The organism is Pseudomonas sp. F3-2 (assembly GCF_038804275.1).
In the GTDB taxonomy this organism is placed as follows: Bacteria; Pseudomonadota; Gammaproteobacteria; order Pseudomonadales; family Pseudomonadaceae; genus Aquipseudomonas.
In genome coordinates, this window is sequence record NZ_CP152388.1 from 2909983 (window position 1) to 3367837 (window position 457855).

At 61.9% G+C, this 457855-nt stretch carries 414 protein-coding genes, 5 tRNA genes, 5 pseudogenes and 1 riboswitch (1 of these 425 cut by a window edge); of the genes and pseudogenes, 191 read left to right on the top strand and 233 right to left on the bottom strand.

Annotated features, from left to right (window positions below; genetic code table 11):
- Nucleotides 1-42 precede the first annotated feature (42 nt).
- Nucleotides 43-711 (top strand): hypothetical protein, encoded by a 669-nt coding sequence (locus AAGQ88_RS13285; RefSeq protein WP_342655651.1) that lies wholly within the window; start codon nt 43-45, stop codon nt 709-711.
- A gap of 51 nt (nt 712-762) precedes the next feature.
- Here the strand turns inward: AAGQ88_RS13285 and AAGQ88_RS13290 are convergent, their stop codons facing one another.
- The 4 genes from AAGQ88_RS13290 to galE all read right to left on the bottom strand — a co-directional run bounded on the left by AAGQ88_RS13290 (nt 763) and on the right by galE (nt 5547).
- The gene (locus AAGQ88_RS13290) at nt 763-3237 is read right to left on the bottom strand and encodes a PAS domain-containing protein (RefSeq protein ID WP_342655652.1); all 2475 of its coding nucleotides are present in this window, start codon (nt 3235-3237) and stop codon (nt 763-765) included.
- Nucleotides 3238-3398: 161 nt separating this feature from the next.
- A complete protein-coding gene (locus AAGQ88_RS13295) occupies nt 3399-4001 on the bottom strand; it encodes a Yip1 family protein (RefSeq protein ID WP_342655653.1) in 603 nt (200 codons plus the stop codon).
- 74 nt (nt 4002-4075) lie between these two features.
- Entirely contained in the window at nt 4076-4321 is a 246-nt protein-coding gene (locus AAGQ88_RS13300) for a hypothetical protein (protein ID WP_342655654.1), read from the bottom strand.
- A gap of 110 nt (nt 4322-4431) precedes the next feature.
- The gene (gene galE / locus AAGQ88_RS13305) at nt 4432-5547 is read right to left on the bottom strand and encodes a UDP-glucose 4-epimerase GalE (protein WP_342655803.1); all 1116 of its coding nucleotides are present in this window, start codon (nt 5545-5547) and stop codon (nt 4432-4434) included.
- 318 nt (nt 5548-5865) lie between these two features.
- Between galE and AAGQ88_RS13310 the strand changes: the two genes are divergently transcribed.
- From AAGQ88_RS13310 to AAGQ88_RS13340, 7 genes are all read left to right on the top strand, one after another.
- Nucleotides 5866-7035: a glycosyltransferase family 1 protein gene (locus AAGQ88_RS13310; protein ID WP_342655655.1), complete on the top strand. Its 1170-nt coding sequence runs from the start codon at nt 5866-5868 to the stop codon at nt 7033-7035.
- Entirely contained in the window at nt 7023-8216 is a 1194-nt protein-coding gene (glf, locus tag AAGQ88_RS13315; RefSeq protein ID WP_342655656.1) for a UDP-galactopyranose mutase, read from the top strand. The genes AAGQ88_RS13310 and glf overlap by 13 nt, the downstream gene beginning before the upstream one ends.
- A 33-nt stretch (nt 8217-8249) precedes the next feature.
- The gene (locus AAGQ88_RS13320; RefSeq protein ID WP_342655657.1) at nt 8250-9371 is read left to right on the top strand and encodes a beta-glucosidase; all 1122 of its coding nucleotides are present in this window, start codon (nt 8250-8252) and stop codon (nt 9369-9371) included.
- Between the two features lie 39 nt (nt 9372-9410).
- On the top strand, nt 9411-9572 hold the full coding sequence (locus tag AAGQ88_RS13325) for a hypothetical protein (protein WP_342655903.1): 162 nt from the start codon (nt 9411-9413) through the stop codon (nt 9570-9572).
- A 100-nt stretch (nt 9573-9672) separates the two neighbouring features.
- The gene (locus AAGQ88_RS13330) at nt 9673-10161 is read left to right on the top strand and encodes a GNAT family N-acetyltransferase (protein WP_342655658.1); all 489 of its coding nucleotides are present in this window, start codon (nt 9673-9675) and stop codon (nt 10159-10161) included.
- 24 nt (nt 10162-10185) lie between these two features.
- On the top strand, nt 10186-10323 hold the full coding sequence (locus tag AAGQ88_RS13335) for a hypothetical protein (protein WP_342655659.1): 138 nt from the start codon (nt 10186-10188) through the stop codon (nt 10321-10323).
- Between the two features lie 35 nt (nt 10324-10358).
- Nucleotides 10359-11411: a diguanylate cyclase gene (locus tag AAGQ88_RS13340; RefSeq protein ID WP_342655660.1), complete on the top strand. Its 1053-nt coding sequence runs from the start codon at nt 10359-10361 to the stop codon at nt 11409-11411.
- 9 nt (nt 11412-11420) lie between these two features.
- Here AAGQ88_RS13340 and AAGQ88_RS13345 read toward each other — a convergent pair whose 3' ends face one another.
- A complete protein-coding gene (locus AAGQ88_RS13345) occupies nt 11421-11711 on the bottom strand; it encodes a hypothetical protein (RefSeq protein ID WP_342655661.1) in 291 nt (96 codons plus the stop codon).
- A gap of 214 nt (nt 11712-11925) precedes the next feature.
- Here AAGQ88_RS13345 and AAGQ88_RS13350 point away from each other — a divergent pair, with 214 nt between their 5' ends.
- Complete coding sequence (locus AAGQ88_RS13350) at nt 11926-12153, top strand: hypothetical protein (RefSeq protein ID WP_342655662.1); 228 nt, start codon at nt 11926-11928, stop codon at nt 12151-12153.
- Nucleotides 12154-12194: 41 nt separating this feature from the next.
- Here the strand turns inward: AAGQ88_RS13350 and AAGQ88_RS13355 are convergent, their stop codons facing one another.
- A complete protein-coding gene (locus tag AAGQ88_RS13355) occupies nt 12195-12437 on the bottom strand; it encodes a hypothetical protein (RefSeq protein WP_342655663.1) in 243 nt (80 codons plus the stop codon).
- 101 nt (nt 12438-12538) lie between these two features.
- Nucleotides 12539-14641 (bottom strand): EAL domain-containing protein, encoded by a 2103-nt coding sequence (locus AAGQ88_RS13360; RefSeq protein WP_342655664.1) that lies wholly within the window; start codon nt 14639-14641, stop codon nt 12539-12541.
- Between the two features lie 202 nt (nt 14642-14843).
- Between AAGQ88_RS13360 and AAGQ88_RS13365 the strand changes: the two are divergent.
- Nucleotides 14844-15210: pseudogene (locus AAGQ88_RS13365) on the top strand (helix-turn-helix domain-containing protein); the annotation flags it as partial.
- Nucleotides 15211-15263: 53 nt separating this feature from the next.
- On the opposite strand, the gene AAGQ88_RS13370 reads toward AAGQ88_RS13365, so the two are convergent.
- Nucleotides 15264-15920: a glutathione S-transferase gene (locus AAGQ88_RS13370; protein WP_342655804.1), complete on the bottom strand. Its 657-nt coding sequence runs from the start codon at nt 15918-15920 to the stop codon at nt 15264-15266.
- Nucleotides 15921-16107: 187 nt separating this feature from the next.
- Between AAGQ88_RS13370 and AAGQ88_RS13375 the strand changes: the two genes are divergently transcribed.
- Complete coding sequence (locus AAGQ88_RS13375; RefSeq protein WP_342655665.1) at nt 16108-16677, top strand: TetR/AcrR family transcriptional regulator; 570 nt, start codon at nt 16108-16110, stop codon at nt 16675-16677.
- A gap of 31 nt (nt 16678-16708) precedes the next feature.
- On the opposite strand, the gene AAGQ88_RS13380 is transcribed toward AAGQ88_RS13375, so the two are convergent.
- The gene (locus tag AAGQ88_RS13380) at nt 16709-17464 is read right to left on the bottom strand and encodes an SDR family oxidoreductase (protein WP_342655666.1); all 756 of its coding nucleotides are present in this window, start codon (nt 17462-17464) and stop codon (nt 16709-16711) included.
- 180 nt (nt 17465-17644) lie between these two features.
- Between AAGQ88_RS13380 and AAGQ88_RS13385 the strand changes: the two genes are divergently transcribed.
- Complete coding sequence (locus tag AAGQ88_RS13385) at nt 17645-18577, top strand: helix-turn-helix transcriptional regulator (protein ID WP_342655667.1); 933 nt, start codon at nt 17645-17647, stop codon at nt 18575-18577.
- Between the two features lie 27 nt (nt 18578-18604).
- Here the strand turns inward: AAGQ88_RS13385 and AAGQ88_RS13390 are convergent, their stop codons facing one another.
- Nucleotides 18605-19252, bottom strand: coding sequence for an XRE family transcriptional regulator (locus AAGQ88_RS13390; RefSeq protein WP_342655668.1), 648 nt, complete (start codon nt 19250-19252; stop codon nt 18605-18607).
- Nucleotides 19253-19502: 250 nt separating this feature from the next.
- Between AAGQ88_RS13390 and AAGQ88_RS13395 the strand changes: the two genes are divergently transcribed.
- From AAGQ88_RS13395 to AAGQ88_RS13425, 7 genes are all read left to right on the top strand, one after another.
- Complete coding sequence (locus AAGQ88_RS13395) at nt 19503-20471, top strand: transporter substrate-binding domain-containing protein (protein ID WP_342655669.1); 969 nt, start codon at nt 19503-19505, stop codon at nt 20469-20471.
- 49 nt (nt 20472-20520) lie between these two features.
- Nucleotides 20521-21318, top strand: coding sequence for an amino acid ABC transporter ATP-binding protein (locus AAGQ88_RS13400; protein ID WP_342655670.1), 798 nt, complete (start codon nt 20521-20523; stop codon nt 21316-21318).
- 3 nt (nt 21319-21321) lie between these two features.
- Nucleotides 21322-21996, top strand: a complete 675-nt coding sequence (locus AAGQ88_RS13405) for an amino acid ABC transporter permease (RefSeq protein WP_342655671.1) — start codon at nt 21322-21324, stop codon at nt 21994-21996.
- A 1-nt stretch (nt 21997) separates the two neighbouring features.
- Complete coding sequence (locus tag AAGQ88_RS13410; protein WP_342655672.1) at nt 21998-22645, top strand: amino acid ABC transporter permease; 648 nt, start codon at nt 21998-22000, stop codon at nt 22643-22645.
- Between the two features lie 38 nt (nt 22646-22683).
- A complete protein-coding gene (locus AAGQ88_RS13415) occupies nt 22684-23058 on the top strand; it encodes a RidA family protein (RefSeq protein WP_342655673.1) in 375 nt (124 codons plus the stop codon).
- A 4-nt stretch (nt 23059-23062) separates the two neighbouring features.
- A complete protein-coding gene (locus AAGQ88_RS13420; RefSeq protein ID WP_342655674.1) occupies nt 23063-24319 on the top strand; it encodes a D-amino acid dehydrogenase in 1257 nt (418 codons plus the stop codon).
- Between the two features lie 192 nt (nt 24320-24511).
- Nucleotides 24512-25186: a DUF3313 domain-containing protein gene (locus AAGQ88_RS13425; RefSeq protein WP_342655675.1), complete on the top strand. Its 675-nt coding sequence runs from the start codon at nt 24512-24514 to the stop codon at nt 25184-25186.
- Nucleotides 25187-25216: 30 nt separating this feature from the next.
- On the opposite strand, the gene AAGQ88_RS13430 is transcribed toward AAGQ88_RS13425, so the two are convergent.
- Nucleotides 25217-25993 carry a carboxymuconolactone decarboxylase family protein gene (locus AAGQ88_RS13430; RefSeq protein WP_342655676.1) on the bottom strand — a complete coding sequence of 259 codons (777 nt, stop codon included), beginning with the start codon at nt 25991-25993 and terminating at the stop codon, nt 25217-25219.
- A 105-nt stretch (nt 25994-26098) separates the two neighbouring features.
- Complete coding sequence (locus AAGQ88_RS13435) at nt 26099-27082, bottom strand: aldo/keto reductase (protein ID WP_342655677.1); 984 nt, start codon at nt 27080-27082, stop codon at nt 26099-26101.
- 98 nt (nt 27083-27180) lie between these two features.
- Between AAGQ88_RS13435 and AAGQ88_RS13440 the strand changes: the two genes are divergently transcribed.
- Complete coding sequence (locus AAGQ88_RS13440) at nt 27181-28092, top strand: LysR family transcriptional regulator (RefSeq protein WP_342655678.1); 912 nt, start codon at nt 27181-27183, stop codon at nt 28090-28092.
- A gap of 5 nt (nt 28093-28097) precedes the next feature.
- Here the strand turns inward: AAGQ88_RS13440 and AAGQ88_RS13445 are convergent, their stop codons facing one another.
- The gene (locus tag AAGQ88_RS13445) at nt 28098-28526 is read right to left on the bottom strand and encodes a cupin domain-containing protein (RefSeq protein WP_342655679.1); all 429 of its coding nucleotides are present in this window, start codon (nt 28524-28526) and stop codon (nt 28098-28100) included.
- Nucleotides 28527-28665: 139 nt separating this feature from the next.
- Here AAGQ88_RS13445 and AAGQ88_RS13450 point away from each other — a divergent pair, with 139 nt between their 5' ends.
- Nucleotides 28666-29559 carry a LysR substrate-binding domain-containing protein gene (locus tag AAGQ88_RS13450; RefSeq protein ID WP_342655680.1) on the top strand — a complete coding sequence of 298 codons (894 nt, stop codon included), beginning with the start codon at nt 28666-28668 and terminating at the stop codon, nt 29557-29559.
- Between the two features lie 11 nt (nt 29560-29570).
- Here AAGQ88_RS13450 and AAGQ88_RS13455 read toward each other — a convergent pair whose 3' ends face one another.
- The 3 genes from AAGQ88_RS13455 to galB are packed head-to-tail and all read right to left on the bottom strand — an operon-like array spanning nt 29571 to nt 32113.
- Nucleotides 29571-30656 (bottom strand): 4-oxalomesaconate tautomerase, encoded by a 1086-nt coding sequence (locus AAGQ88_RS13455; RefSeq protein WP_342655681.1) that lies wholly within the window; start codon nt 30654-30656, stop codon nt 29571-29573.
- A 3-nt stretch (nt 30657-30659) separates the two neighbouring features.
- On the bottom strand, nt 30660-31376 hold the full coding sequence (locus AAGQ88_RS13460; protein ID WP_342655682.1) for a 4-carboxy-4-hydroxy-2-oxoadipate aldolase/oxaloacetate decarboxylase: 717 nt from the start codon (nt 31374-31376) through the stop codon (nt 30660-30662).
- Entirely contained in the window at nt 31373-32113 is a 741-nt protein-coding gene (gene galB / locus AAGQ88_RS13465) for a 4-oxalmesaconate hydratase (RefSeq protein WP_285423761.1), read from the bottom strand. The genes AAGQ88_RS13460 and galB overlap by 4 nt, the downstream gene beginning before the upstream one ends.
- Nucleotides 32114-32236: 123 nt before the next feature.
- Between galB and AAGQ88_RS13470 the strand changes: the two genes are divergently transcribed.
- Nucleotides 32237-33439 (top strand): LysR family transcriptional regulator, encoded by a 1203-nt coding sequence (locus AAGQ88_RS13470; RefSeq protein ID WP_342655683.1) that lies wholly within the window; start codon nt 32237-32239, stop codon nt 33437-33439.
- Here the strand turns inward: AAGQ88_RS13470 and AAGQ88_RS13475 are convergent.
- The 4 genes and pseudogenes from AAGQ88_RS13475 to AAGQ88_RS13490 all read right to left on the bottom strand — a co-directional run.
- Nucleotides 33436-34707 carry a gallate dioxygenase gene (locus AAGQ88_RS13475; RefSeq protein ID WP_342655684.1) on the bottom strand — a complete coding sequence of 424 codons (1272 nt, stop codon included), beginning with the start codon at nt 34705-34707 and terminating at the stop codon, nt 33436-33438. The two genes, AAGQ88_RS13470 and AAGQ88_RS13475, sit on opposite strands and share 4 nt — an antisense overlap.
- A gap of 36 nt (nt 34708-34743) precedes the next feature.
- Nucleotides 34744-36039 carry an MFS transporter gene (locus AAGQ88_RS13480; protein WP_342655685.1) on the bottom strand — a complete coding sequence of 432 codons (1296 nt, stop codon included), beginning with the start codon at nt 36037-36039 and terminating at the stop codon, nt 34744-34746.
- A gap of 206 nt (nt 36040-36245) precedes the next feature.
- Entirely contained in the window at nt 36246-37550 is a 1305-nt protein-coding gene (locus tag AAGQ88_RS13485; RefSeq protein ID WP_342655686.1) for a site-specific integrase, read from the bottom strand.
- 1308 nt (nt 37551-38858) lie between these two features.
- Nucleotides 38859-39289, bottom strand: a pseudogene (locus tag AAGQ88_RS13490) (DUF4113 domain-containing protein); the annotation flags it as partial.
- Between AAGQ88_RS13490 and AAGQ88_RS13495 the strand changes: the two are divergent.
- A pseudogene (locus AAGQ88_RS13495) lies at nt 39290-39786 on the top strand (SOS response-associated peptidase family protein); the annotation flags it as partial.
- Nucleotides 39787-39875: 89 nt separating this feature from the next.
- Here AAGQ88_RS13495 and AAGQ88_RS13500 read toward each other — a convergent pair.
- Nucleotides 39876-41504: a DUF262 domain-containing HNH endonuclease family protein gene (locus tag AAGQ88_RS13500; RefSeq protein ID WP_342655687.1), complete on the bottom strand. Its 1629-nt coding sequence runs from the start codon at nt 41502-41504 to the stop codon at nt 39876-39878.
- A 591-nt stretch (nt 41505-42095) separates the two neighbouring features.
- The gene (locus tag AAGQ88_RS13505; RefSeq protein WP_342655688.1) at nt 42096-48725 is read right to left on the bottom strand and encodes a DUF3320 domain-containing protein; all 6630 of its coding nucleotides are present in this window, start codon (nt 48723-48725) and stop codon (nt 42096-42098) included.
- 776 nt (nt 48726-49501) lie between these two features.
- Between AAGQ88_RS13505 and AAGQ88_RS13510 the strand changes: the two genes are divergently transcribed.
- The 3 genes from AAGQ88_RS13510 (at nt 49502) to AAGQ88_RS13520 (ending at nt 51832) form a co-directional block, all read left to right on the top strand.
- A complete protein-coding gene (locus AAGQ88_RS13510) occupies nt 49502-49726 on the top strand; it encodes a hypothetical protein (RefSeq protein WP_342655689.1) in 225 nt (74 codons plus the stop codon).
- Between the two features lie 193 nt (nt 49727-49919).
- Nucleotides 49920-50060, top strand: coding sequence for a hypothetical protein (locus AAGQ88_RS13515; protein ID WP_342655690.1), 141 nt, complete (start codon nt 49920-49922; stop codon nt 50058-50060).
- Between the two features lie 782 nt (nt 50061-50842).
- Entirely contained in the window at nt 50843-51832 is a 990-nt protein-coding gene (locus AAGQ88_RS13520) for a hypothetical protein (RefSeq protein WP_342655691.1), read from the top strand.
- Between the two features lie 626 nt (nt 51833-52458).
- On the opposite strand, the gene ggt (AAGQ88_RS13525) is transcribed toward AAGQ88_RS13520, so the two are convergent.
- The 15 genes from ggt (AAGQ88_RS13525) to AAGQ88_RS13595 form a co-directional block, all read right to left on the bottom strand.
- Nucleotides 52459-54081, bottom strand: coding sequence for a gamma-glutamyltransferase (gene ggt / locus AAGQ88_RS13525; RefSeq protein ID WP_342655692.1), 1623 nt, complete (start codon nt 54079-54081; stop codon nt 52459-52461).
- 11 nt (nt 54082-54092) lie between these two features.
- Nucleotides 54093-54869, bottom strand: coding sequence for an ABC transporter permease (locus AAGQ88_RS13530; RefSeq protein ID WP_285423751.1), 777 nt, complete (start codon nt 54867-54869; stop codon nt 54093-54095).
- Nucleotides 54862-55620 carry an ABC transporter ATP-binding protein gene (locus AAGQ88_RS13535; protein ID WP_342655693.1) on the bottom strand — a complete coding sequence of 253 codons (759 nt, stop codon included), beginning with the start codon at nt 55618-55620 and terminating at the stop codon, nt 54862-54864. The genes AAGQ88_RS13530 and AAGQ88_RS13535 overlap by 8 nt, the downstream gene beginning before the upstream one ends.
- On the bottom strand, nt 55617-56924 hold the full coding sequence (locus AAGQ88_RS13540) for an acyl-CoA thioesterase/bile acid-CoA:amino acid N-acyltransferase family protein (protein ID WP_342655694.1): 1308 nt from the start codon (nt 56922-56924) through the stop codon (nt 55617-55619). Before AAGQ88_RS13540 ends, AAGQ88_RS13535 begins: the two co-directional genes overlap by 4 nt.
- On the bottom strand, nt 56921-57982 hold the full coding sequence (locus AAGQ88_RS13545) for an ABC transporter substrate-binding protein (RefSeq protein WP_342655695.1): 1062 nt from the start codon (nt 57980-57982) through the stop codon (nt 56921-56923). Before AAGQ88_RS13545 ends, AAGQ88_RS13540 begins: the two co-directional genes overlap by 4 nt.
- A 25-nt stretch (nt 57983-58007) precedes the next feature.
- Nucleotides 58008-59549, bottom strand: coding sequence for a class I adenylate-forming enzyme family protein (locus AAGQ88_RS13550; RefSeq protein WP_342655696.1), 1542 nt, complete (start codon nt 59547-59549; stop codon nt 58008-58010).
- Nucleotides 59546-60334 (bottom strand): VOC family protein, encoded by a 789-nt coding sequence (locus tag AAGQ88_RS13555; RefSeq protein WP_342655697.1) that lies wholly within the window; start codon nt 60332-60334, stop codon nt 59546-59548. Before AAGQ88_RS13555 ends, AAGQ88_RS13550 begins: the two co-directional genes overlap by 4 nt.
- A 3-nt stretch (nt 60335-60337) precedes the next feature.
- On the bottom strand, nt 60338-60760 hold the full coding sequence (locus AAGQ88_RS13560; protein WP_285423745.1) for a PaaI family thioesterase: 423 nt from the start codon (nt 60758-60760) through the stop codon (nt 60338-60340).
- A gap of 87 nt (nt 60761-60847) precedes the next feature.
- Complete coding sequence (locus tag AAGQ88_RS13565; RefSeq protein ID WP_342655698.1) at nt 60848-61852, bottom strand: zinc-binding dehydrogenase; 1005 nt, start codon at nt 61850-61852, stop codon at nt 60848-60850.
- 29 nt (nt 61853-61881) lie between these two features.
- The gene (locus tag AAGQ88_RS13570; protein ID WP_342655699.1) at nt 61882-62865 is read right to left on the bottom strand and encodes an ABC transporter substrate-binding protein; all 984 of its coding nucleotides are present in this window, start codon (nt 62863-62865) and stop codon (nt 61882-61884) included.
- Between the two features lie 18 nt (nt 62866-62883).
- A complete protein-coding gene (locus AAGQ88_RS13575) occupies nt 62884-63654 on the bottom strand; it encodes an ABC transporter permease (protein WP_285423742.1) in 771 nt (256 codons plus the stop codon).
- 1 nt (nt 63655) lies between these two features.
- The gene (locus tag AAGQ88_RS13580; protein WP_342655700.1) at nt 63656-64417 is read right to left on the bottom strand and encodes an ABC transporter ATP-binding protein; all 762 of its coding nucleotides are present in this window, start codon (nt 64415-64417) and stop codon (nt 63656-63658) included.
- Complete coding sequence (locus tag AAGQ88_RS13585) at nt 64414-65142, bottom strand: GntR family transcriptional regulator (protein ID WP_285423740.1); 729 nt, start codon at nt 65140-65142, stop codon at nt 64414-64416. Before AAGQ88_RS13585 ends, AAGQ88_RS13580 begins: the two co-directional genes overlap by 4 nt.
- A 575-nt stretch (nt 65143-65717) precedes the next feature.
- The gene (locus AAGQ88_RS13590; RefSeq protein ID WP_285424067.1) at nt 65718-66239 is read right to left on the bottom strand and encodes a cupin; all 522 of its coding nucleotides are present in this window, start codon (nt 66237-66239) and stop codon (nt 65718-65720) included.
- 108 nt (nt 66240-66347) lie between these two features.
- Complete coding sequence (locus AAGQ88_RS13595) at nt 66348-66695, bottom strand: hypothetical protein (protein ID WP_342655701.1); 348 nt, start codon at nt 66693-66695, stop codon at nt 66348-66350.
- A 176-nt stretch (nt 66696-66871) separates the two neighbouring features.
- Here AAGQ88_RS13595 and AAGQ88_RS13600 point away from each other — a divergent pair, with 176 nt between their 5' ends.
- The gene (locus tag AAGQ88_RS13600; RefSeq protein WP_342655702.1) at nt 66872-68602 is read left to right on the top strand and encodes an ATP-binding protein; all 1731 of its coding nucleotides are present in this window, start codon (nt 66872-66874) and stop codon (nt 68600-68602) included.
- Nucleotides 68603-68606: 4 nt separating this feature from the next.
- Here AAGQ88_RS13600 and AAGQ88_RS13605 read toward each other — a convergent pair whose 3' ends face one another.
- Complete coding sequence (locus AAGQ88_RS13605; RefSeq protein WP_342655703.1) at nt 68607-69611, bottom strand: DNA-binding protein; 1005 nt, start codon at nt 69609-69611, stop codon at nt 68607-68609.
- A 216-nt stretch (nt 69612-69827) separates the two neighbouring features.
- Here AAGQ88_RS13605 and AAGQ88_RS13610 point away from each other — a divergent pair, with 216 nt between their 5' ends.
- Nucleotides 69828-71690: an alpha/beta fold hydrolase gene (locus AAGQ88_RS13610; RefSeq protein WP_342655704.1), complete on the top strand. Its 1863-nt coding sequence runs from the start codon at nt 69828-69830 to the stop codon at nt 71688-71690.
- Between the two features lie 150 nt (nt 71691-71840).
- On the opposite strand, the gene AAGQ88_RS13615 is transcribed toward AAGQ88_RS13610, so the two are convergent.
- Nucleotides 71841-72320 (bottom strand): nuclear transport factor 2 family protein, encoded by a 480-nt coding sequence (locus AAGQ88_RS13615; RefSeq protein WP_342655705.1) that lies wholly within the window; start codon nt 72318-72320, stop codon nt 71841-71843.
- A gap of 58 nt (nt 72321-72378) precedes the next feature.
- Nucleotides 72379-73137 (bottom strand): SDR family oxidoreductase, encoded by a 759-nt coding sequence (locus tag AAGQ88_RS13620; RefSeq protein WP_342655706.1) that lies wholly within the window; start codon nt 73135-73137, stop codon nt 72379-72381.
- A 195-nt stretch (nt 73138-73332) separates the two neighbouring features.
- Here AAGQ88_RS13620 and AAGQ88_RS13625 point away from each other — a divergent pair, with 195 nt between their 5' ends.
- Together AAGQ88_RS13625 and AAGQ88_RS13630 are read left to right on the top strand one after the other, a co-directional pair.
- On the top strand, nt 73333-73932 hold the full coding sequence (locus tag AAGQ88_RS13625; RefSeq protein WP_342655707.1) for a TetR/AcrR family transcriptional regulator: 600 nt from the start codon (nt 73333-73335) through the stop codon (nt 73930-73932).
- Between the two features lie 48 nt (nt 73933-73980).
- The gene (locus tag AAGQ88_RS13630) at nt 73981-75420 is read left to right on the top strand and encodes an MFS transporter (RefSeq protein WP_342655708.1); all 1440 of its coding nucleotides are present in this window, start codon (nt 73981-73983) and stop codon (nt 75418-75420) included.
- Nucleotides 75421-75465: 45 nt separating this feature from the next.
- Here AAGQ88_RS13630 and AAGQ88_RS13635 read toward each other — a convergent pair whose 3' ends face one another.
- Nucleotides 75466-76317: a LysR family transcriptional regulator gene (locus tag AAGQ88_RS13635; RefSeq protein WP_342655709.1), complete on the bottom strand. Its 852-nt coding sequence runs from the start codon at nt 76315-76317 to the stop codon at nt 75466-75468.
- A gap of 437 nt (nt 76318-76754) precedes the next feature.
- Between AAGQ88_RS13635 and AAGQ88_RS13640 the strand changes: the two genes are divergently transcribed.
- Nucleotides 76755-77135, top strand: a complete 381-nt coding sequence (locus AAGQ88_RS13640) for a RidA family protein (protein WP_342655710.1) — start codon at nt 76755-76757, stop codon at nt 77133-77135.
- Nucleotides 77136-77257: 122 nt separating this feature from the next.
- The gene (locus tag AAGQ88_RS13645; RefSeq protein WP_342655711.1) at nt 77258-79252 is read left to right on the top strand and encodes a U32 family peptidase; all 1995 of its coding nucleotides are present in this window, start codon (nt 77258-77260) and stop codon (nt 79250-79252) included.
- Between the two features lie 94 nt (nt 79253-79346).
- Here the strand turns inward: AAGQ88_RS13645 and AAGQ88_RS13650 are convergent, their stop codons facing one another.
- Nucleotides 79347-79676, bottom strand: a complete 330-nt coding sequence (locus tag AAGQ88_RS13650; protein ID WP_285423729.1) for a hypothetical protein — start codon at nt 79674-79676, stop codon at nt 79347-79349.
- 295 nt (nt 79677-79971) lie between these two features.
- Here AAGQ88_RS13650 and pcsA point away from each other — a divergent pair, with 295 nt between their 5' ends.
- Nucleotides 79972-80691 (top strand): phosphatidylcholine synthase, encoded by a 720-nt coding sequence (gene pcsA / locus AAGQ88_RS13655; protein WP_342655712.1) that lies wholly within the window; start codon nt 79972-79974, stop codon nt 80689-80691.
- A gap of 75 nt (nt 80692-80766) precedes the next feature.
- On the opposite strand, the gene AAGQ88_RS13660 is transcribed toward pcsA, so the two are convergent.
- Nucleotides 80767-81228 (bottom strand): Lrp/AsnC family transcriptional regulator, encoded by a 462-nt coding sequence (locus tag AAGQ88_RS13660; protein ID WP_285423727.1) that lies wholly within the window; start codon nt 81226-81228, stop codon nt 80767-80769.
- Nucleotides 81229-81437: 209 nt separating this feature from the next.
- Between AAGQ88_RS13660 and AAGQ88_RS13665 the strand changes: the two genes are divergently transcribed.
- Nucleotides 81438-82598: an aminotransferase class V-fold PLP-dependent enzyme gene (locus AAGQ88_RS13665; protein ID WP_342655713.1), complete on the top strand. Its 1161-nt coding sequence runs from the start codon at nt 81438-81440 to the stop codon at nt 82596-82598.
- 81 nt (nt 82599-82679) lie between these two features.
- Here AAGQ88_RS13665 and AAGQ88_RS13670 read toward each other — a convergent pair whose 3' ends face one another.
- Both AAGQ88_RS13670 and AAGQ88_RS13675 read right to left on the bottom strand, forming a co-directional pair.
- Nucleotides 82680-83402, bottom strand: a complete 723-nt coding sequence (locus tag AAGQ88_RS13670; protein ID WP_342655714.1) for a hypothetical protein — start codon at nt 83400-83402, stop codon at nt 82680-82682.
- Entirely contained in the window at nt 83395-84012 is a 618-nt protein-coding gene (locus tag AAGQ88_RS13675; protein ID WP_342655715.1) for a hypothetical protein, read from the bottom strand. Before AAGQ88_RS13675 ends, AAGQ88_RS13670 begins: the two co-directional genes overlap by 8 nt.
- Before the next feature lie 183 nt (nt 84013-84195).
- Between AAGQ88_RS13675 and AAGQ88_RS13680 the strand changes: the two genes are divergently transcribed.
- Nucleotides 84196-85341 carry a MalY/PatB family protein gene (locus tag AAGQ88_RS13680; protein ID WP_342655716.1) on the top strand — a complete coding sequence of 382 codons (1146 nt, stop codon included), beginning with the start codon at nt 84196-84198 and terminating at the stop codon, nt 85339-85341.
- 36 nt (nt 85342-85377) lie between these two features.
- Here AAGQ88_RS13680 and ggt (AAGQ88_RS13685) read toward each other — a convergent pair whose 3' ends face one another.
- The 10 genes from ggt (AAGQ88_RS13685) to AAGQ88_RS13730 all read right to left on the bottom strand — a co-directional run bounded on the left by ggt (AAGQ88_RS13685) (nt 85378) and on the right by AAGQ88_RS13730 (nt 98823).
- Nucleotides 85378-87102, bottom strand: coding sequence for a gamma-glutamyltransferase (gene ggt, locus AAGQ88_RS13685; protein ID WP_342655717.1), 1725 nt, complete (start codon nt 87100-87102; stop codon nt 85378-85380).
- A 321-nt stretch (nt 87103-87423) separates the two neighbouring features.
- On the bottom strand, nt 87424-88110 hold the full coding sequence (locus tag AAGQ88_RS13690; protein WP_093458623.1) for a TIGR04211 family SH3 domain-containing protein: 687 nt from the start codon (nt 88108-88110) through the stop codon (nt 87424-87426).
- A 335-nt stretch (nt 88111-88445) separates the two neighbouring features.
- Nucleotides 88446-88541 (bottom strand) — tRNA-Sec (locus tag AAGQ88_RS13695).
- Between the two features lie 8 nt (nt 88542-88549).
- Nucleotides 88550-90484, bottom strand: coding sequence for a selenocysteine-specific translation elongation factor (selB, locus tag AAGQ88_RS13700; protein WP_342655718.1), 1935 nt, complete (start codon nt 90482-90484; stop codon nt 88550-88552).
- Nucleotides 90481-91911: an L-seryl-tRNA(Sec) selenium transferase gene (selA, locus tag AAGQ88_RS13705; protein ID WP_342655719.1), complete on the bottom strand. Its 1431-nt coding sequence runs from the start codon at nt 91909-91911 to the stop codon at nt 90481-90483. Before selA ends, selB begins: the two co-directional genes overlap by 4 nt.
- A gap of 81 nt (nt 91912-91992) precedes the next feature.
- Nucleotides 91993-92922, bottom strand: a complete 930-nt coding sequence (gene fdhE, locus AAGQ88_RS13710; RefSeq protein ID WP_342655720.1) for a formate dehydrogenase accessory protein FdhE — start codon at nt 92920-92922, stop codon at nt 91993-91995.
- A gap of 4 nt (nt 92923-92926) precedes the next feature.
- On the bottom strand, nt 92927-93607 hold the full coding sequence (locus tag AAGQ88_RS13715; RefSeq protein ID WP_342652615.1) for a formate dehydrogenase subunit gamma: 681 nt from the start codon (nt 93605-93607) through the stop codon (nt 92927-92929).
- The gene (fdxH, locus tag AAGQ88_RS13720) at nt 93604-94566 is read right to left on the bottom strand and encodes a formate dehydrogenase subunit beta (RefSeq protein ID WP_342652616.1); all 963 of its coding nucleotides are present in this window, start codon (nt 94564-94566) and stop codon (nt 93604-93606) included. The genes AAGQ88_RS13715 and fdxH overlap by 4 nt, the downstream gene beginning before the upstream one ends.
- A complete protein-coding gene (gene fdnG, locus AAGQ88_RS13725; protein WP_342652617.1) occupies nt 94567-97632 on the bottom strand; it encodes a formate dehydrogenase-N subunit alpha in 3066 nt (1021 codons plus the stop codon).
- Between the two features lie 156 nt (nt 97633-97788).
- A complete protein-coding gene (locus AAGQ88_RS13730; protein WP_342652618.1) occupies nt 97789-98823 on the bottom strand; it encodes a UV damage endonuclease UvsE in 1035 nt (344 codons plus the stop codon).
- A gap of 203 nt (nt 98824-99026) precedes the next feature.
- Between AAGQ88_RS13730 and AAGQ88_RS13735 the strand changes: the two genes are divergently transcribed.
- From AAGQ88_RS13735 to AAGQ88_RS13760, 6 genes are all read left to right on the top strand, one after another.
- A complete protein-coding gene (locus tag AAGQ88_RS13735; protein ID WP_342652619.1) occupies nt 99027-100091 on the top strand; it encodes a HAMP domain-containing sensor histidine kinase in 1065 nt (354 codons plus the stop codon).
- Nucleotides 100092-100253: 162 nt separating this feature from the next.
- Entirely contained in the window at nt 100254-101225 is a 972-nt protein-coding gene (locus tag AAGQ88_RS13740; protein ID WP_342652620.1) for a GlxA family transcriptional regulator, read from the top strand.
- Between the two features lie 103 nt (nt 101226-101328).
- Nucleotides 101329-101835, top strand: coding sequence for a peptide-methionine (S)-S-oxide reductase MsrA (msrA, locus tag AAGQ88_RS13745; protein ID WP_285423711.1), 507 nt, complete (start codon nt 101329-101331; stop codon nt 101833-101835).
- Nucleotides 101836-101971: 136 nt separating this feature from the next.
- Complete coding sequence (locus AAGQ88_RS13750) at nt 101972-102211, top strand: hypothetical protein (RefSeq protein WP_285423710.1); 240 nt, start codon at nt 101972-101974, stop codon at nt 102209-102211.
- Nucleotides 102212-102672: 461 nt separating this feature from the next.
- Nucleotides 102673-104205 carry a catalase gene (locus tag AAGQ88_RS13755; protein WP_342652621.1) on the top strand — a complete coding sequence of 511 codons (1533 nt, stop codon included), beginning with the start codon at nt 102673-102675 and terminating at the stop codon, nt 104203-104205.
- 61 nt (nt 104206-104266) lie between these two features.
- Nucleotides 104267-104926, top strand: coding sequence for an ankyrin repeat domain-containing protein (locus AAGQ88_RS13760; RefSeq protein ID WP_342652622.1), 660 nt, complete (start codon nt 104267-104269; stop codon nt 104924-104926).
- A 113-nt stretch (nt 104927-105039) separates the two neighbouring features.
- Here AAGQ88_RS13760 and AAGQ88_RS13765 read toward each other — a convergent pair whose 3' ends face one another.
- Genes AAGQ88_RS13765 through AAGQ88_RS13775 form a run of 3 tightly spaced genes read right to left on the bottom strand, consistent with a single transcriptional unit; the run spans nt 105040 to nt 110974 of the window.
- On the bottom strand, nt 105040-106599 hold the full coding sequence (locus tag AAGQ88_RS13765; RefSeq protein ID WP_342652623.1) for an efflux transporter outer membrane subunit: 1560 nt from the start codon (nt 106597-106599) through the stop codon (nt 105040-105042).
- On the bottom strand, nt 106599-109730 hold the full coding sequence (locus AAGQ88_RS13770) for a multidrug efflux RND transporter permease subunit (RefSeq protein WP_285423708.1): 3132 nt from the start codon (nt 109728-109730) through the stop codon (nt 106599-106601). The genes AAGQ88_RS13765 and AAGQ88_RS13770 overlap by 1 nt, the downstream gene beginning before the upstream one ends.
- 5 nt (nt 109731-109735) lie before the next feature.
- On the bottom strand, nt 109736-110974 hold the full coding sequence (locus AAGQ88_RS13775) for an efflux RND transporter periplasmic adaptor subunit (RefSeq protein ID WP_342652624.1): 1239 nt from the start codon (nt 110972-110974) through the stop codon (nt 109736-109738).
- A gap of 367 nt (nt 110975-111341) precedes the next feature.
- Here AAGQ88_RS13775 and AAGQ88_RS13780 point away from each other — a divergent pair, with 367 nt between their 5' ends.
- Nucleotides 111342-111920: a TetR/AcrR family transcriptional regulator gene (locus tag AAGQ88_RS13780; RefSeq protein ID WP_342652625.1), complete on the top strand. Its 579-nt coding sequence runs from the start codon at nt 111342-111344 to the stop codon at nt 111918-111920.
- A gap of 405 nt (nt 111921-112325) precedes the next feature.
- On the opposite strand, the gene AAGQ88_RS13785 is transcribed toward AAGQ88_RS13780, so the two are convergent.
- The 19 genes from AAGQ88_RS13785 to AAGQ88_RS13875 form a co-directional block, all read right to left on the bottom strand.
- Complete coding sequence (locus AAGQ88_RS13785; protein ID WP_285423705.1) at nt 112326-114260, bottom strand: PAS domain-containing sensor histidine kinase; 1935 nt, start codon at nt 114258-114260, stop codon at nt 112326-112328.
- A 128-nt stretch (nt 114261-114388) separates the two neighbouring features.
- Complete coding sequence (locus AAGQ88_RS13790) at nt 114389-114751, bottom strand: response regulator (RefSeq protein ID WP_285423704.1); 363 nt, start codon at nt 114749-114751, stop codon at nt 114389-114391.
- Nucleotides 114752-114778: 27 nt separating this feature from the next.
- Complete coding sequence (locus tag AAGQ88_RS13795) at nt 114779-116227, bottom strand: ATPase domain-containing protein (protein ID WP_342655805.1); 1449 nt, start codon at nt 116225-116227, stop codon at nt 114779-114781.
- A gap of 173 nt (nt 116228-116400) precedes the next feature.
- On the bottom strand, nt 116401-116598 hold the full coding sequence (locus AAGQ88_RS13800; RefSeq protein ID WP_342652626.1) for a hypothetical protein: 198 nt from the start codon (nt 116596-116598) through the stop codon (nt 116401-116403).
- A 95-nt stretch (nt 116599-116693) separates the two neighbouring features.
- The gene (locus tag AAGQ88_RS13805; RefSeq protein WP_342652627.1) at nt 116694-117941 is read right to left on the bottom strand and encodes an aspartate aminotransferase family protein; all 1248 of its coding nucleotides are present in this window, start codon (nt 117939-117941) and stop codon (nt 116694-116696) included.
- A 115-nt stretch (nt 117942-118056) separates the two neighbouring features.
- Nucleotides 118057-119604 (bottom strand): phospholipid carrier-dependent glycosyltransferase, encoded by a 1548-nt coding sequence (locus AAGQ88_RS13810; protein ID WP_342655806.1) that lies wholly within the window; start codon nt 119602-119604, stop codon nt 118057-118059.
- Nucleotides 119605-120014: 410 nt separating this feature from the next.
- Nucleotides 120015-121325 carry a HAMP domain-containing sensor histidine kinase gene (locus tag AAGQ88_RS13815; RefSeq protein ID WP_342652628.1) on the bottom strand — a complete coding sequence of 437 codons (1311 nt, stop codon included), beginning with the start codon at nt 121323-121325 and terminating at the stop codon, nt 120015-120017.
- A gap of 125 nt (nt 121326-121450) precedes the next feature.
- Nucleotides 121451-122671, bottom strand: a complete 1221-nt coding sequence (locus tag AAGQ88_RS13820) for an MFS transporter (RefSeq protein ID WP_342652629.1) — start codon at nt 122669-122671, stop codon at nt 121451-121453.
- A 186-nt stretch (nt 122672-122857) separates the two neighbouring features.
- Nucleotides 122858-123247, bottom strand: a complete 390-nt coding sequence (gene pcaC, locus AAGQ88_RS13825) for a 4-carboxymuconolactone decarboxylase (protein WP_285423699.1) — start codon at nt 123245-123247, stop codon at nt 122858-122860.
- Nucleotides 123248-123266: 19 nt separating this feature from the next.
- On the bottom strand, nt 123267-124631 hold the full coding sequence (locus AAGQ88_RS13830; protein ID WP_342652630.1) for a 3-carboxy-cis,cis-muconate cycloisomerase: 1365 nt from the start codon (nt 124629-124631) through the stop codon (nt 123267-123269).
- 105 nt (nt 124632-124736) lie between these two features.
- Nucleotides 124737-125339: a protocatechuate 3,4-dioxygenase subunit alpha gene (gene pcaG / locus AAGQ88_RS13835; RefSeq protein ID WP_342652631.1), complete on the bottom strand. Its 603-nt coding sequence runs from the start codon at nt 125337-125339 to the stop codon at nt 124737-124739.
- A 13-nt stretch (nt 125340-125352) separates the two neighbouring features.
- A complete protein-coding gene (gene pcaH / locus AAGQ88_RS13840) occupies nt 125353-126072 on the bottom strand; it encodes a protocatechuate 3,4-dioxygenase subunit beta (protein ID WP_342652632.1) in 720 nt (239 codons plus the stop codon).
- Nucleotides 126073-126206: 134 nt separating this feature from the next.
- On the bottom strand, nt 126207-127130 hold the full coding sequence (gene pcaQ / locus AAGQ88_RS13845; protein WP_342652633.1) for a pca operon transcription factor PcaQ: 924 nt from the start codon (nt 127128-127130) through the stop codon (nt 126207-126209).
- Between the two features lie 91 nt (nt 127131-127221).
- Nucleotides 127222-129438 carry an ATP-binding protein gene (locus AAGQ88_RS13850; protein ID WP_342652634.1) on the bottom strand — a complete coding sequence of 739 codons (2217 nt, stop codon included), beginning with the start codon at nt 129436-129438 and terminating at the stop codon, nt 127222-127224.
- Nucleotides 129425-129994, bottom strand: coding sequence for a biliverdin-producing heme oxygenase (locus tag AAGQ88_RS13855; protein WP_342655807.1), 570 nt, complete (start codon nt 129992-129994; stop codon nt 129425-129427). Before AAGQ88_RS13855 ends, AAGQ88_RS13850 begins: the two co-directional genes overlap by 14 nt.
- 206 nt (nt 129995-130200) lie before the next feature.
- On the bottom strand, nt 130201-131826 hold the full coding sequence (locus tag AAGQ88_RS13860; RefSeq protein ID WP_285423693.1) for an NADP-dependent glyceraldehyde-3-phosphate dehydrogenase: 1626 nt from the start codon (nt 131824-131826) through the stop codon (nt 130201-130203).
- A 157-nt stretch (nt 131827-131983) separates the two neighbouring features.
- Nucleotides 131984-133147: a diguanylate cyclase gene (locus AAGQ88_RS13865; RefSeq protein WP_342655808.1), complete on the bottom strand. Its 1164-nt coding sequence runs from the start codon at nt 133145-133147 to the stop codon at nt 131984-131986.
- Nucleotides 133148-133312: 165 nt separating this feature from the next.
- The gene (locus AAGQ88_RS13870) at nt 133313-134068 is read right to left on the bottom strand and encodes a DUF72 domain-containing protein (RefSeq protein WP_342652635.1); all 756 of its coding nucleotides are present in this window, start codon (nt 134066-134068) and stop codon (nt 133313-133315) included.
- On the bottom strand, nt 134065-134496 hold the full coding sequence (locus AAGQ88_RS13875) for a DNA methylase (protein ID WP_342652636.1): 432 nt from the start codon (nt 134494-134496) through the stop codon (nt 134065-134067). The genes AAGQ88_RS13870 and AAGQ88_RS13875 overlap by 4 nt, the downstream gene beginning before the upstream one ends.
- Before the next feature lie 202 nt (nt 134497-134698).
- Between AAGQ88_RS13875 and AAGQ88_RS13880 the strand changes: the two genes are divergently transcribed.
- The gene (locus AAGQ88_RS13880) at nt 134699-136438 is read left to right on the top strand and encodes a dipeptidase (RefSeq protein ID WP_342652637.1); all 1740 of its coding nucleotides are present in this window, start codon (nt 134699-134701) and stop codon (nt 136436-136438) included.
- Nucleotides 136439-136518: 80 nt separating this feature from the next.
- Here the strand turns inward: AAGQ88_RS13880 and AAGQ88_RS13885 are convergent, their stop codons facing one another.
- The 3 genes from AAGQ88_RS13885 to gcvA form a co-directional block, all read right to left on the bottom strand.
- Nucleotides 136519-137058: a thioredoxin gene (locus tag AAGQ88_RS13885; protein ID WP_342652638.1), complete on the bottom strand. Its 540-nt coding sequence runs from the start codon at nt 137056-137058 to the stop codon at nt 136519-136521.
- A 258-nt stretch (nt 137059-137316) separates the two neighbouring features.
- Nucleotides 137317-138144, bottom strand: coding sequence for a DMT family transporter (locus AAGQ88_RS13890; RefSeq protein WP_342652639.1), 828 nt, complete (start codon nt 138142-138144; stop codon nt 137317-137319).
- Nucleotides 138145-138211: 67 nt separating this feature from the next.
- Nucleotides 138212-139126 carry a transcriptional regulator GcvA gene (gene gcvA, locus AAGQ88_RS13895; protein ID WP_342652640.1) on the bottom strand — a complete coding sequence of 305 codons (915 nt, stop codon included), beginning with the start codon at nt 139124-139126 and terminating at the stop codon, nt 138212-138214.
- 249 nt (nt 139127-139375) lie between these two features.
- On the opposite strand from gcvA, the gene AAGQ88_RS13900 reads away from it, so the two are divergent.
- Both AAGQ88_RS13900 and AAGQ88_RS13905 read left to right on the top strand, forming a co-directional pair.
- Nucleotides 139376-140263, top strand: a complete 888-nt coding sequence (locus tag AAGQ88_RS13900) for an alpha/beta hydrolase (protein ID WP_342652641.1) — start codon at nt 139376-139378, stop codon at nt 140261-140263.
- Nucleotides 140264-140588: 325 nt separating this feature from the next.
- Nucleotides 140589-141458, top strand: a complete 870-nt coding sequence (locus AAGQ88_RS13905) for an oxaloacetate decarboxylase (protein ID WP_285423684.1) — start codon at nt 140589-140591, stop codon at nt 141456-141458.
- A gap of 39 nt (nt 141459-141497) precedes the next feature.
- Here AAGQ88_RS13905 and AAGQ88_RS13910 read toward each other — a convergent pair whose 3' ends face one another.
- Nucleotides 141498-141749: a hypothetical protein gene (locus AAGQ88_RS13910; protein ID WP_342652642.1), complete on the bottom strand. Its 252-nt coding sequence runs from the start codon at nt 141747-141749 to the stop codon at nt 141498-141500.
- 305 nt (nt 141750-142054) lie between these two features.
- Between AAGQ88_RS13910 and AAGQ88_RS13915 the strand changes: the two genes are divergently transcribed.
- A complete protein-coding gene (locus tag AAGQ88_RS13915) occupies nt 142055-144526 on the top strand; it encodes a PAS domain-containing protein (protein WP_342655809.1) in 2472 nt (823 codons plus the stop codon).
- 39 nt (nt 144527-144565) lie between these two features.
- On the opposite strand, the gene AAGQ88_RS13920 is transcribed toward AAGQ88_RS13915, so the two are convergent.
- Nucleotides 144566-145015, bottom strand: coding sequence for a hypothetical protein (locus AAGQ88_RS13920; RefSeq protein ID WP_342652643.1), 450 nt, complete (start codon nt 145013-145015; stop codon nt 144566-144568).
- Nucleotides 145016-145112: 97 nt separating this feature from the next.
- On the opposite strand from AAGQ88_RS13920, the gene AAGQ88_RS13925 reads away from it, so the two are divergent.
- The 4 genes from AAGQ88_RS13925 (at nt 145113) to AAGQ88_RS13940 (ending at nt 147548) form a co-directional block, all read left to right on the top strand.
- The gene (locus AAGQ88_RS13925; RefSeq protein WP_285423681.1) at nt 145113-145412 is read left to right on the top strand and encodes a hypothetical protein; all 300 of its coding nucleotides are present in this window, start codon (nt 145113-145115) and stop codon (nt 145410-145412) included.
- 16 nt (nt 145413-145428) lie between these two features.
- Entirely contained in the window at nt 145429-145677 is a 249-nt protein-coding gene (locus tag AAGQ88_RS13930) for a hypothetical protein (protein ID WP_093458664.1), read from the top strand.
- A 153-nt stretch (nt 145678-145830) separates the two neighbouring features.
- Nucleotides 145831-146259, top strand: coding sequence for a DUF2231 domain-containing protein (locus tag AAGQ88_RS13935; protein ID WP_342652644.1), 429 nt, complete (start codon nt 145831-145833; stop codon nt 146257-146259).
- On the top strand, nt 146256-147548 hold the full coding sequence (locus tag AAGQ88_RS13940) for a sorbosone dehydrogenase family protein (RefSeq protein ID WP_342652645.1): 1293 nt from the start codon (nt 146256-146258) through the stop codon (nt 147546-147548). The genes AAGQ88_RS13935 and AAGQ88_RS13940 overlap by 4 nt, the downstream gene beginning before the upstream one ends.
- Nucleotides 147549-148104: 556 nt before the next feature.
- Here the strand turns inward: AAGQ88_RS13940 and AAGQ88_RS13945 are convergent.
- The 3 genes from AAGQ88_RS13945 to AAGQ88_RS13955 all read right to left on the bottom strand — a co-directional run bounded on the left by AAGQ88_RS13945 (nt 148105) and on the right by AAGQ88_RS13955 (nt 150357).
- Nucleotides 148105-148398 (bottom strand): hypothetical protein, encoded by a 294-nt coding sequence (locus tag AAGQ88_RS13945; protein WP_342652646.1) that lies wholly within the window; start codon nt 148396-148398, stop codon nt 148105-148107.
- Nucleotides 148399-148745: 347 nt separating this feature from the next.
- Nucleotides 148746-148821, bottom strand: a tRNA-Asn gene (locus AAGQ88_RS13950).
- Between the two features lie 144 nt (nt 148822-148965).
- Nucleotides 148966-150357 carry an aldehyde dehydrogenase family protein gene (locus tag AAGQ88_RS13955; RefSeq protein WP_342652647.1) on the bottom strand — a complete coding sequence of 464 codons (1392 nt, stop codon included), beginning with the start codon at nt 150355-150357 and terminating at the stop codon, nt 148966-148968.
- Between the two features lie 153 nt (nt 150358-150510).
- Here AAGQ88_RS13955 and AAGQ88_RS13960 point away from each other — a divergent pair, with 153 nt between their 5' ends.
- Nucleotides 150511-151398, top strand: a complete 888-nt coding sequence (locus AAGQ88_RS13960) for a LysR substrate-binding domain-containing protein (protein ID WP_342652648.1) — start codon at nt 150511-150513, stop codon at nt 151396-151398.
- Nucleotides 151399-151408: 10 nt separating this feature from the next.
- Here AAGQ88_RS13960 and AAGQ88_RS13965 read toward each other — a convergent pair whose 3' ends face one another.
- From AAGQ88_RS13965 to AAGQ88_RS14005, 9 genes and pseudogenes are all read right to left on the bottom strand, one after another.
- The gene (locus tag AAGQ88_RS13965) at nt 151409-152095 is read right to left on the bottom strand and encodes a dihydrofolate reductase family protein (protein WP_342652649.1); all 687 of its coding nucleotides are present in this window, start codon (nt 152093-152095) and stop codon (nt 151409-151411) included.
- A 99-nt stretch (nt 152096-152194) separates the two neighbouring features.
- Nucleotides 152195-152593: a RidA family protein gene (locus AAGQ88_RS13970; RefSeq protein ID WP_285424416.1), complete on the bottom strand. Its 399-nt coding sequence runs from the start codon at nt 152591-152593 to the stop codon at nt 152195-152197.
- Nucleotides 152594-152671: 78 nt separating this feature from the next.
- Nucleotides 152672-153154, bottom strand: coding sequence for a CesT family type III secretion system chaperone (locus AAGQ88_RS13975; protein WP_342652650.1), 483 nt, complete (start codon nt 153152-153154; stop codon nt 152672-152674).
- 15 nt (nt 153155-153169) lie between these two features.
- Complete coding sequence (locus tag AAGQ88_RS13980) at nt 153170-154204, bottom strand: Hrp-dependent type III effector protein (protein WP_342652651.1); 1035 nt, start codon at nt 154202-154204, stop codon at nt 153170-153172.
- A gap of 153 nt (nt 154205-154357) precedes the next feature.
- Entirely contained in the window at nt 154358-154777 is a 420-nt protein-coding gene (locus tag AAGQ88_RS13985) for a phage infection protein (protein WP_342655810.1), read from the bottom strand.
- 231 nt (nt 154778-155008) lie between these two features.
- Nucleotides 155009-155221, bottom strand: a pseudogene (locus AAGQ88_RS13990) (hypothetical protein); the annotation flags it as partial.
- A 1249-nt stretch (nt 155222-156470) separates the two neighbouring features.
- Nucleotides 156471-157445, bottom strand: coding sequence for a transglycosylase SLT domain-containing protein (locus tag AAGQ88_RS13995; RefSeq protein ID WP_342652652.1), 975 nt, complete (start codon nt 157443-157445; stop codon nt 156471-156473).
- A gap of 29 nt (nt 157446-157474) precedes the next feature.
- Complete coding sequence (locus tag AAGQ88_RS14000; protein ID WP_342652653.1) at nt 157475-159847, bottom strand: type III effector HrpK domain-containing protein; 2373 nt, start codon at nt 159845-159847, stop codon at nt 157475-157477.
- A 501-nt stretch (nt 159848-160348) separates the two neighbouring features.
- Entirely contained in the window at nt 160349-160900 is a 552-nt protein-coding gene (locus tag AAGQ88_RS14005) for an RNA polymerase sigma factor (protein ID WP_342652654.1), read from the bottom strand.
- A 244-nt stretch (nt 160901-161144) separates the two neighbouring features.
- Between AAGQ88_RS14005 and sctW the strand changes: the two genes are divergently transcribed.
- Genes sctW through sctU form a run of 12 tightly spaced genes read left to right on the top strand, consistent with a single transcriptional unit; the run spans nt 161145 to nt 171666 of the window.
- The gene (gene sctW, locus AAGQ88_RS14010; RefSeq protein ID WP_342652655.1) at nt 161145-162257 is read left to right on the top strand and encodes a type III secretion system gatekeeper subunit SctW; all 1113 of its coding nucleotides are present in this window, start codon (nt 161145-161147) and stop codon (nt 162255-162257) included.
- A complete protein-coding gene (gene sctV, locus AAGQ88_RS14015) occupies nt 162257-164350 on the top strand; it encodes a type III secretion system export apparatus subunit SctV (protein WP_285424408.1) in 2094 nt (697 codons plus the stop codon). Before sctW ends, sctV begins: the two co-directional genes overlap by 1 nt.
- A gap of 18 nt (nt 164351-164368) precedes the next feature.
- Entirely contained in the window at nt 164369-165340 is a 972-nt protein-coding gene (sctD, locus tag AAGQ88_RS14020; RefSeq protein ID WP_342652656.1) for a type III secretion system inner membrane ring subunit SctD, read from the top strand.
- Entirely contained in the window at nt 165337-166686 is a 1350-nt protein-coding gene (locus AAGQ88_RS14025) for a FliI/YscN family ATPase (RefSeq protein ID WP_342652657.1), read from the top strand. The genes sctD and AAGQ88_RS14025 overlap by 4 nt, the downstream gene beginning before the upstream one ends.
- Before the next feature lie 4 nt (nt 166687-166690).
- A complete protein-coding gene (locus AAGQ88_RS14030; RefSeq protein WP_342652658.1) occupies nt 166691-167137 on the top strand; it encodes a YscO family type III secretion system apparatus protein in 447 nt (148 codons plus the stop codon).
- A 6-nt stretch (nt 167138-167143) separates the two neighbouring features.
- The gene (locus AAGQ88_RS14035) at nt 167144-167710 is read left to right on the top strand and encodes a type III secretion system HrpP C-terminal domain-containing protein (RefSeq protein ID WP_342652659.1); all 567 of its coding nucleotides are present in this window, start codon (nt 167144-167146) and stop codon (nt 167708-167710) included.
- Entirely contained in the window at nt 167707-168444 is a 738-nt protein-coding gene (locus AAGQ88_RS14040) for a type III secretion system protein (RefSeq protein WP_342652660.1), read from the top strand. The genes AAGQ88_RS14035 and AAGQ88_RS14040 overlap by 4 nt, the downstream gene beginning before the upstream one ends.
- A complete protein-coding gene (locus tag AAGQ88_RS14045) occupies nt 168434-168874 on the top strand; it encodes a FliM/FliN family flagellar motor switch protein (protein WP_342652661.1) in 441 nt (146 codons plus the stop codon). Before AAGQ88_RS14040 ends, AAGQ88_RS14045 begins: the two co-directional genes overlap by 11 nt.
- Nucleotides 168871-169524, top strand: a complete 654-nt coding sequence (sctR, locus tag AAGQ88_RS14050; protein WP_285424402.1) for a type III secretion system export apparatus subunit SctR — start codon at nt 168871-168873, stop codon at nt 169522-169524. Before AAGQ88_RS14045 ends, sctR begins: the two co-directional genes overlap by 4 nt.
- Before the next feature lie 7 nt (nt 169525-169531).
- Nucleotides 169532-169798 carry a type III secretion system export apparatus subunit SctS gene (gene sctS / locus AAGQ88_RS14055; RefSeq protein ID WP_093458684.1) on the top strand — a complete coding sequence of 89 codons (267 nt, stop codon included), beginning with the start codon at nt 169532-169534 and terminating at the stop codon, nt 169796-169798.
- Nucleotides 169799-170593: a type III secretion system export apparatus subunit SctT gene (gene sctT / locus AAGQ88_RS14060; protein WP_285424401.1), complete on the top strand. Its 795-nt coding sequence runs from the start codon at nt 169799-169801 to the stop codon at nt 170591-170593.
- Nucleotides 170590-171666 carry a type III secretion system export apparatus subunit SctU gene (gene sctU / locus AAGQ88_RS14065; protein ID WP_342652662.1) on the top strand — a complete coding sequence of 359 codons (1077 nt, stop codon included), beginning with the start codon at nt 170590-170592 and terminating at the stop codon, nt 171664-171666. The genes sctT and sctU overlap by 4 nt, the downstream gene beginning before the upstream one ends.
- A 400-nt stretch (nt 171667-172066) precedes the next feature.
- Here sctU and AAGQ88_RS14070 read toward each other — a convergent pair whose 3' ends face one another.
- From AAGQ88_RS14070 to AAGQ88_RS14135, 14 genes and pseudogenes are all read right to left on the bottom strand, one after another.
- The gene (locus AAGQ88_RS14070; protein ID WP_285424399.1) at nt 172067-172426 is read right to left on the bottom strand and encodes a type III secretion protein HrpV; all 360 of its coding nucleotides are present in this window, start codon (nt 172424-172426) and stop codon (nt 172067-172069) included.
- 2 nt (nt 172427-172428) lie between these two features.
- The gene (gene hrpT, locus AAGQ88_RS14075) at nt 172429-172632 is read right to left on the bottom strand and encodes an HrpT family type III secretion system protein (RefSeq protein ID WP_093458688.1); all 204 of its coding nucleotides are present in this window, start codon (nt 172630-172632) and stop codon (nt 172429-172431) included.
- The gene (gene sctC / locus AAGQ88_RS14080; RefSeq protein WP_285424398.1) at nt 172629-174749 is read right to left on the bottom strand and encodes a type III secretion system outer membrane ring subunit SctC; all 2121 of its coding nucleotides are present in this window, start codon (nt 174747-174749) and stop codon (nt 172629-172631) included. The genes hrpT and sctC overlap by 4 nt, the downstream gene beginning before the upstream one ends.
- Nucleotide 174750: 1 nt before the next feature.
- On the bottom strand, nt 174751-175179 hold the full coding sequence (locus AAGQ88_RS14085; RefSeq protein WP_342652663.1) for a type III secretion protein: 429 nt from the start codon (nt 175177-175179) through the stop codon (nt 174751-174753).
- Nucleotides 175166-175390 carry a type III secretion protein gene (locus AAGQ88_RS14090; protein ID WP_342652664.1) on the bottom strand — a complete coding sequence of 75 codons (225 nt, stop codon included), beginning with the start codon at nt 175388-175390 and terminating at the stop codon, nt 175166-175168. Before AAGQ88_RS14090 ends, AAGQ88_RS14085 begins: the two co-directional genes overlap by 14 nt.
- 90 nt (nt 175391-175480) lie before the next feature.
- Nucleotides 175481-176062: a type III secretion system stator protein SctL gene (gene sctL, locus AAGQ88_RS14095; protein ID WP_342652665.1), complete on the bottom strand. Its 582-nt coding sequence runs from the start codon at nt 176060-176062 to the stop codon at nt 175481-175483.
- Between the two features lie 37 nt (nt 176063-176099).
- A complete protein-coding gene (locus AAGQ88_RS14100; protein ID WP_342652666.1) occupies nt 176100-176642 on the bottom strand; it encodes a type III secretion protein in 543 nt (180 codons plus the stop codon).
- Nucleotides 176642-177445 (bottom strand): type III secretion inner membrane ring lipoprotein SctJ, encoded by an 804-nt coding sequence (gene sctJ, locus AAGQ88_RS14105; RefSeq protein ID WP_285424393.1) that lies wholly within the window; start codon nt 177443-177445, stop codon nt 176642-176644. The genes AAGQ88_RS14100 and sctJ overlap by 1 nt, the downstream gene beginning before the upstream one ends.
- Before the next feature lie 9 nt (nt 177446-177454).
- Nucleotides 177455-177829, bottom strand: coding sequence for a type III secretion system inner rod subunit SctI (gene sctI, locus AAGQ88_RS14110; RefSeq protein ID WP_093458695.1), 375 nt, complete (start codon nt 177827-177829; stop codon nt 177455-177457).
- A gap of 41 nt (nt 177830-177870) precedes the next feature.
- A complete protein-coding gene (locus tag AAGQ88_RS14115; RefSeq protein ID WP_342652667.1) occupies nt 177871-178950 on the bottom strand; it encodes a type III secretion protein HrpZ in 1080 nt (359 codons plus the stop codon).
- Nucleotides 178951-179005: 55 nt separating this feature from the next.
- Nucleotides 179006-179344 carry a hypothetical protein gene (locus tag AAGQ88_RS14120; protein ID WP_177182037.1) on the bottom strand — a complete coding sequence of 113 codons (339 nt, stop codon included), beginning with the start codon at nt 179342-179344 and terminating at the stop codon, nt 179006-179008.
- Nucleotides 179345-179482: 138 nt separating this feature from the next.
- Entirely contained in the window at nt 179483-180394 is a 912-nt protein-coding gene (locus AAGQ88_RS14125) for a sigma-54 dependent transcriptional regulator (protein ID WP_342652668.1), read from the bottom strand.
- 48 nt (nt 180395-180442) lie between these two features.
- Nucleotides 180443-181354 (bottom strand): sigma 54-interacting transcriptional regulator, encoded by a 912-nt coding sequence (locus AAGQ88_RS14130; protein WP_285424421.1) that lies wholly within the window; start codon nt 181352-181354, stop codon nt 180443-180445.
- Between the two features lie 1200 nt (nt 181355-182554).
- Nucleotides 182555-183583: pseudogene (locus AAGQ88_RS14135) on the bottom strand (transglycosylase SLT domain-containing protein); the annotation flags it as partial.
- Nucleotides 183584-183861: 278 nt separating this feature from the next.
- Here AAGQ88_RS14135 and AAGQ88_RS14140 point away from each other — a divergent pair.
- Nucleotides 183862-184188, top strand: coding sequence for an NIPSNAP family protein (locus tag AAGQ88_RS14140; protein WP_342652669.1), 327 nt, complete (start codon nt 183862-183864; stop codon nt 184186-184188).
- 40 nt (nt 184189-184228) lie between these two features.
- Here AAGQ88_RS14140 and AAGQ88_RS14145 read toward each other — a convergent pair whose 3' ends face one another.
- The 5 genes from AAGQ88_RS14145 to AAGQ88_RS14165 all read right to left on the bottom strand — a co-directional run bounded on the left by AAGQ88_RS14145 (nt 184229) and on the right by AAGQ88_RS14165 (nt 187287).
- A complete protein-coding gene (locus AAGQ88_RS14145; protein ID WP_285424389.1) occupies nt 184229-184507 on the bottom strand; it encodes a LysR family transcriptional regulator in 279 nt (92 codons plus the stop codon).
- Nucleotides 184497-184823 carry an antibiotic biosynthesis monooxygenase gene (locus AAGQ88_RS14150; protein WP_342652670.1) on the bottom strand — a complete coding sequence of 109 codons (327 nt, stop codon included), beginning with the start codon at nt 184821-184823 and terminating at the stop codon, nt 184497-184499. The genes AAGQ88_RS14145 and AAGQ88_RS14150 overlap by 11 nt, the downstream gene beginning before the upstream one ends.
- Nucleotides 184824-184978: 155 nt before the next feature.
- Nucleotides 184979-185386: an SRPBCC family protein gene (locus tag AAGQ88_RS14155; RefSeq protein WP_342652671.1), complete on the bottom strand. Its 408-nt coding sequence runs from the start codon at nt 185384-185386 to the stop codon at nt 184979-184981.
- Nucleotides 185387-185406: 20 nt separating this feature from the next.
- Nucleotides 185407-186204, bottom strand: a complete 798-nt coding sequence (locus tag AAGQ88_RS14160) for an SDR family oxidoreductase (protein ID WP_342652672.1) — start codon at nt 186202-186204, stop codon at nt 185407-185409.
- Between the two features lie 72 nt (nt 186205-186276).
- Entirely contained in the window at nt 186277-187287 is a 1011-nt protein-coding gene (locus AAGQ88_RS14165; RefSeq protein ID WP_342652673.1) for an aldo/keto reductase, read from the bottom strand.
- Nucleotides 187288-187433: 146 nt separating this feature from the next.
- Here AAGQ88_RS14165 and AAGQ88_RS14170 point away from each other — a divergent pair, with 146 nt between their 5' ends.
- Nucleotides 187434-188393 (top strand): LysR substrate-binding domain-containing protein, encoded by a 960-nt coding sequence (locus AAGQ88_RS14170; RefSeq protein ID WP_342652674.1) that lies wholly within the window; start codon nt 187434-187436, stop codon nt 188391-188393.
- A 152-nt stretch (nt 188394-188545) separates the two neighbouring features.
- Here the strand turns inward: AAGQ88_RS14170 and ycaC are convergent, their stop codons facing one another.
- The 6 genes from ycaC to AAGQ88_RS14200 all read right to left on the bottom strand — a co-directional run bounded on the left by ycaC (nt 188546) and on the right by AAGQ88_RS14200 (nt 194222).
- A complete protein-coding gene (gene ycaC, locus AAGQ88_RS14175; RefSeq protein WP_093458708.1) occupies nt 188546-189169 on the bottom strand; it encodes an isochorismate family cysteine hydrolase YcaC in 624 nt (207 codons plus the stop codon).
- 111 nt (nt 189170-189280) lie between these two features.
- Nucleotides 189281-191119, bottom strand: coding sequence for an amidohydrolase (locus AAGQ88_RS14180; protein WP_093459976.1), 1839 nt, complete (start codon nt 191117-191119; stop codon nt 189281-189283).
- A 142-nt stretch (nt 191120-191261) separates the two neighbouring features.
- A complete protein-coding gene (locus AAGQ88_RS14185) occupies nt 191262-191894 on the bottom strand; it encodes an antibiotic biosynthesis monooxygenase (RefSeq protein ID WP_342652675.1) in 633 nt (210 codons plus the stop codon).
- Entirely contained in the window at nt 191887-192303 is a 417-nt protein-coding gene (locus tag AAGQ88_RS14190; RefSeq protein WP_285424381.1) for a DoxX family protein, read from the bottom strand. Before AAGQ88_RS14190 ends, AAGQ88_RS14185 begins: the two co-directional genes overlap by 8 nt.
- Nucleotides 192304-192469: 166 nt before the next feature.
- Nucleotides 192470-193390: a LysR family transcriptional regulator gene (locus AAGQ88_RS14195; protein ID WP_093458711.1), complete on the bottom strand. Its 921-nt coding sequence runs from the start codon at nt 193388-193390 to the stop codon at nt 192470-192472.
- Between the two features lie 118 nt (nt 193391-193508).
- A complete protein-coding gene (locus AAGQ88_RS14200) occupies nt 193509-194222 on the bottom strand; it encodes an AraC family transcriptional regulator (RefSeq protein ID WP_342652676.1) in 714 nt (237 codons plus the stop codon).
- Nucleotides 194223-194494: 272 nt separating this feature from the next.
- Between AAGQ88_RS14200 and AAGQ88_RS14205 the strand changes: the two genes are divergently transcribed.
- Nucleotides 194495-195094 (top strand): phosphohydrolase, encoded by a 600-nt coding sequence (locus tag AAGQ88_RS14205; protein WP_285424379.1) that lies wholly within the window; start codon nt 194495-194497, stop codon nt 195092-195094.
- Between the two features lie 34 nt (nt 195095-195128).
- On the opposite strand, the gene AAGQ88_RS14210 is transcribed toward AAGQ88_RS14205, so the two are convergent.
- The 3 genes from AAGQ88_RS14210 to AAGQ88_RS14220 all read right to left on the bottom strand — a co-directional run bounded on the left by AAGQ88_RS14210 (nt 195129) and on the right by AAGQ88_RS14220 (nt 199801).
- On the bottom strand, nt 195129-197408 hold the full coding sequence (locus tag AAGQ88_RS14210; RefSeq protein WP_342652677.1) for an ATP-binding protein: 2280 nt from the start codon (nt 197406-197408) through the stop codon (nt 195129-195131).
- Nucleotides 197409-197640: 232 nt separating this feature from the next.
- The gene (locus AAGQ88_RS14215) at nt 197641-198258 is read right to left on the bottom strand and encodes a response regulator (protein WP_285424377.1); all 618 of its coding nucleotides are present in this window, start codon (nt 198256-198258) and stop codon (nt 197641-197643) included.
- A 16-nt stretch (nt 198259-198274) separates the two neighbouring features.
- A complete protein-coding gene (locus AAGQ88_RS14220; protein WP_342652678.1) occupies nt 198275-199801 on the bottom strand; it encodes a winged helix-turn-helix domain-containing protein in 1527 nt (508 codons plus the stop codon).
- 393 nt (nt 199802-200194) lie between these two features.
- Here AAGQ88_RS14220 and AAGQ88_RS14225 point away from each other — a divergent pair, with 393 nt between their 5' ends.
- Nucleotides 200195-201391 carry an MFS transporter gene (locus tag AAGQ88_RS14225; protein ID WP_342652679.1) on the top strand — a complete coding sequence of 399 codons (1197 nt, stop codon included), beginning with the start codon at nt 200195-200197 and terminating at the stop codon, nt 201389-201391.
- Between the two features lie 33 nt (nt 201392-201424).
- On the opposite strand, the gene AAGQ88_RS14230 is transcribed toward AAGQ88_RS14225, so the two are convergent.
- A complete protein-coding gene (locus AAGQ88_RS14230; RefSeq protein WP_342652680.1) occupies nt 201425-202297 on the bottom strand; it encodes an AraC family transcriptional regulator in 873 nt (290 codons plus the stop codon).
- A 75-nt stretch (nt 202298-202372) separates the two neighbouring features.
- Entirely contained in the window at nt 202373-203365 is a 993-nt protein-coding gene (locus AAGQ88_RS14235) for an MBL fold metallo-hydrolase (protein WP_342652681.1), read from the bottom strand.
- Nucleotides 203366-203592: 227 nt separating this feature from the next.
- Here AAGQ88_RS14235 and AAGQ88_RS14240 point away from each other — a divergent pair, with 227 nt between their 5' ends.
- Entirely contained in the window at nt 203593-205023 is a 1431-nt protein-coding gene (locus tag AAGQ88_RS14240; protein ID WP_342652682.1) for a mechanosensitive ion channel family protein, read from the top strand.
- 98 nt (nt 205024-205121) lie between these two features.
- Here the strand turns inward: AAGQ88_RS14240 and AAGQ88_RS14245 are convergent, their stop codons facing one another.
- The 4 genes from AAGQ88_RS14245 to AAGQ88_RS14260 form a co-directional block, all read right to left on the bottom strand.
- Nucleotides 205122-205595 (bottom strand): Dps family protein, encoded by a 474-nt coding sequence (locus tag AAGQ88_RS14245; protein WP_342652683.1) that lies wholly within the window; start codon nt 205593-205595, stop codon nt 205122-205124.
- Between the two features lie 119 nt (nt 205596-205714).
- Entirely contained in the window at nt 205715-206650 is a 936-nt protein-coding gene (locus AAGQ88_RS14250; protein WP_342652684.1) for a LysR family transcriptional regulator, read from the bottom strand.
- A 179-nt stretch (nt 206651-206829) separates the two neighbouring features.
- On the bottom strand, nt 206830-207027 hold the full coding sequence (locus AAGQ88_RS14255) for a YbdD/YjiX family protein (protein WP_093458720.1): 198 nt from the start codon (nt 207025-207027) through the stop codon (nt 206830-206832).
- Nucleotides 207027-209087: a carbon starvation CstA family protein gene (locus AAGQ88_RS14260; RefSeq protein WP_342652685.1), complete on the bottom strand. Its 2061-nt coding sequence runs from the start codon at nt 209085-209087 to the stop codon at nt 207027-207029. Before AAGQ88_RS14260 ends, AAGQ88_RS14255 begins: the two co-directional genes overlap by 1 nt.
- A 281-nt stretch (nt 209088-209368) precedes the next feature.
- Here AAGQ88_RS14260 and AAGQ88_RS14265 point away from each other — a divergent pair, with 281 nt between their 5' ends.
- Together AAGQ88_RS14265 and AAGQ88_RS14270 are read left to right on the top strand one after the other, a co-directional pair.
- Complete coding sequence (locus tag AAGQ88_RS14265; protein WP_342652686.1) at nt 209369-210727, top strand: cache domain-containing protein; 1359 nt, start codon at nt 209369-209371, stop codon at nt 210725-210727.
- Between the two features lie 34 nt (nt 210728-210761).
- A complete protein-coding gene (locus AAGQ88_RS14270) occupies nt 210762-211394 on the top strand; it encodes a response regulator transcription factor (protein WP_285424366.1) in 633 nt (210 codons plus the stop codon).
- Between the two features lie 20 nt (nt 211395-211414).
- Here AAGQ88_RS14270 and AAGQ88_RS14275 read toward each other — a convergent pair whose 3' ends face one another.
- Nucleotides 211415-212920: a HAMP domain-containing sensor histidine kinase gene (locus AAGQ88_RS14275; RefSeq protein ID WP_342652687.1), complete on the bottom strand. Its 1506-nt coding sequence runs from the start codon at nt 212918-212920 to the stop codon at nt 211415-211417.
- Nucleotides 212917-213645: a response regulator transcription factor gene (locus AAGQ88_RS14280; protein ID WP_093458725.1), complete on the bottom strand. Its 729-nt coding sequence runs from the start codon at nt 213643-213645 to the stop codon at nt 212917-212919. The genes AAGQ88_RS14275 and AAGQ88_RS14280 overlap by 4 nt, the downstream gene beginning before the upstream one ends.
- Nucleotides 213646-213821: 176 nt before the next feature.
- Here AAGQ88_RS14280 and msrB point away from each other — a divergent pair, with 176 nt between their 5' ends.
- The 6 genes from msrB (at nt 213822) to AAGQ88_RS14310 (ending at nt 220887) form a co-directional block, all read left to right on the top strand.
- Nucleotides 213822-214340, top strand: coding sequence for a peptide-methionine (R)-S-oxide reductase MsrB (gene msrB / locus AAGQ88_RS14285; protein ID WP_342652688.1), 519 nt, complete (start codon nt 213822-213824; stop codon nt 214338-214340).
- 192 nt (nt 214341-214532) lie between these two features.
- Nucleotides 214533-216371 carry a cytochrome c biogenesis protein DipZ gene (locus AAGQ88_RS14290; RefSeq protein WP_342652689.1) on the top strand — a complete coding sequence of 613 codons (1839 nt, stop codon included), beginning with the start codon at nt 214533-214535 and terminating at the stop codon, nt 216369-216371.
- Nucleotides 216372-216399: 28 nt separating this feature from the next.
- Nucleotides 216400-217137 (top strand): peptide-methionine (S)-S-oxide reductase MsrA, encoded by a 738-nt coding sequence (msrA, locus tag AAGQ88_RS14295; protein WP_342652690.1) that lies wholly within the window; start codon nt 216400-216402, stop codon nt 217135-217137.
- A 286-nt stretch (nt 217138-217423) separates the two neighbouring features.
- On the top strand, nt 217424-218074 hold the full coding sequence (locus tag AAGQ88_RS14300; RefSeq protein WP_342652691.1) for a hypothetical protein: 651 nt from the start codon (nt 217424-217426) through the stop codon (nt 218072-218074).
- 345 nt (nt 218075-218419) lie between these two features.
- Nucleotides 218420-219856 (top strand): catalase, encoded by a 1437-nt coding sequence (locus AAGQ88_RS14305; RefSeq protein ID WP_342652692.1) that lies wholly within the window; start codon nt 218420-218422, stop codon nt 219854-219856.
- A 77-nt stretch (nt 219857-219933) separates the two neighbouring features.
- Entirely contained in the window at nt 219934-220887 is a 954-nt protein-coding gene (locus AAGQ88_RS14310; protein WP_342652693.1) for a VTT domain-containing protein, read from the top strand.
- A gap of 972 nt (nt 220888-221859) precedes the next feature.
- Here the strand turns inward: AAGQ88_RS14310 and hemB are convergent.
- Nucleotides 221860-222834, bottom strand: a complete 975-nt coding sequence (hemB, locus tag AAGQ88_RS14315) for a porphobilinogen synthase (RefSeq protein WP_093458738.1) — start codon at nt 222832-222834, stop codon at nt 221860-221862.
- Between the two features lie 235 nt (nt 222835-223069).
- Between hemB and AAGQ88_RS14320 the strand changes: the two genes are divergently transcribed.
- On the top strand, nt 223070-224323 hold the full coding sequence (locus tag AAGQ88_RS14320; protein ID WP_342652694.1) for an MFS transporter: 1254 nt from the start codon (nt 223070-223072) through the stop codon (nt 224321-224323).
- Nucleotides 224324-224335: 12 nt separating this feature from the next.
- Here the strand turns inward: AAGQ88_RS14320 and AAGQ88_RS14325 are convergent, their stop codons facing one another.
- On the bottom strand, nt 224336-224869 hold the full coding sequence (locus AAGQ88_RS14325) for an N-acetyltransferase family protein (protein WP_342652695.1): 534 nt from the start codon (nt 224867-224869) through the stop codon (nt 224336-224338).
- A gap of 198 nt (nt 224870-225067) precedes the next feature.
- On the opposite strand from AAGQ88_RS14325, the gene AAGQ88_RS14330 reads away from it, so the two are divergent.
- A complete protein-coding gene (locus tag AAGQ88_RS14330; protein ID WP_342652696.1) occupies nt 225068-226006 on the top strand; it encodes a class I SAM-dependent methyltransferase in 939 nt (312 codons plus the stop codon).
- A gap of 12 nt (nt 226007-226018) precedes the next feature.
- On the opposite strand, the gene AAGQ88_RS14335 is transcribed toward AAGQ88_RS14330, so the two are convergent.
- The gene (locus AAGQ88_RS14335) at nt 226019-227638 is read right to left on the bottom strand and encodes a methyl-accepting chemotaxis protein (protein WP_342652697.1); all 1620 of its coding nucleotides are present in this window, start codon (nt 227636-227638) and stop codon (nt 226019-226021) included.
- A 265-nt stretch (nt 227639-227903) separates the two neighbouring features.
- Nucleotides 227904-228740, bottom strand: coding sequence for an IclR family transcriptional regulator (locus tag AAGQ88_RS14340; RefSeq protein WP_285423522.1), 837 nt, complete (start codon nt 228738-228740; stop codon nt 227904-227906).
- 245 nt (nt 228741-228985) lie between these two features.
- On the opposite strand from AAGQ88_RS14340, the gene AAGQ88_RS14345 reads away from it, so the two are divergent.
- The 10 genes from AAGQ88_RS14345 to moaA all read left to right on the top strand — a co-directional run bounded on the left by AAGQ88_RS14345 (nt 228986) and on the right by moaA (nt 239355).
- Nucleotides 228986-230014 carry an ABC transporter ATP-binding protein gene (locus AAGQ88_RS14345; protein WP_342652698.1) on the top strand — a complete coding sequence of 343 codons (1029 nt, stop codon included), beginning with the start codon at nt 228986-228988 and terminating at the stop codon, nt 230012-230014.
- A complete protein-coding gene (locus AAGQ88_RS14350; RefSeq protein ID WP_285423520.1) occupies nt 230011-230883 on the top strand; it encodes an ABC transporter permease in 873 nt (290 codons plus the stop codon). Before AAGQ88_RS14345 ends, AAGQ88_RS14350 begins: the two co-directional genes overlap by 4 nt.
- A gap of 3 nt (nt 230884-230886) precedes the next feature.
- Nucleotides 230887-231681, top strand: coding sequence for an ABC transporter permease (locus AAGQ88_RS14355; protein WP_093458746.1), 795 nt, complete (start codon nt 230887-230889; stop codon nt 231679-231681).
- A 43-nt stretch (nt 231682-231724) separates the two neighbouring features.
- Nucleotides 231725-232015 carry a (2Fe-2S)-binding protein gene (locus tag AAGQ88_RS14360; RefSeq protein ID WP_093458747.1) on the top strand — a complete coding sequence of 97 codons (291 nt, stop codon included), beginning with the start codon at nt 231725-231727 and terminating at the stop codon, nt 232013-232015.
- On the top strand, nt 232012-233373 hold the full coding sequence (locus AAGQ88_RS14365) for an FAD/NAD(P)-binding oxidoreductase (RefSeq protein WP_342652699.1): 1362 nt from the start codon (nt 232012-232014) through the stop codon (nt 233371-233373). Before AAGQ88_RS14360 ends, AAGQ88_RS14365 begins: the two co-directional genes overlap by 4 nt.
- Nucleotides 233370-234554 carry an FAD-dependent oxidoreductase gene (locus tag AAGQ88_RS14370; RefSeq protein WP_342652700.1) on the top strand — a complete coding sequence of 395 codons (1185 nt, stop codon included), beginning with the start codon at nt 233370-233372 and terminating at the stop codon, nt 234552-234554. The genes AAGQ88_RS14365 and AAGQ88_RS14370 overlap by 4 nt, the downstream gene beginning before the upstream one ends.
- A gap of 5 nt (nt 234555-234559) precedes the next feature.
- Nucleotides 234560-235612, top strand: a complete 1053-nt coding sequence (locus AAGQ88_RS14375; RefSeq protein ID WP_342655811.1) for an ABC transporter substrate-binding protein — start codon at nt 234560-234562, stop codon at nt 235610-235612.
- A 104-nt stretch (nt 235613-235716) separates the two neighbouring features.
- Nucleotides 235717-237081: a sodium:proton antiporter gene (locus AAGQ88_RS14380; RefSeq protein ID WP_285423516.1), complete on the top strand. Its 1365-nt coding sequence runs from the start codon at nt 235717-235719 to the stop codon at nt 237079-237081.
- A gap of 372 nt (nt 237082-237453) precedes the next feature.
- Nucleotides 237454-238281 (top strand): formate/nitrite transporter family protein, encoded by an 828-nt coding sequence (locus AAGQ88_RS14385; protein ID WP_342652701.1) that lies wholly within the window; start codon nt 237454-237456, stop codon nt 238279-238281.
- A gap of 75 nt (nt 238282-238356) precedes the next feature.
- Nucleotides 238357-239355 (top strand): GTP 3',8-cyclase MoaA, encoded by a 999-nt coding sequence (moaA, locus tag AAGQ88_RS14390; RefSeq protein ID WP_093458752.1) that lies wholly within the window; start codon nt 238357-238359, stop codon nt 239353-239355.
- 61 nt (nt 239356-239416) lie between these two features.
- Here moaA and AAGQ88_RS14395 read toward each other — a convergent pair whose 3' ends face one another.
- Together AAGQ88_RS14395 and AAGQ88_RS14400 are read right to left on the bottom strand one after the other, a co-directional pair.
- Nucleotides 239417-240706, bottom strand: coding sequence for a nitrate- and nitrite sensing domain-containing protein (locus tag AAGQ88_RS14395; RefSeq protein ID WP_342652702.1), 1290 nt, complete (start codon nt 240704-240706; stop codon nt 239417-239419).
- Nucleotides 240707-240784: 78 nt separating this feature from the next.
- Nucleotides 240785-241114, bottom strand: a complete 330-nt coding sequence (locus tag AAGQ88_RS14400) for a thioredoxin family protein (RefSeq protein ID WP_342652703.1) — start codon at nt 241112-241114, stop codon at nt 240785-240787.
- A 257-nt stretch (nt 241115-241371) separates the two neighbouring features.
- Between AAGQ88_RS14400 and AAGQ88_RS14405 the strand changes: the two genes are divergently transcribed.
- From AAGQ88_RS14405 to AAGQ88_RS14420, 4 genes are all read left to right on the top strand, one after another.
- Nucleotides 241372-241911, top strand: a complete 540-nt coding sequence (locus tag AAGQ88_RS14405) for a helix-turn-helix domain-containing protein (protein ID WP_342652704.1) — start codon at nt 241372-241374, stop codon at nt 241909-241911.
- Between the two features lie 6 nt (nt 241912-241917).
- Nucleotides 241918-243066, top strand: coding sequence for an HlyD family secretion protein (locus AAGQ88_RS14410; protein ID WP_342652705.1), 1149 nt, complete (start codon nt 241918-241920; stop codon nt 243064-243066).
- 65 nt (nt 243067-243131) lie between these two features.
- Complete coding sequence (locus AAGQ88_RS14415; RefSeq protein WP_342655812.1) at nt 243132-244676, top strand: DHA2 family efflux MFS transporter permease subunit; 1545 nt, start codon at nt 243132-243134, stop codon at nt 244674-244676.
- Nucleotides 244677-244740: 64 nt separating this feature from the next.
- A complete protein-coding gene (locus tag AAGQ88_RS14420; RefSeq protein WP_342652706.1) occupies nt 244741-246219 on the top strand; it encodes an efflux transporter outer membrane subunit in 1479 nt (492 codons plus the stop codon).
- Nucleotides 246220-246871: 652 nt separating this feature from the next.
- Here the strand turns inward: AAGQ88_RS14420 and AAGQ88_RS14425 are convergent.
- The 14 genes from AAGQ88_RS14425 to phnC all read right to left on the bottom strand — a co-directional run bounded on the left by AAGQ88_RS14425 (nt 246872) and on the right by phnC (nt 258652).
- Nucleotides 246872-247693, bottom strand: coding sequence for an alpha/beta hydrolase (locus AAGQ88_RS14425; protein ID WP_342652707.1), 822 nt, complete (start codon nt 247691-247693; stop codon nt 246872-246874).
- Between the two features lie 281 nt (nt 247694-247974).
- Nucleotides 247975-248724: a phosphonate metabolism protein PhnP gene (gene phnP / locus AAGQ88_RS14430; protein ID WP_342652708.1), complete on the bottom strand. Its 750-nt coding sequence runs from the start codon at nt 248722-248724 to the stop codon at nt 247975-247977.
- Entirely contained in the window at nt 248715-249281 is a 567-nt protein-coding gene (phnN, locus tag AAGQ88_RS14435; protein ID WP_342652709.1) for a phosphonate metabolism protein/1,5-bisphosphokinase (PRPP-forming) PhnN, read from the bottom strand. Before phnN ends, phnP begins: the two co-directional genes overlap by 10 nt.
- A complete protein-coding gene (locus AAGQ88_RS14440; RefSeq protein WP_342652710.1) occupies nt 249281-250462 on the bottom strand; it encodes an alpha-D-ribose 1-methylphosphonate 5-triphosphate diphosphatase in 1182 nt (393 codons plus the stop codon). Before AAGQ88_RS14440 ends, phnN begins: the two co-directional genes overlap by 1 nt.
- Complete coding sequence (gene phnL / locus AAGQ88_RS14445) at nt 250456-251187, bottom strand: phosphonate C-P lyase system protein PhnL (RefSeq protein ID WP_342652711.1); 732 nt, start codon at nt 251185-251187, stop codon at nt 250456-250458. Before phnL ends, AAGQ88_RS14440 begins: the two co-directional genes overlap by 7 nt.
- 34 nt (nt 251188-251221) lie before the next feature.
- A complete protein-coding gene (gene phnK / locus AAGQ88_RS14450) occupies nt 251222-252037 on the bottom strand; it encodes a phosphonate C-P lyase system protein PhnK (RefSeq protein ID WP_285423503.1) in 816 nt (271 codons plus the stop codon).
- Nucleotides 252034-252921 (bottom strand): alpha-D-ribose 1-methylphosphonate 5-phosphate C-P-lyase PhnJ, encoded by an 888-nt coding sequence (locus tag AAGQ88_RS14455; RefSeq protein ID WP_342652712.1) that lies wholly within the window; start codon nt 252919-252921, stop codon nt 252034-252036. The genes phnK and AAGQ88_RS14455 overlap by 4 nt, the downstream gene beginning before the upstream one ends.
- Nucleotides 252918-253991, bottom strand: coding sequence for a carbon-phosphorus lyase complex subunit PhnI (locus tag AAGQ88_RS14460; RefSeq protein WP_342652713.1), 1074 nt, complete (start codon nt 253989-253991; stop codon nt 252918-252920). The genes AAGQ88_RS14455 and AAGQ88_RS14460 overlap by 4 nt, the downstream gene beginning before the upstream one ends.
- A complete protein-coding gene (phnH, locus tag AAGQ88_RS14465; RefSeq protein WP_342652714.1) occupies nt 253991-254623 on the bottom strand; it encodes a phosphonate C-P lyase system protein PhnH in 633 nt (210 codons plus the stop codon). Before phnH ends, AAGQ88_RS14460 begins: the two co-directional genes overlap by 1 nt.
- Entirely contained in the window at nt 254623-255090 is a 468-nt protein-coding gene (gene phnG / locus AAGQ88_RS14470; protein WP_285423499.1) for a phosphonate C-P lyase system protein PhnG, read from the bottom strand. The genes phnH and phnG overlap by 1 nt, the downstream gene beginning before the upstream one ends.
- Nucleotides 255091-255104: 14 nt before the next feature.
- The gene (phnF, locus tag AAGQ88_RS14475; RefSeq protein WP_285423498.1) at nt 255105-255824 is read right to left on the bottom strand and encodes a phosphonate metabolism transcriptional regulator PhnF; all 720 of its coding nucleotides are present in this window, start codon (nt 255822-255824) and stop codon (nt 255105-255107) included.
- Nucleotides 255825-255864: 40 nt separating this feature from the next.
- Complete coding sequence (phnE, locus tag AAGQ88_RS14480) at nt 255865-256656, bottom strand: phosphonate ABC transporter, permease protein PhnE (RefSeq protein ID WP_342652715.1); 792 nt, start codon at nt 256654-256656, stop codon at nt 255865-255867.
- Nucleotides 256657-256733: 77 nt separating this feature from the next.
- A complete protein-coding gene (phnD, locus tag AAGQ88_RS14485) occupies nt 256734-257738 on the bottom strand; it encodes a phosphonate ABC transporter substrate-binding protein (protein WP_342652716.1) in 1005 nt (334 codons plus the stop codon).
- A gap of 80 nt (nt 257739-257818) precedes the next feature.
- Nucleotides 257819-258652 carry a phosphonate ABC transporter ATP-binding protein gene (gene phnC / locus AAGQ88_RS14490; RefSeq protein ID WP_342652717.1) on the bottom strand — a complete coding sequence of 278 codons (834 nt, stop codon included), beginning with the start codon at nt 258650-258652 and terminating at the stop codon, nt 257819-257821.
- Nucleotides 258653-259027: 375 nt separating this feature from the next.
- On the opposite strand from phnC, the gene AAGQ88_RS14495 reads away from it, so the two are divergent.
- Nucleotides 259028-259900 (top strand): alpha/beta hydrolase-fold protein, encoded by an 873-nt coding sequence (locus tag AAGQ88_RS14495; RefSeq protein ID WP_342652718.1) that lies wholly within the window; start codon nt 259028-259030, stop codon nt 259898-259900.
- Nucleotides 259901-259931: 31 nt separating this feature from the next.
- On the opposite strand, the gene AAGQ88_RS14500 is transcribed toward AAGQ88_RS14495, so the two are convergent.
- Nucleotides 259932-261824: a methyl-accepting chemotaxis protein gene (locus AAGQ88_RS14500; RefSeq protein WP_342652719.1), complete on the bottom strand. Its 1893-nt coding sequence runs from the start codon at nt 261822-261824 to the stop codon at nt 259932-259934.
- A gap of 289 nt (nt 261825-262113) precedes the next feature.
- Complete coding sequence (locus tag AAGQ88_RS14505; protein WP_285423492.1) at nt 262114-262554, bottom strand: VOC family protein; 441 nt, start codon at nt 262552-262554, stop codon at nt 262114-262116.
- 108 nt (nt 262555-262662) lie between these two features.
- Here AAGQ88_RS14505 and AAGQ88_RS14510 point away from each other — a divergent pair, with 108 nt between their 5' ends.
- On the top strand, nt 262663-263541 hold the full coding sequence (locus AAGQ88_RS14510; RefSeq protein ID WP_342652720.1) for a LysR family transcriptional regulator: 879 nt from the start codon (nt 262663-262665) through the stop codon (nt 263539-263541).
- Between the two features lie 223 nt (nt 263542-263764).
- Here the strand turns inward: AAGQ88_RS14510 and AAGQ88_RS14515 are convergent, their stop codons facing one another.
- The 9 genes from AAGQ88_RS14515 to mrdA all read right to left on the bottom strand — a co-directional run bounded on the left by AAGQ88_RS14515 (nt 263765) and on the right by mrdA (nt 275371).
- Nucleotides 263765-264751: an oligopeptide/dipeptide ABC transporter ATP-binding protein gene (locus tag AAGQ88_RS14515; protein ID WP_342652721.1), complete on the bottom strand. Its 987-nt coding sequence runs from the start codon at nt 264749-264751 to the stop codon at nt 263765-263767.
- Nucleotides 264748-265782 (bottom strand): ABC transporter ATP-binding protein, encoded by a 1035-nt coding sequence (locus AAGQ88_RS14520; protein WP_342652722.1) that lies wholly within the window; start codon nt 265780-265782, stop codon nt 264748-264750. The genes AAGQ88_RS14515 and AAGQ88_RS14520 overlap by 4 nt, the downstream gene beginning before the upstream one ends.
- A 2-nt stretch (nt 265783-265784) precedes the next feature.
- Nucleotides 265785-266684: a D,D-dipeptide ABC transporter permease gene (gene ddpC, locus AAGQ88_RS14525; RefSeq protein WP_342652723.1), complete on the bottom strand. Its 900-nt coding sequence runs from the start codon at nt 266682-266684 to the stop codon at nt 265785-265787.
- A 1-nt stretch (nt 266685) separates the two neighbouring features.
- Nucleotides 266686-267702: an ABC transporter permease gene (locus AAGQ88_RS14530; protein ID WP_342652724.1), complete on the bottom strand. Its 1017-nt coding sequence runs from the start codon at nt 267700-267702 to the stop codon at nt 266686-266688.
- A 234-nt stretch (nt 267703-267936) separates the two neighbouring features.
- Nucleotides 267937-269493, bottom strand: a complete 1557-nt coding sequence (locus AAGQ88_RS14535) for an ABC transporter substrate-binding protein (protein ID WP_342652725.1) — start codon at nt 269491-269493, stop codon at nt 267937-267939.
- A gap of 198 nt (nt 269494-269691) precedes the next feature.
- On the bottom strand, nt 269692-270246 hold the full coding sequence (gene ddpX, locus AAGQ88_RS14540; RefSeq protein ID WP_285423485.1) for a D-alanyl-D-alanine dipeptidase: 555 nt from the start codon (nt 270244-270246) through the stop codon (nt 269692-269694).
- Nucleotides 270247-270309: 63 nt separating this feature from the next.
- Nucleotides 270310-271161: a MurR/RpiR family transcriptional regulator gene (locus AAGQ88_RS14545; protein ID WP_342652726.1), complete on the bottom strand. Its 852-nt coding sequence runs from the start codon at nt 271159-271161 to the stop codon at nt 270310-270312.
- 361 nt (nt 271162-271522) lie between these two features.
- Nucleotides 271523-273244: a ubiquinone-dependent pyruvate dehydrogenase gene (poxB, locus tag AAGQ88_RS14550; RefSeq protein WP_342652727.1), complete on the bottom strand. Its 1722-nt coding sequence runs from the start codon at nt 273242-273244 to the stop codon at nt 271523-271525.
- A gap of 192 nt (nt 273245-273436) precedes the next feature.
- Nucleotides 273437-275371, bottom strand: a complete 1935-nt coding sequence (mrdA, locus tag AAGQ88_RS14555) for a penicillin-binding protein 2 (protein WP_285423481.1) — start codon at nt 275369-275371, stop codon at nt 273437-273439.
- 674 nt (nt 275372-276045) lie between these two features.
- Here mrdA and AAGQ88_RS14560 point away from each other — a divergent pair.
- The 5 genes from AAGQ88_RS14560 (at nt 276046) to AAGQ88_RS14580 (ending at nt 281935) form a co-directional block, all read left to right on the top strand.
- Nucleotides 276046-276792: a gluconate 2-dehydrogenase subunit 3 family protein gene (locus AAGQ88_RS14560; protein WP_342652728.1), complete on the top strand. Its 747-nt coding sequence runs from the start codon at nt 276046-276048 to the stop codon at nt 276790-276792.
- A 6-nt stretch (nt 276793-276798) separates the two neighbouring features.
- Nucleotides 276799-278562 (top strand): GMC family oxidoreductase, encoded by a 1764-nt coding sequence (locus AAGQ88_RS14565; protein WP_342652729.1) that lies wholly within the window; start codon nt 276799-276801, stop codon nt 278560-278562.
- Nucleotides 278559-279785, top strand: a complete 1227-nt coding sequence (locus AAGQ88_RS14570; protein WP_342652730.1) for a cytochrome c — start codon at nt 278559-278561, stop codon at nt 279783-279785. Before AAGQ88_RS14565 ends, AAGQ88_RS14570 begins: the two co-directional genes overlap by 4 nt.
- Nucleotides 279786-280067: 282 nt before the next feature.
- The gene (locus AAGQ88_RS14575) at nt 280068-281168 is read left to right on the top strand and encodes an SMP-30/gluconolactonase/LRE family protein (protein WP_342652731.1); all 1101 of its coding nucleotides are present in this window, start codon (nt 280068-280070) and stop codon (nt 281166-281168) included.
- Between the two features lie 158 nt (nt 281169-281326).
- On the top strand, nt 281327-281935 hold the full coding sequence (locus AAGQ88_RS14580) for an NAD(P)H-dependent oxidoreductase (RefSeq protein ID WP_342652732.1): 609 nt from the start codon (nt 281327-281329) through the stop codon (nt 281933-281935).
- On the opposite strand, the gene AAGQ88_RS14585 is transcribed toward AAGQ88_RS14580, so the two are convergent.
- Entirely contained in the window at nt 281930-282352 is a 423-nt protein-coding gene (locus AAGQ88_RS14585; RefSeq protein WP_342652733.1) for a helix-turn-helix domain-containing protein, read from the bottom strand. The genes AAGQ88_RS14580 and AAGQ88_RS14585 overlap by 6 nt on opposite strands.
- Before the next feature lie 86 nt (nt 282353-282438).
- Between AAGQ88_RS14585 and AAGQ88_RS14590 the strand changes: the two genes are divergently transcribed.
- The 4 genes from AAGQ88_RS14590 to AAGQ88_RS14605 all read left to right on the top strand — a co-directional run bounded on the left by AAGQ88_RS14590 (nt 282439) and on the right by AAGQ88_RS14605 (nt 285276).
- On the top strand, nt 282439-283296 hold the full coding sequence (locus AAGQ88_RS14590; protein WP_342652734.1) for an SDR family oxidoreductase: 858 nt from the start codon (nt 282439-282441) through the stop codon (nt 283294-283296).
- 163 nt (nt 283297-283459) lie between these two features.
- The gene (locus AAGQ88_RS14595) at nt 283460-283768 is read left to right on the top strand and encodes an RcnB family protein (RefSeq protein ID WP_285423474.1); all 309 of its coding nucleotides are present in this window, start codon (nt 283460-283462) and stop codon (nt 283766-283768) included.
- A 72-nt stretch (nt 283769-283840) separates the two neighbouring features.
- Complete coding sequence (locus AAGQ88_RS14600) at nt 283841-284161, top strand: RcnB family protein (RefSeq protein ID WP_342652735.1); 321 nt, start codon at nt 283841-283843, stop codon at nt 284159-284161.
- A 185-nt stretch (nt 284162-284346) separates the two neighbouring features.
- The gene (locus AAGQ88_RS14605; RefSeq protein ID WP_342652736.1) at nt 284347-285276 is read left to right on the top strand and encodes an AEC family transporter; all 930 of its coding nucleotides are present in this window, start codon (nt 284347-284349) and stop codon (nt 285274-285276) included.
- 36 nt (nt 285277-285312) lie between these two features.
- On the opposite strand, the gene AAGQ88_RS14610 is transcribed toward AAGQ88_RS14605, so the two are convergent.
- Entirely contained in the window at nt 285313-286071 is a 759-nt protein-coding gene (locus AAGQ88_RS14610) for an SDR family oxidoreductase (protein ID WP_342652737.1), read from the bottom strand.
- Between the two features lie 122 nt (nt 286072-286193).
- On the opposite strand from AAGQ88_RS14610, the gene AAGQ88_RS14615 reads away from it, so the two are divergent.
- Entirely contained in the window at nt 286194-287099 is a 906-nt protein-coding gene (locus tag AAGQ88_RS14615; RefSeq protein WP_342652738.1) for a LysR substrate-binding domain-containing protein, read from the top strand.
- Nucleotides 287100-287136: 37 nt separating this feature from the next.
- On the opposite strand, the gene AAGQ88_RS14620 is transcribed toward AAGQ88_RS14615, so the two are convergent.
- Nucleotides 287137-288381, bottom strand: a complete 1245-nt coding sequence (locus AAGQ88_RS14620; protein ID WP_342652739.1) for a serine hydrolase — start codon at nt 288379-288381, stop codon at nt 287137-287139.
- Nucleotides 288382-288577: 196 nt separating this feature from the next.
- Complete coding sequence (locus AAGQ88_RS14625; protein ID WP_285423468.1) at nt 288578-289597, bottom strand: branched-chain amino acid aminotransferase; 1020 nt, start codon at nt 289595-289597, stop codon at nt 288578-288580.
- Between the two features lie 370 nt (nt 289598-289967).
- Between AAGQ88_RS14625 and AAGQ88_RS14630 the strand changes: the two genes are divergently transcribed.
- Entirely contained in the window at nt 289968-290792 is an 825-nt protein-coding gene (locus AAGQ88_RS14630) for an HDOD domain-containing protein (RefSeq protein ID WP_285423467.1), read from the top strand.
- A 255-nt stretch (nt 290793-291047) separates the two neighbouring features.
- Entirely contained in the window at nt 291048-291845 is a 798-nt protein-coding gene (locus tag AAGQ88_RS14635; protein ID WP_342655813.1) for an NAD-dependent protein deacetylase, read from the top strand.
- A 42-nt stretch (nt 291846-291887) separates the two neighbouring features.
- Here AAGQ88_RS14635 and AAGQ88_RS14640 read toward each other — a convergent pair whose 3' ends face one another.
- A complete protein-coding gene (locus tag AAGQ88_RS14640; RefSeq protein WP_342652740.1) occupies nt 291888-292997 on the bottom strand; it encodes a DUF2817 domain-containing protein in 1110 nt (369 codons plus the stop codon).
- A 1223-nt stretch (nt 292998-294220) separates the two neighbouring features.
- Here AAGQ88_RS14640 and AAGQ88_RS14645 point away from each other — a divergent pair.
- The 11 genes from AAGQ88_RS14645 to AAGQ88_RS14695 all read left to right on the top strand — a co-directional run bounded on the left by AAGQ88_RS14645 (nt 294221) and on the right by AAGQ88_RS14695 (nt 307641).
- A complete protein-coding gene (locus tag AAGQ88_RS14645; protein ID WP_342652741.1) occupies nt 294221-295066 on the top strand; it encodes an energy transducer TonB in 846 nt (281 codons plus the stop codon).
- A 50-nt stretch (nt 295067-295116) separates the two neighbouring features.
- On the top strand, nt 295117-295824 hold the full coding sequence (locus tag AAGQ88_RS14650) for a MotA/TolQ/ExbB proton channel family protein (protein WP_093458802.1): 708 nt from the start codon (nt 295117-295119) through the stop codon (nt 295822-295824).
- On the top strand, nt 295824-296225 hold the full coding sequence (locus AAGQ88_RS14655; RefSeq protein WP_093458803.1) for a biopolymer transporter ExbD: 402 nt from the start codon (nt 295824-295826) through the stop codon (nt 296223-296225). Before AAGQ88_RS14650 ends, AAGQ88_RS14655 begins: the two co-directional genes overlap by 1 nt.
- Before the next feature lie 198 nt (nt 296226-296423).
- The gene (locus tag AAGQ88_RS14660) at nt 296424-299159 is read left to right on the top strand and encodes a TonB-dependent receptor (protein WP_285423463.1); all 2736 of its coding nucleotides are present in this window, start codon (nt 296424-296426) and stop codon (nt 299157-299159) included.
- 152 nt (nt 299160-299311) lie between these two features.
- The gene (locus tag AAGQ88_RS14665) at nt 299312-301240 is read left to right on the top strand and encodes an extracellular solute-binding protein (protein ID WP_342652742.1); all 1929 of its coding nucleotides are present in this window, start codon (nt 299312-299314) and stop codon (nt 301238-301240) included.
- Between the two features lies 1 nt (nt 301241).
- Nucleotides 301242-302312 carry a microcin C ABC transporter permease YejB gene (gene yejB / locus AAGQ88_RS14670; protein ID WP_342652743.1) on the top strand — a complete coding sequence of 357 codons (1071 nt, stop codon included), beginning with the start codon at nt 301242-301244 and terminating at the stop codon, nt 302310-302312.
- Nucleotides 302312-303334: an ABC transporter permease gene (locus AAGQ88_RS14675; RefSeq protein ID WP_342652744.1), complete on the top strand. Its 1023-nt coding sequence runs from the start codon at nt 302312-302314 to the stop codon at nt 303332-303334. Before yejB ends, AAGQ88_RS14675 begins: the two co-directional genes overlap by 1 nt.
- 21 nt (nt 303335-303355) lie before the next feature.
- Nucleotides 303356-304942 (top strand): ABC transporter ATP-binding protein, encoded by a 1587-nt coding sequence (locus tag AAGQ88_RS14680; RefSeq protein WP_342655814.1) that lies wholly within the window; start codon nt 303356-303358, stop codon nt 304940-304942.
- 183 nt (nt 304943-305125) lie between these two features.
- A complete protein-coding gene (locus tag AAGQ88_RS14685; RefSeq protein ID WP_342652745.1) occupies nt 305126-306184 on the top strand; it encodes a permease in 1059 nt (352 codons plus the stop codon).
- Nucleotides 306185-306514: 330 nt separating this feature from the next.
- Nucleotides 306515-306811, top strand: coding sequence for a transposase (locus tag AAGQ88_RS14690; protein ID WP_342652746.1), 297 nt, complete (start codon nt 306515-306517; stop codon nt 306809-306811).
- Nucleotides 306808-307641 carry an IS3 family transposase gene (locus AAGQ88_RS14695; RefSeq protein WP_342652747.1) on the top strand — a complete coding sequence of 278 codons (834 nt, stop codon included), beginning with the start codon at nt 306808-306810 and terminating at the stop codon, nt 307639-307641. The genes AAGQ88_RS14690 and AAGQ88_RS14695 overlap by 4 nt, the downstream gene beginning before the upstream one ends.
- 373 nt (nt 307642-308014) lie before the next feature.
- Here AAGQ88_RS14695 and mnmH read toward each other — a convergent pair whose 3' ends face one another.
- From mnmH to AAGQ88_RS14730, 7 genes are all read right to left on the bottom strand, one after another.
- Nucleotides 308015-309115 (bottom strand): tRNA 2-selenouridine(34) synthase MnmH, encoded by a 1101-nt coding sequence (gene mnmH / locus AAGQ88_RS14700; RefSeq protein ID WP_342652748.1) that lies wholly within the window; start codon nt 309113-309115, stop codon nt 308015-308017.
- Complete coding sequence (gene selD, locus AAGQ88_RS14705; RefSeq protein ID WP_342652749.1) at nt 309115-310149, bottom strand: selenide, water dikinase SelD; 1035 nt, start codon at nt 310147-310149, stop codon at nt 309115-309117. The genes mnmH and selD overlap by 1 nt, the downstream gene beginning before the upstream one ends.
- Nucleotides 310150-310595: 446 nt before the next feature.
- Nucleotides 310596-311252, bottom strand: coding sequence for an ATPase (locus AAGQ88_RS14710; protein WP_342652750.1), 657 nt, complete (start codon nt 311250-311252; stop codon nt 310596-310598).
- A gap of 111 nt (nt 311253-311363) precedes the next feature.
- Nucleotides 311364-312512, bottom strand: coding sequence for an MFS transporter (locus AAGQ88_RS14715; protein WP_342652751.1), 1149 nt, complete (start codon nt 312510-312512; stop codon nt 311364-311366).
- 161 nt (nt 312513-312673) lie between these two features.
- Nucleotides 312674-314743, bottom strand: coding sequence for a maltose alpha-D-glucosyltransferase (gene treS, locus AAGQ88_RS14720; RefSeq protein WP_342652752.1), 2070 nt, complete (start codon nt 314741-314743; stop codon nt 312674-312676).
- Nucleotides 314744-314928: 185 nt separating this feature from the next.
- Nucleotides 314929-315576 (bottom strand): LysE family transporter, encoded by a 648-nt coding sequence (locus AAGQ88_RS14725; RefSeq protein WP_093458814.1) that lies wholly within the window; start codon nt 315574-315576, stop codon nt 314929-314931.
- A gap of 126 nt (nt 315577-315702) precedes the next feature.
- Complete coding sequence (locus AAGQ88_RS14730; protein ID WP_342652753.1) at nt 315703-316143, bottom strand: carboxymuconolactone decarboxylase family protein; 441 nt, start codon at nt 316141-316143, stop codon at nt 315703-315705.
- Between the two features lie 204 nt (nt 316144-316347).
- Here AAGQ88_RS14730 and AAGQ88_RS14735 point away from each other — a divergent pair, with 204 nt between their 5' ends.
- Nucleotides 316348-317829, top strand: a complete 1482-nt coding sequence (locus AAGQ88_RS14735; protein WP_342652754.1) for a PLP-dependent aminotransferase family protein — start codon at nt 316348-316350, stop codon at nt 317827-317829.
- On the opposite strand, the gene AAGQ88_RS14740 is transcribed toward AAGQ88_RS14735, so the two are convergent.
- A complete protein-coding gene (locus tag AAGQ88_RS14740; RefSeq protein WP_342652755.1) occupies nt 317813-318241 on the bottom strand; it encodes a carboxymuconolactone decarboxylase family protein in 429 nt (142 codons plus the stop codon). The two genes, AAGQ88_RS14735 and AAGQ88_RS14740, sit on opposite strands and share 17 nt — an antisense overlap.
- 190 nt (nt 318242-318431) lie before the next feature.
- Here AAGQ88_RS14740 and AAGQ88_RS14745 point away from each other — a divergent pair, with 190 nt between their 5' ends.
- The 3 genes from AAGQ88_RS14745 to AAGQ88_RS14755 all read left to right on the top strand — a co-directional run bounded on the left by AAGQ88_RS14745 (nt 318432) and on the right by AAGQ88_RS14755 (nt 321882).
- Nucleotides 318432-319538 carry a Gfo/Idh/MocA family oxidoreductase gene (locus tag AAGQ88_RS14745; RefSeq protein WP_342652756.1) on the top strand — a complete coding sequence of 369 codons (1107 nt, stop codon included), beginning with the start codon at nt 318432-318434 and terminating at the stop codon, nt 319536-319538.
- Between the two features lie 258 nt (nt 319539-319796).
- A complete protein-coding gene (locus tag AAGQ88_RS14750; RefSeq protein ID WP_093458817.1) occupies nt 319797-321380 on the top strand; it encodes an aldehyde dehydrogenase (NADP(+)) in 1584 nt (527 codons plus the stop codon).
- A gap of 160 nt (nt 321381-321540) precedes the next feature.
- Entirely contained in the window at nt 321541-321882 is a 342-nt protein-coding gene (locus tag AAGQ88_RS14755) for an FKBP-type peptidyl-prolyl cis-trans isomerase (protein WP_093458818.1), read from the top strand.
- A gap of 527 nt (nt 321883-322409) precedes the next feature.
- Here AAGQ88_RS14755 and AAGQ88_RS14760 read toward each other — a convergent pair.
- A complete protein-coding gene (locus AAGQ88_RS14760) occupies nt 322410-325895 on the bottom strand; it encodes an indolepyruvate ferredoxin oxidoreductase family protein (protein WP_342652757.1) in 3486 nt (1161 codons plus the stop codon).
- A gap of 211 nt (nt 325896-326106) precedes the next feature.
- Here AAGQ88_RS14760 and AAGQ88_RS14765 point away from each other — a divergent pair, with 211 nt between their 5' ends.
- The 3 genes from AAGQ88_RS14765 (at nt 326107) to AAGQ88_RS14775 (ending at nt 328956) form a co-directional block, all read left to right on the top strand.
- Nucleotides 326107-326574, top strand: a complete 468-nt coding sequence (locus AAGQ88_RS14765) for an Lrp/AsnC family transcriptional regulator (RefSeq protein WP_342652758.1) — start codon at nt 326107-326109, stop codon at nt 326572-326574.
- 546 nt (nt 326575-327120) lie between these two features.
- Nucleotides 327121-327672: a DUF4880 domain-containing protein gene (locus AAGQ88_RS14770; protein WP_342652759.1), complete on the top strand. Its 552-nt coding sequence runs from the start codon at nt 327121-327123 to the stop codon at nt 327670-327672.
- A gap of 141 nt (nt 327673-327813) precedes the next feature.
- Nucleotides 327814-328956, top strand: a complete 1143-nt coding sequence (locus AAGQ88_RS14775) for a M14-type cytosolic carboxypeptidase (protein ID WP_342652760.1) — start codon at nt 327814-327816, stop codon at nt 328954-328956.
- Between the two features lie 105 nt (nt 328957-329061).
- On the opposite strand, the gene AAGQ88_RS14780 is transcribed toward AAGQ88_RS14775, so the two are convergent.
- The gene (locus tag AAGQ88_RS14780) at nt 329062-329607 is read right to left on the bottom strand and encodes a cytochrome b (protein ID WP_093458823.1); all 546 of its coding nucleotides are present in this window, start codon (nt 329605-329607) and stop codon (nt 329062-329064) included.
- Nucleotides 329604-330689, bottom strand: coding sequence for a catalase family peroxidase (locus AAGQ88_RS14785; protein ID WP_342652761.1), 1086 nt, complete (start codon nt 330687-330689; stop codon nt 329604-329606). The genes AAGQ88_RS14780 and AAGQ88_RS14785 overlap by 4 nt, the downstream gene beginning before the upstream one ends.
- 178 nt (nt 330690-330867) lie before the next feature.
- Between AAGQ88_RS14785 and AAGQ88_RS14790 the strand changes: the two genes are divergently transcribed.
- Complete coding sequence (locus AAGQ88_RS14790; protein WP_342652762.1) at nt 330868-331380, top strand: sigma-70 family RNA polymerase sigma factor; 513 nt, start codon at nt 330868-330870, stop codon at nt 331378-331380.
- Nucleotides 331377-332135 carry an anti-sigma factor gene (locus AAGQ88_RS14795; RefSeq protein WP_342652763.1) on the top strand — a complete coding sequence of 253 codons (759 nt, stop codon included), beginning with the start codon at nt 331377-331379 and terminating at the stop codon, nt 332133-332135. Before AAGQ88_RS14790 ends, AAGQ88_RS14795 begins: the two co-directional genes overlap by 4 nt.
- 85 nt (nt 332136-332220) lie before the next feature.
- On the opposite strand, the gene AAGQ88_RS14800 is transcribed toward AAGQ88_RS14795, so the two are convergent.
- The 3 genes from AAGQ88_RS14800 to AAGQ88_RS14810 all read right to left on the bottom strand — a co-directional run bounded on the left by AAGQ88_RS14800 (nt 332221) and on the right by AAGQ88_RS14810 (nt 337559).
- Nucleotides 332221-333813: a lactate dehydrogenase gene (locus AAGQ88_RS14800; RefSeq protein WP_342652764.1), complete on the bottom strand. Its 1593-nt coding sequence runs from the start codon at nt 333811-333813 to the stop codon at nt 332221-332223.
- A 597-nt stretch (nt 333814-334410) separates the two neighbouring features.
- Nucleotides 334411-336324, bottom strand: a complete 1914-nt coding sequence (locus AAGQ88_RS14805; protein WP_342652765.1) for a propionyl-CoA synthetase — start codon at nt 336322-336324, stop codon at nt 334411-334413.
- A 101-nt stretch (nt 336325-336425) separates the two neighbouring features.
- Nucleotides 336426-337559 carry an MFS transporter gene (locus tag AAGQ88_RS14810; RefSeq protein WP_342655815.1) on the bottom strand — a complete coding sequence of 378 codons (1134 nt, stop codon included), beginning with the start codon at nt 337557-337559 and terminating at the stop codon, nt 336426-336428.
- Nucleotides 337560-337737: 178 nt separating this feature from the next.
- On the opposite strand from AAGQ88_RS14810, the gene AAGQ88_RS14815 reads away from it, so the two are divergent.
- Entirely contained in the window at nt 337738-338286 is a 549-nt protein-coding gene (locus AAGQ88_RS14815; RefSeq protein WP_342652766.1) for a TetR/AcrR family transcriptional regulator, read from the top strand.
- Nucleotides 338287-338379: 93 nt separating this feature from the next.
- A complete protein-coding gene (locus AAGQ88_RS14820) occupies nt 338380-339663 on the top strand; it encodes a leucine-rich repeat-containing protein kinase family protein (protein WP_342652767.1) in 1284 nt (427 codons plus the stop codon).
- A gap of 55 nt (nt 339664-339718) precedes the next feature.
- Here AAGQ88_RS14820 and AAGQ88_RS14825 read toward each other — a convergent pair whose 3' ends face one another.
- Entirely contained in the window at nt 339719-340420 is a 702-nt protein-coding gene (locus tag AAGQ88_RS14825; protein WP_093458831.1) for a YebC/PmpR family DNA-binding transcriptional regulator, read from the bottom strand.
- Nucleotides 340421-340758: 338 nt separating this feature from the next.
- Between AAGQ88_RS14825 and AAGQ88_RS14830 the strand changes: the two genes are divergently transcribed.
- Nucleotides 340759-342303, top strand: a complete 1545-nt coding sequence (locus AAGQ88_RS14830; protein WP_342652768.1) for a contractile injection system protein, VgrG/Pvc8 family — start codon at nt 340759-340761, stop codon at nt 342301-342303.
- Nucleotides 342304-342309: 6 nt separating this feature from the next.
- Here the strand turns inward: AAGQ88_RS14830 and AAGQ88_RS14835 are convergent, their stop codons facing one another.
- The 4 genes from AAGQ88_RS14835 to AAGQ88_RS14850 form a co-directional block, all read right to left on the bottom strand.
- The gene (locus tag AAGQ88_RS14835) at nt 342310-343083 is read right to left on the bottom strand and encodes an enoyl-CoA hydratase (RefSeq protein ID WP_285426190.1); all 774 of its coding nucleotides are present in this window, start codon (nt 343081-343083) and stop codon (nt 342310-342312) included.
- A 90-nt stretch (nt 343084-343173) separates the two neighbouring features.
- Entirely contained in the window at nt 343174-344382 is a 1209-nt protein-coding gene (locus AAGQ88_RS14840; RefSeq protein WP_342652769.1) for an acetyl-CoA C-acyltransferase, read from the bottom strand.
- A 19-nt stretch (nt 344383-344401) separates the two neighbouring features.
- Nucleotides 344402-345169: a 3-hydroxyacyl-CoA dehydrogenase gene (locus AAGQ88_RS14845; RefSeq protein WP_285426189.1), complete on the bottom strand. Its 768-nt coding sequence runs from the start codon at nt 345167-345169 to the stop codon at nt 344402-344404.
- 146 nt (nt 345170-345315) lie between these two features.
- Entirely contained in the window at nt 345316-346710 is a 1395-nt protein-coding gene (locus AAGQ88_RS14850) for an MFS transporter (protein ID WP_342652770.1), read from the bottom strand.
- Between the two features lie 228 nt (nt 346711-346938).
- Here AAGQ88_RS14850 and AAGQ88_RS14855 point away from each other — a divergent pair, with 228 nt between their 5' ends.
- Nucleotides 346939-347802 carry a shikimate dehydrogenase gene (locus AAGQ88_RS14855; RefSeq protein WP_342652771.1) on the top strand — a complete coding sequence of 288 codons (864 nt, stop codon included), beginning with the start codon at nt 346939-346941 and terminating at the stop codon, nt 347800-347802.
- Nucleotides 347803-347906: 104 nt separating this feature from the next.
- Here AAGQ88_RS14855 and AAGQ88_RS14860 read toward each other — a convergent pair whose 3' ends face one another.
- Both AAGQ88_RS14860 and quiC read right to left on the bottom strand, forming a co-directional pair.
- On the bottom strand, nt 347907-348578 hold the full coding sequence (locus tag AAGQ88_RS14860; RefSeq protein WP_285426186.1) for a TetR/AcrR family transcriptional regulator: 672 nt from the start codon (nt 348576-348578) through the stop codon (nt 347907-347909).
- Nucleotides 348579-348668: 90 nt separating this feature from the next.
- Complete coding sequence (gene quiC, locus AAGQ88_RS14865) at nt 348669-350576, bottom strand: 3-dehydroshikimate dehydratase QuiC (RefSeq protein ID WP_342652772.1); 1908 nt, start codon at nt 350574-350576, stop codon at nt 348669-348671.
- A gap of 310 nt (nt 350577-350886) precedes the next feature.
- Here quiC and AAGQ88_RS14870 point away from each other — a divergent pair, with 310 nt between their 5' ends.
- Nucleotides 350887-352236, top strand: a complete 1350-nt coding sequence (locus AAGQ88_RS14870) for an MFS transporter (RefSeq protein WP_342652773.1) — start codon at nt 350887-350889, stop codon at nt 352234-352236.
- Between the two features lie 84 nt (nt 352237-352320).
- On the opposite strand, the gene AAGQ88_RS14875 is transcribed toward AAGQ88_RS14870, so the two are convergent.
- On the bottom strand, nt 352321-353208 hold the full coding sequence (locus AAGQ88_RS14875) for a DMT family transporter (protein ID WP_285426183.1): 888 nt from the start codon (nt 353206-353208) through the stop codon (nt 352321-352323).
- Between the two features lie 258 nt (nt 353209-353466).
- On the opposite strand from AAGQ88_RS14875, the gene AAGQ88_RS14880 reads away from it, so the two are divergent.
- The 4 genes from AAGQ88_RS14880 to AAGQ88_RS14895 all read left to right on the top strand — a co-directional run bounded on the left by AAGQ88_RS14880 (nt 353467) and on the right by AAGQ88_RS14895 (nt 357072).
- Nucleotides 353467-354378 carry a LysR family transcriptional regulator gene (locus tag AAGQ88_RS14880; protein WP_285426182.1) on the top strand — a complete coding sequence of 304 codons (912 nt, stop codon included), beginning with the start codon at nt 353467-353469 and terminating at the stop codon, nt 354376-354378.
- 80 nt (nt 354379-354458) lie between these two features.
- Nucleotides 354459-355358, top strand: a complete 900-nt coding sequence (locus tag AAGQ88_RS14885) for a LysR family transcriptional regulator (RefSeq protein ID WP_342652774.1) — start codon at nt 354459-354461, stop codon at nt 355356-355358.
- A 119-nt stretch (nt 355359-355477) separates the two neighbouring features.
- Nucleotides 355478-356584 (top strand): alkene reductase, encoded by a 1107-nt coding sequence (locus AAGQ88_RS14890; RefSeq protein WP_342652775.1) that lies wholly within the window; start codon nt 355478-355480, stop codon nt 356582-356584.
- Between the two features lie 209 nt (nt 356585-356793).
- On the top strand, nt 356794-357072 hold the full coding sequence (locus AAGQ88_RS14895; protein WP_093458843.1) for a DUF2790 domain-containing protein: 279 nt from the start codon (nt 356794-356796) through the stop codon (nt 357070-357072).
- A 44-nt stretch (nt 357073-357116) separates the two neighbouring features.
- Here AAGQ88_RS14895 and AAGQ88_RS14900 read toward each other — a convergent pair whose 3' ends face one another.
- Complete coding sequence (locus AAGQ88_RS14900) at nt 357117-357842, bottom strand: GntR family transcriptional regulator (RefSeq protein ID WP_342652776.1); 726 nt, start codon at nt 357840-357842, stop codon at nt 357117-357119.
- 156 nt (nt 357843-357998) lie between these two features.
- Between AAGQ88_RS14900 and AAGQ88_RS14905 the strand changes: the two genes are divergently transcribed.
- The 3 genes from AAGQ88_RS14905 to AAGQ88_RS14915 all read left to right on the top strand — a co-directional run bounded on the left by AAGQ88_RS14905 (nt 357999) and on the right by AAGQ88_RS14915 (nt 361494).
- A complete protein-coding gene (locus AAGQ88_RS14905) occupies nt 357999-359204 on the top strand; it encodes an aminotransferase class V-fold PLP-dependent enzyme (protein WP_342652777.1) in 1206 nt (401 codons plus the stop codon).
- 118 nt (nt 359205-359322) lie between these two features.
- Nucleotides 359323-360633 (top strand): MFS transporter, encoded by a 1311-nt coding sequence (locus AAGQ88_RS14910; protein ID WP_342652778.1) that lies wholly within the window; start codon nt 359323-359325, stop codon nt 360631-360633.
- Between the two features lie 93 nt (nt 360634-360726).
- A complete protein-coding gene (locus AAGQ88_RS14915; RefSeq protein ID WP_342652779.1) occupies nt 360727-361494 on the top strand; it encodes a 2-keto-4-pentenoate hydratase in 768 nt (255 codons plus the stop codon).
- A 492-nt stretch (nt 361495-361986) separates the two neighbouring features.
- Here the strand turns inward: AAGQ88_RS14915 and AAGQ88_RS14920 are convergent, their stop codons facing one another.
- Nucleotides 361987-362895: a LysR family transcriptional regulator gene (locus AAGQ88_RS14920; RefSeq protein ID WP_342652780.1), complete on the bottom strand. Its 909-nt coding sequence runs from the start codon at nt 362893-362895 to the stop codon at nt 361987-361989.
- A 108-nt stretch (nt 362896-363003) separates the two neighbouring features.
- Here AAGQ88_RS14920 and gcl point away from each other — a divergent pair, with 108 nt between their 5' ends.
- From gcl to AAGQ88_RS14935, 3 genes are all read left to right on the top strand, one after another.
- Nucleotides 363004-364779: a glyoxylate carboligase gene (gcl, locus tag AAGQ88_RS14925; protein ID WP_342652781.1), complete on the top strand. Its 1776-nt coding sequence runs from the start codon at nt 363004-363006 to the stop codon at nt 364777-364779.
- Nucleotides 364780-364811: 32 nt separating this feature from the next.
- A complete protein-coding gene (hyi, locus tag AAGQ88_RS14930; RefSeq protein ID WP_342652782.1) occupies nt 364812-365594 on the top strand; it encodes a hydroxypyruvate isomerase in 783 nt (260 codons plus the stop codon).
- 72 nt (nt 365595-365666) lie between these two features.
- A complete protein-coding gene (locus AAGQ88_RS14935) occupies nt 365667-366569 on the top strand; it encodes a 2-hydroxy-3-oxopropionate reductase (RefSeq protein WP_342652783.1) in 903 nt (300 codons plus the stop codon).
- A gap of 99 nt (nt 366570-366668) precedes the next feature.
- Here the strand turns inward: AAGQ88_RS14935 and AAGQ88_RS14940 are convergent, their stop codons facing one another.
- The gene (locus AAGQ88_RS14940; RefSeq protein ID WP_342652784.1) at nt 366669-367991 is read right to left on the bottom strand and encodes an OprD family porin; all 1323 of its coding nucleotides are present in this window, start codon (nt 367989-367991) and stop codon (nt 366669-366671) included.
- 772 nt (nt 367992-368763) lie between these two features.
- Here AAGQ88_RS14940 and AAGQ88_RS14945 point away from each other — a divergent pair.
- The 7 genes from AAGQ88_RS14945 (at nt 368764) to AAGQ88_RS14975 (ending at nt 374854) form a co-directional block, all read left to right on the top strand.
- A complete protein-coding gene (locus tag AAGQ88_RS14945) occupies nt 368764-370401 on the top strand; it encodes a methyl-accepting chemotaxis protein (protein WP_342652785.1) in 1638 nt (545 codons plus the stop codon).
- Nucleotides 370402-370722: 321 nt separating this feature from the next.
- A complete protein-coding gene (locus AAGQ88_RS14950; RefSeq protein ID WP_342652786.1) occupies nt 370723-371286 on the top strand; it encodes a tetratricopeptide repeat protein in 564 nt (187 codons plus the stop codon).
- A 173-nt stretch (nt 371287-371459) separates the two neighbouring features.
- A complete protein-coding gene (copC, locus tag AAGQ88_RS14955) occupies nt 371460-371846 on the top strand; it encodes a copper homeostasis periplasmic binding protein CopC (protein ID WP_285426167.1) in 387 nt (128 codons plus the stop codon).
- 4 nt (nt 371847-371850) lie between these two features.
- Entirely contained in the window at nt 371851-372723 is an 873-nt protein-coding gene (gene copD / locus AAGQ88_RS14960; RefSeq protein WP_342652787.1) for a copper homeostasis membrane protein CopD, read from the top strand.
- An 85-nt stretch (nt 372724-372808) separates the two neighbouring features.
- Entirely contained in the window at nt 372809-373915 is a 1107-nt protein-coding gene (ada, locus tag AAGQ88_RS14965) for a bifunctional DNA-binding transcriptional regulator/O6-methylguanine-DNA methyltransferase Ada (RefSeq protein ID WP_342652788.1), read from the top strand.
- A 46-nt stretch (nt 373916-373961) separates the two neighbouring features.
- Nucleotides 373962-374411 (top strand): antitoxin Xre/MbcA/ParS toxin-binding domain-containing protein, encoded by a 450-nt coding sequence (locus AAGQ88_RS14970; protein ID WP_285426164.1) that lies wholly within the window; start codon nt 373962-373964, stop codon nt 374409-374411.
- Nucleotides 374411-374854, top strand: a complete 444-nt coding sequence (locus tag AAGQ88_RS14975; protein ID WP_342652789.1) for an RES family NAD+ phosphorylase — start codon at nt 374411-374413, stop codon at nt 374852-374854. Before AAGQ88_RS14970 ends, AAGQ88_RS14975 begins: the two co-directional genes overlap by 1 nt.
- Here AAGQ88_RS14975 and AAGQ88_RS14980 read toward each other — a convergent pair whose 3' ends face one another.
- Nucleotides 374855-375838: an MDR family oxidoreductase gene (locus tag AAGQ88_RS14980; protein WP_342652790.1), complete on the bottom strand. Its 984-nt coding sequence runs from the start codon at nt 375836-375838 to the stop codon at nt 374855-374857.
- A gap of 48 nt (nt 375839-375886) precedes the next feature.
- Nucleotides 375887-376525, bottom strand: a complete 639-nt coding sequence (locus AAGQ88_RS14985) for a TetR/AcrR family transcriptional regulator (protein ID WP_342652791.1) — start codon at nt 376523-376525, stop codon at nt 375887-375889.
- Between the two features lie 78 nt (nt 376526-376603).
- Here AAGQ88_RS14985 and AAGQ88_RS14990 point away from each other — a divergent pair, with 78 nt between their 5' ends.
- The 8 genes from AAGQ88_RS14990 to AAGQ88_RS15025 all read left to right on the top strand — a co-directional run bounded on the left by AAGQ88_RS14990 (nt 376604) and on the right by AAGQ88_RS15025 (nt 385001).
- Nucleotides 376604-377686 (top strand): nitronate monooxygenase family protein, encoded by a 1083-nt coding sequence (locus tag AAGQ88_RS14990; RefSeq protein WP_342652792.1) that lies wholly within the window; start codon nt 376604-376606, stop codon nt 377684-377686.
- A 120-nt stretch (nt 377687-377806) separates the two neighbouring features.
- Nucleotides 377807-378574 carry a molybdate ABC transporter substrate-binding protein gene (modA, locus tag AAGQ88_RS14995; RefSeq protein ID WP_342652793.1) on the top strand — a complete coding sequence of 256 codons (768 nt, stop codon included), beginning with the start codon at nt 377807-377809 and terminating at the stop codon, nt 378572-378574.
- Nucleotides 378575-379255: a molybdate ABC transporter permease subunit gene (gene modB / locus AAGQ88_RS15000; RefSeq protein ID WP_342652794.1), complete on the top strand. Its 681-nt coding sequence runs from the start codon at nt 378575-378577 to the stop codon at nt 379253-379255.
- A gap of 3 nt (nt 379256-379258) precedes the next feature.
- Complete coding sequence (modC, locus tag AAGQ88_RS15005) at nt 379259-380347, top strand: molybdenum ABC transporter ATP-binding protein (RefSeq protein ID WP_342652795.1); 1089 nt, start codon at nt 379259-379261, stop codon at nt 380345-380347.
- A gap of 119 nt (nt 380348-380466) precedes the next feature.
- Entirely contained in the window at nt 380467-381525 is a 1059-nt protein-coding gene (locus AAGQ88_RS15010) for a DNA topoisomerase IB (protein ID WP_342652796.1), read from the top strand.
- On the top strand, nt 381522-381695 hold the full coding sequence (locus AAGQ88_RS15015; RefSeq protein ID WP_285426155.1) for a hypothetical protein: 174 nt from the start codon (nt 381522-381524) through the stop codon (nt 381693-381695). Before AAGQ88_RS15010 ends, AAGQ88_RS15015 begins: the two co-directional genes overlap by 4 nt.
- 38 nt (nt 381696-381733) lie before the next feature.
- Nucleotides 381734-384430 (top strand): excinuclease ABC subunit UvrA, encoded by a 2697-nt coding sequence (locus tag AAGQ88_RS15020; RefSeq protein WP_342652797.1) that lies wholly within the window; start codon nt 381734-381736, stop codon nt 384428-384430.
- A gap of 232 nt (nt 384431-384662) precedes the next feature.
- The gene (locus tag AAGQ88_RS15025; RefSeq protein ID WP_342652798.1) at nt 384663-385001 is read left to right on the top strand and encodes a hypothetical protein; all 339 of its coding nucleotides are present in this window, start codon (nt 384663-384665) and stop codon (nt 384999-385001) included.
- Nucleotides 385002-385068: 67 nt separating this feature from the next.
- On the opposite strand, the gene AAGQ88_RS15030 is transcribed toward AAGQ88_RS15025, so the two are convergent.
- A complete protein-coding gene (locus AAGQ88_RS15030) occupies nt 385069-385779 on the bottom strand; it encodes an SDR family oxidoreductase (protein ID WP_342652799.1) in 711 nt (236 codons plus the stop codon).
- Nucleotides 385780-385857: 78 nt separating this feature from the next.
- On the opposite strand from AAGQ88_RS15030, the gene AAGQ88_RS15035 reads away from it, so the two are divergent.
- Complete coding sequence (locus AAGQ88_RS15035) at nt 385858-386742, top strand: LysR family transcriptional regulator (protein ID WP_342652800.1); 885 nt, start codon at nt 385858-385860, stop codon at nt 386740-386742.
- A gap of 145 nt (nt 386743-386887) precedes the next feature.
- Here the strand turns inward: AAGQ88_RS15035 and AAGQ88_RS15040 are convergent.
- The 7 genes from AAGQ88_RS15040 to AAGQ88_RS15070 form a co-directional block, all read right to left on the bottom strand.
- Nucleotides 386888-386974 (bottom strand) — tRNA-Leu (locus AAGQ88_RS15040).
- Between the two features lie 172 nt (nt 386975-387146).
- Nucleotides 387147-387220 (bottom strand) — tRNA-Cys (locus tag AAGQ88_RS15045).
- 45 nt (nt 387221-387265) lie between these two features.
- Nucleotides 387266-387341, bottom strand: a tRNA-Gly gene (locus AAGQ88_RS15050).
- 127 nt (nt 387342-387468) lie between these two features.
- Nucleotides 387469-388026 carry a CDP-diacylglycerol--glycerol-3-phosphate 3-phosphatidyltransferase gene (gene pgsA, locus AAGQ88_RS15055; RefSeq protein WP_285426150.1) on the bottom strand — a complete coding sequence of 186 codons (558 nt, stop codon included), beginning with the start codon at nt 388024-388026 and terminating at the stop codon, nt 387469-387471.
- A 32-nt stretch (nt 388027-388058) separates the two neighbouring features.
- Nucleotides 388059-389882, bottom strand: a complete 1824-nt coding sequence (uvrC, locus tag AAGQ88_RS15060) for an excinuclease ABC subunit UvrC (RefSeq protein WP_342655816.1) — start codon at nt 389880-389882, stop codon at nt 388059-388061.
- Nucleotide 389883: 1 nt separating this feature from the next.
- Nucleotides 389884-390528 carry a UvrY/SirA/GacA family response regulator transcription factor gene (gene uvrY / locus AAGQ88_RS15065; protein WP_093458872.1) on the bottom strand — a complete coding sequence of 215 codons (645 nt, stop codon included), beginning with the start codon at nt 390526-390528 and terminating at the stop codon, nt 389884-389886.
- Nucleotides 390529-390718: 190 nt separating this feature from the next.
- Nucleotides 390719-391078 (bottom strand): helix-turn-helix transcriptional regulator, encoded by a 360-nt coding sequence (locus AAGQ88_RS15070; RefSeq protein ID WP_285426149.1) that lies wholly within the window; start codon nt 391076-391078, stop codon nt 390719-390721.
- 81 nt (nt 391079-391159) lie between these two features.
- Between AAGQ88_RS15070 and AAGQ88_RS15075 the strand changes: the two genes are divergently transcribed.
- Nucleotides 391160-391402: a DNA-binding protein gene (locus AAGQ88_RS15075; RefSeq protein WP_342652801.1), complete on the top strand. Its 243-nt coding sequence runs from the start codon at nt 391160-391162 to the stop codon at nt 391400-391402.
- A gap of 110 nt (nt 391403-391512) precedes the next feature.
- On the opposite strand, the gene AAGQ88_RS15080 is transcribed toward AAGQ88_RS15075, so the two are convergent.
- The gene (locus AAGQ88_RS15080) at nt 391513-391965 is read right to left on the bottom strand and encodes a GNAT family N-acetyltransferase (RefSeq protein WP_285426147.1); all 453 of its coding nucleotides are present in this window, start codon (nt 391963-391965) and stop codon (nt 391513-391515) included.
- A 675-nt stretch (nt 391966-392640) separates the two neighbouring features.
- Here AAGQ88_RS15080 and AAGQ88_RS15085 point away from each other — a divergent pair.
- The 10 genes from AAGQ88_RS15085 (at nt 392641) to AAGQ88_RS15130 (ending at nt 405095) form a co-directional block, all read left to right on the top strand.
- On the top strand, nt 392641-393726 hold the full coding sequence (locus tag AAGQ88_RS15085; RefSeq protein ID WP_342652802.1) for a 3-deoxy-7-phosphoheptulonate synthase: 1086 nt from the start codon (nt 392641-392643) through the stop codon (nt 393724-393726).
- Between the two features lie 302 nt (nt 393727-394028).
- The gene (locus AAGQ88_RS15090) at nt 394029-394910 is read left to right on the top strand and encodes a triacylglycerol lipase (RefSeq protein ID WP_342652803.1); all 882 of its coding nucleotides are present in this window, start codon (nt 394029-394031) and stop codon (nt 394908-394910) included.
- A 106-nt stretch (nt 394911-395016) separates the two neighbouring features.
- Nucleotides 395017-395298 (top strand): peptidylprolyl isomerase, encoded by a 282-nt coding sequence (locus AAGQ88_RS15095; RefSeq protein WP_285426144.1) that lies wholly within the window; start codon nt 395017-395019, stop codon nt 395296-395298.
- A gap of 336 nt (nt 395299-395634) precedes the next feature.
- A complete protein-coding gene (locus tag AAGQ88_RS15100) occupies nt 395635-397503 on the top strand; it encodes an extracellular solute-binding protein (RefSeq protein ID WP_342652804.1) in 1869 nt (622 codons plus the stop codon).
- On the top strand, nt 397503-398567 hold the full coding sequence (locus AAGQ88_RS15105) for a microcin C ABC transporter permease YejB (RefSeq protein WP_342652805.1): 1065 nt from the start codon (nt 397503-397505) through the stop codon (nt 398565-398567). The genes AAGQ88_RS15100 and AAGQ88_RS15105 overlap by 1 nt, the downstream gene beginning before the upstream one ends.
- A complete protein-coding gene (locus AAGQ88_RS15110; protein ID WP_285426141.1) occupies nt 398567-399589 on the top strand; it encodes an ABC transporter permease in 1023 nt (340 codons plus the stop codon). Before AAGQ88_RS15105 ends, AAGQ88_RS15110 begins: the two co-directional genes overlap by 1 nt.
- Nucleotide 399590: 1 nt before the next feature.
- Nucleotides 399591-401174: an ABC transporter ATP-binding protein gene (locus tag AAGQ88_RS15115; protein WP_285426140.1), complete on the top strand. Its 1584-nt coding sequence runs from the start codon at nt 399591-399593 to the stop codon at nt 401172-401174.
- A gap of 62 nt (nt 401175-401236) precedes the next feature.
- Nucleotides 401237-402646 (top strand): sigma 54-interacting transcriptional regulator, encoded by a 1410-nt coding sequence (locus AAGQ88_RS15120; RefSeq protein ID WP_342652806.1) that lies wholly within the window; start codon nt 401237-401239, stop codon nt 402644-402646.
- Between the two features lie 276 nt (nt 402647-402922).
- Nucleotides 402923-404314, top strand: a complete 1392-nt coding sequence (locus tag AAGQ88_RS15125) for a GntP family permease (protein ID WP_342652807.1) — start codon at nt 402923-402925, stop codon at nt 404312-404314.
- A gap of 10 nt (nt 404315-404324) precedes the next feature.
- Nucleotides 404325-405095, top strand: a complete 771-nt coding sequence (locus tag AAGQ88_RS15130; RefSeq protein WP_342652808.1) for a 3-hydroxybutyrate dehydrogenase — start codon at nt 404325-404327, stop codon at nt 405093-405095.
- Between the two features lie 109 nt (nt 405096-405204).
- Here AAGQ88_RS15130 and AAGQ88_RS15135 read toward each other — a convergent pair whose 3' ends face one another.
- Nucleotides 405205-406371: a PilT/PilU family type 4a pilus ATPase gene (locus AAGQ88_RS15135; RefSeq protein WP_342652809.1), complete on the bottom strand. Its 1167-nt coding sequence runs from the start codon at nt 406369-406371 to the stop codon at nt 405205-405207.
- 186 nt (nt 406372-406557) lie between these two features.
- Here AAGQ88_RS15135 and AAGQ88_RS15140 point away from each other — a divergent pair, with 186 nt between their 5' ends.
- The gene (locus AAGQ88_RS15140; RefSeq protein WP_342652810.1) at nt 406558-406833 is read left to right on the top strand and encodes a peptidylprolyl isomerase; all 276 of its coding nucleotides are present in this window, start codon (nt 406558-406560) and stop codon (nt 406831-406833) included.
- Nucleotides 406834-406851: 18 nt separating this feature from the next.
- Here the strand turns inward: AAGQ88_RS15140 and AAGQ88_RS15145 are convergent, their stop codons facing one another.
- The 8 genes from AAGQ88_RS15145 to AAGQ88_RS15180 form a co-directional block, all read right to left on the bottom strand.
- Nucleotides 406852-407793, bottom strand: coding sequence for a sugar kinase (locus tag AAGQ88_RS15145; RefSeq protein WP_285426135.1), 942 nt, complete (start codon nt 407791-407793; stop codon nt 406852-406854).
- Between the two features lie 12 nt (nt 407794-407805).
- Nucleotides 407806-409011: an amino acid deaminase gene (locus tag AAGQ88_RS15150; protein WP_342652811.1), complete on the bottom strand. Its 1206-nt coding sequence runs from the start codon at nt 409009-409011 to the stop codon at nt 407806-407808.
- A 57-nt stretch (nt 409012-409068) separates the two neighbouring features.
- Complete coding sequence (locus tag AAGQ88_RS15155; RefSeq protein ID WP_285426133.1) at nt 409069-409833, bottom strand: IclR family transcriptional regulator; 765 nt, start codon at nt 409831-409833, stop codon at nt 409069-409071.
- Between the two features lie 140 nt (nt 409834-409973).
- Nucleotides 409974-410363 (bottom strand): RidA family protein, encoded by a 390-nt coding sequence (locus AAGQ88_RS15160; RefSeq protein WP_062381403.1) that lies wholly within the window; start codon nt 410361-410363, stop codon nt 409974-409976.
- A gap of 22 nt (nt 410364-410385) precedes the next feature.
- Entirely contained in the window at nt 410386-411177 is a 792-nt protein-coding gene (locus tag AAGQ88_RS15165) for an amino acid ABC transporter ATP-binding protein (protein WP_285426132.1), read from the bottom strand.
- Nucleotides 411174-411836 (bottom strand): amino acid ABC transporter permease, encoded by a 663-nt coding sequence (locus AAGQ88_RS15170; RefSeq protein WP_342652812.1) that lies wholly within the window; start codon nt 411834-411836, stop codon nt 411174-411176. The genes AAGQ88_RS15165 and AAGQ88_RS15170 overlap by 4 nt, the downstream gene beginning before the upstream one ends.
- A gap of 9 nt (nt 411837-411845) precedes the next feature.
- Nucleotides 411846-412508: an amino acid ABC transporter permease gene (locus tag AAGQ88_RS15175; RefSeq protein WP_093460024.1), complete on the bottom strand. Its 663-nt coding sequence runs from the start codon at nt 412506-412508 to the stop codon at nt 411846-411848.
- 64 nt (nt 412509-412572) lie between these two features.
- Nucleotides 412573-413421 (bottom strand): transporter substrate-binding domain-containing protein, encoded by an 849-nt coding sequence (locus tag AAGQ88_RS15180; protein WP_285426130.1) that lies wholly within the window; start codon nt 413419-413421, stop codon nt 412573-412575.
- Between the two features lie 884 nt (nt 413422-414305).
- On the opposite strand from AAGQ88_RS15180, the gene AAGQ88_RS15185 reads away from it, so the two are divergent.
- Nucleotides 414306-414674: an NUDIX hydrolase gene (locus AAGQ88_RS15185; RefSeq protein WP_285426128.1), complete on the top strand. Its 369-nt coding sequence runs from the start codon at nt 414306-414308 to the stop codon at nt 414672-414674.
- A gap of 147 nt (nt 414675-414821) precedes the next feature.
- Here the strand turns inward: AAGQ88_RS15185 and AAGQ88_RS15190 are convergent, their stop codons facing one another.
- Together AAGQ88_RS15190 and AAGQ88_RS15195 are read right to left on the bottom strand one after the other, a co-directional pair.
- A complete protein-coding gene (locus AAGQ88_RS15190; protein ID WP_342652813.1) occupies nt 414822-415121 on the bottom strand; it encodes a hypothetical protein in 300 nt (99 codons plus the stop codon).
- 18 nt (nt 415122-415139) lie between these two features.
- Nucleotides 415140-415334 (bottom strand): hypothetical protein, encoded by a 195-nt coding sequence (locus AAGQ88_RS15195; protein WP_285426126.1) that lies wholly within the window; start codon nt 415332-415334, stop codon nt 415140-415142.
- A 363-nt stretch (nt 415335-415697) separates the two neighbouring features.
- On the opposite strand from AAGQ88_RS15195, the gene AAGQ88_RS15200 reads away from it, so the two are divergent.
- The 4 genes from AAGQ88_RS15200 (at nt 415698) to AAGQ88_RS15215 (ending at nt 419874) form a co-directional block, all read left to right on the top strand.
- A complete protein-coding gene (locus AAGQ88_RS15200) occupies nt 415698-417284 on the top strand; it encodes an ABC-F family ATPase (protein WP_093458896.1) in 1587 nt (528 codons plus the stop codon).
- A 149-nt stretch (nt 417285-417433) separates the two neighbouring features.
- Nucleotides 417434-418648, top strand: a complete 1215-nt coding sequence (locus AAGQ88_RS15205; RefSeq protein WP_342652814.1) for an MFS transporter — start codon at nt 417434-417436, stop codon at nt 418646-418648.
- 109 nt (nt 418649-418757) lie between these two features.
- Nucleotides 418758-419537 (top strand): endonuclease/exonuclease/phosphatase family protein, encoded by a 780-nt coding sequence (locus AAGQ88_RS15210; protein WP_285426196.1) that lies wholly within the window; start codon nt 418758-418760, stop codon nt 419535-419537.
- Nucleotides 419538-419673: 136 nt separating this feature from the next.
- The gene (locus AAGQ88_RS15215; protein WP_093458899.1) at nt 419674-419874 is read left to right on the top strand and encodes a KGG domain-containing protein; all 201 of its coding nucleotides are present in this window, start codon (nt 419674-419676) and stop codon (nt 419872-419874) included.
- A gap of 128 nt (nt 419875-420002) precedes the next feature.
- Here the strand turns inward: AAGQ88_RS15215 and AAGQ88_RS15220 are convergent, their stop codons facing one another.
- Both AAGQ88_RS15220 and AAGQ88_RS15225 read right to left on the bottom strand, forming a co-directional pair.
- Nucleotides 420003-420173, bottom strand: coding sequence for a hypothetical protein (locus AAGQ88_RS15220; RefSeq protein WP_342655901.1), 171 nt, complete (start codon nt 420171-420173; stop codon nt 420003-420005).
- Between the two features lie 65 nt (nt 420174-420238).
- Complete coding sequence (locus AAGQ88_RS15225) at nt 420239-420796, bottom strand: ATP-dependent Clp protease proteolytic subunit (RefSeq protein WP_285426122.1); 558 nt, start codon at nt 420794-420796, stop codon at nt 420239-420241.
- 227 nt (nt 420797-421023) lie between these two features.
- Here AAGQ88_RS15225 and AAGQ88_RS15230 point away from each other — a divergent pair, with 227 nt between their 5' ends.
- From AAGQ88_RS15230 to AAGQ88_RS15250, 5 genes are all read left to right on the top strand, one after another.
- The gene (locus AAGQ88_RS15230) at nt 421024-422019 is read left to right on the top strand and encodes an aldo/keto reductase (protein WP_342652815.1); all 996 of its coding nucleotides are present in this window, start codon (nt 421024-421026) and stop codon (nt 422017-422019) included.
- Nucleotides 422020-422109: 90 nt separating this feature from the next.
- On the top strand, nt 422110-422832 hold the full coding sequence (locus tag AAGQ88_RS15235) for an aspartate/glutamate racemase family protein (RefSeq protein ID WP_342652816.1): 723 nt from the start codon (nt 422110-422112) through the stop codon (nt 422830-422832).
- Nucleotides 422833-422865: 33 nt separating this feature from the next.
- A riboswitch (cobalamin riboswitch) is annotated at nt 422866-423061 on the top strand.
- Nucleotides 423062-423194: 133 nt separating this feature from the next.
- The gene (locus AAGQ88_RS15240) at nt 423195-424223 is read left to right on the top strand and encodes an ABC transporter substrate-binding protein (protein ID WP_342652817.1); all 1029 of its coding nucleotides are present in this window, start codon (nt 423195-423197) and stop codon (nt 424221-424223) included.
- Nucleotides 424220-425251, top strand: a complete 1032-nt coding sequence (locus tag AAGQ88_RS15245) for an iron chelate uptake ABC transporter family permease subunit (RefSeq protein ID WP_342652818.1) — start codon at nt 424220-424222, stop codon at nt 425249-425251. Before AAGQ88_RS15240 ends, AAGQ88_RS15245 begins: the two co-directional genes overlap by 4 nt.
- Nucleotides 425248-426036, top strand: coding sequence for an ABC transporter ATP-binding protein (locus AAGQ88_RS15250; protein WP_342652819.1), 789 nt, complete (start codon nt 425248-425250; stop codon nt 426034-426036). The genes AAGQ88_RS15245 and AAGQ88_RS15250 overlap by 4 nt, the downstream gene beginning before the upstream one ends.
- Before the next feature lie 15 nt (nt 426037-426051).
- On the opposite strand, the gene AAGQ88_RS15255 is transcribed toward AAGQ88_RS15250, so the two are convergent.
- Nucleotides 426052-426804 (bottom strand): hypothetical protein, encoded by a 753-nt coding sequence (locus tag AAGQ88_RS15255; RefSeq protein WP_342652820.1) that lies wholly within the window; start codon nt 426802-426804, stop codon nt 426052-426054.
- A 185-nt stretch (nt 426805-426989) separates the two neighbouring features.
- Between AAGQ88_RS15255 and AAGQ88_RS15260 the strand changes: the two genes are divergently transcribed.
- Both AAGQ88_RS15260 and AAGQ88_RS15265 read left to right on the top strand, forming a co-directional pair.
- Nucleotides 426990-427685, top strand: a complete 696-nt coding sequence (locus tag AAGQ88_RS15260; RefSeq protein WP_285426195.1) for an AzlC family ABC transporter permease — start codon at nt 426990-426992, stop codon at nt 427683-427685.
- Nucleotides 427682-427996 (top strand): AzlD domain-containing protein, encoded by a 315-nt coding sequence (locus AAGQ88_RS15265; protein WP_285426116.1) that lies wholly within the window; start codon nt 427682-427684, stop codon nt 427994-427996. The genes AAGQ88_RS15260 and AAGQ88_RS15265 overlap by 4 nt, the downstream gene beginning before the upstream one ends.
- A 43-nt stretch (nt 427997-428039) precedes the next feature.
- On the opposite strand, the gene AAGQ88_RS15270 is transcribed toward AAGQ88_RS15265, so the two are convergent.
- The gene (locus AAGQ88_RS15270) at nt 428040-429329 is read right to left on the bottom strand and encodes an MFS transporter (RefSeq protein WP_342652821.1); all 1290 of its coding nucleotides are present in this window, start codon (nt 429327-429329) and stop codon (nt 428040-428042) included.
- Nucleotides 429330-429668: 339 nt separating this feature from the next.
- Here AAGQ88_RS15270 and AAGQ88_RS15275 point away from each other — a divergent pair, with 339 nt between their 5' ends.
- Nucleotides 429669-430718, top strand: coding sequence for a mannonate dehydratase (locus AAGQ88_RS15275; protein WP_342652822.1), 1050 nt, complete (start codon nt 429669-429671; stop codon nt 430716-430718).
- A gap of 68 nt (nt 430719-430786) precedes the next feature.
- On the opposite strand, the gene AAGQ88_RS15280 is transcribed toward AAGQ88_RS15275, so the two are convergent.
- The 3 genes from AAGQ88_RS15280 to AAGQ88_RS15290 all read right to left on the bottom strand — a co-directional run bounded on the left by AAGQ88_RS15280 (nt 430787) and on the right by AAGQ88_RS15290 (nt 434687).
- The gene (locus tag AAGQ88_RS15280) at nt 430787-431494 is read right to left on the bottom strand and encodes a FadR/GntR family transcriptional regulator (RefSeq protein ID WP_342652823.1); all 708 of its coding nucleotides are present in this window, start codon (nt 431492-431494) and stop codon (nt 430787-430789) included.
- 1048 nt (nt 431495-432542) lie between these two features.
- Nucleotides 432543-433667 carry a mannitol dehydrogenase family protein gene (locus tag AAGQ88_RS15285; RefSeq protein ID WP_342652824.1) on the bottom strand — a complete coding sequence of 375 codons (1125 nt, stop codon included), beginning with the start codon at nt 433665-433667 and terminating at the stop codon, nt 432543-432545.
- Between the two features lie 9 nt (nt 433668-433676).
- On the bottom strand, nt 433677-434687 hold the full coding sequence (locus tag AAGQ88_RS15290) for a zinc-binding alcohol dehydrogenase family protein (RefSeq protein WP_342652825.1): 1011 nt from the start codon (nt 434685-434687) through the stop codon (nt 433677-433679).
- Nucleotides 434688-434958: 271 nt separating this feature from the next.
- Between AAGQ88_RS15290 and AAGQ88_RS15295 the strand changes: the two genes are divergently transcribed.
- The gene (locus AAGQ88_RS15295) at nt 434959-435360 is read left to right on the top strand and encodes a hypothetical protein (RefSeq protein ID WP_177182041.1); all 402 of its coding nucleotides are present in this window, start codon (nt 434959-434961) and stop codon (nt 435358-435360) included.
- 57 nt (nt 435361-435417) lie between these two features.
- Here the strand turns inward: AAGQ88_RS15295 and AAGQ88_RS15300 are convergent, their stop codons facing one another.
- The 4 genes from AAGQ88_RS15300 to AAGQ88_RS15315 form a co-directional block, all read right to left on the bottom strand.
- Nucleotides 435418-436269, bottom strand: a complete 852-nt coding sequence (locus AAGQ88_RS15300; RefSeq protein ID WP_342652826.1) for a DUF1989 domain-containing protein — start codon at nt 436267-436269, stop codon at nt 435418-435420.
- Nucleotides 436270-436282: 13 nt separating this feature from the next.
- Nucleotides 436283-436948: a GntR family transcriptional regulator gene (locus AAGQ88_RS15305; RefSeq protein WP_342652827.1), complete on the bottom strand. Its 666-nt coding sequence runs from the start codon at nt 436946-436948 to the stop codon at nt 436283-436285.
- Nucleotides 436949-437063: 115 nt separating this feature from the next.
- The gene (locus AAGQ88_RS15310; protein ID WP_342652828.1) at nt 437064-438227 is read right to left on the bottom strand and encodes a phytanoyl-CoA dioxygenase family protein; all 1164 of its coding nucleotides are present in this window, start codon (nt 438225-438227) and stop codon (nt 437064-437066) included.
- Nucleotides 438224-439096, bottom strand: coding sequence for an SDR family oxidoreductase (locus AAGQ88_RS15315; protein WP_342652829.1), 873 nt, complete (start codon nt 439094-439096; stop codon nt 438224-438226). Before AAGQ88_RS15315 ends, AAGQ88_RS15310 begins: the two co-directional genes overlap by 4 nt.
- A gap of 175 nt (nt 439097-439271) precedes the next feature.
- Between AAGQ88_RS15315 and AAGQ88_RS15320 the strand changes: the two genes are divergently transcribed.
- Both AAGQ88_RS15320 and iolG read left to right on the top strand, forming a co-directional pair.
- A complete protein-coding gene (locus AAGQ88_RS15320; RefSeq protein ID WP_285425326.1) occupies nt 439272-440297 on the top strand; it encodes a LacI family DNA-binding transcriptional regulator in 1026 nt (341 codons plus the stop codon).
- 58 nt (nt 440298-440355) lie between these two features.
- Nucleotides 440356-441354, top strand: coding sequence for an inositol 2-dehydrogenase (gene iolG, locus AAGQ88_RS15325; protein ID WP_342652830.1), 999 nt, complete (start codon nt 440356-440358; stop codon nt 441352-441354).
- Nucleotides 441355-441408: 54 nt separating this feature from the next.
- On the opposite strand, the gene AAGQ88_RS15330 is transcribed toward iolG, so the two are convergent.
- The 9 genes from AAGQ88_RS15330 to AAGQ88_RS15370 form a co-directional block, all read right to left on the bottom strand.
- Nucleotides 441409-444510, bottom strand: a complete 3102-nt coding sequence (locus AAGQ88_RS15330; protein WP_342652831.1) for an error-prone DNA polymerase — start codon at nt 444508-444510, stop codon at nt 441409-441411.
- Nucleotides 444507-445937 (bottom strand): DNA polymerase Y family protein, encoded by a 1431-nt coding sequence (locus tag AAGQ88_RS15335; protein WP_342652832.1) that lies wholly within the window; start codon nt 445935-445937, stop codon nt 444507-444509. The genes AAGQ88_RS15330 and AAGQ88_RS15335 overlap by 4 nt, the downstream gene beginning before the upstream one ends.
- A 7-nt stretch (nt 445938-445944) precedes the next feature.
- Complete coding sequence (gene imuA / locus AAGQ88_RS15340; protein WP_342655817.1) at nt 445945-446562, bottom strand: translesion DNA synthesis-associated protein ImuA; 618 nt, start codon at nt 446560-446562, stop codon at nt 445945-445947.
- Entirely contained in the window at nt 446562-447179 is a 618-nt protein-coding gene (lexA, locus tag AAGQ88_RS15345) for a transcriptional repressor LexA (protein ID WP_342652833.1), read from the bottom strand. The genes imuA and lexA overlap by 1 nt, the downstream gene beginning before the upstream one ends.
- Nucleotides 447180-447308: 129 nt before the next feature.
- Nucleotides 447309-448112, bottom strand: coding sequence for an isocitrate lyase/phosphoenolpyruvate mutase family protein (locus AAGQ88_RS15350; RefSeq protein ID WP_342652834.1), 804 nt, complete (start codon nt 448110-448112; stop codon nt 447309-447311).
- A gap of 78 nt (nt 448113-448190) precedes the next feature.
- Nucleotides 448191-448730: a methylated-DNA--[protein]-cysteine S-methyltransferase gene (locus AAGQ88_RS15355; RefSeq protein ID WP_342652835.1), complete on the bottom strand. Its 540-nt coding sequence runs from the start codon at nt 448728-448730 to the stop codon at nt 448191-448193.
- A gap of 117 nt (nt 448731-448847) precedes the next feature.
- Nucleotides 448848-449768 carry a DNA-3-methyladenine glycosylase gene (locus AAGQ88_RS15360; RefSeq protein ID WP_342652836.1) on the bottom strand — a complete coding sequence of 307 codons (921 nt, stop codon included), beginning with the start codon at nt 449766-449768 and terminating at the stop codon, nt 448848-448850.
- Nucleotides 449769-449848: 80 nt separating this feature from the next.
- Nucleotides 449849-450529, bottom strand: coding sequence for a hypothetical protein (locus AAGQ88_RS15365; protein ID WP_285425335.1), 681 nt, complete (start codon nt 450527-450529; stop codon nt 449849-449851).
- A gap of 192 nt (nt 450530-450721) precedes the next feature.
- Nucleotides 450722-451861, bottom strand: a complete 1140-nt coding sequence (locus AAGQ88_RS15370) for an MFS transporter (RefSeq protein WP_285425336.1) — start codon at nt 451859-451861, stop codon at nt 450722-450724.
- A gap of 338 nt (nt 451862-452199) precedes the next feature.
- On the opposite strand from AAGQ88_RS15370, the gene AAGQ88_RS15375 reads away from it, so the two are divergent.
- The 6 genes from AAGQ88_RS15375 to AAGQ88_RS15400 form a co-directional block, all read left to right on the top strand.
- The gene (locus AAGQ88_RS15375; RefSeq protein WP_342652837.1) at nt 452200-453186 is read left to right on the top strand and encodes an aliphatic sulfonate ABC transporter substrate-binding protein; all 987 of its coding nucleotides are present in this window, start codon (nt 452200-452202) and stop codon (nt 453184-453186) included.
- Nucleotides 453183-454022 carry an ABC transporter permease gene (locus tag AAGQ88_RS15380; RefSeq protein ID WP_342652838.1) on the top strand — a complete coding sequence of 280 codons (840 nt, stop codon included), beginning with the start codon at nt 453183-453185 and terminating at the stop codon, nt 454020-454022. The genes AAGQ88_RS15375 and AAGQ88_RS15380 overlap by 4 nt, the downstream gene beginning before the upstream one ends.
- 205 nt (nt 454023-454227) lie before the next feature.
- Complete coding sequence (locus AAGQ88_RS15385; protein WP_285425340.1) at nt 454228-455250, top strand: LacI family DNA-binding transcriptional regulator; 1023 nt, start codon at nt 454228-454230, stop codon at nt 455248-455250.
- 110 nt (nt 455251-455360) lie between these two features.
- Nucleotides 455361-456200 carry an AP endonuclease gene (locus AAGQ88_RS15390; protein ID WP_342652839.1) on the top strand — a complete coding sequence of 280 codons (840 nt, stop codon included), beginning with the start codon at nt 455361-455363 and terminating at the stop codon, nt 456198-456200.
- Nucleotides 456193-457158 (top strand): sugar kinase, encoded by a 966-nt coding sequence (locus AAGQ88_RS15395; protein ID WP_342652840.1) that lies wholly within the window; start codon nt 456193-456195, stop codon nt 457156-457158. The genes AAGQ88_RS15390 and AAGQ88_RS15395 overlap by 8 nt, the downstream gene beginning before the upstream one ends.
- A gap of 79 nt (nt 457159-457237) precedes the next feature.
- Nucleotides 457238-457855, top strand: the 5' end (the start) of a protein-coding gene (locus AAGQ88_RS15400; RefSeq protein WP_342652841.1) for an MFS transporter. 699 nt of this gene lie beyond the right edge of the window; only the first 618 of its 1317 coding nucleotides appear in the window; its start codon is at nt 457238-457240; its stop codon lies beyond the right edge, outside the window.

A 457855-nucleotide genomic window follows, 5' to 3' on the forward strand; every position in this document is an offset into this window, starting at 1 on the left:
CGACCATTTACCCTCATTTGAGGGAAGGACAGGGGAAACACATTGCAAAGCACACAAGACGACCTGAAAAACGCCTCGATCACAGTACTGCTCAAGCTGGCGCTGACCGGGATCGCATTTGCCATGATCTGGCTCGACATCGCCGTATTCCATACCGACATTCTGGAAATTTCGTTTACTGAGGTCACTCAGGAAATCATGCTGTTCGCCAGCGCCTTGTTGTTCTGGTTTGCGCCGGGCGCGCCACAGCAACGCGGTTTTCGAGTGCTGGCCGGGGGCTTTTTCGCGTGTCTGCTGATGCGTGAACTCGATGGCCTGTTTGACCCCATCAGCCACAGTGCATGGTGCTGGCCCTTCAGCGTGATTGCGCTTGCCTGTATCGTCACCGCTTTCAAGTCGGCCAATCGCAGCGATACGTTCGATGCCCTCGCGGCGTTCGCCCGCACGCCAACCTTCGGCACGATCTCGACAGGTCTGGGCGTGCTGGTGTTTTCGCGCCTGTTCGGCATGGGCGCGTTGTGGCATCTGATTCTGAGCGACGGCTATGCGCGACTGGCCAAGACGGCAGTCGAGGAGGGCGTTGAGCTGGTGACTTACTCGATGTGGCTGGCGGCTGCCGTCGAATATTTCGTGCGCCAGCGTGCGTCCGTCGCTCAGGCGTCGTCGGTGGAGCACGTTGCTCTGGAAAGCGCCGCGCTGGCCCGCCGCTGATTCGGCTGGCCACAGCACGCAAGCCGCTGCCTCGTTGAAGAGGCCGCGGCTTTACTGATTACGCGCCGACACCTTGAGCAACATGCGCGACAGCTGATCGATGGAATACGGCTTGTGCAACAGCTCGAAGCCATCGGTGCCGGTCTGGGCGAGGACGTGACTGAATCCCGATGTGAGCACCACCGGCAGCGCGGGAAACATCGCGCGGATCGCGTGGCCGAGTTCGATACCGCTCATGCCGGGCATGACCACGTCAGAGAACACCACATCGAACCGGCTGGCATCCTTGCCCAGTTCGCTCAACGCCTCCTGAGCATTCGCCGCCAGCACCGTCGTGTAACCCAGTTCGGCCAATGCCTGCACGGCGAAGGTGCCGACATCGCCATTGTCCTCCACCACCAGCACGCACGTGCCGTGCCCATCTTCAAGGGGCAGCGGCGGCGCATCGGTCTCCAGCTTTTCTACGCTGCCCGTTACCCGCGGAAGATACAGCGTGAACGTCGTGCCTCTGCCGAGCTCACTGGCCACTGAAATCTCGCCGCCGGACTGTTTGGCAAAACCGAACACCTGGCTCAACCCCAGCCCCGTGCCTTCACCCACATTTTTGGTGGTGTAGAACGGCTCGAAGATTTTCTCCAGTTGAGTGGCCGGAATACCGGTGCCCGTGTCGGTGATGGAAATGGCAACGAAAGGGCCGTCCAGCGCGGGATGCAGGCGCACCGAGGGCATCGATTCAACCGGACGCACCGCCAGGGTGAGCCTGCCTTCGCCTCGCATCGCGTCCCGGGCGTTGGCGACCATGTTGACCAACGCCGTGTCGAACTGGCTCGGGTCGGCGTTGACCAGGCAGGGCGCGTCTGCCAGCTCGCTGATCAACTCGATCCGCGAACCGGTCAACGTGCCCATCATCCCGCTGATGGCCCTGACGTTGTTGCAGACGCTGAACACTTCAGGCTTGAGCGTCTGCCTGCGGGCGAATGCGAGCAATTGCCCGGTCAGTTTGGCGGCACGGTCGACGGTCTCGGAAATCGCCGTCACATAGCGAACCCTGCGCGCTTCATCAAGGCCAGGGCGCAGCAACAGGTCGGTGGAGGAGCGGATCACCGTCATCAGATTATTGAAGTCGTGCGCCACGCCGCCGGTCAACTGACCCACGGCTTCCATTTTCTGCGACTGGCGTAACGCCTCGGCTTGCTCGCGCTCGATGGTGACGTGCCGCCCTGCTGCGTACACGCGGCCATCTTCGAAGGTGCCGGTCCAGCTGAACCACTTGTAGGAGCCGTCCTTGTGCCGCAGACGGTACTCGTACGGCACGATCAATGGCGCCTCGAAAATGCCGGAAAACGCGGCCAGTGCCGGCATCAGATCGTCGGGATGGGTGTAGTCGCTGAACGTTGTGCCGACCAGTTCGCGCTCGGTCCAGCCCAATTGTTCGGTCCAACGTGCGTTGACTTCATCCAGCGTGCCGTTAGGCGAAGCGATCACCAGCAGCTCCTGGGAAAGGCCCCACGCACGGTCGCGCTCGCGGGTGCGGATCGCCAGGCTGTTGGCCTGTTCCTTTTCCAGGGTGATGTCGCGGCCGCTGCAGTAAACCTTGCCGTCCTCCAGCACGGCCACCCAGGCCAGCCAGCGATACTGACCGTTGCGATGGCGGAAGCGATTCTGAAAGCGGGAAACCGGCCGACCGTTGGCCGCCTGTGTGAATACCGCCTCGCTGGCGCGCACATCGTCTGGGTGGACGAAGGACATGAAGGGGGTCAGCAGTTCTTCTGGCGACCAGCCCAGGGTGATGGTCCAGGCTGGATTGGACGCCTCGATGACGCCCTGATCATTGATCACCGAGAGCAAGTCATTGCTCAACAGCCAGGTGCGGCTGCGTTCAGTGGCACGCTCGTTGACCTTGCGCTCAAGCTCCGAATTGAGGTCGCGCAGGGCGTCCTGACTGCGGCGCAGGCGTTGATCGGACCGGTGCCGTTCGATGGCCAGCGCGGCCGTCTGGGCAATCAGCGCGATGGCTTCGATGTCACTGGGCATCGGCGTGCGAGGCTCGCCGTAATACACCGCGAAGGTGCCGAGAATCTTTCCGTCTGCGGCCTTGATCGGCATCGACCAGCACGCACGCAACCCGTGGGACACCGCCAGATCGGCGAAGCCATCCCACAACGGGCTGGCGGCAATGTCCTGCACGTACACCGGCGTTCCACGCGCCGCCGCCGTACCGCACGAGCCAATGCCTTCGCCGATGGCAATGCCATGGATGGCTTCGTTATACGCCGCCGGCAGGCTGGGCGCGGCGCCGTGCAACATGTACTGGCCGTCCTCGCTGAGGAACAGCACCGACGCCATCATGTCCTGGCTTTGCGCTTCGACGGCCAGCAGCAGGTCGTTGAGCACCTCCGCCAGCGGCATGCCCGCGGCGATCTGGCCCAGCACGCGCCGTTCGCGCTCGATCAGCGCAACAGGCGAATAACTGCCGCCCAGCAAGCTGAGGTCGATGGAGGGCTTTGCGCCAAATTCGTCAAACACGGGGAATCAAGTCCTGCATGAAGAGTGTCTCAGGGCATTTGATGAGCAGGCAGGCTAAAGGCCTGAACCACGGGTGTCGAGTGCCTGACGGTCGCTCAGGCGAAAAATCGGCGTATTGCTCAATCTGCGCCGCTAAGCCCGCGCATCACTGGGCAACGCCTTCAGCGCACATACCCCGGCATCAAATCGTTGAACCAGAACAGGATCATGCTCACCAGGGTGGTGACCAGCAGCAACAAGCCCACACCCCACACGCAGGCGGCATACAGATAGCCTTGCTGCTCGTCTTTGAGACGCATGAAGGTCGGAATGCCGATGAACAACAGGAAGGTCGAATAGGCCGCCGCCAGCAACAGGACCGCCAGTGCCAGCCATCTGCTGGGGTAAAGCGCACCAAGCCCGGCAATGAAGAACGGCGTGGCGGTATACCCCGCAAAACCGATGCACTGATGCAGGCTCGGACGCGCATCGAACGAGCGGGACATCCAGCGGATGAACCCGCCCATTATCACGGCGCCGATGAGAATGCTGCAGTAAAACAAGATGCACAGCTGCAATGCGCTTGAGGGCGCCAGTTTGACAATCTCGTCGCCCACCAGGCTCCAACCCACTTGAGTGGTGCCCACAAACAGCGCAATCACGGGAATCAGGGCGAGCAGCACCAGATGCGCCATGTAATGCCGCGGGTGCCGGGCCTCTTCGTCGCGAATGTCCCGCCAGGCGTGGCCGGGGTGAGTGAACAGGTCAATGAAATGCGCAGACATTGAAATATCCTCCGCAAAATGTGTTGCCGCTGCGTTCTTACCGGTGGCGCAACGCAGCGGCGCACCCGGCACTGCTAACGCGGGTTGGGCTGGTCGTCCATCTCGGCGCTGTCCACATCGACATCCGGCATCTCTTGTTGGCGTTGCGCTTGCTCGTCGGTGTCGGCCGGCGTCTCGCCGTCGTTATCAGGCAACTGGTCGGCATCAGGCCGGTCGCTGGGATTCAGATCGGTGCGACGGGGTGACAGCGGATCAGGCGACACGGGAAGCGGATCGTCACCGCCCATGCCGCCCTGAAGCGTGGTTTCTACGTTGTTCATCACAACCTCCTGGCGCAGCATTTTGCTGTGCATACGCGTTGGAATGAGCGGCTGCAAGGTGGTTCGACTCAGCTGACTGGCGGTACTGCGGCAAACCTGCGCGGGTCGAATCAGGCCAGCGGCGCGCCGCTCGGATGTGTGCTGAGTGGTTGCGCGCTGCGGGGTTGCGCCGCGACGAGGCCGATGCCAGGCAGGGCGACCGCGCCGATCAACCGTGCGCCGTCAGCGCTCTGGCTGCTGAGTTGCCAGCGCCACGCATCGGCAAGCATGCAGTCGAGCGAGCGATGGGCCGACCAGCCCAGTTCACGCAAGGCCTTGGCCGGGTCCGCCCAGCATTGCGCGATGTCGCCGGCGCGGCGTGGCTCGTAGGTCAGCGGTACGGCAACGCCACTGACTCGCTCGAAGGCCTTGACCACCTCAAGCACCGAATGCCCAAGGCCGGTACCCAGGTTCCAGACATGAACACCGTGGGTCAGGCGCAGCGCATGCAACGCTTTCAGATGCCCTTCCGCGAGATCCATCACATGCACGTAATCGCGAATGCCGGTGCCGTCGGGCGTCAAGTAATCGGTGCCGAAAACCGACAGCGCCGGGCGCTGCCCGCTTGCCACCTGGAGCAAGTAGGGCAGCAGATTGTTCGGCGTCAGCGAGCAGGTTTCTCCGACATTGCCTGACTCGTGGGCGCCAATCGGGTTGAAGTAGCGCAGCAAGCCGACCGACCAGCGCGGCTCGGCATCGACCATGCTTTTCATGACGTTTTCCGCCATGAGTTTCGATTGCCCGTAGGGGTTGGAGGGGTGGCCAGTCGCGCAACGTTCGTTGATCGGCATCACCGCGCAGTCGTCGTAGACCGTGGCTGAGGAGCTGAACACCAGGGTGAAGATCATTGCATCGGCCATCGCCTGGCAGAGGATCACGCTGCCGCCGACATTGTTGTCGTAATACCGCAGCGGCTCGCGCACGCTCTCGCCAACGGCCTTCAATCCCGCGCAGTGAATCACGGCATCGACGGGGTAGCGTTCGAACAGTTCATCGAGGGTTTGCCGGTCCCTGACATCGCCCTCGATGAACGCGGGACGTCGGCCGGTGATCCGGGTGATGTTGTCCAGCGTCGTTCGGGAGCTGTTGCAGAGGTTGTCGAGAATGATGACGTCTTCGCCGTCCTCCATCAGTTCCAGCACCAGATGCGTACCGATGTAACCCATGCCGCCGGTTATCAAGATCATCATGCGTCTCCGTTTACCTGTTGGCTCGGCGACTGCGGGCTGCCGGACTGCTTGATCGTCTGACACCCTGCGGCGACATTGACGCGTAACAGTTAGGGAGACAGGGCTGCCCAGTAGTTCAAGCGAGATGCTCGCCGGTGTGCGGTTCATCGGGTTTATCGCCAGAGAGACTGAACGGCGGGGATCGCTTGGGCATCACATGCAGTGAAGTGGCACCCTGTGATGCAAGATCACGCGACGGCACTGTCAGTACACGAGTGCCGTCGAAGCCGGACACAGGGCTTCAGACTCGATTCCGCTCCCAAAAAGGAATTCGATATGAATCTTGAAGCCCGGCCGTTCCATCTTTCTCCCGTTCACGTCGACTCCGAACCGGCGATCGCTGCCTGCGCAAAACCGACCCTGTTGTGCCTGTCGCACTTGCGCTGGGGCTTTGTCTATCAGCGCCCGCAGCATGTCATGACGCATCTGGCGAAAGACTACGACGTGCTGTTTTTCGAGGAGCCGCTGTTCGCCGAGGGCAGTGCATACACACTTGAAGTGGCGCAACCCGTCGCCGGCATTACGCTGCTGGTGCCGCACCTGCCGTGGGGTTTGAGTCAGTCGCAGGTCTACGCCGCGCAGCGTCAACTGCTCGATGATTATCTGGCCGGGCACGCGGCAGCCGAGTTGCTGCTCTGGTACCTGACGCCGATGAGCCTGACGTTCACCGACCACCTGCACGCCAAGGTCACGATCTTCGACTGCATGGACGAACTGTCTGCCTTCAAGGGCGCGCCACCGGACCTGCTGGAAAAAGAGCAAAGGCTCATGTCCCGCGCCAATGTGGTGTTTACCGGCGGGTACAGCCTGTGGGAAGCCAAATCCAGACAACACCGCAACGCCCATTCATTGCCCAGCAGCGTGGATATCGCGCACTTCGCGGCGGCGCGGCAGACGTTGCCCGAGCCCGCCGACCAATCCGGCATCGCACACCCCAGGCTGGGTTTTTTCGGGGTCATCGACGAGCGTTTCGACATTGCACTGGTGGATGAGTTGGCGGCCAGGCGGCCTGACTGGCAGCTGATTCTGATCGGCCCGGTGGTGAAGATCGACCCCGCGTCGCTGCCACGCCGACCGAACATTTATTACCTGGGCCCCAAAGGCTACCCACAATTGCCGAACTACCTGGCGGGCTGGGACGTTGCCCTGATGCCCTTTGCGATCAACGAGTCGACCCGCTTCATCAGCCCCACCAAAACGCCTGAATACCTGGCCGGTGGATGCCCTGTGGTGTCTACACCGGTACGTGACGTGATCCGCGGTTACGGCGATTCGGGCGTCGTCACCATCGCCGCGTCGGCCGAGGCCTTCATCGCAGCGGTCGAGGCCGCGCTTGAGGCAAAAACCGAAGACGGCTTCCTGCAACGCATCGATCAGGTGCTCGAAGGCATGTCGTGGGAAACCACCTGTGCCGCCATGAAGGAGCAGATCGAATGCCTCAGGTAACCGTGGAACACGCCATTCATGGCCCGTCGCATCTGAACAACGGGCAGCCCTACGACTATCTGATCGTCGGGGCGGGCTTTGCCGGCAGCGTGATTGCCGAACGACTGGCCGCGGGGCTGGGGCAGAACGTTCTGGTGGTCGACCGTCGTCCGCACATCGCAGGCAACGCCTACGACTGTGTCGATGAAGCCGGGGTGATGATCCATCGCTACGGCCCGCACATCTTCCATACCAACGCTCAACGCATCGTCGATTACCTGTCACGCTTCACCCTGTGGCGGGACTATTCGCACCGCGTGCTGGCCCGTGTGGACGAGCATCTGGTGCCGATCCCGATCAACCTGACCACGCTCAACACGCTGTTCGGACTGGACATGGATGAGGACCAGGCGCAGGCGTTTCTCGCCGCACGGGCCGAGCCGGTCGCCGATATCCGCACGTCCGAAGACGTCGTGATCAACCAGATCGGGCGCGAGTTGTACGAGAAGTTCTTTCGCGGTTACACCCGCAAGCAGTGGGGGCTGGACCCCTCCGAGCTGGACAAGTCGGTCACTTCGCGCATTCCCACCCGCACCAATGAGGACGATCGCTACTTCACCGACACCTTTCAGATGATGCCGCTGCATGGCTACACGCGCATGTTCGAACGGATTCTCGATCATCCGCGGATCGATCTGCTGCTGGGCACCGACTTCAGGGCAGTCCGTGACCGCGTGCAGTTCAAGCAGTTGATTTACTGCGGTCCGATCGATGAGTTTTTCGATTTCTGCTTTGGCAAATTGCCCTATCGCTCGCTGCGTTTTCAGCACGAGACACTGGCGCAAGATCGCTTGCAGGCCGTGGCAGTGGTCAATTTCCCCGATCCGGCGGTGCCGTACACGCGGATTACCGAATACAAACACCTCACCGGGCAGGTGCATGCGCGCACCAGCATCAGCTATGAGTTTCCCTGCGCCGAGGGCGAGCCGTATTACCCGATCCCGCGCCTGGAAAACGCCGAACTGTACAAGCGCTACAGCACACTGGCTGACAATACGCCGGGCGTGACGTTTCTTGGCCGGTTGGGCACTTACAAGTACTACAACATGGATCAGGTGGTAGGGCAGGCGCTCGCGCTTTATCAGCGGATCGAACGAGAACATTCCAGCAGTGCGCCCACGGGCGAGCTGGAAATCCAATGATCGCTGCAGGTGCCCGGCCAGCGGGTGGCCGGGATGAGTGATTCGCGCCTGTTCAGTTCATTCGTGATGGCCGGCTATGAGTGTTCGAGCCAGCGTCGCGGCGATGGTCGACGGCTGGATCTTCAAGCTTCCAGCGGCCACGCGAAATGGGCCAGCCAGGACTACGCCAGGCTGGCAGAGCTGGGTATCAGGTGTGCCCGTGACGGCCTGCGCTGGCACTTGATCGAAACGCGTCCGGACCACTACGACTGGCGCAGTTTCCTGCCGCTCTTACAGGCCGCGCGCGACCAGGGGATTCAGGTGGTGTGGGACCTGTGTCATTACGGCTACCCGGACGACCTCGATATCTGGCGTCCGGCGTTTGTCGAGCGTTTCGCCCGGTTCGCCGGCGCGGCTGCAAGGTTGATGGTCGAGGAGGGTATCACCGCGGCGACCTACTCACCGGTCAACGAGATTTCGTTCTGGAGCTGGGCCGGCGGGGAGGTCGGCTACTTCAATCCGGGGGCGCGAGGACGAGGGCAGGAGCTCAAGCATCAACTGGTGCGCGCCAGCATCGCTGCCATCGACGCTATCAGGGCGCACATGCCCGACGCACGCTTCGTTCAGTGTGAACCGTTGATCCACGTGATCGCCGGTACCCAGCGCGCTGGCGACATTTCCCGGGCTGAAGGCTATCGACTGGCGCAGTTCGAAGCCTGGGATCTGCTCGCGGGGCGCCAATGGCCGGGGCTGGGTGGCCGCGAAGCGTATCTGGACGTCATCGGGGCCAATTTCTATCCGCAGAACCAATGGACGCTCAGCGCGGGGAAGATTCTGCGCGGCGACGCCAATTTTCGACCCTTGGCCGGCATGCTGGCGGAGGTCCACCACCGCTACCGTCGGCCGGTGTTGCTTTCTGAAACTGGCGCCGAAGGCGACGAGCGCGTCCCCTGGCTCGACTACGTGGCAACGCAGTTAGCCGCGGCGCGAGCGCGGGGTGTCTGCATCGAGGGGCTGTGCTGGTACCCGTTTCTGGATTACCCCGGCTGGGACGATGACCGCTATTGCCCGGCCGGGGTTTTCGGCTACGCAGACGGCGAAGGCAGTCGCGCGTCTTTTCACCCCTTGCATCAAGCGTTGCAGGCCCTGGGTCGAAACCCTGAACTGCGCCGCTAGCCTGCTGCCCAAGCAGTAAGCTAATGGAGGACACCGACCATGACCGATGCAAAAAGACACGCGCCCGACAAACCTTCTGCGCCACAGCAGCCGGCGGAAAAACGGCCCACGGAAAACGATGTGCCGGCCCATGCCACCGAGGCTGAAAAACAGCGACTGAAGGACTTCAACAAGGACGGCATCCCACCGGGCTCCTGCTGAGCTTTCCAGTTCGCCGACAAACGCCACGCCGGCGGTTTACCTGTTCGCAAGGTCCGGGCAGTATGACGCGCTTTGATCGGCCGCAGGGGAGCCAGAGGACATGCACAGCATCACCATTGATCGATATGTGCCGGGTGACGAACAGGGCATCGTCGCGTTGATCGTGCCGATTCAGCGAGACGAATTCGGCATCGAGATCACCGCCGAGGATCAGCCGGACCTGATGCAGATCGAGTCGTTCTATCAGACCGGCAACGGCGATTTCTGGGTGGCACGCAAGGACGGTCAGATCATCGGCACCATTGGTCTGAAGGACATCGGCGAGGGTGACGTGGCACTGCGCAAAATGTTCGTGGGCGCAGCGTGGCGAGGCCGGGAATTCGGCGTGGCCAGGCAGCTGCTGGATCATTTGATCGAGTCGGCGAGGGCGCGTGGCGTGCGCAAGATCTACTTGGGCACGACGGCGAAATTTCTGGCGGCGCACCGGTTCTATGAGAAGCATGGCTTCGAGCTGATCGACCCGCAGCAGCTTCCCGCCAGTTTTCCGCTGATGGTGGTGGACACGCGTTTCTACGCGCTGACGCTCTAAGCCGCGCAGTGTCCTGAGCCCGTCATGAACGTGCGCGCAATCAGCGCGCACGGTTGTGGCATCGCCCGTTTCGAGCGTTCGTTCATTCACACCCACACTCCCGACAAACTGCTTCAAGGCGCCGTGGTCCAAGCCGACATCTCTTACAGATCCCTGACCTGACCGAGCCTCATCCTCCCTTTACTTGAGTAGTCTTGATGACCCGCCTTTCCGCCGATGACCGTATCCAGGTGACTCGGGACGCGACGGTTGAATACTGGAAGCACCTGCTGCCGATCGTGCAGATCGCGTTCGCCATCCATATTCTGCTGTTCGGCCTGTTCGTGATCGTCGACATCCCCATTCTCTGGGTCACCAACGCAGCGAGCATGGCCGCGTACGTCGCCTGCCTGCTGGCGATCCGCCGACGTGCCTATCGCTGCGCGGGCATGCTGATCTGCACTGAAATCGTTGCCCACGCAGCCATCGCCACCTGGGTGCTGGGCTGGGACAGCAATTTTCATTTTTACGTGTTCTGCACCATCCCGATCATCACCTTCAGTTTCCAGGCAGCGCCGATCCGTCGGGGCTGCCTGAGCGCTGCCATTCTGGGAGTCGCCGTGCTGGGTTTTTACTTCCGCCATCGCGTGGCGGTCACCAGCATCAGTGCCGACGCCCAAGACCTGTTCGGGCTGTTCAATGCCTTCACCGCCACCGCCTTGTTGCTGCATGCCACCGGGCTTTCTGTGCGATTCAACTTCTCCATGCACATGAACCTGTTTCACTCGGCCCACCGCGACAGCCTCACCAATCTGTACACGCGACGGCGCGTCATGCAGCGCCTGCGTCAAGGTGCCGGCACCGCCAGGGCAACCCCCACGGCCATCGTCCTGATCGACATCGATCATTTCAAACAGATCAACGACCGCCACGGTCACGACGTCGGCGACACGGTGCTGCAGCGCATCGCCACGGTCATTTCAGGCTGCGTACGCGCCACGGACATCGCGGCACGTTGGGGTGGTGAGGAGTTTCTGGTGCTCATGCCGGACACGACCCTTGAGGATGCGCGTCACATCGCCGAACGCGTGATGCTTGAAATCCGTCAGCAGTCGGGGCTTGCCGACGGCACGGCGCTGAGCCTGACGGCGACGCTGTCGGTGGTGACGCTGCAAGCCGATGAGACGTTCCGGGACGCGCTCAACCGTGCCGATCAGTTGCTGTATCAGGGCAAGCAGGAAGGCCGGGACCGGCTGATGCTCGCACGCTGAAGGAGTGCGTCACTTGCGCGGGGTGTTTTTGACCCGCTTCAAGCGTGCGATGGCGATATTGTGAAGATATTGGCGCACCGCATCGTGGTGCGGCTGACTGACGTGGTTGCAATCGAGCAAGCCCAGCAGGTAGCCCTCGGCCATGGCGTGATAGCGCGAAACGCCTTCCCGGGTTTCGCTGGTCAGAAGTTTCGCCATCAGCTCATCGATGCGCGCCCGATCCTCGCGGGAAAACCAGCCTTCCTGCGGCGCCATGCCCGCTTCCGGATCCGGCACGGCCTCGCTCGAAATGTCTCTCACACAACCTCCCGACCGGACATCATTCAGACGAAGTACCTCTTCGGTGCCCATGCACCGGTTCCAGCGGCAATTCATAGCATGGAATCAACGCGAAGTGGTCGAGGATCGAACCTTGTGGGGGGCGTGTCGACCGTCCAGCCAATTCCCAGAACCCTGTGCAACCGACGTCCTCGAATGCGTGTGGCCCGACCGTTACGGGCCGATGGAGGTGCTTGTGAACAATGAAATGCGCATGCAAGGCGGATCGGGTGCGGATGCGCCCATCGAACCACTGGAACAGGGCAGACCGGACATCATGCCCAATCCGCCGGTTGATGTACCTGACGGTGCGTCGACGGAAGGAGAACGCCCGCTCGATCCCGATGGCGGGATGCTTGAAGAAGACATGGATGACGTCGGCGTGAACAACTCGGTGTCCGAAGAAAACCCACCGAGCAGATGATTCATGTTGATCGGCCTGCACCGGGCGGCGCGATTGCGGTTTCACGGTTTGCCGCTGTCACCCGTCGCCTCGGCCACCGTCGCCAACAGGTCCTCGATCTCCTCGATGGAGGCCTGCAGGCTGCTGAAACATTGCGCCAGCGACTGTTTCGAGTCGACGGTCTGATTACCCCGCAGTGGCTCGACCTGATGCAGCTCGAGCTGTTCAAGCTCCTCCACGGCCTTGCGCAACGTGCGCAACATGCTGGCAATGGCGATGATGTGTCGCTCGCTGGCATTGGTCATGTTCAATCCCCTAGGTAGACGCGTTCGCCTGGACTGCACTTGAGCGTAGCGGAGCGCAGGCTCGAAACACAACGTCGCTCGCTCGCGATCGTATCGCAGCGTCAGAGCGGTTGAGCAATCTCCACCGCGCGTTGACCCGCCGGCACCGGCCGGCCGAAGAAATACCCCTGAAAATGCGTGCAGCCCTCGGCGAGCAACTGTTGCAGCTGCTCTTGGTTTTCGACGCCTTCGGCGGTGGTTTTCATCATCAGGCTGGTGCTCATGCCCATGATCGCCCGAATGATCGCCAACGCTTCTTTGCTCTCGTTCATCTCGCGCACGAACGACATGTCGATCTTGATCCGGTCGAACGGAAACGAGCGCAAATAGCCCAGCGAGGAGTAACCCGTGCCGAAATCGTCCAGCGAGATGGTCACGCCCAGCGCTTTCAGCGCACGCAGCGTATTGACGTTGTCTTCGCTGTTTTCCAGCAGCACCGATTCGGTGATTTCCAGCTCCAGCCGACCGGCAGGCAAGCCGGAATCGGCCAGGGCCAGTTGGACCATGTCGACCAGATCGCTGTTGCGAAACTGCACCGGCGACAGATTGACCGCCACGGTATGGCTTTGCTCCCAACTGGCCGCTTCCTGACACGCCAGGTTCAGCGCCCGCTTGCCGATCTCATGAATCAGCCCGGATTCTTCGGCGACGGTAATGAAATCATTGGGCATGATCGTGCCCTTGGTGGGATGCGCCCAGCGCATCAGCGCCTCGTACCCCGAGATTTCGCTGCCGCGCTGGCCGACGATCGGTTGGTAATGCATCTGCAACTGCCCCAGATGCAGGGCGGTGCGCAGCTCGGTTTCGACCGCCCGGCGATTGCGCGCCGATTCGTCGAGCTCGTGGCGGAAGCACTCGAAGCGGTTGCGCCCGTTGCGCTTGGCCTCATACAGCGCCATGTCCGCATAACCCAGCAGTTGCTCGGGCTGGTCATGGTCAGTGGGCGCAATGGCCACACCGATACTGACGCCGACCAGGCAGCTGTGGCCCTCGATCATGAACGGCGTGGCGACGGCGTTGATCAACCGCTGGGCGGCGAGCTGTGCAGCGCCGTCGGAATCCAGATTCGGCAGGACGACCGCGAATTCGTCGCCGCCGAGGCGGGCGAGGGTGTCGTCGTCGCGCAGTTCGCGGCGCAGACGCTGGCCGAGCGCCCGCAGCAGCTTGTCGCCAAACGCATGGCCCAGGGCGTCATTGATGTTCTTGAAGTTATCCAGATCGAGGCACAACACCGCCGTCAGCTTCTGCGCCTGGCCTGAACGGGTCAGCGCGTCGTCGAGCTGCTCGCGCAGCCGCGTCCGGTTCGGCAGCCCGGTCAGTGCGTCATGGTGGGCCATGTGATGGATCTGCGCCTGCGCGGCAATTTCTTCGGTGACGTCCTCGGCGACGAACAGCAGATAGTCGGATTCACCGCCCGTGTGCTGGCCGCGCAGCACGCGACTGCGCAAAGTGCGCGGACCGATGGCGGTTTCGACCAGGGTTTCAGCCTCATGAATGCGGTTGTCATGCAACCCCCTGGCCATCTGCTGATCCAGAAAGGCCGCCGCTGCAGGGGAGACCACGTCTCTGGCGTAACCGCCGGCCATTTCAGAGTGATGCGAGGCGAACAGATAAGCCGCCTGATGATTGGCCAGCAGAATCTTGCCGGTCTGCGCGTCCTGAGCGATCACTGCGGCAGGGATGTTGCTGATCACCGAGTCGAGAAAACGCGAGAGGGACGCCAGTTCCTTGCTCTGTTGCTCGGCCTTTTCCTTGCTTTTGAGGAGCTGCAGTTCGTGCTGGCGCTTTTCGCTGATGTCTTTGGTCACCTTGGCGAAGCCAATTAGCCGGCTGCGGTCGTTTTCGTCGTAGATGGCATCGATGACCACGCTCGTCCAGAAATACGAGCCGTCTTTACGCTGACGCAGGCCCTCGGCCTGGAAGCGTCCTTCACGCCGCGCGATCTCCAGGTTCAGCAGAGGAATACCCGAGGCGCGATCTGCCGGGGTGTAGAACACCGAGAAGTGCTGGCCGACGATTTCCTCGGCCGTGTAACCCTTGGCCCGCTGCGCGCCCGCGTTCCAGTTGGCGACAACGCCGTCCGGGGTCAGCATGTAGATCGCATAATCCACCACACTCTGAATGAGCAGGCGGTACATGACGTCGGAATTTTCAAGCTGCGGCATAGGAGTCACACCTCTTGATGGAGCAAAGCTCTCAAGCACGTTTGCATCCAGGCAGGCTCGAAGCGGGGTCGCGTAGTGGCATTATGCCTATATTTGGACGAAATGTTGTACCGCATATCAAATTTGTACAAGAAATGTTCGGGGGCGTGTGAATGCGAGGTTGATTCAGGGACACAGAGGAGAGGGGAAAAGGGGGAACGGCGCGTTGCTCAGCCTGCGCTCGCTGATGCCCGATTTGCAGCCACTGTTTGAAAAGGCCCGGCGCGGACTGGAGTTTTTCGGTGCCTCGGCCACCGAAGCCGCGCGGTTACTTGAAGCCATTGGCCCGGCATCGGGTTTACAGCACCCGAGCATGAGGCAACGTGCCTGGCCTGCGGATCCAGAAATCGTGCCGACTTTTGCTGCAGACTCGCATGTCGGTGGCGGACATCTGCTTTGAGGTGGGGTATTGCAATCTGTCCAATTTCAATCGGCACTTTCTCAGCGAAATGCAGGTGACGCCGACCCAGTATCGTCGCGGCTCAGGTGTCACGCTGTTCAACCTGAACCGCGACCGCGCCACGGCCTGATGTCGGTCAGGCCACAGCCTTGATGCGTTTTTGGATGGACACGTGACCTGTCATCAGTTCTGTGGGGCGCCGCGTTCGACCATCCGTTGCCATTGCTGCACGCTGGGGCGAGCTTGCACCCTGGCGTGCCATGCCCGCAGTGCCTCACATTCCTCGGGCACGGCCAGCTTCACCAAAGACGCGAAGATCATCCCGCCAAGAACGGCAATATCGGCCATCGAAAAATGATCGCCCGCGACGTAGGGCTGTTGCTGCAGCACACGGTCGAAGTACTGCATGCCCCTTAGCGCCTTGTCGCGCATGCGCAGGCCCCATTCCTGGTTCTGATACAGCTCGACCTGCGGGCCGAGACCAGGCGTGGCGTGGTGGAAATAGACGCTGACGGCGTCGAGAAACTCGATCTCGGCACGTTTGGTCATCATGTGAATCACACCCTTTTCCAGCGCCGTGCGGCCAGTGAGCACCGGATTGTCATCCAGGGCGTCGAGGTATTGAGTAATGGCCGTGCATTCCGCGATCAGCGTGCCGTCGTCCAGTTCCAGCACAGGCAGCGTGCCGGAGTAATTGATCGCCAGAAATTCCGGCTGCTTGTGCTCGCCGGTCCACAAGTTGACCGACACGAAATCAATGCGCGAAAGCATGTCTTTTTCTGCCAGTGCGATGCGCACTCGGGCAGGGTACGGACCGTTGAACCAGTCATGGATTTTCATACGGGCACTGGAGTTGGAAGAAGCATCGGAGGAGCGGTTAGAAGGTTGCATGGTTTCACCTGTCTGTCAGTTGGTAGGTAAAACTCTGGGCGCAAAGCAATGCGCTGTCAAGCCCCTGCCTGTCAGTTGGCAGGTAGATTGTTTCCCGCGTAGAATCGGGCTTTGGCTGGCAAATGAGGACAGAAACGTGAGCAAGAACGCCCGTGAAGCGATTCTCGACGCCGCGAAAACCGCTGCGCAGTTGCATGGTTATGCAGGTATAAATTTTCGCAGCATCGGCGAAGCGGTTGGCGTGAAGAACGCGAGCATCTACTACCACTTCGCGAGCAAGGCCGAGCTTGGCGCAGCCGTCGCGGCGCGCTATTGGCAGGACACAGCGCAAGTGCTGCAAGGCATTCGCGCGTCCACCGAAGATCCGTTTGAATGCCTGGCGCGCTACCCCTCGATCTTCCGCACGTCGCTGGAGGACGGCAACCGCCTGTGTCTGTCCAGTTTCATGGCGGCCGAGCAAGAGGATTTGCCCGACGAGGTCAAGGAACAGGTGCTGGCATTCGCCGACACCAATGTGGACTGGCTGGCGCAGGTGCTGGCCACGGCCGGGTTCGACCAGCCCGGCAGTGAACGTCGCGCCCGCGCCATCTACAGCGCGGTCGCCGGGGCGCAGTTGATTGCTCGGGCGCGTCTGGACATTGCCGTGTTCGACGAACTGATCGACAGTTATCGCGAATCGGGGCTGATTCCGACGACCGCCGCTTGAAGCTTGCGAAACGTCGCGTGCCCCGGTCCGCTCAGGCCCCAGCCGGCACGCTCATGCCGCCGTCTGCCATGACCACCGCACCGACGATGTAGGACGCTCGCGGGGAGGCCAGGAAGGCAACGACTTCGGCAATTTCCTCCGGTTGAGCGGCGCGCTTGATCGGCGTGTTCGCCCCGTGTTGCGCCAGAAACTCAGGGCCGTCATCGACCACCTCGTTGAGGATGTTGGTGATCACGTCGCCGGAACCGACGGCATTGACACGAATGCCGTGATCAATGACCTCCAGCGCCAACGCCCGCGTCAACTGGGCAAGCGCTCCCTTGGAGGCGGCGTAGGCGGCAATTGTCGGAAAGGCCTGATACGCCGCATAGGATGCGATGTTGACGATGGCCCCGCGCCGATTCGGCGTCATCACCTTCACCGCTTCCCGGGCGTGCAGAAATGCGGCGGTGGTGTTCACTGCCTGAATCCGCTCCCAGTCGTCGCGGGTCATGTCCACCACGCATTTGTTGATGATGATGCCGGCGTTGTTGACCAGGATATCCAGCCGGCCGAAATGCGTAATGGCCGCTGCGACCGCGGCCTCGGCCGCGCCATCCCGGGCGATGTCGGCCACCAGCGGAACCAGCCCCGGTCGTGCCAGTTGCTCGACCGTCGGGCTGATGTCTTCAGCGATCACCTGGGCCCCGCGTGCGTGCAGCATCAGGGCGACGGCGCGGCCGATACCACTGGCGGCGCCCGTGATCAGTGCCACTTGACCTTCGAATTCACGTGTATCTGCAGTCATCTCTTTCTCCCGTGTGAATGCGCGGCAGCAGGCTGGCTGCCGTCGACACGTCCACCTTGCGCCGTTCGGCTACCGGCGTCTGACGGGTTGGCGCCAGACTGTCGGGGTTTTGCTTTTCTTTGCCGACACTGGCTACGCTGTGCGGATCGTTCTCCAGCGCCCGACCACAGACCCGACGTCATGGAAAAACCCGATTCGGCCCCCGATGCCTATCAACCCGCGCGCATCTCTGCGCGGAACATGCCTGCTTACATGCCTACCGGTGCGCATCATCCTGTCGGCGAACAGCTGGAATCGCAGGTCCAGGTTCAGCTGTTCAGGCATCGCAGCGTCGGCCAGACACTGACCGTTCCGGCGGTCGCGGAACCGCTGCTGGTGCTGGTCCTGTCGGGCGCTGCGCAGGTGCAGGAACGTGCGATCGACGAGGCGTGGACGGCCACGGCGGTTGCCGCCGATGACTTCTTTCTGACGATGTCGCCGGAGCCTTACGAGATGCGCTGGCAGACCGAGCATGAGGCAGGTTTTGAGGTGGTGCATGTCTACCTCAGCCAGCGGCTGCTGGACCTTGCTGCACGCGACGTGTTTTCCATCGGACATGGCACCGTGCGCCTGCGGGAGGTGTCGGGTGGGCGCGATGAGCTATTGGCCCGCCTGGTGAGATCCCTGTTTCAGGAAATAACCTCGAAGCCCAGAGCCAGCGTGTTGTATCTGGAGAGCATCGGCCAGGCGCTGGCCGTGCATCTGGTGCGATGCTACAGCGATGATGGTGAGCCGTTCAGCCGAGCCAATGCGTTACCCGCGTACAAGCTGCACCGGGCGATCGAAACGATGCGTGATGGGCTGGACAAGGCCTTCGACCTGGGCCGGCTGGCATCGCAGGCGAGCATGAGCGTTTCACACTTCAGTCGCCTCTTCAGCAAGGCGACCGGGCGGAGTCCGTCCCGGTACTTCATCCACCTGCGCATGGAGACCGCCCGGCAACTGCTGCTGGAATCGGACCTGAGCATTCTGCAGGTCGCGCTGGAAGTCGGCTATGCCAGCCCGAGCCATTTTGCCCAGGTGTTCAAGCGCCACTCGGGCGTCACCCCGCGTGAATACCGGCATCCGCGATAAGCGACTGACCGCCGCAGCGTTCGTGCGTCAACTGCGGTTGCGCGACACGATGCTCAGGAAACGGGCGGGCTGAGTGGCGGCGTAGTAGGCGTGCGGAATGGACCCGTCGAAGTACACGCTGTCGCCCTGGCTCATGTGCAGCGGCGAATAATCCTGCATGAAAAACACGATGCTGCCCTCGAGCACCAGCAGAAATTCTTCTCCTTCGTGCCCCTCCAGCGTGCGCAGACCGGTGTCCGGAATGGCGTCGACGATGGTGGGCTCCATGCTCTTGGTTGCCAGGTCCGCGCCCAGCCACTCGTAGACGCCACGTGCGGTGTTGTGCATGACGCCGCTGCCCGCGCGATTGACCACCCGGCAGCCTTTGGCGAACCGCTGTTCTTCGTTACCGAGCATGTCGGCCCAGCGTATGTCCAGCGCTTCGCACAGACGCGCAAGGACCGCATACGTAGGTGAAATCAGGCCGTTCTCGATCCGCGAGATGGTGGAAATCGACACGTTGGACTTTTCCGCCAGCTTGGTCAGCGACCATTTCAGGCGTTTGCGCTGCATGGCAATCATTGGCCCGGGCTCATGCATAGGCTCGGCCAGCGCCTTCGTGCTCTCAAGCGGTGCTATTGCCGGGGCCACGACCCGTATCGGGGACAAGGCATCAGCGCGGGATTTGTCGGTCATGGAAATGCGTCCGGATTCACGGGATGGCAGGGCGCCAGCGGGTCAGGCAGGGATTTTGCATTTTTCAGCAAAACTTCTCAACAGAGAAAAATATTTGCATTTATGCAAAATCGCTTATAGATTCGATCTCGCCAACACAAAAACAGATCAGCCCCGGCGTCACCTTTCACTCTGCCCAACCGTTGTTCGAAGTTTGCGGCCGTCATCGACGGTACAAGCCAGTCCATCAATTTTTCGCGGTAGGTGACTCATGACTACAGATTCGAAATTCCTCCAGCGTGGCCTTTCCCGTCGTGCCTTGCTCAAGGCTTCCGGCTACGGTGCGCTGGCCTGCATGGCGGGCGGGATGCTGGGGCAGATGCCGATGGCATTCGCAGCGGGTGCGCCGATCAAAACCATACGTCCCGGTTACCTGACCGCCGCGTGCATGGGCGACATGCCGCTGGGTGCCGTGCGCGACGGGCAGCCGGTGGGCACCGACCTTGAGATGTTGAAGCTGATCGCCGACCGCCTGGAGCTGAAACTGGACATCCTTCCGATGGGCTTCCCGGCGGTGATCGAGGCCGTGCGCTCCGGGCGCGCTGACTGGTTCGGCGGCAATTTCGCCTGGAACCCGATGCGCTCGAAAATCCTCCTGTTGACCGATCCCGTTTTCTACACCGGGGCGTACATCATCATGCGTGACAGCGAGCCTTTCACCGGCAGCATCAGCGCCGACGATCTGAAGGGCCGCACGCTGGGCAGCAACACCGGCTATTCGGTGGTGCCGGACATGAAGAAGATTCCGGGGGTGAAAGAGGTCAAGCTCTACGACAACTCGGATGCATGCATTCGCGACGTCGTGGCCGGGCGTCTGGATTTCGCGGTACTCGATGCGCCGACGATCGACTACATGATCCTGCAGAACCCGGACATGAAGCTCAAACAGATTCCCATCGGCTTCGATGAGCGTTATCCGAACCTGACGGGCAAGTTTCAGGCGATCTGGGGCGTCTACCCGCAGAATCAGGATTTGTTCGACGCAATCAACCAGGGCGTTCGCTGGCTCAAGTCCACCGGACAGATCGCCCCGATCCTGGCCCGCTACGGCATCAAGAACCCTGACTATCTGGTGCCGACGGCTATGGATCCGCGCCTGGGCGTCGACCGCGACGAGCAGGGCAACGTCCTTGGCCCGTTCAAGCATCAGCCGCGGGATTTCAGCCAGTCATTCGCCTGATTACTCAGGCCTGGTTGTCGCTTTCCGGTTCTCGCCAAAGGGTTTTCCTATGTCGTACACACCACCTGCCACGCCGGCGGAGCAGCCGCTCGTGCGTATTCAGGCGCTGCACAAGTCTTTCGGCCGCATCGAAGTGCTCAAGGGCATCGATTTGAACGTCATGCCGGGGCAAAAGGTTTCGCTGATCGGGCCCAGTGGCTCGGGCAAGACCACGTTACTGCGCTGCATCAACTACCTGGAGGAACCCACTGCGGGCGACATCTACGTCGATAACCAGCTCATGGGCCAGCGCCAGATGGGCGCGCGCAGGGTGCCGTTGCGCGATGCCGAGCTGGCGCGTATGCGCGGCAGCATCGGCATGGTGTTCCAGCGTTTCAACCTGTTCGCTCACTTGACGGTTCTGCAGAACATCATGCTTGGCCCGCTCAAGGTGCAGGGGCGCCAGGCCGCCGAAGTGGCCGAGCAGGCGAGGGCGCTGTTGGCCAAAGTGGGCTTGCACGGCAAAGAGCAGGCGTTTCCGGATCAGTTGTCCGGCGGCCAGCAGCAACGCGTGGCCATCGCCCGGGCACTGGCGATGAAACCCAAGCTGATGCTGTTCGATGAGGCCACCTCGGCGCTGGATCCGGAACTGGTCGGCGAAGTGCTTGGGGTGATGCATCAACTGGCCGAGGAGGGCATGACGATGATCATCGTCACCCACGAGATGCGCTTTGCCGAGCAGGTCTCCGATCAGGTGGTGTTCATGGCCGACGGCCGGATCGTCGAGCAAGGCTCGCCGCAGCAGGTCTTCCGTGACAGCCAGGTGGAGCGCACGCGCGCGTTCCTGCGCGCTGTTCAGGAGCGCTGATCGATGGTGGTCATCAGTGAGCTGGAACACGCCGCGCAGTTGTTTCCCTATTTTCTCAAAGTCCTGGGACTGGGCGCGCTCAGCACCGTGGGGCTGACCGTCGCATCGTTTGCCGTGGCGCTGCTGCTGGGCTTCGTCCTCGCCCTGATGCGTTTGTCTCGGCGCGTGTGGCTGCGATCGCTGGCCAGCCTTTATCTGGAGCTGTTTCGCAATGTGCCGATTCTGACGCAGTTATTCATTTTGTATTTCGGACTCACGCACCTGGGGCTGACACTCCCGGCGACGGTGGCGGCGATCATCGGTTTCGGCCTCAACGGCGCCGCGATCCTCTGCGAAGTGTTTCGCTCGGCCATCAACAATGTGGACAGGGAACAGGCAGAGGCGGCATCGGCCATCGGCATGACCCGGCGCATGGCGCTGCGCATCATCGTCTTGCCTCAGGCCATCAAAGTGGCGCTGCCTGGCATGGCCAACTTCGCCATCAGCCTGCTCAAGGACACCTCCCTCGCGTCGGCCGCCGCCGTGCCGGAGCTGGCGTTCAAAGCGCGCATGCTGGTCAGCGAGACCTACCAGACCAACCTGATTTACCTGATGGTCGCTGTCATCTATCTGGTATTGAGCCTGGTGCTGGCGCGCATGGGCCATCGCGCTGAATCCCGACTGCGCGGAGGTCATTGACATGACGTATTACGAACTCTGGCAAGCCTGTCGCGAAGAACTGCTGGCCGCGGCCTGGTCGACCCTGCAACTGGCACTCGGTGCCCTGGCGATCGGGCTTGCAGTCGGCCTGCTTGTGGCGTTGCTGCGCATGAGCCGGGCGCGCCACGTGCGGCGCCTGGCCACCGCGTATGTCGAGCTGTTTCGCGGCACTCCGGCGCTGGTGCAGCTGTTCATTCTGTATTTCGGCCTGACGGCAGTCGGCATCGAATTCAGCTCGTTCCAGGCGGCAATGATCGGCCTCGGCCTCAATGCATCGGCCTACCTGAGCGAAGTCTATCGCGCCGGCATCGAGGCGGTGCCGAAGGGGCAATACGAAGCCGCGCAGACCATCGGCATGACGCGCTTCAAAACCATGCGCTGGGTGGTGCTGCCGCAGGCCATCCGCGTGGTGCTGGCGCCGATCGGCAACGTGGCGATTTCGCTGCTCAAGGACACCTCGGTTGCGTCATTGATCGCCACGCCGGACCTGATGCTGCGCGCGCAGGACCTCAGCTCCGTCTACTTCATGCCGCTGGAAACCTATCTGATCGTGGGCGCCATGTACTTCGTGCTGTGCTTCCCGCTGTCGCTCGCTGTACGAATGCTGGAGCGCAAGACCTCCAGATGATCAACCCAAGCAAGTCCTCAACCTCAACAGGAGTCATCATGCGTAAAGTGATCAAAACCGGACTGCCAGACGGATCCGCACCCGTGGAATGGGCGACCGTGGGCGGCAAGACCCTCTACACCGCCAGCATCCCGATCTACGCCGACGGCAGCATCGAAACCGGCGAGATCGCCACCCAGACCGAGTTGACCCTGCGCAACCTCAGGCAGACCATCGAGGCCGCTGGCGGCACCATGGACGATTACACCCAGCTGCAGGTCATCCTCACCGACAAGGCGTATTTCGAAGGCATGAACGAGGTGTATCGCACCTTCTTCAGCACGCCTTTTCCTAACCGGGCGACGATCATCGCCGACCTGATGGTGCCGGGCGCAAAAATCGAAATCATCGCCAACGCCTACCTGGAACAGTAAAACCATGCCCGCCACGATCATCATCGGTGCTGGCGTCATCGGCGCCACGACTGCGTATTTCCTCGCTCGCGAAGGTTTGTCGGTCACTGTGTTGGACAGCCAGCCCGAGCCCGGTATGCAGACCAGTTTTGCCAATGGTGGTCTGTTGGCGGCCAACAGCGCGCTGCCCTGGTCATCCCCGGGCACGCCGCTGCAAATGCTCAAGTGGCTGGGGCGTGAAGATGCGCCGCTGCTGCTGCGTCCCTCGGCGATCCCTTCGCTGGGAAGCTGGGGGCTCAGATTTCTGGCCAACTGTCGCGACAGCAAATACCGTGACACGGCCAACACGCTGACCCGTTTCGGGCAACACAGCCTGGGTCTGATGAACACGTTGCTGACTCGCGACTCACTGAATTTCGACCTGGGCCGAGGCGGGTTTCTGGAGATTTTCAAAGGACCCGGCGCACGGGCCAGCGCCGAGTCGTTCGCCGCGCTGCTCGAGCGCATGGGCGCTCGCGTCAGACGGCTCGACCGCCTGGCGTGCGTCACGCTTGAACCCTCGCTGCTACCGATCGAGTCGAGCATCGAAGTGGGACTCTGGCTGGAAAACGACTGCTGGGGCGATGCGCACCTGTTCACCCGCGAAATCGCCAGAGTCGCGGCGGATCAGGGCGTGCGCTTCGAATACGGCAGCGAGGTCACCGGCCTGGAGGTCAGGAACGGTAAAATCACCGGGGTGAAGCTTGCTCACGGGCGTATCGAGGCCGAGCGGGTCATCGTGTGTGGCGGGGCGGCGTCGCCGGCGCTGCTTGCACCGTGCGGCGTGAAGATCTCGGTGGCACCGGTCAAGGGTTACTCGCTCACGCTCAATCGCGATGAAGTGGGTGTCGCGCCGACGCGGCCTATCGTCGATGACCACGAGCACATTTGCGTCACGCCGCTGGGCGACCGGCTGCGAGTGGCCGGCACGGTGGAGTTCGCAGGCAATGACCGCACGCTTCGGGCGTCGCGGGTGGCCAATCTGAAACAGGCATTGCGCAACCTGTACCCGCAGATCAGTCTGCCGGCCGAGGTCAATGCCTGGTGCGGCATGCGCCCGATGACGGTGGATGGCCTGCCGTATATCGACGCGACGCCGATCGAAAACCTGTTCGTCAATACCGGCCATGGCGCATTGGGATGGACGCTGGCCTGCGCCAGTGCCGAACGGGTAACGCAACTGGTGACAGGCACCTACGCCCCGCATGTCGGCGCTTTCAAATTGAATCGACGGCTTATCTGACTCGCCAGACCTGATCGGGGTGCTACGGTCTGCTCAACTCGATCAGTCACGCAGAGGTGAGTCGAACACTGGCGATGCGCATTCTGCGTCTATGCTTGAGCGGCACCCCAATGGTCGCGCCGCCTGACTCGACATCACGCGCCCCGCAGGCCACAGCAGCCTCATAACAACACCCGAACAGGGAGTCACGCGATGAAAACGCCGTTGCTCGTCACGCTGTTTTGCTGTGCCACTTTCGCGTTGAACGGGTGCTCCAGCGCCCGCGTCGATCCCAGTCAGTATTCCGGATTCCTCAAGGATTACAGCCGTCTCAAGCCCACCGAAAGTGCCAGCGGTGCACCTGTCATGCGCTGGATCGATCCGGACGTGAAACTTGAGAAATACACCCGCGTATACATCGAGCCGAGCCAGTTTTACCCCAAACCACAGCCCACGGCGGTGATCTCGGCGCAGACGCTGCAGTCGATCACCGGCTACTTCGACACCGCTCTGCGCCGCGAGCTGGGGCAGAACATGACCCTGGCGCAAGGCCCCGGTCCCGAGACGCTCATCGTTCGGCCGGCCATCACTGCGGTCTCCACCCATAGCGAGGGGCTGAAACCTTATGAGGTCGTGCCGATCGCGCTGGTGGCGGCGGCTGTCAACACCGCCGCGGGTGGGCGCGACCAGAGCGTGGAAATTGCCACGGAAGCGGCTTTCCTGGATTCGGACACCAACAGTGTGCTGGCGCAGGTGGTGCGCAAGGGCAGTGGCAAATCGCTGGAAAACGACAAGGCACAACTGACGCTGGACGACGTCAAGCCGGTGCTCGACGGCTGGGCGAGAGACATGCGACTGGCTTACGAGAAGTTGAAGAGCAAGCAATAGCGACCGGGTCAGCGGCCGCCGCGTGCCCGATCAGGTCGCGCCGCGCGAGGCGAACACCTCTTTGAGCACGGGCACCGCTGACATCGCTTTCGGCCAGCCCACATAAAACGCCAGGTGGGTGACCACTTCACCGGCCTGTTCGCGGGTCAGGCCGTTGTCCATCGCACGGTTGAGGTGAAAGGTCAGCTGCGCGGACTGATTCTGACTGATCAACGCCGCGACGGTGATCAGGCTTCGGTCTCGCGGCGCGAGGTCCGTCCGGCGCCACAGATCGCCGAACAGCACGTCATTGGTGTATCGGGCCAGTTCAGGCGCGGTGCTGCCTGTTGCCTCGTCAACCGCAGCCCGGCGTCTGGTTTCGCTCTGTGCGTCCAATTGCAGCGGTTCGCTGGGGGGAGGGGTGATCTGCGCAGGATCCAGGCCGCGTTCGGCAAACACCTGCCGGGCAACGCCGACGGCCGACATCGCGTTCGGCCATCCGCTGTAGAACGCCAGGTGGGTGATCAGCGCGCCGATTTCACTGGGCTTTACGCCGTTGTCCAGCGCCAGTCTGATGTGCCCGGTCATTTGCGCAGTCTGGCCACTGGCGACCAGCGCGGCCATGGTGATCAGACTGCGATCACGCGGCACCAGCGCCGGACGCTTCCACACTTCGCCGAACAGCAGCTCAGTGGTGTAAGCGTACAGCTGCGGCGTGACCTCGAGGACGTCCGGAGAGGGCTTGGGATCAGGGCGCGGCTTGCCTTCTTCGGCGCCGACCAGCGCGGAAAAGAACACAGTCGCCAGGGCAGTGGTCATTCGTTTCATGAGCGTCGTTCCTTTATGGCGCGCAGCACGCGCCGATAGCGCGTGAATGAGAGATGGATCGGCGGGCGCCCTTCGCGTGGAAGAGGGCGGCGCCCGCCACAGGTGTCAGCGGTTCACGTTTTGCTGAAGATGCGCCGGATAACGGTCGCCGACGACATCGATGGCCTTGAGCGCAGATTCAATGGCATGCAGATCCGTCGCCGTCAGATCGATGGCCGCCGCGCCGTTGTTTTCCTCCAGACGGTGCAACTTGGTCGTGCCGGGGATCGGGACAATCCAGGGTTTTTGCGCCAACAGCCAGGCGATGGCGATCTGAGCGCGTGTCGCCCCCTTGCCGTCTGCCAGCGTGCCCAGCACCTCGACCAGCCCGGCGTTGGCCTTGCGATTCTCTTCGCTGAAACGCGGCACGACATGACGGAAGTCGTCTTGAGCAAAAGTGGTGCTGGCATCGATGGCGCCAGTGAGAAAGCCCTTGCCGAGCGGACTGAAGGGCACGAAGCCGATGCCCAGTTCATCCAGCAGCGGCAGGATTTGCTTTTCCGGTTCACGCCACCACAACGAGTATTCGCTCTGCAGCGCCGCCACCGGTTGCACGGCGTGGGCGCGGCGGATCGAGTCGACACCGGCCTCGGAAAGCCCGAAGTGCTTGACCTTGCCCTCGGCGATCAGGTCTTTGACGGTACCGGCAACGTCTTCCATTGGCACGCCAGGGTCGACCCGGTGCTGATAAAACAGGTCGATGCGGTCCGTCTTCAGGCGTTTCAGCGAGGCCTCGGCGACTGCGCGAATGTTCTCCGGACGGCTGTCGAGGCCTTGTGGCACCTCGCCGTTCTTGAAGCCGAATTTGGTGGCGATCACAACCTGATCGCGAAACGGCGCCAGTGCTTCACCGAGCAAGGCTTCGTTGGTGAAAGGCCCATAGGCTTCAGCGCTGTCGAAAAATGTCACGCCTTGTTCAAACGCGGCGCGGATCAGGCGGATAGCCGCCGATCGTTCCATGGCGGGGCCGTACGCGAAGCTCATGCCCATACAGCCAAGGCCGATGGCCGATACGTCGAGTCCCGTGTTGCCGAGTGCGCGATGTTGCATGTGTGGTCTCCTGTTTCGGGGTTATATGCACCTTAAGTTGATGTACGATGCTCAACAATCCAGCGAGCGCTGCATGACCCGATGAGGAATATTCACCAATGATTCGTGCTGATCTGCCCGAACTGACCGCCTTCATCGCTATCGCGGAAAACCACAGTTTTACCGGCGCCGCTCGCCTGCTGGGTGTATCGCCCTCAGCGCTCAGTCATGCCATGCGCAATCTCGAAGCGCGGCTGGAAATGCGCCTGTTCAATCGCACCACGCGCTCGGTGGCGCTGACCGAGGCTGGCGAGCAATTGCTCAAAGGCGTGCGACCGCTGCTCCACGAGTTGGCCGAGGTGGTCAATGAAGTCACCTCAACGCGCAACATGCCGTCAGGCTCGATCAAGATCAGCGCGTCCGAGTCCTCGATCAAATTGCTGGTGCGTCACGTCGTGCCGGGCTTCCTCAAGCAGTACCCGCAGATTCACATTGAGTTCGTCGCCGACAGCCGGCTGGTGGACATCGTGGGCGATGGCTTCGATGCCGGCGTGCGGGTGTTCGATGACGTGCCCAAAGACATGATTGCGATCCGCTTCGGTCAGGACATCCGCTTTGCTGCGGTCGCCTCACCGGAGTACCTGCGCGACCATCCGCCGCCGCAGGTGCCCCACGACCTCAAGGCACACCGTTGCATCCGCTTTCGCTTCGCCAGCGGCGCAGTGTTCCGCTGGGACTTCGAGTACCTGGGGCAGACCACCAGTTTCGACGCCGACGGGCCGCTGACTCTGGACAACATCAACGTGATGGTCGAGGCCGCGCTGGGCGGTATCGGCATCGCCTGGGTGCCGCTGGCGCAGGTCGCTGACCTGCTCGAGCAAGGACGCCTTGTGCATCTGCTCCCCGAGTGGGGCCCGGTCTATCCGGGTGTCTGCCTGTACTATCCCGCCAATCGCCATCCACCGCTGGCCTTGCGCCTGTTCGCCGACGCGGTGCGCGCGTGGGCCAGTCAGCCGCCGCCGGCGCCTTGAGCTTTTCAGTCGGTGACGAGCTCACCGGCCAGGTACTGTTCATCCGTCACCGCTTCCATCCAGTCGGTGTTTTTGCCGTCGATGGTCTCCGTCACCGCGAAGTGCGACATCGCGGTGGTGGCCGCCGCGCCGTGCCAGTGACGCTTGTCGCACGCGCAGGTGATGACGTCGCCGGCACGGATTTCGGTCCGCGGCCCGCCTTCGCATTGAGTCCAGCCTACGCCTGTCAGCACCACCAGCACTTGTCCGGCAGGGTGGGCATGCCAGTGCGAGCGTGCCGAGGGTTCGAAAGTGACGACAGCGCCTGTCGCCCGGCCCGGCGCTTCGAGCTGAAAGGCGTTGTCGATCCGGACGTTGCCGGTGAACCACGCCTCGGGTCCTTTCACGGACGCTTTGGTTCCACTGCGAACGATGGTCTGGGCTGTGGCTGTCATGAGTGCTCCTTTTTAAATGAAGACGGTACGGTCCGATCGCCGGACCTGTATGAGGTGAAACCGATAGAGCCACAGTACGGCGTGGGCAACTCGAGCACTAGATGGCAAAATGTGCATACACTTATGCATGGGTGGATAAATGAACATCCCCGATCTGAATAATCTGGTCGCACTGCTGACCGTTGCACGCGAGCAGAGCTTCACCCGGGCAGCCGCCCGACTGGGCGTTTCGCAATCCTCGCTGAGCCGCACGGTCACGGCGCTGGAGCAGGAATTGGGCCTGCTGTTGCTCACCCGGACCACGCGCAGCGTCTCGGCGACCGAAGCGGGCCAGCGTCTTCTGGATTCGATCGGCCCCAGGCTTGATGAAATTGCCGCAGAACTGCAGGCCGTCGCCGAGCTGCGCGAACGGCCTGTCGGCACGGTGAGAATTTCGGCCACCGACTACGCCGCCAATCAGTACGTCTGGCCCAGGCTTCAATCGTTGCTAAATGAGTACCCTGAGTTACGTGTCGAGCTGATCAATGATTACAGCCTGACCAACATCGTCGCCGAGCGTTACGACGTCGGTGTGCGACTGGGTGATCAGGTGGAAAAGGACATGATTGCAGTGCGTATCGCGCCTGACGAAACCATGTCCGTGGTGGGCGCGCCTTCCTACCTGCGCGACAGGCCGGCGCCGCAAACGCCACACGACCTGACCGCGCACAACTGCATCAACCTTCGACTGCTCACTCGCGACACGCTGATGGCCTGGGAACTGCACAAGGGGCGCAAGCAAATCGAGGTGAAGGTGAGCGGGCAACTGGTGTTCAACAATGCGTATCAGATGCTCGACGCGGCGAAAAAAGGCTTCGGCCTGGCGTATCTGCCCAAGGCGCTGGTCGAGCCTGACGTGCAGGCCGGCCACCTGCGCCGGGTCCTTGAAGACTGGTCGCCGACTTTCACCGGCCACCATGCCTATTACGCGAGCCGACGCCAGTCGTCACTGGCGGTGCGTCTGGTGATCGCGGCATTGCGTGGCGAAGGGTGATCCTGGCTGGATCACTGCTGCGGCAGGTCGAACGCCGACCGGCGAACAAACACGTGGCCATCGAACAATAAGCGGGCCGTTCGCACCAGACCGCAGCTTGCGAGCCGGCCGTTATCCAGGCGCAGACGCACGCTGAATTCGCCCGTTGGGTGCTCGACCGACAGGTGCTGTTCATCCTGACCGGTGGCGTGGGCGATTCCGGCAGCGACAGTGCCCTGGATGAGGCAGGCGGACGCGACGCTGACGGCGGCGAAAACGCCGATAGACACATGGCATTTATGAGGGATGAAACTGCGACTGCTGATCGATCCGCCAGCGACAGGAGGCGATATCAGCACCATTTTCGGCACTGTGCGGTCAGTGACATCACCCAGATTCATCCGCGCACCCGCCTCGAGCCGAATGGCCTCGATGCGACCTTTCAGTTCAGCGTCAGCATCCAGAGATGCAACGCTTTCGTACCCGCTACAGCCCAGATCGGTCGCACGGATCAGCACCACCGGCATGCCGTTATCGATGCAGGTGACGTCCACGCCATCCAGTCGATCGACGACGTTGCCGGTGGGGAGCAGGGCGCCGCAACTGGAGCCGGCAATGTCATCGAATTCAATAATGACCGGGGCTGCAGTCCCCGGAACGCCGTCGATCCTGGTGTCGCCGTCGTAGTTCACCGCGTTGTCCGGCGTCTGGATGATCGCGGTTGCGGTCTGGCGAGTGTTCTCCATGAAAATCCGCACCGAGGTGTGCGCCCCCTGGATGGCGACCAGCCCACGCTCAATGACGAACGGGCCGACGCCAGCCAGAATGTTGCCGCAGTTCTGCCCGTAATCGACCCGTGCTTCAGCGACCGCCACCTGGGCGAACAGATAATCGACATCCACGCCCGGTCGACTGGAGCGCCGGATGATCGCCACTTTGCTGGTCAGTGAGTCCGCGCCGCCGATTCCATCGATCTGACGCACGTCGGGAGATCCCATGGCAGCCAGCAGCACACGGTCGCGCGACGAAGCGTCACTAGGCAAGTCTTCGGCCAGGAAATAAGCGCCTTTGGACGTGCCACCGCGGATGAGCAGGCAGGGAATACGGGCGTGCACCATCCATCAGTCCTCCAGTTGCTCGACACGGTCGACATAGCGCAGGCCTTTCTCGGCAAGCCTCCCGCGCATGTTGTAGATATCCAGACCGAGTTCACCCGCGGCCAGACGCAGGCGTTTTTGCTCTTCGAGATCGGCCCGTTTGCGGCTGCTGTCGATGACGTGCGGCAGCTCTTCGCGGCGTACGACCACCACTCCGTCGTCGTCGGCGAGGACCACGTCGCCCGGATTGACCAGTTGCCCGGCGCAGATCACCGGGATGTTTACCGATCCCAACGTCTCCTTGATCGTGCCCTGAGCGTGAATGGCGCGGGACCAGACGTGAAAGCCCATTTCACGCAATGTCCGGGTGTCGCGAACGCCTGCGTCGATGATCAGACCGCGGACGCCGCGCGCCTGGAGCGAGGTCGCAAGCAGGTCTCCGAAGAAACCGTCAGTGCAAGGGGAGCTCGGCGCCACCACCAGAACATCGCCCGGTTGGCACAGCTCGACGGCGACATGGAACATCCAGTTATCGCCGGGAGCGACCAGCACCGTCACGGCCGATCCACTCATGGCGATATCCCGCTGAACCGGCCGGATATCGCACGCGAGCAGGCCCTTGCGTCCCTGCGCTTCATGCACCGTGGCCACGCCATAGCGGGTCAGTTCATCGATAAGGGCGGGATCGGCGCGCTCGATGTTCCGCACAGCGATGCCGGTCTTGCCTGTCAGGTTGCTCATCCCAGATTCTCCGTTACGCGTGGGAAGATACTTTGATAGCCCTCGCCGTAAATGATGTCCTTGCTGGCGGTGATGCCGATGTTGCGCTTGGCCTGAACGCCGCGCTGCAAAGCCACCCGGGTGTAGTACTCCCACAGGTGCTCCTGGCCGGCCATGCACTGGATCGCTGCGTATTTTTTGTCCCACACCGACGTGATGTCCAGCAACACGTCGGGTTTCCACTCGCATTGCTCCGGCTGGTGCGGCTCGAAGCTGTAGACCGGAGGCGCGCCGACGATTTTCTCGCCGGGCCTGTACCCCTCGGCCTGGGCAATGATCCGCGCTTCCTGGGTCAGATGGATCGCCAGTGGATGGTCGTAGTTGTATGGGTCTTTGAGCGAGTGGCTCAGGACGAACTCGGGCTGGACCTTGCGAAATACATCGGCCAGACGGAAGAGGGTGTCTGTGTCGGCTCGCATCGGATAGTCGCCGATGTCGAAGAACTCGACGGTCGCGCCAAGGATGTCGGCTGCCGCTTGCGCTTCATCCCGCCGGGCGGCTTTGACCTTGTTTTCTGTCATCTCGGCGCCTTTGCGCCAGAGCTTGGCTGACTCCCCGCGTTCGCCGAACGACAAGCACACGATGTGCACCGCATAACCTTGTGAGGCGTGCAGCGCGATGGCGCCCCCGGCGCGCCAGACGAAGTCGGCGGAGTGGGCGCTGACAACCAGCGCGGATTTTTGCAGTGGATGACTCATGACGGGCAGGCTCCCTTATTGACGTCACTCGATGCTGACAGGCTTGCCAAGAGCGGACTAATGCGTAAGGCTGGCATGCCCATACGTTTTGTTTATGGGGTCCTGTCCAGACGCGAGGCGGCGATGCCGGAAACAGCTCTTCCACACCTGATGCAGATTCGCGCTTTTATCCGCATCGCCGACGAGGGCAGCGTGTCACGGGCTTGCGACGGGCTGCTGCGTGCCCAGTCGGTCGTCACCCGCGCGATTCGCGACCTGGAGCAGAGCCTCACGGTGCCGCTTTTTGAACGGCACGCCAGCGGCATGCTGCTCACGCCCTACGGCAAAGCCATCTTGCCGCGTGCGCGAAGGGTCATGGCGGAGCTGGAGTCGATCCCGACGTTGATCGGCCACGCGCCTCATGAGCCGCTTTACCTTCTCAATACCCGCCGTTTGCAGATATTCGTGAAGCTGTGCGAAACGCAGCACATGCAGACGGTAGCGCGCTCATTCAATCTCACGCAGCCGGCCATCAGCGCTGCACTGAAGATGCTCGAAAACGGCGCCGGTAAATCGTTGTTCGAAAGAACCGCCCGAGGCCTGCGGCCGACACGGGCCAGCACTGAAATCCTCTATCCGATACGCCGCGCCTTGAACGATCTGCGCCACATCCGGGCTGATGTGGCCAGCATCAAGGGCTCGCTGCAAGGCCTGGTCACAGTGGGCGCGCTGCCTTTGGGACGCACGCGCATTCTGCCGCAGGCTTTCGTTCGGCTGCTGGCCGACCATCCTGGTGTGCGGATCGCCACCAACGAAAGCCCGTTCAATTTGCTGGCACTGGAGTTACGCGCCGGCGATGTGGATTTCGTGTTCGGCGCGCTGCGAGGGCAGGATTACGCCAGCGACCTGCATGGAGAAAAGCTGGTGACCGAGGAAATGGTGATCCTCGCCGGCCGTGGGCACCCCTGGCTGGACCGGCCGGTCAGCCTGGATGATCTGGCCGGCGCAAGATGGGTATTGCCGCGTGCTGACACGCCGGCCAGGCTGTTGCTGGACAGCCATTTCGCAGCGTTGGGCCGAAAAGCGCCAGAGCCTGTCGTCGAGACAGGTGATATGGCGATTATCAGAGGGCTGCTCATGCGTTCGGACATGCTGGCGATCGTTTCCGAACACCAGCTGGAGTACGAGATCGCTTCTGGTGAACTGCAACGGCTGGATCTGCCGTTGCAGGACACTCACCGCGCGATCGGCCTCATATACCGAACCAACGGTCTGCATTCCCCGGCCGCAGAAGCGCTGATCAAGAAAATCCGCGAAGTGACGCAAGAAGTTCTGGACGGCGATTAAGCGGTTGTGTCGGCCTGCTTTCCTGCCACCGAGTACGTGACCTGCTGGTTGCGGGTTTCCTGGAACTCTTCCAGTGTCATTCCTTTCATCGCCGAATAGATATGCAGATTGGAAACGCCGACGACAGCCCCGAGTTTTTCCAGCAGAAAGAAAATGACGCCGTACTGGATCAAACCCCGCCAGTCACGCGTTTGCAGCAAGTGCTGTTCTTCCTCCGTTAATTGATGCGCATCATAAAGTGGCTGAGGCGCCTGCAGGAATCGGGCGCGCCAGGCTGGATCGATCAGGTTGTGCAGGAACCGGTTCAGCCGATAGCCCTTGTGACTTCTCTCCAGCGTGAACGGGTAGGTGCCCGCCAGTTTTTCCACACCTGCCAGTTGATGATTGACGTGATCGCGGTGACGTTGCAGGACATCCACGGGCACTTCGCGAGACTGATTTTCCAGAAGCAGCGTCGCGATCCCGGTCATGGAGGGCAAGTAGTAATCCTGATGCAGGACGCTGACGTTGGCGGACAACGCTCCACGCATGATGAGCCAAGTGATGACCTCCGAGCCTTCCATGCCGCCCAGCGTGGCGTATTCGGCCAGGGTGATCTCGGTCAGGCGCTCGGGATCGTTCACGAGCAGATCGACGAATTGCGCGTCCCATTCAGGGTTATTGAAACCGCAGCGTTCGCCGTGAACCTGATGCGATGCGCCGCCGGTTGCGACGATCGCGACATTCAGGTCCTCCGGATAGCTCTCGATGGCTCGGCGCAATGCTTTACCCAGGTTGTAGCATCGCTTCGCCGAGGGTATCGGGAACTGCAGCACGCCCACTTGCAGCGGGACGACGTCGACCGGCCAGCCTTCTTTGAACGGCATGAGCGCGGACATGGGCGAAAACAGGCCATGGTCCACCGGTTTGTCGCGAAAGAATGACATGTCGAATTCGTCAGCCATCAGACTGTTGCCAATGTGCCGCGACAGAGCGGCGTGACCGCCAATGGCCGGAAGGTCACGCTTGCCACCGCCTTCATCGGCCACGTCATAGTGATCATCTACTCCCAGGGCAAAAGCGGAATAGTGGTCGAAAAAAAACGAGGTGACGTGGTCATTGAAAATGTAGAAAAGCACGTCCGGCTTGCGCTCGATCAACCAGTTTCTGATGGGCTTGAAACTCTCGAATATCGGCGCCCATGCCGCTTCTTCCTGTTTGTCATGATCGACGGCAAAGCCGATGGTCGGCGTATGTGAGACGGCCAGACCGCCGATGATTCGAGCCATTTCAGGCCTCCATGAGTGAATGTCGATGAAATGCGTTCAACTGGTACGGCCATACGTTTCATTTATGCCATCGCCAGCGTGCGGAGTTTCTGCCAAGACAGCATCCACCGCCGTCAGGTCCGCACCGGTCGCATTCGGCAGACACAGCGCCGCCAGAAAACCGATCAGGTACGAGCCTATTGCGAATGAGCCCATCGCCACTGGCAAGCTCATATGAACCGAAGCAAAACCCACTGCGGCCGGCATGATCGAGCCGAAACCACGGCCAAAGCTCGTGCAGAATCCGGCGCCGTTGGCACGCATGCGGGTGGGATAAAGCTCAGAGAACGCCAATGGCAGGCCCGAGGCCAGGCCTCCCTGGAACGCGCCGAGCAGTAATCCCAATGCCAGGATGATGTTCAGATGAACGTCGGCGAACATGTAGACCGATACCACAACGGCCTGGCAGACCAGAAACAGCATGAAGGCGCGCCCCCGACCGATCCGGTCGCTGAGCAAACCATAAACGAAGGGCCCTATCAGCGAGCCGATGATGTTCACCGCCAGATAGCCTGACGTGGACGCGATGGGCAGGTTCAGCACCGTACGCATGTAGGTCGGCAACCAGGTGATCATGATGTATGCACCGCCGAAAATGCCGCTGGCGAGCACAGTGCTGATGAGGGTGACTCGACGGTGCTCCGCAGCAAAGATGGCTTTAAGGTCGATGCCTTTGCTGCTTTTTCGGCTTTGATTGAATGCGGCCGACTCAGGCACCAGGCGGCGGATAAACCATATCAGCAGGGCGGGAAGCAGGCCGATGGCGAAGAAGGCACGCCAGGCGACGTCATCCGGCAGGAAGTTGAACAATACCGGCATGGTCGCCAGCGAAATCGCATAGCCCACGGCATACCCGCTCTGCACAGAAGCAGCAACGCGGCCGCGCAGCGCTGGCTTGATCGCCTCACTGATCAGCACCGCACCGACGACTGCTTCACCGCCGTACCCGATGCCTTGCAGAAAACGCACCGGCAAGAAGCTCCAGAATCCGGTGCAGAACGCGCCCATGCAGGTGAAGACCGCCACCCAGAGCACCGTGCCCTGCATCACCTTGATCCGGCCGTAACGGTCGGCCAGCATACCGGCACCCCATCCGCCCAAGGCGCTGCCGATAAGTGAAACGGAGCCCAGAAGACCAGCGTCCGACTTGCTCAGACTGAGCACCGTCATCAACACCGGCATCATCAGCGCGAAGATGGTCGCGTCCATCGAGTCGAGAGTGAATCCGCCGAAACATGCCCAATAGGTACGTTTCTCGGTGGACGTCAGATTGGAATACCAACCCAGTCGCATGTGTCGATCCTTATTTTTATGGCAATAAGGAGGAGGGTAAACGGTCGCAGCCGCAGACTCGGCTTGAATGTTTTATCGAGCGAGCCGTTCTATTTATAGGCGGCCGCGAAAGGCTATGCTCGCCGACTCATCCAGACCTGGCGGGAACCGCTCTGATGAGCGTTACCCAGGACCAGGCCAGTTCGCGCGAACGTGTGATCCGCTGATCAGATGCGTTCTTTCATCGGCAATCGTTTTATTGAATAGGCGCGCTTCTCGTCTTCGGAGTTGTAATAGACGTTCTGTGTCGTGCTGAGACTGTTATGGCGCAGGTCGACCTGCAAGTCCTTCATGTCCCGATGAGGCGCGTCAAACGTTGCGGACGTGTGCCTCAGCCAGTGCAGCGATGCTGCGCGCAAGCGTGCGACGTCTTCGTCCGACCAGCCTTCGGCCTGCATTCGCTGCAGAGCGCGGTCGAAAACCTCTTGGAGCAGCAGCCTGACATGTCGGTCGGACAGCCCGGCGCGGCCTTGCCGGGTCGTGATCAGAGGCGTGGATTCCCCGAAGCCGGGCAGGGGAGACAGCCCCAGGTGCGTGCGCCAGCGCTTGAGGTAGTGTTCGACATAGTCGTCCCGCACGCTGATTTTCCCGGCTTTGTTGCCTTTACCGACCACGTGGTACCACCAGTTTCCGGCGCCATCCTGACGAATATCGCCCATGCTCGGCGTCCAGTTGTCCCGTCCGACCAGGTCTGAAACCCGCAGATACATGGCGAAAATCGTCGCGACGATGAACAGCGTTCGTTCATACCTGGCATCCTGCCCGGCCAGTTGTTCAGCGGTCTCCAGCACAAAATCCCATTGCAGCGAGGTCAGAATGCGGGTGTCCTGATCACCCGTTGTGCGCTGCTTGTACTTGCTCTTCTGCTTGACCGCCCTGAATGGATTGTGCTCACAGAACCCTTCATCGATGGCGTGCTGAAAGAAGCTGCCGCAGACGGCAAAGACCTGCGCGATCGAGCCTTGTGCGGGTTTGTACAGTTCCTGCAGGAGAGGGCGGTTCTCCTCTGCGGCGCGCTTGCGTTCTTCCTTCGACGCCGACTGATTGAATGGCCGCCAGTCGGTGTTGAGCGTGTAAGTGTCCGTGGCCATCTTTTTACGCGCACCCACTCGGATAAAGCGGGATTTGACGACAGGCCCGATCCAGGCAGGATCCGGAGCGAGGCAGAACTCCAGAAAACTCTCGGCATGCGTACGGCGCATCTCAAGCAGGGGAGTCCTGGCTTTGATCAACGTCCACAACAGAAGCCGCTCGACGTGAGTGCGATAGGAATTGAAGGTTGACTCATTGCCGGCGTAGGATTTCAGGAAACTTCTGACGGCTCGATAACTTTCAACGGCCTGAATCTCGGTAGGAAAGGCTGCCAGATAGTCAGTGATGGAAGGCAGCTCCTGTTTCAATGAACTGAAGTTGAGTTCACTGAATCGGGAATAGGTTTCAAATAACGGGTGCGGAAAAGTTGGCGCAGGCATGGGAGTCGTTTGAATGAACAGTGAAGATGATTGATATGATCCGCTGTAAAAGACCCAAATGCAATATCCGGGTCTGATGATTATCGGATATTACACTGATGGACAGTGGCATACTTTTCAGGAACATCGTCATACGCCGAATCAAATATTCAAACGGCAATAATCGATATGGTCGCGCGGCAGGTGGATTGCCGGATGTCTGCGTCTATTGCAGTGTAGCGCTGATTCTCTAGAGGGCTCAACCCCTTTGTTTATGGAGGTTTCGGGCGGTTTGGCGGGAGGTGTTGAGGTGTAATCCTGCGGATTCCAGTCATTATTGCTGGCAAATACGCTGAACGCTTTTTCTAGCGTTGGAGTTTTTGACTCGGCTTTTGCGGCTCGTGATGCATTGGCGGTCGTTTGAACAGTGTGTTGGTTTTGTATTGAAACTGAGGCAACGGATCTGAGATGTGCACAGATATCACTTGGTTGCTTATGCAGAGTTAATGGGTCATGCAGCGATTGCGGATTGAATGAACAGTCTGATTACTTTGAGGTTCGTAACGCGAAGTGTGGGAATGTGGCTGGTGAAGATTGTGTTTATGCAGCGGCCAGTTCGGTTAAGGATCGCTCGCAGTTACAGAGAGCAGCAGGAGAAAGTTGTGATAATCGTGACAGGGTCAAAGGAGTCAGCAGTCGAGGGCCGAGGGTTTGTAGAGACTGGTCATGGTGACAGCCTGGAAGCGACTCGGGACGATGCCAGCTTTTGAAAAGCGCTGCCCGTGTGTCCAGCGCTGTTATGTGCTGTTACGCATAATGTATATTATGTTAAATTGTGTGTCTGGATGGCTGCCGCTCTGGCTGTTACTTGCCCGATCAAGCGGAATTCGATTCGTTAATCGAAGAGCTACAAATCGCATCACCTTCCTTCGTGACCTGGTGGCTCCGGCACAACATCGTCAGTCAAGGCACTGGGCGAAATCTTTTGCTTGACCGGTTCGGTAACCTTCACCCGTTCGAATACTTAATCATGAATGATACAGATGAGCCGGATTTACGCCTTCAGGATCAGCCTGACACTGCTTCCACGTGAACGATCCGCCCTTAGCAACATCGTTCACCATACCTTACAGGCGAATTTCCTCCCTCTGAAACATCGCGATCAATACGGTGCAATGCCTGGGCATCTGAGTCATTCCCAGTCTGGCTCAATCTCTCAGCAATCCGCACGAGCTCCACAGCTGACCACTTCAGTTCAGCCGCAATCCCCTGCAAATCTCTACACAACTTTTGGTTTGTATCACTCAACTTGACTCCCATTTTTCGTCCCTAGATGGCTTTGACAGTCCACAAATGAACTAGCCGCGTCGTGTAGCTCTGGCTCATCAAATCGCGGCGCATCGCCCAACCCGAATCATTGGGAACACTGGCCACCCCAAGCGTCCCACTGCCCCACCTACCGTTAATGTCGTCCACCACACTCATCAATTTATCGAGCATAACCGCTGCGAATGAGCGAAGAGATCATCGGTAAACTCGCCTGGCTGACGCAGATCCATCAGCAGCACTTCAGCTTTGCTGTATTTGAACCCATGTCGAAAGAGACGATTGACCGCTTCGGTAGCAGCCTTCGTCATGAGCCGCACCTCATTGGCGGGATACGGAAGCTCGACCAACGCGCCATTCGCATATTTCGCTTCCTCGGGATTGAACATCCCGGTGCGGATGCTCACGCGGATCTTCTTGCAGAGTGAGTTCTGAAAGGCAAGCGGCCCAATCCCATCAACGCCATGTCGAGACCGTAATGAGCGGGAAGTTTTTCAAACAACTTTGGCCCAATGGCCGAGTCTTGGCCTCCGCCAACGGGTGGTATGAATGGGTCAAGGATCCAGTTGATCCCGAAAAGAAACAGCCCTATTTCATCACCTTGAAGGAACAGATACCCATTTTCTTCGCTGGCTTGGCTAAGGTGCACCAAGCAATTGAGCCGAACGAGCAAGATGGACTTGTGCTCATCGCGGCAGCAAGCGACCAAGGAGTGGTCGATATCCATGATCCCTAACCACTGGTACTGAGTCCTGAGCTGGCCAGAGAGTGGGTTGACAGTGAAACATCACCCGAGCGCGCAAAGGAAATCGCAGTGGAAGGCTGCCGGCCAAGGAGCGATTTTCACTGGTACAAGGTGTGCAAGGACGTGAGGAATGTTCGCAATCAAGGGGCATCACTGATTCTACCACTGCCCTTGATCAAGGATTAAAACTAGGCCGTTTGAACGAGCAGCAAAAAGTCTCCACTCGTCCAGTGATAACAACTCACACGAAGTGCTTAGGCATCTCGACCTTCCCGTCAGGCAATTGACCATGTCGCCTTAGCCAACGTGATGAGCCGGTCCTGCCGTGCTTTCAAGGCTTCTCCAGTCCACTCAGCCAAGCTACAAATTTCTTTAGTCAGGTCGAAAGAGACCTTTTTATCTCTGTCTAGGTAGATCTTCTTTTTTCGATCAAAATCGAAGTACTGAGCTTTGTAGTTTTTGCTACCACTGAGCATGGCTAAGTTGCCTAGGCGATGCAGCCAGATGCCATGATTCTCAGCATTAAATCGTTCCTTCCAGTAAGCGTCTCTCAACGCCTGCGGCATGACATGCTCGATGGTCAGCCGTCCGCTGTATGTCTTAGTGACTGAGTCGTCCTGCGACGCTTCTTCGAGGCGCAATAACACGGCTGAGTCAAACGGTTTACCGTACACCTCACCACCCAAAAGTTCGATGAACTCATCGTTGTTGGCATGTGAGATGAAAACCCCGTTCACCGCATCAGCAGCTTTCCCAGCGCGGATAGCGCTAATCAGCTGGAAGTAAACAGTAAGCCGCGCTGTACGCCCGAGACGACGTACCCAGTTCTGCATCGTAATCCGTTCCAGCAGACTGAGGTACTGCGCCTCAGTCTGCCCCTGCACAGGCTGGTTCAGATAGCTAAGCAGAGGTGGTATCCATTCGTCATAGCTCACACGCCAGAGAGCGTTAAGGGCTCTCACAGACGCAGCATCTTGGAAGTCACATTCCCAGATACGCATAAAATTTTTGGCAGAACGAATGACTTGATCTAGAAATGGGAACGGGCCGTCAGTCAGCTCATCGATTACCGAGCGATATTCCTCATGAAGGGAGCCCCTCGCTTTTGCCGCCATCAACGACGTTCTATGATGGCTGAGGAAACTGTCGAGCAGCTCGATACCCACAATGTCTTCCAGCTCCAGCCACCGATCCTCAAGCTCGTCACTTTGACTCTGCGCAGTACCTAACTTGCTGAAAAGCATGTTCTTGATCAGATCTGCGTTCGACAGCGACATGCCGCGGGCATTGAGCACGTTAAACAAGCGGTAGGCGGACTTAAGAGATTCGGTTTTTACGAAAACTACGTACACCTTCATCAGTAGGAAATTGGCGAAGAGTTTCAGCGTTTGCTGATCTTTATGCCCCAAAAACGAGTCGATGGCCTCAAGGTTTTCTACAATCCGTTTCTGTGGAGCATCAAGCTTGCTGCGCTCCGAGCGCGGCGGAAGAGGTTGAGAGTCGAGAACATGATTACGAAAAAAAGCCCGATCTTTTCGCCGCAGTAGAAGGCGAGGTGTTTCCGTCTCACCGGTCAGCTCGTTGCGAGGCAGCACCCGTTTACCTAACACCGCCTTAGCCCCAGCATCTTCAACATGATCACGCAGTCGAGCCAGGATGAGATTGAGAGTAGTCAGCCGCTGCTGTCCATCGACTACATCAAAGCGTGTGCCTCTCTCAGTTTCGATTGTAATGAGAGAACCAATGAAGTACTCCTCATCAGTATTATCGTAAGCTTCCCAAATATCCTCAAGTAGCTGCTGGACGTTCTCAGCCTTCCATGAGTAGGGCCGCTGGTACGGAGGGATCTCGTAGCAGATTTGATCGGTGAGAATATGCCCAACGGTGCTTTCTTCAGCTTTCATCTGGTTCCATCCAAAAAATTACAATCGGCTCTGCTTTGCATTGGTTTAAGGCACTGGGTCAGCGAATTGGGGTGCCTTATCATTTTAGAGTACACGCGCTTAGGTAGCACATGGACACCACTATAATCCGGAATCGAGTAGAAATGACAGAAGACACGGGATTCCTGATGACAGAAAACCTCCGCGCTCGAATCTCACGCTCGGCGAAGATGAGCGGCAGCGGCTGTTGGATCACCTGATGAATGGCCGGCGGGCTGTGAACGCCGCGAAGGCTTCAGGTGATCCGGCTCAGATGAAGGCTGCCCGCGCGAGTGTCTAGGCTGCGAAGGTGGCGCTCGGGGAGCGTGGGCCGGTGTGATGGACTGATGGAGCGTCAGATCTGAACCAGCACGTGGGTCAGAAATACCATTTATGCAGAGTGGTTCAAACTGATCGACGCTGCCAGCGATCGCCGAAGGAGAAAGGTATTGGTGATGTGCGAGCGACCCATCCCAGCGCACCCAAGTGCGTTTTCCTTGAATGAACCTTAAAGCTTGAATACCCCGCAATCAATGCGTTCACACTGATCACAGGGCGTCGAGGAATTTGCTATCAGTTGGTCATCTGGATCGCTTTGACGATACGAGCCCTAACAGACGCCGTGAGCTTCTGCACTCCAGCCTCCTTCGCAATGCTGTAAATCATTGATTCGTCATCCAATGGCCGTCCAGAAAACTTAGCGGCGATACTGGCAATCTCAGCTAGGCAGATCTCCATCAGACTTCGCAAAGAGTCTTCATCCACAGATCGACGGAACACAACCTCATGATCCTCTTTGAGGCTGGATGGCCAGTAAAAGACGCCTACCTGGCTTTCATCGTGAAAACGAAAACGTTGCTTGGCCAACTGATCCACACGATCTCGAATTTTCGCGCCAGTACGCACCCATCCATGCGCGCGTGCAATACGACGAGCAAGAATTACATCGAGGATTGGGCCCTCAGTTTCAACCACATGGGCAATCATCTTTTCCAGGTTTTCGGTGTAATTAGGTTCAAAGAATCGATCAGGATCGACGGCGTCAACAACACTGCTAGGATCAGCTTCGACATAGATCAATTGCTGAGACGGAGCAACAAAAATCGTGTCGTCCTGGATTGAAACGACCGATGCTGATCTGGCGTACTTAAGCTCTGGCAAGGCCCCTGATGGATCATTTGCTTCGTCGATATCAGCCACAGCGGCAACCACGGCGACTTGCTCCACGACCTCGATAACCTCTGCCATGGCGGCATCGACTTTTAGGCGTTCTGCCTCCTGCGCTGCATCGATAATCGCCTGCTTTGCGCGTGACTCTGCCAAGAGGTCGTTCAGGCGCTGGTGTACCTTCTCTGCCGTACCAAGCGCGTCCACCCACCAATCTGTCGACCAGATCCTTACGATTTCCCAACCCAGACCTCGTAGAACAAATTCACGAAGTTTGTCGCGATCTCGTGCGGTGGCACTGCGATGGTAAGTAGCACCATCACACTCGATGCCAGCAAGGAATCGCCCAGGTGCGTCAGGATGGACGACCCCGAGATCGATCCGGAATGAGGAAACACCTATCTGTGTCTGGATGTGCCAACCCTTCTTGGCTAAGGCCGCGGCAACCGCTTCCTCAAATGGACTGTCGAACCCGCCTACGCTGCCCAAATTAGCCTCAGCCAAAGCTCGTGGCCCGCGCTCTGCAAATTCCAGGAAATGCTTGAGGTCTCGAACACCGACAGCTTGCGTCCGAGCCAGGTCGATCTGCTCCGGTCGCAGCGTGGAGAACAGAACAAGCTCCTGGCGAGCGCGGGTAATTGCGACGTTGAGGCGACGCTCGCCTCCGGGGCGGTTCATCGGCCCAAAATTCATCGACAGTACGCCGGCGGCGTCCTTACCGTAGGTCGTGGAGAAGTAGATGATGTCGCGTTCATCACCCTGAACGCTCTCCAGGTTCTTCACGAACACCGGCTCCAGTTCGGACTCTGCGAAGTACGGTTCCAACGACGGATCTTTCCTGCATGCTTCATCGAGCATGTCCATGATGAGTTTCTGCTGCTCACCATTGAACGTTACAACCCCGACTGTTCTTCTGCTTTCCCGGAATGCTGGAGACTGAAGACGGGTAACGAGATCTGCCACCAAGGCCCTCGCTTCAATCAGGTTCGTGCGTGAGCCACCCTTGTCGTAGATACCTGCGACAGGGCACAACCTTACGGCCTTGTCTGCGGTGAATGGCGATGGGAAAGTCACCAGCTTCGACTGGTAGTAGCGCTGGTTCGAGAACGCGATCAAGCTTTCATGACGGCTGCGGTAGTGCCAGTTGAGGTTACGCATCGGCAGGTTGGCGCTGATGCACTCGTCCAGGATGCTTTCAAGATCGGCTTCGACATCCTCATCGTCAGCAGTCGACTCGGCTCGATCAAAAAAGGACGTGGGCGGGAGCTGTTTAGGGTCACCTACCATCACGACTTGTTTGCCTCGAGCCATGGCACCGATGGCATCCCAGACAGGTATCTGAGACGCTTCGTCGAAGATGACCAGGTCGAATGGCGTCGATGCCGGCGGCAGATATTGCGCGATGGAAAGCGGGCTCATCAGCAAGCAAGGAGTCAACTTGGTCAACGCATCAGGTGCACGAGTCATTAGCTCACGCAACGGAATGTGTTTGGTCTTCTTGCCCATCTCATGGCGCAGCAAGCCCCAATCCGAGGAACGACTGACACTGTCCTGACTCGGCAGATCTGCACACAGCCTCGCACGAAGCCAGTCCTTGGTCAGCGCCGTAAACTTGTCGTCGAGCGCACGGAAATCCCGAATACGCTGTTCGTGCTCGACGCTAACGAACGTCCGAATAACCTCTTCGTTGTCCACCGTAGTGTTCAGCCACCAGCGAGCATAGTTCACTTCCAGCACTCGACGGACTTTTCCGGACGTGATCGCGCCTATCTCCATCGCGTTGACTATAGGGGCCAGTCCCACCGCAAAGGCTTCATCCCGCACCTTGCGCCATGAGCACCATGCCTTCAAACGCGGTTCAGAGGAGACAACCGTTTCACAGTTTTTCTTGAGATCGCTTAATGCCAAGTGAGCAGTTTCATCGATACCCGAATCGGTGAAGTGACCAACCGCTGTCAGATGCGAAGTACGCTCTTGGAGCAGGCCAAGCTTCTCGCGCAAAGCGACGCCTGCCAGAGGGATTGCACCCTCTGGCTCCAACAATGCGTTGCCATCGCCAAGCAACATCTGGAGCGGTGCCTTGTAAGCACCAATCTGCTCTGGGTTACGTGCCAGCTTGGCAATCGCGGTCGTTAGCTCCCCTTGGAACACCACTGCATTGCGAACCACATCAAGCTTTGTCTTCAGGTCATTCCAGGCAGGCACCGTTTCGCGCAGATCGGATAGATCAGCCAGTTCTCGCTCAACAGCGGCCCTGCGCTTGAGCAACTCAAGATCATCTTTCAGTGGATCGCCACAACGCCCCTCTTCTACAAGCGGATGATCGTCGACAAGCCGTCCCCGCTCCTCGATATCACGCCGCTCAACCTGAAACCGAATCGCAGCAGTGAGCCCATCAACGTCTGTAGCCAGCCCTTCCCACAAGGAATGGGTTCCTGCGCCGAGATCGGCCAGTTGATCCATCTCGGCATCAAGGCGAACCACAGTGCGCAGTCGATGAAGTTCGTCTTTTAGCTCATCACCCAAATGGCCTTGTTCTACCAACAACAGCCCATCGTCATCCCAGGACGAATTCTCCTTCTGGAGTCGCAGTGCCGCCTGAAGCTTGATGGCTGCAACGATCCAAGTGGCATCGGACATGGCTCCCTGCCACACGGCGCCACATTCTTGCCCAGGTGAGAGGTCATCAATGGCACGACGCACAGTTCGAATCTCGACCCAAGTTGCCAGCTCTTTTGCGTTGTCGATCTCGCCTTCGAACGTCTGCACTGGAGCCAATAGCCCTGTAATTCGACGCTTGCCGAACCAGGATTTAGGCCAGAAAGCTTCCTCGGCTTCAGTCCACTCACGATGCAGGAGTTCGACATCAATCGTCTCGATCGCATCACTGTAAGTCGCTTGCAGTTGTGCTTGGAGGTCTTCCACTTGGCCAAACAACACGACCGCTTGCTCCAGTACATCAGTGACGCTTGGTGGCCAGGCAGGGCCGAGACCGGTAAAAGTCGCGCGGCGTTGCTGCAACAGATCGATGCCTTGTTTAGCATCTGCAATGACACGAGGCGACCATGGCGTCGAAAGCTTCGAATTGATTTCGCGGTGCTTTTCAACCCAGCTGCAGCCATCGCTCAGACGTTGAGAGATGGTGCGGGCATCTGGCTTCAGAGCAAAGCGCCAATCGTGCCCCGCGGCCTGCGGTAGTACTCGTGAAAGAATCGATAGACCGTCCAGCGTTGTGGGTGTGTACTGAGTGGCAGGAAGCCCCGTCAACTCAATGAAGCGATCTGCAGCCCTTTGCACCTCTAGTACAGAAGGCAAAACATCCCTCGCCGCCTGCACAAATTGCTGCTGCCAGCGAGGCGACCACTCGGCTTGGCCAACTGGAGACAGAGCGTTGCTAGCGAGCTGATCAAAACCTACAGCCTGTGCGTTAACTTCAAGCCGGTCGCCCAGCTCACGCAGCTCAAGCATCGCCTTCTGATCATGAACATCAGGGGACGCCCAACAAATCGATGCTACGGCCTCATCGGCGCCAGACGTGACCGTACCAATGGCGTCATAGATCGAATAGCCATTGCGATGACGGCGATGAAGTCGCTCAACGTAAATGTTAAGGCTGTCCCGCAACGTTGCCAGTCGCTGTGCCTCAACTTCCCACGCCGCTGAGTCAACCTGTCCTTTCGCCTCCCAAGCAGATTGCAGTTGCGCGAGCACGTCCGTTTTTCGAGCTTTGCTTGAGTGAAGCTCAAGGCAAAACTCACCTAGACCGATTTCACGAAGACGTCGATATACGACATCCAACGCAGCGATCTTCTCAGAGACAAACAGCACTCGACGACCCTGGGCGATCGACTGCGCAATCATGTTGGAGATAGTCTGGCTCTTGCCCGTACCAGGCGGGCCAATCAGAACGAAGTCCTTACCTTTCGCAGCAGCCATGACCGCAGCGAGCTGAGATGAGTCGGATGGCAGCGGGCAGAAGACATCCGTCGGGCCATAGTCACGATCCAGCGACTCCGCTTCGGGGAATGGCGTATTTGAGACAAACGAGTCCCTAGGCGTGTCGAGCAGGTGCTGGACTACAGGGCTCTGCCGCAAGTGCTCGGCGTTTTCAACCAAATCCTTCCACATGAGGTATTTGGCGAATGAGAACATGGAGAGCACTACGTCTTCGTTGAGCTCCCAGCCAGGAATGTCCTTGATGGCATGACCGACTTTCTTCCATATGCCTGCGATATCGAGACCCGAGTCATCACGAGGCAGCTCATTTTCCAGTGAACCTAATCCCAGCTCAAAATCCTGGCGGAGCATCTCGATCAGCGTGGGGTTGAAGCGCGGTTCATCATCATGCAGCACCATGGTAAACCCTGAGCGTGCACTCTTACGCTCCAGCGTCACCGGGATCAATACAAGCGGTGCTTTGTACTTCTGCCCTGCCCTGTCTTCACGCGTCCAACTCAGAAAGCCAATCGCCAGAAACAATGTGTTGGAACCGCCTTCTTGCAGCGCAGTACGTGCACCTCGATACAGCTCGGTGAGTCGGACATCCATCTCATTAGAGGTCAGTGCAACAAACACCTCTCTGCGCTTCAGCGCATCCTCGGCATGTCGACGACGCACGTCCTCACGTTCACGTTGTTCATAAAGCGCTCGTTCCCGCGGATCAGCGCCATCCATCAGATCTGGCCGAGTGAGCAACTTAAGCGACTGACCACTCGCCAAGATATCCTCAAGCGCCCCCGGGTCTGGAGACTCAAGCTTCAGCGACCGCTTGCCCGTCTTGAAATTGAGCAAGTTGTTTCGAAGAGACAAGTCCAGCAGCTTGCGCTGCCAACGACCTAAACGGTCAGAAGGATTTAATTTGGACAGATCCTCGACCTGAACCTCAACAACATCCTCCGCGAGACCAAGCCCATCCTCCACCAGCAACGGAGGTGGAGCGTCTGACGATTCTTCAGTGGCTACGCGCGCGATTTGGGACTCGGCGCTCGCAAGCGGCTTGATTCGCTGCAGGCGCGCCCGGCGGATGTCCAGAAGCATTTCAAAACAGCTTTCTGCATCCTCCTCAACCTGCTTGGCTCCTCGTTCAACTGCATAGGAAAAAGCCGGAACTGGGTTCTGAGTGACGAGCGTCGTTTCAAAGAGCACAAGCTCCTGAAGCTTGACTCGCTTACGCACCGCAGTGACATCGTCGACCAGCGCAGTGGTGAACTCTTCCGGCTTTAGCCACAGCCCAGCGAATGCATGCCCATGGGTAAACACGATCACGGGATTGAGCCCCGCTTGCTCAAGCGCAGCACAGAAAAGCAGCGTCAGATCGAAACAAGTTGCCAGACCGGTATCAGTGATCTGACTTGGGCTGCGCACCTTCTGGCCCGACTGTTCAAAACTCGCCGGAGGCAATGCGTAGTCGAGCTTCATCCGGGCGACAGCGCTCCATATGGCAGAGGCCAACTGCCAGGCTCGCTTGGAGCCACCCTCATACCCATCAAGCGCTGACGAAAGCTCGCTGAGACGAAGAAGCTCAGCGGCCTGCTTGAGCAACCGCTCAACCGCAGGATCATTGGGTTGGACGAATGCTGCTGTCATATCAGGGATATGTCGCAGTCCGCCCCATTGGTTGCGTGGGAGAAGGTCTACGACCTGCTCCAGCCGAGCTATCTTTTTTCGACCGCCCTCCTCTGCCTTGTCATCAGCCTCAAGGACAAAGGTAAAGGTTGACATTTCTGACTCTGTCAGTCGGCTCAGCAACGGCCCATCTAGTACGAGATCCAGGCCCGGGATGATACGAAAACTGTCCGCAGCGATTTCGTCGATTCGCCAGGTCTTGGCCCTAAGCACCTCGGGAGCAGACGTGAGGGTCAAAGTCGCGTTGACGAACCTGTCAGTGGTCTCGTTAGAAATTCGAAGTTCCCGGATAACGGGAATGGCGTTTTGGAAGTCAGCCAAATTAAGCTTCGCTACCAGGGTCGCGAGGATTTTAACTTCTTTCGGAGGGACTATTTCTTCGGGCTTGAGGGGCTGAACTACGTCGTCCATGCGCAAACATCCTTGTCGAGGTACCCAAGGGAGTGCCGGAGTTGACCGGCCAAAAGGCCCCGCTTGAGCTAATGGCGCGATGATAGCGTTTCTTGGAGCAGCCGTGATGCGCCATTAGTCGTCAGGTGATCACTTTTCTCATGCCTCATCCGAGCGGCCCCTCAGCCTTTGAAACTCTGGCTCTGAATGCGCACAGAAGGCGCCGGGCGAAATAGTAGAATCACAAGATATTGCGGCGCGGCTAAAAAATCATTATGTTGTGCCAAATCGCCACAGGAAACACTACATAATGTGTTTCCGTTGCGGTTATCGTTTGCGATTATCTTATTACCCTTTGTATGCACTATGGGGGATTTCGTATGACAGACCGCCGTCCGATCAACAAAGATGTGAACGTTCCTAAACCAGAAGGTGGCGAACAGCCTCGCTCCCGGAATAAAGATGGCCAGATTCGGGACAAACGAAGCGACGCTGGCAAAACTCGTAAGTAACACCGAGTAGGTCAGCGGGATCCACGCAATATCGCCCACTGACCTACTCTCATGTCTCCCGAGCAAGCGGAGCACCCAAGCCCGCAGGGCTGGAGGCGTGAGGATGGTACTCGCCACAGGGCCGAGATCCTCGGGCTCGGTTCACCACAGCTGTCGGCCTCGGCACGCTATAACGGGCCTTAACCCCGTTCTCGATCCGCCTGTCTTTGGAAAGAAAGCACTGTTGATTCATCCAGTGCAGGGAGTTACCCTTAGGAGAACATTTGTACTCCAGGCGACACCCCCATGTCTAACCTCCTTTCCCCAACAGAAGACGCACCCTTTGACCTTGGCATCCCCACCGAGCTGGAGAGCTATCAGCACCAATGCCTGGTGCTCTTGGATGAATTGCATGAAGCGTGGGCCGACATCAGAAGGCTGAAAGGTGACACGCGCACGCTAGTGGCGATGAACGATGCGCTTATGGCTGAGGTGAAAGCACTAAAAGCGAGCAGTCATTTAGCTGGTTGAATATGGGCTGAGCATGCCGTGAGGCGGATGGTCTGAACCTATACCAGACCAAAAGCAGTCAGGAATTCAGCTATCCAGCCATTGCTGAGGCTCGCCATGTATAGCTACACCATCGAATACCGATTCAAAGACACCCCCGCGTCAGCATCAGCTCGAAATCGAGAAGCAAACACTCGAGGCTCATGAAGCTGCAATGCACCTGCTGGAGCTTCACTTTGGGGATGGGAAAAACAGCCTGATGATGCCGAACGCGGACGCGACACCCGAAGAAATACTTGCTCAAGCCGCGGTTGTGGGATTGATCGATATCCGTATTCATCCTGGAAAAAGCTGATCCCGACCGCCGCCAGATGCTGATACCGAAAAACTAAAAAACCCGCCGAAGCGGGTTCTTTTCTATCAGCACCATTCCAATGTCCTTGCCGGCAGCATTCCAGGCAATGGCTGATCATCCATGACCTCTGGAGGGCTTCCTGCTCTCCAGCTGATGGATCCAATTTATGCCCTCGTCGCGAGACTGTAAACGGTCGTTTTGCTGAAGCGCTTGTAAGCCTTTCGCCATTACCTGAGAGCACCTTGAGGTGCTTGGGTAGTTGCCCCGAACCTTCAACTCTGTTCTCGCCGATCACCAAATGAGCAAAGTCCACGAGATTGTTGATCCGGCCATGCTTCGACCGTTGGAGATGAATGCCCGTCATTCCCACGCTCCGCGGGCCGTGATAATCACAGGTTAAAGAATCGCCAATCATCACGACACGTTGTGTATCAGCCTCGTGAGCGAGGTCAACCCGAGAGAGCTACAAGCGGTACGGTAGATTTGCGGATCCACTCTAATGACTAACAACCCTTAAGGTTTAGCAGCATTTAAGGTGGTCGACACTGGAAATTTCGTAGGTTTATAGGCTATTGTTTTTATTACGATTCTTAGTCTTGATATTTCACAAATCTGCGAAATTTTGGTTTTGAAATATCGGTTGTTTGTGAAATTTGTAGTAGGGGTGATGGGAAATGACAAGGGATTTAAGCGGTCTGACTCATGTTTGAAACAGTGGGTGAACGGTGCGCAAATCAAGTGGCATCGTGAGCGTCCCTCGAATCTCAACCATTGGAGTCACCATGAGCCTAGCTAAACCTGCAGCGACTGATACCAATACGCTTTCTGTAGTCGGGACTGACGGTCCAGATGTACTCGATGGCACTGCCATTGGCGAGACCATTCATGGCGCAGGCGGCGGCGATCGCCTCAACGGCGGCGGCGGCAGTGACCACCTGTACGGTGACGATGGCGATGATGTCATCTCAGGTGGCCTGGGCCGCGACACGCTTTCTGGAGGGGCTGGAGCCGACACCTTCGTTTTTTCCAATATCAGCGAGAGTCATGAAGGCGGCGGTACGAGCTTTTCCGACCTGATCCTGGACTTCTCAAGCGATGACCGCATCGATGTGTCCGCGTTGGGATTCACCGGATTAGGCAATGGCCATGATCATACGCTGAGAGTTGAAGTCAACGACGCCGGCACCCGCACCTACCTCAAGTCCTACGCATACGACGAAGGCGGTGACCGCTTTCAGCTGGCTTTTGAAGGGGATGTCAGCCAGTACCTCACTCAAGATCACATCATCGGTAACGGCACGGACGACGTGATCAGCAGCGGCCCAGGCGCCAATACCCTCACGGGTGGCGCGGGTGCTGACACTTTTGTTTACGACCACCTTAATGACAGCTATCAACGGGACGGCCTTAGCCAGTCCGACTTGATCCTTGATTTTACAGCCGAGGACCGCATCGATTTGTCTGCCTTGGAATTTACGGGGTTAGGCAACGGCCATGACCATACGCTGAGGGTCGAGGTTGATGCTGCCGGCGCCCGTACCTACCTGAAGTCTTATGACGCTGACGAAAGCGGCAGCCGCTTTCAAGTGTCATTCGAGGGCGATGTCAGCCAATACCTTAAGAGCGACGGCATCGTTTTTGCCCCCAATGCATCCACTGCCGCGACAGCGCCAAGCGACCAGACAACACTGCCAGCCCCTGACCTGGCGAACGATGCGGCAACCTTCCAGTTACTTGGCATGGCAGAGCAAACTCATTCCGGCATAGGCTGATCTGCGCGCGTCTTGTCACGCGGCGTAGTCAAGCGAGGGCTGCCCTGATAGCGCGGTGGCCTTCTGCTGACAGCACTTGCATCCATGGGCCACGCGACTTGAGTAGCAGGTACCGGCCGACTTTATGGCAAGTCGCCGCAAATTCTGGACCGCTGCCGCAAGGGCAAATTTACAGTTGCCCCATTCAGGCCACAGAGTACTCAGCCATCCAGTGTCAGCATGCTCTCGAATTAGGCAAACCTGTTTCGCGGCGAATCGAGGTGCTGCATGAGAAGCGGCTGCTGACTGCAGCAGTGATCCGGCTTTCGGCTCCCAAACGCACAAGCGTTCAACTCTGACTTTCCAAAGAGCAAGCTGGCTCAGCGAATGGGCGTAGCGGCTGACGTACAGGCGTTCGGGCTTGAGGGTGTCCTCTACCAGGCGCTGGGCCCGGGCCAGCAGCTCGGCGAATTCGCGCAGGGCCTTAGGCCACAAGTCGGCCAACGACTCGCCGCGCAAAGCTAAACGGGGCTAAAGGCTCAATCATTGACGCATGGAGCCTTTGAACTCTCGGCTATAAGCCAGAAGCGGAACACTCCCAAGATCACCGGCATGTTTTCCCGGAGATCTGGGAATTTCTCCAGACGCTAGAAGCCTGCCGCATGGCCATCTCGGCGACTATCACTGGCAGCGACGTAACCGTGGTCGGCATCCTCTGACAAACGCCAGATGAACTGCCCCGAGCCAAAGTCCATGTAGGGGTCTTCGACGGATTTGAGTCGATGTCCCCGGCTCGCCAACCCTTCGACGGCCTGAACGTTCATGGTCGCTTCCAGGTCCACGGAGTAGTCCTGGTTTACCTTCCAGCGTGGCGCATCGCAGGCGGCCTGAGGCTGCTGCTGGTAGTCGAGCATGCGCACCAGCGTCTGCACGTGGCCCTGAGGCTGCATGTCGCCGCCCATCACCCCGAAACTCATCTGCGGCACGCCGTTTTTGGTCAGAAACGCGGGGATAATCGTGTGGAACGGTTTTTTGCCGGGGGCCACGACGTTGGCCGATGCCGGATCGCTGGAGAAACCTGCCCCGCGATTCTGCAGGCTGATGCCGTAGCCGGGTACCACGATGCCGGAGCCGAAGCCCATGTAGTTGGACTGGATGAACGACACCATCATGCCGTTTTCATCGGCGGCCGACAGGTAAACCGTCCCCCCGGACCTGGGCATCCCGTGTTCTGGGTGCGTGGATTTTGCCCGGTCGATCAGACGCGCCCTGCTCGCCAGATACGCAGGGTCGAGCATCTGCTCAGGCGTGACCTCCATGCTGCTCGGGTCCGCGACATAGCGATAGACATCGGCGAACGCCAGCTTCATGGCCTCGATCTGCAGATGCTGGGACTGAGCCGAATCCACTGGCAGCGACGCCAGGTCGAAATGCTCCAGAATACCGAGCGCGATCAAGGCAGCGATGCCCTGGCCGTTCGGTGGAATCTCATGCACCTCATGGCCACGGTAGCGTTGTGAGATCGGCTTGACCCACTCAGGCTGATAGCCGCGCAAATCCTCCAGCGTCAACGACCCGCCGGTTTGTCTTGCGTAGTCCACGATCGCTTCGGCGATCTCGCCCTCGTAAAAGGCACGGCCGCCTTGGCGACCCAGAATGCGCAACGTCCGTGCGGCATCCTTGAAGACGAATTTCTCACCGGTTTTCGGCGCGCGTCCACCAGGCATGAAGGTGTCGGCAAAGCCAGGTTGGTCGTGCAGCGCCGGGATGGCGGCGGCCCATTTGTGCGCCACGATGGGCGCCAGGGTGATGCCACGCTCGGCGATCTCGGCGGCAGGCTCAAGCACGTCGGCAAATGGCAGCTTGCCAAAGCGCTCGTGCAGCGCGGCCCAGCCGGCCACTGCACCGGGAATGGTCACCGCATCCCAGCCCCGCACCGGGCGCTTGGCGTGGCCCTGCCCGTCTTCACCGTAGCGTTTGCGAAAGTGATTCAGGTCCCACGCCGTGGGCGCATGACCCGAAGCATTGAGGCCATGCAGTTGCTGGCCGTCCCAGACCAGGGCGAAGGCGTCGCTGCCCAACCCGCATGAAACCGGTTCGACCACCGTCAGCGCCGCAGCGGCGGCAATCGCGGCATCCACAGCGTTGCCCCCGGCCAACAGAATGCGCACGCCCGCCTGGGCGGCAATGGGATGAGATGTGGATACCACGTTGCGTGCGAACAACGGAATGCGGGTAGTGGGATACGGATTCTGCCAATTGAAAGTCATGAAGTTCTCCATTAACGCTTGGTGTGTCGAGCCGCACCGGGCTCCCAGAAAATGACTCGCCGTTGCAGCCAGCGCATCGTTTGCGCCCCACACAGCCCGATCAACGCCAGCAGCACCACGCCGGCAAACATGGTTGACAGGCTCATGCTGACTGAGCTTGAGGCGATCATGTAACCGAGCCCCCGCTGGGCTGAAAGGAACTCGCCCACCACCGCGCCGATGAGCGCCAGCGAGACGCCAATCTGCAAACCGGCAAAGATTTCACCCGCCGCCGAGGGCAGTTTCACGTGGATCAGCAGGTACAGGCGTGAGGCCGAAAACGAGCGGCAAGCGTCCAGCAGTTCGGCATCGGTACGGCGAATGCCGTTGACCGTATTGACAAACAAAGGAAAGAAGCAGACCAACGCCACCAGCACGATTTTCGAGGCCATGCCAAAGCCGAACCACACCAGGATGATGGGCCCCAGGGCGACCTTGGGTGTGGCCTGCAAGCCGATGAGCAGCGGATAAACGAAGCGCTCGAAGGTTTGCGACTCGGCCAGCAGCGCACCCAGTGCCACAGCCAGCAGGCAGCCGATCAGGTAACCGCTGAGCATTTCGCCCAAGGTGGCGCCGATGTGGGGCCACAGACTGCCGCTGGCAAAACCGCTGGCCAGCGCATCGAATACGGCCGAGGGCGGAGGCAGCACGTAATCGGGGATGGCGAGCACGCTGACCGCCACGCCCCAGACCAGAACCAGCAGCGTCAGGCTGATGAGTGGGTACAGCACCGAAAGCACTTTATTCATGGCTGAAATGCCTGCGCAGGTGTTGGCACAGCGCCGTGAAGTCGGGTTGCGCCAGGGTGTCCAGGGTCCGCGGACGGGCCAGGGGGATGAGCAGTTCGTCGATGATTCGCCCAGGACGTGCCGACATCACCAGCACCCGATCGGCGAGGAACACAGCCTCCTGAATGCTGTGGGTGATGAACAGCACCGACTTGCGCTGTTGGCTCCAGATACGTTGCAACTCCAGCGTCAGCGACTCCCGGGACAACGCATCCAGCGCGGCAAAAGGCTCATCCATCAGCAGCAGATCAGGATCGTGCAGGAGCATTCGGGCGATGCCGACGCGCTGCTGCATGCCGCCGGACAATTCGAAGGGGTAGTCATCGGCGAACGCGGCAAGGCCCACCAGTTCGAGCAACTGCCTGGCGCGCTCGACACTGGGCTGGCTTGGCAGACCCAATGTGCGCGCTGGCAGCAGTACGTTGTCCAGCACGGTTTTCCACGGCAGCAGATTGGGTTTCTGAAACACCACGCCGGTGTGCTGACTTGGCCCATTGACGGCGCCGCCCGCCAACTCGATGTGACCGCTGGACACAGCCAGGAGCCCTGCCGCCAGCTTGAGAACCGTCGACTTGCCGCATCCGGATGGCCCCAGCAAGGCCACGAATTCGCCGGGCCGGATGGTCAGTTCCACGGCTGCCAGTGCCTGGATTTCGCCCCGGCGCGTGGCATAGGTCAGGCCGACATCATGTAACGCCAAGGCAGCACTCATGACTCACGTCCTTTGGCGGCGACCGCAGCCTCAAGAAACCCCAACACCCTGCTCCAGCTCAGTCGATTGGCGCGGGCGTTGTCCTGCGCGCTCCCCCCGCCGCTGATGATCACGCCCGCCACCGGATGCAGCCGGGCGATGACCGTGGTCGGGACACAGGGGAAACCGATCGCGTGCCCCGCGCCTGCGTTGCGCACATGCTCCACCGGCCATGGATGGTTGGCCGCCTTCAGGTCAGCGACGATGCGTGCGCTGTACGCAGTCGACGGCCAGAACCCGTCATCGGTGCCGGAAATCAGCAGAACGGGACCGGCGATGTGCTCCACCGCAATCCTGGCCGCCACGACGAACTCGGCACTGCGCTCCACGGCACTGAACGCCGGTGCCTGACGAATCGCCGCGCCTGGCGCAGGCGGGGTGTCGAATGCGGTCCAGTCCGCGCTCGGGTTGTCGCGCCAGACATTGCGAAGGGGTTTGCCCTGCCACGTCCAGGCATCGGCATCACGAGGCTGATCAGGCCGCCCGGCACGCAGAGTGCCGTGGACCACCGCGCTGGGCACATAGCCGATGACCGCCGACACCCGCTTGGGAAAATAGGCGCCCAGCAGCAATGCCAGCTCGCCTCCGCGCGACAAGCCTGCCACGGCGATAAAGCCATGTTTGGGGTTAAGCGTCTGCGCCACCCACTCAAGGGCCGTCTGGAAATACTCAAGTGGTGTATCGGAAATATGCTCAGGCCGCCCCGGGGCCTTGAAATACCCCAGCGCCAGCCCCTGATAACCGTGAGCGGCGTACAGTGCGGCGCGCTGCTCCGGGGTGCCGCCGCCTGAGCCATTGAGCACAATCACCACCGGATGCGGGCCGTCTGCGACAGGGGTGAACAGCGTGCCCGAAAGGTTCTGCTCACGGATTTCCCGACGCCTCACGCCTTCTGCCATAAAACGCTGCACGAAAACTGTCGATGCCTGGCTGCCGGACGCGTCCTCCAGTTCCAAAGTGATCGGCAATGGCACGACGCCGTCGGTGTGTGACGCAATGACGGGCTCGCTCAGCGGCCTGAGCGCCCACACGCAGCCCATGCCGTCGGCGATGCTCCAGTCCCCTGCTACTGGCGCCTGCTGCTCAAGATCGAGCAAGCCGTCGCCCGCTATCCGAAACTCGGCGCGACTGCGCCAGACACTGCCGTCCGGATGCGCCAGCGTCGTGGTCAGCGTCGCAATGCCCGGCGTCAGGCCTGATGCGCGGATGCGCCTTGGCTGGTCGATCAGGCCGTCGACGATATCGATGTCCAGACGCAGGCTCATTGGGCGGCCTCCGCCTTCTGACGCAGGGCTGCCTTGTCAAAATCATTGAACGCGGCGACGAATTCATTCGAGAAAATCCGCTCCACCGGCACGTCCGCAGTGGGGAACTCACCGGTCCTGGCCATGGCCGCGATGGCCTGGCGAATCACCTGCAGATCATATTGGCCAGGCGTGCGCGGGCTACCATCGGCGTGGTACAAGGTGCGTTGCAGGCGACGACTCAGCAGGGTCTTGGCATCTTCCAGGCCCTTGCCCTGCGCGTCGGCAGGCTTGCTCTCGGGGTGCTGCCGCCAGAACGCCTGAACGCAGAAACCCGGATTGACCTCGCAGACGAATTGCGCCTCGGTGTACGCACGACCAAAGCGGCGGATCAGGTCGGGGTCGTCCTTGAACGTGTCTTCATGGGCAATGAACCCGTTGCCTGGGTTTTCCTGAAACACGGAGGGGTAAGGGATGCGCCGAATCGCCGTGCCTGACAGCTCAAGCATGTCGTCCCAGCTGTTGTTGAAATTCAGCGCGTCGACCTGCTTGCTGCGCAGCGCCTGAAACCCTGCACCCAACGCACCCACCGCAACGAACTCGACGTTCTGACCCGGCGAGAGCCCAGCGACTTTCAGCGCAGCGCGACTGTTGGGCAAGGTGCCCCAGGTGAGCGCACCGACGCCGATCTTCTTGTCTTTCAAATCGGCCAGGGTCTTGATCGGCGAGTCGGCCAGCACGGCGTATTCCAGGGTCTGGCTGGGCACACCATTGTAGAAATAGCGCACCGGCAGCGGGTTCTTGCCGTTGAAATAGCTGGAGATCACCGGCTCCGCCACGGGGAAACCAAAGGTCACGCGCTTGCTGGCCACCTGGGGCAACAAAGCACCAGCCCCTTGAAAGACCACGACGTTGACCGCCAGGCCTTGCGCCTTGAACAGCCCCAGTTCCTCGGCCGCCGCAAAGGGCGCGCCATCATGAACGGCGGGCGGAATGGCCAACGCGACGGTCACGTCGTCGAGTGCGTGGGCCGAGGTGGCGCACGCCAGTGCAAGTGGCAGCAGATATAAATGACGCATGGTGGGTTCCTGACCTGGACGATTATTAAAGGTTTTCCGGGTGGCTGTTTTCCGGGGTGCGCTCTCGCAGGCGCCGGTTGGCGTCCAGCAGCAAGGCCGGTCGATCGATCTTGTTGGTGGTGGCCAGCGGCAGTGCATCGACGAACCAGATGCGCCGTGGATGCTGATATGCCGGGGCGTGTTCGAGGGTGAAGTCTTTGAGCTGTTGTTCGCAGGCTTGAGCAGCGCGTCTGAGGACCACGAAGGCCATGGGTTTGAAGCCCTTGATTGCATCCTCCACAGGCACCACGCAGGCCTGCTGGACGGCGGGATGACGTTCGAGCAGCTTCTCGATTTCGCCGGGGTAGATGTTCTCGCCACCACTGACGAACATGTCATCGCGACGGCCGACAAAGGTGTAGAACCCCTCGGCATCACGGCGCAGCACATCGCCGGTGATGTAAAAGCCGTCGTCCGTGAACGGATCGCGCAGGTCAGGGCGATTGTGGTAACCAGACATCAAGCCGGGGCTTTTCAGCTCCAGCACACCTTCATCGGCCACAGTGCCCGAGTTGTCGCGCAACCGCAGTTGCACCTGGGGATGGGCATGCCCGACAGACAGCGCAGGGCTCGGCAGCCCCGCAGGATGAGGCCCGAACACCACCGGACCGCCTTCAGTGGTGCCGTAGGCGTTGATCACTCGGGCATTGGGCAGCAGCTGAGTGATCTGTTCCAGCAGGCTCGCGCTCACCGGCGCCGAACCCATTCTGACCACCCGCACCGAACTCAGATCGGCACGCGCCAGACGCGCCTGCTCACGGAGCATCATGGCGATCATCGGCGGTACCGCCGTCAGCCAGGTGCAGCGATAGCGCTCGATGGCCTCGATGTAATCCTGCGCGATGAACTGCGGCAACAACACAGCCGTCGCGCCACTGGCCAGGGTCAACAGCGCCAGGGCCAGGGCATTCATGTGGTACAGCGGCGCGGCGATCAACGCGCGCTCATTGGCCAGTGGCGTTGCTTGAAGACGGGTGCGCACCACCCAGAGGTGCGCGGCATGGCTCAACACGACACCCTTGGGTTTGCCAGTGGAACCGGAGGTGTAGAGGATCATCGCCGGCTCATCGGCGGTCGGCGCGAACGACACGAACGCCCCCGGGTCGACGAACTGGTTCAGACCGGCTTGCACGCCGCCGTCCAGCAGCACCCGCTCAACGTCTGTCGGGGCCTGCTCAGCGCGAGCCGAATCGCAAAAAAGCAGCCGTGCGCCACTGTCGGCGACCACATATTCGATTAACGCCTTGGGAAAACGGTAGTTGACCGGCACCGCCACCAGGCCAGCGCGCATAATGCCCAACACCACCGCGATGAACTCGACGGAGTTCGCGGCCAGAATGGCGATGCGCTCGCCCTGTTCATAACCTCGCGCACTCAAGCCTCGGGCAGTCGCATTGGCCAGGTCATTGAGCTGATCGAAGCGATATGGGGATTCGTTCAGCCCGCCATCCAGGCCGATGAACGCCAGGCGATCGCTTGGGCTATGTGGCCCGACCACATCCCCCAGGTTGCAAATAGCGTCATTCATGGGACGAACTCAAGCAAGGTGTCAAACGCCGCAATGGCAATCACCACCCGGGCGTTTTCATGCGCATGTTGCAGACCCAGATCCGCTGCGCGCCGGGCCATGCCTGGCAGATCGGCGCCGCGCAGGGTGATGGCTGCGAATCGCTCCTCCCGTGCACTGAGCGATTGCGCGAGCTCGCCAAAACGCGCCCGCAGCGCCGTGGCATCGACGAACTCCAAGGTAAAGCGCTCGTCAAAACGGCCCAGCCTTGCGTATTGCTCACGCGCCTTTTGCGGTGTGGCACTGACGATGGTCATCCCTGCCACTGCCGTGCTGCCATTGGCGTGGCCCAGCCATTGCGGGCGCCAGACCAGTTCTGGGGTTTCGTGATGACAAAAGTACACGCGCCCGGCGGCGAACTGCCCAGGCACCAGGCGCACCGTGCCGAAACGCGCATCGCGCACCGCACCGTCGAGCTCCACCGGCCGGGAAAAATGCTGCACCGGCTGCACCAGAAAACCCTGGCCTACCAGTTCAGCGTGGGTCGCCTTGGGATCGGCACTGCTGATCACCAGACCGTCGATGCCCCGTGGGCTGTCGAGCACTTCCTGGCGTAACGTGTCGGTGCCCGAAGGCAAGCCGATCAGCTCCAGATAACCTTCGGCAAACATCATCAGATGATTGATCGAGCCCAACGAATGATGCCCGCGCGGGGTCAAGGTGAAGCCCAACTGCGTGAAAAGCGTCGCAGCGGCATCCATGTCGAAACGGGTGTTGATGACCAGATGGTCCAGTGCGGCGCTCATCGCTCAGGCCTTCGGCGCAGGCGTGGAGTAGACACCACGGCCACTGGCGACCAGATGGCCGTCAATGTCGAACACCTGCGCTTCAGCAACAGAAAACTGCTTGCCGAACTTGATCACCTTACCGCTGGCGCGAAGGTCGCCTTTGGCGGGGCGGTGATAATCGACGCGCAGGTCGATGGTTGGCACACCCTTGCCGGTTTTCGACACCAGCGCCCAGTCAGCGGTGAGATCGACCAGCGCTGCGAGAATACCGCCGTGGGTGTAGCCACCTTCGACGTTGACCACCCACTCTTCACGCCAGGTGGCGCTGAGCTCGATGCTGCCCTCGCCCACTTCCAGCACTTGCAGGCCGAGCCATTGGTGGTAAGGACCCTTGAGCAAACGGGCTTGAATGTCTGCAGCGGTAGGCAGCGTAGTGTCGGTCATGAAATGTTCCATGGATAACGGCAAAAAGGTAAACCGGGCCGCTCGGCGCAAAACGCGTACGACCCGGTCGCAGAGAGGATCAGCAGATCAAGGCGTGACGACGACCTTGCCCAGCACTTCACGATCGCGGATCAAGGCCAGGCCTTCGGCGGCCTGTTCCAGCGGCAGGACGCGGTCGATGATCGGATTGATCTTGCCTTCGGCAATCAGGTCGAGCAGGCCCAACAGATTGTCTTCGTAGAAACTGTTGGAGCCTTTGATGTTCAGCTCGAAGCTCCACACGTAGCGCAGGTCTTCCTTCGGGTCGTGGCCCGCTGTCGCGCCACATACCAGCAAGGTGCCGCCGCGTTTGATGCACTTGAGTGACGGCAGCCAGGTGTCGCCGCCGGTAAAGTTGATCACCACATCGACGCCACCTTCGTGAGTGCGGCGCTGCGGTTTGCCGTATTTGCCGATCGCCCATTTGGAGAAGTCGGTGTCGCGGTAATTGATCACGTGATCCGCGCCAAGGGCCTTGAGCCGTTCGCCCTTCTCGTCGCTGCCCGCGCAGGCGATGACTTCAGCGCCCAACAGCTTGGCGAGAATCACGCAGGCGGTACCCACCCCGCCGCTGGCACCGAGAATCAAAACGCGATCCCCCGCTTTCACGGTTTTATGAGTGATCAGCATGCGGTGGGCGGTGCCATAGGCAACGGGCAGCGCTGCGGCCTGTTCGAAGCTCACGGCTGCGGGCAGGCGGATCAGCTGGCGAGCATCGACCAGCGCGTATTCGGCCATGCCACCGTCGACCATTTCACCCATCAGCCCGACATCAGGCTTGAGCGGGTTGATCAGTACGCGATCGCCGACCTCCCAGCCCTCGACGCCTTCGCCGATTTCACGAATGGTGCCTGCCAGATCCAGTCCGATCACCACCGGCAGCGGCACCTTGATGCCCGGCATGCCGTTGACGGTAAACACGTCGTGGTAATTGAACGAGGATGCCCCCACGCGGATCAGCACATGCCCTGCACTGACTGCCGGGACCGGCTTGTCAGCGACCACGTGCAACCGGTCAAGGCCGCCGTGTTCATCGAGTACCAGGGCTTTCATTGTTTTGCTCACAGTCGTTGTCTCCGTGATTACTTGAGGTTCTTGGATTGGGCGTAGGGATCGGTGGTAAACAGGTCAGGCTTGAGTTCGCCCTTGATCAGGCCGGCATCGGTAAACACCTGATGCTCGCGGCGCAGGGTCTCCAGGTCTTGCGGCTCGAAAGACAGCCGGTTCATGGCGCTCCATTGGCCGACGTAGACCCGTGCGTCGTTCTCCGGCAGGTTGGCGCTTTTCTTCAGGATCGCGACCACTTCATCAGGGTGGGCGTCACCCCAGGCCAGGGTGTCGCGCAGTGCAGCGATAACCCGCGCAACGGTCTGCGGCTGGCTGTCGGCGAGCTTGGCGCTGACGGTGCCAACGCCGATGTAGGGCAGCGCATCAGACTGGGTCAGGGTTTTCCACTCCTCGGCAAAACTGCCCAGGCGGCGCAGCTTCAGTTCATCCCCCAACTGCGCGACCGTCACCGAGCGCAACGCGGCGGCATCGACCTGTTTCTGCGCGAGGAACTGCGCCAGGCGCGCCTCATTGCCTCCCACCAGCGAGAAGTCATTGGCCTTGATCCGGTGATTGCCTTCCAGCACCGCGCTGGCGATCACAGCCACTGACGAGCCCGCCGGGGACATGCCAACCTTTTTGCCTTTGAGTTCGTCGATCGACTGGATGGGCGAGTCTGCTGGGACAACGAATTGCACATCCGCAGGCTGGGTGGCCGCGAAGATCTTGATCGGCACCCCTTCTGCCGCCGAGCTGAACACCCCGGCCAGAGGCGCCCCGAACGCCAGGTCGATGGAACCTGCGGCCAATGCGCGGATGGGGGCGTTGACATCAGGGAAGTGCACGAACTCCGCTTCCACCCCTCGTTCGGCGAGGAAATCCTTGGCTTCCAGCACGGAGCCGTAGCCCAGGCTGACGCCGCTGGTCCAGTAACCGATTCGCACTTTGTCCGCCGAATGGGCAGCGACGGGCAGCACAGCACTCGCAGCCAGGGCCGCGGCAATGATCAATTTACGCATGGGGTGAAACCTTATGGGTTAGAGACTGTGGGTTTTCCAGCGAAACAGCCGACGCTCGAGGGGTTTGAGCACTCCGGCTTCAAGCAGCAACATCAACGCGACCAGCAACACCGTCCAGGCAAAGACTTGATCGCTCTGCACCAGATCTGCGGCTTGGCGCAGGCGATAACCGATGCCGTCCGAGGCACCCAGGGTCTCGGCCACCAGCGACACCCGCCAGCCAAAACCGAACGCCAGACGCGCCCCGGAAAAAAAGTACGGCAGGATGCTGGGCAAAGAAATCTTCAGCAGGATCTGCAGCCGCGACATCCGAAATGAACGGGCCAGTTCGACGTACTGTCGCTCCACGGTCTGCGCGCCCTGCCAGACATTGGTGAGGATCAGCGGCATGGCCGTCATGAACACCACGAACACCGTGGTCGCGTCGGAAATACCGAACCAGATGATCGCGAAAATCGCCCAGATCGCTGACGACACCGTGTTGAAAACGGCCAGCAGTGGCTCGAAGAATCGGGCCAGTACCCGGCTCGTGCCCAGCGCCAGGCCCAGCGGTGTGCCCACGGCCACGGCCAGCAGGAACCCGCTGAACACCCGGCCCATGGTCGCGCCAACGTCGTGCAAAAAAGTGTCGCTGTGTAATAGCGCGCCAAGGGCGGTGAACACCTTCTGCGGCCCTGGCAGTACGAACGACGGCACCTTGCCCGCCGCGTACCACCAGAGCACCGCGAAGATGGCGACGAGGACGAGGCGTTGCAGGAGCAGACCGGAGTAGCGTTTTGCGTGATCCATGTCACAGCTCCAGACGCAGTTGGCGAACGCGTTCGGTGACCGCGGCATCGGTGGGAATGCGCGGTCGCGGCAATGACAGTGACTTGACCGCTCGGATGCGACCGGGGCGCGGCTCCAGCACGATGATCCGGTCGGCCAGTACCACTGCTTCTTCCACGTCATGGGTGACAAAAATGACGGTCATGCCGCTAAGTGCGTGCAGGCGCAGCAGTTCGTCATGCATCTGACTGCGGGTGTGTGGGTCGAGCTTGGAGAAAGGCTCATCCATCAACAGAATTCGCGGCTGCACCACCAGACTGCGAGCCAGGGCCACGCGGCTGCGCATGCCGCCTGAAAGTTGGTGCGGCCAGGCGTTGGCGAACGCCTCTAGACCGACCAGTCGCAGCACTTGCTCGACACGCTGGTGGCGTTGCTGGCCACTCAATGAAGTGGCTTCCAGACCGAACGCGACGTTAGCCTGAACGCTGCGCCAAGGCAGCAAGCGGTCCTCCTGGAACATATAGGCAATGCGTTGCCAATCGCTGAACCGCTCTGCCGCGATGCCATCGATGGTCAGGCTGCCATGATCCGGTTTGAGCAGGCCCGAGGCGACGTTGAGCAACGTGCTTTTGCCGCAGCCAGAGGTGCCCAGCAGCGCGACAATTTCCCCAGGCGCAACCTCGAACGAAATGTCACGCAGCACTTCCAGAGCACCGAACTGCTGGCGGATGCCGCTCAGGCTGATCGCTGCGACCTTGTGTTGCACTTTGGCGGCGGCATTCATCGGGCGAACCTCGCGGCAAGCATTGGTAACGAGGCACCGGTTTCGCTCAGGCTGGCGTAGACCTTTTCCAGGGTCATGGCCTGAAAGGTTTCAATGTGACGGCGGGCGATCAGCTCGACCTTCCTGGCATCGCCCTCTTCGAACGCGGCGATCATCGCGTTATGGTCATGCTTGATCTCGGGCTTGGTGCCTTGCACGTTGAAACCCAATGCTACGAGCCGACTCATCTCGTCCATCAGGCTGGACAGGGTGCGCAACAGCCGGTCGTTGCCGGTCGCCTGGGCGATCTCCAGATGGAACGCTTTGTTGGCGTCCATGAACACGTCGATCTGATCGGGCAACGGCACCAGATGCTTGACCCGGCAGGCGGCCTCCAACACTTTCAAGCGCTCGATGTCGATTCGACCGACCGCGAGCCTGGCCGCCAGCGGTTCGAGCTGGACGCGCAGGGTGAATACCTCTTCGACGTCTTTGACGGTGATCGGCGCGACCTGATAGCCCTTGCGCGGGCGTGAGGTCACCAGGTTTTCGTGGGACAGTCGGGTCAAGGCTATGCGGCAGCTGCTCTTGCCGATGTCATAGGTTTCCATCAAGCCGGGTTCGGTGAAGGTGACGCCTGGCATCAAGCGGCAGGAAAGAATATCTCGCCGAATACGCGCATAAGCGGAGTCGCCCTGACTGGCGGAGTCAAAAACGGCAGCCGGGGCGGCGCAGGACAACGACATTGCGAACCTCACTGAATGCGTGTGGGCAGCTCACAGAGTCTGTCTGTGCGGCTTACCGAAGGCCGCTAAAGTAGAGCAAATGAAGTGAATTCCGAACGAATTGTTTCCGCTATACATATGTCGCGAATGCATAATGTAGGCATCCTACGGTTATGATTTTTCATATAGCGTCATATCGACAGCCTCCTGTGTTGGTGGCCTTGTTCGATAACAATGGCGCTGATCAGACCGTGGCGCACGCGGGCTCTGGAAAAGAGCCGCACGATGCCCATCCAGCAGCTATGGCTCTATGCCTGACAGCAACCTCAAAGCGACGTTCGGCTATATGGCCCAGCAACTTGAAGCCTTGAGGATCACATGTTGACCAGGCGTCCATTGTTGAACTGATGGTCGCTCAGGATGGCCGATACCTGCCCGCAGACAGCCCTCACCTTGATATCAGCACGGTGATTGCCACTGCGCCCGCCAACCATTTGAAATGGGACGTTTCGGTGACCCTACCGGAACTGGCGGTGCAAAATTGAATACTTGCAGCCCCGACTGTCGAGCTCATTACACTCGCCTGGAGACGGCGGTCACCTCCGCCAGTACTTGCTTACACCGCCTTTGTCACCCAGCACTGGATCGGACTGCGGAAACGGCAAGCGCGCGATCTGTTCGATCTGTGCAGGCGTGGCCGGCTCACGGTTGATGTCGCCCTCTTGCCCGGGCGGATACGCGCCGACCACCATGAAGTCATCACTGGACCCAAGGTTGCGGTGCCCCGTCCCTGCGGGCAGCAACAGCACATCCCCGGCTTTGACATCGATCACGTGACCCTCCGGCCCGCCCAACATCAAGCGCGCATGACCGGCATAGACACCCAGCACTTCGTGACCATGAGTATGATAATGGTGGTAAGTAAACACCCCATAACGCCATTGCGGCGGCCAATCGTTGGCCGCAAAGGTGCGCTCGAACAACGACGCAGGATCGCTACCAGTCACTTGCAGTGCGCCCGGATAAATCAGCACAGGCAACGTCGGATTGTTGGGAATGCCGCCATTGGGCTTCAGCATCAGCGTCTGTAAGGGAGACGCAGCGAAAACAGGCTTCATCATCAAGGCTCCAATACCAAGCAGAGTCATTAAAGTCAGTCTATTGAACTGACGTCGGGCCAGCGTCATGGTTCGAACTCCTGTCGGTTGGAAGACGTGCTCAACGTCTCAGGCTGGATATGGATGGGCTGCAAACGCCTTGCGCAATAGACTGACCACCTGGGCAATGGTCCGGCCAGGGATCGTCGGTGGATGCGTCCGTTCGCCGAACTCACGCCAGATGAACAACGTCAGTTCCGCGCCATCCGTGCAAGTTTCAGATTTTGCCGGGTTGGCGAACATCTCCAGCGATCGGTAGCGGGAGTCCGCCCAAAACTGCTGCTCCAACCAGTCGTAGACTGGAATCAAGTGGAAGTGGATGGGATAACCCGCCGAGTGCCCGTAGCGGCTGATGTAGAGCCGTTCGGGCGCAAGCGTCTGTACCATCAGCGACTGAGCGCGCGCCAATAGCTCCACGCTTGGTTATCGACCTCGCCGTCGTTGTGATAGCCATTGCTGACGTACCCCTCAGACCTGCCGCCCATGCCATCAACAGCACCCCCCTCTACCCAGCTCACAGCGACTACAGACCAACCAAGTGGATATGAGATACTCCGCAGCCCGACCACAACCCCGCACGCTAAGGTCTGCGCATGTCCTACGGCACTCCCCAAGACCTGGTTCTTGATCTCGCGCTGGCCTCACTGCTTGACGATCAAGTCCGTGATGGGCATTACGCTACCGTCGCGGATGCTCGGCGTGCCGTTTCGCGGATTATGCAGGCGTCCAACTCCACCGATCGTGACGTGCTGGCTGAAGCCGTGGCTGAGTCGGCGCTTCACGATTCCATGGATTTCGCGCGCCTGGCCCTGTCCGCTGTGAGCGGCGTCGGGGTCTGGACCTACGAAATATCCACTGACTGCTTCTACTGCGATGCTGGAATCAGCGAGCTGTACGGAATAGATCCGCTGCAGGCGGCAACGGGAATCAAGCGTCAGGACTTCCTTGCGAACGTGCATCCGGACGACCTTGTCGCCCTGCGCAAGACCATGGCTGGCGGTCTGGTCGACAGCGGTGACCTTGAGCTGGAATACCGCATCGTGCATCCCGCCGGCGGCGTGCGATGGGTCCTGTCCCGTGGCCACACGTATTTCAGCACCGCCGGCGAGCCGATTCGTCGTACGGGTGTCGGTATTGAAATGACGGCCCAGCGATTGCTGGAGCAACAACTCAGGCAAAGTCAGAAAATGGAAGCGGTCGGCCAACTCACAGGCGGACTCGCTCACGACTTCAACAACATGCTCGCCGGCGTGATGGGCAGTCTGGACATGCTCAGGGCGCGGATCGAGCAGGGTCGGATAGATGAAACGGCACGCTACCTTGATGCCGCGCAAGGCGCTTCTCGTCGGGCCGCCGCGCTGACTCACCGTCTGCTGGCATTTTCACGCCGGCAGACGCTGGCGCCCACGTTCACGAATCTAAGTGTTCTTGCCAACGGCATGCTCGATCTCATTCGAAGCACCGTGGGCCCCTCGGTTGACGTCGAGATTCACAGCGAGCCAACGCAATGGCTGAGCCTGGTGGACCCCAATCAGCTGGAAAACGCCCTGCTCAATCTGTGTATCAATGCGCGGGATGCGATGGCGTCAGTGGGTACGCTGACCATCCGCACGGGCACCTGTGTTTTGAACATGGCGGCTGCCGCTGACCGTGACCTGCCCGCCGGCGACTACAACGTCCTGAGTGTCAGCGACAACGGCAGCGGCATGAGCGACGAGGTCATCGCCCACGCTTTCGAGCCTTTCTTCACCACCAAGCCAATGGGCGAAGGGACTGGACTCGGGCTTTCCATGATTCATGGATTCGTGCGCCAGTCAGGTGGCAACATCCACATCGAGTCGACTCTGGGGCTGGGCACCACGATGACCCTTTTGCTGCCTCGTTCACTGGCGGACAGCGTCGCGCAGGACGTGCCCCACGCCCCGTTGCGTCAGACACCGAACGACCGCAAAGCGACCGTGCTGGTGATTGAAGATGACACCATCATCCGAATGCTGATTACCGACGCGCTTAAAGACCTGAAATACGACGTCTATGACGCCGATGACGGCCCAAAAGGCTTGCAGTGGGTTCAGTCCGGGCAGCACTTCGACCTGCTGATCACCGACGTCGGACTGCGAGGCGGTATCAATGGCCGTCAGGTCGCCGACGCTGCGAGATCGCTGCGTCCAGATCTCACGGTTCTTTTTATCACCGGCTACGTTCAAGACGCGCTCAGCTGGGAGAGCATGCTCGAACCGGGCATGCACTTGATGACCAAACCCTTTCAGATCGACGAGTTGACGCGCCGGGTCGCCCGCTTCGTGGCTGACATCGCCGGGTGATCATTCAAGCCGCGGGTTCATCTCCGGCCGCGCCTTCGCCCGTCTCATCCAGCGTTCTTGCAAGCTGGCTCTGTACCTCATCGAGTCGCCTGGCCAGATCGGCTTCCCGATGAGTTGCCAGCGCGGCGGCGAGGGTGAGCGCCTTGATCTCTTCCCGGAGCTGCACGGCCTGGTCTTGGTGATGCTCAATGATCGCTGACGCCTTCGCCTCGCTGAGCGTGAGCTTTTGAACCTGCGTGCTCAGTGAGTCAACGTGTTTGCCCTGCGCGCGCGATGCTTCGGCTTGCTGGCGAGCTTCACTCAGCAGACGCTCGTTGTCGCGGTTCAGGCGGGTCAGCTCGTCTTGCTTGATTGTCTGCGCCTGTTGCAACTCACGGAGTTCAAGCTGTAATTGCTGCAACTGCCCTTCATGCCGATGCGCTTCCTGATCGCGCTGCTCTTGGACGGCATCGCGATAATGCTGCAGCGCATCCCGCGCATGCACATGCTTCTCTTCCAGCGAACGAATCTGTTCGTCCTTGTCCAGCACGCGCACTTCAAGGTCAGCGCAGTGTTGGCTCAGCCTCGCATTTCGGGTGATCTCGGTCTGCAAACTGGAATGACACGTGTGCAGCTCGGAGGTCTGCGCCTGCAGCGCCACGTGCTGACTGTCGTACTGACGTTGCAGCGTGGCCAGTTCACGCTGGGTCGCGGCAAGCCTGGCTTCCAGCGCCTGACGCTGCGCATCGAATTCCGCCTGAGCCAGAACGACCGCCTGCCCACCCTCTTCCACCAGCCGCGCCAGCAAGCGGCTGACAAGTGTTGAAAGCTCCTCGCTCAACCGCTCCGTCGACCCTTGTGGTCGCGGATCGGCACTGTCGATTTCGCGCAGATAGCGATGAATCGTGGTTTTTGAGCCGGTATTGCCCAGCTCAACCCGTACCGCATCGATACTCGGATGTTCCCCCCGCGCGAGGATCGATTGCCGCGCCTTGTGCACGATTGTCTTGTCGATTCCGCCACGTGCCATGTTCATTATCTCGATTACGTACTGTGGTACGTATCATAGTGGTACGTAATGGCGGTGTCGAATTCTATAACTCTACAGCAACGGTCGTTTCAGCCCCTTCGCTGCCCCCCGTACAAAAGTGAACGGCCGGGGTGCAGCAATGGCAGTCCCGCCGCAGTTCCCCGCCTCGCATACTGAATTCCACATGCGACTTCAACTCACAGCGAGGGACTCAACATGCATATTGGCTTCATCGGGACAGGCAGCATGGGCCGAGCAATCATTCCACTGCTGATCAAGGCGGGCTACCGCGTCAGCGCCTGGAATCGCAGCCGTGACGCCTTGGCGAATCTGCAGGGCGTGAACGCGCTGGACTCACCGTCCGAGGCGTTCCAGGGCGATGTGGCGATCAGCATGCTGGCCGATGATCGCGCCGTTAACGAGGTGCTGCTTGCTTCAGGGGCGCTGCAGCGCGCGGATCAGCGATGCATCCACATCGTCATGTCCACCCTCTCGCCGCAGCTCATGGAAACGTTGCAAGCACGCCATGATGAATTGGGCATCCCGTTCATCGCTGCGCCGGTGTTCGGCGTACCCGCGGTGGCCGCCCGTGGAGAGATGAACATCATGGTCGCGGGGCCACAGTCCGCTATCACGAAGGTCCAGCCGATCCTTGACGTATTGGGTAAGAAAACCTGGCCTCTGGGCACGCAGCCCGTTCAGGCATGCATCGCGAAAATCGCGGGCAACATGATGATCACGCAAGCCATCCAGTCCCTCGGCGAAGCCAGCTCGCTCGCCGAGCGTCACGGGCTGCCCAAGGCTACGTTCATTGAGCTGATGACGCAGACCCTGTTCGCCAGCCCCAGTTATCAGCGCTATGGGCAGAACATCGTCAACGGCACGTTCGAACCGGGCTTCAAGATGTCTCTGGGTCTCAAGGACATCAACCTGGCCGTCGATGCTGCTCATTGCAAAAATCTGGAACTCCCGGCTGCCGACGCGGTGCGCTCAAAGATGACGGCGGCCGTGGCGCGCGGCTTCGGGGACAAGGATTGGTCCATGTTCGCACTGGAATCCGTCACTCGCTCAGCGCAGGCATCTGATCAGCCGTGGCTGACAGCCCCTGTGACACGCTCCCGCCGGGGCCACTTCTGGGTCACCGGGGCTCGCGTCACTCAGAACGGCAGGCAATACCAGAAAGGCCCCATGTATGTCGCTTGGCAAGCGCCGGAATTCGTCACTCAGCCCTACCCCGTCGTCCTCGTCCACGGCGGCACCCTGCAAGGCACCGAATGGCTGGATACGCCCGATGGTCGACCTGGCTGGGCCCAGCGATTTGTAGAAGCGGGCTTCGTGGTGTTCTGCGTGGACAGGCCTGGCCATGGCCGCTCGCCGTATCATCCGGACATACTGGGGCCGATGGGCCCTGCCTTCTCTTATGAACGTGCCCGCGAAGTCTATTTCCCGGAAGGCGGCGCTGAGAGCCAATGGCCATTCGCGCCGGACGACGATGAAGCTTTCGACGGGTTCATGGCCGGTTACGGCCCGATGCCGGCCGACCTGGCCGCTTCGCAGACTCTGGACGCGGATCGCTTGTCCCAGCTGCTGGACAGGATCGGCAAAGCCATCATCGTGACCCATTCCGCTACCGGACCCAGTGGCTGGTTGATCGCCGATCGCCGACCGGATTCAGTGGCGGCCATCGTGGCGGTAGAGCCCATGGGCCCGGTATTTGGCCACACGCCTGGAATCGGAACCCTGGAATGGGGCCTGACGGCGGCGCCGATCGCGTTCGACCCACCGCGAGAAACGCCCGATCAGGTGCAAACTGCCGACCCTGCCACCCTGAAAGTGCCCGCATTGACGGGCATGCCGGTGGCCCTGGTGACGGGCGAAACGTCAATGTTCGCCTCGTTCGCCGCCAGCATCGTTCCCTTTCTACAAACAGCAGGTGCACAGGTGGACCACCTGGACCTGCCAGCCCTGGGCATTCATGGAAACGGGCACGGGTTGTTGTATGAGCGCAACAGCGACGAGTCATTCGAGGTTGTCGCGCAATGGCTGGCCAGGACAGTGAGCGCGCCTGGCCCGGCGTGAGCATCTGAGGTCTGCTGGTCCCGAGAATGTTCAGCTCATTCATCAAGGAACTGAAAGCGGTGATCAACCTGTGCTTGATCACCGCTTGTTCGAATGGCTTGGGCCGATGCGCTTGCCGAAGCGATTCTGACCCCAGGAACTGCTTCTGGCTTACGCGGGCTGCGATGCGAAAGGTTCGCTGCCCGCAACGGGCGTCCAGTCTTTCAGGGGGGTCAGGTAGTGGAGCTCGAAGTGCCTCGACGCGAATGCCCACTTCCCTGCCCGGCGTTCGAACGTGTCGTGATACAGCCCGCTGACTTGTACGGGGCCTTTCTCGACGTCGTAAAACACGCAGTCCGCCGCGACTGTCCCTGTCGCGTCGTCGCCGTCGATCTGGATCAGAGGGTTGGCCATCCAGTGGTGCATGTGGGGCATTTGCCGCCAGCTGTTTTCTGCGATCAGCAAAATGTCGTCGCGGCTTGAGGCGCTGCCGAAACCTGGCAAATCAAGGGTGGAATCGGCGTGCCAGATGCTCTGCAGAAGCGCCCTGTCCAGGCGATCGAATGCGTTTGCGTAGGCAGAAATCAGGGTTTCGATAGCCGCGCGACTTTCCAGCGCCTCCAGTCGAGCGAGCAGCTGTTCGGTGTTCATGACGTTATCCTCCTGGGAATCATCCTGTCTCTGAGGGCTGCGGACAGCACGGTGGATTTCAGATTTGCGACAGACCACCGTCGACCATCAACTCGACGCCGTTCACGTAGCGCGCGTCATCGGACGCCAGGAACAGCGCGCAAGAAGCGATTTCTTCCGGTTGAGCCATGTAGCCCAAGGGCGTGATTTGCTCCACGTGCTTGCGCAGCTCTGCGATGTCGCTTTCGCTCATCCCCAGGCCGTTGTCCATCAGCGGCGTGCGCGTGAACCCAGGGCTGAGCACATTCGCGCGGATTTTGCGGCCTTTGAGTTCATTGGCCCACGTGCGCGCGAAAGAGCGCACGGCGGCCTTCGAGGCGTTGTAGAGGCTCAGCCCTTCCATGCCGTTGCTGGAGCAGATCGAGGCGGTCAGGACAATGGACGATCCGTCCTTCATCAATGGCAGCAGGGTCTGAACGGTGAAGAAGACGCCTTTCACGTTGATGTCGAACATCGTGTAGTAAGCGGCCTCGCTGGTTTCGCCCAGCGGATTTTTTTCGCAGATGCCTGCGTTGGCAAACACCGCGTCCACCCGATCGCCTTGCTCCTCGATGACCGCCCGGAGCGCATCGAGATCAGCTTGACGGGACACGTCGGAAATCACCGCCACGGCTTTGTCGCCCAGCTTCTCGACCGCAGCGTTCAGGGTGCCTGCAGAGCGGCCTGTGATGTAAACGCGTTTGGCACCCTCGGCAATCAGCCCCTGAGCAATGGCCAATCCAATGCCGGTGGATGCGCCTGTCACGACGGCGACCTGATTCGAAAATTTTCCTGACATCTCTGACTCCTCACGTGTTGTCTGCGTGGATCGATTGAAACCACGGTGACCCATTCTGGAAGTCGAGCAACGCCGACGGTACTGCCAGAAATGCACACGGGTCGTTCATTTTTGTGCGGCCTGAAGGCGCAAAAAATCCTTTAGATTGGAACTGACCGGTTCTTGACCTGAGCCGGTATTCAGGAGCGCTGATCAATGACTCATGCATCCGGACCCGGGCGTCCACGGCAGTTTTCACTGGACGATGCTGCCCGCAGCGCGATGAACGTATTTTGGGATCGTGGGTATGAAGGTGCATCGCTGCCGGACCTGATCGAAGGCACCGGGTTATCGCGGGGAAGCTTGTACAAAGCCTTTGGCGACAAGAAAGGCCTGCTCCTGGCGGCCCTCGATATCTACACCTCGCAAGCCTTGAAAGTGACGGCAGAGATGCTGTCCCGGCCCGGCACCGCCAGGCAGGCGATCCACGACTCCATGCTGCGCCACGCCCGCGCCTCTTCAGGCCAGGAAGGGCGACGAGGCTGCATGCTGGTTGCAGTAGCGAACGAACTGGTTGCGCAAGAGCCCGAGGTCGCGCAGCGAATTGCCCGCATGCTCCACCGCACTCAACAGCTGTACGCCAGCGCGATCATCCGTGGGCAAGCGGCCGGGGAGTTGGAAGAAGGCGACGAACAGGCGATGGCACATTTCCTGGTCTGTCAGATCGAGGGCATGCGGGTGCTCGGCAAGACCGGTGCAACTGAGGCAGACATGATCGCGCTGGTCGAGCGCTCCATGCGTCTACTCAACAGCTGATCAACCGTTAATCCATCTGGAACCGAACGGTTTCTTCAAGGACTTCTTATGTCTCTTACCATGACTCATAACGCTGATATCACACACGATCCAAAACGCTGGTTCATGTTCGTCATCCTGCTGGTCGGCGCGTTCCTGCCGCCACTGGACTTCTTCATCGTCAACGTCGCCCTGCCGTCGATTCAGGGTGATCTGGGGACCGGCTCTTCCGCGCAACAGTTGGTGATCTCTTCGTATGCGACGCTGTATGCCGTCACACTGATCACTGGCGGGCGGTTGGGTGATCTTTACGGCCGCGGGCGCATGTTCTTTCTGGGGCTGGTCGGCTTCGCGGCGGCATCACTGCTCTGCGGGCTGGCGACGTCGCCGTGGATGTTGATCGCCGGGCGGGCTCTGCAAGGCATAACCGCGGCGGTGATGGCGCCTCAGGCGCTCGCGTCGGTGCAGGCGATTTTTCCTGAATCCGAAAAGCCGCTGGCGTTGAGCATCTACGGCGCCGTGTTCGGCCTGGCCTCGGTGATTGGTCAGGCACTGGGCGGCATTCTTATTTCCCTCAACGTGATGGGGATGGGATGGCGAGCGATCTTTCTGGTCAACCTGCCCATTGCATTGCTGGTCGTGGTGTTCGGGATCCCGGTGTTCAAGGAAACCCGCGCGGCGCACGCCAGCAAGCTGGACCTCTGCGGCACGGCCCTGTCGATGCTCACGCTTGGCGCACTGATCGTGCCCCTGATCGAAGGGCGCGAAGCCGGCTGGCCGCTGTGGGCCTGGCTGTCCCTTGCTGCAGCCCCCGTGCTGGCCTGGGTGTTCTGGCAGTACGAACGCCGTTTGCATCGCGCCGGCGGGACACCTCTGCTCAATCCTGCCGCGCTGAAGGCGCCAGGCCTGGGCCGAGCCCTGATGGTCGCCCTGTGCTTTTACGCGATCGGCGTGTTCTTCCTGTTGTTTTCGATTTATCTGCAGGGCGCCCTGCACGCAACCGCGCTGCACGCGGGCCTGGTTTTCCTGCCTTTTGGCGCGGGCTTTCTGTTGGGGCCATTGTCGACCGGGCAGTTCAAACGGCTCTTTGGCGTTTACGTCAATCCAGTGGGCATGGCGTTGGAGGTCATCGGATTCCTGGCGCTGGCGTGGCTTGTGACGGCGACGCCTACTGACGCTGCGCCGTCCGCCTCGCTGTTGGCTGTCATTCTGTTTGTGATCGGATTCGGCCAGGGTCTGGCGCTGCCAACGCTGATGCGCATGGTCACGGGAAGAGTAGCGCCCGCCTACTCCGGGATGATTGCAGGAATCACCAGCGCCTCATTGCAGATCAGCACTTCGCTGAGCGTCGCGGTGATCGGCGGAGTGTTCTACAGCGTGTTGGGAACACACTCGGACGCGCCAGCGATCACCCACGCCTTCAGCGTTTCCATTCTCTGTATCGCGGCCTTTCTGGCGCTGGGGGCGGGGTTGAGTTTCACCCTCCTGCGACAGCCTGCCGCCGCGTAAAAGACTGCAGCGGCGCGCCGTTGTCCCGCAAGGGTCAGCACTCGGTCATTCGGAACCGATCATGTTCGACGCCAGGTCGGCCAGCGCGCGGAGCCTGTCCATGTTGCGCATGTCCTGGTGATAGCCCATCCAGATATCGCGACCGGGTGGCGGCTCGTCCGGGTCAAGCAACCGAATGCCCGGGATTCGATCGCCGAGCGGCCGCGGCAGCACCGCCACGCCCAGGCCACTTGCACACATCTGGGCCTGCACCGTGCGGCTGCTGCTGGTGAACACGGTGCGGGCCAGCGGATAGCGCTGTTGCAACCAATGCACGTCAGGATAGTGGGACTGGGCGACGTTCATGGCAATCAGGCCCAGGCCTTCACCGTCGGGCTGTGGCGCAGGCCCCTCCTCACTCGTGTACAAGCCGTAGTGCATGGTGGTCAGCTTGCGATGAACGATGTCAGGTTCGGTGAAAGGCACGATGCGAAAGGCGATGTCCGCATCACGGCGGGCCAGATCGAACAACCGATGCCCCGGAATGACCTCGGGCATGATCAACGGGTAGCGTCGCGTCAACTCACACAGCACCGGCGCCAGGACGTATCCGGCGAACCATTCTGCGGACGAGATGCGCAAAAGCCCCTCAGGCTGGTCCCTGTCACCCGCCAGGCGGCGCTCGATCGACAGCGCGCTCTGCTCCATCTCCTCTGCCAGACCGAGAATCCGTTCCCCGGTGTCAGTCAGCACCAGCCCTTGCGCCGTGCGTAAAAACAGGGGTTGCCCGCTTGTCTGTTCCAGCACCTGCAAGCGACGGCCGACGGTGGGATGACTCACACCCAACTGCCTCGCCGCCTCGCCCAATGATTTACTGCGGGCCACCGCCAGAAAGACCCGCATATCACTCCAGTCCATTGACCCGCCCTTTATAAAGAAGAGCGACGAGGTTGCAGCATCGGCACGCACGTAGCAATACCTCTTCCGGCGTTCGGGATCGTGCGAAGCTTCGGTCAGCGGCCGGGATGAATAACGATCCACTGTCTCGCGTCAGCGGTTTGCGAGGGATTGTTTCCGGATCGGGAAGAGTGAATTGCAGAATGTTAGCTGGCTAACGTTCTGAACGCCTGCTACTTTTTCAAACGTTAAATCCGCCGATTTAACGCCCCCCCTGAGCCGTCTTTGCGTCCGAGATAACGCGAAGGCGGCTTTTTTTTGCCCGGTGCCGTTCACGCCGTGCCACCTTCCCTCCCTTTTCACGGCCGAGTGCGACATCATGTCGGACGGGCCCACACGCTTGATCGCGTCATTCATCGCCCTTTATCGCCCTTCATTACTACGAGCTGGATATCTACATGGCAAACCAAGACCTCACTTTCCTGCCCGATCCCGATGCGGATTCGATTTCCTCGGACGTCGCCGGTTTTGGCGGCCTGCTGGTTTCGACCCAGGTTCCAACCCGCGCTGACGGCAGTCTGGAGCTGGGCGGTATTACCGAACAGAGCGAATGCACGCTGCAGGCGCTGAAGGTTGCGCTCGAGCGCGCCGGCAGCTCGATGGACCGCGTCATGCACCTGACGATTTACCTTACCGACATGGCGGACCGTGCCGCTTTCAACGCGGTGTATCAGCGTTTCTTCGCCAAACCCTGGCCCGTTCGCGCAGCGGTCGGCGTCGCCGCGCTGGCGGTTGAAGGCATGCGTGTGGAAGTGACGGCGATGGCCGCCAAGGCCTGACAAGCCGGTCGCCTGGTGGCCCGACGGCCTTTCGGGCCGCCATCGGGCAGTCGACGGGTGCCGGTCGGGCGTTTCGCCGCTACAATGCGCGCCTTGACCGTGACCATGTCGACTAAAAAAATATGTCCTTGCCCAAACATCACCTGGAATTGCTCAGTCCCGCCCGCGACGTCGCCATCGCCCGCGAGGCCATCCTGCATGGCGCCGATGCCATTTACATCGGCGGCCCGAGCTTCGGCGCTCGTCATAACGCCTGCAACGAAGTCGGTGAAATCGCTGATCTGGTGGAATTCGCCCGCCGTTACCACGCCCGGGTTTTCACCACCCTCAACACCATCCTGCACGACAACGAACTCGAACCTGCGCGCAAGCTGATTCACCAGCTCTACGACGCCGGGGTCGACGCGCTGATCGTTCAGGACCTGGGCGTCATGGAGTTGGACATCCCGCCGATCGAGCTGCATGCCAGTACCCAGACCGACATCCGCACCCTGGAGCGCGCCCGTTTTCTGGATCAGGCCGGGTTTTCCCAGCTGGTCCTGGCCCGCGAGCTGAACCTGAAAGAGATTCGCGCCATCGCCGATGAAACCGACGCGGCCATCGAATTCTTCATTCATGGCGCGCTGTGTGTCGCGTTTTCCGGGCAATGCAACATCTCTCACGCGCAGACCGGCCGCAGTGCCAACCGTGGAGATTGCTCTCAGGCCTGCCGCTTGCCTTACACGCTCAAAGACGATCAGGGCCGTGTGGTGGCGTATGAAAAGCACCTGTTGTCGATGAAGGACAATAACCAGAGCGCCAACCTCAGCGCACTGGTCGATGCAGGCGTGCGTTCGTTCAAGATCGAAGGCCGCTACAAAGACATGGGCTATGTGAAAAACATCACGGCCTATTATCGTCAGCGTCTGGACGACATCCTCGAAGACCGCCCGGAGATGGCCAGAGCGTCCAGCGGTCGCACGGCGCACTTTTTCGTGCCGGACCCGGACAAGACATTCCATCGCGGCAGCACCGATTACTTCGTCAGCGACCGCAAGATCGACATCGGCGCTTTCGATTCACCGACGTTCACCGGGCTTGAAGTCGGCATCGTTGAAAAGGTCGGCAAGCGCGATCTGCAAGTCGTCACCCATGAGCCGCTGTCCAACGGCGACGGCCTGAACGTGCTGGTCAAGCGCGAAGTGGTGGGTTTCCGCGCTAACATCGCCGAGCTCAAGGGTGAGTTCGAAGAAGACGGTGCGAAGCGTTATCGGTATCGCGTCGAACCCAACGAAATGCCCAAAGGCCTGCAGCTGCGCCCCAACCATCCGCTCAGCCGTAACCTGGATCACAACTGGCAGCAGGCATTGCAGAAGACCTCGGCCGAGCGCCGCATTGGCGTGGCCTGGGTGGCCCGGCTGCGCGAAGAGCGCCTGCAGTTGACCGCCACCAGCGAGGAAGGCGTCAGCGCGTCGGTCGAGCTCAACGGCCCGTTCGGCCTTGCGAACAAGCCGGAACAGGCGCTCGAACAATTGCACGATCTGCTGGGCCAGCTCGGCACCACCGAGTATCACGCCACAGCGATCGCGCTGGACGCACCGCAGGCGTGGTTCATTCCCAATTCACAGCTCAAGGCGCTGCGTCGGGAGGTCATCGAAGCATTGACCGCTGCGCGCATCAAGGCGCACCCGCGCGGTGCCCGCAAGGCCGAAACCACGCCACCGCCGGTATACCCGGAGGCGCATCTGTCGTTTCTGGCCAACGTGTACAACCAGAAAGCCCGGGATTTCTACCACCGTCACGGCGTCAAGCTGATCGATGCGGCGTATGAGGCCCATGAGGAAACAGGCGAAGTGCCGGTGATGATCACCAAACACTGCCTGCGCTTCTCGTTCAACCTGTGCCCCAAGCAGGCCAAAGGGGTGACGGGCGTGCGAACCAAAGTGGCACCGATGCAGCTGGTTCATGGCGACGAAGTGCTGACCTTGAAGTTCGACTGCAAACCCTGCGAGATGCACGTCATCGGCAAGATGAAAGGGCACATCCTCGACCTGCCTCAGCCTGGCAGCGTGGTTCAGGTGGTCGGGCACATCAGCCCGGAAGACCTGATGAAAACCATCCCTCGCGCGCCTCATTGAGGCGCCGCCGGACGAGAGGCGGATGCGTCCGCCCTCGCCCGTCTGATTTCCCGCAATCGCAACATCCTGGGAGCACAGTGCCTCCGGGATGTTTTCAACGACGCGCCAGTTCGTGTTTGATGCAGCCCTCGTAATAGACCTGTCTGACGCTCTCGGGACGCAGTCGCGAGGCGCTGTCGTAGGTTTGCTCGGCAATACCCAACGCACTCATGCGCATCCACTGCTGGGAAAAATGCTGCGCCTGAATCTTTTTGCGCGCGCCGTACAGGGTCAGGCCTGACAGTTTGTACTGTTGCGCGGTACCCGCCATGCCGGCTCCCCAGGTGCAAATATCACGCTCGTTCTTGCTCAGATCCCGTGCCGATGCCACGCCGGAGATGGCCGCGAGGGCCCATAACGTCAGAACAAACCTGATACTCTGCATGCGAATCCTTTCCTAAGCGACTGAAAACAGGAGGATTCTGCCGGGACATTTATCTGCCGGGGGCCAGCATAGTGCCTTCTTTACCGCGCAGCCGACCAATGACACTCGCGCTTCCCCAAATGCGTGGCGAAGCTTCACAATGGAGTCACGAATGCCCGCGCGCCCTGCTACCTTGTAGGGGATGGGGCTGAACCTTATTGGCCGATGTCCGGTCGATAGTTGCACCTCTGGCCAGGGTCGCCCGGTGACTGCGCCGATGACCGCCCCGGCCAGCTTATTTCCAGAAGGACCGTCCATGATTCCAATTCAACGTATCGCCTGGCTCAAAGCATGGGGCGCCCATGGTTTTACGGCCACTGGTGTGGTGCTCGCTTTCCTGGCGACGATCGCCCTTTTCGACAATCAGCCCAAGGCTTGCCTGCTGTGGCTGGGCATCGCGTTGATCGTCGACGGCGTTGACGGCTCCATCGCGCGAAAGCTCAACGTGCAGTCGGTGCTGCCGCATTTCGACGGCTCGGTGCTGGATCTGGTCATCGATTACCTGACCTACGTGTTCATCCCCGCCCTGTTCATCTACCGCTACATTCCGCTGCCCGAATACACGCTGCTGCTGACGACCTCGATCATTCTGGTGTCGTCGCTGTTCTGCTTCTGCAACGTGGAAATGAAGAGCAAGGATAATTACTTCCAGGGCTTTCCCGCCGCCTGGAACGTCGTTGCGCTGTGTGTCTACATCCTTTCGCCGGCGCCATGGCTGACCTTCATCACCGTGATCTGCCTGGCGTTGCTGACGGTCACGCGCATGAAGTTCCTGCACCCGTTTCGCGTGCGCCGCTTCATGCCGATCAACATTGCCGTGACCAGCGTGTGGTTCCTGTGCAGCTTTCTGCTGGTCATCAACCATCCCTACAACGGCTCATTCACTCTGACGGTCTGGCTGATGATGTCGGCGTATTTCCTGGGTATCTGCATCTGGCGCACGTCGATGGAGTGGATCGATAAATCCCGCGTCTGAACGCCCTGCGCGCTACGCCCGGCCAAAAAAAACAGCGATCCCCGGATCGCTGTTTTTTTTGCCCGGACGACGCCCTCAACCGGCGTAGGTCAGCGGCAACCGGGTGGTGGATTTGATTTGTTCCATGGCGAAACTGGAGCTGATGTCGGTGATGCCCGAGAGCTGGATCAGCCGTTTGTACACGGCATCGTAGCCGGCGATATCGGGTACCACGATGCGCAACATGTAGTCGGTGTCGCCCGCCATTCGGTAGCACTCGACGACTTCGGGCAATGTCGCGATCAGGTCATGAAACTGCTCCAGCCATAGAGCATTGTGCTGATTGGTGCGAATCGCGGCGAACACCGTGACGGCGACGTTCAATTGACCGGCGTCGAGCAACGCCACCCGGCCGCGAATCATGCCCTGCTCTTCCAGCTTCTGCACCCGGCGCCAGCACGCGGTGCTGCCCAGCCCGATGTTGTCGGCGATCTCGGCAATGGGCCGCGTGCAGTCGCTCTGCAAGATACTCAGAATCGCTTGGTCGAATTTATCCATTGGGCGTGGGCACGGGTCGTCAGTGGTGAGGATGGCTGATCGCTCATGATAGTACGTCAAGGCCGCCCACTGAAATGATATTCCCAGACAACCTTCACAGAGAGAAAAATATTCTAAATAAAGGCCAAATCTCGGGGCAGTAATCAATTTTTTTTCGCCTGCTCGCCAGTACCATTTTCTGCATTACGGACAGCGCGGATTCCAGCCCTATGACGACCTTACCTTGTTACTTCGATTACGCAGCCACCACTCCCGTCGACGATCGGGTCATCCAGGCGATGGTTGCCTGCCTCGGCCGCGAGGGCACCTTCGGCAATCCGGCCTCCAGCTCCCACGCTTACGGCAATCAGGCACGTCAGGCGGTTGAACTGGCGCGCCGTCAGGTGGCTGAACTGGTCGGCTGCACGGCGGACTCGGTGATCTGGACCTCGGGCGCCACCGAATCCAACAACCTGGCGATCAAGGGCATCGCCTCGAACGCATCCAATGGCCATCGCCGCCACCTGATCACCAGCCGCATCGAACACAAGGCCGTCATCGACACAGTGCGTCAGCTCGAACTCGCCGGTTATCCGGTGACCTGGCTGGAGACGGACAGCCAGGGCCTGATCAGCCCGGACGCGGTGCGGCAGGCGCTGCGCGAAGACACCCTGCTGGTTTCGCTCATGCTGGTGAACAACGAACTCGGCACTGTCACCGACATCGACAGTATCGGCCAGATCGTTCGCCAGCACGGCGCGCTCTTTCACGTCGACGCTGCGCAAGGTGCGGGCAAATTGAGCATAGATCTGAATGCGCTGCCGGTGGACCTGATGTCCTTTTCCGCGCACAAGATCTATGGCCCCAAAGGCATCGGCGCGCTTTACATCGGCGCTCGCGCGCAGCCGCTGCTCGAAGCGCAGATCCATGGCGGCGGCCACGAGCAGGGTTATCGCTCGGGCACGCTGGCGACTCATCAGATCGTCGGCATGGGTGCCGCTTACGCCCTGGCCAGCGCTGAAATGAACGAAGAAGTCGAACGCATCAGCTCGCTGTCTGCGCAATTGCTGGACGGCCTGCTAGGGCTGCCGGGCGTGAGCCTCAATGGCGACGCACTTGCGCGCATTCCCCACACGATGAACATTTGCGTCGACAGCCCAGGCTTCAACGCCGCGAGTCTGGCCACTGATCTGGCCGTTTCATCGACCTCGGCCTGCAACTCGGCCAGCAGCGCCGTTTCCCACGTGCTGCTGGCCCTCGGCCTGACAGCCGCTCAAGCAGGCAGCAGCCTGCGTCTGAGCCTGGGCCGCTACACCCAGGCCAGTGACGTAGAAAAAGCCATCGCAGTGATTGCCACGCGCCTGAGCGCACCCGCAACCACCTTTTGGTGATCGATGTAACCTCTGAGCGTTACTTTTGGTGATGTAACGTTCAGAGGTTACTTAACGTCCATCCCAGTTCCAATGCTCCAGTCAGCCGCTGGAAAGTCGCAGCACGGCAAGCCCAATGGCGATGCTGGAGGTGAAGCTGACAAGCGTTCCCAGCAGCACATACTCGCTGAGCGAGCGCTGGCGGGCGTCCTTGATGTCGTTGAAGCGCAAGATGCTTTTTGCAGTGAGCAGAAACCCTATCGCTTCCCACTGCTCCAGCAGCACGAACGTCAGGATCAGTGTGCGTTCCAGATAACCGATCCACGTACCGGCCTGCTTGAGCGAGTCTTCGTCCTTGCCCTTCACGAGGAACGGCGTCAGCACCGCACCGATCAGAATCGACGACGGGCGCCACACCAGAATGTAAGCCAGCAGCACCAAGAGGTTATGCGACGTGATCAGCGTTCTGGCGCCCTGCAGCGCCCAATGCCAATAGCCTTCAGCACTCAGCCAGATCAGCGTCAACGCTAGCCATTGCAGGACGAACTGCAGGGCCACGGCGAAACCGGACGCCAACCTGCCGGTCACTTCGCGGCTGACGCCCCAGATCAGCGCAAAGGCAGCACCGGCACCCACTGCAGGCAACGGCAAACGATCGAAGGCATAGAAAACCGCAGCAACCAGTACGCCCTGACACATGGCCAGGGCCAGCTTGGACACTGGCGTGAAAGGCGCGGCTCTGTGACCACGCCAGGTTGAAATCCCGTAGTCCACCAACAGAGTGCTCAGTATCAGCACAAGCAATACGATGGCCGGATCACGCATCTGCAACCTCCGACACCCATTGCCTGGCGCAACTCAAGTACCGGTCCAGCAGCCGTGCCTGACCTCGTTGTAGGGCCTTGGTGACGGCGACCCGCGACTTGCCGAGCGCGTCTGCGATGCTCTGCTGGTCGCCAACGCCCAGCAGGTGCGCCTGGTAGGCCTGAGATTCGACGACGGTCCACTTGTCGAGAATGGCGGCCACGAATTCCGTCACCAGCCCCGTGCAGCGCAGCAAGGTCGGGTCGTCGCTGAACACGCCTAACGTCAGTTTTTTCATGCCGTCCAGGCCCTGGCCAGACAGCACGAACGCCTCGCCGTACTGCTTGCCCTCACCCGAAGCGCCGATACCCACGGCGATCCGCGCGTCCCAGCGTTCACCCGCAGGGCTCAGTGCGATAAGCCCGGCACGGATGGCCAGTGCGCAGTCGAAGGCTTGAGACGGCTGATCGAGCACCACCTGAAACCCGTCGCCACGATAGGTCTCGGTGCTCGAAGCGTAACGTTGGGTGACGGCGTCGAGCACCTGTTTCAGCGCATCCAGATAAGCCTGGGTGTCGGCCACGTCCTGGGAGTGCATGAGATCGCCCGTCAAAACCGCTTTGATGGTCATCAATCATTCCGTTGCAAAGTGTCTGCCCCCACTATAGGCCAAATCGAGCCATGTAACCTTAAAAGGTTACTAAACGGTATGTAACCATTAAAGGTTACATTGCAAGATGCGTGGCGCAACGCTTAAGTCGTCTGCCGTTGTCTGGCACAATCGCCGATTATTTCCGGCAAGACAGGCAAGACCATGGATCTGAACAGCGTGTTCCAGCGCTTGAACACCGGCAGCAAAAAATGGAGTCAGTACCCCGAGGACGTGCTGCCCATGTGGGTGGCCGACATGGATTTCCCTGTCGCCGAGCCGATCGTACAGGCGCTGAAAAACCGCCTCGAGCACCCGCTGCTGGGTTACTCCGTGGCACAAGACAGCCTGCGCCAGACGCTGGTCGACCATCTGGCCCGGCGTTACCACTGGCAGATCCAGCCTGAGGATCTGGTCTTTCTTCCTGGCGTCGAACCGGGCGTGAACATGGCCCTCAACGCCCTGGTGCCGGCAGGCAGCGGCGTGCTGGTGCAGACGCCCAACTATTCGCCGCTGCTGCACGCACCCGCGCACTGGAAACTGCCCCGTGTCGACTTGCCGTTCCATGCCGACGCCCATGGCGAATACCACACCGACCTCGACGCTCTGGAACAGGCGCTGCCCAAAACTCGCGCGCTGCTGTTGAGCAATCCGCACAATCCGCTGGGCAAGGTGTTCGACCGCGACGAGTTACAGGCCATCGGCCAGGCCTGCGTGCGCCACGACGTGCTGATCATCTCTGACGAAATTCACGCCGACATTCTGTTCGACGGTCGCCAGCACACGCCGATAGCGGCGCTCAGCGAAGACATCGCGGCGCGCAGCGTGACGTTGATGTCGGCGAGCAAGGCCTGGAACATCGCCGGCCTGAAAACCGCCTTCGCCGTCATCCAGAACGCCGGGTTGCGCCAGCGGTTCAATGCGGGCCGCCTGGGTCTGGTGGACAGCGTCAACGCGCTGGGCCTGGAGGCAACGGAAGTGGCCTACCGCGACGGCGCGCCGTGGCTGGCGGAGGTCATGGCGTACCTGCAGGGCAATCGGGATTACCTGGCCGAGGCCATCAACACCCGCTTCCCGGGCATCCGCATGCACTTGCCGCAAAGCACGTACCTGGCCTGGCTGGATTGTTCGGACCTGGGGCTCGAACACCCGCAACGGTTCTTCCTCGAACATGCCAGAGTCGCGCTCAGTGACGGCCTGGAGTTTGGCGACGAGTGCGGACAGTTCGTGCGGCTGAATTTCGGCTGCCCGCGGCCGATGCTCGAAGAAGGTCTGGCGAGAATGGAACGCAGCCTGCGTGAGCGCCGCTGAACGAAGCCGCGGCCTCGTTCAGCAGCGTCATTGCCCTCAATAACCCAGGGACAGACCGGTATTGCGGCGTGGATCGTTGGCGCCGTAGAACCGGTTGTTGCCGACCGGCTGGCCGCCCAGCGAAGGCGCGCCGACCAGAATTGCCGCCAGATGGTTGGCGTCCTGAGGGCCTGCAAACGTGTGACCCCAGCTTTCGAGAATCTTGCGGGTATCGGGGCTCACGGCGAAGTTTTCCAGGTTGGTGGTCTCCGGCATCCACTGCTGGTGGAAACGCGGCGCGTCCACCGCCTCCTGAATGTTCATGCCGTAATCGATGACGTTGAGCATGGTCAGCAAGGTGGCCGTGATGATCCGACTGCCCCCCGGCGTGCCGACGACCATCACCGCCTTGCCGTCTTTGGTGACGATGGTCGGACTCATCGATGACAGCGGCGTCTTGCCCGGCGCAATGGCGTTCGCTTCCCCCTGAATCAAACCGTACATGTTCGGCACGCCGACCTTGGAAGTGAAGTCGTCCATTTCATCGTTGAGGATGACCCCGGTCTTGCTCGCCATCACGCCAGCGCCAAACCAGTCGTTGAGCGTGTAGGTGACCGAGACCGCGTTGCCCCACTTGTCGACGATGGAATAGTGCGTCGTGTTATTGCCTTCATGGGGCGCGACGCCCGGTTTGATCGCCTGCGAAACGCCGGCCTTCTGTGGCTCGATGGCGGCGCGCAGCTTGGCCGCATAATCGCGATCGAGCAGATGACTGATCGGGTTCTTCACGAAGTCTGGGTCACCCAGATAGCTGTTGCGGTCCACGTAGGCATGCCGCATCGCTTCGATCTGATAATGCAGGCCCTGGGCCGAGTGATAGCCCAGCTCCTGCATCGGATAGCCTTCGAGGATGTTCATGATCTCGCAGATCACCACGCCACCTGAACTGGGTGGCGGCGCCGAGACAACGTGGTAGCCACGGTAATCGCACTCGATGGGCGCCAGCTCTCGGGTTTTATATGTGTCCAAGTCGGCCTGAGTGATGATGCCCTTGCCCGCCTGGCTGGAGTCGACGATGGCTTTCGCAACCCAGCCCTTGTAGAAACCGTCGGTGCCCTTGAGGGAAATTTCCTTGAGGGTTTTCGCCAGGTCTTTCTGCACCAGCCTGGCGCCGACCTGCAGCGGTTGGCCCTTGCTCAGAAAGATCGGGCTCAGGTCTTTGTCGGCCTTGAACTGGTCGGTGGCCGTGTTCAGCAGATCGACGTCGCCCTGCTCCAGCGCAAAGCCGTTTTCCGCCAGCTTGATGGCCGGTGCGATGATCTCGGCGCGCTTTTTCGTGCCGTATTTGTTCAGCGCCATCTCCATGCCGGAGACCGTACCCGGTACGCCCACCGCCAGATGGCCCTTGGCGCTGAGGTCGGGAACGACATTGCCGTCCTTGTCCAGATACATGTTGGCGGTGGCGGCCAGCGGCGCCTTTTCGCGGAAGTCGAGGAACGTCTTGCGCCCGTCCGCCAGCTGAATGGTCATGAAACCACCGCCGCCCAGGTTGCCGGCTGCGGGGTAGACCACAGCCAGGGCATAGCCGACGGCGACGGCTGCGTCCACCGCGTTGCCCCCGGATTTGAGGACGTCGACGCCGACGTGGCTGGCCAGGTGTTGCGCCGTCACGACCATGCCGTTTTCGGCAGCGGCAGGCGCAACGGAGGCCGCGTAGGAACAGGAAAGGCCAAAGGTAAAGGCCGTCGCAATCAGCGATCGGGCGAAGGGTTCGAACTTCATGAACAGACTCTCTTGTTGTTGTGATAAAGCCGTGTGAAACGGATGTCACGGCCGCGTCAGTGGCGGCTTGCCACGGCGTTGCCCGGCATCTCTGCGTGCATGGAAGCGCTTAGAACACGGCTGCGTATTTTGATTGCCACTGCATCAAAGTAGCGCCTGTCGCAGAACTTACTAGTCACAACCTGGAGAATTTCACGAAAGCAGCCACGACACGCTGCGGCTCGCGGCCTCGAACGCGTGCAGGCAGGATCGCCGCCAGGGAGGCCGACGCACAAAGCGTCGCCCTCCTCATTCAGCGGCGTGGCTGCGTCAAACGTTGCTTCAGAACCAGCGATCGTTGCGCTTACGACCCCGGGTCAGCGCCGGAAGGATCAGGCCCAGCAAGAGACCGGCCCCGGCAATGCTGCCGCCGTAGACCATGTAACGCATCAGGACCTGATTGTTCTCATCGCCGAGCTTGGCCTGGGTCGAGCGCAGTTCGGATTGCGCATCGGTGAGCTGCGCATTGAGGTCCTTGCTGCGGGCCTCCAGCTCATCGACCAGTTTTTTCCGCGAATCGAGGGTTTCCTGCATGCCCTGGACCTTGGTTTTCCAGTCGTCATCAATGGTTTTCAGCTGCGCACTCAGGTCAGCGACCTGTTGGGTCAGCTGCGGCAGACGTTCGGCCTGGCCGGGGACTTCCTGCAGGTCCGCCGACGGAATCCATACGCTGTCGCCTGAGCCACCGCGCACCTGGCTGTAATCGCCCTGGGTATTGAGCAGCTCGACTTTCTGTCCGGACTTCAGCGTACCGACGATGCGATAGCCGTCGGTGGGACCGCTGCGTACGTAGGTGCTCAGGGTGTCGCTGACCCAGCGATCCTTGCTGGCGGTTTCGGCGTGCGCCTGGGAGGCGAGCGTCAGGGCGAACAGAGTTCCCGTCAGGCCGGCGCTGAGCAAACGGCGTCGAGCGCCCGGCAAGGAAGATGGCGACGGGAAAGTAGCGGAATCTGGACGAAATAGAGACATGGGAGATCTTCGACAAATAAAAAAGAACGGCCGGATGGTCGGGCCGCGTGCAATGGACAAACGCCTGGCGTGCAGCGAAGGCAATGCGCTGCAACAGCGAAAGAAGGCAACCGGGCGTGCACGCACCTGCAGAACCGTCGGCGTCTCAAGACCCGACGAGCAGCGCGCGCAGTGGTCAACAGACCGTACAAATGGTTTCAGGTTCACTGCAGCGGGGTGACGTTCGTCCGGAGAACGGTCGCAAAGCGAGGGGATCGCCTGGGTCACCTGCACCCTGGCGGCGCATCAGCGCCCGGAATGTCCCGCAGCAGCGGCGGTGTCATGGGGCGCATGAATGGCGGAAGGCAGCGGGAGTCGAACCTGCCCGGGAACGGCTGCCGTCCCCAACCGGGTTTGAAGCCCGGCCGCGCCACCGGGCGCGATTGCCTTCCATGATCGATCAGAACGCATCGTCCTGCGCAGCACTGGACTGCGCCAGCGCGTTGTCCGGCCGAATCCGGCGCTGGTCGCCGATTCGCCGGGTGAAGCCGATGCGATCGAAAAACTCGAGAATCTGGATACTGCGCTTGCGGCCAATGCCCAGGCTGTCCCTGAACGCTGCGGCCTGAATCACCGGTTCACGCTCCGACTGCCGCAACAGCATAGCGGCCATTGTTTCAATTGTGGACTGGCAATAGAAAAGATCGCGCACCACCTGATGCGCCTGACCGATCCGCCCTAGTTTGCGCAGCAACAGGCGCACCTGCGCCTCGCCCTGCCCGGTCGCCTGCGCCAGATCGCGCACCCACGGCGGGTCGAAACCGCCCTGCTCCATCATCGGCAGGATCTGCTGCCAGAGCGCGGCGTCCTCGTCGTTGAGCTGCACGCGGTGATCCGGCAAATGCAGCAATGGCCCGCTGCTGGCGACGCTGCCGCTGGCGAGCGCCTCGTCCAGCAGTGCGATGAAAGCGGGCCGCTCCAGCGGCAGCGCACTGAAACGTCGAAGGCGGTCGCGGTCCGGGCCCAACTGGTCGGGCTCGGCCTGGTGAAACTTGCCCAGATGCTCCAGCAGCAGGCCGTGCAACGCCTGCCAGCGCATGTCGCTGAACAGCAACTGACCCTGCCGGGTGGTGATCACACGAATACCGGCCGGCAATTGCCAGGTCGATCGCAGTCGGTTGAACTGGCGCTCGAGCTGCTGCGGATCAAGGCCGGTCTGGCTGCTGGCCATCCATTCGGTCAGCGCCTGCTCCAGGCCGTCGGCGCGGGCAAGGATTTGCAGCTGGCCCAGCCGTTCTGCGCTGCGCCGCTGACGGGATGGCGCAAACGGATCAAGAACCCGGCCGCCGCCCAGCGTGCGCTGCGCGCTCTGGTCGCGCAGCACTAGTCGATCGCCGTGCACCGCATGAACAGGCGCATTGAGCAGCAATTGCGCGAGCATCCGCTGTCCCGGCGCCACGCTGCTGCCTTCGAGCAGCGCCACGCGTGCGGTGACATCCTGTGTGCCGAGGTGCACGTGCACCGGGCTGAAATGCTCGAAGGCGCGGGTCTCGCTGCTCAGCAGGTGCAACGTGATGTCGATGCGTTGCGTCGGTGCGAACAGCCATTCGGGCAACAGCCAGTCGCCTCGGTGGATCTGCTCCAGCGATAACTTTTCGGCGCTCAGATTGAGCGCCACACGTTGACCGGCGCGGGCGTGGGCGGCGGCCTGATTCTGCGCATGCAGGCCGCGCACGCGGACGCTCTTGCCTTGCTGGCCGAGCAGCAAGGTGTCGCCCACTGCCACGTGCCCGGCAAGCGCAGTGCCGGTGACGACAATGCCCGCGCCGGCAACGCTGAACGCCCGGTCGACATCGAGACGAAAGCCGCCACGGTCGCTGCGTTCAAGTACCTTGTCGGCCGCGTCGAGCAGGGTTGCGCGCAACGCATCGACACCCTCGCCGCTGAGACTCGACACCCGATACTGCGCAGCCTGCGCGTACGGGCCGGAGGCGAGCAACTCATCGATCTGCACGCTCACTTGCTCGATGCGGGAGGCGTCGACCCTGTCACATTTACTGATGACCACAAGCAAACCAGGGATGCCGAGCAGTTCGACGATCGCCAGATGCTCGCGGGTTTGCGGCATGACGCCGTCGTCAGCGGCCACCACCAGCAGCACAAGGTCGATGCCCTGCGCCCCGGCCAGCATGTTGTGGATGAAACGTTCGTGCCCGGGAACATCGATGAATCCGGTCAGGCCGGCTCCCGGCGCAAGCTCGGCGTACAGATAGCCCAGATCGATGGTGATGCCACGCTCGCGTTCCTCGCGCCGTCGATCACCCGCCTGACCGGTGAGCGCTTCGAGCAACGCGGTTTTGCCGTGATCGATATGCCCGGCGGTGCCGACAATCATGTTGCCGGTTCCTCCCAGCGCAGCTGCGGCAACTGGGCGATCCAGGCGGCTTCATCATCCAGCTGGCGCAGGTCGAGCCACAGCGCATCGTCATCGATGCGACCCAGCACCGGAATCGGCAGACCGCGCAGCGCCGCCTCGAGTGCATGCAGGCGACGGCCTCGTTGCTTTTTCGAGACGATCGGTCGTAAACACAACGATGCGCTCGGCAGGCGCGCCACCGGCTGGCTGCCGCTGCCGATCATCCCCAGGCTAGGCTGCACCAGCACGCCCCAGCTCTCGCCCAGCACCCGCGCAAGCAATGGCCGCAGGCGCTCGGCCTGCGCGAGGATTTCGCTCTGTGGCCGGGTCAGCAGCCGTAGGCTCGGAAGGCGCGCCGCCAGGCGATCCGGATCGCGGTACAGACTGAGCACAGCTTCCAGCGCGGCAAGGGTGAGTTTGTCGACGCGCAGCGCACGTTTGAGCGGGTTCTTCTTGATTCGGGCGATCAGCGCCTTGTCTCCGACAATCAGACCGGCTTGCGGGCCGCCAAGCAATTTGTCGCCGCTGAAGGTGACGATGTCCGCGCCTTCGGCCAGCGTCTGCCGGACCGTGGGCTCGGGTGGAAGGCCCCAGCGCGTCAGGTCGAGCAGACTGCCGCTGCCCAGGTCCTCGAGCAGCGGCAAGGCGTGGCGATGGGCGATTTGCGCCAGCTCGCCGGTCGGCACGCTGGCGGTGAAGCCCTGAATGCTGTAATTGCTGGTGTGTACGCGCATCAGCAGCCCGGTGCGCGGGTTGATCGCCGCTTCGTAGTCTTTGGCGTGAGTGCGGTTGGTGGTGCCGATCTCGTGCAGTCTGACGCCAGCCCGCGCCATGATGTCGGGAATGCGGAACGCTCCGCCGATCTCGATCAGTTCGCCCCGGGAAATGATGCCTTCTTTACGCGCGCCCAGACTGTTCAGCGCCAGCAGCACCGCCGCGGCATTGTTGTTGACCACCGTGACGGCCTCGGCACCGGTGAGTTCGCGGATCAGGCCTTCGATGAGGTCGTCCCGATCGCCGCGCTTGCCGGTGTCCAGGTCGAATTCGAGGTTGAGCGGATAACGCGCAGCGGTCTGCATGGCCTCGATGGCTTCCTCCGGCAGCAGCGCACGCCCCAGATTGGTGTGCAGCACGGTGCCGGTGAGGTTGAAGACGCGACGCACGTTGCTGCGGTGCTGCATCACCAGCCGTTCCGACGCCCGGCCTATCAGCACGTCGGCGCTGGCTTCCACCGCGTCGACCTGACCCAGACGTGCAGATTCACGCACGTCGTCGAGTAACTGGCGCAGCGTCGCCAGCACCGCATCGCGGCCGTAGCGGTCGATCAGAGGGTGGCACGCGGGATGACGCAAAAGGCTGTCGACGGAAGGAAGACGCGGCGGGAGCGAAGCGAGGTGTTCAGCCATTCAGTGACTCCGTAACAGGCCGTTGCTGCCGATGCCAGGCCAGAAGCCTTGAGCGCGAACGATGGAGTGTAGACGCGGTTTTCACGCTGCCCCAGGCGCCAGCATCAAGTTGGGCGCGATACGCTGGACGCCGTCCAGGTCCAGGCGCATGTCCAGCATCAGACTCGACAAGTCTGCCGACAGCGCCTCGGCCTGCGCATCGTTCTCCAGATAAATATGCTTGAGGTAGCTGTTGCAGCCAGGGCACACCTCGGCGCGCAACGGGGCTTTGTCGGCGGCCACGCGATCATCGTCCAGGCTCACGTATTTCAGGCCCTTGCTCTGTTCGCAGTACACGCATTTGACCCGCACGACATGCCATTCGCAGGCGCACAGCGAGCACACCAGATAGCGCAGCCCGGTGTACTTGCCGCGATGGCGAATGACACCGGCCATGGCGGGCGAACCACATGCCGGGCATTGGTTCAGGCTGTCGCAGGGCTTCAGGTTGTCGGTGGGCAGCGTCAGCAGCCATTGGCTCCAGGCCGCCTGCAGGGCTGCGCCGAGGAACGGCACCAGCGCTGCGGGAAGTCCTGCGTACTGGCCGCCGAGCAGCGAAATTGCCCAGACCTTGAGCTGGCCTTCATCGGCATCGCGCAACCGGTCCAGCGCCTGGCCGACCTTGTCATTCGCAGGCTGGCAGCGCTGCAGCAGCGCCTGCAGATACACCTGCCAATGCACCTCGCGCACCAGACTGTCGGCGGCCAGCGGCGGCAGGCCGTGCTGTCGGCACAAGTCAAGGCGCTGGTTGTCGGGAGTCCAGTCTTGCGGGGGCTGATCCAGCAGGCTCTGCTGCACTCGACACAGACTGGCGATCAGGCGCAGGTAATCGGCCATCGGGTTGCCGGCCGCAAGCGACTCCAGGCGCTCGGCACGCAAGGCGAACAGGTTGTCAGGCGGCACGTGCAGGAACGGCAGGACGAAGCTGCCGCCCTGCGCCTGGATTTCCTCGGGATCGAGAATCTGACTCAAGACTTCATCCTTTTCGGCGGGTAGGTGGAGCGGCCTGCGTCGGTGGCGATTGCTTGTCGACGACCTGGCGATACCACAACTCGTGGTGCTTCCTGGCCCATCGGCGACTGACCCAGCCATGCAACATCGCGCCGACCGAGCCCTTGATCCAGATACCCGCGTAAATATGCACGATGATGCTGACGATCAGTATGAAACCGGCCAAGGCGTGGATCAGCGCACCCAGGCGAATCAGGGTGATGTCGAAATACTCGCTGAACCAGGCGCGCCAGATGACGATGCCACTGAGCAACAGCGCCAGCATGCACAGCAACAACGTCCAGAACAACAGCTTCTGTCCGGGGTTGTACTTGCCGACCGGCGGCACGCCCTCCTCCTCGTTCTGCATCACCCGACCGATGCGCTTGAGCCACAGACGATCATTGGCGATGAACAGGTTGGCACGCCAGAAGCGAATCACCAGGCCGAAGAAAAACACGAACATCGCCACACCCATGAACGGGTGCAGGATGCGCGTCCACGGGCCGCCGCCGAACAGATGGGTGAGCCAGAACATCGCCGGATGAAACAGCGCAAGGCCGGACAGCCCGGCCATGAAGAACAGAATCGCCACCAGCCAGTGGTTGGTCCGCTCGTTAGCGTTGTACCGCAAAAGGGTCTTTCCGGGTTCACGGTTGTCGCTCATGGCCGTTGCTCCCCTTCGAGTCCCGGGCGTTTCGGATCGTAGACGTGCACCGCCGGATCGACTTCATGCACGCTGGCGTCACCTGTGGGGTCGGCAGGATGGACGTCCTCCTCGTGCTCTTCGCGTTGCGGCCCGATCCGCACGTAGTGGAAGAACCCGGCCAGCACGGCCAGCCCCATCGCCAGCAAACCCAGGGGTTTGGTCACGCCTTTCCAGAGCCCGACCAATGGACTGATCTCCGGGTTCTGCGGCAGTCCCGCGTACAGCTTGGGGTTGTCTGCGTGGTGCAGCACGTACATCACATGGGTGCCGCCCACGCCCGCCGGATCGTACAGGCCGGCGTTCTCGAAGCCGCGGGATTTCAGGTCGACCACGCGTTCGGCGGCGTGCACTTTCATGTCCTCCTTGGTGCCGAAGACGATTGCGCCGGTCGGGCAGGTCTTCACGCACGCAGGCTCCAGCCCGACTGACACCCGGTCCGAACACAGCGTGCATTTGTACGCTTTGTGGTCTTTCTGGGAGATGCGCGGGATGTCGAACGGGCAACCGGTGATGCAATAGCCGCAGCCGATGCAGTGGTCCTGGTTGAAATCGACGATGCCGTTGGCGTGCTTGATGATGGCGCCGGGGCTCGGGCACGCCTTGAGGCAGCCGGGATCGGCGCAGTGCATGCAGCCGTCCTTGCGGATCAGCCACTCCAGGTCGTTGTCGGCGGTCTCATGCTCGGTGAAGCGCATCAGGGTCCAGGTCTGCGCGCTCAGGTCCTGCGGGTTGTCGTACGTGCCGTGGTTGTGACCGACCTCGTCGCGCAGCTCGTTCCACTCCGAACACGCGACCTGGCAGGCCTTGCAGCCAATGCATTTGGTGGTGTCGATCAGCTTGGCGACTTCGTCCAGCTGGCGGATCGAAGACGGCACCGTGGTGGTGGCTGAACGGGCAATGATGTCTTGAATGGCCATTCAGATTTTCTCCACGTTGACCAGGAACGACTTGGATTCCGGGGTCTGCGAATTGCCGTCACCCAGGAACGGCACCAGCGTGTTGGCCAGATAGCCATTGCGCGTCGTACCGGTGAAGCCCCAGTGAATCGGAATGCCGACCTGATGCACCACCTGGTTGTTGACCTGCAGCGGACGAATCCGCTTGGTCACCACCGCCACCGCCTCGATGAATCCGCGCTTGCAGCTGACCCGGACCCGATCACCCGCGGCAATGCCTTTTTCTTTGGCCAACGCCTCACCGATCTCGACGAACTGCTCCGGTTGGGCAATCGCGTTGAGCCGGCAATGTTTACTCCAATAATGGAAGTGCTCGGTGAGCCGGTAGCTGGTGCCTGCGTACGGGAAGTCCTTGGCGACGCCCAGCGAATCCCACACCGAATCGAAGATGCGCCCGGCCGGATTGCTGGTCGCCTTCTTGTTGTTCGGGTGCAGCGGGTTGATTCCGATGGGGGTCTCGAACGGCTCGTAGTGTTCAGGGAATGGCCCTTCGTTCATCTTGTCGACGGCGAAGAACCGCGCCACGCCTTCGGGGTTCATGATGAACGGGTTCATCCCCGCTTCCGGCGCCGAGGTCACGGCGAAGTCCGGCACGTCGGTACCGGTCCAGACCTTGCCATTCCACCAGATGACGCGTTTCTTCGGATCCCACGGCTTGCCCTGCGGGTCGGCTGAGGCGCGGTTGTAGAGAATGCGCCGATTGCTCGGCCACGCCCATGCCCAGCCTTGATGCTGATGCATGGCATACGGATCGCTGTTGTCGCGGCGGGCCATCTGATTGCCAGCCTCGGTCCAGCTGCCGCAGAAAATCCAGCATCCGGACGCCGTGCTGCCGTCGTCCTTGAGTTGCGCGAAGCCGGCCAGCTGCGTGCCGCCCTTGACCGCAGCCCCCAATGGATCGGTGTAATCCGTGGTGGCGGCGCCGTTGATCTCCTTGGCGATTTCCTCCGGCGACGGCTCTTCGGCGACTTTGTAAGGCCAACTGAGTTTGAGCAACGGCTCGGCGTAGGCGCCGCCCTCTTGCTCGTAGCGCTTGCGCAGGCGAATGAACAGCTCGCTCATGATGCGGATGTCGGTGATCGCCTCGCCAGGTCCTTCGGCCCCTTTGAAGTGCCATTGCAACCAGCGACTGCTGTTGACCAGCGAGCCGTCCTCTTCGGCGAAGCAGGTCGTGGGCAGGCGAATGACTTCGGTCTGGATGTCTTCGGTCACCACGTCGTTATACGGGCCTACCTTCTGCCAGAACTCGGATGTTTCGGTGGCGAGCGGGTCCATGATCACCAGCCACTTCAACCGCGCCAGCGCTTTCATCACCCGGTTTTTGTCCGGCAGCGCCGCAATCGGGTTGAAGCCCTGACATATGTAACCGTTGACATGGCCGTGGCCCATCATGTCGAACATCTTGAGGATGTCGTAGCTGGCAGCATCCAGCTTGGGCAGGTAGTCGTAGCACCATTTGTTCTCGGCGGTGGCGTTGGCGCCGTACCAGGACTTCATCAGGCTGACGTGAAACTTGCTGTAGTTCTGCCAGTAGGACAACTGCCCCGGCCGCAGCGGTTTCTGCGTGCGTTTGGCGATGAACGCGTCGTAGTCCTGCTCGCCATCCTGAGCCAGGGTCAGATAGCCCGGTAGCGAGTTGGACAACAGGCCCAGGTCGGTCAGCCCCTGAATGTTGGAGTGACCGCGCAACGCATTGACGCCGCCACCGGCCATGCCGACGTTACCCAGCAGCAATTGCACCATCGCCGCGCTGCGGATGATCTGCGCGCCGATGGAGTGCTGGGTCCAGCCCAGTGCGTAGAGGATCGTCATGGTCTTGCCCGGCACCGAGCACGTGGCGATCTCTTCCCAGATCTTCATCATCCTGTCCTGCGGCATACCGCAGGTGAGGCTGGCGATTTCCGGGGTGTAACGGCTGTAATGCTGTTTCATCAACTGGTAGACGCAGCGCGGATCCTGCAGCGTCGGATCGACCTTGGCGAAACCGTCCTCGCCCAGCTCGTAGCCCCAGCCGGATTTATCGCTGTACACCCGTTTTTCGGCGTCATAGCCGCTGAAAATTCCGTCTTCGAAGCCATAGCCAGCTTTGACGATGAACGACACGTCAGTGTAATTGCGCACGTATTCGTGCTGGATCTTGTCCTGCGTCAGCAAGTAGTTGATCAGCCCGCCCATGAAGGCGATGTCGCTGCCGGTGCGGATCGGTGCGTAATAGTCGGCCACGGACGCGGTTCGCGTGAAGCGTGGATCGACCACGATCAGTCGCGCCTGGTTGTGCGCCTTGGCTTCGGTCACCCATTTGAAACCGCAAGGGTGCGCTTCTGCTGCGTTGCCACCCATCACCAGGATCAGATTCGCGTTGGCGATATCGGTCCAGGTATTGGTCATGGCACCACGGCCGTACGTCGGGGCAAGACTTGCCACCGTCGGGCCGTGTCAGACACGCGCCTGGTTATCGAACCCCAGCATGCCGGTTGCACGAACGACCTTGTGGGTCAGATAACCCGCCTCATTGGACGCCGCCGAGGCCGCAAGAAACCCGGTGGTGAGCCAGCGGTTGACGGTTTCGCCCTTGGCGTTCTTCTCGATGAAGTTGGCATCGCGGTCAGCCTTCATCAGGTCAGCGACACGATCGAGCGCCTCGTCCCAGGAAATCCGGGTCCACTCGTTGCTGCCCGGTTTGCGGATCTGCGGGTACTTGAGGCGGCCGGGACTGTGAATGAAGTCCAGCAGGCCGGCGCCTTTGGGGCACAAGGTGCCGCGATTGACCGGATGGTCGGCGTCACCTTCGATATGAATGATGTTCTGCGCGACGTTTTTTGCCGCGTCCCCCTGGCTGTACATGATCAAGCCACAACCCACCGAGCAATACGGGCAGGTGTTGCGGGTTTCATGGGTGTGAGCGAGTTTGAAATGGCGTATCTGCTCGGCGAAAGCAGGCGTCGGGGCCATGCCCAACGCTGCCAGGCTCGAGCCTCCAAGACCGACAGCGGCGACCTTGAAAAACTGCCGACGGTTGAGATCCATCGTGCACTCCTGATCAGGTAATTCCCGGTACGTTGCCGGAAGTCGATTCATCACGGCGTCAGCGGTTTCCCGTCGACTCCAGAAACTCTAGACCAGATTGCCAGTGCCGCCATGAAATCGTGCGGCAGTGCTCGGAGTAAGGCATTGGATGACCCGTCAGGCCAGATAACGGCGGTAGAAGTCCTCCGCGGCAAGGTTTTTGTCCTTGGCCTCGAACATGATGTCAAAGCGGTCGAGAAAACTCAGGGCGTAGGTGTTGGTCCACGCGTTCCACATCCGCGCGCTGTGTCCGTAAAGATCGCGCTTGCCGACCTTTTCGAGCAACGCATCCATTTCAAGCTTCTGGTCGGCGCTGAACCCGGCCTGTTGCAGGGATTCCGGCGGCTGGGAGTAATGCATGACCGGCCGCACGCCGCGCCAGCTGTCGATGATCCGCTGAACCCGTGGATCGTCGGTGGCGATGTAGCGGTTTTCATTGATCCAGCAGTGATGAATATCGAGCACCACGGGCGCCAGGTCGGCCAGTTCCAGGCAAGCGTCGACGCCATAGACCTTTTCCTCGTTCTCGAAGGTGATGCAGTTGCGCGCCACCTCGGAGAGACGTGGCCAGACGGCGCGAACGCCCTCGCTGCCCAGTCGCCCGGCGATGTGCACATTGCATTTGAAGTCCTGAAACCGTAAGCCGTAGCCCATCATGCGGATCATGTCGGCGTGGTACTCGAACTCGGCGATGCTGTTTTCCACGACATCCGGGCGGTCCGAGCCCAGCACGCAAAACTGTCCGGGATGAAACGACAGCCGGATGTCCGATTCCCGCGCCAGCGCACCGATGGCAGCGAAGCGTGTGCGCAGGTTGTCCATGACCGCTGGCTGACGGTAGAACTCGACCACGCGAGGATGACTGTAGAACGGCAACAGATCGCTGCTCAGCCTCAACATTCGCAGCGTCGCTGGCAGTTGGGCCACATGCGCCAGCAGACGCAGTTGCGCGTCCAGATTGTGCTCGACGATTTCATGCAGCTTCTCCCAGGCAATCTCGCGGGTCACGCTGTCCATCCAGCGCAGTGTGGTGGTGCGAGGATTCAGCCCGCCTTCCAGCGCCTTGAGTTCTTTGGCCGACAGTGCCTGCCCCGGCACGTCGCGCCCGGCGTGACGAAACTGGCAGGCAAAACCGATTCGGGGCCCCGACATGAACGCTTCCCTTTTTCTGACCGTCATCACAGGCAGACCCTCGCCACGCGTGCTTAGTTGCGGCTTTTTTCGGCCAGGTGGGGACCATGACGGACATCGGGGTGTTCATTTCTGCCAAACCGCCCCCGGTCGCGTTGTGCTTGAAAACTGCTGCGTATACTGCGGTTGCAATGATGAAAAGGCTGCAAACCGCAGGGGGCACGATGCTGGAAGAACGACACGCTCAGATCCACACCGACACGCCGTCCGCCAGCGATTCGACCCTCAAACGCCTGCTTGAGCGGGCATGGCCCGCTGATGTGGCGGCGCCAGAGCGCAATGATCGGGTGTACCGACTCGGGATCGATCCGCACACCGGCCAGCAGGCTGTAATCACCAGCGTCCCGACGATGCCTCCGGTCCCCTGCCAGCGGCTGGCGATGCTGGAGTTGTCGACGCCGAAGATGGAGGTCGGCGATTCCCTCATCGACACCTATTCGCGCGCCGTCGAAAAGATTCGCCTCGAGCCCGCTGGTGCCGCGACGGTCGCCAGCGCGACCGCCCAGGCGGACCTCGCCCGCTCGCTGCACGACAAGATGATGGCCGAGCTGAGCGCCTCGATTGCCCACGAAATCTGTCAGCCGCTGATGGGCATTGTGGCCAACGCCGCCGCAAGTCTGCGCTGGTTGCAGCGTGACACGCCCAATGTCGAGGAAGCGGTCGCCGGCCTCAAGGACATCCGCGCCGGCTGTGAGCGCGTGGCCAACATCGTCAAATCCCTGGGCGCGCTGGCCCGCCAGGCGCCTTTGCACCAGCAACTGTTCAAGGTCGATGACGCCATCGGTGAGGCGACCGCCATCGCGACGCCAGCCCTGGCCAGGCATCAGGTCCGGCTGGAGCTGTCACTGGCGGCGACGCGCTTTGTCTTCGCCGACCCGGTGCAGCTTCAGCAGCTGTTGCTCAATCTGATCACCAACGCGCTGGAGGCCATGGCCGAATCCCGTGTCGACGGCCGACTGCTGCGGATTTCATCCTGTGACGTGGCAGACGGCATCGAGGTTTGTGTCGATGACAACGGCCCCGGCATCCCTGGCGATCAGCACGAACAGATTTTCACAGCGTTTCACACGACCAAGCCGGGCGGTCTGGGGATCGGTCTGGCAGTCTGCCGGTCAGTGATTGATGCCCACAAAGGCAGCCTGTTCGTGGAGACGTCGGAAATGGCCGGCGCTCGGCTGCGTTTTCGTCTGCCTGCATGCTGTGATGGCCGCCCGCAACCGGCGCTGTAGCGGCCGCCGACCCGGAACCTGCATCCGTCGCGCCCTTCATGGCTCAGCCCTTTCACAAACATTCACACGATCATGCGTGCAATCCCCTAGAATGCCGTCTGTATTCAGGCAATGGCCCGACGCTGCGCTGGCAGCTCCGGGTGAAGGAAAGGCGATTGACGCATGCGGGAATCTGCGCACAAAACCGTGGTAATGGTCCTGTTCAATGACATGTTGATGCTCGATGTCACAGGGCCGATGGATGTTTTCTCGATTTCCAATCGCTTGCTCCCTGAGGACCAACACTACCGGTTGCTGACCGTGGCCGAGCATCAGACCCTTGTGCGCAGCTCGTGCGGGCTGAAAGTCCAGGCCGACATGACGCTCAAGGATCTGCCTGCGGGCACTGACCTGCTGCTGGTGCCCGGCGGACCTGGCGCGTACGGCGTTGGCCATCCGGGCCTGACGGCGTGGTTGCCGACGGCGGTCAAGGGCGCGCGGCGTTTCGGCGCGATCTGTACCGGCGCATTTCTGCTGGGCGATGCCGGGTTGCTGGACGGCTACCGCTGCACCACGCACTGGAACTATGTCGAGCGCCTGGCGCAGCGCAATCCCGGTTCGCGGGTCGAGACCGAGCAGATTTATGTCATTGATCGCAACCTGATCACCTCAGGCGGCATCACTGCCGGCATCGACATGGCGCTGGCGGTGGTCGCGGAAGATCACGGCAAGGACATCGCGCTGGAAGTGGCCAAGGTCTTGCTGGTGGTGATGAAGCGTCAGGGCGGGCAGACGCCTTACGGGCCGTTGCTGGCCGCCGTGCCTCGCGATGACACCGCCATCGCCAGAGTGCAGGCCTACGTCGTCGACCACATCGAGGAGCCGTTCACGGTCCAGCGCATGGCGGAACTGGCGGCGATGAGCGCGCGCAACTTCGCCAGGGCGTTTCAGCGCGAAGTCAGCCTGACGCCGATGCAATACGTGCTCAACGCGCGCATCGATCATTCGCGAAAACTGCTGGAAGGCAGCGATCTGCCGCTCAAGGTCGTGGCCTGTCGGTGCGGGTTCGGCAGTGCCAGGCACATGCGCAAGGCGTTCAGCGAACGCATTGGCCTGACACCCAATCAGTACCGGCAACAGTTCGGCGGCGATTGATCCGGCGGCGCGAGGTCTGCGCGGGTGCACTTGCACCCGTCGCCGGGGCGCGAGCACACTGATCGGCATTCACCGTAAAGATCATCGATGAGAAGGATTGAACATGACCACGCACACTGAAACCGCCCTGCTCGCCGGCGGCTGCTTCTGGGGCATGCAGGATTTGCTGCGCCGCTACCCGGGCGTCCTCTCCACCCGCGTCGGCTACTCCGGCGGCGACGTCCCCAACGCTACCTACCGAAATCACGGCACCCACGCCGAAGCCATCGAAATCGTCTTCGACCCGGCCCTCATCAGCTATCGGAAAATTCTGGAGTTCTTCTTCCAGATCCACGACCCGTCGACCGCCAACCGTCAGGGCAACGACATCGGCCTGAGCTATCGCTCGGCCATTTTCTACCTCAACGACGAGCAGAAAGCCGTCGCCGAAGACACCGTGGCCGATGTTGACGCCTCGGGGCTGTGGCCGGGCAAAGTGGTCACGGAAATCGCCCCCGCCGGGCCGTTCTGGGAGGCAGAGCCCGAACACCAGGACTACCTGGAGCGCATCCCCAACGGCTACACCTGTCACTTCGTTCGCCGCGACTGGGTGCTACCGTCCCGGAAGTGATTTCAACGTCTGGCGTTGAGGGCTGACTCCTGAGTCGGTCTTCAAACCCGATTGAACCAGCGCCTGTCACTGAAAAAAAGCCGAACTCCCGCCGGGCACTCACCTCCAACGTGAGTAGCCCAACGAGGACAAGGCAATGAGCAACGATCGAACCATCAGCCCCGACACCCGCAGACCGCAGCCCGATGCCCCGCCCGTCGACAGTTCCGGCAAGCCGGTGAATGTCGTCGAGCGGGACCTCGCCGACCGCGACGATGACACCCGCGCCGTCGATGAAGTCATCACGCCCAGCTCCACCCGCACCAAGGAGCAGGACGTCGAAGAACTCAACAAGAAAACCGCGGAGATCGAGCGTAAAGTCGCGGACGGCAACTGATCTGGCGCCGACACAGCAAGCCGGTTGCAGAACCACCGACAAGGCGACTTCTGCCGTTTTGTCGGTTGCCCTGCAACCGACACTTGGCTTACCGGCGAATGGACTGCGCCTATATCCCTGCACAGACCCAATGCATATCCGGAAATACTAAATATTCACCGCTCGCCTGTTGCGCAATTAATTAACGTGCAAACTATGTGTTGAAGTTTCAACGGCGAGGCATTCCTGGCAACGGTCCACGCATAATGAAATTATCAACTTCAATAATTCCAATGTGCCACCCTTTACAATAAGGCCGTGTTATTTTATTCGCGCCCGAATAAATGCCCGCGTCTGCCAAAGTTTCAGAAAGTCGTCGATCAGTATTTTCAATCGGCGTCATTGGCAAAACAAAATAGCTGGCTAATATCGCGCCACTCATTATCCCCCGGCTATTAAAAAATAATCCGGAGATAATACCAATGACTGTTAAGTATTCCCCTTGGCGCCTCTCTTTGGCTGCCGTTCTGGTAGCCGCCAGTATGTCGTCCGTACAAGCAGAGCAATTGACCCGTGACAGCGGTGCCCCGGTGGGCGATAACCAGAATTCGCAAACCGCCGGTGAAGCCGGCCCGGTCCTTCTGCAAGATGCACATCTGATCGAAAAGCTGCAGCGCTTCGACCGTGAGCGAATCCCGGAACGCGTCGTGCATGCCCGCGGTACGGGGGCGTTCGGCGTATTCGAACCGGATGCCGACCTGCATGATCTGACCGTTGCGCAGGTGTTCAAGCCCGGCACTCAGACGCCGGTCTTCGTGCGATTTTCCACCGTCATGGGTTACCGGGGTTCACCCGAGCAAGCCCGCGATCCGCGCGGTTTTGCCGTGAAGTTTTATACTGCGCAAGGCAACTGGGACATGGTCGGCATCAACTGGCCAATATTCTTTATTCGCGACGCCATCAAGTTCCCCGACTTTGTGCATGCGAATAAACCGAGTGCCGTCACCGGGGTTCAGGATCAGGACCTGGCGTTTGATTTTTTCGCCCACACACCTGAAGCCACCAACATGCTGACCCATCTCTATACGGTTGAAGGCATGCCTGACTCCTACCGACATATGGACGGCTCCGCGGTGCACGCATTCAAGTTCATCAATGCTGATGGCGTGACGCATTACGTGAAGTTCACCTGGAAAAGTCGTCAGGGAGTCCACGGGTTGCAACCCAAGCAGATTGCCGGTTCCGTCGGCGAAGACTGGAACTTGATGACCAACGATTTGTACGGCGCCATCAAGAAGGGCGACTTCCCGAAGTGGGATTTGTACGTGCAAGTGTTGACGCCGGGTGAACTGGGCAAGTTCGACTTCGATGCGCTGGACGACACCAAAGTCTGGACCGGCGTGGCGCAGCGCAAGGTCGGCACGATGACCCTCAACCGCGTGCCGGACAATTATTTCGAGTCCACCGAGGAGTCCGCGTTCGCCCCGTCCCGTCTGGTGCCGGGCATCGAAGCGTCGGAAGATCGCATGCTGCAGGGCCGCCTGTTCGCCTACGCCGACACGCAGATGTATCGCTTGGGCGCCAATTACCAGCAACTGCCGATCAACGCCCCGAAGACCATCGTCAGCAATAACAGCCAGGACGGCGCGATGAACGCCAGCGGGCGCAAGGGTGAGGTCAATTACGAGCCGTCCGGTGTCCATGAGCTGAGCCAGGACCCGGCCTTTAAATATGCCCAGACGCCTGTCAGCGGCACCACCCAGCAACGCATGACTTCCAAGCCGCGCAACTTCTTCCAGGCGGGCGAGTACTACCGTGGCCTTTCCGAAGCCGACAAAGGCTATCTGATCGAGGCGCTCAGCGGTGATCTCAATCACGTGCGTAACGAGGCGAACAGGTACGCGATGCTTTCGTACTTCTACAAGGCCGATGCCGATTACGGTACCCGTCTGGTGACCGCCACTCACGCGGACGCAGGGCGCGTCAAGGCGCTCGCGGAGAAACTCCAGGACTGATTCCGGCGCAACCCTGCCGCCACGCTGGCCAACAGCGTGGCGGTCTCGAGAAGGACGCAACATGCTGACGCTTACACGTCGCTGGCGCTGGACAGGCGCTGGCGCAGTTATTATCGGCCTGGGCTGGGCGACACTGCGGGCCAGTCACCTGCTGTTTCCCAACCTGTGGTTGCCTGCAACCGCAAGCCATATTCAGTCACAGGCAGCGGTGCAACGGGTCGATCCTCATGTGTATGACACGCAATGGTTCGACGCCGCCAGAGCCGGCCGTCAGGACATCAGCCAGGCGTTGATCGACGCCGGGTTTCCGGTCGACAGCCGGACCGGGTCGGGCTACACCGCGCTGGTTCTGGCGACGTATCACGGCCATCTGGACGAAGTCGGGACGCTGCTTGCGGCCCACGCGGATCCCTGTATCGCCGATAACAACGGCAACAGCGCGCTGATGGGTGCACTGTTCAAAGGGGAAACGGCGGTTGCCCACGCGCTGCTCGGCCGCTGCCCGGTGGATCAGACCAATAACAGCGGCCAGACCGCCCTCGCCTTTGCAGCTCTGTTCGGCCGCCTCGACATGATCCCCGAACTGGTGAAGCTGGGCGCCGACCCCGACCATGTCGACGCCCGCGGCAAGACTGCCCTGGGCATCGTTCTGGAGCAAGGCAACGAGCAGGCCGCTGCGGCATTGCGCAGCGCGGGTGCCAGTGTCGGCAGCAGTTTTTGATGCAGGGCCAAGATCAGGGGGCTGATCGCCCCCCGTCCCGACCGGACTGCCTGTCGCCGAACGTTGCGATGGCGCCTGGCAGGCTTGCCCTGGTTACCCCTGCGCCGTCATGCTCAGCGTTGGCTGGTGATGACGCCCGGGCCCTGCCAGCCGCCGCCCATTGCCCGGTACAGCGTCACGGCAGCACGCGAGGAGTCCGCTTCTGTGCTGTTCAGGCTGTCACGGGCCGTGAGCAATTCCCGGTTGGCATCGAGCACGTCGGTCAGGGGGATCGCCCCCGACTTGTAGGCGGTCTCGGACAGGTCCCTGGCCCGCGTCAGCGCGCTGACCTCACCGGCCAGTTCCTCTCGGCGCTGTTCGGTCTGGGACAACGACACCAAAGCGTTCTCGACATCCTCGCAGGCCCTCAACACTGACTGGCGATACTGCGCAAGCGCCTCGGCGTTGGCACCCTTGGCCTGGGCAACCTCGGCGTCGATCTTGCCGAAGTCGAACAACCGCCAACGCACCAGCCCACCGATCGAGGGCTGAAATGCACGCTCGGTGAACATGTGCTGACCAGTGATGCTTTCGTAGCCCAGGGCGCCTGACAGCGACACTTTCGGGTAGTAGTCGGCAATGGCTTCGCCGATTCGCTCATTGGACGCCGCCAGTCGGCGCTCGGCGGCGATGATGTCCGGACGTCGGCGCAACACATCAGCCGGTGCGATGCTGTCCTTGATCGCTGGCAGCGACGGGATCTGCGAGGCCGTGGCCAGTTCCGTCGCCGAACGGCCCGGCTGTTTGCCCATCAGCACGTCGAGGCGATTGAACTGCGCCTCCAGCGCGATGCGCAGCAACGGCACGGTGGCCCGCGCCTGCTTGAGCAGCGCCTGGGCCTGAGCCACTTCGCGCTCATCGACATCGCCCAGGCGCCGCCGCACCTGCACCAGATCGAGCAAATGCTCATCGGTGCTGATCTGGTCGGCGGCCACCGCCAGCCGCGCCTGGTAACCGCGGATCTGCACATAGGCGTCCGCGGCTTCGGCGACCACCGAGATCCGCGTGCCCAGATGAGCCGCCTCTGCGGCCTGTGTCTCGGCTTCGGCGGCAGACGCACCGCGCCGAAGACCACCCGCCAGGTCGATCTCCCAGCTGGCAGAGGCGCCTGCGGTGAGGTCTTTCTGATTGCGTTCGTAGCCCGGCAAGTTGCGGCTCAGCGACCCCAGCGGACTTTGCAGGCTCTGCCGCTGCTTGGTAGCCGAGCCGACGAAATCCACCGTCGGATACAACTCGGCGCCCGCCGCGCTCGCCACGGCACGGGCCTGTTCGACCCGCGCCAGCGAAGCCACCAGATCCAGGTTTTGCGCCAGCACCTGATCGACGATGCTCACCAGTTGCGGATCGTCGAAGCCGTACCACCAGGTGGCGAGGTTCTGCACAGCGGCGGGATCGGCGGCGCCGTCGGTGCCCTGATTGTGGAATGGCACCAGCGCGGTGTCCGGCGCCTGATAATCAGGGCCCACCATGCAGCCCGACAACGCGGCGCTCATCAACACCAGACCGATGACGGCAGGCAGGACCGCCCGTCGCGGCCCGAATTCTTGCGCGCCGCGACCGGCTGCGGTCATGGCCGGGTGTTTATTCAGCGTCTCGCCCACAAGGCGCGCGCTGAAAGAAAGCTTGCTGGACATCAACGCCTCCCGTGGAAGTATTTGCGGATGAAAATGTAGAACGCCGGGGTGAACAACAGACCGAAACAGGTCACGCCAAGCATCCCGAAGAACACCGTGGTGCCCAGCGACTGACGCATTTCCGCGCCCGCGCCGGTGGCGACGGTCAGCGGCGCCACGCCGAGAATGAACGCCAGCGAAGTCATCAGAATCGGTCGCAGTCGCGTGCGGGCGGCATGCACCGCCGCGTCCACCGCTGTCGAACCGTCGTCCTGTTTCTGCTTGGCGAACTCGACGATGAGAATTGCGTTCTTCGCCGCCAGACCGATCAACACGATGAAGCCGATCTGCGCCAGGATATCGATGGGCATGCCCCGGAAGATCAGCCCGCTGATCGCCGCCAGAATGCACATCGGCACGATCAGCACGATGGCCACCGGCAAGCGCCAGCTTTCGTACTGCGCCACCAGAACCAGGAACACGAACAGCGCCGCCGCGGCGAACACCAACAGCGTCGGCGTGCCCTTTTGTTGCTGCTGGTAGGCAAGCTCGGTCCATTCGAAGCCGATGCCTTTGGGCAGGACTTTCTCGGCCAGCTGCTCCATTTTGAGCAGTGCCGTGCCCGTCGCGACCCCGGGTGCTGCCGCGCCCTGGACCTCTGCAGCCGGGTACAGGTTGTAACGCGGCACTCGGTACGGAATGGTGTTGTGTTCGATGTCGGCCACCGTACCCACCGGCACCATCTGGCCGCTGTCGTTGCGCACCTTCAAACGGGTGATGTCTTCCGGCGTGCCGCGAAACCGGGCATCGGCCTGGGCGACCACTTGATAAGTGCGGCCCAGATAGTTGAAGTCGTTGACGTACTGCGAGCCCAGATACACCTGCAGCGTCGAGAACACGTCAGTCGGCTTGAGCCCGACTTTTTCCGCCTTGACCCTGTCGATGTTGGCGAAGATCGACGGCGAACCGGCATTGAACAGCGTGAACATACCGACGAAGTCAGGGTCTTTGCGCGCTTCGGCCACCAGCTTGTTGGCCGCCTCGGCAAGTGCCTTGGAGCCCAGTCCGGCGCGGTCCTCGAGCATCAGCTTGAACCCGCCGGAACTGCCCAGGCCCTGCACCGGTGGCGGCGGAATGGTCAACACGTAGGCGTCCTTGATCACCGACAGGCGCTTGCGCAGATCCGCCAGCACGGATTGCGCGGTGAGTCCGGGCATGTCGTGGTTGTACAACGACGGCAGACCGGTGAACACCGTTCCCGCATTGGAGGCGACGGTCGAGGTGGTGGCATCCAGCCCTACGAACGGCGCGATGTGCTCGATCCCTGGCGTCTGCAGCGCGATGTCCATGACCTGGCGCACGACTTTCTCCGTGCGATCCAGCGACGCACCCGGCGGCAACTGCACGATGGTGATCAGATAGCCCTGGTCCTGCTCCGGAATGAAGCCGGTCGGCGTGCTGTGAAACTCGACGCCGGTCAGGGCGATCAGGCCGACGTAGACCAGCATGACCAGTCCGAGCACTCGGGCCAGACGCCGGGTGACGTTGCCGTAACCGTGGGAGAGCCTGTCGAAACCGCGGTTGAAACGGCCGAACGAGGCGTCCATGAAGCGCTTGACGCCTTTGAACCGACCGTTGTCATGCCCCTTGTGCTTGAACAGCACCGCACACAGCGCCGGGCTCAAGGTCAGCGACACCACGCAGGAAATGATCGTCGACGCCGCGATGGTCACCGCAAACTGCCTGAAGAACAGTCCGGAAATACCACTCAGAAAAGCCGCAGGCACGAACACCGCACACAGCGTCAATGCGATCGACAGCAGCGCACCGCCGACTTCGTCCATCGTGTGGTGCGCCGCCGCCACCGGGGTCATGCCTTCGTGAATGTTGCGCTCGATGTTCTCTACCACGACGATCGCGTCATCGACCACGATCCCCACCGCCAGCACCAGGCCGAACAGCGACAGGTTGTTGAGGGAGATCCCGCACAGGTACAGCACGGTGAATGCGCCCAGCAACGAAATCGGGATGGCCACCACCGGTATGATCGTGGCCCGCCAGTTCTGCAGGAACAGGAACACCACCAGCACCACCAGCAGGATGGCCTCGAAGATGGTGGTGATGACTTCATCCACAGACTTGCCGATGAAGATCGTCGGGTCATAGATGATCGAGTACGCCACTCCGGACGGGAACTCCTTCTTCAGGTTTTCCATGGCGCCGAGCACGGCATGGTCGACGTCCAGCGAGTTGGCGCCCGGCTGCGCGTAAATCAGCAGTGTCGCGGCGTCCTTCTTGTCCATGAACGCCGTGGAGCCATAGTCCACCGCGCCGACCTCGACCCGGCCGATGTCGCCGATCCGGGTGACGCGGCCCGATGGATCGGTCTTGACCACGATGCGCTCGAACTCTTCGGGGCTGGACAGCCGCCCCAAGGCTTCGATATTCAATTGATACGCTTCGGCGGTGCGGGTTGGCGGCTGGTTCAGCACACCGGCCGAGACCTGCAGGTTCTGTTGGCGCAGAACGGCCAGCACTTCACTGGCGCTCAAGTCATAGGCAGCGACCTTGTCCGGGTCGAGCCAGATGCGCATGGCGTACTCGCGTCCGCCCTGGAACTGCACGTCGCCAACGCCGGGAATCCGCGCCAGCACATCCTTGATGTGCAGCGTGGCGTAGTTGGACAGGTAGAGCGTGTCCTTGGTGCTGTCGTCCGAGAACAGGTGCACCGCCAGCAGAATGCTCGGCGTCGCTTTGCGCACCTGAACGCCAAGCCGCTGCACGTCTTCGGGCAGACGCGAAATGGTGTTCTGCACCCGGTTCTGCGTCAGGTTCTGCGCGACGTTGAGGTCGGTGCCGATGCGAAACGTCACAGTGATCGTCAGCTTGCCGTCGCCGGTGGACTGACTGCTCATGTAAATCATGTTCTCGACACCGTTGATCTGCTGCTCAAGCGGTGTCGCCACGGTCTTGGAAATGGTTTCCGCCGACGCGCCGGGGTACGAAGTCGTGACCTGCACCGTTGGCGGGACGATCTCCGGGTATTGCGCGACGGGAAGGACGAACAGCGCGCCCAGACCGATCAGCGTGATGAAACAACTGACGACCACGGCGAAGCGCGGGCGATCGATGAAAAAGTGGGCTATCCGCATGTCGTCTAGTCCTTGGCCTGATCGTTGTCGGGGGTGATTTCCCCGTCTCGGGCGTTGACCTTCGCCCCCGGCGCGGCGAACGGCAGACCGCCGATCATCACCCGGTCGGTGGCCGTCAGGCCCGACTTGACCACCCGAAGCCCTGCGCGCATGTCGCCGACTTCCACCTGCTTGGGCACGACCGCGCCGTCATCGGCCACGGTCATCACGATGAAGTGCGACTGATCGGGCAGCACGGCGGCATCCGGCACCAGCAAGGTCGGGCCTGGGGCTGCGGCGACCACGCGCAGCCTGGCGAACTCGCCCGGTGTCAGGACGCCGTCCGGATTGTTCACCGTCGCCCGGGCGTGAATCGTGCCGCTGGCGCGGTTGAGCGCGTTATCGATGAAGTCCAGATTGCCGGAGGTCGAGTAGTGTTGACCGCCGCTGGCCGCGATCTGCACCTGCTCCGGCGCATCGCCCGAACGACGTGCCTTGTATTGCTTGTACTGCTGGTAATCGGACTCGCTCATGTCGAAGTCCAGGTAGACCGGATCCTGGGAAACGATGGTCGCCAGCAGTGTGGTCGGGCTGATCGCTGCGCGGCTGCCGGCGATGAGGTTGCCGACGGACACCTGATGATTGCCGATGCGCCCGGTGAACGGCGCGAGGATCTGGCAGTGATCGAGGTCGAACTGGGCGTCGCGGATCTGCGCGTTGGCATCGGCCACCGCCGCTTGCGCTTCTTGCCAGTCGGACTTGCGCAGTTCCATGTTCTGCACGGAGCCCGCCTGATTACGCGCCAGCTCATCAGCCCGGTTGAATTCACTCTTGGCGTAGGCCAGTCGTGCGCTTGCCCGTTGCAACTGCGCGTTGGCCTGGGCCAGGCGGATCTCGTAAGGCACGCGATCGATGCTGAACAGCAGCGCGCCTTTCTTGACCAGTTGTCCGTCTTTGAAGTGAATCCCGATCAGCGTGCCGCCAACCTGGGCGCGCAGCTCGACGCGGTCGACCGCCGAAAACTGGCCGAGAAACGACAGCCTGCTGTCGAGGTCCTTCACCAGTGGCCGGCTGACCACCACTTCGGCCAGCGGCGGTGCATCGGCCGCAACCGCGCGCTCGCGCTCGCCGTCAACCAGAAACACACCCGCGCCGACGGCAGCCGCCAGCAACCCGGCCCCTACCACCGCTCTTGTCATGCTGCGTTTAGCCGTGGGCGTAGCATCGTCCGCCGACGATCCGCCATTGCTCTGTACCGAATTCACCCTCACCCCCTGGCTTGAACTTGAACAACATGAAGGCCCTCATACAAGAGCGCCCCGCTTGCCCGACCTGTGCCGTCGGCCGTCGTCCGCAGAATGACCCGCAGGCTCAGCCCGGACAGATGGATTTCGTCCTGATAACGTTTTGATGCTACGTATCATCAATATCGATGTAAACATGATGACTGTAATCATTACTATCATTCGTTTTGATTCAGGAAGGGTCAGTCACTGTGTTAAACCGGCGCACACCGCGCTTCGTGGGCTGTAAATTCGGGTGCAGCGAGAGAGGCAGCGCCGGGATGTCTCGTTTCGGCGCAGGACAGCCAACCGCGCGTATACTCACGCCGCCACGCATCAAGAGGTCGTTATGAAAGTCACCAAGGAACAACGCTTACTGAACAAGGAGAAGATTCTCACCGCCGCATCCCGCCTCTACCGCGAGCACGGCATTGACGGAATCGGCATCGGCGAGCTTTCCAAATCGGTGGGCCTGACCCACGGCGGTTTCTACCGGCAGTTCCCCGACGGCAAGGAGCAACTGGTGGCCGAAGCGATCCGCCGCACGTTCGATGAATACTTCGTGCAGTGGGAAGCGAGCACCCGCGTTTTCGAAATCGTGCAGAGCTACGTGACGGCCGAACATCGCGACAGCAAACTCGACTGCTGCCCGATTCCGACGCTGGCGGCCGATGTGTCACGCATGGGCGGCGTGGTCAGCCAGACCTACACCCAGGGCATCGAGCGCTTGCTGCACATGCTGATGGAGAAAAAAGGCGACCTGCCGGACGGGACGTCTCGTGAGCGCGCCATGCAGATCCTCGCCTCCATTTCCGGCGCGATGATGCTCGCCAGGGCATGCAATGACACCACACTGACCGATGAGATCATGGCGGCGGTGATCAGCCAGTGGCGCGGTCTCGAAGATCCGGCCGGGCAATCCGCCTGACTTGGGCTTCAGTGCATCCTGCGTTATCAGGCAGCGCATCGGTGGATGCAGTTCGTCAGCCACAGCGCATGCACCGGTTTTACTGCTGCTGCGCAGCAGATTGCGGGCAAGCGCGCTCCTACAGGCCTGTATGTCCATAAAGCTCAGCATGCACTCTCGGCGGATAACGGTGGGAGCGTGGCTTGTCCCGCGATCTGCCGCGCAGCGGCAGCAAAACCGGGCACCTTGATTGACTCAGATATATATCATTCTCAGGATTGGCTGCCGGTCCCCGGCAGTTCGCGGGACAAGCCACGCTCCTACGGCCTATGGCCAGAATCAGCAACAGAACGCTCCCCTCAGATCGCGCGCTCCTACGGCCTATGGCCAGAATCAGAACGCGCAACAAGGCAGCGGTTCGTCCGTTCAGGGCCGGCTGATGGAGGCGATCGCCCGGGCCAGTTCCAGCTGATTGAAGGGCTTGGGCAGTCGTTGCGTGGTGACGGTGGTCAGCGTCGGGTTATCGGTGAAACCCGACGCGATGATGACCGGAAGCGCGGGATCGAGGCGGGCAATGTGCTGGGCAAGTTCGGTGCCGGTCATGTTCGGCATGATGTGGTCGGTGATCACCAGGTCCAGGTCGACATGGTCGCTGATGGCCGTCAGTGCCTCGTCGCCGCTGTTGGCCGTGACCACCTGATGACCGAGGTCTTCGATCATCGCCTTGGTGCTCATCAGCACCAGCGGATCGTCATCCACGAACAGCACTTTGAGCGGCATTGCGCGTGCCTCGTCGGCGGACGCCCCTTCATTCCAAGGCACCGACTGCTCGGGCGCGGCCACCGAGACGGGCAGCCACAGTTCAGCTGTCGTTCCGCTGCCGGCGGTGCTGCTCAGCACCAGTTTGCCGCCGGACTGCGCGGCCAGCCCGTGCACCATCGACAGCCCTAGGCCCGTGCCCTTGCCCAGCCCCTTGGTGGTGAAAAACGGCTCCATGGCGCGCTGCAGCGTGGCTTCATCCATGCCGCTGCCGGTGTCGGACACCGATATGCAGACGAACTCCTCTAGCCGCATTGCGCCGGCCAGACGGGGCAACGACGTTTCCCGGGCCGACACCACCACGCTGCCGCCGTCGGGCATGGCGTCCCGCGCGTTGATCATCAGATTCATGATCGCCATTTCCAGCTGCCCGGCGTCGACGAAGACCGGCTTCAGGCGCAGCGGGAAACGGGTTTCCACGGCGATATTGGCGCCCAGTGATGTACCCAGCAGCTCCGACATGCCACGGATCAGGTTGCCGACGTCGACAGCCCTCGGGGTGAGTTCCTGTCTGCGCGCGAAGGCCAGCATTCGTTGCGTCAACGACGAGCCGCGCTGTGCTGCAGCCATGGCATTGTCCAGCAGCGAGACCGATTTCGGATCGTCCACCAGGCGTTTCTTGACGATGCCCAGACTGCCGAGGATCACCGTGAGCAGGTTATTGAAGTCATGGGCGATACCGCCGGTGAGCTGGCCGATGGATTCCATCTTCTGGGATTGATACAGCGCTTCGCGGGTTTCCTTCAGCGTGGTCTGAGCCTGGACCGCCTCGGTGATGTCGCGGGTGATCTTGGCAAAACCGATGAATTGCCCGTCGTCGTCGCGGATCGGGTCGATGACTACGTGCGCCAGGAAACGCGTGCCGTCCTTGCGCACTCGCCAGCCCTGCCCCTCGAACCGCCCTTCGCTGCGCGCGGTCTGCAACGCGTGTTGGGGCCTTCCGGCGTCGGCATCGACCGGCTCGAAGAACAGCGAGAAATGCTGGCCGATCGCTTCGGCGGGACTGTAACCCTTGATCCGCTCGGCGCCGGCGTTCCAGGTGGTGATGATGCCCGTCGGATCGAGCATGTACAACGCGTAATCGGTGACGCCCTGAACCAGCAGGCTGAACTGCCGTTCACTGTTGCGCAATGCCTCTTGCGCCAGCCTGCGCTCGGTCAGGTCGCGGGTGACCTTGGCGTAGCCGATCAGCGAGCCATCGGGGGCATGAATCGGGTCGATCACCACCAGCGCCCACAGCCGCGTGCCGTCTTTTCTGACACGCCAACCCTCACCCTCAAAGCGTCCGGACGTGGCGGCGATCTGCAGCGCTCTGCCGGGCAAGCCCGCCAGACGATCTTCTTCGGTGTAGAACAACGAGAACGAACGACCGACGATCTCAGCCTCTTCGTACTGCTTGATCCGCCGTGCGCCGGAGTTCCAGCTGCGTACGATCCCGTCCGTGTCGATCATGTAGATGGCATAGTCGATGACGGCATCGACCAGCAAACGGTAGCGATTATCTTGTGTGAGCAATCCTTGGGAGGATTCGGCTGGTTGCATGGTCGCCTCGGGCGCGGAGTTTCGGGCTGCGCAATATGGATAAATCCGCCGGTAGATCATCGCCCATGTGCAACAAGGGCACGGCTCAGCGCCCGGCGGTGGCTTGATGCAGAGACGCCTCGCAGCGCTCAGTCCGGTCTGAGGACGGACTTCACGGCGGCGATGACCGACTGGATGTCGAACGGCTTGTCGAAAACCCTCACGAACAGGTCCGGGCGCTCCATCCCCAAATGCGCCTGAGCGCCACTCATCAGCATGACCGGCACATTGCCCAGCGTCTTGTGCGCACGAATCGCCTCCACCAGCTCGATGCCATTCATGCCCGGCATCATGTAGTCGGTGATGACCAACTGCGGTTTCTCCCGGTCCAGAATGCTCAGCGCCTTCTGGCCGCTGCCCGCCGTGACAGTCAGATACCCCTCGTCTTCCAGCGCGTAACTCAGTATGTCGGCGATCAGGTATTCATCGTCGACAATCAGTATCGTGGTCATAAGGTCCCCCGCCCGCTCAAGCGATCATCAGCTTGAGGACGACCGAGAGGTGGACGCACTGTCTCTACCGTCAGGGCCATGCAAACCAACCTTGTTAACGTTCATTCCCTGGGCACCGAGGGCAAGTTCGAGTATCGACGGGTCATAGGCGTTGTCGCGGATCTTCAGAATCGACAGCTGACGGGTGATCTGCATCGGCTCCTGCGCGAAGCGAATCAACAGCAGGTTGTCGACAATGCCCGACAAGTCCGGCGCCGGCGCGTCGATTTCGTTGCCCAGCAGGCTGCGCACTTCCCAAGACGCCAGCACGGTGACGCCTCTGGCACGCAGCTCACCCATCAACGCGGTGAACAGGTCCAGAATGCGCGACTTGTCGGCGGCCGCGCGGGCCATGCCGCCCAGGCTGTCGATGAACAGGCGCTTGATCGACTTCTGCTCGACGAGTCGCAGCAGATCGATCGCCAGTTTGTCGACCATCTCGGTAGTGACCGACCGCCAGACAACGTGCAACGCACCGGACTGTTCCATCGTTTCGAGATTCAGCCCGAATGCGGCAGCCTTGAGCCGAAGCCGTTGGGGCGATTCATAGAAGCCGAACAGCATGCCGGGCGCTTCCGGGGTCGACTGGCCGAGGAAGTTCAGACCGAATGAAGTCTTGCCGGCGCCCGACGGGCCGAGTAGCAAGGTCACGGACGAGCCGACCAGACCGCCGCCGATCATCGGATCGAGGGTCGGCAGGCCGCTGGGGACGATCGAGAGGTGATCGCTGTCACGCAGGGCCGAGCAGGTGACCGTACTTTCGAGGCGCGGATACACCACCAGACCGTCCTCGGTGATTTCGCACTCGTGAGACCCGGAAATCGCCCCGCTGCCGCGGGTCTTGCGCAACTTGATACGGCGCACGGAGCGGTTGCCGACCAACTCCTCGCCCAACTCCACAACGCCGTCCACCATGGTGTGCTCAGGGCTGCCGTCGTCCAGTTGTGAGCTGGTCAGGAAGAACACCGTGCAACCGGCAAACGCAGCGTGGCCTTGCAGTTCGGAGATGAAGCGCTTGGTGTTAAGCGCCGACTCGGCTTTGGAGCGCGCATTGAGCAGGCCGTCGAGGATCATCACCGTGGACTTCTGGCGAACGATCTCCCGGCGCAGCAGCTTGACCACCTCTTCCAGGCCATCGTTTTCCATGGTGTCGAAGGCGCTGACGAACTGAATCTGATCGCCGATCTTGTCCTTGTCGAAAAAGCTCAGTGTCGAGAGAAACTGGAACAGCCGCTCATGAGGCTCGGCAAGCAGCGTAGCGAACAGGACGCGACCGCCATTGTTGGCGTGGTGGAAACCGATCTGGTTGGCCAGAATGGTTTTGCCGGAACCCGGGCGTCCCTGGATGATGTAAGAGGATCCCGAAACGAATCCGCCTTTTAGCAGCTCATCCAGTCCTTCAATTCCGCTATGAAGGCGTTTTAGCTGGTTCAAAATGTGCTTCCTCCGCTGAAGGGTCAGCGTAGTGAATGGTGCGGCTGGAACGCGCGTTTAAAGTGCGCATTCTTCCGTGTTTGAGGAAGCTTTCCAAGCTCAATCATCAACGCGGCGGCAACTGGCGGGAATAAACGCCTGCAAGGCGAGCGATGCGCGACGTGTTCAGGGCGTCTTCAGGGCGTTTGAGGCTTGTTTGGCGTGACAGCCGCTTCTTCGACACAGCCGGCCGTTTCCGCCCGGGACTGCTCGCTGCGGCGCTCCGGGTCGTCCGGCTTGATCGGTGCGGACAGCGGATATTCGGGCGTGTCATCGACGCCCTGGACCGGGTCGTTGCTGGCGTCGTTGGCGGGTAGCGGTCGTTTGCTGGTCATCGCGATGGGGTCCGTGGAGTGGATGCAGTCGTTTGAGGGCGACTGCACAGACACGTGCTGTTTATCGGACCAGTGGGCGCAGCCGACGCGTTGCGTCATTCGAGTTCAGCCAGACACTGCTCCAGAATGTCCAGCCCTTCGTTAAGCACGTCCAGTTCGATGGTCAACGGCGCGAGCAGGCGAACGATGTGCCGGGATTTGCCGCTGGGCATGAGCAACAACCCGCGACGTCTCGCGGATTCCAACAATTGCGCCATCTGCGCGGTCCCAGGCTTGCCATCGGCTGACAATTCGATGCCGCGCATGGCGCCCACGCCGGTCAAACGCCCCAGAAACGCAGACACACCCTGTGCTTTCCATCGGTCATAACGCGCCTGTACCACCGTGGCCTGCTGCTCGCCCCACTGCGCCAGGTTGGCGTCACTCATCTCATCCAGCGTCGCAAGGCCTGCGGCGCAGGCGATCGGGTTGCCGGAATAAGTCCCGCCCAGTCCGCCCTTGGGCAGCGTGTCCATCAGCGCCTTGCGACCCACCACGGCGCCCAGCGGTACGCCGCCGGCGATGCTCTTGCCGAGCAACAGCAGATCCGGTTCGATCCCCAGTCGACTGAACGCAAAGCGCTGACCGGTGCGGCCGAAACCGGACTGGATTTCATCGACGATCAGGACGATGCCTTTTTCGTCGCACAGCCTGCGCAGCGCCTGAGCGAATTCGACGTCCAGCGCCAGGAAGCCGCCCTCGCCCTGCACGGGTTCGATGATGAAACAAGCGACCTCGTCGACGTCAATTTCGACGCTGAACAGCCGCTCCATGGCCTTCAGCGCATCGGCCGTGGACACGCCGTTGTCCACGCTCGGATACGGCAAGTGATAAACAGCGCCGGGCAGCACGCCGACTTTCTGTTTATAGGGCGCCACTTTGCCGTTGAGGTTGAGCGTCGCCAGGGTTCGACCGTGAAACGCACCGTCGAACGCGATCACTGCCGATTTGCCGGTGTAACCACGGACGATCTTCAGCGCATTTTCAGCCGCCTCCGCGCCGCTGTTGGTGAGCATGCCGCTGACCGGATAACTCACCGGGACGAACGCGGCGAGGCGCTCGATGAACTGCTGGTAAGGCAGGTGGGGTGCGGCATTGAACGCGTAATGGGTCATGCGTTGCGCCTGTTCGCAGATGGCGCTGACGATGCGCGGGTTGCAATGGCCCAGATTCAGCACGCCGATGCCCCCCACGAAGTCAATGTAGCGCTTGCCGTCGACGTCCCAGACTTCGGCATTCTTGCCATGGGTCAGACTGACGGGATGAACCACGGAAATGGAATTGCTGACAGCGGGAAAAGCCATGTTCGATCGTCCTGGGAACGGTGGAAATGCCGCTATCTAAGCGATCTGCGGCCGTCCTCGACAAGCGAAATAAAGGCAACGGGTCATTCCGCAAATTCCTGATGTCCGCCGTGCTTCATCGGGCCGGCAGGCGCAGCAGAACGTAGTCTTCCTTGTCGAAGCGGCCGCTGAGCACCACCGGCAACCTTCCCAGACGCGTGCCCTGCAGTTGCTGGAAGTCGGCATTGCTCATCACCACATCGGCCGCGCCGGGCAAGGCTTCCAGCTCCGCCGGGGTCAAGGTGAACAGCGGTTGCAGGTCTTCATCGACGTTGACCATGAACTTGATGCCTTTGCCATCCTTGCCCATGCCGTGCAGGACAAGCGGGGCGCTGTCCGAGCGCGTGGCCTGGCGCACCGCCGCGGTGAACTGGCGCGTGTCGTAGAGGTTACGCTCAGCCTTCTCGAACGCACCGATGTAGCTCAGCCAGACCGCCAGCACCGCGCAGGCCGGTAACCCATAGAGTCGCAGGCGCGGGCGCATCAGCAGCGGCAGCGCCACCAACTGCAGCAGGCCCAGCGCGATCAGCAGCGGTCCGGTGTCACCCAGCGCTTCGGGAAAACGCGGTCGAATCAGCAGCAGGCCGACCATCAGCGCGCCGGGAATGAAGCAGCAGAGCGTCAGAATCAGCCCGCGCAGCCACCAGAAACAGCGTCCGCTGCGGGCGTGAAACGGATACGCGGCAATGATTGCCGCCGGGGGCAGCATCGGCAGCAGGAACCGGGCTTTTTTTGCGGACGGAATCGACAGACCGATCATCACCGTCAAGCCGGCAATGGCGCACAGGTACAGCAAGTGCAGCGCCGCGTTTTTCTGTCCACGCGCGGTGAAACCCACTGCCAGCAAGACCACGATCGCCAGCGGATAGGCCAGCGCGTAGTTACCCAGTGAGCGGCTGAAATACCAGAAGGCCGGACCGCTGCCGTCGCCGGCGTCCAGGCGGGCGGTGATCTGCGTGCGAACCACTTCGGCCAGCAATACTTCACCGCCAGCGAGTCGGGCTAGCAGCAGCAAGGTCATGGTGCACAGCGCCAGCAACGCCACTGCCACCAACGCCGACACCCACGCCTGGCGCCCATTGCGGTTGAACAGGTGATAACTGCACAGCACCGCAGCGGGGACAATTAGACCGATCGGTCCACGAATGAGAAATCCCAGCACCAACAGCGCGTAAATCAGCCAGAGTCGACGCGCAGAGGAAAAATGGTCTGCAGCGTAGGCCAGATAGAACACGGCGAAGGTGATGCTGGCCAGCATCTGCTCCAGCGACACGGCGCGGGTTTCGGTGATGAAGGTGTTGGTCAGCAAAAGCAGCGCGATGCTCAGCCACGCCCAGCGCCGGGAGTACGGCGCGAGCAGCCGGTACATTAGGCCCACCATGATGGCCGATGCCACGCAGGTGGGCAGCCACGCGCTGAAGCTGGTCACCTCCCCCAGCGGCAGCGAGCAGAGGTAAATAAGCCAGGTGGAAAAACCGGTGTAATCGGGATACGGCACGCCGTAGGTGGTCGGGAAGACGCTGGGGCCATGACGCAGCATTTCCTGAGCGAACAGTACGAATCGCGAATCGAAGCCGACGATTGCCAGGTGTCCGCTGGCCACGACGAACAGCACCAGGGCCAGACCGCCGGCGCTCCAGGCCTGGCGTCTGGCGCGGGCCGGGGTAACGCCGGAAAGGAACTCGGACGCTAGGGATGTCAACGGTGTCTCCTCTCGTCAGCACGAAGCGCGCTCTGCAACGACAGACAGAAGCGTAGCTGCGTTCCAGAGCCACACATCGCCAGCCGCATGAACGGACCGTCTGAAGGCCCAGTTGCCGCGACATGACGGGGCGCCCATGCCGGCCTCTTCCCGGCTGAAGCCGGTCCTACACCGCATTCTTCGGGTACATCGCAGTCCTACAACGCTTTTTCCAGGTGCGCCGCGCAACCGTAGGACCGGCTTTAGCCGGGAAGGCGTCAGGTGTTGCGCCGCGAAATGGTGTATTGCCCCGACCAGCTCACTCGGCGATCCAATCAGTCTTGCAGCGCGGATCATGCCGCACCGACCGCCAATCCTGCCTCTTGCAGCGTGACGGTAAAGCAGCAGCCCCCCGATGGCCGACTCGCCAGCGACACCTGCCAGTGCTGGTTGGCGCAGATCCGCTGCACCAGCGAAAGCCCCAGGCCCAGGCCCTCCCCGCGCTGTTCGTCGCCGCGCACGAACGGCTGGAACATCGCTTGCTGTTTTTCCAGCGGGATGCCGATGCCGCTGTCTTCCACACTGAAACCGTCGTCCCGCAAGGTCAGGCGGATGAACCCTTGATCGGTGTAGTGCCAGGCATTACGCAGCAGATTGCCCATGACCGAGCGCAGCAGCGGCGCGTTGTAGGTCTCCTGGCTGTGGGCCTCGTGAGTGCGACCTTTGGCCTGGACAATGAACGTCAGGCCTTTTTCTTCGATCGGCCGCCGCCAGGTTTCCGCCAGTTCGTCGGCGATCTGCTCAAGGCCGGCCTTCTGCCCCTGAGGCGCATTCTTGCCCTCGGTGCGAGCAAGCAGCAGGAAGGTTTCGACCAGTTGGTTCATGCCCGCCGTGGCTTTGCTGATGCGCTGCACCTGAGCGCGTGAGCGTTCGTCCAGTTGCGGATAATCCATTAACAGCTCGCACGACGTCGCCAGCACCATCAAGGGCGTGCGCAACTCGTGGCTGACGTCGCTGGTGAAGAGCTTCTCCCGGCCAAGGGCCTCGCGCAGTCGCCCAAGGGTTTCGTCGAAGGATTTGGCCAGCGCGCCAACCTCGTCGTTGGCATAGTCCCCCGCCAGCACCGGGGCGAGTTCGAGGAGCTGATCGCGATGGCGAACCTGGCCGGCCAGACGCGACACCGGCGCCATCACTCGGGAGGCCAGCAGGCGTCCCAGCAGAATGGCCAGCAGCACGCTGAGCACGAAGCCGATCAGCACGACACCGAAAAGAATCCGCTCGCGTTTTTCGAACTTGCGTTGATCGCGCAGCAGCACGTAGCGGCGTTCGCCCACGGTCGTGACCATGGCGTAATACGCCCGCTTGCCGCGATAGAACTCCTGAAAACCAGGCTGCAGGCCTTTCAGGTCGTCACTCATGGCAACGTCGCCGATGCCATCGTCGGCGTAGAACAGCTCGCCCTTCTCAGGCCGGTGCCGCCAGTCGTCGATGCTGTCCTGAGCCAGGATCCGGTGCAGGTTGCCGCCCAGACTGATGATCGTCAGGCGTTTCTCGACCACGTGAACGGTGGCAATGATGCCGACGGCGAAAACACCGGCGACCAGGGTGCTCATCAGCGCGAATACGATGACGATCCGCTGTTTGAGGCTGTGTTTGATGTCCATGAGGGTCCGTGCATGGCGGTACTCGTATCTTGGGGCAGCGCCCCGCCACCACCGATTATCCGCCAGGCCATGTCATGGTTTTGTCAACGAACGGTGCTGTCCCACCGCAGCTCGACGATTTCCGGTCAGTCGGCAACCGCCGCCGGCGGCATCAGCCACATTGCCATTGCGCACCCGGCCATCAGCAGCGACGTCACCACGAAGACCACGGGCATGCCGAAATGCCCGCCCAGATAGCCGCCGGTGAGCGGTCCGAGGACTTGGCCGACGTACTGGCTGGACGTCGAGTAACCGAGCATGCGCCCCGCCACCGCGTCAGGTACCGAATGGCGGATGATCGCGGCAATGCAGGGCAACAGCCCGCCCAGCGCGATGCCCATGAGAAAGCGCAGCACCACCAGTTGCCACTCGTTGCTGACCAATGCCTGTGGAATCAGCAGGATCGCTGCGGCGCTGAGACAACCGATCACCACTTTCCAGTGCCCCACCCGGTCGGCCAGCTTGCCGATCCGCGAAGCCGACAGAATGCTGGCCAACGCCGTCGCCGACATCACCACGCCTGCCATCAGCGTGACGTTTGCCGTGTGCAGTTGAGTCAGGTACACCGTGATGATCGGCTCGATGGACATGATTGAAAACATCACCAGACTTGCCACCACGTACATGATGATCACTGGCTTCTTGTCCGGGATCAGCTCCCAGGCGCGGATCGTCGCAGGCTTCGCTGAATCGGCAGCGCGCTTGGGACGCGGCGCTTCCTTCATGAGGAACGCAGTGGCGAGAAAGGCCAGAAATATCACGCCGCCTGCCAGGAAGAAGGTATTACGAATGCCGATCAACGGCGGCAACAGCCCGCCGATCAGAGGCCCGGTCAGGTTGCCCGCCATGATCCCGGAAGCCAGCATGCCCAGCGCCCAGCCGGAGCGCTCTTTCGGCGTCTGCGTGGCGACCAGAATCGTTGCTCCGGAGGCATACCCGCCGAGCAGCCCCGCAAGCAGGCGCAAGCCCACCAGTTGATAGATGTTTTCCGCCAGACCGATCAGCGACATGGCAACCGCCATGCCCAGGCTGGCGCGAATCAGCATCAGTTTGCGACCGTAGCGGTCGCCCAGTCTGCCCCACAACGGCGCGGTACAGGCGGCGCTGAGGAACGTTGCCCCAAACGCCACGCCCGACCACTGCACAATGGCCGCAGGGTCATTGACACCCAGGTGCTCGACGTACAAAGGCAGAAACGGCAGCAACAGCGTCATCGCGACGATGGTGGTAAAAGCCCCCAGCACGCAGACGGCCAGATTTCGTTTCCAGTGCTGCTCGACGATGGACGTTGGCGGCTGGGCTGTCATGACGACTCCACGGTAGACGGAATCCACCTACGGTAGAGCCCTGCAAGCCATAAATAAAATTCATGTTTTTTATACGCTGGATTCCAGCGAGGAATGACGCAGCCTGTCACCCATCGGACTGCCTAATGCTCCGTCGTGGAAGCGCAACGCCGTGTCGGCGTGCGCCTCGCTTGGGAGGTCGACGCATTAAAGCGATTCGACGCCCAGTTCATCCCAGACCGCTTCGGCCAGGTGGAACGAAGCGTTGGCAGCTGGAATCCCGCAGTAAATCGCGCTTTGCATCAATACCTCTTTGATTTCGTCGCGGCTGACCCCGTTGTTTTTCGCGGCGCGCAGGTGCAGGCGCAGTTCACCCTCGCGATTCATGCCGATCAGCATCGCGATGGTGATCAGGCTGCGGGTGTGACGCGACAAGCCCGGCCGGGTCCAGATATCGCCCCAGGCGTGACGCGTGATCATTTCCTGAAACTCGCCATTGAAGGGCGTGATGTTTTCCAGGCTGCCTTGCACATGGGCTTCACCCAATACCGCCCGGCGCACGCTCAGGCCTTCTTGGTAACGTTGATTTTCGTCCATTTGGGTTCCAGTCATCTGTTTAACGGAGATTGAACGCCTGATGATCAGCCACCGCGCGCTTGACCCAGCGCCTGGATTGACCCAGGTACTGCGCAGGGTTGAGCAGGTTGTCCAGCGCCTGTGACGAAAGCTGCGCGGTGACCTGTGGCTCGGCGCCCAGCACGTCACGCAGGTGCACGTTCTGGTCCACTGCCCGGCGACAGCACTGTTCGATCAGGTGATGAGCGGCATCACGGCCGATGCGTTGCGCGAGGGCGATGCTGACCGCTTCTGCCAGCACCAGCCCTTTGCTCAGGTCAAGGTTGTGCAGCATGCGGACGGCGTCGACCTCCAGGTCAGGAATCACCGCGAGCGCCTGCTGCAGCGCACCGGACACCAGGCAGCAGAGCTGCGGCAACGTTTCCCACTCAGCGTGCCACAGGCCCAGACTTCGTTCATGCTCCTGCGGCATGGCACTGAACATGGTCGCGATCAGCCCCGGCGCGCGGGTCGCCGCTGCGATCATCACCGCGGCACCAACGGGGTTACGCTTGTGCGGCATGGTCGATGAGCCACCCTTGCCCGCTGCCGCAGGCTCGAACACCTCACCGGCTTCGGTCTGCATCAGCAGGCTGATGTCGCGACCCAATTTACCGAGGCTCCCGGCGATCAGCCCCAACACGCTGGCGAATTCCACCAGGCGATCGCGCTGGGTGTGCCAGGGCTGATCCGGCAGGCCGAGCTTCAACTCACGGGCCAGCGCCTCGGCCACTGGAAAGGCCATTTCACCCAGTGCCGCCAGACTGCCCGAGGCACCGCCGAACTGCACGCACAGCAGGCGCGGTTTGATCTCGTTCAAGCGTTGCCGATGCCGGGTGATCGCCCCCAGCCAGCCGGCGACCTTCGCCCCCAGCGTCACTGGCGTCGCCTGTTGCAGCCAGGTCCGTCCGGACATCGGCACAGCCGCATGACGCTGCGCCTGCTGCGCCAGAGCGTCGGCCAACAGGCTCAGATCTTTTTCCAGCAGCGCCACCGCCGCTCGCAGTTGCAGGACCAGGCCGCTGTCCATCACGTCCTGGCTGGTGGCGCCCAGATGAACGTAGCGCTCGGCGCTGGGGTTGCGGCCGGCGATCTGTTGTCCCAGCGCTTTTACCAGCGGGATGGCCGAATTGCCGGCGTTGCCGATCGCCTCGGCGAGTGCATCGAAGTCATACAGGCGCGCGTCGCAGGCCGCAACGATGTCCGCCACCGCATCGCTGGGAATGACGCCGAGCCCGGCCTGAGCGCGGGCCAGCGCGGCTTCGAAATCCAGCATGCCCTGCACGCGGCCCTGATCGGAAAAAATGTCGCGCATGCGCGCCTGAGTGAAGTAACGGTCAAAAAGCTGGTTGCCCGGTCTGTTCAAAGTACTGCTCCTGGCTGGTCGTCCCAACGGAAATCCTCGTCAAACCGGCCCCGTGGTCATCGGTGCAATCACTGTGATTGCGCCTGGGTTCACCGGGGCCCCGCGTCAGAAATCGAAGAACACCGTTTCGTCTTCGCCCTGAACGCGGATGTCGAAACGATAGGCCAGTTTTCCTTCTACGGCGCAGCGTCTGGCGATCAGGGTCTGGCGTCGCTGAGGCTGCTCGATCAGATTGAGCACCGGATCCAGCGCGTTGCCTTGGGCCTCATCATCGAAATAAAGACGCGTCTGCAGCTGGATATTGATGCCACGGGCGAACAGCGACACGTTGATGTGCGGCGCCATCGGCACACCCGCCGCGTTGAGCACGACACCCGGCTTGACGGTCTTGACCAGCCATTCGCCATTGTCAGTGGTGGCGGTCCGGCCGAAACAGTTGAAGTCTTTACTCAAGTCATAGGCGGTGTCGTAGACCCCGTCGGCGTTGGCTTGCCAGAACTCCAGAAACGAATCGCGAATCAGGTGGCCGTTACCGTCGTAGACATGGCCCAGCAGGATGATGTGCTCGCCGGGCGCACCGGGCCTGGCCATCTCGTTCCAGATTTCCTGTTCACGCGGTGGATTGCCGGCCGCTTCGAGGGCCAGGCCGATGTGCACGTAGGGTCCGGCGGTCTGAGACGGGGTTTCAGGCAGGATTTCAACAGGCATGACTGGCCTCCTCTCAGGCGTTTTCAAAGTGTGTTTTGCGCTGACCGCGCAGGACGATGTCAAACCGATATGCCAGGCAATCCATCGGATTGGCCATGCTCATGTCCAGTCTGGCAATCAGGCTCTGCACCGCTTCGGCACTGGCAATCGACTTGACGATGGGGCACATCGCAATGAGCGGATCGCCCTCGAAATACAGTTGCGTGATCAGCCGCGTGGCGATGGACGGGCCGCTGATGGAGAAATGAATGTGCGCCGGACGCCAGTCGTTAGGGCCGTTGCGCCACGGGTAAGGGCCTGGCTTGACGGTGCGAAAGCGGTAATGACCGTCGCGGTCAGTCAGGCAGCGACCTACGCCGCCGAAATTGGGGTCGAGCGGCGCAAGGTAAGCGTCCTTCTTGTGGCGGTAGCGCCCCCCGGCGTTGGCCTGCCACATTTCAACTAACGTGTGCGGCACCGGCTTGCCGTATTGGTCGATCACACGCCCTGCGACAATGATCCGCTCGCCGATGGGCAGGCCGCCATGGTTGAAATTCAGCAGCAAGTCATCGTCGTGACGACCGAGTTGCACGTGAGAGAAGTCGGGACCGCTGGTCTCCGATATCGACTGGCCGATGCTGACCAGTGCCTGGCGAGGGGAACGCAGAATCGAGGTCTTGTAATCCGGAGTGAGGGCTTTGGGGTGCCAGTTGCGATCGCGTATGGCAAAGCGGCTGTCGTGGGCATCGGACATGCCGGTCTCCTTTTTGTCGTTTTTAGAAGGCTGCGCTTGTGGCCACGGCGACCTGAAGCAAGCGATGGGCGCAGTCTGGCGCGCCGGGAGCCTTGGCAAAACTGAAAAAAAAGACCGCATCCATAACCAAATGGTTATGGATGTTCGCCCTCACGATAGGCCGCACCCACTTCGCGCAGCGTCTCTACGCACCACTGCGCAGCGATGGACAGGGGCAATGCCGGATTGCTGCACAGTCCGACCGAGCCGCCGGGTTCACGGATGCCCAGCTCGAGCTCGGCCAGTTGCCCATCAGCCAGGTCCTGACGAACCGCGTCCAGCGGCGCGATCCACACCGCGTCGCTGCACTGCACGTAGCGACGGCTCAACGTCAATGACAAGGTTTCCAGACGCTGGCGCGGCGGCGTGATGCCGTGCTGTACGAACAGGCTGTCGGCGAATTTGCGGATGGTCGTGCCGGCCAGCGGCAGGACCAGCGGAAAATCTTCGAGCCTGGCGCCCTCGCCCTTGAGCAGCGGATGGTCGGCGCGCACCACCAGGGTCATCGACTCGCTGTACAGGTGCTCGAAGCTCAGACCGAGTATCTGCGGGCTGTCGGTCATGCGCCCGACCACAAGGTCCAGCTCGGCGAGACGCAGTTGCGACAGCAGGTAGGCGCTTGGCCCGGTGACGACGCTGATCACCAGCGCCGGATGACGGGCGTGCAGGCGACGGATCACCTCCGGCACCAGCACGCTTTCAACCGTCGACAGCACCCCCAGGCGCACCGCCACCGGCTCATGCTCGCCGGCGCGCAGGCTGTTCACCCCTTCGCGCAGCGCCTGCACGCTGGGGCCCGCGTAGCGCATGAACGCAACGCCCGCCTCGGTCAGCGCGGCACCGCTTTTACTGCGCACGAACAGGCTGGCGGACAGCAGCGTTTCCAGCTCCTTGAGGGTTTTCGACAGCGCCGGCTGACTGATCGCAAGCTTGCCCGAGGCCTTGGCCAGACTGCCCTGACGGGCGACCTCGAGAAAACACAGCAGATGTCGGAATTTGATGCGGGTGTCGATGTTCACGGCAGGGTCGGCCTGGAGTGGCAATGGGCAAAGAACTCGCGACTTTCCCGCACCCGGCGCGCCGACGCAACCGCAGGACGCTGTAAGCGGCTCATGGCGCCAGCGGCACGGTAAAGCGGAATTCGCTGCCCACGCCAGGCTCGCTGCTGGCGGTCAACTCACCACCATGGGCCTTCACGATCCCCTTGGAGATATACAGCCCAAGCCCCGTGCCGCTTGGATTGCCTTCGCGAATACGCCAGTAGCGCTCGAAGACGTGGGGCAACTGATCGGCAGCGATGCCGTCTCCGGAATCGACCACGCTGATGACGACCAGGTCGCCTTCGACGCTGGCCGTCACGCTGATCGTGCCCTCCTTTGGCGTGAATTTGATGGCATTGCCCACCAGATTCGACAGCACCTGAAATATCCGCTCTGGGTCGGCGAACATCTTCAGGTGAGGTTCGCCGGTGAAGCTCAGGTCGATGAACTTGTTCAGCGCCAACGGCGTCAGCAACGTCCAGGCGTCCTCGAAAAACTGACTGACTTCCAGCGCCTGCGGCTCGATCGAGTAGCGTCCGGCTTCGATCTTCGAGGTGTCGAGGAGGTCTTCGAGCAGATTGGTCATGCGCGCCGTGGCCCGCTGCAAGGTGTCGACGGCGGAAATGAGCCGCTTCGACGACGGGCTGACGTCGGCCGCCACCACGCGCTGCATCATGCCGCATTGCATGACGATCACCGTCAGCGGGCTGCGCAGGTCATGGGACACCACCGCAACCAGCTCATCGCGAGCGCGCACCGCATCCTTTTCTCGCAGCACCTGACGGGACAGATCCGCTTCCAGCGCCGAGCGGCGCAGATCTGAAACGGCGTACAGGTCGCCGACGCTCCATGCCTGCGCTGTGCCCTCGACCTGCTGTTTCCAGACGTTGAAGGATTCTCTTGGTTGCAAACGGTCGCCGACCAGGTGTTTGGCAGTCTCCGGGTTGCCGCTCCAGCTCACGCTGTCGATGACTTCCGGGCGAAACCACAGCACGCCGTTGTCGACCGGCTTGGGCAGGCTGATCGCGAGCAGGCCGCTGGCAATGCGCTGGTAGGCACCGGCTTCTGGCAGCAAGGCGCTCAGGCTCGAGGTTTCGACCACTGAGGACGCCTGCAACTGGACCCACTTGAGCAGTGCGTCGACCTGCTCGACCGATGGGCAGCGGCCGAACAGGTGCGCTTCGCCCTCGATGATCACGGCGACGCCCGAGGCTTCGGCCAGCGCCATGAGGGCCTCGGGATGCGCGATCAAGCCGTTGTAGACATCGCCGTCGGCCTCACGCATGGCCGCGGCGAGGGATTGCAACAGGTTTTCCTTGGCCTGACGCTGCAACTGCGCCTGGCGTTCTTCGAGCATGCTGATCTGCATCGACAGCACCTGGCCGATGGTCTGACAGGCGGCGCGCAGCGCATGCGGGACTTGCAGCGGCTGGCGGTTGCCACAGCTGATCAGTCCCCAGAGCTTATGGTCCTTGAGCAGCGAGATGCTCATGGAAGAACGCACGCCCATGTTGCGCATGTAGTGGCAGTGGATCGGCGACACGCTGCGCAGCACCGCGTAGCTCATGTCCAGTGGCTGCAGGGTGTCCGGACGCAGTGCCGGGACCATCGGCGCCGGGACATAGCTGGCGTCAGGAATGATGCGCAGCCAGTTGAGCCGGTACAGGTCGCGGGCTTGTTCGGGGATATCGCTGGCCGGGAAGAACAGCCCTTCGTAGGCGTCCAGCTCGGGGGTGGCCGACTCGGCGATGACCTGGCCGTGGCCCTGTTCCTGAAAACGGTAGATCAGCACGCGGTCGTAACCGGTCAGCGCACGGATTTCGTTGACGCTGATCTCGTACAGCGCCTCCAGCGTGCTGGCGGTCTGCAGCCGGCGCAGAGTGCGGGTCAGGTGCAAGTCCAGCGATGGCCTGTGCGCCTGGCCGGGCACGGGCTCAAGTTCAATGAACACGACGCCGTCGTGGCGATGCAGCAGGCCATCCAGTTGCAGGGCACCGCACACCAGCGCGAGCGGATTGACGTCCTCGAGGTGCCCGTTCGACAGCGCCTCGCGTATCAACCCGGCCTGATCGTCACCCAACCATCGCGACAATGGCTGGCCCGCCACCACATCCGCCGCAAGCCCCAGCACCTGCTGGGCATTGGCGCTGGCCTGCTGGACGGTCCAGTGTTGCTCCTCGACGGTCAACAGCACGCCGTGGGGCTGGATCGCACCGGGAATACGAATCGGCTCGTCGGCGCAGGTGTTCAGCAGCGCGCGGACATCTTGCGGATTATCGGGCGTCATGCAGTACTCCTGCGCGTTCGAGCCAGCGTTCGAAACAGCTGAATGTGGTGCATGCCGCGTCCACGACCTGCAGGTTGTGCGCCGGGTGATCGAACTCCGCCAGACGCTTGAGAAAGGCTTTCCACAGCCGGCCGGTGTCCCGGCCATAGACATCGAGAAATTCGCCGCCGGTGTCGGCGTCGATCGCCAGCTTGTCGGCGACGATGCGACGCAGCACTTGACCACCAAGGGTAGCGCCTTCCATCACGTACATCGTGCCGAGCAAATGAGCGGTGCTGTCGATGAGTGGGAGATCAGCGCAGACAGGCAGCGCTTCAATCGCGTCAGCGCTGAGGCCCAAGGCGCGAAGGTCCTTCGTCAGTGCGGGCGTCTTTTGTCGCTCAGTCAGCTTGAACAAGCCGCTGTCGAACGCCTCGACGCGTTGCTCCAGTGTGAGATGAAAACCGTAATACGCCTGCATCAGCCGGCGGTAGGTGACAAGGTCGAAGTCGGCGCGCAGAAAAGGAAGCCTGGCTTCCAGTGCGCGGTGTTGAGCCCCGGTTGCACTGCGCAACATCGTCAGGACTTCAGGGACGCTCGCGGCGCGAACGGGTTGCAGCTCGGGGGTGACATCAACCAAGGCCGGTGTTGTCCTTCAGGATCCGGGGAACAGGCTTGGAGTATCAGCCTTCGTGCACCCGCCGACAAGTTGATATCGGTGACAAGCGCGACCCCGCCGCCGAAAAGCCGACGGGGCGTGCCGAGAGGCGAAACGACTGCAGGTCAGAAAATGTAGTCGGTGGTCAGGAAGCTCGATTCCCGGTTATGGATGATGTCGCTGATCAAGGCCTTGTTGCTCTCCTGGAACTTGGTCGCGACCAATGTGCGGATGGAGAAGACCCGCAGGGCGTCATGAACCGACAAGGTGCCTTCGGCGGAGTTTTTACGGCCGTTGAACGGGAAACTGTCCGGGCCGCGCTGGCACTGGGCGTTGATGTTGATGCGGCCGACCTGATTGGCGAACGCGTCGACCAGACGACCGACCTGCTTGGGATCGTTGCCGAAGATACTCAACTGCTGGCCGAAGTCCGAATCCAGCACGTATTCGATCACGCTGTCCAGGTCGCTGTAGGCAACCACGGGCACCACCGGACCGAACTGCTCTTCGTGATAAACCCGCATCTGCGGGGTGACCGGGTACAGCACCGCCGGATAGAAGAACTGCTCGTGGGTCGTGCCGCCGCCTTCGTTGACCACTTTAGCGCCTTTGCTGACGGCGTCATCGACCAGCCCTTGCAGGTAATCGGTCTTGCCCGGCTCCGGCAGCGGGGTTAACGACACGCCCGCTTCCCACGGCATGCCAGGCTTGAGCTGGGCCAGTTTTTCTTCGAACTTTTCGAGAAAGCTGCCGACGACGTTCTCATGCACGAAGAGAATTTTCAGCGCGGTGCAACGCTGCCCGTTGAACGACAGGGAACCGGTGATCGCTTCGGCAACCGCGTTGTCCAGATTGACGTCCGGCAGCACGATGCCCGGGTTCTTGGCATCCAGACCCAGCGCCGCGCGCAGGCGGTGCGGCTTGGGGTGCAGTTTTTTCAGGGCGCTGGCGGCCTTGTTGGTGCCGATGAACGCGAACACGTCGATCTTGCCGCTGGCCATCAGGGCGCTGACGGTTTCGCGACCACTGCCGTAGATCACGTTGATCACGCCGGCCGGGAAGCTGTCGCGGAAGGCTTCCAGCAGAGGACGAATCAGCAGCACGCCGAACTTGGCTGGCTTGAAGACCACGGTGTTACCCATGATCAACGCCGGAATCAGCGTGGTGAACGTCTCGTTCAATGGATAGTTGTAAGGACCCATGCACAGGGTAACGCCCAGCGGCACGCGGCGGATCTGCCCGAGGGTGTCCTGCTCCAGCTCGAAGCGGCTCGAGCGGCGGTCCAGTTCTTTCAAGGCGTTGATGGTGTCGACGATGTAGTCGCAGGTGCGGTCGAACTCTTTCTGCGAGTCCTTGAGGTTCTTGCCGATTTCCCACATCAGCAGCGTGACCACGGCATCGCGCTGTTCGCGCATCAGCTTGAGGAAAGTTTCGACGTGATGAATACGGTCAGCCACGCGCATCGTCGGCCACGCGCCCTGCCCCCGGTCGTAGGCTTTGACGGCAGCGTCCAGCGCGGTCATCGCGGTGTCGGCGTCCATCAACGGCGTGCTGCCCAGCACCACCGACTCAAGGCCTGCGTCCGTCTTCAACGACACCGGACTGAGCACCGGCGCCAATGGCCCTTGCCACTGACGCAGTTCGCCGTTGACCAGATAATCGCGCTGCTCGATGGCAGGACCGGCACGAAACTGTTCGGGGATGTCTTCGGCGCGCGGGTACAGGTTGTCCAGGCGGTTTTGCAGGGTCATCTCTCTTTACCTCTTCCAGTCGGTCATCGTGCAAACAGACCGACACTACGCCACAGCCGCACGGGAATGAAAAGAGTTGCAAGAAATGTCACGCGCGAGTGACACGAAGCGCCGGGCTGAAACGATTAGGCCGCCCGCCCGGCTGACCGGTGCGGCACTAGGCCACCGCCGTCTGGTTGCGGCCTTGTGCCTTGGCCTGAAACAACGCCCGGTCAGCGTGGCCAAGCAGTGCGTGAACGTCCCGCTCGGCATCGCTCAACGACGCGACGCCGAGGCTGGCGGTGATGCCGCCGTGATGGTCGCACGCAATCGCGGCGATATCCCGGCGCAGTTTTTCGGCGATGGCGTGGGCGACGTCCGGCGACGTGTCCGTCAGCAGCAACGCAAACTCCTCGCCGCCCAGCCGGCCGCAGACATCGGCCTCGCGCACCGAATCGCAGATGACCGCGCCGATCTGGCGCAACACTTGATCACCGGCCTGATGGCCGTAGCGGTCGTTGATCTGTTTGAAATGGTCGATGTCCAGCATCAGCGCGCACAACGGCAGGCGGTTGCGCCAGCAGTGGTCGTAGGCGCGTTCAGCGTGATGAAAGAACGCACGACGGTTTTTCAGCCCGGTCAGCTCGTCAGTCTGCGCGGCATGGGTGGCAATGCGGTGGGCGTGTTCCATTTCGCGGGTCAGGCGAAAGGCCTTCTCCATTGCAAACGACAGCTTGCGCGTCGCGCTGGCGACGAACGATGCGAACACCAGCGAAGCGAACGCCATCCCGACCTGAGTAGCCTCAGGCTGGAACAGCAACCACGCCGAGCATGGCAGCAACACCAGCGCGATCGCCACCAGGGTCATCGAGCGATAAGCCGAGTAACAGGCCACCGCACTGACCGACATTCCGACCGTGAACAGCAACACCAGCGTCTGCGTGAGCAGATCACCCGGCTGCATCAATGCCAGTGCCCCGCCGCCCCAGATGCCGGCTGACAGCACCAGCGTGACCCAGTACGTGGTTTCCCAGCGCTGCGGCGTGCGCCCGGCTTCGGCGCAGCGAAAATAGGTGATCAGCATGATCAGGCGTAAGGAGGTCGAGCCACCGAGCAGCGCCAGCCAGCCGATGATCAGGCCGTGGGCGGCACGGTCCCAGCACAGCCAGGACAACATCAGCGCCGCGAGCAGACTGCCGAAAACCGAGAAAAAACTCTGACGAAACAACAGCTGCAAACGATCGGTTCGCACCTGGGCCCGTATCTGGACGTCGCGCTCATGTTGAAACTCGAGGAGGTACATCTGCTCCGCCCGGCCCTGCCAAGATGACATGGGGCTGATTGTGGCACCGTGCTACTGCGACGCACAACTCGCTTGCCTGGGATTTGCAAGAAATCGGATCCGCATCGGCTTTTTTACGACGAAAGGGTCGTCGGCATCTCGCCAGAGGCTCTAGTTCGGGCAATGCAGCGCGATGGACGATTGCATTCGGCGCGTTCTGACCCGTCAAGACGTACCGATGCGACGGTCCAGAATCGCTCTGAGCCTCAGCGCGTTCGCAGTGGCGGCTCCGCTGGCGGTGTTGTCGAAAATGCACCATGGCTGCCTACCCGCCAGGGCGCTGGACAGCAAATCGTCAGCCAGGCGTTGCAGATAGGCCTCGTCGTAACGGCTGTGATAAATGCGCGGCGCGCCGTGCAAGCGCCAGTAGTCCAGGCCGATATTCAGCCCCGCCTGACCCAACGGGGCGGCGTCATTGCTGATGCGCGACGGGTCGACTGCCGCTTGGGCAATGCCATGGGCCGCGAGCATCGGCGCGGCCTGAACCCAGGACTCGTGCCGGGGTTCGAGCACCAGCGGACCGCGATAGCGCTCACGCAGCTGTGTGAAAAATGCCTCGGCCACCGATGCATCGCACGAAAGCTTCGGCGGCAGTTGCAGCAGCAGACACCCCAACCGTTCACCCAGCGCCATGCACTGACCCAGAAACTCATCCAGCGGCTGTTCGCATTGCTGCAGGCGTCGCTCATGGGAAATCAGCTTCGGGATTTTCACCGAAAACCGAAACGCCGGCGGGACCGACTCAGCCCAGCGCCGGTAAGTCTGCGGCCGATGAGGCCGATAGAACGAGCTGTTGATTTCCACCGCGTTCAGCCGCAACGCGTAGCGCTGCAGGTGCGTGCCGTCACCGGGGAACGCCGGCGCGTGCTCGCGGCCGATGCTCCAGCCCGCGCAGCCGACGAATACCGTGGCGATGCTCAATACAGCACCTTCGCCGCTTCACGCATGAATATCTCCACGGTCTTGGGGCCGATGCCCTCGAACGCCTGCAAGCGTTTTTCGAAGTCCTCGCGGCTGTCACTGACCTCCCGGATGCGCCCGACCTTGCCGCCGTACTCGTCATTGAGCCGGGCGGCCAGCGCCAGCAGGCGCTCGGCGGTGGTTTCGTCGTATCGCACGTAATTGGCCTCGCCCAGCATTTTCACCAGCTCGCGATGGCTGCAATGGGCGAGCTTGCGCGGCGTGTCACGCTGGTGTTTGTCGACGATGACGCGGTAGGCCTGCTCTGCAATCTGCGCCTGAATCCGCTTGCCCATCAGAAAGCTTGCCAGCAGCCATTTGAACAGCGCGTCTTCATGGGCGCCGGCCAGGTCGATGTTCAAGTCATGTGCGGTAATGGTTTTGTTCATGTCGTCCTCCCGGTCTTCGCTAGACCCTGGGCCTGCCGACGGAATTCAACGGCTTTTTCATATCTGCGTCGCTTTTGCCGCTGGGTGCGACACATCCTGCATCAGGTATTTCAACGACGTCGTTCGAAATGTTAGGTTGCGAACGATTCTGATCGAGCGATCAGCTATTTCAATCGACTGCAGCAAAGGAATGCCCCACGCAATGAACGTTCAATTCAAGCGCCTGGCTTCGGCCGCTCTGGTGCTCGCCAGCCTGTCCTGCTTCGCCACCACGGCGTCCGCCACCCTCAGCGCACAACAGAGCGCAGACATCCTGACTCGCTTCAACGACACGTCGGTCAAGGATTTCCGACACTTTCTCGATCGTCTGGGCAAGAGTGATCTTGCAAAAGCCGACGGCCTGACCCCGACCATCAGCGCTTATCTCGCCAACAAGCCGCTTTCCGCGCAGCAGCAGAATGATGTTTATCGCCTGCTGGGGCTCTACACGCGGGTCAAATACGGCAGCGCTGCGACGCAGACCCTGCGCGAGCTGGTGGAAATCCCGACCTTCCAGACGCAAGGCCTCGCCCAGCACGACAATCCGGCGTTCATCAAGATCGCCGCAAAAATCGAGAGCCTGGCCAAGGCGTTCGATTTGAAGTTTCGCAACGTCGACAATCGCGTCTATGAAATCTCCCTCGACGGCAGTGGCAAGGAACTGGTCGGCATTCATGCCCATGCCGACGTGGTGCCCGTGACGCCGGAGAACTGGGTGCTGCAGGACGGCACCCGACTGGACCCGTTCAAGGTCACGCAGATCGGCGATCGCATGTACGGCCGAGGCACCGAAGACGACAAGAACGGCATCGTCGTCGCGCTCTACGCGATGAAGACCATCAAGGAGGAACACCTGCCGCTGGCGCGCAATTTCAAACTGCTGATCGACACCACCGAAGAAACCTCCGGGGATGCCATTCCGTATTATTTCGAGCGCAACCCGACGCCTGAATACAACCTGGCGCTGGATGGCAGTTACCCGGTGGTGATTGCGGAAAAAGGCTACGGCACGGTGATGGCGAGCTTCCCGCGCAAACCGGCGACGGGCAGCGGCGCAGAAATCACGACGATGACCGGCGGCATGGCCACCAACCAGATCCCGTCCCGCTCGGTCGCCACGTTCGTGACCGACACGCCCGCCGAGCTTGCAGCCAGCCTGCAAAAGGCAGGCGTCGAATACGTGGCGCAGAACGGCGGTAACTTCCAGGTGGACGCCAAGGTGGCTGGCAAAGACGTCAGCCTGACGGTGACGGGCGTGTCGGCGCACTCCTCGGAGCCTCAGTCGGGCGTCAACCCGGTCGCGCGGATGCTCGGCTTCATCAACAGTCTGAACGGCAAGGTCGCGCTCAAGCACAACTACGTCACCGACGCCGCGCAGTATGCCGCCGACAACTGGGGCCTGGACTATCTCGGCAACACACTGGGCGTCGCGTTTTCCGATGATTTCATGGGGCCGCTGACGGCCTCGCTGACCTATGTCGCCCTGGATGACCAGGCCTTCAAGCTCGCAGTCAACCTGCGCGTACCCAAGGGCAAGTCGCCTGAGACGCTCAAGCAGGAAATCGCCGGAAAAATCGACGCCTGGAGCGCCAGAACCCACATCGCGGCGACCTTCGATTACAAGATCGCCGAGCCGATGTATCGCAATCCAGAGGGAGAATGGGTCAAGGCGTTGCTCGCTGTCGCCAGCGAAAACCTGGGCATGGCGCACACGTTCGGGACCTCGGCGGGCGCAACGTCGGTGCATGAATTGCCCAACGGAGTGCAGTTCGGTCTGGCTCGTCCGGATGTCAAATACACCGGGCACACCGACGCCGAATTCAAGACCACCGAGCAGTTCCTGCTGGATCTGCAGATCGTGACCGAGATGCTCGGTCGCGTGGGCCAACTGCCGAAACTCTGACCGCTGACTGCGAACCCGCTGTGCGGCGGGTTCGCAGCCTTCATCGGGCAGCTACCGCGTTATTCAACATCCCTTTCGGGTCAAGCCAGTCGCGCTACCCAGTCTGCCACCGGATCGCCGCTGGACAAGTCGGCTTGCACCAACCCGTCGATCATGAACGTCGGCGACACGTGAATGCCGTTCTGCCGCGCGTATTTGCAGTGCCACTTGATCGGCCCCTGTAACTGAGGGTCGGCGAATGCCTCGGCAAGTTTCACACCGCTGTACTGCTCGATACGGTCGATGATCTGGTTCGGTGTCGCGTCCATGTTCGGCCCCACTGCGTGGTGCTCGAACTCGAACTCCTCACGATGCGCCGCCACGGCGGCCATGACCGCCTTGGCGTCTGCCTTACCGCCCGGCAGCGTCGACGCCGCCAGAATGCAGCGCACGATAACGCCGGAAAACATGTGCCAGGGCTGAGACTGCAGGCGGATCTTCACCGTGATGTTGTCTTCGCCCGCCTGAGCGAGCAGATCATCGAGCTTGTTGAACGCCTTGACCGAGAACGGACAGGTCGGCTCCAGGAACACTTCAAAGATACGAGGCCCGTGGCCCCAGGAAAGGTCGTCTGCTTGCATGGTTCATCCTGTTCGATGGGTGTTGCGCGAAGGCGGTCTGAGCATTGAACGCCGCGAGTCAGACTGCCTTCGACGAGCGGGTCATGAAACCGCCGGCCGGGCTCGCCAGACAGACCGTGGTGGCGGCCACATCAGCATGTCCGGCTGCCGAAACTGCGCAGCTTCGCGCTCGATAGTGCCCCATACGCGCCGGCATGGCGAATCCCTTGCGTTGCTAAACGGCCTCTGTCGCAGGAGCGAACCCGCGCAGTGCACCCATCAACCGATGATGATCGTGCCGGTGGCGATGACCACGCACGCCAGCAGTTTGCGCAGGTTCAGCGACTCGCCCAGAAAGAAGTATCCGATCAAGGCGGCGAACAGCACGCTGGTTTCGCGCAGCGCCGACACGGCGCCCATCGGCGCGCCGGACATGGCATAGATGACGATGCCGTAGGCCAGCAGCGAAACCAGTCCACCGACCGCTGCCGAGATCAGGCCGGGCCGCCAGGTGAACAGGCTGCGGGTGTCTCGCAAGGCGATATACACCACCGGCATCAGCACGCCCCACATCGCGCACATCCACACGGTATACGCCATGGGTGCACCGGACAGGCGTGCGCCTATGCCGTCGGTCACGCTGTACGCGGCGATGAAACAGCCCGTGCCCAAGGCGTACGGCAGGCCGGGCACGGCCAGTCGGCGACGCTTGAATGCCAGCGAGATGATGCCGGCGGACACCAGCCCGATGCCCGCCAGCGTGCTCGCGCTCACCGCCTCCCCGGCAAACGCCGCGGCACACAAGGTGATGAGAATGGGTGACGAACCGCGGGACACCGGGTAAGTCTGGCCCAGCTCTCCGACTTGATAGCTGCGCACCAGAAACAGGTTGTAGCCCACATGCAAGACTGCCGAGAGCCCGGCGTAGAACCAACTCGCCGAGGCTGGAGGCGGCAGCACCCACGCTGCGGCCGTGCTGGCGATCGCCACGGCGATGCACATGATCGTCATTGACCAGAGTCGGTCGGCACCGCCGCGCAGAAGCGCGTTCCAGCTGGCGTGCAGCAGCGCGGCGAAGAGAACCAGCAGGATGATGTGAATAGGCATGCCCCATCCTAGGCAAACCCGCCTGGCAACTGAAGCGAAGTCTCCTCATCGCCTCATGAGCAAACCCTCATGCATCTCTGCCGTAGCTCAGACCGGCCTTGGTCGATTCCTCCAGCAGCCAGTCGTGAAACCGGACGATGTGGGGCTGCGATTCGATGCCTTTGGGGCAGACGAAGTAATAACCGACCGGCGACGCGAACGGCACGTCGAACAGCCGGACCAGACGCCCATCGGCCAACTCTGCTTCCACGTGACCGCTGCGCGCCAGGGCAATGCCCTGACCGAGCAACGCCGCTTCGACGGTCATGTTGGTGTCGGCGAACCTGACGCATTCGTTCAGCGGCGAAATGCCCAGCCCGACCTGCTGAAACCAGACCTCCCACTTCGGCACCAGGTCGACTCCGTCGCGGGTCAGCAAGGGATAGCGCAACAGCTCGGCGGGTGTCTGCGGTACGCCGAAGCGGTGCAACAGATCGGGGCTGGCCACCGGGAAAATCTGTTCCCGGAACATGAAGTCCGAATACAGCGCGGGGTAGTTGCCGTTGCCCAGGCGGATGGCGACATCGGCCTCGCCGGCAGAAAAGCGGATGGCCGTATCGGTGGTTTCCAGCGTTACCAGGATGTCCGGATGTTGCTGGGACAGGCCTGGCAACCGGGGCAGCAGCCATTTCAGCGCGAAGGAATACGTGGTGCTGACCTTCAACCTGACCCGGCCCTTCTCTTCCCTCAATTCCGAGAGCGTGGCCTCAAGGTTCATGAAAAACTCACGCACGATGGGCGCCAGCGCCGCACCTGCGGGCGTGAGACTCAATGACTTGCCCCGCTCGAAGAGTTGCAGCCCCCAGAGGTCTTCGAGGTGACGGAGTTGATGGCTGACAGCGCTCTGCGTGACGTGCAGTTCCTGTGACGCGGAGGTAAAGGTGGCGTGCCGCGTGGCGACCTCGAAGGCGCGCAAGGTGGACGTGGGTGGCAGGTCTCTCATATCGGGTTCTCGGCAGCGACCGCGAAGGCGTGATGCATGAAGGGTTACTCATGATAAGGCAGCCGTCACGTTCATTCACAGCGACCTCGTCCGAGGGCTTCATCCGTCAGCGCGTGCGCATTCTTTCGCCAGACGGCGGTCACAGCGTTGTAGCGTTGGCCGGGCATTCTCTCGGCCGATACTGATGCCTGAGCCGCACATGAATCGGTTAGCGCATCGCCTGCCCTGCATGAATGGAAAGGAGCAACCGTGAAAGAGATCCACGCTGGTGTGTTGAAAACGGCTTATCGGGACATCGGCCCCGCAGACGGGCCGGTTGTCGTGCTGCTGCACGGGTTTCCCTACGACATTCATGCTTACGACGACGTGGCCAAATCCTTGGCGCAAGCAGGCTGCCGCTGCATCGTGCCGTACCTGCGCGGCTACGGGCCTACGCAATTCATCGACGCTCAAACCCTGCGCTCCGGCGAGCAAGCTGCGCTGGGCGCTGACCTGCTGGCGTTGCTCGATGCGCTGCAGATTCAGCGCGCTGTACTGGCCGGATACGACTGGGGCGGCCGCGCAGCCTGCGTCGTTGCTGCCCTGTGGCCGGAGCGCGTGATCGGTCTGGTGAGCGGTGACCCGGGTTACAACATTCAGGACATCTCGGCCGCCGACGCGCCGGCCTCGCCCGAGGCGGAGCGGCGTTTGTGGTATCAGTATTACCTTCACGGCGCGCGAGGCTACGCAGGACTTGCCGCCCATCGCGAGGCGTTCTGCCGTTTACTGTGGGCCTCCTGGTCACCGGACTGGTTGTTCAGCGATGCAACCTTTCAGGCGTCGGCCCAGTCATTTGCCAACCCCGATTTCGTTGACGTGGTCACTCATTCCTACCGTCATCGCTTCGGCCTGGTGGAAGGCGATCCGCGCTACGCCGAGATCGAGCGCGCCCTGGCGCAGCGCCCGCCTATTACGGTTCCGACCGTCATTCTGAGTGGTGGCAGCGATGGCGTGTCCTCCCGGCGCGATGATGCGGCGGCCAAGCGCGGCTTCAACGGCTCGGTCAGCCGACACGTATTGCCGGGGATTGGTCATAACGTGCCACAGGAAGCGCCGGCCGAATTCGCGCAGGCGGTCATGAGTCTGCTCGAGCGGTGAGCCGCTGCCGCGCGTGACCATTGATGCCGCGCCGTCAGCCGCGCGCAGCAACAATCCCGGCAGGCACTTCACCTTGGGCAAGCACCATTATATAAAGTGGGTCGGGGCTGACACCTTCATGCAATGGCCGCTGCCGACCTGCACTGGCGTCAAGCGTCACGGCCCTCGGAGACGCTGCCTCTGCACCGCTTTGGAGCGCTATCTGTTTAGTGCATGGGCCATACCGAACCGTCATAATGTTTCATCTTTTTGCATGGTAGTCTCGCCGCACTTTTAGCTTGGCGTAGATCGTTATCTTCGATGATGGCCAGAAACAGGAAGCCTCATGTCCAGAATTTCCCACTCAGCTCTGCGCCGTAATTTCCGAGAACTCCTGGCCTCGAAGGCTTGTTTTGAAACGGCATCGGTATTTGATCCGATGTCTGCGCGAATCGCCGCCGACCTGGGCTTCGAAGTCGGCATTCTGGGCGGCTCGGTCGCCTCGCTGCAGGTTCTTGCGGCACCGGATTTCGCCCTGATCACCCTGAGCGAATTCGTCGAACAGGCAACCCGCATCGGTCGCGTCGCACAGCTGCCTTTCATTGCCGACGCCGACCATGGCTACGGCAATGCCCTGAACGTCATGCGCACGGTGGAAGAGCTGGAGCGTGCAGGCGTTGCCGCGCTGACCATCGAAGACACCCTGTTGCCGGCGCAATACGGCCGCAAGTCGACCGACCTCATCACCATCGGCGAAGGCATCGGCAAGGTTCGCGCTGCGCTGGAGGCCCGCGTGGACCCTGAGCTGTCGATCATCGCCCGTACCAACGCAGGGGTACTGCCAGTCGAAGACATCATCGCGCGCACCAAGGCGTACGAAGACGCCGGCGCCGACGGCATCTGCATCGTCGGCATCAAGGACTTCACGCACCTGGAACAGATTTCGGAAAACCTGAGCGTCCCGCTGATGCTGGTGACCTATGGCAATCCGGAGCTCAACGACGCACAGCGTCTGGCCGATGCCGGCGTGCGCATCGTGGTCGCAGGCCACGCCGCCTACTTCGCGGCGATCAAAGCCACCTACGACAGCCTGCGCGCCCAGCGCCAGATCACCCGCAGCACCTCAAACCTGAGCGCGACGGAGCTGACCCATACCTACACGCTGCCGGAAAGCTACGTGGCATGGGCCAAAGAGTTCATGAACGTCAAGGAATGAACCAGCGTCACCGCCCGTCTTGTCGGCGAGCGGTGAACGTCATCGGTCGACAGCTGGCGTCGCGCCTTCCATCACCCTGATCTGCGTCAACCCTACCCGTTCGGCCTGCTGCAGGATTTCTTCGTGAGTCGCATCTGCGGCAGGCATCATCAGGCTGTTTTCTCCATCGCCGAAGTGCAACTCGAGCAAGTGCATCGCCGCCTCGTGCACAGGCAAGTGCGCCTGTTTGAGGTCGATGGCCAAGGTTCTCGGTTCGTCGTTGAACTGATATTCAAGGGTATAAACAGGCATGGCTCGTCCTCGGGGAATGGTGGGCGCAGTCATTATCCTGACTTACCAGTCAATTTTTAGTTCAGCTGCTTTTACCGCACAGCTTGTGCTTCTACGTCGACTGCCGGTGAAAGCAGGACGCTAGTGCAAGTTTCAGCGCTTTCTGCTCTGATTGCGCCTGTGCGCTAACGACCGCAATCGGCAGCGAAATCATTTACGAGGCATGATCGGGGGCTGGTCTGAAACATCTGAGTCGAGAGCAACTGGAAGCTGAGGTCATGCGCTTGCGTGGCGCCCTGGAGCATGCGCAGGCTGGCAGTCCTTCGATGGTCAAGGCGTCGACCACTGACGATGCCGGCGTCGAAAGCGATACTGACATCGAAGATTCGCTGGTGCGCTACCGACTGGCGGCCAGAGCCACCAACGACGCCATCTGGGATTGGGACCTGGTCGGCGATCATGTGCTGTGGAATGAAGCGCTCGAACGCGCGTACGGCCACAGCCTGGCCTGCGTTGAGACCACTGGCCTTTGGTGGATCAGTCAGATCCACCCCCAGGACCGCGCTCGCATTCATGCCTCGATTCATGCCGTCATCGACGGCAGCGACACCGCCTGGACCGATGAATACCGCTTCCAGCGGGCGGACGGCTCCTACGCCGAGGTGCTGGATCGGGGGCATGTGATCCGCAACGCCGACGGCAAGGCCGTGCGCATGATCGGCGCGATGCTCGACCTCAGCCAGCGACGCAGGGCCGAAATTGCGCTGCGCCAGAGCGAGGAGCGTTTTCGCACGATCCTTGAAACCATCGAGGCAGCGTTCGCCATCGTCCAGGTCAAGTACGACGCGGAGGATCGGCCGATCGATTACCGCTTCGTCGAGGCCAACCCGGCCTTCGAACGTCAGGCCGGCGTCAACCTGCGCGGCAAGTGGGTCACAGAGTTTGCGCCGGACCTGGAAAGCTTCTGGTTTGAAACCTACGGCCACGTCGCCAAGACGGGCGAGCCTGCGAATTTCGAAAACTACGCGAGAAACTTCGAACGCTGGTTCGACGTGCGCGCCGTTCGGGTCGGCAACCCTGCCGATCGGCAGATCGCGATCTTCTTCAGCGATGTCACCGAAAGGCGCCGCGCCCAGGAGCGCTTGCTGGAAAGCGAGGCGGTTGCCCGGGAAAACGTCGAACGGGTGCAGCTGGCACTCGCCGCCGGCGCGATCATCGGCACCTGGCATTGGCATCTGCCCACCGACCGTTTCACCGTCGACGAAGCGTTCGCCCGTGCGTTCGGACTGGATCCTGCGCTCGGCCGTGACGGCCTGAGTCTGGAACAGGTGATTGCCACCGTGCACGGCGAAGACCGCGACGGCCTGAAAGCCGCCATCGCCGAGGCGATCAGTCGGGGTGGCGCGTACGCGCATCAGTATCGGGTACGCCGTGCCGACGGTATCTATTACTGGATCGAGGCCAATGGTAGGGTCGAATGGGCGGAAGACGGCACGCCCTTGCGCTTTCCCGGTGTGCTCATCGACGTCGAGGAGCGGCGCTCGGTCGAAGGCGAACGCGATCGTGCCACCGCCGCCTTGCGGGCGCTCAACGAAACCCTCGAGCAGCGCGTGATCGAGCGCTCCGCAGAGCTCATGCAGGCAGAGGAGAAACTGCGCCAGTCGCAGAAAATGGAAGCGGTGGGCCAGTTGACCGGCGGAATCGCCCACGACTTCAACAACCTGCTGGCGGGTATTTCCGGCTCGCTGGAACTGACCAGCAATCGCATTCTTCAGGGCCGGCTCAACGACGTCGAGAAATACATTCTGGCCGCACAGGCCGCCACCCGGCGCGCTGCCGCCCTCACTCACCGCCTTCTTGCGTTCTCCCGTCGGCAGACCCTCGACCCGCGTCCCACCGATGTGAATACGCTGATGTTCGGCATCACCGAAATGGTTCAGCGCACCGTAGGGCCCGGCATTCAGGTTCAGACCATCGGTGCGCCGTCTCTGTGGCCGACGCTGGTCGATGCCGGGCAATTGGAAAACGCCCTGTTGAATCTGTGCATCAATGCCCGCGATGCCATGCCGGACGGTGGCACTATCACCATCGAGACGTCGAATCAGTGGATGGACGATGACGCCGCCCGCGCCCATGACATCCCTCAGGGCGAGTACATCTCGCTGTCAGTCAGGGACACCGGCATCGGTATGACCCCGGAGATCATGTCGAAAGCCTTCGATCCGTTTTTCACCACCAAGCCCATCGGTCAGGGCACCGGCCTGGGCCTGTCGATGATTTACGGCTTCGCCAAACAGTCCGGCGGGCAGGTGCGCGCGTATTCGCAAGTGGGCCACGGCACCACGATGTGTATTTATCTGCCGCGTTTCGACGGCAACGCCGTGAGCGACGAAACCGACGCCGGCAATCCGCAGGCGCCGATGTGCAGCGCCAGCGAAACGATCCTGGTGGTCGATGACGAGCCCACCGTGCGCATGTTGTTGATGGACGTTCTGCGTGATCTCGGCTACACGGTGCTGGAAGCCGCCGACAGCGTGGCCGGACTGGCGGCCCTGCGCTCCGACGTGCACATCGACCTGCTGATCACCGATGTCGGTTTGCCGGGCGGCATGAACGGACGGCAAATGGCAGACGCCGGACGCGAGGTGCGGCCTGAGCTCAAGACGCTGTTCATCACCGGTTACGCCGAAAATGCAGTCATCGGCAACGGCCATCTCGGGCCTGGCATGTGGGTGCTGACCAAACCCTTTGCGGTAGACGCATTGACGTCTCGCGTTAGGGAATTGATGAACGCCTGACGGCCACGCCGCCGGTCGCTGCCCCGGCGATCATCGCCGTTAATGGCCTTCTTCGGGCTCGGCAGGCAATTCGGCGATCATTGGCCAGCGGTCATGCACCCATTCGTACGCTGGTGGCGGCGTTGTGGTGACAACGTAAACGCGGCGCTCTTCGGCTTCGCCGATCACCAGGCATTCCAGGCCGTACCCTTGGGTCATCTCGAACCAGTGGGAGACGCGCTCGGCGTCTTTTTCCATGTAACCGCTGACCAGCCCCAGCGCGCGTTGGGGGTGATACTTGTCCCACCCGCCTCGCTCGATGGTTTCGCGCTTGGCCCAGCCCCCCTGCGGCCCGTTGCCGGGCTGTTCCTTGCGCCGCCCCCACGCCACCCAGCCCAGTTCCGTGCCGTCTTCGAGCATCACCGGAAACGCTGCTTTCGGGTTGGGGAAGTACACCCTGACCGGCACGTACGCCCTGTTCTTGTCTTTCGCTTCGACTCCGCCGCACATAGCAATCACCCCGTCGGATTTGGTTCATACAGCGTTGACCCGGAGAACGCCGTTTAGTTAACTGTATATAAATACAGTTATTCAGCAAAGGCCGGTCATGCAATTCGTCATCACACCCAGGCGCCGACAAGGCGTCGCGCTGCAGATGGTTCCTCCCAAGCGCACGACCGCGATTCAGGGGGAGCTGGTCATCATGAATCGCATCTGCGAGCAACTGAACCGGCATTCGAACGTCGCAAGCCTGCGGCCCATCTACGGGACGGGCCGCCTGCTGTTACCCGAGCTGTTCGACGCGACCTTGTCGGCGATGGCCCGTGAGGGATTCACCCTCAGCGGCATCGAGTTCGACGGTGAGCGGTGGTACGCGCAATCCTGGTGGTGTCGGCCGATTGATTAAGGGAGAGCAAGGTGAAATGGGCAACGAGGACATCAGAAATCGCGAGCTGGAGCTCTGGAACATCCTGCTCAACCACGAGGGTCGCCGGGAGCTGGCGATTGATCACTGGAGCGGAGAACTCACCGGCCACGCCATGACCCTGGCCCGGCTTGAGGTCATCAGCGCAGAAGAACTGCAAGAGATGCTCGAATACGCCGACGCTGCTTACAGCCATGCCATCGAGCAAAGCCACACCCGCGAATGGGAACGCGGTAACAAGCGGTAAACGCAAGCGGGTACATGCCCGCTGCCGTCGTCGCCCTGGCATGGACGCAGGAAATTGCGTTGAACTTACGTGGCGCCGGCAAGATCCTTTTTATCGCGCTCGATGCATTCACGCTGAGGAACAGCGTTGAGCCGCCAACGAAAAGGAGCCGACATGACTGACACGACCTATCCGCCCTACCCGACCAGGCCTTCGCCGCTTCACGCCCTGCTGCTGGCCGGCGCTGTGCCGCTGTTTCTCGGCGGGCTGCTGAGTGACATCAGCTACTACGCGACCTATCAGATCCAGTGGAGCAACTTCGCCGCGTGGCTGATTGCCGGCGCGCTGGTGTTCTGCGGGTTTGCCCTGCTGTTCGCGCTGATCAACCTCATTCGCGCCGCCCACAAGGGCGGAAGGCCCACGGTGTATTTTCTGCTCTTGCTGGTCACCTTTGCATTGGGACTGGTCAATGCGTTCGAGCATGCCAAAGACGCCTGGGCCGTCATGCCGTCGGGCCTGGTGCTGTCGGTCATCGTCACTGTGCTCAGCGTGATTGCAGCATTCACCGGGCTTGGCGGCCTGCGCGCGGGAGGTGCACGATGAAACGTCTGTATCCATTGACTGCCCTGACCATGGCGCTGCTGCTCAGTGCATGCGGCAGCGAGAGCGACAGCACCCAGGCCCGCGGACCGGATCCGAAGATGCCGGATCCTCAGCGCGGGCTGCTGCCCAGCATGAAGATTGCCGAACCGGTGGCCTGGGGCGATCAGAAGCCGACCGTCCCGGACGGCTACAGCGTGACGGCCATCGCGACCGACCTGAAGATTCCCCGGCAGACCCTCGTACTGCCCAACGGCGACATTCTGGTGGCCGAGGGTCGCGGCGGCAGTGCCGCGAAACTCAAGCCCAAGGATGTCATCGCCAGTTACATCAAGGCCGAAGGCAACACCAAGGTCAAAGGTGGCAATCGCCTGACCCTGCTGCGCGATGCGGACGGCGACGGCGTGTATGAACTGAACACAGTGTTCGCCGAGAACCTCAACGCGCCCTATGGCCTGGCGTACGCGAACGGCAAAATTTACGTGGCCAATCAGGACGCACTGGTGCGCTTCGATTACGCAGACGGCCAGACCAAGGCCACCGCCGCCCCGACGACCATTACCGAGCTGCCCTCGCAGATCAACCATCACTGGACCAAATCCCTGGCGATCAGTGAGGACGCACGCTTCCTGTATGTGGGGATCGGCTCGAACAGCAACGTCACTGAGCGCGGCATGGAAGTCGAACTCGACCGCGCCCGGGTGTGGCAGATCGATGCGCAGACCGGCGCGCACAAACCATACGCGACAGGCCTGCGCAACCCGACCGCCATGAAGGTGCAACCGGGGACCGGTCAGTTGTGGACCGTGGTCAACGAGCGTGATGAGCTGGGCCCGGACCTGGTTCCGGATTACCTGACCTCGGTGCGTGAAGGCGCCTTCTACGGCTGGCCTTACAGCTATTGGGGCCAGAACGTCGACACCCGCGCCCAGCCACAAAACCCGGACAAGGTCGCGTCCGCGATCAAACCCGACTACAGCCTGGGTTCGCACGTCGCAGCGCTGGGCGTCGACTTTTCCATCCCGGCAATGGGCGACAAGTTTGCCAACGGCGTGTTCATCGGCCAGCACGGCAGCTGGAACCGCGACAACCCGGTCGGCTACAAAGTGGTCTTCGTGCCGTTCAACAACGGCCGTCCGGCGGGTGATCCCGTGGACTTCGCGACGGGCTTCCGGGGTAATGACGGCAAGACCCGCGGCCGCCCCGTGGGTGTCACGGTCGACCCGCGCGGTGCGCTGATCATCGCCGACGACCTGTCCAACACCGTATGGCGCGTGACCCGCAACAAATAACCCGCTGGCTGACCGACCGCGTCAGGCGTGGATGACTCGCAGGACCGGCTTCAGCCGGGAAGGCGTCGAGTGGCACATCGCTGAATCGATGGTGTGCACAACGACCTCTTCCCGGCTAAAGCCGGTCCTATTGTTGGCTGCGTCATGCCGGGATATCGCGGCTGAAGCCGGGACAGCCGATTAGCCACGTCGCGCCGCAATATTGCGGGTGAATACCTGGTAGGACCGGCTTTAGCCGGGAAGGCGTCGAGTGGCACACCGCTGAATCGATGGCGGCCACACCGGCCTCTTCCCGGCTGAAGCCGGTCCTACTTCGGCTGCGTCATGCCGGGATATCGCGGCTGAAGCCGGCACAGCCGATTAGCCACGTCGCGCCGCAATATTGCGGGTGAATACCTGGTAGGACCGGCTTTAGCCGGGAAGGCGTCGAGTGGCACACCGCTGAATCGATGGTGTGCACAACGGCCTCTTCCCGGCTAAAGCCGGTCCTACTGTTGGCTACGTCATGCCGGGATATCGCGGCTGAAGCCGGTCGCGCTGACTGACCGCGTTGCCGTCAGGCGCCGGTGTCGGCGTCGCTGCCTTTGGCGGGCGGGGACGGCGGTATCCGGTCTGTCGCCCGGCGTCCCAGATTTCCGGTGTTCACCATACGATCAGCGTGACTTCGCAACGAGATTTCCCGGTCTTGCAGCGTCAACACCATTCGGGTCGTCAACAATGCCCCACTCGAGTCGCCTGCTTCTTTCAGCGTGACCGACACTTCCATCAGCTGCCGCGCCAGCAATAACAGATCGTCTGCAGTATCGTAGAGATCCTGAGCAAGCGACTCGCGCCGCTTTCGCTTCCACATACTATCCCCCTTCGCACAACCAAACGCCTCGCCGCCCCGCAAGACGCTTTCGACATCCCGGAATTTCCGGCCTCCTTTAGATACGAGGCTGGGGCGTCACTGGATGCAGCTTACGTTGAGTTCGACAAACTTGTCAGAGGCTGGCAGTGGAATGCAGGAACAACCGCACGCGACGCGCAGATCAACACGCTGATGGAGCGCAAATAAGCTGTATCAGTTCAGAATGAATCGATGAGGGGAAGATAATGAGGGAAACAGCGTGAGAGCAGTCGAGCAGTTTTGAGGTCAGTCACCCGGTTGCCGGTGTGACGTCTGGTCCTCAAACGTCTGCTCGCCCTTCTGGAATTTGGCTCCACGACCTGGACTCGAACCAGGGACCCAGTGATTAACAGTCACTTGCTCTACCAACTGAGCTATCGCGGAATGCGCGCTATCTTACTGATTGAAAAAGGGAAGTCAAGCAATCGGGCGAAATTTTTTGCAATGGCCGACGCCCGCTTGCTTGCCTGAAAACATGCCCCGCGCGATGAAGGTCACGCGGGGCCGGCTCGTGGGGTCAGCGTCGGATCAACGGCGATCCAGCCAGACCGTCTGGGCGTTGCAGAACTCGCGGATGCCGAAGTGCGACAGCTCGCGACCGAAACCGCTCTTTTTCACGCCACCGATCGGCACGCGCGCGTCGGACGCGGTGTAGCCGTTGATGAACACGCCACCGGTTTCCAGGCGGGCGGCGATCGCGCGTGCTTTGTTGTCGTCGGCCGTCCAGACGCTGCCAGCCAGGCCGAACTCGCTGTCATTCGCCAACTCCACCGCGTGTTCGGCGTCCTGGGCGACAATCAGCGACGCGACCGGGCCGAACAGCTCTTCCTTGAACGAGGTCATGCCCGGACGCACGTCAGCCAGAACGGTCGGCGCGTAATAGTTGCCCTCGCCTTCCAGCTTCTGGCCGCCCAGCAACAGGGTGGCGCCTTCGCTGAGCGTCGCCTGAACCTGACCGTCCAGCTCATCACGCAAATCGTAACGGGCCATCGGGCCGACGTAGTTCGCGTCGACGAGCGGGTCACCGACCTTCAACGTCTTGACCGCAGCGACGAATTTCTCAGTGAACGCGGGCAGCACGGCCTCTTCAACGATGATGCGTTTGGCGGCCACACAGATTTGCCCGCTGTTCTGGAAACGCCCGACCATGGCGGCTTTCACGGCTTCGTCCAGATCGGCATCGGCCAGCACGATGAATGGATCGGAGCCGCCCAGTTCCAGCACACATTTCTTCAACGCGGCACCGGCCTGAGCAGCGATGGCGGAACCTGCGCGGACGCTGCCGGTGACGGCCACCGCTGCGATGCGAGGGTCGGCGATGGCCGTGGACACGCCCTCGTTACCGACGTTGATTACCTCGAACACGCCATCCGGCAAACCGGCCTGGGCCCAGGCATCACGCAGCAGGTACGCACAGCCCATGACATTGGGGGCGTGCTTGAGCACATAGGTATTGCCCGCCAGGATCATCGGAATGGCGCCGCGCATCACTTGCCAGATCGGGAAGTTCCACGGCATCACGGCGAGGATCGAGCCCAGCGGCAAGTAGTCGATGTACGCCTTGTCGTTCTCGACGGGCGTCTTCTCCGGCGCGAGCATGGCCGGGCCGTGTTCGGCGTACCACTCGCAGGTGACGGCGCACTTCTCGACTTCGGCGCGGGCCTGAACAATCGGCTTACCCATTTCCGCCGTGATCATCTGCGCCATGGTCTCGGCGTTGTGACGCAATGCCTGGGCCATCTTGCGCAGTTGTTCTGCGCGGGCACTGACCGGCGTTTTGCGCCAGGTCTTGAAGCCTGCAGCGGCCCGGGCCAGCGAACGCTCCAGATCATCCGCCTGCTCGAAAGGATATTCGGCGAACACCTGACCATTGGCGGGATTCAGCGAAATGGCGTGTGACGTGGATGCGTGTTTCGACATGACGTGATACCTCCTGAAAATGATGTGACCCTCACCGCCGGGCGTTCGCCCGTTGCTGAAGTCCTGAGACAACGATAGGCTCTGGCGAAAATTTCCGATAATGAATAATTATCAAGCATTCATTCTCAAGTCGAGAAAGTAGCGAGAAAGCCCATGGACCTGACCCAACTTGAACTGTTCAAGGCCGTCGCCGAAGAAGGCAGCATCACGGCCGCGGCTCAGCGCCTGCACCGCGTTCCGTCGAACCTGACCACACGCATCAAACAACTGGAGCAGGAACTGGGCGTCGACCTGTTCATTCGTGAAAAGCTGCGCCTGCGCCTGTCCGCCACGGGCTGGACCTTCCTGGATTACACCCGACGCATTCTGGAACTGGTCGATGAGGCGAGGCAGGCAACGTCCGGTTCGGAGCCGCAAGGCGTGTTTTCCCTGGGCTCCATGGAAAGCACCGCGGCGGTGCGCATCCCTTCCCTGCTCGCCGACTTCCACCAGCGCTTCCCCAAGGTCGAGCTGGACCTCTCCACAGGCCCGTCGGGCGACATGCTCGATGGCGTGCTGTCAGGCCGATTGAGCGCGGCATTTGTCGACGGGCCGTTGCGCCACCCGGAGCTGGAAGGCATTGAATTGTTCGAGGAGGAAATGTTGCTGATCACCGCCGCCAGTCATCCCCCGGTGACGCGGGCGCAGGATGTCGGCAGCAAAACGGTCTATGCCTTTCGCCAGAACTGTTCTTATCGACGCCACTTCGAGTCCTGGTTCAGGGCCGACATGGCAACGCCCGGGAAGATCTTCGAAATGGAGTCCTATCACGGCATGCTGGCCTGTGTGACCGCGGGCGCGGGGGTGGCGATGGTGCCGCGCAGCATGCTCGAAAGCATGCCGGGCAGCCGCAACGTCAACGCCTATCCGCTGAGCGAAGAATTTCGCTACCTGAACATCTGGCTGAGCTGGCGCCGCGGCGGCCGCTCGCCGGCCCTGAACGCGTTCATTGACCTGGTTCAGGCCGCGACCGTCACTGAGCCCGCGCCGCAGCCAGCCTGAAGAACGCCCTTCAGGCTTTTGTGTAACGCAGCCAGACCGCGCCGCCTTCCTGCACCTCAGCAGAGGTCAGGGTCAGGTGGGCGGGCTGTTTCCAGGCCTCGGCTGAAACCTCGAACGACGCCGGGTGTTCGCCGCGACCGTCGATCAGCGGCAGGATCAGCACACTGACCTCATCCACCAATCCGGCATTGACGAATGAACCACTGACATGTGGCCCGCCTTCCACGATCAGGCGCTTGCAGCCCAGTTCCGAGCCCAGAATGTCGACCACCATGGCCAGATCGATGTCGTGTTTTCCGGCGAAGATGTAGGACACCTGAATGGATTGCAGGTACGCCAGATAGTCATCGGACACGCCTTCGGTCAGCACTTCGATGACGTGTGAATCCAGCGCCTGATTGTTCTTCCAGCCGACTTTGCCGTGGGGGTCGATCGACACGGCGTAGGCCTTGGCATTGCGCTCGGCAAAATAATGCGTGCGCGGGATCGGCGTCTTCGCCATGCCCTTGGGATAGCCCTCGTCGTGGGCAATTTCCTGCATCGTTACCCGACCGCAGATCCAGGCATCGAACGCGAAGGTCTGCGCGAGTGTTTCGTAGAGATCCCCTGCCGACTTCTTGAACGCACGATCCCAACCGTCGGTGAGCGCGTGGCCGTCGAGGGACGACATCATGTGACAGATGACATAAGGCTGCATGGCAGGCTCCATGGAAATGGGTGGTCTAGAGCCGACCCGGAACGCCATCGGTTAGTTCAGCGCGCAGACACCGTTCGCACCCGCCGGTCGCGTTGCGAGTCAGGCGACTCGCCGCGCGGCGATGCATTTGATTTCCACGAGCAGGCCGGGGTGCGCCAGCTCCGACACACCAATGCAGGTCCACGCGCAAAGCCCTTTGGGGAAGAGGCGATTCTTCACCTCTCTGAAGACTGCCATGTGCTGCGACATGTTGACGTGGTAGGTGGTCATTTCGACGACGTCCTCAAACGAGCAATCGGCGGCCGCCAGTACGCTGCGCAGGTTCTCCCAGGCCGCCGTGAACTGTTGCTCCGGGTCTTCGATGACCTGCAAATCCGCCGTGCGACCGACTTGCCCGGCACAGAACAGCAGATCGCCGACCCTGACGGCGGGCGCGTAACCGGCCCGTTCGACGATGGCTTTCATGGCGTGGGGAACGATAATCTCGCGCTCGGTCATTGCTGCTCTCTCACTGAAAACAGCGAATCTATCAGGTCTGGCCGGGCCTTGAAGGTCAATCGTCAACGTCGTTCGTGATCAAAGCCGCGCGCCCGCAGGCCCTGCGCTCAAACGGGTTGGCCGGTCAGCTGGCGCAGCGGCGGTCTTCGGTTCAGGCGCCCGCAGCGGCACTGCCAGCCATTGCTCCATCTTCTGCGCCTGCTCGGTAAAACGCTCGAACAAGCGACCCATCGCGGCACTGTCGAGCAGTTGAAAAGGCTGCCTGGCCCACAGAATCACCTTCTTCTGCTCCACCAGTGCGCCCGTGAGGATCGGCGGATGCTCAAGGCCCAGCAAATTGGTCTGCAGCAGAATCGCCAGGGTTTCGGGATCGGCAAACCGCTCTTCGGACACCGGAAGCAGGCAACTCATGGTCAAGAAGTCATTGGGGCTTTCCTTGAATTCGACGCTCAGACCGCTTTCCAGGGTCATGACGTAACTGGTGGCCGCATCCAGCTCGCGGCCATCGAGCCGCAGCAGTTGAAACACCGGAAGCAGTACCTGTTTTAGCTGGCTTGCCATGGCTGAGTCCTCACATCAAAGGCGGATATTGCGAAAGCGATCGACGAACGAGTTCGCCCGCGCCCGGCGCCGGGGCGGCGTGTCGGCATAGTTGTGGTCATGGGTCGTAGTGCGGCGCAACGGCACGGTGGTGGCAATCGGTTCGGGCACCGCTGCGCGCGGGCGCGGGGCACCGGTTCCGGGGTCGATGCCCGAGTCCCGCAGGCGCTGCCTGAACTGACGCTCTGTGAAGTTCTGATCGGCGCGTCGAAAGTCACCGTGACGATCATCGCCACGATAGCTGACACCCAGGTTGCTGGATGCGTGAGGCTGGATGTACAGGCGCTCGTCGCGCAGCACCTTGTCGAGCAAACGTGGCCCGCCGATCGGGTCGCGCGGACGCAGGCGGGAGAATTGTTGATCGACCTCGCGCTGACTGGCCTTGTCGCCACGCAGCAACTCTTCGCGAATCTCCGGACGCCGTTCGGGCACAAAGCGTGCAACCGTCTCGGGATTCTCACCCAGCAAGGAGAAATCCTTGCGCCGCATTGCCCTGCCGAATTCAGGCCAGGCATCGGAAATCACCGTGCGGTTGGTTGCCCGTGAATCGCCGACTTCGACGAAGGTGTGGCCCACGTCCCGTGCAACCAGTATCGACACAGGCTGTTGCAACGACGAGGTGGCCAGCAGCGCAGCGTTGACCACGGCCATCTGATCGCAGTTGCCCGCCTGAAAACGCGCAGCCGTGCGTGCGGCATCGTAATCGAAGTGACCGTTTCGGTTCTGGTCGTAGACCACCACTGTACGCTTGAAGGCTTCGGCTTCCGTGCGTTTGACATGCCGCTCCTGATTGCCCGAGCCGTGATTGAGAATGCGCCAGGTATCGTCGATGGCCGCGTTGGCATGGGTCAACGCATTCATCTCGCCGACCGAAACCGTGACGGTCCGCCCATGATGATCGTGGTTATGGCGCTCCAGCACGCGCCGACTCAGGACCGGTGCGTCCGGGTCGCGGGTGTTGAAGTGATGCGTCGATCGTGTGAAACCGGGCGCGGATGTCGACAACGGCATGGCATTCACCTTCTTCAAAGGATTTGGCCATGTGTGGTCGTGAGGTGGGGAAAGGTTCCGGCTGCGTGAAGCCAGGGGTGTGAGGCGCCGGCACGGTGATGTGCTGAAGAAAACGGCCAGCCCGACGAGGTGCCGGGTGGCCGTTTCGAAGGGTTACTTGGTCAGGCACTCGTAGCAGAGTTCACCGGCCAGTTCGCGGACTTTCATGCGGTCCCATTTGTCGGCCGCCACGCGATTGGCACCGGTCTTGTCCGAGCCATCGGATGCCAGGCCGCGCTCAGGCTGGCCGTTGGCAGCCACGGCATTGGCGCCGACATGATCAGCACCATCCGCCGCCACGGCGTTGGCCCCCACGTGATCAGCGCCGTCAGCCGCCACACGGTTTGCACCAACGCGATCAGCGCCGTCAGCTGCCACGCGGTTTGCGCCGACACGATCAGCGCCATCAGCAGCAACACGGTTTGCACCGACGCGATCAGCGCCATCAGCTGCAACACGGTTTGCGCCAACGCGATCAGCACCATCAGCTGCCACGCGGTTTGCGCCAACGCGATCAGCGCCGTCGGCCGCCACGCGGTTTGCGCCAACGCGATCAGCGCCATCGGCCGCAACCCGGTTTGCGCCAACGCGATCAGCGCCGTCAGCCGCCACACGGTTTGCACCAACGCGATCAGCACCGTCAGTAGCAACGCGGTTTGCGCCAACGCGATCAGCACCGTCAGATGCAACGCGGTTTGCGCCAACGCGATCAGCGCCATCGGCAGCAACGCGGTTTGCACCAACACGATCAGCGCCATCGGCAGCCACACGGTTTGCGCCAACGCGATCAGCGCCGTCAGATGCAACGCGGTTTGCGCCAACGCGATCAGCGCCATCAGCCGCCACACGGTTTGCGCCGACGCGATCAGCGCCATCGGCCGCAACCCGGTTTGCGCCAACGCGATCAGCGCCGTCAGCCGCAACACGGTTTGCACCAACGCGATCAGCACCGTCAGCAGCAACGCGGTTTGCGCCAACGCGATCAGCACCGTCAGATGCAACGCGGTTTGCGCCAACGCGATCAGCGCCATCAGCCGCCACACGGTTTGCGCCGACGCGATCAGCGCCATCGGCCGCAACCCGGTTTGCGCCAACGCGATCAGCGCCGTCAGCCGCAACACGGTTTGCACCAACGCGATCAGCACCGTCAGCAGCAACGCGGTTTGCGCCAACGCGATCAGCACCGTCAGATGCAACGCGGTTTGCGCCAACGCGATCAGCGCCATCGGAAGCAGTGGCATTCGCGCCAACATGGTCGGCGCCGTCAGCCGCTACACGGTTTGCACCGACACGATCAGCACCATCGGAAGCAGTGGCATTCGCGCCAACATGGTCGGCACCATCAGATGCGGTGCGATTGGGGCCTACTTTCTCCGAACCATATTCGGCGACTGTCTTGCCATCGTTCACATCGGAGGCCGCGTAAGCAGCCGATACACCCAAAGCCAATACGGAAACCGTTAGGCCCCAAATCAATTGTCTCTTCATAACCGATTGCTCCAAGGGTCAATGCCGGTTGATGTGAGCAAGATGCTCGGAAAGTTGCCGTTCTCAACTCATATGCAAACCACCGTTCAATAGAACGGCGGTTATTACAAACAGGTTCATGCTTATGACTGAGCGGAGCAACACGGCACTGTGTACCAGATGGTTAATCATCAAATGATTTCGCGCCTGCTCAGCATAGCCGCACCAAAGCATTCGCGCCCGCGCCGCAGGGCGTTTCCGCCCGATGGCAAGCCACTCAGTCTTGTTCACTTCGATACTGTTTCGCGTCACTGGTTCTAATGATCCCAGTCGCGCGCGCAACTAAGCAAGTTGTTGTTTTTGAAATTGACTGTCGCAGAAATCGGATTAATCGCGTAGCCGTAACAATGCGCGGACGCAACATGAACCATTAAGGTGCACAACTTTATCTGTCGCTTTACTTGACGCGCGACCAGATCGTGCAAGTAATTGATTTCAATAAAGGTGACAGGCGTAAATGACAGAAAGTTGGCGACGCGCCACTGGGCATCGCTCGGGGCAACTGGCGCACAATCGCATGGCAATGGGAAAGAAATCGGCACCCCTTGCGAGGGCGGATATATGTCCACGCGGACATCCTGTAGCGGGCAACGAGCGCAGAGATACTTGCAAAGACGGGTGCAGAAACAGGCAGACCACCTGGTGCGGCAGCCAGCGCTGCCGGCAGTCAGGTCAGTCTGCCGATGGATGAAGGCGTCGGTCAGGCAGGCAACTGCCCTTGGCCGCTTTCGATGATTTTCGCGAAGTTCATGACATTGTCGACGTACTTCGGATCGCCTACGCCGCCTGCGTCCGACAGGTTGCCGCTGACCTTGTCCGGCCCTGAGTTATAGGCGCGCAATGCCGAGCCCCAGTCGCCGAACGCCTTCTGCTGATCGCGCATGTACAGCGCGCCGGCCATGATGTTGTCGTGGGCATTGTTGACGTCGGCATTGCCGAGCAAGTCGGGGTTTTCCTTCTTCAGGCCGGCGAAGGTGTCAGCATTGACCTGCATCAGGCCAGCATCAGTCTTGCCGTTGACGTTGGTGGTGTCCTGGCCCAACTGACCGCGCGATTCGGCCCAGATCTGCCCGGCCAGAATGCTCGGCGGGACACCCGTCGCCTTGGACGCGTCCATGATGTCGTTGCGGTAGGGTTCCAGTTGCTTGGGCAGGTGCAAATCGCCCGAGCCGCTGAGTGTGGTGTCGTTGGAGACGTTGCCGGCGGCGCTGGTAGTCGGGTTGCTCACCCCACTGCCGCCCTCGGCAGCACCGCTCGGCGTTGCCCCGCCACCACCGCCTGCACCGCCGTCGATACCGCCCGAACCGCCACCGCCGGTGCCACCGCCCTCATTGTTCTGCGCTGCCAGGTTCTGGGTCTGCGGCTGGTTGGGATTGTTCTGCATGAGCATCTGCAGCATTTCCATCAGCAGCGACATCAGTTGCTGCGCAATGCCCGTCTGGTTGTTGGCGCCGGACAGCGGGCTTGCCGCCGTGGTCTGGGGATCCTGGCTGTTGGGCGGAGCGAAGTTGACTTGCGACTGCGTGGGGTTGGCGAACAATAACGTGCTGGGGTCAATGGCCTGATTGCCGCTGCCACCGCCGAGCGAGTTGTTTTGCCCGTTCTTGCCACTCAGGGACGAGAAGTCCGTGGGTTGCAAACTGGGCGTTACCGGGGGCCGAATTGCCATGCTCATGATCGTTTACCTCTTCAGGTCAGGGAAAATCAATGGGCTTTGGGGATGCCAAACTGGTCCAGGACCGGGTCGACGTTGTGGTCGAAGGCTTTTTGCGCCTTGTGCTTTTTCACCGCTTCGATGATTGCCGAAATGCCGAAGCCCAGGCTCATGGCCGCGTCGGCAATCCAGCCAACCACAGGGATAGACGCACCGATGGCCGCGCCAGCCGCCATCCCGGCCGCTTCGCCCACGACCATGCCGGCCACGCGCCCGCCGACTTTGGCCGCCACTTCGCCCAGGCCTGCCCGGCCGGCGGACTTGGCGACCGCGTCATAGCCGTGCTTGGCCGCCGAAAGGCCGGATTTGGTGCTGTCGTAAATGGTTTTCGCCGCGTCGGTCTTGTCGCCCCGGGCCAGCATGTCCGATACCGATGAGAAACCCATGACCGATTGCAGCGCGGCAGGCCCCATCTGCGAGGCGACCTGAGCGGCCATCGAGGGCGCGTGATCCTTGTCGCCGTTGGCCTGATCGAGCACTTTGCGCCCGGCCTTGGAGTCCTGCAGTTGGGCGAACGTGGACTGCACGTAATTCGCCTGCTGGCCCTGAACGAAGTCATCCGGCAGCACGCTGTCATAGGCCGCTTTTTGCGCATCGGCTGAATTGAGTGCCTGTTCGCCGTCGGCCTTCTTCTGATTGAGCAGTTGCTTGACCGCGCCGCCTTCACTGAAATTGCTCACGTAGGAGTCCTGAATCCGGCCCTGCAGATCCGGACGCTGCCCGATGACCTGTTGCGCGGTCGGGACATTGGCGTCGGGGCCGAGCAGGTCCTTTTGCATCTGCAACTGCGCCGACAGACCGCCGAGCGCGCTGCTGTAGTCAGCGTTGGGCTTGTCTTTGCTGGTGGCCTTGTCCGCGGTGTTCAGATCGGTCTGCAAGGCCTGGCCGCTGTTGACCTTCTGCATCTGCTCGTTGACAGCCTTCTGCAGCGACGGCGAACTGCCCACCAGCGCACGAGACTGCTGCGGGATCTGTTTGTCGAGGAAGGCCTGAACATCGGGATCGGCCTGCAGCTGGCCGATTTTTTCGTTGAGCGCGTCTTCGGTCTTCTCGGTTTTGCGCAGATCCTCACCGGCGATGACGCTGCGCTGAGTCTGCTGCAACTTCACCATCACGGCGGCTTTCTGCTCACCGCTGTAGGCCGACGGGTTGTCGAACACGTCTTTGCCCAGCTTGCTGATGTCGACATCGGCGACCGAGTTCAGCGTCGCGGCGTCGTTGAGCACACTGGCGAATTCGCCGCCGTTGGTGGGCGCCTGCTTCTTGATCCAGTCACTGATGTTGCTCGCGCTGAACAGTTTGTCCGGGCTGTTGGCCGCCAGTTTGCGCCCTTCCAGACCGCCTTGGTCGATCTGGCCGAGGAAGCCGGGTTGCGACCAGGTTTTCGCCGCCTGTTGGAGCGGGCCCGCCAGGCCCGGGTTGTCGTTCTCGATGGCCTTGAGGCCGTCGGCGCTGGTCAGGCCGTCGACCTTGGTTTTGTCTTCGGCACCGGCGGCGTGCTTGGGGTCGGCAGCCTTGGTCAGCGGCTCGTTGGCGCGCATCAGCGCGGCGCTGCGGACCATCTCCAGCGACTGAGGGTCCGCGTCCGGATGATCCTTCTGGTAATTGGCAATGTCCTTGTCGGCGCTGTCCGCGGCTTTCTGCATGTTCTTGGCGAACGCATTGAGGTCGCCGTCGGTGATCTTGCCGTCCGCCTTGCCCCCGTGCTTGCCCGTGTCTATCGCGGTTTTCAGCGACGGGTTGGCATTGATGAATTCCATGGCCTTGGCAGAATCGGGGCCTTTTTCGGCGGCCATGCGTGCCGCCGCGATGGGTCGATTGAGCTCCTTGGCAGCCTGCTCGCGCTGATCGGGCGGCAGATTGGCGACCATCGGCGCCCAGCGCTCCAGCTCCTTGGGCGAGGAATATTTGGAGTCGTCGAGAAATTTCGCCTCCGACGCCTTGGGCGCCTCTTCGGGCGTGGCGGACGCGACCGGTGACGCTGCACCTTTTGCGCTGACATCGTTCACCGCAGCCGGTTTTTCCGCACCCGTTGCGCCTTGCGTCGGTGCGGCGCTCGCCCCGCCACTGGCCTGAGGCGTCACGCCCGGCTGCGAGGCGCCGGTCGGTTGCGACTGCCCCTTGAACAGCTGGGTGAGTTGGGTCAGCAGAGACAGCAGCTGCTGCTCGGTGCTCTGCGTCGTGTTGCCGGATTCGGGCGGGCTGCCCGGCTGCAACAGCGTGGCGCCGAACTGGATATTCGGATTGGCGCCGCCGTTCTGCGCGAGCGCCAGCTTCGGGTTATTCAGCGGTGGCTCCTGGATTGAATCGCCGCTGCCGGGTTGAGGTGCGATACCGCTGAAAGGGCTGCTTGAAATACGCATGGGAGTCGCCATCCGGGAGTGAAGGATGGCAACTGTGTGGTTCGATGCCGCGGTCGGTTCCGATAAATGTTTCGGTTTGTGTCGACCGGTCAGACGTGCAATGCCGTAAGCAGTGTGGGGAAAAACCGCAGCCGCGCTACCCGAATCGCCGAAACGGACAATGCGCGCGCAGCGGCAACAGGCACAGGACACGCAACCCAGAGCCTGCGCGGCGCTCCATCATTCTGGTTAATGTCCACCATGAAGGCGATTGTCTTCAGCTTTGCCGGGGCTCGCGTAACATCGCCCCATCACTTACCGGCCAACGCGCTCCGACAGGACTTACAACCATGACCCTTCACATCATCAATGCCGTCGCCCTCACCGCCGTCACCGTTTTCCTGGTCAACCGTGCATTCGCCCTGTACGACCTGGTCAATGCAGCCACCGTTTCCGAACACCTCTGAACCACACGTCGCTCAGACGGTGTTCGACAAACGCCCGCTTGGTCGGTCGAATGCTTCAGGCGAACGGATCCATCTGCCGCTTCAACTGTTCTCTCGCGCGAGACAGACGCGAACGCACCGTGCCGATCGGCACGCCCAGTGAGGTCGCGGTCTCCTGATAGTTGCCGTCCATTTCCAGTGATACCTCGATCACCCGCTGCATGTTCGACGGCAGACTGCCGATCGCCCTGACCACCCGCACCAGCTGACGATGCCCATCGACCTGATGGCCGATGTCGCTGTGGCTGTCCGCTTCGGAATGGGTATGGTCCTCCCAGCTTTCCTGATAGGGCTGGCGATACATCTTGCGAAAATGGTTACGGATCAGGTTCAACGCGATCCCGCACAGCCAGGTCTGCGGCTTGCTTGCGTTCTGGAACTTGTGCTCGCTGCGCAGCGCTTCGAGGAAGGTGCTTTGCAGGATGTCATCGACGTCTTCCGGATTCATCACACGCTTCTGAATGAACGCGCGAATCATCTTCACCTGGTCACTGGTCAGTTGACGAATGCCATCGTTATTGCGGCGGCTGGAGGGGTCGATGTCGAGTATCGCTAGGCTTGGAAACATCAGGGCTCTTCCTTGTTTGAAGTGTGCTAGCCCTATAGCGATATGCGTGCCATCCAAATTAATACAGCAATTGATTGATTTATAACGGTTTTAAAAATCCAAACTGACGGATCCGTGCAAAAACTTGCGCGACCACGCTGAATCGCCAACGGTTTTTGGCACAGCGTCCCTCCCTCGCAAACAGATGGAACCGCTTCATCGGTAGGACCCACTCAGAGCGCACGACCCCGCTCAGAATCGTCCTATGAAAATCGCCGCCCCTTCTGCCCCACCCGTGCTACAGACAGCAGCCGTTGCGCCGGCGAAGGCAGCGGCGACGCCTGTGACGTCGTTGCGCAGCAACCCGCCGAACATCGGCGGCACCACGCCGCAACAGGTTGCACGCTTTGCCTCGGCGCTGGTTCAGCAGAGCCGCAGCCTCAACCAGCGTGAACTGATCGCCAGCAGCAACGCGCTGCAATCGCGCGCAGTGAAGCTGGGCGAGCTGTATCAGCAGTTGATGGGCAGCCACGACAAGGGCCTGGACGATGCGGCGCGCAACCTGCGCAAGCAGCTGCAAAAGCAGAACGCCGCCAGCCTGGCGCAGATTCTCAGCTTCGCCGACGGCGACGCGGCCAAAGCCCATGTGGTGTTGCAGGCCGCCAGAAAACAGGCCCAGGCCGACGGCGAAACCGGCGAGCACGTGGTCCTGACCGAGCAACTGAAACTGTTGCGCCGCAAGTACGGCAAACGTGCACGCGCGGGCATGAACAGCGCCAAGGCGTTCTCGCGGCCGAATATCGACAACAAGCGACGCGGCACCCTGCGCAATCTGTACAGCGTGGCGGTCAGCGGCCAGCCCAATATCACAGGCCTGATCGATGCCCTGATCAATGAGCGGGAAGAGGCCGGCGAGTTCGAACTGAACCTGCGCGACATGCGCAGCGCCATCGCCGACGACCTGTCCTCGCTCACGCCCTCGACGTCGCCGCAGCAACTGCGCACCTTGATGCACGGGCTCAACACCGCTCGTCACGTCGCCACGCTTCTGCAAGGTTGCGAGCACCTGCTGGGGCGCATGCGCAACAAGAATCCCGGCCTGCAGGTCGACCCGGCGGCCTTCCTCAAACACCTGCTGGCGCTGTCCGGCAAGGGCATGAGCCTCAACGAAACCCTGCAACTCACGCAACACATCGGCGGCAAGCAACTCAAGCATCAGCTGGCGTTCCTCAACGGCCTGCGACCGATGCTGCAACAGTTGCCGATTCTCCTCTGGCGCGACATGAAAAGCCGCCAGAACGCCTTGGGCAACCTGCTCATCCTCATGGCCGAACTGACTCGGCAGGAACAGAACCAGCTCCAGGGGGGCCTCGCCTGATGGATCGTGTCATCAACCTGCTCAACCAGATCGCCCTGGCGGCCATGCGCCGCTCGGAAATCGTCGGCGCCTTCGTGGTGATCGCCATCGTCTTCATGATGATCACGCCGCTGCCCACCGGGCTCGTCGACGTGCTGATCGCCATCAACATCTGTATTTCCTGCCTGCTGATCATGCTGGCGATGCACTTGCCCAGACCGCTGGCGTTCTCGACGTTTCCGGCTGTCCTGCTGCTGACCACCATGTTTCGGCTGGCGCTGTCGATCTCCACCACGCGCCTGATTCTGCTCAACCAGGACGCCGGGCACATCGTCGAGGCGTTCGGCCAGTTCGTGGTGGGTGGCAACCTTGCGGTGGGGATGGTGATCTTCCTGATCCTCACGGTGGTCAACTTTCTGGTCATCACCAAGGGCTCCGAACGGGTCGCCGAAGTGGGTGCGCGTTTCACCCTGGACGCCATGCCGGGCAAGCAGATGTCCATCGACAGCGACTTGCGCGCCAACCTGATCAGCGTTCATGAAGCGCGCAAGCGGCGCGCCGAACTGGGCAAGGAAAGCCAACTGTTCGGCGCCATGGACGGGGCGATGAAGTTCGTCAACGGCGACGCCATCGCCAGCCTGATCATCGTGGCGATCAACATGATCGGCGGCATCGCGATCGGCGTGGTCCAGCACAACATGAGCGCCGGCGACGCGTTGCAGGTGTACACGGTACTGACCATCGGCGACGGCCTGATCGCGCAGATTCCCGCGCTGCTGATTTCGGTCACCTGCGGCATGATCATCACCCGCGTGCCCGATGAGGACCGCGCCGAGGCCAATATCGGCCGTCAGATCGCCGAACAGATCACCAGCCAGCCCAAGGCGTGGATCATCGCAGCGGTGGCGATGCTCGGTTTCGCAGCACTGCCGGGCATGCCGACGGCCGTGTTCATCGTGATCGCGATCATTTGCGGCAGCGGCGGTCTGCTCCAGCTTCAGCGGGCGAAACCCAAGGCCGAGCAGGCTCAGGCAATCGCCGTCGCGCCGGAAATGAACGGCCGTGAAGACTTGCGCACGTTCTCCCCCAGCCGCCAGTTCGTGTTGCAATTTCACCCCAGCCAGAACCCGGCGCAGGTCGAAGCACTGGTCAGCGAGATTCGCCAGCGACGCAACCGCCTGGTGGTGCAATACGGCCTTACCCTGCCGTCGTTCATCATCGAGCAGGCCGAACACCTGCCGCCCGATGAATTCCGCTTCTCGGTCTACGAAGTGCCGCTGCTCAAGGCAACCTTCACCCAGAGCCATGTCGCCGTGGACGCGCGCATGCTCGATGACTCGCCGCAGGACGCGGTGTACGGCACCACTGAACGTCAAGAGGGCCAATGGCTGTGGATGCCCGCCGATGATCCTCAACTGCAGCAGGGGCAGATCGAGCGTGTCGACGCGATGACCCTGATCATCGAACGCATGGAGCGCGCGTTGCAGGCATGCGGCCCGCAATTCATCGGCCTGCAGGAGACCAAAGCCATCCTCGGCTGGCTGGAGACCGAACAACCCGAGCTTGCCCAGGAGATGCAGCGCGTGCTGCCGCTGGCGCGGTTTGCCGCGGTGTTGCAGCGCCTGGCCTCCGAATGCGTGCCGCTGCGGGCCATCCGCGTGATCGCCGAAACCCTGATCGAGCACGGTCAGCACGAGCGCGAGGTCACCGTGCTCGCTGACTACGTGCGCATCGCCCTGAAGTCGCAGATCTATCACCAGTACTGCGGCGCCGAGGGCCTGCTGGTATGGGTTCTGACCCCGGAAAGCGAAGGCATTCTGCGTGACGGGCTGCGCCAGACCCAGACCGAAACGTTCTTCGCGCTGGACAACGAGACCAGTCAGTTGCTGGTGCAACAGCTGCACATCGCGTTTCCGGTGCGCACGCCGGAACAGGCGGTGCTGCTGGTCGCGCAGGACCTGCGCAGCCCGTTGCGCACGTTGCTGCAGGAAGAGTTCTACCACGTGCCGGTGCTGTCTTTTGCCGAAATCAGCAACGCGGCGCAGGTCAAGGTGCTGGGCCGTTTCGACCTGGAAGAAGACCTCGAAGCGCTGGACAGCGAGTACGCCGCTTGAGCCCCTGGAGAGCGACACATGTATGAATTAAGGGTTTTGACCGGCCTGCATCAGGGCGCGGCGCTGCCTTTGGTGGGCGAACAGTGGGCGATCGGTTCGCACGCCGAACAGGATCTGGCCCTGCACGACCCAGGCGTCGAGCAACTGCATTGCCACCTGCAGCGCCAAGGGGATAACTGGGTGCTGAACGCCGCCGACGGCAGCATCTGCGACGAGGAAGGTCATCGACACGCGACGACCGCACTCACGCCCAACACGGCGTTCGTGCTCGGCTCGGTGTGGCTGTGCGTGTCCCCGGCCGAAGACGCCTGGCCGTCAGTACCGGCCGTCATCGCCACACCCAACGCCGAGCCCGAAGCTCGCGCCGAAGCGCCGCACACTGCCCCGCCGCTGGAGAAAGTCGAGTCCCGCTCGCGGTTGCTCAATCGCACCACGGGCATCGTAATCGGCGTGTTACTGGGCATCGCGGGCAGCGCCTGGAGCCTGACCCGCAGCGCAGCGCCAGTGACCGAGCAGGTGGCAACCGGTGCACCGGCTCACAACGTCGCGACCACTCCCAGCAAGCGCCGGAGCACGGCTGAACCGGCGCACAAACGCATCCAGCTGACCACTGTCGACGAGGTCAGGCGCCAGCTCAACACCATGCTCAGCGAGCGACTGCTCAGCGACGTCAACGTGCAGCAAACCCCGGAAGGCCTGGCACTGAGCGGCAACCTCAAGGCCGAATCGCAGCTGGTGTATCAACGCATGCTGCAGCGGTTCAAGGATCGCTACGAATCGCCCGTCGCGCTGATCGATAACGTCACGGCGACCAGCAACGGCCTGCCCTTCACCATTGTGCAAATCATGTCGGGGCCCCATGCGCACCTGGTGACTGCCGACGGCCACCGCCTGTACGTGGGCGATGAACTGGCCGGATTGCGCCTGACCCGGATCGACGACAACCGAATTCAATTCGACGGCGAACGCCATTACGAGGTGAACTGGTGAACGCCGCCCTCGCCCAATGGAAATCCCTGCACAGTCACCGGCTGAACCAGTTTTCGGCGGTTCGGGCCAGCGGCCGGGTCAGCGCCGTGAGCGGGATCCTGCTCGAGTGCCAGATCCCGGCGGCCAAAGTCGGCGACCTGTGTGAAGTCAGCAAATCCGACGGCAGCGCGATGCTGGCAGAAATCGTCGGTTTCACCCGCGACTGCACCCTGCTCAGCGCCTTGGGCACGCCGGACGGCATTCAGGTCGGTGCGCCTATCCGGCCGCTGGGCATGGCCCATCGCATCGGCGTTGACGACCGCTTGCTGGGCAGCGTGCTCGACGGCTTCGGCCGGCCGTTGCTGGGCGATTCCCAGGGCGCCTTCGCTGGCCCCGGCGATCGTCGCGTCACCCTGCCGGTGATCGCCGATGCATTGCCTCCGACCCAGCGCCCGCGCATCACCCGCGCGCTGCCCACTGGCGTGCGCGCGATCGACAGCGCGATCCTGCTCGGCGAGGGCCAGCGCGTCGGTCTGTTCGCCGGGGCCGGTTGCGGCAAGACCACGCTGATGGCCGAACTGGCACGCAACATGGATTGCGATGTGATCGTCTTCGGCCTGATCGGGGAACGGGGACGTGAACTGCGCGAGTTTCTCGATCACGAGCTGGACGCGACCCTGCGCGCACGCTCGGTGTTGGTCTGCGCCACCTCGGACCGTTCCAGCATGGAGCGCGCCCGCGCCGCGTTCACGGCCACAGCCATTGCCGAGGCCTATCGCGAACGTGGCATGAAAGTGCTGTTGCTGCTCGATTCACTGACCCGGTTTGCTCGCGCCCAGCGTGAAATCGGCATCGCCGCTGGCGAGCCACTGGGTCGCGGCGGCCTGCCGCCTTCGGTGTACACGCTACTGCCGCGTCTGGTGGAGCGCGCGGGCATGAGCGAAACCGGTTCGATCACCGCGCTGTACACCGTGCTCATTGAACAGGACTCGATGAACGATCCGGTCGCCGACGAGGTGCGTTCGCTGCTCGACGGTCACATCGTGCTATCGCGCAAACTGGCCGAACGCGGGCATTACCCGGCCATCGACGTGCAGGCGAGCATCAGCCGGATTCTCAGCAACGTCACCGGGCGCGAGCATCAGCAGGCCAACAACCGTCTGCGCCGCCTGATGGCCGCTTATCGACAGGTCGAAATGCTGCTGCGTCTGGGTGAATACCAGCCCGGCGGCGATCCGGTCACCGATTGTGCCGTGCAGTTGAACGAGCCGATCAACGCCTTTCTGCGCCAGGACCTGCGCGAGCCGGTGCCGCTGCAGGAAACCCTGGACGCCCTGATGCACCTCACCGCACAACTGCCGGAGTGACGCCATGGAAGAAGAACTGGAAGCCGACCCGCAGCGACTGGCGATGGAGCACGTCATCGGCATCCTTACGCCCTTGCGTCAGCACCGTCAGGCCAGCGCCGAGCGGGCACAACGCACTGCGCAGAAAGCGCTGGAAGACATGCACGAGCACTTGCAGCAGACGCGCAACGCCTACGCCCAGGAGCGTGGCAATCAGCGCGAACGGCGCCAGGTGCTGAGCGACGCGCACCTGAACAAAGCCATGGCCCTGAATGACCTCGACCGCTGGCACGAACAGGAAAACCGCATGCTCGATCGTCTGGCCTATATCCGCCAGGACGTGCAGCAGCAACGTCTGGGCATCGACGAACAGCAGCAACGCCTGGCTCAGGCCAGGGATGCCGCCAAGGCGTCGCAGCGCGCCGTGGAAAAACTGGCCTGTCTGGCTGAAGCCATCAACGAACAAGGTTGAGTCGCGATGAATACGCCGATCAAACACCCGCCTCGCCCCCAGCCTCAGGTGCAGTCGCGCCCCGCGCAGCCGCAGCCCTTGCCGTCCGGGTCGCCTGCGCAGTCTGACAACCGCGGACTGTCTGGCGCAGGGCGACGCAGCGATGCCGAACGCCTGCGCGCGCTGTGCAACGCACCTGCGGCGGATGAACCGCTGAGTGCCGACGGGCTGTTCTTCTCTCAATTGCTGGTGACGCCGGTCAGCGAAGAACCTCAGCAATCCGGCTATTCCGGCAGCGGGTTCAGCATGCTCGCCCCCAGCGACGGCGTGCCGACGCAACTGATCGATGAACTGGCCGAGCGCCTGCCGGCGCAACCCGATGGCCCGTTCAGTGTGACGCTGCTGATGCCCACCTTGGGCAAGGTCCAGGTCAACGCCAGCAAGCGTGACAACCAGTGGACGGTCGAACTGGGCTTCGCCCGCCGCAGCGCGCTCAAGCGCGTGCAACCGCATCAACGGGCTTGCGAAGACGCGTTGGCGCGGGCGCTCGGGCATGACGTCGAGCTGTCGTTCCATGAGGAGCTGCAGGCATGACTGCGCTGCGTTTGCGAAAAGTCGACGACCTCGTCGCCCGGGTGTCGCGGCAACTCGGCGCCGGCGCCAGCCTGATGTTCAGCGCCAGAGGCCTGCAAGGCCAACTTACGTTGACGGCCCTGCCGCCCCACGCCAGCGCCCATCGAACCTTGACCGGCTTCGACAGCGCCGTTGGCCGGCTGCACCTGAGCGACGCCGAGGCCATGCTCAGCCTGATGGGCGAACTGCCCGTGACCCTGAGTGGCGAACATCAGGCCTGGTACTGGGATTTGCTCAATCAGCGGCTGAGTCCGGCCCTCGCGGAACTGTTTTGCCCCTTGCAACCACTCAGCGATAACACTGTGCTGCCTGTGGGCGACGCGCCGGAGAAAACGGTCACGTGCCGGCTGCAACTGACGCTGGGCGAGCAGACCCTCGATGGCCTGCTCTGCGCCGACGCGGCTGTGATCCAGCGTCTGCTCGACGGTCGAGGCTGGCACCGGCATCGCCAGGCGCTTGCCGATGACTGGCCGATCGTTCAGCCACTGGAACTGGGTCAGTTGTCACTGACCCTGGAACAGTTGGCCTCGCTGCAACCGGGCGACGTGCTGTTGCCGCTTCACAGCCATTTCGACAGCGAGGGCCATGGCCGGCTGGAATTGGCCGGTCGGCAATGGGCAGTACAGACAGACAGTCACGAACATCAGCTGTACGTACGGCTCAGCCACGAGGAAACCCTGGGACATGGCCAATGAAGCGTTGTATGAGGACGACATCGACAGCCTGACGGATGACGACCATGAGGCCGTACCGGAAAGCTACCAGGACGCCTACGGCGAGGACCAAACGCTCGATGAGCTGAACGCCGCGCCCGCCGAATCTGAATGGCAGGAAGCACCGCAGGACGCTTACGACACCCAGACGGCCGGGGCAAACGAGCCCCATGCTCAGCCGCTCGATCCGCTGGACCAGTTGCCGATGGCGCTGACCCTGCGCTGCGGCAGCCTGAACCTGACCCTGGGTGACCTGCGGCGCATGGCCGCCGGGACGACACTGCCGGTCAACGGCATCACCCCGGGATTTGCCACCTTGTGCCATGGCGAGCGGGTCGTGGCCGAAGGCGAACTGGTCGACATCGACGGGCGCCTGGGTCTGCAAATCACCCGGATGGCGTCGCCCGTATGATCATGGACGGGATGAACCCGGTCATGCTGGCGCTGTTTCTCGGCGCCTTGTCATTGATTCCGTTTCTGCTGATCGTCTGCACGGCATTCCTGAAAATCGCCATGACGCTGCTCATCACGCGCAACGCCATCGGCGTGCAGCAAGTGCCACCGAACATGGCCATGTACGGCATTGCGCTGGCCGCCACCATGTTCGTCATGGCGCCGGTCGCTCACGAAATCCAGCAGCGGGTACACGAACACCCGATCGAACTGGGCAGCACCGAGAAACTGCAGGCCAGCGCCAGCACGGTCATCGAGCCGTTGCAGCGCTTCATGACCCGCAACACCGACCCCGACGTGATCGCTCATCTGCTCGACAACACTCAGCGCATGTGGCCCAAGGACATGGCCGATCAGGCCAGCAAGAGCGATCTGCTGCTGGCCGTGCCGGCATTCGTGCTGTCGGAGTTGCAGGCGGGCTTTCAGATCGGCTTTCTGATCTACATCCCCTTCATCGTCATCGACCTGATCGTTTCCAACCTGCTGCTCGCGCTGGGCATGCAGATGGTCTCGCCCATGACTATTTCGCTGCCGCTCAAGCTGCTGCTGTTCGTGTTGGTGCAAGGCTGGACGCGCCTGCTCGACAGCCTGTTCTATTCCTACATGTGAGGCAGCCATGGAAGCGTTGGCGTTGTTCAAGCAGGGCATGTTCCTGGTCGTGATTCTCACCGCGCCGCCTCTGGGTGTCGCCGTCTTGGTAGGGGTGATCACCTCGTTGCTGCAGGCGCTGATGCAGATCCAGGACCAGACCCTGCCCTTCGGCATCAAACTGGCGGCTGTGGGCCTGACCCTGGCGATGACCGGCCGCTGGATTGGCGTGGAGCTGATCCAGTTCATCAACATGGCCTTCGACCTGATTGCCCGTTCCGGGGGCGCGCACTAGATGCCGTTCGACGCGCAGGGGCTGTTCGAACTGATGCTGGGTATGGGCCTGGCCGCTGCGCGGCTTTTGCCGTGCATGATTCTGGTACCGGCCTTCTGCTTCAAATACCTGAAAGGCCCGCTGCGTTATGCCGTGGTGCTGGTGGTGTCGATGGTGCCGGCGCCGACCATCAGTCGCGCGCTGTCTTCGCTCAATGACGACTGGTTTTCCATCGGCGCGCTGTTGCTCAAGGAAGCGGTGCTGGGCACCCTCCTCGGCCTGCTGCTGTATGCGCCGTTCTGGATGTTCGCCTCGGTCGGTGCCTTGCTCGACAGCCAGCGCGGCGCGTTGAGCGGCGGGCAGATCAACCCGGCCCTCGGGCCTGATGCGACCCCCATGGGCGAGCTGTTCCAGGAAACCCTGATCATGCTGGTGATTCTCACGGGCGGGCTGTCGTTGATCACGCAAGTGATCTGGGACAGCTATCAGGTCTGGCCGCCAACCGCCTGGTTGCCGGGCATGACCGTCGATGGCCTGAATCTGTTCCTCGAACAACTGAACCAGACCTTGCAGCACATGATGCTGTACGCCGCGCCCTTCATCGGGCTGTTGCTGCTGATCGAGGCGGCGCTGGCGATCATCGGCCTGTACGCCCAGCAGTTGAACGTCTCGATTCTGGCGATGCCGGCCAAGAGCATGGCCGGCATCGCATTCCTGCTCATTTACCTGCCGACGCTGCTGGAACTGGGCAATGGGCAGATTCTGCAACTGGCGGACCTCAAACACCTGTTGAGCGAACTGGTGCATCTGCCGTGAGCGAAAAAACAGAAAAAGCGACGCCCAAACAGCTGCGTGATGCGCGGGAAAAAGGCCAGGTCGGGCAAAGTCAGGATCTGGCCAAGCTGCTGGTGCTGCTGGTGGTCAGCGAGATCACGCTGAGCCTGGCCGATGAAAGTGTCGCGCGGCTGCATCACTTGATGTCGCTGTCGTTCCAGGGCATCGGCAAGCCATTCATGCACAGCGTCGACCAAGTCGCCAGCGAAGGCATGAGTGTGTTGATCGGCTTCATCCTGAGCAGCGTGGGCATGGCGATGCTGATGCGCATGGTCGGAAGCTGGATTCAGATCGGCTTTCTGTTCGCGCCCAAAGCCTTGAAAATCGACATCAACAAGCTCAACCCTTTCGCCCATGCCAAGCAGATGTTCTCGGCGCAGAGCCTGACCACGTTGCTGCTGAGTGTGCTCAAAGCCGTGGCGATCGCCGCGACCCTGTATTCGGTGGTGAAACCGTCACTCGGCGCGCTGATTCTGCTGGCCAATACCGACCTGACCACCTACTGGCATGCGTTGCTGGAAGTCTTCCGACACATCCTGCGCGCGACGCTGGGCCTGCTGGCGGTGATCGGGGCCGTCGACTTTGCGCTGCAGAAGTACTTCCACGCGAAGAAACTGCGCATGAGCCACGAGGACATCAAGAAGGAATACAAGCAGTCCGAGGGCGACCCGCACATCAAAGGCCATCGTCGCCAGCTCGCCCATGAACTGCTCAACCAGGAGCCGACCGCCCCGGCCAAACCGGTGGAGGACGCCGACATGCTGGTGGTCAACCCGACTCACTATGCCGTGGCGTTGTATTACCGGCCGGGGCAGACGCCGCTGCCGTTGATTCATTGCAAGGGCGAGGACGACGACGCCCTGGCGCTGATCGCCCGAGCCAAGAAAGCCGGGATCCCGGTGGTGCAGAGCATCTGGCTGGCGCGCACGCTGTACAAGGTCAAAGCCGGCAAATACATCCCCCGCCCTACACTCCTCGCGGTGGCGCACATCTACCAGGTCGTGCGCCAGCTGGAGGAAGTCACCGATGAAGTGATCCGGATCGAAGACGCGTAAAGCGTATGGCGTTCGGCCCCCGTCCGTAGCATGACCTGCCCTTCGTGGGACCTCATTCGACGTGCTCGCGTTGAAGCGCGCATTCGCAGGTGCGCAGGTGCATGTCGAGCATTGTTCTGGGGTGGTCATCGATTCGGTTGTCGATTGTGCGGACGTGTTCGTGGGCAAGCGCGCTCCTGCAGGACGTGGTGGCTGGGCTTGCGCGGCGTGTCATTGAGCGAGATGTGTGTGCTGCAGACGTGTTCGCGGGCAAGCGCGCTCCTACGGGAACCTGGTCGCAGGGCTTGCGCGGCGTGGGTCATTGAGTGGGTGCGGTGCGGGTGCTCAGTCGAGGGCGGAAGGTCGTGAGCGCCAGCTGGCTGACGCCCACGGGGGTTGCGCGTTGCTGGGTGTCGGCCGTTCAGGGGTTGATGTCGCTCAGGTGGTCCAGGCCCGCCAGCATCAATTCATGACGTCGAATGCTGTCCAGGCTGACCGGAGATTCAGCGGTGTGCGGGACGGCATGCCAGACCACGAAGTCGCGCTGCACGTCCAGAAACAGAAAATAGTCGTTGAACCGCTCAGCCTGCGAAAAACGCCGTTCCAGCGCATCGCGCAGTTGTTCGGGGCGCAGTGCCCGGCCCTCGATGTGCAGGGCGATGCCCCAGTCGCGGTGTTCGCGCCGGCTGACGAAGGCCACGCCGCTCGCCACCGGCCAGATCGCCGCGCGTTCGGCGGCAACATGCGCGTAGAACGCCGCTTTTTCCGATACCCGAATCATGCTCAGTCCTTCAGTGGCACAACAGTGAAATCCAGTTCGTGGTCACGCTCGTCGATGCCCTGGCGCATGTCCGGCGGCCACCAGATGACCAGTTCGCGGTCGTTGGAATCGGGCCGCTTGCACGCGTAACCCGAGCAACCCCGGCTTGCGCAGCCGGCCAGCGTGGCGAATGCCAGAAACAGGATCAGAAAACCACGCAGGTTCATCGTGTAGCCCCCTTGAGCAGCGAAGGTCGGTTCTGTCTGGCTTTGCTGGACACCTGCGGCTGGCGCACGGCGATGTAGATCTCGCTTTCGGCGCCGGGCTGCACCCAGGCATGTGGCCAGGCGCTGACGCCCATGACCCAGCGTCCGCCGCAATGACTCTCATCGATGCGCAGCGGCTTGCCGGTGGTGTTACGGGCGACGACCACTGCCACGCCCCAGTCCTTCTTCGAAAACCACTGCGAGCGCTGACGATCCATCACCAGTCCCTCGCCCGGGTCGCACAGGCTGTCGGCCTCGAACGGCAGCGTCTCACCGCTGCTGAAGCCCACCGGTGCCACGCCGTCGAGCAACTGCGTGAAAGCGTTCTGGACGTCGCCCCGGGTCGGCTCCTCGCCGCCGTCGCGACGCTCATCGATGCGCTTGAGCTGATCGTCGACGTCGTGAGGATTGCCCTTCTCGACGTAACGCGCCGGATTGACCTGATCGCCGATCAGGCGTGGGGTCAGGATGAACAACCGTTCGCGCTTGTTCAGCTCACGGTTGCGCGACTGGAACAGCAGCTTGCCGATCACCGGAATGTCGCCGAGCAATGGAATCTTGTTGACCTTGTCGGTGGTCTCCAGGCTATGCAGACCGCCGATCACCAGCGATCCATGCTCGGCGATGACCGCCTGCGTGCTGACGTTGCCTTTGCGCACGGCCGGCTGATCTTCGTTGATCTGCGAGGTGTCGATCTGGCCGTCCTCGATGTCGACGATCAGCTGAACCTGGGATTTGCCGTCCTTATCCAGCGACCGCGGAATCACCTGCAAGCTGGTGCCGGCGGTGATCGGCTGGATATTCGCCACCCGTTCGGCCGTGGCGGTGAGGTATTCGGTGCGGCTGAAATCAATCACCGCTGGCTGGTTTTCCAGGGTGAGGATCGACGGGTTGCCGATGACGGACGCTGCGCCATTGCCTTCCAGCGCGTGCAGATCGGCGGAAAATTTCCCGGCGTCCTGAATGAACAGCGTCGAACTGGTGCCCTGCTCGAACAGATTGGCGCCGCCGCCGACGCTGCCGGCATTGAAGTTCCAGCGGCTGGACAGCTGCGCCAGCTCGTTGCGGTCGATGTCCAGAATCACCGCATCGATCTCGATCAGATTGCGCGGTGTGTCGAGTTGCTTGACCAGTTTCTGGTACATCGCCTTGCGTTTGGGCAGGTCGTAGATCAGCACGGCGTTGTTGCGAACGTCGGCACTGACGCGGATCTTCGCGCGGCTCGATGAGCTCGAACTGCCGCCCTTGCTTTTGCCGGACAGCCCCAGCACGCGGTCGACGTTCTGCTGCAACTGGCCGGTGTCCAGCACGCTGTCGTCGGGACCGCCGTAGTTCATTCCGCCGATTCCGGCGCCGGCCATGCCGGTGCTGCTGCCCAGGCCACTGGCGGTTCCACCGCCGCCCTGCAACAGGTTGACGCCGTTGATCGACGCGCCTCGGGAGCGGCTCTCAAGCAGCTCCTGGAGAATGCTGGCGACCCCGGAAACGGTCAGTTCCTGATCGCGATAGCGGATCGTGCGGTCGGCGGCGTTGGCGTATTTGAGCTGAAACACCAGAACGTCCTGCTTGTCCGCCTTTTCCGGCGCGTCGACTTTCTTGCTGTAGCTGCGCACGAAATCGACGTATTTCGCCGGTCCGCGGACCAGCACCACGCCTTCGTCGGGCAAGGCGCCCCAGCCGAATCGCTTGTCCAGCAGACCGACATCGGTCAGCGCCTGTTGCAGGTCGTCCACCGCGTCGGGGGACACCTCAAGCCGCGCCGAGGTCTGTTCACTGGTCGGGCTGATGTACAGGGTGTCGTTGTAGACGAACCACTGAAAGTGATGCTCCTGACCCAGCCGGTCGAGAAATTCCTGCGGATTCTGGGCGCGGATGCGGCCATCCAGCGTGCCCTGAACCGGGGCCATGTCCAGGCCGATGCCGAATTCCTTGGCGAAGTCGCCCAGTGCCGTCGCCAGATCGGTCTGACGGGCATCGTAGGCATAAGCGGTATGTTTCCAGGCGTCAGGAACCGCCGCCAGCGTCGGCGTCACGATGCCGATCATCAGCAAAGGCAACCACATAAAGGCCTTGCGCATTTCACACTCCCGGTTGCCAGTGATTGAGGGTGGTGCGAGGCGACGCGAACGTCCCGTTGCGCACACTGGTTTGCATCAGACGGAGGATCGCGCCGCGCTGATTGGCCAGGCTTTCCAGGCGATTGAGCAGCTGCGCAGGATCATTCAAGCCGGGCAGCCAGCTGACCAGCACCACGCAGCGGGTGTCGGGATCGATCGCCAGCGCACCCTCGCAGGCGCAGGCCACGCTCGCGCCGCCTTGTTGCAGCACCGCTTCGAGGCGTTGTGGATCGCTGCCGTCGTAGGGGTCCAGGACGTCCAGGCTCAGGCGCACACCGTTGCCGACGATCGCCAGCCGTGCGTTAGCCTCATCGATCCAGCAGTCCAGCGGCGTGAGCGGTCGCCGCTCACACCACTGAGCGAGAATCGCCGTGAATTCACTGAATTCCATCGATGATCGCTTTGGTGATGCTGTGGTTGGCGCGCAAGCTTTCGTTGTTGACGATGTTGGCGACGCTGGCCTGCTGCGAGGCATCGTTGAAAGCCATCAGGTCTTCGATCGAAGGGTTTTCCGCTGCGCCTTCGATGGCGTCGTCCATGTCGGTGCGGGCACGGCCGTAGGCGTTATCGACGTGGTTCTGCATGGATTTGAAACTGATCATGAGCGCTGCTCCAACTGAGGAATTCAACCCCTGAGTGGGAGCAGCGGCCGCTCCGGTTCCATCGACCGTCACGACAAATTCAGCAAAGCGTCATTCGCTCGCCGAAAGGCCCAGCAAGCCGCGACGCAGACTCGCCCAGTCGACATCGAATGCGCCGTTGGCGTCACTGAGGCGCAGGGAAAGTGGCGCCAGCGAGGTATCGGTCTTGAGCTGCCAGTGCTCGGCAAACCGGCTTTGCGCCAGCCACTCCGTCAAGTCGGTGTGCATGTCGGGATGACAGCTCAGCGTTGCCTGCGCTTCGCTGGACTGACTGCTCGCCAGATTACGCACCAGCGCCCGGGTGCGCTCCCCCAGCGTGGCCTGATCAAGCAGTTGCGCCAGGGTGTCATTGAGCAACGTCTCGACCGCCTCCATGGCCTCATGCTCGAGGCTCTTGCGTTGCTGCTCGAGGGAATCGAGCCTCTGATTGGCCTGCTCCCAGAACAGTGCCAGCGCCTGGTCCTGTTCCTGCTGCGCCTGGTGCCGCGCCTGCTCGAGCAGTTCACTGGCCTGTTGTCTGGCATGACGCAACACTTCGCTCGCCAGTTGCATGTCGGCCAGGTCTTCGCGACGCAGGATGGTTTGTGCCAGAACGGCTGAGGCAGACAGGTCGAGACGGCGTTTGGCGAGCATTGAGAGGTCCTGCGCAAAGGATGGAAACGTGAGAGAGTCAGGGCGTGGCGATGCGCCAGAGAACCGATTGCCAAAGCGTTTGCAGTTTGTTCGACGGCATCTCGACGAACTGCGCCTCCAGCGTGCCGGGTGTCCACTGCAGGCGCAATCGCGACCAGCAGGACTCCCCGGCCCACGCCGCAAGCAGGCGTCGGCCATCGGCCGCTTCGGGATGCAGCCAGGCGCCGGGGCGCAAGGCTTTGGCGACTGCGCGACACCAGGGCTCGTGGGCGAGCACGGCAGCGTCGAGCACAGGCGCGGCTGCACCGCCGAGGCAGATCCGCTCGGCCAGCGCCAATGCGTGGCCCTGTTGGGCGGTGTCTAGAGCCAGCCATTGCATGAGTTGCGGCACCGGCTCGGGCGGCTGACTCGGGGCGATGCCGACGTGCTCGAAAAACAGCGTGTGATGACGGCCCAGCAGCGCGTCGCAATCGTGCAAGGTCAGGCCGTGCCGTTCCGCCAGCCGGGATCTCCAGTCCGGGTGGGCCCATTCCCAGGGTGCGCACCACCACTGAATCCAGCGTTCCTGCGCGCCTTGCATCAGGCCTGCACCGGCAACCGCGACGAATCGGCGCGCCGCAGGCGGAGCATCTGCAGTACCGCAGCGCGCCAATCGCTGCGCACGCCCAGCAGGATGAGCAGCACCAGCAGCAGACCACCGACCGGCGCCACCCAGACCATCATTTTCCAGAAATCAAGACGCTCACTGTCCACCAGGAACGGGCCGAAATTGACCAGCCGCTCGGTGTCCTGAAACTCGGCGGCAGGCACGAAGACGATGGCGAACTTCTTGGAGTCCAGCGGCTCGCCCGACATGCCGGGAATGCTGCTGGCGACCATTTGCTGAATGCGTCCGCGCACGCTGTCCGGGTCCAGCGCCGAGGTGTGTTTGATGAACACCGCCGCCGACGCCGGCTGCACCGGTTCACCCGGCGCGATGCGCTCCGGCAGGACCACATGAACGCGGGCGACGATGACGCCGTCGATCTGAGACAGCGTTGCTTCCAGTTCCTGAGACAACGCATAAATGTAGCGGGCACGCTCTTCCAGGGGCGTTGAAATCACCCCTTCCTTCTTGAATATCTCGCCCAGGCTGGTCCGTGAACGCCTCGGCAGACCGGCTGCGTCCAGCACCCGCACGGCGCGGTTGATGTCCGCGGTGTTGACGCTGATGACCACCCCGGTTTTTTCCACGCGCTTGTGCGCATCGATGTGCTGATCGGCCAGGCTGGCAATCACGTCGTTGGAGTCCTGCTCGGACAGACCGCTGAACAGATCGGTCTCATCGCTGCAACCGCTCAGCGACAGCATCAGGCACAGCAGACCCGCAGTCAGAAATTTCACGGCGCGCCTCTATTGCAGGTTGGTCAGCTTGTCGAGCGCCTGAGCGCTCTTGTTGACGACCTTGGTCGTCACCGCTGTCTGCAGCGAATACTGCGACAGGGTTCGGCTCATCTGCGTGATATCCATCGGGTTATCGCCGCTTGCCGCTTTCTTCATGTTGCGCACCGCCTGCTGCGAGAGTTTGTCGGTCGAACCCAGCCGCTCGGACAACGCGCTGGCGATCTGCTCGGACAGGTGGCTCGGTTGCGCGGCCAGATCAGGGCGCATCGCCGAATTGAACAGGTCGACATCCGCCTGCGAAGGCCCGCTGACCAGTCCCTGATCCAGATGCTGCTCAAGATCGAGGGATGACGATTTGAGTTGATTGAGATGGGAAATGGTCACGGGCTGATCTCCGGCAGACGGGGTCGATACACAGGGCGTATTCAGGACAACTGATTGTTACCGGCGCCCAGCAGGGCCGAAACGAGTGCGGTTGCGGTCTGTGCCAGACTGCTCTGCAGATCGTGTTGGGCGAAAGCCGGATTGTGGCCGCCCGCACCGCCCAGACCGCCATTGCCGTTCTGGTTGGCTTGCAGACCGTCCTTGATCAGCCCGCTGAGCAACTGGCCCAGGTCCTGACTGATGCTGTTTCCGGTATTGGGCAAGCCGCCCGGCGCGATGTCCGGATTGGGGCCAATGCCTTGCCCTGTGCCCTGACCGCCGCCGATGCCGCCGCCACCGCCCAGATTTTTGTCCAGGCCTTGTTGAAGCAGGTCTCCCAGCAACTGGCCCAGGTCCTGCGCCAGATGGCCGCCTTGCGGATTACCGATCTGGCTGCCGCCGCTCGGATCAGCGCCCAAAGGGTTGCCGCCCAACTGACCGCCCAGGCTGTCATTGGCGCCGCTCACGCCGTTCTGCTGTTGACCCAGCTGGGTGCCGAGCATGTCCAGCGCCGCACGGAAAGCACCGGTTTCCTTGGCGTCCAGGAAGTTGTCTTCCTTGAGCTCATTTTTCCAGGAGCCTGAATCGGGCGCCGGAAACTTGCTCGGATTCTGGTCCATGAACTGCGCGATCTGGTCGAGCAGCGGCATGTCGCTGGCGGAAAACTTCGTTCCATCACCCTGCTTGGTCAGAAGGTCATCGAGCGACGCTTTACCCAGGCCATTGAGCACCTGCGACATCAGGTCCGGCTTGCCGGCACCCGAACCCAGACCGAGCTCGGCGGCAGCGCCGAAGTTATCGCCCAGTTTGTCCTTGATGACTTCACCCAGCGCGGATTTGACCATGTCAGGCGTTCCGCCCGCCAACGCGGCCAGCGGGTTCATTTTCTCCATCTGTTTGGCGACCATTTTGCCCAGCGGCGAATCCTGGTCCAGATGGCCGTCCTTGGTCAGTGCCGAGGCCAGCTTGTCGATGACATCCTTGAGCGACTGCGGGCCTTGTTGACCCCCAATGCCGCCGGTCGACACCACCGTGCCAATGTGCAGATTCTGCGTCGAATTGAGAGCGTTGAGACTTAGCATGAAACCTCCAGTTCAGGTGATGGCCCCCTGCGAAGAGGGGGCATTCTGAATTCAGTCAGTAGGAGATGGCCTTGGCGGACTGGGCCGTACTGCTGATGAATTTGCTGGCGGCATCGTTGTTTGCCGACTGGATGGCGTTCAGGGTGTTCTGGGTCGCGGTTTCGCGCGCCGCGGCACCTTGCATGCGCGCGAGCGCAGCGTTGTTCTTGTCGTTGAGGGCGTTTTCTTCCTTGGTCGCGTTCAGCGCTTCGGTGTTGCCACCGCCGGCGATCGAGGCCTGAGTGCTGGCGTTGGTGCCCAGCGTCTGCGCCCCTTGCGCGACGCTGCCGACAGTGTTGATGACGCCGTTGCCCATTTTGAGGAACGGATTATTGCTCACTCCAGGAATATTCATTCTGCTCACCTTGTTGGTCGACACCAGCAACATTGCATGGTGATCATGGGTGGCAGGGAGCTGCAAAACGGTTCCAGATTTTTTTGCGTCAGCGCTGCGAGCCGCCGCGCAAGGCACACAGCCCGGGTGCAACGGTCGTCAGACGTCGAGTTCTTTCATGCGGTGATAGAGCGTGCGACGGGGGATGTCGAGCTCCTGACTCACGGCATCGATGCTGTTGTTGTGGCGCTTGAGCGCGGCCTGGATCAACACCTTTTCGATCACGCGCATCTGCGACTTGAGCCCTGAAGACGAGTCACCCTCCTCGCCCTGTTCGCTGCCCAGCAGCGGGAAGCCCAGAACGAAGCGTTTGGCGGCCGATTTCAGCTCACGGATATTGCCCGGCCAGTCATGATTGAGCAGCACGTGACGCAGCACCGCACTGATCTCGGGCATCACCAGGCCTGACTCGCGGGCGCAGGCTGTCGCGAAACGGCTGAACAGCGGAATGATGCGCGCACGCTGGGTGCGCAACGGCGCCAGCTTGAGCGTCAGCACATTGAGGCGGAAATACAGGTCGCGGCGAAACCGCCCTTGCTCCACCAGATCGTCCAGCGAATGCTGCGCCGATGCGATCACGCACACATCCAGCGCGATGGGGGTGGTCGACCCCAGGCGTTCGACCTTTCGGGTTTCCAGTACCCGCAGCAACTTGGCTTGCAGACTCAGCGGCATGCTGTCGATTTCGTCCAGGTACAAGGTGCCGCCCTGCGCCGCCTCGATGTAGCCGACCCGGGACCGATCGGCGCCTGTGTAAGCCCCGCTGACCACGCCAAACAGCTCGCTTTCGGCGAGCGATTCGGGGATCGCCGCGCAGTTCATGGCCACCAGTCGCCCTTTGCGACCCGACAATCCGTGAATGCGACTGGCGACCGTGTCCTTGCCGGTGCCGGTCTCGCCTGACAGCAGCAGGTCGATGCCCAACTGAGAAAGGCTTCTGGCGACCACCGTCAGGTTGGGGACCTGATTGTCGTCTTCCAGTTGCTCGTCGAAAAAATCGTAAACACTCATCCACGACCTCTGGTATTTCAGGGTTGCGAAGCAGCTGGAGGGGCAGCGCTACGACAGCAGCGGATCGGTCGCGCCCAAGGCTGTCAGGCCCAGTTCCTTCATGCGGTGATACAGCGTGCGCCGCGGAATCTCGAGTTCCTGAACCACCGCCTCGAGGCTGTGCTTGTGACGCTTGAGCGCGTCCTCGATCAACATCCGTTCGATGACCCGCAGCTGGGTCTTGAGGCCGGTTTCCGGGTCCCGCGCCGGCGCCGGGTCGCTGCCCAGCAGCGGGAATCCAAGGACGAAGCGCTTGGCGGCGGATTTCAGCTCGCGGATGTTGCCTGGCCAGGCATGGCTGAGCAGCACTTGCACCAGACCGTTATCGAGGGTCGGCACCTGGCAATCGAAATCGCTGGCGATGGCCTGGGTGAACTGGTCGAACAACGGCAGAATCTGTTCGCGACGCTTTCGCAAGGCTGGCATTTGAATGGTCAGCACGTTGAGGCGAAAAAACAGGTCGCGCCGAAACAACCCTTGTTCCACGAGTTCATCCAGCGGTCGCTGCGCCGACGCGATGACCCGAAGGTCAACGGGAATGAACGTGGTGGACCCCAGACGCTCGATTCCACGGGTTTCCAGGATCCGCAACAGTTTGGCCTGAAGGCTCAACGGCATGCTGTCGATCTCATCCAGGTACAACGTCCCGCCGCAGGCTGCTTCGATGTACCCCTCACGCGCCCGGCTCACGCCGGTGTAGGCGCCGTTGACCACGCCGAAAAGCTGGCTTTCGGCAAGGGATTCGGGAATCGCCGCGCAATTCATGCCGATAAAAGAACCTGTCCGACCGGACAGATCGTGGATGCGTTTGGCCAGCGTGTCTTTGCCTGTTCCTGTCTCCCCGCACAACAGCAGATCCATGCTCAGACTCGCTGTGTTCAATGCAATCTGCTGAATATCCAGCGCTGCATTTTCCCCCATTGACGCACAACCGCTTACATCGATTTCTTCCTTCATCGATACCTCTCACATTGGGTGCAAGCGACTTATTAGTACCACGCATTACAAAGGCAGCAATATTTAATTTTAGTTCCCGCACATGATGAGAACCGTTTCACAAGGTTCCCCGTGATATCAATATGACTTTATTCATCACGCAAACAATTAGTTTGCGCAAAGGGTTCAAACAGCTATTTAAATTTAGCGCTTGCATCGACTCGAAGAATGGCTTATCGGCGCATTGACTTACCCGAATTTTTTTCTCGAAGGAATCACAATACATTAACAATCAAGGGCTTATGCTCTGTTTCAGTGCGCGCCGTGCCTTGTTTTTGGGCCGTCTATGGTGAATCCTGTCAGATCACCCTGTCTCCCTGGCTTCACGGAAAATGCGCAGTTTATTGCACACTTGCATGGAGTGGCTCCGGCTCAGTATATAAACTTGATCGACTTGAATAATTAATTGGTCGAGATTCCCCTCGAACTTTCCAGCCGACAAAGTTACTGCACCTCCCGTGCATATCGCCCTGCATTACCTAACTTCTTATATATTGTATTTCTATCGAGACCGATTAGGTACATTACCCACTATCGATTAACTTCGCCCGTTCGGAAAACCAACTAAGCAAGTTCGGTTTTCCGAACGACATTTTGTGTACTCAGGAGTTCACCGGCGAACCCCCCTGTTTCCGGGGGCTGGGGATAGGAGTACGCCCGTAGTCGGTCGAGTCGACGGTCGCAAAGGTTTGCCTTTTCCGCGGGATTCGCAAATGGGATCCAACTAATGATATCGCTCGGCAAAAATCCGGCTTAGATGTCTCGATGTGCGGTGACGCTGACTAAGCGCATAAGGTGGATGTTTCAAAGTATGTCAGCGTGATTGAAGAAGGATGTGTATCAGCAGGGTTACAACTCCGACGAAAAGTTCACTGAAAAGATATCGCTATAAGAATGGTGAATATGTCTGCAACGGGCATTTCCGCCCGTCTGACCGGTGCCGAGCGGCATCATCAGCGCGTGTGTCAGGCGTGTTACCGGGCGCATCGAACGGCTGCGCCGAACGGACCGGCGATGCCAACAGGCAGATGCGGTAATCGGATCGAGAGCTGCCTCAGGGCTTCAGGGCGTCAAACCGACGGCCGGTACAGGCGCTGTAGCCGCGAGCGATTCGACCTGAACGGCTGGGGTGTCACCGCCAAGCCTGGCCAGGCTGGCGCTCAACTGTCGAAGCTGATCGCGCGGCACCAGCAGATGCGACGGCCCGTCGACGGTCTTTTTGCGCAGAAAAGCAGGGTTGAGGCCCAGCAATACCGCCTCATCGATGCCAGCGGTGGCCGCCAGCTGGCTCAGATCGATGGGGCGGGTCAATTCGAGCACGGTGAAATACGGAGCATTGGCGACCGGGCTGAGGGTGACGCCGTAGGCCTCCGGCTCGCGCACCAGCAGCGACAGCGCCAACAGACGCGGCACGTAATCCTGTGTTTCCCGGGGCAGGCTCAAATGCCAGTAATCGGTCGGCAGTCCGCGTCGCTGATTGGCTTCCACCGCCCGCGCCACCGTGCCTTCGCCGGCATTGTAGGCGGCCATCGCCAGCAGCCAGTCACCCTTGAACTGATCGTGCAGCCGCGTGAGGTAGTCCATCGCCGCTTGGCTCGACGCGACGACATCGCGACGGCCGTCGTACCAGGCGGTCTGACGCAGATTGAAATCCCGACCGGTGGCCGCCATGAATTGCCACAGCCCCGCAGCATCGCGAATCGAACTGGCCTTGGGGTTGTACGCACTTTCGATGATCGGCAGCAATGCCAGCTCCGTCGGCATGGCTCGCTGGTCGAGGTTTTCAACGATGAAATGCAGGTAAGGGCTCGCGCGCTGACTGGCGTTGCGGAGGAACGCCGGATTGGCCAGCAGCCAGTCGCGCTGACGCACGATCCGCGCGTTGACGCCACAGTCATCCGCCAGGCTGAAGCCCTGCCCCAGTCGCCCCCAGATATCACCGCCCTCGTAGGCTTTGAGCGCCGGGCGGGTGGCCACGGCATCGGTGCTGCGATTGAGCCCGGCCACCAGACGCGGTGTGCGTTCGGTTCTCGCCTGCTCCGGATAATCGAACGACTGGCAGCCGGCGCACAGCAACGCCAGCGTCAGTGACGCAAGGCGCAGTGGATGAGCACACTGAAACGGGCCCGATGGCGGGATAAGAGCAGGCGGCATGGAGGGAAGTCCTGAAACGCGATTACCCTAGGTGGCCCGCGCGGCCCGACGGTTCCATTCGAGCGCGAGACCGGCGCATCGGCTTCGGTGAGTCAGAACCTCCCTGCCCCGTGCCAGGCATTCAGCAATCGCCAGCGTGACGCGGTTGCGTCATTATTCGTGCCCACTGTTTCCTGTTGACCGAGCGCAGCGCGGCGATGTCGCCGCGTACCGGGCGCACATCGGTCAGTCGGCTGATGCCAGATCATTCCACCGCAGCACTTTTCTGGAGTTGAACCATGATCGTCGAAATGCGTACCTATCATTGCGCCCCGGGCCGCCTGCCAGCCCTGCACGAGCGTTTCACCAGCACCACGCTGGGCTTTTTTGAAAAATACGGGATCGAACAGATCGGCTTCTGGACGCACCTCACTGGCCCGAGCAATCAGGCGCTGACTTACCTGCTCAAGTGGGACAGCCTCGCCGATCGCGAAGCCAAGTGGAATGCCTTTCAAAGCGACGCCGACTGGCTGGCCAAGCGTGCCGCCAGCGAAGCCCAGGCGATCATCGTGGAACGCATCGAAACCCAGTTCCTCGCCCCGACCGCGTACTCTGCCCTGCGTTGAGCAACAGCCACCGTCGCGGCCTGGCCTCGCCTGCGCGCGGTCAGGCGTGACGGATCACCGATTCGATCTGGCGCATCGCCGGGAGCAAGGTCTGGGCGATTTCCTGCGCCTTGGGCGTTGGCTGCATCTTGCGATCCAGCCGCAGGAACAGCGGATCGTCGAAGAAGCGCCGCAACCTCACCAGCGACCCACTGACCGCAGGCTGGGTGACCCGCAAATGGCGGGCGGCTGCGCTGACGTTGCGTTCGCGGAACACCACCAGAAAAGTGAGCAGCAGATTGAGGTCGACACCCAGCAGGAGGTCTTCATCAAGCGACACGGCGCAGTCCCTCCTCGGCGCTTTCAACCACAAAGCTGTTGAAATGAATGCGGCTGATTGCACCACTGAACACCAATTCCATGAAGCCGTTCAGTTGCGGATGGCTGAAGTGCGCCTGCATCTGAGCGAAAGACGGCCAGTAGCCGCTGACGATCCAGTGATCGGCGTGGCTGTTGTCGGCGGTCAGGGTGTATGCGATGCACTGAGTGGTGCTGTTCAAAACGTCGAGCATGTGCGTGACACGCTCGCCAACCTCACGGGAACGACCTTGAGTGGCATGTATTTCTACGGTGTTGATGGCCGAAACAAGCATCATCCTCTCCTGCGCTTAGTGATGGGCCAAGTTTGACGTCAGGGTCAGCCCGGATAAACCACAGGATCGGAGTTTCAGCGTTGCGGATTAAGCGACAATTAACCGGGCGCCAGGGTTGAGCCCTGCGCGCCGGGCAGACGGTGCAATGGCACGCCGTCTCAGAAGTTGGCTTTCAATGCCGCCAGCCCGCCTTCATAGACCTCGCGAAAAACCGCTTCGGCCTCTTCATCGGACATGCCCTCAGGGGTGAAACTGCTGGACCATTCGACCCGCGCAGCCTGCTCGCCTTCGGCGGTGACCTTCAAGGTAGCCAGGTAGTTGGACACCGCAAACGGCCCCTGGATGATCGAATAGCTGTAGCTGCGCGCGCGGTTGTCGAACGACTCCAGACGCTCGCTGATTTGCGCGCCATCCGCGGTGGTCAGATGACGAATCCTGCCACCTTCATCCGGGACGCTTTTGGCAATGAACGGTAGCCAGTCCGGCAGCGACATGAAGCCTCCCGCCAGTTGCCAGACCGTGTCGGCCGAGACCGGGATGCTGATGGATGCAGATGCTGTAGCCATGATGTTCTCCAGTGAATGTTTCAGATTGCCATGCTGTCGACGACGCCGCCGTCGACCCGCAACGCTGCGCCCGTGGTGGCCGAAGACAGAGGCGATGCCAGGTACGCCACCAGGTTGGCGACTTCATCGACGTGCGCAGCGCGCTGGATGATAGACGAAGGCCGCGCACGACGGACAAAGTGATCGGCCTCCTCCTGCGCGGTCCGACCGGACTGGGCAATGGCGTCCTTGAGCATTTCTTCGACGCCATCGGTGAAGGTCGGCCCCGGCAAAATGGCGTTGACCGTGACGCCGGTGCCCGACAGCCGCTTCGCCAGCCCGTGGGATACCGCCAGGTTGGCGGCTTTCGTGGTGCCGTAGTTGATCATGTTCGCCGGGATCGCGACGCCGGATTCCGAAGAGACGAAAATCACCCGTCCCCACTGGCTGGCGACCATGCCTTCGACGTAGTGTCGGGCCAGGCGCACTCCGGAGATCACATTGACCTCATAAAAGCGCGCCCACTCCTCGTCCGGCGTGTCGAAGAAATCGACTTCGTTGAAGATGCCCAGGTTGTTGACCAGGATGTCGGCGCGCGGCTCGGCAGCGAACAACTGCCGGGCGCCTTCGGCGGTGGCCAGATCAGCCACGACGCCGCGCACCTGTGCGCCCGGAACCTGGGCCGTGATCGAGGCAATGGCATCCTCGACCTTCCCGGCAGCGCGACCGACGATGACCACCGTTGCGCCAGACAAGGCCAGCGCCTTGCCGATGCCCAGGCCGATCCCGGCCGTCGAACCGCTGACCACGGCCAGCTTGCCACTCAGATCTATTTTCATGGTGAACCTCGCATGTCAGAAAGCTTGCGTCAGTCGCGCACGGGGCGCAGTCACCGCCGCAAGCGTAGAAGATCAGGCTTTGGGCAGCGGCGCCAAAGGTGAAATCAGACCGCCCTGCACCAGCGCCTGCCAGAACTCGGCGGGAATACGCTGAGCGAGGGCGGCGACGTCCTCGGCCATGCGGCCGGGGCGACTCGAGCCCGGAATGACCGCCGCGACGGCCGGGTTAGCCAGCGAAAACTGCAAGGCGGCGGCCTTGATGTCGACGTTGAATTGCTCGGCGATGGCCTTGATGGCTGCCACTTTGCTGAGGATCGCGGCGGGCGCCTTCTGATATTCGAAGTGGTCACCTCCGGCCAGGATGCCCGAGCTGTAAGGACCGCCGACGACGATTTCGACCTTCTGCCGCTCGGCCGATGCCATCAGACGCTGCAGGGCGCGATCATGATCGAGCAACGTATATCGACCCGCCAGCAGGAATCCGTCCGGTTGAGCCTCTTCCAGGTCCAGCGTCAGTTCACAGGGCTCGACGCGGTTGACGCCCAGCCCCCAGGCTTTGATCACGCCCTCTTCGCGCAGACGGGTCAGCACCTTGAACGCGCCTTTGCGGGCCTCGTTGAAGTATTCCAGCCATTGGTCGCCGTAGAAGTCCTGCGCGATGTCGTGGATCCAGACGATGTCCAGCCGATCCGTCTGCAGGCGCTCGAGGCTGTCTTCGATGGAGCGCAGCGTGGCGTCGGCGCTGTAGTCGTTGACCAGCCTGTTCGGCCGGCCATGTTCGAAGACGCCGGCTTTTTCACCCAGATCCCGGGCCGCGACATCTTCCACTTCATCCAGCACCAGCCGACCGACCTTGCTGCTCAGGACGAACTGATCGCGGGGGTATTGCTTGAGCGCCTGCCCCATGCGCAACTCGGACAGGCCGCTGCCGTAAAACGGCGCGGTGTCGAAGTAGCGCACGCCGGCATCCCACGCGCTGTGCACGGTGGCGATCGCCTCGTCTTCGGGGATTGCGCGGAACATATTGCCCAGCGGCGCGCCGCCGAATCCGATTACGCCAGGCAGTTTGTCTTTGAGACTCATGATTGATCCTCTTCAAATAAGTGGACGGACGTTCAGTCCATCGACGCGTCACCGTGGGTGACTGTTGAAGCCAAGGTTAAGTTGACCGCCAAAGACCGTCCAAGACATAATTTGGCTTACTTAAGTCCCTCAAGGTCTGAACCCTCATGATCGATCTACGCCAGTTGCGTTATTTCGTCGCCGTGGCCGAGGAAGAGCACGTCGGCCGCGCTGCCGAGCGCCTGCACATTTCCCAGTCGCCGCTGAGCCGGCAGATTGCCCAGCTCGAAGAAGTGCTCGGCCTGACGCTGTTCGAGAGAACTCAGCAGCGCATCCGGTTGACGGTCGATGGCCGCACGTTTCTGGCCGAAACCAAGGCGCTGCTCACGCACGCCAAGCGCCTCGAATCCCTCGGCAAGCGACTGGGGCGCGGCGAAGAAGGCGGTCTGTGCATCGGTTACGTGGAAAACGCGATGCACACATCGGTGTTGCCCGATGCCCTGAAAACTCTGCGGGCCGCGCGCCATGATCTGCACATCGCGCTGTACAGCCAGCCCTCCCATGAGCAGCTCGAAGGCCTGCGTCAGCGCAGCCTCGACATCGCCCTGGTGAGCGAGCCGCCTGCCGATGACGATCCTGATCTGCTCGCCGCACTGGTGCTGGACGACGCCATGTTGCTGGCAATGCCGGAACATCACCCGCTGGCCCACAAGGCCCGGCTGACCCCGGAAGACCTGCAATCGGCGCAATGGATCTCGGCCGCCGGCGGCCAGTTGTCGGGGCGGCAACCCGGCATGTCGGACGAAGGCTTCGTCGCCGCGTGCATGCGCGCAGGTTTCAACCCGGACGTTCATCTGGAAGTGACCGAGCCGATGACTGCCCTGCGCCTGGTCGGTGCCGGGCTGGGCGTCGCGATGCTGCAGAAAAACCTGCGCTCCATCGCACCGGAAAACGTGGTGCTGCGCGAGGTACCGTGGATGCAGTACACGACGCCAGTGTGGGCGGCCTGGCACCGGATCAACCTGCGCCCGCTGGTGGCGATGGCCAGAGAGGTGCTGGTCAAAGGCAACCCGACGATCGGCGCCGAAGCAACCACACCCTCGCCGGCGGACGACGTGACCGCCTGAAGTCCGCCAGCGAACGCCCCGGTCCACCCTCCCGCACAACGCGCATTGCCCGCGACGGCCAGGCAGCCACGAGGTCAATCGTGCCTGCCTTCGCCTCGCGGGCAATGCGCTTTTTTTCAGCCTGTCAGACGCTCTGCTGAGCGCCCGCTCGCTTACTTGGCGTTGAACGCTGTGTAGCTGTTCATCAGGTTGCGGTAGTTCGGAATGCGCTGGGACAGCAGGTTGGCCAGGCCTTCCATGTCGTTGCGCCAGTCACGCTGCAGCTCGCAGGCGACGGCGAACCAGTTCACCAGCTGCGCGCCGGCCGCGGACATGCGCGCCCATGCCGCTTTCTGCACCACATCGTTGAAGGTGCCGGACGCATCAGTGACCACGAATACGTCGAAGCCTTCTTCCAGCGCGCACAGCGTCGGGAATGCCACGCAGACGTCCGTCACCACACCGGCGATGATCAGTTGCTTGCGGCCAGTGGCTTTGATGGCCTTGACGAAGTCTTCGTTGTCCCAGGCGTTGATCTGACCAGGGCGCGCGATGTAAGGCGCGTCCGGGAACATTTCCTTGAGTTCCGGGACCAGCGGGCCGTTCGGGCCGGTTTCGAAACTGGTGGTCAGAATGGTCGGCAGCTTGAAGAACTTGGCGCAATCGGCCAGTGCCAGGACGTTATTCTTGAATTCGTTCGGCGTGAAGTCCTGCACCAGCGAGATCAGGCCTGTCTGGTGATCGACCAGCAGGACAACCGCATCATTGATATCCAGGCGTTTGTAAGGAACGGTCATGATAAGACTCCATTGAGGGTGTGACAGGTGTGTGCGAGTGCCAGCCAACCGCGCTGACCTGTGCCCTCGCCGGTTATTGCCGGCGAGGTTTCATGCTCTTTTACGACCGCGTCAGAACGCGAAGCACGAGCAACCGAATGCGCCCCAGAAGCCCTGGAAATCGCTGACCGGGACTTTCGACATGCGCGCCTTGTCGTGGCTGTGCGCGTGAACGCCGCAAGGTCCGCTGCACTGGTGAACCGCAGCGGCCATCGGCGCACCGGCGCGCCAGTGGCCCGGCACCTTGGCGACCGGCGACCAGTCCGGCAGAACCGGTACGCTGGGCGGCGACAGGTCGTCGAATTCGGCGGCGCCGTACACGACCTTGCCGTCAACGACCGTCAGCACCGACTCGATCCATTTGATCGACTCTTCCGGGACGCTGAAGAAGTCCTGCGACAAGGCCACCACGTCAGCCAACTGGCCGACCTTGATCTGGCCTTTCTTGCCTTGCTCGGATGAGAACCACGCGCTGCCGCGGGTGAACAATTCCAGTGCCGTCTCGCGGGACAGGCCTTCCGGATACAGTTCCAGACCGCCAACGGTGCGGCCGCTGACCATCCAGTACAGCGAAGTCCATGGGTTGTAGCTGGACACGCGAGTGGCGTCGGTGCCCGCGCCGACCGGCACGCCTTCGGCAAGCATGCGTTTGATGGGCGGCGTGTGCTCGCCGGCCTTGGCGCCGTAACGCTCGACGAAATATTCACCCTGGAACGCCATGCGGTCCTGGATGGCGATGCCGCCGCCCAGCGCCTTCACCCGCTCGATGTTCTTCGGCGTGATGGTTTCGCAATGGTCGAAGAACCATGGAATGCCGTTGAACGGAATGTCGCGGTTGACCTTCTCGAACACGTCGAGCATGCGCGAGATCGACTCGTCATACGTGGCGTGCAGACGGAATGGCCAGCGATGCTCGACCAGATGGCGCACCACCGGCTCAAGGTCCTGTTCCATGCCGGGCGGCAGATCCGGGCGCGGTTCGAGGAAGTCTTCGAAGTCGGCCGCGGAAAATGTCAGCATTTCACCCGCGCCGTTGTGCCGCAGGAAGTCGTCGCCCTGGTGCAGCTTGACGGTGCTGGTCCAGTGTTTGAAGTCGCTGAGTTCTTCTTTCGGTTTCTGAGTAAACAGGTTGTAAGCGATGCGCACGGTGAGCTGCTTGGCGTCGGCGAGCTGGGTGATCACCTCGTAGTCGTCCGGGTAGTTCTGGAAACCGCCGCCGGCATCGATGGCGCTGGTCAGGCCCAGGCGGTTCAGCTCGCGCATGAACTGGCGCGTCGAGTTGACCTGGTATTCCAGCGGCAGCTTCGGCCCCTTGGCCAGCGTGGAGTACAGAATCATCGCGTTGGGTCGCGCCACCAGCATGCCGGTCGGGTCGCCATTGCTGTCGCGCACGATTTCGCCGCCCGGCGGATTCGGCGTATCACGGGTGTAACCGGCCACGCGCAGCGCGGCGCGGTTGAGCAGCGCGCGGTCATAGAGGTGCAGGACGAACACCGGCGTATCCGGCGCGGCCTGATTGAGCTCTTCCAGCGTCGGCATGCGTTTTTCAGCGAATTGGAATTCGTTCCAGCCACCGACCACGCGCACCCACTGCGGCGTGGGCGTGCGATCCGCCTGGGCCTTGAGCATGCGCAGCGCGTCGGCCAGCGAAGGAACGCCTTCCCAGCGAAGTTCCAGGTTGTAGTTCAGACCGCCACGGATCAGGTGCAGGTGCGAGTCGTTCAGGCCCGGAATGACGGTGCGCTTGTGCATGTCGATGACTTGAGTGGCGCTGGCGCGCATCGCCATGATCTCGGCATCGCTGCCGACTGCAACGAATTTGCCGGCGGAAATGGCCACGGCGCTGGCCTTGGGCTTTTCCTGGTCAACCGTATGAAAGTTTCCGTTAAAGAGAATCAGATCGACGTTCATCGTGTGTCCTTCGGCTGAAGATTGAGAGGCACCGACGGCAAAGCCGGTGACCGGTATTGAAGAGAAAATGGCAGCCGCCGCACTCAACAAGGAGCCTTTGGCGACGAAGCTGCGGCGCTCGTTGCTGACGGGATCGTCGCTGTCATCCTTCATGATCCGCTCCGGGCGCAGCCTTTGGCCCGGCGTTCAGCCAGGGGGCGAAGAGGCGCGTGGCCTGCGGCATCAGCAGGTAAACCACCAGCAGAACGATGGTCACGGTGACCAGCGCGGTGCTGATCACGTAGTTGCCCAACAGCGCAAAGCGGCTGAACACCGGGCCCCACAACAGCGGGATCAACAGCGTCAGCGGGCAGATCACCAGAAAGGTCACGCACGCCTGTTTCCAGCGCGGGGGCGGCGGCGTGTCACTGGCCGGCACGAACCAGAACTCGTTGTGCGGATTGACTTCGGTGCGGTCGCCGTCGGCCAGCATCGGCGCAGCCTCGGCCACCAATTCACGGCGTTGCTCGGAGTCCATCCAGCTCTGCATGGCTTCGGTGGAGGAGAAGCGCAGCACGCAAGTGAACATGCTCAGGCCGTCGGCGTTGCCGCGAATCACGTCGACACCCAGATGCCCCGCCCAACTGCCGGCGATGGCGACGGTGCGGCGCAACCAGGCTTCGTACTGCGCCTCGCATCCGGCCTTGACCCGGTGCTTGATCACCAGCGTGACGATTTCGTCGGCAGACAGTCTGGACGTCGGGGCGACGTCAATGGCGAGGGCGGATTCAGGCATAGCGTAAGGCTCCGGGAAAACGAACGTTGAGCGCCAGACGACCGGGTCCGGCGATCAGTACACTGGTGAAAATGATCAGCAACAACCACCCGAACTGGCCCTGCTCGACGCTCCAGTCACCGTGCACGACCACCAGCGCCACCAGCAGCAGGAAGAGAATAGGCAGGCAGGCGAGACGCGCCAGTACGCCGGTCAGAATCAGCAGCGGACACAGCACTTCGGCGAAGATCGCCATGCTCAGGGTCAGGCTGGCGCCCAGATGAAACGGGTCTTCGATCAGCGCCAGTTGCGCCTTGAAATCGAGCAGTTTGGGCAGGCCGTGGACGAACAGCAGGAACAACGCGCCGGCGCTTCGCAGGAACAGAAGGCCGAGGTCTTGCGCACGGTCATTGAAGCCGGAGTGAGTCATCAAGCACCCATCGATTCATGAAAATCGCGTCAGGCGTTCGGCCGTTCGCGAGCAATGAATCCATAGTGCAGCGACAGGTGGGCGGGGTATTGAACAGACGTGCTTTGAATGGTCGGTTTGTGTCGGTCGGGCGCCAGAAACCGACGCCCAATCGTTTCAAATCATGTCACGGCATCGGCCGGGTTTCCTGCGACATGTATTCGGTGATCCGCGAACGCAGCCAGCGCTCGGCCGGGTCGTTGTCGTGCACGCCGGCCCAGACCATCGAAAGTTCGGCGGGCTCGATCGGAAACGGCGGGTCTTCTGCCCGTAATGCACAGCCTTCGACCAGCGCGCAGGCGGCGTAATCGGGCACGGTGGCGATCAGTTCGGTGCCGGCGAGCAATGCCCGTAGCCCACTGAACTGAGGCACGGCGACGACCACCCGCCTCGCTCGGCCGACCTTCGCCAGGTCGATGTCGATGTTGCCGCTCAGGTCACCGGAAAACGACACCATCGTGTGCGGCCGCTCGCAGTAATCGTCCAGGGTCAACGTGCCCGGACGCTTGTCACCGCGCAGCACCTTGACGCCGATGTCGCGCAGTTTCTTGCGCTTGGCATTGGCCGGCAGTTCGGTGGTGTAGCTGATGCCCACGGAGATTTCCCCTGAGGCCAGCAACGACGGCATCAACAGGAAGTTCGCACGGCGCACCACGACGATGATGCCGGGCGCTTCCTCGCGCAGCCGCGTCAGCAAGGGCGGAAACAGGCCGAACTCGGCGTCGTCGGACAAGCCGATGCGGAACACGTCGCAACTGGTGGCCGGGTCGAACTCCTTGGCGCGGCTGACCGCACCGGAAATCGTGTCCAGGGCCGGCTGCAATTCCTTGAGAATCGCCAGCGCCCGGGCCGTGGGCTCCATCGCCCGGCCATTGCGCAGCAGCAATGGGTCGTCGAACAGATCGCGAAGCCGCGCCAGCGCCGCACTGATCGCTGGCTGGCCCATGAACAGCTTCTCGGCGACCCGCGTCAGATTCCTTTCGAACATCAGTGCTTCGAAGATCACCAACAGGTTCATGTCGACGCGGCGCAGGTCGTTGCGATTCATTCAGCAGTTCCGGGATCAGCGTTGAGGAAGCCTGAACTATGCCAGACAGGCGCAGGTATACACAGCACGCCCGTGCCCGCATTGTACGTTTGTGCGGTTAATCGCAATTGCCTGCTGCTCAGTTGGCACACAGACGCTCGCGCGCCACGGTCTGCGCGTGAGGGCGGCCGCGCCCCATCGAGCGTCGCCAGCTGAACGGGGTGATGCCGACCGACCGCGTGAAAACGCGGGTGAAATGCGACTGATCCGCAAAGCCGCAGTCCAGGCTGATCTGCGAAATACTCAGCAACGAGTCCGCAAGCAGGCCCTTGGCCTTTTCCAGACGCATCTGCAGAAACCAGTCCCGCGGCGACAGCCCCGTGTTCTTCTTGAACGCCCGGGAAAAATGACTGCGCGACAGCGAGCATTCGCTGGCGATGCGTGCGATCGACAGGCCTTTATCCATCTGGCTGGACATCAGCTCCTTGGCGCGTCGCTCCTGCCAGGGCGACAACGCGACCCGTGCGACGGGCTGTTCCATGTCGTCAGGTTCAGCGTCAAGCGCCGTCATGCGAACAAGTTGCCTGACCTGATGCTGGCTGATCCCCAGGGATTCGAGCAGCGATGCCAGCACACTGTGGATCAGCGCATCGGATTCGCTCGGCAGCACCGATGCACCGCTGTTGGGCATGACCGTCGGATCAGGTCGATGAGCGTGACTGCTCGCCAGCTGCGCCATCACTTGCAAAGCCGAAGACAGCAATGCAACGGGCTCGGCGTGCTCCAGTGCGTCAGAAGGCATCAGTCCAGCGAGTACGGCTTCGCGTATCAATAACGGGTTGAGTGCATTCATCAAGGCGCTCCAGCTTCACAGATGGCGGTAACTGGAGTCTGTGCCGATGCCTTCTTAAAGTCCTTCTCGGGGTATTAAATGTTCTGAAGGAGGACTGAACGCCGCCCGCCCGACGCGAATTTTTCTGCCCCGTTTAAGAACGTTTAAGACCGGCACAAGGACAAGTGCTCGGCGCGCGCCTATCGTCTCATTCTCCACAAGGCCTGGTTCGCTGCGAGGGACGGCAAGTGACCACCCGATACGTTGCTGGAATCTCGATACCTGACAGCGCAATGGCCCGCGTTGCGACCGAGCTGATGCGCGATACCCAGTCTGATCTGCTGTTCGAATCGGCCTTGCGCACCTTTGTGTTCGCCCGCCTGCTGGGCCAGAGCCGCGAGCTGAGTCATGACAGCGACCTGCTCTACGTCGCTGCACTGTTTCTGCGCATTGGCATCACCCCGCTCTACGATCATTCGCAGCGGCGTTTCGAGGTCGACAGCGCCGACGCCGCGGCACAGTTCCTGCGCGGATTCGGGCGCTCCCGGGACGACATCGCCCAGGTCTGGGATGCCATCGCCCTGCACACCACGCCGGGAATCCCTCAGTACAAACAACCGCTGACGGCACTGTTGGCCGGCGCCGTCGAGACCGACCTGCTCGGGACTCACTGCCAGCTGTTCACTACAGGTGCGCTGGCCGGAATACTCAGCGCATTCCCGCGCGAACCCGGCTTCAAGTTCAAGCTGCTCCACGCCCTGGCACTGGGCCAATTACACCGACCGCAAAGCACTGTCGGCACGGTCAACGCCGATGTGCTGTCGTTTCACGAGCACCGATTCATCGCCGGAGGGTTCTGCGAACGCCTGCTGGCGTCCACCTGGCCTTACTGAACGGGGAACCGGCTGCGACGCTGTGCAGGCAGCATCAACGGGCCACAGGCATCGTAAAGACGAACGTCGCGCCGCCATAGCGTGCGGGCATGGCGTAGAGGTTGCCGCCATGGGCCTGAATGATCGAGTGACAGATCGCCAGGCCCATGCCCATGCCTTTGTCCTTGGTGGTGAAGAACGCGTTGAACAGCTTGTCCATGTGCCGCGAATCGATACCGGGGCCGGTGTCTTCCACGCTCACCACCAGATACTCGTGGCCGACCACTTCACTGGTGATCGACAGCCGACGCAGCACTTGATCCCCGGCGCTCATGGCATCCAGCGCATTGAGGATCAGGTTCAGAATGACCTGCTGCAACTGCACGCTGGAGGCGTAGACGCGCAACGGTGAGCGCGTCAGGTGCGTGGTCATCAGCACCTTCTGCTGCTCCACCTCGACCAGCGTCAGTGCCACGACATGGCGGATCACGTCGTTGATCAGCAAGCGCCGGCGGTGATGCGGCCCTTGCCTGGCCAGCGTCTGCAGGGCCTTGACGATCTCGCCGGCGCGTCGGCCGTCGTTGACGATGTCACGCAGGCCGTGCAGCGCTTCCTCGACTTGCGGCGTCTCGCGGTTCAGCCAGCGCAGGCTGGCGGCGGCATTGGACACGATCGACGCCAGTGGCTGATTGATTTCATGGGCAATCGATGCCGCCAGCTCGCCCATCACGGTCGCCTGCGCCACTTGAGCGAGCTTCGCCCTGGCACTGCGCAGCGCGTTTTCGACGTCCTGGCGGCGGGCGTTTTCTTCGAGCAACTGGTGGTGCAGACGCGCGGTTTCCAGCGACACCGCGGCCTGCCCCGCGAGCAGCTCAAGCACCCCGGTATGGCAACTGGTGAACACGCCCGGCGCAAGGTTGTTTTCCAGGTACAGCACGCCGATCACCTGGCCCTGCTTGATCAGCGGCACGCACAGCGCCGAGCGCACCTGATGCTGCTCAAGGTACTGGTCAGCGCCGAAATACTGATCGGCACTGACGTCCTCGAGCACCAGCCGCTGCTGCGTACGCATCACCCGGTAGAGAATCGACAACGGCAGATCGGCCTTGCCCGGCACCTGCTCGACCAGTTCGATCTGCAGCCCTTCGTCGCCGCCCTGGCCGATCGCGCAAATCATCGGCGCTTCGTTTTTGACCAGCAGCAACAGCGCGCGCTGGGCGCCGGCATGGATGATTGTGTTGCGCATGAGGAGTTCGATCAGGCGATCCTGCTGGCTTTCGTCGCGCATCGCCTGTGCCGCCTTCATCACCGACGACAGGTCCAGCGTGTCACGCCCGCCGAGAATGGTGACCGACGTGCGTGACGCCAGCCCGGCCTCCAGCGGCAGCGCCGTCGTGCTCGGGTAGCTTAGCGACGGTGGCTGCCGGGCCTCGCATTGCCCGGGGCGGAAGTCGGCGATGTCGCGAAACTGCCGCCATTGCCGCAGGCATTCACCCAGATCGGCACGCACGCTCAGCGCGGATTGATAGCGATCATCCGGGTTCTTGGCGATCAGTTTGAGCACCAGCTGCGAAAGCGCAGGCGGAATATCGCCCCGAAAGTGGGTCAGCGCAGGGGGTTGCCGCGCCACGTGACAATAGACCCACTCCACCGCGTCACGGGCCTCGAACGGCAGACGACCGGCGAGCCATTCGTAAAAGGTCATGCCCAGCGAGTACAGGTCGCTGCGCTGATCGGCGTGGCGCTCGACGCGCCGAGACTGTTCGGGCGACATGTAGGCCAGCGTGCCGCAGATCGAATCGGCCACCGGCAGAACGGTCGCTGCACGCACATCGACACTCAGACCGAAGCCACCCAGACGCACCACGCCGTCGGCGTCTTCCAGCAGATTGCAGGGCTTGACGTCGCGGTGCAGCAGACCGTGTGCGTGGGCCCCTGCCAGTGCATCGGCGGCGCCGATGGCCAGTTGCAGAAAACGATCCACCGGCAGCGCCGCTTCGGCCGGTTCGTGCAGCGCCTGAGCGCCGAAATCCTCCAGCACCAGCCACGGCCCTTCACTGGCCGGCAGCAACGCCAAGGGTTGCAATGCCCACTGCGGCATCAGTCGGCCGGCCAGGGAAAACTCATGCTCCAGTCGCCTCGCCGCGCTGCCCGAAGCATTGCTCACAGGCCTCACGGCGCGCCACTGTTGCGAGGTGTCTGCGTGGCTGATCCGGTAATGAGCCAGCTCCCCGTCGAGCAGCAGCAATTGCCAGACGAGCCGCTCCTGCCACTGAGGCCCGTAAGCTTCAGCGTTCAGATCAACTGCAGATGGCGCGTTGAACACACGGCTCATGAAAACCCTTGATAACAACCCTTGAAAACAACCCCTGACATCGCCGCCAGGGAGCGCTGCATTAAGACTGGCGGAGTGCACGCAAAACCGGTTCGAGCAAACGATCGACGCGAACATGGGTGTTGCGGGAAGAATAATAGGCTGAACTTTGTGCAGCTGATAGTTCAGCGGATTGGAATGTCGTCTGACATACCAGCCACACACTTAACGATATGAATAATTGTGCGGTTATTTATTCGCTGAGGCTGCCAAGTCGCTCATTCATCTTCAGAAGTTCGATGACATTGCGTGCGCTCATTTTCGTCATCACATGTTTTTTATGAACTTTGGCGGTGACTTCGCTAGTGCCCAGTTCAGCAGCGATCTGCTTGTTCATCTTGCCGGTGATCAGCAATGCCATGACTTGTTTTTCTCTGGGCGTCAGGCTCTCGAAGCGCTCGCGGACATCCCAGGTCAATGAACGCTCAGCCAGGCTGCGTGCGTCGCAGGCCAGTGCCTCGCGCACCAGATCGAGCAGCTGTTCGGGCTCGAAGGGTTTGGTCAGGAACTCACGGGCACCCGCCTTGATGGCGCGCACCGACATGGCGATGGTCCCGTAACCGGTCATGAAGATAATCGGGAACTGCTGACCGCGCTCGTGCAGCACCTGCTGCAGGTCAAAGCCGGTGCCTTGGGCCAGATTGACGTCGAGCAGCAGGCACCTGGGCCCTTCGGTCAATGGCCTGGCCAGAAACGCCTCGGCGCTTTCAAACACGTCACAGGCGATGTCCGCCGAGTGGAACAGGCGCTGAAGGGAGGTGCGGATGGCCGAATCATCGTCCACCACGAATACGTTGGGGGTCACGCTCATAAACAGATCCGTCGCTTCAACGGCCAACGGCCAGTGCTCTCTGATGCCGCGCATGATACCCGTCGGGGCCGACCGGCACAGCCCTGATCGCCTGCAGCCGGCTCAACGCCGAGGGCACGTCGCAATCCTGCACGCGCAGTTTGCCGACGTCCGAGGCCGCGTCCTGGGCGTTGAGGGTGATCAGGCACGCGCGGGTGGTGGCGAGCATGCGGTAAAAACGGAACGGCCCTTGCGCCGAGACCATCAGCAGCGATTTCTGCGCCAGTTGGACGATGCAATCGACAATCCGCGCCCGTGGCAGTGCCGTGCGCTGCAATGCATCGCAGGCCCGCTCCAGGGTGAAGCGCCCTTCCAGCTCGGCCAGCCGGTGCAGCACCGTGCGCTCGTCGCGGCCCAGCAGTCGGTAGCTCCAGGCCAGCGAGGCTTGAAGCGTCTGTTGACGCGGCGGCGCGGTTCGCAGTGAGGCCGAGAGCAAGTGGGCGCTGTCCTGCAGGCTGGCGACCAGTTGATACAGCCCGAGCGCAGAGGCGCGCGAGGCGGCCATTTCCAGCGCCAGCGGCATGCCTTCCAGGCGTCGGCAGACCTCGCCCACCAGTTCGACGCTGTAATCATCCAGATCGGCATCGCTGTGCCCGGCGATGTGGCTGTCCAGCGCCCGCCACTGGCGCAGGAACAATTGCGCCGACGGGAACGCCAGCACCCGCTCGCGCGGCGCATTCGCCTCAGGCGCATCGAGCGGCGGGACTTGCACGCTGCGCTCACCGGCGATGCGCAGCGGTTCGCGGCTGGTGGCCACCGCCCTGAGCGCCGGCACGCAGTGGAGCAGCGTTTCCAGCAGGCTGGCGATGCTTTCGACCAGGTGCTCGCAGTTGTCCAGAATGAGCAGACCGGGGTGAGTCTGCAGATGCCGAATGAGGCTCGACAGCTCACAATCGCTGGTGTCTGTGTCGACTTCCAGCGCACAGGCGAAGGCGTCCAGCAGCGACTCGGCCGTTTGCAACTGCGCCATCGGCACGAAATACACCGGGCTGGTGCCCGACTCGATCAGACGCTGGCCGAACTCAGCCGCCAGGGCGGTCTTGCCCACGCCGCCAGGTCCGATCAGCGTGACCAGCGCACAGCCTCCGCGCAGTGTCGTGTCGATGTCTTCGAGTAATGCGTCGCGCCCCAGCAACGTGACCCTGGTCGGCAGCCGGTTGCCGCCACCCGCGCTGGGCAACTCCGCAGGCTGGCGTACCTCGAGGTCCGCACCGCCCTCGCCGCCCAGCAACACGTAACCTCGGCCCGGGACGGTACGGATCAGCTCGCGGTCGCTGCCCAGAGCCTTTCTGAGCCCGGAAATGTGGACCTGCAGGTTGTTTTCTTCGACGACGGTGTCCGGCCAGACGCACTGCAGAATCTGCTCCTTGCTCACCAACTGCCCCTGGTGGCGGATGAGCACTTCGAGGATGTCGAACGCGCGCGTGCCGATGCGCATGGCAACGCCGTCCTTGAATACGTCCCTGAGTTCCAGGGAGATCGTCGTCTGACCGAGACTTATCATTTCATGCAGTCCTTAGAGTGGATTCGCAGGCCCTTTGGTCGCCGACAACCACCCGAGGGGCTCACACTCGGGCGCAGGTCAACGCAGCTATCCATTTTTAATAGGTGCTTATCTAATCAGTTAAAAACAAATGTCGATATTACCTGTAGGGGTAGTCATTGCCGGGCCATGCACATGCGAGGGGTAAAAGTGCCATCGCCATCGCGCTAGTTCTGATTATAAGTCGCCGGTTTTTTATTAAGTCGCCTACTTCATTGCAGTGAAAGCAACGGGCTTTTGCGTGCAGAACCTATTCAACGCTGGCATGCGCTGCTCTAACGTCGGCGGCAATGGATGACCCGAACGGGCTCCGCCCCTTGCCACTCATTTGAGCCACTGCACATGAACAATTCGATGACTTCCACACTGCAAGCGCCGCCCCAGGGCCTGACACGGGCCATGGTGTTGCTGTTCGCCTTCTGTTGCGGCGCAATCGTCGCGAACATTTATTACGCCCAGCCGATCGTCGAGCTGATCGCCCCTGATCTTGGCCTGTCCGCACAAAGCGCCAGCCTGATCGTCTCGCTTACCCAGATCGGCTATGCGTTGGGGCTGCTGTTTCTCGTGCCGCTCTCGGACCTGATCGAAAACCGCAAGCTGATGATCGCGACGGCGGTGGTTGCGGCTGCCTGCCTGCTGGCGGCAGCGACGATGCAGCACGCCAACGGTTTCCTGTTGCTTTCACTGGTCATCGGCTTCAGCTCGGTTTCAGTTCAGATGCTGGTGCCGCTGGCCGCGCATCTGGCGCCCGAGCAGTCTCGCGGCAAAGTGGTGGGCAATATCATGGGCGGCCTGTTGCTGGGCATTCTGCTCGCACGTCCGCTGTCCAGCCTGATCGCCGACCACTTCGGCTGGCGCGCGGTGTTCCTGTACGCGGCGCTGGTGATGCTGATCATCGTGGTGCTGCTTTCCCTGACCATTCCACGGCGCGTGCCCGATGCACGCGCGACTTACGGGCAACTGCTCAAATCCCTGGCGACCTTGCTGAACCGTCACGCGGTGCTGCGCCAGCGCGCGCTGTATCAGGGCCTGCTGTTCGCCGCGTTCAGCCTGTTCTGGACGACCGCGCCGGTGGAGCTGGCACGCCATCATGGCCTGTCGCAAACCCAGATTGCGTTGTTTGCTTTGGTCGGTGCGACCGGCGCCATTGCCGCCCCCATCGCCGGTCGCCTCGCCGATGCAGGCTTTACTCGCCGCGCGTCATTGATGGCGATGATGCTCGCGCCTGCTTCGTTCCTGATTGGCCTCAGCACGCCTGGCTATAGCGTCATTGGCCTGGCGGTGACTGGTGTGTTGCTGGATTTTGCCGTGCAGATGAACATGGTGCTGGGCCAACGGGCGGTCTACGCCCTGGACCCTGCCAGTCGCGGTCGGCTGAATGCGCTGTACATGACCAGCATTTTCGTCGGCGGCGCGATCGGCTCGGCAATGGCCAGCGCGCTGTACGAACATGACGGCTGGAAGGGCGTGATCGCGTTCGGCGCGGGCCTGCCGCTGGTGGCGCTGGCGGTGTTCGTGCTCGTCGAGTCGAAGGGCGCAAAGGCTCGCTAAGGCGCAATCGGCTCGACCCTGCGAAACCGGCGCTCAAAGTCTCGGAAAGAGGGGCTGACGGTGCCGGTTTCGCCATGCGCTCGGGGTTTCCCCGGTCATGCGCGTGAACACCCGGGTCAGATGGGGCTGATCGGCGAAGCCACACTGCTCGGCAATGCTCGACAGGGACAGCGCCGGGGTCTGCTTTAACAACTCCCGCGCCCGCTCGACGCGCATCTTCAACAACCAGGTGTGCGGTGCAACACCCGTCGCCTGTTTGAAGGCCCGGGAAAAATGGCTGCGGGTCAGCGAACATTCTTGAGCGATGCGCTCGACCGACAAGTCAGCGCCCAACTGACTGGCGATCAATTCCTTGGCAATGGACAGCTGGGCAGGTGTCAGTGCCGCGTGGGTCTTGCCGGAAGGCGGCGCGATCCGCCCGTAATGTTCGAGCGCGTGAGTGCACACCGCCAGCAGCACGTAATCGATGAACAACTGATTGCGCGTGTCAGGCCGCGCCAGCGCGGGCAGCAGCGCCTGGGCGAGCTGGTGAATGACCGGGTCCTCACTGCCGCCCTGCTCGTAACGGAACGTCCCGACCTTTCGGGCTCCGCGCTCGGCCTGCAGTTCATCCAGCGTGGCACGCGGCAGGATCAGCCGCAGGTTGTCGTAAGCCGAACGGTGCTGGCAGCGCAGTTCATTGCCCATGAACGGCAGCGACACGCTGCCCTGTCGATAGCCACCGGCGTAATTCAGGCGCCGGCCGTGCCAGAGCCGATGGGCGGCGAAGTCTTCAAGCTGGACGATGATCGAAAACGCGTCCAGGCATGGAATGTCGATGATCTTTTCCGGGTCGGGGGCAGGCTGGCGAACCCGCACCGCGGTGAATTTTTCGCTGCGCAATTGCAGCATCAGGGGATCGCTCAAGGCCGGCTCCTTTCAGTCCAGGTGATGAGCCGGGCCGCTCACTCCCTGTGCATGCGCGGCCCGGTCGTGACCATGCTAGTCGATCAGCGGCACATGAGCAGCACGTTGATACGGCCCGTATTCCACCGGCACCCACTGAAAGTGCTTGTCCACCGAGAGAATGTGCCCTGTGCCCGGGAACGGCAGGTGCGCAGCGGCGACCCAGATTTTCTTGCTGGCGGCGTCGCTGAAGACCTGATCGCGGCTGGCGATGGCATTTTTACTGTTCTCGTCGAAGGCGATGCTCACCTTCGGATGATCGAACTGCACGGCCAGGTTATGCACCAGATCGCCAATAAACAGGATGGTCTGCCCTTTGGAGGTGAACTGATAGGTCGTGCTGCCCGGCGTGTGCCCGGCTTCCAGCGTGGTCTTCACCTCGGCGAACGGTGACTCGCCGGGCGTGAAGGTTTTGAACCGGCCCGCCGCGACATAAGGCGCGGTGGAGTCCTGAGCGATCTTGAAGTAAGGCTTGGCCTGTTCCGGAACGCGGGCCAGCGCCGTCGGGTCCAGCCAGTAATCGGCCTCCGGCCTGGCCGCGTAAACGGTCGCGTTGGCGAATACCGGCTGCTTCTGTGCATCCACCAACCCGCAGACGTGATCCAGGTGCAGGTGCGTCAGCAGGATGGTGTCGACCTGCTCGGGCTGGTAACCCGCTGCCCTGATGTTCTGCGAGAGCATCCCGGCGGTTTCGCCTATGCACTGGCCGGCGCCGGTGTCCACCAGAATCAGGTTTTTGCCGGTGTTGACCAGAAACGCATTGAACGCGGTCTGCACGCCCGGCGTCTCGATGGCGCGCCGGGCCAGAATTGCACGTATCTGCTCCGGCTTCATGCCTTGCAGCAACTTGGGCGACAGGTCGTTGTAGCCATCGAACAAGGCCGTGACTTCGTAATCCCCGACGGCCAGGCGAAAGTAGCCGGGGACCTGGGTTTTCTGTTGTGCCGGAGCCTGCGCCGCGGCGAAGCCAGAGCTTAAGGCAATGCCCAGTGCCACACAGCGGGCCAGAGGAAGCAGAGATGAGCGCATGAGATGCCTCGGATCAAAGAAGAGAGATCGTCAATGATGCGGGGGCGAAACATTCGGGGATTGAAGCAATGTGCTTGTTTCGGCGCGAAGGGTGCGTTGCCCGGCGCAGCCCGTGGCGAACGCCGGCCACCGCAAAGCGCGCGTCAGCGGTTATAGACATCCGCCCGGCCCCTGCCTAACATCCGCGCGAGCCCAAGCGACCTGTCATTCTCAAGCGGATAACCACAATGTCTACCGTTGCCCCTCATTATTCGCTGGCCTGGAGTCTGCTTCTGTTATTGGCCGACGTGCTCGCCTGGCAGTTGCTGGCCAACCGCAACCGGCTGTTGCGCATCGCGGTGCGCCTCGGCGCATTTGTCGCCTACAGCCTGGTGATCATCAATGCCGGGGTCAGCCCGCTGGAGGCGCCCGCCTGGCCCCAGGACAGCGCCTTGCAATTCGGCGCCACGGCGCTCGCGATTGTCTGGTGGATGTATGCCGCACGGACGCTGACCGTCGTCCTTGGCGTGCTGCTGACCAGCCGCGTCGGCCACAGCGGACGGCTGCTGCAGGAAGTGATCGGCGCGGTGATCTTCCTCATCGCCATCGTCGCGGCGGCCGGTTACGTGCTGCAACTCCCGGTCAAGGGCCTGCTCGCCACGTCCGGTGCCATGGCAATCATTGTCGGTCTGGCGTTGCAGAGCACGCTCAGTGACGTGTTCTCCGGCATCATCCTCAACACCACCAAGCCATATCAGGTCGATGACTCGATCTCCATCGACGGCATGGAAGGCAAAGTGATGGACATCGACTGGCGCGCCACGCATTTGCTCACCGGCGTGGGCACCATGGTGGTGATTCCCAACTCGGTGGCGGCGAAGGCGAAAATCGTCAATTTGAGCCGACCGGTCCATATTCATGGTGTGTCGATCACGATCATGATGTCGCCGCATATCCGGCCGCGCCGGGTCCTCGATGCGCTGGAGCGTGCCTTGCAGGGCTGCAGCGCCCTGCTGCTGACGCCGAAGCCGCGCGCCGTGGTCAAGGACACCAGCCCGACCACGATCGAATACGCGGTCACCGGTTTCATCAGCGACCTCAACAACAAGAGCGACGTGCGTAACCTGCTGTTCGATCTGGCGTACCGGCATCTGGAAGCAGCAGGGATTTCCTGGCAGTCGGAGACCGCCGCTGAACCGGTGTCTCGCCAGAGGGCACTGCTCGATGAGGTGAAGATTTTCCGCACCAGCAGCGCAGAGGAAAAAGACCAGCTCGCCAAGAGCATGGTGTCTCGCGAATACGCGGCCGGGCAGACCATCATCGAACTGGGCGAGGTGACCGATGGCCTGTTCGTGATCGCCACCGGCGTGGTTTCAGCCAGCGTGAAGGACAGCACGACGCTGGTCGAAGCCGGGCGCATGGGGCCCGGTGAGGTCATGGGCGAACAGAGCATACTCGGCGACACCCCGTCAGAAGGTCGCTTCGTGGCCCTGACCTCGTGCGTCATCTACCGCATCGACAAAGCCGCCACGCGCCAGGCGATGGAGAAGCGCGTGGAAATCACCACCGCATTGAACAAACTCCAGGCCGTCCGCCAGCAGAACACTCAACACGTCCTGCTGCGCAAACCGGTGGCGGTCAAGAAGAACAATTTCCTCGGCTGGCTGCAGAAGCGCTGATCGCCTCACGGGCAGGCCATGGCTGGCACAACGTTGCTGCCCTGAACAGAAACGCCCCCGATCCGGTGAAGGATCGAGGGCGTGTGCGGGCCTTGGAATCAGTTGCCTTCAAGCAGCGAACGCAGCATCCAGGCGGCTTTTTCGTGGACCTGCATGCGTTGGGTCAGCAGGTCCGCCGTAGGCTCATCACTGACTTTTTCCAGCAGCGGGAACATGCCTCGTGCGGTGCGTACCACCGCTTCCTGGCCCTCGACCAACTGGCGGATCATGTCGTCGGCCGCTGGCACGCCCGGCTCCTCTTTGATCGACGACAGGCGAGCATAGGTCGAGTAGGTGCCCGGCGCCGGGAAACCCAGCGCGCGGATGCGTTCGGCGATGGCGTCAACCGCGGTCGCCAGCTCCGTGTATTGCTCTTCGAACAACAGGTGCAGCGTGCGGAACATCGGACCGGTGACGTTCCAGTGGAAGTTGTGGGTCTTGAGGTACAGCACGTAGGTGTCAGAGATCAGCCGCGACAATCCCTCTACGATTTGCCCGCGATCCTGTTCGTTGATAACGATTTCGATAGCCATGACTTGCTCCCTTGGTCGCTTGATTTCTCGTGATGGGTCCATTGTAGGGAGCGCATTGGGGCGGCGGAAATCAGCCATGGCAATCGTAACCATCGACAGCGGCTATGACCGGATTGAGGTCAGGCGATACTGATAGCGGGCAGCTGCGCGCCCTCCTCACCCAGAAAAACCTGCAGCCGTGAACGCAGCCAGCGTTCGGCCGGATCGTTGTCACGGGCCTGGCTCCAGACCATGTGCACTGGCAGTGGCTCAAGGGCAATCGGCAGCGCCTGAACGCTCAGTCCGCCCCGCGCCGCCAGCACGGTGGCGGCATAATCCGGCACCGCAGCGATCAGGTCGGTGCCCTCCAGCAGCTCGCTCAGACTGTTGAATTGCGGAACCGCCAGCACGACCCTGCGCTCGCGCCCCAGCAGCCGCAAGGCGTCGTCGACAAAACCGACCGTGCCACCGGCGAACGACACCAGTGCATGGGGACGGGCGCAGAATCCGTCCAGATCCAGCGGCTGCGTACCGCCGTCGCCGCGCAACAGCACGACGCGACTCGTGCGCAGCGCCTGCCGCCGGACGCTGCCCGGCAGTTCGGTGGTGTAGCCGACGCCCACGGTGATCTCGCCCGCGCCGAGCAATCCCGGCATCTGCAGATAGTTGGCCCTGCGCACCACCAACACAATGCCGGGCGCCTCCAGGCGAAGCTGTCTGAGCAGGCGCGGCAGCAGCGCGAACTCGACGTCATCGGCCAGACCGATGTGAAACACCCGGTCGCTGCACGCCGGGTCGAACTCGGCCGGTTGCCGGACCGCCATGGCGATGGACTCCAGCGCGGGGCCAAGCAGCAAGGCAATCTCCCGTGCCCTGGGCGTGGGTTCCATAAACCGGCCGGACCGCTCGAACAGCGGGTCGTTGAACAACTCCCTCAGACGCGCCAATGCCGCGCTCACCGCCGGCTGGCCGAGGAACATGTTTTGCGCCGCGACACTGACACTGCGGGCCTTCATCAAGGCTTCGAAAATCAGCAGCAGATTGAGATTGATGTGCCGCAGGTCAGTGTGATTCATGACCGGAATCCCGCTTTTAATTACGGCCGTCATCTTTACAAATCCCGACGCCGAAAGTCAAAGCTTCAAAGCACTGTTCATGTCACTGCGCGGTGACCGTGCGGACGACGGGGGCATAAAAAAACGCGCCAGGATCGAGATCGTGGCGCGTCTGGTTTACCCGGCCGGGGCCTGGGCACTCAACAGCATTTGGGCCCGGCCTTGCCGCCGTAACGGGCGTCCTGCCTTTCGCGGAAGAACGCTTCGTAACTCATCACCGGCTGGTCCGGGTGGGTCTTGTGCATGTGCTCGACATAATTGTCGTAGTCAGGCATGCCCACCATCAGGCGGGCCGCCTGCCCGAGGTATTTGCCGAGACGGCTGAGGTCGTTGAACATCAGCGCGCTTCCGGCATCGCCTGAAACGGTGCTTCCTTATCGCTGCGCTCTTTCTTGACCCACGCCGCGCGACCCACCTTGATCGCATAGAACAGGATGCTCAGCACCACGAACAGGAACAGTGTGGTCAACGCTGCGTTGGTATAGGCGTTGAAGATCACGTGCTGCATCTGCTCGACGGTTTTCGCCGGCGCCAGAATCTGGCCAGCCTCGGCCGCCGCGCTGTACTTCTTCGCCAGTGCCAGGAAACCAACGGCGGGGCTTGGGTCGAACAGCTTGATGAAACCGGCGGTCACGGTGCAGATCAGCAGCCACGACGCGGGCAGGATGGTGACCCAGGCGTACTGCTGGCGCTTCATCTTGATCAGCACCACCGTGGCCAGCATCAACGCGATCCCGGCGAGCATCTGGTTGGAAATGCCGAACAGCGGCCACAAGGTGTTGATGCCACCCAGCGGATCGATCACGCCCTGATACAGCAGATAACCCCACAACGCGACGCAACCACCGGTGCCAATCACGTTGGCAGTCCAGGATTCGGTGCGTTTCAGCGCGGGGACGAAGCTGCCGAGCAAGTCCTGCAGCATGAAACGACCGGCGCGGGTGCCGGCGTCTACGGCGGTCAGGATGAACAGCGCTTCGAACAGGATCGCGAAGTGGTACCAGAACGCCATGGTGTTCTGACCCGGCAGGACCTGGTGCAGGATCTGCGCGATGCCCACCGCCAGCGTCGGCGCACCACCGGCACGGGCCAGCACGGTATTTTCGCCAATGTCCCTGGCCACTGCGGTCAACGCATCGGGGGTGATGGCAAAGCCCCACGAAGTAATGGTCTGCGCGGCAGTCACCACGTCGCCACCCACCACAGCCGCAGGGCTGTTCATGGCGAAATACACGCCCGGGTCGATCACCGAGGCAGCGACCATGGCCATGATCGCCACGAACGATTCCATCAGCATGCCGCCGTAACCGATGTAACGGGCGTTCTTCTCGTTATCCAGCAGTTTGGGCGTGGTGCCCGAAGAAATCAGCGCGTGGAAGCCCGACACCGCGCCACAGGCAATGGTGATGAACAGGAACGGGAACAGCGCGCCTTTCCAGACCGGGCCAGTGCCGTCGGTGAACTGGGTCAGGGCCGGCATTTTCAGCTCAGGGGCGAGGATCAGAATGCCGATCGCCAGCGCGATGATGGTGCCGATCTTCAGGAACGTAGACAGGTAGTCACGGGGTGCCAGCAGCAGCCAGACCGGCAGCATGGCAGCCACGAAACCATAACCGACCAGCATCCAGGTGATCTGCACGCCGGTGAAGGTGAAGGCATGGGCCCACCCGGGGCTGGCCGCCACTTGGCCACCGGCCCAGATCGACAGCAGCAACAGCACTACGCCAATGATGGAGATTTCACCGATCCGGCCCGGGCGGATGTAGCGCATGTACACGCCCATGAACATCGCAATCGGGATCGTCGCCAGCACGGTGAACATGCCCCACGGGCTTTCGGCCAGGGCCTTGACCACGATCAGCGCCAGCACCGCAAGGATGATGATCATGATCAGGAAGCAGCCGAACAGTGCGATGGTGCCGGGGATGCGGCCCATTTCTTCGCGGACCATGTCGCCCAGCGACCGGCCGTTCCGGCGGGTGGACAGGAACAGGATCATGAAGTCCTGTACCGCGCCGGCCAGCACCACACCGGCGATCAGCCAGAGTGTGCCGGGCAGGTAGCCCATCTGCGCGGCCAGAACGGGACCGACCAGCGGGCCTGCACCGGCGATGGCGGCAAAGTGGTGGCCGAAGAGGATGTGTTTGTTGGTGGGAACGTAGTCCAGTCCGTCATTGTTGATCACCGCGGGGGTCGCCCGGGTCGGATCGAGTTGCATGACGTGATTGGCGATGAACAGGCTGTAGTAGCGGTACGCAACCAGATAAATGGCAACGGCGGCGACGACAATCCAGAGTGCGTTGATGGCTTCACCGCGGCGCAGCGCGACGACACCCAAGGCGCATGCCCCGAGGGCAGCGACGGCGAACCAACCCAGATGTTTGGTCAGTCGGGTCATTGTGGGTCTCCTGCCCAAGCTCATGGCTTGTGGCGTAATTGTTATTGTTCGGTCCGGGGTAACGGAGCGTCGCCACTATCCACGCAGTTGTCAGCAAGAGAAATTCGTACTACTACGGGATCAACTGCGTAGTTTTACGTAGATAACCAAAAGGTCGGATGACAGAATCTTCCGCGAGCTGCACCACCGCTTTCGCAAGCAAGCCTGCCACGGGTGTCCAGCGTCAGCCATTGCGTGTCTAATACCGCCCACAACACCCCGCCCCGCCGGACGTCCCCACCATGCAGCTGAAACACAAAATCGTCGCCCTCGGCCTGTTGCCGCTGATCCTTGCCGTGTCGGTGATCTGCGCCTTGGTGATCGTGCAGAATCAGCGCCTGGGGGAACAACAGGCGCAGTTGATCGAAGACAGCATCCTGGCGAGCAAACGTGCCGAGCTGAAGAACTACGTCGAAATGGCCATGAGCGCACTGGCGCCCCTTTACGACAGCGGCCGCAACGACGAGCAGACCAAGCAAAAAGTCCTCGAGGAGCTGTCGAAACTGAGTTTCGGCATCGACGGCTACTTCTTCGTCTACGACCAGAACGGCCGCAACCTGATGCACCCGCGCCAGGCCGCGCTGGTGGGCAAGGACTTGTGGAACATGACCGATCCGCAGGGCCTGCTGGTGATTCGCGCCCTGCTGCAAAGCGCTGAATCCGGCGACGGCTTTCAGCATTACGCCTGGGAAAAGCCGTCCACCGGCCAAGTCACCGACAAGCTCGCCCACGTGGTCATGCTCGATCGCTGGGGCTGGATGCTCGGCACCGGCATTTATCTGGAAGACGTCGAACGCGCCACCCAACAGGCGCGCAAGGAAGTCGCGCGGGGCATTTACGCGACCATGCTCGACATCGGCGCCGTGGCACTGATCGCCGTCCTGCTCGTGTTTATCTGCGGCGTCACCCTCAACGCCAGCGAACATCGCCTCGCCGACCGCAAGCTGCAGATGCTCAACCAACGGATCATGAACCTGCAGGAAGAAGAGCGCTCCCGGCTGTCACGCGAGCTGCACGACGGCATCAGTCAGGTGCTGGTGTCGATCAAGTTTCAATTCGAGCTGGCCGGGCTGCAACTGGAAGGCAACGACCAGCGCGGCCTCGACACTCTGCGTCAGGGGACCGAGCGGCTGGGTGAGGCGATCGGTGAAATCCGCACCATTTCCCATGACCTGCGCCCCTCGCTGCTTGACACATTGGGGCTGGCGGCGGCCGTGACCCAACTGGTCTCCGAGTTCGAGCAACAGAGCGGCCTGAACATCCACTACACCCACGACCTGAGCAACCTGAAGCTGGCCGAAGGGGCGCCGGTCGCCCTCTTCCGCATCCTTCAGGAGGCCTTGACCAATGTCGAGCGCCACGCCCAGGCGCAGAACGTCTACATCGACCTGCAGGGCAATAAACGCCAGGTGCAACTGACGGTGCGCGATGACGGTGTCGGCTTCAACGCCGATGTCGGCCATTTGCAGGAGATACAAGGCGGCATCGGGTTGCGTAATATTCGCGAGCGCGTCGAGCACTTCCATGGCCAGCTGAACCTGTATTCCGCGCCGGGGCACAGCGAATTGACCGTAACCATGCCTGTCAGCGCAGCCGCCTGATTCCATCCCCCCACACAGGAAGCCCGTTCCGATCATGAGCGCCAGCCCGTCCATCCGCATCGCCCTGGTCGACGACCACTCTCTGGTTCGCGACGGCGTGCGCGCCCTGCTCTCGACCCGGCCGCTGTTCGAAGTGGTGGGTGAAGCGGAGAACGCCGCTCAGGCACTGACGATGTGCGAGGACGTCAAACCGCACATTTTGCTGGTCGACATCGGCCTGCAGGACATGAACGGCCTGGAACTGACCCAGCTGATTCGCCAGCGCTGCCCGGCCATCAAGATTCTGATCCTGAGCATGTACGACAATCAGGAATACGTCGCGACCTCGATCCGTGCCGGCGCCAGCGGTTACGTGCTCAAGAACGCCCCGTCGCGGGAAATCGTCGCCGCCATCGAAGCGATCGCCACAGGCGGCACGTTCTACAGCGCCGAGGTGACCCTCAAGCTGGTGTCGAAGAAAACCGAAGAAAACGAACTGACCCCGCGCGAGGTGCAAGTGCTGGTCGGGCTCGCGAAAGGCCTGGACAACAAGACCATCGCGCGCGACCTGGCCATCAGCGTCCGGACGGTCGAAACCCACCGGCTGAGCATCCGCCGCAAGCTCAAGGTCGACAAACCGGCGGGCCTGGTGAAGTACGCGATGGAGCATGGGCTGCTGTTACCGTGATCCATCGCGTTATTGCCGGGTCACGGGCGGCGTTCACCCTCACGTAATGCCTTTTCCGCGGCGTCCTGATCCACCGGCAAGGCGAACCTGAACGTGGCGCCTCGGCCGGGGACGTCGATCAGCTCGATGCGATGCCCGTGCAACTGCAGGATCTGGTGGACGATACGCAACCCCAGGCCGCCATCGCGACGCGCCCCGCCGATGTTGAAGGGCCGCAGGAACAGGCCTTCGCGCAGTTCGGCGGCAATCCCCGGTCCGGTGTCGCTGACAATCACGTCGACGAAGTTGCCCCGGGGCAGCAGCGACACGCTCACCTCGCCCCCTTGCGGGGTGTGACGCACGGCGTTGTCGAGCAGGTTGGTGAGCACGCGTTCGATCAGCCCGAGATCGGCATGAACACCGGGCGTCGACGGCGCGAAGTGTGGCGTCAGCGTCAGCGAACGGGCTTCGGCCGCCAGTTCGAATTTCTGGAAGATGTCCTGCACCAGGTCGGTCAATGAAAACCCTTCGATCACCGGCACGACGAAACCGTGCTCCAAGCGCACCAGTTCGAGCAGCGACTGCGCCAGGCCGCCCACCTTGCGGCTCTGATCAAGCGCGATCCCCAGATAACGACGGCGTTCTTCGGCACTGAGGCTGGCGTCCTTGACCGACAGCACTTCGAGATAGCCATGCAGCGATGCCAGCGGGGTGCGCAGGTCGTGGGAAATGTTCGCGACCAGTTCGCGGCGGTCCTGGCTCTGCCGGGTCAAGGTCTGCCACTGCTCGCTCAGGCGGCTCTGCATCCGCCTGAACGTCGCATCCAGCACGGCAATCTCGTCGTGGCCCTGCGGCGCGCGCTGGGTATGAGTATCAGGCGGCGCCACCGGCGCAGCATTGATGTCGAACCCGCTCACCGAATCGGTCAGGCGGCGCAGCGGCCGGGTGATCCAGCCAAACGCCGCGAGCCCGGCCAGCAGGCACAGCAAGGCGATCAGACCGATTGCCAACAGCGCCGTGCTCAGGGCTTCGCTGGTGGCGCCGCGTTCGGCCAAACGGTCATGGGCTTCGCCCAACAGCACCACGTAGAGAAAGCCGGCGGGTTTGCCCATCACCATCAACGGCGCGGCGCTGAAGACCTTGCGGGTGGTCATGCTGCGCGGGTCATCACCGAGGATCGGCAGCGGATCACCGGCCAGCAACCGGCGCACAGGGGCCAGATCGACACGGTCGCGCAGCACGCGGTCTCTGGGCGCGGCATCACCGACAATGCGCCCCGCATCGTCCAGCAGGTACACCTCGACACTGGGATTAACCAGCATCAACTGACTGAACAACTCGCGCACGGCGTCCGGCTTCAGGCCGTTGGCGTCCATCAGTTGGGTGTCACGGGCGATGTGTTGCGCCAGATCCCGGGACAGGCCCTGCACCACTTCCAGCTCATGCATCTTGCTCGAGCGCACCTGCAGCCAGACAGAGGTGCCGCAGCAGACCAGCAACAGCAGCGCGAACACCAGCGACAGGCGTTGGGTCAAGGTCATGTTCACAGCGCCTCTCCCAACGTGTCGCCAGGCTCGGCGAATTTATAGCCGCGCCCCCAGACCGTGAGGATGCGCAGCGGCTGCGCCGGATCCGCTTCGATCTTCGCCCGCAGCCGGTTGATGTGGGTATTGACGGTGTGCTCGTAGCCTTCGTGGTTGTAGCCCCACACCGAATTGAGCAGGTCCAGGCGCGAAAACACCTTGCCCGGTTGCCGAGCGAAGAAGTACAGCAGGTCGAATTCCCGAGGCGTGAGGTCCAGCACGCGGCCTTCCAGCGACGCCTCGCGGGTCAACGGGTCGATGAACAGACCCGCGCTGGACAGGCTGCCAGCGTCCATCTTCAGGTTGCGCGCCATGGCGTCGACCCGGCGCAGCAGCGCCTTGACCCTGGCGACCAGCTCCATCATCGAGAACGGCTTGGCCAGATAATCGTCGGCGCCCAGCTCAAGGCCCAGAATCCGGTGCATTTCGCTGGAGCGCGCGCTGGTGATGATGATCGGCGTGTAGCGCGTCATGGCCCGCGCCCGACGACAGATTTCGAGGCCATCCACCCCTGGCAGCATCAGGTCCAGAATCAATGCGTCCCAGCCGCCTTGTTCGAGCAGACGCAGGCCTTTTTCGCCGTCGGCGCTGTGCACGACGTCAAAATGTTCGTCGCGCAGGTGCAGGCAGATCAGGTCGGCAATATGACTGTCGTCCTCGACCACCAGAATGCGTTTGGGCTGTTCCATGGAAAGTAAAACCTGACAGGCGCATCGACCGCGCGATGTCCCATTGTGCCGATTTCGACGCCGCGCAGTTATCACGAATTGTTTAACTCTCGGTGAGGATTCCGGGAACACATCGCCCCTAACCTTGGCTCATCGCAACAGGCCGCACGCAATCGGCTGTGCAGAGGAGTCATCTCATGCTTTCAAGAAGACAATTCATGGTACTGAGCGGCGGCGCGGGTGTGGCGGCGATTGCCCTCGGCATGCTGCCCAAATTCGCCGATGGCCAGGCCCTTGTCGCACCAGACGCCCCGATCGGCAGCTCTGAAGTCAGTCACACTGACGATGAGTGGCACGCGCTGCTCAGCGACGATCAGTTTCAGGTGCTGCGCCGCGAGGCCACCGAAAGGCCCTACAGCAGCCCGCTGAACGAAGAGCACCGCAGTGGCACCTTCGCCTGCGCCGGTTGCCAGCTGCCGTTGTTTTCGTCGACCACCAAATTCGACAGCCACACCGGATGGCCGAGCTTCTGGGCCACGCTGGACAACGCCACCGCCATCCGCACCGACACCTCGTTCGGCGTCCTGCGCAAGGAGGTTCACTGCCGACGCTGTGGTGGGCATCTGGGCCACGTGTTCACCGACGGCCCGAAGCCCACAGGACTGCGCTACTGCATGAATGGCCTGGCGATGAGTTTTGCCGAGCAAACAACATGACAACCGATGTGTAGGAGCGTGGCTTGTCCCGCGATCTGCCGGGGACCGGCGGCAAACCCGGTGCGTGCGGTGTGTCTGGGACAACGCGTTATCTGAATGCGTGACGACTTAGTCGCCGATTTCCGGACAAGCCACGCTCCTACAACGTCTTGCGTTGCTATCGAACTGCATTTATCTGAACGGAATAAAACCATGCTCCTGATCATCCTCGCCTACCTCGGCGGCGTACTGACCATCGTCAGCCCGTGCATCCTGCCGGTTCTGCCGTTTGTCTTCGCACGCACCGGCCAGCCGTTCGTGCGCAGCGGCTTGCCGTTGCTGGTCGGCATGGCCGTCACCTTCGCGCTGGTGGCGACCCTGGCGGCGGTCGGCGGTGGCTGGGTCGTCCAGCTCAACCAGTACGGCCGCGGCCTGGCGCTGATTTTCGTGGCGCTGTTCGGCCTCACCTTGCTGCTGCCCAGGCTGGCTGAGCGCCTGACCCGACCGCTGGTGGCGGCGGGCAGTCGCCTGACTGAGACCGCCTCGACGGGTGCCGGGCCCAGCGTCTGGGCCTCGTTCATGATCGGCGTCGCCACCGGCCTGCTGTGGGCGCCCTGTGCCGGGCCGATTCTGGGTCTGGTCCTGACCGGCGCAGCGCTGCAAGGCGCAAGCATCGGGACGACGATTCTGCTGTTGGCCTACGCCGCCGGCGCCGCCACTTCGCTGGCCCTCGCCTTGCTCGTGGGCGGCAAAGTGTTTGCGGCCATGAAGCGCTCGCTGGGTGCGGGTGAATGGATTCGTCGGGGCCTGGGCGCCGCGATGCTCGCCGGCGTTGCCGCCATCGCGCTGGGCCTTGATACCGGCGTGCTGACGAAGATTTCCACGGCCTCCACCGGTGGACTGGAGCAAGCGCTGGTGGGGCGACTGACCGGGAATTCTCGCTCGGGCAACCCTGCCGAAGGCGGCGCGATGATGGCGCAGAACGTTCCGGGCCGCGACGGCGCCGGCAGTGTCGATCCGGCCAGCCCCGTCATGCAGGCGTCAAGCGCCATGATGATGGCGGCGAAGAACACCTCGTCAGCCCTGCCGGTGGAAGGCCAGCTGCCTGCGCTCGACGGCGCCGTGCAATGGTTGAACAGCGCGCCGCTGACCGCGGCGCAGCTCAAGGGAAAAGTGGTGTTGGTGGATTTCTGGACCTACTCCTGCATCAACTGCCTGCGCAGCCTGCCTTACGTTAAGGCGTGGGCCGATAAGTACCGTGATCAGGGCCTGGTGGTGATCGGCGTGCACGCGCCGGAGTTCGCTTTCGAGCGTGACGTGAAAAACGTGACCAAAGCCATGGCTGATCTGGGCATCGACTATCCGGTCGCCGTCGACAACGACTATGCCATCTGGCGTGCCTTCGATAACCAGTACTGGCCGGCTCACTATTTTGCCGATGCCAAGGGCCAGATTCGCTATCACCATTTCGGTGAAGGCGCGTATGACGAATCCGAGCGGGTGATTCAGACACTGCTGCGCGAAGCCGGCCAGACGCAGATCAGCACTGATCTGATCGACGCCAGCGGCAAGGGCGTGCAACAGGCGGCGGACATGGGTGACGTCAAATCGCCGGAAACTTACCTGGGCTACGATCGCGCCGAAAACTTCATGTCCCAGGGCGGCGCCCGGCATGACCAGCCCTTGAGCTACAACACCCCGCCCACGCTGGCCCTGAACAGTTGGGGCCTGGAAGGACAGTGGAACATCGGCGCCGAGCGGATCAGTCTCGCCGCACCGGGCGGCAAGATCAGCTACCGCTTCCACGCCCGCGACCTGCACCTGGTGCTGGGCCCGGGCAGTGACGGCAAGCCGCTGCACTTCAAGGTTTCGGTCGATGGCAAGGCGCCTGCCGAAGCCCACGGCACCGACGTTGCGCCGGACGGGAGCGGCACGGTGACCGAACAGCGCCTGTATCAACTGCTGCGTCAGCCCGGCGACATCGCCGATCACACCTTCACCATCGAATTCAGCGATCCGGGCGTCTCTGCTTACGCCTTCACGTTCGGTTGAGTTCCGTCTCGCGTCAGGAGTGTCAGACATGAAAACATCACCCATCCACCGCTTGCGTTCAACGCTGCCGAGCGTGCGGCGCCATGGCTTGCGCCTGTTGGCAGGTGCCTTGCTGCTGCAGACCGCCGCCTGCTCGTTTGCCGGCAACGAAGACGCCGTGAGCATCGCGCCGCCGCAGCAGGATGAAGTCGTCAGCACCACGCACAGCGAGAAGGCGGTGCTCGCCGGCGGCTGTTTCTGGGGTGTCCAGGGCGTGTTCCAGCATGTTCAGGGGGTCTCCCGCGTCGTCTCCGGCTACACCGGCGGACAGGCCGATACCGCACAATACGAGCGCGTCAGCGAGGGCGATACCGGGCATGCCGAATCAGTGGAGATCACCTTCGATCCGGCGCAGGTCAGTTACGGCAAACTCCTGCAGATCTTCTTCTCGGTGGCGCACAACCCCACCGAGCTCAATCGCCAGGGCCCCGACCACGGCACTCAATACCGATCGGCGATATTCCCGCAGAGCCCTGAACAACAGGCCGTGGCTCAGGCCTACATTGCACAGCTCGACGCCGCCAAGTCATTCAACGCGCCCATCGTGACCAGGATCGAGCGCTACAACGGTTTCTACCCTGCCGAGGATTATCATCAGAACTTCCTCACCACCCACCCGACCTACCCGTACATCGTCATCAACGACCTGCCGAAGGTGAACCAGCTCAAGACGCTGTTCGCTGATCGGTACGCCGAGCAGCCGGTGCTGTTGAAGACCTCGCAATAACACTATCGACCCGTCGGCGGCAGCCTGGTCTCGCTCGCTGCCGCTGGCGGTTAAGGTCGTGAAGGGCCGCGCTTGAGCCCTCGACAGCGACTGATTCACGCCTTCTAAACCAAAGTATGAGTGGCGAACACCTACGTATCGGGCGCCGGTACCAAGGTACAAGTGACGCCCCCGGCGCCCGCGAATATTCTTCACACATCCCTGTCATGCAGGCCGGACCTCTCTTAGCTGTGGGATACAGACCGTATCGGACAGGCTCGTCGCAGAACACGTGAGGAGATTCACCATGTTTGCCGAACTCGCCCCCAGATCCGCGCTCAACGCCGAATTCGCCAGTGATGCCCATGGCCTGTACACCACGCTGCACGGTGAGGAACGGGCACAGTTCGTCGCCCTGCTCAATGAACACCTGGGCACGACCCAGCAAGTGTGCGGCTTTGCCCGCGAGGTACGCTGGCGCTTGCGCAAGTTGAACTACCAGGCCATCAAGGAACTGTTCAAAGGCCTGGACCTGGCGACCCAGCAATTCGTGTCGTTTCTGCAGGGCCGGGTCGAGAGCCTGAGCGGTGCTTCGGCGCAACAGGTCTTCCCCGCCGCCACTTTGCAGGAAGCGGAGCAGGCGGCCGGCTTTCGTGAATGTTTTCAGGAGATTCATCAGTTGTCCCAGCAACTCAGCGGGTTGGTGGAGCGCACTCAACGCTTCATGGACCGTGCAGTAGACGCGGGGGATTACGCCACGGCCAATCTGGTCAGCGAAGTGCTGTACCGCGCCAACCAACTGGTCTGCAAGATCAAGCTGGACATTCCCACAGGTGCCTCGTTTACCAGTGAATGCCGCCAGCCCACCCGTCCCAACAGTTACTTTTCGACCATGGAGGTCTGGGCCCAGAGCCCTGGCCTGATGGGCATCAGCGCAGCAGAGAGCTACCGTTTTTGAGTCCTTCGACATGCAGATCTTTCCTCCCTTTGGCGCCCGGTCCGGGCGCTTTTTTTACCCCTTCAGCGCACATCATCACCGCGCTTCAGGGATGCGGTCATCTGCACGTCATGATGCTCCCGTATCCAAGGACGGCCGCACTGTCGATTCACGCAATTGACAGCCCCTTGTTCAAACTGCCACCCATTTGCGTTAAAAAGAAGCTTGATCGTCGGCTTGCAGCGCTCTGGCACACGCCTCTGGCAGCCAGCCGCGCCTGGGCGTTTACAGCAAGAAGGCGCACGAGCGTCCAATAACAATACCGTTGAACCCTTGAGACTGACTGTCCCAAACCGGAGCCTGAGCATGAACAAACTCACAACAGTGGCGGGTGCACCCGTCGTCGACAACCAGAACTCGCAATCGGCCGGCCCACGCGGCCCGCTGATGCTGCAGGACGTCTGGCTGCTGGAAAAACTCGCCCACTTCGACCGCGAAGTGATCCCGGAGCGTCGCATGCACGCCAAGGGTTCGGGCGCGTTCGGTACCTTCACCGTGACTCACGACATCAGCCGCTACACCAAAGCGCGCCTGTTCTCCGAGATCGGTAAAAAGACCGACATTTTCATTCGCTTCTCCACCGTGGCCGGTGAGCGTGGCGCCGCGGATGCCGAGCGCGATATCCGTGGCTTCGCCATCAAGTTCTACACCGAACAAGGCAACTGGGACCTGGTGGGCAACAACACGCCGGTGTTTTTCCTGCGCGACCCGCTGAAATTCCCGGACCTGAACCACGCGATCAAACGCGACCCGCGCACCAACATGCGCAGCGCCGACAACAACTGGGACTTCTGGAGCTCCCTGCCGGAAGCCCTGCACCAGGTGACGGTGGTCATGAGTGACCGCGGCCTGCCAAAATCGTACCGTCACATGCACGGTTTCGGCAGCCACACCTTCAGCTTCATCAGCCCGGACAACCAGCGTTTCTGGGTCAAGTTCACCTTGAAAACCCAGCAAGGAATTCAGAACCTCACCGATCAGGAAGCCGCAGCACTGGTCGCCGACGATCGCGAAACCCATCAGCGCGATTTGTACGAGAGCATCGAGAAAGGCGATTTCCCGCAGTGGAAAATGTTCGTCCAGATCATGCCGGAAAGCGACGCCAGCACGTACAAGGTTCACCCGTTCGACCTGACCAAAGTCTGGCCACACGCCGACTACCCGCTGATCGAAGTGGGCACGCTGGAGCTGAGCCGTAATCCGGACAACTATTTTCACGATGTCGAGCAGGCCGCGTTCAACCCGGCCAACGTGGTGCCAGGCATCAGCTTCTCGCCGGACAAAATGCTCCAGGGTCGCCTGTTCTCCTATGGCGACGCGCAGCGTTATCGTCTGGGCGTGAACCATCATCAGATTCCGGTGAACGCGCCGCAGTGCCCGGTCAACAGCTACCACCGCGACGGCCAGATGCGGGTCAACCGCAACGCTGGCGGCACCATTGGCTACGAGCCCAACAGCAAGGGCGCATGGGTCGAGCAACCGGACTTCTCCGAGCCACCGTTGGAGCTGCACGGCGCGGCGGCCAACTGGGATTTCCGCAAAGACGATGACGACTACTATTCGCAGCCCCGCGCGCTGTTCCGCCTGATGACCGCCGAACAGCAGCAAGTGCTGTTCGACAACACGGCGCGGGCCATCAGTGGTGCCTCGGCACTGGTCAAGCAACGCCACATCGACAACTGCACCAAGGCTGATCCGGCCTATGGCGCGGGCGTCGCGGCAGCCATCGAGAAACTCGGCTGACGGATAATCGGCGTTGACAGGAAGGGGTGTTCAGGCGACGTTACTGACACCCCTTTTTTCTTGTCGAGCGGCACGCCATGAATGAACTCCAGCAGTTGAACGAAAGCCACGGCCTGTTGCTGGTGTTCGTCAACGTGCTGCTGGAACAGATCGGCCTGCCGGTGCCCGCCTACCCGACGCTCATCGTCACCGGTGCGCTGGCCATGCAGAGCAAACCATTGCTTGGCGCGGGCGTGCTGGTCGCCATGCTCGCCTGCCTGATCGCCGACGCCCTGTGGTACTGGGCGGGCAAGCGTTATGGCAGCGTGCTGCTCAAATCCATCTGCAAGATCTCCCTGTCCCAGGACACCTGCATTCGCCAGGGGCTGAACGTCTACGAGCGGGTCGGGCCGCGCGCGATGCTGCTGTCCAAATTCCTGCCCGGCGCGGGCGCACTGGTCACCACGGTCGCCGGCATGAACGCCACGCCGTTTGCGCTGTTCATGCGCTACTCACTGGCGGGATCGTTCATCTGGGCCGGCTCCGCCCTGCTGCTCGGCATGCTGTTCAGCGATGCGCTGATCCCGCTGCTGGACTGGCTGAGCGGCTACCTGCCCATCGCCATCGGCGCCGTACTGGGTCTTCTCGGCGTCTTCATCGCCTGGAAATACTGGAAACGCCGGCGCCTCCAGGCACGCACCGCCCGAGTGCCTCGCATCACCGTTCCACAGTTGCTGGCGCTGCGCGACTCCGACCAGGCGCCGGTGATCATCGATGTACGCCCCAGGTTTCATACGGCGGTGGTCGAAGGCATCCCCGGCGCTGTCTCCATCAGCCTGGAAGAACCATTGGAGCCGTGGCTCGATCAGCTCGATGACGTCGACATGGTGTTCTATTGCGCTTGCCCGAACGAACTGTCCGCCGCCTTCCTCGCCGAAAAGCTCCACGCCCGCGGCCTTACCCGCGGCAAAGCGCTGGTCGGCGGCCTGGATGCATGGCGCGAAGCCCAGGTCGCGGCGTCCGATCCGCCGGTCAAAGCCGCCACGGCCTGACGACGTTTGTTGGGGTTCGCGATTAGCACGTTGAACTGATCATCGAGTGCCGGTCGCGCGGGTGTCTTGGTGAGCAGGCTCACTCCCACCGGGACATCCGGGCATTGCCGAATTCTCCGGCCAGATACAAATCCCGTGGGAGCGAGCTTGCTCGCGAAGGCTTAAGGCACTACCAGTAGGAGCGTGGCTGGTCCCGCGATCGGCGACGCAGTCGTCGTAAAACCTTGGCATGGGGTCTGCTTGATGTACTGCGTCATCCGATTCTGCTGCCGCTGCGCGCCAGTTCGCGGGGCAAGCCACGCTCCTACCAGGGATTTGTCGCGATCCGGGTTTTGGGACTAGGGCACGAACCTTGTGTGAGCTTGCTCACGAAGGCTGATTTCCAGCCGCTGAATATCCGGCGGATGTACTCCCGTGGGAGCGAGCTTGCTCGCGAAGGCTTAATGCACTACCAGTAGGAGCGTGGCTTGTCCCGCGATCGGCGACGCAGTCGTCGTAAAACCTTGGCATGTGGTCTGCCTGACGTACTGCGTCATCCGATTCCGCTGCCGCTGCGCGCCAGTTCGCGGGGCAAGCCACGCTCCTACCAGGGACTTGTCGCGTTCCGGGTTTTGGGACTAGGGCACGAACCTTGTGTGAGCTTGCTCACGAAGGCTGATTTCCAGCCGCTGAATATCCGGCGGATGTACTCCCGTGGGAGCGAGCTTGCTCGCGAAGACTTAATGCACTGCCAGTAGGAGCGTGGCTTGTCCCGCGATCGGCGACGCAGTCGTCGTAAAACCTTGGCATGTGGTCTGCCTGATGTACTGCGTCATCCGATTCTGCTGCCGCTGCGCCAGTTCGCGGGGCAAGCCACGCTCCTACAATGGACTTGTCGCGTTCCCAGGTTTCGGGACCAGGGCACGGAACTTGCGGGAGCTTGCTCGCGAAGGCTGATTTCCAGCCGCTGAATATCCTTCACTCACGCATCGATCAGATCCCGCTCAACGCCAGGTCCATCGCAAAGTAGGTGAAAATCAGGTCCGCGCCTGCGCGTTTGATGGCGCCAAGGCTTTCGCGTACGACGCGGCCTTCGTCGATGGCGCCGGCCTGGGCAGCGAATTTGATCATCGCGTACTCGCCGCTGACCTGATACGCCGCCAGTGGCAGGTTCGAGGCTTCGCGGATGTCGCGGATGATGTCCAGATAGGCGCCGGCCGGTTTGACCATCAGCGCGTCGGCGCCCTCGGCTTCGTCCAGCAGCGACTCGCGCAGGGCTTCGCGGCGGTTCATCGGGTTCATCTGATAGCTCTTGCGGTCGCCCTTGAGCGCCGAGCCGCCTGCTTCACGGAACGGGCCATACAACGACGACGCGAACTTGGTCGAGTACGCCATGATCGGCGTCTGGGTGAAACCTGCCGCATCCAGCGCCGCACGAATGGCGCGAACCTGACCGTCCATGGCGGCCGAAGGTGCGATCACGTCGGCACCGGCGCGCGCGGCCATGACCGCCTGTTTGCCCAGGTTCTCGATGGTGGCGTCGTTATCGACATGCGCGCCGTGCATCACGCCGCAGTGGCCGTGATCGGTGTATTCGCAAAAGCAGGTGTCGGACATCACGATCATTTCCGGCACAGCGTCCTTGATGGTGCGGGAAATGCGCGACACCAGGCCGTTTTCCTGCCAGGTGTCGCTGCCAGTGGCGTCCAGATGATGGGACACGCCAAAGGTCATCACCGACTTGATCCCGGCACGGGCATAGCGCTCGACTTCCTGCGCCAGTCTGGACTCGGGAATGCGGCTCACGCCAGGCATGCTGTTGATCGGCACGAAGTCGTCGACCTCTTCCTCGACGAAGATCGGCAGCACCAGATCGTTAAGGGTGAATTCGGCTTCCTGAAACAGCGCGCGGAAGTTCTCATTGCTGCGCAGGCGGCGTGGACGAGCGGCGGGAAACAGACTGGACATGGCAGTTCCTGATCGAGGATTGGCGAAAAGCGTCGGACCGGATCGAGGTCGCGGCGCTATCAATGGCGCGAAGCTTATTCCTGCCTCGCGCCGGATTCAAATATCGAGGCGATTAAGACAATTGCCGCACGCGCAACAGTCCAGCGGTTGCCATCGAACGAAACCCGTTGCGCATCGGTCATTAATCGGGAGCAGCACACCGTGTCGCTGCGCGATCCGTCTGGCGAGGCCGGCCTTGAACAGCCCTTCCGATTACCGCAACAACCGCTCACTGGACGGCCTGAACTTCTTCCTCGCCGACGTGCGCGACGGCTTGGGTCCGTACCTGGCGATCTACCTGCTGGCGGTGCACAAATGGGACCCGGCCAGCATCGGCCTGGTCATGACGCTCGCTGGTATAGCCGCTTTGGTGACGCAGACGCCAGCGGGTGCGCTGATTGACCGCACCCGCCGCAAACGACTGGTGGTCATCGTCGCGGCCCTGCTGGTGACGGCCAGTTGCCTCGTCCTGCCATTCATAGAGGGCTTCACCTGGGTCGCTATTACCCAGGGACTGGGCGCCATCGCAGGTTCCGTGTTCGCGCCGGCCATCGCCGCGATCTCCCTGGGGATCACCGGCCCCAAAGCCTTTACCCGCCGCACCGGACGCAACGAAACCTGGAATCATGCGGGCAATGCCTGTGCCGCCTTGCTGGCCGGCGGCCTGTCGTGGCTGTTCGGCCCGATTGCAGTCTTCTATCTGATGGCGTTCATGGCGCTGGCGAGCATCGTTGCGGTCAGCGTCGTCGACGCCAAGGCCATTGACCACGACGTCGCACGGGGTTTTGATCCGGCTCGGCAACGCAATCACGAGCAGGCCAGCGTCGTGGCAACGTTGGTGCACAATCGGCCGCTGCTGGTCTTCGCCATCTGCTGCGGGCTGTTCCATCTGGCCAACGCCGCCATGCTGCCGCTGGTGAGCCAGAAGCTCTCGCAGATCGACATGCGACTGGCCACGCCTTTGACCTCGGCCTGCATCGTCGCGGCGCAGCTGGTGATGGTCCCGGTCGCCTGGCTGGTAGGTGCCAAGGCCGATCAATGGGGGCGCAAGCCGCTGCTGATGGCGGGGTTCATCATTCTGCCGATCAGGGGCGTGCTCTACGTGCTCTCGGACAACCCGTACTGGCTGGTGGGCGTGCAACTGCTCGACGGCATCGGCGCGGGTGCTTTCGGGGCGCTGATGCCGCTGGTGGTGAAGGACCTGACGCGCGGCACCGGCCGTTTCAACGTCAGTCTGGGGGCGATCTCCACCGTGTTCGGCCTCGGCGCCGCGCTGAGCAACGGGCTTGCCGGGCTGGTGATCCGGGAGGCCGGATACGACGCGGCGTTCCTGACACTGGCAGCCATCGCAGCGCTGGCCTTTGTGCTGGTCTGGCTGGCCGTCCCGGAAACCGCAGACACCCTGACGGGCGACCCATCCCTGTCGACGACTGCCGAAACCGGCACCTGAGCCGGCCAACCGCTACCGCAACGGCGAACTGGCCGCGCCTTCGCCCAACGCCCGCTGCATGATCACGGTGTCGAGCCAGCGGCCATGTTTGAACCCGACCGATTCGAACACCCCGACCTTGCGAAAGCCCAGACGCTCATGCAAGCGGATCGAGGCGAGGTTTTCGCTATTGCCGATGATCGCCACCATCTGCCGCCGGCCGTCCTCCTCGCAGCACTGGATGACCCGCTGCAGCAGCGCCTGACCGATGCCCGCCCCGGCCAGGCCGTCGCGCACATAGACCGAATCTTCGACAGTGAAGCGGTACGCCGGGCGCGGCCGGTACAGCGTGGCGTAGGCGTAACCGACCACCTCGCCGTCGCGCTCGGCCACCAGATACGGCAAGCCGTTGGCCAAGATGTCGGTGCGCCGCTGTCGCATCTGCTCAAGGGTCGGTGGCTCGAGCTCGAAACTTGCGGTGCCGTGCGTCACATGGTGTGCGTAGATCGCCTGTACGGCGGGCATGTCATCGTCGCGGGCATCGCGCAGGTTCAATGTCTGAGGCATGAGCACAGTCTTTTTTCGAAGGGGTTGTGGAGGCCGCGGTGGCTTTCCTTCGCCAACCGGCGGCGATGGAAAGGGCCCGCGCAATGATGACCGCTTGGCGAGGCAAAGCAATACCTGTGATGCGCCAACGCGTGAACGCTGAGGGGGCAATTGGGTTTAGAATGCCGCCCTTTCTGACTGCCGACCCGCCGACTTTCCATGAATTCCCACGCGCTGAAGACCCTCAACGAGCATTTGCTCGCCGCCCTCGCCCCTACCCCTGCAGAAACCCGTCGTCTGTTCCATGGCCGCGGGCGCTGCTGGCCGGGCCTGGAGCAACTGACCGTCGACTGGATGCAGGGCGTGGTGCTGGTCTCGTTGTTCAAGGCACCGGCCGACAACGAACTCGATGCCCTGAAGCATCTGTTGGCTGACCTGGTCCAGACCCCGACGTGGAAAGCGTGTCAGGCGCACACCCTGCTGCTCCAGCACCGCTACCTGCCCGACAGCCACACCGAAACCCTGCTCGGCGAAATGCCTGAACAATGGACCCTGACCGAAGGCGGCCTGCGTTATCAGGTGGATTTCGGCAAAAAGCAGAACACCGGACTGTTTCTGGACATGCGCTACGGCCGCGACTGGGTTCGGGCCCAGGCGGCCGGCAAACGCGTGCTGAACCTGTTCGCCTATACCTGTGGCTTTTCAGTGGCGGCCATCGAGGGCGGTGCCGAGTTCGTGGTCAACCTGGACATGTCGCGGGCGGCGCTCAGTCGCGGTCGCGAGAACCATCGACTGAACGGACACGACCTTGCCAGGGTGAGCTTCCTGGGCCATGAACTGTTCAAATCCTGGGGCAAAGTGAAGAGCAGCGGGCCTTATGATCTGGTGATCATCGACCCGCCGTCTTTCCAGAAAGGCAGTTTTTTGCTGACCAAGGATTACCAGCGCGTGTTGCGCAAGCTGCCGGAATTGCTGACCGCCGACGGCACCCTGCTTGCCTGCATGAACGACCCTGCGCTGGACGCCGCTTTCCTGATTGCAGAAGTGACGCGCGAAGCGCCGGGGCTGCGCTTCGAACAGCGGCTGGACAATCCGCCGGAGTTCCCGGACGCAGAACCCGAGGGCGGGCTCAAGGCCCTCGTGTTTCGCCAGGCCTGAGCCCCTCAAGGGTCAGGCGCTGAGCCGGGAAATCACATCGTTCAGGCCCACCGACAAACCGTGCAAATCTTCGCTGGCCGTTTGCGTGCGCTTAACGTTGCTCTGGTTGGTGGTGGCAATCGCGGTGATCTCGGTGAGGTTGCGCGAGATGTCTTCGGCCACCGATGTCTGCTCCTCCGCAGCGGTAGCGATCTGCCGGTTCATGTCGCGAATGGCCTCCACCGCCGTGGTGATGCGCTGCAGGGACGAGCCGGCCAGTGCGACCTGATCCACGCTTTCCTGACTGCGCGCCTGCCCGCTTTCGATTGCCTGAGCAGCGTCGATGGCGCCGGTCTGCACCGAACTGATGATCTGATTGATCTCGGCGGTCGAGGCCGCCGTGCGCTGGGCGAGCGTGCGCACCTCATCGGCGACCACGGCAAATCCTCGGCCCGCATCCCCGGCGCGGGCGGCTTCGATGGCAGCGTTCAGCGCCAGCAGGTTGGTCTGCTCGGCAATGCCGCGAATTACTTCCAGCACCTTGCCGATCCGGCCGCTGTCGCTTTCCAGACGACGAATGACATCGGCGGTGTTGCTGATTTCAGTGCGCATCTGGGTGATGGCGGTGATGGTCGCGCTCATGACCTTGCCGCCTTCCTGAGAGCTGCGGTCGGCCTCGCTGGCAGCTTCGGCGGCCTCAGCGGCGTGGCGGGCGACTTCTTGCGCCGTGGCCGACATCTCGGTCATTGCCGTGGCCACCTGATCGGTGCGTTCGAATTGTTCGTGGGTGCCCTGCGCCATCAATGCCGCGATGGCCTTGAGTTCGCCACCGGCGCTGTCCAGATCAGTGGTGCTGCGCTTGAGCCGCGTGAAGGTGTCGGCCAGGAAATCACGCAAGGTGTTGGCGGCCACCGCCAGACGCCCGAGTTCGTCCTGGCGGGTCACGCTGACGCGGTCGCTGAAACGTCCCTGACTCAGTTGCGCAACGTATTCGATGAGCATGCTGATCGGCCCGACGATGTTGCGATTGACCATCCACAGCGTCAGAACGCCCACCAGCAAGGCAGAACCCAGCATCACCAGCGTGCCGATCAGGATCGTCTGATCGGCGGTGCTGCTGATCTCCAGCGACTGTGCGTCGCTGCGTTTGCGAAGATCACTCACCAGCGCACTCATCTGCTCGCTGGCCTCGCGGTCGACACCCTTGACGGCCAGGTCACCGGCCACCGGATCGCCATTGGCCGCGACGAAGGCATCGCGTCCCTTGCGATAAGCCACGCCCAGCGTGCGGTGCTCGTTGCGCAGGTTTTCGACCTGAGCCTTGATCGATGCATCCAGACCACTCATGCCGCTCAAGCGACCCAAGGTGTCCTGCACCAGACGTTCCTGCTCCTCGAACTGGCCCCAGAACTTGTCACGGTCGGCCGCTTGCTTACCGCGCAGCAACACGTTCTTCCACTCCTGGACCTGAACCTTGAATTGCAGGTTGGCCTGATCGACCAGCTGCGAGGCCTGCAACGGCCCTTCGATCAGCCCGCGGTAAGACTTCACGTTGCTGGACAGGAAATGAAAACATGCGAGGGCGATCAACAGCATCAGCACCAGGCTACCGCTGAGCAGCGCCAGGATCTGCAATCTCAGGGATTTCGACATAGGGGGAATCTCATCAGGGAGGACAGCGTGCTCCGGGTGCGCCCGAAGGTTTGCCTGCTTGCCACTTCCCTGTGCCATCGCTTCGGCAACGAACCGAAAAACGATGGGCCTACCTAGCCTGCTTCGACCCGGCCATGCGCTCCTTTAAACTGCCGGGACGGCATCCGACAGGCGGTGAAAAAGCGCCAATGGAGCGTCTGATTGCCGGGTCAAAATTCTGTCGAGCAGGCGCCAAGTCGCTGATTTCCAAGCCCGCTGCCGACGTTCATTCTTTTTGACCGAAGACTTGGGAAGGCCGACGCAGTACCGGGTCGAAAGGGTTGATCTTCTGGCTGATGGCGGCCGCCTCTCGTTTGAGCAGGTCCACCACCGTCGGCATGCGGTCAGCATTGAGCCGGTCGCTGATGGTCGCCACGCTCAACGCCGCCACCGCCTTGCCCTCACGATCGAGAATCGGCACTGCCAGCCCGGCCATGCCTTCCAGAACGCCGGTGTTGCGAGCGGCGTAGCCCTGGCGGCGGACCGTGTCGATTTCCGAGCGCAGCATCACTTCGTCATACAGGTGGAAGTCACGCAGGCGCGGCAGGTTGTAGCGGATCACGGTATCGCGCTCCTCTTCGGGCAGAAACGCCAGGATTGCCAGACTGCCCTGACCGACGCCCAACGCCACCCGACCGCCGATGTCCCCGGTGAAGGTGCGAATCGGGTAGGGCCCTTCGCTGCGATCCAGACACACGGCATCGAAACCGCTGCGCGCCAGCAGAAACAACGAATCGCCCAGAGACGCCGACAGGCGCAACAGGCTGGGCCGGACCACATCGCGCAGATTGCCGGACTGCCCGGCCCGCGCCGCCAGGGCGAAGAATTCCAGGCTCAGGCGGTAGCGTTTGCTGCGCACGTCTTGGTCGACCATGCCCTCGTCCATGAGGCTGCGCAGCAGCCGGTGGGTGGTCGGTTGCGACAGCCCGACCTGTTGGGCCAGTTGCGTCACGCGCTCACCACCCTCAGGGCTCTCACCCAGAGCGCGCAGCACGGCAAAAAGGCGGGACACCGCGCCAACGCCTGTTTCTTTTGCAGAATCATTCCGCTCAATGGAATCCATAACGCCAATTCACCTGTTTTCATTCGCTGAACGAATAAATCTGAAAATACTACTCGCTCAATGAAATTCGTCGTTGAGCGCATCGTATTCGCAGGCTTAGGATCAGTCCACAGGGCGATTTGAATAACAGCGGCAGCCGACCCAGATCGAGCGCCAGCGTCCACGGCAATACGCACGTCTTCTCTTCGCATCTGCCCATAAAAAAGCATGCCCTCGGCATGCACTAAAACAGGTGGAACGCAGCCATGGCATTTCTTCAACTTCAGGCGTTGTGCAAACGTTACGGCGCCGTCGATGCGGTCGTCGCCACTGACCTGTCGGTGGAAAAAGGCGAGTTCGTTTCCCTGCTCGGCCCCTCTGGCTGCGGCAAGACCACCACGTTGCAAATGATCGCCGGGTTCGTCGACGTCAGCGGCGGACGCATCGTGCTCGATGGCCGCGACATCACGCACGCCAAACCGGCGAGCCGTGGCCTGGGTGTGGTGTTCCAGTCTTATGCGTTGTTCCCGCACATGACCGTGCGGGACAACGTCGCCTTTGGCCTGAAAATGCGCAAGGTCGCCGCCGCCGAGATCGAGCGCCGCGTCAGCCGCGTGCTGCAACTGGTGCGCCTCGATCAACATGCCCAACGCTACCCGCGTGAACTCTCCGGTGGCCAGCGTCAGCGGGTGGCGCTGGCCCGCGCCCTGGTGATCGAGCCGCCGGTGCTGCTGCTGGACGAACCGCTGTCCAACCTGGACGCCAACCTTCGCGAAGAAATGCAGTTCGAGATTCGCCGCATTCAGCGAGAAGTCGGTATCACCACCTTGATGGTCACCCACGATCAGGCCGAAGCGTTATCGATCAGCGATCGCGTGGTGGTCATGCAGGCCGGTCGCATCACCCAGATCGACGAGCCCTACAAACTGTACGAACACCCGCGCACGGAGTTCATCTCCGGCTTCGTCGGCAAGGCCAACCTGTTGCGCGGCGACCGCGACGAACACGGCGCCGCGCAAGTCCGCCATCAGCCTGGCCACGGTGCCCTGACCCTGAGCCTGCGCCCGGAAAAGATCGACCTGGTGCCGGCAGACGATGGGCGCCTGCAAGGCAGGATCGTCACCCGCTACTTCCTCGGCAGCCAGTGGCTGTACCGCGTCGAAACGCCGATCGGGGACATCACCGTCGTGCGGCGCAACGATGGCGACGCGCCCATGAACGAAGGCACCGTGGTGGGCCTGGACTGGCCATCCGAACTGCTGCGCGTACTCAGTGCCGATGAGGTGTCGGCATGAGCGGCGCCAGCGTGCTGCGCGACACCGGTCGCGGTTACTTATTATCAACGCCTGCCCTGGCGCTGTTCGTCGGCCTGCTGGTGCTGCCCCTGCTGCTGACGCTGGTGCTGTCGTTCAACGTCTTCGACTACGAGGTCGGGGTGAAGGGCGATGCCTGGACCTTTGCTCAGTACTTGAACCTGGTGACCGATTCGTACTTCTACGAAATCTTCCTGCGCACGTTCTGGATCAGCGCGCTGGTCACCTTGCTGTGCGTGGTCATTGGCGTGCCCGAAGCGTACATCCTCAGCCGGATGGGAACGCCGTGGCGCTCGATCTTCCTGATTCTGATCCTCACCCCGCTGCTGATTTCGGTGGTGGTCCGGGCGTTCGGCTGGAGCCTGCTGCTGGGCGCCGACGGGCTGGTGAATCAGGCGATCCAGGCGCTGGGCGGTCGCCCGGTGAAGATGCTCTACACCCCTTTCGCGGTCATTCTGGCGCTGGTCCACGTCATGCTGCCGTTCATGATCATCCCCGTGTGGACGTCGCTGCAGAAGCTCGACGCCTCGGCCGAGCAGGCGGCGCTGTCGCTGGGTGCCACGCAGGCCAAGGTCATGCGCCTGGTGGTCCTGCCGCAAGTGATGCCTGGCGTGCTGTCCGGCACGCTGATCGTGTTCGGCCTGTCCGCCAGTTCCTTCGCGATACCGGGCCTGCTGGGCGGACGACGCCTGAAGATGGTCGCCACTGTGGTTTACGACCAATACCTTTCGGAACTCAACTGGCCGATGGGCGCGGCCATCGCGGTCGCCCTGCTGTTGATCAACCTGCTGGTGATGCTGTCGTGGAACCGGCTGGTCGAAGGCCGCTATAAGAAATCCCTGGGGGAATGATCGATGTCCAAGAATGGTCCTCTGGCCCTGTCCTTCCATGCGCTGGTCGTGGTGTTCATGCTGGCGCCGCTGCTGGTGGTGTGCCTGGTGGCGTTCACGCCGGAAAACACGCTGAGCCTGCCGTGGCACGGCTTTTCACTGCGCTGGTTCAGCGCGGTGTTCGAACGCGCCGACTTCATTCAGTCGTTCTATAACAGCCTGATCCTGGCAGTGGTTGCCGCGACCCTCGCCACGCTGATCGCGGTGCCGGCGGCGCTGGCGATCACCCGCTACCGGTTTCCAGGCCGTGATTTCCTCAATGGCCTGTTTCTCTCGCCGATCATCATTCCCCACCTCGTGCTGGGCGTGGCGATGCTGCGCCTGTTCGCGCTGATGGGCGTCAACGGCAGCTTCGTCTGGCTGACGTTCGCCCACGTGGTCGTCATTACGCCTTATGTATTGCGCCTGGTGATTGCGGCAGCGATCGGCATGGACCGCAGCGCAGAGCAGGCCGCCGAGTCACTGGGCGCCAGCCGCTTCACCCTGTTTCGCCAGATCACCCTGCCCATGATCCTGCCCGGCGTCGCCGGTGGCTGGCTGCTGGCGTTCATCAACAGTTTCGATGAAGTGACCCTGTCGATCTTCGTCACCTCGCCGTCGACCCAGACGCTGCCGGTGCGCATGTATGTCTACGCCACCGAATCCATCGACCCGATGATGGCGGCCGTTTCGGCGCTGGTGATTGCGCTGACGGCCGCCACCATGATCATCCTCGACCGCGTGTACGGGCTGGACCGCGTGCTGGTGGGCCGTCACTGATGAACATTCGCTTACCCGTCTTTTGCCGCACAGAGAGAGCGCCATGGCTTTGCTGAAACGATTGGCCGAACACGACCGCGACGTGTTGCCCTTCACCCTCGATGGTCAGGCGGCCAGCGGCTTGCGGGGCGATACGCTGCTCACCGCGGTGCTGACGGCGGATGACTACTTGCGCGGCAGCGACTTCAGCGCCGAACCGCGCGCCGGCTTTTGCCTGATGGGCGCGTGCCAGGATTGCTGGGTCCGACTGGGCGACGGGCGCCGCGTGCGCGCCTGCTCGACGCTGCTCGAAGCGGATTTGCGTGTCAGTCGCGAACCGGGACGGCGCCCATGAGCGGTCAGGACGTGGTCATCGTCGGTGCCGGCCCGGCGGGCATTCGCGCCGCCCAGACCCTGGTCGCCTATGGCCTGCGACCGAGCCTGATCGACGAAAGCCTGCGTGGCGGCGGGCAGATCTACCGTCGTCAACCGGAGAATTTCAAACGCTCGGCGAAAGCCCTGTATGGCTTCGAAGCGTCAAAAGCCCAGGCCGTGCACGCGACGCTGGACCGGCTGCAGAAAGACATCGACTACCGGCCGCAGACGCTGGTGTGGAATACCGAGCAACACACCCTCGACACGCTGTGCGACGGCGTAGCCGAGCAGGTTCGCTACCGGCAGCTGATCGTCGCGACTGGCGCCACCGACCGCATTCTGCCGGTGCCGGGCTGGACATTGCCGGGCGTCTACAGCCTTGGCGCGGCGCAGATCGCCCTGAAATTCCAGGGCTGCGCCATTGGTGAGCGGGTGGTGTTCGCCGGCAGCGGCCCACTGCTGTATCTGGTGGCCTACCAGTACGCAAAAGCCGGCGCGCAGGTCGTCGCGGTGCTCGACAGCTCGCCGTTGTCCGCCCAGGCACGCGCCCTGCCCGCGCTGCTCGGCCAACCGGCCACGCTCGCCAAGGGTTTGTACTACCGAGCCTGGCTGACCGCCCACGGGGTGGCGGTGCATCAAGGCGTCGCACTGCGCCGGATCGAGGGCGAGCGTCGCGTTAGCGCGGCCGTTTATGCGGCCGATGGGCAGGAACAGGTGCTGCCGTGCGATGCCATCGCGTTCGCGCATGCGCTGCGCAGCGAAACCCAGCTGGCTGATCTGCTCGGCTGCGATTTTGCCTGGAGCCCGCTGAACCGCGCATGGCTGCCGACCCGCGATGCGGCAGGCCGCAGCAGTGTCGACGGGGTTTATCTGGCTGGCGACGGCGCCGGAATCATGGGCGCGGACGCCGCCGAAATGGCCGGGGAGCTGGCGGCGCTGACCCTGCTCGGCGACATCGGTTACACCGTCGACCGAACACGCAGCCTGGCGTTGCAACAGCGACTGGAAGCGATTCAGCGTTTTCGTCGAGGCCTGGAGACCGCCTTTCCGTTCCCCGAAGACTGGGCCGCCAAGGCGCCGGATGAGGTGATGATCTGCCGCTGCGAGGAAATCACTGCCGGCGACATTCGCCAGACCGTTGCCCAGGGTCACTGGGAAATCAACCGGGTCAAGGCGATGTGCCGGGTCGGCATGGGTCGCTGTCAGGGCCGGATGTGCGGCCTGGCCGCTGCCGAAATCGTCGCGCAGTCTTCCGGGCGCGACATCGCCGGTGTTGGCCGCCTGCGCGGGCAGGCGCCGATCAAACCGCTGCCCTTCGGCGTGGAGACAGAACGATGAGCCAGCCGCTTGAAGTCGACGCGCTGATCATCGGCGGAGGCATTGTCGGCTCTTCGGCCGCGCTGTTCCTGGCCAGAGCCGGCAAGCGCGTGGCACTGCTGGAACGGGATTTCTTCGGTTCGCACTCGAGTGGGGTCAACTACGGCGGCGTGCGCCGTCAGGGACGTCCATTGTCGCAGCTGCCGCTTTCCCAACGTGCCCACAGCCTGTGGGGCGACCTGCACAACCTGATCGGCATCGACGGCGAATACCTGCGCTCGGGCCATCTCAAGCTGGCTCGCAGCGACCACGACATGGCCGCGCTGGTGGCCTACGAGCAGGCTTCCCGCGGCTTCGGCCTGAATCTGCAATTGCTTGACCATGCTCAACTGCGCCTGCGCTTTCCCTGGGCGGGCGACGTCGCGGTCGGCGCCTCGCTGTGTGCCGATGACGGCCACGCCAACCCGCGTCTGGTGTCGCCCGCGTTTGCTGTCGCCGCCAGGCGCGCCGGGGCGCACGGGTTCGAGCAGGCGGCCGTCACCCAAGTCAGCCATGACGGCCAGGCCTTCGCCGTACGCACCGCTGACGGGCGCGGCTTTCGCGCTCCGTGGCTGCTCAACTGCGCCGGCGCGTGGGCGGCGCACCTGGCCAGCCAATTCGACGAGCCGGTGCCGATGCAGTCGGGTCACCCGGCCATGCTGGTCACTGAACCCCTGCCGATGTTCATGGACGTCAGCACCGGGGTCGAAGGCGGCGGCATTTATGCGCGTCAGGTCGCGCGGGGTAACTGCGTGCTGGGCGGTGGCCAGGGCTTCGCGCTGGACCCGACGAGGGCGCGGCCGGGACAGGCGGCGATTCTCGACATCCTGCGCAACGCCGCCGAACTGTATCCGCCGCTGGCCGGCGCTCAGGCGATTCGCACCTGGAGCGGCACCGAAGGCTATCTGCCGGACCGAGAGCCGGTGCTCGGTGCCAGTTCCACGCAACCGGGTCTGCTGCACGGCTTCGGTTTTGCCGGGTCGGGCTTTCAGATCGGTCCTGCCGCTGGCGAAGCGCTGGCGCAGATTGTCTGCGAAGGGGCGCCGCGGATCGCCCTGGACGCTTTTTCGATCTCCCGTTTTCAACCCGTCAAACCTGCCACCGCCGTGCCGCCCCGTGCGGATAACGTCATCCCTTTGCTCAGAGGAAAATCGCAGCCATGAACAGCATGAACAACGTGAAACGTCTGGCCCTGACCGGCCTGTCCTGCTTGCCGCTTGCCGCCCTGCTCGCTTCGATGCCGGCGCAGGCCGAAACCACGCTGTATCTGGGCATGAACGGCGGCACCATGGAACGCCTGTATGCCGATCAGGTACTGCCTGCGTTCGAGAAAGCCAACAACGTCAAGGTGGTCATCGTGCCGGGCACGTCCTCGGACATTCTCGCCAAGGTCCAGGCGAGCAAGGACAATCCGCAGATGCACGTGATGTTCCTCGACGACGGCATCATGTACCGCGCGATCTCCATGGGCCTGTGCGGCAAGTTGCAGCCCAGCGCGACGCTGGCGGACATTCCGGAAAAAGGCAAAATCAAGGATGAGGCAGTGGCCGTGAGCCTTGGCGTGACCGGCCTGGCTTACAACACGAAGATGTTCCAGGAAAACGGCTGGAGCGCGCCGACGTCCTGGGCGGACATGGCCGACAAACGCTACAAGGACAAGCTGGTGTTCCAGTCGCTGGCCTCGTCGACCTTCGGCCTGCACGGCTTCCTGATGTTCAACCGTCTGCAGGGCGGCGATGAAACCAATGTCGAACCGGGCTTCAAGGCCTGGCCGAAAACCGTTGGCCCGAACGTACTGGAATACATCGCCAGTTCCGCGAAGATCTCGGAAATGGTGCAGACCGGCGAGGCCGCGCTGTTCCCGCTGACGCCCACTCAGGTCACCGCGCTGAAACTCAAGGGCGTGCCGGTCGAATACGCGCCACCCAAGGAAGGTGCTGTGGTCCTCAACGTGGCCGAATGCACCATTGCCAATAACGATCAGCCGGAACTGGCGCAAAAGCTCGCCGAATTTCTGCTGACCCCGCAAGCGCAGGCGCCGGCACTGGAGATGGGCGACCAGATTCCGTCCAATCCTAAAACCCCGACCACGGAGAAAACCCGTGGTCAGGTGGAGGCCATGAACAAGTACCTGGAAACCGCCGTGACCATCGACTGGGATAAGGTCAACCAGATCCGTCCGGAATGGAACGCTCGCTGGAGCCGTACGATCGAGCGGTGATTTCGGTGCCGGGCGCTGGCACGGCAACAATCCAACATCCGGCCCAACTATCCCACCTCGTCACAGTCACAGCCTTAACCCCCCCTGACTGCTGACGAGGCCGGATGAGCTTTATTCTTTGCATGACTGTGCTCGGCGTTCTGTTGATGCTGCTGGCACTGACCTCTTCTTACCTGCGTTGGCTGCCGGTCACGACCTCGGCGGTGTGCCTGGCGTTTGGCGCGCTGATCGGCCCCTGGGGGCTGGATCTGGTGCAGCTGGACGTGCGCGACGCACGCCACTGGCTGGAGCGCCTGACCGAAGTCGCGGTCCTGTTTTCCCTGTTCAACACCGGCATCAAACTGCGGCTGCCCCTGCACCGCAAGGCGTGGCACACCGCTTACCTGCTCGCAGGACCCGTGATGCTCGCCAGCATCATCGGCGTCTGTCTGGCGGCGCATTATCTATTTGCGCTGCCTTGGGCGGTGGCGCTGTTGCTGGGCGCAATGCTGTCGCCCACCGACCCCGTGCTCGCGGGGCTTGTGCAGGTCAATAACGCGCAGGACTTCGACCGGGTCCGCTTCGGCCTGTCCGGGGAAGCGGGTCTGAACGACGGCACCGCGTTTCCTTTCGTGATCTTCGCCCTGCTGTTCTTCGGCCATGCCAATGGCAATTTCGACTGGGTTCAGGGCTGGTTCCTCAAGAGCATCATCTGGGGCGTGCCCGTGGCGCTGCTGATTGGCTACGGCCTTGGCCGCAGCGTCGGGCACCTGATGATTTACCTGCGCATCAAGAATGCCGACAGCACCAGTTCGCCCAACGATTTCCTCGCCCTGGCGCTGATCGCCATGGCCTACGTGGTCGCCCAGGGCCTGGGCGCGTTCGGCTTTCTCTCGGTGTTCGCCGCAGGCTTGGGCTTGCGTCATGCCGAGGTGCGTACGACGCAGTCGGATGTCCCGGCCGAGCACGTCGCCAAACCGGTGCTCGGGCACATGGACAGTGCGCCGGAGGCGGCCACCGTGCCTCAGGACGAGGAGATCAGCGAGTCTCAACTGGCCGCGGGCGTGATGATGGGTGACATGCTGGCCTTCGGCAGCCTGGTCGAGCGTGCGATGGAAGTGCTGCTCATCACCCTGCTAGGCGCCGCCATCGCGCTGTACTGGGACTGGCGCGCGGTCGGCCTGGGCCTGGCGCTGTTCTGCGTGATTCGGCCGCTGAGCGTGTGGATGCTGATCCGGGGTGAACTGCTGACAGGCTCGCAGAAGGCCTTGGTCGGCTGGTTCGGCATCCGCGGAATCGGCTCACTTTATTACCTGTGCTACGCGCTGTCTCACGGCCTGCCCGAAGACATCATTCAGACCAGCATCAGCCTGACGCTGTCGGTGGTTGCGCTGAGCATTCTGCTGCATGGCATCAGCATCCAGCCGCTGCTGGAACGCTATGAACGCAGCATGAGCACCCGCAGCGACGACCTCGGCCCCGAGGCGTGAAATGTCGCCGTGACGTTTTGACGCGCGCCATCGGTCGCGATTCCCGCGCCGGGTTCGTGCCCGCCAGCCGATAATGGGAGCCCAGAACTCCCGCGATAGAGCGTATCGATCAATTCATCGGAACAAGCGATTGGACGCTCTACGCTCAGGTCGGTAGCTTGCTCACTAACTGATCGCGTCATTTTTTTCGCCGCTGTTCGGCGAGCAATCAGACGCACATCGTTGCCTGTACAGGGACCTGCCGCCGTGTCACCCACACGATCGCGCATCATGACCGGACGCTTGAAAACACCCGAATAAAGCTACCTCCCATTTTGCGTGGCGCGCGGCATTCTTGCCGTAGCGCAGGCCATTGCGTGCGAGTTCAGAATCATGTCAATCAACACTCCACACCAGATCGCTGAGATGACCGTCGAAGCGGGCGTCAAGAAGTCCCGTCTGCCCGCGCTGTCGATCATGGTGCTCGGCTTCCTTGCCGGGGCCTTCATCGCACTGGGCTTTCTGCTGGACATTCACGTCAGCACCATGATCCCCGGCCCTTGGGCCTCGCTGGGCAACCTGCTCGGCGCCGCAGTCTTCCCGATCGGCCTGATCCTGGTGATTCTGGCCGGCGGTGAATTGCTGACCGGCAACATGATGAGCCTGCCCACCGCCATGTTCGCCCGGCGGATCTCGGCGGGCGCCGTCGCTCGCAACTGGCTGCTGGTGACGTTCGCCAACCTGCTGGGCGCCCTGTTCATCGCCTACTTCTTCGGCCACGTGCTGGGGCTGACCGAAGGCGCGTACCTGAACAAAACCCTGGCCATCGCCAACGCCAAGGTGAGCGCCGACTTCGGTCAGGCCTTCATTTCCGGCATCGGTTGCAACTGGCTGGTGTGCCTGGCGGTCTGGCTGTCTTATGCGAGCAAAGACGTCACCGGCAAGATCCTCGGCATGTGGTTCCCGATCATGGCGTTCGTGGCCATCGGCTTCCAGCACGTGGTCGCGAACATGTTCGTGATCCCGGCAGCGATTTTTGCCGATGCGCTGAGCTGGACTCAATTCGTCGAGAACTTCGTCGCAGTGTTCCTCGGCAATGCCGTGGGAGGTGCAATTTTTGTCGGTCTGGCGTATTACGTGTCATATTCGAGGGCCACGCAAGCTCCGGTGACCGGCGATGCGGTTGCGACAATCGCGCAGCCCACGGGTCACAAGATTTAACGCTTCAGTCGCGCGCACCGTGAACCCGGTACGCGCGGCCTGCTTCTGCCACGCAGCACGCTGTCGAGATAAGCAATGTCAGATCGAATTCTGCTAGACGGGTTTTCACGCAAAGTCGATTACGTACGCATGTCGGTGACCGATCGCTGCGATTTTCGCTGCGTCTACTGCATGGCCGAAGACATGACCTTTCTGCCGCGTCAGCAGATCCTCTCGCTTGAAGAGATCCATCAACTGGCCGAGCGTTTCGTCGCGCTGGGCACCCGTAAAATTCGCCTTACCGGCGGCGAGCCGCTGGTCCGCGCAGGCATCGTCGGCCTGTGCAAGAACATCGCCGCGCTGCCCGGCCTGCGCGAACTGTGCATGACCACCAACGGCTCGCAGCTGGACAAACTCGCCGTACCGCTTTTCGAAGCCGGCCTGACGCGCCTCAATATCAGCCTGGACAGCCTGGACCCTGCGCTGTTCAAGGAACTGACCCGCACCGGCGAGCTGAGTAAAGTGATTGCCGGTATCGACGCGGCCATCGCCGCGGGCTTCCAGCGCACGAAGCTCAATTGTGTGGTGATGCAGGGCCGCAACGATCACGAAATCAATGATCTGGTGGCGTTCGCCATCGATCGGGGCCTGGACATCACCTTCATCGAAGAGATGCCCCTGGGCGTGATCAGCGAACACAGCCGGGCCGAATCCTTCTTCTCCAGCGAGCAGGTGCGCGAGCGCATCGCTGAACGCTACACGCTGATCCACTCCACCGAATCGACCCAAGGCCCGTCGCGATACTGGCGCGTGGCCGAAGCGCCGGACATCCGCATCGGCTTCATCTCGCCCCACAGCCACAACTTCTGCGCCACCTGCAACCGGGTGCGCGTGACGGTCGAAGGCCGCTTGCTGTTGTGCCTGGGCAACGAACATTCGGCGGACCTCAAGGCCGTTCTTCGCGCCAACCCGGGCCAGCCGGAGAAGCTGGAAAAAGCGATCATCGACGCCATGCAGCTCAAGCCCTACCGCCACAACTTCGAGCTCAACGATGACGTGCAGGTCGTGCGCTTCATGAACATGACCGGCGGCTGACACGCGCCACACGTCCTTGCTCCAGTCACGCTAGTGCTGTTGCGATGTGCGGGGCAGCGGCTCAGTCCTGCCGGGGAGTACGCCCCGCCGCCAGTTCCAGCAAGGCCCTGGCGACATCGATCATTCGCTGACCCCGCTCCATCGATAACACGCGCAGCCGTTCATAGGCGTCATGTTCACTGAGCTGGTATTCGTCCATCAACAATCGCTTGGCCCGTTCAACCAGCTTGCGTTCATTTAACGCCTGGCGGGCCTCGTCGCGCTCGTCATTGGCCGTCAGCAGGCGCCGAGTCTGCGAATGCAGCATCTCCAGCACCGACCGCCCCAAGTGATGACCCAAGCCATCACGCGGCACCGTGCTCAGGTCCAGCGCCTGGACGTTGAACAGCAGCGCCTGATCTGCGCAGGCGGCACTCTCAAGGCTGACCAGCCGGTCGAGCAGCGTGCGATGGTTGTCCAGATCGGCGCGCGCCTGGCGGATGCTCGCCTGACAGGTGCTCGACAGCACCTGGGCCAGACGGGTTTCCACCTCGCGCATGGCATCGATGCGGGCGGTGGTCAGGTCGAACCATATCTGCGACAGCGTCGGATCGACCCGCTCGCTTTCGGACGTCTTCAGCGCCACGGCCCTGAGCCGGGTCACCTGCGCCGAGGTGTCGCTGGCCTGCAAGTTCAGCCACAGGCGCCGCGCTTCATCATCGGCAAACTCGGCGAACGTCTGAAAGCAGCGTTCCTGCCCCTGCACCAGATGTTCGATGCGCTCGCGCACCAGCGTGTCGAAAAAGCCCGCCGCGAAGCCGTTCACCCCGATCGCGCGCTCCTGCCCCGCCAGCTCCTTGCCCTGCATGAAATTGAACAGCGCCACCAGCACGCGGGTGACAGGAGGATCGATCGCCGTGTCGGCCGCCTCGAACACCACTGCCAGCAGCCCGCCGATCAGGCGCGTCAGTGCCGCCGTGGCCTCGACCGGGGTCAGGCGCTGATCGCGAATGCGTCGGCGCAAGCCCGGCAGATCGTCGAGCGCGTGCATGACGAACGCCAGACGGTTGAACAGCCGCGCACGGTCCGAAGCGCTCGCCGACTCCAGATCGATGCCGTCAAAACAGGCGACGACACGCTGCTCGACGGCGCTGGCCTGCGCGCTCAATGCATCAAGCCGGGGCAATTGACGAGTGTCCTTGCTGCCCAGATAGACATTCGAATACCCCCGCTCGCGCTGCAAGGCATGCACCCATTGGCTGATCAGCGTGACCAGCTCGCAGGTCTGCGCCAGGCCCTCCAGCCCCGCCAGCTCGCTGCGCCGGGCGGCGAGCATGAAACGCAAAGCGGGCGGCATGTGGGTGTCGGTCATACGCGTCAATTCTCAGGCAGGAAACCGACCCTTCATGCAAAAGCAGGGCCTTTGCCGGTCTTCAGCCACTGTCTGGCCTCAGCCTTGTTGCGTCAGGACTTCAAAGGCTTCCTCGATGTCGCTGGCTCGCGTCGGCCGAACCAGCCGCGTGACCTCCTGGCCATCGCGCATGAACACCAGCGTTGGCCAGAGTTTGACGCGGAACGAGCGGCCCAGACGGCGACCGCTGCCGTCTTCGATTTTCAGCCGGCGTACCTGCGGATAGTCCGCACTCACCTCACCGATCAACGGTTGTGCGGCGGTACAGTGCCCGCACCAGTTGGTGCCGAATTCGATGACGCTGGCGCCCGCCAATGCATCCACGTCGGCGCGAGTGAGGGTTTCTGGAACGTAGGGCTGGCCGGACATTTCAACTCCCGATGAGGCGTGCGTCGCCTCGTGGCTGTTCATGGATGGGCGTTTCAGGAATGCGTGCTGGGTGATCGCCTGGCGGCAAGTCTAACCACGCACGCGGTGATGAAACAAAGACCCGCCAGGGAAGCAGCGGTTTCCTCGACATCAAACCATCGATCACTTTCATTTGAATAGTGACTTGCACAATGAAAGCCACATCGTTAGATTACACCCATCATTTAGAAGCCGTCACCGGTTTCGGAGGTCTGGTCATGAAGAAGAAAAGTTTCGCCGACATGCCCTGCCCGATCGCCCACAGCCTGGAACACGTGGGTGACTGGTGGAACATTCTGATCCTGCGTGACATGTCTTACGGCCTGAGCCGGTTCGATGAATTCCAGAAAAGTCTGGGCATCGCCAGCAATACCCTCACCCGTCGCCTCCAGGGGCTGATGGCGTCGGGGCTGGTCGAGCGCTGCGCCTACAGCGACAAACCGATCCGTTATGACTATCTGCTGACCGAACGTGGACGCGATTTTCGCCTTGTGGTCCTGACGCTCATGAAATGGGGCAGCCAGCATTTCTCGGCCAATGGCTCGAACATCGAGCTGATCGACGAAACCACCGGCGAGCCCGTCGACCTGGTGCTGGCCGACGCCAACACCGGCAAGCGCATCAGCATGCGCGATCACAGCCTGCGCTACAAAGGCGAAGACAGTATTTCCGCGTGGCGCCTGGAGACAGGCCGCGCCCGTCGCGATGCCTATCGCAAGCACCTTCCCCCTTCCCAACCTCTGCTGATCAACAGGTAATCCGCGATGAACAACCCCCAGACCGTCACCGAGCCCGCCGCCGCTGCGCCGTCGAAACCCGCCCGGGGCAAACGCTTGATGCTGTTGCTGCTGGTGGCCGTCATCGTCGTCGGTGCGGTGATTTTCGGCCTGCACTGGTGGACGGTCGGGCGTTTCCTCGAGTCGACCGACGATGCCTACGTCGGCGGCGATGTCACGGTGATCGGGCCCAAAGTCCCGGGTTACATCACCGCATTGAAGGTGGTGGACAACCAGTTCGTCCACGCCGGCGATCTGCTGGTGAAGATCGATGATCGCGATTACCTGGCCGCGCTGGCCAAGGCCGAAGGCGCGGTGGCTGCGCAGGAAGCGTTGCTCGCCAACCTGGACGCCACCGAGCAGTTGCAGCATGCGGTGGTGAGCCAGGCCAAAGCCGGCATCGACGCCGCGAACGCCGAAACGGTGCGCTCTCGCGATGACCAGAAGCGTTATGAGGTGCTGTCGGGGCGCTCGGCCGTGTCGATCGAAAGCTTCCAGCGTGCCGACGCCACCTATAAGACCGCCCAGGCCAACGGCGCCCGCGCGCAGGCTTCCATGCTCGCCTCGCAACGCCAGTTGGACGTCATCGCCACGCAGAAACAACAAGCCCGCGCGGCCCTGGCCCAGGCCCGCGCCGAACGTGACCTGGCTCGTCTCAATGTGGCCTACACCGAGCTTCGCACACCGGTCGACGGCGTGATCGGCAATCGCCGGGCGCGCGTGGGCGCCTACGCGAGCGCCGGCTCACAGCTGCTGTCGGTGGTGCCCGCGACAGGGTTGTGGGTCGACGCCAACTTCAAGGAAGACCAACTGACGCACATGCAAGTCGGCCAGGCCGTCACCATCGAAGCCGACGTATTGCCGGGCCAGGTTTTCCACGGTCATCTGGACAGTCTGGCGCCCGCGACCGGCTCGCAGTTCAGTGTCCTGCCGCCGGAAAACGCCACCGGCAACTTCACCAAGATCGTCCAGCGGGTGCCGGTGCGGGTGTACCTGGACGGCGACGACGGCAACCTCGGCAAATTGCGTCCGGGGCTCTCGGTGATTGCCCAGGTCGATACCAAGGCCGCAGCGCGCAATGACGGCGCGCAAGCCGGCAACGTCGCCAGCGCGGCCGACGGGAAAACCGCGCCATGAGTGCCACTCCCGCCAATCCCGGCGCTGCGGCAGCGCGACGCAACGGCCCAGTCGACGCGGCCTCGATGCCGACGATGGCGAAAGTGTTGGCGTTCGCGAGCATGTGCCTGGGCATGTTCATCGCACTGCTGGACATCCAGATCGTGTCGGCCTCGCTGCGTGACATCGGCGGCGGCCTCTCGGCGGGCTCCGATGAAACGGCCTGGGTGCAGACCAGTTACCTGATCGCCGAAATCGTCGTGATCCCACTCTCCGGCTGGCTTGCCCGGGTGTTCTCCACACGCTGGTTATTCTGCGCGTCCGCCGTGGGATTCACCCTCGCCAGCCTGTTGTGCGGTCTGGCCTGGAACATCCAGAGCATGATCGCCTTCCGCGCGTTGCAGGGGTTTCTCGGGGGCTCGATGATCCCCATGGTGTTCACCTCGGCCTTCATGTTCTTCACCGGCAAACAGCGGGTGATCGCGGCTTCGACCATCGGCGCCATCGCTTCCCTCGCCCCGACGCTGGGGCCGGTGATCGGCGGCTGGATCACCGACGTGTCGTCGTGGCACTGGCTGTTCTACATCAACCTGGTGCCGGGTATCTTCGTCGCGTTCGCGGTGCCGATGCTGGTCAACATCGATTCGATGGACCTCAAGCTGCTGCGGGGCGCCGATTACATCAGCATGGTGTTTCTCGCGCTGTTCCTCGGTTGCCTGGAGTACACCCTCGAAGAGGGACCGCGCTGGAACTGGTTCAGCGACCAGACCATCCTCACCACCGCGTGGGTGTCCGGCGTCGCCGCACTGGCGTTCATCAGCCGCACCCTGTTGGTGAAAAATCCGGTGGTGGACCTGCGCGCCTTGAGCGACCGCAACTTTGCGCTGGGCTGTTTCTTCTCGTTCGTCACCGGGATCGGTCTGTTCGCGACGATTTATCTGACGCCACTGTTTCTGGGCCGGGTTCGCGGATACAGCGCGCTGGAAATCGGTGAAGCGGTGTTTTCGACCGGCGTGTTTCAGCTCGCTGCCATTCCGGTGTACGGGTTTCTGGCCAACCGCGTCGATCTGCGCTGGATCATGATGTTCGGGCTGTCACTGTTTGCGTTGTCGATGTGGGACTTCTCGCCGATCACCCATGACTGGGGCGGCCATGAACTGTTGCTGCCGCAAGCCATTCGCGGCTTTGCCCAGCAGATGGCGGTGCCGCCAACGGTCACGCTGACCCTGGGCAGCCTGCACCCCTCACGCCTGAAACAGGCCTCGGGTTTGTTCAATCTGATGCGCAACCTGGGCGGTGCCATCGGCATCGCGGCCTGCGCCACGATCCTCAACGACCGTACCAACCTGCACTTCACTCATCTGGCCGAGCACCTCAATACCCGCAATGAGGCGATGAACAACTGGTTGAGCACCGTCACCGGCAACTTCGCCAATCTGGGACAGAGCGCCGCCGATGCCAGCCATTCCGCACTGCACCAGCTCTGGTTGCTGACATACCGTGAAGCGCAGACGCAGACCTATGCGGATGCGTTCCTGGCGATCATGGTCTGCTTCATCGTCGCGGTTGCCATGGTGCCGTTGATGCACAAGGTCGTGCCACCGAAAGCCCCGTCAGCCGATGCGCACTGACCGACGAGACCGCCCTCACCATGACCACCCACTCATTTGCGCACTCTGTCTGGAGGACAGCCCCATGACCGCTCCGGCCTCTCGCTTTACCCGCAGTGGCGTCTTCGCCTTCGGCGCGCTGTTCACTGCCCTGGTCGGCTGCACAGTGGGCCCGGACTACCAGCGCCCGCCAGACAGCCTGACCGCCACGTACCAGAATCAATCACTGCTACAGCAACGGGTTGGCGAGACGCCGGCCCCCGCACTGGACAGCTGGTGGACCGGGTTCAATGACCCTGAATTGAACCGGATCGTTCAGCGTGCACTGGATCAGAACCTCGATCTGGCCGCCTCGTTTGCGCGGGTCGAACAGGCGCGGGCGGTCGCGCAACAGGCCGGCGCCATTCGCCTGCCCCAAGGCGCGCTGGATGCGCGGGTGGTGCGTCAGCGTCAGTCTATCGAGAGCCCTCAAGGTGAGGTGGGCAGCGCATTTCCCGGTTACGATCGCAATCAGACGCTGGAAACCCTCGGCGTCGGCGCCAGCTGGGAAGCGGATCTGGCCGGCGGCCTGAAGCGTGGCGAAGAGTCAGCGATCGACGAGGCCCAGGCGGCCGAGGCCAGTCATGCAGGCGTGCGCATTTCGGTCGCCGCCGAAGCGGCGGACGCCTATTTCCGCATTCGAGGCGCGCAACAGCGCCTGGCGGTTGCACAGGATCAGATCAACACGCAGGACAACCTGCTGAACCTGATCAACGACCGCATGGGCAGTGGCCTCGCGACCCATCGCGAGCAAGCGCAGGCTCAGGCGCTGGTGTCGCAAGCGCGCGCGACGCTCCCGCCCCTGCGCACCGAGCTCGCCACCCAGCTCAACCGGCTCGACGTCCTGATGGGCGCGCAGCCCGGTACTTGGTCGCGCGCACTCAGCAACAGCGCCCAGCCTTACAGCGTGCCGACCATCATCGACAGTCAGGGACCGGCGGAGCTGCTGCGGCGCAGGCCCGACGTGATCGCGGCCGAGCGCCGACTGGCAGCGTCGAACGCGCGCATCGGTGCGGCAATGTCCGAGTATTACCCGAAGGTTTCGTTGTCCGGTCTGCTGGGCTTCGACACGGTCCACAGCGGTGAATTGTTCACCTCGTCGGCCTTTCAGCCGCAGGCGATCCTCGGCCTGCATTGGCGCTTGTTCGACTTTGGCCGCGTGGATGCGCAAGTCGCGCAAGCCAAAGGCGCCAATGCTCAGGCCCTCGCTGAATACCGCCAGGCAATGCTCAAAGCCACCGAAGACGTGGAAAACGCCATCGTCACGCTGGTCGAGCTGGAACGGCAACGGGTCGAGGTGGATCAGGAAGTCGCTGCGCACCAGACCGCACGCGATGCCGCGCAGGACGCCTACACCGGTGGCGCGATCAGCCTGGTCGAAGTGCTGGATGAGGACCGCCAGTTGCTGACCTCTCGCGATCAACTGGCGCAATTACGCGCCAACGACGCGCGCGCGGCCGTGTCGACTTTCCGCGCGCTTGGCGGCGGTTGGCCTCAGGCGAAACGGGACGTGACGAAACAATGAGTCGCGGAACAGACAGCGGTGGACAGCCACAACAATGATGGCGACAGAACCTGCGCCTTCGTGAGCAAGCTCACTCCCACAGAGATCTCCGGGTATTCCCGGACTCTCCGGCCACACTCAACTTCCGCAGGAGCGCGCTTGCTCGCGAAGGCTGATTTCCAGCCGCTGCATTCCACCGGACACACCTGCCAATTCGCGGGCAAGCGCGCTCCTACGAGGGTAATCCGGGGCTGACTGGTCTCGCATCAGGCCACAAAAAACCTGTGGGTCCAGCTTGCCCCGAAGGCTGACTTCCAGCCGCTGCATTTCCACCGGACACACCTGCCAATTCGCGGGCAAGCGCGCTCCTATATGGGTAATGCGGGTTGACTGGTCTCGCGCCAGGCACCGAACCGGTAGAAGCGAGCTTACTCGCGAAGGCTGATTTCCAGCCGAAGCATCTCCGGCGGACACACCGGCCAATTCGCGGGCAAGCGCGCTCCTACAAGGGTAATGCGGGGCTGACTGGTCTCGCGCCAGGCACCGAACCGGTGGGAGCGAGCTTGCTCGCGAAGAGGCCCGCAGAGCTGCCGCAACGGTGACGGTAAACTTTCAGAAACTCACTCCCGCAAGGCCCTTCCATGGCGCCTTCGCGGCAGTGATCGGTATCCGCTCAGCCCTTGATGAAGCCAAGCAGGATTTCATTGATTTCTTCAGGCTGGACGTTGCACATGCCGTGGGAGCCGCCTTTGACCACGTGCAGGGTCGAGCCCTTCACCAGTTCGTGGCTCTTGTAGCCCGACGCAACGATCGGCACGATCTGGTCGTCGTCGCCGTGCAGAATCAGCGTCGGCACATCGACCTTTTTCAGGTCTTCGGTGAAGTCGGTTTCCGAGAACGCCTTGATGCAATCGAACTCGCCCTTGACGCTGCCGAGCATGCCGAGCGCCCAGAACGAGTCGATGGCGCCTTGAGAAACCTTGGCACCGTCGCGGTTGAAACCGAAGAACGGCACGGCCAGGTCTTTGAAAAACTGTGAGCGGTCGGCGGTGAAGCCTGCACGAATCCCGTCAAACACCTCCATGGGCAGGCCCTCAGGGTTGGCGGCGGTTTTCAGCATGATCGGCGGAACGGCGCCGATCAACACGGCCTTGGCCACACGCGAGGAACCGTGGCGACCGATGTAACGGGCCACTTCGCCGCCACCGGTGGAATGCCCGATCATGATCGCGTCTTTGAGGTCCAGCGCTTCGAACAACTGCGCCAGGTCATCGGCGTAGGTGTCCATGTCGTTGCCATCCCAGGTCTGGCCAGAGCGGCCGTGACCACGGCGGTCATGGGCAATGACGCGATACCCTTTCTGGCCAAGGAACAGCATCTGTGCATCCCATGCATCGCCGTCCAGCGGCCAGCCGTGGGAGAACACGATAGGCTGGCCAGTGCCCCAGTCCTTGTAGAAAAACTCGGTGCCGTCTTTCAGCGTCAGAATAGACATGAAGCGCAATCTCCGGGAAATATGCAGGGAACGTACAGCGTAGACCGGGATTGTGACGATGCATTGAAGAAATGTGCTTGTTTACAACCGATCCACAGCCTGCACTGGCCTCTTCCCGGCTGAAGCCGGTCCTACAGACGCTGCTGGCCTTTCGTAGGACCGGCTTTAGCCGGGAAGGCGTCGGATGTTGCGTCGGCAATCAACGGGGGCGTTAAACACTTCCACCGGAAATATCCGCGTGAGCGCGGCCAAAATGCGCCGCCGACGTAATCGCGCCGCCGCTAGAGTTGCATCCCATCCCGCGCGATGAGCACGTTGTCCGGCAGTGCCGGAGCTTGCTCGATCAGCCAGGCATCCAGGGTGTGGCCGATGTGGGTCAGCACGCCGCGCCTTGGCTGCAGGTTGTCGATGATCTGCAGGGCCAGGGTCAGGTCGTTGTGATTGCGGGGGGCTTGCGCCTGGGGCGGCATCGAGCAGTCGAGGATCAGCAGATCGAGGGACTGGCGCCGCAGAAATGCCGCCGTCTCCTCCGGCAAGCCGACGGTGTCGGTCAGGTAGGCGACACGACGCCCGCCGCCTTCGAGCAGGTAACCCAGCGTCGGCCTGGAATGCACCAACGGCAACGCCGTCACCTGCAGCTCAGCGAATGCACGGCTTTCGAACGGCATGAACGGCTGACTGAAATCCAGTATTCCCGGGTGTTTGTACAGGTCCGCCAGCCCTTCCGGATCCGCCGGCCCATGCACCGGGATCACCAGCCCCTGCCCCCAGCGCAGGTGCAGCAGACCCTGCGCATGGTCAGCGTGGTAATGGGTCTGAAAGATGCCGCTCAGCGTGCGCGGCGCAAAGCGTTCGGTCAGGTCCGTGAGGCCGCTGTCGATCAACCAGCGTTGCCCCTCCAACTCGACCAGCGCGCAGCAGGGCCGTCGGCGCAACTGCGAGTCCGCATGCGCTGCCTCGCACGCCCGACACTTGCAACCGTAGACCGGCACTTGCCGCGCATCCCCCGTTCCCAGCAAGGTCAGGCGCATGCGTGCTCCCGGTCGATGCGCTGCAGCAACCGCGCGACTGTCTGATCGAGCGCGCCGGAATTGTCCAGCAGCATCAATGAAGGATTGTGCTCGATCAGGTCATCGGCAAACTGCGCATTACGGGCCAGCCGCGCTTCGATCTCCTGCGGCGATTCACGGCCGCGCTCCAGCAAGCGATGACGCAGGACCACCTGATCGACGCTGAGCAAGACCACCAGCATGTCGGGATAACGCTCGCGGGCCTGGGACAGATGCCCGCGCGAGCCATTGACCAGCACGTCATGCCCGTCGCCCAGCCATTGATCGATCTCTTTGCCGATGCCGTAATGCAGGCCGTTGGCAAACCAGCTCAGGGCAAATGCACCCTGAGCCTGCATCTCGCTGAATTGCTCGACGCTGACCGCCTGGGCGGCCTCGCCCCTGGCTTCCGCGGACCGGGTGATGACGCGGCGCACGATCCGGCAGCCGCGGGCGGCCATGGGTTCGCGCGCGGCATCGAGCAGGCTGTCCTTGCCCGAACCGGACGGTCCGATGAGATAGATCAACCTGCCTGCCATCAAAACACCCTCTTCGCTTGCCGCCAGACCTGCTGAATGACCGGTAATGTGCCCACTGCACGGGCGTGGATCAGGTCGCCGCGCAAGCCGCTGCGGATTTCACCCCGGTCATGCAGCCCCGCTGAACGCGCAGGCGCCAGGCTGACCGTGGTCACCGCACGCGCCAGACCGGCGCTTGAAAGCGCGCCGCCGCCATCCAGCTGCGCCGCCTGTTCCAACTGATCGCCCAGGGCGAACGCCGCCTGCAGCAGGCTGGCCGGATAGTAATCGCTGGACAGAATATCCAGTAGCCCTTCTTTAGCAAGGGTAGCCGCTGCGATGTTGCCCGAGTGCGAACCGCCACGAACGATGTTCGGCGCGCCCATCAGTACGCTCATGTCCAGTCGGCGGCAGGCTTGCGCCGCTTCCAGTGTCGTCGGGAATTCAGCGATGGTCATGCCGTAAGCTGCGGACTCCTCGACGTGCTCCACCGTGGCGTCATCATGGCTGGCGACCGACAGACCGCGGGCCAGGCAGATATCGACGATCGCCTTGCGGTAACGGTCGCTGTAAATCTTCGAGTTGGCGACCTGTTCGACGATGAACGCGTCCATCTGCTCGCTGCTCAGGTGATATTTACCCATGTAGTACTCGCGGTATTTGGATTCAAGGGCAAACTGACGCTGACCCGGCGAGTGGTCCATGGTCGACACCAGTTGCACCAGCGGCTGCTCAACCAGATCGCGGAACACGCTGAGCGTGTCCGGGTGACAGACCTCGCAGCGCAGGTGCAGGCGATGCTCGGCGCGGGTCATGTCGGCGGCGTTGGCGCTGGCGATTGCCTCGACCATACCGGGCAATTGCTGCATGCGCTTGCCCTTGGGATTCACATCCCCGATCGACAACGCGTCGAACACCGTCGTGATGCCCGCGGCGATGATCTGCGCATCGTGGCTCATGACCGCCGAGGCCGACGGCCAGTCCACGCCGGGACGCGGGCTCAAGTGTTTTTCCAGATTGTCGGTGTGCAGTTCCACCAGTCCCGGCAGCAGGTAGTCGCCGTCCAGGTTCTGCGCCCGTGGCAGGTGACTGACGCTACGGTCGACGTCGTCGATCAGGCCGTCGCGCAATACCACGGTGCCTGTGAACACCTGATCGGCGGTGACGATGCGCGCATTGGTCAGAATCTGTTCGTTCAGCATTGCTGCAACTCCTTGGCCGTCAGGCTCTTGTCGGACAGTGCTTGCGGGGTCATGTCCAGATGGCGGTCCGATACCGCTTCGCGGGCCAGACGGTCGTGGAAGATGCCGATCACCGCAGTGCCGGCGCTCTTGGCCTCATTGATCAGTTCGAGCACCACCTGACGGTTGCCGTCATCCAGCGATGCGGTGGGTTCGTCCAGCAGCATCACCGGCCAGGGCACCATGAAGCCGCGGGCGATGTTGACGCGTTGCTGCTCGCCGCCGGAAAACGTCCCCGGGGCCAGCTGCCACAAGCGCTGGGGAATGTTCAGGCGGCTCAACAGATGTTCGGCACGGGCCTGGGCCTCCTCACGGCGCCAGCCTCGGGCAAGCGCCGGCTCCATCACCACGTCCAGCGTCGCCACCCGAGGAATCACCCGCAAAAACTGGCTGACATAGCCAAGTGTCTGCTGACGCACGGCCAGCACATCGCGCGGCACGGCGCCGACCAGCTCCAGCCACTGGCCCTGGTGTTGCACGCGAATGCTCCCGCCCGCTGGCAGATAGTTGCCATACAGCGTACGCAGCAGCGTGCTCTTGCCTGCCCCGGAATGCCCGTGCAACACCAGGCATTCACCGCCACGCACCGAGAAACTCAGGCCGCGCAGCACATTGAGCACCACCCCGTTCTGCTGATGCAGGGTAAAGGTCTTCGAGAGGTCACGGACCTCGATCAGCGTGTTCATCAAAGCCACTCCATAAGCCGGATCAGGGCGGTCATCAAGGTTGCAGCACCGAAGACACCAGCAACTGCGAATACGGGTGTTGCGGATCGTCGAGGATCTGGTCGGTCAGCCCGGTTTCCACCACGCGCGAACGGCGCATGACCATCAGCCGGTCAGCCAGCAATCGCGCCACGGCCAGATCGTGGGTGACAATCACCACCGCCAGATCCAGTTCGCGGACCAGCCCGCGCATCAGGTCAAGCAGGCGCGCCTGCACCGAGACATCCAGCCCGCCGGTCGGCTCATCCATGAACACCAGACGCGGTCCGGAAACCAGGTTGCGGGCGATCTGCAGGCGCTGCTGCATGCCGCCGGAAAAGGTCCTTGGCAAGTCGTCGATACGCGCCGGATCGATTTCCACCTGATCGAGCCAGTCGAGACCCGCGGCGCGCAGTTGCTGATAATGGCGGATGCCCTGAGCCATCAGCCGCTCGCCGATGTTGGCACCGGCCGACACCGCCATGCGCAGGCCGTCACGGGGGTTCTGTTCGACGAACCCCCACTCGGTGCGCAGCAACGTCCGGCGCTCGGCTTCGCTGGCGCTGTAAAGGTCCAGCCACGTCCCCTGCGTCGTGCGGTAATCGATCACCCCGCTGTCCGGCGGACAACGCCCGCTGAGCAACGAAAGCAGTGTCGATTTGCCGGAGCCGGACTCGCCGACGATGCCCAGTACTTCGCCGGGGTAGAGCTCGAAACTCACGTCCTGACAGCCTTTTTCCGGGCCATACAACTTGCTCAGGCCGTTGACCTTGAGCAGCGGCAGCGCCGGGTCGGCGGCCACGGCCTGATGAACCTTCTGAGCTGCGTTCATTGGCCTGTCCTCCCTTCGTTGACGCGCTGGGCGCAGTAATCGGTGTCCGAGCAGACGAAGCTCTGGGTGCCCTGATCATCCAGAATCAGTTCATCGAGGAACGAGTCGTGACTGCCGCAAATGGCGCAGTTGTGCGCCCATTTCTGCACCTCGAACGGGTGGTCCTCGAAATCCAGGCTGGTGACGCGGGTGAAGGGCGGGACGGCGTACAGGCGTTTCTCGCGACCGGCGCCGAACAGCATCAGCGCCGGGCTCATGTCGAGTTTCGGGTTATCGAATTTGGGGATCGGCGACGGGTCCATCACGTAGCGTTCGTCCACCGTCACCGGATAGGCGTAAGCCGTGGCGATGTGGCCGAAGGTGGCGATGTCTTCGTAGAGCTTGACGTGCATCACGCCATAGTCATTCAGCGCGTGCATGGTGCGGGTCTCGGTTTCCGAGGGCTCGATGAACCTCAGCGGCTCGGGAATCGGCACCTGATAGACCATGATCTGGTCGCTGTGCAGCGGCGTTTCCGGAATCCGGTGGCGGGTCTGGATGATCGTCGCTTCAGGCGTACGCTCGGTGGTCGCGACACCGGCGGTGCGCGCGAAGAAGCGGCGAATCGACACCGCGTTGGTGGCGTCGTCGGCGCCCTGGTCGATGACCTTGAGCACGTCTTCTGCGCCCAGAATGGCCGCGGTGAGTTGCATGCCACCGGTACCCCAGCCGTACGGCAGCGGCATTTCACGGCCACCGAATGGCACCTGATAGCCGGGAATCGCCACCGCCTTGAGCAGGCCGCGACGGATCATGCGTTTGGTCTGTTCATCCAGATAGGCGAAGTTGTAAGCCTCATCGCGGGATTCCCGGGGCGAATGACGAGGTTGCGTAGCAGCGTTCATCGGGCTTGCTCCTTGGCAGGCGTGCGCAGTTTGCGGATCAGTTCCAGTTCGGCCTGGAAGTCGACGTAGTGCGGCAGCTTGAGGTGCGAGACGAAGCCGTTGGCTTCAACGTTGTCGCAGTGCGCCAGGACGAATTCCTCCTGCTGCGCCGGTGAGACGATTTCTTCGGCGTACTCGCCGGCACGCAGGGAGCGATCCACCAGCGCCATGCCCATGGCCTTGCGTTCGGCATGCCCGAAGGCCAGACCGTAGCCGCGGGTGAACTGCGGCAGTTCGCTGGCGGAGCCGACGAACTGGTTGACCATTTCGCATTCGGTGACTTCGATCGCGCCGATGGAGATCGGGAAACCCAGCTCTTCCGGCTCGATCCAGACGTCCACTTCACCCACGCGGATTTCCCCCGCGAAGGGATGATTGCGGCCATAGCCGCGTTGCGTGGAATAACCCAACGCCAGCAGGAAGCCCTCGTCGCCGCGGGTCAGCGCCTGCAGACGCTCGGCGCGGCTGGCCGGGTATTCCAGCGGCTCGCGGGTGATGTCGGCGACCGGCGCGCCGGTATCGGCCTCCTCCTTGATCAGCCCTTCCCTGGCCAGCAGCCCCATTACCCGGGGGCACGCCTCGACGCGGGCATCGGCGCGGGTCTGCGGCCCTGCATGGTCGCCTTCGGCGAGCAGGCTGAAATCCAGCAGGCGGTGGGTGTAGTCGAAGGTCGGGCCGAGCAACTGGCCGCCGGGCACGTCCTTGAACGTGGCAGACAGACGACGGTTGAGCAGCATGTCCGAGGTGTCGATCGGCAAGCTTGCGCAAAAACGCGGCAAGGTGGTGCGATAGGCGCGCAGCAGGAAGATTGCTTCCACCAGATCGCCGGCTGCCTGTTTGATGGCCAGCGCGGCCAGTTCTTCGTCGTACAGCGAACCCTCGGTCATGACCCTGGCCACGGCCAGCGGCAGCTGTTGCTGGATCTGCGCGACGGCAAGCTCGGCGACCGAGGTGTCGCCCCGGCGTTTTTTGGCCAGCAGCTTGTGGGCGTTATCGATGGCCTGCTCGCCACCCTTGACGGCAACGTACATCAGGCACCTCCCTTGGCAACAGCGGGTTTAAAGGCGACCTGAGTGCTGCGTGGCAGCCCCATCAGCTCGCTGCCCGCGAGAAAAAACACATCGATGCCGCGGGGAAAATCGTTACGCGAGTCGCGCTCTTCCCAGAAGGCTTCCTGCAGCGGCAGACTGACGTGGTTCTGGTTCTCGATGCCGGGCCCGCGCAGCGCCACCTGACGGCCGCCCTGCAGGCTCGGCAGCTGAATCAGCAGCGTGCACGACTGATCCGGGTAACGGTCGTTGCCCAAGTCGAACCCGCTGAGGTCGTGCAGCTGGCTGTCATCGAGCAGCGCGAAGCGTGCGTTCTGTCGGTCGCTGACAATCGGGCAACCGCAATGAAATGTCAGGTTGGCGCGGATCGCCTGAGTGTCGAAGGCAGGCGCCAGCCACAGCGGCGTGTCGACATCCAGCAACGCCAGGCACAAGGCGTGGCTTGCCGCTGCGAGCCCCTCCAGGTGCGGCGGAGTCTGTGCGCTCAACAGGCTCTGGGCGACGCCGGGACCGGCCAGTGCCTTGAGCGCCGCGCGAAAGCTGCGCTGCGAATCAAGCACCGGATCGGCGAAAGCAGGCTGTAACAACGACGCAGTAACGAGAGAGGTGCTCATCAGTTTTCTCCTCTGACCAGCGTGAAGAAGTCCACTTTGGTCGCGGCGGTTTCGGCTTGTTGTTGTGAACGGCGTTCGGCGTGGGCCAGCGCCAGCGGTTCGATCAGCTCACGCATCCAGTGAGCCTGTTGCGCGCCTTGCAGATGCGCGTCGGCCAGCGCTGCGAGTTCGGCCAGCGCCTTGTCGCGACCGGCCAGGTAGCTGTAACCGGTGCGCCCGTCGGCCAGCCGCACCACACAGCGGGTGACGCTCATTTCGCCGACATTGAACGGCGCGCCGTTGCCGCCCATGCGCCCACGCACCAGGGCCATGCCGATTTCCGGCGCGCGGATCAGTTGATACTCGGCATCGCGCAGGGCGGCCTCGTGAGGCAGCAACTCGGCGCGGCGGCTGCGCGACAGCACGCCGATCCAGTGTTGACGGGCCGCCTGTTCGGGCGCGGTGTCGAAAGCGGATGTTGCAGTCATCGAAGGCATCTCCATCAGGTGACGATCTGATACTGAAAGCGGTCGGAGCGGCTGGTGGAATGAGCGATTTCCACGGGCTGTCCGCTGGCATCGCGGGAAAGGGTGAGCACGGTCAGCGCGGGCAGATGGCGCGGCATCAGCAGCACGCTGGCCTCTTCCCGACTGGGCAGACGCGCCCCGATCAGGCTGAACGTGCGGGTCAGCGCAAGGTTGCGCGCGGCCAGAAACTCGCGCACCGAGCCACTCTGGTAGTCCGCCAGCAGGCCGGCGCGCGTGGCGCAATAACGGTGGCGAATCAAACTCACCGGCTGACCGTCGAGGCGGCGCAGGGTCTGCAGTTCGATCAGCGGCGCGTGCTCTTCCAGGCCCAGATGCTCGGCTTCTTCACGCGTGGCCACACACCGGCGGCGCTGCAACAGGACCGCTTCGACGCCATGGCCCAAGGCAGAAAGCGACTGGCTGTAGGCGCTCTGCGCCGCCACCGGATACACCAGCGGGCGACCCAGCACTTGCGTGCCTTTGCCTTGGCGACGCAGCAGGCAGCCTTCGCGCACCAGTTCATCGATGGCCCGGCGGATGGTGTGGCGATTGACGTCGAAGCGTGCCGCGAGCCGGGTTTCGGCCGGCAGGTATTCGCCCGCGATGTAGCTGCCGAGTTCGCTGCGCAGGGTTTCTGCCAGTTCGCGGTACATCGGTTCACGGCACTCGGGGTCAGCTTGTCTAGACAAATGCATGGCTAAAAAAAAGGGTTCGCACCCTCTCCTGTCGTGATCGTTAAATGAATTGCTTGCGCAGGCGCTGGGAGAAGATGTCAATCACACTGACCACCACGATGATCACCAGCAGCACTGCGCAGGTCTGGGTGAACTGGAACGCGCGGATGTTTTCCCAGAGGATCACGCCGATGCCGCCGGCACCGACCATGCCCACCACCGTGGCCGAGCGCACGTTCGATTCGAAGCGGTAGAGCGCATAGGAAATCCACAGCGGCATGACCTGCGGAATGACACCGAAGATCACTTCCTGCAGCGCACTGGCGCCGGTCGCCCGCACCCCTTCCACGGGACCTGGGTCGATGGCCTCGACCGCTTCGGCGAACAGTTTGGCAAGCACGCCAGTGGTGCTGATCCACAGCGCCAGCACACCGGCGAACGGACCCAGGCCGACCGCGACGACGAAGAGCATCGCGAAGACCATTTCATTGATCGAACGGAAGGCGTCCATCACCCGGCGCAGCGGCTGGTGAATCCACCACGGTGTGATGTTGTCCGCGCACAGCACACCCAGCGGCACCGAGCAGACGATCGCCAGCAGCGTGCCCCACAGCGCGATGTGCACGGTGACGATCATTTCCTTGAGGTAGGCGCGCCATTCGTGGAAATCCGGTGGGAAGAAATCCGCGGCGAAGGTCGCCATGTTGCCGGCGTCGCGATACAGCGCCAGCGGGTTCATTTCGGCGCCGTGCCAGGCCCAGCCCATCACGGCCAGAAACAGGCCCCAGCCCAGGTATTGCAGCCAGTTGCGCTTGCCCCCGGCGGTTTCAAGGTATGCAGCGTGAGTGGTCATAAACAGTCCCGTTGGCTAACACTCGAACAGCGATATCGGGCGCGGCGCCCACCTGCAGCGGCGCCGCGCCGGTCACATCAGCCCGCCTTGGCGGTGCTCTGTTTTTCCAGCTCGGAAATACGGTCCTGCAGCCTGGTCAGGCCGGCGTCGATTTCTTTCAGGCGCGCGGTTTTTTCATCGGCGCTCAAGCTGGTGCTGGCGGTGGTTTCGGTCTTCTGCTTGAACAGTTCAAGCTGGCGGATGGTCAGCAGCTGGTCATCCGAAGACTTGAGGAACTTGCCCATCTGCATGTTCTTCAACACCGTCTTTTCTTCCTCGGTGTCGCCGTAGTGCGCGAAGAAATCGCGGATCTTGTTCTTGGTCGCATCGGACATGCCTTTGCGCCAGACCATCGGGTCGGCCGGGATGATCGGCGACTTCCAGATCACTTTGAGCTGGGCTGCCTTGTCCGGCTGAGTGACCTCCAGACGGTCCCAGCTTTCGGTGTTGAAGGTGGCGACATCCAGCTGCCCCTTGGCCACGCTCAGGGCGTTGACTTCGTGGCTGGAATTGAGCGTGCGTTTGAAGGCGGTGGCGGCGTCGACGTTGTTCTTGGCGAACACGTAATAGCCCGGGACCAGATAGCCGGACGTGGAGTTCGGATCACCGTTGCCGAAGGTCAGCTCCTTGGCGTGCTTGAGCATGTCCTCGACCGAATTGATCGGGCTGTCCTTGCGCGCGATGATCACGCTCCAGTAGCCCGGCGCACCATTGGCGGCGGCGGTCTGGGCGAAAATTTCGCCGCCCGAGCGGTCGACCGCCTCCATCGCCGCCTTGTTGCCCAGCCAGGCCACGTCGACCTTGTTGAAACGCATGCCCTGGATCAGGCCCGCGTAGTCGGAGGCGAAAGTGGCGTTGACGTTCAGGCCGGTCTTTTTCGACATGTCGTCGAGAAACGGCTGCCAGACGCTTTTCAGGTTTTGCGAAGACTCGGTGGACATGATGCCGAAGTTGATTGTGCTTTCGTCTGCCTGCGCGGCGCCTGTGAGGCAACCGGCAACAAGGGCGGCAGACGCGAACACGCGACCGATACGGTTCAACATGGAGAGCTCCTGAAACGTGGGTTGAGGTGTTGCTGTTGTGGTCGTGCAGCGCTGACGGGCGACGCCATCCAGCGGCGCGCTCAGGCCTGTGCCAGCGTCAGTCGCGCGGGGCGCTCGGCGTGACGGGCCTGGTCGGCGAACATGAGGCTGGCGTCGGCGTCGGCGCCGTAAAGATCGTTGAGGAACTGGCCGCTCAGGTCAGCGCCATTGCCGTCGAAATGAATGCGGCCGTTTTTCAGCGCCACGGCCCGCGGGCAATAGCGCACGGCGTAATCGACCTGATGCAGGGTCACCACGACGGTCTTGCCGTCCTGGCGGTTGATGTCGGCGAGAATTTCCATGACCTTGCGCGCGGACTCGGGGTCCAGCGAGGCGATCGGCTCGTCGGCGAGAATGACCTCGGCCTGCTGGGTCAGCGCCCGGGCGATGGCGACCCGTTGCTGCTGGCCGCCCGACAACGTCGAGGCGCGCTGCTTAGCCAGATCCGCCAGGCCGACGCGGGCCAGATTGGCCATCGCACGGTCTTTCTCTTCGGCGTTGAACAGGCCCAGGCTGCCACGCCAGCGCGGCATACGGCCCAGACAGCCCAGCAGCACGTTGTCGAGCACGCTCAGGCGACTGACCAGATTGAATTGCTGAAAGATGTAGCCGATGTCGGCACGCAGGCGGCGCACCTTGCTGTTGAGTCGTCCCGAGACTTGCACTTCGCGACCCAGCACCGTGACGGTGCCACCGTTGGCCCGGTCGCAGCAGGCAAGGCCTGCCAAGTGGCGCAACAGCGTGGATTTGCCAGAGCCGGATGCGCCGATCAGCGCTACCATTTCTCCGGGTTGTATAGACAATGCCAGGTCAACCAAAGCGGTCTTGCGAGCGAATGTCTTGTTCAAGCGGTCGACATGGATAGCTGCGTTCATGGGCTTCTCTTGTCTCATCTTGTCGTGTGGATCCGGCGTCCTGCCACCGGCGAAACGTGCGCCTTGCCCGTCCATGGCCGCGTTCGGTGCGAGTGACATTAGAGCGAGCGTGTGGCAGTTCGATGACCCGTCGATGACCGCGAGATAACAGTTCGTTGACTATTTGATGCGGGATGATTCGCGTATTTTGTCGACATGTTTGTGTAGAGCAGCGGTCTTGGCAGGATGCGGGCTAGACAAGTCGAACGACTGAAAAGCGCACATACCTTCGATGGCGGCGTATCAATGCTTGAATTAACGACAGACAGCGTGCGCTCGCGGGCAAACGCGCGCCTGGAATGTCCACCGCCACGTCATTCGCACAGGCGCAACGGGATGAACTGCACACGAATCCTCACCCTCATACTGCTCGGCGCCCTGTCCCTGATGGCAGGCGCCGACAATCAGGAGAACCGCACCTTGGCTGCAACCGGCTCTGCCAATTACCGCTTCGAACGCTTGAACGTCGACTCCCCGGACGGTCAGCGCCATTACCGCCTCGACATCGGCATCCCGCGCAACGCGGCGCCAGCCACTGGCTATCCGGTGATGTACCTGCTGGATGGCAACAATGCGCTGGCCGAATTGCAGGACAGCTGGTTAGGCGAACTCGATGCGGGCGCTGCGCCGCTGCTGGTGATGATCGGCTACGACATCGACGGCACCTACGACGGCGAACAACGCACCCGCGACTACACGGGCGACACGGCGTTGGCGTTCCTGACGACGATCGAAACCGGCATCAAGCCGAAGGTGCGGGCAAACTGGTCGGTGGACCTGAAACGGCAAACGCTGTGGGGGCATTCGTTCGGCGGGCTGTTCGTGCTCGATGCGATGCTGGCACGGCCCGATGCGTTCCAGACCTGGATTGCCGCCAGCGCCTCGCTGTGGTATCAGCCGACCACCTTCGATAAGGGCATGGCGCTGCGCGCATTGGCGCCCGAAACAGCGAAGCACGTGGTGATCGTCAAGGGCGAAAGAGAAGGCAAGCCGCCAATCGCGCAATTCGATGGCGGCTCGCCGCAGAGAAGGCAGCAGATGCAGGCCGTGCCCGCCGACGCCAATCGCCTGCTGGCGGAGCATCTGGCGACGCTGCCCGGCACCGAGGCCAGTTACCGGGCATTCAACGGACGCAACCATGGCCAGATGTTCACCACGGCGCTGCATCTGGGTTTGCGGATGGCGGCCGGATTGCCCGGCCAGCCGTGAGTCCCGCTGTTTTACACTGTGTTGACGACGGTCAGATCCGGAACGTGCCCACCAGATGCTGCAAGCGCGCAGTCTGGTGTTCAAGGTGCCGGCAGGCGTCCAGCGTCGACTTCAGGTTGTCCACGCCTTCCTGATTGAGCGTGTTGATTTCCGTAATGTCGACGTTGATCGACTCGACCACCGCGGTCTGTTCTTCGGTGGCGGTTGCAACCGACTGGTTCATGCCATCGATTTCGCCGATGCGGCGGGTCACGCTGTTCAGGCGTTCGCCGGCCTGATTGGCGATGGTCACGCTGCTTTCGCTTTGACGCTGACTCTCCGTCATGTTGGCCACCGCGTCACGGGCGCCCACCTGCAGCTCTTCGATCATGCCCTGCACTTGTTGCGCGGAATCCTGGGTGCGATGCGCCAGGTTGCGCACTTCGTCGGCGACCACGGCAAAACCGCGCCCCGCTTCACCGGCACGCGCCGCCTCGATGGCCGCGTTGAGGGCCAGCAAGTTGGTCTGCTGAGAGATGCCGGTGATCACTTCCAGAATCTGGCCGATGTTGGCGGTCTTGTTGTTCAGGGTCTCGATGTTCGCGCAGGACTCACTGATCTTTTCCGACAACTGATTCATCGCCTTGATGGTCTGCGTGACCACCCCTTGGCCTTCGGTCGCCAGTTGCGTGGCTTCGCTGGAGTGCTGCGAGGCGAGCGCAGCGTTCTGCGCGATCTCCTGGGCCGCGGCGCCAAGCTGGTTGATCGCTGCAGCCACGCTGCTGGTGCGGCTGGACTGCTGGTCGGAGTTGCCCATGGACGAGTTGGACGCACCCACGACCCGCGCAGCGACTTCACCCAGCTGGCCTGCGGTGGACGCCACCTCACGGATCGAGCCGTGAATACGCTCGACGAAGCGGTTGAAGGACAATGCCAGCGCGCCGAACTCGTCCTGCGAGACGATCGACAGTCGCTTGGTCAGATCGCCTTCGCCGTCGGCGATGTCCTGCATCGCCAGACCCATCTGGTGCAGCGGCTGCATGAGGACGCGAATCAGCAGGCCCAGCAGCAACATGATGATCGCGACGGCAATCACCATCGCCAGGATCGCCGAAGAACGGAATTCGCTGAGCATCGAATACGCGGCGTCGCGGTCCAGCACCAGCGCCACGTACCAGTTCGCCGAAGACAGGCCTTCGACCTTGGTGAACGAAATGAACTGCGCCTTGCCGGCCGATTCGATTTCGTAGACGCCGGGTGCGATTTTCGGTGCGCCACTTGGATAGGCTTCACTGACATTCTTCAGGACCAGCTTGCTGTCTGGGTGAATCAGAATTTTCCCGTCGGCGCTGACGATGTAGGCGTAACCATGTCCGCCGAAGTTCAGCGAGTTGATGGTCTTGCTGATGGCGTCCAGGGAGATGTCTGCACCGGCAACGCCGATCATCTGACCCTGCTGGCGGACCGGCGTCGCCAGGGTCACCACCAGTTTGCCGGAAGAGGCCGCAATGTACGGCTCAGTGACGATCGTGCCCTGCGCCGCATCGGCCGCCTTGTACCAGCCGCGGGCCCGTGGGTCGTAGTCCGCCGCACGATTACCCGCTGGCACGGAGAACATCACACCGTCCTTGCCGCCGAAGTAACTGAGCTGGAAGTTGTCCGGGTAAACCGGCAGCCCGACGATACGTGGCAGGCCGCTGACCGCAGGGCCATCTGCCGCAATCTGCTGGGCCATGGAATACAACAACTGCGTGCGGCTATCGAGCCAGGTTTGAATGTTCTGAGTTGTCAGACTTCCTAACTGTTGCAGTTCGGTATCTACGTTGTTCTTCAATGTTTCGCGCTGGCGAAAGTCGTTCACCAGAATGAAGCACGAGAAAGCAACGACAACTATCAATGCAGCGGCCAGCAGGATCTTTCTGCTGAAACCCAGACGTTTGATCATACGATTGTGTCCATAACCAAGAATGACAGCGACGAGAATGCGTAGCCGATCGGGCGCGCGCTGCGCTTTGTACGGGGTTGTTCAAAGAAAGGGAAGACGCGGCCCGAAATATACTTCGGCTGACCGGCGACAGAGTTTAGTACCGGTCGTCGTGGACACTCGTAGAACGATTTTTATAGGCAGGGGAAAATGACGATATGTTTAAACATCCGGCGAAGTCTGTTTAACGGGATCCAATTATGTGCAGCGCAATGATTAATCATCACGCTGCGTAGTTGGCGTAGAAACGTTACTTGGCGAACAACTGCCCCATGTCTTTGAACGCTTTGAACTCCAGCGCGTTACCGCACGGATCGAACAGGAACATCGTCGCCTGTTCGCCGACCTGGCCTTTGAATCGTATGTAGGGTTCGATGACGAACTTGACGCCCTGCCCCTTCAGCCGATCGGCCAGCGCTTCCCATTCCTCCCAGCCAAGCACGACTCCGAAATGCGGAACGGGCACGTCATGACCGTCCACCGCATTGGTCCCGGCATGGGCCTGGGAGTCGGTCTGAGGGTGTTCGTGAATGACCAGTTGATGGCCGAAGAAATCGAAATCCACCCAGTGATCACTGGAGCGGCCTTCCGGCAGGTTGAACACGTTGGCGTAAAAGTGCCGGGCTGCCGCCAGGTCATGAACGGGGATGGCGAGGTGAAACGGAGATAGCTTCGGGCTGCTGGCGGTCACGGGTGATGCTCCTCTTAATGGGCTGCAGCCATCTTTACCCATTGAATCATTGATGGAAAGATCATAATTTTCGCGCCGAGCCACAATTATTTCGATCAGTGAGTTGCCATGATTCGCGAGCTTAAAACCTTCATTGCTGTCGAGCGCCTCGGCACGTTTGTCGCTGCCGGCAACCAGATCGGCCTGACCCAGTCGGCGGTCAGCGCGCAGATTCGCACGCTGGAGAAGTCCCTCGGCACCCCATTGTTCGACCGCAGCGGCCGCAGCGCGACATTGAACGCCGCGGGGCTGCGCGCGCTTCCCATGGCCCGGGAAATCGTCGCGCTGTACGAGCGCATGGCTGCGCCGTCCATCGACAGTGGTTATTTCGGGGAGTTGCGCATCGGCGCCATCGCCACGGTGCAGACCGGCCTGCTGCCTGCGGCACTGGTGCAGTTCAACCGTCAGGCGGCGACGGTGGAGGCGAAGGTCATTCCGGGTGTCTCGCAAACCCTGCTCAACAGCGTCGACGCGGGTGAGATCGACCTGGCACTGCTGATCCGACCGCCCTTCGCGCTGCCCAAGGAACTGCATCTGGAGATCATCGAGCGCGAGCCCTTCGTGTTGATCGCCCCGGCCACCGTCGAGGGCGATGATCCGCTGCAACTGCTGCGCGATACACGTTTCGTGCGCTACGACCGGCACTCGTTCGGCGGGCGGCAGGTCACGCGCTTTCTGCGTGCGCAGAAAATCGACACCCGGCCAGGTCTTGAGCTGGACGAAGTCGATGCCATCGTTCGCATGGTCGAAGCCGGCCTAGGCGTGTCGCTGGTACCCCGAGCCGGGCTGTGGATGGAGCGCGCGGCACAGATCCGCATCATTGAACTCGGCCCCCTGACCTTCTACCGGGAACTGGCGATGGTCATGCGCCATGCCAACCGGCAGTTGCCGTTGCAGCGACTGTTCAGGGAGTGCCTGGCGACCGCCTGTACGCTGCAACCTTCGTAAGAACCTTCGGGTGATCAACGAATCAGTCGACACCACATATCCCGGTGGGCGCTGCAAATGTTTGTAGGACCGGCTTTAGCCGGGAAAGCCTCGGGCGTCACGCCGTTGATCGAGGGGCTGTTAAAGACAGTGGGCTCACTCCCACAGGTCTTGGACTCCCCTGACAGCGCCGCGCACCCTTGCAGGAGCGCGCTTGTTTGTCTCCGCTTCTGTTCAGATGCACTCATTGCGACTGCAAATGACACCGCACCCATTCCCCTGCCACGGCGCCTTTGGCCGGCAGCAGGGCTTGCGGTCTGTCGCAGCCGGTGGTTGCCTTCGGGCAGCGGTCCCTGAAAAAACAGCCTGTTGGCAGATTGCGGTTGCCGGGGAGTTCGGTGGGCGCCGAGACCTGGGTCTCATCCACGGCAACGCCCAGCCGTGGAACGGCCTCCAGAAGCAGTTGCGTGTACGGATGGCGCGGGCGCTCGAGCACGTGGGCAGCGCTGCCCAACTCGACGATCTGCCCCAGGTACATCACCGCTACCCGGTCGGCCATGTGCCGCACCACAGAAACGTTGTGGGAAATGAGGATGTAGGTCAGGTCGCGGGTGCGCTGCAGCTCGGCCAGCAGATTGAGGATCTGCGCCTGCACCGAGATGTCCAGCGCCGAGGTCGGCTCGTCGAGCACAATGATGTCCGGGTTCGACGAAAGCGCGCGGGCGATGGCGATGCGCTGGCGTTGCCCACCGGAAAACTGGTGTGGGAAACGGTCCATGTACTCCGTGCGAATGCCCACCTGCGACGCCACTTTGGCAGCGATCTCGCGCATGTCGCGACGTGGCGCGGAACGCTGGACGAACAGCGGTTCGGTGATCACCTTCCACACCGGCAGCCGCGGGTCGAGCGAGGATTGCGGATCCTGGAAGACGATCTGGACGTTGCTGCTGCGCTCTTTGGCATCGTTATAGACCCAGTCCAGTCGCCCGGACGTCGGCTTGATCAGCCCCATCAGCAACTGCGCCAGCGTGCTCTTGCCGCAGCCGGACTCGCCTACCACGCCAAGGGTTTCACCGGCGCGGACCTGCAGGTCGATGCCGTTGAGGGCATGGGCCAGGGCCTTGGGTCGACCAAGCCAGTCCTTGCCCATCGGATAATGCACGCGCACGTCTTGCAGACCGAGGATGGCCGGACGCTCTGCGAAGGAGGATATAGGGGCGGTGCCGGTCATGACAGCGACTCCTGAACAGGCTGGTGGGACGGCGCGCTGAGCCAGCACGCGCTCTTGCGATCCGCTTCGGCGTCAAGGGTTTGCATCGGCGGGCGCTGCACGCATTGCGCCATGGCGAACGCGCATCGATCGCGAAACGTACAGCCTTCAGGCAACGCCGAGAGGTTCGGCACCTGACCCGGAATCGTCATCAGCGCCTGACCGGGCTCAACCTGTTCCGGCAGTCCGCTGAGCAGCCCCTGGGTGTACGGATGCCGCGGATCAGCCATGACTTGCGCGGTGATGCCCTGCTCCACCACGGCGCCGGTGTACATGACGTACACCCGATCGCAGAACTGCGAGACCAGCGCCATGTCGTGGGTGATCAGCAGAATCGCCGTGCCGCGTTCTCGGGCCTTTTCCCGCAGCAGCAACAGCACCTGGCGCTGCACCGTCACGTCCAGCGCCGTGGTCGGTTCGTCCGCGATCAGCAACTGCGGATCGCAGGAAAACGCCAGTGCGATCATCACCCGCTGACGCATCCCGCCCGACAGCTCGAACGGGTAGCTGTTCATCACCTGCTCGGGGTCGGCGATGTGCATGTCGCGCAACAGGGCAACCGCTTTGGCTCGGGCATCGGCCTTGCTCAACTGCTGATGATGAATGATCACATCGAGCATTTGCCGACCGATGCGCCGGGTTGGATTCAATGCGGTCATCGGTTCCTGAAAGATCATCGCCGCATCGCGGCCGCGCACGCTGAGCAAGTCCTTTTCCCGGGCAGTGAGCATGTCGCGCCCAAGGATGTTGAGGCTGCCACTTTTGACCTGATAAGCGCGCTCGGGCAGCAGACGCAGGCTGAGCATGGCAGTCACCGACTTGCCCGATCCGGACTCGCCGATCACACCGACGATTTCCCCCGGATTGACGTGCAGGGAGACGCCGTTGAGCGCCTTGACCGTACTTTTGTAGGCCGGGAACTCGATGCTCAGGTTATCGATGGCCAGCACCGGCGCGCCGCCACGGGAATGAATTGGAGTGTGCGTCTGCATGGTCATTTCCCCTGCTGGCGTGGGTCGAGCAGGTCACGCACGCCGTCGCCCAAGAGATTGAAACCGGTGGCGGTGACCAGAATCGCCAGCCCCGGAAACGTCGAATACCACCATTGATCGAGGATGTAATTGCGCCCGGTCGCCACCATGGCGCCCCACTCCGCAGTGGGTTGCTGCGCGCCCAGGCCGATGAAACCCAAGGCCGAGGCCATGAGAATCGCGCTGCCGATGTCCAGGCTCAGTTGCACCAGCAGTGGCGGCATGGCGTTGCGCGCCACGTGCCACAACACCATGTGCCAGCGTCCGGCGCCGAAGGTTTCGGCGGCCTTCACGTAACCCATCTGACGGATGCTCAGCGCCTGGCCCCGCGCCAGTCGTACGTAGAACGGAATGCGCACCAGCGTGATCGCCAGCATCGCGTTGAACAGACTCGGGCCCAATGCGGCGGCCAGGGCCATGATCAGCACCAGCGACGGGACCGACAGCATAATGTCCATCAAGCGCATGATCAGGCTGTCGAAGCGCCCGCCAATGATGCCGGACATGCAACCCAGCAGGCCGCCGGCCAGACACGAGGCAAACGCGACGAACAGGCCGACGCCCACTGACTGCCGGCTGCCGTACAGCACACGGCTGAACAGATCACGGCCCACTTCGTCGGTGCCGAACCAGTGCGCCGACGACGGCGCGGCCAGTCGCTGAGTGAGGTTCAGGGCGTTGGGATCGTGGGACGCCAGCCACGGCGCGAAGATCATGCACAGCAGCACCAGCAGCGTGATCACCAGCCCCGCCATGGTCAGCGGGCTGCGGCGGACCTGATGCGCCAGATACGCCAGTTTGTCCTGCCAGCGCGAAGCTTTGGGCAGCGGCGCCACCACGGGCGCGGAAATTTGAGCGGACATTTCAGTTGACCTCGCCGATGCGCGGGTCGATCAGGCGGTACAGCAGATCGATCGCCATGTTCAGCAGCACATAGATGAAAGAGACCAGAATCGCGAAGCCCATCACCGCCGGGAAATCCAGCGACTGGATCGACTTGACCACGTACGCCCCCATGCCGGGCCAGGCGAACACCGTCTCGGTGAGCACCGCGCCGTAGAGCAGATCGCCCAACGTCAGGCCCAGCACCGTCACCGACGGGATCAGCGCGTTGGGCAGCGCGTGGCGCAGGATCACCGCCCATTTCGACAGGCCGTACGCCCGCGCGGTGCGGATGTAGTCTTCGCCCAGCTGATCGAGCATCGCCGAGCGAATCTGCCGGGCCACAACGCCCAGGTTGACGAACCCGAGCGTGATTGCCGGCAGAATCAGATGCTGGACCGCGTTGAAAAACAGGCCCGTGTCCCCGGCCAGCACGGTGTCGATCAGGTAGAACCCGGTGACCGTGGGCGGCGCGTCCAGCCCTTCATCGATCCGGCCACTGCCAGGCAGCCAGTTCAGGTGACCGTAAAACAGCACGATCAGGCCCAGTCCGAGCCAGAATGCGGGCGTGGAAATCCCGGTCACGGCCAGCGTGCGGGCAACCTGATCGATGAAGCGGTTGTGGTAAACCGCCGACAGCACGCCCAGCGGCACACCCACCAGAATCGACAACGTCAGCGCAGCCAGCGCCAGTTCGAGGGTGGCAGGAAAGAACGCCTGCAAATCTTCCAGCACGGGACGATGGGTGCGAATCGATGTGCCCAGGTCGCCATGCAGCAGGTCGAGCATGTAACGCCCGTATTGCTGATACAGCGGCAGATCCAGCCCCAGCTGGTGACGAATGTTCTCGACAATGGCATCGGTGGCACGGTCCCCGGCGATCAGTCGCGCAGGATCGCCCGGGATCAGGTGGGAAATGGAAAATGTAATCAGGGAAACGCCGAAGACCACCAGCAGCAGGCCGCCCAGGCGTTTACGCAAAAGAGTCAGGAAGGCCATCAGGCACCTCGGTCACGCATGAAAATCGACAACACGAAACAGTTCGCGGACACGGTCTTGCCAAGCGCCCCGGCCACTGTGGGAGCGAATGCATGGGTGAGGCGATGAATCAGCAGGCCCATCTTCAGCGGATGTGCCGCCGCTCACTCACCCATTCACTCCCGCAGCGACTGGCGCTGTGGCAAGCCGATCACTTCTGCCCGCCAACCCCTCGGGGTCGCGGGCGACAACGACTTACTTGGTGATCGTGCCGATGTTGAACACCTGCTCAAGCATCGGGTTGAACACGTAGCCCTTGACCTTTTCGCTCATCGGCAAGGTGTACGCCTTCTGGTACAGGTAGGCGTAGACGCTGTCGTTGAGCACGATCTTCTGCGCCTGCTGATACAGCTCGGTGCGCCTGGCCATGTCGTTGGTGGTGGCCGACTCGCGGATCAGCTTGTCCACCGCCGGGTTGTCGTAGAACGAACGGTTACCCGCCAGCCCCTTCAGCTTCGAATCGAAGAAGAAGTTCATGAACATGTAGGGGTCGGCGAAGTCCGGGCTCCACGAGCCGATGGCAACGTCGAAGTCACCGGTGCCCAGGCGCTCGCGCATGCTGGCGTTGGCCAGCTTTTCCATCTTCAGGTTGACGCCCAGCGATTGCAGGCCGGCTTGCAGGGTCAGGCCGATCGGCTCCCAGTTCGGGTCCTTGTCCGAGTACATGAAGGTCAGGTTGCTGATCTTCGGCGAGACCTTGGCCAGATCGTCCTTGGCCTTGGCCAGGTCCTGCCTGAACGCCGGCTGCTTGTCGTCATAGGCCCACATGCCTTGCGGGATCGGACCGTTCAGCGTCTTGGCCTTACCTTTGAGAATGCCGTTGATGATGCCGTCATAATCGAGCGACTCGACAATGGCGCGTCGTGCATCGGGGTTGTTCATCGGCGGCTTCTGGGTGTTCAGGTACAGCAAGGTGACGCGCAATGACGGGTAGTCGCCGACGACGATGCCGGACTTCTTGGCCAGCGCTTCCAGCTGGTCTTCGGGCATGTCTTCGATGATGTCCAGATCACCGTGTTCCAGCTGCAGGCGGCGCACGGAAGCCTCGCCGATGATCTTCACCACAACCTTTTTCAGGGTGGGTTTGGGACCTGCGTAATAGCTGTTCTGCTCCATCGTCAGGGTCTGGCCTTTCTGCCAGTTCACCAGCTTGAACGCGCCGGAGCCTGCGGTGTGAGTCGACAGATATGCATCCGCGCCTTCGGTTTTCTTCGCGACGTCCGGGTTGATGATGGCCGCGCCGTTGTGCGCCAGGGTCGAGAGAAACGGCGCGTAAGGCGCCTTGAGGGTGAATTTCACGGTCAGCGGATCGACCACCGATACCGTCATGTCATCGGGGAATGCGCCGGACGGCCCTTGCTTGAGCTTCATCACCCGGTCGAACGAAAACTTCACGGCTTCGGCGTTGACCTCTGCGCCGTCATCGAACTTGTTGCCCGGCTTGAGCTTGAATTCCCAGGTCAGGTTGTCGGCCGAGGTCGTCCAGCCACTGGCGAGCTCGCCTTGCACCTCGGTGCTGCCCTTGCCGTCCTCGACCTTGTAAGTCACCAGCCGCTGATAGGCCGGATAGGTCACGGTCCAGTCGTTGTTGTCGATGGTCACGGCCGGGTCCAGGGTTTGCGGATCGGACGGCTTGCCGATCATCAGCGTGTCCTGAGGCACAGCGGCACTGGCCGATTGCCAGGCACCAAGGCCCATGGCGGTACAGAGGATGGCCATCGCCAGCGAATGCGGAGTAACGATTGATTTCATGCCGGTTCCTTGATCGTTCGATGTGTGGAAGTTCGTCAGGTTTGTTATTGAAGCTATACCGGGCAGTCAAAGCTCAGATGCCTTGCGGCCTCCGAAATGGCGCGCCCTGCTCGTTCGAGTTCAGGTCGCTGCCAGATTCAGCCGGGATTCATGAACGTCCCGGTCAGGTGTCGCGTGTCGGTTCAGGCGCCGTGGCCGTCAGCTCGCCGGGCGGATCGAACCATCGTCGATCAGCGGATACTGGTCCGCACCCGGCAGCTCGTAGTGCCACCATTCGCTGTCGATGTAGGTGAAGCCGGCAGCCAGCATGATGCCCAGCAGCAGCAAGCGATTGCGTTGCACGTCGGCGGGCAGATCAGCGAAAAACTGATGTGAGTGGGCGCGCATGTCGTCAAACCCCGTGCCCATGTCCAGCGCCTTGCCGTGCGCATCGATGAGGGTCAGGTCCACCGCCACGCCACGGGTATGGTGCGAGCCCAGGCCCGGATCGCGCACGTATTCCGGGTTGGGCAGCGCCTCCCACAACAGCGCCTGGGCGTAGGGCGGGCGATAGGCATCGAAAATGCGCAGGCGCAGGCCTGCCTGCCGGGCCAGCACACTGGCCTGGCGCAGCCGTGCCTCGGCATCGCGGTGCAGCAGGCAGCGCGGGTCCTGATAAATCTGTTTGCCGGCCAGGTTGTCGACACCGGCATAGATCAGGTCGACCTCGACCTGCAGCGCGCGGGCATCGACTTCGACGAGGGGGCTATTCACGTAAACACACTCCAGATCAGGTAGCACACGTTCAGATTTCTGGCCGGCCGGATGCGCGATGCATCATTCGAACTGGCCGAACAATTGTTGCAATTCACGGTTCTTCGCCAGCCGCTCATCGAGGCGATCGCCGTATTTTTCCGCCACGGCCGACACCATCAGGTTGAACAGACAGGTCAGCGGCGCCAGCGAATCCCAGAACTGGCCGACATCGGCGTTCAGCTGCAAGAGGTCCATCGGATAGTCCCGCGCCCACGGACAGTGAAAATCAGTGATGAAAGCCAGGGCCAGGCCCTGTTGATGAGCGACTTCGCAAAACGTGCGGGTCACCGACGAGTAGGTGCGAAAGTCCGCAATCACCGCGTAGGGGTTGTCGAACTGCGAGTTCAGCGATTCGGCGTAGGTGCCCGACAGTCCGTCGACGTAATAGACCTTGGGCCGAATGTATTCCAGGTGCGTGAAGAAGGCATTGAGGATGCCGCGCGTGGTCTGGATGCCGACGATGAACACCGCGTCGGCGCTGAACAACTGCTCGACGATGCGTCCGAACGTCTCGCTGCGGGCCAGGGCGTACACCCGTTGAATGGCCTCGAGCTCGCGGTTCATCGAGCGCTCCAGTGCATCGCCGTGGGTGCTCTCTTCACGGAACGCGCCGAGCCGGTCGGTGATGACCCAGGGACTTGCGCTGTCGCCACGAAGACTCTGTTTGACGTCGTCGATATTGCGGTAGCCCAGCGAACGCAAGAAACGCCCTACCGAAATGCCGGTGGTGCCGGTCTGCTGAGCAATGCTGTCGGCCGTCTCGAAAGGCAGCTTTTGCGGGTTGGCCAACAGGTAGCCGGCAATCCGTTTGCCCGTCGGCGTCAGGTCGCTGAACCGTTGCTCCAGGGTGTCGAGAAAGGGACTGCTGGCCATGAGAATTCCGCTGGAAACACACGCTGAAATCAATCGGGAAATGTTATTGAACAGTCATTTCTAGACAAGATGTTACCAACATAACATCGGTTTTCGAGGTGGCACAATGGTTTTTTTCAAGAGATTTCAACAGTGGAAATTCGTGTTTCAGGGTGGTGCGGAAGGTGCGCGAAATGCGCTTTTCGGGGGCAAAAAATGGGCTGCGAGCGCCGCTTTGCAGGCGCATGGCCTGATCAACAAACGGCGAAAACGGTGGTCGCGAATTCCAGGTCGCAACCGCGTCTGAACGACGCGGTCACCGAATGCTGACCCGTTTTCGGTTGATAGCGGGCTAAGCCCCGCTATCACGTGCGAGCGGCAATCAGCGTAAGTTGGTCTTCGCCAACTCAAGCACCTGATCGGCCTTGCCATTCATGACCGCTTTAAGCATGAACAGGCTGAAGCCCTTGGCCTGAGCCAGCTTGATTTTCGGCGGCAGGCCCAGCTCCTGCTTGGCAGTGACCACGTCCACCAGCACCGGCCCCGGATGCTCGAACGCTTTTTTAAGCGCGTTGGGCAGATCGGCGGAATCTTCCACCCTGATCCCCAGGATGCCCGCGCCAATGGCGATATTGGCGAAGCTGGTGCTGTGCAGATCGGTGTCATGGGGCACATAGCCGCTGGCCTGCATCTCCATCGCGACAAAGCCCAGCGAGCTGTTGTTGAACACCACCATCTTGATCGGCAGGTTGAGCTGGCGAATGGTCAGCAAATCCCCCATCAGCATCGAAAGGCCCCCGTCGCCGCACAACGCGACGACCTGTCGGTCGGGGAATGCCGCCTTGGCGCCCAGCGCCTGGGGCATGGCGTTGGCCATCGAGCCGTGGTTGAACGAGCCCAGCAGCGAGCGCTGGCCGTTCATGGTCAGATAGCGAGCGGCCCACAAGGTCGGTGTGCCGACATCGACCGTGAAGATTGCGTCGGGATCGGCATAGGCATCGACCATGCGCGTCAGGTATTGCGGGTGAATCGGCTCGCCATGGGGCGATGGGGTCGCCAGTTCATCCAGTTCCTCACGCGCCGTGGCGTAATGCGCCAGCGCCTTGTCGAGAAACTTGCGATCGGTGTGGGCCTTGAGGCGCGGCAGCAAGGCGACGATGGTTTCTGCAATGCCGCCCTGGAGGCCCAGCGTCAACGGCACTCGCCGCCCCAGCGCGGCAGGATCGATGTCGATCTGGATGATCCTGGCCTTGTCGGGGTAGAAGTTGCGGTAAGGAAAGCTGCTGCCGAGGATCACCAGCGTGTCGCATGACATCATCGCGTGGTAGCCGGAGCTGAAACCGATCAGCCCGGTCATGCCGACGTCGAAGGGGTTGGCGTATTCGATGTACTGCTTGCCGCGCAGGGCATGCACGACGGGCGCGCCCAGCTTCTCAGCCAGCGCCACGACCTGATCGTGGGCGTCGGCGCAACCGGCACCGCAGAGCAAGGTCACCGCCTTGGATTTATCGAGAATGTCCACCAGCCGCTGCAGGTCGGTCTCGGTGGGGATCACGCGCGCAGGCGCATGGTCGACCCACTCGGCCTTGGCGTCGGGCGCCGGGCTCAACGCGACATCGCCCGGAATGACGATCACCGCCACGCCGCGCTGACTGATCGCAGCGCGCATCGCGCGTTCAAGCACACGAGGGAACTGCTCGGCGCTGTGCACCGCTTCCACGAAGTGACTGCATTCCTTGAAGAGATCGGTGGGATGGGTCTCCTGAAAGTAATTCAGGCCGATTTCCGAAGAAGGAATCTGCGCGGCGATCGCCAATACCGGTACGCGGCTGCGGTGGCAATCGTACAGGCCGTTGATCAAATGCAGGTTGCCCGGACCGCAACTGCCGGCACACACCGCCAGCTTGCCGGTGGACGCCGCCTCGGCACCGGCTGCGAAGGCCGCCACCTCTTCATGGCGGGTGTGCATCCACTTGATCTTGCCCAGGCGTTCGAGGCTGTCGGTCAGACCGTTCAGGCTGTCGCCACTGACGCCCCAGATTTTCGAGACGCCTGCTGCGGCGAGGGTTTGGGCGAGGTAGTCGGCGGTGGTTCTGCTGGACATGGGGCAGGTTTCCTTGTCGAGTCGAATTGAGCGGGCGATGCCGTTGCCAGCATCGCGCGTGCTTTCACATCGACCTGCCCCGTTGTGCACAGTTCAGTGGGATCGGCTCGGTGCGATCGGCTCAGTGCGCTCGGCTGCGCAGCAGTGGTAAAACCCGCCACCGCGTCATGCCTGTCACACAACGCTTCGCCCTTAGACCGGCGGCTGCACGACGGGCCTGCCGGGCGCCGCGATCTGCACTTTTGGATTGACCGGCGCAGCGGCGGGTGTCGCGTATTGCTGCTTGAGATGACCGTCCTGATCGAGCAGCCAGGCGTCGAGGATCTGGCGCACCACCGGACCTGCCACGCGACCGCCCGCTTCGCCGTTTTCGATCATCACCGACACCACGATTTTCGGGTTGGCAGCGGGCGCGAAGCCGACGAACAAGGCGTTGTCGCGGTGGCGTTCCAGGGTTTTGTCGCGGTTGTAGCGCTCGCCCTGCTTGATCGCTACCACTTGCGCCGTACCGCTCTTGCCGGCGATGCGGTACTGCGCGCCTTGCGCCGCGGCCCGCGCGATGCCACGCGGGTCGTGCATCACGGACTGCATGCCGTTGTTGACCTGATCCCACTCCCGCGAATCGCGCAGGACGATATTGGGCATCGGATGCTCATCGACTGGCGCCACGCCGCCGATTTCCTTGGCCAGGTGCGGCCGGTTCCACACGCCCTTGTTGGCGATCAGCGCCGTGGCCTGTGCCAACTGCAGCGGCGTCACCTGCATGTAGCCCTGACCGATGCCGAGAATCACCGTTTCGCCCGGGAACCAGGCTTGACGGCGGGTGATGCGCTTCCATTCCTTGGACGGCATCAGCCCGGCGGACTCTTCGAACATGTCCAGCGAGACCTTCTGACCAATGCCGAACATGGTCAGGTAATCGTGCAGTCGATCAATGCCCAGCTTGTGCGCCAGGTCATAGAAATACGTGTCGTTGGACCGCATGATCGCGGCATTCAGATCCACCCAGCCATCGCCGGAGTGGTTCCAGTTACGGTACTTGTGGTCGAAATCGGGCAGCTGGAAATAACCCGGATCGAACACCCGGGTCGAGGGCGTGATGATGCCGCTGTCGAGCCCGGCGATGGCCACTTCCGGCTTGATCGTGGACCCCGGCGCATACAGGCCGCGCAGCACGCGGTTGAACAACGGTCGGTCGACCGAATCGCGCAACGCCGAATACTCCTTGAAACTGATGCCGGTGACGAACAGATTGGGGTCGAAACTCGGCTTGCTGACCATCGCCAGCACCTCGCCTGTGGCAGGGTCGAGCGCCACCACCGACCCGCGTCGATCACCCAGCGCCTCCTCGGCGGCTTCCTGCAGCTTGATGTCCAGGCTCAGGGTGATGCTTTTGCCCGCGACCGGATCGTGGTGGTTGAGTACCCTCAGCACGCGCCCTTGGGCGTTGGTCTCGACCTCTTCGTAACCGACGTGGCCGTGCAGCTCGTTTTCGTAGAAGCGCTCGATGCCGGTCTTGCCGATCGACTGCGTGCCGCGATACTCGACCTGATCGAGCTGCGTGGCCTCCTTCTCGTTGATCCGCCCGACATAACCGATCGAGTGCGCAAAATGTGCGCCCAGCGGGTAATGGCGGACGAACTGCGCCTCGACGTCCAGCCCCGGCAGACGGAACTGGTTCACCGCCAACAGCGCAATCTGCTCCTCGGTCAGCTCATAAAGCAGCGTCACCGGCACGAAGCGATGGGGCGAGTTCTTCATGGCTTTGTCGAAAATGATGCGGTCTTCGTCCGGGAGGTTGAGGATGTGCATCAGCTCCTCGATCACCGCATGCCAGTCGCCCGCGCGCTCGCGGGTCATGGTCAGGTTAAAGCTTGGGCGGTTATCGGCGAGGATCACTCCGTTGCGGTCGTAGATCAGCCCGCGCTCGGGCGGAATCGGCAGCACGTGCACACGGTTGTTTTCGGAGATGGTCGAGTGATAGGCGTATTGAGTGACCTGCAGGAAATACATCCGGCAGACCAGCGCAATACTGAGCAGGGTCACGAACAAGGCACAGGCGATCAACCGCTTGTTGACCAGCCTGGTTTCCTTTTCATGATCCTTGAGGGGTATCGGATCGGGCATTTCTACAGCTACTCGGTGAAGATGAAGACGACAGACACAGCGCCCGCGTGGGGATTATCAGGACGCAAATGGCGTGCACGATACCAAGAAGTGACCGGTTTCACGGCGCGATCTTCATGAAAATCCTGTCATGTTGAGCGAAGCTGGCAAGCGTGGCGCGCGCATTCGGCGCATCAGAACCCATCGCCGTGAAGCCTTGCTTTATTGCGCAGAACGGCACAATGGACGCGCCAATTGCATGACAGATGACATCAGAAGAAACGGATCAGATCGAACGTGGATAGATCTCGGTATTACACGAACGTTCAGGACCCTCTAAAGCAAGGGTCCCAGCGCTGCGGGCGGAACGTCGAACGCCCGCAGAGACTTGAGTCGAACCCGGCACTGTTGCGAAATCGGTAACGGTCATTTACGAAATGAGGACGATGCAACGTCTGGTAACACATCTATGATTGCCGCCAGCGTGGAAAAGATGACAGCGGCAAGGGCAATGCCCCGCTCAGTGTGCGCTTCTCGCTCACCGGCAGACCAGAGACCCAATGTCACACCCCCGCTCAAGCAAGACGCCGGGCACATCGTATGCCCGTCCAACCGTGAATAAAGAACGCTGAACGCCACTTCGACACGGACCATTCCTGCAATGGCCCGTGAAGTCGCGTTCGCAGGAGCCCTGAATGACAGAAAAATCCAAAGGCTTCACCCGCCGCCAGTTGCTCAAGACCTCCGCTGCCTCGCTTGCAGTCGGTGCCGCCGCAACCGCCAAGGCTGCCACCGTCGTCGGTGTTCCCCAGTGGGTGCCGTTCGATCACAACGGCCCGATGCACTACGACACCCCCGGCTGGCAGTTCTTCACTGACGCCGAAGCCGCCGCGGTCGAGGCGATCGTGGCCCGGCTGATTCCCGCCGACGACCTGAGTGTCAGTGGCAAGGACGCAGGCTGCGCCGTGTTCATCGATCGTCAGCTGGCCGGCGAGTACGGCACGTTCAGCCGCCTGTACATGCAGGGCCCGTTCGAAAAGGGCACGCCCATGCAGGGCGACCAATCCGAACTGGTGCCGCGTCAGCGCTACCGGCTGGGCCTGGCCGGACTCGACGCTTACTGCCAGAAACAATTCCAGAAGGGCTTTACCGCCCTCGCCGCGCCCGATCAGGACAAGCTGCTGACCGGTCTGGAAAAAGGCGACATCGCGCTGGACGGCATCGACGCCAAACTGTTCTTTCAGCAAGTGCTCGGCAACACCATGGAAGGCTTCTTCGCCGACCCGGTCTATGGCGGCAACCGCGACATGGTGTCGTGGAAAATGATCGGCTTCCCCGGTGCCCGCTACGACTACCGCGAGTACATCGGTCTGCATAACCAGAAGCTGAATCTGGTGCCGCTCTCCATCATCGGCAGCTCCGCCTGGACCAAGAAGGGTTAATTCGACATGGCCAAAAAACTACCTTCCACGGATGTCGTGGTTGTCGGGCTCGGCTGGGCCGGATCCATCATTGCCAACGAACTGGCGGACGAAAACCTCAAGATCATCGGTTTCGAGCGGGGCCCGTGGCGTGACACCGCAGCCGACTTCAACGTCGCCTCGGCGGCCGACGAACTGCGCTACAACCGCCGTCAGGACCTGATGCTGCGGACCCGGCAAAACACCACGACGATTCGCAACAGCGTCAACGAAACCGCGCTGCCGATGCGTTCGTGGGGTTCGTTCCACCCCGGTAACGGCACAGGCGGCGCGGGCAACCACTGGGCGGGTATCACCTTCCGCTTTCAGCCCCATGAGTTTCGCCTCGCCAGCCACCTCAAAGAGCGCTACGGCAAAGAGCTGTCCCCTGAACTGACCCTGCAGGACTGGGGCACCGACTGGGAAGAGATGGAGCCGTTCTACACCAAATTCGACCGCCTGGCGGGCGTTTCGGGCAAGGCCGGCAACATCAAGGGCGTGATTCAGGAAGGGGGCAACACCTTCGAGGGCGCCCGTTCCGAGGAATACCCCAACCCGCCGACGCAGCAGACTTACGCACCGACGCTGTTTGCCGAAGCGGCGACTAACCTGGGCTATAAGCCCTTCCCGGTGCCCTCGGCCCTGGTGTCGCAGCCGTATGTGAACTCGCTGGGCGTGGCGATGGGGCCGTGCACCTACTGCGGTTTCTGCACCAACTACGGTTGCGCGAACTACTCCAAGGCCAGTGCCATCACCACGGTGCTGCCGGTCCTGATCCGCAAGCCGAACTTCACCGCCATGACCAACTGCGAAGTCCTGCGCGTGACCATGGACAGCAGCGGCAAGCGCGCCACCGGCATCGTCTACATGGATGCCAACGGCGAAGAATGGGAACAGCCGGCCGAGCTGGTCGTCATCAGTGCCTTCATCTTTGAAAACGTGCGCCTGATGCTGTTGTCCGGCATCGGCCAGCCCTATGACCCGGTCACCAACACCGGCACCACCGGCCGCAATTACGCCTACCAGACCGCCAACAGCGTGCGCATGTTCTTCGATGACAAGAACTTCAACCCCTTCATCGGCGGCGGCGCCATCGGCATGGGCATCGACGAGTTCAACAACGACAACTTCGACCACTCGGGGCTGGGCTTCGTCGGCGGCGGCAGCACGCGCGTCACGCCGATCGGTGCAGCGCCGATCGACTCTCGCCCGCTGCCGCCCGGCACCCCGGCGTGGGGCTCGGAATGGAAAAAGGCCACGGTCAAGAATTACGCCAGCACCATGTCCATCGGCTGCGAAGCGAGCAGTTACGCGACCCGCACCAATTACCTGTCGCTGGACCCGACCTACAAGGACCCGCTGGGACGCCCGTTGCTGCGGATCACCTTCGACTTCCCGGAGAACGACCGCAAGATGGCGGCCTATGTCACCGGCAAGGTCGGCGAGATCGCCAAGAGCATGAATCCACGGCAGATGGTCCCCAGCGCCCAGACCGGCCACTGGAACAGCTCGCCGTATCAGTCGTCGCACATCGTCGGCGGCTTCATCATGGGCGCCGACCCGAAGAACAGCTCGGTGAACAAATACCTGCAAGTGTGGGGCGTGCCCAACCTGTTCGTGGTCGGCTCCTCGGCGTTTCCGCAGAACCCCGGTTACAACCCGACCGGCACCGTGGCGGCACTGGCTTTCAAAGCGGCGGACGCCATTCGCACCCGCTACCTCAAGCGTCCAGGGGAGATGATCAGCGTATGAAGACGCTTCTGACTGTATGTGCGGGCGTCATCGGACTGTCCGTTGGCCTGGTTCACGCCGCCACTGGTGCTGATTCCTATAACCTGGTGGAAAAAGGCCGCTACCTGACCACATTGGGCGACTGCACGGCGTGCCATACCTTGCCTGGCAAGCCGTTGTTTTCCGGTGGAGTCATCCTCGATACGCCCTTCGGCAAACTCGCGGGCGCCAACATCACGCCGGACCCGGTCAACGGCATTGGTCGCTGGACCTTTGAAGACTTCCAGAACGCCATGTCCAAGGGGCACGGCCTGGACGGCAAGCGTCTGTACGGCGCCATGCCCTTCACGGCGTACACCAAGGTGCGGCGCGAAGACAACCTGGCAATCTGGGCTTACCTGAGAACCGTCGACGCGTCGGACAACAAGGTGGAAACCAATCAGTTGCCCTTCCCGTTCAACGTGCGCACCAGCCTGATCGGCTGGAACCTGCTCAACTTCAAGGAAGGCGAATTCAAGGCCGACCCGCAGAAGTCCGAGCAGTGGAACCGCGGCGCTTATCTGGTTGAAGGGCTCGGGCACTGCGGCACCTGCCATACGCCGAAGAACCTGATCGGCGGCGACAAGAACGACCAGTTCCTGACTGGCGCCAACTTGCAGAACTGGGTGGCGCCGAACATCACCTCCACCGGCCACGACGGTCTGGGTGCGTGGAACGAAGCGGACATCGTCCAGTACCTGAAGACCGGCGCGAACCGCTTCGACATCGCCTCCGGCCCCATGGCCGAGGAAGTCGAGCACTCGTCGCAGCACTGGAACGATGAGGACCTGATGGCCGTGGCGGTCTACCTGAAGGACGGCGCCAGGCCGGCCGAGCCGGCGGCCGCGGTTGCGGCCAGTGATGCGGCGATGGTGGCGGGCAAGGCGATCTACGCTGACCGCTGTTCGGCGTGCCACACGCCGACCGGTGAAGGCGCCGCCCACCTGTTCCCGAAACTGGCCAAGGCGCCGTTGATCAACAGCAACGATCCGTCGTCGCTGATTCGTGTGGTGCTGGCGGGCAGCCGTGCGGGCGCCACCGATGCAGCGCCGACCGCGCCAGCCATGCCGGCATTCGGCTGGAACCTGTCGGACGACAACGTCGCTGATGTGCTGACCTACGTGCGCAACACCTGGGGCAACGCGGCGCCTGCGGTGTCCGCTGCGCAGGTGAAAGATGTGCGAGAGGCGTTGACGCCGAAGTAACCGGTACGAAGTCGCCGTACGAAGCCACCGCCGCCGCAGCGCTCCACGCGCTGTTGGCGCATTGAAAATGCCCGGCCTCAGAGATGAGGCCGGGCTTTTTTTCATGACTTTTCATGACTTGGCAGGCGAAGCGAGTCTCGCGCTGCTGCCCTTGGCGGCAGTCCTTCGGCGGAATGCTGCGCCTGCAACTTGGTATTCGCTGACCGACTCGCACTTGTACGATGTCTTATCACGATGTATTACTAGCGGCCCGTAAAAAAATAATTCAACGGAGACCGCTACATGGAATCGACCTATTCCGATGAGCCTGAAGGCAACAGTCGCAGAACCTTTCTGAAACACTCACTGGCCGTATCGGCCACGCTCGCCACCCTCGGCAGCGCCGCCCTTCCTCGTCTGGCCAGCGCCGCCGAGCCGCTCAGCCAACGCTATCCCGATCCGCTGATCCACATTCTCGACGACAGCTTCCTCGACCTGCGCATCTTCAACGCCAGCGTGGAGAAGCTCGCCACGGGCATGCGCTGGGCCGAAGGTCCGGTCTGGGTGGGCGACGGGCGCTATCTGCTGGTCAGCGACATTCCCAACAACCGGATCATGCGCTGGGACGAAATCACCGACACCTTTTCGGTCTACCGCGAGAACTCGAATTTCTCCAACGGGCTGTGTCGCGACCGCCAGGGCCGGCTCCTCGTCTGCGAAGGCTCGACCACCAGTACCGAAGGCCGCCGCATCACCCGCATCGAACACAACGGCAGCGTGACCGTGCTGGCGGACAGCTTCGAAGGCAAGCCTTTCAATTCGCCCAACGACATCGTCTGCAAAAGCGATGGCTCGATCTGGTTCAGCGACCCGCCCTTCCAGACCGGCAACAACTACGAAGGTCACAAGATCACTCCCGCGCAGCCCCATGCGGTTTACAGGATCGACGGCCAGAGCGCAAAGGTCACGCGAGTGATCGACGACCTCAACGGCCCTAACGGCCTGTGTTTCTCGCCGGACGAAAAAACCCTTTACGTGGTCGAAGGGCGGGCCAAGCCCAACCGGCTGATCTGGGCCATCGCGGTCAACGAGGATGGCAGCCTCGGCGCCCGGCGCAAACATGTCGAAGGGCTCGATTACGCCGCCATCGACGGCATGAAGTGCGACGAAGCGGGCAACCTCTGGTGCGGCTGGGGTGGCAACGGCGATCCCAAGGCCGACCTGGAAAAGCTCGACGGCGTGCGCGTCTTCAATACGCAGGGCAAGGCAATCGGTCATATTTCGCTGCCCGAACGCTGCCCGAACCTGTGCTTCGGCGGCCGCGAGGGCAACCGTTTGTTCATGGCCAGCAGTCATTCCATCTATTCGCTGTTCGTGAACACACGCGGCGCCACGTTCGGCTGACGCGAGCATGCTGCGTCGGGTCGGCCAGGATGGTCACGGCCGGCCCGGCGCAGGGCCGTCAGGCAGGAGGTGGGCAAGCGACGCTGCAACTCTTGAACCGGCGGCGCAGTCTTCTGCTAATAATCAAGCACCGCTTTCTTCCCGCAGAGGACACCGTCATGCCGCACCTGCTTTACATCGAAAGCTCCCCCCGCAAGCAACGGTCCGCCTCGATCGAGGTGGCCAGGACGTTCATCGATGCCTGGCAGGCTCAGCACGCGATTGCCACGGTCGACACCCTGGACGTCTGGAACACGCCCCTGCCCGAGTTCGACGGCGCGGCGCTGGACGCCAAGTACGCCGGTATTCAGGGCATCGAGCGCACGCCGGAGCAGGCGCAGGCCTGGGCGCAGATCACGGAACTGGCCCAGCGCTTCGTCAGCGCCGACATCATCCTGTTTGCCGTGCCCATGTGGAATTTCGGCATTCCCTACAAGCTCAAGCACCTGATCGACGTCGTCAGTCAGAAAGACCTGCTGTTCACTTTTGATGAGCGCGGCCTGAACGGCTTGCTCGACGGGCGCAAAGTGGTTGTCATCGCGGCCCGGGGCGCGCCTCTGGATCGCGCCGAGCATCAGATCGCCTACCTCACCACGTGGGCGGAGATGGTCGGCATCGACGAGCAATACAACATCGTCATCGAGAAAACCCTGCTGGGCCCGGAAGTTGACGCCGAATCCCGCAGCGCTGCCAGCAAGGCAGCCGTGGCACTCGCCGCGACCTTATGACCCGTCGCTCGCGCTGACGGTGCGGGCCTGCCGCGCCTGCAGGATGCGCGGCAGATTGCGCTCGATCCACGTCGTCAGGCCGTCCATCTGCAACGCGACCTCCTCGCCCAGCGGGGTCAGGCTGTATTCCACATGTGGCGGCACCACCGGCAGCGCCTTGCGGTCGATGAACCCGTCCTGCTCGAGACTCTGCAGAGTCTGGGAAAGCATCTTCTCGCTGACACCGCCGATCTTGCGCCGCAGTTCGCTGAACCGGTGCATGCCGTCCAGCAGCACCACCAGCACCAGCACACCCCAGCGACTGCACACATGGTTGAGAATTTCCCGCGACGGGCAGTCTCGTGCCAGCACCTCACCGGTACGGATACGCTCCAGCAGCGAGGCGCTTTCTGTCGACGGGCTTGAAATGTCGTTCATTGCACTTACCTTTTTGTACGTACTTACTAAAGGTTAGCATGATGACTATGCTGAGCGCACATTCACTGCCGCTCAGGTACATCATCATGATCGTCATCACCGGTGCTTCCGGCCAATTGGGTCGTCTAGTCATTACTCAACTGCTGCAGACCCTGCCTGCCAGTCAGATCGTTGCGGCTGTGCGCAGCCCGGAAAAAGTCGCTGACCTGGCGGCCAAGGGCGTACAGGTTCGTCATGCCGACTATTCGCAGCCTGCCACGCTGGACAGCGCGTTTGCCGGCGCGGAAAAGATCCTGCTGATCTCGTCCAGCGAAGTCGGTCAGCGGGTGGCTCAACACCAGGCCGTGATCGACGCGGCCAGACGTGCCGCCGTCAAGCTGCTGGCGTATACCAGCGTTCTGCACGCGCCGACCTCGGCGCTCGGGCTGGCCGAAGAGCATCGCCAGACCGAAGCCGCGCTGGCACAGTCGGGGGTTCCGGCAGTGCTGTTGCGTAATGGCTGGTATCACGAAAACTACACGGCGGGCATCGCGGGTGATCTGGCCCATGGCGCGCATTTCGGCAGCGCGGACGAAGGCCGCATCAGTTCGGCAGCCCGCGCCGATTACGCAGCGGCAGCCGTTGCCGTGCTGACCGCGCAGGATGATCAGGCCGGCAGTGTCTACGAACTGGCGGGAGACAGCGCCTACACACTCAGCGAGTTCGCCGACCAGGTGTCGCGTCAGGCCGGCAAGCCCGTGGTTTATACCGACCTGTCACAGCCCGACTACCGCGCTGCGCTGCTGCAGGCCGGACTGCCTGAGTTTGTCGCCGAGTTGCTGTCCGACTCCGATGCCGCGGCGGCCAAGGGCGCCCTGTTCGACGACGCCCGCCAATTGAGCCGTCTGATCGGTCGGCCGACAACGCCGCTGAGCGCCAGCATCGAACAGGCGCTGGCTGGCTGATCCGACGTCTGCCACGCCCGCAGGCCGCTTTCATGGTCTGCGGCGTGCGCCGACGCACTGGCCTTAGCGCAGGTCCGCACATCCACCCTCTCCCACTGAATGATTTGCAGCCACCACGGTCGGAACTAGTGACAGCGCATTACGCACTGGAAAGGAGTTTCGAATGAACAGCAAATCGCTCATCGCCGGTTTGACGATTCTGGGATGTGTCTCTGTCGCCAGCTTCGCCGTGCAAGCCGAAGACGCACCAGCGCAGACCGTTCAACCCTCCAAAGACAACATGCGAGACCTGGAAAAAGGTGATCGCGCGCCGGAAAAATTCCAGCGCCCAGGCGAGGCCATCAAAGACTGGAAGCAAAAAGGCCTCAAGGCGCCCGCCGAGCAGAGCCAGTGGGTGCGCATCAACGACAAGTACGTTCAGGTGCAGACCACCAACGGCCAGATCACCGACATTGTTCCTGTCAAAAAATAATACGACGCTGAAAACCACAGCGCAGCGGCCCGATTTTCGGGTTGACCAGAGGAATAACAGAAGGAATTGCCCATGAACCTGAAAACCCTGATGGCCTGCGCGGCCATCGCGACCTGTCTGAGCGGCACCAGCTTCATGGCCCAGGCGCAGACAGCCTCGAACGCCAGCGTGCAGGCTGAACACACCAATCAGCGTTACAAAGTCGGCGACACCGCGCCCGATCTTTATAAAGAAGAACGCGTCGGCATCAAAGACTGGCAGGACAAACACCTCACGGCACCGGCCGAAGACAGCCAGTGGGTGATGATCAACGACAAGTATGTGCTGGTAAACGTCAGCGACGGCAAGATTCTCGACATCGCACCGGTCAAGACCAAACCGCTGAAAAAATGAATCTCCTCGCGGTGCCCGAATCCTCTCGGGCACCCGGCTTCCCTCTTGCGCCCGCTCTGCCACGGGCATCCGGCCAGATGAAATCCCGGCGTCAATGGCGAGAAAGGTTGGACGCTAACGATTTCCGACTTTAATCTTTGCCGTTTGTTTCGCTGCATCTCTTCAAATAGCCAAGGCCGGGTCTGATGTCTTCCGTTTTGAATGTGCTGTTGCCGATTTTTGCCCTGATCCTGGTGGGTTACCTGTGCCGACGGACCAACCGCCTCGGCCCCGGCGCGGCGTCTGAAATCAATCGCATGGTGGTCTGGTTGTGCCTACCGGCATTGCTGTTCACCGCCACCGCCAATGCCACCTGGGAGCAGATCTGGCATCCCGGTTTCGTGCTGGCTTTCACCCTGTCGACGATGGCGATGTTCGTCATCACCTTGTTGCTGCGGCGCAGAAAGGCCGGGCATTTTGCCGACGCCAGCATCGATGCGCTGAGTGCGTCCTACGCCAACACCGGGTACATCGGCATTCCGCTGTGCGTCATGGTGCTGGGACAGAACGGTCTGGAACCTGCGCTCATCGCCTCGCTGATTGTGGTCTGCGTGCTGTTTGGCATCGCGCTGGTGTGCATCGAAGTCGGCCTGCAAGGCGAAGCGAAAGTGCACCGGATCGTGTTGAAGGTGCTGCTCGCGCTGGCGAAGAACCCGCTGGTGGTGTCGCCGATTCTGGGTGCTTGCTGGGCCGCCACGGGCGTACCGCTGCCGGGCGCGCTGGACAAATTCCTCAGCTTGCTGGGCGCGGCGACCACGCCCTGCGCGTTGATTTCCCTGGGACTGTTTCTCGCCCAGAAACAACAAGGCCCGCGCCATGGCACGAGCCTTCTGGTGTTGATCAAGCTGATCGCTCACCCGCTGTTGACCTGGTTCCTGGCGTTCAAGGTGTTTCATCTGCCGCCGCTGTGGGCAAACTCCGCCCTGTTGCTCAGCGCGCTGCCCACCGGCACCGGGCCGTTCATGCTGGCCGAGTACTACAAGCGAGAGGCGTCGGTGGTCTCCAGCACCATCCTGATTTCGACGCTGGGCTCACTGCTGACCCTGTCGCTGTGCATCTATTACATCAACGGTTAGCGACGGGCCCGGACCTTCGTCAACGCCCGGCGTCGTTCAGACGAACATGCCGCCCGACACTTCGATGCGTTGCGCCGTGATCCAGCGTCCGCCGTCGCCCAGCAGCATCGCGATGGCAGCGCCGATGTCGTCCGGCAGGCCGGCGCGGCCCATGGCAGTATTCGCCGATACCCAGGCATTCACATCGGCGTTGTCACGCACCGTGCCGCCGCCGAAATCGGTCTCGATGGCGCCAGGTGCGATGGCGTTCACGGTAATGCCGCGCGGCCCGAGTTCTTTCGCCAGATAACGCGTCCACACTTCGATTGCGCCCTTCATCGACGCATACGCGGCATAGCCGACCGGCGAGAAACGCGCCAGCCCCGACGACAGGTTGACGATACGCCCGCCGTCGGCCAGCAGCGGCAGCAGTTTTTGGGTCAGGAAAAACGGCCCTTTGAAATGCACGTTCACCAACTGATCGAATTGCGCCTCGGTGGTTTCTGCACAAGAGGCGTAAAGGCCGATGCCGGCGTTGTTCACCAGAAAGTCGATGCGCTCAGCCTGAAAGTAGGCCTTGAGCAGTGCGGCGATCTGCGTGACGAACACGTCGAACTGACCGCTGTTGCCAACATCCAGCCTGAGCATTTTCGCTTTGCCGCCCAAGGCTTCGATTTCGGCGACGACGCTTTGCGCTTCGTCTTCGCGGCTGTGATAGGTGCCGATGATGTCAACGCCCTGCCGGGCCAGATGCAGCGCAGTGTTCTTGCCCAGGCCACGGCTTGCGCCGGTGATGATCGCGATCTTGTTGCTCATGAATGCTTCCTCATGGAGTGATGGTCAGTCGTTGAGGACCAGCGTATTGTTCGGCAGTCATTTGATAAACAGCCCTCCTCCGACATGAATAGTCGAACAGGCCGAACAATAGGCAGGAATTCATGAACAAGCTGGAGCTGCTGAAAACCTTTATCAGGGTCGCCGAGATGTCGAGCTTCACGCAGGCCAGCGACGCCCTGAATCTACCGCGCTCGACGGTGTCCGAACACATCCGCGGGCTGGAGGAGCTGCTCGACACGCGCCTGCTGCTGCGCACCACGCGCAAAGTGCAGACCACCCCGGACGGCCAGGTGTTGTACGAGCGCAGCAAAGACCTGTTGGCGCAGATGGACGAGCTGGAGAACCTGTTTCGCCAGGACAACGCGGTGCTCAGCGGTCGCTTGCGGGTCGACATGCCGACTGCCGTCGCACGCAGGCTGGTGATGCCCCGACTGGGGGAGTTCATTGCCCGACACCCCTTGATCGAGCTGGAAATCAGCAGCACGGACCGCCGCGTCGACCTGGTCCGCGAGGGGTTCGATTGCATCATGCGCGTCGGTGAACTGCCCGATACGTCACTGGTGGCGCGCTCGGTCGGCCACCTGCAGATGGTCAATTGCGTCAGCAGAAGCTACGCCGAACGCTTTGGCGTTCCCCACACGCTGGAGGATCTGCAGCAGCATCGGCTGGTCAATTACGTGTCGGCGTTCGGCGGCAGCGATTCGATGTTCGAGTACCACCGCGACGGCAAAGACTGCCACGTCGCCATGCCGTGCAGCGTCACCGTCAACTACATCGAAGCCTACGAGGCGGCGTGCCTGGGCGGTCTGGGCATCGTGCAGATCCCCCGCCTGGCCGAGCGCTACCAGCTGGCGCGCGGCGACCTGGTCGAGATACTGCCCGATTACCTGCCCGCGCCGATGCCGGTGTCACTGCTGTACGCCCATCGCCGTCACCTGCCGCAACGCTGCCGGGTGTTCATGGACTGGATGGCGCAGTTGCTTGGCGAGTACGGCGTACAGCGTTGACCTGACAGCCCGTCGCCGTCACGGCGCGGTTGAGCCGCTATTTCAGGGCGGCGACCACGGCGTCGAAGAAAGTCATGGGATCGACAGGCTCTTTGTCCACCGGCTTGGGCTGCGCGCCGAACGTGACGATGACCACGTTATTGGCTGGATTGATGTAAATGTTCTGTCCCTGGATGCCAACGGCGGCGTAGGCGCCATCTTCAACCGAGGCTTCGGTCCAGGCGGTCCACCACATGTAGCCGTAATCGAGCTTCTTGCCGCCCTTGAGGGTGGTCGGCAAGGTGGCTTCGCTGACCCAGCCGTCGGGCAGAATGGATTTGCCGTCGATCTTCCCGCCATTCATGAAGAACAGCCCGAAGCGCCCGTAATCGCGCAAGGTAGCGCTGATGCCGCTGCCGCCAATCTCCACGCCATCGGGCGAATCGAGCCACCATCGGGCATCGCTTTCCATGCCGAACGGCTGCCAGATCTTCTTCGACAGGTAGTCGGCCAGCGGCATTTTCACCGCGCCGCGCACGATTTCCCCCAGAATCTGCGTCTCGCCGGTGCTGTAGTTGTTCACCGTGCCAGGCTCGGCGGCGCGTGGCAGCCCGGCCATGAGCGTCACCGCCGAACGCGGTTTCTGCGAAATCTGCGCCCTGAGCAGAGCCCGACGATCCGATGCAGGATCGGTGTACGTCTCGTTCCACTTCACCCCCGAGGACATCATCAGTACATCGCGCACCGTCACGCCGTCGTAGGCGCTGCCTTTGAGCTCAGGCACGTAATCGACGACCTGCGAATCGAGGCCTTTGATCAGCCCGTCCTTGATCGCGGCAGCGGCCAGCGTCGAGGTGATGGACTTGGCCATCGACATCGACATCCAGCGGGTTTTCTCGCTGTTGCCGCGCTGGTAGGTCTCGAAGACGATCTTGCCATCCTTGATCACCAGCATCGCCGTGACGCTGTCCAGTGCCACGTAGTCGTACAGGTCGTACTTTTTGCCCTCGTAGGTGAAGCGCACATTGGCCAGTTGCTTGTCCGACCTGGGCAACGCGTAAGGGTGGCCGCCGGCCTTGATCGTATGGGTGGGAAACAGCCGGTCGATGTTGCGGTACGTGCTGACGGCAAGGTCCGGCAACATTGCGCCGTCGTAAATCTGCTCGACCGTGCCGATGCTCTCGTGGGCGTGAGGGTAATCCTCGGCCCCGGCGTTCAGTGTCAGCCCAAGGGCCAGCAGCCCCATGGAAAATGCCAGCGGCCGAGCGCGCTGAACGGAACGTGAAACAGCTCGTGGGTACATAACGCTTCCTTATTCTTTATCGCCGTTATCAGACGTCGGGACATGGCCCGCATGAACCATAGTTCACCCGCCGACGCCACACTGCGCATTCAGTCAAGGGATTGCCAAACCTGAGGTCGGAAATTTCGTACGTAAACGCCGGGCGAAAAAAAACACCGCCGTGAAGGCGGTGTTTTTTGTGGTGAAAGCGTCGGGATCAGACCTTGACGATCCAGCCTGCCGGGCCTTCGATCTCGCCGAACTGGATGCCGGTCAGCTCTTTGTACAGACGCTGGGTCACCGGGCCGACTTCGGTTTCGCTGTGAAAGACGTGCAGCTTGTCTTTGTAGCTGATGCCGCCGATGGGCGTGATCACGGCAGCGGTACCGCAGGCACCGGCTTCCTTGAACTGATCGAGCTTGTCGATGAACACTTCACCTTCGGTGACCTTCAGACCCAGCCGGCTCGACGCCAGCTCGATCAGCGACAGACGGGTGATGCCCGGCAGTACCGATGGCGATTTCGGCGTGATGAACTGATCGTCGTGGGTGATACCGAAGAAGTTGGCCGAGCCCACTTCCTCGATCTTCGAGTGGGTCAGCGGGTCCAGGTAGATGGCGTCGGCGAAACCATGCTTCTTCGCTTCGCTGCCCGGCATCATGCTGGCCGCGTAGTTGCCACCGACCTTGGCGGCACCGGTGCCTTGTGGCGCGGCGCGGTCATAGCTGGAGATCACGAAGTTATGCGGTTTCATGCCGCCTTTGAAGTAGGGGCCGACCGGGATGCAGAACACCGAGAAAATGAACTCGGGGGCGGCACGGACGCCGATGTTGTCGCCCACGCCGATCACGAACGGACGCAGGTACAGCGCACCGCCGGTGCCGTAAGGCGGGATGAAGCGCTCGTTGGCGCGAACCACTTCCTTGCACGCCTCGATGAACACATCGGTCGGCACATGGGGCATCAGCAGGCGGCTGCAGCTGCGCTGCATGCGAGCGGCGTTCTGGTCCGGACGGAACAGGTTGATCGAGCCGTCTTTGGCGCGATAAGCCTTCAGGCCTTCAAAGCACTGCTGACCATAATGCAGCGCGGTGGAACCTTCGCTGATATGCAGCACGTTGTCTTCGGTCAGGGTGCCTTTTTCCCACTCGCCGTCACGCCAGTGAGCCAGATAGCGCTTGTCGGTCTTGATGTAGTCGAAACCCAGCTTGTCCCAATTAATGCTTTCGTTACCCATGACACCCTCTATTTCCTGGCCAGCGCGGCCGGCATTCCCGGCGTCTGGCGTTTCTTCAATATGGTCGTGAAGGCCCGGTACAGGACACGGCCCGTTCCGATGTTGCGCCATATTACTGATTTTTTGCCCGACAAACCGCCTCCGCTGCTCGGGAGCTGAAAAAGATCGTGCAAGGGCATGCAGGTCGGTTCAAAAAACACCGACAACTGCCCGTTCTGGCACCCCGGGCTGACGTCATTTTCCTTTCATTTCAGGTAGAGCTCCCATTGCCTCCCAGAGTGTGCCGCCTGTACCAAAAGCTGAACACCGGGCGTGCAGAACCGTGAATGTTGCCTATCGTTGCTAATTCACATGAGACAGGAGCAGTGCCATGGGTATCGAGCAACTCTTCGCGGATCTGGGCAGTCTTCCGAGCATTCCCAAAGTGGCTCAAGACCTGATTCTGCAGTTCGACAATCCTTCATCGAACCTTGAAAGCATCGCCCGCAACATTCAGAAGGACCCGGTCATTTCCGCCAAAATCCTGCGCCTGGCGAACTCCGCCCGGTTCCGGGGCGCACGTGAATCCTCCAGCATCGAGGACGCGGCGATGCGGCTGGGCTTCAACACCTTGCGCACGCTGGTGCTGGCCTCGGCGGTCACCGGCGCGTTCAAGGCCGGACCAAGCTTCGACCTCAAAGGATTCTGGCTGAAGAGTTTTCAGGTGGCCGGAATTTGTCGGTTGCTGGCCAAGCAGTCCGGTGCCGATGCGGAAATTGCCTTCACCTGCGGGGTGATGCACGACATCGGGGAATTGCTGATTCAGACCGGTGCGCCTCAGGTGGCGGAACGCATCAACAGCGTGACGAAAACCGGCACGACCGGTCGCGCAGCCATTGAAACGCTGCAACTGGGTTTCGGTTATCCGGAAGTCGGTGCGGAACTGGCACGTCGCTGGCAGTTGCCCACTGTCATTCAGCACGCCATTGCCTATCAGGCCAGGCCCATGCAGGCGCCGGGCGATGCAACCCAGCCGCGGATCGTCGCCCAGGCGCTGACTATTTCCGACGCGCTGGAAAACCATGGCGGCGCTACGCCAGAAGCACGACAAGCGGTCGACGGCCCGCTGTTCGAGGGGATCGATCTGGACGCGCTGTTCGCAGCACTGCCCGCCGTGCTGGAAGCAGACAAGGCGTTTGCAGAGCTGCTGAGCTAAGGCCAGGTTTGCCTGCAGAACCTTTGGGCGTAAGCGTGCTGGCGATTGCAGTGCAGCCACTGAATCATTGGCTGAACCGCTGCAGACGCCAGCACGTTTTCTGCCTGCAGAGCCCGACATCAACCGCAACACCGCTCAATCGGCCGAAGCATAAATCACCCGCCTCGTTTAGTATCGGCCCACCGCTGCGCTCACGAGGAACTCTGCATGTTCGACACGTCTGCCGAATCCGGGACTGAAACGCTCCTGCACTGGATGGGCGAACGCTCGTTCGTGGTCCTGACCGGGGCCGGCATCAGTACATCCTCCGGGATCCCCGACTACCGCGACAGCGACGGCGTGCGACGGGGCCGGCAACCGATGATGTTTCAGGAATTTCTCAACGCGCCCGAGGCCCGCCGACGCTATTGGGCGCGCGCCATGCTCGGCTGGCCACGGGTGCGCGCCGCCAGTCCCAACGCAGCCCACTACGCCCTCGCGACCCTGCAGCAGCATGGCCTGATCAGCGGCGTGATCACTCAGAACGTCGACACGCTGCACGATCAGGCGGGCAGTCAGGATGTCGTGGAACTGCATGGCAGCCTGCACTGGGTGCTGTGCCTGGATTGCCGGAAACGCACCGAGCGAGACGTGATTCAGCAGCGCCTGCTCGACCAGAATCCGTATCTGGCCGGGGTCGATGCCGTGCAGGCACCCGATGGTGACACGTTGCTCGATGAGGCGTTCGAGGCGCGTTTCCAGGTGCCGCATTGCCCGCACTGCGGCGGCGAGCGCATGAAGCCGGATGTGGTGTTTTTTGGCGAAAACGTTGCTGCGCCCACTGCCGCAAGGGCGATGGAAAAGGTTGAAGAGGCGGATGGGTTACTGGTGGTGGGATCGTCATTGATGGCGTTCTCAGCGTTCCGGCTGTGCCGGGCGATGGCTGATCAGGGCAAGCCGCTGGTGGCGATCAATCTGGGCAAAACCCGCGCCGATGACCTGCTGGACCTCAAAATCGGCGCGTCCTGCGAAGTCTTGCTGCCGCAGCTCACACAGCGACTGATAACGCCCTGAGCGGATATCTGCCGCCGTGTCGACCCATCACGGACCGGCGTGTCAGGGCCTGATGCCCGGCAGCGCCGCCAACGCCTTCTCCCAGATCTGTCGCGTTCGCATCCACACCACTTCCTGCCAGTCCGGGTCGGCCGGGTAGAACTGTTCCAGCAATCCTTGTTTGATCGCCCGTCCCGTTTCGTCCAGTGGGTCGCCGTGCAGGTGCAACCAGTGGTCGTCACGCAGGTGCTGGTGCACCTCAGCGCCAGGGTACGTCCCGCATTCGATCACGAACGGCATCAGATGCACGCCGGGCAAGGCGTCGAGCAACATCTGCGAGGTGTACCCGGTGGAGGTCGCGGCGACCCCGGTTGCGCTGATCTGGTTGGCGCCGGTGATGAGCGTGAACAGCCAAGGGCCGAACAGTGCCTGGGCGTCTTTCAGCGCCGGATAACCTGACTCGACGATGCTCATCAGCATCGGATGGCCGTAATCTCCCGCGCCGGTGTGCAGATCGAAGCACGCCGCCACCTCAACGCCGCTCAGGTGCCTGGCAAGGATGCTGCGCAACGTTCGGTTCGACCAGCTCGGACCCTTGCCGCCATAAAACAGGCCATCGGCGAATTCATACTGCCCCGCTTCCACGACCGACATAAGGCCCGACCAGCCGCGTTCGGCGATGGCGGCGTTGAACAAGGCGTCGGCCTGATCGCGCAACGGCCCGCGCAGCTGTTCGCACGCGTAGAGGGCATGCACGTCCCGGTAGGCACGGTTATCAGGCAACGGTCTGGCGAAGTTCAGGTAGTTGCGGTTCTGATCGAGGTTGTCCTCGTTGACCCGACGCATCCACGCGGTACCCCACGGATTGATCAAGTGGATCATCAACACCGCGACGCCTTCGGGCAGTGCGCGGCCCTTGAGGCTTTCAAGCCAACGACTCTGGCAATCAGAACCGTAATAACCCTCCACACCGTGGGTCCCGCTCAGGGCAACCAGCACCTTGCGGGCGTCGGGCGGGCCGATCCAGGCGACATCGGTGAACAGACGCTCACCAAAGGGGCCGGCAAGCGGATGCGGGTATTCGCTCAGGTCAGCACCGAGTGCGGTGGCGGCCTTCAGGAAACGTTCGCGCAGCGCGCGGTAACCGGGCTGGGTGGGGAAAAACTGGCTCATCGAAACCCTCGAGAATAAGGACCGAATCAGGCTCGGCGCACGGACCGTTTTACCGCCTGAACCGCAGTGCTTCAAATTTGTTACAAAAAAAGCGCTTATTGGCACATTTTTTTCAGGGAATTTTCACAAGTGGGACGTCAGTACCACCCGCAGGCCCGCGAACTCAACAAAACCGCGAGTCTACGCTGCCCATCGGTGCGCAACACGCACCAAAGTGCAGGAAACGGACATCACCCTGTCCATAAACAGTGCAGGACGCCAACCACAAGTCTGACGTCCGTCGACAAGGAATTCGAAACGTGTACCTCATTGCCCGACCGTCATCGAACACCCCTCGCTTAGCCATAAGCCCTTCGCCTGCTCGTCCTGCGTCATCGTCAGTCAGCCTTGGCTCGATGCCCGGCGGTGCCTGTTCCAGCGCCTGACCGTTCGCGCTCATTCGGCTTCACACCCGACGCAGATCCGCGCCGAACGCCTTTATTTTTTGCAGCACCCGCGACACCGACTTTTATTTGTTAATCACGGACGCATCCGATAAGCGCGGCATTTGCGCTTTTATAAAACAGGACTTCTTGGCAGAGAGTACTCGGCATCCGAAGTGCCACATATTAAATAGCCATCATCAAACAGATGGACGCTTGTAATCATCCCAAGGAAATTCTCAAGCCACTTATGTGACTGACCAGTCACTAACTAAGAGGACACGTGCCATGCACAGCTAACTCATTACGCACCAATTCGAACCCAAGTTATCGGGTTTGGTGCACACACTTCCGATTGATTTAAGACGAGGCACTGCGAAACTTTCCCGGCGCACTCAACGGGCCCGCTCGCCCCGATTTTTTGATTGGTTCAATTGGTCCGCGTTTGTCCACGGCCGCTTTAAACAGGGATTCGATAAAAAATTACAAGAATGCGACATATCGGTCGTAATGCCTGGAAACATCGTCCTAGACGTACTGGCTGGCACAGCGGTTGCTATTACTGCCCTGTAGACCTCTCGACACACTGTCGTACTTCGACGTACACAAACAAGAAATCAGGGAACATCCATGTCGTCTCCATAGCCACTGCAACCTGACTCATTCCGATATAAGAGCCGACAATTCATTGTCGCTCACGGGTGTTTTGCGCCTTATACACGTGCAAGCATCAGGTATTCGAACATTGATTAAATGTTTGAACGGAACCTTATTGCCCTTCAACTAAACGAGGGAGCTTTAATGAACGACGCGGTAAAGATGAACGCCTTGCCCGATCCGTCCCCGGATGAACTTTCCAGGGTCTGGCCGAGTATTCCGTTCAAGGAAAACACCTCACGACCTGGCGGATTGAACAGGCCGCAAGTGTTGTTATTGATTGCCGCTTCGGTCCTTATTCACGGCGCCATCTGGTGGTACATGCACACTGCAAAAGCCGAACTTGCGGAAGTTGCGCCGCAGGTTCCTGAAATGACCGTGGAATTGACCAGCGCAACGCCGCCGACACCCGAGCCGCCACCGCCTGAGCCCCCACCGCCACCGCCGCCACCCCCTCCGCCGCCGCCTTCGGAGCCGGAGCAGCCGGTGGAAGACCCGGATGCTGTCAAGCCGCCGCCTAAACCGGTGGAGAAGCCGAAGGTCGAGAAGCCCAAGCCCGTGAAAAAGCCGGAACCGGTGAAAAAGCCGACACCGCCCTCACCGCCTGTGCCAGCCGCGCCCAGTACACCTGCGGCGCCCGCACCGGCCGCGACTCCCGCGCCGGCAGCCCCTGCAGCGCCCGCGGCCCCAGCCGCGCCGGCCAAGGAAACGGCAGCCATTTCGGGGCTGGCAAGCCTGGGCAACCCGCCACCGGAATACCCCGGCGCGGCTCTGCGCAAAGGCATGGAAGGTCGCGTGATCCTGCGCATCAAGGTGCTGCCCAACGGCCGCGCTGGCAGCGTCGAGGTGACCAAGTCCAGCGGCAAGCAGGTTCTCGACGATGCGGCCGTGGAGACGGTGCGCAACTGGAAGTTCATTCCGGCCAAGCGCGGCGACACGCCCATCGAAGGCTTTGCGACCCAGACCATCGATTTCAAGTTGCCGGAATGACCCGGCAGGCAAACCACTGACAACTCTTATTTAGCTGGTGAGGTGTAACCATGAACGAATCGCTCTCTTCCATGATTGTCCCCGGCGTGCTCTGGGCTCTGGTGCTGTTCTCGGTGCTGAGCTGGGGATTGCTGTTGATCAAATCCGCGCAGTACCTGAAACAGAAAACCCAGAACCGGCAGTTCACCAAGGCGTTCTGGACCGCGCCGGACTTGCTCACCGCCGCCGAACATGCCACGCAGTATCCGGGTTCGCTGGCGCGCATCGCCAACAGCGGCTTCGAAGCCATGGCCGTAGAAGACACTCCGCGCACCACACAGCAACTGGCGCACACCATCAACCGTTCGGATCGTCTGGAGCGCAACCTGCGGCAACAGATCCAGAAAGAACGCCGCTCGCTCGAGGCCGGGCAAGCGATCCTTGCCAGTATCGGCAGCACCGCGCCCTTCATCGGCCTGTTCGGCACGGTCTGGGGAATCATGGAAGCGTTGCAGAGTATCGGCGCCAGCGGCTCCGCCAGCCTGGAAACCGTCGCCGGCCCCATTGGTCATGCCTTGATCGCCACCGGGGTCGGCATCGCGGTCGCGGTCCCGGCCGTGCTGATTTACAACTTCTTCCTGCGCCGCCTGAAACTGGCCGTGGCCGACATGGATGACTTCGCCCATGACTTCGACGCCCTCGCCCAGCGCAGCGCCTTCGCCGTCAGCCGCCAACCCATCGCCCACAAACAGGGCCAATCGGTCAAGGAGGCGAGCTGATGTCGTTCTCTACTCAAGACAGCGATGAAGTGCTCAGCGAAATGAACGTCACACCGCTGGTGGATGTGATGCTCGTGCTGCTGGTGGTGTTCATCGTCACGGCCCCGCTGATGACCAACGCAATCAAGGTCAACCTGCCGAAAACCGACGCCGTCGCCCCCGCTGAAAAGAAAGACCCGGTGGTCGTCAGCGTCGATCAGGACGGCAAGTTCTACCTGGCCAAATCCGAGATTGCCCCGGAGTCCCTGGAGATCAGCCTCAAGGACGTCAAGGCCAAAGACCCCGAGGTGCGCGTGCAATTGCAGGCCGACACCAGCGTCAACTACGGCCAGGTGGCCAAGGCGATGGCGTCGATCGAGCGCTCGGGGATCACTAGGATTTCGGTGATGACCTCCAAATGATGCAGCGATAGAAACGCGGCTGCGGCGACCCGCAGCCCTGCACACCCTACTCCCGATGTAACGGCCGTCCATGGCTGGGACCATGGAGGGGAGCGGCTTGCCTGGAAAAAGTGGATTTCCCGACCGCCACAACCGCGTCGGAGCAACGAGGGCTCACAAGGCCATTTCAATAACATCTGGAATAAATCGGAAATTACCATGCTGATGAGTTTTCCTGGTTTTACCGTCAAGCCTCTTGTTTTCGCTGTACGACGGCACCCGCGCGCATGGATCTGCGCACTGGCCGTGGGCATGAGTTCGGCACAGGCCGCGGACAGCACCGATGCCGCTGCCGATGCCGCCCCGGCCAGCGAAGCCGCTGTGCCCGCTGCAGCCGCCGCCGTGCCGGCCACCACGCAATTGCAGCGGGTTGAAGTGACCGGTTCGGCCGTGCGCCGCGCCGATGCCGAAACCGCAGTGCCGGTGACGATCCTGCGTGCCGAAGAGCTGAAAAAACAGGGCGTGACCACCACCGAGCAGATGGTCCAGCGCATCACCGGCAGCCAGTCGATGTACAACAGTTCGGGCTCGGTCGGTGCCTCCACCGGCGGCGCGTCCTATGCGGACATGCGCGGAATCGGCGCGAACAAGACGCTGGTCCTGCTCAACGGCCGTCGTCTGGCCAACAATGCGTTGTCGGGCGTCGGTACTCCGAACGGCAGCGCCATCGACCTGAACATGATCCCGTTCGCGGCCATCGACCGCATCGAGGTGCTGCGCGACGGCGCGTCTGCGCTCTATGGCACCGATGCCATCGGCGGCGTGATCAACTTCATCACCAAGAAATCGCTGAACGAAGGCACCCTCAGCCTCGGCGGCGACACCCCGACCGCCAGCGGCGGCGGCGCCAGCAAAGACATGAGCGCCAGCTGGGGTTTCGGCGACCTGGAAGAAGACCGCTTCAACGTGATGGGCGTGTTCAACTACAACAAGCAGCAGAACCTGGACGCCAACGACCGCTCCTTCGCCAAGGACTATGTGCCCGGACGCGGCCTCAACCAGACTTCCGGCACCGCCTATCCCGGCAACTATTACCAGGGCAACAACAGCGCCAACCCGCTCGGCCCGAACTGCTCCGGGCCGAGCCTGGTGGGCGTCGACGGCGTGTGCCGGTTCAGCACCCGCGAGTACATCGACCTGTTGCCCGAGACCGAGAAGACCTCGTTCTTCGGCCGCGCCACCGGCAAGCTGGCCGAAGATCACAATGTCAGCCTCGAGTACTTCTGGGCGCGCAACAACAACGCCACCAACATCGGCCCTGCGCCGCTGACCGGCCTGAGCATCGACCCTTCCTCGCCTTACTACCCCGGCAACGGCATCACCCCTGCGCCGACCAACTTCCCCCTCGATCCCACCCAACCGGTGGACACCGCCTGGCGTGAGACCGCCGCCGGACCGCGAGGCGGCAAAGACCAGAACACCAGCCAGCGATTGCTGCTGACCTTCGACGGCACCGTTGGCGGCTGGGATTACAACGTCGGCGCGAACTACAACCAGAACAAGGTGCTTTCCTCCGTCACCTCCGGCTACGTCAGCGACGCCGCGATGCGCGCAGGTCTGGCCAGCGGCCTGCTCAACCCGTTCGGGCCGCAGTCGGCGGCCGGTCAGCAATACATCGAAAACGCCGCATACCACGGCCAGTACTCCAGCGCCGTCGGCCGCGTGTATGGCTTCGACGGAAAAGTCAGCCGCGAGATCGGCGACTGGTTCGGTGCCGGCCAGGCCGGTCTGGCCCTGGGCGGTGAATACCGCAAGGAAAAACTGCATCAGGATTACGAGGCGTTCGTCGACGACATCAGCAGCCTGGGCCTGGACTCAGCGGGCAGCGTCTCCGGGGACCGCAGCGTCAAGGCCGAGTACGCCGAACTGAACGTGCCGGTGCTCGACAGCCTGGAACTGACCGCCGCCGTGCGTCACGACAAATACAGCGACTTCGGCAGCACCACCAACCCGAAATACTCGTTCCGCTTTCAGCCTTTCAAGGAGCTGGTGCTGCGCGGTGCCTACAGCGAAGGCTTCCGCGCCCCTTCGCTGTATGAGCTTTATGCCCCGCAAAGCCTGAGCTACACCCAGGGTTACTACAACGATCCGACCCTCTGCGCCGGCGGTGTCGTGCAACCTGGCGGTCAGGCTGGCCGAGACTGTAATCAGCAGTTCCTCAACCTGAGCGGCGGCAACGCCGACCTGGCGCCGGAGAAAGCCCGTAACGTCACTGTGGGCTTCGTTTATCAGCCGGTCAGCAACCTGTCCATGGGCCTGGATTTCTGGTGGATTCACATTTCCAACCAGATTCAATCCTTCCCGGAATCCACCGTGTTCGACCAGGCCGATCTCTACGGCGATCGCATCATCCGCAACGCCGACGGCTCGATCGCCAACATCGTGACCGGCAACTCCAACCTGGGCATCGTCAAGACCAGCGGGGTCGACGTCACCCTGGATTACCGCTTCCCGAACACGCCTTACGGCCAGTTCGGCCTCGGTCTGACCGGCACCTACGTCAACCGCTACGACTTCCAGAACACCATCGACGGCCCGTACACCGACAAAGTCGGCGACTTCCAGGGCGACGGCGTGATCGCGCGCTGGAAACACGTCCTGATCGGCACCTGGAACCTGGGCGACAGCCGTGCATCGCTGACCAACCGGTTCACCAGCGGCTACAACGACTACGACCGCACCACCAACGGCACCGTACCCTCGTACTCGCTGTGGGACCTGTCGGTCGGGCATACCTTCGACAAGGTGCTGGACATCGACGCCGGAGTGAAAAACCTGTTCGACCGCGATCCGCCGTTCACCAACCAGGCCTACAACTTCCAGTCCGGCTATGACCCCCGTTACGCCGACCCGCTGGGCCGCACGCTGTTCGCTCGCGCCACGTACCACTTTTAAGGCCTGAACCCGACGCGCTCATGCTCCGGCGCGTCGGGCGACTTCTGCGAAATCGCGCCCCCGGCTTGCAGGTCTCATCCACCTCCCCCGGCCGGGGGATTTTTTCTCAGCGCTTTGCATGCGTCGATCTGTAAACCAAGGATTGCCCGAACATGAGTGCCTCCCCCCTCACGCTGCGACGACTGCTGCCCGGCATCGCATTGCTCTACACCGTGGTGTTTTTCATTTCGCTGCTCTCCGGCGTGCCCATGGCCCTAGCGACCCCGGCCCACGCCTTGACTGTGTACGGCGAAGCGCCCAAATACCCCGCCGGTTTCATGCACTTTGACTACGTCGATCCCTACGCCCCCAAAGGCGGATCGATGAGCCGCGCCGCCGAAGAAATCGGCCAGTACAACTACCTGACGCCTTATGTCGATCAAGGCATTGCGGTCAGCCAGATCGATACCTGGGTCTACTCGCCGCTGGCCTATCGTTCGCTGGACGAGCCTTACACCGTGTATGGGCTGGTCGCGCAGAAGCTGGAGCGCGACCCGGACAACCGCTGGGTACGGTTCTATCTGAACCCCGACGCCCGTTTCGACGACGGCACGCCGATCACCGCTCAGGACGTGCAGTACACCTATCAGACCCTGATCACTCAGGGCAGCTTCAGCTACCGGCCGCTGTACGCCGACGTCAAGGACGTGGTGATCGAGGCGCCGGGGCAGATTCGTTTCGATTTCAAGGACAACCTCAACCGCACGCTGGCACTGGATCTGGCCAGCATGCGCATCCTGCCCGAACACTGGTGGAAAACCCGGGACTTCAGCAAAGGCGGTGGTTTCGAGCCGCCGTTGGGCAGCGGCCCCTATCGCGTCACCAGGGTCGATCCCGGACGCAGTGTCAGCTTTCAGCGGGTGAAGGACTGGTGGGCCAAAGACCTGCCGGTCAGTCGCGGCCTGTACAACTTCGACACCCTCACGGTGAATTTCTACGGCGACACCGACGTCGCACGGCAATTGGTGCAGGCCGGCAGTTTCGATTACAACCGTGAGTATTCCTCGGCCGGGTACGTGGTCGGCTATACCGCCCCGACGCTGCAGGACGGCCGATTGCAAAAGACCATTCTGGCGAAGAAGCGTCCGGTGGCCGGACAGGGTTTTGTCTTCAACCTCGACAAGCCGGTCTTTCAGGATCGCCGCGTTCGCGAAGCGCTGGCGATGCTCTGGGATTTCGAATGGGTGAACGGCCAGATCATGCGCAACTTCTATGTGCGCGAGCAGACCTACTTTCCCAAAAGCGAAATGGCCGCCACCGAGCTGCCGGATGCGCAGGAGCTGAAGATTCTCGAGCCGTTGCGCGGGCAGATCCCGGATGAAGTGTTCACTCAGGTCTGGCAGGCGCCGCGCACCGATGGCAGCGGCTATATCCGCGACAAGCAACTCAAGGCGCTGAAGCTGCTGGCCGACGCAGGCTGGCATGCGCAGCACAATCGCCTGGTGAACGCGGCAGGTCAGCCGCTGGAATTCACCTTTCTCGATGGCCAGGGTGGTTTCGACCGGCTGGTCCTGCCATACAAGCGCGTATTGGCGCAGATCGGCATTACCCTGAATTTTCGAAAGGTGGACTCGGCGCAATACATGAACCGGCTCAATGCCCGGGACTACGACATGATCGTCGTCACGCTGCCCAACAACGGCAACCCGATCCTGTCGCCCGGTCGCGAGCTGTACAACCTGTTCGGCTCGCAGAGCGCGCGGCAGGTCGGCAGTTCGAACGCCATGGTCTTGCGCAACCCGGCGGTGGACGCCCTGATCGACGGGCTGGTGGCCGCCAACACCCGCACCGACATGCTGCATTACGCCCGCGCTCTGGACCGGGTGCTGCTGTGGGGTTTCTACATGATTCCGAATTACTACTCACAGGGCACGCCCGCGGTGTTCGCCAACCGCTTCGGCAGACCCAACGTCGAGCCGATGTATGACGTCGGCCTGGACACTTGGTGGCAGGTCAGCCCGACGCCGCTGACCAACCAGCAGATGGCCGAACGCCTGGCACCGCAGGCCAGTGCACAGTCCGCAAAACCGGAGCGTCGTTGACATGCTGACGTATGCAATGCGGCGTCTGCTGCTGATCATTCCCACCCTGCTGTGCATTCTGGTGGTCAACTTCCTCATCGTGCAGGCCGCACCCGGCGGCCCGGTGGAACAGGCGATCGCCCGGGTTCAAGGTCTGAGCCCGGCGGCCGGCGTCGGTGGCGGCGGCGCAGAAGTCGCGGCCACCGGCAGTATCAGCCGCAGTTCACAGGGACTGGACCCCGAACTGATCGAGGCCATCCGGCATCAGTACGGGTTCGATAAACCGATGCACGAACGGCTGTGGCTGATGCTCACCCACTACGCCCGACTTGATTTCGGCAGCAGTTTCTTTCGCGGCGCGACGGTCACCGGTCTGATCGCCCAGAAGCTGCCTGTCACGCTGTCGCTGGGACTCTGGGCCACGCTGATCACCTACCTGATCTCGATTCCACTGGGCATCCGCAAGGCCGTGCATCACGGCAGCCGGTTCGACGTCTGGAGCAGCACACTGATCATCGTCGGCTATGCGATCCCGGCTTTCCTGTTCGCCATCCTGCTCATCGTCGTGTTCGCCGGCGGCAGCTACCTGAGCTGGTTCCCGGCGCAGGGGCTGGTGTCGGACGACTTCGACAGCCTCTCCACCTTCGGCAAGCTGCGCGACTATCTCTGGCATCTGGTGCTGCCCGTCAGTGCGCTGGTCATTGGGGGTTTCGCGACCTTGACCCTTCTGACCAAGAACAGTTTTCTCAACGAAATCAGCCGCCAGTATGTGGTCACGGCCCGCGCCAAGGGCCTGAGCGAACAACGCGTGCTGTATGGCCACGTGTTCCGCAACGCGATGTTGCTGGTCGTGGCTGGCGTGCCTCAGGCGCTGATCGAGGTGTTTTTCGCCGGGTCGCTGCTGATCGAAACCATTTTCGGCCTCGATGGCATTGGCCGCATGAGTTACGAAGCGGCCGTCTCCCGTGATTACCCGGTGGTGTTCGGCACGCTGTTTCTGTTCACCCTGTTCGGCCTGCTGATCAAACTGGTGGGCGACCTGTGCTACACCCTGGTCGACCCGCGCATCGACTTTTCCGCGAGGAGCGCGTGATGTTCGAGTTCTCACCGCAAAGCAAGCGACGGATGGCCCTGTTCAAGGCCAATCGCCGCGGCTGGTGGTCATTGTGGATATTCGTCGGGCTGCTGGTGGTCTGCCTCCTCGGCGAGCTGATCGCCAACGACCGGCCGCTGCTCGTCAGCTATCAGGGCCATCTGTATTACCCCGCCCTGCATCAGTATGAGGAAACCCGATTCGGCGGCGAGCTGCCCTTCGAGCCGGATTACGCCAGCGACTACGTGCGCAAGCTGATCGAGTCCGCAGGCGGCTGGATGCTCTGGGCACCGATCCCGTTCAGCTACGACACCATCAACTACGACCTCAAGGCGCCCTCGCCCAGCCCACCCAGCGCGCGGAACTGGCTGGGCACCGACGATCAGGCGCGGGACGTGATGGCGCGGGTGCTGTTCGGTACGCGGGTATCGATTCTGTTCGCTTTGCTGCTGACGGCCATCAGCACCGTCATCGGTGTTTTCGCCGGGGCGATTCAGGGTTATTACGGCGGCCTGGCCGACCTGATCGGTCAACGCTTGCAGGAAATCTGGTCGGGCCTTCCGGTGCTGTACCTGTTGATCATCCTCTCCGGATTCGTCGAGCCGGGTTTCTGGTGGTTGTTGGGCATCATGGCGCTGTTTTCCTGGCTGGCACTGGTGGATGTGGTGCGTGCCGAGTTTCTGCGCGGGCGCAATCTGGAATACGTGAAAGCCGCCCGGGCACTGGGCCTGACCGACAGCGCGCTGATGCTGCGGCATATCCTGCCCAACGCCATGACCAGCACCCTCACCTACCTGCCGTTCATTGTCACCGGCGCCATCGCGACCTTGACCGCGCTGGATTTCCTCGGCTTCGGCATGCCGGCGGGCAGCGCATCGCTGGGTGAGCTGATCGGTCAGGCCAAGCGCAATCTGCAGGCGCCCTGGCTGGGCCTGACCCCGTTTTGCGCGCTGGCGCTGATCCTTTCCCTGTTGGTGTTCATCGGCGAAGCCTGCCGTGATGCCTTCGACCCCAGAACCTGAGATCGCCCCATGACAGAAGCCATGCACGAGAACCTGATCGACATTCGTCAGTTGCGCGTCGCCTTCAAGGGCGTCGAGGTGGTCCACGGCATCGATCTGACCCTGCGCCGGGGAGAATGCCTGGCGCTGGTGGGTGAGTCCGGGTCCGGCAAGTCGGTGACCGCTCACTCGATCCTGCGCCTGCTGCCCGCGCAGATCGTCAGCACGCAAGGCAGCATTCGCTACAACGGTGTAGACCTGCTGCGCGCCAGCGACCGCCAGTTGCGTTCGCTGCGCGGCAATCGCATCGCGATGATCTTTCAGGAGCCAATGACCTCCCTCAACCCACTGCACACGGTGGAGAAGCAGATCGGTGAAATTCTGGCAATGCACAAAGGGCTCAAGGGCAAGGCCGCCCGTGACCGCACCCTCGAGCTCCTGGAACTGGTCGGCATCCATAATCCGCTGCACCGGCTCAAGGCTTACCCCCATCAACTGTCCGGAGGGCAGCGACAACGGGTGATGATTGCCATGGCGCTGGCGAACGATCCCGACCTGCTGATCGCCGACGAGCCCACCACCGCGCTGGACGTGACGGTGCAGCTGAAGATTCTGGAATTGCTCAAGTCATTGCAGGCGCGCCTGGGCATGTCGCTGCTGTTGATCAGCCACGACCTCAATCTGGTGAAGCGCATTGCGCAACGGGTCTGCGTGATGCGCGCCGGTGAGATCGTCGAGCAGGCCGACTGCCAGACGCTGTTTGCCAATCCGCAGCATGAATACAGCCGATTGCTGATCAATGCCGAACCCGACGGCAAGCCGGTGCCGACGGTGCACCCGCAAACCTTGTTATCCGTGGACGACCTGAAGGTCTGGTTCCCGCTGCCCAAATCGCTGTTCCGGCGCGAGCGGCAGTACATCAAAGCGGTGGATGGGGTCAGCTTCGAACTGCTCAAGGGCAAGACGCTGGGGATCGTCGGCGAATCCGGGTCGGGCAAGTCGACGCTGGGTCAGGCGATCCTGCGGCTGATCGACTCCGAAGGCAGCATCCGCTTTGCCAACAAGGAGCTGAGCCTGCACAGCCAGCACCTCATGCGCCCGCTGCGCAAGCGCATGCAGGTGGTGTTTCAGGACCCGTTCGGCAGCCTCAGCCCCAGGATGACCGTGCAGCAGATCATTGCCGAAGGCTTGCTGACCCACGGCATCGGCACGCCACAGGAGCGCGAACAGACCGTCATCCGGGTGTTGCAGGAAGTGGGGCTCGACCCGCAGATGCGGCATCGTTATCCCCACGAGTTTTCCGGCGGGCAGCGCCAGCGGATCTCCATCGCTCGAGCGCTGGTCCTGGAGCCGGACCTGATCCTGCTGGACGAGCCGACCTCGGCGCTCGATCGCACGGTGCAGAAGCAGGTGGTGGCGTTGCTGCGCGACCTGCAGATCCGCCATGGCCTGACCTATCTGTTCATCAGCCATGACCTGGCCGTGGTGCATGCGCTGGCCCATGATCTGATCGTGATCAAGGACGGCAAAGTGATCGAACAAGGCGCGTCCCGGGACATCTTCGCCCATCCGCAGCAACCTTATACGCGGGAGCTGTTGAAGGCGTCGGGCCTGGCATTTGCGAGGTAGCGCAGAGGATGGGTCAATACTTGAGGATTCGACCCGACAGGGCTGTGGGCGTGCGTTCGCTCTCCCAGGGGCTGGCGCAGGTCTGGCGCAGGGCCGGGGTTCCCGATACACCTTGCAGCACCTACTACACTGACGGGCGAAAGCGTATCATCGCGCCCCAGTTTTCTTGCCTCGGTGCCTCTCATGTCCACACTACCGCTCACCTCCGCCGAACGTCGTGGCTGGTCATTCTGGTGGAAACCCCTGGTGTTTCTGCTGGTGGCCGCCATTGGCCTGTACTACGTCAAGTGGTCGCCGTATTACCTGAAGTCCTTCGTGGCCGCCGACACTCACAATATTGGCGGCTCTATCATCAACGACAACCCGGCCAACCCTTGGACGGCGGCACTGGCCTACGCTCAGGTGTACTTTTTGGCGATCTGGAAAGCCGCTGTACTGGCCGTGATCCTGGGTTCGTTGTTACAAGTGCTGATCCCCCGTGACTGGCTGCTGAAGATGTTCGGCCGTGCGGGCCTCGGCTCCACCGTACGCGGCGGCCTGTTCGCCCTGCCCGGCATGATGTGCAGCTGCTGTGCGGCACCGGTGGCTGCCGGTCTGCGCAAGCAACGGGTTTCGGTGGGAGCGGCGCTGGCGTTCTGGATCGCCAACCCGGTGCTCAATCCGGCCACGCTGGTGTTCATGGGTTTCGTGCTGGGCTGGGGCTTTACGGCGCTGAGACTGGTGGCCGGGATCGTGCTGGTGATCGGGGTTTCACTGGTGGCGCAGCGCATCTCGCGCCCGGACGTCTTGCCCGAGCCCGCCGTGGAAGCGGTGACTGAAGCCGAGACGCCGGCGCAAGGCAGCCTGCTGAGCCGTTGGGGCAAGTCGATCTGGCAGCTGTTCTGGACCACCATCCCGATCTACGTCGTGGCGGTGCTGGTGCTGGGCGCCGCACGGGTCTGGCTGTTCCCTCACGTCGACGGCGCGATGGGCAATGGTTTGCTGTGGCTGGTCCCGCTGGCGATCGTCGGCACGCTGTTCGTGATTCCGACCGCGGCGGAAATCCCGATCGTGCAGACCCTCATGACCCTGGGCCTGAGCACCGCCCCGGCCGTGGCCCTGCTGATGACCCTGCCGAGCGTGAGCCTGCCGTCCCTGCTGATGCTGCGCAAATCGTTCGACGCCCGGGTGCTGGTAACCGTGGGTGTACTGACGATGGTGATCGGCGTAATCAGCGGCCTGATCGGCGCCGCATTGCTATAGACCGCTGCCTTCGCCTTCCCGGCTAAAGCAGGTCCTACGAAAAACTTGCAGCCTCCGTAGGACCGGCTTTAGCCGGGAAGAGGCCGGTGCATGCCGTGGAGATGTAGCGTCTGGCAATCAGTCTTCGCGGGACAAGCCACGCTCCTACAGGATTTGTGTCCGGCCACGGACCTGCCGCCGCCGCATAACCTGTGGGAGTGAGCTTGCTCACGAAGAGGCCGGTACATCCGCAGAAGATGCAGCGGTTGAAATTCAGCCTTCGCGGGACAAGCCTGTTGTGGCTCAATACTTATGGACCATGATGTAGGAGTATCAACCTAAGGAAGTCTCATGGGGTTTCGAGTCGTTACAGCCGAAGAAAAGGCAGAGGCCATTCGCCTGGTCGTTGAATTGAATTATTCGGTGCCCAAGGCCTGCGAGCAGACCGGCGTGGGGCCGACGGCGCTACGTCGATGGGTGTCGAGGTGGCGCAAGGAGCAGGTAGGAGCATCGCAAACTGCCCGGCCGCAGGATCAGGATCTCATCGATTCGCTGAATGCCAGAGTGGCGATGCTGGAAGCTGAGAATGATGTCCTAAAAAAGCAGTTGCCCTCTCATCTGAAGGTGCTGTTTGGCCGAAGGAAATGATCGAGGGCACCACGGGAAAGCTGTCGGTTCGGCACCGGTGCCGCGTGTTGGGCGTGCCTCGCAGCAGCTACTACGCTCTGCGCCGGCCCAGGCCTGAGCGTCGGATCGAGCCGCAGCTGGAAAGGAAGATCCGTCTTCTGCACAAAGAACACCGGGGTGCGCTGGGCAGTCGTGGTTTTGCCAAAGCCCTGAAAACACAGGGCTTCATGGTCGGACGCCATCGCATGCGAAGCCTGATGAGGAGGCTGGAGCTGGTCAGGCGTAGGGCTCGGTACGCGCACTATCGCCGAGCCACGAAGCCGTCCAGCGTTGCGCCTAACGTACTGGAGCGACGCTTTAATCCGCTCCGGCCCAACACGTTCTGGGCGGGAGACATCACCTACATCCGGGTCGGCGGTAGCTGGCTGTACCTGGCGATCGTCATGGACCTGTTTTCGCGCCGAATTGTCGGCTGGGCGTTTTCAAGAACGGCCGATACCGAACTCTCGTTGCAGGCCTTGAGGCTCGCGGTGGGACTGCGCAGACCGGGAACCGAGCTGGTGTTCCACTCGGACCAGGGATGCCAGTACACCGCGGATCGTTTCGTGAATTATCTGGCTGAAAAACAGATCGTGCAGAGCATGAGCCGACGCGGAAATTGCTGGGACAACGCGGTTGTGGAGCGCTATTTCAGATCGCAGAAGCACGACTGGTCACCCGAAAACGGTTACACCAATCACTTCGAGGCAGAGCGCGACGTGATGGACTTCATCGCTCATTACAACCATCGACGCTGTCACTCTGCATCGAACAACCTGCCGCCAGCCATTTTCGAAAAGCTGGCGGCCTAGACTCCTACACAATGGTCCAAAAAAACTGGACCACTACCGCCACGCTCCTACAGGGTTTGAGTCCGGCCACGGACCTGCCGCCGCCGCATAACCTGTGGGAGTGAGCTTGCTCACGAAGAGGCCGGTACATCCGCAGAAGATGCAGCGGTTGGAATTCGCCTTCGCGGGACAAGCCACGCTCCTACAGGATTTGTGTCTCGACAAGAATTCGGGAGCGCCCGGAGCTTCCTGTGGGAGTGAGCTTGCTCACGAAGAGGCCGGTACATCCGCGGAAGATGCAGCGGTTGGAATTCGGCCTTCGCGGGCAAGCGCGCTCCTACGAGTCTCATGCTCGGTCAGTCACCGATAACGCTGAATCCCGCGGGGCGGTCGTTTACTTCGCGCTTCGGTGTCTCAGGTATTCGACGACGGCCTGCTGATCCCCGGCAAATTCGATCCGGGCGTTTTTGCTGTCACGCTGGTAGGCGTACATCGGGTCGTAGTATTCGCTGAGCATGGCGCTGATCCAGCCACGGTGCTGATCCACCGCCCCGCTGCGCGCCTGTTCTTCCAGCGCGCTGTCCATGATCGCTGCCAGGCGCTGATACCGCTCGCCGCCCAACCGCCGCACGATGCTGGACAAGCTCTGCTTCAGACGCTCGGCGTAGGCGCCGAATCCGCTTTCGATGCCTTGCACGGCAATGAATTCAGCGCACAGATCAATCACGTAATCCTTGAGAATCCGCTCAACGCGCCCGTCGAAACTGTCCTCCAGCCACACCAGTGGCGCGGCCTGCATCGTGCGGTACAACTCCAGCGGCACGGCGCGGCTGCCGACGATTCGCCCTTCATCCTCGATAACGAACTGATGCAGATGCCGGGCGCGCTTTTTCAGAATGTCGATCGACAGCCTGTTCTCGAAATCGATCTGGCCCGGCTGCGGGGTGGCGTGCTTGCCGAAGCTCGAGCCGCGATGATTGGCGTGGCCTTCCAGATCCAGCGCGTTATCAAGCTGCTGCAAGACTTCCGTCTTGCCGGTGCCAGTCAGACCGCCGATCAGCACAAAATCGCATTCGGCGACGGCCTGCTCGGTGATCCCGATCAGGAAATTGCGCATCGCCTTGTAGCCACCGATCACCCGCGGGTATTGGATGCCTGCCTCGTCCTTGAGCCATTGCTGGGTGATCTGCGAACGCAGGCCGCCGCGAAAACAGTAGAGAAAACCGTGCGGATTGTTGCGCGCGAACGAAGACCAGGCTTCGATCCTGGCCTCCTTGAGCGCGCCGCTCACCAGCTTGTGGCCCAGTTCGATCGCCGCTTGCTGGCCTTCTTGTTTGTAACTGGTGCCGACTTTCTGCCGTTCGATGTCGTTCATCAGCGGCAGGTTGATCACCCCGGGAAACGCGCCCTTGCTGAATTCCACCGGAGCGCGCACGTCCATCAGCGGTACGTCGTGCAGAAAAATGTCGCGAAAATGGGCGCTGTTATCGCGCATCAGACCACCTCGACAGCAAGTCGCTGTCGCTCCACCAGTTCACCGATCGGCGCAAGACTCAAACCCAGCTCGCCCGCCAGTGAAAGAAACGCCTGTTCTTCGGCCGGCTCGACGGCAATCAGCAGGCCACCGCTGGTCTGCGGATCGCACAGCAGCAACTTCTGCGCCTCGCTCAGCGCACCAATGCGGTCGCCGTAGCTGTCGTAATTGCGATGAGTGCCGCCTGGGATGCAGTTCTGCTCGATGTAGAAATCGACACTGCCCAGACGCGGCACTGCCGCCGCGTTCAGTCGCGCGGTGACCTGACTGCCATCGGCCATTTCCACCAGATGCCCAAGCAGCCCGAATCCGGTCACGTCGGTCATCGCCGTCACGCCCGCGAGTTTCGAAAAGCGGCTGCCAGGTTTGTTCAGCGTGCACATGACATCGCGCGCCAGACCCACGTCTTCGTCGCGCAACAGGCCTTTCTTCTCGGCCGTGGTGAGGATGCCGATGCCCAGCGGCTTGGTGAGGAATAATTTGCTCCCGACCGTCGCGGTGTCATTGCGCTTCATGAAGCGTTTTTCCACCAGACCGGTGACGGCCAGCCCGAAAATCGGCTCCGGCGCGTCGATCGAATGGCCACCGGCCAGGGGGATACCGGCGGCGTCACACACGGCGCGACCACCCCGAATCACTTCGCGGGCGATTTCCGGGGCAAGCACGTTGACCGGCCAGCCGAGAATGGCGATGGCCATCAGCGGATCGCCACCCATCGCGTAAATGTCGCTGATCGCGTTGGTGGCAGCGATCCGGCCGAAATCAAAGGGATCGTCGACGATCGGCATGAAAAAGTCGGTGGTCGACACCACGCCTTTCTCATCATCGATGGCGTACACCGCAGCGTCGTCGCGCGACGCATTACCGACCCACAGCCGCGGATCGAGGTTCTGCGCGCCACTGCCGGCGAGAATGGTTTCCAGGACTTTGGGAGAAATCTTGCAGCCGCAACCGGCGCCGTGGCTGTATTGGGTAAGGCGAACTGTGTCGTTCATGAGAGACCCCTGAGTTTCAAGGCGCTGAAGTCTACCAGAGCCGGGCCATGCCGGTGGTATGGGAGGATGGTCGGAACTGCATCGCCCGGGCTGCGGGCAACGTCTGAATCGCCTGGGAACGGCTGCTCGCGAGGGCTGGTTTCCAATCGCTGTAGTTTCAGCGTCCGTACCGGCCGTTTCGTGAGCAAGCTCACTCCCACAAAGATATCCGGACATCCTCGGCTCTCTGACCAGACACAAATCCTGTGGGAGCGAGCTTGCTCGCGAGGCTGATTTCCAGCCACTGCATGTCCACAGCATGCACCGGCCTCTTCCCGGCTAAAGCCGGTCCTGCAGACGCCGCAAGCTTCGTAGGACCGGCTTCAGCCGGGAAGGCGTCGGCTCACTTGCATCATGGCGGGCTGTAGACAGCCCTCAAGTCCACGCACAGTCCTGTAACGCCTGTATCACGACTCTGCTTTGATCAACGACTCCAGCGATGCATCGAATTTCTGCAGGGCGTTGATCTGCACTTCTCGCTGCTGGTTGATCTGTTCGGCGATTTCCGGAGCGCGTTTGGTGTGTGCCCAGATTGGCGACATGGAGCGCGCGTCGCTGCCCTCGGCTTTGCCGATGAATTTGAAATCGCCGTCGAAGAATTCTGCGGTAATGCTGGCCTGGACATCGGCGCTGCGTTCGGTGATCAGTTTGCTGCGGGTGTCGAGCAGGACGATGACGTCCGGACGGGCAGCGAGGACGTCGTCCAGGTTTTCGTAGAACTCCACTGTCGCGAACTGCTTCTCCAGCGATTCGGCGAACCAGTTGATCGCAAGCTCCGGATCGGAGCTGTTGACATAGGCCTCGCTGATACGGCTATCGGTCAGCTTCGCCGCGATGCCCGTCTGGGCGGCTGCGTTGTAGCGTTCCATGTAGGCCAGGTTGGCGACGGTATTTTCCGTGAAGATCACGCCGACGGTCTGGGTGTGCTTGAGGGCAACTGCAGAGGTGGCTTTGGCAGTCCGGAACTGGCCGTCCTGCACGTCGGAATAGCGCGGAGCGCCAGGAACGGCGCAACCGGCCAGGGCGGCGACCAGTGCAAACAGGGCGGCAATTCGAACAGTCATGGGTTTTCTCCGCAGCGCGGCTCAGTGGGTGTGGTGCAATCCTGAGCCTTGCGCGAGAAATTCAGAACTTGAGTCGATCAATGATCAACATCGATCAAAGCGATAATGCCGTCAGACTTTCGCCAGGCGTCGCGCGGTCAGCACTTGCGCGAGCATCAGCGTTCCCACGCACAGCAATGCCACGCGCAGCCCCGTCGCGTGGGCGGCGAACCCTATCAACGCCGGCCCCAGCAAAATCCCCGAGTAACCGATCGCGGTGATGGTGGCAATCGCCAGCCCCGGCGGCATGGCGGTTTGCGCGCCCACTACCGAGCAGTACACCGGAAAGGTGTTGGACAAACCGATGCCGATCAGCGCGAAGCCCAGCAGGAACAAGGGCGGCGATTCGAGCAGGATCGCCATGGCGAATCCGACCATCACCAACAGGCCGCCGATTACCAGCACCCGCACCGCGCCGAAGCGACGCCGCAGGGTGTCGCCACAGAAACGCCCGGCGGCCATGGTCAGTGAAAACACCGCGAACGCGCCTCCTGCAATGCGTGGATCGACCTGATGCGCGGTTCTCAGAAACAGCGCGCTCCAGTCCAGCATGGCGCCTTCGACCAACAGCGCGACGAAGCACAGCAGACCCACCACCAGCACTTTTCCGGTCGGACGCGCCACCGGCGCTGCAGGATCATCAGCGCCATAGGGCAACAGGTGCCGGGCGTGCCAGAGGAGCAATCCGGCCACAATCGCCACCACGACACAGACCGACAACAGCGGCGTCGCCCCGGCCCACAGCAACAGGCTCATCAGCAGCGCACTGGTGATGCCGCCCAGACTGAACAGCCCATGGAATCCCGACATCAGCGGTCGTCCATGGTCCTGTTCGACCATCAGGCCCTGCACGTTCATGGCCACATCGATGCTGCCAAGGCCGGCACCGAACACAGCCAGGGCCAGGGCGAGGCCTGCGAAGGACGACAGACTCGCCAGCAACGGCAGCATGCAGCAAATGAGCGTGCCACCGACCAGGGCGACAAACCGGCAACCCTTGCGCGTGGTCATCATGCCGGCCAGTGGCATGGCCAGCAGCGAGCCCAACCCGAAGCACAACAACAGCAGCCCCAGTTCGGCCTCGCCGACGCCCGCCCGGTCGCGGGCGTAAGGCACCAACGGCGCCCACGCACCCAGCGCCATGCCGGATAACAGAAACGTCAGGCGGTAGCTCCAGAGGTGAATCAACGTGGGGGTTTTGGCAGGCTGAGCGATAGACAAAGGGCAGTGTTCCAACAAAGGTCAGGAAAGTCTGGGTTGCAGTGTTCAGTGAGTGAAGCCCGGAGCGTGAAGCGTGGTGATCGAGACTCGTATCCGAATGCCGCCTGAGCCTGTGGGCACCGCCGGTGCGGCACCCACAAGGCAAAGGACAGCGCGCCGTTTTACATCATCGGCGCCACCATGCTGACGACCCGCAGCGCCAGGCCTTCGTAGGCGTCCAGTGTGATGGTGAATTCGCCTTCCTCGGTCAGATCGCCTTCGACGCGCTCGTTGATGATGTCGACCACCGGACCCGGTGCAATCCCCGGCAAATGCAGGGTTTCGACGATAGGTTCGGCACTGAAGTTGAGCGCCGTGATCTGCGTGCCCTTCCCTGCAGGCAGTTCGTGAACCATGATCAACAGGCCCGGATGTTCGACGTCCGGGATCATGATCTGGCGACTGGCCGCGATGTCGTAGGCGCGACGCACGGCGAGAATTTTCTTCAGCTGCGACGCGAAGGAATCCGGGCGCTGCAACTGCTCAATCAGGCTGCCGTACAAGGTTTTCGCGCGCGGCATGCCGCCCGCCGACACCTCGTTGTCAGGGTCCAGGTCCACCAGATCGTAGGCACCCCGGTGAATCCAGCGCGTGTCGCCGTCGCCCATCAGATGGGCCACCTGTTCGGCCGGCAGCGGCAATGCGCCCACCAGGTCCCAACCCGACAGCGCGAACACGCCTGGTTGCATGGCATTGAACATCACCAGCAGCAGATGGATGTGGCGAATGGTGTCGACGTCGGCATCGGTGATGGCGTCCAGGTCACGAATGCCCAGCGCAGCGGTGATGATGCTGGCGGTGGTGCACGACACGCCGTTGGTGACGAACTTGAGGTTGTATGGCGCGTGCTCGCCGGCCAGGCGCTCATACATTTCTTCGCGGATGTGCTCGCGCAGAATGTTGCCGGGAAAGGTCTGCCCCATGTACAGGTACTGATCGTGGGCGTGCAGCGTCCAGAAATGCACCAGTTCCAAGGTCAATTCATCGTGGTTCTGCAAGGCGTGAATCAGCGACGCCGGGTCGATGCCGAAGTCATGCACCTGACGCAGCATCAGCCGGAGAAATTCGGTCCGGCCGGTAAGCAACGCATGCTGGTAAGCCGGGCGCGTGATGAAGTCATACGACAGATCGGCGCCGCCATGGGACATTGCAGCAATGTCATCAATGGTCAGGTTGAGTTCCTGAAAACTGAACCCGCCCGCCTTGCGAATCGCGCCGGCCAGCAACTGGTTGCCGGTAATCGACAGCGGGTGACTTTCCGACCACGCCGTGCCGTCCGCCTTGCGCTCCACGCCGAGAAAGCCGTTGGCGTCGAGGCGCAGCACCCGCGCGCCCATCACATCGATCGCATGCAGCGCATCGCCGATGATCATCTGCTGCGCGGCGAAGCTGGGGTCCAGCCAGTTGAGCGAAGGCTGACCTTCCTTGAAATAATGCAGGTACACCCAGCGCCGGTCCTTACCGTCAACGCCGGTAATCACCGGCGTGGCGCTCCAGTCGGTTTCCTTGACACCGGGCTCGAAGAAAATCACCCGCTGCAACTGACCGACGATGTAATGCTTGTCCCGCAGCGCATCCACCGTCGCCGGCGGCAGGTTGATCGCGTCGCGCCCTGGCGGCACTTCAGGCAGCAGCGCCCAGTCTTCCTCTTTGATTTCGACCATGTGGTACAGGCCGGGGTATTGCTCATAGGCCAGCTCGGCCAGACGAAAATCCGCGCCTTTGCCGGTGTGCGACGGGATCACGTCGTCGACGATCACGGCGTTATGCGCGGCGGCGATACGGCTGAGGTTGAGAAACTGCGCATCAGTGCCCAGATCGGCATCCACTTCGAAACTGATGCGGTCGAAATTTCCGTCGATGCTCGGCGTGCGCTGACGCCCCTTGAGGCCGCCGGACGCCTTCAACGGCCCGTTATGAATGCCCTGAATGCCGATTTCCGAGAGCGCGTGCCAGAGTTTTTCATCGCCCAGAGCCTCAAGCACCGAGCCGTCTTCGCGGGTGATGATCGAGGCGGGATAAGCGGTGAACCAGACCGAAGCGATCGCCGAAGCGTCCCGTGGTCGGGCCTGAGCGTAAGGCCGTTGCCAGAGCCTGCCCTGGCCACCATAAAGTTTTGCGCGTTGCTGGGCGGCATGGAGCATCGATTGCTCAACCAGCCATTCCACATACTGCTTGTCCGGGGTGGTCATAGGATCCAGGGTTCCGTCTTCAAGAGGATTGGAGAGGTCGCCCGGGCGGCGGCTTCGCGGGCCGGGACGATCCTGTCTACGCCGTTGCTTAAGTCTATGAGCGTGCACAGGCCCAAACGTTCGTTGCATGAAGAGCGGTGAGCGCAGATTTCGTGGCAGCCGCAGGCGTGGCTGCGTTCAGGGCGTCAGCCGCGTGCGGCGTTGACGATGAATTCCTGATAACCGGAGAGGATCACGTAGATCGCGAAGTAGCAGAAGATCGCCGCCGAGACCCAGTAGGAATAACGCAGCAGCTTGTCGCCCAGCAGTCGACCGCCGTGACTGGCGGCAAAACAGATGAACACGCACCAGGCCACGCCCGCGAAGAAAAAGCCGAGCAGGAACAGTGTCGTGCTCAGGGTGCCATGCCCGCCCGCGCGGGAAATCAGCGTGCCGCCCACGGCCGCGAACCAGAGAATCGCGGTGGGTGAAGACACGGCCAGGAACACTCCGCGGGAAAACTCCCGCAGACCCGAGCGGGCATTTTCTTCGCCGGCCATGGCGAGGCTGGCGTGACTGCTCAGCGCCGCAACGACCATTTTCACGGCAAAGCCGACGAGGATCGCCGAGCCGCCCAGCCACAATCCCCAGCGTACCCATTCGTATTGCAGCAGAACGGTCATCCCGGCCATGGCCAGCACGGCATAAAACAGGTCACCGAAGCACGACCCCAATCCCAGCCAGAAGCCTTGCAGGTAGCCGCGCTGCATCGCCAGCGTGATCATTGCGATATTCGCCACGCCGATGTCCAGGCACAAGGAAAGGCTCAGTAAAAAGCCGCTGGTGAACTCCATGTCTGTCGGTCCTTCAATCCGGTGAACGATGCGTTACAAAAAACAGCGCGCAGGATAACGGGATCGCACCGTTTTGCCGATGGCCGAGGGCAACGCATGTCGAAAGAGTCCGTTTTTCGCCCGCCGTCACGCTGCTGGCTGTTTGCGAAACGCAATTGCCATGCGGTTCCAGCAATTGATGGTGGCGATGCCCACCGTCAGGTCCACGACTTCGCGGGGCGAGAAATGCGCGCAAAGCTGCGCGTACACAGCATCGGATGGCTCGGGACGTTCGAGCAGTGTCACCGATTCACACCACGCCAGCGCTGTGCGCTCGCGCTCACTGAAGAGTGTCGATGTGCGCCAGACCACCAGACCATGAAGGCGCCGGTCGCTTTCGCCCTGTCGGCGCGCTTCGGTCGCGTGCAGGTCGGCGCAGAACGCGCAGTCGTTGAGCTGGGAGACGCGCAGTTTGATCAGCTCCATGAGCGGCTTGTCGATACACAAGTCGAAGTTCGCGGCCTCGAGCAGCATGAGCGCCTTGAGCGCGTCGGGGGATGCGGTGTAATAGTCGAGCCGTGGCTGCACTGAAAATTCCTCAACGACGCAAATGCACGCTTGCATGCTGGGCCCAATGCCGCTTTCACGCGATAGCCAATACGGCGTAATAGCGCCGGACCAATCGGCAGACCAATTCCCGGTTTTTTCCGCACGCAGCTGTACCGCCGGCTGGGCCGCTGGCTAGAATTTGTGATCGTGCATCGTCGCCGGTCATGGCGCTCAGGGGTTTACGTGGAACTTCATATCGTCATCCAGGGCCGCAAGGATCTGGCGAATCAAGTGTATGAACAGCTGCGCGACAGCATCGAATCCGGCCGCCTGGCCGCGGGTGTGCAGCTGCCACCCAGCCGTTTGCTCGCCGCCCAGCTGGGCCTGTCGCGCAAGACCATTTCCGACACTTACAGCCGGCTCACGTACGAGAATTATCTGGTGGGCAAGGTCGGCAGCGGCACGTTCGTCAACACCCTCACCGCGCCCCGCCCGCGCCCGCAGCAGGTGTCGGATCTGGCCAGTATCGAGGTGGTGAACAAATGGCAGAACATCGTCCTGCCACTGCGCCACCCGACGCTGGAAGGCACGCTGCGCTGCGACTTCATCGGCGGCGCGACGGCCAAGACGCAATTCCCCCATGACGAGTGGCGCCGCTGCACCCACTACGCGCTGCGCCAGATGACAGGCGCTCGCGGGTTCTACAGCCAGCCTGAGGGACTGGCCGCCCTGCGCAGCGCCATCGCCGGCCACATCGCGTTCGCTCGCGGGGTCAAATGCGTGGCCGATGATCTGGTGGTGTGCAACGGCGCGCAGCAGGCGCTGGACGTCATCGCCCGGGTGTTGATCGCGCCCGGCTGCACCGTTGCCGTGGAAGACCCCGGCTATACCCCGGCCCGCCTGCTGTTTGCCGCACAAGGCGCAAAGGTTGCCAGTGTGCCGGTCGACAGCGAAGGCATCATCGTCGACGAAATCCCCGACAACGCTCACGCCATTTACGTCACGCCGTCCCATCAGATGCCGCTGGGCATGCCCATGAGCGTGGCCCGTCGACAGGCGTTGCTGGACAAGGCGCGGCGGATCGGCGCGATCATCATCGAGGATGACTACGACAGCGAATTCCGCTACGAAGGCCGGCCCACTGACTCCTTGCAAAGCATGGACGAGCACGGCGTGGTCGCGTATGTCGGCACGTTCTCCAAAACGCTTTTACCGGAGCTGCGCCTGGGTTACGCGGTGCTTCCCCAGGCGATCCGCGAGGCGGTGATCAAGGCCAAGCAACTGACTGACTGGCACACCAGCACGCTGCCACAATGGGCGCTGACCAAATTCATCAGCGAAGGCTTGTTGAACAAGCACATCCGCCGCAGCCACAGCATTTACGCCGGTCGTCGTGAGCGGATCCTGGCGCGGCTGGCCGGCGACCTGTCGCCCTGGATGGAGGCGATTCCAAGCACGGCAGGTTTCCACATGGCGGTCATGTTCAAGGTGCCGATCAATCTGGCCCTGCTAGTCGAGCTGGCGCGCAAGGTCGAGGTGGGTCTGTACCCTCTGCGAGGCTTTTACTGCGACGTCGCGCCACGGGACGGGTTGATCGTCGGCTTCGGCGCCATCGAAACGCTGGACATCGATCCGGCGCTGGACCGGGTGCGCGATCTGCTGGTCCAGCTCGACGGCCAGGACCAGCCGCTGCCACCGCGCGGCGGGCTCAACGACGCAGACTGACGGTCAACCGGTTCACGCTGTTGATCGTGGCGATCAGCAGGGTGAGGTCGACGCGCTCGCCCTCACTGAAGTGCTCGCAGAGCCAGGCATAGTCCGCGTCAGGCGCATGGGTGGAAGCGATCCGGGTGACACTTTCACTCCAGTTCAACGCAGCCCGTTCGCGCGCGTCGAACAGCGGCGAGTCTCGCCAGACCGACACGGCATACAGCCGGCGCTCGGACTCTCCCTGCAGGCAGGCGTCCTGACTGTAGCGCTCGACCGAGCCGGCGCAGCCATTGAGCTGCGACACCCGCAGTTTGACCAACAACATCAGCGAGGGCGCCAGAGGCAAGCGATTGACCGCCTGCTCCAGCGCCTGCATTGCCTTGATCGCACCCGGTGACGCCTGATGAACATCCAGTGGAGGCCGCATGGCCAGACTCGCATCCGAAAACAGGCGCTCAGAGTAGGCCTGCGACCAAGGCGCTCCCAATAGCCAATCTGGCGGAAGATTGCCAGGCCATTGCACGCCGCCAGTGCATGGGATGGAACTTCTGTCGCCCTCACCTGCCGACTACACAGGCGCCGGACAAACCGTCCGCAACACAATGGAGGGCCATTCAATGCCAGATTCAAACGGCAAAATCCGCTACGCAGTCGTCGCCGGGGGCTGGATTTCCCAAGGCGCGTTCATGCCGGGGCTGGAGCAAACCGACAACTCGGTGATGACCGCGCTGGTGACCGGCGACCCCGTGAAGGCCGACGAGCTTGCCGCACTGTATGACCTCAAGAGTTATCACTACGACGAATTCGACACGCTGCTGCGCTCCGGTGAGATCGACGCGATCTACCTCGCCACACCCAATTTCCGTCATCGCGAATTCGCCGTCCCTGCGCTTGAAGCCGGCATTCATGTGCTGTTGGAGAAGCCCATGGCGGCCAACGAGGAAGACTGCCTGGCCATCGCCGAAGCGGCGAAACGCTCCGGCGCGAAACTGATGGTCGCCTACCGCCTGCATTTCGAGCCGGGCACTGTGGAAATGGTCCATCGTGTACGCGCTGGCGAGATTGGCGAGCCTCGGTTGTTCACCGCAACGTTCGCGCAGACCACCGATCCGGCCAACCACCGGATGCAGAGCGGCTTCGACGCGGGTCCGGTGGCGGACATGGGGCCCTATCCGATCAACGCGGTGCGCAACCTGTTCGCCGCCGAGCCACTGGAAGTGCACGCGGTCGGTATCAAGACGCCGGGGCGCGAGATCAACACATACGACACCGTCAACGTGACCTTGCGTTTCGCGCAGGAACGTCTGGCGACCTTCACCGTCAGTTACAGCTTGCCATCCACCGAACGATTCCAGTTGATCGGCACCGGCGGCGAGTTCGAAGCCTCACCTTGCTTCGGCTTCGGCGAAGGAGTGGCAATCGGTTACCGCGCGATCATCGACGGCAAGACCACCGAGCACAGCCATCCAGTGGTGGATCAGTTCGGTGGGGAAACCCAGTACTTCTCCGACTGCATCCTTCAGGACCGCGAACCCGAGCCGGACGGCGACGAAGGTTGGCGGGACGTGCGAGTGGTGGAAGCGGTCGAGCGGGCGCTGAAAACCGGCCAACCGCAGAAGCTTGAGCCGCTGCCGGAACGGCCGGGCATCAGCATCGAGCAGGCGCGCCGACTGCCACTGGCGAAGGTGCCGCCTTACATCAACACCGACGAGCCCAACGCCTGAGAGAGCGGTTGTCTCGCTCTTCAGCTAGTTGCTGGCGACGCACGGGTCGTGCTCGCCAGCAAACTTTGCCCGCGCCAGCACCTGGCGATTTGACCGGCTGCGCCCTCGCGCCTTGCGGGTAAAAAAATGCAGTTGTATGATGACTGTCAACTTTCGATAAGCCTCCGGCGTTATCGTCGCCATGCTTCATGCAACCCCGAATTCCTTGTCAGGCGTCAACGTCTGATCGATTCGCCCCAAAAATAACAGGAGAAGCAGATGCCTAACGTTCTCGGCCAGAACTTCATCGGCGGCGCCCGCAGCGGCCTCGGCGAAGCACGCCACAAAAGCCTCGATGCCACGACTGGCGAAGCCCTGCCCTATGCATTCCACCAGGCCACCGACGCGGAAATCGACGCCGCCGCGCTGGCCGCTAAAGAAGCCTTCCTCGAATACCGTCAACTGAGCCCGGCACGCCGCGCCGAATTCCTCGACGCCATCGCCGATGAGCTCGACGCGCTGGGCGATGATTTCGTTGCATTGGTGTGCCAGGAGACTGCGCTGCCGGCCGGTCGTATTCAGGGTGAGCGCGGCCGTACCAGCGGCCAGATGCGTCTGTTCGCCAAAGTCCTGCGTCGCGGTGACTTCCTTGGTGCACGTATCGACCAGGCGCTGCCTGAGCGTAAACCGCTGCCACGCGTGGATCTGCGTCAGTACCGCATCGGCGTCGGCCCGATCGCGGTGTTCGGTGCGAGCAACTTCCCGCTGGCCTTCTCCACCGCAGGCGGCGACACCGCTTCGGCACTCGCCGCTGGCTGCCCGGTCGTGGTCAAGGCTCACAGCGGCCATATGGCCACCGCTGACCTGGTCGGCCAGGCCATCGTTCGTGCCGCCGAAAAAACCGGCATGCCAAAAGGCGTGTTCAACATGATCTTCGGCAGCGGCGTGGGGGAAGGTCTGGTCAAGCATCCGGCCATTCAAGGCGTCGGCTTCACCGGTTCGCTGCACGGCGGTAATGCCCTGTGCAAACTGGCCGCCGAGCGTCCACAGCCGATTCCGGTGTTCGCTGAAATGTCCAGCATCAACCCGGTCGTCCTGCTGCCGGGCGCGCTGACGGCTCGCGGCGCTGCAATTGCTGGCGAGCTGGCGGCTTCGGTCGTAATGGGTGCGGGTCAGTTCTGCACCAACCCGGGCGTCGTAATCGGCATCCGTTCCCCTGCCCTGACCGCGTTCACCGAACAGCTGAAAGAGCACATGGGTGGCCAGGCGCCACAGACCATGCTCAACGAAGGCGGCCTGCGCAGCTACAGCAAAGGCGTGCAGAAACTGCTGGCACACCCGAGCGTGACCCACCTGGCGGGCAAACCGCAGGAAGGCAAACAGGCTCAGGCGCAGCTGTTCAAGGCTGATGTCAGCATGCTGCTCAACGGCGATGAGCTGTTGCAGGAAGAAGTGTTCGGTCCGACCACGCTGTTGATCGAAGTCGCGGACGATGCCGAGCTGAAAGCCGCACTGCAGGCCCTGCGCGGCCAGTTGACCGCGACCCTGATCGGCGAAACCGCTGACCTGCAGAAGTATCAGTGGCTGGTGCCGGTGCTGGAAGAAAAAGTTGGCCGCATCCTGGTCAACGGCTACCCGACCGGCGTGGAAGTGTCCGACGCGATGGTTCACGGCGGCCCATACCCGGCAACCTCCGATGCTCGCGGCACGTCCGTCGGCACCCTGGCAATCGACCGCTTTCTGCGTCCGGTCTGCTACCAGAACTACCCGGACAGCCTGCTGCCGGCCGCGCTGCAAAACGCCAACCCACTGGGCCTCAAGCGCCTGGTCAACGGCGAGTGGAGCAGCGACGTCATCGCCTGATGACGCCCTGAACCGCTGAAATGAAAAACGGCGCGCCCTTCAACAGGCGCGCCGTTTTTTTTTGGCCTGGATCTGCGTCTCGGCGGGATGTGCATTGCCAGCAACCCTGTCGCCCACTAGCATCGCCGCCTGACAAACGACGCAGCAATGGACACCGGACATGAACGACGAACTTCACATCATCGACCTGCAGGAAGGCACCGGCAAAGCGGCGGTCAAGGGCGCGCTGATCACCACCCAGTACACCGGAACGCTGGAAGACGGCACGGTGTTCGATTCCTCATGGGAGCGCGGCAAGCCGTTTCAATGCGTGATCGGCACTGGCCGGGTGATCAAAGGGTGGGATCAAGGGTTGATGGGAATGAAGGTCGGCGGCACGCGCAAGCTGCTTGTCCCGGCCCACCTGGCCTACGGCGAACGCTCGATGGGCGCCCACATCAAACCCAACTCGAATCTGATCTTCGAAATTGAACTGCTGGAAGTACTGACCCGGGATGATTGAACAGAAACCCGGTGTATGCGGTGTGTCAGGCACCCCGCGATGGTTGGTTTTGCGACTGCTGCGCAGCCGATGGTCCGAGTGCGGCCCAGAGCAAGCGCGCTCCTGCAAGGTAATGCGGCGCCGACTGCTATCGAGCTGGGCCATAAAACCTGTAGGAGTGAGCTTGCTCGCGAAGACTGATTTCCAGACGCTGCATCTCTACAGCCTGCACCAGCCTCTTCCCGACTGAAGCCGGTCCTACAGACGCTGCGAGTTTTTCGTAGGACCGGCTTTAGCCGGGAAGGCGCCGGGGATTACGCCTTGATTCAATGCGGCGCGAAAGACAGTTGGCTCACTCCCACTCGGATCTTCAGGCATTGCCAGGTTCCTCGGCCAGACTCAAACCTGTGGGAGTGAGCTTGCTCGCGAAGACTGATTTCCAGACGCTGGATCATCCGCGGATGTACGACGCTGTTCGCGAGCACCGATAGCAAGCTCACCCAATTGGCGTAGAGGTGAGGATCAACGTCCCTCACCTCCTTCACCTTTCAAGCCGCCACTTCATACAGCTTCGGCAGCTCAATCTCGCCGCTGATCAGGCTCTGACGCATGCGCGCCGCCTGGAGCGCTGCGGCCTGCATCGCGCTTTCCTTCACGTGTCCGTAACCGCGGATGCGCTCGGGCAGACGCGCCAGACTCAACGCGGTGTGACGATTGCCAGCGTTCAGGTGGCTCAGGATCAGCTCGACGTCCGCGACATAGCGGTCGATCAACTCACGCTCCTGACGGCGCTCAAGACTGCGGCCAAACGGATCGAAGGCCGTGCCGCGCAGGAATCTGAACCTGGCCAGCACGTCGAACGCTTTCAGCATCCAGGGCCCGAAACTGCGCTTGCGCGGCACGCCGGTGTGCGGGTCGCGCGCGGCCAGCCAGGAAGGCGCCAGATGGAATTCCAGCCGGTAGTCGCCTTCGAACTGTGCCTGTAGCTGTCGGGTGAAGTCGCCGTTGCTGTATAGCCGCGCCACCTCGTACTCGTCCTTGTAGGCCAGCAGCTTGAAGTAATTGAACGCCACCGCTTCGGTCAACGCCGGTTGATCGTCGGGGAACAGCCGCGCCTCGGCCTCACGCACATTGTACACCAGCGCCAGGTACCGTTCGGCGTAGGCCAGGTTCTGATATTCAGTGAGCGCTTGACTGTTTTTCTCAAGGCGCTCCTGCAAGGTCAGCGTTACGGGTGGCTCGGCAGGCGCTGCCTGCGGATAGGCCGCCGCCTGAACCGCTGGCAGATCGAACGCGGCGCGACGCCCCCACAGGAACGCTTGCTGGTTGAGGCTGACGGCAACACCGTTGAGCTCGATGGCTTTCTCGATGGCTGCGCTGGTCAACGGGATCAAGCCGAGCTGGAACGCGTAACCGAGCATGAACAGGTTGCTGGCAATGCTGTCGCCCATCAATCGAGTGGCCAGATCAGTGGCCTGGACGAAGTGGGTTTTCTGCTCGCCAACGGCTTCGCGAATCGTCTGCATCATGGCTTCTGCCGGGAATTCGGCGTCGGGGTTGCGGGTGAATTCCGCAGTCGGCGTCTGCTGGCTGTTCACGACGGCGTAGGATTTTTCGCTACTGAGCTTGGCAATGGCATCCGGCCCCGAGGCCACCAGCAGATCGCACCCCAGCAACAAGTGCGCTTCACCCGCCGCGATCCGCACCGCAAACAGGTCTTCCTGACGCGCGGCGATGCGAATATGGCTGACCACTGGCCCGAACTTCTGCGCCAGTCCGGCCTGGTCCAGGACGCTGCAGCCCTTGCCTTCCAGGTTCGCGGCATAACCGAGCATCGCGCCGACGGTGGTCACGCCCGTGCCGCCTACGCCTGGCAGAAGAATATTGAACGGACGATCGAGGCTTGGCAGGGTTGGCTCGGGCAACTGCGCGAACGCCTGCTCGCGGTCAGGCAGCGCAGGCTTGCGCAGCGTGCCGCCGTGAACGGTGACGAAACTGGGACAGAATCCCTCGACGCAGCTGAAATCCTTGTTGCAGGCACTCTGGTCGATCTCGCGCTTGCGCCCTTCGGCGGTTTCTTTGGGCAGGATCGACAGGCAACCGGACTTCGCCCCACAGTCGCCGCAGCCTTCACACACCGCCGGGTTGATGACAGCGCGCTTGTCCAGATCGACCATCGTGCCGCGCTTGCGCCGACGGCGCTTCTCGGTGGCGCAGGTCTGATCGTAGATGATCACCGACACGCCCTCGAACTCGCGCAACTCGCGCTGAACGCTGTCCAGATCACGTCGATGGTGAAAGGTGGTGATCGGCGCGAACTGATCCCGGCTCGGGTATTTGTCCGGATCATCCGACACCAGCGCAATGCGCTGCACGCCTTCGTTGAAGACCTGGCGACTGAGCTGGTCGACCCGCAGCACGCCGTCGATCGGCTGGCCGCCGGTCATCGCGACGGCGTCGTTGTAGAGAATCTTGTAAGTGATGTTGACGCCGGACGCCACGGCCGCCCGCAGCGCCAGGTGACCGGAGTGGAAGTACGTGCCGTCGCCCAGGTTCTGGAACACGTGAGGCGTGCGGGTAAACGGCGCCTGCCCGATCCAGGTCACGCCCTCGCCGCCCATCTGGGTGAACGTGTCGGTTTCCCGGTCCATCCAGATGGTCATGTAATGGCAGCCGATTCCGGCAAGCGCGCGGCTTCCTTCGGGGACTTTGGTCGAACTGTTATGCGGGCAGCCGGAGCAGAAATGCGGCGTACGCTGGGTCTTGAACAATGGCGCGGCCAGCGCTTTCTCCTTGTCCTGGAGAAATTGCAGACGCGCCTCGATTTTCGGGCTGCTGTAAATGGGCGCCAGCCGCTTGGCGATGACGCGGGCGATCATGGCCGGAGTCAGCTCTGCCAGGTTGGGCAGCAACGAACGTCCTTCCTCGTCGAACTCACCCACCACTCGCGGACGCTGCTCGACGGGCCAGTTGTAGAGCTGGCCGGTCAGTTGATCTTCAATGACGCTGCGCTTTTCCTCGACCACCAGAATCTCGTCCAGCCCCTCGGCGAAGTCGTGCACGGAAACGGGTTCCAGCGGCCAGCTCATGCCGACCTTCAACACCCGGATGCCCACCGACGCGCACAGCTGCTCGTCGATGCCCAATTCTTCCAACGCTTGTCGCACGTCCAGATAGGATTTACCGGTGGTGATAATGCCCAGCTTTGGCTGCGGGGAATCGATCACTACCTTGTTCAGCTGATTGGCCCGAGCGAATGCGCGGGCGGCGTAGATCTTGTAGGTGTTGAGCCGGGCTTCCTGCGCCAGCGGCGGATCGGGCCAGCGGATGTGCAGGCCCCCTTCGGGTAACTGAAAGTCTTCGGGGATGCGCGTCTGGATGCGCAGTGGGTCGACTTCGACGACGGCTGAAGAATCAACGTTCTCGGCAATGGTTTTCATCGCCACCCAGCAACCGCTGTAGCGCGACAACTCCCAGCCGATGATGCCGTAATCGAGGATTTCCTGAACGTTGCTCGGGTTGAGCACCGGGATCATCGAGGCGATGAATGCGTGTTCGCTCTGGTGAGCGATGGTCGACGATTTGCAGCCATGGTCGTCGCCTGCGAGGATCAGCACGCCGCCGTTTTCGGCGACGCCTGCGGAGTTGCCGTGCTTGAACACGTCGCCGCATCGATCGACGCCCGGGCCCTTGCCGTACCACAAGGCGAACACGCCGTCGTACTTGCCATGGGGGAACAGATTGACCTGTTGGCTGCCCCACACCGCCGTTGCCGCCAACTCTTCGTTGACGCCGGGCTGGAAATGGATGGCGTTTTGCTTGAGGTAATCCTTCGCGTCCCAGAGGCTTTTGTCGAGATTGCCCAGAGGCGAGCCCCGGTAGCCGGAAATGAAGCCGGCGGTGTCGAGGCCACGGGCTTCGTCGCGTTGTTTTTGCAGCATGGGCAGGCGGGTCAGCGCCTGGGTTCCGGTCAGGTAGAGATGGCCGGTGGCGAGTCGATACTTATCATCCAGACGAATATCAGCCAAAGACATTCAGGCACTCCTTTGTTTTTATCAGTGCGATTTGAATGCAGCAGAGAGCGGCCTCGTGAGCCTGGCTCCCCTTTTGCCGTCGAGACGGTTCAGCCCGACGGCGACATGCCAATACTGCCTGTGGCGCGCAGGCTTTTTCTTTCTAAATCCGCCGAAATCTGCTCATATCCTGCATGCCTGTTTCGTTTGAATAATAAAAAAGGGTCAATTCATGCAGGTCAAACTCAGCCCCATCGATCGCAAAATCCTCCGCCTGTTGCAGCATGACGCCGACCTCTCCGCTGCCGAGATCGCCGAGCGGGTGGAACTGTCGCAGTCACCCTGCTGGCGTCGAATCAATCGTCTGGAAGAAGAAGGCGTGATCGAGCGCAAGGTCGCGCTGCTCAATCCGGCCAAACTGGGCCTGACCATGACGGTCTTCGTCGACGTTAAGCTGTCGGGCCATGGCCGGCGTTATCTGACCGAGTTCGAGGAGGCGATCATCGGCTTCCCCGAGGTGCTGGAGTGCTACACCATGGCTGGAGACATGGACTTCATGCTCAAAGTCGTGGTGCAGGACATCGCCAGTTACGAGCGTTTTCTGCGCGATCAACTGCTGCAAAGCCCGCACGTGCAGGAAGCGCATTCGAACATTGCGATGAGCGTGGTGAAGAGAACGACGGAGCTGCCCATCGAGTAGCTGTCCAGGCCGTCGGACGCTGGCGCGGGCCGTGTGCGCAGGTGCAGCGAGGGCGCGATTCGATATTTCTAAGGGGGACGGACGAATTATTTCACAGGAATGCGAAAAAACATTTGACGCGCAAATGATAATGATTATTATTGAGTGCAACCGGTCGCGAGACTGGTTGGTAACCCAGAAGCCTTAGGTCGGCTTCCGGATTATCTCCTCATCAGGCTAATCACGGTTTTTGACCCGGCTTTTTGCCGGGTCTTTTTTTTCGTGCCCTTATAAGGGTCTGGGTTCGGTCGGGTGTTGCGTCTTCAGGCTAATGAAGAGGGTGCGATGGACTTCAGCCGTCGCGATGGCGCGCATAATAGCAAAAGTATATTGAGCACTGAACCGCTGAACCGGTCTAAAACGACACATTCGGTAAAAATTCCCAGAAAAAAACTACGCACCACTTGAGAATGAATCTCATGAGCACTAAGATCGGCCCTGCGTCACGGATGATGCCCCCACTCCTTTCCAACGAATGACCCACGGATGACCTGCGAGTGACACGCCATGACTAATCAGCTCACGACCCTGTTTCCGCTGCCCGCCCGGCAACCCGAAATGCCCGTCAGCCAGGATTCCGATACCTGCCGCCGACGCATTCAGAAGCTGCCTCGCAGGACTCAGCAAGTCTTTCTGCTGAGCCGACTCGACAACCTTTCCTACACCGCCATCGCCCAACTGCTCGAGACCGACGTCGACGCCGTCGAGCGCTGCATGACGCGCACGCTTGAGCAGTGCGCCGATCAACCCGGCGACGGTCCGGCTGATGACGTGATCACCATGCAAGCCCTGCGCTGGTATGTGCACCTGCAAAGTCCACTGGCCACCGCCAGCCAGCGCATTGAATTCCGCCACTGGCTCGACGCCGACACTCGCCATCTGAGTGCATTTCAGGCCAGCGAGCGACTGTGGTGCAGACTGACCGCGCCCGCTGCCATCCTCGGCGCCAGCGGCTGGCATCGACGCAAACGCAAGCCCTACATCGGCTGGCTGTTGCTGACTGCGTTTCTGTGCAGCCTGCTGGTGACGGCCGAGGCCTTCAGCACCCTGCTGACGTGACCCAAAGACAACACATTCTGTCGCAGTTTGCCCGTCCGATCCGTGTAAAGTAATCGTCATAACAGCCCAGCGACGTTGTCCTGCCGTGCAGCGGCGGCGTCCAGATGGCGTGAGTGGCATTAACGTACTCAGGATCCCTCCGTGACTCAGACTCCCCTTTCGATCACCGCCGATTTCGACAGCGGCAACATCGTGGTGCTCGACGCCAGTGACGCGAAGCGCGTGCAACTGGCCATCCGTCCGGACACCAAAAGTGCCCACTTTCAGTGGTTCCACTTCAAGGTCGACGGCATGCAGGTCGGCCAGCCCCACGGGTTCAGCCTGACCAACGCCAGCCAGTCGAGCTACAACCGCGCGTGGACCGGTTACAACGCCGTCGCGTCGTACGATCAGAAATCCTGGTTTCGCGTGCCCAGCCACTTCGACGGGCAGGCCCTCAACTTCGACCTGACACCCACTGAGCCTCAAGTGTGGTTCGCCTACTTCGAGCCCTACAGCCGCGAACGTCATGACGGGCTGATCGATCAGGCGCTGAACAAGGCCGGGACCGAGCTGCTGGCCACCGGCAAGAGCGTCGAAGGCCGTGATATCCCGCTGCTGCGCAAAGGGGACGGCGCCGAGGGCAAACGCAAGATCTGGATCATCGCCCAGCAGCACCCGGGCGAGCACATGGCCGAGTGGTTCATGGAAGGCGTGATCGAGCGCCTGCAGGAAAACGACGCAGCGTTGCAGGCCCTGCTCGCTTCAGCGGATCTGTACCTGGTGCCCCACATGAACCCGGACGGCTCTTTCCACGGTCACCTGCGCACCAATGCGCAGGGCAAAGACCTGAACCGCGCGTGGCAGGATTCGACACCGGAGCTGAGCCCGGAAGTATTCTTCGTCAAAGAGCAGATGGAAAAGTATGGCGTCGACATGTTCCTCGACGTACACGGCGACGAGGAAATTCCCTACGTGTTCACTGCGGCCTGCGAGGGCAATCCGGGCTACACCGAACAGCAGAAGGCGCTGGAAGCGGATTTCCGCGCGCGCCTGAGTGGACTGACCAGGGATTTCCAGACGCGCTATGGCTATCCAAAGGCCACGCCGGGCAACGCCAACATGAACCTTGCGTGCAACAGTGTCGGCGAACGCTATAAATGCCTGGCACTGACCCTGGAAATGCCCTTCAAGGACAACGACGATGCGCCAGACGCGCTCACCGGCTGGTCGGGCAAACGCTCGAAACAGCTCGCCAGAGACGTGCTGACCACCCTGGGCCAGATGGTCTCGGTACTGCGCTGAACGCAGTCCATTGGCCTTCATGCCGCTCGTGGCCAGCGGCATGAAGGCAACGCGGCAGATCAGCTCACGTGCGTGACTGAGCGGCCGCGTTGACCGGCGATGCACTCAGCCGCGGGATTTCCCCCGCAACATGCTGTCCAGCACCTCATCTCTTCTCACCCAGCCATGAAACAGCGCCGCCGCAAGGTGGGCCAGGATGGTCAGGAAAAACAGATACGCCAGGTACTGATGTGCCTTGCGCAGCAGCGCGAAGGTTTCGGCGTTCGCCGCAAGGATCGACGGCAGCCTGATCGACTCACTCAGCATCACCGGATCGCCGGCAGCGCTGATCATTGCCCAGCCGATCAGCGGCATGGCAAACATCAGCGCATACAACAGATAGTGGGAAAGCTTCGCGGCCAGGGCCTGTACCGCCGGCAGATCGGCGGGCAACGGCGGCGTCCGGGTGGTGAGGCGCACGATCAGGCGCACGATGACCAGCAACAGAATGGCGATGCCCAAGGGTTTGTGCAGGTTCAGCAGCCATTCATGACGTTGCGAAACCGAAGCGACCATCCCGGCACCGATGAACAGCATGGCAATGATCATCAGTGCCATCAGCCAGTGCAGGGCGCGGGCCAGCGGGGCGAAATGGGTGGTGGGCGTATTCATGGCTGTTTCTCCTGCGCAGGCTCGGCCTTCAACTGATCGACTTCTTGGGTGCGGCGCATGTACGACGCCGCGTAGGCCGCTGAGCGCGCGGCAAGCAACGGATCGTCCGAGCCTTCGATGCCATTGGGCAGGATCAGCGGGTCGTAATTGATGTCGCGGCAGGCGCCGTCCAGTTGCGCGCTGTCAGCCTCCACCACCAGGGTTCCGGCAGTGACGGTCTTGTGCTCGCCGGCCCAGGCCTTGGACGCATCGTTGGTCGGGTCCTGCGGGTTGGCCAGGGTCAGTACCAGATTCCAGCGTTGCGGACCGCTGGCCAGCTTGTCGCTCAGGTCCTTCTGCAGGTAGTCCTTGGCGTCCGGCGCCGGCGCGTCACCTTTCGCATCGGGCACCAGGCTCCAGCGCACGGCTTGACGTTTGCCGCTGGCATCTACCAACACGAATGCGTTGACGCTGTTGTAGGTCTCGGTAACGAAGCTCGCTGAAGGCTTGGCGGTCTTGACCCACGCCAGGAACGGCTGCGCCTCGGGGTGAGCGGCGAAGAAGGCGGGCGGTTTGGCGGGATCGGGCTTGCCGGTCTTCGGGTCTGGCGCGGTGGCCTTTTGCAGATCGATGAACGCCTCAGGCGTGCCGACCGGGAAGACCGGCATGCTGTTCATGCCGGTTCGCCACTGCTGCCCGTTGGGCTGGGTGAATTGCACCGCAAAACTGCGCAACGGCGCGGCGCTGTCCGGCGAATACGGATTGCCGGTCGGCAGCGCGAGACGGCCGATCACCGGGGTACGACCGCTGGCGAACACCTCTGCGCGGGAAAGGCTGGCGGCCGCGCCGTTGCTCTCGAAGTAGCCGGCCACGCAAATGCCTTTCGGATGATTGCGCCGATAACCGGGGTGCACGCCATTGTTGTGTTCGAAGACATCGACGACCCGCGCCGGCGTCAGTCGCTGTGGGTCCAGGCTGCCGTTGACGTAGGCAAATGCGCCGGCAACGACCAGAACGATCACGCCGATGCCGGCCATGCGCAGTAACAGTGAAGACGTACTGAGCGGGGGTTTGTGGGGATGTGGCGGTTCACGGTCACTCATCAATGATTCTCCGGGCCTGAGGCCTCTGTGCAATTTGCAGGTGAAGTGGGACGCGGCTCGAGGCGGTTTATTCCACCCCTCGATATTTATTTTTCGGTCGATGGAATAACTTGCACGGGCGTGCGTCTTTCTGGTCACACGATTTGTATCGATCCCGCTGATCGACCTGGAAGCCCCCATGAATGAAGTCGACGATCAATTGAGAGAGTTGCTGCCGCGGATGCGTCGTTTCGCGGTCTCCCTGACCCGCGATCACAGCAGCGCCGATGATCTGGTGCAGTCGAGCCTGGAAAAAGCCCTTTCCGCGTGGAACGGCAAAAGGCCCGAAGGCGACCTGCGTGCCTGGCTGTTCTCCATTCTTTATAGGCAATTTCTCGACGCTCATCGCCGTTCACGTCGCTACAATCGCATGCTCGAGCTGTTCACGGGCGGCAAGGAGGATCATTTCGAGCCTTCGGTCGAACGAACGATTGTCGCGCAGACCACATTACAGGCCTTCGATCGGCTCAACACCGAACAGCGCGCCCTGCTGCTGTGGGTCTCGGTCGAAGGCTTGAGTTATAACGAAGTGGCGGCCATCCTCGACGTCCCGGTGGGCACCGTCATGTCCCGCTTGTCGCGCACGCGCCAGGCCTTGCGCCAGCTCAGCGAAGGCGAAATCACCACCCCTGCCCTGCGGATACTGAAATGATCACTCTGCCCCCCAGCGAACGCGATTTGAACGCCTACGTCGACGGTCAGCTCAACGATGCTGATCGGTCGACGCTGGAAACCTACCTTGCGGCGCACCCCGAACTGTCCCGGCAGGTACAAGCCTGGCAGCGGGATGCCCAGAGCCTGCGGGCTGCGTTGAGCGGTGAACTGCATCGGGCGCCGAATCCGGAGCTGGACCCCGCTTTCATTCGCCAGAGCATGCGCCGCAATCGCACCCGACACTTCGCGACCGCAGCCGTATTGCTGATCGCCGTCAGTGTCGGCGGCCTGAGCGGCTGGCACGCCCGGGAAATCACCTTCGCCAGCGCCAATCCGCCGATGGCCGACGCGGTGCAGGCGTATCGCATGTTTGCGGTGAACGCCAACATGGCCAGCGACTGGAGCAGCGACAAGGCGAACAACGTGCAGGTCTGGCTGGACAAGAATTTCGCTCAGGCCAATCGCTTGCCTGATCTTGAGTCGGCGGGTTTCAAACCGGTCAGCGGACGCCTGACGACGACCGAACAGGGCGCCGCGGCCATGGTGGTATACAAGGACAGCGAAGGCCGGACATTGAGTTTCTTCATCCGCCCGCCAGGAGAAGCCAATCATCTGCTGCCGCGCGGCTCGCGTCGCGATGGCGAATTGCAGGCCGATTACTGGTCGGGCTCAGGCTACAACTACGCCGTGGTGGGTCCGGCGGACGACCCTGCCGCGCAGGCCGCGCGACTGGCGTTGAAGCAACCGATCTGATCGCAAGGCCAGCCCTTCTTGCGGTCGGCAACGCCGCCGTCGACCGCAAGAAGGCTGCCGAACGAACGGCAGCCGGTCGCCACGATCAGCCGCGCAGCTGCCCCGGCTCGCTCTGCAGCATGGCTTTTTCCTGAACCCCTTCAAGCGTGTACTTCAACAACGAGGTGCCACGTCCCTGTTTCGCCTCATTGTCCTGCTGCAACGCCTGTTGCAGCACGCTGAGGAAATTACGGGTCTTGCTTTCCGTGACCGGCGTGAGCTTCTCGGACTGCAGAACCCCCATCACGTAAGTGGACACGCGCGTGGACTGGCTGGCGGACTGCGTCACCGACGCGTTGACCAGCGCGCCCTTGTCGTAACCGATGCTGGCTTTGCTGCTGGACTGATCGTTGATCTGGTAATACAGATAATTCTGCGTCTTCGGATCGCGTTGCAGGTCCAGCTTCTGCCCGGCATAAAGCGCCTTATGATAACTGGCGCTCAAGTGCGCCTGCTGGTCCTGCACCAGGGTGCGATTGAGCTGGTCGCGCCCTTTGGACTGCGTGGTCTGCGACAGGGTGTAGGCAAAGGTATCCAGCTCTCCTGGCCGCGCGGGGTTGCCCTCCTGACTTTTCTCGCTCACCGAGGCGCTGAAATCGCCAAGACCGCTGAGCATCGCGTGGTCGGTGTCCGTCAGCTCAATGGAGTTGACGGTCTGCGGCGCGGACGACGCGCGAGTGCCGGGATAATGACTGTGCAGCGTGGTGAAGGCGTCCTCGAACATCGACAACAACTGCTGGTCGCCATCGCCGCGTTTGCGCGCGGCCTCGATCTGACCGATGTAGCCCTTGAGCGCTTTGGCCTGCTGATCGCTGTCGCCAATCACCGCCGCATTTTTCAGGTCCACCGACATCTGCAGCTCCCCCGCCGCGCCGCTCATGCGCACCGAGCGCTGATCGGCGTCGGCGTGCAGTTCGAGGGTCTGGGTGTTGGTGCTGTCGAGCTTGACGCGGGTTTTCAGATCGATCGACGAGAACACGCTCGCATCGAATTGCGTGAGTGCGTCGAGCTTCAACTGCGGCGGCCGCGCGGTCAGGCCGTCGATCGCCGACTGGAACCCATCGGCGATTCTGCCCAGCGCGCTGAGTTCATCGTCGCTCAGGTCGCCTCCGCTGACCTGCGCCTGCACGGCCAGGCCGTCGTCCTGACTGGAGAGCGTCAGTTCAATGGTGTTGCCGCTGGCGGTGCGGATGCTCAGGCTGATGCTGTTGTCGGCATTGCCGTGTAAGCGGGTCTGCGCCGCTGTCAGCTCGGCGGGCTCCAGTGCGTGGCCCGAAGACGACCGGATGACCGACTGCGAGATGCCTTTGCCCGATTCAGCCAACTGCCCGAGCAAGGCTGCGCCCAGGCCCTGGAACCGGCCGGCGGTGGCGGACGTGTTAAAGTTGCCCATCATCGACAAGGAGACTTTGTCCTGACGGGTGTACTCCCAGGCAGGCGCCACCTCCGCCCCTGACAGCAGACCACGCGCGCTGTAGGTCTGGGCATCGAGGGTCGACGCTTCCTGCCCCAGTGAGACCACCGTTGAAGGCGAGGCCGTGGGGCTCACCGCCGCTGCGCCGCCCAATGGCTCATTGGCCACAGGCCGCGTGACGATCGAGGGCTGCACGACCGAAACAACCGATGAAATCGCAGTCATGACGCTTCCATGTTCAATTGAAGGGATGATTTCCTGCTCGGTTTGTCGGCTGCATCCTTTGTATCTTGAGCGATACATTGCCCATCCGGTAGAGCGAGCCCCAAAGGTTGTGTGGCCTGGCTCCATACCAGTTAGCACCGCATTACCCTCGTAGGAGCGCGCTTGCCCGCGAAGACTGAATTCCACCCGCCGCATGCCTGCCGAATGCACCGGCCTCTTCCCGGCTGAAGCCGGTCCTACAGACGCTGTGGGTTTTTCGTAGGACCGGCTTTAGCCGGGAAAGCGTCGGGCGTCACGCCTTTGATCGAGGGGTCTTTAAAGACAGTTGGCTCACTCCCACCGGGGTTTGCAGCGCAGCGAAGTCTTCGGGCCAACCCCAATCCTGTAGGAGCGCGCTTGCCCGCGAAGACTGCATTCCAACCGCCGCATGCCTGCCGAATGCACCGGCCTCTTCGTGAGCAAGCTCACTCCCACAGATTAGGCGGGGTCGGCAGGCCGTGGCTCGGACGCACATCCTGTAGGAGCGCGCTTGCCCGCGAAGAATGAATTCCAACCGCCGCATGCCAAACGGATGTACCGCAAAATAACACGCGCTGTTCATGCTGGACGTGTCGCCAACGCCTGCGCCACTTCCGCGAGAATCGCCGGATCGTCGATGGTGGCCGGGATTGTGTAAGCCTCTCCATCGGCGATCTTGCGCAATACGGCGCGCAACGTCTTGCCGGAACGGGTCTTGGGCAAGCGCTTGACGACGATCACCCGGTTGAAACAAGCCAGCGCGCCGATCCGTTCGCGGACCCGGGCCACCAGCTCCTGCTGCACCTGGACCGGGCTCTGGTCGACGCCGTCCTTGAGCACTACCAGCGCCAGCGGCACCTGTCCCTTGATCTCGTCGTGCACACCGATGACCGCACTCTCCGCGACCGCCGGATGCTGGCCGGCCAGGTCCTCCATCTCGCCGGTCGACAGCCGATGCCCCGACACGTTGATCACATCATCGGTGCGCCCCATGATGTAAACGAACCCCTGCTCGTCGACATACCCGCCGTCACCGGTGTTGTAGTAGCCGGGGAACGCCTGCAGGTAAGCGCTCAAGTAACGCGGATGGTCGTTCCACAATGTCTGGCTGCAGCCCGGCGGCAGCGGCAACGCGATGACGATCGAGCCCTGTTCGCCCGGCCCGAGCCGCTTGCCGTCCTCGTCCATCACCTGGACCGCATAGCCTGGGACCGGGCGATTGCTGGAGCCCGGCGCGGGCCGATGCCCTTGCAGACCCAGGCACGGCGCGGTCACCGGCCAGCCGGTTTCGGTCTGCCACCAATGGTCGAGCACCGGCTTGCCGCTCAGGCCCTCGAGCCATTCGTGGGTGCTGGAATCGAGCTTCTCGCCGGCCAGAAACAACTGCCTGATGCTGCCCAGATCGCGAGACGTGAGGTGATGGCCCTGGGGATCCTCCTTGCGAATGGCGCGCATCGCGGTCGGCGCACAGAACAACGCGTTGACCCGGTACTGCTCGATGATGCGCCAGTACGCGCCGGCGTCCGGCGTTCGAATCGGCTTGCCTTCATAGAACACCGTGGTGCAGCCCGACATCAGCGGCGCGTAGACAATCAGCGTATGGCCCACCACCCAGCCGACATCGGAAATCCCCCACCAGACGTCCCCCGCGCTCATGCCGTACACCACACCCATGGTGTAGAGCATCGCCACCGCATGCCCGCCGTTTTCCCGCACGATGCCTTTGGGTTTGCCGGTGGTGCCTGAGGTGTAAAGGATGTACAGCGGATCGAGACTGTTGACCGCCACCGGCTCCACCGGCGATATGCCTTCCAGCGCCTGACGCCAGTCCAGATCGCGGCCCGGCAGCAGATCACCAGGCGCTTGCGGGCGTTGCCAGAGCAGCACGTGCTCCGGGCAGAACGCGGCCAGCGTGAGCGCTTTGTCCACCAGCGGTTTGTAGGGAATAACCCGATCGAACTCCAGCCCGCACGAGGCCGTCAGCAGCAGCCGGGGCTTGAGGTCGTCGATACGCAGCGCCAGCTCGTGGGGCGCGAACCCACCGAACACCACCGAATGAACCGCACCGATTCGCGCACAGGCCAGCATGGCCATGGCCGCCTGAGGAATCATCGGCATGTAGATAATGACGCCGTCGCCCTTTTCCACGCCAAGCGTGCGTAACAGGCCGGCCAGCCGCGCCACTTCGTCCCGCAGCTCATTGAAGGTGTAAGTCGCCTGTTGACCGGTCACCGGCGAATCGTAGATCAACGCCCGTTGCTCGCCCCGGCCCAGCTCGATCTGCCGGTCCAGCGCCAGGTAACAGGTGTTCAGCTCACCGTCGGCGAACCAGCGATGGGTGCCGTCCGGCAGCGCTTCGAGTGTCTGCTGCGGTGCTCGGTACCACGCCACCTGGCGCGCCTGCTCAGCCCAGTAAGCCTGCGGATCGGCGATGGATTGCGGGTGATGATGGGTGTACGCGGCGCCCGAAGGCTCGGCATTGCGGTCATTCATCCGTGGATCCCTGTGATTGTTCTTATGAGGGCTGACAACACAGGATTGAAACTAGCAGAACCTGCGGCGCCTGCCATGGCGCCGGCTTGCCCTTTAGACCGTCACACCGCCCTGGCGCCTTCCCGGCGTTGCAACAGCAGGCCGCCCAGCGCCAGCAGCGCCAGCACCACCACGACCGTGCCGTAGACATTGGTGGTGCTGACCAGCCCCAGGTGCTTGATCGACACCCCGGCGACCAGCGCCGGCACGCAGAAGGCCAGGTAGCTCAGGGCAAGGAACGCCGACATCAACCCGGCGCGCTGATGCGCATGAGCCAATGGCAGCAGCAGGCGCAACGCGCCGAGAAAACTCGCACCGAAGCCGATCCCGGCGACCACGGCGCCCGCGAAGAACAGCCACAGCCAGCCCAGATTGACCGCCGCCAGAATCACCGAAACGCCAGCGGCGAGAAAACTGCAGCCCACCAGCAGCGCCAGGCGCGGGGCGCGCAGCCTCAGGTTCATGATCGAAATGGCCCCACTGATGGTCAGCGCCGCGACCGCCAGTCCGCCATTGAGCACCGACGTGGCGCCGGTGGCGGCAGTCAGCAACGACGGCGCCAGGGACAGGAAGAAACCGCCCAGCGCCCATGCCGCGATATCGGCAGGCAGCACCAGTAACAACGTGCCGCGAGCCTGCGGCGGGACATACAGCGTCGGCTTCAGGGTTTTCAGCACACCGGGCTGCGGCGTGACCGTTTCGCCCACGCGCAGCAGGTACAGCGCCTGCAAGACGAACGCCGCCAGCAACAGCAGATACGCCAGTGTCAGCGGCATGGGTGCATATTCGACCAGGGCACTGGTGCCCAGCGCGCCCAGGGCCATGCCGAACATCGGCGCGATGCTGTTGATCAATGGGCCCTGATTCTGATCGGTGTCGAGCATGGCGGCGCCCAAGGCGCTGGTAGCGATTGCCGTAGCAATGCCCTGCAGCATGCGCGCAGCGATCAGCCAGGTGACGTCACTGGCGCCGATGAACAGCAGCATTGAGAGGATTTCCAGCAGCAACGACACGAAGATGACCGGACGCCGTCCCAGATAATCTGACAATGACCCGAAGATCAGCAGCGTCGCCAGCAAGCTCAGCGCGTAGACCGCAAAGATGACTGTCAGTTGGACCGGCGAGAAGCCCCACGCCTGCTGGTACAGGTGATAGAGCGGCGTCGGTGCGCTGGACGCGGCGAAAAAGCACAGCATCACCAGCGCGAAGTACCCAAGGTGACTCGACTTCCGACCATCGACTTGCGGGTTCTGCAAAGAATCAGACACGAGTACACTCTCCCGAAATAGCACGCCACAAAAGCAAAGATTTAGCTTTACGGAGTGTGCGAGCAGAATCCGCTTAAAGCAAATACTTTGTGTTAAGGTCCGCTCCATGGCTATCAAAGAAGGCATTCGTACTGGCGGGCGCAGCGCGCGGGTACAGAAATCAATCTATTCGGCAGTGCGCGACCTGCTCGATGAACAGGAGCGCTCGGTCCTGAGCGTGCCGATGATCGCGGCCCGCGCCGGCGTGACGCCGTCGACCATCTACCGTCGCTGGGGGGATCTGACCGCCCTGCTCGCCGACGCCGCCGTCGAACGCCTGCGCCCTGACGAGCCGGTGGACTGCGGCAACCTGCGCGACGACCTGCGCACCTGGGTCGAGGTGTACCTGGAAGAAACCAATTCCGCCCCCGGACGCGAGATGATGCGTGACGTGGTCGCCAGCAGCGCCACGCTGTGCTCGGGCAAGTGCCTGAACATCGTCCGCGACCAGTTGCAGATCATCATCGATCGGGCCCGCGAGCGTGGCGAACGCAGCCCGTCGGCCGACGAGCTGGTGGACGCCGTCGTGGCGCCGATGGTCTACCGTATTCTCTACGCCGAGTCAGCGCCCAGCCTTGAGCGCATGCACCAGTTGCTGGATCGCTGCCTGGGCTGAACCGGCCCTGATGCCCGATCGACCGATCGCCCATGAGTCGGGCCAACTGCTGGTTATCATGGCGACTCATCGATCACAGGTACTTCGCGTCCCATGCACACTCTTGCAGACCTGCGCGCCGGCGCGCTGAAAGGCGTGACCCGGCTGGACCTCAGTTGCGGCCTCAGCGAGTTTCCCGACGAGATCTTCAGCCTTGCCGACACGCTTGAGGTGTTGAACCTGTCCGGCAATCGCCTGAGCGCGTTGCCAGCCGATCTGCACCGGCTCAAGCACCTGAAAATCCTGTTCTGCTCCGACAACCCGTTCACCGAATTGCCGCCATCGCTGGGGCAATGCCAGCAGCTGTTTTTCGTCGGCTTCAAGGCCTGTCAGATCACCCACGTTTCACCCGACGCACTGCCGCCCCGCCTGCGCTCGCTGGTCCTGACGGGAAACCTGATCGAGTCGTTACCGGAAGAACTGAGTCAGTGCCAGCACTTGCAGAAGCTCATGCTTGCCGGCAACCGCCTGCGTTCCCTGCCGCAATCCCTTGCGGCGTGTCACCGCCTGGAACTGCTGCGCATCGCGTCCAACCAGCTCCGTCGACTGCCTGACTGGCTGGCCACATTGCCGGCGCTGGCGTGGTTGGCGTTCTCCGGCAACCCGCTGAACGACGTGCACACCGAAGAGCCCATCCGACAGATCCCGTGGCAGCATCTGACGCTGGGGCAGGTATTGGGAGAAGGCGCGTCGGGAATCATTCATCAGGCGCAATGGCTTGATGACGATGTGACGGTTGACGTGGCGGTCAAGCTGTACAAAGGCGAACTCACCAGCGACGGCTCACCGCTGAACGAAATGGCGGCCTGCATCGCCGCCGGTCAGCACGCGGGCCTGATACCGGTGCTGGGTCAGCTCTATGCGCATCCGCAAAACGCTCGCGGGCTGGTGATGGCGCTGATCTCCCCGCGCTTCGTTACCCTCGCCCGACCACCCAGCCTGGAATCCTGCACGCGGGACGTCTACAACGGCACGCGCCTGTCCTTGAACACCCTGTTGCGCATGGCCAGCGACATCGCGTCGGCCTGCCGCCACCTGCATGCCCGCGGCATCAATCACGGCGATCTGTACGCGCACAACATTCTCTGGGACGAAAGCGGCAACAGCCTGCTCGGCGATTTTGGCGCGGCCGCGTTCTATCCGGACGAGGAAACCGGCCAGTGGCTTGAGCGCATCGAGGTTCGGGCGTTCGGGATTTTGCTGGGGGAATTGCTGGCGATCTGCAACGCGAGCGAGGGTGAAACGTCGTCACTGCGCGCACTGTATACGCGCTGTATGCAGGCCAGTCTGAAGGACCGGCCGACCTTCGCGGCCATTGACGACGCCTTGCGTCAGTAAGCGTGACGTGCGCAGGAGCGCCGATGGGCGGCTCCGGCGCACGATCGAGGCAGCCTCAGCCAGCCAGACCGACGTAAACGTTCTGCACGTCGTCGTGGCTGTCGATGGCTTCAAGGAAGGCTTCGACTTCGGCCATCTGCTCGTCGTTCAGGCCTTCGACCGGGTTCTTCGGACGATAACCGATCTTCGCTGACTCAACGGTAAAGCCGAACTCAGGCAGCGCCTTGCAGACGGCGTCCAGGTCGGTAGGCTCGGTGTAGAACAGGGTCACGCCTTCGTCTCCGGCTTCGACATCCTGGGCGCCTGCTTCGATGGCGGCTTCTTCCGGGTCGGTCTTGCCATCGCCTGCGGCTTCAATCATGCCCAGGTGATCGAAATCCCACGTGATGGAGCCGGCAGCACCCATCTGGCCCTTGCGGAACAGCACACGGATCTCGGCAACGGTGCGGTTCACGTTGTCGGTCAGGCACTCGACGATCAACGGGACCTTGTGCGGCGCGAAGCCTTCGTAGGTGACTTTCTCGAAGTGCACGTGCTCGCCCAGCAGGCCCGCGCCTTTCTTGATGGCGCGTTCGAGGGTTTCACGCGGCATGGAGGCTTTCTTCGCCTGCTCGACCACCAGACGCAGGCGGGCGTTCATGTCGGGATCAGCGCCGGAACGCGCGGCAATCATGATTTCCTTGGACAGCTTGCCAAAAATACGCCCTTTGGCGTTGGCTGCCGCTTCTTTGTGTTTGACCTTCCACTGTGCGCCCATGATTGCTCTCTGTTCCGATGGCGGTAGACCGACAATGCCCGCCCGGCGTGGGGCGCCGGGGCGGATGACGATAAACGCTGAAAAATAGTGACCGATGATGACACGCCGAGGCAGAACCGTGGCGCCCGGCGCATTTTATACGCGATAGCGCCAGATGAAACCCCTGTCACGCTGCCGCCGATCAAACCAGAGTCGATAAGTTTCGCGGAAAATGCCGCTGCACTGCTGCAGATAATCAAGCGCGAGCTGTAGTCCGCTTCTGAAAATTCGGCAGTCGCGCTTTTCCCGGGCCGCTTTCCGTACCCTCTGCGCCTTCGTTTTTCAAGGTGGACACGCAGATGGGCAGTGCCCTGCACGTGACAATGACGCTGACGGTCAGCGATAGCGCCGATGGCTGGCAGGTCATCGGCATCAATGGCCGCGACAGGCTCAACGGTCTGTTTCGCTTCGACATCGACCTGCTCAGCGCCGATCCTGCGCTCGACTGTCACGCACTGCTACAGCGTCACGCCTGTCTGGCATTCGGCCCTGATGCCGGGCAACAGCAGCGCGTCCATGGCCTGATCTCAAGTGCCGAACGACTGCATCGCGGCGCCAGGCTCAGCTTGTATCGCCTGCGCCTGATGCCTGTGTTACTGCGCCTGGGCACGCGACGCGAACCTTGTGCGTTCAACGGCTGGAGCGTGCCGCAGATCATCGCGCGGCTGTTGAGCGGGCACGCATTATCGGAAATGACAGTCGGCCTGAACGACCTGACCGGCGTCTATCCGGCCCGTGAACATTGTATTCAGTACGGTGAAACGGACCTGCATCTGCTGCAGCGTCTGTGCGAGGAAGAAGGCATCGGCTTCTGGGTCGAGCATCACGCGGATGGCCATGTGCTGAGGTTTTCCGACGATCCGGCCGGGTTTGCCGAATGGCCAACGGCAATCAATGCGTCGCATATGGCTGAGCAGTTCTCGCTGCAGCGCTGCATCAGCGACCACGCCAGTAAGTCACAAGGCACGTTCGGCCCTGAAGTACCCGCAGGCCGCGCGGCAAACCCGTCGCTTTCTAACTATCGCGGGCTGGACGACGCAGCGCGACATCAATGGCAGCGCGCTGGGCGGGAGCTGGAGCGGCTGCGCTGCGATCGGCGTCGGGTGACCGGTCGCAGCGCCTCGCCCTGCCTGCTCAGTGGCCGGGTCGTACTCATCGAGGGTCAGCCCGAATCGCAATTCAACGATCAATGGCTGATCACCTCAGTACATCATGTGGGCAAGCAGCTCACGCCGCTGGTGGGTTGCCCTGCCGAAGACGTCATCCAGATCCTGAAATTGACCGGTACCCGACCGCCCGCCGGCGTCTGCACGCCTGCCAGTCAACGTGCGTGGTACGCCAATGCGTTCGACGCCATCCCATGGGCGATGCCCTTTCGTCCGGCGCACCGACATTTGAAACCCTGCCTCGACGGCGAACTGTGGGCAACCCAGACCCGCGACGCGCCCGACCGACAAGGCCGGGTTTACATACGCTACGACTGGCAAACCCGCGACAGTGGCGAAAGCCTGGCGCGCCTGCGCGAGAGCGTGCCGCTTACTCCGTGCGGCACACGCCTGCGCATCACCTTCTTCGGCGGCGATACCGACCAACCGTTGGTCAGCGGCGTGGCAATGGAGCCATCGTCGGGCGGCGCCACCGACCTGCAACTGCGTGTCGACGGTGCCGTCATCCATCAACCCCCGCGCGCCATCGAGTTGCGCGCCCATCAGCGCCTGCGCATCGACGGTCAAGCAGCACTGTCGATCAAAGGCACTCACGGGGTGATTCGCCTCGATCACGCTGGCATTCATTACTCGCCGGCCGCCGATGAGTCCCCAGGCAAGACTGGGCAATTGCCCTAGGAAACGTCAGCGGTGCTTGAAGTCCGGCTCACGTTTTTCGATGAACGCAGCCATGCCTTCTTTCTGATCGTCAGTGGCGAAGGCCGCGTGGAACACTCGCCGTTCGAAGCGAATGCCCTCCGCCAGGCTGACTTCGAAGGCGCGGTTCACGCTTTCCTTGACCATCATGGCGACTGGCATCGACTTGGCCGCAATCCCGGCGGCGACCTTCAGTGCCTCTTCGAGCAGTTGTTCCTGTGGGATCACTCGCGCCACCAGCCCGGAGCGTTCGGCTTCCGTCGCGTCGATCATGCGACCGGTCAGGCACATTTCCATCGCCTTGGCCTTGCCCACGGCACGGGTCAGGCGCTGAGTGCCGCCCATTCCCGGCAAAACGCCGAGCTTGATTTCCGGCTGACCGAAGCGCGCGTTGTCCGCGGCCAAAATGAAATCGCACATCAGCGCCAGCTCACAGCCACCTCCCAAGGCAAAACCGGAGACCGCCGCAATGATCGGCTTGCGCCGGCTGGCGACCCGATCGCTGTCGCTGAACAGGTCATCCAGGTAGATCTGCGGGTATCTCAGCTCTGCCATCTCTTTGATGTCAGCCCCGGCGGCGAACGCTTTGGCAGATCCGGTGAGGACGATGCAGCCGATGTCCCGGTTGCTTTCCAGCTCATCCAACGCATGGTTGAGCTCGCTGATCAGCTGCGCATTCAACGCATTCAGCGCCTGTGGACGGTTCAATGTCAGCAACGCGACCCGACCTTTCACTTCTTTTAGAATTGTCTCGTAAGCCATTGTTTTATAATCCGTTAAACCAATAGTGACGCCATCTAGAAACAACGTCATCTGACATTAAGAATCCCATTCAAGCTATTGAATTTCATATCAATTCAGCTCTATAGCCATGGCCGTCGCCTCACCGCCGCCAATGCAGATTGCCGCAACCCCACGTTGCAGACCGCGTTGCCTGAGCGCCGAGAGAAGCGTCACGATGATTCTCGCGCCGGACGCGCCGATGGGATGGCCCAGCGCACAGGCCCCGCCGTGCACGTTGACCTTTTCATGGGACAGTCCGAGCTTGCTCATGGTGACCAGTGCGACCACCGCGAAGGCCTCATTGATTTCGAACAGATCGACCTCATCCAGCGACCAGCCTGTCTTGCTCATCAGCGCTTCGATTGCGCCGACGGGCGCCATGGGAAACAGCCCCGGCTGATTGGCGTAGGCGGCGTGGCCGCGAATGGTTGCCAGCGGCGTCAGTCCCCGGCGTTTCGCTTCGGACTGCAGCATCAGGGTCAGCGCCGCCGCGCCATCGGAGATCGAGCTGGAATTGGCCGCGGTGACCGTGCCGCCTTCGCGAAACGCAGGCTTGAGCCCGGCGATCTTGTCCAGCCGCGCTTTGGGCGGCTGTTCGTCGTGGCGCACGACTTTCTGTTCTTTGCCGACCGTCACGTGCAGCGCAACGATCTCGGCGTCGAAGTGGCCGCGTTTGATGGCCTCCTGAGCACGGGTCAGCGACGCGAGGGCGAAGGCGTCCTGCGCCTCCCGGCTGAAGCCTTCGAACGCCGCGCACTCCTCCGCAAAGGTGCCCATCAGGCGGCCGCGCTCGTAGGCATCTTCCAGGCCGTCGAGAAACATGTGGTCAATGACCTGAGCGTGGCCCATGCGATAACCGCCGCGCGCCTTGTCCAGCAGATACGGCGCATTGGACATGCTTTCCATGCCACCGGCGACAATGATGTCAGCGCTGCCGGCAAGCAGCATGTCATGGGCCATGATCGCCGCCTGCATGCCGGAGCCGCACATCTTGTTGAGCGTCGTGCAGCGCGTGCCGTTGCTCAGACCGGCGCCCAGCGCCGCCTGGCGTGCGGGGGCCTGACCCAGCCCCGCTGGCAGCACGCAACCGAACAGCACTTCGTCGATATCAGTCTGCGCAAGCCCGGCGCGTTCGACCGCGGCGCCGATGGCCGCCGAGCCCAGTTGCGGCGCCGTCAGGCTTTTCAGGTCGCCCTGAAAGCCGCCCATGGGCGTGCGCGCGGCGCTGACGATGACAACCGGGTCGTCGTGGTGCATCTGGCGTTTGTTCAATGACATTGATCGGTGCCTCCTCGATTTAGCGAGCAGCCATGCGCAAGGCGCCATCCAGACGGATGACTTCGCCGTTGAGCATGCTGTTTTCGATGATGTGCCGCGCCAGTGCCGCGTATTCCTCGGGCTTGCCCAGCCGAGGCGGGAATGGGACGCCGGCGCTGAGGCTCTCGCGTACTTGCGGCGTCATGCCCGCCATCATGGGCGTCTCGAAGATGCCCGGCGCGATGGTCATGACGCGAATGCCGAAACGCGCCAGCTCCCGCGCGGCGGGCAGTGTGAGACTGACAATGGCGCCCTTGGACGCCGCATAGGCCGCCTGACCGATCTGGCCGTCATAGGCGGCGATCGACGCGGTATTGATGATCACCCCGCGTTCGCCGCCTTGGTCCGGCTCGCCCTCGGCCATCACCGCAGCGGCAAGGCGCATCAGGTTGAAGCTGCCGATGAGGTTGACGTTGATGACCTGGCTGAAGCTCGACAACCCGTGAGGGCCTTCTTTGCCGAGGATTTTTTGCGCACCGACGATGCCCGCGCAGTTGATGACGCCCTGCACGCGACCGAACTCGGCCAACGTTTGATCGAGCGCGGCCTTTACGGCCTCCTCCCGGGTGATGTCGGTGACGCATGCACGCGCATCAGCACCCAGTGCGTGCAGCTGCGTCTGAAGGGCCTCGGCGTTGACGTCCAGCAACATGACCTTCGCGCCCGCGTCGATCAGCATTCGCGCAGTCGCAGCGCCCAGCCCTGAGGCACCGCCACTGACCAGAAATACCTTGCCTTGGATCTGCATGATGGTGTCGTCCTTACACTTTTATTGTTCGAGTGACGAAATACTCTGCCCTGGCGACCGGATGAGCAATAGTCAAAGCGCGCATCGACAGTGGCGCTTTTAGCCAGTGAGCGCACTCCTCGCGCAGCGCCGCTGTGAACAATGTGTCAGGTCTTGCGTTGCAGCACGGCCTCTCCGGCTTGCGGGGACAGTCGCAGGTTGTCCAGCAACGCCATTGCCGCAATGAGCGCCACCCAGATGAAGGTCAGCTGAAAATCCGCCGTCACCGCCTGCCCTTCGTTGCCGTGCAGGTACATCGAGCCGCGCAGCAACAGGGCGGCGATGGCCACGCCCAGGCCCATGCTGAGCTGGAAAAACATGCTGAACAGGGTCGACGCGTGGCTCATCTGCGCCTTGGGGACGTCCGCGAAACCCAGCGTGTTGAAGGCAGTGAACTGCATCGAGCGAGACAGCCCGCCGATGAACAGGATCAACAGAATGAGTGGCCCGCTCATGGCCTCATCGAGCAAGGCGCAGGCGGCAATGGCGCCGATGCCGATCAGGCCGTTGACCATCAGCACCTGGCGGAATCCCCAGCGCTGCATGATGGCGCTGGTGAACGGCTTCATCGCCAGGTTGCCGGCAAACACGCCCAGCACCAGCAGCCCTGCATCGAAGGCTGACAGCCCGAACCCCACCTGAAACATCAGCGGCAGCAGAAACGGCAGCGTGCTGATGGCGATCCGGAACGCCGAGCCGCCCAGCAGACTGACGCTGAAGGTGCGAATCGTGATCACCCCGACGTTCAACAACGGTTGCGCGTGCCTGCGCATGTGCAGCCACGCCGCCACGCCGCACAACAGGCCGACGCCGGTCACGAGCAGTCCCGACCATTGGCTGGCGCGCCCCTGGCCGAGCATTTCCATGCCATACAGGATCGCTGTGCAGGCAACGCCGACGAGCACAAAGCCCGGCAAATCGAAGGGCCGCGAGCTGACTTCGTTGCGGCGCGGAATGAGGATCAGCGCGGCTATCAGGGCGAGCACGCCGAGCGGCAGGTTGAGGTAGAAAATCCACGGCCATGACGCATGGGTCACGATGAACCCGCCCAACGGAGGCCCGAGCACCGGCGCCACCAGACCCGGCCAGGTGATCAGCGAAATCGCCCGCACCAGGTCCTTTTTCTCGGTCGCGCGCATCACCGCCAGGCGCCCCACCGGGACCATCATCGCGCCACTGATGCCTTGCAGGACACGAGCGGCGACGAATGACTCCAGGCTGCCGCTGATGCCGCACAGCAGCGACGACAGCGTAAACAGCACGATCGCGCTGCCGAAGACCAGCCGCGAACCCAGCCGGTCCGCCAGCCAGCCGCTGATCGGGATGAAAGCCGCGATCGCCAGCATGTAGGCGCTCATGCCGATGTTGAGGTCGACCGCAGCGACGTTGAATGTCTTCGCCATGTCCGGCAGTGCCGTGGCGATGACCGTGGCGTCGAGGTTTTCCATGAAAAACGTGACCGCGACCAGCAAGGCGATCAGCGTCGATTGACGTTGCGACATCCGCATTCCCTTCAATGAGCCTGGCAGGCAGCGCCCTAGGATATCGCTTTCGCGTAGCGGGCAGCAGCGCGAATCTGCCCTTTCCTGCCCCGCGCAGTTGTGGGCGATCAGCGAACGCTTTGCCAGAGAACAACATCTGTGCCCCTTCCACAAAATTAACCGTCTGGTACATTTTACGGACAACGGTTGCCCAACGGTGCGGGCACCTCAGAACAAGAGCCCATCGCGATGACCTCGAACTCCACGCAACTTTCCATCCTGGCCGGCCTGATCGGGGCCGGCATTCAGGCGTCCCGTACCCCGTCGCTGCACGAGCACGAAGGGGATGCGCAAGGCATGCGCTATCTGTATCGCCTCATCGACATCGATGCGCTGCACCTGGACGCCAGCGCCCTGCCCGGGCTGATCGATGGCGCCCAGCGCAGCGGTTTCACCGGCCTGAATATCACTTATCCGTGCAAGCAGGCGGTCATCCCGCTGCTCGATGAGCTGTCTCCGGAAGCGCGCGCCATCGGCGCGGTCAACACAGTGGTATTCAAAAATGGGCGGCGCATCGGCCACAACACCGATTGCCTGGGCTTTGCCGAAGGCTTTCGCCGCGGGCTGGGTGACGTCGCCAGACGCCGCGTGGTGCAAATGGGCGCTGGCGGCGCCGGTGCCGCAGTGGCCCATGCGCTGCTGGGCGAAGGCGTTGCTGAGCTGGTGATTTTCGACGTCGACGCCGGCCGTGCCCAAAGCCTGGTGGACAACCTGAACGCCCACTTGGGCAAGGGCCGCGCGCGGGTCGGCCATGACCTGTCTGCCGCCATGGCAAACGCCGATGGATTGGTGAATACGACGCCGGTGGGCATGAGTAAGCTGCCCGGCACGCCGCTTCCAGTCGAATTGCTGCGCGCGGACCTGTGGGTGGCGGAAATCGTTTATTTCCCGCTGCAGACCGCACTGCTCGACCACGCTAGGGAATTGGGTTGCCGCACGCTGGACGGCGGCACGATGGCAGTGTTTCAAGCGGTCAAGGCATTCGAACTGTTCACCGGCGTCCCGGCGAACGCCGAGCGGATGCAGGCTTTTTTCAGCGCACAGGCGCACTGAGTTTCGTCAGGTTCGACATCGCTCATAGCGCCGCTGTCGAGCCGCAGCCGACATCAGTCCACACCGGGCCAGGCCTCAACAAACGGCCTGCCCGAGGCGTCGAATCAAGGCATCAGGTAGCGGGCGACCGAATCGCTGATCATTGCTTTCTGTCGCGATTTCACGTCCAGGTCTTCGAGGTCGATCTGGAAGATCTCCGAAAAGGTGTGGCGGTTCGACACGCGATAAAAGCAGAACGAGCTGATCAGCATGTGCAGATCCACCGCCTGCACGCCCGGACGGAACGCGCCTTCCTTTTCGCCACGGCGCAGGGTTTCGTCCAGCGCCTGCAAGACGTGCTGGCTCAAGGCGCGAATGGTCGGTGACTGCTTGACGTTTTCGCCGTTATGGATGTTTTCGATGCACACGATGCGCACGAAATCGACATTGCGGTCATGGTGATCGAAGGTGAACTCGACCAGACGCTTGATCGCCTGAGCAGGTGCCAGAACGTCCAGATTCAGGCTGCTTTCGGTGTGGCGGATGTCCCCGTACAACTTCTCCAGCACTTCGCTGTACAGCTGTTCCTTGCTGTTGAAGTAGTAGTAGATCATCCGCTTGGAGGTTTGCGTCCGTTCGGCGATGGCATCGACCCGGGCGCCCGACAGTCCTTGGGCTACAAACTCGGCGACGGCCGCCTGCAGGATGCCGTCTCGGGTTTTTTCCGGGTTGTTCTTGCGGCTCTTGCGTGGCGCCTCTACGGGCACTTCGGCAAAGGTCTCGTCGACAGTTTTCATGCTTGGCTCACGACCACGGTGGAATCGCGCGATTATGAGCCGCGCTGCCGCGTTACGGAAGCGGCATATGCCAGCATGCCGCGCATCCGCTCACAGCCGCTTGTGCCGCGCCCCTCCGCTTCGCGATTTGGCCATGGCCGCCAGACGCACGGCCACATTGGCTGCGCCATAACCGGTGTAGCCATTCTTGCGCTGCAGGATCTCGAAGAAAAACCGGTCATCGAACGCTTCGGTGTAGACGTGAAACAGCTCGCCGCCGTTGGCATCGCGGTCATACAACACGTTGTAATACGCCAGTTCGCTGAGGAATTCGTCGTCGAAATCGAAACGGGCCGCCAGGTCGTCGTAATAGTTCAGCGGGATGTCCAGCAATTGCACACCCGCTTCTTTGGCCCGGGCCACCTGGGCAAAGATGTCGTCACACGAGAACGCAATGTGGTGCACACCCGAGCCGCGATAGCTGGACAGCGCATGAGAAATCGCTGTATTGCGGTTCTCGGAAATGTTCAGCGGCAGGCGCACGGTGCTGCAGCGACTGCGCAATGCACGGCTTTTCACCAGTCCGTAGGGGTCGGGCAACACGACTTCGTCGTCCGCCTCGAAATCCAGCAGGCCCTTGTAGAAAAGCACCCAGCTGTCGAGGCTCTCGGCCGGCAACGCCATGGCCATGTGGTCGATCCGCTGTAAGCCGCCGGGAGGGGCTGGTGTGTTGCCGATCGTAAAGTCGCTGTCGTAGATCGACTGCCCGGGCGTTGCGGGTTCGACCAGATAGATCAGGCTGCCGTCCGGCGCGCGAACCGCCGGGATCTCCCGTTCATTGGGTCCCACCAGCCCGCGATAAGGCTGGCCCTTGTACTGTCGGGCACGTTCCAGCGCGGTGCTTGCGTTCTGCACGCGCAGCGCAGTGGCGCACAGCGACGGGCCGTGGGACTCGAAAAAACTGTGGGCGAACGAATAGGGCTCGGCGTTGAGCACGATCTTGATGTCGCCCTGCCCCAACAGGCTCACGGCCTTGGAACGGTGCTGACCGAGCTTGGCGAAACCCAGGTCTTCCAGCCAGTGGCTCAGTCGCGCGCCCTGCGCATCGTCGACGGCAAATTCGAGGAACTCGACGCCGTCGTACGCACTCGCCGCTTGCGGACTGAACAGCAGTTCCTGCGCAACGGGCTGCGCGTCCTGCTGGAGGCGCTCGCGGGTTTTCTCTTCCAGATAAAGCAATGAACGCAATCCATCCGCAGCATTGGCCCGCGTGGGCGCTGCACGAAAACCGTCGTTGAAGATTTCCAGCGACAGCGGCCCGGTGTAGCCGCTCTTGAGAATCGGCGCGAGGAAGCCCGGCAAGTCGAACTCACCCTGGCCAGGGAAGCAGCGGAAATGCCGACTCCACTCCAGCACGTCCATGGCGAGCAACGGCGCGTCTGCCATCTGCACGAAGAAAATCTTGTCGCCGGGGATGTCGGCGATGGCGCGAGGATCGCCCTTGAGCGACAGCGTGTGGAAGCTGTCGAGCAGCACGCCCAGCGCAGGATGATCGATCTGGCGCACCAGGTTCCACACCTGCTGCCAGGTGTTCACATGCCGCCCCCAGGCCAGGGCTTCGTAACCGATCCGAAGCTTGCGCGCCCCGGCCCGCTCGGCCAGCAGCGACAAGTCGTCCAGCAGAACACGTTCATCGCCGAGCGAATCACTGGCGGTATTGCTGCAGACCAGCACCAGGTCGGTGCCCAGTTCCTGCATCAGGTCGAACTTGCGCTCGGCGCGGTCGACATTGCGTTGCAAGCGGTCCCGGCGGCAGCCTTCGAAGTCCCTAAACGGCTGAAACAGCGTGATGGCGATGCCCAGGTCGGCGCACATCTGGCGCACGTTGCGGGGGCTGCCGTCGTAGTAAAGAAGGTCGTTTTCAAAGATTTCCACACCGTCGAACCCGGCGGCGGCAATGGCTTCGAGTTTTTCCGGCAGTGTTCCGCTCAAGGAAACGGTGGCGATCGAGCGCTGCATTAGGTGACTCCTGAGTGATCTCATGGCCGCACCCGGACAAACCGATCGTTGTCGGCTGCAGCCTGGGTGTCAAAGCGATTATTCTCCCGGTATCCTTCAACAGCAATTTAAATGTACGGACCGGTTAGTTTTGTGTTCGATAATCGCCCAAAAGCGACCTGAGTCAATTGACGCTCCCGCCGTCGATGTCCACCATCGTTTGCACATTGTCGGACAAGGTGAACATCACAGCTCCAGCCCGCTGCCGCCTTGCATCCGGGTACGCGTCACCGGACAGAACCATAACAATTCCAAGACAGGTTAAATGCTCATGCGCTCATACCCTGCTACGCCTGCGCCCGCCGCAGCGACCCCCGTGCACCCGCATGCCGGGATCGGCGAGAAAATCCGCGGCGCCTTCGCCATCGGCAAGACCCGCTGGGGCATGCTCGCCCTGGTGTTCTTCGCTACCACGCTGAACTACATCGACCGCGCCGCGCTGGGCGTCATGCAGCCGATCCTGGCCGAGAAGATGAGCTGGACGGCGATGGATTACGCCAATATCAACTTCTGGTTCCAGGTCGGCTACGCCGGCGGCTTTCTGCTGCAGGGCCGGTTCATCGACAAGGTTGGCGTCAAACGGGCGTTCTTCCTCGCCGTTCTGCTCTGGAGCTTCGCCACCGGCGCCCACGGACTGGCGACCTCCGCGGCCGGCTTCATGGTCTGTCGCTTCATTCTTGGCCTGACCGAAGCGGCCAATTACCCGGCCTGCGTCAAGACCACGCGTTTATGGTTTCCGGCAGGCGAGCGTGCCGTCGCGACCGGGATCTTCAACGCCGGGACCAACGTCGGCGCCATGGTCACTCCCGCCTTGTTGCCGCTGATCCTCACCGTGTGGGGCTGGCAGGCTGCGTTCCTGTGCATGAGCGCGCTGGGCCTGACCTGGGTGGTGATCTGGCGCTTGAAGTATTTCAATCCCGAAGATCACCCGACGGTGCGCCAGAGCGAGCTGGATTACATTCATCAGGGCAACGAGCCTGATTCCGCTCCGGCAAAGGTGCCCTTTTCGCAGATTCTGAAAATGCGCGGCACCTGGGCCTTCGCCCTGGCCTACGCGCTGACGGCGCCGGTGTTCTGGTTTTACCTGTACTGGCTGCCGCCGTTTCTCAATCAGCAATACAACCTGGGCATCAGCGTCACGCAGATGGGGATTCCGCTGATGCTGATCTGGCTGACCGCCGACTTCGGCAGCATCGGGGGCGGCATTCTGTCTTCCTGGCTGATTGGTCGCGGAATGCGCGCGACGACGGCGCGGCTGGTGTCGATGCTGGTTTTCGCCCTGACGATCATCTGCGTGGTCTTTGCCGCCAACGCCAGCGGGCTGTGGATGGCGGTGCTGGCGATTGCCCTGGCGGTCGGGGCGCATCAGGCGTGGACCGCGAATATCTGGAGTCTGGTCATGGACTACACGCCCAAGCACATGATGAGCACGGTGTTCGGCTTCGGCGGCATGTGCGCCTCCATCGGCGGCATGTTCATGACCCAGATCGTCGGCGCCGTGCTCACCGCGACCCACAACAACTACAACGTGCTGTTCACGCTCATCCCGGCGATGTATTTCATCGCCCTGGTGTGGATGTACCTGATGGCGCCTCGGAACGTCGACCCGACCGGCGAATGAGCTGGACAGGCCCGATACCGCGGGCCACCGCACCGCTTGCCGACGTCGGGCCAGGTGTCAACCGCAGGCCCGCGTCGGCGCCCTTCAGCCACCCTTCTTGCGTTGTTGCCAGGCGGCCGCCAGACCGCTGAGACAGATGATCGCGATGCCCGCCTGGGCAGTCAGCGACGGCGCGTGGTTGAACACGATGAAACCCCAGAGCCCGGCAAAGACGATCTGGCAATACCCGAACGGCGCCAGCAGCGCGGGCGCGGCAAAGCGGAACGCCTGAGTGAGCATCAAATGCGCGACCATCCCGCAGGTGCCCAATGCCAGCATGAAGGGGATGTGTCGCCATTCCGGTGACTGCCAGAAGAACGGCACGATGGCGCTCATCAGCAGGCTGTTGAACAGCCCGGCGAAGAAGTTGCTGGTGGTCGGGCTGTCATGCGCCGCGACCAGTCGCGTCAACAACTGATAACAGGCAAAGCACAATGCCGATCCCAGTGGCAGCAGGATCGCAGGGGTGAACAATTCGCCGCCCGGGTGCACGATCACCATCACGCCGCCGAACCCCACCAGCACCGCGATCCACTGTCCGCGGCTGACGGTTTCCTTGAGCAATGGCACCGACAATGCCGTCACCAGCAACGGGGCGAGGAAGTTGACCGCGGTCGCCTCGGCGATCGGGATGAACATCAGGCCGCTGGTGAACAGCAGACTGGTGCCCAGCAGACACACTGCGCGCAGTGCCTGCAGGCCGGGCTTCTTGGTGCGCAGCACGCGCAGCCCGGACGACGGCATGAAAATGCACGCCATCAGCGCGGTGTGCACGACATACCGAATCCACACGACCATCATGATCGGGTAGATGCCGGAGAGGTATTTGGAGAGCGTGTCGTGACTGGAAAACAGAAAGGTCGCCAGGACGATCAGTGCGATCCCCTTGAGCGGCTGGTTGACGCCGGAGAGCGGCGTGCTGGTGGTACTCATCAGCTTTCCTTTGGCCTTGCGTGAATGCGTGGTCAGTCCGTTGCCTCTGCGAGCATCTGGCCAGACGTTAGAAGAATATAGAAGGAGTCGTCAGATAACCAAACAAACCTGAAACATCGAGTCGTTTTTCTGACCGCTCGGTGACGCTTTCATCCACCTTTTCAACCCGCCTGGCGCCACGCGCAGGCCGGTGTCTCTTTTCCGCCGCCCTGATTTCACGCAGACTGCCGCTCTGGACAGCTCGGGATCGGGGACAGCGTGGATCGTATTCAGGAAATGAGCATTTTCGTGGCCGTTGCCGAAGGTCCCAGCTTCGCCTCGGTTTCACGTCGTCTGGATTTGTCCACGGCCACCGTGACCCGTGCCGTCGCGCAACTGGAAAGCCGGCTGGGGACCTTGCTGGTGGTGCGCACGACACGCCAGTTGCGGCTGACCGAATCCGGCCTGCGTTTCGCCGAAGATTGCCGGCGCCTGTTGTCGGACCTGCACGAGGCGGAAAGCTCCGCTGCCGGCATCCATGCCACGCCCCATGGCCAACTGACGATCACCGCGCCCCAGGTCTTCGGCGACCTGCACGTCACGCCGATCATGACCGAGTACCTGACCGAGCACCCGCAGGTGCAGATCCGCGCGTTGCTGATGGACCGCATCGCCGCCCAGCTGGAAGAAGGCATCGACGTGTCGGTGCGCATCGGTCAGTTGCCCGACTCATCGCTGACTGCGATCCGCGTCGGTCAGGTGCGGCGCATGGTCTGCGCCTCCCCCGCCTATCTCGCCGCCCACGGCACGCCGATGCACCCCCATGAACTCGTCCAGCGCGAAACCGTCTCCGTGGTGATCACCGGGCGCAGTGTCGACTGGGGTTTCAATATCGACGGCCGGGTGCAGGATGTGAAGGTGCAGTCCAGACTGGCCATGACCTCGTTCACCGCCTCCATACACGCTGCCGTCGATGGCTGGGGGCTGACCCAGGTGCCGTCTTACCAGATCCGCAGCCGACTGCAATCCGGCGCGCTGTGCCCGGTGCTGGAGTCCTTCGAGGTCCCGCCGATGCCAGTCTACGTGGTGTACGCCGAAGGACGTCGCGGCTCGTCGAAAGTGCGCTCTTTCGTTGACTTGTGTGTCACGCGCCTGCGGGCGGATCTGGACTACGCGGTGACCGACCAGTGAACGGCGCTGCTGTGCGCGCCGCCGACGGCTGCGCGGATGCCCTCGGGCAAAGGTCTGTAAGGAACGACAAAGGATGATCGATGGATAAGTTGCTGGCACTGAAAATGTTCGTGGAAACCGTCGACGCCAAAGGCTTCTCGGCAGCCGCCCGGCAACTGGGCGTGGCGACGTCAAGCGTGACCCGGATGATCGACTCGCTCGAGTCGGAACTGGGCACCGTGCTGTTCAACCGCTCGACCCGTCAGGTCACGGTGTCCGACGCGGGCGCGGCGTACTACCAGCGGGCGCGCAAGATACTCGATGACGTGGCCGACGCGGACGCGACCGTGACGGACACCGACGAGGAGCCTTCCGGGCCGCTGCGCATTTCAGTGCCCACCGCCTTCGGTCGCCGGATCATCGCGCCGCGTCTGGGCATGCTCATGGCCCGCCACCCTCGCCTCGAACTCGACATCACGCTGACCGACAACATCGTCGACCTGTTTGCCGAACGCGTTGACCTGTCCATCCGGCTGGGTGCTGCAGCGCCCATGGATGGCGTGGTCTCGCGCACGCTGGGTGAGTTCCGTCGCCGCGTGATTGCCAGCCAGGCGTACCTGACCGATCGGGGCGAGCCGCTGAAACCTGCGGATCTGGCCAGCCATGACTGCCTGCGTTTCAACTTCGGCAGCCCTCAACAGAGCTGGAATTTTCTGTCGATCGAGGGCGAGGTCCGGGTGCCGGTCAGCGGCCGCTTCAAGAGCAACAACGCGGAAGTCCTGCGCGAGATGGCGAAGGCTGGCGGAGGTATCGCGCTGCTGCCGGACTGGCTGATCGACGAGGATATCGCCGACGGCGCGCTGATCGAATTGTTCGAACACAGCCCGGCCTACCCGGACAACGCAGTGGGCCAGATCAGCGCCCTCTATCTGCCGAACCACCGTGGGTCCAGGCGGGTCAAGGCGTTCATTGCGTTCATGCACGAGATCCTCGCTCGCTGAGCCCTTGCAGCCTGCGCAATGGGCTTTTGCGCAGGCGGCCGATTCTCCCGGCAACGCATGCGCCGTAACGTGGAGGCCATCACACACCTTCCACGCAACACGCATTCGAGACCACGACCATGAAGCTCTTCACCCCGATCACGCTCGGCCACCTGACCCTGAACCACCGCGTCGCGATGGCGCCGCTCACCCGCTCCCGCGCAGGCCAACCGGGCAATGTGCCGACGCCGATGAACGTCGAGTATTACCGTCAGCGGGCCAGCGCGGCACTGATCGTCACCGAAGCGACGCAGATTTCCCCGCAGGGCCAGGGTTATGCCTGGACGCCCGGCATCCATAGCGCCGAACAGGTGGCCGGGTGGAAGCAGGTCAGCGACGCGGTGCATGGCGAAGGCGGCAAGATTTTCCTGCAGCTGTGGCATGTCGGCCGGGTATCGCATCCCGTGTTTCAGCCCGGTGGCGGCTTGCCGGTCGCGCCAAGTGCCCTGCCCGTGCCTGGCAAGACATTCATCCTCGACGAACAGGGCCAAGGCGTCTGGGGCGATGTCCCGGTCCCGCAGGCACTGACGATCGAAGGCATCCAGGCGATCATCGCCGATTATCGCCGCGCCGCTCGCAACGCAATGCTCGCCGGAATGGATGGCGTGGAAATTCATGCGGGCAACGGTTATCTGCTCGATCAGTTCATCAACTCGGCCAGTAACGTGCGCGACGACGCTTACGGTGGCTCTATCGAGAACCGGGCGCGGCTGGTGCTCGAAGTCACTCGAGCGGTGATCGATGAGGTCGGCGCGCAGCGGGTGGCCGTGCGCCTGACGCCGATGGGCCGTTTCATGGGCATGGGCGACGACACCCCGGAAGACACCTTCAGCTACATCGTTCGCCAGCTCGATACACTGAATCTGGCGTATCTGCATCTGGTGGAGCCGGCAATGGTCGGCACCGTGCGCGACGAGCAGTTCGATCCGCGCTGGGACGTGATCATCAAACGTCTGCGTGCCGAGTTCAAAGGCCCGCTCATGCTGGCTGGCGGCTACGACCAGCAGAGCGCCGAACAGGCTCTGCGGGATGGGCGCGCCGACCTGATCGCCTTCGGCCGCCCCTTCATCGCCAACCCGGATCTGCCCGCCCGCCTGCGCGGCAATCACCCGCTCAACGCGGCCGACAGCGAACGCTTTTTCGGGGGTGATGCGCAGGGCTATATCGATTACCCGGCGATGGCGTAATCGCGGTCCGGGCCAGTTCTGAACGTCATGATTGTCTGCCGTGCAACAGCGCATGAGTGGAAGCCGGACAATCTCGCGCTTTTCATCAACTGCGATGATTTGCCGTATCGACAATCAGTATTTCTGGCCCGTCAACCCGATGACTAACATGACCCCATCAGCAAGCCATGCCCTGTCTGCGTGCTCAAACGGACAGGTGGGAGCCCGTCATGAAATATGCACTTTTTGCCGCACTTTCCCTGTTCAGTGTGTATGCCTCGGCCAGTGACTCAGCTGACGCTGCAACGTCCAGCAGCGCAGCGAGCCCGGCCACTCAGTACGATTACACGCAGGATCTGGACATTGCGAAGGTCGTGCGCATCAGCAACGCCAACGCCGGCGCCGACCGCTGCGGCCCGGTGAAGGCGCAAATGGAGTACCTGGACAGCAAAGGCGTGACGCACAAGCTGGAGTACACACGCCTGGGCGACACTTGCGAAAACGGCTGATCTTTATTGAACGACCCGCGTCGCTCAAAGAAACACGCTGACGCCTAGCTACGAACCGACTCCGGGTGCTCGTCGTCCTGCCCCACCATCAACATCAACGCGTCACGCTTGGCCAGCAAATGCTGACGCAGGATGGCGCTCAGGCGTTTGCCGTCCCGGGCCTCCAGCGCCTGGATCATCTCTTCGTGGTCGTGAACCGCCCTGTCCCACTTCGGGGCCTGAAGATTGGAGCGAAAGCGCAGCGCCTGGATGCGCCCGTTCAGCGCCATGTAGGTCTGACGCAACGCCGAATTGCGTGCCGCCTGATTGATCAGGTCGTGAATGGCCCGGTTGCGCTGGTAGTAACCCGACAGGTCGTTCTGGTTCTTGCACACCACCATCGCGTAATGCAGGGCCTTGATTTCGTCCAACTCGTCGGCCGTGATGCGTTCACACGCCAACTCACCGGCGAAGGCTTCCAGACCGCTCATCAGCTCGAACACTTCACGGATTTCCAGTTCCGACATGCGCGCGACACTGGCGCCGCGGTTGGGCCAGATGTCGATCAGACCCTCTGCCGCCAGCACTTTCAGCGCTTCACGCAACGGCGTCCGGGAAATGCCCAGCGTCTCGCACAGTTCACGCTCGTTCAGCTTGGTGCCCGGACCCAGCGTGCCCTCGATGATGAAGCCGCGCAAATGCTCCACCACAGTGTCGTGCAGGCGCTGGCGCGCGAGTTTCGGCAGTTGCCGCACACCCTCCGCAAGCGACGGGAAATCTGAATCTTGCATACAAAATCCTCTCGGCGATGGAGGAATACTAAGACATATTTCCTGATTTGACAGGCGGCTGGTGTGAATTGGCCACATCTACCCATCGATTTGACGCGGCTGAAAGCACTGCTAATGTATTTTGCATTCAAAATACAAAAACAGAGGCGCGCCATCATGAAACTCGATTTCCACCCTGCCGGTCGTCATTTTCTGCAGATTCCAGGGCCCAGCCCGGTGCCGGACCGCATCTTGCGAGCCATGAGTTACCCCACCATCGATCACCGTGGCCCTGAGTTCGGCGAACTCGGGCTCAAGGTGCTGAGCGGCATCAAAAAGATCTTCAAAACCGATCAGCCCGTGATCATCTACCCGGCGTCCGGCACCGGCGCCTGGGAAGCCGCGCTGTGCAACACGCTGAGCGCAGGTGACAAAGTGCTGATGTTCGAAACCGGCCATTTCGCCACGCTCTGGAAGAAAATGGCGGAAAGCTTGGGCATCGAGCCTGAGTTTCTGGGTCGGCCCGGCATCGAAGGCTGGCGCCATGGCGTGGACGCCGGGAAGATCGAAGAACGCCTGCGCAGCGATTCAGCGCATGCCATCAAGGCGGTCTGCGTCGTGCACAACGAAACCAGCACCGGCGTCACGTCGGACATTGCCGCGGTGCGCAGGGCCATCGACGCCGCCGGGCACCCGGCCCTGTTGCTGGTGGACACCATTTCCGGCCTCGCTTCGGCGGATTATCGTCACGATGAATGGGGCGTCGATGTGACCGTTTCCGGCTCGCAGAAAGGCCTGATGCTGCCGCCCGGCATCAGCTTCAACGCCGTCTCGGCCAAAGCCATCGCCGCCAGCAAGGCCGCGCGTCTGCCGCGCAGTTTCTGGGCGTGGGACGAAATCATCGAGATGAACAAATCCGGGTATTGGCCCTACACGCCCAATACCAATCTGCTGTACGGCTTGTCCGAGGCGCTGGACATGATTCTGGGCGAAGGTCTGGACAACGTGTTCGCTCGCCATCATCGCCTGGCGCAGGCCTGCCGCATCGCGGTCAATGCCTGGGGCCTGCCGATCCAGTGCGCCGACCCGGCCGTCTACAGTCCGGTGCTCACCGGCGTGATGACGCCCGACGGCGTGGACGCCGATCAGGTGCGCAAGGTCATTTACGAGCGCTTCGACATGTCGCTGGGCACAGGCCTTGGCAAGATGAAGGGCCGCATGTTCCGCATCGGTCACCTGGGCGACTGCAACGATCTGACGCTGATGGCGACCCTGGCCGGCTGCGAGATGGGCCTGCAGATGGCGGGCGTGAAACTCAACGGCAGCGGCATCGCGGCGGCCATGGATTTCATCGGTTCGCAAGACGTGCCTTTCCGGCGGTAATCAGGCACCTGGGCGGTAATCGGTTTACCGCCTGAAGCCTGCGACGTACACCTGCTCCTGATCTATCCCGACTCACGCGCCTGCCTGGCGCGAACAATAAGAAACTGGAGATAGCGTCATGAAACTGTTTCGCCTGCGCCCTACGAGCATGGTGCTGTTCATGCTCTGCATCATGTATTTCATCACCTACCTGGACCGCGTCAACGTCAGCACCGCCGCTTCGGGCTTCGGCGCTGAATTCGGCTTGTCCAATACGCAGATTGGTCTGGTGTTTTCGGCCTTTGCGTATCCCTACCTGGTCTTTCAGGTCATCGGCGGCTGGATCAGCGACAAATACGGCGCCCGGCGCACGCTGATCGTCTGCGGCGCGCTGTGGGGCGTGGCGACCGTGCTGACCGGTTTCGCCGGCGGCCTGTTGTCGTTACTGGCCGCACGTCTGCTGCTCGGGCTGGGGGAAGGCGCGACCTTTCCCGCCGCCACCGCCGCGATGTCCCGCTGGGTCGCCAAGGAAAAACGCGGATTCGCCCAAGGCATTACCCATTCCGCCGCACGCATCGGCAACGCAGTCGCCCCGGCAGCCGTGGTGGCGATCATGGCCGCCTACAGCTGGCGCGCGGCGTTCTTCGTGTGTGGCGCCATCAGCCTGGTCTGGGTCGTGCTTTGGGCGTTCGTTTTCACCGAGCATCCCAAGGACCATCCGCGCATCACCCAGGCCGAACTGGCGCTGCTGCCGCTGCCCAAGGGCAAGGCGCCGAAAGTCCCGTGGAAAGCGCTGTTCAGGCGCATGTTTCCGGTGACCATCGTGTACTTCTGCTATGGCTGGACGCTGTGGTTGTTCCTGTCCTGGATTCCGCAATACTTCCTGCACAGTTACAACATGGACCTGAAGAAATCGGCAATCTTCGCCTCGGCGGTGTTCCTCGCCGGCGTAGTCGGCGACACCCTCGGCGGCCTGGTCACCGACCGCCTGCTGATCAAGACCCGATGCCTGAAACGCTCGCGCAGCTGGATGGTTGCGGTGTGCATGTTTCTGACCCTCGCGTGCCTGGTGCCGGTGATGTTCGGGCACAACGCTTACGTGTCGATGGTGTGCCTGGCAGGCGGCTTTTTCTTCGCGGAGATGACCATCGGACCGATGTGGGCGATTCCCATGGACATCGCACCGGAGTTCAGCGGCACCGCCAGCGGCATCATGAGCACCGGTTCGGCTGCGGCGGCGATTCTGTCGCCCGTGGTTTCAGGGTATCTGATTGACCGCTATGGCAGTTGGGACCTGCCTTTCGCCGGCAGCATGCTGCTGATGGCCATTGGTGTGATTCTGGCGTTCGGGATGAAGCCGGAACACAAATTCGAGAGCCCGGCCGAGCCTGTCGTCGGCGCCGGGAACGCGCCTGAGCATCCGACGACTTCCGTCGTGGTCAGCAAATGAGGTTAAAGTAACGACGCTGGCTCCGCCGTCCGTTGCCTTCCTGCGAGCGGGCTGTGGAGCGCTTTCCATTCAATAGCATGAAGGAAGTCCCGCGTGAATCCATCGTCTCACCCAGCGAACATTGCCGAATTGATCGTCGACGCCATGCGTAATGGTCAGAAGATCGCCGAGATCCGTCCCGAGTACGTCCCTGCTGATGCCGCTGGCGCGTACGCCCTGCAACGGGAAATCCTGCGCTTGCGTGACGCCACCGTGGGTGGCTGGAAAGTCGGCTCCAAATCCACCTCGGGCGGTCCGATCAACGGCGCGCTGCTGCCGGAAGACGGGCTGTTTGCCAGCGGCAGTCAGGTGGAGTGCGTCGACTACCCTTCGCCCATTCTCGAGCTGGAAATTGCCTTTCGCCTGAACCGCGAATTCGCGCCCCGTGAAGCGCCGTACTCCGATGAAGAAGTCTTGAGCGCCATCGGCTTCATGGGCGCGACCATCGAAGTGGTTTCCAGCCGCTTCGCAGCGTGGCCGAAGGTCGAGCCGTTACTGGCACTCGGTGATCTGTTGAACCACGGTGCGCTGATCGTTGGCGATTTCGTGCCTTACGACGCCAGCTTTCCCTTCGTCGAACCAGCGCTGACTTTTACCTACGGCGACGAAGACATCGTCCCGGGCGACGGCGCCAATCCGGCCGGCGATCCGCGCCGCCTGTTGCCGTGGCTGGTCAATCACCACACCGGCAACGGCCAGCGTGTCACACCTGATCTGGTGATCACCACCGGCTCCTACACCGGCATGTACCAGACCAAAGGCCCCGGACAAGCCGTGGGCGAGATCCGCGGTCTGCCGCCTGTATCGGTGGAATTGATCTGAGGCCCAGCCTCACTGCACAGCCCCGGCGGGAGTGAGCCAACTGTCTGTACGCCCCCTTCGATCAGCGGCCTGACATTCGACGCCTTCCCGGCTAAAGCCGGTCTTACGAACAGCGTGCGGCGTCTGTAGGACCGGCTTCAGCCGGGAAATGGCCTGACGCCAGTCTTACGAACAGCGTGCGGCGTCCGTAGGACCGGCTTCAGCCGGGAAACGGCCTAACGCCAGTCTTATGAACAGCGTGCGTCGTCTGTAGGACCGGCTTCAGCCGGGAAAAGGCCTGACGCCAGTCTTACGAACAGCGTGCGGCGTCTGTAGGACCGGCTTCAGCCGGGAAAAGGCCGGTGCAAGCGGTGGAGACGCAGCGGCCGGAAGTCAGTCTTCGCGAGCGGGCTCGCTCCAACAGTTTTTTGGATTCACCCTGACAGCGCCATACGACCTTGTAGGAGCCCGCTGTCAGGCTTTGTGAACTCACCGAGATTCACCAGAAGCCCGTCACTGCTGAGTCCAATACCCCGGCCGGTTGTACACCTCTTTCAAAAACGCGATGAAAAACCGCACTTTCGCCGGCAGGTAATGTTGTTGCGGGTAGACGCCCTGAATGTCGTAGCTGGGCAGTGCGAACTCGTCGAGCACGGTGACCAGGCTGCCGTTTTCTAATTCGTTCTGGATTTCCCACGTCGACCGCCAGCTCAGGCCCAGGCCACGTTTGGCCCAGTCGTACAGCAGTTCGCCATCGTTGCAATACAGATTGCCTGCCACCTTGATCGCCACCTGCTTGCCGTCGCGCAGAAAGGTCCAGCCACGGTGCTGGCCGCCCTGCAGGTTGAAGGACAGGCAGTTGTGCTCGGCCAGTTCTTCGAGCGTCGCGGGAAAGCCGCGTTCGGCGAAATACGCCGGCGAGCCGCAGACCACGCGCTTGTTCGCGTAGAGCTTGATCGCCACGTAATTGGGGTCCAGGACTTCGCCGATGCGGATGCTCATGTCGTAACCCTCGCGCACCAGATCGACGACGTTGTCGGTCAGGTTGAACGACAGCTGCAGATCAGGAAACCGCGCCTGGAATTCCGGTGCATGGGGCGCGACATGCTGGCGGCCAAAGCCTGCCGGCGCCGATACCACCAAGTGGCCGCGCACACTGCTCTCGTTTTCGCTGATGCTTGCGTCGAGCTCCTCAAATGACTGCAGCACCGACCTGGCGTTCTCCAGGTAGGACTCGCCAGCGTCGGTCAACGTCAGGCCACGGGTCGAGCGGTGAATCAACTTCACCCCCAGACGATCCTCCAGCGCGCTCAGGCGCCTGCCCATGATCACCGGCGTCACGCCTTCGACCAGCGCCGCTGCGGCGAAGCTGCCCCGGGTCGCCACCAGCACATAGCTGCGCACCTCTGTGTAACGATCCACCCGATACTCCTGATACCGACAGAACTGCCAAAAGCAGCCATTCACAAACAGTTCAATTCAAATCACGCTGCTTGCGTACAAAAACTATCGAGTTCAGGAGACTAACAAATGACCATCATGAGAGCTATCGAAGCCGCCGTTCTGGTGATGCGTCGCGAAGGAGTCGATACCGCGTTCGGTATCCCCGGCGCTGCCATCAACCCGCTGTATGCCGCGTTCAAGAAACTCGGTGGCATCGATCACGTGCTGGCCCGCCATGTGGAAGGCGCTTCGCACATGGCCGAGGGCTACACCCGCGCCATCGCCGGCAATATCGGCGTGTGCATCGGCACCTCGGGCCCGGCAGGCACCGACATGATCACCGGCCTCTACTCGGCCTCCGCGGACTCGATCCCGATCCTCTGCATCACAGGACAAGCGCCGCGTGCGCGCATGCACAAGGAGGATTTCCAGGCAGTCGACATCGCCAGCATTGCTGCGCCGGTGGCCAAATGGGCCACGACCGTCATGGAACCCGGCCAGGTGCCGTACGTCTTCCAGAAAGCCTTTCAGCTTATGCGCAGTGGGCGCCCGGGCCCGGTGCTGATCGATCTGCCGTTCGACGTGCAGATGGCTGAAATCGAATTCGACATCGAGGCCTACGAGCCGCTGCCGGTGATCAAGCCACAAGCCAGCCGCAAGCAGATCGAAAAAGCCCTGACGATGCTCAATGCCGCCGAGCGTCCACTGATCGTCGCCGGCGGCGGCATCATCAATGCCGATGCCTCGCAGGCGCTGGTGGAGTTTGCCGAACTGACCGGTATTCCGGTCATTCCCACGTTGATGGGCTGGGGCGCGATTCCCGACGACCACCCGCAGATGGCCGGCATGGTCGGGCTGCAGACGTCGCACCGGTACGGCAACGCGACGCTGCTGGAGTCGGACATGGTGCTGGGCATCGGCAACCGCTGGGCCAACCGGCACACCGGCACCGTGTCGGTGTACAGCGAGGGCCGCAAGTTCATCCACGTCGACATCGAACCGACACAGATCGGCCGCGTGCTGATGCCGGATCTGGGCATTGTGTCCGACGCCGGTGCTGCGCTGGCGATGTTCATTGAGGTCGCTCGTGAGTGGCACACGGCGGGCAAGCTGAAAAACCGCAGCCAGTGGCTTGCCGCTTGCCAGGAGCGCAAACGCACCCTGCAGCGCAAGACCCATTACGACAACGTTCCGGTCAAGCCGCAGCGCGTGTACGAAGAGATGAATCAGTACTTCGGCAAGGACACCTGCTACGTCAGCACCATCGGCCTGTCGCAGATCGCGGGCGCGCAATTTCTGCACGTCTACAAGCCGCGGCACTGGATCAACTGCGGTCAGGCCGGCCCGCTGGGCTGGACCATCCCGGCGGCGCTGGGTGTGGCGAAGGCGGACCCGGGGCGCAGCGTGGTCGCGCTGTCCGGTGACTACGACTTCCAGTTCATGATCGAAGAGCTGGCCGTGGGCGCGCAATTCAAGCTGCCGTACATCCACGTGGTGGTGAACAACTCCTATCTGGGATTGATTCGTCAGGCCCAGCGCAATTTCGACATTGATTACTGCGTGCAGCTGTCGTTCGACAACATCAATGCGCCGGAGCTGGAAGGGTATGGCGTCGACCACATCGCGGTCGCAGAAGGCCTGGGCTGCAAGGCGATCCGCGTCAGCGACCCTGCGCACATTCAGGCCGCCTTCGCCGAAGCCACGAGTCTGATGCAGCGCTACAGCGTGCCTGTTGTTGTGGAAGTCATCCTGGAGCGCGTCACCAATATCGCCATGGGCACCGAAATCAATGCGATCAACGAGTTCGAATCACTGGCGCAAAGCCGTGATGACGCCCCGACCGCCATCAACCTGCTGGACTGATCAGCGCCATCTACCTGCTCAAGGAGCTCACCATGCCACGTGTCTGCGCCAACCTGTCCATGCTGTTCACCGAGCTGGACTTTCTGCAACGCTTCGCAGCGGCCGCCAATGCCGGGTTCAGCGGCGTCGAGTACCTGTTTCCCTACGACTTCAGCTCCGCTCAGATCAAAGCGCAGCTGGACGCCCACGGCCTGACGCAGGTGTTGTTCAACCTGCCTGCCGGTGACTGGGCCAAGGGCGAGCGAGGCATCGCTTGCCATCCGGACCGGGTCGAAGAGTTCTACGCCGGCGTCGACCTGGCGATTGCCTACGCGAAGGTGCTTGGCAATACCCAGGTCAATTGCCTGGCGGGCATCAAGCCGCAGGGCTACGACGATGCGCTCATCGAGAAAACCTTCGTCGACAACCTCAAATACGCCGCCGACAGGCTGCAGGCTCAGGGCATCGACCTGGTCATGGAGATGATCAACACCCTCGATATTCCGGGCTTCTACCTCACCACCACGGCGCAGGCGCTAGCCATCCGCGACAAGGTCGGCAGCCGCAACCTGTCGCTGCAGTACGACATTTATCACATGCAAATCATGGAGGGTGATCTGGCCCGCACCCTGGAGAAACACCTGCCGGCGATTCGGCATGTGCAACTGGCGGACAACCCGGGTCGGCACGAGCCAGGCACGGGCGAGATCAATTACGGTTTTCTGTTCGGGCACCTGGACAGACTCGGTTACCGGGGCTGGATCGGCTGCGAATACAAGCCGCTGACCAGCACCGAGGCTGGCCTCGGCTGGCTCAAGACGCACAATCTGATCTGAACAGGCTCGCGGTCCGCGCGGAAAACTCATTCCTGCAGAACACCGCCCACGACATAACAAGAGGCTTATCGCATGGCTAACATCGGATTCATCGGCACCGGCATCATGGGCCTGCCCATGGCGCACAATCTGCAGAAAGCAGGTCATCGGCTGTTCCTGTCGCGGCACTTTTCCGCCCCGCCCGCTTCGCTGGTCGAGGGGGGTGCCATGGTGTTGAGCAACCCGCGCGAAGTGGCGCAGGAGGCCGAATTCATCATCGTGATGTTGCCTGACACACCTCAGGTCAATGAGGTGCTGTTCGGTGACGATGGGGTCAGCGAGGGCACCGCCGCGGGTAAAGTCGTGATCGACATGAGCTCGATTTCGCCCTCCGCGACCAAGCTGTTCGCAGAGAAAATCAACGCAACCGGCGCGCAGTATCTGGACGCTCCGGTGTCCGGCGGTGAGGTGGGCGCCAAAGCCGCGACCCTGAGCATCATGGCCGGTGGCGAGCAAGGCACCTTCGACCGCGCCCTGCCGCTGTTTCAGACCATGGGCAAGAACATCACCCTGGTCGGCGGCAACGGCGACGGTCAGACCGCCAAAGTCGCCAACCAGATCATCGTCGCGCTGAACATTCAGGCCGTTGCCGAAGCGCTGCTGTTCGCCTCGAAAAACGGCGCTGATCCTGCCCGGGTCCGCGAGGCGCTGATGGGCGGCTTTGCCTCGTCGAAGATTCTTGAGGTCCACGGCGAACGGATGATCAAGGGCACATTCAATCCGGGCTTCCGCATTGCGTTGCACCAGAAAGACCTCAACCTGGCCCTGGAAGGCGCCCGTGAACTGAGCCTGAACCTGCCGAACACGGCCAACGCCCAACAAGTCTTCAGCACCTGCGCAGCGCTGGGCGGCAGTGGCTGGGACCATTCCGGGCTGATCAAAGGCCTTGAGCACCTGTCGAACTTCTCGATTCGCGGCGACCACACAGCGGACTGAGCCACGCCGCCGTGCATCTGGGCCACTCAGATCGCGCCCACAAAAAAGCCAGGCCTCCTTGCGGACTGCCTGGCTTGCTTGTGTTTAAGCCGCAGGTGTTCAGAACACGTTGATCGGGTAATCCGCGATCAGACGAAATTCCTTGGCGTCGCCGTCCGGCTGGTCGCCGTTCGCGGTGTGCCATGCCTGACGCATACGAAGGGACAGGTCTTTGGCCGGGCCCGACTGCACGACATATTTGGCTTCCAGGTTGGTTTCATGATGTTTGCCATCATCGCCATAGCCGGTGTAGGTGGAATTAGACGGCAAGTGCGAACCGTCGATGTCATCACCGTGAACATAACGCACCATGAAACTCAGGCCCGGCACCCCGTAACTTGCCATGTTCAAGTCATAACGCGCCTGCCAAGACTTCTCGCCAGGACCGTTGAAGTCAGAATACTGAATGGAGTTGGCCAGGAAGATAGAGTCGCCGGTGTCGCCCGCCCCGTTATTGCCGAAAGCCACATAGTCGAAAGGGGTATCGCCGTGCACTTTCTGGTAAGCCAGCGTGACCGTGTGGGCAGTGAGGAACGAATAAGCGGCGGCCAACGACCACGTGGTGTTGCTGATATCGCCGGCTTTTGCGGCGCCGGTGTCGTTGGTGCGATAGATATTGAAGTCGAAGTTCACCGACTGATCATCCGTCAACGCCAATGTGTAGTTGGCGTTACCGTAGTACTGGCGCCAGACATCTTTGAGGTCCGAACCATACAGGCTGACCGTCAGGTTATCGGTGATCGCGTATTTGCCGCCGGCGTAATCGATGCTGCTCGCCTCGACGTTGGCGTAAGCCGCCCAGATACCGTGATCATTGTTGGTGGTGATCGGGCCGTTACTGCCCGTGAAGTGACCACCGTCCAGTTCCAGGTTGGCAATGTCACTGCTCAGCAGATTGAAACCGGTTGCTGTCTGAGGAAACAGACGCGAGCCACCGGCGGCAAATACCGGGGCTTGTGGCTGGAGGTTGCCGTAACGCAATTCGGTCATGGAAATGCGCATCTTGAGCGCGCCGCCCGCGGTGCCGTATTCGTCCTGCGGATTGCCATGGCTGTCGACCGGGAGGTTACCGGTGCCGGTGGTGCCGCCACCGCCGTCGAGCTTGATGCCCCAGTAACCATAGGCGTCGACGCCGAAGCCGACAGTGCCTTGGGTGAAGCCGGAGCTGAAGTTGCCAAGCACGCCTTGAGTCCAGTCTTTGCTGTCGTCCTTGGTGTTCTTGTTATCGCGATTGAAGTAGTAGTTCTTGAGATGAACCGTGAGGCTGCTGTCGTCGACGAAGCCCTTGGCCTCGGACTGATCACTGACAACCCCTGCCATTGCCAGCTGACTGACACCCAGCGAAACCGCGAGCGTCACGAGGTTCCATTTCACAAACGTCATTATTATCCCCTGTCTCAATTAAGGCCCAACGTTCCGCAACCCCGTAAGATACGAGGCATCGTTCTGAGTTCAACGAAAGATGAAACGGTGGAATAAGCGCTACGGCAGATGGGCAAAAAAACATCATCGCTGCGGATTGATGACCACGGCAAAACCACAGGCTTTCAGCCCATTTTCGTTATTGTTTGAACAGGCGCTCAGCGCCTTGCTCAGTGTCAGGTTTGCTCCCTTGACCGAGCAACTTTTAGCATTTTTGGGTGGGCCAAATCATAAACGAGTCGTGATAGTCACTATCGATCTTCGTAATAGTTGGATGCGACGATCCAGTGTTACCGTTGTCGGCGATGAAGAACATGACTCAATGGCCTGATGAATCCGCAGCATCAGGCGATCGAATCTTGCTCCACTTCATCATTCCTTTGGTAAGACTTTTTAGCCACCACGCTTTATGTGCGGTGGCTTTTTTTATTAAATTAATATTCATACTGTTTTCATCCAGCGTTTCTTCTCCGGACGCTTTCAGCGTGTCCCGCGCTTGTCTTCCTCAATAGTTGAATAATCGTTGGCTTGCAGAATCAGGCAAGTTTGACGATTGTGCCAAACCACCCGAATTGAATTCACTTACCCTGCCCCACGTCGTATTCCCGACATATCATCTGCGCCTATCGACCCCATAGAAAAACTCTCCAGCGTCGACGCTAACACCTACGTATAAGGGGTAATCCGGTAATAGCGTTGTAATATCACGAACGGGTTCAGTTTAGGTGCAAACATGTTCAATCAGCTTTCAATCGCAAAACGTCTCGGCCTGGGTTTCGGTCTGGTTCTGGCGCTGATGATTCTGGTCACCCTGATAGGTGTTCATCGGGTGGGCCTGATCGAGGCCACGCTGACCGACGTCAGCGAGGACGCGACGGTGAAGGAACGGTACGCGATCAATTTCCGCGGCAGCGTTCATGACCGGGCCATTGCCATTCGGGACGCCGTGCTGGTGCGCAACGATGGCGATCTCGCGACGCACCTGCGCGACATCGAGCGACTCAATGGCGTGTATCAGGCATCGGCCGCATCCATGGAACAGATCTTCCAGAGCAAAGGCGCCACGCCTCAGGAGCAACAACTGCTGGCGAACATCAAGGCCAGCGAACGCACCGCACTGAACGCCACTGAAACATTGTTGCGCCTGCGCCAGCAAGGTGACACCGATCAGGCGCAACGGTTGCTGATGTCCGAGGTGTCAGGCGCCTACAAGGACTGGCTCAACCGCACCAATGCGCTGATCGACCTGGAAGAGGCATCGATCGCCAATAACATTGGCTTCGTGCGGGTCACGGCGGCGCAGTTCGCTTCGCTGATGTTGCTCGCCACCGGCATCGCGGTCGTGCTGGGCATCATTGCGTCGGTGCTGATCATTCGCAGCATGAAGTCGACGCTGGGGGCGGAACCTCACGAAGTTGCTACATCCATCCGTCGTCTGGCGGCAGGTGAACTGACCGACCGCATTGAAACGTCCTACCCCGACAGCGTGATGGGTGCGTTGAAGACCACCCACTCGCACCTCTCCGAGACCATCACGCAAGTGCGCGCGGCGGCAATGGAGCTGATGGGTTCGTCTTCGCAATTGCGCGCCAGCTCCGACAGCAACAGCGAACAGATGCGCCTTCAGGCCAGCGAAACCGAGCATATGGCGACCGCCATCAACCAGATGGCCAGCACCGTGAAGGAAGTCGCCGGTTACGCGGCCAAGGCCGCCAATGCAACGCAGACCGCTGACCTTGAGGTCGAGCATGGCAAACGCATGGTCGAAGGCACTGCGCTGGCGATGGATGAGCTGGCGCAGAAGCTGGAAAGTGCTGCCGAGTCTGTCAGCAAGGTCTCCAACGACAGTCAGTCGATCGAAACCATTGTGGCGGTGATCAACTCCATCGCCGAACGGACCAACTTGCTGGCGCTCAATGCCGCCATCGAAGCGGCCCGCGCCGGTGAGGCCGGACGCGGCTTCGCGGTGGTCGCCGACGAGGTGCGCTCACTGGCGACGCGGACTCAGGAGTCGACCCAGGAAATCCGTAACATGGTCGGACAACTGCAAAGCGGTGCGGGCAAAACGGCGGACCTGATGCGCGAAAGCCGGGAGATGGCGCAGCGCACGGTGGAGCAGACTCACGAGGCGCAGACCGCGCTGGTGAAGATTCGTTACGAGGTGGGCGCGCTCAACGACATGAACGCGCAGATTGCCGCAGCCTCCGCACAGCAAGGCGTGGTCGCCGAAGACGTCAGCCACAACGTCAACCGCATTCACGATTCGGCGCTGGAAACGGCAGTCGGCTCCAATCAGGTCGCGCGCTCGAGTCGCGAGCTGTCCAGCCTGGCCGATGTGCTGACCGAGCGCGTGAGTTTTTTCAAACTGTAAGCCCCTTGTCCGCCGGGCCTGTGACCTGCCCACAGCCCCGCGCGGCCGCCTCGCGAGCACGTCTGGCCTGATTGGACGGCCTGCCGCGACGGCGCTGCGTGACGCCTCGAACCGCCCGGCTGTCCATCCGCCCGCCGCAACCTGCCATCGCTGTCTATACCTGCTACTGCTGACGCATCGTCATCGCCGACGAGCCGCGTCCGGATCGGCACGGCTGATGATCTGCGCTGATTCATTCCGCGACCGCGGGAATAAACCCGCGGTTCGTGACGTTTACCTACCGTTGCCCCACTACCTTCAACCGCAAGGGAGCACACAACAATGACAACGCCTCCGAAACACACCGTCGGATTGCCCACCGCCCTGTTTTTTGGCGCGTGCGTGGTCGCCGCACTGCTGGCCGGAGAGGCCCGCGCCGCCGGGGATGAGTCGCCACCCGCCAAACCGAATTGCCCAAAAGGCCAGGTCTGGGACAGCACGAGCAAGAAATGCGTCATGCAGACCAGCCAGGCGGCGTCGGACGCGGATCGCACTGACTACGCCTACCGTCTGGCCAAAGACGGGCGCTATGAAGAAGCGCTGGCGCTGCTGGATACCCTGAACAATCCCCACACCGCCAAGGCCCTCAACTACCGGGGTTACGCCACGCGAAAACTGGGGCGCACCGATGAAGGCATCGGTTACTACCTGCAGTCCGTGGCGCTGGACCCCGAGTACGCACAGGTGCGCGAATACTTGGGCGAGGCCTACGTGATCAAGGGAAGGCTTGACCTGGCTCAGGAACAGCTCGCGAAAATCGAGACCCTGTGCAGCAAGGCCTGCGAAGAGTACGAAGACCTGGCCGACGCCATCGCACGTGCGGCGGATAAGCCGGCGTCTTCGTGAGCAAGGCCACTGCCACCTGCACGCTGCCGCCAATGCCTCGCTGCCGGGCAGCCGACTGGAGTCCTGCGGCGCTTTCTGGTCTAGTAGCGCTCCAGTCACGATGAATCCGCCAGGACGGATTCCCTTCACACACCCGCTGCACTCTGTTGCCGCACATGATTAAGGTCCTTTTGATGTCTGCCCACCGTATCAAGCAAGCCCTGTCCTGCCTGTCCATGCTGGCATGCCTGACCTCCACTTCCGTCTTCGCCCATGCCCACCTCGAAAGTCAGTTGCCCGCCGCTGACAGCGAAGTCACCGCGCCCAAAGAGTTGCGCCTGACCTTCTCCGAGGGCGTGGAGGAAAAATTCACCAAGGTCGCCATCAGCCTCGACGGGCCAGGCGACAGCACCGAAATCATCCAGACGCAAAGCGTCGCGACCGACCCTGCCGACAACAAGGTGCTGATCGTGACGCCGGCCATGCCGCTGGCTCCCGGCAAATACAAGGTCGAGTGGCACGCCGCCTCGGTGGACACGCACAAGAGCGAAGGCGTTTATCGCTTCAAGGTCACCCCATAACGCCATGCACGATGGACTGATCGCCTGCCGCTTCCTGCATTTCGGCGCTGTTCTGTTGATGTTCGGCATCGTTTTATTTCGACGCGTGCTGTTCGCATCGCCGTTGCGCGCATTCGAAGCAGGCCCGGCGCGGCGCACGGTCGACACGGCACTGACGTGGCTTGCGGCGCTGGCGCTGGTCAGTGCCGTGGCCTGGTTGATGCTCACCGCAGCCAATCTTGCCGATGGCTGGGGAGACGCCATCGACCCACAGACGTTGGCGTTGGTGCTCGGCAATACCTTCTTCGGCCACGTCTGGATCGTCCATCTTGCGCTCAGCGCACTGGCGTTCGGCATCTCATTGCGTGCCAGCACGCTGCCACCCGTGCTGCCGGTGCTGATCAACGCCCTGCTCCTGTTGACCCTGGCCCCCGTTGGCCATGGCGCCATGTTCGACGGCGTGCGTGGGCTGCTGCTGGTGCTCAACCAAATGCTGCACCTGATCGGCGTCGCCACCTGGCTCGGCGGCCTGGCGATGCTCGCCCTGCTGCTGGGCGCACGCTCCGGGGTCGACATGCCGGCGATCCTGCGCCGCTTCAGTGGCATCGGCTACGTGCTGGTGGCGCTGATTGTCGTCACCGGGCTGATCAACGTGCGGGCGCTGAGCGGTGCGCTCTGGCCGGACCCTGCATTTTCCGGATTCGGTCTGGTGCTGGCGGTGAAAACCGCTCTGGTGCTGTGCATGCTGGCGCTGGCCGGGCTGAACCGCCAGTTGTCCCGCGCCGCCGAGCCGCGCCTGCTGTGGTTGCGCGCCAGTGTGTTGCTCGAATGCCTGTTTGGCGCGGCCGCGTTGGGCGCGGTTTCATTGCTGGGCACGCTGCCGCCGATGCTGGCGTGAATTTGAGCGCAAGACTCGGAGTTTCAGCCCGCCGCACCGGCCCTAATCTGTGCCACAACAACGCTTTTGCAGAGGAAGGTCGCCCATGAGCCGCAACAAAATCCCCTCCGCGCCCAGCGCCGAGCACGACCCACGCTGGGCCGCCGTGCTGTCGCGAGACCCATCGGCCGATGCTCGATTCGTCTACGCGGTGCGCACCACCGGCGTCTATTGCCGGCCGAGCAGCGTTTCGCGCCTGCCCCGCCCGGAGAACGTGGTCTTCTTCGACACCCCGGCCCAGGCCGAAGCGGCAGGCTATCGCCCCAGCAAGCGCGCGACGCCAGACCGTACCGACCTTGCCGAACAGCACGTCGCGATTGTCTCCCGCGCCTGCCGTCAGATTGCCGAAGCCGACCAGCCGCCCACGCTCAACGAGCTCGCTGAGCCTGCGGGCATGAGCCCCTGGCACTTTCACCGCGTGTTCAAATCGGTCACCGGCCTCACGCCCAAGGCCTATGCCAGCGCGCATCGGGCCGACAAGGTCCGGACGAAACTGGCGCGGACCGGCACCATCACCGACGCCATGTACGACGCCGGTTTCAACTCCAACAGCCGTTTTTACGAATCCAGCACTCGGTTGCTGGGCATGAAACCCAGCGATTATCGCAAGGGCGGCACCAACGCCGACATCCGCTTCGCCGTGGGAGAATGTTTTCTGGGTGCCATTCTCGTTGCGCAAAGCCAGCGCGGCGTGTGCGCCATTCTGTTGGGCGAAGATCCCGGCCAGTTGGTCAATGACCTGCAAGACCAGTTTCATAACGCCAGGTTGATTGGCGCCGATGCCGGTTTCGAGCAACTGATCGCGCAAGTGGTGGGTTTCGTCGAAGCCCCAGGACTTGGCCTGGATCTGCCGCTGGACCTGCAGGGCACGGCGTTCCAGCAACGGGTGTGGCAAGCGCTGTCGCAGATCCCGCCAGGCGCCACGGCCAGCTACGCACAGATTGCGGAACGCATCGGTGCACCCGGATCGTTCCGTGCCGTCGCTCAGGCCTGTGGCGCGAACCGGCTGGCGGTGGCGATCCCCTGCCACCGCGTGGTCCGCAGCGATGGCGAGCTGTCGGGCTATCGCTGGGGCGTGGAGCGCAAGCGCAAACTGCTGGATCGCGAGGCCGAAGCAAACGTTGGTAACAGCTTGGTTTTTGAGAAACGATAACGGCGGCGTAAGGTCCTGACTCCCGGTCAAAACAAGGAGCAAGGACGTGCCCGCCACTCTTGAGAAAGCGCTCAGCGACAGCGCACCGTCATTCTGGCTGATAGCCGACCAACTCAACGCACGCAACGAAACGCAACGTCTGGATTACATCCGCTCGGGGTTTCCTCCCGGCTGGGTCAAGGCGCTGCGCAACGCCTTCCGCCTGAGCAACGCCCAGCTCGAAGCCTTGCTCGCCACCTCCGTCTCCACCCTCGAGCGACGCCTGCGCCAGCAACGTCCGCTGGATGTGGTCGGCTCCGAACGCCTGGATCGCGTGGCAACCCTTGCCACCCATGCCGCCGAACTGTTCGAAGACCAGAACGCCGCCCGGCGCTGGATGATGACCGCCAATCACGCCCTCAACCAGCAGACGCCGATTGCCCTGTGCGAAACGGAAATCGGCGCGCGTCAGGTGCGTCGCGTACTCAGCGCGATGCATTACGGTGGAGTGGTCTGATGCTGGCCTGGAGAATCTGCAAGCAGAGCGCCATCGATGACTTGTCCGGCCAGGGCGCGGCGGCGTTCGGCGGGCGCTGGAATCATCCCGATCACGCCGCCGTCTATCTGAGCCTGAGCGCAGCCGGCTGTGCGCTGGACAGGCTGATTCTCGGCACCGGTGCGCCTTGTCCCGGGAGCTGTCTTGTGCAACTGCAACTGCCGAACGACCCGCAGCTCTACCGGACGCCGACGCTGGACGAACTGCCTCCCGGTTGGGACGCCCTGCCGGCAGACAGAGCGAGCATGGATTTCGGCAGCGAGTGGCTGGAGCGCCATGACCAGTTGGGGCTGATCGTGCCGTCGGCGACGATCACCCACACGCGCAATCTGTTGCTCAACCCCAGGCATGCCGCCATCGCCCAGATCCGGGTGATGGCGGTCAGCGCCTTCAGCTGCGCCTGATCAGCGCTGGACGTCCACCACCACTCGACCGCGCACTTGGCCTTGCATCAGTTGCTGCGCGGTTTGCACCACCTCGCTCAGACCGATTTCCTGACTGATCAACGGCAACACCGAGAGATCCAGGTCCCTGCCCAGACGCGCCCACGCGTCAAGACGGTCCTGCCGCGGACGCGTCACGCTGTCGATCCCGGCCAGGGTCACGCCGCGCAGAATGAAGGGCGCCACCGACGCCGGAAAATCCATCCCTTGTGCAAGCCCGCACGCGGCAACCGTCCCTCGGTAACGCATGCTTGCGCAGACATTGGCCAGGGTGTGGCTACCCACCGAATCAATTGCCCCGGCCCAGCGCTCTTTCGTCAAAGGCCGGCCGGGTTCGGACAAGGTCGCCCGGTCGATGATCTGCGCAGCGCCCAGTTGTTTCAGGTACTCGCTTTGATCCGCACGCCCGGTGGACGCCACGACCTGGTAGCCCAGCCGGGAAAGAAGCGCGATAGCGAAGCTGCCGACACCGCCGTTGGCCCCGGTCACGAGGATTTCGCCCTTGTCCGGCGTGACGTCATTTTTCTCCAGCGCCATGATGGCCAGCATCGCCGTGTAGCCTGCGGTGCCGATGGCCATCGACTGGGCGGCGGTGAACGCTTCGGGTAGCGGGATCAGCCACTTGCCTTCCAGCCGCGCCATCTGCGCCAGCCCGCCCCAATGCCCTTCCCCGACACCCCAGCCATTGAGCAGCACTGCATCGCCCGGCTTGAACTCGGGGTTACTGCTTTGCTCGACCGTGCCGGCAAGGTCGATCCCCGGCACCATCGGGAACGCGCGCACGATCGGCCCCTTCCCGGTGATCGCGAGACCATCCTTGTAATTCAGCGTGCTGTAGGCGACCCGTACCGTGACATCACCTTCGGGGAGCCGGGACTCGTCGAGGGACGTCAATTCTGCCCGATAACCGTTGTCGTCCTTATTGATCAGAATGCCTTTGAACATGCCTTGCCTCCTATTTAGACCAATCGTCTATAAATACGCCTGAAGAAATCAGCGCGGCAGGCCGCGCAGAAATCCGATGATGAAGGTGTTAAGGGGTTTGTCGCTTTTTACCAGCCGGGCCCGCAAGACCGCGCCTTCCCAGCCAATCCAGAAATACGCCGCAAGTTCAGCACAGTCGGCATGCTGAGGCAGCTCGCCGGCCTGCTTGGCCGCTTCGAAACAGACTTCCAGACGGCGTTGCCAGTCCAGGAAGATGTTCTCCAGCACATCCCGAAAACCTTCCGGCAGGATGCTGACCTCCTGGCCCATGTTGCCCACCAGGCAGCCACACCGGTAGTCGTAACTGGCCATGCTGGTCTTGGAAAACTGGACGAAACCGGCCAGCCGCTCCATGGGCGACAACGATTCGTCGAGCAGCCAGCGATCCAGGCGCTTGGCGAAGAACGCGGCGTAGCGCTCCAGTACGGCAAAGCCAAAGGCCTCTTTGCTGGCGAAATAGTGATAAAACGAGCCTTTCGGCACGCCGACCCGCTTGAGGACGCCATCGATGCCGGTGGCCGTGAAGCTTTGTTCGGTCAAGACCTCGACGCCGCAGCGGATCAAAGCGTCCCGAGTATCGAAGTCGTCGGCCCGCGCGACCTTGGGGGGTCGACCGGGACGTCGTGGTTTTGCGAGGATGTCATTCATGGGATTGCATATTAGACCGACCGTCTATTAAATCAACCCGCCCTGAGTATTTTGTTTCACTGCCCTGGAGACCTGCCGATGATTGCTTGGCCCGACACGCGACTGCTCAAGCTGTTTGGTATCGAACTGCCCATCCTGCAAGCGCCCATGGCCGGCGCGTCCGGTTCGGCACTGGCCATCGCTGTCGGCAACGCGGGCGGCCTGCCATCGCTGCCCTGTGCGATGCTCAGCCCGACGCAGATCCGTGAGGAAGTCGCGCTGATCCGTGCCGGCACCCGCGCGCCGCTGAACCTCAACTTCTTCTGCCATCAGAACCCGGACGCCAATCCTCAGGCCGATGACGCCTGGAAAGCGCTGCTCAAGCCCTACTACGAGGAACTGGGCGCGGACTATGACGCCCCTACGCCGACCTCGAGCCGCGCGCCTTTCGACGATGCCGCCTGTTCGCTGGTTGAAGAACTCAGGCCCGAGGTCGTCAGTTTCCATTTCGGCTTGCCTGACACGAGCTTGCTGCAGCGCGTCAAAGCGACAGGTGCCAAGGTGATTTCTTCGGCGACCACCGTGGCTGAAGCGGTCTGGCTGGAACAACACGGTTGCGACGCCATCATTGCCATGGGGCTGGAAGCCGGTGGCCATCGCGGCATGTTCCTGAGCGATCAGCTTTATACCCAGGTCGGCACGCTGGCGTTGGTGCCTCAAGTCGTGGATGCGGTGAGTGTTCCGGTGATTGCAGCGGGCGGGATTGCTGACAGCCGTGGCATCGCGGCGTCCTTCATGCTCGGCGCCAGCGCGGTGCAACTGGGCACCGTGTACCTGTTCACGCCGCAAGCCAAGGTCACTCGCCTGCATCAGGCTGCGCTGGGCAGCGCGACTGACAGCGACACCGCCGTGACCAATATTTTCACCGGCCGCCCGGCGCGCGGCATCGTCAACCGGATCATGCGCGAGATCGGACCGATCAGTGCAGCGGCGCCGGCATTCCCGACCGCAGGCGGCGCGCTGATTCCACTGCGCAATCAGGCCGAGCCCCAAGGCGACGACGGGTTCATGAACCTCTGGGCAGGTCAGGCCGTGGGCATCAAGCATCAATTACCGGCCGAAGACCTGACCCGGCAGTTGGCGATTCAAGCGCTGGAAAGGCTGGCGGGCGTGAAAAACTGAGGAATACGCGCAGGACAGGCTTCCTTGAGGTGACCACTCGCTATATATTTCGCTGCATAGCGTTTGGCCGGTATCCGGTTGACGTCCCTCATCACCTCATAACAAGCCTACGGAGCCCTCATGCGCGCAACGTCCCTTCGCGTCACGCTTAAATCCCTGGCCATCGCCGCTGCGACCCTGTCGATCGGCACGGCGTTCGCGGACGAAGTCCAGGTGGCGGTCGCTGCCAACTTCACAGCGCCGATTCAGGCGATTGCCAAGGATTTTGAAAAGGACACCGGGCACAAGCTGGTGGCCTCGTTCGGCGCGACAGGACAGTTCTACACGCAGATCAAAAACGGCGCGCCGTTCGAAGTGTTCCTCGCCGCCGACGACACCACGCCGGCCAGGCTTGAAAGCGAGAACGAGATCGTCAAGGGGTCTCGCTTCACCTACGCCGTCGGTACGCTGGCCCTGTGGTCGGCCAAAGAGGGTTACGTCGATGACAAAGGCCAGGTGCTCAAGGACAACGCCTACCAGCACCTGTCCATCGCCAATCCAAAAGCCGCGCCCTATGGCCTGGCTGCCACGCAGGTTCTGGACAAACTGGGCCTGACCGCCGCCACTCAAGCGAAAATCGTCGAAGGCCAGAGCATCGCTCAGGCGTATCAATTCGTGCAGACGGGCAACGCTGAACTGGGCTTTGTCGCGCTGTCGCAGGTGTTCAAGGACGGCAAGCTGACCAGCGGATCGGCGTGGATCGTCCCGGCCGACCTGCATGAACCGATCAAACAGGACGCCGTGATCCTCAACAAAGGCAAGGACAACGCTGCCGCCAAGGCGCTGATGGATTACCTCAAAGGCCCGAAAGCCGCGGCGGTGATCAAATCCTTCGGGTATCAGCTGTAAATGCCACTGGACAGTGCTGACCTGGCGGCCGTCGGCCTGACGCTGAAACTGGCGTCGCTGACCACCGTGATTCTGCTGATCGTCGGCACGCCCATCGCGCTCTGGCTGGCGCGAACCCGCTCGTGGTTCAAAGGCCCGGTGGGCGCGGTGGTCGCCCTGCCCCTGGTGCTGCCGCCTACGGTGATCGGCTTTTATCTGCTGCTGTTGCTCGGGCCGAATGGCGCGCTGGGGCAGTTCACGCAGAGCATCGGACTGGGCACGCTGACCTTCAGTTTTACCGGGCTGGTCATCGGTTCCGTGCTGTACTCCATGCCCTTCGTGGTGCAACCGCTGCAGAACGCCTTTGTGGCGATTGGCTCGCGACCGCTTGAAGTCGCGGCCACCCTGCGCGCCAGCCCCTGGGACACGTTCTTTTCGGTGGTGCTGCCACTGGCGCGTCCCGGCTTCATCACCGGCGCGATTCTGGGGTTCGCCCACACCGTCGGCGAATTTGGCGTCGTGCTGATGATCGGCGGCAACATTCCCCAGAAAACCCGCGTGGTCTCGACCCAGATCTACAACCACGTCGAGTCCCTGGAATATGCTCAAGCGCACTGGCTGGCCGGGTCCATGCTGGTGTTTTCCTTCCTGGTTCTGTTGGCGCTCTACTCCAGCGGCAAGACCAAAGCTGCCTGGAGCTGACCCATGACCGCCTCGATCGAAGTCCGCCTGAACGTGGACTTTCCCAATTTCAACGTCAATGTCGATCTGGCCTTGCCCGGACGCGGCGTGACCGCGCTGTATGGCCATTCGGGGTCGGGCAAGACCACCTGCCTGCGCTGCATCGCCGGCCTGGAGAAGTCTGCCAACGCCCTCATCCGCATCAACGGCGAGACCTGGCAGGACACTGCCGAGGGCGTCTTCGTGCCCGTGCACAAGCGCGCGCTGGGCTACGTGTTCCAGGAAGCCAGCCTGTTCGCGCACCTGACCGTGCGGGCCAATCTGGAGTTTGGCCTCAAGCGCATCAAGGCCAGCGAACGCAGGGTGCAACTGACGCAGGCGGCGGCACTGCTGGGCATCGATCATCTGCTCGATCGGCGTCCCGACACCTTGTCAGGCGGTGAACGGCAGCGGATCGGCATTGCCCGGGCGCTGCTGACCAGCCCGCGTCTGCTGCTGCTCGATGAGCCTCTGGCGGCGCTCGATGCGCAGCGCAAAAGCGAGATCCTTCCCTATCTGGAAAGGCTTCACGACGAGCTCGACATCCCCATGATTTACGTCAGCCACTCTCAGGACGAAGTGGCAAGGCTGGCCGATCATCTGGTCCTGCTCAGCAACGGCAAGGCCCTCGCCAGCGGGCCGATCGGTGAAACCCTCGCCCGCCTGGACCTGCCGCTGGCCATGGGTGATGACGCCGGCGTAGTGATTCAGGGCTCGGTCGTGGCTTATGACGCCCGTTATCACCTGGTCACCGTGCGCCTGCCCCACAGCGAGTTGAGCATTCGCGTCGCCCACTCCGCGCTGGAAGCGGGCAAGCCGCTGCGCTTCAAGGTGCAGGCACGGGACGTCAGCCTGAGCGTGCAACCGGATGCGCAAAGCAGCATCCTCAATCGCCTGCCGGTGACGGTGATCAGCGAAGTGGCGGCCGATAACGCCGCCCACGTGCTGGTACGACTCGATGCAGGCGGCACGGCGCTGCTGGCGCGCATCACCCGTTATTCCCGTGATCACCTGGGCCTGGCGCCCGGTCAGCAACTCTGGGCACAGATCAAATCGGTCGCGCTGCTGGCCTAGCCTCCGACGCGTTCCGGCTCGCGGCGTTGGCGGGCAGTGGCGCACGGCGATGGAAATTTGTCGGCACGACTGAGCGAGGCAAAGGTCAATGCAAAGACCCGTTATCAGGATTGACCGCCATGCAGGAACCCGCCCTTCTCGAAGCTTTGCCCAAGGATCTGCACTACGTCGATGACAGCCAACCGGGCTTCACACGCAAGATTCTGCGCGGCAAATTCGCCTATTTCGACACCGAAGGCGTACGTGTTCGTGACGAAGCTGAAATCAAGCGCATCAATGCGCTGGTGATTCCTCCGGCCTACACCGACGTCTGGATTTGCGCCGATCCGTGCGGGCATCTGCAAGCCACCGGGCGTGACGCGCGAGGCCGCAAGCAATATCGCTATCACCCGCGCTGGCGCGAGATTCGCGACGAAAACAAATATTCCCGCATGATCGCCTTTGGTAAGGCACTGCCCAAGGTGCGCAAGCAACTGGAGGCACAGCTGGCCCAGCCGGGCATGGGCCGTGAAAAGGTCATGGCCGCCGTGGTGTCGTTGCTGGACCAGACGCTGATCCGCATCGGCAACAGCCAGTACGCCCGCGACAACCGCTCTTACGGCCTGACCACGCTGCGCAACAAACACGTCGACGTGCATGGCAGCAAGATCCTCTTCCAGTTTCGCGGCAAAAGCGGCGTCGAACATCAGATCAGCGTGACCGACCGGCGCCTGGCCAACATCATCAAGCGGTGCATGGAGTTGCCGGGGCAGAACCTGTTTCAATACCTGGACGATGACGGACAGCGCCACACCGTCAGCTCCTCGGACATCAACCAGTATCTGCACAAGCTCACAGGCGCCGATTTCACCGCCAAGGACTATCGCACCTGGGCAGGCAGTGCGATGGCATTGGCCACCCTGCGCAAGCTGGAGTGGGAACCGGAGGCCGACGCCAAGAAACATATCGTTGCGATGGTCAAGGAGGTGGCCCGGTTGCTCGGTAACACCCCGGCGGTTTGTCGCAAATGCTACATCCATCCGGCGGTTCTGGAAGCGTTCGTGATTGGCGAACTGTCCAAACTGCCCCGCTTGCGCCAGCGCAAGGGGCTGCGCCTGGAGGAAGCGGCCCTCGCCGGCTTTCTTCAGGGCCTGCAAGCCGCCGAAGCGCTGAGTGAATCCACAGGAGAAAAACCATGACGTCCGATCAACCCCATGTTCCAGGCGAAGACCTCAACGATCCGAAGGCGAAACCGGCAGATGTTGCCGATGACCGCGAGCGCCGCCGCGAAAGCCGGCAGGACGAGCCCCTGACCGGGGGCGACAACGACGTCGCCGGGCATACCCCGAAAGTGCCTGGCGCACAGTAAGCTGCACGCATTGTTTTACCGGATTCAGGGCCTTATTCATGACCACTCCGCCGTACCTGCCTGACGACGCCGATCCGCGCGCCAGCGTCCCCTTCACTGTCGACGCCGACGCACCGGGATTCGTCCGGGTGCGAGGCGCGCGTGAGCACAATCTCAAGGATGTCGATGTCGACATTCCCCGGGACGCGCTCGTGGTGTTCACCGGCGTGTCAGGTTCCGGCAAATCGTCGCTGGCGTTCTCCACGCTGTACGCCGAAGCGCAGCGGCGCTATTTCGAATCGGTCGCGCCTTACGCGCGGCGTCTGATCGATCAAGTCGGCGTGCCCAATGTGGACTCCATAGAAGGTTTGCCGCCGGCGGTGGCGCTGCAGCAGCAACGCGGCACGCCCAGCACGCGCTCCTCGGTCGGCAGTGTGACGACCCTGTCCAGCCTGATTCGCATGCTGTATTCGCGCGCCGGCCATTACCCCGCCGGGCAACCGATGCTGTACGCGGAAGACTTCTCGCCGAACCTGCCCCAAGGCGCCTGTCCGGAGTGCCACGGCCTCGGTCGCGTTTACGACGTGCCGGAAGCATTGATGGTGCCGGATGACTCACTGTCGATCCGCCAGCGAGCGGTCGCCTCATGGCCATTGGCGTGGCAGGGCCAGAATCAGCGGGACATCCTTGTCACCCTGGGTTACGACGTGGACATCCCGTGGCGCGATCTGCCGAAAAAGCAGCGCGACTGGATTCTTTTCACCGAAGAGCAGCCTACTGCGCCGGTCTATGCGGGCCTGACGCCGGAAGAAACCCGGGTCGCCCTCAAACGCAAAATGGAGCCCAGTTATCAGGGCACGTTCATCGGCGCCCGGCGCTATGTGCTGCACACCTTTACTCATTCACAAAGCGCGCTGATGAAAAAGCGCGTGTCTCGATTCATGCGCGGCAGCCCCTGTCCGCTCTGCGACGGCAAGCGTCTGAAACGTGAGGCGCTGTCGGTGACGTTCGCAGGCCTTGATATCGGCGAGCTGTCGCAGATGCCGTTGCTGCGTCTGGCTGAAGTGCTGCGTCCGGTTGCCGCTGGCACCCTGGATCAGGACAACGACGCTCATGTGCTGGATCGCGAGCAGATCAAGGACGCGCGTAAAAAGCGGGTCAAGGCCGGCGGCTCGGCCCACGACGCAGCGCCCGACGTGCGCGCCACGCCGAACATGTCCATCGAAAAGCGCCTGGCCGCGCAACGCATCGCGCAGGATCTGCTGGCGCGCGTCAGTACGTTGACCGAACTGGGGCTGGGCTATCTGGCCCTTGACCGGAGCACGCCGTCGTTGTCGTCCGGCGAACTGCAGCGCTTGCGCCTGGCGACGCAACTGGGCTCGCAACTGTTCGGTGTGATCTACGTGCTGGATGAGCCTTCCGCCGGGCTGCATCCCGCCGACAGCGAAGCGTTGTTCACCGCCCTTCAGCAACTCAAGGCGGCGGGAAATTCGCTGCTCGTCGTTGAGCACGACCTTGAAACCATGCGCCGCGCCGACTGGCTCATCGACGTCGGCCCTGCGGCTGGCGAGAATGGCGGACGTGTCCTATACAGCGGCCCTCCGGCCGGGCTTTCGGCCATAGAAACCTCGCAGACTCGGCTTCATCTGTTCGCCGATCACAGCAAACTGCGCACCGAACGGCGAACTCCATCTGGCTGGCTGCGGCTTGAGGGCATCACCCGAAACAACCTCGATAATCTGTCGGCCGCCTTCCCGCTGGGTTGCTTCACTGCCGTGACCGGTATTTCCGGCTCGGGTAAATCCAGCCTGGTCAGCCAGGCCCTGCTGGAACTGGTCGGTGCGCAATTGGGGCGTGCGGTGAGCAACCCGGAACAGGAAGAGCCGAGTCTGGAGGACGATGCGCCGCAAGCCACCGGTGGCCATATTGCCGGCGGGCTCGAGTCGATCAAGCGGCTGGTGCAAGTGGATCAGAAGCCCATTGGCCGCACGCCGCGCTCCAACCTGGCGACCTACACCGGCCTGTTCGATAACGTGCGTAAGCTGTTTGCCGCCACCCCGGATGCGCAGGCTGCCGGCTATGACGCAGGACAATTCTCGTTCAACGTCGCCAAAGGTCGCTGCCCGGTGTGCGAAGGCGAAGGATTTGTCAGCGTCGAGTTGCTGTTCATGCCCAGCGTCTATGCGCCCTGCCCGACCTGCCATGGTGCGCGGTACAACCCGGAAACGCTGGGCATTCAATGGCAGGGATTGAGCATTGCGCAGGTCCTGCAATTGACCGTCGATCAGGCCGTCGGGGTGTTCGCCCAACAGCCTGCCGTGTTGCGTTCGCTGACCGTGCTGCGCGACATCGGTTTGGGCTACCTGCGCCTCGGCCAGCCGGCGACTGAATTGTCCGGCGGCGAAGCCCAGCGCATCAAGCTTGCCACCGAATTACAACGCAGCCAGCGTGGGGCGACGCTGTACGTGCTGGACGAACCCACCACCGGTCTGCATCCCACGGACGTCGATCGGCTGCTCACCCAACTCAACGCCCTGGTCGACGCTGGCCACAGTGTGATCGTGGTCGAGCATGAAATGCGTGTCGTGGCGCAGAGCGACTGGGTGATCGACATCGGCCCAGGCGCTGGCGTCAAGGGTGGGACCATCGTCGCCAGCGGCACGCCGGAAGCGGTGATAAACGTCGCGCAGAGTCGCACCGCTCCGTTCCTGCGCAAGGCCATGCCGCAGCATCGGGTCAAAGAATCAGCCAGGTAATACCGGCGCAGATCGCGATCAACACTGCACAACCGAAAAACTGAAGGTCGGTGGCAAAATCCAGTTCATCATCCATCGCAATGCACTCCATGGGATTCAGATGAATGAATGGATTCTGGCCATTTGCCCAAGTTCAGCGATTTTTTGAGCAGAAATGACCGGTTCCGATCATGACTGAGCAGTCAGTCCATTGGCCGGGAAGATGCGGACATGGCCTGCGCGATGTTGCGGCATGCGCAGCCCCTCCACTCATCAGGTGGCCTGCACCCTTTCGCCTGATGACCGCTCCAATGGCACACAGTCTCTGGAGGCAACGATCATGAACAAAATCACGGGCGCCCTCGCCCTCGCAGGTTTGTTTTCAGTCTGTTCGCTCAATGCACTCGCGACCGAAGACAAAAATCCGCAGACCGCGCTTCCAGTGGACGGCCACACGCAACCGGCAGAGTCCAATGCAGAAAAGGCCAACAAACGCGGCGAAGAAGCCTCCGGCTCGAATTCAGGCGCAGACGCCGATGCGTTGATTAAAGAGAAAGAAGCGCACAGCGCTGAGAAGAAGCCGGCCCAGTAGCACAAACGACTCAGGCGCTCTGGAGAGATCCATGAGCGCCTGAGTCAGACGGTGCGCAGCGCGCAGGTTAACGGCCTGCGATCAGGCCGCCGTCGATGTGCAGAATCTCACCCGTCGAGAACGCCGCATCCTCAAGGTAGAGCACGGCGCGCACGATGTCCTCGACTTCTCCCAGCTTGTTCATCGGGTGGAAAGCAGCCAGTTGCTCGACGATCTGCGGATCGTGCATCGGGGTCCGGATCACGCCGGGCGCGACCGCATTCACTCGAATGCCACGCTGGGCGTACTCGATCGCGAGGCTCTTGGTGGCCGAGTTCATCCCGCCCTTGGTGAGCATCGCGATGAAGGCCGGCGACAGTGAACTGGCGAACTCTGCAGTGGACGCGGTGATCTGCACCACATGACCGCTGCCCTGAGTCAGCATCACAGGAATGACCGCTTGAGTGGCGAAAAAGAATCCGTCCAGGTTCGTCCGCAACTTCAGCCGGTAATCATCCTCGGTGTAGTCGGTAAACGCCTTGCCGATGAAGATCCCTGCGTTATTGACCAGCGTGTCGATACGGCCGAACCGCTCCATCGCGGCGGCGACCACACGCTTGCTCGTCTCGGGATCACCAATGTCCCCCGCGACCGTGATGAGATCCGGATCGCTGGAAGGCTGGATCGAGCGTGACGTCGCGACGACCCCGTATCCTCGGGCGCGGAACGCGTGGACGATGGCCTCGCCCATGCCTTGCGAAGCGCCGGTGACTATCGCGACTTTCTTGATATCTGGCATTGCTGACTCCTTCTTGCTCGTTTGATGAGCCGAAGATAGAGCGTTGTCAGCTGATCGAATATTCCCTATCTTCTCTCAATGACTGATCAAAAACGCACAGCCCTCGATTGGCAGGATGTCAGGATCTTTTTGGCGCTGGCGCGTCACGGAAGCCTCTCTGCAGCAGCCAGAATGCTCTCGGTGAACCATGCAACGGTTGCGCGCCGGCTTCGTTCGCTGGAGGACAGCCTTGGCGAGAAGCTCGTGGAGCGGCGCCCGGACGGCTATGTCCTGACACTGGCGGGCACCCACGCCCTTCAGGCTGCCAGAGAGATGGAGCAGGCCGCCCAGGTACTGGGCCGCGGCATGCAAGACGGATCCCCTTCGGGCCTCGTCAGAATCAGCTCATCGCCGGGGCTGTGCGGGGGGTTTCTGATTTCCCGCTTGCCTGAGCTGATCGCCCGTCATCCGCGTCTGGACATCGATCTGGCACCTACGCTGCGTTCGGTCAGCCTCGACCGGCATGAGGCCGACATCGCCATTCGCTTCGACATCCCCAAGGACGGAGACATCGTCGCTCGCCCGTTGACCACGGTTGGCTACGGGTTCTACGGGACGCAGGAGGTCTGTCAGGCGACTGAAAATGGAGACAGCCTCGTCTTCATCGGCTTCAACGAGGCCGACGGTTATCTGTCCCAGGAAATCTGGATGACCCAGCATTTTCCCCGCGCGCGCGTGGCCTTTCGCGCCAAAGACCAGTTCCTCCAGTCCATCGCCGCGCGCTCGGGGATAGGACTCGCGTTGATCCCCCACTACATTGGCCGGGCCGCCCCGCAGCTGCGCTTGTGCGATCTGGGCCCCGTGCCACCGAGCAGAGAGGTGTTCCTGCTGACCCGAGGACGCGACCGGAAAGATTCGTCGATCAGAACAGTTGCGCTAGAGATAGCTGAGATGTTCGATCAGGCGCGCTCGCTGTTCACGTGAGCACGTTCAGATGAGAGATTTGGGCAAGACGGCAGGTCCCGACGGGTGCAGGACAGCGGCACAATGCTTCTTTAGAGACGTGAGAGCTTCTCAAACCGGCAAGAAAAAAGGCGCTTCGGATTGCTCCGTAAGCGCCTTTCTTGAATGGTGCCCCGAGCCGGAGTCGAACCGGCACATCCTTTCGGACGACGGATTTTAAGTCCGGTGTGTCTACCAATTTCACCATCAGGGCGATAGTGCAGATCAGCTTGAAGCCCTACGGCCATGAAGCTGACAAGAGCTGGGAATATATACATCCCCACGCAGTGAAGCAAGCCGAAAACGCCCTCATTCAGGGCGAAAACGGATTCCATCCGGAAATAAAAAAGCTCTGTAAATCATAGATCTACAGAGCTCGTTTATAGTGGAGGCCGAGGTCGGAATCGAACCGGCGTAAGCGGATTTGCAATCCGCGGCATAACCATTTTGCTACTCGGCCTCAAACGCCAAACGATCAGACAACGACCGCTCAACGCATACAAACTGGAGCGGGAAACGAGACTCGAACTCGCGACCCCGACCTTGGCAAGGTCGTGCTCTACCAACTGAGCTATTCCCGCTTGGTGTGGGCGCCATTCTATAGATTCAAATGACCCCGTCAACCCCTTGATTTAAAAATACTTATCTCGGGGTGCCGTCTCGCTGCAGCACCAGAAACGGGAAGCGCCGTTTGATCAAACTGAGACGCTACTCCTCAGTGGTCGTCCTCAAATGCGGCCATGCCGCCCGGAGGTATTGCACCATTGACCACAAGGTCAGGCCTGCGGCGACCATCAGCAGCACGTAACCCAACACGACCCAGAACGTGAACGCAGGTGGGTTGGCCAGCAGAATCACCAGCGCGAGCATCTGCGCCGCGGTTTTCCATTTGCCCAGGTTGGAGACAGCGACCTGAGCGCGCGCCCCCAGCTCGGCCATCCATTCGCGCAACGCGGAGATGACGATTTCACGACCGATGATCACCGCTGCCGGTAACGTCAGCCAGAAATTGGCATGCGCCTGAACCAGCAGCACCAGCGCCACCGCGACCATGAGCTTGTCGGCCACCGGATCGAGGAAGGCGCCGAACGGCGTGCTCTGCTGCAGGCGTCGGGCGAGATAGCCATCCAGCCAGTCCGTCGCCGCGGCCAGCGCGAAAACCGAACTGGCAGCCATGTAGCTCCAGTAATAAGGCAGATAGAACAGCAGAATGAAGATCGGAATCAGCAGGACACGTAATACGGTAATCAGATTAGGGATATTCATCGGCACAACTGGCTACGAGGTGAGCGGGCATTCTACTCGCTGTGCAGGTTCGCATAAATCGACTCTGCGAGCTTTTTACTGATTCCCGGTGCTTTGGCGATTTCTTCGACGCTGGCGCGAGACAATTCCTGCAGGCCACCGAAGTGTTTGAGCAGGTCTCTGCGTCGTGTCGGGCCGACACCGGCCACCCCTTCCAGGGTTGAAGTGCGGCGCGTCTTGCCACGGCGCGCCCGGTGCCCGGTAATCGCAAAACGGTGGGCCTCGTCGCGGATCTGCTGGATCAGGTGAAGCGCGGGGGAATCGCCTTTGAGCGTGAATTCATGGGCGGCGTCATTGAGGTAAAGGGTCTCGAAGCCGGCCTTTCGTGTGGTGCCTTTGGCCACGCCGAGCAGAATCAGATCGGGGATCGCCAGCTCATTCATGACGTCGCGGGCCATGTTCAACTGCCCCTTGCCGCCGTCCACCAGCAGGATGTCTGGCAACTTGCCCTCGCCGTCCTTGATCTTGCCGAAACGCCGTGTCAGCGCCTGATGCATCGCTGCGTAATCGTCCCCGGCCGTGACGCCCTCGATATTGTAGCGCCGATAATCCGACTTGATCGGCCCTTCTGGCCCGAACACCACGCACGACGCCACCGTCGCCTCGCCGCTGGAATGGCTGATGTCGTAGCATTCCAGGCGTTGCGGCGGCTCGTCGAGCTTGAGCACTTCAGCCAGCGCTTCGAAGCGCGCGGCGACATGCTGCCGGTTGGCCAGACGCGCTGCCAGTGCCTGCTCGGCATTGGTCACCGCCAGTTGCTGCCAGCGAGCGCGTGTACCGCGCACCCGGTGACTGATGACGATTTCGCGCCCGCGAGAAGCCTCGATCGCTTCGATCAATGCCGGGAAATCTTCATTGACCACGTTGACAATGACTTCGCCCGGCAACTCCCGCTCGCCGCCGCCCAGAAAATACTGCGCGAGGAACGCCGACATGACTTCACCGACCTCTTCCTCGATGCCGACCTGCGGGAAGAAATTCTTGCTGCCCAGCACCCGACCGCCGCGCACGCTGATGAGATGAACGCAAGCGCCGCCCGGGTTGACGAATGCCGCTACGACATCGACATCGCCAGTGCCGGCTTCCATGCTTTGCTGATCCTGGACACGACGCAGCAGACCGATCTGATCGCGAAGCTCGGCGGCGTGCTCGAAATTCAGATCCATCGCCGCCTTTTCCATCAGCGAGTTGAGCTCATCGGTCAGGGCATTGCTGCGCCCTTCCAGAAACATCACCGAGTGGCGCACATCCTCGGCATACACCTGCGGCTCGACGAAGTTGACGCACGGCGCCTTGCAGCGCTTGATCTGGTACTGCAGACACGGCCGGATGCGGTTCTTGTAAAAGCTGTCCTCGCACTGACGCACGTGAAAGGTCTTCTGCAGGATGCTCAGGCTTTCGCGGATGGCCCCGGCACTCGGGTAAGGGCCGAAGTACCGACCTTTCGCCTTCTTGGCGCCACGGTGAATGCTCAGACGCGGGAATTCGCCGTCGGACAAGTGCACGTACGGGTAGGACTTGTCGTCACGCAACAGGATGTTATACGGCGGCCGAGACTCTTTGATGAGCGTCTGCTCGAGCAGCAACGCTTCGGTCTCATTGGCTGTGATAGTGGTCTCGATCTGCGCGATCCGCGCCACCAGCGCTCCGGTTTTCGGTGCGTGGCCGGTTTTGCGGAAGTAGCTGGCGAGCCGCTTCTTGAGGTTCTTGGCTTTGCCGACGTACAGCAGCCGCCCATCGATATCGAACATCCGATAGACGCCGGGGCGACCACTGCAGGTGGACAGAAACGCGCTGGGATCGAACGGCTGGGTCATTTCAGGCGCTGGCATCGACCATGCCGTGGCGAACAGCCAGCAATGCCAGCTCGACGTCACTGCCGATCGAAAGCTTCTCGAAAATACGGTACCGGTAGGTGTTCACGGTTTTGGGGGACAGGCACAGCTTGTCGGAGATCGTCTGCACTTTCTGGCAACCGACGATCATCAAGGCGATCTGGATTTCCCGTTCGGACAGGAGATCGAAAGGCGAATTGCTGGTCTGCGGCTGGAACGATTTGAGCGCCAGTTGCTGGGCGATCTGCGGACTGATGTAACGCTGGCCGGCAAACACCAGCCGGATGGCCTGGACCATTTCGGTCAGCCCGGCGCCCTTGGTCATGTACCCTGCCGCGCCCGCCTGCAGCAGGCGGGTCGGAAAAGGATCTTCCTCACAGACCGTCACGGCGACCACTTTGATATCCGGATGGCTGCGCAGCAGTTTTCGGGTGGCCTCAAGACCGCCAATACCGGGCATCTTGACGTCCATCAGGACCACGTCAGGCTTGAGCTCACGTGCCTTTTTCAAGGATTCTTCGCCCGATTCGGCCTGGCCGACAACCTGCAAACCGTCAATGTCGGCCAACATACGCGTGATACCTGTCCGAACCAGATCGTGGTCATCGACAACCAACACCCTAATCAAGCAGACACCTCACGGAACAATTCATGGCGAACGATCGCCACCTTAGCAAAAAGAAAGTGCATGACCTAGCGAGAATGCTTTTTTGACGGCCTTGCAAGATGATCGACAACGAATCGGACACGCTATCATCATCGACCGCAGAACTTGCAAAAAATCTTCAAACGCGCGACTTCGAATAGCCCTTGAGCGGTTAGTGCGAATCGGGTTTCTTTTCCACCGCATACGAGGCTTTATATTCCGCCAGCGTAGTTGTCAGGCGGCGAATGGCGTCCTGATCTTCCTTGACGAGTGAACGGTAGCTGCCCAGCACCCACTCCTCGATCTGGCTCAGGTTTTCGATCGGGGCTGGCGTGCGATTGCCGGTCAACACATAAAGCACATCAACCCCCCTCGCGGCGACGTTGGCGAGGTAGTCGGCCTTCGGCGTGCGGTCGCCGTTCTCGTATTTGCCCTGAGCGTTGGGCTCCACACCACCAATTTCACCGAATGCGCGTTGCGAGAGCCCAAGACGCTCCCGCTCTTCCCGAATGCGGGCACCGATTCCACTCATTTGAATGCACAACCTTATTGACCCCATCCTTACGAATGGTAATATCCAGATAATTTGAACTGACTTGAACGGTTTTGAACTATGCCCGGAACACGCACCGCAGCACAAGCCAAGGCCTGGCTGGATCAACAGGGCAAATCGGTTCAGGAATTTGCAAGGGAAAACAAGGTAGACCCTGCAACGACTTATCAGATTCTTTCCGGACGCAAGAAAGGCCGCCGGGGAGAAGCTCATAAAGTAGCGGTACTTCTGGGAATGAAGATAGGGGTAATACCGTCAAAGGTTGTCACAGGAATTGACGCTTCCGAAGAGCCTGTTTCTTAATCAATCAAAGTACGTAGGAAGTTTCTGAAAGTTTGATTGAGCGCGCTTCGCTTTACGCGGAAGTTTTTCTCGCCGGCCCAGACACCTGTCAGAAAAAGAGACTGCGCGGGTCAGACAGAGATGACACGTTCCATCCACAACAGTGCCTGCTCTTCCCCTACGGTGACAAACCCCAGTCTTTTGTACCAATGGACTGCCGGGTTGGTTTTGAAGACTTTCAGCCGCACACATGCACAACGCTGCTCTATCGCCATCTCGGTAACGCGACCCATGACCCGGCCGCCCACGCCTTCACCGCGATAGCGTTCGATCAGTTGAACATCGCGCACATACAGATAACCGCTCTCCCGCGTCACACCCAGATAGCCCGCGCACGTGTCGGCCTTGAGGATCAGGTAGTTCTCCCTCAGCGGCCATTGCGCATCGAACCCCTCGGGCTGCCAGATCAGTCCGCATTGACTGTAATAGTCGCGCATGTTCACGCGAGTCAACTCACGGGCGAATGCAAGGTCGGCGTCGGACGCCGGGTGCAGGGAAACATCCTTATTGACCTGCTTTTTCATGCAGCCCTCCTGTCAGGCATTCCACGACTATTCCACGACCTATGTTCGGCAAGTCGCCCACCACTATCCCGACATTCTACGCAGCGGCAGCTTCTCGGACATCCGAGGTCGCCAGGCAATGAACAATCGATGACCTTCATTGAATATTCCAATTGAACAGCGCAGCGTGCCTGAAGTAAGCTCGCGGTCACACAACGGAGACACACCATGTTGCATTCCCTCTCATCTCAGCTGCATGCCTCTGCCGACGCCTTGCGTCAGGCTGCGGATCTGGCTGCGTGGGACGCGACGAAGACTACCTCCGCGACTTCTTATTTTTATGGGTATTGGTTTAGCCACTGGCGCGCCTGATACCCACACGGCGCCCACGAATACGGGACGCCACCAGAGATAACTCTACCCCCGGTCGGCCTCCCGACCGGGGGTTTTGTTTTTTTGGCCTGCCTTAAACCTGACTAACGCTCCGCATCGAGGAAACCAACATGAACCACAGCAACTATTACCGCTACGACATCAGCTACGCATGGCGATTTAGCAACCTCCGTTCGGGACAGCCAGCCGCCTCCGATCGGTCACTGACAGGTGGCAATACAACTCACAGCGCCGACCCGGCCAATTGTCGAACACCCCAGTAGGTCCGCGCGGGACAACGCCCGCCGACCAGGAAGCCTTGAAATGAACTCGTCCGTCGCCGCAACAAACCTGTCCGATCTGCCGTCCGCTGCCGTGACCCTGCTCGACAGTCACCCCGCTCCGCTGCGTTTGCCCAGCGCTCTGGCGCTGAAACAGCAGTTATCGCTCGATGCCGCGCTCACTGCGCAGATCGCAGCCCATCGCCAATCCGTATGCGCCATTCTCAACGGCGAAGATTCGCGTCTTCTCGTCGTCGTAGGCCCCTGCTCCATTCATGACCCTGAGTCCGCGCTTGAATACGCGGCGCGTCTTGCCGGTCTGGCAGAGGAAGTCAGCGACCAGATGCTGCTGGTGATGCGCGCCTACGTCGAGAAGCCCCGCACGACCGTGGGCTGGAAAGGCCTGGCGTACGACCCGCACCTTGACGGCAGCGATGACATGGCCGCAGGCCTGACGTTGTCCCGGCACCTGATGCGTGAGATGACCCGACTCGGCCTGCCCATCGCCACTGAATTGCTCCAGCCCATGGCGGCAGGCTACTTCGATGACCTGCTGAGCTGGGTCGCCATCGGCGCGCGCACCACCGAGTCGCAGATTCATCGTGAAATGGCGAGCGGGCTGCAGATGCCGGTCGGCTTCAAGAACGGCACCGACGGCGGGATCGCCGTTGCCTGTGACGCGATTCGTTCAGCGGCGCATGCGCACCGTCATTTCGGCGTCGACGCGCACGGTCATCCGGCGATCATCGAAACCCGCGGCAATCCGGACACTCACATCGTCCTGCGTGGCGGTCACAACGGCCCCAACTACGGCGCGCAGAGTATCGACGCGGTGAATGCCAGCCTGGACAAACAGCGCATTGCCGCGCGAATCATGGTCGACTGCAGTCATGCCAACAGCGGCAAAGACCCCTTGCGTCAGCCGCAGGTCTTCAATGATGTGCTGAACCAGCGTCTGGCAGGCGACCGGACGCTGATCGGCATGATGCTGGAAAGCCATCTGTTCGAGGGCTGCCAGCCGTTCAGCGATTCGCTGCGCTACGGCGTGTCGATCACCGACGGTTGCCTGGGCTGGAACGGCACCGAGCAACTGCTGCGTGATGCCGTCGACAAGCTGCGTTACAGATAACATTTCCAGGTGGGAAGCCATGGCGTGAACCGTCATCGGTTTCCCATCGACGTGTCACCGTTATCAGCCCGGTCGCGCGCCTGTTCAGACGCAGCCCGTAGGACGCACTCGCTCGCTCGTGCGGCCTTCTTCCTTATCCGCCCGCAGATGTTTAACCCTCTGCCAAAAACCGGCGCCTCCGGGCGCGCGGCGCGACGGCCTTTCACTTGGTCAACAAGGCGGCGCCTCAGATCCCGGCACAACACCGAGCTGTGGGAAACGCTTAGTCTCGTTCGCCCAACTCAGTGAGCGGACTGTCGAATATGTACACGGAAGTCACCACCAAATATCCCATCCTGCTGGTCCACGGCTTGTTCGGGTTTGATCGCATCGGTCAGTTCGAAATGTTTCACGGAGTCCGGCAAGCCCTCGAGAAAGCCGGTTGCAGGACCCATGTGCCTGCACTGTCTGGCGTACACGATAACGAAATCCGCGGCGAGCAACTCATTGAGCAGATCGAGCGATTCCTTAAACGCACGGGATACCTGAAGGTCAACCTCATCGGCCACAGTCAAGGCGCACTCACTTGCCGTTATGTCGCGGCCGTTCGACCGGGCATGGTGGCGTCAGTCACCTCGGTCAGCGGCCCCAATCACGGCTCCGAAGTGGCCGACCAATTGCGCCGCGCACTCACGCCAGGAAACATGCCCGAGGCCGCCGCCGCACGAATGGCGTCAGGCTTCGCTCACTTCCTGTCCCTGCTCAGCGGCAATGGCCACCTGCCGCAAAGCCCGGTGGACGCACTGGACGCCCTGACCCGCGAGGGCGTGGCGCGCTTCAACAGCCGCTATCCGCAGGGCTTGCCGTCCGAGTGGGGCGGTGAAGGCAATGAGCGGGTCGACGGTGTGCATTATTACTCCTGGAGTGGCTGCATTCAGGACTCGCTGTTTTCGGAGGGGCGCAACGCACTGGACCCGTTACACCTGGCACTGCGCGGTTATGCGCGGCTGTTCGAGCAGGAAACTGACTGCAACGACGGGCTTGTCGGACGCTGCAGCTCTCACCTGGGCAAAGTGATCCGCAGCGACTATCCGATGGACCATGTCGACACCATCAATCAAACCGCTGGTCTGGTGCGCGCAAATATTGACCCGGTAAAACTGTACGTCGACCATGCTGCATTGCTGTTCAGCAAAGGTCTGTAGCGGCTGATGATGTCCCTGCTGTGCGCGGTCCGGGACCCGGAACTTTCTCGGGAAAAGCCTCCCTTAATCCGGTAGGCTCTTTCCTTTTTTAACAGGAGTACCCCAAATGGCCAAAGCCACTGCCCGCCACATCCTTGTGTCCAGCGAAGAGAAATGCAACGAGCTCAAAGCCCAGATCGAGGCAGGCGCTGACTTCGCGGAAGTCGCCAAATCCAACTCCAGCTGCCCGTCCAGCCGTCAGGGTGGCGATCTGGGTTCTTTCGGTCCGGGTCAGATGGTCAAGGAATTCGACACGGTGGTCTTCAGCGCGCCAGTCAACGTCGTGCAGGGCCCGGTGAAAACCCAGTTCGGTTACCACCTGCTGGAAGTGACCAGCCGCCAGGACTGATTCCGGCTTGACCGATACAACCTGCGGCCCGCTCTGACAAGCGGGCCGTTTGTATTCAGTGCGTGAGAAAAACGCAGCGCTGCCATTCCGGCAAAGAAATTGCTAGTTGTTATTGCTAGTTGTTAACGCCACGTCGTTTGGCAGCCATGACCCCGTGCAAATGTAAAGAAGTCATCAACCACTGGTAGTGTGCGGTTACAAAGATTCCGGCATTGAGGTACCTTGCCACCGGAGGTAACGAATAAAAACAATGGATCATCCACAGACCAGGCAGCAATCGCCTGATCACGACCTTCAACCCTGATGTTGCGCCCAACGTCAGTCAGGATTTGTGTAATGCGTTTTGTTTTTTCATCGCTGATGGTTGCAACACTGGTCCTTGTTTCAGGTTTTCAGTCCCTGTCCGCCGCACCTCAACACGCACTGACCGTCTACGGCGAGGCTCCCCGCTACCCGTCCGGTTTCCAGCACTTCGACTACGTGAACCCGAATGCCCCAAAAGGCGGCAGCATGCGTCGTTCGGCGCAGGAAATCGGTCAATTCGATCACATCATGCCGTACCTGGACAAAGGCACGGGCGTGTCGCAGGTCAATGGCTTGCTGTACGCGCCGCTGGCTGTCAGGTCACTGGATGAACCGTACACCGTTTATGGCCTGATCGCGGAAAAAATGGAGCGTGCTGCCGACGGCATGTCTCTGCGGTTCTACCTCAATCCCAAGGCACAGTTCTCCGACGGCACGCCGATCACGGCCGAAGATGTCCGCTACACCTACGACCTGCTGATGACCCAGGGCAGTTTGTCGTACCGCACCGAATTCCAGGACGTCAAAGGCGTGGAGGTCGAGTCGCCCACCCAGGTTCGCTTCGACTTCAAGAGCAACGAGAGCCGCACGCTGCCCCTGGACCTGGCCTCCCTGCCGGTGTTTCCCGAGCACTGGTGGAAAGATCGTGACTTCGCCAACGGCGGCGGCTTCGAGCCCCCTGTCGGCAGTGGCCCCTACCGCATCGGCAAGGTCGATCCGGGCCGCAGCATCACCTTCGAGCGTAACGTCGACTGGTGGGCCAAAGACCTGCCGGTCAATCGCGGCCTCTATAACTTCGATCATTTCAGCGTCGAGTATTTCGGCGACACCGACGTCGCGCGCCAGGTGCTGCTCGGCGGCGGTTATGACTACAACCGCGAATACTCCGCCACCGGTTATGCCGTTCGCTACGAAAGCCCCGCGCTGGCCGAAGGCCGGCTGCAACGCGCTCACCTTGCGCCAGGCGCCGTGCAAAGTTCTCAGGGCTTCGTATTCAACCTCGACAGACCGAAATTTCAGGACCGCCGCGTGCGCCAGGCGCTGGCCATGCTGTGGGACTTCGAGTGGACCAACCGGCAGATGATGCGCAACGTGTACGTGCGTCAGAACAGCTACTTTTCCAACAGCGAACTGGCTGCGACGCAGCTGCCGACCGAATCGGAGCTGAAGATCCTCGAACCCCTGCGCGGTCAGGTCCCGCCGGAGGTGTTCACCACGGTATTCCAGACACCCAGAACGGACGGCACCGGCTTCATTCGCGACAAGCAGCTGCAGGCCTTGGGCCTGCTCGAAGAAGCGGGCTGGATGCCCAAGGGCGACAAGCTGGTCAACGCGGACGGCGAACCACTGAGTTTCACCTTCCTCAATGGCCAGAGCGGTTTCGAGAAGATTCTGCTGCCGTACAAGCGCAACCTCGCGCAGATAGGGATCGACTTTGAAATCCGAAGGATCGACTCGGCGCAGTACCTGAACCGGGTAATGGCCCGTGACTACGACATGATCGTGACCGGCTATGGCGTTTCGACTTCGCCGGGCATGGAGCTGTACAACAACTTCGGTTCCAAAGTTGCCCGGGACTCGGGCTCGAGCAATTACATGGTGCTGCGCGATCCGGCGGTCGACACGCTGATCAATGGACTGGCCAAAGCCGACAGCAAGCCGGCGATGATCGATTACGCCCACGCACTGGACCGGGTGCTGCAATGGGGCTTCTACTGGATTCCCAACTATTACCCGCCGGGATCTTCCACGGTGTGGTGGAACCGTTTCGGCATTCCCAAAGTGCAGGCCAGCAACAGCGAAGCCATCGACACCTGGTGGGAGTTGAGCCCGCAGGCGCTGACGACCGAACAGTTCGCCCGGCAACAGGGTGATTCGGCCCTTCCATGGGAGGTGAAGTGATGTTCGGCTACCTGATGCGGCGTCTGCTGCTGATCATCCCGACGCTGCTGTGCATTCTGCTGGTCAACTTCTTCATCGTGCAGGCCGCGCCGGGCGGTCCGGTCGAGCAGGCCATCGCCAAGCTGCAAGGCGTGGCCGGCGGAACGATCGGCGCAGGGCACACCGAAACCATGAACGCGGGGCAGTCACGCGCCAGCCGCGGGCTGGACCCCAAGCTGATCAAGGAGATCGAGCACCAATACGGGTTCGACAAACCCTTGCACGAACGTCTGTGGCTGATGCTGAAAAACTACGCCCGGCTGGACTTCGGCAACAGTTTCTTCCGGGGCGCCAAGGTCACTGACCTCATTCTGCAAAAGATGCCGGTGTCGATCTCGCTCGGGCTATGGGCCACTCTCATCACCTATCTGGTGTCGATCCCGCTGGGTATACGCAAAGCGGTCAAGCATGGCAGCCATTTCGACATCTGGAGCAGCACGGCGATCATCATCGGTTATGCAATGCCCGCGTTCCTGTTCGCCATGCTGCTGGTGGTGGTGTTCGCGGGCGGTACGTCGTTGAGCTGGTTCCCGGTGCGCGGCCTGGTGTCCGAGAACTTCGATCAGATGACCACGCTGGGCAAGATCGCCGACTACTTCTGGCACTTGGTCCTGCCGGTGATTTCCCTGGTGATCGGCGGTTTCGCGACGCTGACCATTCTCACAAAGAACTCGTTCCTCAATGAGGTCACGCGTCAGTACGTGGTCACCGCCCGGGCCAAGGGCCTGAGTGAACGCCGCGTGCTGTACGGGCATGTGTTCCGCAACGCGATGCTGCTGGTGGTCGCTGGTATTCCCCAGGCGTTCATCAGCGTGTTCTTCGCCGGTTCGCTGATGATCGAAGTGATCTTTTCCCTCGATGGCCTGGGTCGAATGAGCTACGAGGCCGCTGTCTCGCGGGACTATCCCGTGGTGTTCGGGACACTGTTCATCTTCACCCTGTTCGGACTGCTGATTAAGCTGGTCGGCGACATCTGCTACACCCTCGTCGACCCCCGAATCGATTTCAGTGCGAGGAACGCATGATGAGCAGACTGTCTCCGGTGGCTCGCCGTCGTTTCGAGCGTTTTCGCAACAACCGTCGTGGCTGGTGGTCGTTATGGCTGTTTTGCGGGCTGTTCGTCCTCAGCCTGTGTGGCGAACTGATCGCCAACGACAAACCTTTGGTGCTCAGTTATCAACACTCGTTGTACTTTCCTGCGTTCAAACGCTACACCGAGCAGGAATTCGGCGGTCAACTGCCCTTCCAGCCCGACTACCGCAGTGACTACGTTCGTCAACTGATCACCGACGGTGACGGCTGGATGCTGTTTCCGCCCATCCCGTTCAGTGACGACACGCCCAACTATGACCTGAACAAACCGGCGCCCAGTCCGCCCTCTTCCATTAACTGGCTGGGCACTGACGATCAGGCGCGGGACGTACTGGCGCGCGTCATCTTCGGCTCGCGGGTTTCGATTCTGTTCGCCCTGGCGCTGACCGTCATCAGTGCGTTGATCGGCATTGCCGCCGGCGCATTGCAGGGTTACTACGGCGGCTGGGTGGATCTGATCGGGCAGCGTCTGCTTGAAGTGTGGTCCGGATTGCCCGTGCTTTACCTGCTCATCATTCTTTCAGGCTTCGTGGAACCGAACTTCTGGTGGCTACTGGGCATCATGGCCCTGTTTTCGTGGCTGGCGCTGGTGGATGTGGTGCGTGCGGAGTTTCTGCGCGGGCGTAACCTGGAGTACGTGAAGGCGGCGCGCGCGCTGGGGCTGGACGATCGCAAAGTGATCCTGCGACACATTCTGCCCAATGCGATGAACGCCACCCTGAGTTACCTGCCGTTCATCCTGACCGGCGCGATTTCAACGCTGACCGCACTGGATTTCCTGGGCTTCGGCATGCCGGCAGGCAGCGCGTCGCTGGGCGAGTTGATCGGCCAGGGCAAGCAGAATCTGCAGGCGCCCTGGCTCGGCTTCACGGCGTTTTTCACCCTGGCGCTGATTCTGTCGTTGCTAGTGTTCATAGGCGAGGCGCTGCGTGACGCCTTTGACCCGAGGTCCTGACATGTCCGAAAACCTGATTGAAATCCGCGACCTGTCGGTGTCGTTCAGCGGCAACACCGTGGTCAAGCACCTCAGCCTGGACATTCCCGCGGGCGAATGCCTGGCGCTGGTGGGTGAATCCGGCTCCGGCAAATCGGTTACCGCGCACTCGATCCTGCAGCTGCTGCCTGAGGCTGGCACGGTCAGCACAGGCAGCATTCGTTATCGCGGCAAGGAATTGCTCGGCGCCGACGGCAAGACCATGCGGCAGATTCGTGGCAATCAGATCGCGATGATCTTTCAGGAGCCGATGACGTCGCTCAACCCTCTGCACACCGTCGCCAAACAGATTGGCGAGACGCTGTTGCTGCACAAGGGCCTGAGTGGCAAGGCGGCGCAGGCCCGTATCCTGGAACTGCTCGAGCTGGTGGGCATCCAGCATCCGAAGAAGCGCCTGAAAGCCTATCCTCACGAGCTGTCCGGCGGGCAGCGGCAACGGGTGATGATCGCCATGGCGCTGGCCTGCGAGCCCGAACTGCTGATTGCCGACGAGCCGACGACGGCGCTGGACGTCACCGTTCAGCGCAAGATCCTGCTCCTGCTCAAACAACTGCAGCAGCGCCTGAACATGTCGCTGTTGCTGATCAGTCATGACCTGAATCTGGTCCACAGCATTGCCCAGCGGGTGTGCGTGATGCGCGCCGGCGAAATCGTCGAGCAGTCCAATTGTCAGTTGCTGTTCAAGAACCCGCAGCACCCGTACAGCCAGCTGTTGCTGGACGCGGAGCCTGCCGGCGAGCCGCTGCCCCGGGACACCCGCGAGAAGGTGCTGGAGGTCGATAACCTGCGCGTCTGGTTCTCGCTGGGCGGCGGGATTTTCAATCGCCATCAGGAATACCTGAAAGCCGTCGACGACATCAGCCTGAGTATCGAGCGCGGCAAAACACTGGGAATCGTCGGCGAATCCGGCTCGGGCAAATCGACACTTGGTCAGGCAATCCTGCGCTTGCTGGAATCCCGTGGCAGTATCCGTTTCAAGGGTCACGCGCTGGACAGCCTGAATCAGAAACAGATGCGACCGTGGCGCAAGCAGATGCAGGTGGTCTTTCAGGACCCTTACGGCAGTCTCAGCCCGCGCATGTCGGTGGCGCAGATCATCAGCGAAGGGCTGGAAGTCCACAGTGAACTGGACAAGGTCTGCTGTGAAGCCGAGGTGATTCGCGTGCTGGAGGAAGTGGGCATCGACCCGTTGAGCCGGCACCGTTACCCCCATGAGTTTTCTGGCGGGCAGCGACAACGCATCGCCATCGCCCGCGCACTTGTGCTTAAACCTGCCCTGATTCTGCTCGACGAACCCACTTCCGCACTGGATCGCACGGTGCAGAAACAGGTCGTTGCGCTGTTGCGGCAACTGCAGGAAAAGCACGGGCTGACGTACCTGTTCATCAGCCACGACCTTGCCGTTGTCAGGGCGCTGGCCCATGACCTGATTGTGGTCAAGGACGGCAAGGTGGTCGAGCGCGGTGCCAGCCACGATGTCTTCGATGCGCCCCAGCACCCGTACACCCGGGAGCTTCTGGCGGCGGCGCATCCCGGCTTCAACTGAAACAGGCAACAATCAGCAGTCTGTGCGGCCAGATGCCGGGAACCGGATTTACGGAACAATCCATGAAAGACAGCGAAAGCCTGAAGGACTACCGACGCGTCCGGCGTCTGGCTATCCGGTCTCTGTTCGAAATCATCGAGCAATCCAGTGAAGGCACGGTCATCGTCGACCGCGAGGCACGGATTGTCTGGATCAACGAGCGCTATGCCCGACGTTTCGGCCTGGAAGACCCCAGCCGTGCGGTCGGCCAGCCGTGCGAGCAAGTCATCCCCGGCAGCCTGCTGCGTCAGGTGGCCAGCAACGGGCAGCCGATCCTGCTGGACATGATGGACACCGCCAAGGACCCGCTGGTGGTCATGCGCCTGCCGATTCATGACGACGGCGGCGGCGTCATTGGCGCCATCGGCTTCGCCCTGTTCGATGAGCTGCATGCGCTGTCGCCGCTGCTCAAACGCTATTCAAGCATGCAGCAGGAACTGGCCTCGACACGCTCGATGCTGCGCGCGCGTCAGGCCAAGTACAGTTTTGCGCACTTCATCGGCACCAGCGCCGCGAGTCTGGAAGTCAAACGGCGCGCCCGACGCAGCGCCAGCACGGATTCTCCGGTGCTGTTGCTGGGCGAAACCGGCACCGGCAAGGAATTGCTCGCCCACGCCATCCACAACACCTCGCCGCGCGCACACAAGCCTTTCGTCAGCATCAACAGCGCGGCAATCCCCGAAGCACTGCTGGAAGCCGAGTTCTTTGGCACCGCGCCCGGTGCATTCACCGGCGCCGATCGCCGAGGGCGTCAGGGCAAGCTGTATCTGGCCGAGGGCGGAACGCTGTTTCTTGACGAGATCGGCGACATGCCGCTGCCTCTGCAGAGCAAACTGCTGCGCGTGCTTCAGGAAAAAGAGTACGAGCCGGTTGGCTCCAACGAGATGATCAAAAGCAATGTGCGCCTGATCGCGGCGACGTCCACGGATCTTGAAGCGGCGATCAAGCGCGGCGAGTTCCGCGCAGACCTGTATTACCGCCTGAGCGTGCTGCCCATCGAAGTGCCGCCGTTGCGCCAGCGACTGGACGACATCCCGGCGCTGACCGAGGCCATCCTCGAAGACCTGCGCAGCCAGCATGAGCTGGAACCCGCCGGGCTCTCGACGCTGGGGCAGCACGCCTGGCCGGGCAACATACGGGAGTTGCGCAATGTGCTGGAGCGGGCCGCGCTGCTCAGCGACAACCTGCACCTGGGCGCGACTGAAATCCGCACAGCGATCGGCACCCTTGTCGCCGCTGACCCACAGACGGCGCCCCAACCGCTTAACGACGAGACGTACAGCGAAGCCAGGCAGCGTTTCGATCGTGAACTGATCACCGCAAAACTCGCACAGTGTGACGGCAATGTGGTCCTGGCGGCCCAGCAATTGGGGCTTGGACGATCGACGCTCTACAAGAAAATGGCCGCGCTGGGCATTGCCGAGTCTCAATAACGAGACAGCCTTCCACGAAGGGAGACACGCCATATGGCCGCCCGAAATGATCTCGGCAGACCTGCGCGCCCGTCGTTGGCCACTGTCCCGGCAGTCGCTGATGGAGCAGGTTTGAATCGGGAAGTCTCTTTTTCGAGACAACCATAGGTTACAACTTTCGCAACCCCGGACCTATCCATAACGAAATCAATCACTTAGCGCAGTGGCACGAAAGTAGCTATACCTCCTGTTGCGCGGCTCGACCGCATCCAGAACAAAAACAACAGGAGACACTCGATGAGTGTGATCATCGCTTTGGCAGCCCTCGCGCTGCTGATGCTTGCTGCTTACCGTGGTTACAGCGTTATCCTCTTCGCCCCCATCGCTGCCCTGGGCGCGGTCTTGCTGACCGACCCGTCCGCCGTGGCGCCCGCCTTCACCGGCGTGTTCATGGACAAGATGGTCGGCTTCGTCAAACTCTACTTCCCGGTGTTCCTGCTCGGTGCCGTGTTCGGCAAGCTCATCGAGTTGTCCGGATTCTCGCGCTCCATCGTCGCGGCAGCCATTGGTTTGCTCGGCACACGCCAGGCCATGCTGGTGATTGTGCTGGTGTGCGCCCTGCTGACGTATGGCGGGGTGTCGCTGTTCGTCGTGGTGTTCGCCGTGTACCCGTTCGCCGCCGAGATGTTCCGGCAAAGCGACATCCCCAAGCGGCTGATCCCGGCGACCATCGCCCTGGGTGCATTTTCGTTCACCATGGACGCCCTGCCCGGCACGCCGCAAATCCAGAACATCATCCCTTCGACGTTCTTCAACACCACGGCGTGGGCCGCGCCCTGGCTGGGCCTGATCGGCACGGCGTTTGTCTTTTGTGCCGGCATGTTGTTTCTTCAACGTCAGCGCAACAAAGCCCAACGCGCCGGTGAAGGCTACGGCACCGAGCTGCGCAACGAGCCCGAGACACCGGCCGATATCACCCTGCCCAACCCGTGGATCGCCCTGGCGCCCCTGTTGCTGGTGGGGGTCATGAACCTGCTGTTCACCCAGTGGATTCCACAGTGGTATGGCAAGACCCACACGCTGGCGCTGCCCGGCATGACAGCACCCGTGCAGACGGAAATCTCCAAGATCACGGCCATCTGGGCGGTCGAAGCGGCACTGCTGGTCGGCATCGTGTTCGTCCTGCTGTTCGCCTTCGGCACGGTCAAGACGAAACTGGCCGAAGGCAGCAAAGGCGCCGTCAGTGGCGCGTTGCTGGCGGCCATGAACACTGCGTCGGAATACGGCTTCGGCGCGGTCATCGCCTCATTGCCGGGCTTCCTGGTGCTGGCGGACGGGCTGAAAAGCATCCCCAATCCGCTGGTCAACGAAGCCATTACCGTGACCTTGCTCGCCGGCATCACAGGCTCGGCGTCAGGCGGGATGAGTATCGCGCTGGCAGCGATGTCGGACAGCTTCATCGCGGCCGCCCACGCGGCGAACATTCCGCTTGAGGTGTTGCACCGCGTCGCCGCCATGGCCAGCGGTGGCATGGACACGCTGCCGCACAACGGCGCCGTGATCACGCTGCTGGCGGTGACCGGGCTGACCCATCGCGAAGCGTACAAAGACATCTTCGGCATCACCCTGATCAAGACCCTGGCGGTCTTCGTGGTGATCGCCATCTTCTATGCAACTGGCATCGTTTGAGGATCTGAACATGAGTCTGCAAGGCAAAACCGCACTGGTCACCGGCTCCACCAGTGGCATTGGCCTGGGCATCGCGCTGACGCTGGCCAAGGCTGGTGCCAACCTGGTGCTCAACGGCTTCGGCGATGCGTCGGCGGTGATCGAGCAAGTCAGGCAGTACGGCGGCAAGGTCGGCCATCACCCTGCGGATGTCAGTGACGTCGGGCAGATCGCCGACATGATCGCCTACGCCGAGCGTGAGTTCGGCGGCGTCGACATTCTGGTGAACAACGCCGGGATCCAGCACGTCGATGCCGTGGAAGACTTTCCGGTGGAGAGTTGGGACAAGATCATTGCCATCAACCTGTCATCGGTGTTTCACAGCACCCGTCTTTGCCTGCCGGGCATGCGTACAAAGGGCTGGGGACGGATCGTCAACATCGCTTCCGTTCACGGGCTGGTGGGCTCCACTGGCAAGGCCGCTTACGTTGCGGCAAAGCATGGGGTCATCGGCCTGACCAAGGTGGTGGGCCTGGAGACAGCGGCGAGTCAGATTACCTGCAACGCCATCTGCCCCGGCTGGGTGCTGACCCCGCTGGTGCAGAAGCAGATCGACGATCGCGGCGCCGAAACCGGGAACATCGAGCAAGCGAAGCATGATTTGCTGGCCGAGAAGCAGCCGTCGCTGGAGTTCGTCACCCCTTCGCAGTTGGGCGAGCTGACGCTGTTCCTGTGCAGTGACGCTGGCGCGCAGGTGCGTGGGGCTGCGTGGAACATCGACGGTGGCTGGCTGGCGCGATAACGTCTGGGCGCTGCCCGGGAGGCGGCCTTGCCAGTGAGGCGCACGTGTCAGTCGGAATGACCGGCTGACACCCTCCGGCTACGCGCAGGCAGACACCTGGCCCCTGGTTTCAAGCCCCCGGCTCGTCGCGCTCATCCACCAGGCCCCAGTCCTTGACGTCGACCTGCGCCGCAGGCTGTGGCGCGGGAGGTGGCGTGGTGATCGTCGAATGACCGCCTTCGCTGTGCAGCTTCAGACGCAGCCGCACGTTGTTCGCGGAATCGGCGTTTTTCAGCGCCTCGTCCTCGCTGATCGCGCCTTCGATGGCCAGGTCGTACAACGCGTTGTCGAAGGTCTGCATGCCCATATTGGTGGACTTTTCCATGATGCCCTTGAGCTCGGTGAGCTCGTTGCGATGGATCAGGTCACGAATGGTTGGCGTGCCGAGCATCACTTCAACGGCGGCTCGGCGCTTGCCATCCTTGGTCTTGACCAGCCGCTGCGAGACGAACGCCTTGAGGTTGTTGCCCAGGTCATGCAACAGCTGCGCGCGACGCTCCTCCGGAAAGAAGTTGATGATGCGGTCCAGCGCCTGGTTGGCGTTGTTGGCATGCAACGTGGAGATCGCCAGATGTCCCGTATCGGCGAAAGCCAGCGCATGCTCCATGGTCTCGCGGTCGCGGATCTCGCCGATCAGAATCACATCCGGCGCCTGACGCAGGGTGTTTTTCAGCGCTGCATGAAAACTGCGCGTGTCGACCCCGACTTCACGCTGATTGATGATCGATTTCTTGTGCCGATGGATGAATTCGACCGGGTCCTCGATGGTGATGATGTGCCCGCTGGCGTGGCGATTGCGGTGATCGATCAGGGCAGCCAGCGACGTCGACTTGCCCGAGCCCGTCGCGCCGACGAACAGCACCAGGCCGTGCTTCTCCATCACCACATCGAGCAGCACCGGCGGCAGGTGCAGGTCTTCGAATTTGGGAATATCGAGCTTGATGTTGCGCGCCACGATGGACACTTCGTTGCGCTGTTTGAAGATGTTGATGCGAAAACGCCCGACACCCGAAAGGGAAAACGCCAGGTTCATTTCAAGTTCACGCTCGAAGTCCAGGCGTTGCTCGGCGTCCATGATGCCGTCGGCGATGAGCGCCACGTCGCCAGGCTTGAATGCCTCGGTGCCCAGCGGCTTCAGCACGCCGTTGAACTTGGCGCAGGGTGGCGCGCCCGTGGATAAATAGAGATCCGAACCGTCCTGGGTGGCAAGAACCTTCAACAACGCCGGGAAATCCATAAGGCAATACCGCACAAAAGGTTTAAGAAGACTGCATGTCGACACTGTGTGCGACCCTCGACCCGAATCAACGTTCGCCGCAAACAGCCGGGCTGCGCGTCGTTGGTCCGATCAAGGTGAAGGAAATTACCTGAATTCGCGCCGCAAAGGCATAATGCGCGGCTTTTTTATCGAGGCGATTTCAACATGAAAGCTCAAGCCCGCCACATTCTGGTCAAGACCGCCGACGAGGCCGAGCAGCTCAAGCAGCGCATCGCCAAGGGCGAAGCGTTCGACGTGCTGGCCAAGAAATACTCGACCTGCCCGTCCGGCAAACGTGGCGGCGACCTGGGAGAGGTTCGCCCCGGCCAGATGGTCGGAGCGATCGATCAGATCATCTTCAAGAAGCCGCTGCGCACCGTGCACGGCCCCGTGAAGAGCAAGTTCGGCTATCACCTGGTGCAGGTGTTTTACCGCGACTGATGATCGTACCGCCTGCGGTCAGGCCGGCATGGCACTGCGCGGGATCAGCGCGCCGGGATGCTGGATCACCAGACTCGCCAGACGATGCCCCGCCTCAGCTGCTTCCTGCGGACTGCCCCCGCGCAGTCGGCGGGCCAGGTACCCGGCGCTGAACGAATCGCCGGCCGCCGTGGTGTCGATGACCTTGTGCACCGGCTGCGCCGGGATCTCATAGCGACGCTCGCCCGAACGCACCAGACAACTTTGCGCGCCGCGCTTGATCACCACCTCGCTGACGCCCAGCTCACCATACGCCGCCAGGATTTGCTCGCTGTCGCTGTAATCGAACAGGGCCTGCTCGTCCTCTTCGGTGAGCAGCGCCAGATCGACCTCATGCATCACTGCTCGATAGGCCTGGCGCGCCTGATCGACGCTGCGCCACAGACGCGGTCGGTAGTTGTTGTCGAACACCACGCGCGCGCCCCGGTCCCGCGCCTCGCCCAGCGTCGATAACAGCCGCGCCCTGCCCACCTCACCAAGCACCGCCAAGGTTATGCCGCTGAAGTAGAGCACGTCGTATTCGGGCAGTGCCGCAAGAATCGGCTCGGCAGCCGGCGTGGTGAAACAGTCACGCACCGCCGCCTCATTGCGCCAGTAGAGGAACCGCCGCTCGCCGTTGGCATCGGTCTGAATGCAGTAAAGCCCGGGCAACCTGCCCGGCAGACGCTGAACTCGGCTCAGGCCGATGTGCTCGTCCGCCCAGACCTGGCACATCGCGTCGCTGAAGCTGTCGTCGCCAAGGGCCGTGACGTAGTCCACCTGAGAGGCCGAGCCCAACAGGCGGGACAGATACACCGCGGTGTTCAGCGTGTCGCCGCCGAAGCTCTGCTTGAGCGTCCCGTTGGCATGCTGCTGCAGCTCGATCATGCATTCGCCGATCAGCGCCACGCGCGGATGACTGTGACTCACCATCTCGCTCATTGCAGACTCCCGTCAGAAGCACGTTTCGAAGGATTCGATGACGCTCAGATCATCGCCGACCAGACAGCCCGTGCGCCATTTGTCGAAGGTCAGGCACGGGTGCGAGGTGCCGAACGAAATGATGTCCCCCACGCGCAGTTCACACCCCGGCGCAACCGTCATGAAGGCGTGCTGGTCCATGACCGCAGTGACTGTGCACGCGCTCACGTCATCGCCCTGCGCCGGCACCACGCCCGGCTTGTAACGCTTGATCGGGTTCGGCATTCCGGCGTCGAATGCGACGTCACGTTTGCCCAGCGCGATGACCGCGAAACCGGGTTCAGGCATCGACTGCACATGCGCCCAGACTTCCAGCGCCGGTTGCAGGCCTTCGCTCAGGTCGTGGCGACGGTCCAGCACGCAGCACTGCGCTTCTTTATAAATGCCGTGGTCGTGAACCACATAGCTGCCTGGGCGCAGCACGCTGAGGAAGCGCTCGCGCACCTGCTGCTTGTCGAACTCTTCCGCAATCAGGTCGTACCACGCCGAGCCCGACGCAGTGACAATCGGGCGGTCCAGGGCGAAGGCGCCCTTGTCCTGTAGCGTGACGGCCAGACGCACCAGTGATGCGGCAAACTGGCGAATGCCACTGACCGCCTGGTCGCCATGAATCACGCCTTCGTAGCCTTCGATGCCGGTCAGTTTCAGCGCAGGTTGCGCAGCAATCGCCTCGGCCAGCGCCAGCACCTCGTCCTCGCTGCGGCAGCCGCAGCGCCCGCCGATCACGCCGTACTCGATCATCACGTTCAGGTGCAGGCCTTTGGCAGCGAAGAATTCGCCGAGCGCCTTGACGTTGTCCGGGTGATCGACCATGCAATGAAAATCGAACATCGAATCGGTCAGCATCTCGGCGATGATCGCCATGTTCGGCGCGCCGACCAGCTGATTCGCCATCAACACCCGGCGAACACCGTGGGCATAGGCGGCGCGGGTCTGCACGGCGGTGGCCAGGGTCATGCCCCAGGCGCCGTGCTGCAACTGACGCTGGAACAACGCGGGGACCATGCTGGTCTTGCCATGAGGCGCCAGCTCCGCGCCGCTGTCACTGACGAATTTCTGCATCCAGCGCAGGTTGTGCTCCAGTGCCTTGTCGTGGATGACCAGCGCCGGCAGGCTCACATCCCGTACCAGTTGGTCGCCCGGTTTGGCGGCGCCCTTTTCGATTGCAGCAATGTTCATGTCTGTTCTCCGGAATTCTTGTTCGTGTCGGAATAACCAAGCGGTTGATCGTTGGCCCTAATCGATGACTCGACGCGCGAGGCTGTCGGCGCAGTCGATCAGCACCCGCCGGTAGTGTTCGTAGTGCGCGCTGGCATCGGCCCGCGGGGCAACGATGCACAGGGTCGCGATACAGATGCCCTGCTTGTCCCGCACCGGCGCGGCGAAGCAATGGGTAAAGGTGTCGGCAATGCTGTTGAACGAGAAAAAACCCTCTTCGTGGGCCTTGCGGATCTCGCCGATGAAGGTGTCCAGGGTCAGGCGCTCACCGCTGGGCAGAATGAAATCTTCAGGGTCGATCAGATCGATGATCTGTTGATCGCTGAGATGGCCGAGCAGCAAACGGCCCGAAGCGGTCCACGGGATGGGCGCGTCTTCGCCGATGTCGGAAGAAATGCGAAAGTGCCGGGCCCCTTCCTTCATCAGCGCGACGGTGTATTTGCGTCCGTTGAGCAGGCACATCTGCGCGGTTTCCCGCGTCTGCTCGACGATCTCGCCGAGGCTGATTTCCGCCTCACGGGTGAAGTCGAAATGGCGCAAATGCGCCTGGCCGAGAAAGTACAGCTGACGACCGAGATAGACGTGCCCGTCCTTGCCGACCGTTTCCAGAATACGCCGCTCCAGCAGCGATCCCACCAGCTCATAGACCGTCGACTTCGGACTGCCGATGCCGCTGGCGATTTCGTTCGGCCGCAAAGGCGTGCCCTTTTCCTTGAGGAAATCGAGGATATCGAACGCCCGGTCGAGCCCGCGGGCCCGGCGTTTGATGGTGTCTTCGGTCATCGTGGCGCTTTCCATTGAGGCAGTTGTTTCTTGAAGGAGACTGGCAGTCTACCGTTAGCCCGGCGAGCAGGAACCTGTGGGCGCAAAATGATTTCGCACCCACGACGGTTCAGTGACGCCGCGCAATCCGGCACGCCGTCCTACGCCTTCTTCTTGTAGGCGATGCAATCGATCTCGACCTTGCAGTCGACCATCATGTTCGCCTGCACGCACGCGCGAGCCGGCGCGTGTTCAGGCTTGAAGTACTCGCCGAAGACCTTGTTGAAACTCCAGAAATCCCGAGGGTCTTCGAGCCAGACACCCACCCGCACGACGTCCTCGAGGCCGTAACCGGCTTCGGTGAGGATCGCCACCAGGTTCTGCATGGTCTTGTGGGTCTGCTCGACGATGCCGCCATTGATGATCTCGCCATTCTCAGCAGGCACCTGTCCGGACACGTGCAACCAGCCGTCGGCTTCGACCGCACGGGCGAATGGACGTGGCTGACCGCCACCTGCGGTGCTGCCAGCGCCGTAACGAGTAATGCTCATGAATATCTCCTTTGATTGAGCGTTAGAAACGAATGTTTTTGAGGAATTCGGCCAGACGGGCCGACTTCGGCTGTTCGAACAGGCTCTTGGGCGGACCCTGTTCTTCGATCCGGCCCTGGTTCATGAAGACGATCTGATCGGACACTTCATAGGCAAAGCGCATCTCGTGGGTGACCAGCAACATGGTCATGCCTTCTTCGGCCAGGCCTTTGATCACGCTGAGCACTTCACCCACCAGTTCAGGGTCGAGCGCAGACGTCACTTCATCGAACAGCATCAGGCTGGGGTTCATCGCGATCGCCCGGGCAATCGCCACACGCTGCTGCTGGCCGCCGGACAGCTGCCCGGGGAAATGATTGCGACGCTCCAGCAGACCCACCCTTTCAAGCCATTTTTCGGCCAGCGCCACGGCCTGATCCTTGGGCATCTTTTTGACTTTGAGCAGGCCGAGGGTGACGTTCTGCAGCGCCGTCAGGTGCGGAAACAGGTTGAACTGCTGAAACGCCATGCCGGTCATGGCGCGGTGTTGGGCGATGACCTTTTCTGGATGGCGCACGCGCTTGCCGTTGACGTCGCTGTAGCCGATGTCCTGCCCTTCAAGACGAATATGCCCGCCCTGAAACTCTTCCAGCAGGTTCACGCAGCGCAGCAGCGTGGTTTTGCCCGAGCCGCTGGAGCCGATCAACGTGACGACATTGCCCTTGTTCATCTTGAGGTCGACGCCTTTGAGCACTTCGACCGGACCGTAGGATTTGTGCAGCCCTTCGATGCTCAGCAGGGCCGGGGCAGCGGTTGTGGTTTGAATCTGAGTCATGGCAAGGCCACCCGTTTTTCGATTTGCCGCCCAAGAAGCTCGATGGCGTAGTTGATGACGAAGAAGAGAAAGCCGGCGAACAGATAGAACTGCAGCGTCATGAAATTGCGCGCGATGACTTGCTGCGTGCTCAGCAGCAGCTCCGCGACACCGATCACCGACAGCAGCGTGGAAGCCTTGACGATTTCCGTGGACGAGTTGACCCAGGTCGGCAGGATTTGCCGCAACGCCTGGGGCAACAGCACGTAGCTGAGCGACTGGCCGAACGTCAGGCCAATCGCCTTGCCGGCCTCAAGCTGCCCGCGGGGGATGGCCTGCAAAGCGCCGCGCACGATCTCGGCAACGTGGGACCCACAAAACAGTGTCAGCCCCAGCGCGCCGGCCTGGAACGCGCTGATTTGCCAGCCGAGCGCCGGCGCCATGTAGAAGCAGGCCAGCACCAGCACAAACACCGGCGTGCCGCGGATCAGGTCGACATAGCAGCGAAACGGCAGCCGCGCCCAGAGCTTCCCGTAGGTCAGGATCAGTCCGGCGAACACGCCGATCAGCGTGCCGCAGACAATCGCCAGTGCGGCGCACTGAACGCTGGTCATGAAGCCGGACCACAGGGCCTCGCGAGCGATCCACAATTCATGCAGCCAGGTAGGTTGTTCGTACATGTCGGCCTCCTAGCGGCGAATGGCCAGGCGCTGTTCGAGATAGCGCAACAGCATGGCGATGAGGTAACACGCGGCGACGTACAGCGCCGTGGTCACCAGCCAGGTTTCGATGACCCGGTAGCTCTCGACGTTGATCTTGCGCGCGTAATAGGTCAGCTCAGGGACAGCGATGGCAGCGGCCAGCGACGTGTCCTTGAACAGCGAGATGAAGTTGTTCGACAGCGCCGGCAACACATTGCGCAGCATCACCGGCACGATGATGTACGCGCGCACTTGCCACTCGCCCAGCCCGATCGCCAGCCCAGCCTCACGCTGCCCCTTGTGAATGCTCAACAGACCCGCACGGAACACTTCGGTCAGGTAAGCGCCGGCGTAGAGCGAAAGGGTGACGATGAACGAGGGAATCTTGTCCATGCGTATGCCCAGGCTCGGCAAGGCAAAGTAGATCAACAGAATCAGCACGAGGATCGGCGTGTTGCGAACCACCGTCACGTAGACCGACGCCACCAGACGCAAGGCCCGGTAGCGCGACAACATGGCAAACGCCGCCATCAGACCGATGACACAGCCTATGGCGATGGAGATCAGGGCCAGTTCCAGCCCCAATCCAAGACCGGCGAGCAGGCTGGGAAAATCCCGCCAGACTGCCGCAAAGTTCAACTGATAATTCATGGTCAGCAGCACCTGGGACAGGAAGACACTGCGGCCTTCCCTGCCCCTTCAATGGCAGGTCGCGTTACTTGTATTCCATCGGGAAGCCGATCTGTGGCGTCGGCAGATCCACCCCGAACCACTTCTTGAAGGATTCGGCGTACGTCGGGAACTCCACGCCGGTCATGGCTTCATGCAGCGCGGTGTTGACGAAGTTCAGCCAGTCCTGATCCCCGCGCTTGACGGCGCAAGCATAGGTTTGCGGGCTCCAGGCGAACGCCGGCGAGCGATAACGGCCGGGATTCTGCACCATCAGGTATTTGACCGATGACTGATCGGTGGCAGCGGCGTCGGCACGGCCCGAGTTGATCGCCTGATACATCAAATCAACGCTGTCGTATTGATCGACCTTGGCCTTGGGCAGCGCCTGATGCACCAGTTCCTCGGCGTAGACGTTCTGCAGCACCGCAACCGTGACACCGTCACCGGCGGCTTTGAGGTCGTCGATTTCCTTGTATTTGCTGTTGGCTGGCAGCAGCAGGGCAACACCTTCGCGGTAGTACGGCAGGGTGAACGCGACCTGCTGGGCGCGGCTGGCGGTCACGGTGATGAACTGACAGCTCATGTCCACTTTGTCCGTCAGCAGGTTGGGAATCCGCGCATCGGACGACTGCACGACGAACTCGACCTTGCCTGGATCATTGAACAAGCCCTTGGCAACGATGCGTGCGATGTCGATATCGAAGCCCTGCAACTTGCCGTCTGCGCCCTGGAAATGCCACGGCGCGTTGGTGCTGCCAGTCCCCACGACCAGATGACCGCGCTGCAAGACGCTGTCGAGCTTGCTGTCCGCTGCCTGCGCGGTGGAGACCGCCGTGGCCGCAGCGGCCAGGACGAGTGCAATAGCTTTCAGAAAAGAAGGTCCGCGATGCATGAGAAAAACCCCGCCGGATGATAGTCAATTCCGCTGTAGCGGAACAAGGTATGTAACAACGGAATAGACAGCAGAAAGTGTGCCACACAAGACGCGACGAGTTGAAGCCGTTTAAAGCGCTGTTGTTTCAACGGGCTGGCATTGGGGGAACACATTTGAATCTGGCGTCGGCCTGATTCATCCCGCTACCAATTGCCACGCGCTTGGGTAACAGGGCCCCATACGGGTGCGCGGTTGCGCCATGACCGCGCATGGCAGCAGCGATTCCGTTCGTCGCCCCTGCTGCACGAGCCTCCGAGCAGAATGGCCTAAGCAATGACAATGACACTCCGAAGGAGGCATGTGATGACTCGCTCAAACCTGACTGGATGTTTGTTCACCGCGCTACTGGGCGCTCTGCCCTTAGCTGCATCGGCGCAAGACACCGCCGGGCAATTGGCCGGGCAGTCTTCGGGCTCGGTGCTGCCACCTGGGGTAAATCCCTCCTCCCCGGCGGGTGGTAACGGCGGCGACGCCAACGGCTACGAAAAGCGCACGCCCACTCGCCCTGCCGACAGCGACGCGACCAGAAAGCAGGACGCAAAGGGGCAGATGCACAAGGAGTCCAGAACATCGTCCGATAAAGCGCCAGCAGGGTCCAAAAAAGCCGCGCCCCCAGTGAACGGACAGTAACTGGAGCGTTCATAGCTGAAGGCCACTATTGGTTGTGCCGTCCCGGCGCGACCATAGTGACCTATGATCTAGTCAGGAGACATGCTCTGAGTCATCAGAGGGAACATTGGCACCGTTAGTGCTTCAAAGCGATATGTGAAGCTTTTATGACAACTTCGTGACCTTGCATCAACGCTGAACATCTCACGGGTTGTACGGTGGAGGACCATCCAATGAAAGAACGAGCGACCGTCATCTGTCGGCGAGACAACCAGATACTCTACGTGCGCAAACCCAAGGCGCGCTGGACCCTGCCGGGCGGAAAAGTCGAAACCAACGAATCCCCCTCACAGGCGGCTGCCAGAGAGCTGCGTGAAGAAACCGGCTTGATTCTGGAAGAGTTGGCCTATGTGACGCGTTTCGAAGGCGGCACCGTTCTGCATCATGTGTTCGAGGTATCGGTCACGATGATCGCCACGCCTTCGCCAAAAAACGAGATCGCGGCGTGCAAATGGTTTACGGTCAAGGAACTGGGTGATCAGAAGGTCAACCCGTCTGCCAGGTCGATCGTCAAAGCGTTTTTGAACAACGAAATTCCTTAACTTAAATTTTGTTGAGAGTTATTCACGTTTCTTTCACATCGCCTTCGGTAGCCTTCAATGGCTCCTCCAAGACTGACTTTTAAGCCCGCACTCCCCATCGCGGGCTTTTTCTTGCCTGCAATTTGCTGACAGGCCTCACCCCCGGCATCAGCGTGCCCTGCGCCAGGGATGCAAGAGGCTGTTGCAGGCAGATGCCAGGGATACCCAGATCAGCGCCACCGCGCCGGTCATGACACTGGCCTTGTGTTCTCGCAGAATGCCCAGTTGGTCAGGCGTTGCGGCGTAGGTCATGACGCCTAGAAAGACCGCGGCAACCGTGCTGGAGCATGCGGTGGTGATGATCACGACGTGCGACAGATCAGGCGTCTGACGGTGAATGCACGCACCGGCCAGATAGATGACAATGAACAACACGCTGCAGATGACGGAGTAATCGAACTGACTCACTGACTGGCTCCGCCCTCTTCACGACTGATCCGGTTTCAATGCCTGAAAGCCGAACAGCGCGCCGAGCACTGCACCGATTGCCGAGCTGCCCAAGCCGGGAAACAGCATATTGGCGACAATGGCGGTCCCGGCGGTCAATGCGATCAGGCGCACATCCATAAGGCGGGCGGTCAACGTAGGAAAAGCAGGGTTCGAGGTGTGCTTGCGTAACATAGCGGTCTCCATCCATGAGTAATCGACACAACGGAGTCTGGTCAGTGAAGCGCTCGCTGACAATGATGGGACCGGAGAATCAGAGTTTTCCTACATCCCACTCACACACTCGCGTTGAGCATTTCGTCGAGCCCGAGCCCTCGCCCCCCATATATCTGTAACGCCAGCTATGCGACAATGCGCGCCACTGTCCGGCACGAATCCCGCATTCATCACGCCAGCGCACCTGCTCATGGTCGACGCTGAAGCTGTTTTTTTGTCTGCTGGATCCACTGAAGGTGTGACACCTGCGGCTCGCCCGGCAATCCCCGACGGTATCACGCCTGCGTCGCGTCACTTCCAAGCTATTGAAAGGTAAGGTAATTGATTTCCACAGCTAACATCACCATGCAGTTCGGCGCCAAACCGCTGTTCGAGAACGTTTCGGTCAAATTCAACAACGGCAATCGCTACGGCCTCATCGGCGCCAATGGTTGTGGCAAATCCACCTTCATGAAGATTCTGGGTGGCGATCTGGAGCCGTCTGGCGGTCAGGTCATGCTCGAGCCGAACGTGCGTCTTGGCAAACTGCGTCAGGATCAGTTCGCGTACGAGGAATTCACGGTCATCGACACCGTGATCATGGGTCATGAAGAGCTCTGGAAGGTCAAGGCCGAACGCGACCGCATCTACTCGCTGCCGGAAATGAGCGAAGAAGACGGCATGGCGGTGGCCGAGCTCGAAACCGAATTCGCCGAGATGGACGGCTACACCGCCGAATCCCGTGCAGGTGAGCTGCTGCTGGGCCTGGGCATTCCACTCGAACAGCATTTCGGGCCGATGACCGAAGTCGCGCCGGGCTGGAAGCTGCGCGTTTTGCTGGCTCAGGCGCTGTTTTCCGATCCTGAAGTCCTGCTGCTCGACGAGCCGACCAACCACCTGGACATCAACACCATCCGCTGGCTGGAAACCATTCTCACGGCGCGTAACAGCACCATGATCATCATTTCCCACGACCGGCACTTCCTGAACAGCGTCTGCACGCACATGGCCGATCTGGACTACGGCGAACTGCGCCTGTTCCCGGGCAACTACGACGAGTACATGACCGCGGCGACCCAGTCCCGCGAGCAACTGCTGTCCGACAACGCCAAGAAAAAGGCCCAGATCGCCGAGCTGCAGACCTTCGTCAGCCGCTTCTCGGCCAACGCCTCGAAAGCCAAGCAGGCCACCTCCCGCGCCAAGCAGATCGACAAGATCCAGCTGGCCGAGGTCAAGCCATCGAGCCGCGTGAGCCCGTTCATTCGCTTCGAACAGACCAAGAAGCTGCACCGTCAGGCCGTGACCATCGAGCAGATGTCCAAGGGCTTCGACGGCAAGACCCTGTTCAAGAACTTCAGCTTCACCGTCGAAGCCGGTGAACGTGTAGCGATCATCGGCCCGAACGGTATCGGCAAGACCACTCTGCTGCGCACGCTGATGGGCGAACTGACCCCGGATTCGGGCTCGGTGAAATGGACTGAAAGCGCGGAGCTGGGCTACTACGCTCAGGACCACGCTCACGATTTCGAAGACGACGTCAGCCTGTTCGACTGGATGGGCCAGTGGACCCAGGGCGAGCAAGTCATTCGTGGCACGTTGGGTCGCATGCTGTTTTCCAACGACGAGATCCTGAAATCGGTCAAGGTCATTTCCGGTGGCGAACAGGGTCGCATGCTGTTCGGCAAGCTGATCCTGCAGAAGCCGAACGTGCTGGTGATGGACGAACCGACCAACCACCTGGACATGGAATCCATCGAGGCGCTGAACCTGGCGCTGGAGAACTACCCGGGCACGCTGATCTTCGTCAGCCATGACCGTGAATTCGTATCCTCGCTGGCCACTCGCATCATCGAGTTGAGCCCCAACGGCGTGACCGACTTCAGCGGCACCTACGATGATTACCTGCGCAGCCAGGGCGTGGTGTTCTAAACCCGCGTCGCACGCTGTCTGAACCCCGTCCTTGCGACGGGGTTTTTCATGGGGCTGAATTCAGTGCAAGACAAAGTCGTTAGCCTGCTTTCATTTCTTCTCATGCCGCGCGATGATGGGGCACTCCCACCGCTCCAGCGAAGAGTCCCATGTCTGCTGCCCTGCCGCCTGATACGTCCGCTGCCAACGTCAGTTCCACGACGATAACCCTGCAAATCGTCTCTATCGTCTTCTATACCTTCATCGCGTTCCTGTGCATCGGCCTGCCCATTGCCGTCATGCCCGGCTATGTGCACGACCAGCTCGGCTTCAGTGCAGTCGTCGCCGGACTGGTGATCGGTTCCCAGTACCTGGCGACACTGCTCAGCCGCCCGGTGGCCGGTCGAATCTGCGACACCATCGGCACCAAACGGGCGATTGTCTACGGTCTGTCCGGCATCGCGCTGAGCGGTGTCCTGACCGTCGTTGCGGTTCTGCTGCAGAGCTTCGCCGGGACCAGCCTTGTCATTCTGCTGATCGCACGTTTGATTCTGGGCGGTTCCCAGGGATTGATCGGCGTCGGCACCATCAGTTGGTGCATCGGCCAGGTCGGTGCGGAACACACCGCGCGCTCGATTTCCTGGAACGGCATCGCGTCTTACGGCGCCATTGCCATTGGCGCCCCGCTGGGCGTGCTGATGGTGGGTGCGCTGGGTTTCGTCAGCCTCGGACTGGTGCTTACCGCCCTGGCAGCCGGTGCACTGTTATTGATTCGCAACAAGCCTGCCGTGCCGGTGGTGCGCGGCGAACGCATGGCATTCTGGTCGGTGTTCGGTCGTGTCGCCCCTTACGGACTGGGCCTGACCCTGTCGTCGATCGGTTACGGCACGCTGACCACCTTCATCACGCTGTACTACGTCAACCGAGGCTGGGAAGGCGCTGCGTGGTGCCTGACGGTATTTGGCGTCTGCTTCATCGTCGCGCGGCTGTTCTTCATCAATGCGATCACCCGCTTCGGCGGCTTCCGCTCGGCCATCACCTGCATGTCGGTCGAAACGGTTGGACTGGTGCTGTTGTGGCTGGCTCCCAGTACCACCGTGGCGCTGATCGGCGCCGGATTGACCGGTTTCGGGCTTTCGCTGGTGTATCCAGCCATCGGCGTGGAAGCGATCAAGCAAGTGCCCAACAGCAGCCGGGGCGCGGGGCTGGGCGCTTACGCGGTGTTCTTCGACCTGGCGCTCGCCATCGCCGGCCCACTGATGGGCGCCATTGCGCTGGGCATGGGCTACGGCTGGATTTTCTTCTTTGCCGCGCTGCTGTCGATATTAGCCCTGGCGTTGACTGTGCTGCTGTCGCGCCGTCCTGCGGTGGACACCCGGGTCTGATCGAAGCGGCAGCGACCGGCAGAAAAAGCTGAACTGGCGACACGCGCCCCGGTCCGACGTAAACATCCCTCGCAACAGGAGCGTGCGTGTGACTCCCGACCCTGCAGGCATGAGTGCATCGTCCTCGGACCTGGCCGACGCGCCCGACGTTCATAAGCTGCGCGTTCTCACCGTCAACACACACAAAGGCTTCACGGCGCTGAATCGGCGCTTCATCCTTCCGGAATTGCGCGAAGCAGTGCGCAGTACCGGCGCCGATCTGGTGTTTCTGCAAGAAGTCCTCGGCGGCCATGACCGTCATGCGGCCCGTTACCAGGACTGGCCGGTGACCTCTCAATATGAGTTTCTCGCCGACAGCATGTGGAGCGACTTCGCGTACGGCCGCAACGCGGTCTATCCCGACGGTCACCACGGCAATGCGATTCTGTCCAAGTACCCGATCCTGCACTATCGCAACCTCGATGTATCGATCACCGGCCCTGAGCGGCGTGGTCTGCTGCATTGCGTCCTGCAGGTGCCCGGGCATGCTGAAGTGCATGCGATCTGCGTGCATCTGAGCCTGCTCGAGAGTCATCGGCAGTTGCAGCTGGATCTGCTCTGCGCGCTGCTGGATTCGCTGCCCGATCACGCGCCCGTGGTCATCGCCGGTGATTTCAATGACTGGCAATTGCGCGGCAACAAGCGTCTGGGCCGATGCGAATACCTGCACGAGGCGTTCGAACGCAACCTGGGTCGACTGGCCAAGACCTACCCCGCCCGGTTTCCGCTGTTGCGTCTGGACCGCATCTACCTGCGCAACGCCACCAGCCACGACCCCAGAATTCTGGGCACCCGGCCTTGGACGCATCTGTCCGACCACCTGCCGCTTGCCGTGGAAGTGCACATGTGATTGCGGGATCGCCCCGCGAGCGGCGGCTGCCGTTTGTCCGGTAAGCGGTTAATTCTTTAAACCAACGTTCGCCCGCCTCATCCCAAATAATGCGAGCCACATGACTCGCCTTACTAACAACAAGAGGTACGCAATCATGGCTAATACCGGAAAGTCGAACCCTGGCAATTTTGCAAACGATCGCCAGAAAGCCTCTGATGCAGGCAAAAAAGGCGGCCAGGCTTCGGGCGGCAGCAACGTCGCCAATGACCGGCAGAAAGCATCTGATGCAACCCGCGATGACGCGAGCAAGAAAGGTGGTTCCATGCCACAAGGCGGCGCAGGCCGTAAATCCTGATCAGCGATTGCCAGGAGAATCGAGCGAGGGCGAAAGCTCTCGCTCTTTTATTTTGGCGTGACGTCTTTGTTCAGGTGTAGAACCGGCAGCGCCGGTCCATCCCAGGAAGTCACCCCAGCAGCAGCGTCTTATTCATCCCCCTCGATCAACGGCACCGTGGCATCGCGATCAAACTGCGAGCCCGGATCTTCGTTGCCCGGATCATTGTCGACGTCGACTTCCACTTCCTCATCAGGCTCGAAAGCGCCTGGCACCGCGGCGCCGAGCCGGTCTGAAGGGGTATTTGCTGTGATGTGCATGGCAGGGTCCTCATATCAGGCAGGTCGCTCGCCTGCTTTGGCGAAGCGTTGGTTCAAGGTTGAGATTAGCTCGAGCTGACAGTCCAGTGCGTTGCATCCTCCGCGAACTGCAGCTGCTCGACCCGATGGGCGATCCCGCAGGAAAGCGAGTCTTCGGCGCGTATGACTTTTTCTTCGGCCGACAGGCACCGGCCAATGTCCAGCGGGTGCGCGGCACCGTCGGTTTCACTCAGGTAAATATTCACGTAGCGCTGCAGGTCGTTGTCCAGGCTGCGCAGGTATTCGCGCAGCCGAGAATGATCCACTGAGCTTTGGTTGAAGTACCAGTTCATCGGGTGAATCAAGAAACGCGAATGCGGACAGGCGATTCGCTCCTCGGCGGCGAGATAAATGACGATGCCCATGGATTCGATGTTGCCGCTGTTGAGCGCTCGAATCGGGACGTTGAGGGATTTGAGGAAGTTGTAGATCGTGAACCCCAGCGCCGTGCTGCCGCCTGCGGTGGACAGGTTCAGCAACAGGCCAGTGGCGCCTTTGCCGATGGCCTCCAGGCAACGATCACGAAAGTGCTCGGTGCTGGTCTGATCGACCCCACAATGGAAATGGATGATGTGCTCACTCATCTACTGCCCTCCGCTTCCGGGAAATCACCGCGGCCTGATAGGTTGGAAGCTGCGCTGCCGCTGAAAGTTGCATGCTGCCCTCACGCCGCGCAGTCAGTCCGGGAGCGCAACGATCCGGCCCGCTCGCACCGAACTCCTGCTTCAATCAACGATCAGTACAACACACCGCGCACCGTCGATGACACTGCACGCGCGCTTTTCCATGACGCACAGAACAGGACATTTTCATGAGTCTGCACGACAAGATTATCGGCCATCTGGGCTTCGGCGCCGCGCCACTGGGCAACATGTTTCGCACCATCAGCGAAGAGGAAGCCGCCGCCACCGTGCAATCGGCGTGGGATCAAGGCATCCGCTATTTCGACACCGCACCGGTCTATGGCGCCGGCCTGTCCGAGCAGCGCCTGGGCAAGGCGCTCGCCGACCATGCGCGAGACCAATACACCCTCAGCACCAAGGTCGGCCGACTGGTTTCTGACGAACTCGACACCGCAGCCCGGAGCGGCCCGTTCAGCGAAGGCCTGAAAAACAAGATCATCACTGACTATTCGGCGGATGCGACGCTACGCTCGATCGAGGCCAGTCTGAAACGGCTGAACACTGATCGCCTGGACATCGTGTTCGTCCACGACGTCGCGCAGGACGCCCATGGTGATGAATGGATCGAGCATTTCAATGTCGCTCGCAAAGGGGCCTTCCGCACCCTCACCCGCCTGCGTGAAGAAGGCGTGATCAAGGCGTGGGGGCTGGGTGTCAACCGTGTCGAGCCGTGTGAACTGACGCTGGACCTGAGCGAAGCACAGCCCGACGGGTTCCTTCTGGCCGGCCGATATTCGCTGCTGGACCACGATCAGCCCCTGCAACGGCTGTTCGCCAAGGCGCGGGAGCACAACGCCGAGTTCGTCGTCGGCGGCCCTTACAGTTCGGGCGTGCTGGTGGGCGGCAAGCATTTCGAATACCAGGAAGCGCCACAGGCGATGCTCGACAAGGTTGCGCACATTCAGGAGATCGCCCGTCAGTATCAGGTCGACATCAAGTCGGCAGCATTGCAGTTCGTCCTCGCCAACCCGCTGGTGGCCGCCGTCATTCCGGGGGCCAGCCGCCCTTCCCGGATCGCTGAAGACGTCGCCGCCCTGCACGCCCAGGTGCCAGTAGGGTTCTGGCAGGCGATGCGCGATCAGGGCTTCATTTCGCCTCAGGCGCCGGTGCCGGCAAAAGACTGAAGACGGACCGCTTCGGCGCCATGCATTATTCGCCAGTGAATCGGTCGCCGCCGGACGGCCGACCTAGATCCCCCGCACGAGGCCTCACTGATGCGCATTCTGATCGTCAACGTCAACACCACCGAGTCCATGACCGACACCATCGCCGGGCAAGCCCGCAGTGTCGCGTCACCGGGCACTGAAATCGTCGGTCTGACCCCGCGCTTCGGCGCCGAATCGGTGGAAGGCAACTTCGAGAGCTACCTGGCCGCCATCGCCGTGATGGACCGCGTGCTGTCCTACGACCAGCCTTATGACGCGGTAATTCAGGCCGGTTATGGCGAGCATGGCCGCGAGGGGCTGCAGGAGTTGCTTGACGTGCCGGTGGTGGACATCACGGAAGCGGCCGCCAGCCTCGCGATGCTGCTGGGCCATTGTTATTCGGTGGTCACCACGCTGGATCGCACTGTGCCGTTGATCGAGGATCGCCTGAAACTGGCCGGCGTCTTCGAGCGCTGCGCGTCAGTGCGAGCCAGCGGCATGAGTGTGCTGGAACTGGAAGAACAGCCAGAACGCGCCATTGAGGCGATCGTCGAGCAAGCCGCTGTCGCGGTGGCGCAGGACAAGGCCGAGGTGATCTGTCTGGGCTGCGGCGGCATGGCCGGTCTGGACCAGAAGATTCGCGACCGCACCGGCGTGCCCGTGGTCGATGGCGTGACTGCGGCGGTGGCGCTGGCCGAATCGCTGGTGCGCCTGGGCTTGAGCACCTCCAAGGTCAGGACGTACGCCACGCCACGGCCGAAGAAGATCGTCGGCTGGCCCTTCGCGAAATGAGCGCACGATGATTCGCCTGCTCTCGCCGAATCGTTTAGTATCGCCGCCGCCGGTTTCCACTCGGAATTAATAGGGAATCCGCGAGCCCTCATTCGGGCTCAAACGGAACTGTCCCCGCAACTGTAGGCGCTGAGCCCTGCTCCATGTTTGCCACTGGGTTATCCCGGGAAGGCCGGAACAGGACGACGACGCGCCAGTCAGGAGACCTGCCGGCAGGCTTCACTCATTCGCCGGCGGGGCGTCCGGGAAGGACTCCCGCATGCGCGTTTTGCGCCTGAATGCTTCGCCGCGTGAACACGCAGCGACGGGATGTGCTTTCCAGTGTCCGCCTGCCACAGACAGGTCCACTGGAGTCGCCCTACATGCCGCTGCGCCGTTTCGCCCTTCTGCTTACCGCCGTGACACTGTCCACTGCCGCGCTGGCGACTCCCGCGCCGGCAACGTCCACTCGTTATCCGCTGACCCTCGACAACTGCGGCGTGCCGCTGACGTTCACTCACGCGCCGCTCAAGGCCGTGACCATCGGCCAGGCCGCCACCGAAATGCTCTACGCCCTGGGCGTGGGCGAGCATGTCGCGGCGACCTCGTTGTGGTTCAACGCGGTACTGCCGCAGTACAAGGCAGTCAATGACGGCATCGAGCGTCTGGCCGATAACGCGCCGGGCTTCGAATCGGTGATCGCCAGACGCCCGGATTTCGTGCCGGTGCAGTTCGTGTGGATGGTCGGGCCACAGGGCGCCGTCGGCACCCGGGAGCAATTCCATGACCTGCAGATCCCGACCTACATCTTGCCGTCCGACTGCGAGGGCAAGAACAATCGCGTCGGCGCCGACGGCACGCGACTCGAGGCGTTCCGGATAGACACGCTGTACAAGAGCATTCGCCAGCTGGCCGAGATTTTCGACGTGCAGGCCCGTGGCGAGCAGTTGGTGGCCGGCTATCAGACGCGGCTGGCGAAGGCCGTCGAACATGCCAGAAAGGCTGACGGCAAGCAGGTGTCGGCGGTGTTCTGGTTCTCCAGCCCCGACATCAACGTCGATCCGTATGTGGCCGGGCGCAAGGGCATTCCGGCGTTCATGCTCGACACCCTGGGCATGCGCAACGTCATCGACTCCGACGAGGAATGGCCGACAGTGGGCTGGGAAACCATCGCCCGGGCCAATCCCGACATTCTGGTCATCGCCCGCATGGATCGCCGCCGCTTTCCCGCCGACGATCACGAAAAGAAACTGGCATTTCTGAAATCCGACCCGGTCACCCGCAACATGGCGGCGGTCAAACAGAACCGGATCGTCATCATGGACGCCAGCGCCATGGAATCCAGCGTGCGGTTGTTCGACGGCATCGAGCAACTCGGCGACGCCGTGCACCGGGTAACCGACGTTCAATGAAGCCTTCCAGTGCAGGACGATTCATCGCCCATGGCGCGTGGGTCAGCGCGGCGTTGCTGATGGCGGTGATGGCCGGGGTGGCGATCGGCGAGACGTCGATCGGTCTGCCGGTGATCGGCCAGGTGCTGGCGAACAAGCTGTGGGCCGCCGGCTATGCGGTGGACGCCATCGATGAAGGCATCATCTGGAATTACCGCCTGACCCGCGCCATTGTCGCCGCTGCCTGCGGCGCCGGTATCGCGGTCTCGGGCGTCGTGCTGCAATCGCTGCTGCGCAACCCGCTTGCCGATCCCTACCTGCTGGGCATCTCTGCGGGCGCTTCGACCGGCGCAGTACTCGTCGCGATCATCGGCCTGGGCGCCGGGGCGATCTCATTGTCGGCCGGCGCTTTCGTCGGCGCGGTAGCGGCTTTCGCATTGGTCGCGCTGCTGGCGCGCTCGTCCCGAGGCCAGACAGCCACAGGCCAGATCATTCTCGCAGGCATCGCCGGCTCACAATTGTTCAACGCCCTGACCTCCTTCCTGATCACCAAATCGGCCAGCGCCGAGCAGGCGCGCGGCATCATGTTCTGGTTGCTCGGCAATCTGAGCGGCGTGCGCTGGGCATCGGTGACGCTGGCTGTGACGGTGGTGCTGGCGGGTCTGCTGGTCTGTCTCTGGCACCGACGCTCGCTGGACGCCTTCACCTTCGGCGCGGATTCCGCAGCGTCGCTGGGCATTCCCGTGCATCGGGTACAGGCGATCCTCATCGCGACGGCGGCTTTGATGACCGCCGTGATGGTGTCCATTGTCGGCTCCATCGGTTTCGTCGGCCTGGTGATTCCCCACGCAGTGCGCATGATGACGGGTGTCCGTCACGCTCGACTGGTGCCCTTGAGTGCATTGAGCGGTGCGCTGTTTCTGATTGCCGCCGACGTGCTCTCACGCACCCTGATCAAGGGCCAGGTCTTGCCCATCGGCGTGATCACCGCGTTGGTGGGTGCGCCGGTGTTTGCCCTGATCCTGCTCCGCGGAAACCGCTCACGATGAACGCGCCGCTGCCACTTGCCGAAAGCGCGCTTGCCGCGCACGACCTCAGTTATACGATCAATGGCGCGCCGCTGCTGAGCCACGTCAGCCTGTGCATCAGAAAAGGAGAAAACCTCGGCATCGTCGGGCCAAACGGTTCGGGTAAGTCAACCCTGATCAGGCTGCTGGCAGGCCTTCAGACGCCTACGGCGGGGAGTGTCTGGCTGAACGGCGAGCGGCTGACGAGCCTGACGCGACGCGACATCGCGCAACGGCTGGCGGTGGTCGAGCAGCACGCGCAGACCAGCGATTCGATCAATGTACTGCAAGCCGTGGAACTGGGTCGTACGCCCTGGCTGTCCGCATTGAGCCCTTGGCGGGAAGTCGATGGCCAGATCGTTGCGCAGGCCATTGCCAGCGTCAGCCTCGATCATCTGACGCAGCGAGCCTGGCAAACGCTGTCTGGAGGCGAGCAGCAACGGGTGCATATTGCCCGCGCGTTGGCTCAATGCCCCAGGGTTCTACTGCTCGACGAGCCCACCAACCATCTGGACATCCAGCAGCAGCTGTCGATTCTCAGGCTGGTTCACACCTTGCCCGTCACCACCGTGATCGCGCTGCACGATCTGAATCAGGCGCTGGCCTGTGATCGTCTGGCCGTGATGGACAAAGGCCGGCTCATCGCGGTGGGTGCCCCATTTGAAGTACTGACACCTGAACGCCTGCGCGAGACGTTCGGCGTCGTCGGTCACTGGCTCACGGACCCAATCGACAACGCGCGGATCCTGCGGCTGCGCTGCATCTGAGCACACTCGACGCGGTCAGTTGCCCTGCTCGAACTGGCCTTTGCGCTCCATGATCATTCGCTCGCCACTTTGCTGGCGTTGCTGCTGCATCGAGTCGCTGCTGCCGTTGACCGCAGGCGAGGCAGAAGAGCCGGTGCCATTGCCGGGACGCAACGCCGGATTGGTCGTGCCGACATTGCCGTTGTTCACACCACTGGCGTTGTTGACGCCATTGGCGCCCGTGGCCGTGGTGTTATTGCTGTTGCTGCCGTTAGTGTGGGTCGCGTCGGTGCCATTGACATTAATGCCATTGGTGCCGGTGGCGTTGGTATTGCTGCTGTTACTGCCATTGGTCCCGGTCGCATTGGTGTTGCTGCTGTTGGTACCGTTGGTACCGGTGGCGTTGGTGTTGCTACTGTTACTGCCGTTGGTGCCGGTCGCGTTGGTATTGCTGCTGTTGGTGCCATTAGTGCCGGTCGCGTTGGTGTTGCCGCTGTTGCTGCCATTGGTACCGGTGGCGTTGGTGTTGCCGCTGTTGGTGCCGTTCGTGCCTGTTGCGCCAGTGCGCGCGCCGGACGTGGACGAACCCGTACCGCCTGCCGCGCCTGCACCCGCACCGCCGCCACCTGTTGCGCCACCCCCTGTCGAGCCGCCTGCGCCGCCCGCGCCGATACCGGACGCCGCCAGTAGGATTGGCGCCGAGGCCGACGTCTGCGCCATGGCGCCCATCGACACTGTCGCAGCACCCACAAACAGCAGGTTGAGCCATCTTTTCCGTGAACTGATCATCGTCGTATCTCCAGAAAAACCGCGTGAGGTCTTCTTTCGAGGTCAGACGCTCGCCAGCGTTCGGCCTTTTTTGTTTGCCAGTAGCCAGCTGCTGAATATTCCGCGCGATCTGCAAGAACGTACCAGACAAGTCGCCGGCGGACGCCGATAATCCGCGCTTTGAGCAGGAGTCTTTATTCGTGCAAGTGATTCACTCAGGTCGGGGCGACGCCTATCGTCGGGGCGCGCTGGCCATTCTGCCGTTGTCGCTGGCGTGCGCGCCGTGGGGTTTGCTGGCAGGATCGCTGGCCATCGACGCCGGGCTGACGCCCGCGCAAGGCCAGGGGCTTTCGGCATTCGTATTCGCCGGCGCCGCGCAGATCGTGGCGATCGGCATGCTGAAAAGCGGCACCAGCATGCTGTCGATCCTGCTCACTACCCTGCTGCTCACCTCGCAGCATTTGCTCTACGGTCTGCACATGCGCGCGCACCTGAGTGCGCTGCCGATGCGCTGGCGGGTGGGCATGGGCTTTCTGCTCACCGACGAGTTGTTTGCCATGACCAGTCACCACGACCCGCGCAGCTTCGACCGCTGGTACGCGCTGGGGGTCGGGCTGACGTTCTACCTGCTGTGGAACCTGTTCACCTGCGCCGGAATCGTGCTGGGCAACAGCATCCCGGGGTTGTCCCGGTTGGGACTGGATTTCTCCATCGCAGCGACCTTCATCGCCCTGATCACGCCGAACGTGCGCAATCTGCCCACGGCGGTGTGCGTGGCCGTTTCGCTGATGACATCGGTGCTGTTCAGTTACCTGAAAATCGAAGCGGCGCTGATTCTTTCAGGCCTGGCGGGCATGAGTGCAGGGTTCGTCTGCAAACGTTACAAGGAGATCACGCAATGACGGCGTGGCTGGTCATTCTGTTCATGAGCGCGATCCTGTTCATGAACCGCTACCTTTTTCTGGAGCCGCGGCTGCCGTTGAAGTTGAGCCGCAACGTCCGGGATTTCCTCGGCTTTGCCGTACCGGGGCTGCTGACGGCGATCTGCGCGCCGATCATCTTTCTGCCAGACGGCGAACTGACGCTGGCGCCGACCAACCCTTATCTGCTGGCCGGGCTGTTCGCAGTGGCAGTGATGATCTGGAAGAAAAACGTGCTGCTGACGCTGTTCCTCAGCATGGCGGTCTTCTACCTGCTGCGCGCGCTGCTTTGACCAACGAGTGGGTGCGGCAGTCGCCTGCCGCGCCCAGTCGCGCTCACATGCGTTGTGCCACTGTGCTGGTGTCGACGCTCGGCGTCTGATCCGGCGTGACGGACAAGGGCTCGATCTTGCCGACGATGAACAGGTAACTGAACGCGCCCAGCAAGGCGAAGGCACCTGCAGTCATGAGTGGCGCGGTGAACGAGCCATTGCCCATCACCAGCATGAACCCGGTAAACGTGGTGATGAAGATGCCCGCGGTATTGGAGGCGAAGTTCTGTATCCCGCCAATCGAGGCCACATGGGCCGGGGTTGGTGCCACGTCGGCAGGCAGGCACCAGATGCTGGCACCGGCAAACGCGAGACTGGCATACGCCAGGCTGAAAAACGCCAGCATCGCGTAGGTGTTATCGGTGAACACCGACAGCGAGATGCTCGACGACATCAACATGCCGCCCACGATGCAGGTCTTGCGCGCCGCCGTCAGGCTCCAGCCGCGACGGTAGAGCGCGTCCGAGGTCAGGCCGCCGATCCAGCCGCCGACGATCGAAGCGATAGCCGGAATGGTCCCGAGCGTGCCGAGGGACTTCAGCGAAAAACCGCGCTCGGTCACCAGATAGGTCGGGAACCAGGTGATGAAGAAGTAGATCACGAAGTTCAGGCAGAAGAAGCCAAGCATCATCCCCCACAGTGTGCGGTGCCTGAACAACGACGCCCATCTGACCTTGGGCCGCGCGGCCAGCGTCGCCGCTTTTCCCGCTTCATGCTGTTCGATGGCAGCGACGGCCTGCGGCTCCTTGTAGATGAGGAACCAGCCCACCACCCAGACCAGGCCGACAGCGCCGGTGATGATGAACGAGGCGCGCCAGCCCCACAGTTCGATGATCAACGCCACCAGTGGAATCGACAGTGCCGAGCCGACCCGCGAGCCGCTGTCGAAGATGCTGGTGGCAAAACCGCGTTCTTTCACATCAAACCACTGGCTGACGATCTTGGCGCAGGACGGATAGGCGCCCGCCTCGCCGACGCCGAGCATCAGGCGGCAACCGAACATGCTGGCAAGGCTGCTGGCCGCCGCCGTGGCTGCGGTGAACAGCGACCACCACGCCACTGCCAGGGGCAGCGCGATCTTTGCACCGACCTTGTCGACGAACCAGCCGAACGGCATCTGCATCAGCGCGTAGGTCCAGAAGAAGCCGCTGAGCAGCAGGCCCATCTGCCCTGAGCCCAAACCGAGTTCTTTCTGGATATAAGGGGCGGCAACCGCAAGGTTGGCCCTGTCGATGTAGTTGATGGCCACCGCGAGGAAGCACAGAAAAATTACCAACCAGCGCCCTTTCTGCATGGCGAGTCCTCCTAATTATTTTTATGAGTAAGACTTCGTTGGAGCTTCAGACAGCGCTCTGGACCTGTTCCACGGGTGGTTCATCGTTGCCTGTAAAAGCACAGCGCGAACCTGTGAATTGGCCTGACCAAATATCCGAATGCAGCCGATACTAGACCCGAAAAGCCGGTTATGGAAACTCGCTGAAGCAATTTTTGAGCGTTTTTATGCTGGACGGTCGACATTTGCATTATTTGGCCTGACCAATCTATGCTCGTCCACGCCCTCCTCTCCTGACGCATCGGCAGCGTCGGCGCGGAGCGCGATCGCATCGAAACTCATAACAACAAGGACTCAGCGATGAAGATGACCTTCCGTTGGTACGGGGACAGCGACCCCGTCACCTTGCAGTACATCCGCCAGATCCCCGGCATGACCGGCGTGGTGTCCGCCATCTACGACATTCCCGTGGGCGACGTCTGGCCGCTGGAAAAAATCCAGGCGCTCAAGGCCCGCGTGAACGCCCACGGCCTGGCGCTCGAAGTCATCGAAAGCGTGCCGGTGCACGAAGACATCAAGCGTGGCCTGCCCACCCGCGATCACCTGATCGATCACTACGCGCAGACGTTGCGCAACCTCGCCGCCTGCGGGGTCAAGGTGGTCTGTTACAACTTCATGCCGGTCTTCGACTGGACTCGCTCGACGCTGGCCATGGAGTTGCCGGACGGCTCGACCACGCTGGCATTCGACGTCGCGGTGATCGAACAGGCCAATCTTGACGACGGCATCAGCCTGCCGGGCTGGGACGTCAGTTACGAGCCGCACATCTTGCGTGCGCTGATCGAGGAGTACGCGCAGGTGAGTGAAGACACCCTGCGCGAGAGGCTGGCGTATTTTCTCGAGCGGATCATTCCGGTGGCGCGCGAAGCGGGCATCAAGATGGCCCTGCACCCCGACGATCCGCCCCGCTCGATGTTCGGCATGCCGCGGGTGGTGAAGAACCGCCAGGATCTGGCCCGGATCATGGCGATGGTCGATGACCCGGCCAATGGGCTGACCCTCTGCTCAGGCTCGCTGGGCGCCGATCTGGGCAATGACATTCCGTCGCTGGTGCGCGAATTCGGCGCTCAGGGCCGCATCCACTTCGCGCATTTGCGTAACGTCAAAGTCAATGAGGCCGGCGATTTCTACGAGACGGCTCATCGCTCCGAAGACGGCTCACTGGACATGGGCGAGATCGTCAAGGCGTATGTGGAAACGGGGGTCGAAGGCTATTACCGGTCCGACCACGGTCGCATGATCTGGGGGGAAACCGGCAAACCGGGTTACGGGTTGTACGACCGGGCGTTGGGCGCGGTGTACCTGAACGGGCTCTTCGAAGGGATTCGCAAGGCCATGCCGGCCCATTGACCCATGTCGCGGCAGCATCATGGACTGACGAGCGTCTGCATGAACGCGGCGTGTCCGGTAGCGTCGGCTCAGGTCTGCTCCGAATCCATGCCGTCCAGCCAGCGCGCTTCTGATCGGCGCAGGTGTTCGCGCATGGCCGTCTGCGCGCCAATCAGATCACGCGCCTGGACGGCTTGCAAAATCGCTTCATGCTCGGCCACGGCGATGGCCCAGGTTTCACGCGTTTCGGAATGCTCGCTGACGTGCGCTGTCAGCGGGCTGTAGCGCTCTTCGAACAGCGAAGTGATGATCCGCACCAGCGTTGAATTGCCGCTCATTTTTGCCAGCCGCTGATGGAATTTTCGGTCGTCATCCAGGGCCGGAACGCCTTTCAGCGCGCCCTCGCGCATCTTGTCGATGCAGGTTTGCAGATAACGATAGTCGGCCTTGGTGCCATGCAGGCAAGCCAGCATGACGCACTCACCTTCAATGAGCGCGCGGGCCTGCATGAGTTCTGACGGGCTTTCACCCAGCGTGCGGGTCTTGCCCTTGACGCCCAGCAGATGCTCGCAGACGTAAATGCCTGACCCCATGCGGATCTCGACGCTGCCCTCGATCTCCAGTGCGATCAGCGCCTCGCGCAATGAAGGCCGCGACACGCCGAGCAACTGCGCCAGGTCGCGTTCCGGCGGCAGGCGCGAACCGGGTTTGATGCCGTGCTTGCGAATGTGCTCGCGCAGACGATCAGCAGTTATCTGGTAAAGGCGTCGTTCGGTGGGGAGGCTTGGCGCAGTCATGAATCACGTTCCATCGGTCTGCGCCGGAGCATACCACAGGCCCGACAACGCCCCGATAGGCAAACCAGGGTGAGCGAGATCGGCTACGAATGCAGAACTTCGAAGCCATCTGACCACAGAACCCGTACAAAAGCATTTGCCGGGAACTGCTCTGTCCATCCGCCACAGCTCTACCGGCAAGACCCAAGCTTTCGTGAGCAAGCTCACTCCCACAGGGATCTCAGGCATACCCAAACCTTCCGGCCAGACACAAATCTCGTAGGAGCGAGCTTGCTCGCGAAGACTGACTCCCAGCCGCTGCATCTCCACCAGACAGACCGGCCAATTCGCGGGCAAGCGCGCTCCTACAAAGTTACGCAGGGCTGACGGGTAACAAAACCTGTGGGGCAAGCTTGCTCATGAACGCTGACTTCCAGACGCTACATTTCCACAGCATCCACTGGCCTCTTCCCGGCTGAAGCCGGTCAACAGGCGCTGCAAATGTATGTAGGACCGGCTTTAGCCGGGAAAGCGTCGGGCGTCACGCCATTGATCGAGGGGCTGTTAAAGACAGTTGGCTCACTCCCACAGGGATCTCCAGGCATACCCAAACTCTCCGGCCAGAGCCAACTCTCGTGGGAGCGAGCTTGCTCGCGAAGGCTGACCTCCAGCCGCTGCATCTCCACCGGACACACCGGCCAATTCGCGGGCAAGCGCGCTCCTACAAGGGTACGCGGCGCTGACGGGTAACAAAACCTGTGGGGCAAGTTTGCTCATGAACGCTAACGTCCAGACGCTACATTTCCACAGCATCCACTGGCCTCTTGCCGGCTGAAGCCGGTCCTACAGGCGCTGCAAATGTTTGTAGAACCGGCTTTAGCCGGGAAAGCGTCGGGCGTCACGCCATTGATCGAGGGGCTGTTAAAGACAGTTGGCTCACTCCCACAGGGATCTCCAGGCATGCTCAAACTCTCCGGCCAGACCCACATCCCGTGGGAGCGAGCTTGCTCGCGAAGAGGCTCGCATCCGCTAGATAGCCACCAGACACCAGACACACCCCGCTCGCGCTCTATTGCTGCAGCGCCTTGCGCAGGCCGGGCTGCGCAAGGCCCGGTGGAGCCATCTGGACCATGGGCAGAAACCGACGGCGTTTCTTCTCTTCATGGTTCTGCGCGATGTCGGCGATCCGATGCTGCAGAAACGGATTAAGGAAGCGGTCGCGCACGCTTGCCAGATAATCCCGCGCCTGCGCCAACTGGTTGCTGGCCGCGAAAACCGGCAGCACCTCGTGCTCCCAGACCGCCTCAAGACACTGCCGCATCGAGGCGTCGCTCATCGCCTGATAGACCGTCTCGTCATGCGCCCGGCCCTCGCTCAGCCAGCGCTCCGCGAGCCAGCTGTGCCCCAGATTGAGCATGAACAGCTTGAAGTGCTCGTAGTGCTGCAGTTCGCGGGTGAGCACGATGCACGGGTGCACGCAGGGCAACTGCAAGCCGTCTTGTTCCTCGATGGCCCAGAGCGCGTACGGCTCGGCGACCGCGCCGATGGGCTCGATCGGTTGCGAAACGATGCGATCGACCAGCGAGTTCGCCCAGCGACAGGTGTGCCGCAGGTAGTCGGCAAACGCTGTGGGCAGCTGCCAGTCAGCGGCCAGGCCGATGATCAGATCACGCAGGACATCGCCATTGCGTGACACCAGTTCGCACGGGAACAACGACAGCGGCGCGTCGGGACTGACCTGCCAGCGATCATGCAGCAACACCAGCAATTTGGCCGGAAAGCTCATCGGCGCCGGCGCATCGCGGCCCAACAGTGCCGGCGTATCAGCGGCATCCAGCGCATAGCCCTTGTCACCGGTATTGGAAATCACCACCTGCACGTCGCGCTGCATGGCATGACGAATCAGCGGCCAGTCGTGCGCCGCGTTCAGCGCACCGGCAATCGAGGTGGACCAGCATTGCTCATCGATCGTGCGGCCCTGCTCGGTGCCCTGTATCCGCACCGGATAACCCGCCCCGGTGGCAAGGGCCTGGACACGCCGGGCGCTGTCGGAACTGGCGGTGGTCTGCACCACGGTCACCTTGCCCAATGCCTGGCCCCGGCTGAGCGCCTGGGAGATGAACAGATCGGCATGGGCCTGAAGAAAACGACTGGTGCCGAATTGCAAAATGGGCGTGGACAGCGGATTGCTCATGGCCGTCTCCTAGCATTCGACGATGGCTTTGACCACGCCTTGGGCAGGGTCGAGCAACGTCGTGAATCGCTCGGTGACTTCGGCCAGTTTCATCCGGTGGGTATTGAGCGCGGCATCGGGAATCAGACCATCGCGCAGGCATTGTTCGACATAACGGAAATCCTCGACCGTCGCGTTACGGCTGCCCATCAGCGTTGCTTCGCGCTTGTGGAATTCGGGATCGGAGAAACTGATGGTGTCGCGCACGATGGACACCAACACGTACTTGCCGCCGTGGGCGATGAACTCGAAACCGCGCTCCATGGCCTTGGCGTTGCCGGTGGCGTCATACACCACGTCGAAAAATTCCCCTTGGGTCAGCGCCTCGAGCTGCTGTTTGTCGTGTTCACCGATCAGCACCGCGGCGTCTGTCTGCAAGTGCTGCCTGCAAAACGCCAGACGGTCCTCGCGGGTATCCAGCACGGTGACCTGGGCGCCGCGCAGCCGTGAGAAAATGGCCACCGCCATGCCGATCGGGCCAGTGCCAACCACCAGCGCGCGCTGCCCCTTTTGAATGTCCGAGCGACGCACAGCGTGGGCGCCGATGGAGAGGAACTCGATCATCGCCGCCTGATCCAGCGTCACCCCTTGGGCCTTGAGCACGAAGGCGTGCGGCAGGCTGAGGTATTCGGTGAAGGCGCCGTCGCGATGCACGCCCAGCACCTGAATCCGCACGCAGCAATTGGTCTTGCCCTGACGGCAGGCGATGCAGTCGCCGCACGACAGGTAAGGCATCACGTACACCACGTCACCGGGCTCAAGCCCGCTGCCCGCCTCGCTTTGCTCGACGATGCCGGAGAATTCGTGGCCCATCACGCGGGGGTATTCCAGAAACGGCTGGTTACCATTGAAGATGTGCAGATCGGTGCCACAGACGCCGACGCGTTTGATTCTGACCAGCGTCTCGCCGGGCCCGCGGACAGGTTTCTGGCGATCCAGCGCCATCAGGGAGCCGGGTTTTTCGCAAACGACTGTGAGCATGTCTCTTCTCCAGACCAGGCAGCCGGCACGGGCCGAGGGAAAGGTCGCGCCTCGCCGGGGTGATCTTTTGTTGTTGTGGTCCTGGGCGCCCATCCGGTGCTGCGAGAACAGGCCCTGCGTGCTGGAAAAAAGCTACACACGCATTTCGATATTGGCAAGACCAATTAAATCTAAATGATATTGGCCTTACCACATCGACTGACGACGAAGGCTTGCCGAGGGCCGACAGGCGGCTGTCAACCGAACGCGCGCATGGTTATGATCGGTGCCCATGATCCCCTCACTGCCGATCCGCTCCCCTTGCCCGCCCGGCGCCTGTGTCTGCGACCGCGAGCGCCTGCTGGAAACTTCCGGCACAGACCTGCGCATCCTCTGCCTGACCCGCCAGGAAGAAAAGCGCCTGCTGGAGCGACTGGAAAACATTGTCAGCCTGAGCGACCTGGAGCATATGCAGCGGCGCATGTTCGAGCAGCTCGGTATCCGCCTTCATGTCGCGCCTGGCGTGAACGAAGTGCGCAGCATGCGCGGGATCATCATCGACATCGCTGAGTTGCCCGGCATGTGCCGCAAGACCCGCGCCGCCATCCCTGCCGCCATTCGTCGCGGTCTGGAAAAGCACCCCGAAATCGCCTGGAGCCTGCTCAACGCCCACGACCTGTTGCGCGACGCTTAAAGGCCGGATGGCCTGCCATACCCGATGTGCCGGACGCACAGGCCATTGCTCAATGGTTTACTTTTCCCACGCAGCCTTGGCGATCGCCAGTCCGTGCAGGCCATTGTACTCAGCGCGAGCCGGCGGCTCCCAACCCTGCAGCAACGAGGCGTCGAGGTCGTAGATTTCCACGCCCAACGGCCGACAGACCGTCAGCGGATCCTGTGCTTCCGGGCCCCACATCGGCAGCGACAAGTCTCCGCCCGGGCAGGTGGACAGTGCGCACAGCAGGTCTATCTCGGCGAAAAACTCCAGGTAATCGCCCTTCTGCGCCGGGCAGGCCTTCATGAAATACATATCGTCGTGATTGAGGCCCGTGCACTGGAAGATATTCAGCACGTCATGCACATCGAATTCGGTCAGCCCGTGCGGCAGCACTGCGCGCGTCAGATTGGAATGGCAGTGATGATGAAAATCCTCCCCCGTGAGCATTTTGTTCACGTACGGATCGCAACGCGTTCCGAGCAAATCGTGCAACCGACCGCCGTGCTCGTCGATGCCGTAACTCGCCAGGCTGTCATCGGTGATCGTGACCATCGGCCGCAGAAACGGCAGGTTCGACCACAGACGATCGTGGGTGCTGACATGGGCGCCTTGCAGCTGGCGGGTGCGCGCGGCCCACATGCGCTCCCGCGGGTCGTTGGCGTTCCAGACGTTGAAGTCGCCCACCTGCGGGCCGACCGGGGTGGTCACACGAAACACCTGCCCGGCCTTGACCTTCCAGGCGCTTCCGGTGCGAATCGGCACCTCGAATTGCTCGACCAGCGTGCGGCCGTCCCGACGCTCGCGGATGCGCTCATAAAAGGCGGTATCGACCTGCAGCGCCGCGCCTTTGCTGACCTGATAGGCGGCTGGGTAGTCTTTGTACATGGCAATCTCCTGTTCACGGTCTGGCAGCGCTGGCAAGCAGATCCAGCGCCTGGGTTTCGGAATCGTCGAGGTAACTGCCCATGGCCTGGTCGGCGTCACGCCGGCGACCATCGATCAGCAGTTGGTGGATATGCCGGTCGCGTTCGAGCCAGGGTCCCTGGTAGCGGGCTTCGTCGGGGGCGGCGGAAAACACCAGGCGCATCTGCGCGACGATGTTGGTGAAAAACTCATCGAACGAAGGGCTGTGCAGCAGACCGACCACCTGTTGATGGAAGCGCAGGCTGTGGGTGCCGAAAGCGCGCCAGTCCTCGCGTTCGCACGCCAGTTCCGCGGCTTCGATCGCATTGCCCATCCGCGCTGAGCGGTTGTCGACCAGCGGCATGCCCACCAGAATCGCCTGTGATTCCAGCGTGCGACGGACCCTGAACAGATCGCGGACATCGTCCTCGCTCAGGCGCCGGACCATCACGCCTTTGTGCCGCACGTACGTGGTCAGGCCTTCGCGGCCCAGCAAGTGCAGCGCTTCGCGCACAGTGTTGCGCGAGGCGCTGTAGCGGCGCACCAGCTCGCTTTCCACCAACGCCATGCCCGACAGCAATCGGCCATTGATGATGTCTTCGCGCAGCTCGTGAGCGACCTGATCGGCCAGCGACAGGCCGTTTGCTTTGGCAATGGACACGTACGACACTTCCTGAACGAGCGGGATTGTTCAACAACCCGGTTGCGTTCAGGACAGCACAGCGCGTGCCAGTTTCAAGCCGCTGGTATTTACAGCGAGACAAATTCTCAGATCGCTACGCCAGACGCTTGCGCCGCATCGTTTCGACCGCCTCAGCAAAACGCGTCATTTCCCACCGTTCCCTCAACGCCTGCTCAAGCAACTGTTGTCCGGTCTGGGGCGCCATGCCGTGCAGTGGCGGATCGGTGTCCAGATTGGTCGGGAACGAATAACCGTCAGCGCTCATGGCGATCACCGCCTGCAGGCTGTCTTCATCCAACTCGCTTTGCGCCACTCGCTTGAGCAGCGACGGATACAGCGCCAGCATCATCTCTTCGCGATTGACCGTCTCCATGGGTTTGCCGAACGCCGCGGAAATCTGCAGCAGGTTGGCCATCCGGTATTGGTCCGGGGTGCGGTTGGTGCCCGCCGCGTGGAACAGCGCCGGGTTGAAGAACAGCAGGTCACCCTTGTTCAGCGGCAACTGGATCGCGTGGCCCTGGAAGTAATCGATGAAGCGCGGATCACGCCACGCCAGATAGCCGGGTTCGTACCGCTGGGAAAACGGCAGCAGCAGCGTCGGCCCGGTTTCCAGCGGCATGTCGGTGTGCGCCACGGCGCCTTGCAGCGTCAGGCTCTGCGACAGCCGATGCAGTGGCAGAGGGAATCGCTGCGCCACCTCATTGCTCTGGAACCCCAGGTGGTAATCCCGATGGGGCTGTTGCGCCTGGCCGCCCGGTGTTACCACGTTGACCTGCGCCGTGGCCTGAAAATACGGGCCTAGCCACGCCTCGGCGATCAGCCCGAGCAACGGATTGGCGTAGTACTCGATGAACGAATCCGGCGAATGCCTGGCGGCTTTCTGCAGCGAATTCCAGATCCGCTGATTGGCCCCGGCGCGGGCGAAATGATCGGCACGCACGACGCTGGCCGCTTCTTCGGCAATGATCTGGCGAAACACTTCGCTGTGCCGATCGATCACGGCAAGGTCAGGGTAAGCATCGCGCACCACCATCACACCCGGGCCGTCGCGGAACAGGTGATGCAGCTCGCCCATCAACGCTTGGCGATCCTGGCCTTGAACGCGGCGCATGGTATCGGCCCGGTAGATCACCACTCGACTGACCACCTCCTGCGCGTTGGGGTAATCGGCGGCATTGACCGTTTGCTCGCACAACGCGGCAAAGGCGTTCACATCGATGTCGGCAGCGCTGCCGAACAGGCTGAATGGCGCCGTCACAGCTCACCACCCTTGACGCTGTCCAGCGACAACGCCGCCATCGGCCTCGGTGTGGAGCCGTCGCCGCAGCCGATGATGCCTTGCTCCATGTCGATGACCGCGCCGGTGGTCATGCCCGACTGGTCGGACAGCAGGTACGCGACGCTGTTGGCGACCTCCTGAGGCTTGAGCAGCCGACCGAATGGCGACTGCGCTTCAGCGTGTTCCAGCCAGCCGTCTTCGGCGGCGTGGTACTGGCGCTGAATCTGGTCTTCGTGCGGCGTGTCCATCCAGCCGATGTTCAGCCCGTTGACGCGAATACGATTGCGCAACGTGCTGAACGCAACGTTTTTGGTGAGGATCGCCAGTGCGCCTTTCGACGCCGCGTAGGCCGACAGAAACGACTGCCCGCCATGCCCCGACACGCTGAGAATGCTGACGATCGAGCCTTCCACCTGATCTGCAATCATCAGCTTGATGCATTCCTGCATGAGGAAGAACGGCGCCCGGACATTGACCGCGAAGATTCGGTCGAACAGCTCCGGTGAGGTGTCGATGATGGTGCCACGGTCAGACATTCCGGCGCAGTTGACCAGCCCGTGGACGGTCCCGAAATGCGTTTTGGCGGCGGCAACGACCCGTCGGCAGTCCTCGACGCTTTCCATATCGGCTTGCACGAAGAACGCCTGACAGTCGCCTTCCGCCAGCCGCCGCACTTGCTCTTCGCCCCTGTCTCGGCTACGCCCGCAGATGATCAGGCCGGCCGCGCCGCGCGCTGCAAGGGTGTGTGCCACGGCGGCGCCCAGACCCTGGGTACTGCCGGTGACAATGAAATAGCGACCGCTGAACGATCGGGAAAGATCCGGAACACAAAGATCACGTGCTGACATGCCTGGCTCCCGCTGTTGTTGTTTTGGGGTTCAGAAAAGTCCGTCGCGGCTATGGAAATAAAATTCCATCTGTACAACGAATGGAACTGAGACTAGCATTGCGTTCACCTCATTGAGGCCCGAATCGACCTCAACAAGACCTCACAAAAAGCTCATTCCAAGCCAGGGGATCGACATGCTGGACCGCGCCAGGCGTTTCTCGATCAAGCAAATCGCAGCCCAGGCGGGCGTCAGCAAAGCCACGGTCGATCGGGTGTTGCATGAGCGCGGCAGCGTGCATTACCAGACCAACCGGCGTATCCAGCAAGCCCTCGAAGAACTCGAGGCACAGGAAAAGTCAGGCCCCGCCGTCGGCCGGACCCTTCACATCGACATCATCCTGCACACCCCCAAGCGCTTCAGCGACGCGGTGCAGGAAGCCATCCACGCACAGCTGGGCAATCTGGCGCCGTTCCGTATCTTTCCGCGCTATCACCTGTATCAGGAAATCGACACCCAGCAGATGCACGACCTGATCGTGCGCTGCATCGGCAAAGGCAGTCAGGGCCTGATCCTCAAGGCTGCCGACGAGCCGCAGATCAACGAGGCGGTCAACCAGGTCACGGCCGCGGGCATCCCGGTGGTCACACTGGTGTCGGACCTGCCCCAGAGCGAACGCATCGGCTACATCGGCATGGACAACCGTACGGCCGGGCAGACGGCGGCTTATCTGATGTCGCGCTGGCTGGACACCAGCCCGCAGGATGTCGCGGTGGTGATCAGCAGCGAACTGTTTCGCGGCGAAGAAGAGCGTGAGATGGGCTTTCGCACCTGGTTGCGCAGTCGTGCGCCGCATCTGCGTGTGGTCGACGTCAGTGGGGGCTTCGGGGTCTATCAACCGACCCTCGCGCGGGTGACTCAGGCGTTGCATGACAACCCGTCGATCAAGGCGGTCTACAGCGTCGGAGGTGGCAACCGGGCGATCGTCGACGCCTTCCAGGCGCTGGAGCGTCCACTGGCGGTGTTCATCGGTCACGACCTCGATCAGGAAAACCGTCAGTTGCTGGCCGAGGAGAAAATCGCCGCCGTCATCGATCACAACCTGCAGGTCGATGCGCGACAGGCATTCCTGCACCTCCTGCAATTTCATCGTTTATGCACAGTCGATCCGATCACCTCCTCCCAGGTGCAGATCGTGACACCGTTCAATCTGGCGCACTGACAGGCGTCGCCTTTCCAGACCGATCTACCCGATAACAACAATCCCAGGAGATCCACCCATGCTACGCATTGCAGTTCTCGGCGCAGGCCGCATCGCCAACATCCACGCCGCCAACGTGGCGGCCAATCCGGACGTGCAACTGTCGGTGATCGCCGACCCCTGGCGCGAAGGCGTCGACGCGCTGGCGGCCAGGCTGGGCTGCGCGGCGGCGTATGACTGCGCCGAGGCCATCGCCCGAGACGATGTCGACGCGGTGGTGATCGGCACCCACACCGACACGCACATCGACTACATGCTGCGGGCGGTCAAGCTGGGCAAGCCGGTGCTGTGCGAAAAGCCGATCGATCTGGACTTCGGCAAGGCTGCACAGGCGGTCGAAGAGGTCGAGCGCCTCAACGGCAACGTCATGCTGGGCTTCAATCGGCGCTTCGACCCCGACACCCTGCAAATGCGCAAAGCCATTGCCGCCGGCGAGATCGGCGAGGTGCGTCAGGTGATCATCACCAGTCGCGACCCTGGACTGGCGTCGCTGGACAACCTCAAGCACTCCGGCGGTATTTTCCGCGACATGACCATTCACGACTTCGACACCGCCCGCACGCTGCTGGGGGAAGAGCCGGTCGAGGTGATCGCCATCGCCAGCCGTCTGGTGGAGCCCGATCTGGCGCAGCTGGAGGACTGGGACAGCGTGATGGTGCTGCTGCGCACTGCGTCGGGCAAGCAATGCCACATCAATTGCTGCCGCGAGGCCGTCTACGGTTACGACCAGCGCCTGGAGGTGTTCGGTTCCAAGGGCATGATCCTCAACGACAACCATCGCCCCAGCAGTGTTCGCACTTACAGCGCCGGCCAGACCGAAGTGCGCGAGCCGTTGCTGAACTTCTTCCTCGAACGTTATGCCGATTCGTATCGCATCGAACTCAACCAGTTCATCGACGCTGTGCGCGCGCACCAGTCATTGCCGACCAGCGCGCGGGATGGCCTGAAAGCCCTGCATCTGGCCAACTGCGCACTGGAATCGATCAGGACCGGGCGAGCGGTCAAGGTCGAGCTTTGATCACAATCACCCACCCACAGTGCAGCACCCGGCCCTGACGGAGGCTGCACCCGGTTATTTGAAATCCCGGCTGCGAACATCAAGACCGGTGAGCAGCGGAGTCAGGTCGAACATCCGCTGCGCAATGATGTGGCGCACACCCTTCTGGTATTCGAACTTGCCGAACACCTGCAGCAGCTGCGACCCCACCAGGACCTTGCGCTGCCGTTCAGCCAGGTCGCGCCAGACCACCACGTTGATCATCCCATGCTCGTCTTCCAGCGTGACGAACGTGACGCCGCTGGCGGTACCCGGTCGCTGACGCCCCACTACAAGTCCGGCGACGCTGAAATTGCGCCCATGCTCTTCAGTCAACAGGTCCTTCGAACTGCGAAAGCGTCTGGCTGACAACTTATTGCGCAACAGCGCCATCGGATGCGGACCCAGCGTAGTGCCAAGGGTGTCGTAATCGGCCACCAGATCCTGAGCCACGCTGGGCAGCGGTAAAACGACCTGGGCTTCTTCGCCGAAGCAGTCATCACCGAACAACGGACGCTGCACCTCGACGCCGGCTATTTCCCAACGCGCGCGGTGGCGATGACCGACCAGACCGCGCAATGCCCCGGAGTCCGCCAGCGAGGCACGTGCGCGGTTATCCAGATCGGCGCGGACGCACAGATCCGTGACGTCCTTTAATGCACGTTGCCGGCGGGCCTGCTCGATACGCCGGGCGTCTTCCTCGCGAAAGCCACGAATCATGCGCATGCCCATGCGGATCGCCAGGTTGCGGGTGTAGTCGGGATGTTCGACCGGCTCCAGGGAACAGTCCCAGTCGCTGTAACGCACATCCACCGGACGCACTTCGATGTGATGGCGCCGGGCGTCCTGAAGCAGTTGATCCGGGCTGTAGAAACCCATCGGCCAGCTGTTGATCAGGGCGCAGGTAAACGCCGCCGGTTCGTGGCATTTGAGCCAGCAACTGGCGTAGGTCAGCAAGGCGAAACTGGCGGCGTGGGACTCAGGAAAACCGTAGCTGCCGAAGCCTTTGATCTGTTCGAAAATGCGATGGATGAATTCGTCGGGATAGCCCTTTTCCTTCATCCGATCACTGAGCCGGACCCGATGCGGCTCGAGCCCGCCATGGCGTTTCCAGGCGGCCATGGAGCGGCGCAGTTGATCTGCTTCGCCGGGCGAATAATCGGCGGCAACAATCGCCAGCTGCATGACCTGTTCCTGAAACAGCGGCACGCCGAGGGTTCGCTTGAACACCTCTTCGAGCGCTTCGGAGGGATACGTCACCGCCTCCTCGCCATTTCTGCGACGCAGATACGGATGCACCATATCGCCCTGAATCGGGCCCGGCCGGACGATCGCCACTTCAATGACCAGATCGTAGAAGGTCTTGGGCTGCAGGCGCGGCAGCATCGACATCTGTGCCCGCGATTCGATCTGGAACACGCCGACGGTGTCGGCACGGCTGATCATCTCGTAGGTCGGCCGGTCTTCGGCGGGAAGCGTGGCAATGGTCCAGCGTTTATGCCGATGCAGTTCAACCAGATCAAAGGTGCGGCGCAGCGCGCTTAACATGCCCAGCGCCAGAATGTCGACCTTGAGCAGGCCCACCAGATCCAGATCGTCCTTGTCCCACTGAATGATGGTCCGGTCGGCCATGGCCGCGTTTTCCACTGGTACCAACGTTTCCAGCGGGTGCTCGGAAATCACGAACCCGCCGGGGTGTTGCGACAGGTGGCGGGGAAATCCGATCAGCTCGCCGGTCAGCGCCATGACCCTGCGCAGCACCGGGCTGTCGGGTTCGAAGCCGCATTCACGCAGGCGCTCGACAGGCGGCATGCTGTCGCTCCAGCGGCTGAAGCAGTCGGCCAACGCGTTGATCTGGTCCGGTGGCAAGCCCAGCACCCGCGCCACATCCCGGACCGCTCCGGCACCGTGGTAAGTGCTGGCCACCGCAGTCAGCGCCGCCCTGCCCCGGCCGTATCGGCGAAACACATATTGCAGGACTTCTTCACGGCGTTCGTGCTCGAAATCCACGTCGATGTCGGGTGGCTCGTTACGCTCCTCGGAAATGAAGCGCTCGAACAGCAGATTGCCTTTGGCCGGGTCGAGCTCGGTGATGCCCAGCACGAAACACACCGTCGAGTTGGCTGCAGAACCCCGACCCTGGCACAGAATGCTCTGCTCGCGGGCAAAGTTGACGATGTCGTGGACGGTGAGGAAGTAGCTTTCGTACTTCATCGTGGCGATGATCTTCAGCTCTTTCTCGATATTCTGCCGCGCCACCTCCGGAACGCCGTCGGGCCAACGCCAGCGGGCGCCGGCTTCGGTCAGTTTTCGCAACCAGCTCGTGGGCGTGAACCCGGCAGGCACCAGTTCATGGGGATACTCATAGCGCAACTGGCCAAGATCGAAGGTGCAACGTCGGGCAATGACCAGCGTTTCAGCCAGCAACTGCGCGGGGTACAGTTCGGCCAGCGTCGCGCGCGGGCGCAAGTGCCGCTCGCCATTGGCGAACAGCCGGTGTCCGGCTTCCGCGACAAGGGTGTGATGTCGGATGGCAGTCATGGTGTCCTGCAGCGCGCGTCGGCCACGAGCATGCATATGCACATCGCCACTGGCCACCGGCGGTATGCCCAGTGAACGTGCCAATGCCAATAACGTGTTCAGTCGCAGGTGATCATCCGGCCCACGGTGCAGCTGGACGCTCAGCCACAGATCGTGTTGAAAAATACCGCGCAGCCATTCGCCGTGTTCCCGGCGCACCTCGGCAGGCTGATCCAGGTCCGCCACCCACAACGCGAGCAAGCCTTGTACGGGCTGCAAAAAGTCTTCGCGCAATAGGCGGTATTCGCCTTTCTTGCTGCGTCGCCGCCCTTGAGTGATCAGGCGACACAACGCCTGATAACCCTGCAGGTTCTCCACCAGCAACACCACTTTAGGCCCGTTCTCGAGGGTGATCTCGCTGCCGATGATCAGCGGCAGCTCGGCGTCACGGGCAGCCTGCCAGGCACGCACGATGCCAGCCAGCGTGCATTCATCAGTGATCGCCAGCGCCTGATAACCGTGCTGTTTTGCCCGCTCGAACAGTTCCTTGGCGCTGGATGCGCCGCGCTGGAAGCTGAAATTCGACAGGCAATGCAGCTCGGCGTATTCGCAGCTCATGCAAACCAGCCATGCAGCACCAGGCCGCTGTCATCGCCCACCTTGCGGTAGGCCCAGCCGCGCTGTCCGTTGCGGGTTTCGACGAGAAAATAATCACGGCGCACATCGCCGCCGTCCCACCAGCCGGATTCAATCCGTTCGGGCCCTGCCAGCACACGCACGCCAGATTCGACCAGCGTTTCCGGCTCACGCAGCAGCCACCCCGGACGCGGCACATTGTGGGTGACTTTCGCCGGTTTGACTGGGCTGACCGGCGACCAGGCACACTCCGGGCGATGGTCGGCCTGAAACCCGAGACCGCCTACGGCATCGTCTCCCAACCGGGCGCGCAGTCGCTCGCGTAATTGCTCCCAGGGCATGCTTTGCTGTGGGCGGTCGTCGAACAGCTCGCGGTGAGACGGCACAAATGCCGGCAAGTCCCTGGCCTGCAATCTCAAGGCTCGAACCGGCGAAGGGACTTCCACCTGTTCCAGACGCCCACGGGCCAGCTCGAAGAGCATGTTGGCTTCACGTTCGGCGCTGAGCAATCCAACGGGTATCAAGGTGTCCGGCGCCACGCTGCCCACACTGGGCACGTGCTCCAGATGGATGACGAAGCGCTGCACGCCGCTGTCCCGCCCGGCCAGGAACAGCGCCAGATCGGCGATTATCCGCTTGAGCGGAAACAGCAGCGCCTGATGGGATTCAACGTCGAAATTGAGCTCGATGCGGGTGTCGAAATGGTCGGGCGGCACGTAGCACTCAAGGGCCATGGGCCTGCGCCCGAACAAGGTGTCCAGGTGTTGCAGCACAGTCGCCGGAAAGCGCCGGGCCAGGGTGTCGCGGGGCAAGGCCAGCACCTGTCTGACCCTGTGCAGGCCCATGCGCGCCAGTGCCGACGCCACCTCCTGCGACAGGCCGATCCGGTTGACCGGCATCTGATCGAGCACCTGCTGCAGACTGTCGTTGTCATTCACCGCCAGACCGTCGTGGGCGTTGGCGAGCATGCGCGCCGCCAGCGGGTTGGGCGCCGCGACAATGCGATGACTGAACCCCAGCCCGGTCAGCTCCTGTCGCAGGCGCGCCTCGAACACAGGCCATGGGCCAAACAGGCCGAAGCTGGATTCAACCTCCATCAGCAGCACTCGCGGGTACTTCAGGCTGACATGGGAACTGAAGCGATAGGCCCAGGCCGCCAACAGCCGCTGCCAGCGCTCGGTTTCATCCGGATCGTAATCGACGGTGTCGAACTCGCGGGTCATGGCATGGGCTGCCGTCAGCGACTGACCGGGACGCAGCCCCAGTTCACGGGCGGCAGGATTCACGGTCTGCAGAACACGGCGCTGGGCGCTGCCGCTGATCAATGCCAGAGGACGTTCAGGGTCGGCGCGACGACGCATGACGCCGTCCAGCGCCAGTTGCGGCAGCAGGACACAAGCCCAGAGCATGGGAACCTCAGGCGTCGGTGGTAAAAGGAATGGGTGATGAAGGCGCCAGCCCGCCACGGCATTTGAGCACCCGTAACTGGTGGGGTCGCATGTCGATGGCGATGCGCAAGGCGGCCGGAGACGGATTGGCGGCCGCTTGCTGCTCCCGACAGGCGAAGGCCAGGGTTTCCCCGGTTTCGGCGGCCACTTGCAGCCGTCTCAAGGCGCGGTCATCGACTTTGTTCGGCCAGCACAACACCGCACCGCAACTGCCTGAGCGCAGGCATTGCTCGACCGCCCATAAGGCATCACGCTCGCTGGCCTCGATCACCGACAACTGCCGCAGATCGATGCCCGCCGCCTGCCAGGCCTGCGCGTAAGGCACGTAAGGCGGTGCGATCAGCACGATGCGCTCGCCACTGTCGGCCAGTCGCGCCAGGGTCGGCCATAACAGGCGCAATTCGCCGCAGCCGTCGGCCGGGATCAACACTTCGGTAAGGGCCGCCGGTGGCCATCCGCCCATCGGCAAAGCGGCATCGAGCAAAACGTGCCCGGTGGGCTGGGCGGCGACCGGCTGAACCTCCGGACGGCCTTTCCAGACTCGACGCTCGTCCAGCAGCGCGTCGAGGCTGACCACTGCGCCCATCATTCTCGGCGCACCAGCCCGCAGAACACGCCTTCGATGGCGAAATCCTGATCGGGCCCGACAATGATCGGCTGATAAGCCGGGTTGCGTGGCAACAGCCGAAGCTGATCGTCGCCGCGCTCCAGACGCTTGATGGTGACTTCGCCATCGAGCCGTGCCACGACGATCTGCCCGTCACGGGCTTCGGCACTTTGCAGGATGCCGACCAGATCGCCGTCGAATATGCCGTCCTCGATCATCGAGTCGCCCGTGACCCGCAACAGGTAATCGGGGACGCGCATGAATGTGCGGCTGTCCAGGGTGAAGGTGTCGTGGTGATCGATGTCCGGACCGATGGGCGCACCTGCCGCCACACGGCCCAGCACGGGGATTTCCAGCATGTCCGGACGCCGCGTGGCGTCAACCAGGCGGATGCCGCGAGCCTGATTGGCCGTGACCTCGATGAGGCCGGCTTCAGTGAGCGCCACAATGTGTTTGCGCGCCACACTGCGCGACGCGAAACCGAAGGCTTCGCTTATTTCTGCCAGGCTGGGTGGCTGGCCATGCTGGGCGATGCGATCGCGAATGAACGTCAGGATGGCAGCGCGTCGGGGAGTCAGAGTCGTCATGGAGTACATTTGTACTCTTTTTGCCGAACACTGAACAGCGCCATTTATCCGCTGCTGACATTTCTCACATCAGAGAACACGAACATGGGGCAATTGGCCGACGTGAACAGACAACGTCTCGTCAGCCACTCACTCAGGTCAGTGGCCGAACAGCGCCTGAATCTGCGGGTACGTCAGGTTGCTCTGGGTAACGGGCTCCGATAGGCCTTGCTCGAGGAACCCCCGGGCCAGAATCTCAGCTTGCCCCCACAAGGTCTGGGCGACGCTGGACCCGGCGCTCAGGCGGTGCACGCCCAGCTTCGCCAGGCCATCGGCATCAGGCAGGCCTGGCCGAGCCAACAGGTTGATCGGCAGGTCAACGCCCTGCACCACGGCCTCGATCTGCTCGATATCCACCAGCGCGGCTACGAACAGCCCGTCCGCGCCCGCCTGCTGGTACAGGTTGCCGCGCTTGAGCGTTTCCTCGACGCGCAGCCCTTCCTCGACCAGGCTGGCGAGGTACACGTCGGTGCGGGCATTGATGAATACGTCCAGGCCGCTGTTGGCCGCCATCGTTTTGATCGCCTCGATCTTGCGCGCCAACAGGTGCGGCGCATCGGGCCCGTCTTCGAGATTGATGCCCACAGCGCCCGCATCGAGGATGCGCTTGACGTTCTGCGCGACGGTGTGCGGATCGTCGGAGTAGCCGTTTTCAATGTCCACCGACAGCGGCACCTTGATCAGCCTGGCAATACTGGCCACCACGCTGACCGCCACGTCCATCGGCAACACCCGCCCATCGGCATAGCCTTGAGCCCAGGCGACACCGGCGCTGGTGGTGGCGATGGCCTTGGCGCCGACGCTTTCGAACAGCCTGGCGCTGCCCGCATCCCAGGCATTGGGCAGGCGCAGGACGCTGGGCTGGTGGTGCAGATCGCGAAACGTTTGGGCAGAAGCAGGCATGTTTCATCTCCTTGGGGTGACACTCAATGAGGGCGGAGCAGCATCTTGCGCTCCCGCCGAACGTGGCCAGCGCTGAGTCTAGAACAGCGATCCCTGCAGCGACGGGAGCGCTTGCGCTTGCGTGTACGACGCTGGCAGGCGGTGGCCCTCCAGCGTCAGCAGCCACTGCTTGGCGCTGAGTCCGCCGGCGAACCCGGTCAACGCACCGGAGCTGCCAATCACGCGGTGGCACGGCGCGACGATGGAGATCGGATTACGCCCATTGGCCGCGCCCACGGCACGCACCGCCGCCGGATTGCCGACCTGCACAGCGATCTCGCGATAGCTGCGGGTCTCACCGAAGGGAATGGTCAGCAACGCCTGCCAGACCTTCTTCTGGAAGTCGGTGCCGTGAAAGTCCAGGGCCAGTTCGAACTGGTTGCGGGTTCCGGCGAAATACTCGGCAAGCTGCGCCTGTGCGCGGTGAATGATCTCACTGCCACGGTCCTCGGCCATCTCGCCCAGAAGCACCCGGTTCGCGCGCTCATGCTCCCAGAGAATGGCCGCCAGACACTCGCCCTTGGCGACCAGCTTCAGCCGACCGACCGGGGAATCGACAAAACGGTAAGTAAAGGTCATCAGGGTCACTCCTTGTCTACAGTCGTACACTGCGAACGGCGGCGCAGCGGGGGGGGTCCATACTATCGGTCGGCGCGTGTGCTACGGGCCATCCAGTTCTTGCGGTCGAATTCCGAATCAGCCGCCTTTGGCTTTGCCGGCGACATCTGCGGCCGAATTCCAGATGTGCATCGCCGCGTAGGCGCGCCACGGTTTCCAGGCCTCTGCACGGACTTTGTGCAGCGCCAGCCGCGTCAGGCTCGGGTCCTGCAAGGTCATGAGATTCATCAACACCAGATCCGAGGCCGGCCATGCGTCCGGGTCGCGCCAGGCGCGCATCGCTACATATTCGACGGTCCACGGGCCGATGCCTGACAGCGCCAGCAACTGGCGCCTGCGCTCATCGACATGGCCCGCGCGCGCATCGAGGACGAGCTCGCCACTGGCAACCGACGCCGCCAGACGCTGCAAAGTGTCAACGCGCTTGCCAGGCATGCCGATCCTGTCCAGGTTCGCGCGCGCCAAGGCATCCGGCGTCGGGAAACGCCAGGCCAGCGGTTCGCTGGCGCTTTCGCCAATCTGAACCCCGGCCCGCTGTACCAGCCTGCCGACGATCGTCGTCGCGCCTTTGACGCTGACCTGCTGGCCGACGATGGTGCGCACCACCAGCTCGAAACCTGAAAACGCCCCCGGCACCCGCAGCCCCGGGCGTGCCTGCACCAACGTCGCCAGCCAAGGGTCGCTCGCCAGACTGGGGTCGATGACGTGAGGGTCAGCGTAGAGATCGAACATGTGCGAAACCGGCACGACCAGCTCATCGATATGGCGGCTGACTTCGCCGTGCACGGTGACAATCAGGTGATCCGCGTGCGGCGCCAGCGCCACCGACAACGTGCCTGCGCTGCCGTTGAACTCGATGTTGCGCAGGTACACGCCATCGATCACTGCCTCGACGCCGGCCGTCATCCGGGCAGCGAAGAAGTCGAGCATGCGCTGCCAGTCAAAAGGCCGTTTGAACGGCAGTTGACGGGTGGCCTGAAGGTGATGGGTCTGCAGCATGTCGGAGGTGCCGGAATGAAAACGTCAGCAGGAAGCTAACGCAATCCGCACGCTGATACAAAACCTCGGCGCACCGTAGTTCACGTCGGGCAGCCGATTGCCCCGTCATTCAGGTTCTGCTTGTGGTTCTCGTATTGCAGCGTGGCCTTGCCGTTGTCCCATTTGAGCGTGAGCACCAGCACCGAATCGAAGTCATCGCCAATCCACTCGTCGACCAGCTTGAGGTCTTTGCCCGAAGCTTCTTGCGCGACCTTGTTGATCAATTCGGGCAGATAACCATGGGACCAGGCCGTGTAGATCGTGGCGTTGTGGTATTTGTCGCGCATCAATTCGTCGGCCAGGTCGCCGGTGTCATTGGCGGCGTAGTCGATGTTGACCGGCAGGCCCAGTTTGATCGCGCTCGGGCCGACGGTCATCAGCGGGCGCAAATAGCTGTAGGAATGATCGCCCTCACCTTCTTCGACATGACGACTGGGGTTGGCAGCAAAAATGAAATCGGCCTTGCCGAAGGTCTCGGGCAACACGGTGGACAGGTCGATGGCCCGATTCAGGCCTTGGCAGTTCAATTGCCCCAGGCCCATGTCGGGCTTCTCAGCGTGCCGCAGAAACACCAGCGTTTGCGTGCCGCTCTTGGGCTCGGCGTGGACACCTTTGCCGGCGGCGAACCAGAAAATAGCAGTGCAGACGATGAGTACGGGCGGCAGAAGCCAGGTTAAACACTGAAATGCGCGTGAGATGGCAGGTGAATTGGAAATGCTCATAAAGGCCCGGTGCTGGTCATGCGTGAGGGGCGCGAGGCCCTGTTCAACGTCCCTGTCGCATTTTCTGCGCCTCAAGCGTCACGAGGCTTCATGTCCCTACAAAGAATGACCATGAGAGGGGAAAATGCTTGAGAGGTTGCACGCAAACGTCTGATTTACCGGATTATTCGCCGAACGGTCGACTGCATCGCCTCAAGCGGCGTCCGCCTGAGGGGTATATCGGCTGCAGATTATGGCGCTGATCACCACGGCAAGACCTGCCAGGCTGTAAACCCAGACCGGCGATGCGATCGGCAAGACCACGCCCGCCAGCAACGGACCGACCCCGGCGCCGACGTCGCGCCAGACCGCATTGCCCGCCAGTGCCTGAACACGCCCGGTGCCGGGGTTACGTTCGGCGACCAGGGTGGTCACCAGAGGCAGCTGCAACGCCCGCAGAATCAGCACGCCGCCTGCGCCGATGATCAGCCAGTGCAGGCCGAACGCGGTCAGCGCCACGGCCGTCGCTGCGGAAAACACCACCAGCATGCGCACCGCGCCGAAGCTGTCAGCGGCACGCCCACCGAGCGGGCTCAACAGCATCTCCGAGACATACCGCAGCGCCAGCAACACCCCGGCGATCACCACCGCGTTACCTCCCAGCACATGCTGCGCCTGTAGCGACAGGCCGAAAATGAACAGCCCATCCAGCGCGACGCCTTCGATGAATGACCACATGGCCACGCTGTCCGGCCGCTTGAACCGACGCCCGCTGCGACTCGGCATCGCGTGAGGCGCTGCGGGCAGGCCCCGGGCCAGCCACAGCCCCACTAACGAACACAGCGCCAGAATCAGAAAAATCAGCCGCGGCCCGAAGTACAGGCTGATCAGTGCGCCGATCGGCAACGCCAGCATCGGCCCGACGGCGATGATTGCGCGGGATCGCCCGGACCGGCGCGCCGCCCCGCCCGCCTCTGAGGTGGCCAGCGCCTGGGTGGAAAGATTGAGCGCGGCGTAACTCAGGCCCCACCCCAGCCGCAGCACCAGCAGCATCCAGAACCCGGTAATGAACGAGTTGCCCAGCGCGCAGATGGCGGACACCAGCGCGGCCAGCGTCAAAGCGGCCCTGTCGCCCCGTTCGGCGTAAAAACGCACGACATAGCCGTAGCCGAAAATCCGCACCAGCCGATTGGCTGCCAGCAGCACACCGGCCTGGGCCAGGGTGACGCCGAATGCATCGGCGTTCATCGGCAACAGCAGGTACAGCAGCACATCGCTGGGCAGGCACAAACCGAGAATGGTGGCGGAACGTCGCGAGGCAAGATCGGCATTACGGGCAGCGTCGGCAGGCATGCGCGGAAAGGTCCTGTAACAAATTTGTAGCAGGAGCATGACCACCGGTGAGGCGTCTGACAACCGCATCAGCGCACTTTTTTAGCAGAAATCCTGACAGCGGCCCTTTCAAGAAAGGGCATCACCCGATCAAGTGTTTCTCCAGCAACAGCACCTCAGCAAATTGCCGCTCACGCAACTGCTCCGAAACCTTCGGCAGCAGTAAAAGGTGCGATCTACGCGAGCAGTTGCATGGCACAAAGCCTGCAATATTCCATTTACGCAGGCTGACTCGTGCTGACTGCTGATTTCGAAATAAGCAGCCACGTGCAGCTTCCGCCCTCCGAATGGATATGAACATGACCGCTTTTTCCCGCATTCCCACCGCCTTGAAGCTTTTGGCCGGTGCCTTGGCCCTGACCCTGCATCCGCTGACCCAGGCTGCAGAAGCTCCGCCAGCCGAGCTTCACCTCGATTACGCCTATTACTCCCCTGTAAGCCTCGTGCTCAAACATTTCGGCTGGCTGGAGAAGGCACTGCCCGAGACGAAAGTCACGTGGGTGTTCAGTCAGGGCAGCAACCGTTCGCTGGAATACCTGAACAGCGGCGGCGCCGATTTCGGCTCTTCAGCCAGTCTTTCCGCCGTGCTGGCACGCGCCAACGGCAGCCCGATCAAATCGGTTTACGTCTACAGCCGCGCCGAATGGACCGCTCTGGTGGTGCGCAAGGACTCGACGCTGCAGAGCGTAGCGGACCTCAAAGGCAAGAAGATCGCCGCCACCAAAGGCACCGACCCTTACCTGTTCACCCTGCGCGCCTTGCAACAGGCCAAGCTCAGCAAAGACGATGTCGAACTGCTTCACCTGCAACACCCGGACGGGCGGATCGCGCTTGAAAAAGGCGACGTCGACGCCTGGGCCGGCCTCGATCCGCACATGGCCGCCAGCGAAATTCAGGCCGGTTCGCGTCTGCTCTATCGCAACAAGGACTTCAACAGTTACGGCGTCGTCAGCGTGACCGAGCGCTATGCCAAGGAGCATCCGCAAGCGATCAAGACGGTCATTGGCGCGTACGAAAAGGCCCGTGAATGGGCGCTGAAAAATCCGGACGAATTTGCTCAACTGCTGGCAACGGAATCGGGTCTGCCGCTGGATGTCGCCAAATTGCAGCTGTCTCGCACCGATCTGAGCAGCCCGCAGCTGACCGACAAGGACGTTGCCGCGTCCAAGGCCGCGGCGCCGATTCTGGTGTCCGAGGAACTGGTGCGCAAAGGCACTCACGTCGATGAGGTCATCGATCAGTTGATCGATCCAGCGTTTGGCAAAGCCGTCATCGGCAAGCCATGAACAGCGCCCGGTCAGCCACCCTGAAATCCGACGCGGCGGCCACTGCCGAACGGCCCGTGCGGGTAGCCGCCGGCCGCTGGCGCAGCCGCCTCAAAGGCCTCGCCGTGCCTGTCGCGATCCTGCTGTTGCTGGAAGTCGTGGTCCGGATTGGCTGGGTCCAGTCCTACCAGATGCCGGCGCCGAGCGAGATTGCCTCGACCCTCGCCGACTTGGCCGACGGCGCACTGTGGAAGCACATCGGCGCAAGCCTCGTTCGCGTGCTGTCCGGCTTTGCGATCGGCGCCAGCCTTGCGCTGGTTTTCGCAGCGTGGGTGGGCCTGAGCCGCGAGGCGGAAGCTTATCTGGAACCGACGTTCGCCGGGCTGCGCTCGATCCCCAGCCTGGCCTGGGTGCCACTGTTGCTGTTGTGGCTGGGCATCGGCGAAACCTCGAAGATCGTGCTGATCGCCATCGGCGCGTTTTTCCCGGTCTATCTCAACGGGGTGGCGGCCATTCGCGGGATTGATCGCAAGCTGGTTGAAGTCGGCAGGATGTACCGCTTCAGTCGCCGCCAGATGATCCTGCATCTGTTCCTGCCCGCTGCCCTGCCTGGCCTGTTCACCGGATTGCGTTCAGGCCTGAGCCTGGCCTGGATGTTTCTGGTGGCCGCCGAACTGATTGCCGCCACCAAAGGCCTGGGTTATCTGCTCAGCGACGGGCGCGAAACCTCGCGGCCAGACATCGTGCTTGCGGCCATCATTGTCTTGGCAGTGCTCGGCAAACTGACCGATGGCGTGCTGGCAATGCTGGAAAAACGCCTGCTGTCGTGGCGAGACACCTTCAAAGGCAATAACTGATCGGTCAAACCTGCAGGCGTGAGCATGCTTACGCCTTCAGGCACCCGCCGGCGCGGCCATTCCCTGTCACAGCCATCTGAAGCCCCTCATCTTTTATCCGATGCCGAGTTGACGACCGGCTCGCTTTGGTGTTTCCTGAAACCGGTTTCAAAGCATCACCTGCTTTGCGTAAAAGCCTGCTGATAAATCCAATAAGGGTCAGGCCATGAACACGACTTCCGTCCCGACGCGTGCCCGCGTCACCATGAACGACGTTGCCGATCTGGCAGGCGTCTCCAAAGCCAGCGTCTCGCGGTTCATCGGCGAAGACCGGCAACTGCTCTCCGAAGCCATCGCGCAACGGATCGAGCGCGCCATCGAAACCCTCGGCTACCGCCCCAACCAGATGGCGCGTGGACTCAAACGTGGCCGCACGCGTCTGATCGGCATGCTCGTGGCCGATATCCGCAACCCCTATTCCGTGGCCGTCATGCATGGCGTCGAAACCGCCTGCCGCAAACACGGCTACAGCCTGGTGGTGTGCAACACCGACCGCGATGACGAGCAGGAGCGCCTGCATCTGGCGGCGCTGCGTTCGTACAACATCGAAGGCCTGATCGTGAACACCCTTGGCCATCACCTGGACGAACTTCGTGAGCTGCACAGCGAACTGCCGATGGTGCTGGTGGACCGCAAAGTCGATCAGCTGCAGAGCGATCTGGTCGGGCTGGACAATATCGCTACCGTCAAACAGGCCCTAGATCACCTGCACGCAGCCGGCTACCGCGACATTCTGATGATCACTGAGCCGCAGGACGGCACCAGTTCCCGGATCGAGCGGGTCGACGCGTTCAATGCCCAGATTGCCCTGCGCCCCGACATGCACGGGCAGGTCCGGGAAACCGGCGCGCAGCTGCGCGATCAGTTGCAGGCCTTCCTTGCCACCACAGGCGCTGGCCCGAAGGCGCTGTTCACCAGCAACGGCGTCGCGACGTTGAGCAGCACGCGCCTGCTCCATGACCTGGGCTGCCATCTGTTCGACGACATTGGCCTGATCGCCCTCGATGAGCTGGACTGGTATCCGCTGGTCGGCAGCGGCATCACTTCCCTCGCACAACCGACCCACGACATCGGCGTGACAGCCTTCGAATGCCTGCTCAATCGCCTGCGCGGCGATCAGGAACCGGTGCGCAGTTACGACTTCCCCGCAGAGCTGATCGTGCGTGGCTCCACGCGACGACGACCCTGACCCATCTTGCATCTGGGCTACCGCAGGTCAGCGACCTGCAGCCCGTGGCGAACTTTTCTCGATTTCGCCCGTTCGAACAAAAATGAAACCGGTTTCAGAGGACAACAACAATGAGTCGATTCCCCGTTGCCATCAGCTTGGGCGCCTTCGGTGCAGACCTTGTGCGCGAGCGTGGTCAGGCCAGCTTCATCCCGCTGCTGGTGGAAGCCGGTGTCACGCGCATCGAATTGCGCGAAGAGCTCTTCACTGGCGAGCTTTTCTCTGACGAGATCTTCACTGGCGAACTGGGCCAGCAAGACTTTCCGGCACTGGCCCAGGCCATTCAGGCTCAAGGGCTGGAGTGCCTGTATTCCGCGCCCCTGGAATTGTGGTTGGAGGGTCAGGCCTTGCCGAACCCGCAGCTCGAACCGACCCTGCGCAGGGCCAGCACCTCTGGCGCCGCGTGGTTGAAAGTGTCGCTGGGGCACTTCGACGGCGATAAAGACTTCGCTGCTCTCGCCGATTGCCTGAGCCGTCACGACGTTCAACTGCTGGTGGAAAACGATCAGACGCCACAGGGCGGGCGCATCGAGCCGTTCAGCGCTTTCTTCGCGCAGGTCAAGGCGCTGCAACTGCCCATCGGCATGACGTTCGATATCGGCAACTGGCTGTGGCAAGGGCAATCCAATCGCAGCGCCGCGGAGCAACTTGGGCCGTACGTCGAATACGTGCACTGCAAGGCGGTGTCGCGCAACGCCTCGGGCAAACTGGTCGCAGTACCGCCCCGTCAGACCGATCTGCACCTGTGGGAGCAATTGCTCAAGCACATGCCTGCCGGCCTGCCTCGCGCCATCGAATACCCGTTGCAAGGCGACGACCTGCTGCAGATAACCCGCGAACAGGTGGCTTACCTTGCCAGCCTCGGCCAGCGCCATTCGCCAGCATCCACGGAGGCGCTGAGCCATGTCTGATCTCGATATTCTCTCGTTCGGCGAAACCATGACCATGCTGGTGGCCGAGCAGACCGGCGATCTGGCGCAAGTGCGTCATTTCGAAAAGCGCATCGCCGGCGCTGACAGCAACGTTGCCATCGGCCTGTCCCGGCTGGGTTTCAACGTGGCCTGGCTGAGTCGGGTCGGCGACGATTCCATGGGCCGTTTCGTCATCGACAGCCTGCAAAAAGAAGGCGTCGACTGCGACCACGTCGCTGTCGACCCGGCACACCCCACCGGTTTTCAGTTCAAGTCGCTGGAGCTCGAAGGTGCAGATCCCGTGGTGGAGTACTTCCGTCGCGGCTCGGCGGCCAGTCACCTCTCGGTCGACGACATCGTTGCCCCGCTGCTCAAGGCGCGTCACCTGCACGCCACCGGCATCCCGGCCGCGCTGTCCGACAGCTGCCGCGCATTGTCCCGCGAACTGATGACGCAGATGCGCAACGCCGGACGCAGCGTGTCGTTCGACCCCAACCTGCGGCCATCGCTGTGGTCCAGTCAGGCGACGATGATTCGTGAGGTCAACCACCTCGCCAGCCTCGCCGACTGGGTGCTGCCTGGCCTGGCGGAAGGCGAATTGCTGACCGGGTTCGACACGCCTGCCGACATCGCCCGCTTCTACCTGGACATGGGAGTCGAGGCCGTCGTGATCAAGCTGGGTGCCAAGGGCGCTTACTACCGCACCCAGCTCACCGAAGCCTTCGTGCCGGGCGTGCCGGTGGCCAATGTCGTGGACACCGTAGGGGCTGGCGACGGCTTTGCAGTCGGGGTGATCAGCGCGCTGCTGGAAAACCTCGGCTTCGAGCAAGCCACCGCCCGCGGCAACTGGATCGGCAGCCAGGCCGTACAGAGTCGCGGCGACATGGAAGGCCTGCCAACCCGCGCGGCACTGCAAGCGGCAGAGCTCAAGCCGTCGCCGCGAAAGCAGATCGCCTGACCGACTTTCATCAACCTGTGTGCACACGTTGTTCTCCATCACCTGCTGCGACAAAAAAAACATGCTCAGGGAGCGCGAAATGGAAAAGCTACTCGAAACCGTGAAACACGCCGGCCTCAAACGTCGCTGGCTGCTGATCATGCCGATCGTCTTCATCACCTACAGCCTGGCGTACCTTGACCGCGCCAACTACGGCTTTGCCGCAGCGTCGGGCATGGCCGAAGACCTGCACATCACCCCCGGCATGTCCTCGCTGCTGGGCGCGCTGTTCTTCCTCGGCTACTTCTTCTTTCAGGTGCCCGGCGCTATCTACGCGCAAAAGAAAAGCGTGAAGAAGCTCATCTTCGTTAGCCTGATCCTGTGGGGCGGTCTGGCGACCCTGACCGGCATTGTCTCCAACGCCTACATGCTGATCGGCATCCGCTTCATGCTGGGTGTGGTGGAAGCGGCCGTGATGCCGGCGATGCTGGTGTACCTCTGCTACTGGTTCACCAAGGCCGAACGCTCGCGCGCCAACACCGTGCTGATTCTCGGCAACCCGGTGACGATGCTGTGGATGTCGGTGGTGTCAGGGTATCTGGTGGCCCATTTCAGCTGGCGCTGGATGTTCATCGTCGAAGGCCTGCCAGCGGTGATCTGGGCATTCATCTGGTGGCGTCTGGTGGACGAACGCCCGGCGCAGGCCAAATGGCTGACC

What these genes read in the sequence shown, in the direction of transcription:
- AAGQ88_RS13295 (WP_342655653.1), bottom strand. Translation starts at nt 4,001, where the DNA reads ATGTCTGCGCATTTCATTGACCTGTTCACTCACCCCGGCCACGCCTGG.
- AAGQ88_RS13300 (WP_342655654.1), bottom strand. Translation starts at nt 4,321, where the DNA reads ATGAACAACGTAGAAACCACGCTTCAGGGCGGCATGGGCGGTGACGAT.
- galE (WP_342655803.1), bottom strand. Translation starts at nt 5,547, where the DNA reads ATGATCTTGATAACCGGCGGCATGGGTTACATCGGTACGCATCTGGTG.
- AAGQ88_RS13310 (WP_342655655.1), top strand. Translation starts at nt 5,866, where the DNA reads ATGAATCTTGAAGCCCGGCCGTTCCATCTTTCTCCCGTTCACGTCGAC.
- glf (WP_342655656.1), top strand. Translation starts at nt 7,023, where the DNA reads ATGCCTCAGGTAACCGTGGAACACGCCATTCATGGCCCGTCGCATCTG.
- AAGQ88_RS13320 (WP_342655657.1), top strand. Translation starts at nt 8,250, where the DNA reads ATGAGTGATTCGCGCCTGTTCAGTTCATTCGTGATGGCCGGCTATGAG.
- AAGQ88_RS13325 (WP_342655903.1), top strand. Translation starts at nt 9,411, where the DNA reads ATGACCGATGCAAAAAGACACGCGCCCGACAAACCTTCTGCGCCACAG.
- AAGQ88_RS13330 (WP_342655658.1), top strand. Translation starts at nt 9,673, where the DNA reads ATGCACAGCATCACCATTGATCGATATGTGCCGGGTGACGAACAGGGC.
- AAGQ88_RS13335 (WP_342655659.1), top strand. Translation starts at nt 10,186, where the DNA reads ATGAACGTGCGCGCAATCAGCGCGCACGGTTGTGGCATCGCCCGTTTC.
- AAGQ88_RS13340 (WP_342655660.1), top strand. Translation starts at nt 10,359, where the DNA reads ATGACCCGCCTTTCCGCCGATGACCGTATCCAGGTGACTCGGGACGCG.
- AAGQ88_RS13355 (WP_342655663.1), bottom strand. Translation starts at nt 12,437, where the DNA reads ATGACCAATGCCAGCGAGCGACACATCATCGCCATTGCCAGCATGTTG.
- AAGQ88_RS13360 (WP_342655664.1), bottom strand. Translation starts at nt 14,641, where the DNA reads ATGCCGCAGCTTGAAAATTCCGACGTCATGTACCGCCTGCTCATTCAG.
- AAGQ88_RS13370 (WP_342655804.1), bottom strand. Translation starts at nt 15,920, where the DNA reads ATGAAAATCCATGACTGGTTCAACGGTCCGTACCCTGCCCGAGTGCGC.
- AAGQ88_RS13380 (WP_342655666.1), bottom strand. Translation starts at nt 17,464, where the DNA reads ATGACTGCAGATACACGTGAATTCGAAGGTCAAGTGGCACTGATCACG.
- AAGQ88_RS13385 (WP_342655667.1), top strand. Translation starts at nt 17,645, where the DNA reads ATGGAAAAACCCGATTCGGCCCCCGATGCCTATCAACCCGCGCGCATC.
- AAGQ88_RS13390 (WP_342655668.1), bottom strand. Translation starts at nt 19,252, where the DNA reads ATGACCGACAAATCCCGCGCTGATGCCTTGTCCCCGATACGGGTCGTG.
- AAGQ88_RS13395 (WP_342655669.1), top strand. Translation starts at nt 19,503, where the DNA reads ATGACTACAGATTCGAAATTCCTCCAGCGTGGCCTTTCCCGTCGTGCC.
- AAGQ88_RS13400 (WP_342655670.1), top strand. Translation starts at nt 20,521, where the DNA reads ATGTCGTACACACCACCTGCCACGCCGGCGGAGCAGCCGCTCGTGCGT.
- AAGQ88_RS13405 (WP_342655671.1), top strand. Translation starts at nt 21,322, where the DNA reads ATGGTGGTCATCAGTGAGCTGGAACACGCCGCGCAGTTGTTTCCCTAT.
- AAGQ88_RS13410 (WP_342655672.1), top strand. Translation starts at nt 21,998, where the DNA reads ATGACGTATTACGAACTCTGGCAAGCCTGTCGCGAAGAACTGCTGGCC.
- AAGQ88_RS13415 (WP_342655673.1), top strand. Translation starts at nt 22,684, where the DNA reads ATGCGTAAAGTGATCAAAACCGGACTGCCAGACGGATCCGCACCCGTG.
- AAGQ88_RS13420 (WP_342655674.1), top strand. Translation starts at nt 23,063, where the DNA reads ATGCCCGCCACGATCATCATCGGTGCTGGCGTCATCGGCGCCACGACT.
- AAGQ88_RS13425 (WP_342655675.1), top strand. Translation starts at nt 24,512, where the DNA reads ATGAAAACGCCGTTGCTCGTCACGCTGTTTTGCTGTGCCACTTTCGCG.
- AAGQ88_RS13430 (WP_342655676.1), bottom strand. Translation starts at nt 25,993, where the DNA reads ATGAAACGAATGACCACTGCCCTGGCGACTGTGTTCTTTTCCGCGCTG.
- AAGQ88_RS13435 (WP_342655677.1), bottom strand. Translation starts at nt 27,082, where the DNA reads ATGCAACATCGCGCACTCGGCAACACGGGACTCGACGTATCGGCCATC.
- AAGQ88_RS13440 (WP_342655678.1), top strand. Translation starts at nt 27,181, where the DNA reads ATGATTCGTGCTGATCTGCCCGAACTGACCGCCTTCATCGCTATCGCG.
- AAGQ88_RS13445 (WP_342655679.1), bottom strand. Translation starts at nt 28,526, where the DNA reads ATGACAGCCACAGCCCAGACCATCGTTCGCAGTGGAACCAAAGCGTCC.
- AAGQ88_RS13450 (WP_342655680.1), top strand. Translation starts at nt 28,666, where the DNA reads ATGAACATCCCCGATCTGAATAATCTGGTCGCACTGCTGACCGTTGCA.
- AAGQ88_RS13455 (WP_342655681.1), bottom strand. Translation starts at nt 30,656, where the DNA reads ATGGTGCACGCCCGTATTCCCTGCCTGCTCATCCGCGGTGGCACGTCC.
- AAGQ88_RS13460 (WP_342655682.1), bottom strand. Translation starts at nt 31,376, where the DNA reads ATGAGCAACCTGACAGGCAAGACCGGCATCGCTGTGCGGAACATCGAG.
- galB (WP_285423761.1), bottom strand. Translation starts at nt 32,113, where the DNA reads ATGAGTCATCCACTGCAAAAATCCGCGCTGGTTGTCAGCGCCCACTCC.
- AAGQ88_RS13470 (WP_342655683.1), top strand. Translation starts at nt 32,237, where the DNA reads ATGCCGGAAACAGCTCTTCCACACCTGATGCAGATTCGCGCTTTTATC.
- AAGQ88_RS13475 (WP_342655684.1), bottom strand. Translation starts at nt 34,707, where the DNA reads ATGGCTCGAATCATCGGCGGTCTGGCCGTCTCACATACGCCGACCATC.
- AAGQ88_RS13480 (WP_342655685.1), bottom strand. Translation starts at nt 36,039, where the DNA reads ATGCGACTGGGTTGGTATTCCAATCTGACGTCCACCGAGAAACGTACC.
- AAGQ88_RS13485 (WP_342655686.1), bottom strand. Translation starts at nt 37,550, where the DNA reads ATGCCTGCGCCAACTTTTCCGCACCCGTTATTTGAAACCTATTCCCGA.
- AAGQ88_RS13500 (WP_342655687.1), bottom strand. Translation starts at nt 41,504, where the DNA reads ATGAAAGCTGAAGAAAGCACCGTTGGGCATATTCTCACCGATCAAATC.
- AAGQ88_RS13505 (WP_342655688.1), bottom strand. Translation starts at nt 48,725, where the DNA reads ATGGACGACGTAGTTCAGCCCCTCAAGCCCGAAGAAATAGTCCCTCCG.
- AAGQ88_RS13510 (WP_342655689.1), top strand. Translation starts at nt 49,502, where the DNA reads ATGTCTAACCTCCTTTCCCCAACAGAAGACGCACCCTTTGACCTTGGC.
- AAGQ88_RS13515 (WP_342655690.1), top strand. Translation starts at nt 49,920, where the DNA reads ATGCACCTGCTGGAGCTTCACTTTGGGGATGGGAAAAACAGCCTGATG.
- AAGQ88_RS13520 (WP_342655691.1), top strand. Translation starts at nt 50,843, where the DNA reads ATGAGCCTAGCTAAACCTGCAGCGACTGATACCAATACGCTTTCTGTA.
- ggt (WP_342655692.1), bottom strand. Translation starts at nt 54,081, where the DNA reads ATGACTTTCAATTGGCAGAATCCGTATCCCACTACCCGCATTCCGTTG.
- AAGQ88_RS13530 (WP_285423751.1), bottom strand. Translation starts at nt 54,869, where the DNA reads ATGAATAAAGTGCTTTCGGTGCTGTACCCACTCATCAGCCTGACGCTG.
- AAGQ88_RS13535 (WP_342655693.1), bottom strand. Translation starts at nt 55,620, where the DNA reads ATGAGTGCTGCCTTGGCGTTACATGATGTCGGCCTGACCTATGCCACG.
- AAGQ88_RS13540 (WP_342655694.1), bottom strand. Translation starts at nt 56,924, where the DNA reads ATGAGCCTGCGTCTGGACATCGATATCGTCGACGGCCTGATCGACCAG.
- AAGQ88_RS13545 (WP_342655695.1), bottom strand. Translation starts at nt 57,982, where the DNA reads ATGCGTCATTTATATCTGCTGCCACTTGCACTGGCGTGCGCCACCTCG.
- AAGQ88_RS13550 (WP_342655696.1), bottom strand. Translation starts at nt 59,549, where the DNA reads ATGAATGACGCTATTTGCAACCTGGGGGATGTGGTCGGGCCACATAGC.
- AAGQ88_RS13555 (WP_342655697.1), bottom strand. Translation starts at nt 60,334, where the DNA reads ATGAGCGCCGCACTGGACCATCTGGTCATCAACACCCGTTTCGACATG.
- AAGQ88_RS13560 (WP_285423745.1), bottom strand. Translation starts at nt 60,760, where the DNA reads ATGACCGACACTACGCTGCCTACCGCTGCAGACATTCAAGCCCGTTTG.
- AAGQ88_RS13565 (WP_342655698.1), bottom strand. Translation starts at nt 61,852, where the DNA reads ATGAAAGCCCTGGTACTCGATGAACACGGCGGCCTTGACCGGTTGCAC.
- AAGQ88_RS13570 (WP_342655699.1), bottom strand. Translation starts at nt 62,865, where the DNA reads ATGCGTAAATTGATCATTGCCGCGGCCCTGGCTGCGAGTGCTGTGCTG.
- AAGQ88_RS13575 (WP_285423742.1), bottom strand. Translation starts at nt 63,654, where the DNA reads ATGGATCACGCAAAACGCTACTCCGGTCTGCTCCTGCAACGCCTCGTC.
- AAGQ88_RS13580 (WP_342655700.1), bottom strand. Translation starts at nt 64,417, where the DNA reads ATGAATGCCGCCGCCAAAGTGCAACACAAGGTCGCAGCGATCAGCCTG.
- AAGQ88_RS13585 (WP_285423740.1), bottom strand. Translation starts at nt 65,142, where the DNA reads ATGTCGTTGTCCTGCGCCGCCCCGGCTGCCGTTTTTGACTCCGCCAGT.
- AAGQ88_RS13590 (WP_285424067.1), bottom strand. Translation starts at nt 66,239, where the DNA reads ATGAAGCCTGTTTTCGCTGCGTCTCCCTTACAGACGCTGATGCTGAAG.
- AAGQ88_RS13600 (WP_342655702.1), top strand. Translation starts at nt 66,872, where the DNA reads ATGTCCTACGGCACTCCCCAAGACCTGGTTCTTGATCTCGCGCTGGCC.
- AAGQ88_RS13605 (WP_342655703.1), bottom strand. Translation starts at nt 69,611, where the DNA reads ATGGCACGTGGCGGAATCGACAAGACAATCGTGCACAAGGCGCGGCAA.
- AAGQ88_RS13610 (WP_342655704.1), top strand. Translation starts at nt 69,828, where the DNA reads ATGCATATTGGCTTCATCGGGACAGGCAGCATGGGCCGAGCAATCATT.
- AAGQ88_RS13615 (WP_342655705.1), bottom strand. Translation starts at nt 72,320, where the DNA reads ATGAACACCGAACAGCTGCTCGCTCGACTGGAGGCGCTGGAAAGTCGC.
- AAGQ88_RS13620 (WP_342655706.1), bottom strand. Translation starts at nt 73,137, where the DNA reads ATGTCAGGAAAATTTTCGAATCAGGTCGCCGTCGTGACAGGCGCATCC.
- AAGQ88_RS13625 (WP_342655707.1), top strand. Translation starts at nt 73,333, where the DNA reads ATGACTCATGCATCCGGACCCGGGCGTCCACGGCAGTTTTCACTGGAC.
- AAGQ88_RS13630 (WP_342655708.1), top strand. Translation starts at nt 73,981, where the DNA reads ATGTCTCTTACCATGACTCATAACGCTGATATCACACACGATCCAAAA.
- AAGQ88_RS13635 (WP_342655709.1), bottom strand. Translation starts at nt 76,317, where the DNA reads ATGGACTGGAGTGATATGCGGGTCTTTCTGGCGGTGGCCCGCAGTAAA.
- AAGQ88_RS13640 (WP_342655710.1), top strand. Translation starts at nt 76,755, where the DNA reads ATGGCAAACCAAGACCTCACTTTCCTGCCCGATCCCGATGCGGATTCG.
- AAGQ88_RS13645 (WP_342655711.1), top strand. Translation starts at nt 77,258, where the DNA reads ATGTCCTTGCCCAAACATCACCTGGAATTGCTCAGTCCCGCCCGCGAC.
- AAGQ88_RS13650 (WP_285423729.1), bottom strand. Translation starts at nt 79,676, where the DNA reads ATGCAGAGTATCAGGTTTGTTCTGACGTTATGGGCCCTCGCGGCCATC.
- pcsA (WP_342655712.1), top strand. Translation starts at nt 79,972, where the DNA reads ATGATTCCAATTCAACGTATCGCCTGGCTCAAAGCATGGGGCGCCCAT.
- AAGQ88_RS13660 (WP_285423727.1), bottom strand. Translation starts at nt 81,228, where the DNA reads ATGGATAAATTCGACCAAGCGATTCTGAGTATCTTGCAGAGCGACTGC.
- AAGQ88_RS13665 (WP_342655713.1), top strand. Translation starts at nt 81,438, where the DNA reads ATGACGACCTTACCTTGTTACTTCGATTACGCAGCCACCACTCCCGTC.
- AAGQ88_RS13670 (WP_342655714.1), bottom strand. Translation starts at nt 83,402, where the DNA reads ATGCGTGATCCGGCCATCGTATTGCTTGTGCTGATACTGAGCACTCTG.
- AAGQ88_RS13675 (WP_342655715.1), bottom strand. Translation starts at nt 84,012, where the DNA reads ATGACCATCAAAGCGGTTTTGACGGGCGATCTCATGCACTCCCAGGAC.
- AAGQ88_RS13680 (WP_342655716.1), top strand. Translation starts at nt 84,196, where the DNA reads ATGGATCTGAACAGCGTGTTCCAGCGCTTGAACACCGGCAGCAAAAAA.
- ggt (WP_342655717.1), bottom strand. Translation starts at nt 87,102, where the DNA reads ATGAAGTTCGAACCCTTCGCCCGATCGCTGATTGCGACGGCCTTTACC.
- AAGQ88_RS13690 (WP_093458623.1), bottom strand. Translation starts at nt 88,110, where the DNA reads ATGTCTCTATTTCGTCCAGATTCCGCTACTTTCCCGTCGCCATCTTCC.
- selB (WP_342655718.1), bottom strand. Translation starts at nt 90,484, where the DNA reads ATGATTGTCGGCACCGCCGGGCATATCGATCACGGCAAAACCGCGTTG.
- selA (WP_342655719.1), bottom strand. Translation starts at nt 91,911, where the DNA reads ATGGCTGAACACCTCGCTTCGCTCCCGCCGCGTCTTCCTTCCGTCGAC.
- AAGQ88_RS13715 (WP_342652615.1), bottom strand. Translation starts at nt 93,607, where the DNA reads ATGAGCGACAACCGTGAACCCGGAAAGACCCTTTTGCGGTACAACGCT.
- fdxH (WP_342652616.1), bottom strand. Translation starts at nt 94,566, where the DNA reads ATGGCCATTCAAGACATCATTGCCCGTTCAGCCACCACCACGGTGCCG.
- AAGQ88_RS13730 (WP_342652618.1), bottom strand. Translation starts at nt 98,823, where the DNA reads ATGTCGGGGCCCCGAATCGGTTTTGCCTGCCAGTTTCGTCACGCCGGG.
- AAGQ88_RS13735 (WP_342652619.1), top strand. Translation starts at nt 99,027, where the DNA reads ATGCTGGAAGAACGACACGCTCAGATCCACACCGACACGCCGTCCGCC.
- AAGQ88_RS13740 (WP_342652620.1), top strand. Translation starts at nt 100,254, where the DNA reads ATGCGGGAATCTGCGCACAAAACCGTGGTAATGGTCCTGTTCAATGAC.
- msrA (WP_285423711.1), top strand. Translation starts at nt 101,329, where the DNA reads ATGACCACGCACACTGAAACCGCCCTGCTCGCCGGCGGCTGCTTCTGG.
- AAGQ88_RS13750 (WP_285423710.1), top strand. Translation starts at nt 101,972, where the DNA reads ATGAGCAACGATCGAACCATCAGCCCCGACACCCGCAGACCGCAGCCC.
- AAGQ88_RS13755 (WP_342652621.1), top strand. Translation starts at nt 102,673, where the DNA reads ATGACTGTTAAGTATTCCCCTTGGCGCCTCTCTTTGGCTGCCGTTCTG.
- AAGQ88_RS13760 (WP_342652622.1), top strand. Translation starts at nt 104,267, where the DNA reads ATGCTGACGCTTACACGTCGCTGGCGCTGGACAGGCGCTGGCGCAGTT.
- AAGQ88_RS13765 (WP_342652623.1), bottom strand. Translation starts at nt 106,599, where the DNA reads ATGTCCAGCAAGCTTTCTTTCAGCGCGCGCCTTGTGGGCGAGACGCTG.
- AAGQ88_RS13770 (WP_285423708.1), bottom strand. Translation starts at nt 109,730, where the DNA reads ATGCGGATAGCCCACTTTTTCATCGATCGCCCGCGCTTCGCCGTGGTC.
- AAGQ88_RS13780 (WP_342652625.1), top strand. Translation starts at nt 111,342, where the DNA reads ATGAAAGTCACCAAGGAACAACGCTTACTGAACAAGGAGAAGATTCTC.
- AAGQ88_RS13785 (WP_285423705.1), bottom strand. Translation starts at nt 114,260, where the DNA reads ATGCAACCAGCCGAATCCTCCCAAGGATTGCTCACACAAGATAATCGC.
- AAGQ88_RS13790 (WP_285423704.1), bottom strand. Translation starts at nt 114,751, where the DNA reads ATGACCACGATACTGATTGTCGACGATGAATACCTGATCGCCGACATA.
- AAGQ88_RS13800 (WP_342652626.1), bottom strand. Translation starts at nt 116,598, where the DNA reads ATGACCAGCAAACGACCGCTACCCGCCAACGACGCCAGCAACGACCCG.
- AAGQ88_RS13805 (WP_342652627.1), bottom strand. Translation starts at nt 117,941, where the DNA reads ATGGCTTTTCCCGCTGTCAGCAATTCCATTTCCGTGGTTCATCCCGTC.
- AAGQ88_RS13815 (WP_342652628.1), bottom strand. Translation starts at nt 121,325, where the DNA reads ATGGACATCAAACACAGCCTCAAACAGCGGATCGTCATCGTATTCGCG.
- AAGQ88_RS13820 (WP_342652629.1), bottom strand. Translation starts at nt 122,671, where the DNA reads ATGACAGCCCAGCCGCCAACGTCCATCGTCGAGCAGCACTGGAAACGA.
- pcaC (WP_285423699.1), bottom strand. Translation starts at nt 123,247, where the DNA reads ATGGACGAAAATCAACGTTACCAAGAAGGCCTGAGCGTGCGCCGGGCG.
- pcaG (WP_342652631.1), bottom strand. Translation starts at nt 125,339, where the DNA reads ATGCCTGTTGAAATCCTGCCTGAAACCCCGTCTCAGACCGCCGGACCC.
- pcaH (WP_342652632.1), bottom strand. Translation starts at nt 126,072, where the DNA reads ATGTCCGATGCCCACGACAGCCGCTTTGCCATACGCGATCGCAACTGG.
- AAGQ88_RS13850 (WP_342652634.1), bottom strand. Translation starts at nt 129,438, where the DNA reads ATGACGCCCGATAATCCGCAAGATGTCCGCGCGCTGCTGAACACCTGC.
- AAGQ88_RS13855 (WP_342655807.1), bottom strand. Translation starts at nt 129,994, where the DNA reads ATGTTGCGCAGTGCAACCGGGGCTCAACACCGCGCACTGGAAGCCAGG.
- AAGQ88_RS13860 (WP_285423693.1), bottom strand. Translation starts at nt 131,826, where the DNA reads ATGACCCTGCAAAACCGCCTGGACAACCTGTACCCGCGCGCCGAAGAC.
- AAGQ88_RS13875 (WP_342652636.1), bottom strand. Translation starts at nt 134,496, where the DNA reads ATGAACAAAACCATTACCGCACATGACTTGAACATCGACCTGGCCGGC.
- AAGQ88_RS13880 (WP_342652637.1), top strand. Translation starts at nt 134,699, where the DNA reads ATGAACGTTCAATTCAAGCGCCTGGCTTCGGCCGCTCTGGTGCTCGCC.
- AAGQ88_RS13885 (WP_342652638.1), bottom strand. Translation starts at nt 137,058, where the DNA reads ATGCAAGCAGACGACCTTTCCTGGGGCCACGGGCCTCGTATCTTTGAA.
- AAGQ88_RS13890 (WP_342652639.1), bottom strand. Translation starts at nt 138,144, where the DNA reads ATGCCTATTCACATCATCCTGCTGGTTCTCTTCGCCGCGCTGCTGCAC.
- gcvA (WP_342652640.1), bottom strand. Translation starts at nt 139,126, where the DNA reads ATGAGAGACCTGCCACCCACGTCCACCTTGCGCGCCTTCGAGGTCGCC.
- AAGQ88_RS13905 (WP_285423684.1), top strand. Translation starts at nt 140,589, where the DNA reads ATGTCCAGAATTTCCCACTCAGCTCTGCGCCGTAATTTCCGAGAACTC.
- AAGQ88_RS13910 (WP_342652642.1), bottom strand. Translation starts at nt 141,749, where the DNA reads ATGCCTGTTTATACCCTTGAATATCAGTTCAACGACGAACCGAGAACC.
- AAGQ88_RS13915 (WP_342655809.1), top strand. Translation starts at nt 142,055, where the DNA reads ATGGTCAAGGCGTCGACCACTGACGATGCCGGCGTCGAAAGCGATACT.
- AAGQ88_RS13920 (WP_342652643.1), bottom strand. Translation starts at nt 145,015, where the DNA reads ATGTGCGGCGGAGTCGAAGCGAAAGACAAGAACAGGGCGTACGTGCCG.
- AAGQ88_RS13925 (WP_285423681.1), top strand. Translation starts at nt 145,113, where the DNA reads ATGCAATTCGTCATCACACCCAGGCGCCGACAAGGCGTCGCGCTGCAG.
- AAGQ88_RS13930 (WP_093458664.1), top strand. Translation starts at nt 145,429, where the DNA reads ATGGGCAACGAGGACATCAGAAATCGCGAGCTGGAGCTCTGGAACATC.
- AAGQ88_RS13935 (WP_342652644.1), top strand. Translation starts at nt 145,831, where the DNA reads ATGACTGACACGACCTATCCGCCCTACCCGACCAGGCCTTCGCCGCTT.
- AAGQ88_RS13940 (WP_342652645.1), top strand. Translation starts at nt 146,256, where the DNA reads ATGAAACGTCTGTATCCATTGACTGCCCTGACCATGGCGCTGCTGCTC.
- AAGQ88_RS13945 (WP_342652646.1), bottom strand. Translation starts at nt 148,398, where the DNA reads ATGTGGAAGCGAAAGCGGCGCGAGTCGCTTGCTCAGGATCTCTACGAT.
- AAGQ88_RS13955 (WP_342652647.1), bottom strand. Translation starts at nt 150,357, where the DNA reads ATGTCGAAACACGCATCCACGTCACACGCCATTTCGCTGAATCCCGCC.
- AAGQ88_RS13960 (WP_342652648.1), top strand. Translation starts at nt 150,511, where the DNA reads ATGGACCTGACCCAACTTGAACTGTTCAAGGCCGTCGCCGAAGAAGGC.
- AAGQ88_RS13965 (WP_342652649.1), bottom strand. Translation starts at nt 152,095, where the DNA reads ATGCAGCCTTATGTCATCTGTCACATGATGTCGTCCCTCGACGGCCAC.
- AAGQ88_RS13970 (WP_285424416.1), bottom strand. Translation starts at nt 152,593, where the DNA reads ATGACCGAGCGCGAGATTATCGTTCCCCACGCCATGAAAGCCATCGTC.
- AAGQ88_RS13975 (WP_342652650.1), bottom strand. Translation starts at nt 153,154, where the DNA reads ATGGCAAGCCAGCTAAAACAGGTACTGCTTCCGGTGTTTCAACTGCTG.
- AAGQ88_RS13980 (WP_342652651.1), bottom strand. Translation starts at nt 154,204, where the DNA reads ATGCCGTTGTCGACATCCGCGCCCGGTTTCACACGATCGACGCATCAC.
- AAGQ88_RS13995 (WP_342652652.1), bottom strand. Translation starts at nt 157,445, where the DNA reads ATGAGCATGGCAATTCGGCCCCCGGTAACGCCCAGTTTGCAACCCACG.
- AAGQ88_RS14000 (WP_342652653.1), bottom strand. Translation starts at nt 159,847, where the DNA reads ATGCGTATTTCAAGCAGCCCTTTCAGCGGTATCGCACCTCAACCCGGC.
- AAGQ88_RS14005 (WP_342652654.1), bottom strand. Translation starts at nt 160,900, where the DNA reads ATGTTTCCAAGCCTAGCGATACTCGACATCGACCCCTCCAGCCGCCGC.
- sctW (WP_342652655.1), top strand. Translation starts at nt 161,145, where the DNA reads ATGAAAATCGCCGCCCCTTCTGCCCCACCCGTGCTACAGACAGCAGCC.
- sctV (WP_285424408.1), top strand. Translation starts at nt 162,257, where the DNA reads ATGGATCGTGTCATCAACCTGCTCAACCAGATCGCCCTGGCGGCCATG.
- sctD (WP_342652656.1), top strand. Translation starts at nt 164,369, where the DNA reads ATGTATGAATTAAGGGTTTTGACCGGCCTGCATCAGGGCGCGGCGCTG.
- AAGQ88_RS14030 (WP_342652658.1), top strand. Translation starts at nt 166,691, where the DNA reads ATGGAAGAAGAACTGGAAGCCGACCCGCAGCGACTGGCGATGGAGCAC.
- AAGQ88_RS14035 (WP_342652659.1), top strand. Translation starts at nt 167,144, where the DNA reads ATGAATACGCCGATCAAACACCCGCCTCGCCCCCAGCCTCAGGTGCAG.
- AAGQ88_RS14040 (WP_342652660.1), top strand. Translation starts at nt 167,707, where the DNA reads ATGACTGCGCTGCGTTTGCGAAAAGTCGACGACCTCGTCGCCCGGGTG.
- AAGQ88_RS14045 (WP_342652661.1), top strand. Translation starts at nt 168,434, where the DNA reads ATGGCCAATGAAGCGTTGTATGAGGACGACATCGACAGCCTGACGGAT.
- sctR (WP_285424402.1), top strand. Translation starts at nt 168,871, where the DNA reads ATGATCATGGACGGGATGAACCCGGTCATGCTGGCGCTGTTTCTCGGC.
- sctS (WP_093458684.1), top strand. Translation starts at nt 169,532, where the DNA reads ATGGAAGCGTTGGCGTTGTTCAAGCAGGGCATGTTCCTGGTCGTGATT.
- sctT (WP_285424401.1), top strand. Translation starts at nt 169,799, where the DNA reads ATGCCGTTCGACGCGCAGGGGCTGTTCGAACTGATGCTGGGTATGGGC.
- AAGQ88_RS14070 (WP_285424399.1), bottom strand. Translation starts at nt 172,426, where the DNA reads ATGATTCGGGTATCGGAAAAAGCGGCGTTCTACGCGCATGTTGCCGCC.
- hrpT (WP_093458688.1), bottom strand. Translation starts at nt 172,632, where the DNA reads ATGAACCTGCGTGGTTTTCTGATCCTGTTTCTGGCATTCGCCACGCTG.
- sctC (WP_285424398.1), bottom strand. Translation starts at nt 174,749, where the DNA reads ATGCGCAAGGCCTTTATGTGGTTGCCTTTGCTGATGATCGGCATCGTG.
- AAGQ88_RS14085 (WP_342652663.1), bottom strand. Translation starts at nt 175,179, where the DNA reads ATGGAATTCAGTGAATTCACGGCGATTCTCGCTCAGTGGTGTGAGCGG.
- AAGQ88_RS14090 (WP_342652664.1), bottom strand. Translation starts at nt 175,390, where the DNA reads ATGATCAGTTTCAAATCCATGCAGAACCACGTCGATAACGCCTACGGC.
- sctL (WP_342652665.1), bottom strand. Translation starts at nt 176,062, where the DNA reads ATGCTCGCCAAACGCCGTCTCGACCTGTCTGCCTCAGCCGTTCTGGCA.
- AAGQ88_RS14100 (WP_342652666.1), bottom strand. Translation starts at nt 176,642, where the DNA reads ATGCAAGGCGCGCAGGAACGCTGGATTCAGTGGTGGTGCGCACCCTGG.
- AAGQ88_RS14115 (WP_342652667.1), bottom strand. Translation starts at nt 178,950, where the DNA reads ATGCTAAGTCTCAACGCTCTCAATTCGACGCAGAATCTGCACATTGGC.
- AAGQ88_RS14120 (WP_177182037.1), bottom strand. Translation starts at nt 179,344, where the DNA reads ATGAATATTCCTGGAGTGAGCAATAATCCGTTCCTCAAAATGGGCAAC.
- AAGQ88_RS14125 (WP_342652668.1), bottom strand. Translation starts at nt 180,394, where the DNA reads ATGAGTGTTTACGATTTTTTCGACGAGCAACTGGAAGACGACAATCAG.
- AAGQ88_RS14130 (WP_285424421.1), bottom strand. Translation starts at nt 181,354, where the DNA reads ATGGGGGAAAATGCAGCGCTGGATATTCAGCAGATTGCATTGAACACA.
- AAGQ88_RS14140 (WP_342652669.1), top strand. Translation starts at nt 183,862, where the DNA reads ATGATCGTCGAAATGCGTACCTATCATTGCGCCCCGGGCCGCCTGCCA.
- AAGQ88_RS14150 (WP_342652670.1), bottom strand. Translation starts at nt 184,823, where the DNA reads ATGATGCTTGTTTCGGCCATCAACACCGTAGAAATACATGCCACTCAA.
- AAGQ88_RS14155 (WP_342652671.1), bottom strand. Translation starts at nt 185,386, where the DNA reads ATGGCTACAGCATCTGCATCCATCAGCATCCCGGTCTCGGCCGACACG.
- AAGQ88_RS14160 (WP_342652672.1), bottom strand. Translation starts at nt 186,204, where the DNA reads ATGAAAATAGATCTGAGTGGCAAGCTGGCCGTGGTCAGCGGTTCGACG.
- AAGQ88_RS14165 (WP_342652673.1), bottom strand. Translation starts at nt 187,287, where the DNA reads ATGAGTCTCAAAGACAAACTGCCTGGCGTAATCGGATTCGGCGGCGCG.
- AAGQ88_RS14170 (WP_342652674.1), top strand. Translation starts at nt 187,434, where the DNA reads ATGATCGATCTACGCCAGTTGCGTTATTTCGTCGCCGTGGCCGAGGAA.
- ycaC (WP_093458708.1), bottom strand. Translation starts at nt 189,169, where the DNA reads ATGACCGTTCCTTACAAACGCCTGGATATCAATGATGCGGTTGTCCTG.
- AAGQ88_RS14180 (WP_093459976.1), bottom strand. Translation starts at nt 191,119, where the DNA reads ATGAACGTCGATCTGATTCTCTTTAACGGAAACTTTCATACGGTTGAC.
- AAGQ88_RS14185 (WP_342652675.1), bottom strand. Translation starts at nt 191,894, where the DNA reads ATGCCTGAATCCGCCCTCGCCATTGACGTCGCCCCGACGTCCAGACTG.
- AAGQ88_RS14190 (WP_285424381.1), bottom strand. Translation starts at nt 192,303, where the DNA reads ATGACTCACTCCGGCTTCAATGACCGTGCGCAAGACCTCGGCCTTCTG.
- AAGQ88_RS14195 (WP_093458711.1), bottom strand. Translation starts at nt 193,390, where the DNA reads ATGAATCGCAACGACCTGCGCCGCGTCGACATGAACCTGTTGGTGATC.
- AAGQ88_RS14200 (WP_342652676.1), bottom strand. Translation starts at nt 194,222, where the DNA reads ATGAATGCACTCAACCCGTTATTGATACGCGAAGCCGTACTCGCTGGA.
- AAGQ88_RS14205 (WP_285424379.1), top strand. Translation starts at nt 194,495, where the DNA reads ATGGCCCGCGTTGCGACCGAGCTGATGCGCGATACCCAGTCTGATCTG.
- AAGQ88_RS14210 (WP_342652677.1), bottom strand. Translation starts at nt 197,408, where the DNA reads ATGAGCCGTGTGTTCAACGCGCCATCTGCAGTTGATCTGAACGCTGAA.
- AAGQ88_RS14215 (WP_285424377.1), bottom strand. Translation starts at nt 198,258, where the DNA reads ATGAGCGTGACCCCCAACGTATTCGTGGTGGACGATGATTCGGCCATC.
- AAGQ88_RS14220 (WP_342652678.1), bottom strand. Translation starts at nt 199,801, where the DNA reads ATGATAAGTCTCGGTCAGACGACGATCTCCCTGGAACTCAGGGACGTA.
- AAGQ88_RS14225 (WP_342652679.1), top strand. Translation starts at nt 200,195, where the DNA reads ATGACTTCCACACTGCAAGCGCCGCCCCAGGGCCTGACACGGGCCATG.
- AAGQ88_RS14235 (WP_342652681.1), bottom strand. Translation starts at nt 203,365, where the DNA reads ATGCGCTCATCTCTGCTTCCTCTGGCCCGCTGTGTGGCACTGGGCATT.
- AAGQ88_RS14240 (WP_342652682.1), top strand. Translation starts at nt 203,593, where the DNA reads ATGTCTACCGTTGCCCCTCATTATTCGCTGGCCTGGAGTCTGCTTCTG.
- AAGQ88_RS14245 (WP_342652683.1), bottom strand. Translation starts at nt 205,595, where the DNA reads ATGGCTATCGAAATCGTTATCAACGAACAGGATCGCGGGCAAATCGTA.
- AAGQ88_RS14250 (WP_342652684.1), bottom strand. Translation starts at nt 206,650, where the DNA reads ATGAATCACACTGACCTGCGGCACATCAATCTCAATCTGCTGCTGATT.
- AAGQ88_RS14255 (WP_093458720.1), bottom strand. Translation starts at nt 207,027, where the DNA reads ATGTTCAACGACCTCAGCCGTCTCGGCAAATACCTCGGGCAGGCGGCC.
- AAGQ88_RS14260 (WP_342652685.1), bottom strand. Translation starts at nt 209,087, where the DNA reads ATGACCCGACTGACCAAACATCTGGGTTGGTTCGCCGTCGCTGCCCTC.
- AAGQ88_RS14265 (WP_342652686.1), top strand. Translation starts at nt 209,369, where the DNA reads ATGCAGCTGAAACACAAAATCGTCGCCCTCGGCCTGTTGCCGCTGATC.
- AAGQ88_RS14270 (WP_285424366.1), top strand. Translation starts at nt 210,762, where the DNA reads ATGAGCGCCAGCCCGTCCATCCGCATCGCCCTGGTCGACGACCACTCT.
- AAGQ88_RS14280 (WP_093458725.1), bottom strand. Translation starts at nt 213,645, where the DNA reads ATGGAACAGCCCAAACGCATTCTGGTGGTCGAGGACGACAGTCATATT.
- msrB (WP_342652688.1), top strand. Translation starts at nt 213,822, where the DNA reads ATGCTTTCAAGAAGACAATTCATGGTACTGAGCGGCGGCGCGGGTGTG.
- AAGQ88_RS14290 (WP_342652689.1), top strand. Translation starts at nt 214,533, where the DNA reads ATGCTCCTGATCATCCTCGCCTACCTCGGCGGCGTACTGACCATCGTC.
- msrA (WP_342652690.1), top strand. Translation starts at nt 216,400, where the DNA reads ATGAAAACATCACCCATCCACCGCTTGCGTTCAACGCTGCCGAGCGTG.
- AAGQ88_RS14300 (WP_342652691.1), top strand. Translation starts at nt 217,424, where the DNA reads ATGTTTGCCGAACTCGCCCCCAGATCCGCGCTCAACGCCGAATTCGCC.
- AAGQ88_RS14305 (WP_342652692.1), top strand. Translation starts at nt 218,420, where the DNA reads ATGAACAAACTCACAACAGTGGCGGGTGCACCCGTCGTCGACAACCAG.
- AAGQ88_RS14310 (WP_342652693.1), top strand. Translation starts at nt 219,934, where the DNA reads ATGAATGAACTCCAGCAGTTGAACGAAAGCCACGGCCTGTTGCTGGTG.
- hemB (WP_093458738.1), bottom strand. Translation starts at nt 222,834, where the DNA reads ATGTCCAGTCTGTTTCCCGCCGCTCGTCCACGCCGCCTGCGCAGCAAT.
- AAGQ88_RS14325 (WP_342652695.1), bottom strand. Translation starts at nt 224,869, where the DNA reads ATGCCTCAGACATTGAACCTGCGCGATGCCCGCGACGATGACATGCCC.
- AAGQ88_RS14330 (WP_342652696.1), top strand. Translation starts at nt 225,068, where the DNA reads ATGAATTCCCACGCGCTGAAGACCCTCAACGAGCATTTGCTCGCCGCC.
- AAGQ88_RS14335 (WP_342652697.1), bottom strand. Translation starts at nt 227,638, where the DNA reads ATGTCGAAATCCCTGAGATTGCAGATCCTGGCGCTGCTCAGCGGTAGC.
- AAGQ88_RS14340 (WP_285423522.1), bottom strand. Translation starts at nt 228,740, where the DNA reads ATGGATTCCATTGAGCGGAATGATTCTGCAAAAGAAACAGGCGTTGGC.
- AAGQ88_RS14345 (WP_342652698.1), top strand. Translation starts at nt 228,986, where the DNA reads ATGGCATTTCTTCAACTTCAGGCGTTGTGCAAACGTTACGGCGCCGTC.
- AAGQ88_RS14350 (WP_285423520.1), top strand. Translation starts at nt 230,011, where the DNA reads ATGAGCGGCGCCAGCGTGCTGCGCGACACCGGTCGCGGTTACTTATTA.
- AAGQ88_RS14355 (WP_093458746.1), top strand. Translation starts at nt 230,887, where the DNA reads ATGTCCAAGAATGGTCCTCTGGCCCTGTCCTTCCATGCGCTGGTCGTG.
- AAGQ88_RS14360 (WP_093458747.1), top strand. Translation starts at nt 231,725, where the DNA reads ATGGCTTTGCTGAAACGATTGGCCGAACACGACCGCGACGTGTTGCCC.
- AAGQ88_RS14365 (WP_342652699.1), top strand. Translation starts at nt 232,012, where the DNA reads ATGAGCGGTCAGGACGTGGTCATCGTCGGTGCCGGCCCGGCGGGCATT.
- AAGQ88_RS14370 (WP_342652700.1), top strand. Translation starts at nt 233,370, where the DNA reads ATGAGCCAGCCGCTTGAAGTCGACGCGCTGATCATCGGCGGAGGCATT.
- AAGQ88_RS14375 (WP_342655811.1), top strand. Translation starts at nt 234,560, where the DNA reads ATGAACAACGTGAAACGTCTGGCCCTGACCGGCCTGTCCTGCTTGCCG.
- AAGQ88_RS14380 (WP_285423516.1), top strand. Translation starts at nt 235,717, where the DNA reads ATGAGCTTTATTCTTTGCATGACTGTGCTCGGCGTTCTGTTGATGCTG.
- AAGQ88_RS14385 (WP_342652701.1), top strand. Translation starts at nt 237,454, where the DNA reads ATGTCAATCAACACTCCACACCAGATCGCTGAGATGACCGTCGAAGCG.
- moaA (WP_093458752.1), top strand. Translation starts at nt 238,357, where the DNA reads ATGTCAGATCGAATTCTGCTAGACGGGTTTTCACGCAAAGTCGATTAC.
- AAGQ88_RS14395 (WP_342652702.1), bottom strand. Translation starts at nt 240,706, where the DNA reads ATGACCGACACCCACATGCCGCCCGCTTTGCGTTTCATGCTCGCCGCC.
- AAGQ88_RS14400 (WP_342652703.1), bottom strand. Translation starts at nt 241,114, where the DNA reads ATGTCCGGCCAGCCCTACGTTCCAGAAACCCTCACTCGCGCCGACGTG.
- AAGQ88_RS14405 (WP_342652704.1), top strand. Translation starts at nt 241,372, where the DNA reads ATGAAGAAGAAAAGTTTCGCCGACATGCCCTGCCCGATCGCCCACAGC.
- AAGQ88_RS14410 (WP_342652705.1), top strand. Translation starts at nt 241,918, where the DNA reads ATGAACAACCCCCAGACCGTCACCGAGCCCGCCGCCGCTGCGCCGTCG.
- AAGQ88_RS14415 (WP_342655812.1), top strand. Translation starts at nt 243,132, where the DNA reads ATGCCGACGATGGCGAAAGTGTTGGCGTTCGCGAGCATGTGCCTGGGC.
- AAGQ88_RS14420 (WP_342652706.1), top strand. Translation starts at nt 244,741, where the DNA reads ATGACCGCTCCGGCCTCTCGCTTTACCCGCAGTGGCGTCTTCGCCTTC.
- AAGQ88_RS14425 (WP_342652707.1), bottom strand. Translation starts at nt 247,693, where the DNA reads ATGTCTATTCTGACGCTGAAAGACGGCACCGAGTTTTTCTACAAGGAC.
- phnP (WP_342652708.1), bottom strand. Translation starts at nt 248,724, where the DNA reads ATGCGCCTGACCTTGCTGGGAACGGGGGATGCGCGGCAAGTGCCGGTC.
- phnN (WP_342652709.1), bottom strand. Translation starts at nt 249,281, where the DNA reads ATGGCAGGCAGGTTGATCTATCTCATCGGACCGTCCGGTTCGGGCAAG.
- AAGQ88_RS14440 (WP_342652710.1), bottom strand. Translation starts at nt 250,462, where the DNA reads ATGCTGAACGAACAGATTCTGACCAATGCGCGCATCGTCACCGCCGAT.
- phnL (WP_342652711.1), bottom strand. Translation starts at nt 251,187, where the DNA reads ATGAACACGCTGATCGAGGTCCGTGACCTCTCGAAGACCTTTACCCTG.
- phnK (WP_285423503.1), bottom strand. Translation starts at nt 252,037, where the DNA reads ATGAACGCAGCTCAGAAGGTTCATCAGGCCGTGGCCGCCGACCCGGCG.
- AAGQ88_RS14455 (WP_342652712.1), bottom strand. Translation starts at nt 252,921, where the DNA reads ATGAACGCTGCTACGCAACCTCGTCATTCGCCCCGGGAATCCCGCGAT.
- AAGQ88_RS14460 (WP_342652713.1), bottom strand. Translation starts at nt 253,991, where the DNA reads ATGTACGTTGCCGTCAAGGGTGGCGAGCAGGCCATCGATAACGCCCAC.
- phnH (WP_342652714.1), bottom strand. Translation starts at nt 254,623, where the DNA reads ATGAGCACCTCTCTCGTTACTGCGTCGTTGTTACAGCCTGCTTTCGCC.
- phnG (WP_285423499.1), bottom strand. Translation starts at nt 255,090, where the DNA reads ATGACTGCAACATCCGCTTTCGACACCGCGCCCGAACAGGCGGCCCGT.
- phnF (WP_285423498.1), bottom strand. Translation starts at nt 255,824, where the DNA reads ATGCATTTGTCTAGACAAGCTGACCCCGAGTGCCGTGAACCGATGTAC.
- phnE (WP_342652715.1), bottom strand. Translation starts at nt 256,656, where the DNA reads ATGACCACTCACGCTGCATACCTTGAAACCGCCGGGGGCAAGCGCAAC.
- phnD (WP_342652716.1), bottom strand. Translation starts at nt 257,738, where the DNA reads ATGTTGAACCGTATCGGTCGCGTGTTCGCGTCTGCCGCCCTTGTTGCC.
- phnC (WP_342652717.1), bottom strand. Translation starts at nt 258,652, where the DNA reads ATGAACGCAGCTATCCATGTCGACCGCTTGAACAAGACATTCGCTCGC.
- AAGQ88_RS14495 (WP_342652718.1), top strand. Translation starts at nt 259,028, where the DNA reads ATGAACTGCACACGAATCCTCACCCTCATACTGCTCGGCGCCCTGTCC.
- AAGQ88_RS14500 (WP_342652719.1), bottom strand. Translation starts at nt 261,824, where the DNA reads ATGATCAAACGTCTGGGTTTCAGCAGAAAGATCCTGCTGGCCGCTGCA.
- AAGQ88_RS14510 (WP_342652720.1), top strand. Translation starts at nt 262,663, where the DNA reads ATGATTCGCGAGCTTAAAACCTTCATTGCTGTCGAGCGCCTCGGCACG.
- AAGQ88_RS14515 (WP_342652721.1), bottom strand. Translation starts at nt 264,751, where the DNA reads ATGACCGGCACCGCCCCTATATCCTCCTTCGCAGAGCGTCCGGCCATC.
- AAGQ88_RS14520 (WP_342652722.1), bottom strand. Translation starts at nt 265,782, where the DNA reads ATGCAGACGCACACTCCAATTCATTCCCGTGGCGGCGCGCCGGTGCTG.
- ddpC (WP_342652723.1), bottom strand. Translation starts at nt 266,684, where the DNA reads ATGTCCGCTCAAATTTCCGCGCCCGTGGTGGCGCCGCTGCCCAAAGCT.
- AAGQ88_RS14530 (WP_342652724.1), bottom strand. Translation starts at nt 267,702, where the DNA reads ATGGCCTTCCTGACTCTTTTGCGTAAACGCCTGGGCGGCCTGCTGCTG.
- AAGQ88_RS14535 (WP_342652725.1), bottom strand. Translation starts at nt 269,493, where the DNA reads ATGAAATCAATCGTTACTCCGCATTCGCTGGCGATGGCCATCCTCTGT.
- AAGQ88_RS14545 (WP_342652726.1), bottom strand. Translation starts at nt 271,161, where the DNA reads ATGGCCAGCAGTCCCTTTCTCGACACCCTGGAGCAACGGTTCAGCGAC.
- poxB (WP_342652727.1), bottom strand. Translation starts at nt 273,244, where the DNA reads ATGTCCAGCAGAACCACCGCCGACTACCTCGCCCAAACCCTCGCCGCA.
- mrdA (WP_285423481.1), bottom strand. Translation starts at nt 275,371, where the DNA reads ATGCCCGATCCGATACCCCTCAAGGATCATGAAAAGGAAACCAGGCTG.
- AAGQ88_RS14560 (WP_342652728.1), top strand. Translation starts at nt 276,046, where the DNA reads ATGACAGAAAAATCCAAAGGCTTCACCCGCCGCCAGTTGCTCAAGACC.
- AAGQ88_RS14565 (WP_342652729.1), top strand. Translation starts at nt 276,799, where the DNA reads ATGGCCAAAAAACTACCTTCCACGGATGTCGTGGTTGTCGGGCTCGGC.
- AAGQ88_RS14570 (WP_342652730.1), top strand. Translation starts at nt 278,559, where the DNA reads ATGAAGACGCTTCTGACTGTATGTGCGGGCGTCATCGGACTGTCCGTT.
- AAGQ88_RS14575 (WP_342652731.1), top strand. Translation starts at nt 280,068, where the DNA reads ATGGAATCGACCTATTCCGATGAGCCTGAAGGCAACAGTCGCAGAACC.
- AAGQ88_RS14580 (WP_342652732.1), top strand. Translation starts at nt 281,327, where the DNA reads ATGCCGCACCTGCTTTACATCGAAAGCTCCCCCCGCAAGCAACGGTCC.
- AAGQ88_RS14585 (WP_342652733.1), bottom strand. Translation starts at nt 282,352, where the DNA reads ATGAACGACATTTCAAGCCCGTCGACAGAAAGCGCCTCGCTGCTGGAG.
- AAGQ88_RS14590 (WP_342652734.1), top strand. Translation starts at nt 282,439, where the DNA reads ATGATCGTCATCACCGGTGCTTCCGGCCAATTGGGTCGTCTAGTCATT.
- AAGQ88_RS14595 (WP_285423474.1), top strand. Translation starts at nt 283,460, where the DNA reads ATGAACAGCAAATCGCTCATCGCCGGTTTGACGATTCTGGGATGTGTC.
- AAGQ88_RS14600 (WP_342652735.1), top strand. Translation starts at nt 283,841, where the DNA reads ATGAACCTGAAAACCCTGATGGCCTGCGCGGCCATCGCGACCTGTCTG.
- AAGQ88_RS14605 (WP_342652736.1), top strand. Translation starts at nt 284,347, where the DNA reads ATGTCTTCCGTTTTGAATGTGCTGTTGCCGATTTTTGCCCTGATCCTG.
- AAGQ88_RS14610 (WP_342652737.1), bottom strand. Translation starts at nt 286,071, where the DNA reads ATGAGCAACAAGATCGCGATCATCACCGGCGCAAGCCGTGGCCTGGGC.
- AAGQ88_RS14615 (WP_342652738.1), top strand. Translation starts at nt 286,194, where the DNA reads ATGAACAAGCTGGAGCTGCTGAAAACCTTTATCAGGGTCGCCGAGATG.
- AAGQ88_RS14620 (WP_342652739.1), bottom strand. Translation starts at nt 288,381, where the DNA reads ATGTACCCACGAGCTGTTTCACGTTCCGTTCAGCGCGCTCGGCCGCTG.
- AAGQ88_RS14625 (WP_285423468.1), bottom strand. Translation starts at nt 289,597, where the DNA reads ATGGGTAACGAAAGCATTAATTGGGACAAGCTGGGTTTCGACTACATC.
- AAGQ88_RS14630 (WP_285423467.1), top strand. Translation starts at nt 289,968, where the DNA reads ATGGGTATCGAGCAACTCTTCGCGGATCTGGGCAGTCTTCCGAGCATT.
- AAGQ88_RS14635 (WP_342655813.1), top strand. Translation starts at nt 291,048, where the DNA reads ATGGGCGAACGCTCGTTCGTGGTCCTGACCGGGGCCGGCATCAGTACA.
- AAGQ88_RS14640 (WP_342652740.1), bottom strand. Translation starts at nt 292,997, where the DNA reads ATGAGCCAGTTTTTCCCCACCCAGCCCGGTTACCGCGCGCTGCGCGAA.
- AAGQ88_RS14645 (WP_342652741.1), top strand. Translation starts at nt 294,221, where the DNA reads ATGAACGACGCGGTAAAGATGAACGCCTTGCCCGATCCGTCCCCGGAT.
- AAGQ88_RS14650 (WP_093458802.1), top strand. Translation starts at nt 295,117, where the DNA reads ATGAACGAATCGCTCTCTTCCATGATTGTCCCCGGCGTGCTCTGGGCT.
- AAGQ88_RS14655 (WP_093458803.1), top strand. Translation starts at nt 295,824, where the DNA reads ATGTCGTTCTCTACTCAAGACAGCGATGAAGTGCTCAGCGAAATGAAC.
- AAGQ88_RS14660 (WP_285423463.1), top strand. Translation starts at nt 296,424, where the DNA reads ATGCTGATGAGTTTTCCTGGTTTTACCGTCAAGCCTCTTGTTTTCGCT.
- AAGQ88_RS14665 (WP_342652742.1), top strand. Translation starts at nt 299,312, where the DNA reads ATGAGTGCCTCCCCCCTCACGCTGCGACGACTGCTGCCCGGCATCGCA.
- yejB (WP_342652743.1), top strand. Translation starts at nt 301,242, where the DNA reads ATGCTGACGTATGCAATGCGGCGTCTGCTGCTGATCATTCCCACCCTG.
- AAGQ88_RS14675 (WP_342652744.1), top strand. Translation starts at nt 302,312, where the DNA reads ATGTTCGAGTTCTCACCGCAAAGCAAGCGACGGATGGCCCTGTTCAAG.
- AAGQ88_RS14680 (WP_342655814.1), top strand. Translation starts at nt 303,356, where the DNA reads ATGCACGAGAACCTGATCGACATTCGTCAGTTGCGCGTCGCCTTCAAG.
- AAGQ88_RS14685 (WP_342652745.1), top strand. Translation starts at nt 305,126, where the DNA reads ATGTCCACACTACCGCTCACCTCCGCCGAACGTCGTGGCTGGTCATTC.
- AAGQ88_RS14690 (WP_342652746.1), top strand. Translation starts at nt 306,515, where the DNA reads ATGGGGTTTCGAGTCGTTACAGCCGAAGAAAAGGCAGAGGCCATTCGC.
- AAGQ88_RS14695 (WP_342652747.1), top strand. Translation starts at nt 306,808, where the DNA reads ATGATCGAGGGCACCACGGGAAAGCTGTCGGTTCGGCACCGGTGCCGC.
- mnmH (WP_342652748.1), bottom strand. Translation starts at nt 309,115, where the DNA reads ATGCGCGATAACAGCGCCCATTTTCGCGACATTTTTCTGCACGACGTA.
- selD (WP_342652749.1), bottom strand. Translation starts at nt 310,149, where the DNA reads ATGAACGACACAGTTCGCCTTACCCAATACAGCCACGGCGCCGGTTGC.
- AAGQ88_RS14710 (WP_342652750.1), bottom strand. Translation starts at nt 311,252, where the DNA reads ATGACTGTTCGAATTGCCGCCCTGTTTGCACTGGTCGCCGCCCTGGCC.
- treS (WP_342652752.1), bottom strand. Translation starts at nt 314,743, where the DNA reads ATGACCACCCCGGACAAGCAGTATGTGGAATGGCTGGTTGAGCAATCG.
- AAGQ88_RS14725 (WP_093458814.1), bottom strand. Translation starts at nt 315,576, where the DNA reads ATGGAGTTCACCAGCGGCTTTTTACTGAGCCTTTCCTTGTGCCTGGAC.
- AAGQ88_RS14740 (WP_342652755.1), bottom strand. Translation starts at nt 318,241, where the DNA reads ATGCGGCCTCCACTGGATGTTCATCAGGCGTCACCGGGTGCGATCAAG.
- AAGQ88_RS14745 (WP_342652756.1), top strand. Translation starts at nt 318,432, where the DNA reads ATGCCAGATTCAAACGGCAAAATCCGCTACGCAGTCGTCGCCGGGGGC.
- AAGQ88_RS14750 (WP_093458817.1), top strand. Translation starts at nt 319,797, where the DNA reads ATGCCTAACGTTCTCGGCCAGAACTTCATCGGCGGCGCCCGCAGCGGC.
- AAGQ88_RS14755 (WP_093458818.1), top strand. Translation starts at nt 321,541, where the DNA reads ATGAACGACGAACTTCACATCATCGACCTGCAGGAAGGCACCGGCAAA.
- AAGQ88_RS14760 (WP_342652757.1), bottom strand. Translation starts at nt 325,895, where the DNA reads ATGTCTTTGGCTGATATTCGTCTGGATGATAAGTATCGACTCGCCACC.
- AAGQ88_RS14765 (WP_342652758.1), top strand. Translation starts at nt 326,107, where the DNA reads ATGCAGGTCAAACTCAGCCCCATCGATCGCAAAATCCTCCGCCTGTTG.
- AAGQ88_RS14770 (WP_342652759.1), top strand. Translation starts at nt 327,121, where the DNA reads ATGACTAATCAGCTCACGACCCTGTTTCCGCTGCCCGCCCGGCAACCC.
- AAGQ88_RS14780 (WP_093458823.1), bottom strand. Translation starts at nt 329,607, where the DNA reads ATGAATACGCCCACCACCCATTTCGCCCCGCTGGCCCGCGCCCTGCAC.
- AAGQ88_RS14785 (WP_342652761.1), bottom strand. Translation starts at nt 330,689, where the DNA reads ATGAGTGACCGTGAACCGCCACATCCCCACAAACCCCCGCTCAGTACG.
- AAGQ88_RS14790 (WP_342652762.1), top strand. Translation starts at nt 330,868, where the DNA reads ATGAATGAAGTCGACGATCAATTGAGAGAGTTGCTGCCGCGGATGCGT.
- AAGQ88_RS14795 (WP_342652763.1), top strand. Translation starts at nt 331,377, where the DNA reads ATGATCACTCTGCCCCCCAGCGAACGCGATTTGAACGCCTACGTCGAC.
- AAGQ88_RS14800 (WP_342652764.1), bottom strand. Translation starts at nt 333,813, where the DNA reads ATGACTGCGATTTCATCGGTTGTTTCGGTCGTGCAGCCCTCGATCGTC.
- AAGQ88_RS14805 (WP_342652765.1), bottom strand. Translation starts at nt 336,324, where the DNA reads ATGAATGACCGCAATGCCGAGCCTTCGGGCGCCGCGTACACCCATCAT.
- AAGQ88_RS14810 (WP_342655815.1), bottom strand. Translation starts at nt 337,559, where the DNA reads ATGCTGTGCTTTTTCGCCGCGTCCAGCGCACCGACGCCGCTCTATCAC.
- AAGQ88_RS14815 (WP_342652766.1), top strand. Translation starts at nt 337,738, where the DNA reads ATGGCTATCAAAGAAGGCATTCGTACTGGCGGGCGCAGCGCGCGGGTA.
- AAGQ88_RS14820 (WP_342652767.1), top strand. Translation starts at nt 338,380, where the DNA reads ATGCACACTCTTGCAGACCTGCGCGCCGGCGCGCTGAAAGGCGTGACC.
- AAGQ88_RS14825 (WP_093458831.1), bottom strand. Translation starts at nt 340,420, where the DNA reads ATGGGCGCACAGTGGAAGGTCAAACACAAAGAAGCGGCAGCCAACGCC.
- AAGQ88_RS14830 (WP_342652768.1), top strand. Translation starts at nt 340,759, where the DNA reads ATGGGCAGTGCCCTGCACGTGACAATGACGCTGACGGTCAGCGATAGC.
- AAGQ88_RS14835 (WP_285426190.1), bottom strand. Translation starts at nt 343,083, where the DNA reads ATGGCTTACGAGACAATTCTAAAAGAAGTGAAAGGTCGGGTCGCGTTG.
- AAGQ88_RS14840 (WP_342652769.1), bottom strand. Translation starts at nt 344,382, where the DNA reads ATGTCATTGAACAAACGCCAGATGCACCACGACGACCCGGTTGTCATC.
- AAGQ88_RS14845 (WP_285426189.1), bottom strand. Translation starts at nt 345,169, where the DNA reads ATGCAGATCCAAGGCAAGGTATTTCTGGTCAGTGGCGGTGCCTCAGGG.
- AAGQ88_RS14850 (WP_342652770.1), bottom strand. Translation starts at nt 346,710, where the DNA reads ATGTCGCAACGTCAATCGACGCTGATCGCCTTGCTGGTCGCGGTCACG.
- AAGQ88_RS14855 (WP_342652771.1), top strand. Translation starts at nt 346,939, where the DNA reads ATGACCTCGAACTCCACGCAACTTTCCATCCTGGCCGGCCTGATCGGG.
- AAGQ88_RS14860 (WP_285426186.1), bottom strand. Translation starts at nt 348,578, where the DNA reads ATGAAAACTGTCGACGAGACCTTTGCCGAAGTGCCCGTAGAGGCGCCA.
- quiC (WP_342652772.1), bottom strand. Translation starts at nt 350,576, where the DNA reads ATGCAGCGCTCGATCGCCACCGTTTCCTTGAGCGGAACACTGCCGGAA.
- AAGQ88_RS14870 (WP_342652773.1), top strand. Translation starts at nt 350,887, where the DNA reads ATGCGCTCATACCCTGCTACGCCTGCGCCCGCCGCAGCGACCCCCGTG.
- AAGQ88_RS14875 (WP_285426183.1), bottom strand. Translation starts at nt 353,208, where the DNA reads ATGAGTACCACCAGCACGCCGCTCTCCGGCGTCAACCAGCCGCTCAAG.
- AAGQ88_RS14885 (WP_342652774.1), top strand. Translation starts at nt 354,459, where the DNA reads ATGGATAAGTTGCTGGCACTGAAAATGTTCGTGGAAACCGTCGACGCC.
- AAGQ88_RS14890 (WP_342652775.1), top strand. Translation starts at nt 355,478, where the DNA reads ATGAAGCTCTTCACCCCGATCACGCTCGGCCACCTGACCCTGAACCAC.
- AAGQ88_RS14895 (WP_093458843.1), top strand. Translation starts at nt 356,794, where the DNA reads ATGAAATATGCACTTTTTGCCGCACTTTCCCTGTTCAGTGTGTATGCC.
- AAGQ88_RS14900 (WP_342652776.1), bottom strand. Translation starts at nt 357,842, where the DNA reads ATGCAAGATTCAGATTTCCCGTCGCTTGCGGAGGGTGTGCGGCAACTG.
- AAGQ88_RS14905 (WP_342652777.1), top strand. Translation starts at nt 357,999, where the DNA reads ATGAAACTCGATTTCCACCCTGCCGGTCGTCATTTTCTGCAGATTCCA.
- AAGQ88_RS14910 (WP_342652778.1), top strand. Translation starts at nt 359,323, where the DNA reads ATGAAACTGTTTCGCCTGCGCCCTACGAGCATGGTGCTGTTCATGCTC.
- gcl (WP_342652781.1), top strand. Translation starts at nt 363,004, where the DNA reads ATGACCATCATGAGAGCTATCGAAGCCGCCGTTCTGGTGATGCGTCGC.
- hyi (WP_342652782.1), top strand. Translation starts at nt 364,812, where the DNA reads ATGCCACGTGTCTGCGCCAACCTGTCCATGCTGTTCACCGAGCTGGAC.
- AAGQ88_RS14935 (WP_342652783.1), top strand. Translation starts at nt 365,667, where the DNA reads ATGGCTAACATCGGATTCATCGGCACCGGCATCATGGGCCTGCCCATG.
- AAGQ88_RS14940 (WP_342652784.1), bottom strand. Translation starts at nt 367,991, where the DNA reads ATGACGTTTGTGAAATGGAACCTCGTGACGCTCGCGGTTTCGCTGGGT.
- AAGQ88_RS14945 (WP_342652785.1), top strand. Translation starts at nt 368,764, where the DNA reads ATGTTCAATCAGCTTTCAATCGCAAAACGTCTCGGCCTGGGTTTCGGT.
- AAGQ88_RS14950 (WP_342652786.1), top strand. Translation starts at nt 370,723, where the DNA reads ATGACAACGCCTCCGAAACACACCGTCGGATTGCCCACCGCCCTGTTT.
- copC (WP_285426167.1), top strand. Translation starts at nt 371,460, where the DNA reads ATGTCTGCCCACCGTATCAAGCAAGCCCTGTCCTGCCTGTCCATGCTG.
- copD (WP_342652787.1), top strand. Translation starts at nt 371,851, where the DNA reads ATGCACGATGGACTGATCGCCTGCCGCTTCCTGCATTTCGGCGCTGTT.
- ada (WP_342652788.1), top strand. Translation starts at nt 372,809, where the DNA reads ATGAGCCGCAACAAAATCCCCTCCGCGCCCAGCGCCGAGCACGACCCA.
- AAGQ88_RS14975 (WP_342652789.1), top strand. Translation starts at nt 374,411, where the DNA reads ATGCTGGCCTGGAGAATCTGCAAGCAGAGCGCCATCGATGACTTGTCC.
- AAGQ88_RS14980 (WP_342652790.1), bottom strand. Translation starts at nt 375,838, where the DNA reads ATGTTCAAAGGCATTCTGATCAATAAGGACGACAACGGTTATCGGGCA.
- AAGQ88_RS14985 (WP_342652791.1), bottom strand. Translation starts at nt 376,525, where the DNA reads ATGAATGACATCCTCGCAAAACCACGACGTCCCGGTCGACCCCCCAAG.
- AAGQ88_RS14990 (WP_342652792.1), top strand. Translation starts at nt 376,604, where the DNA reads ATGATTGCTTGGCCCGACACGCGACTGCTCAAGCTGTTTGGTATCGAA.
- modA (WP_342652793.1), top strand. Translation starts at nt 377,807, where the DNA reads ATGCGCGCAACGTCCCTTCGCGTCACGCTTAAATCCCTGGCCATCGCC.
- modB (WP_342652794.1), top strand. Translation starts at nt 378,575, where the DNA reads ATGCCACTGGACAGTGCTGACCTGGCGGCCGTCGGCCTGACGCTGAAA.
- modC (WP_342652795.1), top strand. Translation starts at nt 379,259, where the DNA reads ATGACCGCCTCGATCGAAGTCCGCCTGAACGTGGACTTTCCCAATTTC.
- AAGQ88_RS15010 (WP_342652796.1), top strand. Translation starts at nt 380,467, where the DNA reads ATGCAGGAACCCGCCCTTCTCGAAGCTTTGCCCAAGGATCTGCACTAC.
- AAGQ88_RS15015 (WP_285426155.1), top strand. Translation starts at nt 381,522, where the DNA reads ATGACGTCCGATCAACCCCATGTTCCAGGCGAAGACCTCAACGATCCG.
- AAGQ88_RS15020 (WP_342652797.1), top strand. Translation starts at nt 381,734, where the DNA reads ATGACCACTCCGCCGTACCTGCCTGACGACGCCGATCCGCGCGCCAGC.
- AAGQ88_RS15025 (WP_342652798.1), top strand. Translation starts at nt 384,663, where the DNA reads ATGCGCAGCCCCTCCACTCATCAGGTGGCCTGCACCCTTTCGCCTGAT.
- AAGQ88_RS15030 (WP_342652799.1), bottom strand. Translation starts at nt 385,779, where the DNA reads ATGCCAGATATCAAGAAAGTCGCGATAGTCACCGGCGCTTCGCAAGGC.
- AAGQ88_RS15035 (WP_342652800.1), top strand. Translation starts at nt 385,858, where the DNA reads ATGACTGATCAAAAACGCACAGCCCTCGATTGGCAGGATGTCAGGATC.
- pgsA (WP_285426150.1), bottom strand. Translation starts at nt 388,026, where the DNA reads ATGAATATCCCTAATCTGATTACCGTATTACGTGTCCTGCTGATTCCG.
- uvrC (WP_342655816.1), bottom strand. Translation starts at nt 389,882, where the DNA reads ATGACCCAGCCGTTCGATCCCAGCGCGTTTCTGTCCACCTGCAGTGGT.
- AAGQ88_RS15070 (WP_285426149.1), bottom strand. Translation starts at nt 391,078, where the DNA reads ATGAGTGGAATCGGTGCCCGCATTCGGGAAGAGCGGGAGCGTCTTGGG.
- AAGQ88_RS15075 (WP_342652801.1), top strand. Translation starts at nt 391,160, where the DNA reads ATGCCCGGAACACGCACCGCAGCACAAGCCAAGGCCTGGCTGGATCAA.
- AAGQ88_RS15080 (WP_285426147.1), bottom strand. Translation starts at nt 391,965, where the DNA reads ATGAAAAAGCAGGTCAATAAGGATGTTTCCCTGCACCCGGCGTCCGAC.
- AAGQ88_RS15085 (WP_342652802.1), top strand. Translation starts at nt 392,641, where the DNA reads ATGAACTCGTCCGTCGCCGCAACAAACCTGTCCGATCTGCCGTCCGCT.
- AAGQ88_RS15090 (WP_342652803.1), top strand. Translation starts at nt 394,029, where the DNA reads ATGTACACGGAAGTCACCACCAAATATCCCATCCTGCTGGTCCACGGC.
- AAGQ88_RS15095 (WP_285426144.1), top strand. Translation starts at nt 395,017, where the DNA reads ATGGCCAAAGCCACTGCCCGCCACATCCTTGTGTCCAGCGAAGAGAAA.
- AAGQ88_RS15100 (WP_342652804.1), top strand. Translation starts at nt 395,635, where the DNA reads ATGCGTTTTGTTTTTTCATCGCTGATGGTTGCAACACTGGTCCTTGTT.
- AAGQ88_RS15105 (WP_342652805.1), top strand. Translation starts at nt 397,503, where the DNA reads ATGTTCGGCTACCTGATGCGGCGTCTGCTGCTGATCATCCCGACGCTG.
- AAGQ88_RS15110 (WP_285426141.1), top strand. Translation starts at nt 398,567, where the DNA reads ATGAGCAGACTGTCTCCGGTGGCTCGCCGTCGTTTCGAGCGTTTTCGC.
- AAGQ88_RS15115 (WP_285426140.1), top strand. Translation starts at nt 399,591, where the DNA reads ATGTCCGAAAACCTGATTGAAATCCGCGACCTGTCGGTGTCGTTCAGC.
- AAGQ88_RS15120 (WP_342652806.1), top strand. Translation starts at nt 401,237, where the DNA reads ATGAAAGACAGCGAAAGCCTGAAGGACTACCGACGCGTCCGGCGTCTG.
- AAGQ88_RS15125 (WP_342652807.1), top strand. Translation starts at nt 402,923, where the DNA reads ATGAGTGTGATCATCGCTTTGGCAGCCCTCGCGCTGCTGATGCTTGCT.
- AAGQ88_RS15130 (WP_342652808.1), top strand. Translation starts at nt 404,325, where the DNA reads ATGAGTCTGCAAGGCAAAACCGCACTGGTCACCGGCTCCACCAGTGGC.
- AAGQ88_RS15135 (WP_342652809.1), bottom strand. Translation starts at nt 406,371, where the DNA reads ATGGATTTCCCGGCGTTGTTGAAGGTTCTTGCCACCCAGGACGGTTCG.
- AAGQ88_RS15140 (WP_342652810.1), top strand. Translation starts at nt 406,558, where the DNA reads ATGAAAGCTCAAGCCCGCCACATTCTGGTCAAGACCGCCGACGAGGCC.
- AAGQ88_RS15145 (WP_285426135.1), bottom strand. Translation starts at nt 407,793, where the DNA reads ATGAGCGAGATGGTGAGTCACAGTCATCCGCGCGTGGCGCTGATCGGC.
- AAGQ88_RS15150 (WP_342652811.1), bottom strand. Translation starts at nt 409,011, where the DNA reads ATGAACATTGCTGCAATCGAAAAGGGCGCCGCCAAACCGGGCGACCAA.
- AAGQ88_RS15155 (WP_285426133.1), bottom strand. Translation starts at nt 409,833, where the DNA reads ATGACCGAAGACACCATCAAACGCCGGGCCCGCGGGCTCGACCGGGCG.
- AAGQ88_RS15160 (WP_062381403.1), bottom strand. Translation starts at nt 410,363, where the DNA reads ATGAGCATTACTCGTTACGGCGCTGGCAGCACCGCAGGTGGCGGTCAG.
- AAGQ88_RS15165 (WP_285426132.1), bottom strand. Translation starts at nt 411,177, where the DNA reads ATGACTCAGATTCAAACCACAACCGCTGCCCCGGCCCTGCTGAGCATC.
- AAGQ88_RS15170 (WP_342652812.1), bottom strand. Translation starts at nt 411,836, where the DNA reads ATGTACGAACAACCTACCTGGCTGCATGAATTGTGGATCGCTCGCGAG.
- AAGQ88_RS15175 (WP_093460024.1), bottom strand. Translation starts at nt 412,508, where the DNA reads ATGAATTATCAGTTGAACTTTGCGGCAGTCTGGCGGGATTTTCCCAGC.
- AAGQ88_RS15180 (WP_285426130.1), bottom strand. Translation starts at nt 413,421, where the DNA reads ATGCATCGCGGACCTTCTTTTCTGAAAGCTATTGCACTCGTCCTGGCC.
- AAGQ88_RS15185 (WP_285426128.1), top strand. Translation starts at nt 414,306, where the DNA reads ATGAAAGAACGAGCGACCGTCATCTGTCGGCGAGACAACCAGATACTC.
- AAGQ88_RS15195 (WP_285426126.1), bottom strand. Translation starts at nt 415,334, where the DNA reads ATGTTACGCAAGCACACCTCGAACCCTGCTTTTCCTACGTTGACCGCC.
- AAGQ88_RS15205 (WP_342652814.1), top strand. Translation starts at nt 417,434, where the DNA reads ATGTCTGCTGCCCTGCCGCCTGATACGTCCGCTGCCAACGTCAGTTCC.
- AAGQ88_RS15210 (WP_285426196.1), top strand. Translation starts at nt 418,758, where the DNA reads ATGAGTGCATCGTCCTCGGACCTGGCCGACGCGCCCGACGTTCATAAG.
- AAGQ88_RS15215 (WP_093458899.1), top strand. Translation starts at nt 419,674, where the DNA reads ATGGCTAATACCGGAAAGTCGAACCCTGGCAATTTTGCAAACGATCGC.
- AAGQ88_RS15220 (WP_342655901.1), bottom strand. Translation starts at nt 420,173, where the DNA reads ATGCACATCACAGCAAATACCCCTTCAGACCGGCTCGGCGCCGCGGTG.
- AAGQ88_RS15225 (WP_285426122.1), bottom strand. Translation starts at nt 420,796, where the DNA reads ATGAGTGAGCACATCATCCATTTCCATTGTGGGGTCGATCAGACCAGC.
- AAGQ88_RS15230 (WP_342652815.1), top strand. Translation starts at nt 421,024, where the DNA reads ATGAGTCTGCACGACAAGATTATCGGCCATCTGGGCTTCGGCGCCGCG.
- AAGQ88_RS15235 (WP_342652816.1), top strand. Translation starts at nt 422,110, where the DNA reads ATGCGCATTCTGATCGTCAACGTCAACACCACCGAGTCCATGACCGAC.
- AAGQ88_RS15240 (WP_342652817.1), top strand. Translation starts at nt 423,195, where the DNA reads ATGCCGCTGCGCCGTTTCGCCCTTCTGCTTACCGCCGTGACACTGTCC.
- AAGQ88_RS15245 (WP_342652818.1), top strand. Translation starts at nt 424,220, where the DNA reads ATGAAGCCTTCCAGTGCAGGACGATTCATCGCCCATGGCGCGTGGGTC.
- AAGQ88_RS15250 (WP_342652819.1), top strand. Translation starts at nt 425,248, where the DNA reads ATGAACGCGCCGCTGCCACTTGCCGAAAGCGCGCTTGCCGCGCACGAC.
- AAGQ88_RS15255 (WP_342652820.1), bottom strand. Translation starts at nt 426,804, where the DNA reads ATGATCAGTTCACGGAAAAGATGGCTCAACCTGCTGTTTGTGGGTGCT.
- AAGQ88_RS15265 (WP_285426116.1), top strand. Translation starts at nt 427,682, where the DNA reads ATGACGGCGTGGCTGGTCATTCTGTTCATGAGCGCGATCCTGTTCATG.
- AAGQ88_RS15270 (WP_342652821.1), bottom strand. Translation starts at nt 429,329, where the DNA reads ATGCAGAAAGGGCGCTGGTTGGTAATTTTTCTGTGCTTCCTCGCGGTG.
- AAGQ88_RS15275 (WP_342652822.1), top strand. Translation starts at nt 429,669, where the DNA reads ATGAAGATGACCTTCCGTTGGTACGGGGACAGCGACCCCGTCACCTTG.
- AAGQ88_RS15280 (WP_342652823.1), bottom strand. Translation starts at nt 431,494, where the DNA reads ATGACTGCGCCAAGCCTCCCCACCGAACGACGCCTTTACCAGATAACT.
- AAGQ88_RS15285 (WP_342652824.1), bottom strand. Translation starts at nt 433,667, where the DNA reads ATGAGCAATCCGCTGTCCACGCCCATTTTGCAATTCGGCACCAGTCGT.
- AAGQ88_RS15290 (WP_342652825.1), bottom strand. Translation starts at nt 434,687, where the DNA reads ATGCTCACAGTCGTTTGCGAAAAACCCGGCTCCCTGATGGCGCTGGAT.
- AAGQ88_RS15295 (WP_177182041.1), top strand. Translation starts at nt 434,959, where the DNA reads ATGATCCCCTCACTGCCGATCCGCTCCCCTTGCCCGCCCGGCGCCTGT.
- AAGQ88_RS15300 (WP_342652826.1), bottom strand. Translation starts at nt 436,269, where the DNA reads ATGTACAAAGACTACCCAGCCGCCTATCAGGTCAGCAAAGGCGCGGCG.
- AAGQ88_RS15315 (WP_342652829.1), bottom strand. Translation starts at nt 439,096, where the DNA reads ATGTCAGCACGTGATCTTTGTGTTCCGGATCTTTCCCGATCGTTCAGC.
- AAGQ88_RS15320 (WP_285425326.1), top strand. Translation starts at nt 439,272, where the DNA reads ATGCTGGACCGCGCCAGGCGTTTCTCGATCAAGCAAATCGCAGCCCAG.
- iolG (WP_342652830.1), top strand. Translation starts at nt 440,356, where the DNA reads ATGCTACGCATTGCAGTTCTCGGCGCAGGCCGCATCGCCAACATCCAC.
- AAGQ88_RS15330 (WP_342652831.1), bottom strand. Translation starts at nt 444,510, where the DNA reads ATGAGCTGCGAATACGCCGAGCTGCATTGCCTGTCGAATTTCAGCTTC.
- AAGQ88_RS15335 (WP_342652832.1), bottom strand. Translation starts at nt 445,937, where the DNA reads ATGCTCTGGGCTTGTGTCCTGCTGCCGCAACTGGCGCTGGACGGCGTC.
- imuA (WP_342655817.1), bottom strand. Translation starts at nt 446,562, where the DNA reads ATGGGCGCAGTGGTCAGCCTCGACGCGCTGCTGGACGAGCGTCGAGTC.
- lexA (WP_342652833.1), bottom strand. Translation starts at nt 447,179, where the DNA reads ATGTACTCCATGACGACTCTGACTCCCCGACGCGCTGCCATCCTGACG.
- AAGQ88_RS15350 (WP_342652834.1), bottom strand. Translation starts at nt 448,112, where the DNA reads ATGCCTGCTTCTGCCCAAACGTTTCGCGATCTGCACCACCAGCCCAGC.
- AAGQ88_RS15355 (WP_342652835.1), bottom strand. Translation starts at nt 448,730, where the DNA reads ATGACCTTTACTTACCGTTTTGTCGATTCCCCGGTCGGTCGGCTGAAG.
- AAGQ88_RS15360 (WP_342652836.1), bottom strand. Translation starts at nt 449,768, where the DNA reads ATGCTGCAGACCCATCACCTTCAGGCCACCCGTCAACTGCCGTTCAAA.
- AAGQ88_RS15365 (WP_285425335.1), bottom strand. Translation starts at nt 450,529, where the DNA reads ATGAGCATTTCCAATTCACCTGCCATCTCACGCGCATTTCAGTGTTTA.
- AAGQ88_RS15370 (WP_285425336.1), bottom strand. Translation starts at nt 451,861, where the DNA reads ATGCCTGCCGACGCTGCCCGTAATGCCGATCTTGCCTCGCGACGTTCC.
- AAGQ88_RS15375 (WP_342652837.1), top strand. Translation starts at nt 452,200, where the DNA reads ATGACCGCTTTTTCCCGCATTCCCACCGCCTTGAAGCTTTTGGCCGGT.
- AAGQ88_RS15380 (WP_342652838.1), top strand. Translation starts at nt 453,183, where the DNA reads ATGAACAGCGCCCGGTCAGCCACCCTGAAATCCGACGCGGCGGCCACT.
- AAGQ88_RS15385 (WP_285425340.1), top strand. Translation starts at nt 454,228, where the DNA reads ATGAACACGACTTCCGTCCCGACGCGTGCCCGCGTCACCATGAACGAC.
- AAGQ88_RS15390 (WP_342652839.1), top strand. Translation starts at nt 455,361, where the DNA reads ATGAGTCGATTCCCCGTTGCCATCAGCTTGGGCGCCTTCGGTGCAGAC.
- AAGQ88_RS15395 (WP_342652840.1), top strand. Translation starts at nt 456,193, where the DNA reads ATGTCTGATCTCGATATTCTCTCGTTCGGCGAAACCATGACCATGCTG.